Genomic DNA, 456538 nt, shown 5'->3' with positions numbered 1-456538 from the left:
TTTCGAGCAGTTCGTCGACCGCATCGTCGAGTTCGTCGTCGGGGACAGCCCTGTTGATCAGGTCGTACTCTACCGCCTCTTCGGCCGAGAAGAACTCGGCGGTAAACGCCAACTGCTTCGCAGTGCGCAGTCCGACCAACTTCGGCAGCAGGAACGTCCCGCCCGTGTCTGGGACCAGTCCGACCCGAACGAACGCGCAACTGAACGACGCCGACTCCGCCGCGTATGCGAGGTCACTGACAGCAGTCACCGCAAGCCCCGCACCGACGGCGTCGCCATTGACCTTGGCGACGATGGGTACCCGCGCCGTGAGCGCCTCTTCGACGACCCGGCCGAGCGTCTCCTGCACCCGGTCGAACGCTTCTTCCGCCGTCTCGTCGCGCTCGGCCATCGCCTGGAGATCACCGCCCGCGCTGAACGCGTCGCCTTCACCGGTAAGCACGACAGCGTCGTACTCTTCGGGCGATACCTCTGCTAGAGCGTCGGCGAGGGCAACCGCGGCATCGGGAGTAAACGCGTTTAGTGCATCCGGCCGGTCGAACGTGATGGTTCGAATCCCGTCCTCGTCATCGATTTGCATATGTTTTCTATCGCGCGGACGCTGTTAGTTCTTTCCAGATTGTAAGTATCGTTCTTTCTGTTTTGCACAGCTTTACTATAATATCTCTGTTCTGAACGTATATCTATACTCTTACAATAATGTATATATAATTTACTAATATTTGACTATATACTTTGAGAGACCTTCCACTCTCCGGGCTGTTAATCGTATGTGAGAACTTATGAGACTGCAGTAGCTCTTTAAACTGGAGAGAACTTCGGCGGACTTTCGTCCGTCGTAGAGTATCGTATCTGTCGCCTCTGTCTGGCATTTTGCTTGACCGATCTCTTTGATTGCCACCGCACAGAAATATTACTATAAATTAATATTATGGTCTTCTACCGGATAAATATACTGCAATATAAGTTGACATTTATCGCACGAGATTACCCTGCCTGCTGTCGTATCCGATCCATCACGTCTCCGGAACCGCCGGCATTGGAGCGACAACGATTAGTAGCAATACCGATAAATATGCGATCATGTATCACATACTGGTAGCGCTAGACGATACTCTCGAACACGCTATTGCCCAGGCTAACGCCATTGTGGAGATGCCCCACCAGCCGGGTGATATCGAGGTGACGCTCCTGCACGTCTTTACCGATAACGTCACTGGTGCATCGATACAGCAACTCGAAACGGCGCTCAAGAGCGAAGAGCTACTCGAGGATGCGGGAATCGACGTTCAGTTGGACGAAACCAGCGGTGATCCCGCGACACAGATCATCGAGTACGCGGACGAGACGGACGCCAATCTCATCTCTGTCGGCGGGCGGAAGCGCTCGCCGACGGGGAAAGCCCTCTTCGGAAGCGTGACACAGGATGTCGTCCTGACCGCTGATCTACCGGTCCTCGTCTGTGGCGAGACGAACGAGTGACGGCGTGGTCGCCGACATCTATAACAATTTTAATGGGGGTACTGGACGATTGGCACACACGATGCGAGTAACAGTACTAGGCGCAGGTACGATGGGGCATGGGATCGCACAGATCTCCGCGATGGCCGGAAACGAGGTCACGATACGCGACCTCGAAGCGGAGTTCCTCGAGGACGGGGTCGATGCGATCACAGCGAACCTGCAGGGCGGCGTCGACAGGGGGAAAGTGACCACGGAACAAAAAGCGGCGACGCTCGATCGGATCGAGACGACGACGTCGTTGCCGGACGCCGTCGCGAACGCTGATCTGGTCGTCGAGGCCGTCCCCGAAGATATAGAGATCAAACAGGGGACGTTCTCGGACGTCGAAGAACACGCGCCGGGTGACGCAGTGATCGCCTCGAACACGTCGTCTCTCTCCGTCACCGAGATAGCCAGCGTGCTCGACCGACCCGGCCGGGCGATCGGTCTCCACTTTTTCAATCCGGTTCACATCATGGATCTCGTCGAAATCGTCGTCGCCGAGCAGACCGACGAGAAGACGGTCGAGACTGCGACCGCGTTCGTCGAGAATATCGACAGGGAACCGATCACCGTCCGGGACTCCGCCGGCTTCGCATCGTCCCGCCTCGGGGTCGCACTCGGCGTCGAGGCTGTCAGGATGTTAGAGACCGGGGTGGCGGGGCCCGAAGATATCGACCGTGCGATGGAACTCGGATACAATCACCCGATGGGCCCCATCGAGCTAACCGACGTCGTCGGACTCGACGTTCGACTGGATATTCTCGAATATCTACACGAGGAACTGGGCGAACGGTTCCGCCCGCCACAGCTACTCAGACAGAAAGTCCGAGCCGGGAAGCTCGGTAAGAAGAGCGGCGAAGGGTTCTACGTCTGGGAGGACGGCGAAGTCATCGGGGTCAGCGGCGATCCGGAGGACGGCCGATGACCGGTCCCGAAGCACTCACCGAGGAGTTCGATACCGTCTCCGCATCCGTCGGCGACGAGGTCGACGGCGTCGTCACGGTGACGTTATCCCGGCCGGACGCGCGGAACGCGCTCGACGCACAGGTCCGGTCGGAGCTAACCGACGTTCTCGCGGCCATCGAGGCGGACGACGAGTCCCGAGTCGTCGTTCTCACCGGCGACAGCGAGGGGAAAGCGTTCGTCGCCGGCGCGGACATCACCGAGTTCCAGGACCGCGGTCCGATCGAACAGCGCGAGGCGAGCGAGCGCCCGCGCATCTACGAACTGGTCGCTGATCTCTCGGTACCGGTCATCGCCCGGATCAACGGTCACGCGCTCGGTGGGGGCTGTGAACTCGCGCAGGCCTGTGACGTCCGGATCGCCGCCGACGTGGCAAAGCTCGGGCAGCCGGAGATCAATCTCGGTATCATCCCTGGTGGCGGCGGCACGCAGCGTCTGCCCCGCCTCGTCGGCGAGGGACAGGCGATGCGGTTGATCCTTTCGGGCGATCTGATCGACGCCGAAGAGGCGGCTGACATCGGACTCGTCGACGTCGTCTGTCCGCTCGACGAACTCGACGAGGAGGTGTACGGACTGGCCGAGTCGATGGCTCAAAAGAGTCCGGTCGCTCTGGAGTTCGCGAAGACGGCCGTGCAGGCGAGTTCGCAGATGGATCTCGACGACGGGATCGAGTACGAGGCGGAACTGTTCTCCCAGCTATTCGCGACCGAGGACAAAGACGAGGGTATCGACGCGTTCTTCGAGGATCGAGAACCAGAGTGGAAAGGAAAGTAATCCGATCCGCCATTGCTTCGGTTCGTGTGGTCTTTAGCTCCCCAACCGGCACTACTGATACTCTTCGCCCTTTCGACCGGTCATCTCGTCGACATCGAGTTCGACCCGCTTGATCTCGGCTATCGGCGCGGTCGGCGGGAAGATGTTGGGGAACCACGCGTTTTCCTCCATCACTTCTTCCATATACTCGGTTTCGTCTTCGTTGACGTCCTCGAGTTCTCCTGTGACCACGACGCTCTTCCAGGCGAACCGTGAATCCACCCGGTAGGCCGTCATCGACGCCTGTGTCGTCGATTCGCTGAACTCCAATTTCTTGCTGTCGTCGCCGAACCGGATCAGATGCATGAACATCCGGCCGTCCTCGTACCCGAACGAGATCGGGATCCCGTACGCGTCGCCGCCCCGTGACAGCGACAACACGCCGTGTCCTAGCTCCTGGAGAGTCCGTTCGATCTCGCTTTCGTTCATCTCGATACCGCGCACTTTGACAGACTCGTCGGATGCCATACTGTAAATAGGTGATACAGTCTAACGGTTAATAAATTGTGCCTGTGATTCTCATACATCCAAAACGCCTACCGCCGAACTCCAAGAGCGATCGGAGCCGCGAGTCTTTGCGTCAAGGGGTCTCGCCCTACTGATCCGTGTCGGATCGGCCTACTTCCAGTCCGGCGAGCGCTTCTCGATAAACGCCGATAACCCCTCGTCGAAAACGTCCGAATCGCCCATCAGCTTCATCGTGGCTCGTTCTTCCTCTAAATGCTGGCCGAGCCGTCCCTCGAAGACGGTGTCGATGAGTTCTTTCGTCCGCGCGTAGGCCTCAGTCGGACCGTCGGCGTACACTATGGCCTGCTCGGTGACGGCCCCGATAAACTCCGACTTGGGTACCTCGTACAGGTCGTTTGCGAGATGGAGATCGACCGCCTCCGCTGCGGTGATCGGCTCCGGGTCGAAAAAGAGCTCTCTGGCCTTGTACGGCCCGACGGTCTTCACGAGGAAGAACGGTGTCGCGTTGTCCGGGGTGAGGCCGATACGAGCGTACGCAGTGTTTAGCTGGGCGTTCTCGTGCATTATGATCAGATCCGAGGCGAGCATGAAGCCCAGACCGCCACCCGCAGCGACCCCCTTGACGGCCGCGATGACGGGGGCTGGAAAGTCTCGGACCGCGCGGATAAATCGGTTCGACGCGGCAGCGATCGTATCCAGTTTCGCCGAACGTAGCTCCTGTGGAGTTTCCTCGATCACGTTCAGGTCCGCACCCGCGGAGAACTCCGGCTCTCCGTACAGGACCAGACAGCCAATATCCTCTTCGAGTGCCTCTATGGCCGTCGCCATCGCCTCGATTTTTGACGGCTGAAACATGTTCAACGGCCGGTCTCCTCGTTCCATGGCGAGCCTTGCGACGAGTTCGTCTTCGACGTGCTCGACTCGCACTTCGTCGTGTACTCGGTCAGTTCGTATATTCATCAGTCTCCCCTCCGTTGGGCATCTCTGGTGACCGGTCGCGACGGTATCGGTCCGCCAGTTCGAGATACTCCTCGGCGTACCACCGGATCAGTTCGGAATTCCCGTCGTCCAGGGGCCGGGTTTCGGCTGGTGTCCCGTACGCCATGTGGCCGTCCGGTATCTCCTGGCCCTCACGAACCAGCGATCCGGCAGCGATGATGCAGTCGTCACCGATGGACGCCTCCGGTAGGATCGTGCTGGAAATGCCGACCAGGACGTCGTCGCCAACCGTCGCGCGGTCGAGGACGGCGTTGTGTCCGATCGTCACGCCAGAGCCGACCGTCGCTTCGTGGAGCATCGTGAAGTCCTGGACGTTCGTCTCGGCTCCGACAGTGATCGGGCCGTAGTCGCCGCGCATACAGACGAACGGCCAGACGCTGGCGCGGTCCTCGATGGTGACGTCGCCGACGAGATACGCCATCTCGGAGACGAACGCCGAGTCCGCAACGGTCGGCGCCGTCCGCTCGAACGTCCGTTGCATCACTCTCACCGCCTCCCCAGTGGGGACTGGTCGGGTTCTCCGATGTCTTTGATGATGCTGGTCGTCGCGTTCACGGCTTATCTCACTCCGAGATACTGTTCCATGGCCCTCCGGTCATCGAGTAGTTTCGTCGCGGTCGACTGATGAACGACGTTCCCCGTCTCGAGCACGTAGGCTCGATCTGCGAGGCCAAGCGCCATTTCGGCGTTCTGCTCGACCAACAGGATCGTCACACCGTCGTCGTTGAGGTCGCGGATGATCTCTTTCACGTCTTCGACGATCTGTGGTGCGAGTCCCTCGCTCGGTTCGTCAAGCAACAGCAGATCGGTCTCCGGGCCGAGCATCGCTCTCGCGATCGCGAGCATCTGCTGTTCGCCCCCGCTCATGGTACCTGACTTCTGGTTTCGCCGCTCGTCTAACCGGGGGAACCGATCGTAGATCTCGTCGAACTGGTCGGTCTGATCGGTTTCTGCGCTGTGTGCGGCTAGCCGCAGGTTCTCCTGGACTGTCAAGCCGCCGAAAACTCGCCGCTCTTCGGGTACCCACGAGATGCCTTTCTTTCGCACCTGGTGTGGGTCCAGACCCTGGATCGGCTCTCCATCCTTCGTAATTACCCCGGATCGGGCCGGCGTCAGTCCCATGATACTGCGGAGTGTCGTCGTCTTCCCGGCACCGTTCCGTCCGACGAGTGCGACGACCTCCCCCACCTCGACATCGAGGCTGACGTCGAATAGCACGTGGCTGTCCCCGTAGTAGGTGTTGATCTCATCGATGGCCAGTCGCTCGTCTCCGCCAGTGTTCGTGTCGCTCTCGGACCCCTCGATCAAGTTCGGATCGTCGCTCATACTATCCACCACCTCCGAGGTAGGCCTCCTGCACACGTGAGTCGTTGCGTATTTCGTCGGGAGTACCACGTGCAAGCAGTTCGCCGCTGTTCATCACGGCGATATGACTGGAGATGCCCATAACGATCTCCATGTCGTGTTCGATGAGGATGAGACTAATGTCCGATGCGATCTCCTCGATCAGTTCGACCGTCTCCTGTGTCTCCTCGGGACTCATCCCTGCTGTGGGTTCGTCCATCAATAGGAGTTCGGGATCCGCGGCCAGCGAGATGCCGATCTCCAGGTGACGACGCTGTCCGTACGACAGGTTTGCGGCTTTCCTGTCTGCCACGTCGGAGAGGTTGATGCGCTCCAACACAGCCTCCGCATCGGTGATCGCGTCGGTAAGCTGATTATGATGTGTGAGGAAATCGCGTGGCTGAAAGCCCGTATGTGGCCCCTGCGTCGCGAGGCGGACGTTTTCGAGGGCAGTGAGGTCGTTGAAAAAGTTCGTGATCTGGAACGAACGGACGATCCCGTGGTCGACCAGTTCGTGTGGTTCCATACCGCCGATCTGATCGCCGCGGAACTCGATCTTCCCTCGCGTTGGGGCATGCTTCCCGGTAAACAGATTAAACAGCGTGGTCTTCCCGGCCCCGTTCGGGCCGATGATCGACGAGATCTGGTCGCCCGGGATCTCGAGTGATACATCGTTGACGGCCGTTAGCGTCCCGAACTTCTTGGTGAGACCGTCGGTCGACAGTATCGGCGTGTCCTCCCGAGAAGCGGTCGTCGCCGTCGTTTCGTCAGTTGCTTGACTCATTCTTATCCTCGGATACTCTCAAAGTAGTTTTTCAGCGCTTTCTTTGCGTTCTGGGCTGCGTTTTTCGGATCGTTCTTGACGGAGATAATCGTTCCGGCAAGTCCCCGCGGTGCGAAGATAACTACGACGACGAACACGCTGCCGAGTATAATCTCCCACGTCGCGAATCCCGCGAGGCGCTCCTCCAGGAAAATCACGACGCCGGCGCCGAGCATCGGCCCCCAGAGGGTGCCCATGCCGCCGAGCAACAGCATCACAATGAGTTCCCCGCTGGTCGTCCAGTGAAGCAGTCCCGGCGACGCGACGCTCTGGAACGGGACGTACAATCCCCCAGCGAGACCGGCGAACCCGCCGCTAATTGAGAACGCGATGAGTTTGTACCGTTGGATATCGTACCCGATAAACTCCATTCGTTCTTCGTTTTCTCGGATCCCCTGGAGCACTCGGCCGAACGGTGAGTTCGCCATGCGAACGAGCAGCGCGAGCGAGGCCATCACGAGCCCCAACGTCAGGTAGAAGTACGCCACTCGCGAACTGAAGTCGATCCCGAACATCTCGTACAGTTGGATCCCGAACAGACCGCCGTCTCCGCCGGTGACCGTCTCCATCCCGAGAACCATCGCCGGGAGATCAGTAAACGCGATCACGTAGAACAGCTGGGCGAACGCCAGCGTCAACATCGCGAAATAGATCCCCCGAGCACGGACGCTGAACCATCCGATGACTGCTGCCACGAGGACTCCGACAAGCACAGAGATCGGAAGCACGACTATGGCGTTCGTCGTTATCCCCCGAACGGAGAGTGCGGCCGCGTATCCTCCGGCACCGAACATCGCTGCGTGGCCGAACGACAACAGGCCGGCGTAGCCGAAGATGAAGTCCAGGCTCACCGCGAGGAGTGCGAACACCAGTATCCGAGTGAGAATGTTCAACCAGAACGGCTCGAACACGTTGACCAGGGGTGCGAACGCGACGAGGAGTGCCGTCACTGCCACCAGTGCCAGACGGCCCTGCAACGAGATGATCTGTCCACCGGCGGGAGTCGTTGTTCGACTCATGCCGGCCGCCGCCTTGAGTTTGTCCAGTAGTTCCGATTCTGAGCTCATATTATGCTGCCTCCGTTGCTCCGAACAGGCCGCTCGGTTTTACGATCAACACAATGGCCATCAGCACGAACAGGAACAACTCCGTCAGTGTCGGTGCGATAACTGCACCGTAGGCGGTAACGAGGCCGATTGCTAGTGCCGCGTAGACCGCCCCTTTGAAGCTTCCTAACCCACCGATAACGACGATCACGAACGCCTCGATGATGATTCCGAACCCCATATCGGGGTTGACAGATCGTGAGGCTCCCAGGAGGACCCCCGCGACGCCCGCCAGCGCTGCACCGAAGATGAACACCCCGGTAAACACCTTCGAGACGTCGACGCCGAGGGCGTTGACCATCTCGGTATCGTGAGCACTGGCCCGCATCATGATCCCGAGATCACTGTTCTCGATTCCGATCCAGATCACGGCGATCAGAATCGTGCTGAACACGAGAACGAACAGCCAGTAGATGGGGTAGCTGACAGGACCAATAGCGATGGTTCCCGAGAGGAGTTCAGGTGTCGGGATCCGACGCGATCGAGCGCCCCAGACCTGGACTACCGCACCCTGTACCATGATGGCTATCCCGAAGGTGAGAAGGATGTGGTAGAGCGGATTCCGACCGTACAGCGGTCGGAGCGATAGAGTCTCGATGAGACCGCCGATGAGGCCGACGATCAACGGTGCGATCAATAGGGCGGCCCAGAAACTCCCGAGTTCTACTGCGATGGTGGCACCGAAATACGCACCCAGCATGTACAGCGAACCGTGAGCGAAGTTGATCACGTCCATCATCCCGAAGATGAGCGTGAGGCCGGCGGCGACGAGAGCCAGGGTAACACCTAGTTGAAGCCCAAGCAGGGTTGCTCGTAATACTGGTTCGATCATCGGTTCTGTGTCTGCTGGTCGGTGCCCATCATATTAGTAGATATTACAGCCCCAAGTCGGTGATTCGACCTCTTCGATCGTCTCGACGACCTCGTTCTCAGGCCCGTCATCACCCTCGACGACCTCCCGGATGTGTATGTCCTGAATCGGGTCGTTCGTCTGCTCGCTGAACCGGAAACTGCCGCGCGGGCTGTCGATCTCCATGCCGCGCATCGCTTCGATCATGTCGTCGACGTCGGAGCTGCCACCCTCCTCGATAGCGCTGGCGAACGCTTGGCCGGAGTCGTATCCCTGTGCGGCGTACACGTTCGCACTGTTGTCGAACATTTCCCCGTACGATTGGACGAACGACTGTGTCTGCTCGGCATTGCCAGCGTAATGGAGCGACGAGAACATACCGAGCGCCGAGGAGCCCTGTGCCGGCAGCGTATCCTCGGAAAGCAAGAACCCACTTCCCGTCTGGGTTATGTCGTCGAAGAGACCGAAGTCGTCTCCCTGGGTAATGTAGTTCACCGCGTCACTGCCAGCGAAGAAGGAGTAGATGGCGTCGGCGCCACTCCCCTCGATATCACCGAAAAACGGCGAGAAGTCGTCGGTGCCGAGCGGAATGCCGACTTCGTCGACGACCGTTCCGCCCGCTTCCTCGAACGCTTCCGAGAAGAAATCCCGCGAATTCTGGCCGAACGCGTAGTCCGCATACGCGATCACGACGTTGTCCGCAACGTTATCGTACACCCACGGCGCCAGCGGTGCGCTGGTCTGCCAGTCGTTGAACGACGTTCGGAAGTGATACCGCATACAGCCGTCCTGCGTGATTCGATAGTCACCTGCGTTCGCGTTCAGCCACACGGCACTTCCTTCGTTTTCGATCGTCTGCATCATCGAGATTGCGACCGCACTCGACACCGGCCCCACGATCGCATCTGCGCCTTCTTCTACCAGTAACTCTCGTGTGACTGACACACCGGTGTCCGTATCGCCTCCAGTGTCACGGCCGATGGTTTCGACCTCCTGGCCATTGATCTCGCCACCCTGCTCCTCGAGATACATCTCGAACCCGTTCGTGATGCTCTGTCCCAGCAGGGAGTAGACTCCAGTGGTCGGAAGAGCGTATCCGACAGTGAGCGTTTCGTCGCCGCCGAGACATCCACCGAGAGATGCTGCTGCGCCGACCGTCGCGCTACTGAGAAGGTACTGCCGTCTCGACACTGTCGAGGTTGTATCCGTATTAACGTCTGGCCTATCCACAGCTTCCTGAGGCATAGTAAGTTGATGGTATACTCATACATATATAATTTTCGTCCATGTTCGACTGGTTGTCCATTACAGTCAGTTTAACAACAGGTGGTTTTATATACAAAGATCTGGATTCGTCAGTGTATGCCAACAGACGCAGAGAGTCTGGAGAGTGCCGTATCTCGAATCGAGTCCGGAAGTTCGGTCGCGGCAGGGTTGGCACTGGAACACGCGATTCCGTTCGCCGCCGGTCACGAGCTGCTCCGACAGGAGACCGATGATCTCACGATGATCGGACCGATCAGTGATCTGCTGTTCGATCAGCTGATCGGTGGCGGGGCCGTCTCAGCGGTGCGGGCGGCGTGGGTCGGCAACGTCAGCGCCGGTACCGGGTACCAGTTCCGCCAAGCGGTCGAAAACAGTCTGATCGACGTCGAGAACCACTCGAACTTCAGTATCGCCCTCGCGCTCAAGGCCGCCGCACTGGGAGTGCCGTATCTTCCGACACAGACGCTTCTCGGGAGCGATATCTTCGAGGAGAGCGACCTGTTCCTCGAAGAGACCGATCCGTTCAGTGGGGAACAGGTCGCACTCGTCCCCGCTATCTCTCCCGACTGGACGATCGTACACGCCCAGCGGGCGAGTCCCGAAGGGGATGTCCATCTCTGGGGCAACACCGGAATCGTCGATCCGGCCGTGGGTGCCGCCGATAACGTTCTGGTCACTGCCGAGCAGATCGTCGACCCCGAAGTGATCAAGAGTGATCCGAGTCGGGTGGCGATCACCCGCGAACAGGTCACGTCCGTCGTCGAATGTCCCTTCGGCGCCCACCCGTCCCCGGTCGCCGGACACTACAACCGAGACAACGAGTACTATCTGGAGTACAGCCGACGGACGGAGACTGACGAGGCGTTCGACGCGTGGGCCGAGGAGTGGGTCTACAGCGTCGAGAATCGTGAGGCCTACGCCGACCTCGTCGAAACGGATCTCGCTATCACTGACCGAACCGTCGCCGCGGAGGTGGAGTATGGCCAGTGAGGAGTACACCGAACGCGAACTGATGGTCAGCGCTGCCGCAAAGGAGATCGAAGACGGTGACACCGCCTTCGTAGGGATGCGACTGCCACTCATCGCGTTCCAGGTCGCGGTCAGCACGCACGCCCCCGACTCGATGGCCGTGTACGAGAGCGGCGTCGTCAGGGATTCCCCTGCCGACGGGTTCATTCATACGATGTGTGATCTGCCGAACCTGAACAACGCCGTCTCGACGACGGGGATGATCGATATTATGTCGCGACTCCAGCGCGGCGATATCGACGTCGGATTCCTCGGCGGGGCCGAGGTCGACCGCTACGGCAATCTGAACACGACGCGGGTCGAGGCAGGTGACCGAGAGATTCGGCTCCCCGGCAGTGGGGGCGCGTGCGATATCGCCTGTATGGCCCAGCGGACGGTCCTCCTCATGCCCCACGAACCCCGGCGATTTTCGGAGGAAGTCACGTACACTACCAGCCCAGGCTACGCGAACGACGGAAGCGCGCGTGAGAACCATCCAGCACCGGGAGGCGGACCGAGCGCTCTGGTCACCTCGAAAGCGACGTTCGGCTTCGACGATAGAGGCGAACTGTTCCTCCGAACTGTTCACCCCGATGCCGAGGCAGCGAGCGTGCTCGCCGATTTCCCGTGGGACGTGAACACCGCCGAGGACATCGGTGCTGGAACGGTCACGACGACGTCCGAACCGACTGCGGAGGAACTCGAACTGATCCGGACCTTCGACCCCGACGGATTCTGGACGTAATCGTTCACGACCTCACTGTGAGATGTGTGTCGCCCTCGACTGGCCGATGAGAGACCGGACGACCCGTCGGATCTGTTTTTGCGAGACAGTCGCACCGACCCCAGTAGTACCCGCAGGTAACTGCATTCGGTCGCTTTCTCACGTTCTGCGCGGTCTCTAGGAGGTGCTTTCTGCCTCGATATGGGCTTCGGAACCGTTAGCTATTTCTTTTATAACTTTCATGATGTACTCGTACATGCAGCAAACAGTGCCACTCGATTATCTACCGGATGAACAGAACGCACCGGAGTACGTTCATGCGCTTCCGGAGGCGCACTATCCACGAGAAATCAACGCGGCCGAAGAGTTGGTTGACCGGCACGTTCGCGAGGGCCGGGGTGACAACGTCGCGATCTACTTCGAGGACCAGGAGATCACGTACAGCGAGCTACAAAACCGCATAAATCGGATGGGGAACGCGCTTCGGGATCTCGGTGTGGAGTCGGGCGACCGCGTCGTCGTCCGGTTCCCGAACAGACCCGAATCGATCGTCTCCTGTCTCGCGATTCAGAAGATCGGGGCCGTCGCATTGCCCTCGATGAAACTCCTTCGCGCGAAGGAGTTGAACTACATCATCAACAACGCGGAAGCGACGAAAATCGTGGTGTACGACGACCTGCTCGAAGAGATCGAGAACGCCTTGCCGGAACTGGACACCGTCGAGGACGTCATCGTGGCTCAGCGCAACGGTCGCGATCACGACCACCTCAGCTACGACGACCTCCTCGCAGACGCCAGTCCCGACCTCGATGCGTACCCGACCGAGCGAAGCGACCTCGCGTTGATGCTGTACACCAGTGGGACGACGGGCCAGCCCAAAGGAGCGGTCCACACCCATCGAAACGTGCTTTCGAGCGCGGATTCCTACGCGAAATACTGCCTCGAACCCACAGAAGACGACGTTTTCGGCGGGAACCCGCCGCTCCCGTTCGCGTACGGCTACGGTGACCTTCTCACCTTCCCGTTCCGGTTCGGCGCGAGTACGAGTCTGGTCGAGGACGCAAGCCCCGGTGACCTGTTGGAAGCGGTCGAGGACCACGGTATCTCGATCCTCTGCTCGATCCCGACGGGCTACAATCAGATCATGTCCAAGCATCCGGAGGGTCCCGAGGAGTACGACACCTCGTCGCTGCGACTCGGACTCAGTGCGGGAGAGCCTTTGACGCCGACGACGTTCGAGAAGTTTGAATCCGAATACGGCGTCGAACTTCTCGACGGGATCGGGACGACCGAGATGCTCCACATCTTCGTCAGCCACCGGCACGACGACGAGATCGATCCGAGCGCGACCGGGTATCCGGTACCAGGCTACGAATGCAAGATCATCGACCCGGATACCGGCGAGGAACTCGACCGAGGCGAGGCCGGACTGCTGGCTGTCCGTGGGCCAACCGGGATCGCGTACTGGAACCGCCCGAGAAAGCAAGAGCAGGTCAACGAGGACGGTTGGTCGATCCCCGGAGACATCTTCGTCCAGCGGGAGGACGGACGGTTCGAGTACAAGTCCCGCCGCGACGACCTGATCATCTCCAGTGGATACAACATCCCCGGGCCGGAGGTCGAAGCCGTCGTTCAGGAACAGGAATCGGTCGCGGAGGTAGCGGTTATTGGAAGCCCGGATCAGGAACGTGGTGAGATCGTCAAGGCGTTCGTCGTCCTCAAGGAGGACGTATCGCCCAGTGAGGACCTCAAAGAAGAGATTCAGAACCACGTGAAGAATACGCTTGCACCGTACAAATACCCCAGAGCGGTCGAGTTCGTGGATTCGCTCCCTCGAACTGAGACAGGGAAGATCCGCAGAACGGAACTCCGAGAGAAAGAGCAGTAACGCCTCCTCCATTGCCGGTTCTTTTCGCATTCGTGAGCAACGGCTCTTCTGGATCTCTGGCCCTGTGTTTTCCAGATTGTATACGATATACGTATACGGCGCTTCAGGTCGTCTCCCCTGCTATATATCACGGTCTTTTATATTGAATCCTCCTTCTGCCAGGCTCGATCCGAGAGTTCTCGCGTGGGACTGCGTTCTTTCTCGTTTCTTGGCAACAACCAGCAGTGTACTGGCTGTAATTTTTACAGAGGTACAGTAGTAATCCCTACCGGACGGCTGGCGTCTCGTTTCGTATACAGTATACGTATACACTATTCGTCTCGGAACACATCCGTCTATTCTTTCGTCGAAATATTATGTATCGTGTAGCAGTACGCTCGATTACGGTCCTTCGCCAGTCTTGAGCCGTAGATCGGATCTCGGTTTGGCTATGCACGTCAGAATGTAGCCTTCCTCCTTTTCGCTATCGGAAAGAAACATTCCTTCCATCTGTTCGACTTCGGCTTCGTCGTTGAGACATATTGCCGAACAAACGCCACAGACGCCCATCCGGCACTGGTAGGGCATGTCAATCCCCGCTTCCTCTGCGGCTTCGAGGATCGGCTTGTTTGCGGGAACCTCGATGCTGCGCCCTTCGTCGACGAACTCGACAGTGTAGCTTTCCACCATGGATCACTGATCTGTCGACCGTTCGTAGACATGCTCGACCGGTTCGAAGCCCTCGCTCTGGTAGAATGCCTCACTGTCCTCGTCACCGTGTATCACGTCGACGCGATAGAAATCAACGTCTTTCGACGAGTTGGTGAACCAGGTGTGGGCCGTTTCGAGCATCGCCTTGCCCACTCCTTCTCCGCGGTGTTCCTCGGAGACGAAGTGCCCGTTGATGTAGCCGTGGTTCTGGAGACGGAAGATCGGATGATTCCCCATGACGCGTGCTTCGAGGACTCCAACTAGCGCGTCCGACTCCTCGTGTTCGGCGACGACGACCGTTCCGTACTCCGAGTCGAGAAGTTGATTCTCGAAGTACTGTAGCCAGCGCTCGTCGGCGCTCTCGTTGTGCTGGTACCGATCGTCGTACTCCGAGAGATGTTCGGTGAACCCGTGCCAGAGATCAAGCAGTTCCTCACCGTCAGCGGTCGTTGCATGTCGTATACTATACGTCATGTACTATCCTGGGGGGTGGATTACCAAAAAAGGTCGTGTTGCAGACACCGGGGACCCAGCGAACGTGGTGAGGCCCTCCACGAGTGGCCCAGTGTGCGGACCAGTCGATTACAGATCGAACAGTTCGATAGCGTTTTTCGAGAGAATCCGGTCGACCGTCGCGTCCGGGATCGGGAGTTCTCTGACGGCCGCTATGTTCTGCTCGATATCCGGGATCATCGGGCCTGGCCAGTCGCTGCCGAACAACACCTGGTCATCGATGCGTTCGACCTCCGGAAAGTACTCTAACAGGTTCGATGGGGGAAACGACGAGATATCCAGGCAGACGTTCTCGTGGCGCCGCAGGAGGAACCACGCTTCGTCGGTGTACATCGGCCGTCCGCCGTGAGCCATGATGATCTTCAGTTCGGGGAAATCGACCGCCACGTCGTCGATCGGCATCGGATCCGCGTACCGGGACCGGGCACCCGAGAAGATGCTCGTTCCGGTATGGACCATGACCGGGATGTCGTGCTCGACACAGCGCTCGTACAGATACTCCAGTGCTTCGAGTCCGCGCGTGTCCGGATCGGTTCGGTAATCGTTGACGTTGATACCCTGGTGGGGTGGATGAAGTTTGATGCCATCGAGTGCCAACTCGTCGAGCGCTCGGTCGACCTCCTCGTGAGGGTGGTCGGCCACCCGCGGATCGAACCCCCCGAATGCGAGTACCCGCTCCGGCGCTTCCGCGCGGAACTCGGCCGCCCACTCGTTCGTGTCGTGCGTGTATCCAAGGATCGGACTCACGTAGTTGATTATCGCTGCGGTGGCGACGCCCTGACTGTCGAGGTATTCGACGAAGGCTTCGGGCCGTCTCGCCAGATTCATCTTCCGGTCGAACTGTTTCGAGTGCTCTTTTAGCGTCGCCAGCGCGTCGGCGTTCATCCGCCAGAATGGATTCATATGAACGTGGACGTCGACAACCTCATCCGGAGCGTCGGTCTCGGCCATACAGATTATCTATTCCCTGATATAATAAATTCGGCGCAGATCACCCCCTAGATACGCCAAACGTATACAGAAAACAATTATAATGCTTCGACCATTAGAGTATATTGGACGATCAAAGCTATGCCTACCGAGAAACAGCTGAAAGAACAAGTGCAGAACGGGAAGATGATAGAGTCGACCGACGAGATGACAGAGGGTTACAAGAAGGCCCTCAAACAGATCCTGACGGTTTCGGCCGATACGGAACTGATGAGCGCGCCTGCCTACTACGAGCAGACGCTCAACGCCCCGTCCGCGGACGCCCGCGCATCGTGTATCAGCGTGATCCAGGATGAACTCGGTCACGGCCACATCGCCTACCGAATGCTAGAGGACCTCGGCGAGGACCGCGAAGAGCTCATCTACGACCGCGAACCCCACGAGTTCCGAAACACCTACGGGTTCGACCAGCACATCGACAACTTCGCGGAGCTCGTTAGCGCTCACGGGATGTTCGACCGCGCCGGCATCGTTCTGCTCAGCGATATCCACGAGAACACTTCCTACGCGCCGTGGAAGCGCGCGCTGACGAAAGTCAACAAGGAAGAACAGTTCCACCTGCGCCACGGCGAGACGTGGATGCGCCGCCTGGCCAACAAAGACGACAACACCAAGCAGAAACTGCAGGAGGCCATCGACTGGATGTTCCCGATGGCTGTCGAGTGGTTCGGCCTTCCGGACGACAAGAAGCAACACGACGACCAGCTAGAGTATCGGATCAAGGGCAAAACCAACGACGAACTGCGACAGGACTGGATCGACCGGGCAATGCCCCTTATGGAGGAACTCGACCTCGACGTGCCAGCCCACTACGACGATGACGCCGAGGAGTACGTCCTCGATTACGATCTTCCGGTCGCGTTCGACGAGGAGAACAAAGAGTGGCTGTTCGACGAGCCGATCTCGTGGTCGGACGTCATGGACCGCTGGCGCTCCCGTGGCCCGGCCAACGAAAAGTACGTCAACCTGATCCAGTCCGAGAATATCGACGTCGGAGTGTGACGATGGGAAGCGTAACAACGAACTCGAACGGTTCGACTGGCCCGGGATCTAACAGCGAGTACATCGAGCGACAACGGGCCGATGCGACCCCCTTCGAGGAGAAACTGTGGGAGACGATCGACGAGATCCCTGATCCACATATTCCGGTGAGTCTCGTCGAGATGGCGATGATCTACGACGTCGAAGCCGACGATGGGGACGTCACCGTAGAGATGACGTATCCGTGTATGGGTTGTCCGGCCTACGACATGATCCAGAACGATATCCGTAGCTGTCTGACGGTGATGGACGGCGTCGATACCGTCGAGGTCGAGGTCGTCTGGGACCCGGTCTGGTCGAAAGACATGCTTACGACCGAGGTCAGACAGAAAATGCACGAAGCGGGGATCAGCCTGTAATCAGAGATGAGAGTATCATGAAATTCGAAGTATTCGCACGGATCAACCAAGGTGACGATACCAAACATATCGGTAACGTGACTGCACAGAACGAGCGATTAGCCAAAATGTACGCACACAACACGTTCAACGAGGAAGACTGGGACTATCTGGCGGTGGTCCGCAGGGACAACCTGATCGAAGTCACGGGAGAAAAGCCGATACCTGGGGTGGGCTCCCATGAGTGATTGGCCCGAACCGGCAGTCGACTACGTCCAGGCGGCCTCGGATACGAAGCTAATCCTGGGGCACCGATACGCACAGTGGAGCCTCGCGGGCCCCTCGCTCGAAGACGATATCGGCGGTGCCAGCGCGTCACAGGAAGAGATCGGCCACGTTCGCCAGTTAGCTCGTAAACTGCAGGAGCAGGGCCGGGATCTGGACTGGATCCGCGGCGACCGAGAGCCAGAGGAGTTCAACAACGCGGCGTGTATCGACGAGATCGATGGCGACTGGGCCGAGTACATCGCGTCGGTCGCGCCGGCGGATCGAGCAGCGTGGTACATGATCGACGCGATAGACCGCGACGATCTGCAGGGGATGTTCCGCAAGATGGGCGAAGACGAGTACTTCCATCTCGAATATCACGATGCGCGCCTCGAAACGCTCGCTGAAGAGCAATCGGACGTGATCCAGACTACGCTGGAGGAGACGCTTCCACAGGCACTAGCATTGATCGGTCCGGCAACTCACGACGAGGAGAACGATCCGGTGTGCAGCTCCGGATTTACCGACCGACCCGTCTCCGAGATCCGCCAGGCGTTCGCCGATCACTATCGCGAACTCTTCGCCGATACCGAGGTCTCGCTCGAAGGAGTCGACTGGGAAGCCCCCGACCCGGAGGACTGGAACGAGACGCGGCGGCGCGTCGACGGCGGATCGATTAGCGATTCGGACGTCCGAGAGCTACGCGGTGTCGAGAACGCGGAGTTTGCGATCAACTGACCACCATGAGTAACCAAGAAACAGAACTGGAGGTCGTCTGCCCGTTCTGCGAGTCGATGGATACGGAACAGGAATCCGCTTTCGGCAGCGAGATTTCCAAAACCCAGTACTACTGTAACGGCTGTAACACAGTGTTCGAGCGGATCAAGTTCGACGGCGAAAATCCGGATACGGGACGGTAGCAACGCACCGGCCGGGAAACGCTTCGCGACCAGCGTAGCTACAGCAGTGTGATTCGCTCTGTGTCGGGCGATTTCGGTCGATCAGGAAAGTTACTTATAGTTGGGTGTCAATGGATGGTTTGTATGCCACTCAAACCCTTCGACGAGCTAGACCTAGAGTATTTCACCACCAATACGGAGGACCACGTCGGTGTTCTCCGTCTCGACCGTCCGCCAGCAAACGCACACAACATCGACGTCCTCCTCGAACTGCAGCGCGCTGTCGAGGCGGTCCGCTTCGACGACGAAGTACGATGTGCAGTGTTCGGGAGCGAGAACGAGCGGTTCTTCTCTACGGGGTTCGACATTCAGGAACTTCAGGACGAACCAGCCCATCAGATCGGCTACGCGAGCCAGACGAGCAAAGAGATCATCATGAAAATGCGGACAACAGATACCATTTTCATCGCGATGATAAACGGTCACTGTATGGGTGGCGGCCTGGAACTCGCACTCGCGTGTGACTTCCGCTTCGTCGGTGACGATGACGACTACAACCTCGGGATGCCGGAGATCAATCTCGGCCTCATTGCGGGCGAGGCAGGGACACAGCTCCTCCCGCGGTACATTAACCGATCCGATGCACTCAAGATGCTGATAACCGGCGAGACGATCACACCTGCAGAGGCGCTGGAACGAGACGTCGTCGACGAACTTCACCCACCGGACGAGGTCGAGGACAAGGCCTTCGAGTTCGCAGAGATGATCGTTCAAAAGCCAAACCTCGCGGTCGGAAACAACAAACTGGCGGTCAACGAGGGCCTCGAGATGCCCCTCAGCGATGCGCTCGCTCACGAGCGCGAACTCCAGAACAACCTCCTCGGCTCCGACGTCGCAAAGGAGGGAACCGACGCCTTCCTCAACGACCGTGACCCCGACTTCATCGGTGTCGAACTCGGAGACGAGGAGCCAGCAGACGAGTAATTCCTGATCGTCGAGACGTTCGATTAGAGTCCGAGCGCCTCACCGGCGACGGTCGTTTTCTGTATCTCGTTCGTGCCGCCGATGATACTCAGTATTTTTGCGTCCCGATAGTACCGCTCCAGCGGAAGGTCCGTACGGTATCCCTTTCCGCCGTGGACCTGCATCGCGTTTCGGGTGACGAACTCGGCGGCCTCGCTCGCGACGTACTTCGCCTTGCTCGACTGTCGCGTCTGCGGGTTCCCGTCCGCAATCGACGCCGCGGAGCCATAGACGAGATGACGTGCGCTATCGAGTTCTGCGTCCATGTCCGCGATCAGAACCTGCACTGCCTGATACTCTCCGACGGGGTTTCCGCCCTGTTCGCGGTCGCCCGCGTACTCGATGGCGTCCTCGAACGCGGCGGTAGCGATGCCCGTTCCGATCGCTCCGAGTCCGGTCCGGGCCATGTCGATGGTCCCCATCGCGATCCGGAACCCCTGTCCGATCTCTCCGAGGAGCGCCGACGCCGGGACGCTGACACCGTCGAACGCCGAATCGCCCGTCACATGCCCTCGCATCCCCATAAACTCCTTGCGGTCGAAGGAGAACCCGTCCGCGTCGTCGACGCCCGGAACGAGAAACACGCTCACTCCGTGGCTGTCCTCCGGTGCGGGGCGCTTTCGCGCGACCACCAGATGGACATCGGCCACCCCGGCGTTCGTTCCGAACGACTTCTCCCCGGAGATGTGGAACTCGTCGTCCGCTTCTTCGGCGACAGTAGCCAGTTCTGTCGGGGAACTCCCCGCTCCCGGTTCGGTCAGCAACATTGCCCCGACTGTCTCGCCGCGAGCCATCGGTTCGAGATACTGTTTACACTGGCGTTCGGTCCCGAAGTTCGCAATCGGTAGTGCCGCGAAGGTGTGCCCCTGGATGCTCTCGGCGACGGCACCGCTCACCTGCGCGATCCGCTCGACTGCGACGCAGTACGAAAGGAAGTCCGATCCCTGCCCACCGTACTCCTCCGGAAGCAAGATTCCCAGGAGTCCGCGCTCGCCCGCCGCTTCCATGACGTCGCGGGGGAACTCGTCGTCGTCTTCGATCTCCTGTGCCCGTGGCTCGACGACTTCGGTCGCGAACTGATCGGCTCGATCCCGGAACTCGCGGTGCTCCTCGGTGAGCACACTCTCTATCAGGCTCATATACTGCAATACGCACAGTACGGTCACATAAGTGTCCCGGCAACACCTCGGACGACCGAAAAAGAACCATCGGACCGACGCGACCTCAGCCCAGGTTTATGTTGACGTTTTTCGTCTGCGTGTACTCGTGGAGTGCCTCGGTCCCCTGCTCGCGTCCGCTGCCGCTCTCTTTGAACCCTCCAAAGGGTGTCTGGGGCTGTGTGACCGGGAACTCGTTGATGGTGACCATCCCGTAGTCGAGATACTCCGCGGTCGTGTGTGCGGTCTCGAGATCGTTCGTCCAGATCCCCGCCATGAGACCGTAGGGCGAGTCGTTCGCGATTTCGATCGCCTCCTCGCGGTCGGAGAACTTGATAACGGAGAGCACCGGCCCGAATATCTCCTCGCGGGCGATGGCCATGTCGTTCTCGACGTCGGTGAAGACGGTCGGTTCGACGAAGTACCCCTCCTGCTTGTCCTCGGGAACCTTGCCGCCCGTCGCGACGGTCGCGCCGTCCGCCTTCCCGCTCTCGATGTATTCCAGGACCTCGGACTGCTGGGATTCGTCGACCACCGGACCCATCCGTCCGTCGTCGTCGATGCCGCTCCCGAGCGGCGTCGATTCCGCCCCTTCGACGACCCTCTCGACGACCTCGTCGTGGACGTCCTCGTGGACTAACAGTCGCGATCCGGCCCAGCACATCTGGCCGGCATTCATGAAGATACCGTAGTGAACGCCGCTGGCGGCGGCATCGAGATCCGCGTCCGGGAAGACGATGTTCGGTCCCTTTCCGCCGAGTTCGAGGGTGACACCCGTGACGTTCTGGGCTGCGTTCTCCATGACGCCCTTGCCGACGCCGGTCGATCCGGTGAAGGCGATGTGTTCCACGTCGGAATGTTCGACGAGCGCGTTACCGGCAGTGCTGCCCCGACCGGGAACGACGTTCATTACACCGTCGGGAAGCCCGGCTTCTTCGGCGGCGACCGCGTAGTAGAGAGCCGACAGCGGGGTCACGCTCGACGGTTTGAGTACCGCTGTGTTACCGCAGGCCAGCGCCGGAGCGAGGCTGCGTCCGGCCAGCTGGAAGGGATAGTTCCACGGGATGACGTGCCCGGTGACGCCGAGGGGTTCGCGTACGGTGTAGTTGAACCGATTGCCGGGGACCGGGACCTCGTCGCCCTGGATCTTATCGGCCCAGCCTGCGTAGTATCGGAACGTATCGATCACCATATCGACGTCGAGGGTCGCCTCGAACGGCGTCTTGCCGTTGTCGTGGGACTCGACGAGGACGATCTCGTCTTTCCGGTCTTCGATGGCGTCGGCCATCGCGTTCAGATGCTGTCCCCGCTCGCGCGGATCCATCGATCGCCACTCCGAATCCCGATCAGCCGCTCTATTGGCAGCTACGACAGCACTATCGACGTCCTCGGGGGACGCCTGTGCAAGCGTCGCGTAGACATCTTCGGTCGCTGGATCGACGGTTTCGATCGTCTCTCCGCTTTCGGAATCGGTCCACTCGCCGTCTATATACAGCTCTGTCGGCCCTGAATAGCTCATGCTTATTGATGTTGATTGTGTGCCCAAAAAAGACTTCGGACCCTGGCAACCGGGCAGCGGCCGGAAAGCCCACTGCAGACTGGGCGTAAGATCACGTCACGCTGACCCACACCTGTGGGTTTTTTAGGTATCCACGGCAATCTGGGGTGTATGAGAGATGCCTACGTGGTCGGTGCCGGACAGTCGTCGTTCGGCTCGTTTCCAGAGGAGACGTACCAGTCGCTGTTCGACTCCGCCTACGAGCGGGCCCGCGCGAGCGTCGACGGAACGATCTCTCCAGACGATATCGATGAAGCGTTTCTCGGAACGCTCGGTGTCGGCGGGCGACAGATCGGTCTGAGCGGCCCCGCGGCCACGGAGTACGTCGGCCTGCACGGGATTCCGACGACTCGGGTCGAAAACGCCTGCGCGGCGAGTAGTTTCGCGTTTCGACAGGCCGTCGCCGCGGTCCGATCGGGGATGGTCGACGTGGCGCTCGCTGGCGGCTTCGAGGTGATGACCGACACGAGTTCCGACAACACTCGCTGGTGGCTGGGCGTCAGCGGTGAGATGGAGTGGGAGCGCATGAGCGGGACGACGTTTGCGGGCGTGTACGCCCAGATGGCCAGCGCCTACCTGCAGAAGTACGACGCGGAGGTGGAGGACCTCGGCCGCGTCGCGGTCAAGAACCACTCCAACGGGGCGAAAAACCCGAAGGCGCATCTCGGATTCGAGTGTTCGCTCGAAGATGCCGTCAACGCGCCGATGGTGGCGGATCCGCTCAACCTCTATCACTGCTGTCCGACCACCGACGGCGCGAGTGCCGTTCTCGTCGCCAGCGAGGAAGTCGCTCGCGAGACGAGCGATCCGATGGTTCGGGTGGCCGGTGCAGGTGCGTCGAGCGGTCGGGTCGGACTGTTCCAGCGCGACACACTGACGAGCATTCCGGCGTCGGTCCGGGCCGGGGAATCGGCCTACGACGAAGCCGGGATCGGCCCGGAGGATCTGGACTTCGCGGAGGTGCACGACTGTTTCGCAATCGCCGAACTAGTCGCCTACGAGGATCTCGGTTTCTGTGAGCGTGGAGAGGCCAAACGGCTCCTGCGCGACGGCGTCGTGGATCCGGACGGCGACCTCCCGACGAACACGAGCGGCGGTCTCAAATCGAAGGGCCATCCCATCGGGGCTACCGGAACGGGTCAGATCGCCGAAGCATTCGATCAACTCCGCGGCGACGCACACGTCCAGGTCGACGAGCCGAACTACGGACTCACCCACAACGTCGGCGGCAGCGGCGGTGGCGTCGCGGTTCACGTCTTCGAGCGTGAGGAGGTGGATAGATGAGGGGACTCACCGCGGCGGGACTCTACCTCCCGCGATACCGTCTCTCGGCCGAGGAACTCGAAGACGCGTGGGGAACCACACACGCGACCGGCATCGATCAAAAGGCTGTCCCGAACGCCGACGAGGATGCGCTGACGATGGCAACGGCGGCGAGCGAGCGCGCGCTCGGTGCCGCGGAGGTCGGTCGCGACTCGATCTCGCTTCTCGCTGTGGCGACGACGACGCCGCCGCTGGAGGAGAGTGACGTCACCGGCCGACTCGTCCGGACGCTGGGGCTGTCGACCGACGTCCGGACCGTCGCGAGCACCCAGCACACTGCAGCGGGGGCGGATGTGCTCGCCAGTGCGCTCGACGCCGACGGCCCCGCGCTGGTCGCCGTCGCCGACTGCCCCGAGGGGGAACCGGCTGACGAGGATCACTCGCTCGGCGCGGGTGCCGCCGCGTTCGTCGTGGACGAGGACCCGGCCGTCGAGATTCGTGAGATCGGCTGGCACGCCGACGAAGCACCCGGGGTTCGGTTCCGGCGGCGCGGCGAGGGGGCCGTCGAATCGCTGGGGATCACGACGTTCGAGCGAGACGTCGTCAGAGACGCGATTACCGGTGCGGCCGCGGATCTCGACGGCGTCGACTCCGTCGACCGCGCGGCAGTCCACCAGCCCAACGGAAAACTGCCGTACCGTATCGTCGGTGATCTACCGGTCGACAACGAGGCGGTCCACGCCGGCATGGTCGTCGATCGGATCGGCGACGCCGGCGCGGCCACCGTGCCGATCGGCCTTCTCTCTGCGCTCGCGGCGGCCGACGGCGAACGGTCCCTCGCCGCGTTCTTCGGCGGCGGCACCGCCGCGGCGTTCGTCTGCGAGGGCGGACTCCCAGTGGCCGGCATCGACGACCTGGAAGACGGGACCGAACTCTCCTACGCCGACTACCTCCGCGAACGCGGCTACGTCGTCTCCGGCGAGGTCGCCGGCGGTGGAGCCAACGTCAGTCTCCCGAACTGGCGGCGCTCGCTCGACCAGCGCTACCGTCTCGTTGCCGGGCGGTGTCCCGAGTGTGGGGCCGTCTCGTTCCCGCCGGACGGCGCCTGCCAGTCCTGTCACGCTCGCGTCGATTTCGAGCGGTTCGAGGCGTCTCAGCGCGGGACGATTCTGGCACTGACGACGATCGGTCAGGGCGGCGCACCGCCGGAGTTCGCAGAACAGCAACAGCGCGACGGAGCCTACGGCGTCGCAATCGTCGAACTGGGCGACGGGCGAGACGCGATCCAGCTCCCCGGCCAACTCACGGATGCCGACCTCGACGACGCATCCGTCGGTGACGAGGTCCGGGCGACGATACGGCGGATCTACGTGCAGGAAGGGATCCCACGCTACGGCGTCAAGTTCACGCTGGATGGGTAGTCGGCGACCGCTGTCCTGTACCGGACCGGATCCGCTTCGATCCGTTCGACGACCCCGAGGGCGGCAAGCCGGTCCAGATGCGCCGCCGCTTCGCCCGCTCCGAACTTCGCGTGGATGCCGTTCATCTCTCCGAAGAGTTCGCGAGCGACGGTCCAGGCCGTCGGTTCGTTGGTCGTAGCGACTACGTCGTACGCGTCTTTCGCTCGCTGGTGGTGGTGTTCTCGCACTGCTTTGATGGCCGCGTCCACGTCCATCGTCGTCCCGTGACCTGGCTCGCCGGTTCGGCCCGCTGCGATGGTCTCGACCCGCTCCAGCGACGAGAGGTACGTCGCCAGCGGATCGTCGAGGCGCGTGTCGCTTCCCCCGACGTTCGGCGTGTACGTCGGAAGGAGCACATCGCCCAGAAAGAGGGTCTCTGCCGTCGCAAACGACACGTGGCCCTTCGTGTGACCGGGTGTGTGGACGACTTCGATTCCGGCGATCCGGTCACCCTCCTCGTGTGCCTGTACCGGGTACGTATCGGGTAACGGTGACGGGGCGTCGCGGTCGAGCAAGGCCTCGCGGATCCGCTCGGGAACGCCCCAGCGGCCGAGGATGCTGGCATCGCGCCGTAATCGGCGCTGTCGTGCTTCAGTATAATCACCGACCAGGTGCGCGTCGCCCTCGTGGAGGTGTATCGACGCGTTCGCCCGGTCGGCCAATCGGCAGGCGAGTCCAGCGTGATCGGCGTGCCAGTGAGTCACCAGCACGTGATCGATCCCCTGCACAGATATCTCCGTACGCTCTATTCCGTCACGGAGCGCACTCCACGAGCTATCGGTCGGCGGTCCGGGATCGATGACGACGCCGCTGTCCGGCACGACGTACGCGCTGTTGACTCCCTCCGGAGTCCCCCGGCCAACTGGGATCCTGACGAAGTCACTCATCATTTCCTCCAGCATGGGTTAGCTGGTTCCAGCGTTCTCTGGCCGCCTCTCGGATGTTCTCCGGATACGAGGACTCGAAGGTGACACGCGGTGCGATATACTCTTCGTCCCACCGCGGATCCCACGTTGCGTTGATGTACAGGCGAGTTCCGGTCTCCCCGTCACGTCGATAGCGGGGTGCAGACGCGCTCGGGGCGTTCGGTTCGCTGAACGTCCAGTCGTTCGCCGGATGTGCTTTTACCCACATATCGTCGAGTGCGCGCGCCAGATTCGTCGGGTCCGCCTGTTCGTCTAACACCAGTACCTTGTCGAACAGCCGGGAGAACGAAAACAGGGTATTCGCCAGTTGCCACTCGAAACCGGCGTACAGGATCTCGCTCGAAACGATGCAGAGCCCAAGACGTGCCTCGAACGGCAGCCGTATCCAGTTGACCGGCGAGACGCCCCAATAGCTGTTCACTCTGCGATAGAGCTCCGCCGATTCGACGAGACTCGTCAGTAGTACGTCGTCGGTCAACGGGCTGCCGAGCGGAGTAAACGGTACGATCGGGTCCTCTCGGAGTGCGCTCCGCTCGATATCGATTTCGATGGTGGTCACGTCGCAGGTTCGTTCCCACGCGGCCTCGGGTCCGCCCACGTCGCCCTCCACATCTCGAACCTCGCCCGTGAACCGAGCCTCGACGGCTGCTGGGACGACAACTGAATCCGCTTCCGCCAGCGAGATGTCCGAGAGGCCTGCCGCCAGTTCGGGGACCTCCGGCGTCGCTCGCTCGCCAGTCCAGCCCTCTGCGGCAGCTATCAGTGCACTACCCGAGACCCCCAGCAGAATCATCGCTTCGGTACCGTTAGCGTACCAATCGGCGAACGCTTCCGGAACAGATAGCCGCATTCCTGTGGTGTGTTGTACTCGTCCCCGTACCGGGGCCCACGTGGACGTCCCGTCACGTTCGGCGGCGATCAGTCCGAGCGTGACCAGGGGGCGCTCTCCCCGTGTGATCGACGGCAGACCGAGCGAGTACAGATCCGTTTCGGTTCTGTGCCCCGCTGGCTCTCCGAGGTCGCTTCCATCTATCGGCTCCGGCTCGGACTCGGCGAGATGATCGAGCAGTTCGATATACTGACAGTCCGGCCCGAGTCCAAGTGCAGTACTGACCCGTCTCCAGGACGACTGGTCGTGTTCGACGAGCTGGTCCGGTCCGGCATAGGCACCGCTCGCGAACCGGACCTTCCCGGGCGTCTCCTCGAACAGGACCGCTGGACAACTGTTTTTGACCGCCTCGCTGGCGACCGACGCGGCGGCTCCGTCCCAGTGTGTTGGGTCCGTGACACGTACGAGGTCTTCCTGGGACTCCAGTTCGTCGAGGAGGGTTCTGAACGTCATCATTGGTCGTCACCTCCGGGATACACGAACGGGAGTTGCTCCGGATCGACCCCCGCCTGTTCGAGGGTTTCTTGAGCAGCGTGTCGGCGTTCGACCTTATCCGTGACCCCGTCTGCTGGTTCCTCTCCGCCGCGCGTCGCGTCGATATACGCCTTTGCGGTCTTTGCTTTGGAGGTCCCCGTCTGTATATCGCCCTTCTCGCTTGGTGTCTGGTATATGTTGAGCGGGACTTTCGGCATCATCTCTCGTCCGAACTGATGAAAATCTTCGTCCGGGTCGGCATGCAAGGAGAGCGCCTCTAACACGTCCCGCTGATTCAGCGGATTGACGTCGGCGTCGACGAACACGAAAAAGTCGACGTGGAGCATCCCCCACGTAGTAAAGATGAAGTTCGCGAGTTCGTGTAGGCGCCCGGGATCGGCCGTCTCCATCGACACCACGTACACGGTTCGTGGGGAAGACGTCCAGGGTGCACAGCATTTCACGTCGAACCCCGCCATACGGAGACCGAGCGTTGCGTCGGGACCCACACAACCCACCTCCATCGAACTGGTCGAGTTCTCGGTGTAGCCGACGCCGCTCCCCTCCACGCAGAACGGAATGATCGGGTTTCGCTGGTGCGTAACGGCATCGACGCGCAGCGCCGGCATCGATCTGCGCGGCCCATGCATGTAGCCGAAGTAATCCCCGAACGGCCCCTCGTCTCGGCGTGCGTTCGGGAGGATCTCACCTTCGATGACGAGTTCGGCCGATGCGGGCACCATGAGATCGTTCGTCTCACAGGGAACCAACTCGATTGGCTCACCCTTCAGACCACCGGCGTACTCGACTTCACTCCGCCCGGTCGGGATCCACATAACCGACGTATACTGTACCGCGGGTTCCGCTCCGACGGCGATTGCAACGGGCATCGGTTCTTCGCGCCGTTCGTACTTGTAGTAGTACAGGTTCGGGGTTTGTTCGCCAGCGAGCAAGAGGACGCTTGCGGTCTTGCTATCGTGGATCATCGAACGATGGTAGGACCAGTCTACCCATTCCGAGTCGGGATCCGACGTTATCAGCGTGTGCAAGTTGGAATATCGTCCCCCGTCGCCCGCATGGATATAGGGCCAGGGAAAGTCCAGTAAGTCCGCGTCCTCCGTCCGGACTACTTCTTTACACAGTGCGTCGTCGGACTTGACGGTCTCCGGTTCGTACGGGTTCTTGAGTCGTCCGATAATCTCTCCGTAGAACTCGTCACAGGACAAGTTCGGCGGTAGTCCAAGGCCGGTCGCAATTCGGTCCCACGGCCGCCGCTGAGAGCCACGATACGGGTCGCCGACCAACTGCGCCCCCTCGACGTTCTCGAACAGTGGAACCGCACTGTCATGCTGGTTCGATAGCATCGTGAGGGCGCTTGCTTCCAGGTTCCAGGTGATCTCCTCCGAGATCCGATCGAGATCATCCCTTGCTTCGAGGCTCTGCAGGTATTGGCGCAGTGTCTCGACCGTCATTCTTCGTCTCGTAGTTCCATAATCAATCCGTCACGCTCTGCCTGTACTTTGAGATCGGCGTATTCCTCGACCAGATCGGGGTAGTTCTCCGCAATATATTCGAGCATGATCGATCGGCTTGCCTCCGATACCGAGTCGTACCTGCCGGCTCTCGTTAGATACTCCAGAAGAGTTTTCAGATCTTCCGACCGCGTGTTGATTATATTCGAATCCTCTTCGAGATCTCCGATTACTGATTCCAGTACCGCTGTGTCGACTCCTCCAGGTTCGGTATCCGTTTCGAGGATCTCGATGTACCACTGTTCTTCTATGTTTTCGTGGGGGCCACGAACTACCGTGAGAGGCTCCGAATCGTCTAAATCCTCTGGATCTCTACTTACTTTGGCTTGAGTACTGAAGATCTCTTTCGTGTTTTTGTCACTTATCTGCAGTTGTATCTCCCCGTCCTCGTAGTTCTCAGGCAGGTTGGTCTCGGAGGTGACGTATTCGCTGGACATACCCTCTACTCTATGTTGTCATCTTTCGCAAATAAAGACTTCCCGTATCCGGAGGACCGGTCGAACCCCTCAGAGAGTCAATCACGGCGGCGCACGAGCTCGAAATTCTCGTACGAGAGCACCGACTCACCTGCCTGGTTCGTCACCACTATCTCTTCGTGGACAACTCCCGTTTCCGAATTGCTATCTGACGGTCGGGTATCGACAACCTCGTTCGTGACAGTCAGTGTGTCTCCGGGTTCGACCGGATTGTTCCACGAAACGCTGTCTAACCCCAATCCACCGACGACCGCTCGGTCGCGACGAACCGCCTCTACGAGCAGACGAACGGAGAGACAGAGCGTGTGATAGCCGCTTGCGATGAGACCGCCGAACGGGCTTTCCCCCGTCACTTCGGTCTCCGTATGTATCTCGAGTGGGTCGTACCGCTCGGCGAACTCGACAATCTCCGATTCCGTGATGGTGGTCGAACCGCACTCCGTCGTCGTACCGGGGTCGACATCCTCGAAATAGACCGTAGTATCGCTACTGTCGTCCATGTGGGCGTAACTCGACCACAGGTAGATGTCAATTCCGTTTTACTGGCGCCGCCCGACGATATTGATTGCAACCCATCTGATCACCTCGTTCCCGTTCTGGTCGTATCCTCGGGTTTCGTTGCGTACGTAGCCCCTGTCTGCATGACTTTCCGATCGATTCGTCTCGAGAATCTCGTTTTCGACGGCTATCCTATCACCCGCCCGTACGGGGGTCGACCAATCGAGTGTCTCTAGACCAAGGGCACCCATACTCGCCGCATCGTCAAAAACTTGTCAGTGAGTAATCACATACAGATACTCGCCGTATACCACCCACTCGCGATGAGTCCGCCGAATATCGAATCTTCCGCGGCTTTTTGATCCGTATGGATCGGCTGAGGATCGTATCGCCGAGCAAACCGAATCATTTCATCTCTCGGAATCGTATATCCGCCGAGTTCCCTGATCTCTCCTTCCTGCAGGTCCTCGAAGTAGTACTGCGTTGCCATCGGTACGCGTAATTACTGGCTGGGTATAAAATTACAGACGCATCTCTACGGAGTACTTAAAAAACCGTCATGTTCAGGGTCGCACTTACGAGGTTTCGGCACGACTTTCTATGCATGAGCGGTGACTCAGAGGATCTCAAATGTAACATCTGGGATAATTCTGACTGTGTGGGAACACCGTACTGTCCCCCTCGTTGCCCTCGGTTTACTGATAAAGAGGAGGAAGCGTTGATCGCTCGCCCGTATCGTTCCGAGGATCTGGAACCGCTCGTCGATATGTACGAGGATCTTGACTCGTACAGTCGGACGATGGGGCTTCCACCGGCCGGTCGACCGCAGATCGAAAACTGGTTAGTGAATTTGATGGACCGAGGGTGGGGGCTGATAGCACTCCGTGGAGACCGTATTGTCGGCCACGTCGCCGCTACCCCGGAACAATCAGCCACCCCAGAAATAGTGATCTTCGTTCACCAGGACGTTCGGGACCGTGGCATCGGGACGGAACTGATGAAACAACTCCTCGCTTACGCCGCCGATAAAGATCACGCCGGGCTCTCACTGGAGGTCTCGAGTGGCAAAGAACGCGCTATCTCGGTCTACGAAAATATTGGCTTTGACGTCGTCGAGAGTACGTTACGTGAACTCCAGATGGAGATTTCGTTACAGAAATCTATCGCAGAGCGTGTCCAACGTCCTCCAAGCGAACGTAGCTGACACATCCGGTGATTATCTTTGTTAGAGCGTCGTGCAGCGCCGCGAATACGAAATCATCACCTCGAAAAGAGACAGACAAAAGACGTATATCGAATTGGCGTATCGACTCAGTGTCCAACTTTCACAGGGATTAGTGATTGGATCAAAGTTGGGCTCATCTATTGATGGGCGATACACAAACTCGACAATTAGCTTGTCAATTTTGGCTAATTATAATCTGAATATATAGTACTGAAAATTGATGGTAATGGTTCAGTCTTGACCATTCGATTCGTGACAGGCGAGTTCAAAAACTGATATACAACCAACTATTGCGAGACTGTGGATCACGCTGTAATCGACGAACCCGCTTTCCATGTCGGCATAATTGATTCTTACCGTCCGTTGCCGTCGATCCTCGAACTATTTTATATTTGCTCAAACCATTTTGAAATAGATTTGGTCGTTATACTGTATTTCTTTACGAGACTCGGAGAGACCGGTCGGTTGCCAATGTCATGTCTCTCTTTGTACGTTCGATCTGAAAAGTTTCGAATAAAGTTATATCCCGCTTGACCGTAGGCCCTGTCTCATATCAGATGCCCCCCTGTAATATTTATAATATATTCGAAACTACTACTAATCTATACTTTTGCTATTCTATCTTTGTAAATAAAATATCAGGAAACTTTTATATGCCTACTCTTCTCACGTCCGATCGGGTTTCGGTGACTCTTTGACCTGTCGTCGAAAATCTTCTGACGATGGGTTCTCAGGACTCAGTTACTGCCCTCGATTTCTTCGGCTCTGTCAAGCCGTGGGGACGGCTGGTGTACGATCAGATCATTATCGTCTCTATCGTCAGCATTCTGGGCGTGCTGTTCGTCTTTCCCGTTCTGACAATTGGTCCCGTCTGTCTCGCCGCTGTTGCGACTATCTCGCATTCCGTCCAGCAACGCAAAGAGATGGATTCGGTTTCGGACGAAAAACTCACGCGGATTTTTCTGGGTTCGATTCGTGATAACTTCCGTCAAGGATTACTGTTCTCGGCGCTCATTTTCGGCAGTCTCACCGTTACTATCGTCTATGTTACGCTCGCGCTTGCCAGTAATTCGTTCGTCTTCTGGATCGGGGCGGCGTTCGGGTTTTATACCCTTCTGGCCGTCATTCTGCTGACGTTCCGCACTGGACACGTTCTGGTTCGGGCGGAAGACGACCTCGGCGTCATTGACGCGACGCTGGAAGGAATTGCCGTCGCAAAGCGGGCACCCGGATACAGCGCTATCCAGTATCTCTTCAGCGCGCTACTGATCGTCGTACTGGTAGCAGTGCCCGTGTTCGGCATGGTGCTCCTGCTAGGTGCGCTTGCGTTGCTCGAACTCGTGGTGTACGAAACGATCGAAAGCGGCGGTGTAAGCGAACTATTCTCCGAGAGCGAGGACGAAGAGGAGAGCAAATAGTATATTCATTCATACATAAGTTCCCCGACATACGGCCGCGGCATTTATCACCCATTACCGCCATACATCTATCGTGCACGAATATCGGACGTACCCCTAAATATAATTGATTATGCCCGACCAACCAGTTGACATCCTCGTCGTAGACGACGAATCACGACTTGCAGATCTGTTTGCGGCCTGGCTCAAGACCGACTGGACCGTCGATACCGCGTATGACGGTGAGAGCGCTCTGGAGAAGATGGAAGACTCCGTCCAGATCGTTCTGCTTGACCGTCGGATGCCGGGGCTGTCTGGCGACGAGGTTCTCTCCGAGATCCGGGATCGCGGATACGACTGCCGCATTGTGATGGTCACGGCAGTTGACCCAGACTTCGACATCATCGAGATGGGGTTCGACGACTACCTGGTCAAGCCGGTCTCCAAAGACGAACTGATGGAGGTCGTCGACCGAATCCAGACTCGCTCGATGTACGAGGCCGATATCCAGCAGTACTACTCGCTCGTCTCCAAGAAATCGCTTCTGGAAACCGAAAAATCGGACCGGGAACTAGAAGCAAGCAACGAGTACACCGAACTCTGTAATGAAGTCGACGAACTCCGTGGAAACGTCGACGAGACAGTTTCTGACCTATCGGACCACGACGATTTCGTCGGCGCGTTTCAGGATCTCCCCGGCGAGAACTGACGGCCCCCGCCGCTCGTCCGCTTATTTATCCTTTTTCTTGGTGCCTGTTCTTAGTGCTTTCACCCGATAGCGCGTTCCACAGGTTTATATTGCATCCGCAATTTATATCCTGTAACTATCAATGGAATATTATCGGTTGCTACTGCTGTCGGTGCTGCTAACTGGCGTCGCGTTCGGCGCTGTTGGTCACGTGAATGCCACGCAGAACGGCGGCAACGCTGACCCGTTCGCGGAGGCCGGGCTAGATCAGGAGGCACAGGTGGGTGATATCGTCCTCTTGGACGGCGGCGGTTCTCGCTCGCCTGCAGGCGGTCTCGCCACCTATGAATGGCGTATCGAAACGCCCGAGGGGAATTCGCAGGTACCTTCTTGCGACGACTGCGTCCAGACGGAGTTCGTGCCCGACCGAGAAGGCGTTTACACGGTCCGGCTTACGGTCACGGACGAACATGGTCGAACTGATACCGATGCGATGTACGTCTCCGTTGGCCAGTCACCTGCACCGGCGGTGACGGTCTCTGGCAGTTCGAATCCGCTCGTCGACGACCAGATATCCTACACCGCTACTGTCGAATCTGGAACGACGCCAATAAACGGCATCGAGTGGCGCATCGATGGGGCCGTCATCGAGAGAGACCCGGAATTCGACGGAGGAACACACACGCTCGTCCGTGAGTTCTCGTCCTCCGGCGAACGCACCGTCGAGGCTACGGTATCGGACGAGGCCAACCGCTCCGCCAGTGACGACCTGACCGTCTCCGTCCGTGAGGACTCGGCCCGCCCTTCGCCGTCCGCGCCGACAGCTACTGTCGAGGGTGATCAACTGGTCACGGGCCAGCAACCCCTCGAAGGAGAGTATCGGATCGCTGGCAGCGATTCCGACGAATTCGGCTCGATCCGATGGTACGATGAGAACAATCAACTGGGTATCGGCGAGCAGATGACTGTCGATTGGGAGCCCGGTACGCATCAACTGTACGCGCTGGCGGACCACGATGGCTCGACGCGCCGTATCACGTTCTCGGACGGCGACGAGGTGGTCGCGGATCCGGTGCCCGACGTCGAGTTAGATCTGGACCGAGACGGAACCGACGTGATGGGGCAAGTTGTCGCAACCGACAAGTTCGGTTCTCTGGAGAATGTCTCCGTCTACGTCGGTGATGACCCGGTTGTGACGACGACTCTAGATCCCGCAGATAACCGATCCACCTACGAACACGAATTCTCGGCTGCTCTTCCCCGAGACGACTCCCGCACCGAGATACGTGCTGTGGCAACCGACGCGCGAGGACAGGCTACTACAGACTCAACGGACCAGGGACAGCCAGAACTGATCGACTCCGGCTTCGTTAATACGCCAGTCGATTCGTACCACGAACGACTCGACGAAGAGCGGTATACTGCCGTCCACGAGATCGAGATTGCGTTGAACGGGGAGGATCCGAGTGAAGTCCCTTCTATAGAATACCTCAAAGACAGTGGTCTAATAGAGATCAAAGAGGTACCTAACGAATATGATTCTACGACTGATACTCTTACAATCAGAACCGAATGGGCTGGGAAATATCCGAAAGATTATATTTTAGGGTTTCAAATGGGAAACAAAGCTGCTGGTTCTTCAAAATTTGAAGTGACTCCAAGCCCGCCGGAAGTCCATATCGACTTTGTCGATTCTGGCGCTGATTCGCATGACCGTGGCTACCTTGTTCAGATCGATGTAAGTGATTCATTCGATCCAGATGGTATGGGATTCAAATTCAACGTTGCAGATCGTGATCGAACTTATTCGGAGGATGATCTTATCGGCATCGAGTTCAGTGATACACCCAAACTTGTAGCATCTGACCCGATGGGAAGGTCGACGACTTATGAGCTTGATCTCTACGATTTTTATGTACCTCAAATCGACGAGATGACAGAAGTCTCAGAAGATCCATACGAATCGGGTGACGTAGTTCTAATTGATGTGCGAACCGAAGACTATCAAATTGCCTCCCCGGAGTACGATCTGAATGTCGATCTTGAAATCAAAAACGGTGAAGGAGTTATCGAGTCTTGGCGTATGGTTGATCCGGAACCGTCTGCCAAAGATACTAGCAACGTGGCACGACAGAATGCTGTCAAATACTACACCGGGCGAGTAGCTATTGATGCCGAATCCTTTACACATGGTGCTGATCCTGTAATTGTCGTTTCCAATCCGGAACGATCGGATGAAGCCTACCATTCGCGACAGATTTCGGGTATCGACGGGATCATGCCGAAACCCCGAAACGTCGAAGTCAAAAATATTGAATACACCGTCGATACGGTCATCCGTGAAGTTACAGCTACATCTCGGAACGAACGTATGAGCTTGGAGGGGGCGGGTTACAAGCTTGACTCGACTTCAACTGTTACTGAATCTGTCGAACTAGAGAAACGAGAGACAGAGACCACTTATTCTACAGAAACGCGTGAGTTCGATTCTGAATACGAACGTGATCGATTCACCACGATGCGTAGTGACTGGTCCACTGCTGGTGACGACACAAGAACAGTCATCGACAGAGTATCCGCTTGGGAAAATTCTCATTACGGTGCTGATGGTCGGTTCACTGGCCATACACGGACTATAACTAAATATCCTCACCGGTCCTCCGTCCCACGACCAAAGACAGTAACTCAATATAAATATACAAGAACAGTATCTGAGAGCAAACAGACATACGTAGCGCAATCGACAACGTCTGAAACGAACGTAAGTTGGGTAACCCAAGGAGAAACGACGGCTGTTGGTGGTGCCTATCGACGGGCCTCTCAGAGTGGTAATCTTCGTATCGGCAAAACCACAAAATCCACTACCTGGGAATTGTCAAAAGAGGTACGACACAGAACAACTGTAGCCTTATACGACGATCCGTCGTATGTCCAGGAGACTTCTGGGACAGTTCACGGTGAGCTCCTAGAATACCCGTACACTCAGCGTAGACATGGCAATACCGATTTAAAATTCGATGAATTTAGCGTAGATGCGACGGCGTCTGGATTACGCTCAGAAAATGAGCTAATAACTGCAGTTGTTGGTGAGAATGATGGATTGAACGCGGATTGCCAATCAGTCTACGAGGGGGTGTGCTAAAATGAGTCGGATTGCAAACTATGTTACAATTGCTTTGCTGATCGTATTGATTATTGTCTCGGGCAGCCCTGTCGCTGCGGTTGCTACAGACTGTAACAATTTGAATTCAAATAGTACCGACGCCGAATCTACAATTGGTAGTGAGTTCGATGTGAGGTTTAATCTAGTGATCGACAAGGATACAGAATGTGCTTCAGTCAAAGCCTCTAATGAGGCTTCGAGACCACGTCCTGTCAGTGTGAATTATTATGTAGACGATCTAATAATATCACACGAGTCCCCTGAACTCGATCCTGGGGAAACCTGGAACAAAACTTGGGACTTCAGCGAGCAGTATGATGTTACCCGAGACAACCACTCCGTATCTATCGGAACGACGGGACCGGATCTTGAAACGACCGTCCAGAAAGACTTCGACCTCTCCGACCCGGACATACCCGCACAGCGAATCGCCGACGTAGACCTCGTCGAAACAACTAACGAGGACGGTGATCCGATCGCTCAGGCAGCGATTACGTTCGAGAACCCATCGACGCATGCGAATCTTGGCGAGGTTTTCGTCCACACCAAGGAGACACACGGCTCCGGAGAACTGGCTCTCGTTCCGATAGGCGAGGAAGAGGCAACGGCCTACGTCGACCTGAACGACGACCCTGACAGCACTATCGAGGGGGAGATCCGTTATAATGCCCAGGGGATCAATCAGGACCACGGTGTCCGGGATCAGATGTGGTTCCGTGGCGAGGTGGATGGTGATGTGACGTTCCAGCGTCAGGAGTTCGAGGCTGTCGGGTACGCGGGCGACGACGATGCCTACCGATACGACGACCCACCGCTGATCGTCCAGTATATTCCGCCGTATAGATACATCGCTGCTGGTGTCATGATTGCGGGCATCGTACTGATCGCTGGTGCTCGGCGGTACTGGTCACGATAGAGTGCTGTAGGCTCTCCGTTCCCGCAGAGCGGAAGTTGTAATACCCCACACTTCTGACTCTCAAATATGAAGCGACGGACACTACTACAGGCAGGCCTCGCTGTCGGCAGTGCCAGCGTCGCCGGCTGTCTGGGTGTCCTCGAAACCGAATCCGTCTGGCAGAGTATCCCGGTCGTCGAAGACCGGCCCGATGCTGTTTACCTCCCTGCTGGTGCCGAGGAAATGGCGACCTATGGCGTGAGCCATAGCGGCGACTACGGGTTCGCGCTTCAGTACACGTTTCCACATCGGTTTTACAACATTACTGAAGCGGGGACGAAACGGGTGGACGTTCAGGAGTCCGACGCCATGCATCTGATGGTCACCATCTGGGACCGTGAGACGGGGACGGTGTTGCCCGCCGAACCACAGGTCGACATCTACTCGGCCGGTTCACTGGTAACCTCGCTTCGCCCGTGGGCGATGATCTCCCAGCGGATGGGATTCCACTACGGTGACAACGTGCAACTCGCCGGTAAAGGAACCTACACAGCCGAGGTTCGGACGGCGCCAATAAACGAACGTCTGGTTGGTGATCTAGAAGACCGGCTCCGCGAGACTGCAACTACGGAAATCGAGTTCGAGTACGACGTTGACGACATCTACGACCTCTCCTTCGAGGAGTACGACGAGTCAGAACGCGGTCGGCGTGACGCCGCGCCGCTGATGAACGGTAGAGAGGGTGGCGAGGACGGTGGGCACGACGAACACGATATGCACGCCCCCGTATCGGTTGTCCCTGCTCCCGATACACTCCCGGGAAGGTCTCTGGGGACCGCCAGCAGTAGTGATGCCGTCTTTGCGGCAAGCCTCGTCGATGGAGGCTCGCGCTTCGACGTGAGGCCGTATCTCCTGATATCCCTTCGGACACCGTACAACCGCGTCCCACTGCCGGAAATGTCGCTGACTGCGACGGGATTCCGGGACGGCGAGGCGGTCTTTTCCGACGAGCAGCTCTCGGCCGCTCTCGACCCCCAAGTCGACTTTCATTACGGGCTGGCTGCAGAGTCACTCGAAACGGTGGATACTGTTCGGATTGACGTCACTGCCCCGCCGGGAGTGTTACGACACGACGGCTACGAGACTGCGTTCCTCGATATCGATCCGGTCGAGTTTTCGCTCGAAGACTGAGAGCCGTATCGCCGCTCTGACGGGTCGTACCGTTCGAGCGAGTTGCAAAGCGTTTTACACGCTCGTTGCCATTTTTTCGATAATGATGACTGACGACGAGACAACCAGCACGGGTGATGCGGATCAGTCACCCGTCGTCTACGATCTCGACCCGGAGTGTACGCTCGACGACGTGGAGGAGGACGGTCTGTATCTCGGGACGGTCAACGGCGTCGTCGAGTACGGCGTCTTCGTCGACATCTCGGAGTTCGTCTCCGGGCTCGTTCACGAATCGAAACTCGACGGCGACTACGAAGTCGGCGACGAACTGGTCGTCGACCTCGACCAAGTGCGAGAGAACGGCGACGTCTCCTTCCGTTCGGTTGATATCGACGAGTACGACCTGCAGACCATCTCTCACGATTACGATATCACGACCGTCGACGAGCTAGAGGACAAGGTCGGTAACACCGTGTATCTGGCTGGGCAGGTCGTGCAGATCAAACAGACCGGCGGGCCGACACTCTTTCACGTGCGCGATGAAAGCGGTATCGTCCCCTGTGCGATCTTCGAGTCGGCTGGGGTCCGCGCGTATCCGGACGTCTCAGTCGACGATTACGTCCGTATCAGCGGGACACCCGAACACCGTGAAGGTGCGATCCAGATCGAAGCAGACTCGCTGACGGTCCTCGACGAGGAGGCCGACGAGGTCGAAGCGCGGCTAGAGGCCGCCGTTGAGGAGCGTGCGGCCCCGGCGGACGTGGATCCACTCATCGATTGGCCCGCGTTCGACAAGCTACGACCGGATCTCGAATCGGTTGCGCGGCTACTCCGGCGGACCGTGCTCGAAGGGCGGCCGATCAGGATCCGGCACCACGCAGACGGTGACGGCATGTGTGCCAGCGTCCCGGTCGAACTGGCGCTCGAACGATTTATCGAGGAAGTTCACGAGGATCCGGAGGCCAAACGACACCTGTTCAAACGGCTCCCGAGCAAAGCACCGTTCTACGAGATGGAAGACGCGACACGGGATCTGAACTTCGCGCTCGAAGACCGCGAGCGTCACGGCCAGAAGCTCCCCCTGTTGCTCATGCTGGACAACGGCAGCACCGAAGAGGACACACCGGCCTACGAGACGCTTCGACACTACGACATCCCAATCGTCGTGCTGGACCACCACCATCCGGATCCCGAGGCGGTCGAGCCACTCCTGACCGAGCACGTCAATCCGTATCTCTACGACGAGGACTACCGGATCACGACCGGCATGATGTGTGTCGAACTCGCTCGGATGATCGACCCGGACCTGACCGACGAGCTTCGGCACGTCCCCGCAGTCGCCGGGATCTCAGACCGCTCGGCCGCCGATGCGATGGACGACTACCTCGAACTGGCTGGAGAAGTCGGCTACGATTCTGACGACCTGAAAGACGTCGGGGAGGCGCTGGACTATGCCGCACACTGGCTCCGCTACGACTCCGGTCGCCATCTCGTCAACGACGCCCTCAACGTCGGCTGTGAGGACGAGGAGAAACACCACGAACTGGTCGATTTCCTCGCGGAGAAATCCCGTGGCGAGATCGACGAGCAGCTAGAGGCAGCGTTGCCACACGTCGAGCACGAGCGTCTCGATAACGGTGCACATCTCTATCGGATCGACGTCGAGAACGACACGCACCGGTTTACGTACCCCGCTCCGGGGAACACGACCGGTGCGATCCACGACCACAAGGTCGAGGAAACCGGCGATCCGGTGATCACCATCGGCTACGGCCCCGACTTCTCGGTACTCCGCAGCGACGGGGTCCGACTGGACATCCCGCGGATGGTCACGGAACTCGACGAAGAGATCGTCGGCGGCGGTGTCAGCGGCGGCGGCCACCTCGTCGTCGGTTCGATCAAGTTCGTCAAAGGGCGGCGTGAGGAGGTTCTGGACTCACTCGTCGAGAAGATGTCCGAGGCGGAGATCGACGAAGCACTCAGCAGCACGAAGTCTTCGGTCTGAATCCGGGCTACTCGAAGGCGAGGCGTCGCCGCGCTGTCTCCGCCGTTCCGACCCCGGTAACTACCAGAACGACTCCCAATCCGATGGGGAACCGCCAGACGAGGCCGGCCCAATCCGCATCGAACACGTCGGCGTAATATGAGCCGACCTCCTCCCCGTCGAGTACCAGTGCCAGTTCCCTGTTTTCTCGTAATGAGTGGGTGTTCCAGTTGATGCTGCCCAGGATGACCGTTTCCGAGTCCACGACGACGCCTTTGGTGTGTAGCTTCTCGTAGCGCCCGCCGGGGTCCGCCAGTCGGACCTCGATATCGAGGTTTTCGTCGGCAGCGAGGTCGTCGAGCCATGCCCGGAGTGCGGCGTTTTCCTCTTCGGCGTACCACGCACTGGAGAGGAGGATCCGGAGTTCGACGCCCCGGCGTGCTGCGTCGAGCGCTTCCCGGAGCAGCGGGTCGTCCCGACCACCGATCGACATCTGCGTGAGGCGGATCGATTCCTCAGCGTCCTGGATCTCCCGGCGGATCTCGGTCTCGGCGTTGTCGGGTGCCGTCAGGACGGTGGTCTCCTGGAGAGGGACGCGTTCGGGGTTGAACTCGGCCGGGTACGTCCCTGCTGTGGCTGGCTCTTCGACGGGGGCGACGGAATCACGATACGTGGCCCAGGGGATCGAATCGCTGGCCCCCAGGTCGGCCACGAACACGTCCGCTATCGCGTCCGCAGTCGGCCCGTCGTGTGTGACGACGCCCCAGCCCCGATTCGACTGGCCGCCGGTGCCCGAGGGCTTCCAGTTTTCGGTCATAACGAGTGCCTCGTCGTCAACGACGGCGAACTTCGCATGATGAAACCGATAGCGTGCTGTATCGCCGCCGAATGCCACCACATCGATGCCGGCGGCGGTTAACTCGTCCAGTTGCGCCGCCGAGCGTTCGGTCGTGCCGCCGACCGGAGACGCCTCGACAGCGACCTGTACGTCGACGCCGCGCTCGTGGGCATCTAGCAGTGCATCGGTGATGCGCGCGTCGGAGTAGGTGTATGCGGCGAGCATGATCCGCTCGTCGGCGTCCTCGATCAATCCGACGGGACGGTCGGACGCGTCCGGCAGGACGAACACGGTCGCTTCACCGCCCCCGACTCTTGCCGGGTCGAGATCGGTTGCTTCGACCGGCCTCCAGGACCCCTTGGTGTCGCCGTCTCGTTCCCATAGCTCCGTTTCCGCCGCACGGTCGTACTGAACGCTATCGACGACGGTGCCGTTCCGGCGAAGCGTCACCGTCTCGCCGTTCTCGGCGAACTGGATGTGGCCGTCGAGCGGGTACACCTCGTGGTCTGTGTGTGTTCGCGTTTCCGCAGGGTCGTGGCTGAACACGACCGTTCCGTCGAGCGTCGTTTCGGGAAGCCGTGCTTCCTGCCGGCCGTCGTCGTGAAGCGCTAACCCCTGTGGGTCCGTCTCGCTGGGGAACTCGATCGCGACGAACTCGCCGACGTTGCCGTCTGCGACCGGATTGGGGTACAGTTCCACGATCCGTGGCTGTTCTGTGGTGGCGGTTTCCCACTCCGGTGCTGTGGAGTTCTCCGCCTCCATTGCCGCCGACGCGGATACTATCCCAGCAGACGCTGTCGCGGCGCTCAACAGTACGGCTATGAGTATGATTGCGAGTGTGCTATGCCGTCGATCCTTCCGAGCCACGCGGTACCGTCGCCGCGGCTCCGTACAAAAACGTGTGGAGAGTGGTACGACGCCTCTGCGCGGCGGCGTCTTACTGGAGTGCTTCCGGCGGTTCGCCTGGGAGTTCGTCGCGGTCGTGTGGTGACTCGAAGTCCGGGGCAGGGCCGACGGGGACGAGACCCGTCGGGTTCACATCGTCGTGGGTGCGGTAGTAGTGGTGTTTGATGTGGTCCATGTTCACCGTCTCGGCGACGCCCGGTAGCTGATAGAGGTCGCGGAGGTAGCCCCAGAGATGCTCGTAGTCGGTGATCCGGGCGACGTTACACTTGAAGTGGGTGTTGTACACCTCGTCGAACCGGACGAGCGTCGTGAACATGGCGATATCGGCCTCGGTCAGCACGTCGCCCGCGAGGTAGCGCTGGTCGGACAGCACGTCGTCCCAGTGATCGAGCGCGTTGAATAGCTCCTCGATAGCTTGCTCGTGGGCCTCCTGTGATTTGGCGAAGCCAGCACGGTAGACGCCGTTGTTGATCGGCTCGTAGATGGCGTCGATGATGCGGTCGACCTCGTCGTGGTAGCCTTCGGGGTACAGGTCGACGTCTTTCTCGCCGAGGTCGTGAAACGCGGTGTCGAGCATCCGCATAATCTCTGCGGACTCGTTGTTGACGATGGTTTCGCGCTCCTTGTCCCAGAGGACGGGGACTGTCACGCGCCCGGTAAAGTCCTCGTCGGCCGCCGTGTAGACGTCCCGGAGATAGTCTGCTCCGTTCACTGTATCCGGCGTACAGTCGTCTTTGTCCGGCGAGAACCGCCACCCGTCGGCGATTCGGATCGGATCAACGACGTCGATGGAGATGACGTCTCCGAGTCCCTTGAGCGCTCTCGTGAGCAGTGTCCGGTGTGCCCAGGGACAGGCCTTGCTGACGTACAGGTGATAGCGCCCTGCCTCAGCGGGGAATTTGGCGTCCGGCGAATTCGATACCCGGTCGCGAAACGATGTCTCCTGGCGCTGGAACGCGCCTGAATCGTCGTTCGATTCGAACGCTGTTCGCGTCCACTCGCCGTCGAGAAGCATGTGCATACACGATAAGAGGTATCGTGGACGGTAGTATCCATCGTCATCACCCGTCCATTACCGGCATCGATGTCTTGCCATCTATCCACGGCAGTTAGCCGTTCAAAAACTCCCTTCTCTTGTATAATATTTACTTTCAATCTATAAATTGCTCTATATAGAAACAAATAAAAAGAAGGAACAGAACGTGTAATTATGGGCGCGTTCAGTGCATCAATAAAGGTGGCGCAGCTGGTCGGGATCAAAATGCTACTCGGGGTCGTGCTGATGCTTACCCCGATGTTGCTCCTGCTGTACTTCGGGGCTCTCTAACCGGGAACGAGTTACTCGCCGTCCGACCAATCCCCTTGAAACATCGTTCGCAGTCCCGACTCGTCGGCGAGCGCTTCGATGGCAGCGCGCGCTGTCGGCACCGAACACGACGCGTCCAGTTGCCATCCGTTCTCCATCGTGATCGATGACCCGCTGTCGCCGTGCCGAACCATCGGCTCCTCCGACTCCGGTCCCCATGGAAGCGAGATGCTCCCCTCCAACTGCCGGTGTTCTAGCAGGTACTCCACCGCCAGTCGGGTCGCGGTCGCCGCGTTCCGATGACCGACTGCGCCGACGGAAGTGCGTCCGTCGAAAAATCGGACGACAAACTCCTCTTCGCGCTCGACATCGAGTGCGAGTTCACGATTGCCCTCGCTGTCTATCCCTATGTTTCTCTCGCTGTCCCTCTCTGGGGGGCTCTCGCTCCCTATCTCCGGGGTTTCTAGCTCGTCGATGTCGGCGACGCTCTGGGCGCTCGCCGATTGTTCGTCGTGCTCGCGCTTCTCGTCTTCACTCACTTCCTGAGCGTTCTGTTCCGTACCTGCGGTATCAGGCCGGACAGCGGCGATGCTCGGTGAATCAGTAACCGAGTCGATCTCTGTTCCGTTCCTCTGATGCTCTGTGGTGTTGCCCTGGCGTTCGCGAAACGCATCCAGTAGGTCGTCGAGGAAGCGTTCGGTTGCCTCCTCGACCATCGGAGCGACGTCGTCGCCGGTCGTTGCGACGAGGCGCTCGGTGAGAGCGTTTTGGATCGCCTGCCGGTCGCCTTCAAGCCGTTCTACTGCGGTACTGTATCGCTCTTTGCGCCGCTCGACTCGTCTCGATGCCACCTGCTCCGTGTATCGCGACACCACGTCCATCCGGTCGGGGAGTCCGTCTAGTTCTACGGGTCGTCGTTCGAGCGTTCCTGTCTCGTCGACCCCAGCAAACACGAACTGTCGGCCGTTCGTGAGAATCCCCCAGTCGACGTCGGTGCCGAGCAGGACCGATCCCAATGCCTCGACGTCTGCTTCGCGCAGGTCCTCGCTACACGCTCGCGTCTCTACGACGATTTCGGGCACCTTCTCGACGAGGAGTGCGAAATTGACCGATTCCCCCCTGGCGTCGGCGAACTCGTACTCGGCGACGATCCGATCCAGTGACCAGCCAAGCGTCTCGAGAAACGGCTGGACCAGTCGGAGCTGGGTGTTCCGTTCCGAGAGCGAGGTAGTCGTGGCCACTCGCTCTCTCGTCTGCTCGGCATACTTTCGAAGCTCCTGAGCGTCCATCGACAGGTCCTTTCTCCCCCACGGTACTAATTGCTCGGGCGTCTGGTCCGTGGTCCCGATGACTGGCGGGAACTCATCGCTCGGCCGTCGCCGATTATCGTTCCCACGATTCGACACTGGAACGGTAGTTCTTTTAGGTGCCGAGACTACCCGGAGCATATGGTAACGCTCGGCCTGGTGGTCGCGACGTTCAACGCTCCGGTCACCGAGGAGATGGCTGCGTCGGCACGGTCGGCCGCCGAGGAAGCGGGGGTCGATATCGCTACGGAGATCGAAGTCCCCGGCGCGTACGACACGCCGCTGGCGGCGGACAAACTGGCTCGCCGAGAGGAGATCGACGCCGTCGCGGTCCTCGGTGCGATTATCACCGGCGACACCGATCACGACGACGTGATCGGGGCCGCGGCGGCCCAGAAACTCACCGACGTCAGTCTTGACCGGGATACGCCGGTCACGATGGGTATTACTGGCCCCGGCCAGAGCGCCGACGAGGCCCGAGCGCGTACCGACTACGGTGCACGAGCAATCGAAAGTGCGATCGATCTCGCAACCGAACTGGAGGACCTATAAATGGATTTCGCAGACAGAGTCGAACGTGTCGAACCGAGCGCGACGCTCGCGATCAGCGACCTCGCAACCGAACTCGAGGCCGAGGGCGCGGATGTCGTCGATCTGAGCGTCGGTGAACCGGACTTCCCGACCCCCGAGAACATCGTCGAGGCGGGCAAAGCCGCGATGGACGCCGGTCACACCGGCTATGCGCCCTCGAACGGCGTTCCCGCACTCAAAGAGGCAATCGCCGACAAACTCCACGACGACGGCCTCGATCAGTACGGCACCGAGAACGTCATCGTAACGCCCGGCGCGAAGATGGCGCTGTACGAGACTGTACAGGCCCTGATCGAAGACGGCGAGGAAGTCGTCCTGCTGGACCCCGCGTGGGTCTCCTACGAGGCGATGGTGAAGATGGCTGGCGGGTCGCTCAACCGCGTCGATACCTCGGAGCACGATTTCGCGCTCGAACCGGCGCTCGACGACCTCGGCGACGCCGTCTCGGACGAGACCGAACTGCTGGTCGTCAACACGCCCGGCAACCCGACCGGTGCGGTCTACTCGGACGCGGCGCTGGAGGGTGTCCGTGACCTCGCTGTCGAACACGACATCACTGTCATCGCCGACGAGATCTACAAGGAGATCACCTACGGCGTCGAGCAGACCAGCCTCGGAACCCTGGATGGGATGGAAGGCCGCACGGTCACGATCAACGGCTTCTCGAAGGCCTACTCGATGACTGGCTGGCGCCTCGGCTACGTCGCCGGCCCGGAGGAACTGATCGGCCAGGCGGGCAAGCTTCACTCGCACTCCGTCTCCTCCGCCGTCAACTTCGTCCAGCGCGCCGGAATCGAAGCGCTCGAAAACACTGACGAGGCGGTCGAGGAGATGGTCGATGCGTTCGCGGAGCGTCGGACCTTCCTGATCGACCTGCTCGCCGAACGCGGCGTCGACGTCGCAGAACCCGACGGCGCGTTCTACATGATGGTCCCTGTCGACGACGATGATCAAGCGTGGTGTGAGGGCGCAATCGAGGACGCCCACGTCGCGACGGTGCCCGGAAGCGCGTTCGGGACGCCCGGCTATGCGCGTATCTCTTACGCAAACAGCAAAGAGCGGATCGAGGAGGCTGTCGAGCGCCTCGACGCGGAAGGCTACCTGTAGTCGTCGCGGTCGATATTTTCCGAAAACTAGTCCGTCTCCGTCACCCGCGCCGTTCGAGGATGCGGTCGATGATCAGACCGGTCGAGAGCAACTCTTCCGCAGAGTCGGGTTCGCGCGCCGACGCGCGTTCCACCGTACAGTCGATCCCACGACGTTCCAGTTCGGCCTGAATCGCGTCGTCGTCGTGGTGCTGGTCGTGACCAAGCGTGATGACGTCCGGGTCGATCCGTTCGATCGGTGCAAAGATGTCCTCGGGGTGGCCGATGATCGCCCGGTCGACTGGCTTCAGAGCGTCGACCATCGTCACACGCTGGGAGTTCGGGAGGATCGGTGGGTCCTTGTGGGTGACGTTCTCGCCGCGGGCCACGATGACGACCAGCTCGTCGCCCATCGCTGCGGCGTCCCGCAGGTAGTGGACGTGGCCGGGGTGGAGAATGTCGAAGGTCCCCTGTGCGACGACTGTTCTCACCATCGTCGCCCCCGATCTAGCTCGTCGTCGCGTAGTTCCTCGTCGATGTCGTGCTGATCGAAGTGGAAGAAATCCTCGGAGTCGGGGAGCGAGACGTCGATGACGTTCAGTTCCGTCGGCTCCCCGTCGGAGTCGAACGCCTTCCAGTCGTCGCGCCCGTACGGCGCGCCGATGATGATGTGTCTCTCGCCGCGGGTGAACGTCCCCAGGTCGGCCTGGCTCGGTCGGAGCGCGCCGTTCGGGTGCGAGTGGACCGAGCCGAGCGATTTGTTGTCGTTCGGGATCATGTTCGTCTTGACCGTCGCGCTGACACTGTTCGATTCGGTGCCAGGGATGACCAGCACGTCCGTGATGACTAACCCCTCCCGGTCGAGTCCGAGTGTCTCGGCTTCGGTGCCCCGCAGCATCCCCATGTACTCGTTGGGATGTGCGTCTTCGGACGCCTGCAGGGCGAACTCCATGGTCTCCCGGGCGATCCCGAGAACTTCGCTCGACCGGAACAGGGAATCGAACAGGCCCATGGTGGGTACTCACCGTCTGCGGATGCTAAACGTTCCGGAACGACTGCCGGTTGCGACCACCACCGCCCGCGACTCCCTGCACTGTCGATAGCCAAAGCGTTTTGCGTATTCCACTACTTGCCTGACAGTAGTGTTGCCGAGCGTCGAGTTGTCGTTGTTGGCCGCCGTAGCCCTTACGAGCGGCGTCGCCACCCTGCCGCTCGTCGGTGCGGTCTGGCAACGGCGCGGGCAGGTCGGCGGCAGGTGGTTCGTCGGTATCGCGTCGCTCATGAGCGCAATCTGTTTCGGCTACGGCGTCGCGCTGTTGGTGTTCGAACCGCTATGGCTGCGAGCGTTTCTGGAGATGCTTGTCATGCTCTTTACGCTCTGGCTCGGCGTCGTCTGGCTCGCGTTCGCGCTGGTGTACACCGGGCGACAGTACGTCCTCCGGACGATGCCCGCCGCGCTCGTTCTGGGGCTGTTCGGACTGATTACCCTCGTGGCGGTAACGAACGAGTACCACGAACTGATCTGGAGTAACTTCCGACTCGACCCGGTCGCCAGCGCTGCGACCGTTTCCTACGAACTCACCGCAATATTCTTTTTCGTGTTCGCCATCGGCGTTACGCTACTCAGCGTCGCCCAGTTGCTCTTGCTCGATACGCTCGTCAGTTACGGCCGACTGTTCCGATCACAGACCGTCGCCTTGCTTCTCACGCCCGTTTTTCCGGTCGTCGGCATCATCGGCTACTTCTTTTCGCTGGGACCGGTCCCGCAGTACAGTTTCCTCCCGGTCCTGCTAGTTCCGCACATGCTGCTCGATATCTACGCGCTGTTCAGCGCGGGGATGTTCGAGTTCGACCCGGCGACCCGCCGCATCGGGGAGCGAACCGCGATTGACGACCTCGACACGCCGGTCGTGACAGTCGACACCGACCGTCGGGTCATCAACTTCAATACGGCCGCGGCATCGCTGTTCGGCGAGCACACCGACCGCTTCGTCGGAACCGATCTCTCGGAACTGGTCTCGGCCGACATCGACCTCCAGTGCCGGGAACAGGACATCGAACTACTCGCCGGCGGGGAACGGCGACAGTACCGGGTTACGACCTCACCGTTCGAGGACGTGACGGGTACCCGGCTAGGCTACACCACCGTCCTGCAGGACATCACTGACCTCCGCCAGCGCGAACAGCGCTTTGCCGTCGTCAATCGCGTGCTCCGACACAACCTCCGTAATGACCTGACCGTCATCGCGGGCCACGCTGAACTGATCGCTGACTCCGCGAGCGATCCGGCTCTCACCGATTCCGCCGAGACCATCGTCGACGAGAGTTCGGGGCTCCTCACGCTCTCGGAGCGCGCCCGCGAACTGAACCGGACGATCGATCGCTCCGTCGAGACCCGGAAGCCGATTGAGTTCCACGAGTTCGTCGACGACCTGATTTCTGAGTGGGACGACGGATCTGCCGAGGTGAGCGTGGCTGTCTCCCCGGGCCTCACTGTCCGAACCGATCCGGACGTCCTGGGCCTCGTGATCGGAAACCTCCTCGACAACGCGCTCGATCACTCGACTGACCCATCGCCAACCATCGAACTCAGAGCGCGATGCCGAGCAGCGGACGGTTCTTCGCTCTCTATCGAGATCGAAGACGATGGACCGGGGATTCCCGAAGAGGAGATCGCCGTCCTGCACGACGGAACCGAGGACGCCCTCCAACATGGGAGCGGTATCGGTCTGCGGGTCGTCCAGTCGGGGATCACCGCGCTAGGTGGCGACCTCTCGTTTTCGACTTCGGATAGCGGGACGACTGTCACCCTCCGGGTTCCCGGACTCCTGCGCGAGGATTCGACGGCCTCGTGAGAACGGCTGTTCGCGAGGAACCCACAACTATGTCGGGCAAACGGCATTTAATACACAGTAGTTCGAAGTGTCCGTATGGTAGTAACGTCACTCGTAACGTTCGGCGTGAGTCTGCTCATCGGCGCTATCGGCATCTACGTCGGCGCGAACCTCGTGGCCGATGTCCAGAGCTACTCGTATGCGCTGGTGACGGCGCTGATCGGCGGGATACTGTGGGGAATCGTCGAGTTCTTCGTCCCACTGATCGGCGGACTGGTCGCCTTTATTGCGTATCTCTGGGTGGTCAACAATCGCTATCCAGGGGGTTGGATCGACGCCATCCTCATCACGCTGGTCGCGTGGGTCGCGGTGGTCGTCACGCTGATCATCCTGTCAACGATCGGATTGGGTGGTCTCGAAGCGTACGGCGTCCCGGGCTAGCGCTACCTGTCGGGGTCGATACCTAACTCGCTGTCGACCAGGTCGACGGCGTTTCGCACCTTCCCGATTGTCGTTAGATACGACGCGCCGACCGTGGCTTTCGCTGCGGCCGCCGCCCGGCCGGTGACGACTGCGGGTCCGAGTTCCGCGACGGCGTCGTCACCGATGCTGACGACCCACCCCGGCGTATCGAAGTTGAACCGCTCGTATCGCGGGGAGAACAGCGCATCCCCGTCGCGCTCGTGTTCGACGGCGCGTGCAATCGAGTTGGCGACCGGCGTCGCCTCGCGGACGGCCGCCTGCGCGCTTGCCGGCACCGGTTCGCCGTCACCGTCGATCACCCGTGCGGTATCGCCCAGTACGAAGGTCCCGTCAGCGAGTTCCAGCGTACTCTTCACCTGTGGCCGCTCTCCGTCGAGTGCTCCCGGACCCCGAAGTCCGCCGGTCCAGACGAGCAGGTCGTGTTCGAGTTCCCCGCCGTTGGCCAGGTCGACCCGGTCCGCCGTCGCACCGGCGACAGTCGTATTCGTTCGTATCCGGATGTCGTTTGTTTCGAGGGTGTCCGCAACAGCCGCCGAAAACGGTTCGCTGAAGCCCGGTGCGACCCTGTCGAGGGCTTCGAGCAATACAATCTCCAGGTCCTCCCCAACCTGTTCCTTCCGACTCATAGCGGCGAGTTCGCCGGCGACCTGTATCCCCGATAGCCCGGCACCACCGATGACGACTCGGCCCGAGTTCTCGTCGAGCAGTTCGCGGAATCGCTCCCTGATGCGGTCTGCGTGCTCAAGTCGTTTGACCGGATGGCTGTTCGCTTCGAGACCCGGAATGTCGTAGTAGGCAGTCTCTGCACCGAGGGCGATGCCGGCGAAATCGTACTCGATCGTCCGCTCGCCGTCGAGTTCGACGGTTTTCGCGTCGACGTCGACGCCGGTTACCGTCGCCGTTTCGACCTGGGCGCGGCCGACGAGTTCTTCCAGGGGAATCGATATTTCCTCAGTCAGTTCGGGCCGCCTGATCACGCGGTGTAGTTCCTGCTGGACGAGATGTTCGCCAGTGTCGTCTACGAGGAGGATATCGACGTCGTGCGGCAGTCGGTCTTCGAGGCGTTGCGCGAGCGCAATGCCCGCGTAGCCGCCGCCGAGAACGAGAACGTTCATGGATGTAGTAGCGACCGCGGTAAGTAAAGGCTGTCTCCACCGGATCCTACTCTCCGGTGGCGACTTAGGCCTCAACGCGCCGTTTGAGCGCGCTGTTCATCTCCTCGAAGCCGCGCTGGACGGCCCCCTCGTTGAGCAACACGGGGACGAGGACGCCGCCGAACGACTCCTGCTGTCTGAACGTGACGCTGCCGTCATCGTTCGTATCGATACGGAACTCGTGGCGGCCATCGAACAGGTGTGGGAGGCCGAAGCGGCCAAGCCACGCCAGTCGCCGTGGCTCGTCGACGACGGTCACTTTCGGGCTGAACGTCGCACCCCTCCCGCCGGGTGGATCGACCCGGATGCTAAGTCGCCTGCCGACGGCTGCTTCGCCCTCGGCGTGGCGAATGAACGGGTTCCACTCGTCGTACGACTCGAAGTCGGTTAGCTCGGCCCAGACTGCCTCGGGATTGGCGTCTATCTCGATGGCCGATTCGATCGTTCGCATACCTCTGGTGTCGACCAGCGAGAAAAAGTACGCAGGGGGTCGCCCGTCTCAGAACAGCGCTTCCGACTCGTCGAGAAGCCGTGCCGGGCCGCCGACCTCCCAGATAGCGGATTTGACGCCGCAGTCTTCGAGCGTTTCTTTGACCAGTTCGGCGTGCTCGTCAGTCGTGTTGACGTAGACGCTCGCGCCGGTATCAGTCGAGAAGTACGCCGGAATCCCCTCTTCGTTGCGAAGCTTTCGCACGGCATTGAAGACGCGCAGGGTCGCTGGCTGCCAGTAGACCCACCCAGCGGGACCAGTCATGGTCGTTGCCGCCAGCGAGAGCGAGTCGTGCTCGGCTAGCTCGAAGGTGCGCTCGAAGTCGGCCTCGCGCAGCGAATCGCGCATCTCGGCGATCTGTTCGTGCATGTGTGCAAGCCGCGCCTGGAACATGTGGCTGTCGGCGGCCTCCTCGTGGGCCTGCTCGGTCTCCTTGTAGGAGGGGACCAGTCCGATGACGACTTTGAGGTCGTCTTCGAGGCCCGTTTCGATCCGTTCCGACCGGCAGTCCTCGTCGTTGAGACCCGCGTAGAGGTGTGAGAACGCGCCCGTGACCGACCGCGCGGCCGAGGAGGAGCCCCGGCGTGCGATGGTCGAAATCTCCGGACGGGACCACTCTAGCTCAGCGGCCTCGGCAAGCGCCATCGCGGCCGCCGCAAAGCCGGACGAGGAGGAACCGAGCCCCACGTTGGTCGGGAAGGAGTTCTCGCTCTCCAGTCGGACCCCGTAGACCGCGTGCGGGGCCTCGGAGGTCTTGCGGACGTAGTCGACGACGTCGTCGACCCGCTCTTTCGCGCGGCCGTCCAGTTCCTCGCCGTCGACGATGTAGCGGTCTTCCTCGCGCTCGAAGTCGAACTCGACGGTCGTCTTCGTATGGCTCGGGGCGGTACAGACGCTAATGCTGTCGTGATACGGAAGCCGCAACTGCTCGTCTCGCATTCCGTGGTACTTCACCAGTCCCTGAATCGGGTGCGCCTTTGCGGTGGCTTTCATACCTTCATGGCGTCGGGATATGCGCATAAAGGTTCGGCTTGGACATCGGTCCGTGATAGGCCTACCTACTACCGGTGCTACTCACCCGACTTGCTCGTTGTACGATTCCAGTACGTTCCGGATTGCCACTGTTAGCTCCTCGAACCGGTCGATGGACATGTCGTCGGTCGTCACCCAGACGCCGTGTGGCTCGTGGACGACGCGGGAGAGATAGCCGTTCTCGAACATCCGGATCGTCGCCTCGTACTGCCCGAGTTCGGAGTCCTTGTACGCTTCCTGGGATCGAAACCCGCGTCGTTCGTGTTCTGCAAAGCTTTCCAGATCAGCCGTGCGGTCCAGATCCGATCGGAGATACAGTTGTTCGATATCGTCGTGGGTGTAGTAGGTGATGCTTCTGAGTTCGTCACCCACGACAGTTCGGCAGACCCCGAGCAGTTCGTCCCGTATCTCGAAACCGTTGTGATTGCTCACATAGCGGATTGGACGAGCGAGGATAATACTGTAGTTTCCCGGTACTTGCGCGAAGACTCGGCCGACGGACCGTGGATGCCGGACCGAACCGAACCGCTGAAACCCCTCCGCTCAAACTCGAAGCCATGGGAACGCCGCTCGAACCGCGCGAAGCGCAGGCCGAGGAAGTCGTCGACCGACTGCTCGAAGAGTACCCCGACAGCGCGATATCGCTTCGGTACTCGAACCGCCTCGAACTGCTGATCGCCGTCATTCTCTCGGCGCAGTGTACCGATGAGCGGGTCAACACGGAGACTGAACATCTCTTCGAGAAGTACGACGGGCCCGAGGAGTACGCGACCGTCGACGAGGAGGAACTCGCAGAAGACCTGAACTCGATCACCTACTACAACAGCAAGGCGGGCTACATCAAGAGCACCTGTCAGACCATCCTCGAAGAACACGACGGCGAGGTCCCCGACACGATGGACGAACTCACCGAACTGTCGGGGGTTGGACGCAAGACGGCCAATGTCGTCCTCCAGCACGCTCACGACGTCGTCGAGGGAATCGTCGTCGACACGCACGTCCAGCGGATCTCCCGACGGCTTGGACTGACCGAGCAAGAGCGACCCGAAGCGATCGAGTCGGATCTGATGGAGATCGTCCCGGAAGACGTCTGGCAACAGTACACCCACCTCCTGATCGATCACGGTCGTGCAGTCTGCACTGCGCGGAACCCCGACTGTGGGGATTGCGTGCTCGCCGACATCTGTCCTTCGGAAAAAGGCGACAACGACGTGGATCTCGCCAGCGGCGAGGCGTGGTGAGCGCCCGCCCTAGAACAGATAAATAAATCGCAGCAGGAACCGGAAGACGCCGATCAGGTAGGCGATGATCCAGCAACCGACGTAGCCGAAGACGCCGATCCGGAGCCGCCAGCGCCACGCGCTCATGTTCTCGTGGAGTTCGCTGATGTCGATGTCGCCGCTCGATTCGTGATAGAGATTGTGCTGGCGCTTGACCTGAAAGATCCGAACGATTCCGGTCAGTCCGACGAGCAACAGCGCGTACGCCTGCAGGCCGAAGAACATATGTACCGCCAGCAGCGGCGAGAACTGGTCGAACGCGTTCGGAATCATCCACGTGACCATCGGCACGGTCGTCAGCACCAGCCCTGCGGTGACGTACTTGAGGTGGTGGATCAGGACGTCCCACGTGACGACCTCTTCCTGAAGAATGATCCACGCCCCATAGAGATACAGCGGAAAACTGAGCGTCACCAGCAATGTGGCGACCGTCGCATAGACGTACTCCGACATCGGCTGATCTTAGGAAGAGTGACGTTTAAAACACGCGATAGCTCCCACGACGATGGCGGAAAACGTATGTCCCGGGCACCCGAATTTCAGGTAATGGCTGACTCATCGACGTCGCCCGAGGCCGACGACGAATCCGAGCGGTCCGATACCGGAGCGTCGGCGGACGCCGAGGAGGGTGTCGAGGAGACAGACGAGTCACGTGATGCCGACCGCCCGACTGACGGGGAGCAGGTCGGTGGCAACCCTCTGTCCGACGAGCGCTCCGACGACGAGGTATCCGACGAGGAACTACTCGAAGAGATCGAAGCCCAGTACGACTTCGACGACTTCGGCCCCTCCGACATGGAAGACATGTCGATCGACGAGTGGGAAGCGGCGTTCGATCCACAGTCATGGATCACCGGCGGCGAACTGATCGACCGGGTCGAACAGGAGTTGCTCACGCGGATCGCACAGCGCGAGGTGTTCGCCGTACTCGAACGCGTCGACGCCGGCGACGACGGGGAACTGCTGATCGCGTACTCCGACCAGGACTACGCGCTGATCTTCCCCGATGGAACGGTAGAAGGAACGGGGACAGTGCTGCGTGACGTCAAGCCGACGGTTGCGCTATGCTCGATGGAGGAGTACGACCCGCAGGAGCCCCCGGAGGGAGACTTTCTCCTCCCACGGCCCGACGAAGTACCGGAACGGAGCAGCGAGGTGGGGAACCTGATGATACAGGTGATCGCGGGCGCACAGATGCTCGCCGGGCTTGGATTGCTTGGGGTCTCGCTGTATCTCGCCATCTCGGGTGGTGGAGCGACCGGAACACCACTGATTACCGGCGTTGCGGGACTCGCGTTCATCGTCATCGCTGTGTTCCTATTTATCACCGTGGCCAACGCTCGCCTCTCCGATCGGTTCCGTTCTGAGGAGTACAAAGAACGACTGCGAAAGGTGGGACTCGAAGACGGCGAGCGACCGGACTTCCTGCCGATAGAGGAGCCAGAGAATCGACTGCACCCCGTTCGGAACCGGAATCGAAAGGAAGATTAAAGCCCGCTCTTTGGCGGATTCATCGGTGGGTTTAAGCGAACACAATCCTGACCTTATTCTGTATGAACAGGCGGGACTTTCTGAAGACGGCCAGCGGCGTTTCGGCCGGCGCGGCCGCTGTTAGCGCGGCGGGAACGCCTGCCGCCGCGGAGGGCCAGAGTGCGTACTCCGCCGTGTCTTCGCTCCAGGAGGACGGGGAGACCGAGAACGGCGACGAGGAGAACGGGACCGAAGAGAACGGCGGAGAAGCTAACGGTACCGCCGAGAACGGTGGTGAAGACGGGGCGACCGAGACACTGACGGTCGGGCCGGACGGCGAAACCGTCTTCGATCCGGACAGTCTAACGATCGAGCCGGGAACGACGGTCGAGTTCGTCTGGGACTCCGACACACACAACATGGTCGTCCAGAGTGGCCCAGACGAGTGGGAAGGCCACGAGCCGATCGAGGACGCCGGCTTCTCGTACGAGCATACTTTCGAAGAGGAAGGCACCTACGAGTACATCTGCGAACCCCACGTTGCCGCCGGTATGGAGGGCACCATCACCGTCACGTCAGATGGTGAGGCCGGTGGCGGCGGCACGGCGCAGACGGAACTCGATATCCACGATATCGGCGTGCCGGTCCAGAAGCACTTCCTCGGCGCGGCGACGTTCGCCGCGATGTTCGTGACCTTCGCGTTCACGTTCTACATGCTCAAGTACGGCGAATCGGCAAACACAAGCTACCCCAACAAGAAGAACTGATCAATGTCATCAACAGGAAGTTCGTACGGCGACATTCATCGATACGAGCAGCCGCGAGAGAGTACAGCGGCCGCAATCGCGATCATCCTCTTGACGCTCATCGAAATCGTCTTCGTCGGGATCTTCACCTACGGTCTCGTCGAGGGCTGGGCGCGCGGAGCGGTTCCCGACCCCGGTAACATGTTTCTTGGCACGATCCTGGCGCTGATCTTTATCGATCTTGCGTTCATTCTGGCGCTCTACCGCAAGGAGTTCCTGCCGGACGTCATGATCGTCAAGAAGCGACGGCGCAAGTGGGAGGATCTATACATTAGCGAAGAGGACGCCGACGGAGACGAACTGGGAGACGACGCTGTCGAACAGTTCAAGCGAGCAGTCTACCCATACTACAAGAAATAAATTATGCCAGATAGTGACAAATATCCGGTCGAATCGGATCGTCGCCGCTTTGTCAAGGGTGTTGTGGGGAGCGCCGCGCTCTCAGGAATCGGTGTCACCACCGCGGTGAGCCTCGATTCCATGACCTCCCAGACCGGTGAAGGCGGTGGAACGGTGTTATACAGAGGAAACGAACGAATCGGCGGTCCCGCGCCACGGGGCATGCCACAGATCCCGCTCGAAGTCGACGACGAGGGATACGTTCGCGGTATCTGGCCCGAGATCGAGGAGGGTGGCCCCAACGAGGCACCCGTCGCCGAACAGGAGATCGGTGGCGTCACCTACTCGACAGAGTGGTTCCAGTACTGTGGCTCGCAGACGAGTCCAGCCGTCGACCCTCGAGAAGACCGAGACAACTACTTCCGATACGTCGGGGCGAGCCAGTACGATTGGCAGAACGAGCAGGTCGAGGGCGGCGACCGGGTCCATATCGACGACTTCGAGGATTACGAGGATTTCAACACGCCTGTCGGAGAGGCGGGAATCGGGAAGGGTGCCCTGGTCAGTTGGCGCTCGCAAGGGCTTTCGCCGGGCGACCGACTGACGGTGTTGCTCATCCGCAGTACGCAGGTAGAGGAGGCAGCCCAAGACGACGACTGGGTCGAGGGCTCGACGGATCAGGGCTTCATTGCTAACCTCAATCAGTGTACCCACTACTGCTGTGTGCCCGGATTCCGGGTGCTCGGCGAGGCCCGCCAGTTCGGCGCGGAGAACAACATTTACTGCAACTGCCACCAGTCGGTGTACGACCCGTTCAGCATCACCGAACAGCAGTACACCGCACTGCCAAGAGAGGGTACATCGGTCATCCCGAGTGAATACAGAGAATGAGCTTACAGAAAAAAGACGACTTCGATCACGGCGAATGGCTCGACCAGAAAGAGCTCTCCCTGATCGAGAAGACGTACCTGTTCACCTTGATGTGGCTCGACAAGCGGCTCCGGATCGTCGATTACCTGGAACTGCTTGAGGACCAGTACTACAAGATGAACATGCAGATGCCGAAGAGCCACACGGAACAGTACAATCTGGACAACAAGTTCTGGTACTGGTATCCGTTATACTCGTTAGGATCACTGTCGATCATTGCCTACGTCGTACTGGCAATAACGGGTGCGCTCCTCGGCTTCTACTACGCGCCTGCAACCGCGGGCGAGGAAGCATCAGTCGCATTCAACCAGATGCTGTTCATCCTCGGTGAACTGAACTTCGGCTACATGCTGCGAAGCATTCACCGCTGGGCAGCACAGTTCATGGTTGCGGCCGTCTTCCTGCACATGCTGCGGGTCTACTTCACGGGCGCGTACAAGGAACCCCGCGAGGTCAACTGGATCATCGGCGTCGTGTTGATCCTGCTGCTGTTGCTCTTCGGCTTCAGCGGCTACCTCCTGCCGTGGAACCAGCTATCGCTGTGGGCCGGGCAGATTGGGGTCGAGATGGCGCAGTCAGTGCCGCTCGTCGGAGAGTGGGCCGCGTTGCTTGTCTTCGGCGGGTTCCAGATGGGCCAACCGACACTGATGCGGATGTACATCATGCACGTGTTCCTCTTGCCGTTCGTCGTGACGGCACTGATCGCACTGCACGTCGGCATCGTCTGGATGCAGGGAATCGCAGAACCACACTAAATCATGCCAGAAGACGAACAAGAAACACGAGCGGACGGAAGCGGAACAGGCATAGTTCCGCCGGACGACGAGACGCCTACGTGGCGCGACCGGAAGGAGCGCACGCAGGGACTCTCCCGGCTGACTTACGAGTACTTCGAGCGCGCACGGCGCGAGGACCAAGACCTTCGGCAGGAGTCTGACTACGTCGAGCGGGACGTGCTGGGCTTCCCGGCCTGGCCCCACGAGACGATCCGAAACCTCGCTATCACCAGTTTCTTCATCGGGATCATCATCTTCCTGGCGGCGACGATGCCGCCACACCTCGGTGATCCGGCTGATCCGAGTAGTACGCCTGCGGTCATCCTTCCCGACTGGTATCTATACTGGTCGTTCGGACTGCTCCAGACCGACTCGCTCAACCCCGAACTGGCAATCCTCGGTGGCCAGAGTTTGATGGAGGGCCCCACGTTCGGCGTCCTCGTTCACGCGCCAGTTATCGGACTGATCTTCCTCGTCCCGTTCCTGAACAAGGGGAGTGCCCGACGACCCGTCGAGGAGCCGTTCTGGGCCGCGCTCGGCGTGACCGGCGTTATGTACTCGTTCACGTGGAGTATGCTCGCTATTGACAACATCATCTCGGCGCGCCTGCCGATCCTCACAGCCCAGTTGCTGTTCGATCTGGTGTTCATCGTCCCGGTAGTTGCAGGGGTGATCACGTACTCCGTGTTGAAGGCGATGCAAGAGGGGTACATGTACAATCTCAACCGCCGGTACTACCGGCTCCGACCGCCAAGATAACCCTTTTCTCGCTTCGGCCATCCCTTTAGGTATGGCCGACTCGAACGCGCCCGACGAGCGAACGTCCGTCCAGCGTGACGTCACCGTACCGATGGAGATCTACAAGATAGTGACGGTGTTCTCGATGCTGCTCGCTATCGGGCTCGTCGTCGGTGGCTTTCTCGTTCTCGACAGTGCGACCGATCAGGCAACCGCGGATGTCGAAGATGTCGACGCCATCACAGCCCTGCTCGGCGTCGGATTAATCGCCTTCGGTGGTGTCGTCTACGTATTCTCGACCCGATTCAGCCCCGAAGAGATGGGAAACGCTAAAGACGACGCCAGCCAAGATTCAGGTAATGGCTGACGAGTTCATGAAAGGACTGGCGGCGTTCGGGGGGGCGTCCCTACTGTGGCTGGTCCTCGCTGGCTGGTATCGGACTTCGAGCTTCGAGGGACCGCAGTTCACCGAGGCTGCGCCCTCCGATCCGGGGACGTTCGACGCGATAGCTATCATGGTCATGGACGGGATGTTCTGGTTCATGATCCTCGCTCCGATCACGTTCTGGGTCCTCATCCCGGCGTACAAAGAGCTAACCGCCGCGTACCGAGAGCGGAACTCGAACTGATCTCGCGGCCCGTCTTTCTCTCCGAGTGTTCTTTCTGATTGCAAGCGTTAGCGACCGGTCTCGACGCCGAGCGGGGGTACAGCGTCGACCGGAACGCTCGTCGAGGCTGAACTCGCGGTCCTGATCGACGTTAGCAACGCAGTCTTCACAGCGCGAACAGGGTCGGTGCGCTGTAATAGGGGACGCGCTGCTCGGTAGGGTTGTCTAAAAACGGATCCGACAGGGCGCTATACGATGCTGTTCCAGATCGGCTCGACGATGAAAAAGATGCTCTGATACGCGGCGTAGAGCAAGACGAGTCCCCAGGCGGCGACTGCGCCTTTCGGGAGGTTCAGCGAAGTCTCGCGTCGGGCCTCGGCGATTCGGGCCTCGAACTCGAAGAAGTCGGTGAAGAACATTCCGAGCACCAACACTGTAAAGACGACGCCCGCGTGAAGGCTTACAGTCATGTAGTAGAACGCTCCGAGCAGCACGAGCACGTTCGTGGCCGTATGTGCCGTATGCCGGGTAATCGACTCCACGTCGCCCTCCTCGTACTGCGATCTGTACTGGCGCTGTGCGACGAGCCGCGTCAGCCCGTTGATCAGCACCAGTACGAGGAGTATCTCCTCTATGTACGGTAACAGCAGATCAACCGGGCCGAGCATCGAATTCGGGTCCATATCTCACACACAGTGGTTAACCCATTAGAGTTTTTCCAATCTTCTCCCCCTGATCGACCCGTCATGATGGGTGATACCCGTCATTCCGTCCAGCAAGGGTCGCTTTCGGGAACGACTACGAGCCGTAGCGGTGCAACAGGTGTGAGTGTGATGTCGCTCGCCGGTTCGACGACGCTGTGTCGTTCGTCGTCGACGAGCAGTTCGACCGGGCCTTCGTCACGCTCGACGCGCAACTGAACTGTTTCGTGCGCCCCGAGCACCCAGCTATCACGATCAGTTGCGAACTGCGCGACCGGAACTGCGACGACGCCGGTACCGGGCGCGAGCATCGGTCCCCCAGCAGCGGCGGCGTAGCCGTGAGAGCCAAGCGGCGTCGCGACGACGAGTCCGTCGGCGCGGAACCGTGCCACGTCGCAGCCAGCGCTCCGGATGCTGTACTCGGATATGCGGGCCGGATCCTCCGTCACGAGCATGGTGTCCGAGATGGCGAGACCGACGCTTTCCTCGCCAACTGATACCGCGTATCGACAGCGCTCGACCCGGTCGAACCGACCCGAAACGAGCCGACCGAGCGCTTCGTCGAACGCGTCTTCGGGAACCGAGCGCGTGCCCGCCCCCGACACGACCGGCATGATCGGGACAGTGGTACCGGTGTGGCCTGCCGAAAGCAACGCGGCTTCACCCCGTGCGACGATTGCGTCCGGTTCGGTGTCGAGGACTGCAGTAGCGGTGCCGACCACCGGTGAGCCTCCCGACTCCTCGACGCTCTCGACGAGGTGCTCGACAGTCTGCTCGCTCTCTCCGGAGTCGATTATCCCGATCACAGTCTCTTCGGTTCCCTGACCGCACTCCATAGCGGAACTTCGGGACGTGACACAAAAGGCTACGCGATTCTCGCTCGACGCCGTAACTGAAGCTTTTTACATCGGGGTTGCAACCGGTGGTGTATGCGGGAGACGCTCGCCGAGTGGCAGCCGGTGGTAGACGAAGCGATCGAGGAGGTGATACCGCGGGAGTTAGATGACGCCTACCTGACGGAGTTCTTCGGTCCGGCGACGTATGAGTACGACGCGGAAACGCTCCAGCGTGCGCTGTCGGATCCCGTCTGGGAACTGCTCGATCGTGGGGGAAAACGCTGGCGAGCGGTCGTCTTTCTGTTGCTCGTCAGAGGCTTCGGTGAGGATCACGAACCCTATCTGCCCTACGCGACGATCCCCGAAATCCTCCACACCGGGACGATCATCGTCGACGACGTCGAGGACGGGGCAGCGATGCGCCGCGGCGACCCGGCCCTCCATCACATCTACGGCGAGGACGTGGCGATCAACGCCGGAAACGCGCTGTACTTCCTGCCACTGAAGATCATCACGCAGAACCCGGCCGATCTCGACGATGGGACGCGCCTCGCGCTCTACGAGATGCTGACGGACGAACTCAGCAGGACGCATCTGGGCCAGGGTACGGACATCTGCTGGCACAACGACGGGAGCGTCCAGGTGGACCGCGAGCAGTATCTCGAGATGTGTGCGTGCAAGACTGGCTGTCTGGGACGGATCGTCGCGAGACTGGCCGCAATCGTCACTGGTCAGTCGGAGGAACGCGAAGGGGCCGTCGCGGGGTACGCCGAGTTGATGTCCGTGGCCTTCCAGATCGGTGACGACATTCTGGATATCGAGAACTCGCTGGGCGAAGCGGGTGCCTTTGGCAAGGAGTTCGGCAACGACATCCGGGAAGGAAAGAAGACCTTACTCGTGATCCACGCCATGGAGACGGCCTCCGACGGCCGTGCTCGCCGCCTCCGGACGATCCTGCAGGACGACGAAAACACCGACGAGGAGATACTCGAAGCGATCGATATCTTGCAAGAGACCGAAAGTATCGAGTTCGCACGCGAGCGAGCGCTGTCGCTCGCCGCCGAAGCGCGGAGCCATCTCGACGACGCCGACCTGGCGGAACCGGAAGCGTCGATGCTGAAGGAGTTTACCAGGTTTGTCGTCGAGCGCGAGGAGTGATCGACAGTCGCGAACCAAAGTATTCAGTACGCCCCAATCCTAAGTGGTGGGTATGACAGAGACGGACGGACGTAGCGACCTGTCCCGGCGCTCGTTTATCTGGGCAACTTCCGGGTCGGCTGCTGCCGCTGCTGGCGGAGCAAGCACCGTCAGTGCACAAGAAGAGAACGGCACCGAGAACGGCGGCGAAGACGGGTCAACGGAGACGCTGACGGTCGGGCCGGGCGGGGAAAACGTCTTCGAGCCGGCCAGTCTGGCGATCGAGCCGGGAACCACGGTCGAGTTCGTCTGGGACTCCGACACACACAACATGGTCGTCGAGAACGGTCCCAGCGAGTGGGGGGGCCACGAGTCGATCGAGAGCGCCGGCTTCTCGTACGAGCATACTTTCGAAGAGGAAGGCACCTACGAGTACATCTGCGAACCCCACGTCGCCGCCGGTATGGAGGGGACTCTCTCCGTCGAGGAAGGTGCTAGTTCGGGTGGCGGTGGCGGGGCGTCCGCAACGCCGACGATTCCGGATAGCGCGATGAGTCTTGCGGTGGGAACGATGGGTGCGATGGTCTCGACCATCGCGCTGGCGTACTTCTTCATCAAGTACGGCGGCTACGACGAAGAGTTAGAGTAAGTAGAGGCTCCGTCGGCAACGGGTCGGCGTTTCTGCGCGCTCAGACTGATGTCGGCCGCTCGTGGACGGTCAACTCGACCGCTCGGGATTCACCCTCCAGATCCTCCACGATCCGTCCGACGATGCGTTCGGCCTCCTTGACGATAAGCGGCTTTACTTTGTCCATCACCCACCCGAACGAGACGAATCGCGGGAGATCGAGCGCGCCCGATCTGGCAGTGTCCGTATCGAACTGGACGACGAAGTGAACTCGGCAGGCGTGCTCTTGCCCGTCCCGTTCTGATTCGTCGAGCGGGTCGACCCGCCAGAACCCGTGTGCGTCGATATCTTTGATGACTTCCCAGTCGATTCGGTCGGGTGGATCCGTATCCGTCACTTCGGAGTGGGCGGTGTACGTGAGTTTCCACCAGGCGAACTGGAGCGCGTATCTCGTTCCTTCCTTTCCTTCGCCTCGCGTTTGAACCTCCTCGAGATACTCGGAGTAGTTCGCGTACCGGGGGAAATCTTCGAGAAACTCGTAGATCTCTTCGGCCGGCAGATAGACGACGGTGCTTACCTCTACTGTATCCACGTTCGTTTCTACGGTGGATATGACGTAAGTGTTGCGCGCGCTGGTAGCCGCCCGTTGTCTCCGCCCTGTCAGTGGGATTCTATCAGCATAGATCGTTGCCGAAACTATTACGCACCTGGGAAACGCAGTACCAGCGTGATGGCTGAACCCCATGGCTGTGTGCTCGTCGTGGACGACGACCCGAGAGTGGCGCGCGTCTACGCCGAGCAACTGCGCAATGCACACACTGTCAGGGTAGCGTATAGCGGCACCGAGGCGCTCGATAGCCTCGACGAGGACGTCGACGTCGTCCTGCTGGACAGGCGGATGCCGGGATTGACGGGCGATCAGGTGCTCGAACGGATCCGTGACCAGGGGCTGAACTGTCAGGTCGCGATGGTCACCGCGGTCGAACCGGACTTCGAGATTATCGATATGGAGTTCGACGAGTACCTGTTCAAGCCAGTGACCGGCGAGGAGTTGCTCGAAACTGTCGAGCATCTGTTCTACCGCTCCGACGTCGACAGTTCGCTTCAGGAGTTTTTCAGCATCGCGTCGAAACGCGCGGCGCTCGAGGCCGAAAAATCCGCGACGGAACTGGAACACAGCGAGGAGTTCGCCACACTGACGACGCGGTTCGAGGCGCTCAAAGAGGAGATGAGCGACTCGCTCGCAGAACTCGACGACGTGGAGGCGTTCGATCTGGCCCTCTCGGAGTGGGACTGACCCGCTTGTCCCGTGGTCGGCCCGTACTTCCCTCTTCCTGCGACAGAACTTAGAGCGACTAGCGTGAACTCCGGAACGAATGCTGGAAGACGTCAACGTCGCGCTAGGGGTGACGGGAAGCATCGCCGCAGTCAAAACTGTCGAACTGGCCCACGAGCTACGCCGACAGGGTGCCTCTGTGCGAGGCGTAATGTCCTCCAGCGCACAGGGGATTCTCCATCCATGGGCTGTCGAGTTCGCCACGGATAGACCGGTCGTTACGGAGATCACCGGCGATGTCGAGCACGTGGAACTCTGCGGCCGTGAGGGCTGGGCAGACGTGTTCCTGATCGCGCCAGCGACGGCCAACACCGTCGGCAAGATCGCTGGTGCCATCGACGACACCCCGGTGACGACGTGTGCAACGACGGCGCTCGGAGCCGGTGTCCCGGTCGTCATCGCCCCAGCAATGCACGAGCCGATGTACGATCATCCCGGCGTTTTAGACGCTATCGAGCGCGTCGAGCAATGGGGCGTCGAGTTCGTCGACCCGCGCGTCGAAGAGAGGAAAGCGAAAATCGCCAGCGAGGAGGCTATCGTTCTCGATGTCGCCCGAAGCGTCGACGACCAACCGCTGGCGGGCGACCACGTCGTGGTCACCAGCGGTGCCACGGCCGAGCCGATCGATCCAGTTCGAGTGTTGACGAACCGATCGTCCGGCCGGACCGGCCGCAGTGTTGCCCGGGCGTGCTACGTCCTCGGAGCCGAGGTCACGCTCGTTCACGGTGTGGTTGGCCCGCATCCACCCTCCAGCACGCCGGACGATCCGACGTTCGGCGCTGGCTCTCCGGTCCCTTACGCGGAGTACGTCCCCGTCGAGACTGCACAGGAGATGCTCGACGCGACTGAAGCGGCTGTCGAGGACGCCGACGCCCTCGTCGCGGCGGCGGCGGTCGGCGACTACACGCCGGAGCCACAGGACCGGAAACTCCGCTCTGGGCAGGAACTCGCGCTAGATCTCGATCCGACGCCGAAGCTGATCGATGCGGTCAGGGACCGTCGACCGGAGCTACCGATTGTCGGGTTCAAAGCCGAAACGAGCGACTCCGACGAGGCGATGATCGAGGCGGCCCGCGACATCTTGGAGCGTGTCGACCTCTCGTTCGTCGTGGCGAACGACGCCGATGTGATGGGGGCTGATCGAACCCGCGTCCTGCTCGTCGACGCGGACCGCGAAGACCCGATAGAGGGGACAAAGTCGGCAGTCGCCGCGGTGGTCGCGGATGAACTCGCGGAACTACTGGTCCAGTGAGCGCGTGGTACCTGGTCGGGACTCTCGTTCCCGGGCAGACAGAACTGATCTTCGTCGTTTCTATCGGTCGCTAGCCCACTCGTTTCGGGAGTTGCAGAACGGCAGGTTCGAATAGCGTAATCGTTTTGAGTGGCTCTTTGCTGTATTCGAGTAAGTACAATGAGTGCTCATGCAGGATCCGACTGGATGGGGTGGTTCGATGGCGGATAGCCGCGTCCTGGTCCCCCTATCGGACTCGTCGACGGTCCGGGCGACTGTCGCCCACGCCGTCGAGCGCGTTCTCGCCGAGTCGACGGTGGCTGATCCGGGAACCGTTCGATTCGTCTACGTGCATCCCGAGGAAGCGGCTGTTTCCGCTTACGACGGGGATGTGGGCGACGAGGAGGGTGTGAGCCGGGCCGAGGCGCTGTTGAACCGTGCGGAAGTCTGGGTGGAGGAGGATGCGGGCGAGGAAATCGACGCTGTCAGCGTCGAGACGGCGCAGGTGGGCGACGACGAGTACCTGTTTAGCCCGGGAGACGTCGCGCAGGTGATCGCCAGGGACGCGGTCAGTACCGACATCGATCGGGTTATCCTCGACCCCGAATACACACCGGGAGTCGGTGGACCGTTCCTCCGGCCGTTCACCTCGGAACTCGAGACGATGCTGGCGATTCCGGTCGAAGAAGCGCCGGTCACGCGGTCGACCATCCGCGGACCGCTGATCGATCGGTTTACGCCTACCCGTGCGGGCGTCTTGTTCGGACTGTCTTTTCTGTTCTATCAGGTACTGGGGGGGAGCATCTACTGGTTCGATATCGTCACTGGTGCGATGAGCGCGACCGTCGTCACGGTTGCGCTGTCACGCGTGTCGCTGACACGAACCCCCGATCTGCAGTCGCCGGTCCGCCTGCTTCGTGCGGTTATCTTCGTGCCCTATCTGCTGGCCGAAATCGTCAAGTCGAATCTCCTCGTCGCAGCCGTGATTCTTCACCCACGGCTACCGATCGATCCGCGATTGACGCGCATTAGACCGGCCGTCCACGGCTCGATGCCGGTCACCACGCTCGCGAACAGTATCACACTGACCCCCGGAACGCTGACGGTTCGTGTCCACGGTCGGACCATGATCGTCCATACCCTCGTCGAGGACGCCCGCGAAGGACTGTTCGACGGCGGCCTCGAACGAGCGGTCCGGTTCCTGTTCTACGGGCGACGGGCGATGCGGATCGAGAGCCTCCGGGACCGCGGGGAGACGGAGATACTGCAGTCACCCGAATCTGAACCGGAGACGGCGATGACGGACGGCGGAGAACCGGACGACCCTGACTCCCCTGACGAACCGGCCGCTGATGCGGCCGACGAGGGTGGTGATTCTTCATGAGTACCATCACTGGTGTCTCGATTCCCGACATTGCTCTGGCGGCCGCGGCCCTGTTTCTCGTACTCGCGGTGGCGATGTTCTACCGGGCCGTCCGTGGCCCGACGACGCAGGACCGCGTGCTCGCAGTTAACGTCCTGGGAACGAACACGGTTGTCGTCCTCGCGTTGCTCTCCGTCGGACTGGACGAACCGTCGCTGCTCGACGTCGCACTGATCTATGCGCTGTTGAACTTCCTGATGGCGCTTGCCATCTCGAAGTTCACCGTCGAACGAGGTGGTGTGCTGTGATCGGAACCGCCCACACGGCGGGCGTTGTCGTGTTCTTCGCGCTGGGGCTGTTCTTTACGTTCGTCTCCACGCTGGGCGTGCTCCGGCTTCCAGACGTGTTTTCGCGAGCACATACTGCCTCACAGGCGGATACGCTCGGCGCTGGCTTCGCGCTTGCTGGCGTTGCACTGGCACTTGGCTGGGAGCCAACGGGGGTAAAGACCGTCCTCCTGCTCGTGTTCATTTTCATCACGAACCCGACCGCGGCACACGCCATCACGCGCGCCGCCGACGAGAAGGGAATCGAACCCTGGACCGTCGACGACGAGCAGACCGACGTGGACCTCTATCAGGCATCGAAGGCGTCCGTCGTCGCCGACGGCGGTTCGTCGGCCGACGATGACGACGCTTCCGAGGGGGGTGAGGAGAAATGATCTCCGCCGTCGAAGCCGTCCTGATCGCGTTCATACTCACCACTGCTGTCGCAACGGCGCTGCTGCGTGACGTCGTCGCGGTCATCGTCGTGTTCGCCGCCTACAGTCTGGGCATGGCGATATTCTACGCGCTCTTGCTCGCTCCGGATGTCGCGATGACCGAGGCGGCCATCGGCGCGGGCGTGACGACGCTCCTCCTGTTGTTGACGGTCGCGCGGACAGTGCGAACGGGACAGGGAGAACTGTTCGAGCGGGTCAACGTCCCCGCACTGCTGATCGTCGGTGGCTTCGTCGCCGTCGTCGGTTCTACCGTCGTCTCGTTGCCCGCAGTCGGCGATCCGGAGGCAATCGTCTGGTCGAACCCCGAGATCACCCAGTACTATCTGGAACAGGCCTACGCCGACACTGGCGTCGAAAACGCCGTGACGGCCGTCCTTGCAGGCTATCGTGGGTTCGACACGTTCGGCGAGGCGGTCGTCGTCTTCGCGGCAGGCGTCGCCGTTCTCGTCGTCTTCGGTACGGAGGTGTTCACCGGTGAGTAATTCACAGTCGCCGGACGACGGCGTCGATCAGCCACGACAGTCGGTGTACGTCGAGAGCGAAATCATCATGACGACGGTCCGTGTCGTCGCGCCCTTTGCGTTCACGTACGGACTGTTCCTGACCTTCCACGGTGGGGGGTCGCCGGGCGGCGGCTTCCAGGGGGGTGCGATCATCGGGTCGACCATCCTGATGATCGCCTTCGGGTTCGGTATCGAACCGACCCGTGACTGGATCGAGAACCGCTCGGTCACGCTGTTGGCCAGCGGCGGCGTCCTCGCATTCGCCACTCTCGGGCTTCTCCCGATAGTGCTGGGTGGCCGATTCCTCCAGCACGACCTGTTCAAGACGGAACTCGGGATCCCACACGGGACGAAGTACGCCCTCGAAGCGGTCGAGATAGTCGGCGTCGCACCGATCGTTGCTGGCGTCGTGGTCGGCCTCTTCTTCGCCATCGCGGCGGGGATGCTCGGCGACACGGCCCCGGTCTCTCAGGGAGGTGAAGCCGAATGAACGTCATCGTCGACCTGCTGACGACCCAGTACACCTATGCGCTGTTCGCGCTGCTCATGGGGATCGGCCTCTATATGATGGTCGCCAGCGATAACCTCGTGAAGAAAGTGATTGGTCTGAACGTCTTCCAGACCGCGCTGTTCCTGTTTTTCGTGAGCAGCGCCTACGTCGTCGGCGGCAGTGCGCCGATCGTTCCGTCCGGCGCGAGCGGGCGCTTCGTCAGTCCGCTCCCGCAGGTGATCGTCCTGACCGCTATCGTCGTCGGCATCGCGTTGACCGCGGTTGCGCTCTCGCTGATCGTTCGGATCTACGGGGAGTACGGGACGCTCCGCGAGGATGCGCTCCGCGAGGTGCGTGCCGATGAGTGACGCGACGCTGGCCCCTATCGGGCTGATCGTCGTGCCGATCATCGCCGCTGCCCTCTCGCTGGCCGCTGGGCTCGTCCGGGCCCGCTCCGGCTGGATGGTTGCTCTAGCCGCACTGCTGGTCGAGGCGGTGCTGATGATCTGGCTGGTCGATTCGGTCTATCGGGGCTCCGGTCGACTCGTTCACGAGTTGGGCGCGTACGGCCGACCCGGACCGGACGGGTTCGCCGTGGGCATCGAACTGGTCGCGGACGAACTCTCGGTGCTGGTAGTCGTGCTGATCTCGGTCGTCTCGCTGGGCGTGCTCGCAATCTCGCGGCGGGGCGGTCCGCGCGGGAACGCGTTTTACTCGGCCTATCTCCTGCTGGCGGGCGGCCTCATGGGCGTCTCGCTGACGGGAGACCTGTTCAACATGTTCGTGTTCCTCGAAATCGTCGGGCTGGCGACGTACACGCTCGTCGCCGCCGACCGTAGTGCCGAGTCCGCGGTTGCCGCGCTGAAGTACCTGCTCATCGGGACGACCGGTGCCTCGCTGTTCCTGGTTGGCGTGGGCTACCTGTTCCTGGCGACCGGGACGCTGAACATGGCCGACCTCGCCGCGATGCTGGCGGGCGAGCCATCGTTCGTCGAGGGGGCGCTGTACGGCGACACGCTGGTCATTGCCGGTTTCGGCTTCATCACCGCCGGTCTGCTGGTCAAGTCGGCAATCTTCCCGCTCCACACCTGGCAGCCGGATGCCTACTCCGCGGCGGCAGACAGCGTCACCGTCTACATCTCCGCGCTTGCATCGACCGTCGCCGCGTACGCGTTCGCGCGGGTCATGTTAACCGTGTTCACTCCGGCCTTCTTCGAGGTCAACACGATTGCGGCGACGGCCATCGTCACGCTGGCGTCGATCAGCATCGTCGCAGGGAGCGCCCTCGCGGTGATGCAACGGCGCGTCAAACGGATGCTCGCGTACTCGTCGGTCTCGCAGTTCGGTCTCATTATCGCGGCAATCGGCATCGCCGTCCATCCGGCCGCCGTCGATGCCGGGATTCCCTTTGCCGGTATCGAGCGGACGGCGGCCGAGTTCGCGGTCATCGGAACGGCCATCCATCTCGTCGGTCATGGCCTGATCAAGGGCGGCCTGTTCGCGGCAGTCGGGACGATCGCCCGAACCGAGGGGGCACGCACTGTCGCCGAATACGCCGAACTGGGTCGCCGAGCGCCGGTGCGGTCGGGCGCGATGGCCGTCCTCGCGCTCGCGCTGGTCGGCGTCCCGCCGACGGTCGGCTTCCTCGGGAAGTGGTACATTGCACTCGGGGCGGTCGGGGCGGGCCTCTGGCCGCTGGCTGTAGTCATCTTCGCCAGCACCGTGCTCACGCTGGCCTACGTCGCCCGACTGCTGGAACGGCTTTACTTCACTCCGCGGTCGGTGGCAGTTCCCGAGCGCGTTGCTGCCGACGGTGGTACGGCCGCCACCGTCGAACCGATCAGTCCGACGGCCGGTGCAGTCGTCGTACTCGTACTCGCCGCCATCGGTGCCGTTGCACTCGGTTTCGTCGGTGCGGAAGTGACAGAGGCTCTCGATCCGTTCATCGCTGAGGTGTTCAACTCGTGACAGAAGCTATCTACTCGCTCCGGCCGTTACTTGCCGTACTCGTCTCGGCCATCGCGATTCCGTTGATCGTTGCGTCGTATCGTCGGCCGAACGTCCGCGAGGGCTGGTCCGTCGCCGCGGCCCTCGCCAAATTCGGCATAATCGCGAGTATGCTGCCTGCCGTCCTCGCCGGCGAGGAGTTCCGCTGGTCGTTCGGGGCCTACGTCCCCGGTATCGAGTTCGCACTCCGGGCCGATGCGCTGGGCATGCTGTTTGCGCTCCTGGCGAGTTTCCTCTGGGTGTTCACGGCCTTCTACGCCGCGGGCTACATGCGTGGGCTGGACGAACACTCCCAGACGCGCTTTTTCGCGGCGTTCGCCGGGAGCCTCTCGGCCGCGGTCGGAATCGCCTTCGCCGAGAACCTGCTGACCATCTTCGTCTTCTACGAACTGCTGTCGGTCGCGACCTACCCGCTGGTCGCGCACAACGAGGACGAGGAGGCGCGCATCGCCGGTCGGAAGTATCTCGCATACACCTTCTTCGGCGGCGGCGTCCTCGTGCTCGGCGGGACGGTGCTCGTCTTCGCGCTTGTGGGGACGACTACCTTCGGCGATACCGCGGCAGGGCTGGCGACGGCCGATCCGACGCTTGCCCGTGCAGCGTTCGCAATGCTGGCGGCCGGGTTCGGCGTCAAGGCCGCGCTGATGCCGGCGCACTCGTGGCTACCGGACGCGATGGTCGCTCCGACGCCCGTCTCCGGACTCCTCCACGCCGTCGCAGTCGTCAAAAGCGGCGTCTTCGGTATCGCCCGCGTCGTGCTGGACGTGTTCGGGCCGGAACTGGTCACGGACCTCGGCGTCGGCGTCCTGCTGGCGGCGCTGGCCGCGTTCACGCTCACTGTTGCGAGCATCATCGCACTCCGCCAGGACCGACTCAAGGCCAGACTGGCGTACTCGACGATCAGCCAGTTGTCCTACATCATTCTGGGGCTGGGCGTGCTCGGACCGACGGCGATCAAGGGGGCCCTCTTGCATATCCCCGCGCACGCGTTCATGAAACTCACCCTGTTTTTCTGTGCGGGGATCATCCACGTCGAGACCCATACCGACTACATCAGCGAGATGGACGGCATCGGTAAACGGATGCCGCTGACGATGACTGCCTTCGCCGTCGCCGCCGCGGGGATGGCAGGGATCCCGCTGATCGCTGGCTTCGTCAGCAAGTGGTTCCTCCTGATCGGCTCTGTCCAGACCGGACAGGCCGTCTTCGCCGTCGTTCTGCTGGTGTCGGGGGTTCTCAATATCGCGTACTTCTGGCCCATCGTCTACGGCGCCTTTTTCGAGTCCGCGGATACGGCCGACGAGAAACCGCTCGTTGGGGGGCCATTCGGGGGACGTACTCCCGTCCCTGACGGTGGTACCCAGTCCGGAGAATCACCCGTTGACCACTCCGCGGAGACGAACTACGCGGTCGACCGCAACCCGAGCGATCACCACTCTGAAGACCCTCACGAGGAGCACGACGCTCACCACGGCGGTCCCGGACCGGACGGCTGGCAGAGGGCTGGCTGGACCGGTGCCGAGGGCTCCTGGCTGATGCTCGGGCCGATCCTGGCGATTGCTGCGGGCTCGGTTGTCCTCGGCATCGTTCCCTACGAGGCGGTGTTCCTCGAACTGATCGAGCTGATCGTTGCGGGGGTGAGCGCCTGATGGTGCTCGACCTGCTCCACCCGGCGGCGATCGTCCTGTTCGCGGCCGCGCTTGCGGCGGTCCTGCCGCGGCGACCCGCCCACGCGATTGGTGTTGTGGCGACTGCCACCGCGGCCGTGCTCGCCTGGGTCGCTCCCGCCGGGATGCACTGGCAGGTGACGCTGTTCGGGACGTTCGACGCCATCCTGTACAACGTCGACGTGTTCTCGCGGCTGATGGGGCTGATCTTCGGCTTCATCGGTGCGATAGGCGTCACGTACTCCTACGCGAGCGATGCGGACAGCAGACAGACGGCTTTCGCGCTCTTCTACGTCGGGACGAGCATCGGAACCGTCTTCGCGGGCGACTGGCTCACGCTGATCCTGTTCTGGGAGCTGATGGCCGTCGCCAGCACGCTGCTCGTGTGGTACTACGGCGGCGCTGCGGTCCGGGCTGGCTTCCGGTACGCGCTCCTTCACGGGATCGGTGGAAGTCTACTGCTGGCTGCCGTGGTCTGGCACTACGCGGAAGTCGGTGCCGTGGCCTTCGGGGCCAGTTCGGGCATGACCGCCGGGATTCCGTCCGTCCTCGCGGCAGTCGGGATCGGCGTCAACGTCGGCTTCGTCGGGCTTCACGCCTGGCTACCGGATACGTATCCGCGCCCGCACATCGCCGCGAGCGTCTTCCTCTGTGTCTACACGACCAAGACCGGCGTCTACGGGATGTTCCGGGCGTTCCCGGAGGGCCACCTCTGGATCGCGTATATGGGTGGCGCGATGGCCGTCTTTGGTGCGTTTACGGCTTTGCTCCAGTCGGACATGCGACGGCTTCTCTCCTATCACATCCAGTCGCAGGTCGGTTACATGATCGCTGGCGTCGGCCTCGGCGGTGCGGCGATCGGTTACGGCGGCGCGGACGCGTACTACGCCGAGCTCGCGACGGCCGGCGCGTTCGGCCACGTGTTCAACCACATCCTCTACAAGGGGCTCCTGTTCATGACGGTCGGCGTCGTCATCTACCGGACCGGCGAGGAAAGCCTCAAGAAGATCGGCGGACTCGGTACCCGGATGCCGATTACCGCGATTGCCTTCGGGATCGCGGCCCTTTCGATTGCCGGATTCCCGGGGTTCAACGGGTTCGTCTCGAAGGGGATGATCATCGCCGCAGCCGACAAAAAGCACCTCGAAGCGCTCTGGTACCTGCTCCTTCTCGGGGGCGTTGGGACCTTCCTCTCGTTCATCAAACTCGGGTACCACGCCTTCCTGCACGGCGACTATGCCGGCGAAGTGCGTGACGCCAACCGCGGCCAGAGCGTCGCGATGCTCTCCGTGGCCGGCCTCTGTGTGCTCTTTGGCCTTCAGCCGGAACTCCTCTTCCAGATCCTGCCGTTCCAGGGCCAATACGAGTACACCACGTTCACCATCCCCCACGTCGCGGAGGGGGTGGGGCTGGCGGCGGCCGGTCTGGTCGGCTTTGCGATCCTGAAAGGGCCGCTCCACCGCGTGGGTCGCGTGCCGGATATCGACGCCGTCTACAACCGCGGCTTCTTCTACGTCGGTCGCCTGCTGGTCGTTACCGTCACCGAACTCTACGCCGCCGTCGACCGGGTCGCGGTTCGACTCGTGCGTGCCTGTTACTGGATCGGTGCGAACCCGACGCTCGTCGTGCTCCGTGCAAGTAAGCGCCTTCCCGAGTCGCTACGACCGACGTTCGACCAGGACTATCGGTCGGCCGACGGGGGCGCACCGTCGCGGCTGTATCTCCGCGCGGGCATTGGCACCTCTGTCCTGATACTGGTCGCAGTACTGACGCTCCTCATGCTCCTCGTACTGTAAGCTCCCGACCGTAGCCGTTAACGTTCTCCCGTCCGTTTTCTCGGTAGATGTCACGCGCCGACCCGCCGCCGGTCGAGGAGACGTGGGAACCGCCGAGGAGAGCGACGTTACTACTCGTCATCGGTATCATTGTCGTCGGTTCACTGCTCGGCTTCGCGGCGTTTTATCTCGTCGGGAACGCCGAGCAGGCTCCCGATACGACCTTCGAAATCGAGCAGTACGGCGAGGACGGCCAGTACGTCCGGATCGGGAACCTCTCCGGCGAACCGATAGAGGATCCCGGAACTATCGTGGTCTTCGTCGACGGCGAGCGAGTGGAGAACAACACCGGTCACGACTGGGCCAATAGCGAGGACGGCCTCGACGAGGATAGCGCCCTGTACGTCGCGCGCAACGCTGACGGAGATACCGTTATCGCCGATCAGCCGGATCACGAGTCCTTCGACCGCGGTGTCGTCGCCGGGGACGGAATCGAGGTGCTCTGGGCGAGTACCTCCTCGGACAGTACGGCCGCGCTTGCCACGCACGAGGTCGAGTTCGTCGACGAATGACGACTCGGTAACGCCGTGTCGAACGCTACCACGTGTATCAAACGATTTAAACGGCGTTCGACCATAGTCAAAGTGTGAGTGAAGAATCTGGGCGTCGAGACCTTCGAATGCCCGACGATACCGAGGTATTTGCAGTCGTCACCGAGCATCTCGGTGGCAACCACGTACGCCTCCGCTGCGCGGATGGCGAAGAGCGACTGGGTCGGATCCCAGGACGCATGAAATACCGAACGTGGATCAACGAGGACGATGTCGTACTGGCCGAGCCGTGGGACTGGCAGGACGAGAAAGCCAACATCGAGTGGCGTTACGACGACCAGGCCGCGGACCAGCTCCGCGCCGAAGGCCACATTTAGTGACGCCGGTCGCGTCTAACTGACACCTTTCTGATATTCTCCGCAGATAGCGTCTGCTACGGCTCTCGTCTCTATTTCCGAACGTACTGAGTTTTAGCTCAGAACGTATTTCAACAGTTTCGCGAGCGGCGCGAACGAGATTCGGAATAAGCCGAAAAAAGCGTTCAGCAACCGGGCGAGGGCTGTTGCTCGGGGCTGCTTGAGCGGTCGAACGACGGGCGTCGTTCGACGACGGCGCCACAGTCCGGGCAGGTGCGAATTTCAGCATCGTTGTTCCGGTAGCTCTCCCAGTCGCCGTCGACGGAACTGGTATGGCTACAGATCGGACAGATCAGACTGCTCTTCGATCGGTCATCGGGCGGTTCACGTAGTTTTTCCTTGGAGGGAGTCATCAACGGAACACAGGGGCTCAACGGGTGTAAACCCCGCGACAGCGTCGAAACGACCGTGAAAGACCTCCGAGTCAGTTCCGTCATCTTTACCTATCGGCTGCAGTAGACCCAACATGGACCAGTTGAAGCGGTCACTTCTCGAAGCGCCGATTATCGAAAAGAACGGCTACCATTACTTCGTCCATCCGATCAGCGACGGCGTCCCGATGCTGGAGCCCGAGCTGCTTCGCGAAATCGTCATCCGGATCATCCGGAAAGCGGATCTCGAAGACGTCGACAAGATCGTCACGCCCGCCGCGATGGGGATCCACATCTCGACGGCAGTCTCGCTGATGACCGACATCCCGCTGGTCGTCATCCGGAAACGCCAGTACGGCCTCGACGGCGAGGTCGCGCTCTTTCAGGAGACCGGCTACTCCGAATCGGAGATGTACATCAACGACGTCTACGAGGGCGACCGCGTGCTCGTGCTCGACGACGTCCTCTCGACCGGCGGAACCCTCAAAGCGATCCTCGGATCGCTCGAAGACATCGGCGCGGATGTCGTCGATCTGGTTGCCGTAATCAAGAAAGTCGGCGGCGAGAACGCGCTTGAAGACACCGATTACGCCGCAAAGACGCTGATCAACGTCGATGTCGTCGATCGAGAGGTCGTCGTGGTCGACGAGAACGGCGACGACTAAGATCGGTTTACAGACTCAATAATCCTACTACATCGGGGTCGTTCGGACACCGAATCGCCCCGTGATGCTCAGACGTGTGCTGTCCCGATTCATCTGTAGCGAGGTGATTCGTACTGTAATATAACTGCCACTCAGTTAGCCACACGTGATAACTGCCAGTTTTTTCTTCATGACACGTAATTCATAATAAAATAAGGATGGCGTGATTATCCCCGTTATTCGTCGGTAACTTTTTAGTTCCGTCTGATGAATGTCGAGGTATGCCTGACAACTCTGAACGGCAAAAGGTTGACAGTTCGCGGCGACGGATGCTTGGTCTCCTTGGTGGGACCGCTTCAGTCGGACTTGCCGGCTGTTCAGCCATTCTTGGTGGCGACGATGAGAACGGCGGCGAGAACGGCGACGAGAACGGCAGCGAGAACGGCAGCGAGAACGGCGACGAGAACGGAGATGAGTCCGGGACCAACGCCGACAAAGCGCAGGCCGCGTGGGAACGCATCCAGAGCAACCCTGGACCGGATCAGCAGGACCTGCGTAACGAGGCTTACGTAGAGATCGAGGAAGCGGTCAGGGACTCCATGATCATGCTGAACTTCATGCATGACTTCTCCGAGCGGTTCTGGTACGACAACGTCACTGTACCAAAGATCGGTGCGCTCGGCCAGGCCCACCAGCAACTCCACACGGTCGAACTGGAGGGCGACGATACGCTGAACCGTTTGAACAGCACCCACAGCCATATCGACCCGGTCGAATCCGACGACGAGGCGTCGTCGACCATCATCACTCAGATCTACGAGCGCCTGGTGGAGTACCCCAACGGTGTCCCCGAGATGGAGAACCAGTTGCTCGACAGTTTCGAGCTGTCCGACGACGGCCTGACGTATACCTTCAATATCAAAGAGGGTGTCACGTATCACAACGGCGGCGAGGTGACGGCGGCCGACTTCAAATACTCCTGGCGCCGCGTCATCGAATCGCAGAACAGCGTCCGTGCGAACTTCATGCTCGACAGTCCGGACGGCGTCGGAATCGTCCACGAGACGGACGACGAGGGCAACGTTGTCCCCGACTCGGCCGCGCTGGAAGTGGTCGACGACTACACCCTCGAGATGGAAGTCGAGACACCGAACCCTGCGGTGATGGACGTGCTGACTTACACCGCATTCTCGGTCATCCCGCAAAACACCGTCGGCGACATCGAAGGGTACGACGGCGAATTCGAACATCAGAACTTCCGGACGTCGGTATCGGCTGGAACCGGGCCTTTCCAGCTCGAACAGTTCACCCTCGATGAAGAACTGATCCTGACGCGGTTTGATGACTACCACCGCGACACGGCGAACGTGGGAACGGTTAACTTCGTAATCTCCGAGGACACCGATGCGAACTACACTCTCGCGATGGAACAGAACCTCGACATCTTCCCCATCCCGACGCAGGAATACGACCCGGCCAAAATCGAGTCCGAGACAGACGACCGCGGTCGCGAGGTAGGTACCTACGGTCCCCTCGAGAACGATGAGACGGCGAACTACCTGGGCCTTCCCGAACTGGTCACCCGATACTTCGGATTCAACGCAGGGAACGTTCCGCAGCCTGTCCGAGAGGCGCTCGCGTACGTGACCGATCAGAACGAACTGGTCGAGCAGGTCTTCGCGGGCCGCGGTGTCCCGGCATACAGCTTCACGCCGCCGGGAATCTGGCCCACAGGCCAGGACGGCTACGAGGACTTTGTCGAAGAGTACCCGTACAGCGCCAACGAGACGGATCTCGAGGGCGCCCGACAGGTACTCGAGGAGGCGGGCTACACCGAGGACGAGCCGTTCAACCTGACCTGTACGACCTACCAGAGCCCGGTTTACCAGCAGGCCGCTGGCCTGCTGCGCGACAAGCTCTCCGGTAACGGCGTCGAGATAGAACTCGAAGAGGCACAGTTCTCGACACTTATCCAGCGCGGCTACGACGGCGACCTCCAGATGTACTCCCTCGGATGGGGCTGGAGCTGGGAGAGCGTCGCCTACGGTCACTTCGGCTTCGAGCCGAAGAACACGGATACATCCGGTATGCCCGAGGAGAACAACGGGTACTACCTCGACTGGCAGACCGAACTGTCGGAGAACAGCGAATAGCCCGCCCGGATCGCTCCGAACTATTAACTTTATACTCCCGATTCAAAAAGCTAATATGCACACGACGAGGGAATCTGACGTATGTATGGAAACCGCGCCTGAAAGGTCCGTTCGCGGCGTGTCACGAGAGAGCCGATATCCAGGTGCTAGATCATGAGCCGATGGGGTTACTTCATGCGTCGGGCCCTGCTGTCGGTCCCGGTCCTGTTTTCCGTGATGACGTTCCTCTTTCTGATGCTCCGCCTGGGGCCGCTCAGCCCAGTCGCCGCTCGCCTCGGGGAACAGGCCAGCGGCGCCGACGTCACTCGGTTACGGGAGCAACTCGGGCTTAACGACCCGCTCTGGCAGCAGTATCTGGACTTCATAACTGACCTTCTCACGTTCTCAGGCGAGTCCTGGGTCGTTCAGGCGAACCGACCAATCACGGAGATCATCGCCCAACTCGCGCCAACAACGATCTGGCTCGGCTTCTGGGCCATCATGCTCCCGTTGTTCATTGGTATCCCGCTAGGGTTCTACGCCGGACTGCACCCGAACTCGAAGAGCGACTACGTCGCCTCCGTGAGCGGCATCCTCTGGCTGTCGATGCCGAACTTCTGGCTGGCGGTCATGGCACTCGCCTTCCTCAGACAGACCCAGGGCGGCGGACTGCTGGGTTTCGACTGGTACACGATCGGTCCGGATATTCGGAGCATCACTGGGACGCCTGATCTCGACTTCCTGGCATACGGTGACGTATTCGGAGTCACCGTCCCGACTGCTATCGACTGGATGGCGTTTCTGACTGATTTCAAGTTGATATTACCGGCATCGATCATCCTCGGATCCGCGTCGATGGCGACCGAGATGCGTATCGGCCGGACAGCGGTGCTCGAGACGGTCAACTCGAACTACGTCGAGATGGCCAAGGCCAAAGGGCTGAAAAGCCGTTCGATTGTCTGGAAGCACATCTTCCGGAACGCGCTCATCCCACTGGTTCCCGTCATCACGAACGAGGCGTTCATCCTGATCGGTGGGTCGGTCATTATCGAGTTCATCTTCAATATTAACGGCCTCGGCAATATCTACTTCCGAGCGCTCACGCAGGGTGACCTGCCGCTTGCGGGCGCGCTCGTGTTCATGTTCACACTAATAATTATCTTCCTGAACATCCTGCAGGACTTCCTGTACACGATCATCGATCCACGGGTGGGACACGACAGATGAGCGAAATTATATCCAACGAAATGACGTCTGAATCGACGAGTACTGATCTGGAGGCATATTCGTTGCGAGAGCGCATCAAGCGGAACCCGCGTCCGGCAGTTCTCTGGACGGCCGGCGCCCTCGTTCTGATCGCACTGGAGTTCGGCCGCATACTCGACGGCGTGCTCGCGTTGGGCGGGGCCGTCCGACTCGTGCTTGGAGGCATAGGCGCCGCCCCTGGTTGGGTCGGAGACAACGTGGCTAACTCGCTTGGGACAATCGCTGGCGCGGTCTTCGCAGACTTCGTATCCGTCGTCATCCTGTTTGGCGTGGCAGTCATCCTCCAGAGTTTCTTACCGTGGGGCGTTGACGACTTCGTGGACCTCGATAGAGGGCCCAAGTTCAAGATATGGACCGAACGGTTTGCATTGACCGCTATTCTGGTCGTTGGGGCGTTCCTGATGGCGTTCACGCCGATCGGGGCCATCGCCAGGGAGGAGGTCAGCCTCTGGGCCAGCATTATCGATTCGGTGTCGTCGATCCCGACGCTGACAAGCCGCGAGGTAATTCCCAACCTTGGCCACAGGACGCCTAGCGGCGGCTGGGAAGGGACGTTCCTCGGACTCTCCCCCAAGTGGGCGTGGACGATCCGGTTCATGCTCGTGTGGGCCTACGTGCTCGCGTGTCTCGTCTGGTTCTGGAAAGGATTCAACGTCTACCGCGATCACTATCGAGAGGCCGACTGGACGCCCCGGGACGACACGATCCGCAGGTTCCGAAACCACACCTGGGGCATCTTCGGACTGATCATTGTCCTCGGATTCGTGACGCTCGCGCTGTTCGCACCCGCTATCAGTGCAGTCCCCGTCGAACACAACGTTTACGAACCGTACAATCACGAGTTCTCGCATCTCAATGACGGGGGTGAAGTCGAAGAAGTCCTCCACGGAACTGCCAACCTCAACAGTCGCTCTAACGGTCAGAACACCGTTGGAATCTGGGAATACGACGATTACGATCGGTTCGCGCCACTGGGAACGACACCGACTGGGCAAGATATGATAACACATCTAGCCTTCGGTGCCAGAACCTCGCTGGTAATCGCGCTCTCAGCGGTGGGTCTTGGCGCGCTCATCGCAGTCGGTCTGTCGCTGATGACAGCCTACTACAAAGGGTTACTCGACATCGTGGTCGTGGTCACGAGTGATACAATCATCTCGATACCGGTGCTTATCCTCGTGATGATGATACTCGTGGTCTTCCAGAACCATCCGTTATCAGAACCGATGGATGGGGGACTGTTACTGTCGCTTATCCTCGCTCTGGCGTACTGGCCGGGTATGTGGCGGTCTATACGAGGACCGTCATTACAGGTCGCGGAGGAAGAATGGGTCGACGCGGCCAAGAGCTATGGCCAGACACCGAACAACATCATGCGAAAACACATGGCACCATACATCGCTAGCTACATCATCATCTACTCGTCCCTGTTGATCGGCGGTATCATCATCACAGTGTCCGCGCTGTCGTTCCTCGGCCTGGGCATCCAGTCCCCCACGCCCGAATGGGGCAGACTCATCAACGATGGGAAGGCGTACATTCCGACGTCGTCGTGGCACATCTCGACGGTCGCCGGGATCATGATCGCCATGGTCGTGCTGTCGTTCAACGCGCTGGGCGACGCGCTCAGAGATGCCATCGATCCGGAAGCAGACGTCGGTGATGGCCCAGGCGCCGGAGGTGGCGGATAATGGCGGTCGAATCGACCGTCGAATCCACGGCCGAACGAGGAGAGCCGATCGTCGAGGTGCGGAACCTCCAGACCGCCTTCTTCACCGAGCGGGAGACGATTCGGGCGGTCGATGGCGTCTCGTTCGACATCGTCCCCGGCGAAACGGTCGGTATAGTCGGCGAGAGCGGTTCCGGGAAGAGCGTCACTGCCCGGTCGCTGATGGGACTTATCGACTCGCCCGGCCGGGTGCTCGACGGAAGCAGCATTCGCTTCCATCACCTCGAGACGGTCCGTGACTTCGCCGAGCAGTTCCCAGGCCGTACCGTCGATGTGGGTCCAATCAGAGAGGACCACGACCCGATAGAGTTGTTCGACGCTGTCGATGCGACGCCCGGCACGTTCGGCTACGACAGCAAGGAAGCAGCAACCATCGCCGACTTCCTCGCGGCGGGCTACGGCGATGAAATCGGCCTCGTCGACGAGAAGGACTGCGTGTTCGTCACTGAGGGCAGTTCCGACACCCCCGAGAATATCGCCGATGGGTTCGTCGAGATTGCACGACTCAGCGGCGAACCACAGCGACTCATGCGGGGCGGGCGGATCGCGATGGTGTTCCAGGACCCGATGACGAGCCTCAACCCCGTCTACACCGTCGGTAACCAGATCAAAGAGGCGCTCAGGCTCCACCAGGGGTTAAGAGGCGAGGCAGCGACCCGGGAGGCAGCCGACCTGCTCGAATCAGTTGGCATTCCGGACGCTCGTCGACGCGTAACTGAGTACCCCCACCAGTTCTCCGGTGGGATGCGCCAGCGGGCAGTCATCGCACTGGCGTTAGCCTGCGACCCCGAGGTGCTGATCTGTGACGAACCGACGACGGCGCTGGACGTAACTATTCAGGCGCAGATCCTGGACCTGCTGGCGGATCTGGAGCGGGAGCGCGACCTCGCAATAATGTTTATTACACACGATATGGGCGTCATAGCGGATGTCTCAGACCAAGTAAACGTCATGTACGCGGGCGAAGTCGTCGAAACGGCTGGCGTAGAGGAACTGTTCGGATCCCCCCGGCATCCGTATACGCGCGGCTTGCTTCGCTCGATCCCCGGACGCCAGTCCGGCGAGCGCCTCGAAACGATGGAAGGCAACGTCCCGACACCGAACGAACCCGCGACCTACTGTCGGTTCGCCCCGCGGTGTCCGAAGGCTTTCGACGAATGCGAGGCGGTCCATCCAGTCTCGGTACCGGTCGACGAGAACGCCGAGGATCATACCGCTGCATGCCTTCTCTATCCCGAAGACGAGTCAAAAGCGCAGGCAGTCGAGCGCCACAAAAAGAGCGCAATCGATCGAACCGGAGGTGACGACTAATGAGTCAGGACGTGATCTCGACGGACACCGAAACGGAGTACGGTGCAAGGGGAGACCCGATGGTCGAAGTCCGGAACCTGAAGACCTACTACGACGACGGAGGACTGTTCGGCGGAACGCCAGTAAAGGCGGTCGACGGCGTCTCGTTCGATATCCACCAGGGAGAGACGCTCGGACTGGTCGGCGAATCCGGCTGCGGAAAGACGACGCTTGGTCGAACGCTCATCCAGTTGGAAGATGCAACTGACGGCGAGGTCAAGTTCGACGGCGTCGATATCACGGATCTCTCTGGAGACGACCTCTACGAGTGGCGACGAAACGCACAGATCGTCTTCCAGGATCCCGACTCGAGTCTCAACGACCGGATGACTGTCGGTGAGATCGTTCGCGAACCGCTAGACGCACAGGACTGGAAAACCCCCCGTGAACGCCGCCAGCGGGTCCGCGAACTGCTCGACACTGTCGGATTACAGCGCGAGCACTACTACCGCTATCCGCACCAGTTTTCCGGCGGCCAGCGCCAGCGGGTCGGTATCGCCCGCACGCTCGCGCTCGAACCGGACTTCATCGTCCTCGACGAGCCGGTGTCGGCGCTCGACGTCTCCGTGCAGGCCGAAATTATCAACCTTCTGGAAGAGCTCCAGGAGGAGTTCGGGCTGACGTATCTCTTCATCGCCCACGACCTCTCGGTCGTCCGCCACATCTGCGACCGGGTCGCGGTGATGTATCTCGGCAACGTCATGGAGATCGGGCCGACAGAGGAGCTGTTCACCGATCCGTCGAACCCCTACACACACGCGCTGCTATCGGCGATCCCGGAACCCGACCCGACGAGCGACCGGGAACGGATCCTCCTGCATGGAACGCCACCGAACCCTCGTTATCCACCGTCGGGCTGTCCGTTCAGCACGCGCTGTCCGGCCCGGATCCGTCCCGAGGAGTACCGCCATCTCGATGACGAAATCTGGGTGGCGCTGAACACTCTCCGGGAGGTCCTCCGGGAGCGTGAGCGGGCCGACCGGTCGATCCGGGAACGGATCCGCGAGCGCTTCGGCGGGGATACCCGGTTTGCGACCATCGAGAGTACCTACGAGGAACTGTTCGGTGATCTGGAACTACCGGCGGACGTGCAGTCGATTCTCGACCGCATTGCAGACCACGCCATGAACAACGAGGAGTCCGAAGCAATCGCCGTGTTCTCCGATGAATTTGGCAGCATCTGCGAGGGCGAATCACCGGAGTATCACTCGACGTCCCCCAACGGCCACGAGAGCTACTGTCACCGTCACGGCGAAGACTACCGTTCTCCGAAGGACGTGCTTGGGACTCGTTTCGACTGATGATGGAGGAGAGCGAACCGCTTCGGAGCCGTATAGACTGTACAGTTCGGATCTGGGTGGATACGCTCACCTACGCTGTGGTAGTTGCGGCGCTTATCGTTCTCGGTGCAGTCGTTCTCTCGGTCGTGACCGGTGGGAGCCTCGCCCGGGCTAACATACTGGTGTTCATCGCGGGATGGATCCAACTCTCGTACGCGACGGTCGTGTTGTGGCCCACCTCACCTGATGATCTGGAGAGTACGACGGACCAACCTACCGTCCAGGCGAACGATACGTCGACGAAGGTGCAATCGATCGCCCGTTCGTTGCCACCGCTTCGATGGCTGCGTCTTCCACGCCCGGAGGATAGAATATCCTCACAGACACAACTGTTCGTCGCTGCCGTCTTTGTGCTCGCAATCTCTTTCCTCGCAGAGGCGGTCCTGGGCGTTGGTTGACCGAGCAAGTCGGAAAAGAGTTAACAGGCTCCTTGATTCAATGTACTGTATGTCCGAAGATATCGATATACCTGACCCCCGTAGTGCCCGACGAAAAGACCCGGAGGGGGTACAACTGGAGGCGTGGAAAGGGACGTTGGACGACATGGAAGCGATCGCTGAAGAGCGACGCGAGGACGGATGGGACGTTCTCACACTCACTGCGGCGCATACTGATACTGTGAGTAAGGACATGGGCGACCACGACGAATTCGGATTGTTTCACGTCGTGCCGGATAACCATGCGGAGGAGTTCGAGGAGTGGTTCGACCCCGACGAGTTCACCGAGTATCTGGCTTACGGGACCGATGTCGAGGGGTTCATGTACGCCGTTACCGAGTTCATCGATCCGGCCACCGAACGATCGATCCTGCTCGCTAGCAGGTACGACATGGTTCGGGCAGACGGGCTTGTAGAGTCTGCTATGGAGGAAGGCGTACTGTACTCACACATCAAAACTATCGATGGCACGACCCTGGGGAAGTTCCCCCACGAGGAGTACGCACCGCTCCTCAAGCGCCCCAGCTAAGCACTACTTTTGTTCGATTGTTACGGCAACAGATCGCTAACGTAGGCCTGATATGCGGCTCCAAACACCAGGGCAACCGAAACCAGCCCCAGCGCAAGGACCAGTGCAATATTGGCCACGGGCTGGAGATCGATCAGTGCGGAGCCAAGGCCGATAGCTGTGAGTACAACCGCAGTGACGCCCATGTAGATGCCCAACTGTCCGAGAGCGTCTAGAAGCCACGGCGGGTCGGGTTCGTCGACGGAGACCGTTCCGAGCGGCCCCTCGTCGGAGTCGGGCGGTCGCTCCTCGGTCCAGCCCGGTGGCCGTCCGGGTCTCGGATCGTCGACCTCCGGGTCCTCCGTGCCGCCTCGGTTCTCGCGCTGTTCGTCGATCGAATCAGTGTTCTGAGGATCTCCGTCGTGGTCCATATAAAAAATGTTGATGATGGCCGGGGCGCTACTGCCCGTCGTTCAGTAGTGGTTCTTCGTTGGCTGATCGGTTCGAGTCGTTGAGATGGCACGCTGCCGTCTGTCCGTTCCCACAGCTTTTCAGCTCCGGCTGATCGGTCTCACAGACGGTTGTGAACGTCGCCGCGAGCAACTCGATGGCCTCGCCGTAGTCGTCGGCGATTACGGCGTCGATAGCCTTTCTGAGCGTCGATTCGGCACCGGGATCGCCCAGCTGATCCGGCAGGTCGTACTCCGAGCGGAGCCACCGTTTGAGGTCGGCATCGTCGACGTCCTCGGGGGTCGGTTCCTCGACAGTATCGTAGCTATGATCGGATTCCAGTACGCCGACCTCCACGATGCTCTCCAGATCTATGGCGTGGGCCTCCACCTGCTTTCGGAACTGGAGCAGGTTCCGCCAGACGTCCTGTTCCAGATCGATGCCGTCCGGGAGAATGACCTCCGGGCAGCGGGTGTGGAACCGACAACCGCTCGGCGGAGCGGACGGGTCCGGGACGTCGCCTTTGAGTTCGACGCCGAAGCCGCGATCCGTCGGATCCGGTCGCGGGATTGCGGACAGCAATGCTCGCGTGTAGGGATGTTTCGGGTTCTCGAACAGCTCTTCGGTCGGCCCCACCTCGACGAACTCGCCGAGATACATTACGGCGACGCGGTCACACACCTGTCGAACGACGCCCAGGTCGTGGCTGATGATCAGCACCGACAGCCCCAGATCCTCCTGGAACTCATCGATCAGCCGCAGTATCTCCGACTGGACGGAGACGTCGAGCGCCGACACTGGCTCGTCGGCCACGAGCAGTTTCGGGTTGACCGACAGTGCACGCGCCAGGCCGATCCGCTGTTTTTGTCCGCCGGAGAACTCGTGGGGATACCGCTTCATGTCGTCGGCCGACAGTCCGACCCGCTCCAGGAGGTCGCCAACGATCGCTCGTCGACGTTTCTTGTCCGTCATGCCCTGGACGATCAGCGGTTCGGCGACGGCATCCCCGATGTTCATTCGTGGATCGAAACTGGAGTCGGGGTCCTGGAAGATCAGTTGGACGTCCCTCCGGAACTCTCGAAGTTGATCGGCGTCGTACTCTACGATGTCTTCGCCATCGAACAGCACCTGTCCGTCGGTCGGATCCTCCAGTCGGGTCATCGACGTCGCCGCGGTGGACTTCCCACAACCGGATTCACCCACGATGCCGAACGTTTCGCCGCGTTCGAGTTCGAAGCTGATCCCGTCGACGGCCTTCGCACGCCCGACCTCGGTGTTCAACAGCCCCTTCGTGATCGGATAGTGTTTCTTCAGTCCGTCCACTTGCAGGAGGGGTTGAGAGCGCTCGCTCATCGGCTATCGGCACCTCCATCGGTCGTCAGATCGGTATCGCCGACCTCCGAATTCAGGACCGTGCCTGGATCCATTCTCGGACCGAAATGGACACACGATGTCGTGTGCTGTGGATCGTCTCCGACCTGATACATCGGCGGCTGGTCGCCGGTCCGACATCCCTCTACGGCGTGCTGACATCGGTCGGCGAACCGACAGCCTTCGGGTGGCGCTTTGGGATCCGGCAGATTGCCGGGAATGCCGCCGATCGTGCCCCTCCCCGGGAGACAGTCGAGCAAGGCGCGGGTGTACGGGTGGGCCGGTTCCTCGAAGATCGTCTCGACGGGTCCCTGCTCCATGATCTTGCCCGAGTACATCACTGCCACCCGGTCGGCTATCTGGGCGACGACGCCCAGGTCGTGCGTGATGAACAGCATCCCCATGTTCCGTTCGGACTGGAGTCGATTCAGCAGTTGCAGTATCTGGGCCTGAATCGTCACGTCCAGGGCCGTCGTCGGTTCGTCAGCGATCAACAGATCGGGTTCACAGGCCAGCGCGATTGCGATGAGGACTCGCTGTTTCATCCCACCGGAGAACTCGTGTGGGTAATCGTCGAGCCGGGAACTCGCTTCGGGAATGCCGACCTGTGTGAGAAGCTTGACTGCCCGCTCTCGTGCTTCCTCCTTTGTGAGGTCCGAGTGGAGATTGATCGCCTCTTTGATCTGCCAGCCGACCGTGTACACCGGGTTGAGCGCGCCCTGTGGGTTCTGGAAGATATGACTCACCTCGCCGCCCCGAACCTGGCGGAGTTCGGCGTCGGACATGTCGGTCACTTCCCGACCGTTGATCCGTACCGATCCGTCCGGAACGAACGCCGGGGGTGATTTGTAGAGCTGTGTGATTGCCTCGCTGGTAACCGTCTTGCCGGAGCCGCTCTCGCCGACGATTGCGACAGTCTCGCCGGCTTCGACCGTCAACGAGATGCCGTCGACTGCTTTGACTGTTCCGCTGTCCGTCCTGAAGTAGGTATGCAGGTCCGATAGTTCCAACAGCGGCTGGCTCCCGCTCGATACAGCGTCGACGTCAGTCTCGTTATCCGTAATAGAACTCATTCTCCGCTCCCTCCGTGTCGTGGATCGAGGGCGTCTCGCAATGCATCGCCGAGGAAGTTGAATGCCAGGATGGTGAAAAACAGGAACACCCCGGGGATGGTTGCGATCCACCACGCGGTTCGAAGCTGGTCGCGGCCGCCGGAAATAATCCGGCCCCACGACGCGACCGTGAGGTCTCCAAGTCCCAGGAAGGCGATGGCCGCCTCGGCGAGAATGATCGACGGTATCGTGAGCGATGCTGCGGTGATAAGGCTGTTCGAGATGTTCGGCAGGAGATGTCGCCTGACCGTCCAGAACGACGATGCCCCTGCGTTCTTCGCTGCCTGTATGTAGGGCTCTTCCCGGCGTTGTAACGCCTCCGCCCGCATGATGCGGGCCGACGATCCCCAGCCGAACAGGCCGAAGATGAGGATGAGAACGAACAGGCTCCCACCGACCGTGTACGCCAGCAACAGGAACAGGAAGAAGGTCGGGAAGGTGATCTGGATGTCGACGTAGCGCATCAGCACTTCGTCGACGAGACCGCCGTAATAGGCGGCTGTCAGCCCGACCGCCGCGGCCAGCGTGATGCTCAGGAGCGTCGCGATAAGCCCCACCTGCATGCTCACCTCCATGCCGTAGATGCTGGCTCGCAGGATGTCTTCGCCGGACGACGTCGTGCCGAGCGGATGCGTCCAGCTACCCTGACACATCGTCACCCCGTCGACGACGGTGGTGCCGCCCGGACACTCGTTGCCGGTGACGTAATCCTCGACGGAGGTCCAGACTGGTGGCTGGTTCTCTAGTCCGGGCGTCCGTTCGGGTGCCGGTAGCACCCGAGAGCCGATCACGCCGACGGCAAAGATCACCGTAAGGAACAGTCCACTGATGACCGCGGCCTTGTTCTTCCGGAACTCTTTCCAGTAGTACCGGGTCATCCGTCTGTTCTCGGCCAGCGGGACGAGTCCGTAGTATACGAACACGAGTAGCGTGATCGACCAGAGCCAGTCCACTGGCGAGATGACGCCGATTACCGGGAACTCGGCGGCGCCCGTCTCGGCGATGTGCTGGGAGTAGACGTCGTAGACGGCGCCGATCAGCCAGGCGCTGACGATGCCGAACCAGACGTACTCCTTCTTTCGACGTGGCGTCTCGCCGCTATCGATGCTCGCCCAGTCGACCTGCTCGAAAGTGGGGTCCTCCTGTGGAGTCCCACCGTCCGTCTCGGGTTGGTCTGTTTTCTCGCCCATTATCGATCACCGTAATCGATCCGTGGGTCCAGAATCGCGTACATGATGTCCTCGATGAGGTTCCCCATGATCGCGATGAACGTCGGTATCAGGATCGTAATCGCCACCAGGTCGGTGTCCTGGCGGATGATCGCCTGTAGCGAGGCGAGACCGATGCCGGGAATACCGAAGACGATTTCGACCAGATACGAACCAAAGAGGATCAGTCCCAGGATCCGTCCGACCATGATCGTCATCAGCGGGATCGAGGCGGGACGGAGGATGTGTTTCGCGACGATGGTTCGGTTGCTCACTCCCTTCGACTTCGCCGTCTTGACGAACTCGGCATCGACGTATTCGAGCGCCTCAGCGCGGGCGTACCGCATCACTGACGCGATTGCGCCAGTCATCACGACGAAGGTGGGCAGGATGAGTTGCTTGATGTTCTGGGGACTGAAGACGCCGATGTAGCGTTCGCCCTGGAAGTCTTCGCGGAGGAACGCGGGATGATCGCTGCCCGCCGTATCGAGCAGGACCCAGGCACCGTCGGCCGATTTCACGATAGCAGCGTTCCAGCCGATGTCGACCCAGCCAAGGAAGGTTCCGAAGATCACCAGCAGGACGATTCCGAACCAGAAGTTCGGGATGCTGATGCCGAAGAACGCCATGAACGTTGCCACGTAATCCTTGGTCGTGTACTGGTTGACAGCCGAGTACAGGCCGATGATCGTCCCAATCACTGTCGAGAGGACGATTGCGGGGAAGCCGTACATGAGGGAGTATGGCACCGTCTGAACGATGACCTCCCTAACAGGCTGGCTGTACTCGTAGGACCAGCCCCATTTTCCCTGGAAAATGTTCAGCATGAACTCGATGTACCGTTCGTGGAAGGGCTTCGCGAGTCCAAGTCGTTCCTTCTCGGCCTGGACGGCTGTTTCGACGTCAACGCCGTCGACTGCTGCCTGAAACTGCGCCTGCATGATCTGTTGGCTCGGGATCTGATCCATCAGCAGGAACGTGATCGAGAGGATAATCACGGTCGCGAATCCTGCCCACAGAGTTCGGCGAATGATATACCATTTCATAGGAGTCTTATGTCATAAAATATCAATGAAAGCGACGATTCGGGCGCTTTAGACCTCTTCGACGGTGAAGTTCTCGTTGTCTCTGAGAAGGTCGCGGGCCGTGACGATGTCGTCTTCGGTGATACCTGTACCGTAGGCGTCGACGGCGGATTCATCGTACCACTGCGACCAGGTCGGCTGGTGGGTGACGGCTGGCTCCGTACGGCCACGCTGGATATCCTGCGTGATCGTATCCTTGTCGATTACCCGAGCGATGGCCTCACGTCCGTCGCGTTCGCGACAGAGTATGCTGCCGTTCGCCCGCTGATTGAAGAACTGGAAGCTGATGTACGGATCCTGCTGGTCCTCCACGCGGACCTGGTCGACGGCCTCCTCGAACTCCTGGATGACATCCGTTGGGAGCGCCATCCGGTCGGCCTCGCCGGCACGGAACCGCTCGACGCGGGTCGATTGCTCCGATTCGACGTCGAACTGGTAGTTCTCGAAGTACGGCGCGTCCCCCCAGGCGTCGTCCATCACTTGCACGTTGCTGTCCTGCGTGTGCTCGCGCATGTAGTACTCGTCGTTGCGGGTGACGGTGAAGTCTCCCGTCTGGCCGCCAGTACGGCTTTCGAAGGTGTAGGGGCCGAGGTTGCCGGTCCAGGTGAAGTTCTGCACCTCGTCAGACTGACGAAGCGCCTGTGCGTCGGGTGCGTACTGCTCTATCAGGGCCTTCGGGAGCACTGTTTCCGCCCAGATGACGGGGCGAAGCGGGAACAGGCCGTCTGCCTCGGCGAGTTCTAGCTGGAACTCCAGTTCGCCGGTCTGTTCGACGTTCTCGACCGCTGCATAGGAGCCGAGCGCCTCGCTCGGCGGCGTCTCCTCGTTCCAGAAGTCCGCTGCGTCGTCTGCGACACCGTGGACGGTCTCGGTCTGGAACACCCAGTCCTCCGCGGTCATCTGACCGTAGGAGTTGCCGTCGGCATCCGTTCCGAACTGGAGGTTGTCACGAAGCGAACAGATCCACACCTGATCGTCGCCGCTGTTCTCGATGTTCATAAACAGCGGGACGATGTTGTCCTCGGTGTCGATCACGTATGAGCTGTCGGTCAACAGGCCGGTTCGAAGCGCCGAGTTGTTGTCGTCCTGTTCGGGCAGGAAGGCTGACGAGAACTGGGTGCCGTCGAGCCAGACGAAGTCTCCGCCCACCGATTGCTCGTCCCGGTACCGGTTGATCGTCCCGAGCGAGTTTCCATAGAGGTTGAATTCGTCGGAGGTGTTGATCGCCTGATCGAAGCCCCAGAAATCGAGCCCCTGCGAGAGGAAGTTGGCTGGGAGCTCGTCAGTAAGCGTGCCCATGATCTCGTTGAGCTGTTCCTGCCGGGCTTCCTGGGACTCGGCGTTTCGGAACTCTTCGTAGAGTCCGGCCATGTCGACCTCTGGCTCGTAGCCATACGCGTTGACGGCGCTGTCCTTCGTCCAGAACGTTTCAGTGTTTCCGGGGGTGCGCGGGTAGGAGTTTGCAGCGATCCCGATGAGGATGTCCCAGTCATTGACGGTTCGCGTTCGTTCCGGCGGCCCTGCGTTCCGACCGACCGGACCGTACTCGAAGTCGTCGGGGTTCTCGTCAGGCAGGGGCTCCGAGAAGAAGTCCGTGCCGAGTAGCTCGGCCCGTCCGTCGAGCTGGAGATCCGCGCCGACCAGTGCGAGATTCCGCTGCATCTCACTGCCGATGTCCAGTGCCGTGTCGTCCCCCTCGTCGTAGAAGAGCGTCGGTGAGACACGGTCTCCCTCCGGGCCATACAGTTCGACATCCGGGAGTCCTTCCGAAGGATCACCGTTCCCGTTGCCGTTCTCGTTGCCGTTTTCGTTGCCGTTCTCGTTGCCGTTTTCGTCGCCGCCGAAACAGCCTGCGAGGCCGGCTGCGATGCCCGCTCCACTAATCTGCATCAGTTTCCGTCTGCCAAGTCGTCCTCTGTTACCTTGTGGCATATAATGATAATGCTAACCGATACACATATATTTATTCCTATTGAATTTGACACTAATTGTTAGTTTATAAGATATAATAGCCAGAAAACAATGTGTTTGATCACCTATTTTGGTAAATGGCCTAAAATATTCCAATTATACATTTAAGAGTGTCTTATCGTTCATTATGAATAATTTTTGTCGTTATCAGCCGCACTGCTATACGACCGTCCTTCACACGGCCCGGAAGTCAGGCCCCATTGCGACCACCGGTCGGTTTCAGACCTGGTTTGTTGCTCGACGCCGACGGCTGGTCCGAACCACGTCCTCACTCGCCGACCCGCCTGGCGTCCCGCAAGGCCAGCGGCACCGCTCCGATGCCGACGAGCGTTACCAGCCCCGCGAGTACACTCCCGACGTACGGTACTCGTGCGACGAGCGCGACCAGGGGAAGCCCGAGCAATAGCCCAAGCCACCGATTGCTGACGTTTATTACCGACAGCAGCCACATTCCCACGGCGAACCGGCCGTAGACGGTCGCGATCCAGAGATAGACGGCGAACAGCAAACTACCAACTAGCGAGAGCGGGAGTCCCAGGATGCTCAACGCGAGCAGACCGAGGAGGATCGGTATAGTGATGACCACAGCGAGGCCGACGCCCGCGCTCGTTAGTGACGACCCCCTGAACCGGTCGCTCACCGACTGGGCGAACCGAGGGCCAGCGGCGAGCAAGATCGCCCCCAAGAGCAAATTCATGACGAGCACGTACGCTGCGATGATCCAGTCCAGCCCCGTTGGATACTCCGCGGGACCGATCACCGTGGCGGGGTCGCGGACGGTGTCGCCTTCGACCTCCGCACCGGGCTGAACGTCGAGGGTCCCAGCGTAGGATACATCACCACCGATTACCGCCGTCGGTCCGAGCGTGACCGTTCCCGGCCCTGCTTGGACATCGCCCGTCACCGTCCCGTGGATCGTCGTCGATCCCGAGGCGATCGACACCGACCCGTCGACAGTCGTATCCTCGCCAAGCCAGACGTTCCCTCCGACTACCTCTACATTGCCGCTCACGTTCCCTGTAATCCGGACGTCTCCACCGAGTACCGAGATATCCTCGGCGTCGCCGTCGATCGTAACCGTCCCCCCGACGACACGTAACTCCCCCTCGGTACTGCCGTCCACGATCACAGTGCCACCGAAGACTGATAGATCTTCGACTGTTTCGTCCTCCTCGACGATGACCGTCCCGCCAGTCCGGGTTTCGTCTGCCGCTGCGACGGTCGGTCCGACGGCGAGCGCTCCGATAAGAGCGATCACGACGGCGATTGCGAGGTGGCGTCTCATCTCGGGGTACATTTCGTTTGTCCGAGATAAGTAGTTAGTTTAGAATCACTTTCGAGGTAGCTCCAATTACACACGTCTCCCCGAGCATCCGCCGGTCGAAGCGTAGCCTTTTGCGTCGCGAGCGCCTTCTTCCGCTGATGGAAGTCGCCATACTCACCGTCGGTGACGAAGTGCTGGCCGGCGACACGCCGAACACGAACGCGACCTGGCTTGCCGAGCAGATCACCGCGCATGGGTCGACCGTCGTCCGCATTCTCACGGTTCCGGACGACCGCAAACTGATCGCCGACACTCTCGAGGAGTGGCGCGAGTCGTTCGACGCCGTCGTCGTGACCGGCGGACTCGGCGGCACCCACGACGACGTTACTGCCGACGCCATTGCCGACACTTTCGGCCGCCAACTGGTCGTCGAGGACGCAGTTCGGGAGGACGTCCTCGAAACGGCTGCTGCATACCGGGACGCCAACCCCGAACTCGTCGCCGAACACGACCTCGATCTCGACATCGACGCCTGGGCATCGCTCCCCGAGGGCAGTCGTGCCATCATCAACTCCGAAGGGCTCTGCCCGGGATGCGTACTGGAGAACGTCTACGCCTTTCCCGGCGTCCCGGCGGAAATGCGGGCCCTCTTCGAGGACGTCGCCCACGAGTTCGACGGTGACATCGTCTCGACGACACTTTTCACCCCCCAGCCAGAGGGTTCGATGGTCGAGGCACTCGCGGGCGTGCGCGAACAGTTCGCCGTCCGGATCGGTAGCTACCCGGACACTGGCGGCAAGAACCGTCTGAAAGTAAGTGGTGCAGAAGCAGATGCCGTCAAAGGGGCTGTAGAATGGCTACAAAAGCGAGTTACAGTCGACAGAGTGGTGTGATGGGGTGGGTATGGGTATCGCCATCCTGGCGTGGCTTTCGGGAGGTATCGTGCAGGTATGCGTCCCTTCTGCAGAACTAGGAGCAGGCCAGTAGTCGAATCAAAAACGTCGCCGTGCGATAGGGGGCGGTAGTTGAACTACGTCGACGTCGCTCCCGTTGGTCGCTCGTCGTCTACTTCAAATCTACCCGCCGTACTTTCGACGCTCACGACACTCGTCGCTTCGCTTCTCGTTATTGTTCGCGTCGAAAAATAGCGGGAGGTAGATTTGAACTACGCAAAACACTCGCTGTGCTCGCGTTTTTCTGGTTCAAATCGATTCATTACACTTTTGAGAACTCAGTGATCGCTCGTCGATGAAACGACTCGCTGGGTAGTTGAGTTCTCAAAAAGTAGCGGGAGGTAGATTTGAACTACCGATCTGCGGGTTATGAGCCCGCCGGAATCTCCTGGCTATCCCATCCCGCTACATTCTCGTACCGCCGTCCGCTAGTTAAGGGTTGTGTTTCGGTCGCCCTGTGTGGGTTCTACTCACTGGCCGATGCTCCAGGTGAAGTAGCTCTCGGCGAGGAAATTAACACTGAACCCGCAGGCGATGCCAACGGCGTTCGCGAGCAAGTATGGGATTGCTGACAGCCGTACTATCAGTGAGAGGACGACAATGGCGACAGCGATTCCGCCAAGCCGGACGACGTTGGAGGTGCCCAGCCGTCGAAGGACGGATCGGTAGCCGGACTCGCCCCATTCCGAGAACGTCCAGGACTCGTTCAGGGCGAACATGACGAGGATTGCGGTCTCTGCGCTGATGATTTTGCTGAGTTCGAGCCACAGCCCCCAAAATTCGACCAGAGAGACGAGGATGGCGAAATCGATGGCCGTACCGAGCAGGCCGACCGAGGCGAAACGAACGAGCCGACCGCTTGAGACCAGCGACCGGCATCTCGCCTGTATCGGCTCTACAGCCGTATGGCCGTCTGCCATTGATGAATATCTCCGCTCGGGAGTAAAAAATCATGGGGCTACCGAGCCGTCGTTCAAAACGACTAACTGCCTTCCCCGATAGACACGAGTATGACACGCGTCGCGCTAATTGCTCACGACGACAAGAAACCGGACATGATCGATCTGGCGCAGAAACACCAGGCGCTGCTGGAACAGTACGATCTCATCGCGACGGGGACAACTGGCAAGCGACTGATGGAGGAAACGAATCTGGATATCGAGCGCAAGGAGTCCGGACCACTGGGCGGTGACATGATGATCGGTGCAGAGGTCGCAGAGGGGATCCTCGACGGCATCGTCTTCCTGCGGGATCCGCTCCGGGCACAGGCCCACGAGCCCGACATTTCGGCGCTACTGCGGATCTGCGACGTTCACGACACGCCGCTGGCGACGAACCTCGCTTCGGCGGAGTATCTGCTCAAAGGGCTTGCGGATCGGCCGGTCCACCAGGACGACTAGAAGAGGGGTCGGCTATCCTGCGCGCTCGATAACGGTGACTTCGCCGGCGTCGAGTCGCTCGACGTCGAGAAAGTGCGGAATATACTCGCGTTTATCGTAGGTCTCGCGCTCGTCCTCGGTGCCGCTGATACACCACAGCTGTACCTCCTCTGGGCCGTGCCAGTCGCCGTTGCGGTTGATCTGGAACAGGGTCAGTTCCTCGCCATCGTGCTCGATGACGCCGTTGCGGCGAACCCCGGGATCCCCGCGGATAATGAGGCGCTTCATATGGAACCGTTCGTACGACCCTCAATTAAGCGCTTCGAGACCGAGCCGTGAATCGGCTCCGAACCAAACGGGTTTTAAGGACCGGAGGCCAACCACAGTCCAAGAGGCCGATATCTATGGAAATGCCACGCCGATTTAACACGTATTGCCCGCATTGCAACGAGCACTACGAACACGAGGTCGAGAAAGTTCGGACCGGTCGACAGACCGGCATGAAGTGGATCGATCGACAGGAAAAACGAAACAAGGGAATCGGGAACGACGGTAAGTTCTCGAAGGTACCGGGTGGCGACAAGCCAACCAAGAAGACCGACCTCAAATACCGCTGTGGCGAGTGTGGCAAAGCTCACCTCCGCCAGGGATGGCGAGCAGGTCGGCTTACGTTCCAGGAGTGATTACGATGGCAGGAAATTTCTACAACGTCGAGTGTCCGGATTGCGAGAACGAACAGGTCGTCTTCGGAAAAGCCTCCACTGAGGTCGCGTGTGCGGTCTGTGGCGTCACGCTCGCCACGCCCACCGGCGGGAAAGCGGTGTTCGAGGGCGAAGTCCTCGATATCGTCGAGAACCGCTCGGGCGAGACCGTCGAGGCACAGTGAGCGCCGAGGTGATCGACGATGAAATTTAGCGGTTGGCCCGAGTCCGGCGAACTCGTCGTCGGCGAGGTCGACGAGATCGAGGACTTCGGCGTCTTCGTCGATCTCAAAGAGTACGAGGACAAGCGCGGTTTGACCCACGTCAGCGAGGTCGCCTCCGGCTGGATCAAAAACGTCCGCGATCACGTCCGCGAAGGGCAGACCGTCGTCTGTAAAGTGCTGGACGTCGACGAGGACGCCCAGCAGATCGATCTCTCGATCAAGGACGTCAACGATCACCAGCGCTCCGAGAAGATTCAGGAGTGGAAGAACGAACAGAAAGCGGACAACTGGATGCTCCTCGCCTTTGGCGAGGATGTCGACGACGAGACGTACACGCGAGTCGCAAACGAGATCCTCGCCGAGTTCGGGAGTCTCTACGACGGCTTCGAGCAGGCGGCGATCCACGGCCACGAGGCCCTGGAAGCCACCGACCTCGACGACGACGAGATCGACGCGCTCGTCGAGACGGCCCGAGAGAACGTCTCGGTGCCCTACGTCAACGTCACCGGCTACGTTGATCTGGAGTGTCCGGCCCCGACCGGCGTCGACTCGATCAAGGAGGCACTCAAGGCCGCAGAGGGCAACGGCGAAGTGCCTGACGAAGTCGATCTTGAAGTCTCCTACGTCGGTTCGCCGGAGTACCGGATCAAAGTTCGAGCGCCGAACTACAAGACCGCCGAAACCCAACTCGAAACGAGCGCGGATCGGGCGATCAACGCGATCGAAGCGGTCGATGGCACCGGCCATTTCCACCGCGAGCGCCGTACTGACGACGAGTAATGAAGTCGGATATCCGGGTCTGTTCCACGTGGGAAACGGAACACGATCGCCCGGTGTACACCCTTTCTGATAGCTGTCCGGAGTGTGGGAGCGATGCCGTCAACAGCGCGCCTTCACCGTTCAACCCCGAAGATCCCTACGGGGAGTACCGACGCGCACTTAAGCGACGCGCCCGGGAGTAAGCCGTATGGACGAAGTCGATATCGAGAGCGTCGAGACTGTCGAGCTACAGGATCCGGTGCTCGTCGAAGGCCTGCCGGGTGTCGGCCACGTCGGGAAACTCGCCGCCGAACACCTGCTGGACGAGCTAGACGGAACGCTCGTACGACGCGTGTACTCCGACCAGTTCCCGCCGCAGGTCGAAGTCGGCGAGGAGGGCGTTGCAGAGCTCACCTGTGCGGAGTTTCACGCCGTCGAGACAGAGGGTCGTGATCTGCTCGTCCTCTCGGGAGATCATCAGGCCCAGAGCAACGAGGGCCATTACGAACTGACGAACGCCTTCCTCGACATCGCCGAGGAGTTCGGCGTGAGCGAGGTATACGCGCTCGGGGGCGTCCCGACGGGCGAGCTAATCGAGGAGTACGACGTGCTGGGCGCTGCCTCTCACGAGCACGTCGTCGAGCGACTGACCGATGCTGGCGTCGAGTTCCGTGAGTCCGAACCTGCGGGGGGGATCGTCGGCGTGAGCGGCCTGCTGCTCGGCCTGGGTGGCCGCCGTGGCCACGACGCCGCCTGTCTCATGGGAGAGACTAGCGGCTATCTCGTCGACCCGAAGAGCGCGCAGGCAGTGCTGGAGATTCTCCAGTCCGAACTCGGTTTCGAGGTCGACTTCGAGAGTCTCGAAGAGCGCGCCGACGAGATGGAAGAAGTCATCGGCAAGATTCAGGAGATGGAACAACAACAGAACGTTCCGAGCGACGACGACCTGCGCTACATCGGCTGATTCTCTGCTGGCCGTTTCAGGACCGGTACTCGACCCAATCCTCACTTAGCCAGCGGCGTATCACAACATCCATACTTGCGCGCGTGGCAGACCCATACAGATAGGTGATATACGTGACAGAGAAACAGGAGTACACCGACGATTATCCCGAGAAAACGCTGTATCTCCCCGGTCCGACCGAAGTCCGAGAGGACGTCATCGACGCCATGGCTCAGCCGATGTTCGGCCATCGGATGGACCGGATGACCGACCTCTATACGACTATCGTCGAGGACACGAAGGAGTTCCTCGAGACTGACAACGACGTCATCATCCTCACTGCCTCGGGGACGGAGTTCTGGGAGGCCACGACGCTCAACCTCGTCGAGGACAACATGCTCGTGCCGACCCAGGGCGCGTTCAGCGAGCGACAGGCAAACGTCGCCGAGCGACTGGGGAAAGACGTCGACCGCATCGAGTACGAGTGGGGCGAGGCGGTCAAGCCCGACGACCTCCGCGACGCGCTCGAAGCGAACGACTACGATGCGGTCGGTGCCGTCATGAACGAAACTTCGACCGGCGTCCGCAATCCCATCGAAGAGATGGGCGACATCGTCGACGAGTATCCGGATACCTACTTCGTCGTCGACGCCATCTCCTGTCTGGGCGGCGACTTCATCGACATCGAGAAACACGGCATCGACGCCATCTTCACGTCGGTCCAGAAGGCCTTCGCGATGCCGCCGGGCCTGGCGGTCTGTGTCGTCAACGACGATGCCTACGACCGCGAGGAAGAGAAAAGCGACTCTTCGTGGTACGGCGGTTTCCGCCGGACGCTCGATTACTACGACCGGAAGGGTCAGACGCACTCGACGCCCGCGATTCCGATCATGCTGGCCTACCGCAAACAGATGAAGCACATGCTCGACGAGGGGCATCACGAACGGGACCAGCGCCATCAGGAGATGGCCGAGTACACCCGTGACTGGGCCCGCGAGCATTTCGGTCTCTTCCCCGAGGAAGGCTACGAGTCCCAGACGGTCACCTGCATCGAGAACACGCAGGGTATCGACGTCGCCGAGACTGTCGAGCAGGTCAGCGAGCAGTACGACATGGCCTTCTCCAGTGGCTACGGCGACCTCAGCGAGGAGTCGTTCCGGATCGGCCACATGGGCGAACACGACGTCGAGAGCATCAAGGAACTCACCGACGCCATCGAAGACGTCGCGGACCTCTAGAGCGGCGCTGAGAGGTATTTTTTCGGCACTGCGTTCCGGACGGTGACGAGCGGATCGACGACCTGGCTTATTTCGAGGCCACCGACGAGACTGGAGAGCATGTACGCCTCCGTCGCAGACAGATCGTTGTCGGCGGCGAGCAGTCGGATCGCGTCCTCGTTGGCCAGTTCACAGGCCGTCTCTATCGTCTCCGCACTCGCAATCGTCTTCCACGCGTCAGCCGTTTCGACGAGCGGGCGCGCTAGTTCTACGTCGGTCTCGACGAGGTCGACGGTCAGATCGATTTCGGTGGCGACCTCCGCGCCAGTTCCGCACATCTCGCCGTCGGCCATCGCGGCCTTGCAGTCGCCCATCGAAAAGAGCGCGCCGTCCTGAAACACCGGGAAGTACGCCGTGTTTCCGGCGCTCATGTCGGTCGTGTCGAGGTTCCCGCCGTGGTCGTGTGGGACGAGCGTGGTGAAGGACTCTTCGGCGGGCGCGACGCCGATGGTTCCGATCACCGGTTCGATTGGGACGTCGATGCCCTCGAACGATAGCTGACCGTCCTCGACCGGTGTCATTCTGGTCTCCGGTGCCTCGATCTGCGGGTAGCCATCGAGAAGGCCAAAGCCGTCGATCGTGATGACTCGCCCTTCGGGTTCGGCGATGCGTATCTCCTCGATTTCGATCCGGAGTACGTCGCCCGGCATCGCCCCCTCTACTGCAATCGGTCCGGTTGCCGCGTTTACCTCCCCGGGTACCTGATCGATCAGGTCGGATTCGGACTGGACCGCGCCGTCGAGGCTGTCTCTCGTTTCGATAGTCACTGCCGTTCCTGGGGGGACGGTCTCGACGGGATCCATCTCCGGAGCGAACTCGTAGATCGCACCCTGCTCGTGTGAGACTGTCTCGCGTGACATGTTCGCTACTCCATCGTCCGATCACGTAAAATGTAGTCCCGACGAGTGGTGTATCGACCGAGGAAGGTTACCGCCCGAGTTCCAGTACGTCGGCCGCGCGGGCGTCCCGCTGGGCGCGTGCCTCGAGGTCGTCCGGTTCGAGTCGCAGGATCTTGTCGAGTGAGCCGTGAGTCTCCGCTTGCTCCGGGGCAAACCGGTTACAGCCAGCCGAGATGGTCGACGTATCGAAGGTGTCGAGCGTCCTGGCGCGTTCGACGATCTCCTCTTTGTCGACGGTCAGGAGCGGCCGGTGGACCGGCAGGTCGACCGCCTGACTCGTCACGCCCAGATTTGCCGTCGTCTGGCTCGACTTCTGTCCGATCGCTTCGCCGGTAACGATTCCGACTGCTTCGTTGTCCCTGGCGACGGTCTCGGCGACCTGATACATGTACCGTCGGAACGCGAGCATCCGCCCTTCGTCGATGGTTCGGGCGAGGAGGTCGACGGTCTCGCCGGCGTCGACGATCCGCAAGTCAAACGACTGGCCGGGCGCGTACTCCGCGAGTTTCCGGACGGCTTCGATCGCTCGCTGGCGGTGGTCGACACCGCCGTAGTCACCGAGGTCGAGATAGACGGGGAGGATCGGACTCCCGCGCCGCATGGCCTCGTGGGCGGCGACGGGCGAGTCGATACCGCCGCTGATCAACACGACGAGCGGTTCCTGGGTTCCGATCGGTAGGCCGCCCGGGCCCTGTCGTTTCTCGACGAACACGAACGCTTCCTCGTCCCGGCATTCGACGTAGAACGTCAGGTCCGGGTCGTCGAGGTCGACCTCTGGCTCGAAGCCTGACTCGACGGCCTCCCAGACAGCCTTGCCGCCGAACTCGCCGATATCCTCGCTATCGAACGGGGTCGTGTCGCCGGCGCGACGCGCCTCGACGGCGAAGCTACCGCCGGTGTAACACGCTTTTGCGGTCCGAGTGAGCGCGGCTTCGATCGATTCCCGGTCGGCATCGACGACGACTGCCGAGCTGGCAGAGACGACGCCGAAGACGTCGCTGGCGGCCGCCGTCGCCGCCTCTACGTCGGACTCGTCGACGTGGATCAGCGGGCGGGTCCATCGACGCTCGACATCGCCGTCGATTCCGCGGTCGGCCAGCATGGTCCGGACGCTCTCGGCAAGCCGGCGCTCCATCGACAACTGGACCTGCCGGCTCTTGGTGTTCACCTCGCCGTGTCGGAGCAGTACCGTGTCAGCGCCCGGTGGATGCATATCCTCGCGTAGACCGTAGCGGGATATACACCCTTTGGAAGGCGGATCCGTGGAGAGGACATGGCGGTTCCCGGACTCTTAGGCCGACCAAAACCTTTTTAGAATTAGGCGGACCTAACTTCACCTGATGAGCACCACGGCCGACGCGGACGAACGCGAAGCCCCGTCCGAGGACTCGCCAATGGTCGAAGCATGTGAGACCAGTCCCGGACGCGTAGTCTTTACTGAGAGCGGAAACACCGACGGTTGGATTGCGACTGATCTTACGGTCACCCTTTCTCGATAACCCGCTTTGCGACAGTTATCGTGCGCCGACAGCCGCCAGTATAGTCGTCTCCCCGACCGACTCCGTTACGTCTTAACTCAAATAAAAGATTACTTTTTGATTTCTAAAAACTCTTTTGGCAGGTATGAACCTTTAAGTGCATCGCCGCCCAAGTAATAGATGTCATGAGCTCCCAGAAACACGCCCGTCAGCGCTTCGACAATGTCGAAGAAAGCGAAGCCCTGCGGATTCCCGAAGACAAGGCCGAACAGCTAATCGAAGCACTGAACACCGACCTTGCCGCGACGTACGTCCTGTACCATCAGATCAAAAAGCACCACTGGCTCGTCGAGGGCGCGGAGTTCCTCGGTATCCACGAGTACCTCGGCGAAGTCTCGGCCGACCTCGAAGAAGGTGCCGACATGCTCGCGGAACGAGCGCAGGCGCTCGGCGGTGTCCCGCTCTCTGGCGGCGCGAACTACGAGGACCGCGCACCCGTGACCCCCGAAGACAAGGACGCCTACGACATCCGGACGTCCCTCGAGAACGACCTCGAGATATTCGGCGACATCACCGAACAGCTCCGCGAGCACGAACAGCTAGCGCGGAACCTCGGTGACCCGGCTACCGCGGAACTCCTTCGTGACGTCCTCATCGACGTTGAGGAGCACGGTCACCACCTCGAACACTACCTCGAGGACGACACGCTCGTCACCGAGGGTACGATGGAATAACAGGACGTCACCGCCTGCTGATCGGCCGACCGCAGCTCTCTCGTTTTTTTCGACTCGCCAGTCGGATCTGTGAACAATAAAGATTAATAAGTGGCACTCCGACTCGGACGGTATACCGGCGTACTGCGGGTGAGTCTGTGGGCCGTGCCCTGACCGGTTATCAGAGATTATGAACTCCCAGAACGCTGTTCTGTGTCTGTCCACTGACGCCGATGTCGTCGAACGGCTTGCCAGTCCCCTTCGCTGGTCGTATCCGCGCATCTCAGTCGTTGCGACGACGGAACCGGACGACGCCGTATCTCGTATCGAAGCCGGTGACGTCGACTGTGTTCTCGCCGACGCGGAAACTGTCGAGTCGACCCCGGCCGTGCTCGCCGCGGTCCGAGAACAGTACCCCGCAGTCCCCCTGCTGTTGTTGTCTACCTCCGACATCGACGGCGATAGCGTCATCGCCGAAATCGTCGATTTCGTCCAACTCGACGGGGAGGACGCCGACGCCGCGCTCGGTGGCTGGGTCGCGAACGCTGTCGTCCACGGCTCCGGCCCCGCTACCCACCCGGTCGGCTCTCCGCCCGAGGACACGGTCCACGATATCAAGCGCCTGCTCGTCGACGCCAGTTCGCCGATGGATATCGAACACGCAGTCTGCAATCAGCTAACCGACGCTGGCCGGTACACCTTTGCGTGGGTCGGCGAGTACGATCCGGGCGAACGCCAGGTCGTTCCCTGGGTGACGAGCACTGCTCCCGAGGAGTGGCCCACCTCCCGGACCTTCGGCGTCGGGGCGAGAGCGCCGGATACCGTCCTTGACGACCTGCTTCGGACGCGCGAGACCCAGATCGTCGACGATATCGAGGCGCATCCGGCGGCCGTCCCCTGGCGGTCGGCCGCGCTCCAGCAGGGCTGTGTCGCTGCTGCGTTCCTCCCGCTGGCCGAGAACGGCGACCTCCACGGCGTGCTCGGCGTCTACACCGATTCGGAGAACGGGTTCAGCGACGTGGAGCGAAGCGTCCTCGAAGAGGTAGCAGAGACGACCGCTCACGTGCTCGATTCGATAGCTGTCCGGGGAGAGATCGACCAGCAAGAGCGAGTGCTGGAGCGCTACGAACGGCTCGTCGAGACCGTCGGCGACGGGATGTACGCGCTCGACTCGGAGGGGCACTTCATGACGGTCAACAACGGTCTGCTGGAGATGACCGGCTACGCTCGTGAGGGGCTGCTGGGCGAACACGTCTCGATACTACTGGACGACGACGACAGCGCCCGCCGTCGAGAGACCGTCGAGCGGTTAGAAAACGACCCCGACCGTCAAAAAGAGGCCGTCGAAATAACGATCAACTGCAAGGATGGAACGCGGGTCCCCTGTGAGAACCAGATCGCGCTGCTTCCCCAGGATGACTCGCTGCGTGGGACCGTCGGGGTCCTCCGGGACATCACCGAGCGCAAGAAACGCGAGCGCGAGCTAGAGCGCCAGAACGAACGACTCGAAGCGTTCGCCAGGATCGTTAGCCATGACCTCCGAAACCCGCTTTCGGTGGCACAGGGCTACGTCGACCTCCTTGCCGAACAGGTTGGTGATCTGGACGCCCTCGACAACGTCCGTGACGGTCTCAATCGGATGGAAGACATCATCGGCGACGTGCTGGCACTCGCCCGCCACGGCCAGACCGTCACCGAGACCCAACAGCTCACTCTCGATGAGGTCGTTACCGACGCGTGGTCCAACGTCATGACTCAGAAAGCCCGGATCGAGATTGAGAGCTCCGGGGCTATCGCGGCCGACCGCTCTCGTCTCCTGCGGTCGTTCGAGAACCTGTTTCGGAACGCTGTCGAGCACGGCTCGACAAGCCCTGACTCGCAACCTCGTCAGGATAGTGTGGAGCATGGCTCCACGAACAGTCGGTCGCAGACCGACGACTCTGTCGAGCATGGCTCGACGAGCCCTGACTCGCAAACGCAGCAGGACACCAAAGCGCAAAGCGCTTCGAGCCCTGACTCGCAACCTCGTCAGGACGCCGTGAAAGTGACGGTTCGCGTCGGCTTGCTCCCTGCCGTCGACGGCGTCCCCACCGCTGATTCCTCGCGCTCGACCGGCTTCTACGTCGAGGACGACGGGCCAGGGATGCCCGAGGAGGTCCGCAAGAACGCCTTCGACTCCTCGTTTACCACCTCCGACGAGGGTCTCGGGATCGGCCTGTGGGTCGTCAGGGAGGTCGCCTCCGCACACGGCTGGACCGTCGACGTTACCGAGAGCGAGAGCGGTGGCGCACGGTTCGAGTTCCGCGACGTGCGCGCCCATCCGGAGTAAGTGCCGGCCACCAGTGGTTGGGCCCCACCCGGTTGCGTTCCGATAGCTGGTTCGTCACAGAACCTATATGGGGCCGTCGCGTACGAATCTCGTATGGCAACAGGTGCACCTCAGGACGAGAAACATCACGGCGAGGACGTCTGCTCGGTCGTCGATTCGCTCGAACAGATCGGCTCCCAGTGGCGACTGATCGTCCTCAACGATCTACAGGACGGCGAGAAACGGTTCAACGAACTCAAACGGTCGACTGACGCCAGTTCGCGGACCCTTTCGCGGGTGCTCGACGACCTCCAGGAGATGGGCTTTGTGACACGTCGAATGGAGGAGGACGCCCCCGTCGCGACCTACTACGATCTAACCGAAAAGGGTGCATCGCTCTGTCCGGTGTTCGACGAGATAGAGGCCTGGGCCGACGAGTGGCTGTAGACGCTCTGCGGACTGCTCCAGCGACAGTACAACATCTCCGGCGTTTGGCAGGCCCACCGACATGAGTGATCCAGTCTCCCTCTCGACGAGCAGGTTCGAGTACGACCCCGGCGTGATCCGCTTGGGTCGGGGCTGTGTATCCGCGCTTGCGGACGAACTCGACCGGCAGGGGTGCACCAACGCCCTCGTCGTCTGTGGACGGACAGTCGGTTCGACGCCTGCAGTTCTCGACCCGGTAACCGAGGGACTCGATGACCGTCTCGCTGGCATCTTCGCCGAGACGACACCGGAGAAACTGCTTGGCACCGCCGTCGACGGCGTCGAACGCTTGCGCGAAGTCGAGGCCGACACCGTGGTGAGCCTCGGCGGCGGCAGTAGCCTCGACACAGCCAAAGTCCTCAGCGTCCTCGCGGCGACGGATCGCTCCCCCGCCGAAGTCGGCGACGAGCTAGCAACATCGGGAACTATCCCCGTCCCGGAGGACGGTCTCCCGGCTATCGTCGCGGTGCCGACGACCTTCGCCGGCGCGGATCTCTCACAGGGCGCGGGCGTGAACGCCGACCCCGAAAACGGCCTCGTCGACGAACCGGTCAGCGGCGGCGTCTCCGACCCGCAACTCATGCCTACGGCGGTGTTTGCCGATCCCGCCCTGTTCACAACGACGCCGTACGACGTGCTCGCTGGCTCGGCGATGAACGGCTTCGACAAGGGCGTCGAGACGCTCTACGCTCGCAACGGGACACCCGTCTCCGACGCCACTGCGATGCGCGGCCTGCGTCTGCTCGCCGATGCACTGCCCGCGCTCGATGCCGATTCGTCGAGTCCGGAGACGATGGATCGCGCCGTCGAAGGCTCCCTGCTCGTACAGTACGGCGTCTCCCGGCCGGACGGGAGCACCCTTTCCATCATTCATGCGTTCGGCCACGCGCTCCGACACCACGCCGGACTGCAACAGGGCACCGCCCACGCCATCGTTGCCCCGCACGCGCTCGACTATCTGTTCGAGCAGGTTGACGGCCGCCGGACCCTCCTCGCGCGGGCACTCGATGTCCAGACTGCAGAGCGGTCTTCGGACGCAGTATCCGATGGTATCGTCGACGCCGTCACCGAGGTTCGGGATTCGCTGGGAGTGACGACACGACTCCGATCGGTCGACGGCATCGAGCGGTCGGATCTCGGGGCAGTCGCTGAGACGACGCTGGCGGACCGCTTCATGGCTCAGGTGCCGGAAGGGCTGGATCCGACCGTCGAGGACCTGCGAGCGGTGCTCGAAGCGGCGTGGTGATCCGGAGCCTGCAGGTTCCGGGTGATTGTTGCAGAGGTAGCCATCCTCGAAACCTACTCAGTGGTTCGACCGCGCTGGAGATGGGCCCTCCCAGGCGCGAGCGTCTCGCGGTCATATGCCACCAGCAGGAACGCCAGGACGACGAGTACCATCGCGACTCGTGTCGCCGTCGGTGCAACCGACCCAGCGGCGGCGCTTCCGCCCCCATCGCCCGGTAGCGGCGCGGGCAAGAGCGCCTCCGTAGAGTTCCACCCGGCGTGAAACAGCATCGTGCTTATCTGCGGAGTCGTTCGACTGTGAGCTATGCCGGTCGGAACAGAGGGGTGATCCAGGCGTTGGAGCACCGACCAACGATACCGAGGCGAACTCCCGCGTGCCGTGGTTTCAATACTGGAGCGGTAGTTCACCCTGTATGGGAGCGGATCGGTCTGCGGACGACGTGTTCGGGCTTTTGTCCGACGAGATCCGACTCGACATCCTCCGGACAGTCGCGCTCGCACAGCACGAGGAAAAGAAGAAAACGGGAGTCGCTTCCCTGTCGTTTTCGACCATCTACGACCGTGTCGACGTCGACAACACCGCGAAACTATCGTACCACCTCGGTGAACTCACCGGGACGTTTCTCAGAAAACACGACGGAGGCTACGCGTTCACCCATGCTGGCGAGCAGTTAGTTCGCTTCATTCTCGCCGAGAACTACTGCTCACCGTCGGATTTCGGGACTATCGAGACGGAGGGAGCCTGTCTGTTCTGTGGCGAACGCGCTCTCGAAGCGATGGTCGAGGACCAGTTTTTCATGATTCGGTGTTCCGACTGCGAGCGTCCCGCGTTCTCGTACAAGATCAGGCCAGCGCAGGTGCGGTCTCACTCGGTGGATGCCCTGATCGACACAGTCATCTGGGAACTGGCCGGCGACTTTCTCAAGATGCGCCAGGGCGTCTGCCCGGACTGTGCTGGGCGCATCGAGACGTCGGTGGTGGATGCGGACGATGTCCCGACCCCCGAAATCGTGCCTGCGTCCTTCGCCACGCTTAGCGATTGTCAGGAGTGCCTGCGCTTCTTGAGCGTCCCACTCACCCACGCCCCTGCCTACCATCCGGAGTCAATCTCGTTTCACTGGGAACACGGTATCGACATCATGAGTACGGGACCCTGGGAGTTCCATCACTTTCTCCACGAGGGGCAGTGGAGCACGGAACGCGTCGAGAGCGACCCCGGTAAGTACCGAGTCGAGTTCCAACAGGAGACGAACTCGCTTCGACTGTATCTCGACGAGAACGCCGTGGTCAGACGAACCGAGCGCGTGCGAGATCGGAGCCGGAGCGATCGACGTTCGTAACAGAAACCTTTCAAAATACTCGTTTGGCGAATCGAGAGGGTTTACGATCACTCTGCTGAATACGTGCAGTATGCGCCAATTCCTCCCTGTAGCACTCAAACCAGATTTTGAATCGGTTCCGATAATATATCAAAAACTCTATAATATTTATGTGGGAGACGCTCGGAAGTGAGCATGTGGTGTTCGACCGATGAATCCGAACGAAACGATCGATTCGACAGACTCTGACGCACAGCATCGAACTGACGCTGCCGCTTCAGCGAAGCCTCTGGGACGGTGGCTCCTGCTGATGGGAACGCCGGTTCTGCTCGGAGCCCTGTTCCTGATCCATCCCGACGGTAGCGGTGGACTCGAGGGTCTTCTCGCGGTGAGTGAAACGTGGCTCGACCTTCACGTCGCGATGTTGAGCATGCTCGGACTGCTCGGCGCATGCTTTTACGTGTTGTTGCAGGGATACACCGGTCCCGTCGCCACAGTCGGACGGGTTGGGGTTGGCATCTACATGACGTTCTACATCGCCTTCGAGGCGATCCGCGGGATCGCAACGGGGCTGTTGGTCCACGATGCCCACACCCTGCCGGCCGAACAGCAGGAGGGAGTCGCAGCGGCGGTGGACGTACTTGCCACGCCGTCGACAGTGCTCGGCGCTCTTGGGAGCCTCGGAGCGCTCGTCGCCGTCGTCGCGATCAGCGTGCTCCTGCGTCGGTCCGGAGCACCGCTGGTCCCCGCCGTCCTGCTCGGTGGGGCACCGTTCGCAACCGTGTTCCACGCCGGGACTCCGCTAGACGCAGTCGGAATGGGTATGTTCCTCGCCGGCGTGATCTGGCTCGAACTGGGCTGGCGGCGTAGCGATGACCACCAGGCCACGCAAGCGACCTGAGAGGCCGTCACAAAACCGTCATTCGATATGTCTCAGCAAGAGACCACACCAACGACTTCGACCGAAGAAACGGAGCGACATCGGACCGATCGCTCGGTATCAGGACCGGCGTGCCGACGCCCACTACGAGAAGATGGGCTGTCGCTGGAACCAGGAACCGCACGACGTCGTCGAACGAGCGGATCTGTCGGTCCAGGACGCGACATCCGGGCTGTTTGGCGTGATCACAACGTTCGAGATCTGGCCGGAATGAGCCCGCGCATCGAACCGACTCCACCCGCGAGGCTCTCACGTCTCCCGATCCGCAGTGAGCCACTCGAATACGTCTCTTTGATGATCGAGTAGCGTCCCGAGATGATCGGTTTCGGACGTTACCAGCGTCCCGTCGGTAGCCTCCACCAGTTCGCGGACGGGCGTGAGCGGCGTGTTCTCGTCCTCTGAGCCGTGCCAGGCATGCATGGGGACGGACGACCCTGTCGATTCGAACGAATCCGTCGTGAACGACCGATTCTCCCGTGCGACTGCCTTCGACCCCTGCTGGAGGGCTTCCTGAAAGTCGTCGGCGACCGCCCGAGAAACCGGGTCGGAGACCGACCGATCGGTGTACTGCCCGACGACCGCCTCTGGCCCCCGGACTGATGCCAGTACGCCGGACAGCCCAAACAGTATGCGCAGTGCAAAGGGGATCTTCGAGAGTTTCGCCAGTCCGTTCTCGGCCGGCGGAACGACGGTGCTAACCAGACCGAGTCGGTTCGCCCACTCGCTGGTCGCCGCCGCGAGCGCGAACGGGCCACCGCCGGAAAAGCCCACCACTGCGGCCCGTTCGATCGACTCTGCATCGAGGAGTTCGGTCAGGTCCTCCTGCCAATCGTCCCAGGTCCAGTCACTGGGTGGCGACGACGACTGCCCATAACCGGGTCGGTCCGGAACGATGAGTCTGACTCCTTCCTCGCTCGCGGCCTCCGACAGGACCGCGGCGAACAATCGTGAGCCGGGAGTTCCGTGATGGGCAACGACTGGGTAGCCATCCGGATCACCACCGCTGATGTACGCGAGCGTTCGTCCGTCCGATAGCGTGTGCGTGTTCGTCGAGAGGGGGGTATTCTGATCTGTCATAGGGGGAACCATTCGTTGGGTTTCATCGATATACTGCTGAATCTGATTACGATACCACTCGTTCCTCGTGATTGACTTGTCTACTCAATGGTAACAGTTCCATTGATATTGATCCGGTCGTCAGTGGTGCGGAGTGAATCGCCTTCGGATCCGGAAGTCGGACTCCCAGTCGCTCCATCCTGGGGCCAAGAACGACGTTTCGAGTGTCCTGTGGCATATGTCGTCTTTCAGACGGCTACTCCTCAGCCAACGCGGCGACGTACCCGCTGTCCGTCCCGACGACTGCGCGCGTTCCCTCCACGGCAGGCTGGGTCAAACGACCACCATGCGAGAACGACCACCGTTCGGTACCGTCAGGCGCGTACGCACGGAGCTGCTGACTCTCCTCCTCTTTACCGCCACGGACGACGAGCGTCTGGGGGTTCCCAGCAACAATCGATGGCTGTTGGGGTACCGATTGCTTCCATCGTCGGTCCCCAGTTGCCGCATCGACGGCATGGACGCTCCCGGTAATGGTGGAGATACAGACTGTACTGCCCACGACCACTGGCGCATCGCGCGTGTCTCCGTCGGTGGAGTACCGCCAGTGCTCTGTGCCGTCCGAGGAATCGACGCCGAACAGCCAGCCACCGTACTCGGTGATGAATACCATGTCGCCCGACTGGACTGCGCCCGTCGCGACGAACGGCTCGTCGACGGGTGCCGAAAACCGCCAGCGTTCGCTCCCGTCGGCCGCGTTTACTGCGACGACGGGATAGTTCCCAGCCTCGTTTTTCTGTTCGGATTCGAGATACATCGTATCGCCGAGCAGGCGGGGTTCGTGCGTGGCCGGTCGCATATCCCGATGCCAGCGCTCACTCCCGTCGCTAACTGCCAGGGCTGTCGTCCGGCGAGTACCCTCTACGGCGTAGAGAGTGTCGTCGTAGACAGTAGCATCTGTCGTGTCGCCGGCTTCGATGGACCAGCGCTGGTCCCCGTCGCTCGCCCGGATGGCGAACAGTTTCTCACCCGTTAGGCCGAACTCGTCGTCGGAGGTGCCGAGGTATGCAGCGTCCCCGGTACTGTCCAGCAGATGAAGGAATCGGTCGCGTGACTCCGTCGTCCACGTTTCCGACCCGTCGTCGATGCGAACGAGACGCTGCTCGATACCGTGTGTGCCGGCGCCCCATCCGACTATCACGTAGACGCCGTCTCCGACGACCGGAAATGACGCGACACCTGCGGGAGCTTCGTACCGCCACTGTTGGCTCCCATCGTCCGCTGCGAGGGCGTAGATGTTCTCGCTTCTCTCCGGGCGGACGTGATCACGGTCACTGGTCGCGTTGTCGTTAGTCCCGGCACCGACGTAGACGATATTGCCCTCGACAGTCGGTTGGTTCCGAACGGAGCCACCGGTCTGGCGCGTCCAGCGGACAGCATCGCCGGTCGGTCGCTCGTCGCCCTCGCCAGGCGAATCGGCGTCCTGTCTGTCTATGCAACCGGCGAGCCCGAGCGTGGCGAGAAGCCCACCGCGGAGGACCGCACGTCGCGCGCTCGACGGATCGTCGCTGACCATACTACATGTCTCTGTCCAACAGGGAATAAGTCCGCTGGAGGCACAAAGAGCGACTATCGTTACTGTCTCGCTCGCGATGTCGTGAGACCTCCTCAAGCGGTATCACAATCCGGAGGTCGAATGGAACCTGATGTGTTCTCTGTGGAATCAGTTCGTACAGCTGATTTCAGGCGTATATGGGTATATTCTTATAAAATTCCATCTCGTTTGGAGTTACGCAATGACCGTTGAGTTTACAGAGACCTTCGTCCGACTCGCCGGGAATTCTCCAGTGATGCAGGCGCTTGCTGGAGGGATCATCATTGCCCTACTGAACCTTGTTGGGGCCTCGCTCGTTCTCGTCTGGCGAAATCCGTCCGAGCGGGCTCTAGATAGTATGCTTGGCTTCGCCGCCGGTGTAATGCTCGCAGCGGCCTTTACCAGTCTTATAATTCCTGGCATCGAAGAGTACTCCGGAGGAAACCCGCTCCCGACACTGATCGGCGTCGGGATCGGCGCGTTATTCCTTGACCGCGCGGACGCTCTAGTTCCCCACGCACACTATCTTCTGACGGGCGAACGACGAAGGGACGCAGCGGAACCGGACGAGACGCTTCCGGTCACTGACGAGCGACTGGCTGGCGTAGTACTGTTCATTTTAGCCATCACGTTGCACAATATGCCCGAAGGTCTGGCCGTTGGGGTCGGGTTCGGTGCCGCAGCAGGAGATCCGGCACAACTCGGGAGTGCGTTGTCTTTGATGCTCGCTATCGGTCTTCAAAACATCCCCGAAGGATTGGCTGTGTCTGTGGCAGCGATAAACGCTGGCCTCGACAGGCGGCTCTATGCTGCAATCGCTGGGGTCCGAGCAGGGGTCGTCGAAATCCCACTCGCGGTGCTGGGAGCCGTTGCCGTGGCGACAGTCGAGCCGCTATTGCCATATGCGATGGGGTTTGCTGCAGGCGCAATGTTGTTCGTGATTTCCGACGAAATCATCCCCGAGACACACAGGAGTGGTCATGAACGCGTGGCGACGCTCGGACTCATGGCTGGGGTCATCATTATGCTGTACCTCGATATTGCATTAGCTGGTTGATATTTCTCTGCGCCTGAAGAGGCAGGAATCCCGAGCGGTGGGAGTTTCAGGTTTGTAACCACGACTCCGCCACTTCACGGGAATTTGCGTCTAACCCAGTCCTCGTAGTCGGTGGCTGTCTGGCCATTCCAGGTGGTCGTTACTCCTATCCTCGGCGTGAACACCGTGGTATTGCGCCTGCTCCGCGTATCAATCCGAGCACTGTGCACAGCGTCTACCGAGCACAGTTCACGACGCCCCATATTTTTGTATAGGTGATAGTGAGGTTACATATGGTTCAAGACCCGTTTCACCTCGCAATCGTAACGGGGAGGTTCGCACCACAACTGAGTGACGGTGGTCAACAGGTCGCGACAGCGCTTGCCGAGCGCGGCATCGATAGCGACCCCGTTATGTGGAACGACCCGACGGTTGACTGGCGTCGCTTCGATGGGGTGCTCGTTCGATCCTGCTGGGAGTATCCGGAGGACAGAGGTCGGTTTCAGACGATGTTGGACGAGATCGAGGACGCAGGCGTCCCCATCTGTAACCCCCTGTCTGTCCTTCGATGGAACCTGCACAAGAGCTACCTCCCCGCTCTTGATCGGGAGGGAGTCCAGATTCCGGCGACGACAGTGATCAAACAGGGCACAGATACGTCACTCGAAGAGGTCATTCGAACCAGCGGGTGGGACGATGTCGTCGTCAAACCTGCAATCGGCGCGATGTCGTCCGACGTGTGGCGAACATCGGCAACTGAGGTGGCTGAGTCGGAACAGCGATTTACTGACCACGTCACCGACCACGACGTTCTGGTCCAGGAGTTCGTCCCGGAGATCAGCGCTGGCGAACGGTCTATCGTGTTCTTCGGCGGCGAGTATAGCCACGCATGGAACAGCCTGCCCGCGGAGGACGACGTCACGGAGTTCGATGGAATCGATGCCGAGTACGACCCCCCATCCGAGATCCGGCGGCAGGCTGGGGCAGTATTACAGTCGGCATGTGAGATCATCGGTCTCGAAAAGGACCGCCTTCCGTACGCCAGAATCGATTACGTACACCGTGATGATGACCTTCTACTCATGGAACTAGAACTGATCGAGCCGTATCTCGGTTTCGAACGCGGTGACGACACTATCGAGCGCTTCTGTGAGGAGGTGGTATCGTACTTCGAGGAGCGAACGTCGAGAGAGAGTTCTGGCGGGTAACCAGATCCGGCGTTCGTCCCAGTCTTTCGACGGACGCCATCGTTCTGTCGGCACACTAGTCGCCGCCTGGATCGTCGCCGCAGACATCGTGACTGGCGTCACCTATCCTGCCCGCGCCGATCTGTTTAAAATCGTTCCGAAAGGTCACGGACGCTGCAGGATTTGAACCCGGTGCAAACACTCGCTGTCGCTCGTGTATGCGTGATTCAAATCCTTCGCGGTATACTTTTCACTACTCACATTCGTTCGCAGGAAAAGTGGGCGCTGCAGGATTTGAACCCGCGGCATCTTGGTCCGAAGCCAAGTGCTCTGTCCAAGCTGAGCTAAGCGCCCGCACCCACAAATCCGAGGAGGGTAAAGTTAAACCCACTGATTTCGGGACCCGCACTACCCGTGCGAACACGGGTCATTCGTGGATGCGTTATTTCGCGTCTTTTATTTCGTGTGGCTGGGAGAGTAGTGAGTATGGACGTCCAGGCGCGGGTGCGAGGCTACGTCGAGTTGACGCGACCGATGAACGCGGTCGCTGCCGGAGTGTTGACGTTCATCGGTGCGTTCGTCGCCGGGGCTTCGACCGAAAACGTCTGGATGGTGGCTGCAGCGATGGCCGCGACAGCGATGGCGACCGGCGCAGGGAACGCGATCAACGACTACTTTGACCGGGAGATCGACCGGATCAATCAGCCACAGCGGCCGATCCCCCGTGGCGCGGTGAGCGAACGGGGGGCGCTCTGGTTCAGTCTGGTCCTGTTTGCCGTCGCGACGGCGTTCGCGGTGACGCTACCGCCACTGGCTATCGGGATCGCGGCGTTCAATCTCCTTGCGCTTATCGCGTACACGGAGTTGTTTAAGGGGCTACCGGGCCTCGGCAACGCGCTGGTGGCGTATCTCGGAGGAAGCGCGTTCCTGTTCGGCGGTGCGGCGGTCGGTGACGTGGGCGCGTCGGCAGTGCTGTTCGTCCTCGCTGCCCTCTCGACGCTGACACGTGAGATCATCAAGGACGTCGAGGACATCGATGGCGACCGGGAGGAGGGACTGAATACGCTACCCATCGCAATCGGCGAGCGACCTGCCCTGCACGTCGCAACAGTGCTGTTACTCGTCGCCGTCGCCGCGAGTCCCATCCCGTATCTTCGGGGAACGTTCGGGGTTCTCTACCTGCTTGTCGTCGGTCCTGCGGTGCTCGTCATGCTGTTCGCGGTAGTCCGGAGTTATCGCCGGCCGAGAATCGGCCAGCAGTATCTCAAGTACGGTATGTTTCTGGCTGCGGTCGCGTTTATAATCGGTCGGATAGGTGTCGTATTACCGAGCGTATTGTAGTCGGCTATGGTGATTGGTTATTTCTCGTCCGTCACACTGACGATCAAAAGTACTATATGTGGGTATCGGTATACTTACACTAACACTCTCGACCAACACAGCAATCGGCTGTGCAGTATATGAGGGCACATCATGTATGATCTGGCAGACGTCCTTCCGGACGCTAAACTCGAGTCTGGCACGAACCTCCTGATCACGGGGCCACCGCTCTCGGGTAAGCGCCGCCTTGCACTCGACATCCTCGCGAACGGCACCCGTCAGGAAGAGGGTGCCATCGTAGTCACGACCAAGGACAGCGGTGACAAGATTCTCAGCGAGTACAAAAAGCGAATCGACAACGTCGAAGACGAACCGCTCGGAATTGTCGACTGCGTGACCAAACAGCGCGGTGTCGGCAGTGCCGAGGATGGGCCCCAACTGAAGTATGCATCCTCGCCGGTTGATATGACCGGAATCGGGATCAAACTCTCGGAGTTTCTACAGGACTTCTACGAACGCCGCGGTCTCAAACAAAACCGCGTGTTAATGCACTCCGTTTCGACGCTGCTGATGTACTCTGACCTGCAGACTGTTTTCAGGTTCCTCCACGTTTTCACTGGCCGCGTCCAGAGCGCCAACGGACTGGGGCTCTACGTCATCGACTCGACGGCACACGACGATCAAACCATGAACACGCTCACACAGTTGTTCGACGGCCTGATCGAACTCTCGGAAGACAGTGCCGAACCCCCGCGTCTCCGGACTGCAGAGTAGGGCTCCCGCGTCACTTTTCCCGATACGTCGTCTACATTCGTGTATGACAACTGAGGACGAACTCGTGAGAACCGCGCTCGATAGCGAACGGATCGCCGTCGTTGGCTGCTCGTCGACGCCCGGCAAGGACGCCCACGAGATACCGAAGTATCTCGACGCACACGGCTACGACATCGTACCGGTCAATCCCTTCGCCAAGGAAATCTTCGGTCACAGAGCCTACGATTCGCTCGACGACGTCCCGGACGGGATCGACCTCGTCGACGTCTTTCGTCCGTCGGAGGAAGTCTCGGGAATCGTCGACAGTGTGCTCGAACGGGACGATGTCGACGCGCTCTGGTTACAACTTGGTATTCGGGACGACGACGCGGCGGCCCGTGCCCGCGACGAGGGCGTCGCTGTCGTACAGGATCGCTGTCTCAAAGTAGCGCACGCACGACACCGCTGAGAAACACGCGCGGTTCGTCGTGGTTCCTCAGCCTTCGATGGCGTCGTCGGCCTGCTCGGCGCTGTCGCTCTCGCTCGCAGACGCCTCACCGTCCGGAGACTCGGCCGCATCCTCCGCTCCGTCGTCGGATTCAGCCTCCTCGATCGCCGCCTGAGCGAGCACTTCGTCGGCGTCGATCCCCTGCTCACGGGCGAGCTCTTTCAGCAACACCAGTTGCTTTTCCGAATCCTTTTCGAGTCGGCTGACCCGGTGGTTTGTCTCTTCGGTGGCCTCTTCCAGGTTGATGACTCGCTCCCGAACGTCTTTGAGTTGTGCGATTAGCTGTTCGGCCCGGTCTGCGAGTGTCTGGATCCTCTTGGCGGTGTCTCCGAATCCCATGTCAACCGTTTCGCACCAATGGCTTGTGGGTTTTCCGATACGCTGGTCCCGTGGAACGCCGTGTTTATACTGGCGGATGCAAGAGTTCAGTCTGTGATAGATAACCGGACGCCGCCAACGCTCGGAATCGTCGCCTGTCTGCTCGTCATCGCGATCGTGGCGCTCCCATATCTACTACTGTCGGATGTTGGAGCGGGTGGAATCAGCGCCTACTACGATCACGGCGTGGTCGGACCGTGGGTCGTTACCCTGCTCACGATCATCGCCCTCGTCGCGTTCGCCGCGGGCCGGCAGGAGCGCTCGGATCCAGTGACCATCGCTGGAGCCACGCTCGTACTGGGACTGTTTATCGCCGGGAGTGCGGCGGCCTGGGCGCTGTCGGTACCGTCGGCGTTCGTCCAGCAACTCGGGACCGATACTTGGCTCGAGTACCATCGATGGTCGCTGGTCGTGGCGTCGGCCCTCCTGCCGGTTGCAAGTGCATGGTACGCAAAGGCTCTGAGAGTGATTTGAGCCCGACTCGACGCTCGTAACGAGTCGTTTCTGAGACATCTAATCGCGCTCCTGACGAGTCGTCAGTTTGTCACACTGTCGCATGATCGCCAGACGGAACGCGGTTAGTTCTCGAAAGTCGAAAGGCCCTTAAGAGGTCGAGGGGTAGTGTAAGATGGACTAGGTCGGGCAGTTAGGCCCTGCTCACTACCCGCACTATGGTCTTTAGCGGGGACCGAACCCCGGACGCGTCCGGACAGACCCGTTCGGGCCCTGGAAGCCGACGTGGAAACCTCGTCCCTCGGGGGCCACGGTTCGCGGCGTCCGCCCGCAGGGGCGTCACGTCGCGATTTGCCGGCGGCAGTTCGTCAGGCGCGGAAGCGAGCAGCGAACCGCTGGACGATGGTCGCTCGAGGGGTCGCGGGGCGGAGGAGGCAACCGGGATTCCCCGGACGGGAACGTCGGGCAACCCCGGGCGTCCGTCCATTCATACCGTATTTTACTTCGCCAGCGACGGCCATTGCTCACCAGAGCCTCGTTCAGGCAATAGCGACGCTACTCGTCGAACATCAAGTATTCGAAAACGGTGTGGACGATCCGTCGGAGCGCGGTTACTCTTCGGCTTCGACGGGGGTGGAGTTGCTAAGTTCGAACTCGCCTGCCAGTTCCCGCTGCGGGTAGGGGATGTCGATCCCGACCTCGTCGAAGCGGGCTTTCACGTTGGTGATGAACTCGCCACGGGTCTTGACGTAGTCGGCGCGGCTAGGTTCGGAGATCCAGATCCGCGACTGCAGGCCGACGTCCGAGTCGTTTAGCTCGGTCAATCGGACCGAGGGTGCGGGGTCATCCATGATTCCCGGGTGCTTCTCGGCCTCTTCGACGATGATGTCGGTGGCCTGCTGGATGTCGTCGCCGTAGCCGATTCCGAAGACGAATTTCAGTCGAAGCTTCTCGTTTGCTACGGGGTTTTTGATGACGCCCCCGGTTAGTTCGGAGTTGGGGACAGTCAGCATCTCGTTGTCGAACGTCCGGACGCGCGTGACGCGGAGGCTAATGTCCTCGACGACGCCGGAGTTGCCGTCCCACTCGATCCAGTCGCCGATACGGAACGGCTTGTCGGCGTAGATGAAGACGCCGGAGACGAAGTTACTGATCGTGTCCTGTGTCGCCAGACCGACTGCCAGTGCAAGGGCTGCGGCGATAGTCGCGAGCGACGAGAGGAAACTCCCGAAGCCGGCGAAGCCGAACGCGACGGCCACGGCGACGAACACGATACCGAACGAGACGAGTTTTAACAGCGGTCCCCGTGCGTGAGCATCCAGATCACGTTGCTCCAACGTCCGATCCGCAATCGGAATCACCGTCCGCTGTCCGATCACGTAGATGACGACGAACGCGATTGCGAACAGAACGAGCGACTCGATGCTACCGGCGGTACCAGCTCCCAGTCCAGCATCGACCAGGAGTTGCTGGATCGCTCCCATCAGTGCATCACCGCCGTGTGGCCACGGCTCTGGACCACCTCAGCGTTGACTTGCTCGGCCAGGTCATCGGCCAACTCCTCGGCGGTGGCGTTGCCACGCGCTGCTCGGAGGAACTTCACTTTCACAAGGTTCCGATCGTCTAGTTGGTCTGCCAGTTCGTCGACCACCGGTTCGAGACCGCTCTTGCCTACCCACACAGTCACATCAAGTTCGTGAATCTCTCGCTGTAACGCATCACTAGTCATACAGTATTGTACCGAGCGCCGAGGGTTTTACTCTTTTGGCCTCTCTCCGGTGCTTAGCCGTCCGATCCAACGTGTGTCGAATGGTTGCCTGTCCGGCAGTGTCACGCCGTCAGTAGGGATACCGCGACTGGTGCCCACAGTCGCAGGTGAGGACGACGTGGCCGTCCTGTAACCGAACACGGGCGTTGTTTCCGGGCTGGAGATACGCGTCGCACTCGTCACAGGTGAAGCGTTTGAAGCTTTCCGGCAGTGATCGTCGCTCTCGCTCGGCGATGCGACGGGCAAGCCGGACGTACCGTCGTGCTCTGTCGGGATGGTTGGTCGCGACGGCTTCGGCTGCCAGCTCCTGCAGACGCTCGATACGCTCGTCGGCGATAGTCATTGGAAAGTGGGGGGAGTGGGGGATTCCGGGGCAGTACGGACAAGGAGAGAGGACGTCCAGTATTGCCCCATTGAGTGATGGGAAAGTAGAGGACAAGTATTTTTTGTTTTATCGAGCAGCTATCGGTCGTCCGACGCGCCCGCTTTCGATCAATCGTGATGCTGACGCAGACAGCAAATCACAATACGTATCCCTGAGAACTCGAAAGAAACGGCCAATGACAGAGGACAGCTCACGAACGGGCTCCGAAGCCGCGTCCGACGAATCCGGCTCGGAGCTACCCCAGGACCGCACGTTCGGGCTGCTCTCCACGTCGCGTCGTCGGGAGGCGATCGACCTGCTCCGCGAGCACGACCACGTCGGACTGCCGGACATCGCGGAAGCGGTGACGGTACGCCAACTCGGCAAGGAAATCACCGAGATCTCGCCCGAACAGGTCAAAGACACCTACATGATGCTGTACCACTCCGACATCCCAAAGCTCGTCGACGAGAACGTCATCGTCTACGATCAGGAGCAGGACGTCGTCGCGACGGGCGAGAACTTCTCTGCAGTCGAGGAACTCCTCTCGCGTAGTACTGATAAATAAGAACTATCGCAGCGGCGGTCGAAGCGGTACCGTCGTCAGTCGTCTTCGAGCGCGTCGGCGATCCGCTGAAGTTGTCGCGTCACGTCACGAACTTCGTCACGGAGTTGTCGAACTTCCCGAGTGAGTTCTTCGTTGCCCGCTTCGGACTGGCCACCAGGGCCGCCGGGGCCTGCACCGCCGGGACCCGCGCCGCCGGGGCCGCCGCCCATCATGCCGCCCATCATCTGTGCGAAGGGGTTGCCGCCGCCACCCATCCCGCCGGGGCCACCGCCCATCATCTCTTCCATGCCACCTTCCGGTGGGCCTTCTCCTTCCTCACCCTCGCCTTTCTCGGCGCGTTTTTCGCGGATCTCTTCGACGCGTTCGCGGAACGATTTCTCCTCGTCACCCTCGTCTTGTTGGTCGTCGTCTGCCATGCACGTCAGTTCAGTCGCTGACTGGAAAAGGGTTTTCGTCCACTACCTCCGGCAATCACTCGAAGGCACCGAAACTGGACTGCAGCGTCCGCTCAGTCTCTCCCTGTCGTAGCTCGTATCCCACCAGGTCGCGGAGGTCGACGGCGTAGGTGCTCCCGCCGTTCTCGACGACGAGAAGCCGACCCTTGACGCCGCGCACTTCGCCCGATGCGACCGTCTCCTGGACCGGTCGAGTCCCCGTCTGCACGCCGTGATCGAGGGTCTTCGTCTCGATGGGGTCGTGTCGGTCGAGCACTGCTTGCCAGGCCTCCCCGTCGACCTCTTGGTGGAGGCTGTCGACCTTCGTCGGGATCCGTACCCGGTCGGTGAGCGTCTCGGCGATTTCGGCCTCCAACTCGCGGGCGATCCGCCCGTTCGAGACCGTATGGAGGTGCGCCGCGCGGTCCGCTCCTTGCTCGTAGAGTCGCGTTTCGAGTCGCCACAAGCGCGTCACGCCGACTTTGAACGTTGCTGGGGCGAACGCGGCGAGATAGACGGCGTGCTCCTCGTAGCAGTCCATCTCGTCTTTCAGGCAGGTGCCGGTACAGCGGGCACAGACCCACGTCCGATTGTGGGCCTCACAGTAGGGTCCCGCGGGAGTATCACACTGGACGTGCTCGTCGCCGTCCAGCGTCCCGGCACAGCGCCTGTTTCCGAGGCGGAAATCGAGTTCGACGCTCGGTGCTAGCTCATGACGCTCGACCTGGCCGTCGGTCACGACGAGGAGCGCGCCGCTTTCCTCTGGGCCCGACGCCGTCTCGTACCCTACGACCTGCATCGGCATCGGATACGTGAGCGGTGGATAAATGTGCACTGCTCCGGACAGCCTGCGCGGCCTGGACGCGAGGATAGCCCCGCCCGAAACCGGATACAATAATTGCTCACAGCAACTCCCCGACGTCCGCCAGTGATTCGAGCACGTGATCCGGCGGACTGCTCGCGGCGTCGACGTCGGCCCGATCGGTGATCCCCGAGAGGACGACCGCAGTCGTCATTCCGGCCCGTTCGCCGAGTGCGATATCGGTATCGAGACGGTCACCAACCACCAGTACGTCGTCTGCCGGGACGCCGAGCCTTTCGAGCGCCGCCTCGGCTGCAGTATGCGAGGGCTTGCCAAGGATTCGCTCTGGCTCCCGGTCGGTCACGCCTCCGATCGCGTTCAGGATCGCTCCCGTCCCGGGTTCGGCGCGCGCCGCGGTCGGGATCGTCATATCCGGATCGGTCCCCAGAAACGTCGTCCCCTCGTCTTCCAGCGCCCACATCGCCTCCGTCATCGTCTCGTAATCGAACGACCGATCCATCGACCCGACGACGACGTCCGCCTCGGGCGGCGTCGCGTCGACGTTCAGCCCGCGGTCGCGCAACCCAGCGAGTAGCCCCGGGGACCCGATGACGAACAGGTCGTCGTCGGCGTGTTCGGCGGCGAGATACTCGCCCGTAACCGAGGCCGCCGTGAGCGTTCGCTCCGGATCGACATCGATCCCGTGTGGCGTGAGTCTGTCGACGTACTGCTCGCGTCGCTTCGTCGGGTTGTTCGAGAGAAAGAGGAGGTCGAGTCCGGCGTCCCGAAGTCGTTCGACTCCACCCGCTGCTCCAGGAATCGGTTCGTCACCCAGCACGACTGTTCCGTCGACATCGACGATTGCGGCCCGAAAATCGCTCATAGCCTCGGTTAGGGTGCGTCGATGTTAACTTCCTCGCTCGGCGTGTGAGCGCCGGAGCCGAACGACTTCGAGCACCGCGGCTCTCTCCTGCAGAGACGGAAGCCGTGCTGCATTTCTGACACTGCTTGGAGATAGCAAGGTTTATTCTTCGGTTGGGATTGGTCGTTGACAATGAGTCTCGATATCGATCGATTCGACCTCGAGGGCACGGGGTCGATATCGTCCCTCCTGCAGCGCTGGTATCACGTCCCCGCGCTGGCACTGACGATGCTGTTCATGCTACTGGTCCGCCTGCAACCGTACGGCAAGTTCGTCCAGTCGGATCGGGTGTACTTCAGCGGCAACGACGCGTACTACCACTTCCGCGAGACGATGTACACGGTCTCGAACTACCCTACGACGATGCCGTTCGACCCGTGGACGCAGTTCCCCTTCGGGACGAGTGCGGATCAGTTCGGTAACCTGTTCGACCAACTGATAGCCACCGTCATCCTGGTTGTCGGTCTCGGAAGTCCGACCGAGCGACAGGCCGCTATCGTGCTGGTTCTCGCACCCGCAATCGTCGGCGTGCTCTGTGCAATCCCGACCTACTTCATCGCAAAGCGTCTCTCCGGGCGTCGCGGCGGACTGTTCGCCGCCCTGATCCTCGCGCTCCTCCCCGGTATGTTTCTCTCCCGGAGCGTCGTCGGCTTCACCGACCATCACGTCGCAGAGGTGCTGTTTCAGGCGACGACGATCCTGTTACTCATGGTTGCGCTGACGGTCGCCGAGCGCCAGAAGCCGGTCTACGAACAGTTCCTCGAGCGTGACTGGGCGGGACTTCGCGAGACCCTCACCTGGAGCGGTCTTGCTGGATTCGGACTGGCGCTGTACTTCTGGACCTGGCCGCCGGCGGTCGTCCTCGTCGGGATCCTCGGGGCTTTCTTCGGGATCGCGCTCTGTGTCGAGTATCTGCAGGGGCGTAGCCCGGAACACGTCGCAATCGTCGGCGCGGTGAGTATGAGCGTCGCCGGCGTCCTCGCGCTCGTCGCTATCGACGAGGTCGGCATCACCAGTCCATCGACGCTGTCCTTGCTTCAGCCACTGGCGGCGTTCGCCGTCGCCGCTGGCTGTGTCTTTATGGCGTGGCTCGCACGACAGTGGGACGCTCGCGATATCGACTCGCGTGGCTATCCCATCGCTATCGGTGGACTGGGTCTCGTTGCGATTGTGCTCGTCGCCCTCGCGCTCCCCAGCCTCTTCAATACCATCTGGAGCCAGGTACAGAACCAACTCCTGCTCGGCCAGTCAGATACCGCGCTGACGATTGCCGAGGCCCAACCGACTGCCGAACAGAGCGGGGGTCTCAGTGGGTATCTGGTCGACAACTACGCCTTCACCTACGTCTTTGCGCTGGTCGCGGTCGTCTGGATGGTCTGGCGGCTACGCGACGCGGACCAGTTCCGGTCCGAGCAGCTACTGATCGTCGTCTGGACGGTCTTTCTCACCCTGCTGGCGCTGACCCAGGTCCGGTATCACTACTACCTTGCTGTTGCAGTCGCCGTGCTGAACGGTTGGCTACTGAGTCAGGCGTTCGACATCCTCCAGATCCCGTCGATAGACCGGCTTGAGGAGGTCGAAACGTACCAGGTGATCGCCGTGGCCACCATCTTACTGGTCGTCGTCTTCCCGCTCGCGTCGGGCGTGTTCGGGTTCTCTGCGGTGGCACAGGCGGATGCACAGCAGCCTGGCGCGGTCGAGTACTGGGACGATAGCTTCGACTGGATGGAGGAGTCGACTCCCGAACCGGGCACCTTCGGCGATGCTGACGACGAGATGGCGTACTACGGAGCGTACGACCGAACGGACGACCACGAGTACACCGAGGGAGCCTACGGCGTCATGTCCTGGTGGGACTACGGCCACTGGATAACGGTCGAGGGCGAGCGAATCCCGACGGCGAACCCGTTCCAGCAGGGCACTGGCACCGCCAGCGGCTTCTTCCAGGCCCAGTCCGAGGAACGGGCTGACCTGCTGCTCGACGCACTGCCCGCGTCCGGGCGCCACGACGGCTCCCTCGCCGAGATGGAAAACGACGAACTCCGATCGATCCGCGACGACCGGACCGAGCAGGAAGCCGGTGAGTCGGTGCGGTACGTCACCATCGACGATCAGATGGCTGGTAGCAAGTTCGGAGCGATCACTCAGTGGGCGTCGGCCCCCGACGTAAGCGGCGGGAGCGTTCAGGTCGCGAGCGAGGAGTACTACGACTCGATGCTCGGGTCGCTGTACTACGACGACGCCCAGGGGATGGAAGGCTATCGCCTCGTTCACGAGAGCGAGTCGTTCTCGGTCGTTGGCGTCTTCGAGAGCCCACGGACCGGCCAGTCGATCTGGGCGGAGAACTCCGCTCGGCTAGAGGGCTGGCAACAGGCGTCGCAGTACACCGAGCAGTTAGAAACGCAGGAGAACCGAGCCCTCGTCTCCTCGGTTAAGACCTACGAACGGGTCGATGGAGCGACGATCACCGGCGATGCTGCGGCGGGTGAGGACGTCGTCGTTGCCCTCCCGCTGGAGAGCGATACCGGCCGACCGTTTACCTACGTCCAGTCCGCGGAAGCCGGTGAGAACGGTACCTTCGAGATCACCGTTCCGTACGCGACCGACGACCAGCTCGGGCCCGAGGACGGCTACACTGACAGCGCCGTGACGGCGACCGACGACTACACCGTCCTCGTCGGCGACGAACTCGATGCGGCGGCCGTCTCGTCAGCACCGATCGAAAACGGCGAGATCGATCTGTCGGAACTCGACGCCGATGTCCGTACCACCGGCACGACCGACGTGCCCGAACCCGCTATCTACGACGGCGACGAGCGGACTGTCGACCTCGACGAGAACTGATCGGTCGGCCGTGAGAAACACTGGCTGTCCGATACATTAACCGTTTTAATCTCCTCCCCTGTTGGTACGTGTAGATGAACGACTGGCTCTCGATCTATCTCAAAGGCTTCTGTATGGGTATCGCGGACATGGTTCCCGGCGTCTCTGGCGGAACGATCGCCCTGATTACGGGAATCTACGAACGCCTCGTCACGGCGATCACGACGCTCGATCCACGGTTGATCGGCTACGCGCTCCGTCCCCACGACCCCGAAGCACGGACCGCCTTCTCGGAAGGCGTCGGACGGATGGATATCGGCTTCCTGTTAGCGCTCGGGGCGGGTGTGGGAACGGCTATCCTTGCGGTCTCGCGCATCGTCGGCACTCTCGCGGAGTCCTATCCCGGGACGACTGCGGCGTTTTTCTTCGGGCTGATCGGCGCGTCGGCGGTCGTTCTCGCGGATCAGATTCGGCTTCCTCCCCGACGGCTCGTCCCGATCATGACGGTCGGCATTGCGATTGCGGGAGGCGTCACACTCGTCACTGCGGGCTCTATCTCGCACGCGCTTCCTGTCGTCTTCGTTGCCGGAGTGATCGCTGTCAGCGCGATGGTGCTCCCCGGCGTCTCGGGTGCCTTCTTCCTGCTCGTCCTCGGTCAGTACTACTTCATGTTGGATACACTGAACGGCTTCATCGATGGCCTGCTCTCTCTCTTTTCTAGCGGTACTACGCCCGAACTACTCTCGACTGGACTCGTCGTCGTCACCTTCCTGACCGGCGCAGCCGTCGGCCTCCTCTCTGTCGCACATCTCGTCAAACGTGCGCTCGAACGCCACCGGGCCGAGACACTCGCGTTTCTCGTTGCGCTCATGATCGGCGGGCTACTGCTCCCGGCGCAGCAGGTCGTGGCAAACGTCTCTGTCGTACCGGCAACCCGCTCGCCGACGGTGTTCCTGACCAGCATCCTCGAACCGCTGGGGCCGATCCTGATCGCGGCCGTCCTCGGTGCGGCGGCGGTGTTCGCGCTCGACCGGTACACTGACGACTTGGAGTACGTCGACAGCGCCTGAGCCTCGCTGACGGACTCCTCGAAGAAAGCATCGGATACGTGTTCGGCCAAGCGTTCGGCGTGAGTCAGTGCTACTTCTCCGCTTCGAGGCGCTGGAAAACGAGCGTCGGGAAGCAGGGGATGACCGTCGTGGGCCGCCGGCCGTCCGATCCGCTTCGGTTGACGACGGTTCGTTTGAGGATCCCTTCCTCGGCCAGTTCGTAGAGGAACCGCTGGACGGTGTTCGGCGAGAGATCGGTTCGACGGCCGACGGCCTCCGCGACCTCGCTGATCGTAACGGCTTCAGGACCGACTGAAAGCAGTTCGACGAGCACCTCACGCCGGTTTTCGGGGAGCGCAAGTACGCGCCCGGTCTGTACGCTCTCCTCGGGCACGGCATCGATCCCCGCCGTGATATCCGCCGTAGTGATTCGATCGTTGGCGTTCTTCTGGGCGTGGATCGCGGCACCGAACAGTGCGGCGAGAGCATCGTGTGCGTCGCCGTCAGCCCAGTTCGCCACCTGTCGCGCCAGGCCATGAGAGATAGAACCGCTGGCTAGCCCGTAGGAGGCGCGCTCAGTCAACAGATCGACGAGCGAGTGTGGCCGATATCCCGGGACCTCGACGTGCTGTCCCGTCCAGTCGTCTATCTCCTCATTGGCGATGACGAGCAACCCCACCGAGGACTCGATGGGTTCGACGAGTTCGATCGCTTCGTCGACGGAGAACGCTCCGTCCTCGATGTGGTCGACCGCGATACATACCGGCCTACTCCCACTGATTGCCGACTCCAGTCGGTCTTTGAGTTCGTCCGTTCCGATACCACGGCGGGGGACGGGGTCCGGCGAGACCGTATCCAGGATGGCGTGATAGAACTGGAACGTGCTATCGATCTGGCGGGTGTTGACGTAGGCGAACTGTGCCATCGGAGCGGCCGAACCGGATCGGGTGGTCGTTCCGATCGATCCGTCCGTCTCGGTGAAGCTATCGTTTAGATGCGTAAACATGGCAGTAACGATAGCGGATTTCCCCGCCCCGCTTGGCCCACAGACCGCGATGTCCTCGGGGATCTCCCCCTCGAATACCGGTCCTATTGCGTCCAATAGCTGCTCAAGTATTGCCCCCCGTCCGATCGGTTCCGGGAGGTGGGCGGCCGGATTCAGGGCGTTCTCGTGCGTGATGAGGGACTGGCTCGCAGTCGTCTGCTGACGACGAGCGATCCGTTCGCTCAGATCCATCGGGCGGATCGTATGTGTCTGCTCGTCATTATTCTTCCGAGACGAGCGCGGCTTCGAGTACTTCCAGGGGGTGTTTGATCTCGTAGCCAGTGCCGTGTTCCATCTGCATCGCGCAGGTCGGGCACTCCGTCATGCCGACGTCGCCCTCGGCGTGTTCCATGTGCTCGAACATCTCCTCGCCGATCTCCATCGACGTCTCGTAGTGCTCGGTCTTCCAGCCGTAGGTGCCGGAGATGCCCGAACAGGAGTCGCCGACGTCCTCCGCAGTGACGCCGTCGACGTTCTCGATGAGTTCCAGGGCCTGTCCGTCAAGCCCCTGATTCCGCGAGTGACATGGCGCGTGGTAGGCCAGATCCGGGAAATCGACCTCCGAACCCTGGAGCTCTCCCTCGAGATCCTCGTAGATCCGAAGATACTCCAGTGCGTCGTAGGTGTGGTTCGAGACGTCCTCGATGCCGTCGATGTCGAACAGTTCCGGGTACTCCTGGCGCAGTGCCAGGGAGCAGGACGTACAGGAGGCGATGATGTCCGCGCCGTCCTCGATGGCCGCAGCCAGATTCTCGACGTTGGTTTCGGCGTGTCGTCGCGCGTCGGAGAGCATCCCGTTGGCGAACATGGGCGTCCCGGAGCATCCCTGGTCGGGGATCATGATCTCGTAGCCCAGTTCCTCGTAGACGTGCACGAGCGCCTTCCCGACTTCCGGGGTGTTGTAGTTCGAGTAACAGCCGTGGAAGTACGCGACCCGCTTGTCCGGGTTCTGTACCTGTGCGCCGCCGCGGTCGTTCCACCACTCCCGGAACGTCGTCGTCGCGAACTCGGGGAACTCCCGCTCGCTGGGGATACCCATCACCTTCTCCATCCCCCAGCGGACGGGGCCGAAGTTCATGACGAACGACGCCGTTCTGGGGAAGAGGCTCGCCAAATAGGCCGAGGTCCGGTAGTTCGCCAGAACCCGGTTTCGGATGTACTCTACCGAAAGCTTCTCCATCTGGTTGTCCACGTACTCGCCTCGTGCCGTGTTGTGCATCTGACTCAGCGGCACTTCGGACGGACAGGCGTTGTCACACCGGAGACAGTTCGAACACTCCATGATGGAGTCGTCGATGTCGGCGTCCTCCTTGCGTTTGAGACGCCACTGCTCCGGACCCTGGAACTTCGGGCCGGGGAAGTCATCGTCGACCTCTGCGACCGGGCAGTTCGTATCGCAGATCGAGCACTTGTAACAGTCGTCGGAGCCCGGTCGGAGATCCATTCCGTCCGTTTCCGCAAACACGTTTACCGGTTCGAAATCGTCTGGTTGCTGGGAATCACTCATGGGAACTCACCTCGTCGCCGCATTCGTACGTCTCGTTCATACTCGTTCACCTGCCGTTTCGCCGGCGGCATAGCCGGTCGCCAGCGAGACGCCGGAGCCGGATTTTTCCGAGGGGAAGTCGTAGCCGCCGAGAATACTGCCCGCCGCCCGCAGGTTCTCGAACTCGGGTTCGTCGTTCGCGTCCAGCGGTCGTAGTTCCGTATCGACGGGAACGCCGAAGCGAGCGAACTCGTGGTCGTCGAACGCGCCGTCCTCGAACCAGTCGTACCGGTCCGCTGGGTGTGGAACGTGACAGTCGAACACCGGTTCGTAGACGCCTTCCCGGTCAGAATCGATACCTTTGCCGACCAGTCCGCCTGTCGCCAGGATGTACTCATCGGCTTTGTAGGGGACTTTGCGGCCCGAGTGATCGCTGACGACGCGGTCGACGTGGCCGCCGTCCGGTTCGACGTCGACGATCGGATTGCCAGTCGATACACGGACGCCGACCTCGTGAAGATACTCATACAACCGATCCTCCAGTCGGAGGCCGGGCAGACTCGGCGGGCCCATCGGTACCTCGAAGACGGCCGCGCCCAGTCGGTTCGCCAACTCCTCGCGGATATCGGCGGGGTGGTCGTCCCCCAGCACTGCGGGGAACCCGACGCGTTCGTGATCCCCGATATGATCTTTCACTCGCTCGGCGAGTGCCGTTCGGGCCGGTACGTCCGTTCCGTCGACCGTGAGGTCGTCGTTCCGGTCCAGCAGATGGGCAAAGCGTGTAACTTTGGCGTCGTCGCGCAGTCCGCCAGGGAACTCGATCGTTACGCCCTCTGTCTCGTAGGGGACGCCGGTCGCGGCCAGATGCTCGGCGGCGACCGGGGCGTCGAACTCGATCATGGAGTCGAACCCGACGAAAAGCGTGTCTCCGCCGGCGCTCGCCACCCCAGACGCCGCGCTCTCGGGGTAGCGTGCGGTCGGCTTGATCGCCCCGCCGTGGGTCGGGACGAGCGCGTTCTTGTCGGTGTGGCCGCCCGTGTACGCGTCGCCCGCGGCGTCGTCGAACATGTCCAGTCCGGCGCGGACGGCATCGACGCCGACCCGCTCGTAGGGGTGGCCCTCCGGGAGTTCCTCGATTGCGTCGAACGGATCGACGACCGGCCCATCGCCGTCGGGCGTATAGCCGAGGATGTCGATGAGGCCGCTGGCCTGTCGCATCGTGCTCTGTTTGTGTGAGACGAGTCGGACTCGTGCGCCCTGTTCGTGTGCGCCGACTGCGGCCGCAATGCCGGCGAGACCGCCGCCGACTACCAGCACGTCGTCTTCAATCGCCATCGTGGCCTCCATCGGTCGCGACGGCGCTATCGCCACCTTCGGCTCCCTCGACTGCGTCGGTCGGACGTCCGGCGTCGAACGCGCCGAAGTCGACCTCCTGATCGAGTCGTGCGGGATCCGAGTCGGCGTTGAGCGTCGTCGCGTGGAGCGCGTAGTTCAACATGGCCTGTGAGAGCTGTTCGCCCCACAGGGCGTGTACTTCGCCTTTCCAGCGCTCCTGGAACAGTTCGTCGTACGCCTCTCTGGCGATCTCCTCCTCGTACTCGGGGTGGAGAACGTCCGCCATCGCACGGGAGCAAAAGCCACCCTGGCAGTTACCCATCGACGCACGCGTGCGGATGCGAACCGCGTTGAGGTCGGTGCCGGCCTGACTGACTGCGTCTTTGATTTCGGCGCGGGTGACGCCCTCACACTGGCAGATAACCGGATTCGCTTCGTCCACATCGAGAACCTCGTCGGCGCGGTTGCCGAGACGTTGTTTACTTCGTCGGGCGATTGGCGAGCGTAGCCCGAAGCGATCCATCGCGTCGTTGAGGACGGTTTCGTCCTTGCTACCGGGGAGCGGGACGTCGGCGGTCCGGCACTCGGCGTCGATGCCGAGACGCTCGGAGACGTGATCGGAAATCGTCTCGGCCATCATCCGGTAGGTCGTGAACTTGCCGCCGACGATCGAGGTCATTCCCGGCAGATCGTCGCGGTCGTCGTGGTCCAGCAGGAAGAACTGGCGCGTGATGTCGGTCGGGTCGGAGGTTCCAGTATCCGGTGGCTCGTACAGCGGACGGACGCCCCAGAACGAGCGTATCGTCCGCGCCTCGTCGAGGATCGGTACCAGTTGTTTGAGTTCGTCGATCATCCGGTCGACCTCCCACTGCTCCTCGGGATAGTCCTCGGGGTCGTCGACCTCCTCGTCGGTCGTGCCGAGGATAGCGGTCGTCTCGTGGGGGACGACGATGTCGGCGTCGCCTTTGGGCTGACACCGATTGACAACGGTGTCGACCTGCCGACAGTTCATCACGACCATCACGCCTTTCGAGGGTCGTACTTCGACCTCGACGCCCGCCATCTCGCCGATCCGTCCGGCCCACGCACCGGTGGCGTTGACCACGTGGTCGGCGTAGATTTTCTCCGTTTGCCCGGCCTTCCCGTGCTCGCGCTTGCCCTGGCCGGTCTCGTGCTCGACCTCGACGCCGACGACCTCACCATCCTCGATGAGGACGTCGGTGACGGGGGCGTGCGTTTCGACGCGTCCACCGTGGTTTTCCGTGCTGACAGCGTTCGCAACACAGAGGCGGAACGGGTCGATGGCTCCGTCAGGCACCTTGATCGCGCGCTTGATGTCTTTGGCCAGATACGGTTCGATCTCTCTGGCCTCCTCGGGCGAGAGCACTTCCGCGGGGATGTCACACTCGCGACACCCCTCTAGCTTCTTCTGGAAGTATTCGTCCGTGTCCTCGGGTCGCTGAACGAACAACCCACCAGTCATCTCCACGCAGTGGCTTGCGATGTCTCGAAGGACCCTGTTCTCCTGAATGCACTCTTTGGCGCTCTCCTGATCGGAGACGGCGTATCGCCCGCCGCTATGGAGCAGACCGTGCATCCGTCCTGTCGTCCCGTGGGTGAGGTTCCCCTGCTCGACGAGGGTGACGTCGGCACCCCGCATCGCGAGGTCACGCGCGATGCCGGTGCCGGTCGACCCGCCGCCGATGACGAGGACCCCGGTACTGGATTCCATCTGTCTTCTGAATGCTCGTACTGTGCTTACTTTACTTTACCGCTGTTTACGAGAAGATGATAAAGAACCTCCGAACGACCGGGGATTTCCAATTTCATGTAACTTAATATATATAATTGCCCCGCTTTAGGGGGTGTTTGTGCCGTTGAGTGGAAACATTTATAATGAATGTACTTGTTGTTTACCGATATCACGGCGCTACGAGTAAACAGCCGTGTAAGGACATCGTATACGACCAACTCTGGACGCAAACCAACCAAACGAAATCATGACAGACAACACCTACGTCGGCGCAGTCGACCAGGGAACGACAGGAACACGGTTCATGGTGTTCGACCACAGCGGGCAGGTCGTGGCGAACGCTTACGAAACACACGAACAGATCTACCCGGAACCCGGTTGGGTCGAGCACGACCCCCGCGAAATCTGGGAGAACACGAAAGAGGTCATGCAGGACGCGCTCAACGACGCTGGCCTGACGCCCGACCAGCTCGAAGCCATCGGCGTCACCAACCAGCGCGAGACGACACTGCTGTGGGACGCAGACACCGGCCGACCGCTCCACAACGCGCTCGTCTGGCAGGACCGCCGAACGACCGACCGCATCGAGACGCTGCAGGACGAAGGCAAGGCCGACGAGGTGCAGGCAAAGACGGGTCTCGAACCCGACGCGTACTTCTCGGCGACGAAAGCCGAGTGGCTCCTCGACAACGCCGACCCGATCAAGACCCAGCGCGCACGGCCCGCCGACGTCCGGGAGCGCGCCGCTGAGGGCGACGTGCTCTTTGGCACTATCGACACCTGGGTTATCTACAACCTGACTGGCAATCACATCACGGACGTGAGCAACGCCTCACGGACGATGCTGTTCGACATCAACGAGATGGAGTGGGACGACGAACTCTGTGAGGAGTTCAACGTGCCCCGCGAGATGCTGCCGGAGGTCCGCCCCTCCAGCGACGAGGAGACCTACGGTAGCACTGACCCCGACGGCTTCCTGAACGCGGAAGTACCGGTCGCCGGCGCGCTCGGTGACCAGCAGGCTGCACTGTTCGGCCAGACCTGTTTCGATGCTGGCGACGCCAAGAACACGTACGGCACCGGGAGCTTCTTCCTGATGAACACGGGCAACGAAGCCGTTACCAGTGAAAACGGTCTCCTCACGACGGTCGGGTTCCAGCGCTCGGGCGAACCCGTCCAGTACGCACTGGAAGGGTCGATCTTCATCACCGGTGCAGCGATCGAGTGGCTCGAAGACCTGACGTTGATCGAGGACGCCGCCGAGACCGAAGAGCTCGCGCGCAGTGTCGATTCGACGGATGGCGTCTACTTTGTCCCCGCATTCACTGGCCTCGGTGCTCCCCACTGGGACCAGCGTGCACGCGGGACAATCGTCGGCATGACGCGCGGAACGCGACGCGAACACATCGTTCGCGCGACCCTGGAGGCAATCGCCTACCAGACCCGCGACGTCGCCGAAGCGATGGAAGCCGACAGCGGCATCGACATGCAGAGCCTGCGCGTCGACGGTGGCGCGGTCAAGAACAACTACCTCTGTCAGCTCCAGTCCGACATTATCGACACGGACATCGCGCGTCCGGAAGTCGACGAGACGACGGCGCTGGGTTCGGCCTACGCGGCTGGCCTGGCCGTCGGCTACTGGTCCGACCTCGACGAACTCACCGCCAACTGGCAGATCGACCGCGAGTTCGAACCGGAGATGGAGAACGACGAAGCGGACAAGATGTACAACCGCTGGTCGGACGCCGTTGATCGCTCCCGCGACTGGGCTCGCGATGGTGGTGACTAAACGTGGTAGTCGAGATTGCACCTGACCTCGCACTTTCGGCACTCGACGTCTCGGACCTCATTCTGGAGGTCTCGGCACCGGAGTACAGTCCGGGCGGAATCGAAGATGTTGTGGACTCGCTGACACAACCGGAACTCTGGCTCGGTGCACTGGCAGGCGGCGCGTTTGGTGCCGCACTCGGTGCGCTTCCAGCTTTCGTCTTCACCGGCTTCCTCGTCATCGCGGGGTCGCTGGGTGGTGGCGGCTTCGGCGTCGGCGTCGGGTTCGGCCCCGTCTTCGGCCCCCACATCAGTTTCGCTGGCGGTGCCGCAGCAGCGGCGTACGCGGCCAGTCGCGGAAAGATGGAATCCGGCTTCGACTACCATAACGGGAAAGACATTACGTTTGCGTTAGGTAGTAGACCGGATATACTGGCCGTCGGGGCCGCATTCGGTGCGTTCGGACTGCTTCTGGAACAACTCTCACGCCAACTCGCGCTACCGCTCGATCCGATCCCGCTCAGTATCGTGATCAGCGCGCTCGTCCACCGACTCGTCTTCGGCTACAGCGTCATCGGTATCGTCAGCGACAAAGCCGACGGTATCCTCGATATGTCGCCGTTCGAGCGCGAAGAGACGCGTGACGCCGGCGAAGTCGTCGGTGACGGTGAGAAAGACGGAGCCGACCGTCTCGCAGTCGAGCCGTGGCTGCCGGAGATGTACAAGTGGTCCCATGTGGCGACGATCGGCGTGGTCGCCGGTCTCGCAGCCGCGGTCATCACGCACAGAATGATCGTCGGCGCTGGCCACGGTGGCGTGGCAGTGTTCGCCGGCTTCGGTATCAGCGCAGCATCACTGCTGTTCCTGAACCTCGGAATCGGCCGGATCCCGGTCACCCACCACATGACTCTGCCCGCCGCGACGGCGTACGCGGCGACGAACGAGTCGACGATGACTGCCCTCGGTGTGGATCCGTCGGCAGGGATCGCGTTCGGTGCGGCAGGAGCGATCATCGTCGGTGCAATCTTCGGACTCTACGGTGCGCTGGCAGGCGAGTTCCTCCAGCGTATCTTCTACGCTCACTCCGACACCCACTTCGACCCGCCGGCGGCATCCATCGTCGTGACGACCGCGACGATCGGTATCCTGTTCCTCGCAGGCATCTTCGCCTGGGGAGTCTGGGTCCCCGGTACGGTCTAAGTCGGTAACTCAGCCGTCTTTTTTATTGTGTCTCGCTGATCGATAGCGATAGCCACGGAAAATATCGAATCTCGGTTACGTGCCGTCAGGCGATGGCACTGTCGTTTCTACTGGATCGGCCACTACTCTTCGGCCTCGGCCCGCACCGTTACAACGGGGATATCCGACGTCCGGACGACCTTCTCGGTGATACTCCCGAGCAGATATCGGTCAGCACCCGTCCGTCCATGCGTCCCCATCACGACGAGATCGATCCCTTCCTCGGCCGCGTGATCGAGGATTACCTGATAGGGATCCCCCGAGTCGACGACCGTCCGGGTATCGATCCCCTCAAGCTGTTCGGCGGTGTGTTCGACCACCGCTTCCCCCTGTTCTTCGAGCGCTTCACGGGTCTCCTCCGGCATCGGCTGTTGGCCGACCATCCCCGGACCGTTATCCCGACCGTGGCCGCCGACCATGCCGGGCTCGCTCTCGGTGTCCTGGTGGCCAACCATCCCGATGCCGACCTCTGTCGTGTCGATGGCGTAGAGTATGTCGACCGTTGCATCGTACGTCGAAGCGAGATCGCGCACGTGTGGGAGTGCCGCTTCGGCGCCATGGCTACCGTCCGTCGGATAGAGTATCTTGTCGTACATGATCCCATTCGAATTTTCGGGAGACTATCACAAAAACATATCAGCTAGTGCCGGTGAACTATCGCGGTAGAAGCTGTGATAGCACGGAGAAAGCAACAACCGAAACGAGCGTGCCGACACCGATGGCCGTCAGGAATACGGGGTGCAGATACATGACAGCAATCGTAACCGGCGCACCGAGCAGTAGCGCCGCGCCGACGGCCCCGTGATGGAAGTTCCCGGTCGCCGGATGCTCTTCGAGCGGAACCCTGTCCTCGGCCGGGACCGACATACTGACCTGGTACGGAATGAGAAACCGGGCACCGATTCCCGCTGCGGCCGCGGTGATCGAACTGAACTGGATCCCTCCCGTGAGCTGTAAACTGCCGAAAAACGCGATGACCGCAACGCCGACTGCGGCGGCCCTGCTCCACTGGTCCGCTTTCAGCACGCGATCCGAGAACTGTTCTTCTTGCACAATTCAATCGGCACATTCAGTATATATAAATCTTGTTAGTTCTGACGAAAAGACGTGTGACGAACATAAAGAAATTTATGGGTTCCGGGGGTTCGGAAACCTATGCTTGATCGACTCGGCCTTGAACGCCGCGATGTTCGGAAACTGCTCGTGGTCGTCGGCATCGTCGCCATCGTGGTTGCGCTCACCCTGACTGGCGAAACGGTGTTCGTCCGTGCCGTTACCGGTCTCTTTGCAGGTATTATTAGTGCATTTTCATTTCTAGTCGTGACAGTCGTTCTCAACGTATACAAGCCCGATTACTGGTGATGGCCCGAGCGGGGGTGGTCTCTCCCAGTCACGCTCCGAGACGCGACACGGCATTCGAGACCAACCGATCGGCTGTCACGGAACGGCACTGATCCGGTCTGGTGATCGCCGGGGGAAACTTTATATCATATATTGTCAACTTCATTATCAAGGACCTACTGGAACTCCCCACCGGGCTACCGACACTCGACTAGGGGAGAACTCGGACCACAAACCATGACAGATAACACCTACGTCGGCGCAGTCGATCAGGGGACGACAGGAACGCGATTCATGGTGTTCGACCACAGCGGGCAAGTCGTGGCGAACGCTTACGAAACGCACGAACAGATCTACCCGGAACCCGGTTGGGTCGAGCACGACCCCCGCGAAATCTGGGAGAACACGAAAGACGTCACGGTGCTGGCGCTCGCGGATGCGGGCATCAGTGCGGACCAGCTCGAAGCAATCGGTGTGACCAACCAGCGCGAGACGACACTGCTGTGGGACGCAGACACCGGCCGACCGCTCCACAACGCGCTCGTCTGGCAGGACCGCCGAACGACCGACCGCATCGAGACGCTGCAGGACGAGGGTAAAGCCGACGATGTAAAGGAAAAGACCGGTCTCGAACCTGACGCGTACTTCTCGGCAACGAAGGCCGAGTGGCTCCTCGACAACGCCGACCCGATCAAGACCCAGCGCGCACGCCCAGCCGACGTCCGCGACCGGGCAACGGACGGGGAGATACTGTTCGGAACGATCGATGCGTGGCTCATCTACAACCTCACGGGCAACCACATTACGGACGTGACAAACGCGTCCCGGACGATGCTGTTCGACATCAACGAGATGGAGTGGGACGACGAACTCTGTGAGGAGTTCAACGTGCCCCGTGAGATGCTGCCGGAGGTCCGCCCCTCCAGCGACGACGAGCACTACGGTCATACCGATCCCGACGGCTTTCTTGCGGCTGAAATCCCGGTCGCAGGAGCACTCGGTGATCAGCAGGCTGCACTGTTCGGCCAGACCTGTTTCGATGCCGGCGACGCCAAGAACACCTATGGGACTGGGAGCTTCTTCCTGATGAACACGGGTAACGAGGCCGTTACCAGTGAAAACGGTCTCCTCACGACGGTCGGGTTCCAGCGCTCGGGCGAACCCGTCCAGTACGCACTGGAAGGGTCGATCTTCATCACCGGTGCAGCGATCGAGTGGCTCGAAGACCTCACACTTATCGATAGCGCTGCTGAGACCGAAAAGCTCGCGCGCAGCGTCGATTCGAGCGATGGCGTCTATTTCGTTCCCGCATTCACTGGCCTCGGTGCGCCACACTGGGATCAGCGGGCACGCGGGACGATCGTCGGCATGACGCGTGGAACGGGACGTGAACATATCGCTCGAGCGACCCTGGAGGCAATCGCCTACCGCACTCGCGATGTCGCCGAAGCGATGGAAGCGGACAGCGGCATCGACATGCAGAGCCTGCGCGTCGACGGCGGCGCGGTAAAAAACAACTTCCTCTGTCAGCTCCAGTCCGACATCATCGACACCGGTATCGTTCGGCCTCAGGTCGACGAGACGACGGCGCTGGGTTCGGCCTACGCGGCCGGTCTGGCCGTCGGCTACTGGTCCGACCTCGACGAACTCACCGCCAACTGGCAGATCGATCGGAAGTTCGAACCGGAGATGGAGTCCGAGCGGGCCGACAGACTGTACAGTCAGTGGTCGGAAGCGGTCGAGCGGTCCCTGGACTGGGCTGGAATCTCGGATAGTTAGCCTGTCGGGTAAGCGTCGTATCGACGTGTCCAGGGCCTGACTCTGCACGTCCGGTCCGGCGAGTACCGCCCCGATAGTGTTTGCCGGCGTCAAGCACAGCGTCACGGCGAGTCCTGACGTCTCTGTTGCGGTTGCCGTCGTCCTCTGGGGCGTCTTCGAGACCGGTGGCTGGGTCCTGCTCCCGTTCTGATCAGCCAGCGGTCTTCACCGGGGCGATGCGGCGGCGGCACCCCACCGACAGCGCCTTTTTGTTCGTTTGTGACGAAGGACGGCCATGAGCGCCGATTTCCTCGTCTATGGCTCGTACGGCTTCACCGGGTCCCTCGCCGTCGAGCAGGCCCTCTCTCGGGGACTCTCACCGATGCTCGCGGGGCGTCGCGCCGAACCGGTGGAACGCCAGGCCACCGAGTTCGACTGCCCACACCGTGTGTTCAGTCTCGAACATCCGACCGTTATCGCGGATCAGCTAGACGACGTCGATGTCCTATTGAACTGTGCGGGCCCGTTTTCGTCAACGGCTGAACCCCTCGTGTCGGCGTGTCTGGCGACCGGGACAGATTACATCGACGTCACCGGCGAGTACGAAGTCATCGACCGGATCGCCGACCTGGATCGGGACGCCGAACAGGCCGGAGTGACGCTCCTGCCTGGGGTCGGCTTCGACGTCGTCCCGAGCGACTGTCTGGCAGCGAGTATTGCTGGAGAACTGCCCGAGGCGACGACCCTCGAACTCGCCATCGACGGCGGCACGACGATTTCCCAGGGAACCGCCAAAGCACTCGTCGAGGGGCTGGGATCGCCGGGCGCAATCCGTCAGGACGGACGAATCGAACACGTCCCCGTCGCGAGCAAGCGCCGGCAGATAGACTTCGGTGATGGCCCGAAGCCGACGATGACGATTCCCTGGGGGGACCTCGTGACTGCGTATCACTCGACGGGGATCGGCGATATCGAGGTGTACACCGCCGTCCCGGGGCCAGCAATCACCGTTATGCGCCGTACGCGACCGCTCGGGCCCGTACTGCGGGCGCAACCGGTTCAGCGACTGCTCAAGCGACTGGTCGAGGCGACAGTTACGGGGCCGTCGGCCGAACAGCGGGCGGAGAACGTATGTCACGTCTGGGGGCGGGTCTCGAACGAGGACGGCGACTCCGTCACTGGACGGCTTCGGACGCCCGATCCGTACGAAACGACGAGACTGACCACCGTAGAGGCGGTGAGTCGACTGCTCGACGATTCCGTATCGAGCGGGTTTCAGACGCCAGCGACGGCGTTCGGTGCCGGCTTTGCGACCGAGTTCGACGAAATCGAACGGATCGACCGAGACTGAATCCGTCGTTACTCCTCGTCTGCGTCCGGCGGCGTCTTTACTATTGAAACCGGCCTGCTGGCCCGTCGGGCGACGCGCTCGGTCACGCTACCCAGTAATCGTCGATACTCGCCCGGACGTTCCTCCGTCCCCAGTACGATCACGTCGGCGTCGACTTCGCTCCCCGTGTCGAGGATCTGTTCGTGTGGGACGCCACGCTCCAGCAGCGTAACGACCTCGATACCCTCCCCGGTGGCTTGCGTTTCGACCTCCGAGAGCACGTCCGTCCCACGCTGTTCGAGCGCGGACTCCAGTCCCTCCCTGTCGTGGACGTACTCGTCGCCGCCGTATGCCTGATAGACGTCCTGATCGATCACGTACAGTGCGTACAGCGTCGCATCGTGCGCCGCCGCGAGTCCGATCGCGTGGCGGGTCGCTCTGTCGGACCCGCGAGTTCCGTCCGTCGGCAGGAGTATGCGGTCGTACATGATCCGTTTGAACTTGTACCGAGCGCTACAAAATACCCCGCGACGGTTCCGACGGCCCGAGAGCGACCCCGACAGCACATATCGGGCGCACGACGGCTCAGAGCTCTCCGCGTCGTGCGCGCTCCCTGAGCGTTTCCGCGCGCTCGCGGATGGCGTTCAACTCGGAGTCGTCTTTGTTGTCCAGATGGCTGTAGACCAGCCCCATCCGGTGGTTGTCCCGTAGTTCGTCCCCGTTCCGGTCGAGGAAGTCCCAGTAGAGCGCATTGAACGGGCAGGCACCCTCGCCGGTGGTCTTGGTGTGGTAGTACTCACACCCGCTACAGTAGTCGCTCATCTTGTTGATGTAGTTCGCCGAGGCGGCGTACGGCTTCGTCGCGAAGATGCCGCTACCGAACAGCCCCATCTCGACGACGTTCGGCGTCGTCACCCAGTGGTAGGCGTCGACGAAGCCAGCGTGGAACCACCGGTTCAGCTGTGCGGGTTCGACGCCGTAGAGCAGTCCGAAGTTCGACAGCACCATCAGCCGCTGGATGTGGTGGGCGTATCCGCGCTCGCGGACGCCCTCGACGCTCTCATGCAGGCAGTTCATCCGGGTGTCGCCGGTCCAGTAGGCGGGCGGCAGGTCCTGCTCGGCATCCAACTGGTTCGCCTCGCCGAGGTCGGGCATCTCCCGTCGGTAGACGTGGCGGACGAACTCGCGCCAGCCGATCACCTGCCGGACGAACCCTTCGACGCTGTTGAGCGGCACTGCGTCGTCCTCGCCCGCTTCGATCACGCGTTCGACGACTTCGGTGGGATGGAGCAAGCCGATGTTCAGCGCCGGGGAGAGCAGGGCGTGATACATGCCCCACTCGTCTTCGACCATCGCGTCCTGATACGGGCCGAAGGCCGGGAGTCGGTCGGTGCAGAACGCCTCCAGGGCGTCGAGCGCCGCCGCTCTGGTCACCGGCCAGCGGAACGGCTCAGGGTCGGCCCAGTCGCCGCCGCACGGTGGGTCGTCGTAGCCGCCGTCAAAGGACTTCTCGACCCACTCGGCGACGGCCTCGGTCGTCTCGTCCGGGGGGAACGCGGGTGGCTCCGGCGCACTGAACTCCGCGTCGGGCGTCTCGCGGTTCTCCTCGTCGTAGTTCCACTCGCCGCCGACCGGTTCGTCCCCGTCCATCAGGTAGCCGGTCTTCGTGCGCATGAACCGGTAGAACTCTTCGTGGCGGTAGCCCTCCCGGTCACCTGCCCACTCGTCGAACTCTTCGGGCGAGCAGAGGAACAGTTCGTTCTCGACGAACTCGATCGTCCCGCCGTGGTCGGTGACCAGGTCGTCGAACCGCTCTGCGCCGTTCGCACTCGCCGGTCGCATCGCTACCAGTTCGTCGCGAGGGTGATCGGCGAAGTACCGTCGTAGCCCTTCGTCGAAGCTCTCGGCCTGGTAGTACCGAACCGTCCGCCCGCGCTCCCTGAGTTCGTCCCGGAAATGCCGCATCGCGCTGAAGACGACCGTGAGTTTGTGCGGATGGTACGGTAGTCGGCGGGCAAACGACTCCGCTTCAATCAGCAGGATCGGTTCGTCCGGACGCCGGGCGACCGGCCCACGCTTTCGTAACAGCCCATCGCCGAGCACGAGTACGGTCATCGCCGCCGGTCCCTCCTGAGGATGCGCTCTGCTATCATTCGATATTCGTTACGGCGGAATCGACAAAACCGTTCCCCCGGATACTTACTCCCAGGGCGTCCAGTCGCCGTCGACCACCCGGTGCTCCCGGTCGATACCGTCGATCTTCCGGACGTCTTCCTCGTCGAGTTCGAGATCGACCGCGCCGTAGTTCTCCCGGATGTGTGCCGGTGTCGCCGCTTTCGGGATCACCGCAACGTTCTCCTTTGCCAGTAGCCACGCGAGGCTGACCTGTGCGGGCGTCGCGTCGTGCTTCTCGGCGACATCCTGTATCTCGGGCACGTCGAACACTTCGCCGCGAGCGATGGGCGAGTACGCGACGAGCCAGTGATCGTCCTCGCGGGCGTACGAGCGCAGTTCCTCCTGCTGGAGCAGTGGATGACACTCGACCTGATGGGCGAACAGCGACACGCCCCGATCGTTCAGGCCGTCGATGGCCTCCTCTAGCAACTCGGGGGTGAAATTGGAAAGGCCGACGTGATCGACGACTCCCTCTTCGGCGATGGCGGCGAGTCCGGACAGCGTCTCTTCGGGATCGTACGTGTTGAGCGGCCAGTGGACGTACATCAGGTCGATAGTGTCGACGCCCAGCCGTTCTGCGCTCTTCCGGGTCGTCGCGACCACGTCGTCGTATCCAAGATTGGCTGTGGCGAGTTTCGACGCGACGAACACGTCCTCGCGGTCGACGGCCGAGTCGGCCAGTGCCTCGCCCACGTAGGCTTCGTTGTCGTAGCCCTGTGCGGTGTCGATGTGGCGGTAGCCGATGTCGAGCGCCGTCTCGACAGCGGTGATGCACTCGTCACGGTCCGTCATCTGATAGGTGCCGAAGCCGAATCGGTCGAAATCCATACTGTACAGTTGGCTGTTCGGCGGGCTTAGTTCCCCCGGAGGCGGCGGAATATGGGCGATTTTACGTCGACGTCCCGGGCGAGAAAGCGGCGGCGCAGGTGGAGGTTTATCTATCCGTAGCCGTAACTATAATACACAACGATGAAGATTCATCGGTTGAAGTGTCGGCTGGGGCTACACGACTGGGAATCTACGTCCCACCGATACGACGACGTCGTTCTGGTCGAAAAGGAGTGTCTGTGGTGTACAGCCGAGACTGCCACTGTGCATTATCCGTTCGAGAGCGGCGACCGGACCGGTGGTTCCGCTCGGACCGAGCACTGACTGATCGATCACTCCTCGCCCGCTCGCGCTGCGAGGACTGCGTGGATCAGTTCCTCCTCGTGGTTCGCGGCGACTCGGAGGACAGCATCGTAAAACTCGCTTCCCGTCAGGTTCCGGACGTCGTGATCAGCTCTGAGCCGTGCGTCCACGAGCGCCTCCACGTCCTCGATGGCCTGCCAGCTCGACGGGCGGACGTACATCGTTTGCTGGGTGGTGGCGTCGAACTCGAACGCTGGCTGTGTGTGGAGTTCGGCGGGCGCTCGCGTGTCCTCGTCGATGACGTCGTCGACGATATCCGCGAGCGATTCGATGCTGATCACTTCGGGCGGTCCCACCGTCTCGTCTGCCCCCGTATCGGCGGCTGACCCTTCTGGCCGATCCGTCACGGTGTCCCTTTCCGACGGAGTGTCCCTGCCGTTCGTCCTACCATCGGAGTCCTTCTCGGTCATCGGCCATCCCTCCGGAGCGACCATTGGTCACTGATCCCGCCCCGGAGCGAGTCAGGGCGACGATCCGGTCGCTGGTCCCGCTCATCCAGTTCGTCGCCCCATACGCCACCGACTGCATTGCGACAATACATCGTGCACATTGTGCAATCCCCCGTCAGTAGACTGGTACTGGTCTAGTAACTACTGCACAGAAGAAGGACATATATCTACCGCCTACCAGACCGATACTGGAACGGACATAGGCCGGGGGCCTCACCTGAGTAGTTCGCTATGTCAGACATTTCACAATGTGTACAATGTGTACTTACGATGCTGCTCATCCGGCGGGAACGACGCTTGCACAGTAGGAACGTCTAATCCTGGCATAGTAGTGTTATAACTGGCCGAAGCGGCCCCAACCGCCCGGCGAGTCACGATTATTGGTATTATTTAGCACAAAGGTGAGAGTACTCGCGCCCGAGCATCGTAAGTAGAGGTATTGTAGGTAACCGCTACGCTGGCGGTGATTATGCACCGAATTATAACGTCGCTAGACACTTTATAACTAAGTCCGTTACACCCAGTTTGTGAGACGAACGATGGTGAGGGTTAAGTACCAGATGCCGGCCTCATCCGACTTAAACCTAACAGTCGGCACCCCCAAAGAGAACCATGACTAACATGAACACATACAGCAGCACGAAGCGCCAGTCAGAGGAGAACATCGAAGACTCCCACGAGGGCTCTACGTGTACGGAGTGTGAGAGCGGGACGCTGGTTCACAACTCCGACCGTCACGAACTCGTCTGTAACGAGTGTGGGCTGGTCGTCGAAGACGAGTCGATCGACTACGGGCCAGAGTGGCGGGCGTTCAACCATTCCGAGCGACAGGAGCGATCCCGCGTTGGTGCACCGACGACCGAGCTGATGCACGACCGGGGGCTGACCACGAAGATCGACTGGCGCGACAAGGACGCGAACGGCCGGACGATTCAGCCCGAACAGCGAAGTCGGATGCAACGCCTTCGAAAGTGGCAACAGCGGATCCGCACCGGCGACGCCGGCGAGCGGAACCTCAAGCAGGCACTCTCGGAGATCTCCCGTATGTCGAGCGCGCTCGGCGTTCCCCACTCGGTCCGGGAGGTTGCGAGCGTCATCTACCAGAAGGCGCTCGACGAAGACCTGATCCGGGGCCGATCGATCGAGGGCGTGTCGACGGCGTCTCTGTATGCCGCCTGTCGGCAGGAAAACATCCCCAGAAGCCTCGACGAGGTGGCTGAGGTCTCCCGCGTCGACCGAAAGGAGATCGGTCGCACGTACCGACACATCTCCCAGGAACTCGAACTGATAATGGAGCCGGTCGATCCCACCCAGTATCTGCCGCGCTTCTGCTCACAGCTAGATGTCGACGGCGAGATCAGACAGCTTGCGAAGGAGATTCTCGAAACGACCGTCGAGAGCGGCGTCCATTCGGGCAAATCGCCGACAGGCTGTGCGGCGGCCGCCATCTATCTGGCGGCCCAGCGGTGTGATCGGGAGATCACCCAGCGTGACGTCGCCGACGTCGCGCAGGTCACGGTGGTCACGATCAGGAACCGATATCAGGAACAGGTCGAGGCGATTGAAGGCGAGCTATAGGGCGCACAGGTCTCCTTTTGCTGCTGCCGATCGCGTATTGTTGGTGATACCGAGACGGTTCCCTGCATGACCCTCGTACTCCGCTTCGCCGGGTCGTGAATCGAGTGCGTGGAGCTGGCGCGTGGCTCGGGCTGGGAGCGTTGGGAACACTTCGCCGAGCGACCGGGATCAGTATATAAGATCGTATTTCTCCCTAGATAATATAATCAGCTGGGTGAAATCACACGATCTTTCAATATTAGAGGATCTGTATCGATCTGTTATGTACGGGAGATATTCGCATATGTACGGCCAGTTCAGTCCACGGGTTTCCCCGAGGACTAGCCGATCAATACCGAACTCGTCCACCACGAACGCCAGTTTCCTGTCAGGAGAAACTGCATGGCAGGCTCCGATAAGACACTTGCGAAAACAACATATATTGTGTTTTAGGGCGTTAAACGCCATTTTTCAGGGGGTGGACAGTTCTCTACATCGAGTTTCGTTCCGATCGCCTCAGGCCCGGCCGTCGTTACAAAACCCGTCGATAATTCGTGACTTACTGTTCGTTGCGAACTAGCAACCCCAGTATAAGAAAAGGTAAGATGTGATGTGCCGACAGAAGTGAAACCATCACTTTGGTTTGATTAAGTTTACAAAGCATGACGTTGACTACTCAGATAGACAGAACGAATCGATACGCGAAGACAACCCGTACCGCGTAGTAGAACAAAGCAAGTCCGCAACAGACAATGGGGGAAATCATGAACGAGCATAAATGGGAATACGGAGAGCTAACGACTGGGGGGAAAGAGTATGACCAGCACTAATGTCGGTCAAACGGCGTCCGAGAAGGCGACACAGTCGCCTGACGAGGCGGAAGAAGAGTCGGCTGAGGTGGAGCAGAGCGAACCAGAGACATCGCAGTTGCCGCTGGACATCATCTTCGAGATACTGAAAAATCGACGGCGTAGACGCGTTCTACACCATCTGAAAGAACAAGAAGATGGATCGATCGATCTCGGGAGCCTCGCGGAGCACGTCGCCGCGCTGGAAAACGACAAATCAGTTGCGGCGCTCACGTCGGGCGAGCGAAAGCGCGTGTACGTCGGACTGTATCAGTGCCACCTGCCGAAGATGAACGACGCAGGGGTAGTGGACTTCGATCGTAATCGTGGCACGATCGAACTCGGGGAGAACGCCGACCAACTCGACGAGTATCTCGACGTGGACGGCGAAGACGAGACGCCATGGCCCCGCTACTATCTGGGAATCACCCTCGTCGGGGCTGGTCTCTTTCTAATCGGACAGGCGGGATTCTACCCGGTCGACTGGCTCGGTACTGCAGTCGTCCTGCTGATGATCGGCGCGCTCGCCGCCTGTGCGGCAGTTCACACGCGTGCTCGTCAGGAGTGAGGACGCTATGCGGGCAGTTTTTCAATCAGAACCATCGGTCGGTTACCGGCGCGTATACGGTTCCTATCCGCTCTAGGCATTTACTGTCGAAACTGCATCTGATCTATAACAAAGAGTAGGGACAGTTACGATTCAGTAACCGTCTCCCGGACTCGCCGGGGCGTACCGAGGACATCCATGATCGTGCTACGAACCGTTACAGACCCGTCGTATCGCCATGCCAATCACTCTCAGGTCCGTACAGGGCCTGGGTCAGCGTCGAGGGATTCCCCGCTCACGGGAAGAGGGCGGTGATAGCATGTGCGGAATCACTGCACGCGTCGGACAGGGCGACGCTCTCGACGAACTACTAACCGGACTCTCGAACCTCGAGTACCGCGGCTACGACTCGGCAGGGATCGCACTGAAAAACGGCGACGGTCTCTGCGTTCACAAACGAGAGGGAAAGATCGACCAGCTCGAATCCCGCGCTCGCGAGGTTAGCCCGGCCGGAGAGATCGGCATCGGTCATACGCGATGGAGCACACATGGGCCGCCGACTGACACGAACGCCCATCCCCACACGGACTGTACCGATTCCATTGCGGTTGTCCACAATGGGATCATCGAGAACTACGACGAACTCAAATCGGGGCTCGAAGACCGGGGGCACCACTTCGAAAGCGAAACCGATACCGAAGTGATCCCGCATCTGCTCGAAGAACACCTCGACGAGGGGCATTCGATAGAAGCAGCCTTCCGTCGTGTCGCAACGCAACTCGATGGTAGCTATGCAATCGCCGCGATGGCGGCCGACTCCGACGCCGTCTACGCGACCCGTCGCGGGTCGCCGCTCGTGCTCGGTCTCGACGACGGCTGTCACTATCTCGCCAGCGACGTCCCTGCGTTTCTGGAGTTCACCGATCAGGTGGTCTACCTCGAGGACGGTGATATCGTGACGCTCACCCAGGACGGCTACGAGATCACCGACACCGAGAACCATCCCATCTCCCGCGACGTGCGGACGATCGACTGGACGCCAGAGGACGCCGAAAAGGGGCGGTACGACCACTTCATGCGCAAGGAGATCAGTGAACAACCCACCTCGCTCGCTCAGACGATCGAAGGGCGGATCAACCTGTCGGACTCCGAGAATAACGAGTCGTCGACGCCGGCTATCAAGTTAGAGGAGTTCCCACCGGGAGCGTTCGCCGACATCTCTTCTATACAGTTCGTCGCTTGTGGCACAAGTTACCATGCAGCACTGTACGGGCAGGCGATGCTGGCCCGCCGCGGCATTAGCTCACAGACGTTCCGGGCTGGTGAGTACGCGATGCTCCCGGCACCGGTCGACGAGGATACGCTCGTCATCGGCGTCACACAGAGCGGCGAGACTGCCGATACGCTCGAATCGCTCCGCCGGGCGATGGAGGGGGGTGCTCGCACCCTCGCGCTGACGAACGTCGTCGGTTCGACGGCGGCCCGCGAGTGCGACGAAGCACTGTTCATCCGTGCGGGCCCCGAAATCGGCGTCGCGGCAACCAAGACGTTCTCCTCGCAGGTCGTCTCGCTGGGTCTCCTAGCTGAGCGGATCTGCGATGACGTTACCGGCCAGCGGTCGGACCAGGCCGATAGTCTGTTGACTGCACTGGCCGACCTGCCGGAGATGGTCAACCGTGTCCTCGACGAGACGAACGCGAAAGACGTTATCAACGCGTACCGGGGGATGGACTCGTACTTTTTCATCGGCCGCGGCATCGCTCATCCCGTCGCGATGGAGGGCGCACTCAAGTTCAAAGAGATCACCTACGAACACGCCGAGGGCTTTGCCGCCGGACAGCTCAAACACGGCCCCCTGGCACTCGTGACGCCGCAAACGCCGGTCTTTGCCGTCTTCACGGGGCGCTACACCGACAAGATGCTCAGCAACGTCGAAGAGGTGCAGGCACGCGGCGCACCGGTAATCGGTATCGTTAGCGAGGAGCACCAGCGGGTGATCAACACCGTCGACGAGGCCATCACCATTCCGGAGAACCATCCGGATATCGCCGGACTGCTCGCGAACGTTCAGTTGCAACTCGTTGCCTACCACGTCGCGAACTCCCTGGATAGAGCGATTGATAAACCCCGCAACCTCGCCAAAAGCGTCACGGTGGAGTAGCCATGTCGAGCATCGATCCCGACGGCGTTCATGTCAGTTGGCACCGCAACGGCGAGGACGATCAGGTACTGATCGGTCTCGATGGGGACGACGTCAGGCTTGCGGTCGCGTTCCCCCCGGACGTCTCACAGCGCGAACTTCGTGAAGTGATCGACGCCCGTGATCGGGAGCTGAAACACTACTTCGAGGCGCTGGCCAGGTGTCGCTCACCGGCCAAGTCATAAACGACTCCCCTCGAAGAGTCGGGTGAGGCGACGTATATCGGTCCATAACAGACACTTACCGTTTTCGACAGCGGGCATAGGCGAGTCGTTACTATACTCGGGTAGGGTGACGTTCCATCCACGTTATGGCCAGCGATTTCACCTTCGAGATCTACGCCGACCTCATTGATGCGGGTCTGGAGGCGGGCTATGAGTTTCTCACTGTCAGGGAGTATCTCGCGAGCGAGACGCTCCCAGAGCGGTTCGTGATCCTTCGTCATGACGTCGACCGCAAGCCAGAGAACGCACTGGCGATGGCTCGACTAGAGGACGAACACGGCGTCGCGAGCACCTACTACTTCAGAACGATCGAGAAGACGTTCAGACCTGAGATCATCCGGACGATAGAGCGGCTTGGTCACGAGGTCGGCTACCGCTACGAGGACATGGATCGGACCGAGGGCGCTGTCGAGGCGGCACACGACCCGTTTGTTACGGAACTGGCGCGCCTTCGCAAGCACGCCACGGTCGACACCGTCTGTATGCACGGGAATCCGCTGACAGATACCGATAATCGGGACATGTGGGAGGATTGGTCCATGGACAACAAGTTCGCCACGGACGACCTGCTCGGAGAGGCATACCGCTCGATAGACTCCGAGGCCGTCACTTACTTTTGGGATACCGGACGCACCTGGCGAGACGGCGCATTGAAGATCAAAGACCACACGATGGATGGGAGAGACAAACAGATACAGGTCGACGCGACCGAGGAACTGATCGCTCGCTTGCGCTCCCGCCGCCTCCCACGGCTCTACCTGCTCTCGCATCCGAACCGGTGGGCGAGAAGCCGACGGGAACTCGTCGTCGAATCGGCAAAAGACTACGCGGCCAACGTCGCCAAACGGGGGCTCGATGCGGTCGCATGACGATGTTCGGACAATCTTCCGACGACCAACTTTCCGATCTGGAGACGCTCGATAGCGACGCTCTGAAGACGCAGTCGGACGGCGGGACGCTCGATGTCGTCGTGACCATCCAGCATCCCGCTCACGTCCATTTCTTCCGGAACGCCATCAGGGAACTGGAAGCCCGCGGCCACGACGTGCACGTCTTCGCCCGCGAGAAAGACGTCGCGCTCGAACTGCTCGACGCGTACGGAATCGAGCACGAAGTGCTCGCTGGCGCGGCCGGTGGACTGGTCGGGAAGGCGATGGTTCAACTGACCTACGAGTGGCGTCTATTCAGGCGCTCCCGCAGGATCGATCCGGACGTCATGGTCGCAATCGGCGAACCGGGAGTCGTCCACGTCGCCGCGATGCTGGGTAGTCGAAGCGTCGTGTTCACCGATACGGAGCACGTGACCTATCAAAAGCGATTCGTCTATCCGATGGCTGATCAGGTCTGTAGCCCGGAGTATTACCGGGATCACGTCGGTGACAACCATATCAAGTATCCCGGCTATCACGAACTGGCGTATCTGCATCCGGACCGCTTCACTCCTGATCCCGGTGTCCTCGACGGTATGGGACTCTCCCCTGACGACCAAATCGTCCTGTTACGGCTGGTTTCCTGGGAAGCCACCCACGACATCGGCAACTCCGGTCTCGATGACGCCACCGACGTGGTCGACCGTCTAGAAGCCACGGGTGCGACTGTCGTTATCAGCGCCGAAGGGGAGTTGCCGCCCGAGTTACGCTCCCACGAGTTCGCCGCACCGCCCGAACGGATCCATGACTTGATCTACCATGCCGACCTCTTCGTCGGCGAGAGCGCGACGATGGCGACCGAAAGCGCCGTTCTCGGCACCCCGGCGATACTCGTCACGACGATCAGCGGGATGGGTAACATCCGCGAACTTCAGGAGGAGTACGAACTCGTCTTCAGTTACTCGGATGATGACCGACACGCCGCGGCTATAGAGCGCGCGGTCGAGATTCTGGAGGACGACGACGCCGACTGGGAGGAACGCCGCCAGCAGTTGCTCTCCGACAAAATCGACACGACGACGTTTCTGACGACACTCATTGAGGACGGTCAGGTGGGCCAGGCCGTTTTCCAGGATCCTCCGCCAATCGACATGTAGGCGGCCCCGTCGTCGCTATTCGATATATCCCAGCCCGCGTAGTCTGTCTTCGACCTCCCCGAAATCGTCATCTTCGCTGGTCGCCCTTTCGCCCTGTCGGTGTTGGATATTCTGGCGTCGAGGAGCAGTGTCGAGCGTCAGTGCAGTTTCTAGCACTTCCCCATCCATCTGCTTCGGTATCGTCTCACCCATGCTGTGCAGTACCGTCGGGGCGACATCGTACACCGTCGCATCGGTTACCTCCGTGGCTTCGACGGATGGTCCAAGCGCGAAGAATATTCCCTCGGGGTCGTGCGTCGCTTCCATCGACCCAGTATCGGTAACGACGTCCTCGCTCAGCGCAGACCGCACCAGGTACCCCTCGCGCCCCTCGACGACGAAATCGGGAGAGTGGTCGTCGTTCGGGAACAGTTCGTCGCCGTCGATGAGTTCGAAGATCCGGTCTCCGGTTTCCGGGTCGGTCGTGTCTTCGAAAATGCCCTGCAGAGTGCGCTTGACGTCGTCGACGTCCTCGGGTGGGACTGTCCCACAGTCGAACTGATCCGTCCTGTTCACATACAGATTGCTGGTCCCGTGGAAAAAGGCCGTCGTGTTGTCGAAATCGACGTCGTAGAGCGGATGATCACCCGGAATCTGTCTGGCAACCGTATCCGTAAGTTGCTGGGGAAGGATGTCGACTAGCTGCGACTCGCTGACTGGCAGTCTAGTGAGCAGGGACTCGACGGCATCTTTCGTGATCCCGAGTCGTTCCAGCACGCCCCGCTTGCTGTTCCCTTGCTCACGGACAAGCAATCCGTTCTGCTCCAGAACATGGTTCGGGTACCCGGCTTTCGATATCGGGCCGAACCCGTGATCCGAGACGACGAAGAGGTTCGCTCCGCGCTCTTCGGTGTAGTCGATCACCTCGCCGAGGATATCGTCCAGATATCGGTAGTGCTCGAGCAATACCGTCTCGTCCCAGTTGAGATGTTGCAGGCGATCCGGTGCCGTAAACACAAAAAAGAACAACCGCCAGTCGTCGGTATCCATCAGCATCCGCAATAACGCGCGTCGGTTCTCGACGCTCGCCTGGAGATCCGCACCCAGTTGGTCGGGGGCATCGGCGTACTCGACCCACCGGAGACCGATCTCGTAGTCCGGAATCGAGCGTTCGATCTCGGCTTTCAATTCGGGGGGATGGGTGAAATCCTCGTTCAGTGACGGCGTCATCATCCCGGTCACCATCTTCCCATCTATCTCGCTGGCAGGGTACGTCATCGGGACGTTGCCGACGACGGCCGGTGAGAGGTGCTCCCAGAGCGCCGTGCCCTCCCGGTCGCTGCTCGTGTTCATCCGGTGTGTGTAGTTGCTATACAGTTTCTGGAAATCGTAGATCCCGTGTGTATCCGCTCGGACACCGGTCGAAATCGAGGGCCAGGCCAGGGCCGTCTCTGCCGGGGTGGTGCTCCTGAGTGGCCCCGAAGCCCCCTCCTCGAACAGTCTCGCGAAGTTCTCCAGTTTCCCCTCGCCAGCCCACCGTTCGACGAGATTCCAGGGTAGTCCGTCGAACCCGAGGATAAACGCTCTGTCAGGATGCATGATTCGGATATATGCAACTGCCGCTTTTCGAGGCTTTGTTATAGCTATCTTACGGGATTTCAAAGGCGGTATCGAACGTCCGGCAGGGAGAGTGAGTTCTCATGTGCTTACTCTGCACGACCGGTAACGCCACTGGTCGAGTACTGCTGTGGGAGGAGTTCGTCGACCCTACCGCCGTCGACGGTCCTGCTCTGACCTGGTCCCAAGGATCTCTCTTCCGGGTCTCACCTCGGAGTAAGACGGTGCTACTCCGAACAGTCTCATCGTTCCGCACGGACATCCGGGGGTTGCGCTGTATGGGCCTTGAGGCTGTTACCGGATCTGTTTGTACAGGCCCGAGAGCAACCCCATCCCCGGCAAACTGTGCTGGATACTGTAGTAGAGTTTCAGTTCGGGAGCGAACTTCGCCTTGTAGCCACAGAGGCGCTGATTGTTCGCTCCCACGAGGTCGTACTGCCCGGTCCCGCGGTCCATCGCGTCGGTCATGATGTGCCAGTCCAGCAGGTCGTTGATCGGAACGTCGGTTTCCGGTTTCGCGCCGCCCTGCCACCGGTATATCGTGCCGCTGTCCTCGAGCGTCACGACGCCGCCGCCGAACGCCCCGTCGACCGTACAGACGTACGGGCGAACGGTCTCTTCGCCGAGGCGCCCGTAGAGTGCAGTAACCGTCTCCGGCGTCAGATTGTAGCTTTCGCCCTGTCTCTCGTGTCGCTCCGTCACCTGCGTAATGATCCGCTTGATCGACCGCCGGCCACCCACCTTGATCTCGACGTCAGCGTCGGTACTGCCCCTCACGTTCCGTCGGGCATCACTACTAAACGACTGTATGAGTTCGTCCCGATCACTATCGAGGTCGACGACGTAGGTGTAGGCCGGAGTCACCTTGAACTCGTTCCAGCCAAACGGGCGGGGGTCGTCGTACCACGGGCCGGAGCGTACCTGTACGAATCGCGGGTTACACTCCGCTTCGAGGCGGTCGATACACCCTTCCACGAACCTGTCGTGCCGCCGCTCGGCCTTGCGTTGCTTGAGTTTCTCGAAGTTGAGGAGCGCCGGCCCGAGATAGCTGATCTTCAGGTCGGGGGGTGGGGAGAACGCCGCAGCGACTGGCCCTTTGGACAGAACGAAAACGGGCAACAGTCCGACTGGTTCCTGACCCTTGTAACCGACCATCGGGTACAGTTCCGTTCCCGAGGCGTCGGCGAGCACTTCGAGCGCCTCGTAGCGGTGAAACGGCGTGGACTGTGGTGACTGATCGACGTGTCTGTTCCAGCGCTCCCGGTCGTCCCCGTCGTACAGTTCGATTTCGACACTCATTCGAGGTACCCCAGGTCAGCGAGTTGCTGTTCGACCTGTGCGTCGTCGGTACGGGTCGTCTCGTCGCGTTCGTACTCCGGATACGATTCGCGCCCTGCTGGCTCGATACAGGGCATCGTGGTGCCGTCCATGCGCTCGCTCGCCGCCACACCCATCGTCGCCAGCACCGTCGGCGCGACGTCGAACAGATGCGCTGTCGCCGTCCCGGGCGTTTCTATCGCCGCCCCGGATACCGCGAAGGTCCCGTCTATCTTGTGGTTCCAGGGTTCCTGTGGCGATCCGAACCGCTCGCCGCGGAGCGAGGCCGTCAGGAAATGATCGAACGACGACGGAATGGTGATGACGTCCGGAGCGTTCTCGACGTGGTCGCCGTGAAACAACTCTTCGCGCGGCGCGACGGTTTCGAACACCGGTTCCCCGTCCGGCGTCTCGACGCCTCGGAGCGACTCGATGAGCCGCGTCCGGACGGTATCGTACTCGCTGGGGTCCACGACGCCCGACGGTTCGCGCCCCTGTAGATTGATCCGGACGCCGAGTTCGATCCGGGCACGCATATACGCCGTCGAGGCCTCGAAATCGACACTCTCGGAGGCGGCCCTGGCGACGTCCCCGGGAACGCGCGCTGCGACGGCCTCTTTCAGGCCGATCCGGTCGAGCGCGGTGGCCATCCGCTGGCTGGTGATGCCGACTTTGGCCGCCGCCGACAGCAGTCGCTCGACGGCTGTTTGCTCCTCGCTCGCCCCCGGATTGCCCTCTCGGAGTTCGTTCTGCGCGATTGAAGACCACGAGGGCATCCCGCTCTCACCGGCGATACGTTCGACGAACCCCTCGTCGTTCAGGAACTCGTTGACCCGGAACTCGTAGCCCTCGTACTCGCCGATGCCGTGGTCGCTGACTACGACGACGGTGTCCGGATCGTACTCTTCGAGTATCGCGGCGACTTGCTCGTCGACGGTCTCGTAGATCCGCTCGATCACGTCCCAGCGATCCGGATACTCGTGGAACACGGTGTCCGTCTGCTGGAACTGCAGGAAGCCGAAATCCGGCTCGAACCGGTCCGCGAGGTACCGAAACGCCTCGCCGCGGCTTCGCGTTAGCGCACAGTACTCCTCGATCTTCTCCTCGTCAGGGGTATCACCGGCAGGATGGCTTCCGTAGATCCGGTACTCACCGAGTTCGTCCCGAATGTCGTCAAGCACTCCCTCCGGCTGGCAGGGTGGCCCCTCCGGCGCGGTGTAGCCCGGAACAATCGCCCCGTCGATATCGTCCGGCGGAGATGTCACGGGGACGTTGACGACGACGCTCGAAAACTCGTTGCGGTCGAGGAGTTCCCAGATTGCGAACTCGTCTACGTCGGTCCGGTTGATGACGTCCCAGTCGTAGCCGTCGAACGTCAGGAAGCTAAAGACGCCGTGCTTCCCGGGGTTGACGCCGGTGTAGACTGAGGGCCATGCGCTCGGCGTCCACGGGGGGATCTGCGATTCGAGCTCGCCCGAGACACCGTCCTCGAAGAGAGCCTCGAGCGTGGGAGTCGCTCCTGCCTCGAACAGCGGGTCGAGTACCCGCGCACAGGCTGCATCGATACCAACAAGCAGTGTCTGCATGTACCTCAATGAGTAGATAGTGCAACTCTTTGTTATGGATCTCTTTCCCGAAACGATACGGATATGCGACTATTGTTCTGCAGAGGCTACGAATGGACCGCTCTGCCGATCGGTTCGGCCGTCGACGAACCGGTTCCTGTCGGCACCCTGTTTGGTTTGGTGATCCATGCCCAGCGCGACAGGGTATCGGCTCGGTAGGTCGATCTTTCCCGCCACTCTGTGGGCCCCACTGTCCCCTGATTCCTGCGACTGCGCCGGATCCGGGTGCCGTGCGGATCCGCCGCAGTTCTGTTCTACACACGATAGTAGGAGCGTATTACCAGGTGAAGCGGTCCCGCTACACGCCAGTTGAGAGACCCCTCGTTCAGGAGTTATCAGCAAACTGTTTTGGCCTCTCCGTGATCATTCTACCTGGGAGAGTACAACCCTGACCGGCATACCTGTGTATCGGGACCCGACTCGACGCGCGGGCGAAACTGCAGTTCCACATCCGTTCGATCAACTGTGGTAACGGAGGTATAACAAAGCCGCTATGCCGCACCCGTTTGATAGAGTGCAATCACGAGACAGCCTGTTGCTCCCGGTTCGGTCCGACAGTAGCCTTCCATCCTCCTTATGTCACTATCACAACGTATTTCCCGCGGACTGAAAGCTACGCTGCTCTCGCGCATTATCAAGGCGGGTGCCAACGCGGCGATGATCATCGTGCTCGCCCGGTACCTGCTCGGTCGAGACGAGTATGGCCTCCTGTACTTCGCCCTCTCGGTCATCGGCGTCATTACGATATTCGCTACGCTCGGACTCCCAAAATCGACGGCCCGGTACGTTAACGAGTATCTCGAGGAGGACCCCTCGCAAATCCCGCTGATACTCCGCCGCTCGCTCGTGTATATCGTCACGCTCGCGGTTCTGGTCGGGATCGGACTGATCGTTTCGAGAGAGTGGCTCGCGAACTTCCTGGACGAACCGAGATTGGCACCGTTCCTGCTCGTCGGCGTCGCATACCTCTTCTTTCGAGCGATCTACCAGTACTGTATACTCGTTTTTCAGGGGTTCAACCGCGTCGACTGGAGTGCTATGATGGGGATCATCGAGAACGTCACTCGCCTCGTGTTCGCCGTCGGGCTAGTCCTGCTCGGGTACGAGGCACTGGGCGCGTTCGGCGGTTACGTTCTGGGATACATTGCCGCGGTGACGGTCGGACTCGTCGGGCTCTACGTCTACTTCTACCGCAGTTTCGATCCGGCAGTGGAGTTCGAAGACGGGCTTTCACGTCGGATTCTGGAATACAGCGTTCCGCTGACGGCGACCCGCGGAGCGAACGTTCTCGACAAGCGCGTCGACACTGTTCTCGTCGGCGTAATCCTGGGCTCTACGGCAGTGAGTTTCTATACGATAGCGAGGCAGGTCGCCAATTTCGCCTCCGTACCGGTACGCTCGCTGGGCTTTACCATCTCTCCCGCACTGGGCGAGCAAAAGTCCGCCAACGAAACGGAGAGAGCGGCACGGCTCTACGAGGAATCGTTCAAACACGTCTCACTCCTGTATATTCCCGGGGCGGTCGGGCTTGTACTGGTCGCCGAACCGCTGATTCGTCACGTCCTCGGGACGGAGTATCTCGGGGCTGTCCCCGTCTTACAGATACTCAGTATATTCATCCTCGTCAACGCGGTCAACCTGATCACGACCGATAGCCTCGATTATCTCGGCCGGGCGAGAATTCGTGCGATCGCGAAGGGCCTCACAGCTATCGCGAACTTCTTTTTGAATCTCCTGTTGCTCCCGTTGCTGGGCGTCGCCGGGGCAGCGGCCGCGACGGTTATTACGTTTACTGCGTACACTGCCACGAACGTACTGGTGATCCACCGGGAACTCGATCTCCAACTCGTAAAAATGGTGCGCGACGCTGTCATCGTCTCCGGTATCTCCCTCGCCATGGGTCTTGTCGTGTTTCTCACGCTTCCTCACGTCTCGGGACTGCTCACCCTCGCCGGTGTCATCGCTGCTGGGGTCCTGATCTGGGCAGTGCTCTCGGTCGCCATCGGACTGATCGACGTTCACGAAGCGATAGCGTTCCTCGCCGAACGGAACTGATGGGAGTAGCCGTATGATTGCGTTCGTTCACTACGAGACCGATCACAACCCGCTTACTCCGCTATTTCCCCTCTTAATGTAGTCTTTACAGCCCTACGAGGCCAGTTCTTTGCGAGTGAATCCACTCCGACGGCAGTACGAATCTTCGGGACGTTCTGACTCCCGCGCTAGAGGCCCTTCACCGGCAGTAAGAACATCATATCACGAGTAAGCTGTATCACACAGACAGTAATCCGCTTCATTTGCGGGTCGGATGGAGGCGGGCGTGAGTAAGTCCTTATTACCCAGTTACGATTGTAACCTGCAAGTATATATTAGTAAGTAATATGTTTATATATGTATTTTTTCTCAACCGTAGAGTATTGTACTCAAATCCGTCAAAAGGGTTATTAAAGTAGGATGTTCCTACGGGAGTATGGGAGATTATAACCGAGGTGCGGACGACGGTAGAAGCGGATCATCGCTACCGAGACGGTCGTATCTGAAAACTATTGGCGGCGCAACTGCGGCGGTGGGGGTTGGGAGTCTATTTAGTGGCTCTGCCGCTGCGAGCACTGTCCACCTCGGTGAAGAGGGAATGGAAGAGGGCGACGACGCGGGCGAATGGCTGTCAGACTACATCGACGACGGGATGGAGATAATCATCCCTGCGGGGACATACGACTACTCGACGAGAGCTTTCAGCCGTGGGCACGGTTCGGGCTACGCCGACCTCGTGGTTCGTGGCGAAGGGGACTTTGGCGACGTGGTGTTCGACCACGGCGACGATTACACGTTCTCGGAAGTAATCGCCGCTAACGGCGGCGATGTGCTGGTCGACAACATCATGTGGCGAGGCGTCGCTGGAGGTAACGGCAACATCACCGCGCGGGCCCACAGCGGTGACGAGGTGACGATCAGACGCGTTGCTCGGCCCGACGGTAGCAACGAGGAGGGCGAAGGAGTGTTCGTACGCCCCGAACACGCGGGCGTTGCGAACTTCGAACACTGCTGGCTGGAAGGGTTCACCGATAACGGCCTCTATGGGAGCGCGCCCGGTGGCTCCTTCGGGAACGACGGCGAGGTCAACGTGTTCGGCGGCCTCTACAAGAACAACAACATCGCGAACGTCCGGGTCGGGGGCACGAACTCGACGGTCGAGGGCGCCACCGTCGTTCTGGACGATCAGCGAAACGATCTCTGGGACTCAAGCGGTATCAATATGCGTGGCATCTGGGTCCGCGAGGGGACGTCAGGAAACGGTCAGAACATCACGATCCGAGATTGTGACGTCTACAACGAACTGTCGTATGCACCGATCGAAATCCACCCCCGGGATAACGGCGGAAGCGGCGTGGTCGAGAACACTCGCATCTACAACGAAGGCGGTAGCCCCGCAATCGGATATCGTGGCGGCTCCTGGTCGGGCAGCGACAACCACGCGACCGGACCCGGGAACCAGCGCATCGAGCCCGGCTCGAACAACTGCGAGGGATCGAGTTGTGACATGGCCTCGAAGACCCCCCGAGCACCGGTCGGCGACCGTGACGCGGCCGAATCCGGGGACGAGCAGACGGAGGAAACCCCGGATACAGATCCGCATCTAGTAACGTTCATCACGACCGAGGACGCGCCCTCCTCGGCGTATCGGATAGTCGCTGATGGCCCGATCGAACCGCTGGGCGAATCGCCCTATCAGAGTCCGAGCGGCAATGGCGTCCGGGCGACGAGTAACTTCGAGATCAATCGCGATGGAGAGCAGTACGTCGCAGAGGGCAGCTCCGGTAACGGCTACGGTGACGCCTTCGAGGTGTTCGGGCAGGTAACCGAAGCCGAGGTCTTCTCGGAAGACATGGTAATCGAACTGGACGGGGACCGGGTCGACGCCAACGAACTCGTCGAGCGGACGCAGGCCGAGGAAGAGGACGATAGCACCTCTGACGAGGATACGACCGATAATGACACGGACAACGATCAGTACACCTCGGACGGGGACGACCCTGACACCGACGACGAGGAGATATCGAACGTCATCGTCATCGATGGCTCCGAAAACGACACCGTGAGCCAGTACGTGCTCACCGTCTCGGGCGAACTCGAACGGAGCGAGGATTACACCTCCATCGCTAACAAGGGGATGGCGTGGGATGCGCTTCCATCGAACGTCTCGGAGGACAAAGCTATCGGCGTCATCGGGCAAGGTGTAGATGGGTATCGCTACTCTGGCAACGTTGTCAGTGTCGAGGTCCGGGGCGACGCAACGCTTCATATCGATCGGCGGTAAGATTCATGCGCTATAGAACCACTCCGTGTCGGACAATGCCGATACAGTTTCCGAAAGAGCGTCGATCAGGCCCTCCGGGGGCGAGTTAGCAATGGTATCGAACGAGTGGGAGACCGTCCCGATGGATCCGGACCCGGAGGCCGACCTGGGCTACGATCCGCTGGAATGGGACGTCGTATCCACCGACACCGCAGGTCGCGAGCAACTCCTGTTCCTCCCCGCTGACGAGGACGCCCTCCGGTCGGACGCGTTCATCGTCGCCGACGAGTCGGACGTCGTCGACGTCATCCAGAACCGCTAACGGTTCCGTGTCCCGGCCCGCAGTCAGGTATAACTGTCCTACTTCTCGAAATACGAGTATAACAAAGAGAATCACACGTTACCTACCGATAACGCCTCGGCGGGCGTGTGACCGCGAATGGATTCACTCAGTACTCTAATGACGAGCACCGATCGGCAATGTACAGTGCAGCACCCGAAGACAGGACACGGCGGAGGGTCTCGATGACTGGGGCCCAGTACGGCCCCGACGTCAACGTCCAGCCGAACGTCACTATCGGCACACCGGGCGAAGACGGCGACCCTCCATCGATCGGGTCCGACGCGACCATCCGGTCGGGGACGATCATCTACTCCGACGTGGAAATCGGAGACCGGTTCCAGACCGGTCATAACGCCGTCGTCAGGGAACAGACGGCTATCGGCGACGACGTCGTCGTGGGGACGAACACCGTCATCGACGGGACGACGACCATCGGATCCTCGGTTAGCCTCCAGACGGGGGTCTACGTCCCGCCGTACACCGATATCGGCGACCAGGTGTTTCTCGGCCCGCACGCGGTCTGTACGAACGATCCGTATCCTGTCCGACGCGACGAGGGCCTGGTCGGCCCGACGCTGTCGGATCACGTCTCCGTCGGCGCGAACGCGGTCATCCTTCCCGGCGTCACGGTCGGTGAGGGCTCGTTCGTCGCCGCTGGTGCTGTCGTCACCGAAGACGTTCCGCCGGAGACGCTCGCGGTGGGCGCGCCGGCCACACATGAACCGCTTCCCGAACCGCTCGACGGGAGGAACCTCATTGGATGAGCCGAACGACGACTCCAACCCTGTACGATCCCGCCGTTGGCGACAGTGCCACCGAGGAACAGCGCCGGGCGTTTCGCGCCGGCGAGATTCCGGTCGCCGTCTACGGTCTCGGAAAGATGGGTCTCCCGCTCGCGGGCGTGTACGGAGAAACCTGCAGCAACGTTATCGGGGCGGACATCGACGAGGACGTCGTCGAGAGTATCAACCGCGGCGAGAGTCATATCAAACGCGAACCCGGTCTCGCCGAACTCGTGTCCGAACTCGTCGCGGAAGATGCCCTCCGTGCAGTCGACGACCCGGCCGAAGCGGCCCGAGCGGCGACCGTCCACGTCATTATCGTCCCGACGCTGTTGACCGACGAGCACGTCCCCGACCTGTCGATCCTACAGAGTGTGGTCGACGACGTGGCGAGCGGCCTCTCGGCCGGCGACCTCGTTATCGTCGAATCGACTGTCCCGCCACGGACCTGCTCCGAGGTCGTTCACCCGCGTCTCACGCGAGAAAGCGGGGTAGACGTCGGCGAGTTCGGTCTCGCCTTTTGCCCGGAACGCACCGCAAGCGGGCGGGCGCTCGAAGATATCCAGGGAGCGTACCCCAAGGTCGTCGGCGGTATCGACGCCGAGAGCACCCGCGTTGCCCAACTCATCTACGAGGAGATCAACGCGAAGGGGACGATTCCCGTCTCGGATACGACGACGGCGGAGGCGGTCAAAGTGTTCGAGGGCGTCTACCGGGACGTCAACATCGCGCTGGCGAACGAACTCGCCCAGATGACTGACGAACTGGGGATCGACGTCCGCGAGGCGATCAGCGTCGCCAACACCCAGCCCTATTGTGACATCCACGATCCGAGCCCCGGCGTCGGCGGTCACTGCATACCGTACTACCCGTACTTCCTCATCGAGGGGCTGGAGACCGACAATCGCCTGCTGAAGACGGCACGAGAGATCAACGACGAGATGCCCGCTTTTACCATCAGAAAGCTTGCCGAGGAGCTGGCGAGCGTCGGGAAGAACGTCGCGGACGCCCGCGTCGCAGTCCTCGGATTGACCTACCGACCTGGCGTCGAGGAGATCCGTGCGAGTCCGGCGATTCCGATCACCCACAGACTCGACGACCTCGGTGCGGACGTCCTGACCATCGATCCGATGCTCGACGACACGAGCGAGTTCGGCGGCGGGCAGATCCCGCTGGAGACACTGTACGACCACGACCTCGACGCGGTCGTCCTCGCGACTCCCCACGAGGAGTTCGACGCAGTCGACTGGACTGACTTCGACCGCCCGCTGGTCGTCATTGACGGCCATGCATCGCTGGACCTCGCAGAGACTGAGCATCGGCGGTACGCCATCGGTACGGGTCGGCCACAATGATCGATGACCACCCCTTCGCACTCTGTCTGACTCACGACGTCGACCGGCCGTACAAGACCTATCAGTCGGCGTACTACGCTATTACCGAGCGAGATATCAGCCACCTGAAAAGCGCGCTCCCGGGGAAGAACCCTTACTGGCAGTTCAAGCGTATCATGGCTATCGAGGACTCACTGGGCGTCCGGTCGGCCTTTTATTTCCTCGACGAGCAGCACCTGCTACGTGATCGCCCTATCCGTGACTGGTTCGATCCCGAAAACTGGAATCGGTATATGGGTCGGTACTCGCTCGACGACCCCGAAATCGCAGACGTGATACACGACCTCGACGCAGGGGGGTGGGAGGTCGGCCTTCACGGCTCCTACAAGTCCTACGACGACCGGGAACGACTCCGAGAGGAGAAAGCCCACATCGAATCAGTGCTCGGACAGGAGATAGTCGGCGGGCGACAGCATTACCTGAACCTCGAACTTCCTGAAACCTGGCGACATCACCGAGCGATCGGCCTCCAGTACGACACCAGCCTCGGTTCCAGCAGCACCTACGGGTTCCAGTACGGCGATTCGGTACAGCGCCCGTTCGATGACGAGTTCGTCGTCTTCCCGCTGACGATTATGGAGGTCGCGCTTCCGGATCCGGCAGAGCAGTTCGAGTACGCCTGGGAGGAGTGCAAGGCAGTGCTCGCGGAGGCGGAAGAACGCGGTGCTGTGATGACGATACTCTGGCATCCGCGCTACTTCAGTCGATGCGATTTCCCCGGGTTCGCAGCGCTCTACCGACGGATCATCGAGGAGGCTCTCGAACGAGGGGCCTGGGTCGGCGCGCCTGGCGACCTGTACGAACGGCTGGAACATCCGGACGCGAACGGATCAGGGACTCGGTCGGAGCAAGGGATCAACGCCGTCGGTCACAGCTACGAGTCGACGTAGGCGGTGCGTACCGACCAGCATGCAAGCGGCCGCATGGCCCGGTAGGAACGCGATAACAAAGGGCGGTAGAAGACCATCATACACAGAACGACCAGCATGAGAATCGAGGATATTGCTCTCGACGACTGGAGTCGTGCCCTGCCTGATCGAGGGATCGAAGTATTTCACACGCCGAGTGCGCTGTCCGTGCTCGACGATCACGCCCCCGGCGAACTACGACTCTACGCCGGGTTCAAGGGCGAACAGCCGGTCGGACTGTTTCCAGTTATCGTCCAGAACCGGTCGGTCGGCACCGCCGTCTTCTCGCCACCGCCAGGGATGGGGATCCCCCGTCTCGGACCGATCGTCATGCCGACAAGCCCGAAACAGCGCAAGCGCGAGCGCGTCAACCGGAAGTTCACCGAAGCCGTGCTCGACGAAATCGGAGTCGACGACTCCCTGACGCTGTTCCGATCCATCTGTACCGCCGCCTACACCGACCCGCGCCCCTACCGGTGGGCCGACATGGACGTCGAGACGAAGTTCACCTACCTGCTCGACCTCGACGACCGGTCGCCCGACGACGTACTGAAGTCGTTCAGCAAGAGTCTCCGCCGGGAGATCGGCGATGGTGAAGAGCTAGATATCCGGATCGAACGCGAGGGCGTCCAGGGAGCACGTACCGTGTACGACGCGACGAAACGCCGGTACGAGGAGCAGGATCGGACGTTTCCGCTTACCTGGCCGTACGTCCGTGACCTCGTAACGAGGCTCGACGATCGCTCGCGCGTGTACGTCGCCCGAACGCCCGAGGGGCGGTTTCTCAGCGGGATCACCGTACTCTACTCGAACGACGCGGGCTACTTCTGGCAGGGCGGGACTCGTGCGACCCACGAGAACGTCAGCATCAATAGCCTCCTCCACTGGCACGTGATCCGGGACATTATCGAGGATCCACCGATAGAGTCGGTGACGGGCTACGACCTGATGGGGGCGAACACCGAGCGACTCTGTCAGTACAAAAGCAAGTTTGCCGCGGAGTTGGTACCGTACTACGTCACCGAGTCCTCGGGTCCGGGGATGGAAGTCGCGAAACGGGCCTATCAGATGGTGGCACGATGAGTCGGCAGGCAGTCGATGAGGGAGGTACGGTCACTGCTCCTGAGACGGGACCGGACGCCAGTCCGCAGACCGACGTCGACATATCGGTTTTAAATCTAGTGACGAACGACGAAGCGCGGTTTTTCAAACAGCAGGTTTCGATACTCGAGGAGTTCGGCATCTCCTGTACTACAGTCTCGGTGCCCGAAGACCGGGTCGTCGACGGCGACATCCGCGGTCGGTCGATCGTGCAGTATCTGGAGTTCCTGCCCCGGGCCATCGGAGCGTCGTTCGGCGACTACGATCTGGTCCACGCCAACTACGGACTCACTGCGCCGGCGGCAGTCCTGCAACCGAACCTTCCTGTCGTCGTCTCGCTCTGGGGGTCGGATCTGTTCGGCAGGTACGGCCCGGTGAGCAAACTCTGTGCCCGGCTTGCCGACGATGTCGTCGTCATGTCCGACGGGATGGCCGCGGAACTGGGAACCGAGGCCCACGTGATCCCGCATGGGATCGATCTCGATCGGTTCCAGCCGACTGATCAGCGCGAGGCCCAGGCGGACCTTGGCTGGGACAACGGTCGCAACCACGTCCTCTTCCCGTACGCGAGAGGGAAGTCAGTCAAGAACGCTCCGCTGGCCGAGCGCGTCGTCGAGGCGGCCCGGGACCGACTCGACGGGCCGGTCGAACTCCACTTCGTGACCGGTGTCCCTCACAGGCGGATGTCGGTGTACATGAACGCCGCCGACGCGCTTTTGTTGACCTCGGATCGCGAGGGGTCGCCCAACTCGGTCAAGGAGGCGATGGCCTGCAATCTGCCGGTGGTCTCGACGGACGTCGGTGACGTTCGCGAGCGCCTGCGCGGAGTCCACCACTCCTTCGTCGCGCAGGACGACGCCGAACTCGTCGACTGTCTGGTCTCCGTCCTCGACGCCGACCGCGAATCCAACGGCAGAGCGGTCGTCGCCGAGATACGTATCGAGCGAATGGCCGAACGACTGCTACGCGTGTATCGAGAGGTCCTCGACGAGTAAGCACCAATGTCTACCACATCGACACAGACTGACCAGGCGGGAAGACGCGCTCGAAAGCTACTGCTATTGGTCGGTTTTCTCGCCCTGACAGCGGGCGTGCTGGTGGCGCGGACCAACCCTGCCAACGGCTACGAGGTTTCCTTCTATCAGGGGACACCGCTACTGACCTGGGTGGGCCTCGGTCTCGCAGGCGTGCTCGGAATCGGGGTCGGCTTCAATTCGGCGGGGGAGCGACGGATCCGCCAGGGCTCGATGCTGCTGACCGCATCGGCGGTGCTCTCGGTGATCGGACTTCCCATACTCCGGAGCTTTCACTTCTACGGACCGGGCGACTCGTTGAGTCATCTGGGCTGGGTCCGGATGTTCGAGGCCGGCAATCTGCATCCTGCGAGTATGCGGTATCCCGGGGTCCACTCAGTCGCGACGATACTCGCCGAAGGCGGTGCGCTTGCGGATACCCACGCGGTGATGCTGACAGTCGTCGTGTTCTTCGGCCTGTTCTTGCTGTTCGTCCCCCTCTGTGTGGGTTCTATCACCAACTCCGGGCCAGCCATGCTCGTCGGTCTGCTTTCGGGACTGCTGTTGTTGCCGATCAACAACCTCGGAACGCACACCACTGCGCACCCGACTACGCAGACGATCTTGTTCCTCCCGGTCGTCCTCTACTTGCTGTTTGGATATCTCCGTGATAGCGGTGACCGATATCCGATCGGCTCGGTATCCGCGGTTGGACTCCTGCTTGGCATGTCGACAATAGCGACCATACTGTTGCACCCACAACAGGCACTGGTTTTGCTCGGGGCGTTCCTGCTCATTACGCTACTTCAGTACGGCTACATGACGTTTCGCGACACGGACCACCCGATCAACGGGCATCGTAGACTGTACGACCAGACGGCACTTTTCACGCTGGTGTACCTGTTGTGGGTCCCACGACTCGAACGGATCCGCATCGCAATCGTCGACATCGTGACCAGCCTGCTCTCTGGCGGGTCAGTGGGATCGGGAGTCGCTGGCCGGAGCGTCTCGCTGGCCGTCCTCGGCGGCACTCTCCAGGAAGTGTTCGTGAAACTGTTCGGCATCAGTCTCGTCTACCTGATCTTCGCGGGCATCCTCGTCCTCGCTCTGCTTCTCGGGGCCACAGACCGGATCGGCCCGGACGGTCGGGGATTCGTTCAGTACATGATCGCTACGTTGATCGTTGCAGGATTCTTTTTCGCCGTATTTTTCGTCGCTGCGGCCTCCGATCAGTACTTCCGGTACTTCGGATTTGCGATGGTGATCGTCACGATCCTGGGGGCTGCCGCGGTCACAGTCGGAATCGACCGCATCGACGATCTCGGCGCGAAACCGGTGGTATCGTCAGCTATCGGGTTGTTGTTCGTGATCTTCCTCGTCATGCAGTTGCTCGCCTTTCACCCGTCTCCGTATATGTATCAGCCGAGCAATCAGATCACCGAACAACAGATGAGCGGATACGAGACGGCGTTCGAGGACCGCGACGAGGAGATCGTGTTTGCCGGGATCCGCTCCGGCCCGCGGCGGTACGTCAATGCCTACTACGGCACCGGATCGGAAGCTTCCAACGAGTTCCCCGGCAGTCGTGCGGAGATCAGCGAAGAGGACTTTAATGGCGATCTGGCTGCGGCTTACGACAGACGCATCTACGTGCCTGCTACGACTGCGGACTACGACCGAGAGGTCAGACTCTTCGACGAACTACGGTACACGGAGCAGGGGTTCCAGCAGCTAGAACAGAGCACCGAGATCGATCGTGTCCAGTCCAATGGTGAGTTCCGGTTGTACCTGATCGATCCCGACGAGTGAGGATCGAGCGTCGCCGAGCGCCATCGATTCTGCCGTTTTTCCTGTAGATGATAGCGCCGTCAGCGGCGCGTCGACCCATCGCTCGTATCCGGCAGGGCGCGTAGCGGCACCATAACAAACCGCAACTACTGTGTGCTGTGTCGTATGAATAGTGCGACGACACCGGGAGGGGTGCCCGCCTGATGACAGGGAGCAACACCGATAGTCCACCGATCACCGACAAAACGGTCCTCGTTACCGGCGGGGCGGGGTTCATCGGCAGCCACATCGCAGAGGCGCTGGTGGCGGACAACGACCTTCGCGTGCTAGATGATCTCTCGTCGGGACGACGCGAACAGGTCCCGGAGGATGCCGAACTCGTCCAGGGCGACCTGCGCGACGAGTCGGCACTGGATTGGGCGACCGCGGACGTCGACGTGATCTTCCATCAGGCAGGGCTCGTGAGCGTCGATCGTTCGGTCGACGATCCGGTACGAAGCCACCGAACGAACGCGACCGCGACGGTCGAGTTGCTCGAACGGGCACGCAGGGAGGACGCTAGAATCGTCGTCGCCTCTAGCTGTGCGATCTACGGCGACCCGGAGCGGACCCCGGTACCGGAAGACGCGGCGAAGAGGCCGAAATCACCGTACGCCATCGACAAACTAGCACTCGACCAGTACACCCGAGCGTTCGCGGATCTGTACGACCTCGATGCCGTCCCGCTCCGATACTTCAACGTCTACGGACCGGGCCAGACTGCCGGCGAGTACAGCGGGGTCATCAGCGCCTTCATCGAACAGGCCGGGGCCGGCGAACCGATCACGGTCCATGGCGACGGCGAACAGACCCGAGATTTCGTTCACGTCTCGGACGTCGTCGACGCCAACCTCGCGGCGGCGACGACCGATCACACCGGCCGTGCGTACAACATCGGTACGGGGACGAGCACGTCGATCCGTGAACTCGCCGAACTGATCCGTCGCACTGTCGGATCGGAGTCGGAGGTCGTCCACACGGACGCCCGACCCGGGGACGTCCGGCGTAGCGAGGCGGCGCTCGCACGTGCTCGTGAGGACCTCGACTACGAACCGACGGTTCCGCTCGACGAGGGGATTGCTGCCCTCATCGCGGAATCACGTACCTGATCTGGGCTCTCCATCGGACGTTTTACCCGGAGACCGTTCAAAAAATAATGCCGGATCGGAGGGGACCAACCAACCCCCGCCCGAATGAACGGCGTAGGTAGCTATTGTTATTCCCATTTTACCGTAGGTAAGGTTACTCTACTGGCCGAGACGGATCAGTCGAACTCGCGAACTTCGAGCTCTTCGTTTTCCTCCATATCGAAGATCATCGCCAGGATCAGCATCAGCGTGCCAATGAGGAGGACCGAAAGCGAACTCTTGTGGTCGTCGCTCTTTCCCACTACTGCGCTGACCCTGTTCCGGACGGCTCTGAGAACCCCGACGAAAGACGCCACTGCGCCGATGCCGTAGAGAAACACCAGCGGGTGAAAGTCACGAACCAGATACTTCACGCGGAGTCGCCACAGGAAATTCGAGAGCAACATGAGGGAGACTCTCGGGATGTACTGCGGGTACGAGATGTGGCTTTCCTCGTCGGCGTACCGGCTAGGAATCGCGACCTCCGCCACCCGTAGCTCGGCGGCGTTTAGCTTGACGAGCAGGTCATTGCAGTAGCCGTAGTATTCGTACATGTCATCGATATCGACGGTCTCCAGGGTGTGCAGGGAGATCGCAGTGTAGCCGTTCTGCGGGTCGCCGAGTTTCCAGTAGCCGCTTGCGATCTTCGTCAGAAGCGAGAGGATCGAATTACCGAATAGTCGGAACGTCGGCATCTCTTCGTGGTGCTTGGCCTTGATCAATCGATTCCCTTTGGCGTACTCCGCTCGCCCCTCGACGATCGGGTCGAGTAGCCGGTCGAGGACGGTGGGATCCATCTGGCCATCGCCGCCGACGACTGTCGTAATCTCGATCCCATCCGACAGGGCGTGCTGATAGCCCGTCTTGATCGCACCGCCGACGCCGCGGTTCCGGTCGTGACGGATCGGGACGATACGCCTATCGAACTGGGCCCCGCCGTCTGCGATCTGCTCCGAGCCGACTTTTTGCTTGTTCGCATGGGCCTGTATCTCCTGCCAGGTCCCGTCCGTCGAGCAATCATCGACGGCGTACACGCGGTCTACGTACTCCGGTAGCGTGTCGAGAACCTCGCCGACGAAGCCCTCCTCGTTGTAGGCAGGGACGACGACGCCGATGCTATGATTGCGGTACATAGTAGGAACCAGAAGTTCGTACGCGAGCGATTCGTTGCACTGTATAATCGTTGACACGGCACCGATTCATTGTTATAAAGAGCTTGTTTTGCCCGCTGTCAGTCGACTCATGGCGGAGATTGTTCACCTCTCAGTTCCCGTGTGATCACCGGTAGAAGCGGTGCTATCGACCGGTTCGACCACTCACACTGCAAAGAAGCACGATCTTACGAAACACAAGCAGTGGTATAACAAAGTCGGCAAACGGGGAACAGGTCGTAACGCCCGACAAATGGACGACTCTACGTCAGACATTTCGAGAACCGCTCTGGTCCTGCTCGTCTGCATCGCCTGTGTCACCGCACTCGCGCCTCCGTCGACAGTGGGGGCGCCAAACGACGGTGAGCAGACCTACGTCATCACACAGGGAGACCAGGAGATAGAAATCGTTCCGGTCGGCAACGGGACCCAGACGGTCGAAGAGTTCTACGACTACCGAACACCCGAGACACACGACCCTCCGGACTACCTCTACAGTTCGTACGGAACGACCGAGTATCAGGAGGACGACACCAGTGTCCTCATGCTCTACGAGGGGAGCGACGGACTAAGCCTCATACTCCTTCACGACAAGCTAGAGGGCGACACGCGCGGTGGATCGATTACCATGCAGATCGATGGCCTGCCGGAAGAGGGCGAGTGGGTCATCGAGGATGACACCTACACCGACTACGGCGGCCCGCTCGACAGCTTCGATCACGATGGAACGTCAAGTCGGATTACCTGGATCTGGTCGGAGGGCAGAAGCGATGGCGGCGCGTTCAACGGCGGTCTCGACGGCGAGGACTGGGAGATAACGATCGAGCCATACTTTAACGAGAATGCGGACTACCGGTACGAGGATCCAGTGGGCTACGACGGACAGGTGGACGACTGGAAAGTGATTTCGGGAGACGGTGAGTCCTTCACGAGCACGTCGCTACAGAGTATAGACGAGCCGATAACGATCACGTCGGGGGGGACCCCTGAGATGTCGATATCGGGCCTCTCTACGACTCCATCCTCGGCTGGACCCGGGGAAACGGTCGAGCTGAGGGCCGATGTCGCAAACGCCGGAGATGCGTCAGGGACGTTCGATATCGAGTTCACATCGGCGGGTGAGGTGATCGATACGCAGTCGGTCACATTGGACGGCGGAGAGAGCGAACATCTGGCCACGGAACTGACGTTCGACGAACCGGGAAGGTACGACGTCGGCGTCAACGGATCGACCACATCAGTTGTGGTGATCGAGGAGCCATCGGAGGTGAGCGGTGAAAACGGGACCAGTGGAAACGAAACCGGTGAAAACGGCGGCGAAACGGACACGCAGGGGCCACCTAGCGACGATGGTCTCTCCGGGTTCGGCGTCCTCGCTGCGCTCCTTGCTCTCGTGGCGACGCTAGCCATCGGGTGGGCGCGGCGAACCGAGTGATCCTCAGCGCGACGACGGCGTACCCTCCTTTCTACGATCCGATCCCCGGCACCAGCCGAAACTAATCCGAGAGACGGGGGCCCGACTCTCGCCGGCCGGAAGCACTCCGAGAGGCAGTCAATCCGACGAAGACCTGCCCAGCGTCGCGACGTGATGTGTCCCGACGGCAGGGTCGGTCGACGGATCCAGCGAATCCCTGCTGTCGAGGACGACCAGCGGTGACTCGAACGCCGCCCAGTCGAACTCGTCGAACGCGTCGTGGTCGGTCACCAGGACGACGCCGTCCAGATCCATCTCCTGGACGTGATCCAGCCCCGCAAGGTAAATATCGTCGAACTCCGGAGCCTCATCGACATGCGGGTCGACGCCGACCACAGTTGCGCCGAAGCCAGAGAGCGTCTTTGCCAGTTCGATCGCGGGCGATTTGCGGGTTTCGGCCACGTTCGGGTGATGGGTGAGTCCGAGCAGTAACACTACTGCATCCTCGATGTGGGTATTCGCCGACGCGAACTCCCGGACCAGCGTTCCTGCGAGATGTTCCGGCATCGACTCGTTGACACTCCGTGCGGATTCGAGCAGCGGCGTCGGTGACGCGTATTCGTTGATGAGGTAGTAGGGGTAGTCCGGTAGTACGTGTCCGCCGGTACCGGGCCTCGGTTCGGGGACGTGACAGTCCGACCGCGTATTCGCCGCCTCGATGGCCTGCCTGACGTCCGTCCCGAGTTCGTCGGCGAGGCGTGCGAGTTCGTTCGCCAGACTGACCGTGACGTCCCGATAGACGCTCCCGACGATCCGGGCACACTCGGCGACAGTGCTGGTCTCGACCGTCTCCACGCCGGAGATACGGAGTTCGTCGTACACCAGTTCGGCCGCGCGGGTGCTTTCCGGGTCGACCCCGCCGACGATTTTTGGGTAGCCCCCGCGCATGTCCCGGAGCGATCGGCCTGGACTTGCACGAGTCGGACAGGCCGCGACGCCGAATTCGCCGGCATCGAGGCCGCTCCCCGCCATCAGTATCGGCTTGACGACGTCTTTGCAGGTACCCGGCGGAACCACCGATTCGACGAGTACCAGATCGTTGCGATCCAACCCGCGTGCGATATCCCGGAGTAGCGTTCTGAGTACGGAAAAGTCCGGTGCGCCGTCGGTACGAACGCCGGTCTCCGTCGCGACGACGTGGACAGTCGCTTCGTTCCCGGCCGCAGTCGTCTCGGTCGTCGCGGAAAGCGCCCCCGCCTGAGTCGCCGTCCGTACGAGCGACGGGAGTCTGGGTTCGTCCTCGATTGGACAGTCGCCGTCCTCGATCCGCGCGACGCGCTCTGCGTCCTCGCCGACGCCGAGGACGCTGCCGGTCGTGCCCGCGTAGACCAGCGAGAGCGGGAGGCCAAGCCGCCCCAGGCCGTACACAGCCACTGGAACGTCGCCGCTTTGCAGTGCGGCGCGTTGCTCCTGCGGCGTCGCCTCACTGCGATACAACCGAGACCGCTGTGCCTCTCGAAGCGTTTTGGACATTGCTACTGAACGACCCGTGTTTTTTCCAGCGCAGCGTTTTCTATCTCCCTGGCCACAGCGAGCGCTTCGAGTCCCTCCTCGCCGCTGACGACGGGCCTGGTTCCCTCGCGAATGCTCTCGGCAAACGCAGCGAGTTCCTTTTTCAGCGGTTCACCGTTTTCGATGGTCGGGTGTTCGACGATGTTCTCGTGTCGGTACCGGAGGTCGCCGTTCTCCTCGATATACTCCGGAACCGAATGGCGGTGAATCTGAACCGATCGGGAGATGTAATCGATGTGGACCTGACACTCCCGGGCCGTGATAGTCAGTTCGCGCACCTTCCGCTGGGTGATCCGACTGGCCGTAAGCGTCCCCAGAACGTCGCCGAACTCGACCGTCGCGGTGACGTACTGGTCGTCGGCAGTGGCGTTCGCATCGAGCACTGTTGCCTCACTTCCCAGCAAAGAGAGGAGAATGTCGATGTCGTGGATCATCAGATCGAGCACTGGACTGGTCCCTATCTCCCGGTCGAGCGGCGGACCGAGACGTTTGGCGTCGACCGAGAGCACCTCCAGTTCAGGGACGATATCGGTGAGGGCTCTGATCGCCGGATTGAACCGCTCGACGTGACCCACCTGTAAGACGAGGTTGCGCTCGTCGGCGAAGTCGATCAGCGCCTCACCCTCGCTTGCTGAGTCTACCAGCGGCTTCTCGATGAGAACGTGGACGTCCTTTCGGAGCGCCTCGAGCGCAATCTGGTAGTGATACTCGGTCGGAACGGCAATGGAGACGGCATCGACGCGGTCGAGTAGCTTCTCCATCGAGAGTGCCGTCGTTTCGTAGTCCGATGCGACTGTCGTCGCGGCGTCCATGTCGGCGTCCGCGACGCCTGCCAGTGTCGTGGCCTGAAGTTCTTGATAGACGCGAACATGATGGCGTCCCATGTTGCCGACACCGATCACGCCGACGTCGATAGTGTTCCCGTTCATAGCTGTGTGGTAGTTGTTGTGAAGTTCGTTAGTCGTAGTACGATTGGACGACGGTGGTGATCGATCGCACGTCGTCGGTCGAGAGTTCGGGGTGAACCGGCAGAGAGAGCACCTCCTCTGCCGCCCGTTCCGCTACCGGCGCGTCGACGCTGACGTGGTCGTACGCCGGTTGCCTGTGGATCGGCGTCGGGTAATAGACGCCAGCACCGATCCCGGCGTCGTCGAGATAGGCTTTCAGCCCGTCCCGATCTCTGCAGCGGATCGTGTACTGGTGATACGCATGCCGAGAGTAGGTCGGCTCGCTCGGAGTCGTAACGGCAGGCTGGCTACGGAGCCGTTCCGTCAACATCTGGGCGTTCTGCCGCCGGGTGGCGACATACTCCGGAAGCTTTTCGAGTTGGACCAGCCCAATTGCGGCCCCGATGCTCGTCATTCGGAAGTTGTGGCCGAGTTCCACGTGTTCGTAGGTGCCGCTTCGCCCGTGATTGACGAACTGTTCGGCCCGATTGGCCACTTCCGGTCGGTCCGTCGTAATCATCCCTCCCTCGCCCGTCGTCATGTTCTTGGTCGGGTAAAACGAGAAGCAGGCCGCGTCGCCGAACGCGCCGACACGCTCTCCTTCGTAGGTGGCTCCGTGTGCCTGTGCGGCGTCCTCGACTAGCTGAAGGTCGTACGTATCAGCAAGTTTGGCGAGGGGTCCGACGTTCGCGGGCAGGCCGTACAGGTGGACAGCGAGGATTGCGTCGATGGTGTCGCCTTCCTCCGCGAGCAGTCTTGCGACCGCGTGTGGATCGAGGTTGTACGTCTCGGGATCGATGTCCGCAAACACCGGCTCGGCCCCGGCCAGGCGGATCGCGTTCGCGCTCGCGACGAACGAAAACGGCGTTGTGACGACCCGGTCGCCCGGTCCGATCCCCAGCGCCTCGAACGCCGCATGCAACGCCGTCGTGCCGTTTGAGGTTGCGACGGCATGGCCGGCGTCGCAGTAGTCGGCGAACTCCGACTCGAACTGCCGGACGGTCGGTCCGTCGGCAATCATTCCGCTGTCGATGATCTCGGCGACCCGTCTGATCTCCTCGTCGCCGAGGTCCGGGTTCGCTATCGGAATCGACGACATTACGCTACCTCGTCGGCTTCGGTCGGTTGGAGGGCTCTGATCGGCGGTTTTCTGCCCGCCGTATCCGTATTGGGACGACTGGGCGGATTCGATACAGACCGTCCGGAGAATTGTATGGTGCTCTGCAACATGATTAGTCCGATGTCGGGAACTACAACCTCCTTGCTGATCTGCTATCTTTGTTATAGACGGGTTGTACGCCGAGTAGTACCCGTATTCTCTGATGCTTGTCGCCAGAGGGGTATCGGAGGCGGCACCCGTCAGCACGGCATCGGTCAGAATCTGACGCCAGACGGATCAAAGAGTCCATATTCTCGCTCTCTTCATTTAGTCAGTCTGTAACAAAGTAACGATTAGGTGACCTGCTATTGTAGAGGGGCAAAAGCGCATGCGGGGGAAGTGACCAGTATGAGACGAAACTAATGTCCACATCCGACCAAGATCAACTATCACAAGACGTAGTGTTTGATCTGCTGAGCAGTCCACGACGTCGGTTCGTGCTGTACTATCTCAACCAGATCGACGAAGAGGTAACGATCGGGGAGCTCGCCGACGAGGTCGCCGCCTGGGAGAACGAAGTCGATGTCGAGGATCTGTCGAGCCAGCAGCGAAAACGTGTCTACGTGTCGTTGTACCAGACCCACGTCCCGAAGATGGACGACGCGGGGATCGTCGAATACGACTCCGATTCCGGTGTCGTTTCGCTATCAGATCAGGCAGTCGATATCAGTGCCTATCTGTCACGGGAGGAGGAGCGACGGCCGTGGCAACAGTACTATCTTGCTATCGCGATCGTCGGCGGTCTTTTTTACGGTGCTGTTGCGCTCGGACTTATTGGGGTGGTCTCGCAGTTCGTCGCCGGTCTCCTTATTATCGTCGCGTTTGCTGTCACCGCCATCGGTCATCTGATCACGACACAGCGGCGTAGCGACGAATTCTCCTCCGAACTGATCGACAAACGAGAACCCTGATCAGACTGATCGACGGTCTGGCCCCGCTCGTCTCTCCCCGACACACTGCAACTGTTTTCATGTCCCACCCTTCTACGAGAGGGTCCTGCACACTGGACACGCTAGCCGTATCTTCTGATGGACGAAGAAAACGGAACGCAGGAAGTTAGACGCTTTCGACAGTGATCCAGAGGTGGTCATCGGCCGTCTCAGGGCCAGGGTCTTCGGGTGGATCACCCTCGTAGAGGTAGTAGTTCAGGCGGATATTCTCGCCAGTCATCGGCGGAGAGATCGAATGTTCCTGCGTGGCCCGTTCTCCGGGATCGGCGGACAACTGTAGTTGTGCGATCTCTGCCTCGTCGATGACCCCGAGTCCGTCACCGGTTTCTTCGACTTGCTGGGCCTCGATGACCACCGTGTAGGTCGACGGTTCGGCATCGTCGTTAGTGATGGCCACTGTCATTTCGACGCTGTCATCGGCTGGAATCGTCTCCGGGTAGCCTGCCTGGACCAGCTCTCCGTCGTCGGTTTGGGTGAGCAACTGGACCTCGGTCGTCGATTGATCGGGCTGTGGTGCGGCGAGTCCGTACGCAACCGTCCCCAGTGCGAGTACGATGGTTACCAGGAGTACGACGTTGAGAACGCCGTCGATCGGGCTGTCTTCAGGAATCAGCTCCGAAAGGCTCTCTGCACCTGCAATGCCGGGGTATCGGAACCGGTCGTCAGCCGGGATGGTGGCTCGTCTCGCAAGCGCTCCGAGCATCATGATGATTGTGAACCCCCCGACCGAGACGAGCACTGCGGGGGTTGAAAAGTCCCACCGAGTCGTAGCAAGCACCAGTGCAAACAGCGGGAGGAGCACGATACTCATCGCTACAGACAGTGCGAGGCGCTCGTACCATCCCGGCGAACCGGTATCCAGCAATCCGATTCCTGATCTTTCGTCGGGTGTGGGTGTCTCCGACCGGTCGGGCCGCGCTGGAAACACGACCGAGACGAGAGCGTACCCTGGCAACAGGAGTAGAACCGGCAGTGCGAGCAGCGTCCGAAGGAAGCCGGATAGTCCGACGAAGTAGAACAGCGCTCCGACGATTGCCACGTAACCGATCGCTGCCGCCGCGTCCACAGCTCCTGGTCCGATTAGCCGCTGGAACTGTTGGAGGGACTCCCCCTCGAAATCCTCGCTCATCGCTGATCAGAAGGTCGACGGCTGTGTTGGTTTGCACTCCGATATCGCCACTCTGCCGAACCGGACTGTGCTAGCCACATTCTTCGTTCGTCTACGGTGGTAGCGACGCCGGTGTTTTGTTATACTGCTCCTATGAGGCTCTGAATCGTCCTTCTGGCTCCATCGTCCGTACCTCTATTGTTACGAACTTTTCTGATTTCAGAGATCCGGTGTGGATCACGATACGAGTACACGTGTGTCGATATACAGTTTCGACCTCCCCAAATCGGACTGCACTCGGAGATGTTTCATCTCGACGAGTTACCGTCCTCGCTCGAGAGTCAGTCTAATCACTGTGTTTGCATACGATCCCACCGTCTGTAGCCCCATCGTTCGATCCGTTCGGCCGGATAGTATACAATGGCAAACGTCGAAACGAATTGAAATCACCAAATAGATGCTGATGGTAATCGTCTAATACCGTTGAGTGAACATCAACTAGGAATTATAATATCTGTATAAAGATAGCTAAAGTTGAGTATTATTAGCATACTACTACGATACAGATAGTCGGTGTAGTTTTACGTAGCTTAAAGTATGATATATTGGGGAATTCAGTTTTGACGATGGACATGTATTAAGCCGCTTGCCGCATAGCAAGAGATAGCTAGATAGATTCAATTATGAACGACGAATGGGACGAGATCGGATTCGTTATCAGTTCGCGGTATCGTGTCGAAGTACTCCGGAGACTGTCAGAAGGCCCAGCGACGCCGACACAGATAGCTAGCGATTCTGGGGCCGGGATCGCACACATTTCACGAGCATTAAGCAGTCTGCGCGAGCGGGAACTCGTGGACCTACTCGTGTCGGAGGACCGAAAAAAGGGGCGCGTCTACGGCATCACGGATGCGGGCGAGGAAATCTGGGAACAGATCCAGGCGGAAAACATGGTCGAGTAACTGACCGGCTCTGGAACGTGTCCGCGACTGTCTTAGCAGCGGCGACCTCCAGCGCCACGTCGTCCATCGGTCGCCACTCCAGCAAACACTCCGTGTGAGCGCCATCACGGTCCCCGGGACAGTCAGCAGTGATTTTCCGTCTACTCTCGTCCCGTTCGTCCTCTGCGCTCTGTCATTGGCCAGCGACCCAGGGCAGAGGGCCGTACCTGCTTGGGAAGGAACACATCGAATATACAGACCGATCGGCGACGAACGGCGAGAGGAGTCCGTCGAGACGTTCACCGCCGGCGACTGACAGTATAGTCTCGTCCTCTTGGTGGAGGTCATCGGCAATCCTGCTCACGACAGCCGTCGTCTCGCTTTCCGGCGCGGTCGGAGTAGATATCGATTCAATCGGCTGAGACCGCTGATGATGGTCTGCTGTGGCGCTTCAATGAGGATTAGTTCCACAAGCACGGCACTCCGGGCACGTCGGTGACACTTGCGCGACGTCGAACCGCTGTTCTACACCTGCGGCTCGACGATTTTCGGGCCTGCTGTAGCGGATCGGTGCCGGTATGTGCTACGCTGTAGAGCCATGGCAGCTACTGGTGGGCAGCGAGCACACACTCGGAGGGCGTCTAATCGTCGTCCTTGTCGTCGTCGTCCGGAGCCAGCATCTCGGGGTCCCGTTCGTATTTCGGCGTTTCCGCGAACTCTGCAATACGCTTTCGTTCACTGTCGGATAGCCACTTCGGCATGAGAAATAAGTTCAGGTTAGGCGTATATACATCTGACGGCAAATGTAATATACACTATATTTCTGGCCGACATAGTACGGTGTCAGTGGTGTCGTGACAGTGACACTGTCTGTCGGTTTTCCGACTTTGACGGATATTATAGTGGTTCGATTTGGGTGCAATTCGCGGCGAAACTGGTCAAATCTCTCCTCGTCCAGCTCTGACAGGATGAGACATCATAGTACTCGGGTCCTACCGGTTTTATGGGGTTGTTCAACCCGCTGGCCGGTTTGATGATCCTGAAGTAAGCAGAATCTTCTAGTAGGTAACAGTTATCTACTACACAGAGAAACCGCCGCAGACCGCTGAGAAGAAAGTATTTACATTGCCGCTGACCTATACAAAATATCGTGACAACATCCGACGAGCGACTCCACGACATCGACTGCGGCTGCAAAGTCGGTCGCGTGCTGGAGGAGTACGACCTCACAGCGCTGAACGACGAACTGGTAGCGTACTGGACGGGGCGCGGTGAGGAGCGGTATAGTTTGCGAGAGCTTGCACAGTACGTCAACCGATCGATCCTCCGCGCGGCGATGGACGAGGCCGGTGTCGCGTACAAGGACGGCGAGATCGAGAACACCTATCGGCTCCTGACTGATGACGACGTGAGCAGCGGGATGCGTACGGAAACGCGGCGAGAACTCGAACACGGCTCCGTCCCAATCGAGCAGGTCGAACAGGATTTCGTGTCCCACCAGACCGTTCACAACCATCTGACCGACTGTCTCGATACGTCGATGGTCACGCCGGACGACGAAGAACGAATCGAGAACGCTCGCGACAAGATCCGCGCGTTACAGAACCGGACCGTAGCGGTGACCGACGACACTATCGAGCGCCTCGATCGGTCAGACGCGATCAATCTCGGCGAGTACGACGTGCTTGTCGACGTCTCCATCATCTGCAGTGACTGTGGCAACCAGTATACGGCCGGTGACCTGCTCGAGCGCGGGGGCTGTGAGTGTGAGAACGACTCCGAGTCAGGCGCAGAGAGTTAAACTGCGAGAGACCGGCTCCGGTCCGGACGACTGTTCAGCCCGACCGTTTACATCTGTACATGTGTAATCAGTACCGCCGTTCCGCGATCCGGACCGTAGAATAACGAACAAATAAATATGGAGAGCTACAAACGCTCTGACAATGGACTCAGGTACTAGTATGAACACCGAGGCCCTCCCCGATCAGGTTACCGTCCGAGCCGAGAATATCGGCGGTATCGACGAGACCTCTGTGACGCTTTACCGGGGAGTAACGGCACTCACCGGCCGGAATGCTACGAACCGAACCTCGCTCTTGCAGGCCATCATGGCGGCACTGGGAAGCGACGACATCTCGCTGAAGGCCGACGCCGACGCCGGGCGGGCCAGCCTGGAGTTCGATGATGAGGTCTACGAGCGGTCGCTCGAACGGAGCGGAGGCACCATCGTCACAGATGGCAATCCGTATCTGGAGGACAGCGAGATTGCCGATCTGTTCGCTTTCCTGCTGGAGTCGAACGAGGCGCGCCGCGCTGTGGCGCGCGGCGACGACCTGCGCGAACTCATCATGCGACCCGTCGACACGACGGCGATCCGCTCGGAGATAGAAGATCGGACGGCTGAGAAACGCAGACTCGACGAGCAGTTGGACGAACTCGACGACCTTGCGGTGAAGCTCCCGGGCCTCGAAGAGCAACGCACGCGACTGTCCAGCGAGATCGAGGAGCTAGAGACGGAACTCACCGACATCGAGGCGAAGATCGACGAGGTCGACGCGGATGTCGAAACCTCGCGCACGGAGAAAGAGGAGCTCGAAACGAAACTCGACGAGCTTCAGTCGGTCCGGTCGGAGCTCGAACGGACGCGACGCCGGATCGATACCGAGCGAGAAAGTATCGAGGCGCTGAAATCGGAGCGCGAGGAACTCGAAGCGGAGCTCGAATCGCTTCCGGCCGACCGCGCTGCCGAGGTAGAGCGGCTACGCGCCGAGATCGAGACACTGGAGGGCCAAAAGGAGTCGTTAACGGCCGAGATCAGCCAGCTGCAGAGCACGATCCAGTTCAACGAGGAACGGCTGGAAGAGGCCACCGAACTGGGTGTTGGGGACGCTTCCGGCGGCGACGTGACCGATCAGCTACTTTCGGACTCGGATTCGGTCGTCTGCTGGACCTGCGGCTCGGAGGTCGAGCGCAAGGAGATCGAACGAACTATCGAGCAGTTGCAGTCGAGCCGTCAGGAGAAGCTTCAGAAACGGTCTGAGCTGTCGAATCAGCTCAGAGAACGACGGAAAGAGGTCGACGAACTGGAATCGACGCGCTCGGAATCCGCCAACCTGGAACGTCGTATCGAGGAGGTCGGCGACGAGATAGCTGATCGGTCCGAGCGACTGGAGGATTACGAGGTCCAGCGTGAGGAACTGACCGACGCCGTCGAACAGCTCGAATCCGAGGTCGAAGAGCTGGAGTCCGAAACCTACGAGGAGGTGCTCGACTACCACAAAGAAGCCAACTCTATCGAGTTCCAGATCGAGCAAAAGGAGCGCGAACGCCGGGAGATCGAAGAGGAGATCGAGTCGATCGAATCCCGTCTCGACGAGCGTGAGCGCCTGGAAACGAGACGTGACGAAATCGCCGAGGAACTCACCGAACTCCGAACCCGCATCGACCGGATCGAAGAGGAAGCCGTCGAGGCGTTCAACGGCCACATGGAGAGCCTCCTCGACGTCCTGGAGTACGATAACCTCGATCGGATCTGGATCCAGCGTAGTGAGCGTGAGGTCCGCGAGGGCCGTCGGAAGGTCTCGAAGAGCACGTTCGATCTCAAGATCGTCAGAACGACGGACAGTGGGACTGCCTACGAGGACGACATCGATCACCTCAGCGAGAGCGAGCGGGAGGTGACCGGGCTCGTATTCGCACTGGCGGGCTATCTCGTCCACGAGGTGTACGAGACGGTCCCGTTCATGCTACTGGACTCACTAGAGGCTATCGACTCCGACCGCATCGCCGATCTGGTCGCGTACTTCCGGGAGTACGCCCCGTATCTCGTCGTTGCGCTGCTGTACGAGGACGCCGCCGCGCTCGACGTCGAACACGAGCGCGTCACCGAGATCTAGGAACGCCCCTCGCAGCGTTCGCTCGAACCGCGCAATGTCGCAGTCGGATAGTGATTCATTTCCGTTTCCCGCCACTGGTGTAGATGATGACAAGACGTCAACCGAGGATGAGCCCGCAACTGGAGATCTGGACGCTCCACGTGGAGCGCTGAGCCGATGCGCTGGTCGTATCGCCACACCCTACTGGCGCTGTGTACGCTGGCCTTCTTTGTCACAATGACCGCTCGCCTCGCTATCAGCCCAGTCGTCCTGAACATCGTCGAGGCGTTCGACACGTCGAACGCGACGGTCGGCCTCGCCCTCTCGGGGATGTGGCTGGCGTACGCGCTCTCCCAGTTCCCGAGCGGCGTTCTCGGTGACCGCTTCGGGGAGCGCCGGATCATTCTCGCGGCGATCGGACTGACAGGTCTCGGGAGCGCATCGCTCGCGCTCTCGCCGTCGCTGCCCGCGTTCGTCCTGTTCGCGGTCTTTCTGGGTGCCGGGGCCGGACTACACTTTAGCGTTGCCGCGACCCTGTTGACAAAGAACTTCGAGAACACCGGTACTGCGCTGGGCCTGCACAACGTCGGCGCGCCGTTAGCTGGGTTGCTCGCTCCGATCGGTGCAGCGTCCGTCGGCGTCCGTCTGGGCTGGCGCTACGCGATTGCGCTCGGCGTTGTGGTTGCTCTCCCCGTCTTCGTGACGTTCGCCTGGCGCGTCCGGCCGACCGAACCGGAACGACCGGACCAGCCGATGGCCGAGCGGTTCGAACTGGGTCCACTCGTCGAGTTGCTGAGCCGCCGACCAATCGCGTTCACCGTTGGCGTTTCCGTGCTCTGTGCGTTCGTCTGGCAGGGGACGGCCTCGTTTCTCCCCTCGTTTCTCGTGGCCCACCACGGCGTCTCGCAGACTACGGCCGGTGGCCTGTTCTCGGCGTTTTTCGTCGTCAACGGCGTTACACAGCCGGTTGTCGGGCGGCTGGCCGACCGACTCAGCCGGGACCGAGTTCTCGTGTTCTGCGTGCTCGTCGGCGTGGTCGGCTATGGCGCATAGTCCCCTAGCAGCTCTGCTCACACGCCATCCCGCAAGCTATCCAGGCAGTCACACCCGCCGGTCAGGGTAGATTGGGACGCCGCTCCTGGTCCCGACAACACCAGTTGTCCGGAAGTAAACAGGTCCTACTAAAGTAGTAACAACCGGTCGCGAGACGATCCGACTGCCGGCCGAGAAGCGCCCGTCCGTGATACCGTTCTGGTGGGCTGGTGGGGCTGGAACGCAGAGAGCGTGGTGAGCGTACCACGGCTCCGAGAACTCACTAGCCGTGACAGAGCAAACGGAAGCGGCGCTCAGGTCGACGGATTCGCCACAACGCCGCCCTCTCTGACTGCCGTGCGGTCACAGCACTCCATACAGCCCTGGACGTTATCCTGGTTGTCTCCGAAGACTCGAGCGAAATTACGCGTTACGAAGCCTCCACAGTTGTCACATCGTGGCATGGGTCGTCTGTTGTATTTCACCAATGTGGTATAGTTACTCGGCGTATACCGGGCTGTTACGTGGTTTATACTGTCGACTGAGAGTTCGGCCCCGTTCGATCTGAGGAAAAGAAAGCCCGTCTGCTCAGGACGGATTCCACCTATTTGACGGGTCTAGAAGCCGACGCTGTGCCCACTTGCCCAGTTCCGGGATATCCCCGAGATGTAGTAGCTTCATGATCGCTCCCTTGTCTCCGTCGTTCGCTTTGGCCAGTGTCTCGTCGTCGAGACGGTTCAGATCACGCATCAACGTGTCGTATCTGTCGTTCGCTGCGAGATACAGGACTTCGGTCATCAGCAGCCGCGACTTCATTTTCGGTGCAACTTTTTCGTGCCATAGTTTGTCGTACACTGAGAGTTGCTTCGCGGAGGTGTCTGGATCTTTAGGCGTGAGACAGTGATCGGCGGCGATTGCCGCCTTCCGCCCCGACTGCATACACTTGTTGATCCCTTCGCCCCACAGGGGATCGATGGTGGGCATGGTATCGCCGATTGCCATGAAACTGTCCGTACTCATCTCGCCCGGCATCTGGATATGTGCCGAACCGCGGAGGATGTCGCCGCCCTCGATCATGCTCGCGTTCTCGAACCGCGGATCGGTATCGAACCAGTGCTGCATATAGTCGTCGATCGTCATCCCGCTTTTCGACTTCTCGCGGTGGCGCTCGTTCTGGAGGTAGCAGACGCCGACCTTTGCGGTGTCCTCGCCGGTGTGGAATATCCACGAGTAGCCACCAGGTGCGATGTCGTGATCCAAACGGAGCATCATGGAGTCGTGTAGGTCGGCGTATCCGTCCTGTTCGAAGTCGATACCCTCCATGTGGTAGTCGATCCCGATCGCCTGGTTTTCGCGTTCCAGATTGCTCACGCCGAGTTCTGAGGCCAGCGGCGCGCTCGGACCCGTGGCGTCGACGATGATCTTCCCGTATACCTCTTCGCCACCATCGTACTTGACGCCGGCAATCTCCCCGTCCTGCATGATCGGTCCGGCGACGCGAGAGTCGAAACGGAACTCCGCCCCGTTCTCGCGTGCCTTCTCGACCAGCCAGCGCTTGAACGCGGCAAAGTCCATCACCGCACCGGAGATATTCCGCGTGAAGTGTTCGTTGGGGGACTCCAGCACGACAGTGTCGGTGTACTGTTGGACCACATCGTCGGGGACGCCGAACGCTGACATCATCGACGGGAACGTCCCGGCGGTTGACTTGTTACTCTGGCGGGGGAACTCCGCTTCTGGTTCCGTCTCAAGCACGAGAACGTCGTAGCCCCGTGCGGCGAGGTCCCGGGCACATTGCCCACCTGCTGGACCTGCACCAGCGACCACAACGTCGTACTCTGCTTCCATATTTTGACATCGGGTGTCCCGGTTATAAATACTTCGAGGTGACGACACCCGGCTTTAGTCGGGTGATACTGCCGTTATGTAGTGAAATGATCTCAGGCTCAGTTTCACGGTTGGAATATCTACACTTTCAAATATTTTAATGTTTTTTATTTTATAGATAGTTGTCGATATAGTACGATACTGTAAGTATATAGCCTGTACTATGCAAAAATCAGAACCAATTATAATTGCGGACGGGGTGGCGAGTGTCCGAAGAAAGACAACTCAGTCTTCCCGTTCGACCGGGAGTGCGCGCGCCGTCACCTCGGGAGGACTGCACCCCAGCATGTTCTACGACTCGGACTCACGGCTGTCAGATGGGCTCGGTACCAGCGGTGTGACCTCCCGGGCCGACCGCCGTCGACGGTACGCGGGAGTCCGGTGTACTGCTGTTCCGGGCGGGAATGGCGTGTTCACGCGATACCCAGCCCACCCAGAATCAATCGGACACCGATCACGGTCAGGAGGGAGAGAACCAGTGTCCGCCGAAGTCGCTGGCTGATCCGGTCACGGAGGCGCTTTCCGATTCCGACGCCGGCTACAGCCGGCACGGTCGCACCGATCGAGGCGATGAAGACGATACTATCGGGGTAGAGGCCGAGCGCTCCGGCCGCGATGACTCTGACGCCGTTGAGGCCCAGAAACACCATCGCCGTGACGCCGATAAACAGTCCGTGTGAGAGGTTACAGCTCTTGAGATAGGCGACGAGTTGGACGCCGACGTTCGTCGCGCCGAAGACGACGCCTGAAACGGCACCGACCGCAACCATTCCCGCCGAAGACTCGACGAAACACGCTTCCTTGGCGCGTTCGAGCGTCGGAAGCCGGACCGTTTCCTGTACGCTGGCGACGAACGCCAGGGAAATGAGGCCGAGGCCGACCCGCAACGGCGCATCGGGAATCACGTCGAGAACGACTAACCCGGCCAGCATCCCGACCAGTGCGGCGATCAACAACGGTGCGAACCGACGCCCACAGGTCCGGAGCTGATCGCCGGATAGCTCGCCGATCAGCGAGAGGTTCACCCCCAGTATCGGAACGATCATGAACACGACTGCGGTGGCCGGATCGACCACCGTCGCGAGCGCCATCGTCGCCACCACCGCGAAGCCAAAGCCCGCGACGCCGTTTACCGCCCCGGCAACCGTCATCACAACGACCAGTAGTCCTGCGAACGCCAGCGAATCTATCATTGCTTGAATATCTCACCCTGAGGGTTTATTCCTGCTCCGGCTGTGCGCGTCGGTTGCTCATCAGTCGATGCATTGTGTGTTGGGTGGGATCGGCTCTACCACAGCATCGGTGTGGGATCGGTACAACTATACAGGAACTGAAATCATTATATTTATCCATCTTATTTGTTATTTCTTCTGTCGCAGAATTCAGTCGACTTCTGAAAAACAAATCCATTAAAATCGGCATGGAAATCCAGAAGTTGGAGCTAGATTTCTAATTACTGGAGTATACTGTCTTCTATATCTCTATTTACAATAACTACCTAAAATGACTCCCCACAGAGAGATCTCAATGTCTTAGATCAAAAATCTGGGATCAACAGGCCTATTGCGTCTATATATTGATTGTATTTCGGCACTCATATCTTTTTATCCGATTACTCATTGACGTGTCCTATCGTGTTCACATATAATATATAAAAATTATATTTTTCGGGAGATCGGACGCTCACAACTGCGTCGGCCAACACTGACGTGGTTCGTCGAGGAAAGGGGGAATCGGTGAGCACTGCGGTCGGGCGTGTGGCGCCCCAGTAGCCCCATCTCGTCGGTCACAGAACCCATATGTCCGTGGCCCCCGTCCTCTCCTGCATGGGCACCGAGGACGTACTGCCGGACCTCGATCATCGACTCGCGAGAACTGTAGAGCGAGTCCTCGATGATGCTGTCGACTGGACACTCGACGACGTGGACGACGGCTACCGACTCGTCGCCCCGGACAGGACACTGCTGATCACCCGTCGTGCCGGTCCAAAAGAGTCCGTCAGGTGGGTAATATCGTTGCGAGCGGACGGCGCAACGGTGAGCAAATTCGGCCCGTTCGCTTCGGTCGACGACGTCGCCGACCAAGTCAAGACCGTACTCGATGCAGACGTGCAGTACACCGTCTGTTGCGACGGATAGGGGACTCGGACTGCTCGGCCTCCCGCGCGAGACGAACTCATACGATCCCTCTTGTTGAAGCATTGTCGACGCCGACCGTCTGTGGATATGCTCTGTGTATTATCGAAGCACTCTTTCGATAGCACCGGCTTACCAGTTGCTATGGTAGTACTCGCAATCCGAACTGGTTCCAGACTGCTCGCATCGGACGAGTTACCGTCCGACTGCGGCAGGACAGCACCACCTCAGAGCAGCACCACCCACCTCGCCCGAGGTGGTGACCGGTGAACGTCGACGATACGAAAGCGATTTTCACTGCGGTCTTTGCAGGCTCAGTCGTACTCGCAAACGTGCTCGCGGCGAAGTTGACGTGGCTCGAACTCCCCATTATCGGCGGTGTCGCCATTCCGGCAGGGTTCGTCGCGTTCGGCCTCGCCTATCTGGCCTCCGACCTGCTTGTCGAGTATCACGGGCGAAAGTACGCCGCAACGGTAATCAACGGCACCGTGCTGACGCTGGTGCTCTCGTACGCGCTGGTGTTCATGGCTATCTGGATGCCGACGGCTCCCTTCTTCGAGGGACAGGAGGCGTTCGCACAGACCCTCGGCGGTTCGGCGTCGATTATCCTCGCATCGGTAGTCGCCCTCGCTATCGCCCAGCATCTCGACGTCCGACTGTTCTCGGACCTCAAAGCGCGGACCGGCGGTCGCTACCGGTGGGTCCGCAACTGCGGTTCGACTGCGATCAGTCAGGGCGTCGATACGGTCGTGTTCATCACGCTCGGCTTCGCCGTCTTCCCCGCCCTCGGCCTCGGCGGCACCCCGACCTGGGGCTGGGCGCTGGCCTCCATCGTGATCGGACAGTACGCCGTCAAACTGATCGTCGCGCTCCTCGATACCGTCCCCTTCTACGCCGTGACGGAAGCCGTAGACCGAACTGCCTCGTGAAGTACCTCGGGGGCAAGGCCCGAGGCTTCACCGTTTTGGGTCTGCACCACGCCCGCAGGCGAATTTAATTCCCCTCGACCTCCCCTGCTGTTTCAGGATCGGCTGGAATTAACACCCGAACGCACCACAGCGTCCGTGAAGGTCGGGGCCTCCACCAGCCCCCGTTGAAACCCCCGTCGCACCACCAGTGGTGGATTTTGAGAGGGGCCACGTTTCCAAACCGTTTGCTCAGTCAGCATTAGATTAAGGTCGTTAATCCGTCTTTCTGGGTTCTCTGACTGTCCTTCTACGACGAAACGTGGTCTGTTAAAAGTTCGTGTCGGCTTCACCCTCGGGGTCAAGTGGTTCGAGACGCGGAGCGTCTCCTCATCACGGAAATCGTAGATTTCCGTACGACCCCGAGGCACTCGCCTCGAACTGCCTGTAGACTCTCGGATCGGTCCGCGACCGCGCCGCCGACACGGACGACGATTGGTCGGTTGAAATCGAATGGGTTCGGTTGCTCAGTGACCGCAAACATATGTAGCTCTCTGCCCGAGTAGTGGTAGATGAACTCCGAACCGACGGCCAACCTCCACAAGGCTCCCCGAACGGATATCTCTCAGAACCAGGGACAGTTCCGTATCCATTTCAATTTCCCCGGACAGAACCTCCCCGACCACGGCGACCACGGCTACGGCCCCCTGGCGACCGTCGTCGAGTCGTTCATGGATCCGGACACATTCATCCCGATGCACCAACATCACAACGAGGAGATCATCTCCTGGGTACCTGACGGCGTGATGCGTCACGACGACCGCGAGGGGAACGAACTGATCACCGATCCCGAACACCTGCTGGTGATGAACGCTGGAAGCGGCTTCTGGCACGAGGAACGCACGCTTGCAGAGGATCCCCCGCTCAGAATGCTACAGATCTTCGTTCGGCCGCACAGTCTCGACCTCGCGCCGACGATTCAGCACGAACCTGTTCCGGACCCAACCCTCGACGAATGGCGACATCTCTTCGGTCCGGAGGGCTCTGTCGCGCCTCTTTCTGTTCGGAACGAGGTCCACTTCTACGACGCGCATCTCAGCAACAACGCCACGGTGGACCTCCCCTCCAAGACGGGATGGGATACGTACTTCTACGTGTTCGAGGGGGCAGTCATGGCTGGCGATACCCATTTCGGCGAGACTGAGAGCGGACTGCTCGTCGATGGCGACGAACTGGGGGTTACCGCCACGACCGAGACGGTGCTGGTCGCGTTCCTGATCGATCCGGATGCACCGGTTACGACCGCAGGAACGATCGGACGCTGAGACGGTCCGCGAACCGGTTCCGTTACGCCGCGGTTGCCACCCCTGCCACTGGGACCAGTCATTAAGTGGGCGACCCGCCATTGAAGACTATGACTGAGACAGTCGTCGTCACCGGGGCGCTCGGCAAATCCGGCAGTTGGATCGTCGAATCGCTTCGCGAGGAGTACGAGATCGTCGCACTCGATCAGACGCTCCCCGAGTCGACAGCCGTGGAGGGGGTCAACTTCCAGAACGTCGACCTCACCGATCAGGGAGCGGTCTGGGAGACGATACTGGATGCGGATCCCACTGCTGTCGTCCACTTCGGTAACATCCCTCACGAGGAAGACCACGCGGGTGGAAACGTCTTCGAGAACAACATCGTCAGTACCTTCCACGTGCTGGAAGCGGCCGGCCGTGCTGGCGCGGACGTCGTCTGGGCGTCCAGCGAAACGGTCTACGGCACACACTGGCCCGACCCGGAGTTACCGGAGTACTTCCCCATCGACGAGGCCCATCCCGTCGCGCCGTGGAACGGCTACGAAACGTCGAAGATAGCCGGAGAGGCCGCGGCCGAGCGGGTCACGAACGCGTTCGACGTCTCCGTCGTCTCGATCCGTCCGACCTGGATCCAGTATCCCGGCCGCTATCAGATCACCGAGATCCGGGAGGCGTTCGACGTCGACGACGCGGATCGGAACGGGAACTTCTGGTCGTACATCGACGTTCGGGACGTCGTCTCCATGGTCGAGGCGGCGCTGGCGGCTGATATCGAGGGACACGAAATTCTCAACGCGTTCGGTCCGGACAACTTCCTCGGCATCGACACAGAGGATGCTATCGAGGCCGGGTACGGTGAACTCCCGGAGCAGTGCGAACTCACCGGCGAGGAGTCGGCGTTTTCGACGGCGAAAGCCGAGTCGATGCTAGACTGGGAGCCACAGCATTCCTGGAAAAGAGCAGAGGACGAAGAGATTCCGGACCCCGAGTTCGTCTGAGTACTGTCCGACGTCGTGATTAGAGGTCGGTGCCACAGGACGGGCACTCGGGGCCGGACTCGCTCGTCGACGGCACGACGTTGAGTCGACAGTTCTCACACCACCGGAGTTGCTCGCTGGTGTCGTGGGGGGTATCGTGTGTCATATCCAGTACTACGCGTCCAAACCGCAGAAAACCTTCGCCACGTCCGGGCTATGAGCGCTGCGACATCGAATTCCGACCGCAAACGTTGCGACTACGGGTTGATACTCGAACGTGAGATACTTTGTTCGTAGTAGACGTTTCTAGAGGTATGCCAACAACGACCAACGATGGAATATCGCTCTATTACGAGGATAGCGGACCATCGGACGCTGAGCCTGTCGTCCTCGTCGAGGGGCTCGCTACTGGCCGCTGGATGTGGCGGCGACAGCGCGATGCCCTCGAAGACGAGTATCGCGTTATCGTCCCGGATAACCGCGGAACGGGCCGCTCCGATGCCCCCGAGGGACCGTACACGATTCAGGAGATGACCGCGGATCTCGAGGCGATTCTCGCCGATGCCGACGTCGACCACGCTCACGTCGTCGGCGCGAGTATGGGCGGAATGATCGCCCAGCGCTACGCCCTCGACTACGACCGCACGGCCACGCTCGGCCTGTTGTGTACGACCCACGGCGGGCCAGACGCGCTTCCGATACCGGAGGAGACGCAGGCTCAAATGTTCGCCGCCCCGGAGGGTGCGGACGAGCGAGAGCGTATCAAACACCGCATGCGACCGGCCGTATCGGATTCGTTGTACGAGGAGAAGCCGGAACTCGTCGAGCAGATCGTCGACTGGCGTCTGGAACAGAACGCGGACGAGGCCGCACGCGAGGCCCAGGCCGCAGGCGTGCTGAACTTCGATACGAGCGACGAACTCGACGAGCTAACCGTTCCGACGTTGATCTGTCACGGTCAAAAAGACCGCGTCGTCCCCGTAGAGAACGCACACTTGCTGCACGAGAAACTGCCCGAGAGCCGACTCGAAATCCTCGACGACGGCCACCATCTCTTCTTTTTCGAGGATGCCGAGTGGGTCACCGAGCGACTGCACGAGTTTCTCCGTTCGAACCCCATAGCGACCCCGGCAGAGGAATCATGAACTGGGGGCAGGATCCGTACGAGTGGACCGGTGACTGGAGCGGCCGTCGGGCGTCACTCTCTCCGGATCGGACGGCGATCATCGACGAGACGGACGACACCGCCTACACGTACGGCGACCTCGACGAGCGAGCGAACCGCACCGCCCGGTTCCTGTTGGATCTCGGGGTCGACGTCGACGACCGAGTCGCTCTCGTTTCGCGAAACCGTGTCGAGGCGTTCGACCTCTTCTTCGCGACGGGCAAGATCGGGGCCCTGCTCGCTCCGATGTCGTACCGCCTGGCACCGCCGGAACTCGCGGAACTGTTCGACCTCGTCCAACCGGAACTACTCATCATCGAGTCGCCGTTCGTTGAGCGCGTCGAGCACGCACTTGCTCGGTCGGATGCCGAGCCCGAAGTACGGGAGATCGAAACCGACGATCCTGCCGGCGGCTGGGAGGTCTACAGCGAGGGGCTACCGGCCGACGCTTCGCCGGTTCCGATCGCCGAGCGAGCGCTCGACGACCCGCACCTGTTGTTGCACACTGGCGGTTCGACAGGGGTCCCGAAAGAGACCACGATCACGCACGGATCGCTCTACTGGAACTCGTTTAACACGATCACTGCCTGGGGGTTACGTCCCGACGACGTCGCCCCAATGGTGTTCCCCATCTTCCACACCGGGGGCTGGAACGTCCTTTCGCTACCCTTCTTCAATATCGGGGCGACGATCACTATCGACCGCGAGGTCGAACCCGGGCGCGTTCTCCGACAGGTCGATCGGCGCGATGCGACGGTTCTCGTCGCGGTTCCCGCCGTACTCCGGGCGATGGCCCGTCACGACGAATGGGAAGAGACCGATCTCTCTTCGCTTCGCTTCGTCAAGAGCGGTGGCGGCCCCTGTCGTGACGCCATCGTCCAGATGTGGCGCAACCGTAACGTGGATATCTCACAGGGCTACGGACTCACCGAGTGCGGTCCGAACAACTTCGCGATGCCCGACGATCCGGCGCCAGAGAAAGTAGAGACCGTGGGCAAGCCAGTCATGCATACGGACGTCCGGGTCGTCGACGAGGAGGGAACGGCGCTCCCAAGTGGCGATATCGGTGAACTGGAACTGTCGGGGCCTCACGCCGCGGCGGGATACTGGCGGAACCCGGAAGCGACCGCAGAGACGTTCGGCGAGAACCAGATCCCCGTGGCCGATGATCCGGAAGCGGACGGTCGGCGCGCTGGCCGGTGGGTATCGACCGGCGACCTCGCCCGCCGTGACGAAGACGGCTACTATCATATCGAAGGTCGGAAAAAGAATATGTTCGTCAGCGGTGGCGAGAACGTCTACCCGCCCGAAGTCGAGGACGTAATCGCAGACCATCCCGCAGTCGCAGAGGTAGTCGTCATCGGCGTGCCGGACGAGCAGTGGGGGACGGTCGGAAAGGCGGTCGTCGAACCTGCGGAGAATGCGCTCGAATCGGCGGACGAAGAGGAGTCTCCGCTCACACTCGGAGAACTCACAGCGTTCCTGAACGAACGGATGGCCAGATTCAAGATTCCGAAACATCTCGCGTTCGTCGACGAGATGCCGATGAGTGGGCCGTCCAAGTTGGACCGCGCCGCAATCAAGGAGGAGTACGGGAACTCTCCAGACGAAAGTTAGTTTTCACCCCGAACCGTTATCCGTCCGCATGAAAATGATGAACAATAATGATCGACTACACGCTGGACATGGAGCAGTACGATTGTCCGTTCATCGACACCACGGACGATCACGATGTCACGTTTAGAGCGGTCCAGTGGCAGTTCAACTCCGCTACCCGGAGTTTCGAGACGCGGATGGGCGTGAGTGCGAAAAATCGGGACGTACTGGAGTCCGGACTCTCGGCGGTCAGATCACATCCGAATATGCAGGAGTACGATCTGTTCAAGAAACACAGCGGGACGGCGATGATCCGGACAGTGATCGACGAGACGGACGCGATGCGGGTCATTACCGACAACGACGGCTACATCACCGGCCCGTTCCATATCGAGTCCGGTAGCGAGGAGTGGGAGATCGGGTTCGACGAGGCCGCCGTCGCCGACGATGCGCTGGCCGAACTCGAGCGCAACAACGAGTTTACGGTGGAGTCCAAATCGAAGTTCGACATCGACGACCTGTTCGACCTGCTCGAAAACGCCGACGCGGCGGGCGAGTTGCTCGAGGGCTGTCGCGTTCTCTCCGAGACCGAACGGGAGACCCTGACCGTTGCGGACGAGAAGGGCTATTTCGACCAGCCACGGGGCGCGACGCTCCAGATGCTCGCAAACGAGTTCGACATCTCGGACACCGCCGTCTCCAAGAACGTCCGCCGAGCAGAGCGGAAAGTGCTTCGTCGGGTCGTCAACGCGATGGACGAGTTGGATGTGTAGCGGGCGAGGAATCGATCTGTAGTCGTCTCGCAGATGTCGTCTCTAGCTACTCGTCGTCAATACGCCACCGATTTCGGAAGCTACTCTCGTCGGGGAACTGAGTCACGGGTTTGCATATCAACCATCCATCTTTAACAGATACCCATTGTTTATAATTATATGTCACAGCGTACCACGCGACGTGACGTACTACGACGAACCGGAACCGCGAGTGGGATCGGCGCATTTGCCCTCGCAGGCTGTTTGGGCAATGAGGAAAACGGCGGTGAAAACGGCGGCGAGAACGGGGACGAAAACGGAGCCGAAAACGGCGACGAGAACGGCGGCGAGAACGGCGGTCAAGCCGAGGGAACCGTCGATATCGGAGTCCTACAGCCGCTGACAGGTGACCTCGAATACTACGGACAGCAGAGCCTCTGGGGCTTCCTGTCGGGACTCGGTTATAAACTGGACGAGGATCCACTAGATGTTGACACGGCCGGTCAACAGACTATCGAAGCGGGCGACGTGACCTACGAACTGTATATCGAGAACACGGTCTTCGATCCGGGAGAGGCTCAGTCGCTGGCAGAAGACCTGGTGCTCGATCAGGAGGTCGACCTCCTCTTCGGGACCGCCAACTCGGGTTCGGCGCGCCGCGTAATCAGTTCGGTCGTCGAACAGACCGATACCCCGTTCATCGCGGGGCCTGCCGCCGCGGCCGACGTCACGTCCGATGGCGAACTCTGTAGCGACCTCGTGTTTCGGGCGAGCGAGAACACGGCGATGGATGCCCGGAGCGGTGGCCGATACGTCGCTACCGAGACCGACACCGAAAAAGTGTACATCATCGCTGCGGACTACAGCTTCGGGCGCGCCGTTGCGAGCAACTACCGCAGTGTACTCGAAGCGGAAGGCGTCGAAGTCGTCGGCGAAGATTTCGTCCCGCGGGGAACCACCGAGTTCGAGGACTTCTACCTCAACGCCGTCGAGGCGGACGCCGACGCCATCATCGGCGGGTTCACGGTCGTGACGCTCCCGGCGTTCCTCACCGAAGGTCTGTCCGGCGACTACGGCCTGCGCATGTTCGGTGGGTTCGCGACACTGATCACCAACCAGGCTATCGGATCAGTGGTCGAGAGCACCATCGGCGAGGACTTCACCGAACAGGACCTCCGCGATGCACAACTGGGGCCGTTCACGACCCGCTATCACTGGAACCAGTACGATAACGAGATCAACGACTGGTTCGTCGAAAACTACTCTAACACCTACGGCACCGTCCCGGACCTGTTCACCTCTGGGACGTTCACAGCGGCCTCCTCTATCGTGCAGGCAGTCGAGGAGAGCGGCTCTACCGACGGCGCAGACATCGCCGACGCGATGACTGGTATGACCGTCCAGGATACGCCGAAGGGTGAGGGCGGGTACACCTACCAGGAGTACAACAATCAGGCGCGCTCGGACATGACTATTGCGTACCCCTCGCCGACGCAGGACGAGTGGGCCGACTTCTGGCCGTCGTCGGTGCAGCCATCCGAGCCGATCGACACCGTGTCGATGGACGAAACCACGATCCCGGTAGACGCCGACGAGATGGAGTGTGACTTCCGATAGGTATGTCGGGACTGCTCCGAACGAACGCGTTGACCAAGCAGTTTGGCGGACTGACCGCCGTCGATAACGTCGACTTCGAGATAGCCAAGGGTGAACTCTGCTCGCTGATCGGTCCCAACGGAGCCGGAAAGACGACCTTTTTCAACCTGCTGACGGGCGTGCTACAGTCGACGACCGGATCAGTCGAGTATAACGACGACGGATGGCAAGACATCACTGAGGACGAACCTCACGAAACCGCGCGTCGAGGGATTCACCGCTCGTACCAGATAACAAATATTTTCCCGACGTCGACGGTGCTCGAGAACGTCCGGGTGGCCGCTCAGGCCCACGGCGGATCGGATTCCTGGAGACTGTGGCGGAACGTCGGCTCCCTCTCGAACTACGAACGGGAGGCCCAGCGGATTCTCGACCGCGTCGGTCTTGCTGAAGAGTCCAACACTGTCGCCGCGAACCTCAGCCACGGGCAAAAACGCAATCTCGAGGTGGGGATCGCGCTGGCAGGCGATCCAGATCTGTTGCTGTTGGACGAACCGACCGCTGGCGTGTCGAGCGATGGTATCGACGACATCATCGAGTTGATCCGAAACGTGGCCGACGACCACGCCATCCTGCTCGTCGAACACAACATGGATGTCGTGATGGAGGTGAGCGATCGGATCCTCGTTCTCAATCAGGGCGAACTCATCGCGAACGACGAACCCGCGGCAGTTCGCGAGGATCCTGCGGTGCAGGAGGCCTATCTCGGTGGCTACGACCCCGAAACGACGGCTGGTGCTCCAGTAGACGGCGACGAGGAGCCACACGGGTCGGAGGACAGCAGCGGAGGTGGCCTGGCGTGACTAACGTCGGACTGGCGACTCGTCGCCGAAATCGGATCGGCGACCAGAACTCGGAATATCAGTGTTCGCGCGAACGTCCCCCAGACAGTATCTACGGAGGAGAGCGACTATGACCATGCTTTCCGTCGAAGACGTCCACACGTACTACGGAGAGAGCCATATCCTGGAGGGACTGAACATCGAGGTCGAGGAGGGCGAAAACGTCGCCATCATCGGCAGAAACGGCGTCGGCAAAACGACGACGTTGCGGACGATTTTGCAGTTGACCCCGCCTCAACAGGGAACGGTTCGGTTTCAGGGAGAAGACGTCACCGGATTAACGACCCACGAGGTAGCCCAGCGGGGGATCGGCTGGGTTCCCGAGGACCGCCGGATCTTCTCGCACCTGACCGTCGAGGAGAACATCAAGATCGCGACGCCCGATCCGGAGAACGTGCCCGACGCGTTAGAACTCGCCTACAGTACGTTCCCCGACCTCGAACGCTTCCACGAGAAAGAGGCGGGAGACCTGAGCGGCGGCCAACAACAGATGGTCGCCATTGCGCGAGGACTCGTCGGCGACAACGACCTGTTGCTCGTCGACGAACCGAGCGAAGGACTCGCCCCCCAGATCGTTCAAAAGGTCGTCGACGCGCTGGAGAACATCGCCGCCGACACGACGCTGGTCCTCGTCGAACAGAACTTCCCGATGGCGATGGATCTGACCGACCGGTTCTATCTGGTCGATCACGGCCAGGTCGTCGGGTCAGGTAACTCCGACGAGGTCTCGGCGGACGACGAACTCATCCGGAGGTATCTTTCCGCATGAGTGGGATCGCTATCGATCCGATACTCGCGAACCTGCTGCTCGATATCGTGCGGGACCTGTTTCAGGTCTCGGAGCTGACACGGGTGCTCTCTCGGGGGTTCTCGTTCGCAGCACTGTTCGTCATGATCGGTGTCGGGTTGTCGATGATTTTCGGCCTGATGGGGGTTTTGAACTTCGCTCACGGAACGTTCGTGATGCTCGGGGCCTACATTGGGGGAGCGTTCATGCTCGCTTCACTGACGCTCGTTTCCGGCGAACTGGTCTCGCTCATACTGTTTTTCCTCGCGATGGCGTTCGTCTTCGCCCTCCTGACCGCACTGGGAAGTGCTGTCGAGATCAGTATGATACGTCCGATATACGATCGGCAACCACTGTTCCAGATTCTGTTGACGTTCGGTATCGTGCTGGTACTCGACGAACTCGCACGGATCGTCGTCGGACTGTACGGTCGATCACCGGGCGCGGACTGGCGCGAGCCACGGGGTACGATGCCCGACCTGCTGTCGGGGTCGCTCATCCCCTACGTCGACCGACTGCAAGTGTTCGAGGTCCTGGTCGGTGCCGCAGTCGTTATCGGGACGTGGTGGTTCCTGAACGAGACCAGATACGGCCTGTACATTCGCGCCGGTAGCGAGGAAAGCGAGATGGTCGAGGCCCTCGGCATCAACATCCGCCAGGCGTTTACTGTCGTCTTCGGCGTCGGTTCGGGACTGGCAGGCGTCGCCGGCGTGATGCTGATGTGGGACCCGCGATTCGCCATCCAGGTGCCGCTCTCCACAGAGACGCTGTTGATCGCCTTCGTCGTCGTCATCATCGGCGGTCTCGGGACGTTCCGTGGCACCGTTGTCGCCTCGGTACTCACCGGCGTTCTGTTCGCTCTCATGCAGTGGGTGTTCGCAAATCACGTCGCCTACCCTGGGCTTCCCGAGATGTCGCTGTTCCTGGTGATGGTGCTCGTCCTGATCGTCAGGCCGCAAGGGTTGCTCGGCGTCGAGGAGGTGGGCGGCCATTAGCGATCCGACTGACACCCCCGACCGCAAGGCGGACGGGGGCGAGACGTCACGTACCGAGGACGTGACTGACGTGGAATCGACCGTCGAGACGGATCCCGGCGAGAGCGAGGTTCGAATGGGCGAACGGTTCAGTTCGGATCTCCGCACATACCTCTCCGATCACGTCGTTCACATCGTCGTGATCGCTCTGCTTGCCGCCTACCCGGTGCTCTATAGCGCGTTACTCTCGACGCCCCTGGGAACGGAGTTCGATATCATCCTTCCCCGCGTCCGGACGATGGCCGTCGTCCTCTATATCGGCCTGTTCGCGATGAGTTTCGACTTCATGAGCGGGTACACGGGCTATCTCTCCTTTGGACACGCGTTGTTCTACGGAACGGGCGCATACTTCGTCATCATGACTGCAACTGGGCGGATTCCGTTCTTGCCCAACGACACGCCGCTCATGGTGTTGCTCATAGTCGCGGGCTTGCTTTCCGTCGTGATCGCGCTCATCATCGGCACCGTCTCCTTCCGGCTTACCGGAGTCTACTTCGCGATGATTACGCTCGGGTTTGCCGAGGTCGCACACGTCTTCATCCAGAACTGGGGGTACGTGAGCTCTAACCCCCGTGATGGGGCGGCTATCGGCGGTGCTCTGGAAGGTGGCTACTCGATCGGCCTCCCGTTCGTCGACTCCTTGCAGTGGCAGATCGGCCGACTCCAGGGCTCCACCGTCGAGAACCTGTTCGGACTCGGTATCGATCTATCGGCAACCGACGTCTCGTACTACATGATCGGGCTGATCGTCATCATCTCGTACTTCGCGATGCAGCGGATCATCCACTCACCGTTCGGACGAGTGATGATCGCCATCCGGGAGAACGAGGAACGTGCCCGTGCAATCGGCTACAACACGTTCTGGTACAAGATGGGAGCCTTCGCGATCAGCGGTTTCTTCGCCGGCGTCGCCGGTGCGCTCTTCGCCGGCTACCGACGGGCCGTCTCCCCGGAGACGACCTATGACCTGTTCGTCACCGCAGACGCCCTGCTGGCTGCGATCATCGGCGGTCTTGGAACTCTCGCCGGGCCGCTGTACGGCTATCTCTTCCAGGAGTTGCTCGGCGGCATCCTCTCGACGGAGGACCACGGTCTCGCACGATATCTCCGCAGTACGCTTTCGGATGGCGTCCTGGAGCTCGGCGTCGGTGACTTCACCATCGTCCGGGGCATCAACGTGCTCCTCGACGGGCGCGCCGAACTCTATCTCGGAATCGTGTTCATCCTGTTCGTCCTCTACGTGCCGCGAGGTATCCTGGGGACGATACGAGATCGTCTCGGCGGGACCGTCGCCGACCAACTCCCCGATAGGATGCAGCGCTACGTCCGATCGCTACGGGACTGAACCAGCGTCACCATCTTTCATGACCTACACAATGACAGTATTAATGACACGAGGAGCGGATCGTTTTCCGGATCGTATCGACATCGTCGAACGTGCGGCCGACGGACCAGGAGGTGAGGCCGAGTGAATACAGTCGGGTTGACAGGTTTCGGCCGCTACGTCCCCGACGAGGTGCTCACTGGAGCGGAGATTGCCGAGATCAGCGGGATCCCGGAGGAAGTCGTCGTCGAGAAGATGGGTCTCGAAGAGAAACGCGTCTGTCCGCCCGACGATGATCACGTCACGGATATGTGTGTCGCGGCGGGCGAGGAGGCGCTGGCAGACGCCGGCGTCGACCCCGACGACCTCGATCTGGTACTCTACCACGGCAGCGAGTACAAAGACTACATCGTCTGGTCGGCGGCCGCCGACGTTTGCGAGCGGATGGGTGCGGACAACGCGTACGCGACCGAGAGTTACACACTCTGTGCCGGCGCGCCGGTGGCGATCCGACAGACAGCCTCGCAACTGCGAGTGGGCGATATCGACAGGGCACTGCTGGTCACCGCGAGTCGCGAGGAGGATCTGGTCGACTACGAGAACGAACGATCGTCGTTCATGTTCAATTTCGGTAGCGGTGCGAGCGCGATGGTGCTCGAAGCGGAGCCTGAGGACCGGACACGGGCGACCGTCCACGAGAGCGCGACTCTCACTGACGGCTCCTTCTCGCGGGACGTGATCATGCATGCCGGTGGATCGGTCGAACCGCCGAGCGTCGAGAGCGTCGAGGAGGGACGCCATACGCTCGACGTCCCGCACAAGGAAGAGATGAAAGAGCGCATCGGCGGCGTCTCGCTCCCGAACTACCTCGACGTAGCTGACACGGCCCTGGAAGACTCGGGCTTCGACAGATCGGACGTCGATTTCGTCGCGATCACCCACATGAAACGGTCGTTCCACGATCTGGTCTTCGAGGAACTCGGTGTAGACCCGGAGACTGGCGGCTACTACCTCTCCGAGTACGGTCATATCCAGAGCGCCGACCAGATACTCGCCCTCGACGAAGGCTTTCAGGCGGGCTTGCTCGATCCGGGAGATCTGGTCCTCTTTCTCGCAGCGGGAACCGGCTACACCTGGTCCGCAAGCGTTCTGACCTGGCGGGGCTAACCAGGATTCACGGTAGCCGTAGACGTGGACTGACTCGTTCTCTCGACTGATGCCGATAGAGTCTACTGAAGGGCTACTTTGCCACTCTGACCGGTTCGAGGCGGGGTTGGTGAACGCTAGCGTACTGAAAAATGACCGGAACAAATGTCGCAGTTTCCGTGCCGGTCGAACCGAACACAGTCGCTTACGACACTACATCTCTTAGTCCATCATCGAGATGTTCTGACGGAGGTCGTCCTCGATAGCCTCCAGCGTCCGCCCTTTCGTCTCGGGGACGAACCGATAGACGAACACGAGTCCGACGAGGCTACAGAGACCGAACAGCCAGAACGTCGAGGGGGTCCCGATCCCGGCAGTCAACACTGGGAACAGCAACGACACCAGGAGGTTCGCCCCCCAGTTGGCAACGGTCACGACGCCCATCGCGGAGCCCCGAACCGATAGCGGGTAGATCTCCGAGATGAGCAGCCAGAAGACCGGCCCGAGACCGATCGCGAAAAACGAGACGAACAGCATCAGGCTGGCCGTCGCGATGATCCCGAGGAAACCGCCGAATCCAGGGAGGTAAAAGACGGTCCCCAGCACCGCGAGCGTCGCGACCATCCCGCCGACGCCGACGAGGAGCAGTTTCCGGCGACCCACGCGGTCGACCAGGGCGATGGCAACGACCGTCATTATTACGTTGATCGCTCCGATCCCGACCGTCGCGAGGATCGAGGTCACACCGCCGAAGCCGGTCGATTCGAGGATCGTCGGGGCGTAGTAGATCACCGCGTTGATTCCGGTGATCTGCTGGAAGACGGCCAGTCCCAGTCCAACGACTAGCGCCGGGCGGAGCCACGGCTGAAGCAGGTCTCGGAGGCCGCTGTCGGACTGCTTGTCGACCGTCTCCTCGATCTCGGCGATCTCTTCTTCGACACCTTCGCTACGCGTCCGATTGAGAACGGCTCGCGCCTCCTCCGTTCGACCCTTTTCCAGAAGCCAGCGCGGGCTCTCGGGCATCTTGAGAATACCGACAGCGAGAATCACCGCCGGAACCATCCCAGCGCCGAGCATCCAGCGCCAGGCGCCTGCGTCGGCGAACGCGAAGTTTACGAAATACGAGATCAGGATACCGAGCGTCACCATCAACTGGTTCAGCGAGGTGAGTCCCCCGCGGATCTCTGGGGGTGCGATCTCGGAGATGTACAGCGGACCGACGATCGACGCGAAGCCGATCGCAACACCATCTATTAGCCGGCCAGCCACGAGGATGGGGACGTTCGGTGCGACTGCCATCGTAAACGAACCGACGAAGAAGACGATGGCAGCGAGGAAAATGAGCCGCCGCCGCCCAAGCCGATCAGCGAGTTGCCCACCGATGGCTGCGCCAGCCGCGGCACCTGCCATCGCACCGCTCACAATAACGCCCTCGACGAAGGGCGACATGACAAACGAGTCCTGTATGAACAGGAACGCGCCGGAGATGATCCCAGTATCGAACCCGAACAGGAGTCCGTTCAGTGCGGCCATTGCGGAGACGACGTAGATGAACCGATCGCCGCCCCCACGCATCACGTCACGTATGTTTTCCGTTGACATTGATTTGAGTAGTGTGTGAAATGATGTCTGACTAATCAGACCTCGAAGAACTGTCCGCCCTGTTCCACAGTCCACCAAAGCGATAACATAGTAGTATTATTGGGAGTTGTCCGATCAGTTACGAACGAACGTCACCGGACAGGGTGCGTTGAGCATTACTTCTTGAGCTGTGCTGCCGAAAATTGCTTTTCTGGTCGGCGAACGGCGACGGCCACCGATAATGACGCGGTCGGCGTCGACTTCGTTTGCGATTTCGACGACGCCCTCCCCGCTGGTATCGGTCGTTGCCCGAGTCTCGTACTCGATTCCGTCCGCATCGAGTCTGTCAGCTATCTCCGCAGTGATAGCCATTCGCGCGGCCAGTTGGTCCGACTCGATGTCGTCAGCCGAGGCATCGAGCATCTCCTCGACTGCCTCTCGGTACGAGTCCGAATCGAATACGTGAGCAACGACGACCCTGGCATCGCTCGGGATTGCAACCTCCTTGATGTGTTCTGCGAGCACATCCACACGGGTCTCATCACGGTTACCGACGCCGAGTACAATGGTCTCGAGCTCTGGACGCTCGCTCACCGTCAGCTCTTTTCTCATCGCAGTTGCGTATTTCACCTGAAGAATAAAAATTTGTCCAATTTTTACTACTAACATAGTAATTTCTTACGTACTCTGGTGCGAGAGTCATGGTTATTCAATCAAAGTTGGCCAATACCAGCAATTAAAAAATATGCCGTACTTAACGTCAATACCACACTATAATAGAGTCGTATTGGCGGTGTACCAAGTCCTCAATTAGTGCTGTAATCGCCTGTATAGCACAGATACCACTATCAGTAGAATCATTAGCAGCTAGCTATTCTAATCAAATATATGCTATTTCTGTCTGTGTTTTTCGACTCCGGTCTCAGAATCCGCTCGTCGTTCACGAGCGAGCTGCAGTAGCATACTCCGAACGGGATTCGACCTACGGGAAACGCTCGCTCCGCTCGCGGTTCTCTACTTCGATCACAGAAACCCGCCGCTGCTCGCGAATTGTTCGCAGCAGAATGCTCCGATTGGGATTCGAACCCAAGTCATTGCCGTGAGAGGGCAATATGATTGGCCGGACTACACCATCGGAGCGTGTACTATCCGGTAGTGGGGAGATGTGTTTAATAGTTCCGTTTTCACCGCGCCGTGTGGGTGTCTGCCGCGACTCGTGGTGCGGTTTGACGGGATCTCATCTCCCTCCTAGACCGGGTCGAACCGGAACCCGTCCCAGTCCTGACTCTCCGGTTCGCGGATCCCCGCACCGGGTTCGCGGAGTTCGTCGGCGTAGACTGGTTCGACGGTATCACCGATCTCGACGTCGGCGTCCGCTGCGATCTGTCCGAGCATCCGTACCGACTCCCCGTCGACATCGAACTCGACGATAGCGAGCGTGTTCGGTTCGCGGACGCCGGGCGGCGTCGCCGTGCTGGTCGTCCACGTGATGACTTCGGCGGTGCGATCGGTGAGATCGACCGTCCCCGTCGACTCGGCCCCACTCAGTCCTCGCGGATGCGGGGGACAGGAGACAGTGCCATCCGCGTAGCGCTGTGCTTCGAGTCGTGGCTCGTCGCTCATTGTGCTTCCTCCATGATCGTGGTGATGACGCAGTTGCCGAAGCCACCGACGTTACAGGCGAGGGCAACATCCGCGTCGACCTGCCGTGCTCCCGCATCGCCGATGACCTGTTTGTAGATTTCGTAGCCCTGTGCGACGCCGCTCGCGCCGAGGGGGTGGCCTTTCGACTTGAGACCGCCCGAGGTGTTGACGGGCAGGTCGCCGTCCTTTTTGGTCCGTCCCTCTTCGATCGCTTTCCAGGCGTCACCCTGGTCGGCGATGCCCAGTCCCTCCATCTGGAGGAACTCGAGGATGGTGAACATGTCGTGAAGTTCGGCGACGTCTAAATCGTCCGGCCCGATCCCGGCCATCTCGTAGGCTTCCTCACCGCTCTCGACGACGCCCCCCATCACCGTTGGGTCCTCGCGCTCGTGGACGACGTGCGTGTCGGTCGCACCGCCGATGCCAGTGATGACTGCGTAGTCGTCCGCGTACTCTTCGGCGACGGACTCGGGACAGAGCATCAGCGCGGCGCTGCCGTCGGTGATCGGACAGAAGTCGTAGAGTCGCAGCGGATCGGCGATGATCGGCGACTCCATGACAGTCTCCAGATCGACCTCTTTCTGGAACTGGGCGTGGGGGTTATCAACGCCGTTCTTGTGATTTTTCACTGCCACCTTGGCCAGGCTCTCTCGCGGGGCGTCGTACTCGTGGAGATAGCGCCGGGCGGTCAGACCGGCGAAACTCGGCAGCGTGACGCCGTGTTTGTACTCCGCGGGATGGGTTAGCGAGGCGATGACGTCGGTCGCCTCTGCGGTCGTCCGATGGGTCATCTTCTCGCCACCCACGAGCAGTGTCATGTCGCTTGCACCGCTCGCAACCGATTGCCAGGCGGCGTAGATTCCGGCTCCGCCGCTTGAGCTGGTCTGGTCGATCCGCTGGGTGTAGGCCGGGACAGCACCGAGGTCGTGAGCGAGGGCGTTCGGCACGCCCGTCTGGCCCTCGAACTCGCCACTTGCCATGTTCGATACGTACAGATGCTCGACGTCGTCGGGCGCGACACCGGCGTCCGCGAGACAGTCCTCCCCGGCCTCGGAGAGCAGTTCGCGGATCCAGGCGTCGCGTTGCCCGAACTGTGTCATCGACGCGCCAATGACTGCAACGCGATCCATGTATGGCTTCTCACAGGTGAGGATAATATAATCCGCGGGTTTCATCCGTCCCGTCCCCCATCGAGCACCGATCCGACGGTGCGTGGTAGAGCCCTCACACCAGACCGGTGGTCTTTTGCTCGCCGCGAGCGGGTTCACTCGTATGACTGACGAGGAGCGACTCACCTATTCGGACGCGGGGGTAGACATCGAGGAGAGCGAGGCGGCGACAGCGGCACTACTCGACGCTGTCGGCAACGTCGTCGACAGCGAGTACGCCGGCCTGCTCGATATCGGCGATCAGTATCTCGGCCTCGCCACCGACGGTGTCGGGACGAAGCTACTGGTTGCCGAGGCGCTCGAAGACTACTCCACGGTCGGTATCGACTGCATCGCGATGAACGCCAACGACCTGGTCGCGGCGGGCGTCGATCCGGTCGCGTTCGTCGACTACCTCGCCGTCGAGGAGCCGAGCGAGAAGTTCTCCGAGCAGGTCGGCGATGGATTAGCCGCCGGTGCCGAAGCGGCCGGCCTCTCCCTGCTCGGCGGTGAGACTGCCGTGATGCCCGACGTGATCCGAGGGCTGGATCTCGCGGGCACCTGTGCCGGACTCGTCGACAAGGAGAAAACGTTCGACGGCGAAGCCAGTCCGGGCGACGCGGTCGTCGGCTTCCCCTCCAGCGGCATTCACTCGAACGGGCTGACGCTCGCCCGCACAGCGGTCACGCGGGAGTACGAGTACACGGACCCGTTCCCGCCGAACCCGGACCGCTCGGTCGGCGAGGAACTGCTCGAACCGACCCGGCTCTACACCTACCTGCTCGAACCCCTTCGCGAGCACGACGCCCGCGCGGCCGCCCACGTCACCGGCGGCGGATGGACGAACCTGAGCCGGATGGGCGAGCACCGCTACGAAATCACCGATCCGTGTCAGGCCCACGACGTCTTCGAGTTCGTGCAGGATCTGGGCAACGTCTCCGACGAGGAGATGCACCGGACGTTCAACATGGGAACCGGCTTCGTCGCCGCCGTCCCCGAGGAGCAGGCCGGGGCGCTGGCCGATGCCACGGACGGACAGGTCATCGGTACAGTCGAAGACGGTGATCGCGTCGAGATCCGCGGACTGTCGCTCTGATCGGACGCCACAGGTCTTCTCCACGTCACACAACGCCTGTCCCGCCGAGGAGCGCTACGATCAGATTTCGATCGTCCGCCGGTGCCAGCCCGTCGAGCCGTTCGGGCGGGGACTGCTCTTTTCTTCGGTCTGGACGGTTCCGTCCTGATGGATCGCCCGCACGACGACGTCCAGTTCAACGCGGTCCGGTGCCTCGAACTCGTGGCGCCAGCGCCGCCAGGCGTGTGGCGCTATCTGGGGTTCCAGTTCCGCATCGGTCCAGGTCTCCCCGCCGTCGATGCTCACTTCGACGCCAGCAACCTCCTCGACGCCGGTTTCGAGGCCGGCAAAGGCTACGCCACCGATCTGTACCGTCTCGCCGTCCCGCGTCGCACCGCGAATGTACGACATCGTGTTAACCACGGCCTCTTCGGTCCAGTTCCGGGCTTCCCAGTAGGCCTCGTGGTCCTCCGCGACGACTTCGATCCGGTTGATCCACTTCGTCATCTTCATTCCGTACCGGCCAGGGATGAGCAGGCGCGCCGGAAAGCCGTGTTCGCTGGCAAGGGTCTGCCCGTTCATCCCGAAAGCGATCATGATGTCCTCTCGCTCGATCAGGTCGATCGGAATTGCCTCGTTGTAGCCGTCTTCGGCATAGGTGACGACGTCGACGGCACCCTCGTTCGGGACGGCATCACCGACGAGATCCGATAGCTGGACGCCCGTCCAGTGGCCGGTGCCGATCAGATCCCCGCCCACCTGATTCGAGATACAGAGCATCGTCGTGGTCTGGTCGACGGCCGCATCGTGTTCGAGTAACTCGTCGTAGCCCAGTTCGTAGGGCTGCTCCACCTCGCCATCGATGGTGAGAGTCCACGACTCCGGATCGATCCGGGGTGCAGTGACGTTGATGTCGATGACGTAGTGATCGCTCGTGCTCGTGACAGCCGAGGGCATGCCCTCGAAGTCGAAGGCTGGGTCGCCCTCCGGCGGTGATGTCGAGCGTTCCAGTGGCTCCTCCACGCGCTCGCTTTCCGCTCCGGTCCCGAACCGGGCGAACAGTAGCCGGAGAACGGCCAGTGAGGCAACCGCGCCGACTGCCGCACTGCCGGTCTGGCGGAGGAACTTCCGCCGGTCAGTCACCGGTCGCAGTTGGTCGATGCCCCGGGCAACGAGATACGGCGGGGCGACCGCGACCACTGTTCCGACGAGGAAGCCGAACGAGACCCCCGTTCCGGAGGCAACAAACACGGCCACCGTTGCGAGGATACCGATGCCGACTCCGACTGGCCGACCGTACTCGAACCCTGTGGGCCAGACGAGCGCCGCTCCGCTGGTCGCACAGATGATCCCGAGGATGACCCCCCCGACGAGCACCGGTTTGGCGGAGAAACCCAGCGTGCTGATCGCGAGTGTCGATAGCCAGCCGGGTGATCTGACGATGACCGCCTCGGCAAGCGCGTTGACTCCGAACCCACCCACCAGCGGCGCGGCGACGAACAGGCCTGTGATCCACGCCGCACCGGCGGTTGCGCCCACTACCAGACGTTGTCTGGGGGTCGATTCAGCGCTCATTTCCTCGACCGCCGACCGCAGTAGTTTCCAGCACGGATCTGGCAGACATTCTCTTGCGAACGCTAGGGAACATACTTACTTAAATGCCCGACCGGCCGGGGTCGCTCGGTTCCGACCGCTCAGATGCCGAACTTGCCACAGCGATCCGAAAAACCGATACGTTGATTCTCGTCGCGTCCCTACCTGCGACCAATCATGCGCGTACGCGACTGGCAGGACATCGTCGAAGACGTCGTCGACGAGGACGTCGATCCGGAGGGATGGCGCGCCGTCGCGGGCGACCGCAGCGGCGGCGTCGGCGAGGACATGTACATCGGTCACCCGACTGGTGGTGTCTACCAGCTCAAAACGTTCGCGAAGAACCCCTTCGAGGTCCGGGGCGTCGGCACCCGGATCGCCCGGAAGATCGACGACGAGATCGGATCATACCTCCCCACACAGAACGAGGCCGGTCGGTTCGCCGTCCAGCGACCGCCCGAGGACGAGAGCGACGCCGAAGAGAAAGCGAAGAACCTCGGAGCGGTCCTGAGAGCCCACTCCGACGCACCAACCACGCCGGGCGACCTGTTCGACGACGTGATGGAGGTGCTGGAGAGTCCCGCGTTCGGCCCGATGGAGTACGACCAGTACGACCGTCCTGACGAACTGGACGAACTCGCGACGACGTTCGAGGAAGCCGAGGAGATACTCGACGCCGAACTTGACGAACTCGTCGACGAGGGCGACGTTGATCGCGGCTTCTACTGACTCCGTCTCTCTCCGGCGGGTTCAAGTCGACAGCGACCGTTCGGTGTGACATGACTGCTGAGACGACAGTGCGCGAGTATTACGAGGCGCTACGGCGTGGCGATCCCCTTGCCCCGTTCTTCGCCAGGGAGGCGTCTACCGTCAAGTTCGGTATCGAGGAACGGCTTCGGGGCTACGACGACATCGCCGCCGCGCTCGAACGCCAGACAGAGACGACCGACGAGTGGCGCGTCGACTCGACCGACCTCTCGGTGACCGAGCGAGAGGGCTACGCCTGGTTCGCCGACGTCGTCGGAATGGCGTGGACTGACACCGGAACTGGTGAGCGGTTCACATTCGACTCCCGATGGTCGGGAACGCTCGAGGAACGCGGTGAGGACTGGCAGTTCGTGAGCATGCACGTCAGCGCGCCACGGGAGCTATAATGGTCGGGCCGACGCGCCAGGAGATCGACGAGCCCACGGACTACACCCGTCTCAAACTGGGCTTTATCGCCCTGATCGCCTTTTCGGGGGGTCTGACCGCGATCTACGGGGGCGGATCCCTCGGCGCAATCGCGATGGCGCTCGTCGCCGCTGCGGTCCTCGGGGCCGTCCTGATACAGTACGTCTTCTGGATGCTCACTTGACTCGCTGGAGCCACGCATCGGGGTCGTCGATTTCGTCGCTGCTCGGCAGGTTCTCGGGACGCTCCCAGACGGCACTCGCGGCGTCGACGCTCCGGCGCTCGGCCACATGCTCGAAGAATGCCTTTCCGCGCTCGTACTGGCGCCGTTTCATGCCGAGTCCGAGCGCCCGCCGAACGAATCCGGCGAGCGGACCGCGACCCTGTCGTCGGGCGTCGAGTTTCTCGCGCAAGTCCTCGTACTCCCCGTCGAAAGCGTGATCCATCAGTAGCTCTGCATACCCCTCGACGACGGTCATCGTGGCGTCTAGCTCCTCGAACGCCTCGCGGTCGAGACTGCCCTGCGAGAGCGCTTCGATCCCTTCGTCCATGTTCGCTTCGAGGTGGTCGGAGAGCCACGGCGCGGCACCGAACTCCGCGGCGTGTGTCACTTCGTGGAAGGCGATCCAGCGCCGGAACCGGTCGTACTCGACGTCGAGTGTGTCGGCCACGTCGATGATGTTCGGGCGGACGAAATAGAGCGCGTGATCGTTCGAGTCCGCCAACAGGAGGGGATCGTACTGGCCGAGAACGTTACGACCCAGGAAGGCAAGCATGAAACTCATGGTCCCGGTGTTGACGACACGCGAGACGCCGGGAATGGCGACGTTCGTGTGCTCCTCGACGGGTTGCATGACGCGACTGAACGTGTCGACGTTCGCGTCGATCCAGTGGTGTCGGTTCTGCACCTCGATCCGGTTTGGCACGTCGAACGCCAGATCACCGACCGAGCGGATTCTGGTGCGGGCGTCGCGGACGTCGCTGGCGTAGGCCTCTCGCTCGGCGTCTGAGACGTCGAGCGAACCGGGATCGGTACTGGCACGGGCCGCCTCCGCGACGGCGTCCCAGTCGATGGCACCGTTGCCGGACGCACCGGTTACCGCACGAACACTACGATACAGATTCACACGAGCAGTTACTGGCTACGCAAGCAAAACAGTTCGCCCGACTTCGGGCCGCACGCCAAACCTGTTTTACTCTCCGGGCGCTACCATCTCATATGCGAGAACTCGTCTTCACCCTCGACTATCGGCCTGGCTGTAACGAGGTGGCCGATACCCTCGCCAACTATCCCGACGCCGAAATCCGCTCGCTCTCCCTGCACGTCACCGAGTCAAGTCTCTGGCGGGTCGATCATGCGACGGGGTCGCCCGAGGCGCTCGCGGCTATCGAGGACGCGTTCCTCACGTCGGATTACTACGCCGACTGTCTCGCGACTGACCACTGTGGCGCGACTCAGACGACGCACGTGCTTGAACACACCGACGACACGCTCGTGCTCTACTCCTACTGGGAGCGCACGCCGGCCTGTGCCTCCGTGCCACACACTGCACTGGATAATCTGGGCGAGGGCGCACTGTTCGAGACGCGACACAGCGAGCGCCAGTACACCTGGCGGATCATCCACTCGGGGCCGGCCGACGTGCATTCCTTCGTCGACGAACTCGAACGCATCGTCGGTGACTGTGCGACGCTCGACGTCCGACGGCTTACTGACGCCCCCTCGCCGACGGATTCGGAAGACGACGGGCTCTCGCCCGAACAGGAGGCCGCACTACAGGCCGCCGTCGAGCACGGCTACTACGAGACGCCGCGTGAGGTCGACGTCGGAGAACTCGCGGAACGTCTGGATGTCCCGCGGTCGACCCTGACCTATCGGCTTCGGAGAGCGGAGACGTATCTGGCCAAACAGCACGTCTCCCAGCGCTGGTCGCCCGACAGCGGCTCCCCGCGGATCTGACGCCTGACCAGCACCTCTGTTTTGGAATATTCCAAGAAACTCCTATCCCGCTCTACTCCGTACGGAGAAGTAATGACAGAGAGTCGTATCGACGACGAGGAATTCGAGGACGGAGAGTCGTCGGTTCAGCTTTCGGTCCCCGAGATGGACTGTCCCTCCTGTGCGGGCAAAGTAGAGAACGCGCTCGGCCGGGTCGACGGCGTCGAATCTCTCGACCTGCGGCCGACCGCCGGAACGGCGACCGTGGCCTACGACGGGGAACGCGCGAGCGACGACGATATCGTCACGGCGGTCGAGGGTGCTGGCTACGAAGTCGCCTCCCGGTCGTCGAGCGACGATCAGGTTGGCGAGGAGACGACGGTCTCCGAGTCCTCGGCTATCTGGACGAGTCCTCGCGCTATCAAGACCTGGATCGGTGGGGCGTTTCTGCTGGTCGGTCTGGTACTTACCTTCGTCGTGACGGGCCCGAATGTCAGCCTCGTCTCGACCCCACTCGGTCCGCTCACAATCGCAGACGCCGCCCTGCTCGTCGCGACGGCCGTCAGCGGGCTTCCGGTCGTCCGCTCGGGCTACTACTCGGCCCGGAACGTGAGTCTCGATATCGACCTGCTGATGGGTACTGCCATCATCGCCGCGACGGGGATCGGACTCTACATCGAGGCGGCGACGCTTGCGGTCCTGTTCAGCGTCGCCGAACTGCTCGAACGGTACGCGATGGACCAGACGCGCGATTCCCTGCGCGAACTGATGGAGTTATCGCCAGAGGAGGCGACGGTCCTCAGAGATCCCGACGGGAGCGGCGAGACGCGCGAAGTCGTCGTGCCTGCGGATGACGTCCGGATCGGCGAGCGGGTCGTGGTCCGGCCCGGCGAGAAGATTCCGGTGGATGGCACCGTCCTGGAGGGGAGCAGTTCGGTCGACCAGTCGCCGATCACCGGCGAGAGCGTCCCGGTCGACAAAACGGACGGCGACGAAGTCTTCGCGGGCTCCCTCAACGAGGAGGGCTACCTCGAACTCGAAACGGAACAGGAGGCCGGCGAGACGACGCTCGCGCGGATCATCGACCTCGTTGGCGACGCACAGGCAAAACAGACCGAGAGAGAGCAGTTCGTCGACCGCTTTGCAAGCTACTACACGCCCGCAGTCGTCGTGCTGGCGCTACTCACTGCGTTTCTCCCGCCACTGCTGATCGACGGCACTGCGACGGTCGGGGTCGCCGGTATCAGCCACACGTTCACCGGCGCCTCGATGACCTGGTTCGTTCGCGGGCTAACGCTGCTGGTGATCGCCTGTCCCTGCGCGTTCGTCATCTCGACGCCGGTCAGCGTCGCCTCCGGCGTGACCAGCGCCGCCCGGAACGGCGTCCTGATCAAGGGCGGCAACCACCTCGAAACGATGGGCGACGCCGATGCCATCGCCTTTGACAAGACGGGGACGCTGACGGCTGGCGAACTCGCAGTGACTGACGTGATTCCGCTCGATGGCTCCGACGAGCGAGACGTCCTGGCCCGGGCCGGCGCGCTCGAAGGGCGGAGCGAGCACCCGATTGCCGACGCCGTGCTCGACCGTGCAGAGTCCGAAGGGATCGATCCCGACGACGTCGCTGGCTTCGAGAGCCTCACCGGCCGAGGTGTCCGCGGGGACATCGACGGGACGGCCTACTACGCCGGGAAGCCCGGCCTGTTCGAGGAACTGGGCTTCGACCTCACGTCTCCCACCCCTGGCTCCGGTCGAACTGATGGCGGCGTCGCGGCCATCGAGACGGACGTCGCGCCGCTCGCCGACCGGATCGCCGACCTGCAGGCCGACGGCAAGACCGTGATCCTCGTAGGTACCGCGGACCGACTGCTCGGGGGTATCGGTATCGCAGACGAGATTCGTCCAGAAGCGAAAACGGCGATTCAGAACCTGCAACGCCTCGGTGTCGCCCCGCTGGTGATGCTTACAGGCGACAACGAAGGCACCGCTCGGGCGGTCGCCGCGGAGCTAGGCATCGACGAGTACCGGGCCGAACTCCTGCCCGAGCAGAAAGTCGATGCCGTCGAGTCACTGCAGGCCGAGCACGGCACGGTCGCGATGGTCGGCGACGGTATCAACGATGCGCCGGCGCTGGCCACCGCCGACGTCGGCATCGCGATGGGGGCCGCGGGCACCGACACCGCTATCGAGACGGCAGACATTGCGCTGATGGGCGATAACGTCGAGAAACTCCCCTACCTGTACGCGCTCTCGCACAAGGGTAACGCCGTGATCCGCCAGAACATCTGGGCCAGCCTCGGCGTCAAGGCCCTGCTCGCCCTCGGCGTCCCCTTCGGCTACGTCAGCGTCGCCGTCGCCGTCGTAGTTGGCGATATGGGAATGAGCCTCGGGGTCACCGGCAACGCGATGCGGCTTTCGCGGATGACGCCCGAGCGCTTTTTGAAGGAGTAGTTATTCTGTCGTCGAGGTGAACCGATCGATCGGGCCGCTTTCCTCCGCTTCGATCTCGGCTTCTTCCTCTTCTTCCTCGTCTTCCCCGGTGAGCATCCGCACCGCGACGCCGATGGCTGCGAGGATGACCAGCGGGAGCAGGACGGTTGTGATGCTGAGTCCGCTGTCTTCGGCTTCTTCGACCGCCTCCTCTTCGCCCGTCTCATCGATCTCCGCCGAAAACAGTCCCTCGCCGTCAGGGCCACTCGGGCCGACCTGGATCCGTCCACGCGGGTTGAACTCGAACAATGTGATCTTTGCCATACGTATCTGTTCGACCAGCGGTAACTTATGAATGTGGGTGAGTACCCGTAGCATCCCTGCCTACCGACGACTTTGCCGTGACGCCAGCCTTGAAACACCGGCGCTCTAATTGCCTGTATGGACGAGACTCAGCGGAGTTTTCTCGACGAACTGCTGACGACACCGAGTCCGACCGGCTACGAGACGGCGGGCCAGCGCGTCTGGATCGACCACGTCGCCGAGTTCGCCGACGAGGTCCGAACCGACGAGTATGGTAACGCCGTGGCCGTGCTGGACGGCGGTGATCCCGAAATCGCCATCACGGGCCACGCCGACGAGATCGGCTTCATCGTCCGCCGGATCGACGAGGACGGTTTTATCCACATGGGCCGACTCGGTGGCTCGGACCGAACGGTCACGCGCGGCCAGCACGTCACTATCCACGGCGAGGAACCGGTTAGCGGGGTCGTCGGACAGAACGCGATCCACCTGCGAGATGCGGGCGACGACGAGTACGACGAGATCCGCGAACAGCGCATCGACATCGGTGCCGAAGACGACGAATCGGCCCAGGAACTCGTCGAAGTCGGCGACCCGATCACGTTCTCTTCGACAGTCGAGGACCTGCAGGGTACCCTGGTTTCGGCCCGTGGGATGGACAACCGCGTCGGGACGTGGGTTGCCGCGGAGACGCTCCGTGCGGCCGCCGAGGCGGACGTCGACGCCACCGTCTACGCCGTGAGCACGGTCCAGGAAGAGGTCGGCCTCAAAGGCGCACAGATGGTCGGCTTCGACCTCGACCCCGACGCGGCGGTCGCGGTCGACGTCACCCACGCCACGGACTACCCCGGCGCACCGTCGGACCGAACCGCGGACATCGAACTCGGCGACGGGCCGGTCATCTCTCGGGGAACTACGAACCACCCGGTTGTCGTCGACGCCGTGCGTCAGGCAGCCGACGAGTCGGAGGTCGACGTCCAACTGGACGCTGCCGGGATCCGGACCGGAACCGACGCCGACGCCTTTTACGTCCAGCAGGGCGGTATTCCCTCGCTGAACCTCGGCCTGCCGAACCGGTACATGCACACGCCCGTCGAGGTCATCGATACCGACGATCTGACCGCGAGCGTCGAACTGCTCGCCGCCTTTGCCGACCGCGCGAGCGAGTACGAGGAGTTCTCGGTCGACGTCTAATTCGGCGGTTTCGTCGACAGTAACTCCTGTTTGATCGACATCGTTCAGTAAACTCCGAGTGGAACCCGGTACGTTTATGCCTGTAACGCGAGCGAATGAGCGTATGAGTGGACGACCCCTCGACGTGCTCGAAGCGTCACTCGGCGAAGACGTGGAGGTCCAGCTAAAAGGCGGCGAGATCTACGAAGGAACCCTGACAGGCTACGATCAGCATATGAACCTCGTGCTCGAAGACGCTATGAGAGTGCCCGCGGCCGAAGAGCCTGCCGGCGATACGGAGCCGCCAGTCGAAGACACAACCATTATACGCGGCGATAACGTCGTTTCGATCATCCCATGACTGGTGCAGGAACCCCAAGCCAGGGCAAAAAGAACAAGACCACACACGTCAAATGTCGGCGCTGTGGTGAGAAGTCCTATCACATCAGAAAAAAGAAGTGCTCGTCGTGCGGCTTCGGTAAATCCAAGAGCAAGCGTAGCTACGCCTGGCAGTCGAAGACTGGCGACAACTGAGGCTCACGACAGTTCTTTCTCTCCTTTCCTGACGAGCGACTGCTGTGTCTATCTATCACACGATGATGTGCATAATCGTGCATAGATAAGTTCTTGAACACGCCAAGTAGAACACGATTGGGAGGATTTATCCCCGATGACTCGTTAGATACGTCCATGTCAGACGGGCGGGTCGAAAGGCGTTCCCGGAACGGGATGACCGAAAAGTGCGGCGTGGTCGGCGTGTCTCTTGAGGACCGCGCCGCCGCGCGTCCACTCTACTACTCCCTGTACGCGCTCCAGCACCGCGGCCAGGAGTCTGCCGGAATCGTCACCCACGACGGCTTCCAGCAGTACAGCCACGTCGAGATGGGACTGGTTGGCGACGCGTTCAGTCAGGGCGACGTCGAGAGTCTGAACGGGCCCGTCGGAATCGGTCACGTCCGATATCCGACGGCAGGAAGCGTCAACTCCTGTTGTGCTCAGCCGTTTTCCGTCTCGTTCAAGAGCGGTTCGCTGGGCCTCTCGCACAACGGCAACCTCGTCAACGCCGACGAGATTCGCGGCGAACTGGCCGGCCTCGGCCACGCCTTCACCTCCGACGGAGACACCGAAGTCATCGCCCACGACCTCGCACGAAACCTGCTCGAAGAGGATCTCGTTCGCGCGGTCAAGACCACCATGGAGCGGATCCATGGCTCCTACTCGCTGACGATCATGCACGACGACACCGTGCTCGGGGTCCGGGATCCGGAGGGGAACCGGCCGCTCTGTATCGGCGAACTCGACGATGGCTACATTCTCGCCAGCGAGAGTGCGGCCATAGACACGCTCGACGGCGAACTCGTCCGGGACGTCAAACCCGGCGAACTCGTCGTCCTCCAGGACGACGGGAAAGGCTATGACTCGTACCAACTGTTCGATCGGGAAAATTCGGCCCACTGTTTCTTCGAGCACGTCTACTTCGCCCGGCCCGACAGCGTCATCGACGAGAAACTCGTCTACGAGGTGCGCCGTGAACTCGGCCGACAGCTATGGGAGGAAAACGGCGTCGACAGTGACGTCGTGATGCCGGTGCCCGACTCGGGACGCTCCTTTGCAAGCGGCTACGCCGAAGCGGCCAACGACGACGGCGCGGACGTCGAGTTCGCCGAGGGGCTGATGAAGAACCGGTACGTCGGCCGGACGTTCATCATGCCGACACAGGACGAGCGCGAGCGCGCGGTCCGCCTGAAACTCAATCCGATCAAGAGCACGGTCGAGGGCAAGTCCGTGACGATCATCGACGACAGCATCGTCCGCGGGACGACCTCGAACCAGCTGGTCCAGTTGCTCAAGGACGTCGGTGCGGAGGAAGTCCACGTCCGGATCGGCGCGCCGCCGATCCTCGCCCCCTGTTACATGGGCATCGACATGGCCTCACGCGACGAACTGATCGCCGCCGGCAAGTCGACCGACGAGATCCGAGAGGAGATCGACGCCGACAGTCTCTCCTATCTCTCTATCGACGCCGTCGCGAGCGCGCTGGAGTCCTCCCGTGCCGATCTCTGTCTCGGCTGTGTCACCGGCGAGTATCCCTACGATATCGAGGGCGAGGCGACTGATCGGGACGTCACCCGTCCCGAGATTTCGACGGAATCGACAGTCGCGGACGATTAATCGGACAGTTCGTCGATCCGATCTTTAGCCTCTTTTTGCCGCCGCTCCGTCTCTTCCCTGTCGTAGTGGATTCGCTCGACGCCATCGCCGTCCATCACCAGATCCAGTACCGCGCCCTCCTCGCTGGCTGGCGCTGGTAGTTCCTCGACCGGAATCGTCGTCTGATCGACGAGGTCGCCGTGGTCTTCGAGCAGGACGACTGCGAGGCCGTCGACGACCCGGTCGACGACGCCGGTCAGGGTTTCCGTATCTTCGCCGAACGGGATGCCGGCGAAGGGCGTCGCTCCGAACAGTGCAGCCAGGGTCTCCAGGACGTCGCGTCGTGGGTACAACGACATACCCCGCTCTGGCCGCGGATTCGTATATGAACCTGTGGAGGCTCAGAACAGAACGTAGAGCATGAGGTAGATGATGATCCCGCCGGCGAAGGAAATCGTCCAGAGACTCGCGGCGATCCGGCCGACGCGTGCGTGGTTCGTCTGGGGAAGTTCGTGGATCGGTCTCGTCAGCGCGAGCAAGAGCGCGTAGTAGACGAACGGCAGTGAACTGATCGCGAGCAGGATGTGGATAGCGAGGATCGGCAGGTAGACGTAGAGTTCGATGGTCTCCGGACCGGGGAACGACGACGGGCCGAGCAGCGAGACGCGGTAGAGATACATCACGAGAAAGCCGGCAAAGAGGACGAACGACGTGACCATCAGGCGTCGATGGCGCGTAATCTCGCCGCGGCGGATCGCTCGGACACCGGAGAGGATGGTGACGATAGCGAGCGCACTCAGGGCAGCGTTCAGGTGCGGAATAGCGTCGAGTATCCACTCGGGAGCAGTCGGGATCGCGTCCTGTGGGATGGCCTGCAGTGCCGCGCTGAACACGAGTATCAGCGATACGACAGTCAACACGGCCGTGACCGCGGGGACGTGCTCTCTGACCTGCGCTTGCATACTCTGCGGTTAGAACAGCGCCGTCTTATATTCGTCTTTCGCGATGGCTCTACATCACAGGTACGCGGCGTCCCAGCGGGTCGGCTTGCGCGTGTTGCCACAGGTCGAACACTCGATGCGGGCCATCGCGTCCATCGCCGCGGCCACGCTGTCGCAGTTCGTACAGTAGTAGGCCCACCGCTCGTCGCGGTTCGGATCGGCGTAGACCGTGTTGAACGGTGCGATCGTTCCCCGCTCGGTGTCGTCGTCGGCGACGTACACGATCTCGTCGTTGACGGTGAGCGTGGTCAGTCCGGCCGGTTCGACGTCCTGATAGACGTTCTCGACGTGTCTCTTACCGTCGATATCGATGTGACGTTCGCCGATCTTCCTGAACCCGAAATGTTTGTAAAAGGAGTTGCCCTCGCTGTTGTCCGCGAGCACGAGGCCCCGGAGATGCGACGCTCCAGCCTCTATAAGTCGCGTTCTGGTCTCTTCGAGGAGTTCCCGCGAGATACCCTGTCCGCGGTGGTCGGGGTGAACGTGTAACCAGAGCAGATCGGCTGGCTGGTCCTGCCCGTGGAGGACGGCGTCGGTAAATCCAGTAAGTATGTCGTCTTCCTCGGCGACCAGGAGGTATCGACTGTCGTCCGCGAAAGCGTCTTCGAGGGTTTCGTCGCCGTACCACTCCTCGATGGCCCGGTCGATCGTATCTGGACTCATCGTGTATGAACAGTGCATCGACCGCCGGGCTATCTTCCTGATCCCTCCTCGATCTTCGAGCGTAGCATGACGAACTGCCATGATCCTTGGTAGCAATTCACAATACTTAAATCATACTGGCGACGTTCTGGAACTTCGGTATCTCTCTGAGGCGTCCCTTGGGTGTTTGTCGAAAAGTAAGGACTCAGTCGCCAAGACGTGTCGTCCACCGGGCTACTGCGTATCGGTAGCAGAGTTCGCCGAGAACGAGCAGTCCGAGGCCAACGCCGCCAAGGAGCGCGAGCGTCGTCCCTCCGAGCGGTGCGAGCGCGAGGCCGACGACCAGTACCGGAACGAGGACGGCGGCGACAGCCGCGGTAAAGAGCAGAAATTTGAGCGAGTCGAAGAGGAACTCGTTCGGCTCGAAACCTGCGAGGGCGGCCGTGAGGCCGAACAGGTACTGATGGTAGCCGACGAGCAAGAGGAGTCCCGCGACGGCGTCGACGGCACTCGCACCGAACAGGAGTGCCGCGAGGGCAAAGTAGCCGACTGCAGTGGGGAGCCCGACCAACACCATGGCCCGCCGCTTGGCGGCGAATAGGTCCGGGACGCCGAGCGGATAGCGCAGGTACGAGGTCGGGTCGTCGTACTGAGTGATCCAGTTGTACGACGTGAACGCCGAGAGTCCCAGCAACGCGCCGAACGTGATTCCCACGGACGGCGCAACACCGGTAATCCGCTCTGCGAGTTCGACCAGTCCGACGCAGACGGCAAAGAGGATTCCTCCGGAGAAAAGGAGTTTCCAGAGGCCACCGTTGCTTCTGGCGACGTCGAGGAGCGTCTTTGTCGTCAGACCGGTGTCGTCGCCGAGGCGTCGCCGCCATTTCGTGAACACCGGAACCCGGGTACGGGTCGGGGCGGCGTCGACCGGTTCGTAGGCATAGATGCCGAGCACGGCCGTCCCGACGAGCAGGGCGAGCGTTCCGGAGAACGCCAGCACTGACGGCTCGGCGTACAGCGCGTACGGCGTCGCGGCGAGGACGTCTACGTTCGCGTACCACAGGCCGCCGCCGACGAGCGAGAGTCCACCGATCGAAAACCAGCCAGAGACGCCCCGAGTGGCGATGCCGACGAGCGCAAGCGTCACCACGAGACCGAGCAGGAACGTCGCAGTCGTCGAGAGCCAGAGTCGACCAAGGTCGAGGAAGCCGAACCCGCCCTGTCCGACGGCCACGACGAACGCCGCCGTGATCGGCACCAGAAAGAGCCCGGAGTAGTAGAGGGCGTCTTTCACGAGGAAGTGACCGAGCAGTCGCCGGCGAGAGATCGGCAACGTGTGTGCAGAAAACACCAGCAGCGTTACGTCGCCAAGCAGGTCCTCGATGGCGTCCCGGCCGACCAGACCGATCGAGCCAGTGTGAAGTCCAAAGGCGAACACGAGTGCGTGCAGTCCGGCGATCACGGACGAGAGGCTGGTCCCGGTCTCGACGAGTGCGACAACGCCAGCGGCGGTCAACGCCGCAACGAGTAGCGGGAACAGTGCGAACCGCCGGCCGCCGAACAGGGAGGCGTGGAGTCGCCACTCCTCTCCCAGCATCCGAGTGAAGACGACGCGGTCGATGCGGTCGATACCTAGCATCGTTACCTCGGTGCCGCTGCCGGGCGTTCGGCTGTTGCGCCCTGCTTGAAGGCGTCTAGTAGCGATTCCTCCTCGCTCATCTCTGCGGGCCGCTGCTCGGCGACGAGTCGGCCGTCACCGACGACGCCGACGCGGCTACAGATCTCCTCGGCGACCTCGATCTGATGTGTCGAGAGGAACAGCGCGTTGTCCTCGCTCCGGTACTGCTCGAAGTACTCTTTGACCCGCTCTTGCATGATCGGATCGAGGTTCGCGAGCGGTTCGTCGATGAAGACCACGTCGGGGTCGTGGAGAAACGCCTGCGTGATCATCACCTTCTGTTGTTGGCCCCGCGAGAGGTCGGTCGATATCGCGTCGAGTTTTTCGGTGAAAGAGAGCCGATCTGCCCACTCCTCTATCCGGTCATCGAGTAGATCTGCCGGCATCTCGCGTACCTGCCCGACGAACTCGAAGTACTCTCGGGGCGTGAGAAAGCTAGGCGGGGACTCCTTTTCGGGCACGATACCGACGAGACGGCGAGTTTCTATCGGCTCCGTCGCCGGATCTGTGTCCAGGACGGAGAGCGTCCCATCGTCGGGTGCTAACTGCCCGGTCAGTAGCTGAATCGCCGTCGTCTTCCCCGCGCCGTTGGGGCCGAGTAATCCGAACAGTTCGCCGCGGTCGACGGACAGAGAGAGGCCGTCCAGCGCCTGAAAATCGCCGTATCGCTTGCCCACGTCTGTTAGTTCGATTGCACTCATAGTCAACTACTGGTAGGTTCCGGCGAACCGACAATAAACTCCCGGACGCGGCAGAGCGTTCCCTCCACGGGCGCAGTGTTAGGTATCTCCTCGTTCCTCGTCGGACTTATCCTGAGCGCGAACCGATTCGCCCGCCTGATCGCGAACGCGCCCGCCGGCGCGCCCGCCGGCGCGCTCGTCGACCGCATTGGCACCCGGAGGCCCTTCGTCGTCGGACTGTTCGTCGAGGGCATCGCGACGCTGGGCTACGTCGTCGCCGTCGTCGCCCCCGCACCAGAGGTGTGGTCTCTGCTCGCCCGGATCCTCTGGGGCGTCGGGAGCGCCCTCGTGTTTGCCACGGCCTATACGATTACAGCAGACGTCAGCGAATCCAGTTCGCGGGGGACGAGCATGGGCATCGTCCGTGCGGGGATCACCTTTGGCTTCCCCGCCGGTCTGGTGCTCGGTGGCCTGGTCAGTGATCTCTACGGCGTTGAGGCCGCGTTCGTCCTCGCGGCGTCGTTCGCGCTCTTTGCTGGCGTGCTCGCGTACTTCATCATCCCCGAGACCCACACCGGCGCGATAGAGCGCCGAAAAGGCGGCGTCAAGCCCTGGGAGATAGACACCTCGCTGCCCGCATTGACCGTCGGCCTCGTCAACTTCGGCGTCTTCTTCGCGTATATCGGCGCGCTCTTTGCGACGCTCGTCGTCTTCCTCGTCGAGCTAGAGATCGGTGTCCTCGGCTTCGATGCACAGGGGACCTCCGGCCTCCTCATGGCTGTCACCGTACTCGCTGGGTCGGCGTGCATGCTCGGCGGCGGGAAACTGAGCGACCTGTACGGCTATCGCGTTCCCATCGTCCTCGTCTCACTGGTCGTCTCGGGGGCTGGGTTCCTGTTGCTCGCGACTGCCAGTTCGATCGGCCGGTTAATCGTCGCCTGTCTGTTGATCGGCGGCGGACAGGGCGGCACCGGCGGTCCGATGATGGCGCTGTTGGCCGACCTCACTCCCGACGAACGGATGGGACGCGCAATGGGGACCAACAACGTCCTCGGGGACATCGGCGGCGGTCTCGGACCACTCGTCACGCTCCCGCTCGTCGAACGAGTCGGGTTTGCACCCATCTACATCGCCTGCGCGGTGATCCCCCTGGTCGCGGGCGTCGTCTTGCTGGTCGGAATCCGTGCGGAGACTGGCAGCCTGAATCCGTCACTGGCACTGCAGGTCGGAGACTGATCGGATCCGGTTCAGGGCCAGAGTCCACGCGCGTCATGGGCTTCAGCGATCCGGGAGAGGGCTACCGCGTAGGCCGCATCGCGCCACGTCGACGCGCCGTTTTCCTTCTCGGCACGGACCGCATCCCACGCCGAGAGCATCTCGGTTTCTAGCTCCTCGTGGACGCGCTCTAGCGACCACGACTGTCTGTTGATGTCCTGCAACCACTCGAAGTAACTGACCGTGACACCGCCGGCGTTCGCGAGGATATCGGGGATTACGGTTACGCCACGCTCCGCGAGAAGCTCCTGTGCCGTGCTCGTCGTCGGGCCGTTCGCTCCCTCGACGATCAGGTCGGCCTGGACATCGCCCGCGTTCACCTCCGTCAGGACGTTCCCGATAGCTGCGGGAATCAGGACGTCGACATCGAGTTCGAGCAGTTCATCGTTCGTGACGGCCAGCGGGGCGTCCTGTTCGAGTACCGCTTCCGGCTCCTCGTCGTGAGATGGAACCGAGCCTGTGTCGATCCCGTCGGGATCGTAGATCCCACCCGTGACATCGCTGACCGCGACGATGTTTGCGCCCCACCGATCGAGGAGGCGGGCCGCGTTCGCACCCACGCTACCGTAGCCCTGTACGGCGACATCCGTCTCTTCGATGTCGCGCCCGTAGTACTCGATCGCTTCGCGCGTGACGATGGCGACGCTTCGTCCGGGCGCTTGTTCGCGCCCCTCGCTGCCGCCGACGACCGGCGGCTTTCCGGTCACGACGCCAGGAATCGTCTCGTCTTCCTGCATCGAGTAGGCATCCATCACCCACGCCATTGTCTGGGGATCGGTCCCCATGTCGGGGGCCGGAATGTCCTTCGTTGGTCCGATCACGGAGCGGATCTCCTGGGTGAACCGACGCGTCAGCCGTTCCTTCTCAGCCCTGCTCAACGATTTCGGGTCGACTGCGACACCGCCTTTCGCGCCGCCGAAGGGGAGATCCATGACTGCACACTTCCAGGTCATCCACATGCTGAGGCCGACGCACTCGTCCCGCGTCACCTCGGGATGATACCGGAGCCCACCTTTAAACGGCCCTTTGACGCTGTCGTGGTGGGCCCGATACCCGGTGTACACCTCGACGGTGCCATCGTCACGTTCTATCGGCACCGTGACCTCGTGGACAGATGCCGGATGGTTCAGTTGTTCGACGATTGCAGGATCGATATCCAGCCGCTCGGCCGCGTGGTGTAGTTCCCGTCGCGCCGTCTGGAGGGCGGACTCCTCGTCCGACGGCTCGATGGTCGCACTCTCCTCACCGTCGCTGTGCGTCGGCTCGGATGCCATCGTTACTCGATTGGTGTTCCCCTGTTTCGTAACTCGCCGCCACACTCCGGACAGAGACCCGGGCTATCCGGATCGACGACGATAGTTCCACACTCGAAGCACTCGTAGGTCACGTCTTCTGACGAATCCTGGATTACGTCTTTCATGAGCATTTTGGCCACATCGATCGCTTGAGTGGCGTATAGAGAGCTATCGGATGTATAGAAGAAAGGCTGGTTGTTAACTGATGAACCTAACTATCGATTACTTGGTTCATATGTTAACCACGCCTCCCGGCAAGCGTTTCAGAGCCCAGGCAGTTGAGGACGGGGACTCCGCGCTACCGCACAGTTGAACAGCGCAAACACTTCGTGTCTGCTGGCTCGACGAGTCCTATGCCCCGTCGAATATCGGAAATCTTCGATTTCCGGGACCAATGAGGCTCACGCTTCATCGAACACCGAATCGAACAACTTCCGCTCGGCCGCCCGGATGTGGTTCGAGAACGCGGGCGGTGAGATGTCGAGCATCTCCGCTACCTCCGTACCGGTGTGATCCCGCGGCGACTCGAAGAAGCCACTGTAGTACGCAGTCTGACTCACCTCCAGTTGCCTGTCGGTGAGCCGATCCAGCGCCTGCGACTGGACCGTCTCCGCGACGGAGCGATCTAGCTGCTGTTTCGACCGCAGTTCGACCCCAGTAAACAGTTCGCGGACGAGTTGGCTGATGTGGCGGGACGCGACGCTTTCGGGCACCTCGACGACGAGCGTCGTCGATTCGGGATCGGCCGACGCGCTCCGGAAGACGGCCCCGTGATCGGCGAGTTCGTTCGCGAGGAACGACTGTCCAAGCCGGATGCCCAGCACGCCACCGTCCTCGTCACCACTGATCTGTCGAACCTCCTCGACTGCGACGAGGTCGGCGGTGATCTGTTCGACGCGCTCGATTGGGGCTCCGTCGACGGTGACGAACACGTAGCTTCCCTCTGCTGTCTGCTGGACGCCGCCCTGATACGACAGCTCACAGTCGGCCTCTCGTGCGACTTTGGAGAGAACGAAGCTCGGATCGTCGATGTCGAACTCGATGCGAGTTACCGATCGCGTCAACAACGCGTTCTTCCGTTCGATGGCGCTCGTCGCCGAGGCGATAGTCTCCCCGAGTTCGCATAACACCGCCTGCACCGTCTCGTCGAACGCGTCCTGGGTTTCGGCATAGACGTTCAACACGCCGTACGAGAGGTCGTTGTACTCCAGCGGAATGCTGATGACTGACAGGAAATCCCGCGAGAGCGCGTTCGTTCGCCACTCCTCTTCGCGCAGGCGACCCGCTACGTTCGAGATCTTCGTCACCTCTCGCGTCGCGGCCGTTCGCCCTGCTGGCTCGACTTCAGCCTCCCCCACGGAAAACTCGATGCTATCCAGATATCCGCCTTCCGCGCCGGCCCAGGCCCGCGGCACGACTGTTTCGGTCGCCGGATCGGCGTCACCGATCCACGCGAACGTGAATCTGTCGTCGGCTGTCAGTAGTTCACAGACCGTGTGGTCTATCTCCTCGCGAGTTTCGGCCTGGACGACGGCCTGATCGATCTCCCGGATCGTCTCGTTGATGCGGTTCAATCGCGTGAGTTGTTCGTTCTGCTGCTGTAGCTCCCTGTCCTGTCTGCGAAGTTGTGTCTCTCTTGTCACCCGGTCCAGCGCCGCTTCTGCAGTCGCTGCCAGCAGATCGGCTAGCTCTCTGGTCACCTCGTCGAACTCCCCGATAGCCGACGAGCCAGCCACGAACACCCCGTGGTTGCCAAGCGGAATGTACGCCGTACTTCGAAGTTCCGTCGCCTGATCGTCGAGTCGCGGCGAGTCGTGGATGTCGTCGACGAACAGTGCCTCGTTGTCGACGAAACTGTGACTGGGCAGGCTCTCGGCATTGGCAGGGACGTCCGGAAGCGGCCCGTGTAGCCGATCCATCGCTGGAGAACTCGCAGTCGGTCGAAGTTCGTTGTTCTCCGCGTCGAACAGGTAGACAGCGCTCGCGTCGAGGTCGAGGACGCCCGCCGTATCGTCGACGACCTGCGCACCGATCTCCTGGCGAGTCTCGGCGTAGAGAAACTCCCGGGCGGTCTCCTGCAGTGTCGCAAGCGCCTCTTCACGCTGTTTCCGTTTTGTCACGTCCCGACAGCTGTACAGCAGTGTGCCGTCCTGTATCGACACCTCGCGGACGTTGACCAGGAGGGTGTGTTTACGACCCGCCTTGTCGGTCGCGCTGACCTCGATGTTTTTCAACACGCCTTTTTCTGCCAGTTCCTCGCGGTCGAACAGATCCTCGCCGAGCAGGTCTTCGATGGTCCCAAGTTCCTGGATCTCGTCGGCCGTGTAGCCGAAGATGAAGTTGACGTTCGGACAGACGTAGGTGTACTCGCCGTCCTCGTCGGTCATCAGGACCGTGTCCGTCATGTTGTTCAGCGTCACGCGATGCAGTTCCTCCGAGCGGCGGAGATCACGTTCGAGCGCCACCCGATCGGAGATGTCGACCGCCTCGACGACGATGGATCGAAGCCGACCGCGCTCGTCCTGAACCGGCCGGGCGGAGAGATCGACGACCTGTGCGTCCGGCGCGACGGATCGCGTCACGACCGCATTACCGAACTCCCCGTCGATTGCCGTCTCGACGATCCGGCGAACATCCGACTGGACGCCGCTCTCGCCTGACCACGACGGGAGCGCCCAGAACCGCTCGCCAAGCACGCTCCCCACATCGCCCTCGATCAGTTCGCGGCCGGTTTCGTTCGCCCGCCGGAGCGCGCCTTCCGGGTCCAGTACCCACGTCGCAGTTCGCGGGTCCTGAAAGATCGCGTCGAACTGTCTCGCGCGGTCGCGCTGTGTCGCCGTCCGTCGGGCCGTCCGGACGCTCTCGTCGATCCGGTCGAGTAGGGTGTCGAACCCCCCATGGGATTCGTCGAGCGGTACGTACTCGGAGACGTCGGCCGAGACCGCTTTACTCGCGACCGACTCGTCGCCGATCGTCGTACAGAGCACGGTCGGGAGCGTTCCCGACTCCTGCCGAACCGCCCGCAGTAGCTCCGTGCCCGTCGAGTCCTCGAGCGCGTACGCCGTCACGAGGCACTCTACCGACCCGTCACGGACGGCTTCGAGCGCCGCTCCAGCCGTCGAGACCCTGTGAACGTCGCCGGCCCGCGCCTTCAGTACCGCCTCGAACTCGTCGACCCACGCCGCCGTCCCGGCGAGGAGTACGCGAGTCGAATCCAGTGTCTTCGATTTGGGCGCCATTTCCTCATCGTAGCCCACACGGCCTGTTCAAGATATCGACGTGATCGATGCTCCTGTGAACGGTTGTCACACCTGCGATGCCGACCCAGTACCGGATCGGGAGGGATATGGGGCACGGGCCGAGAGGAGTAGGTATGAACGACGAAGACGCTCATGCGGGCTGGTTTGCCGGGGTCGATCCGGCGGATCCGGACGCCGCCGCGATGCAGATCCGTGAGGGACGGGCGGAGACACCGGAGGCATGGCCGACTCTCGCAGTCGACGAGGGTGTCGTCCCGGACGAGGACGCCTACTACGACGCGCTCAGGGAAGCAACACTGACCGCCGCTCGAGACGTCGTCAACGAGAGAGAGCGCGCCGACGACCGACAGTTGATCCACGCCGTCCGCTCGATGGACGACTGCGAGCGGGTCGCCAACGAACTCGCCGAACGACTTACCGAGTGGGCCGGCAGTCTGGACGACGAGGCTGGCTCCGGCGTCGAGTACGCGCGGAGCATCGTCGGATCGGACGACGTGGCGGAGCCGCGCCTGCTCTCGCTCGCCGAGCGGATCGTCGATCTGGACGACGAGGCCGACCAGCTACGAGCCTTCATCGAGCAACGCGCGCCGGACGTGGCACCCAATCTGGCGGCGCTCGCGGGGCCGGTACTCGCCGCGCGACTGATCTCGCTGGCCGGCGATCTGGAGTCGCTCGCCAAAAAACCCAGCGGCACCGTGCAGGTGCTCGGCGCGGAAGACGCCCTGTTTGCCCACCTCCGCGGGCACGGCACGTCGCCGAAACACGGCGTCATCTTCACCCACGAGTACGTGCGGGGAACCACCCCTGACGAGCGTGGCTCCGCGGCACGGGCGCTCGCCGGAAAGCTCTCTATCGCCGCCCGGATCGACCATTACTCCGGCGAGTACAACCCCGAACTGGAGGCCGAACTCGACAGACGGATCGAGCGGATCCGCACCCGAGGTGACGACGAATGAGTCTGCCCGAGAGCGTCACCCGGCGGGAGTTCGACGGCGAGGAGCGACTCGCTACCCGCGGCCAGCCAGTGTACGGCGAACCGACCGACGGCGACTGGCGGCTCTGGGACGCCCGGCGCTCGAAACTCGGCGCGATGTTCGAGTTAGGGATGGAGACTGGTCTCGCCGACGGCGACCGCGTCCTCTATCTCGGTGCCGCGAGCGGGACGACGGTGAGCCACGTCGCGGACTTCGCCGGGCCGACCTATGCAGTGGAGTTCGCCACGCGCCCCGCGAGAGACCTGCTCGACGTCGCCGAGGACCGCGACCGCCTGTTTCCGCTGGTGAAAGACGCCAGAAAGCCAGACGGGTACGCACACGTCGTCGAAAGCGGTCTCGACGCTATCGTACAGGACGTCGCGACGAGCGGCCAGGCCCGCGTCGCCGTCGAGAACAGGCGATTCCTCGCCGAGGACGGTCGCCTCGTTGCCGCGTTCAAAGCCAGAAGCGAGGACGTCACGGCCGATCCGGCGGACGTCTTCGAGCGCGTCCGATCGACGCTCGAAAACGGCTACGAGATTCTCGATACCGAACGGATGGAGCCGTTCCACGACGACCATCTGGCAGTCGTGGCGACGCCCCGCTGAGCGGGGTGAACCGCTCCAAGATGTCTGTTTCTATCATATATGAGTAATTTTATTATGTTTGTCTAAAACGTATCAGATGGATGCGAAAGCCCTCCAGGCGACGCTTCCTACTAGGGAGTGCCGTCACGATCACTGCCGTGAGCGGTTGCGTTAGTACAGACGATTCTGAGCCCCAGCCAAGCGACGATAGCCCTGCGGACGACGAGCCAGAATCCACAGATGCCGACCCCGAGGAGCCCGAAGTCCCCGACGATATCGCGGCGATGTACGAGCACCTCCCCGCGGAGTCGGCCGTCGAGATGGAGTATCAGCTGTTCATGTTCGCCGACCTCGACGAGTTCGAGAGTCGCAAGGAACTCGGCGTAGAGGGCGACATCATCGACGCTTTCGACGACATCGAATTCGAGGACGCTAACTATCTGACGCTGATCCGCTCGAACGGGTACGGGAGCGTTATTGGTGCTCTTAGCGGCGACTTCGACCGCCCGGAGCCCGGAACCGAAGTCGGCTCCGAGGGCGACTGGCGGCTGGCCGAAGACGACCAGTACGCGTTCGCAAGCGACGACGGGATCGCCGTGTTCGCTGCGGATCAGTCCGGCCCCCAGAGCGATAGTGCCGAGGCGGCCGTCGACGCCGACGTCGAGAGCCTCGGAGCCTCGGCCGACGGCGTCCCCGAAGCGTTTGGACGCCTCGAAGACAGCGGCTTTGTGGTGTTTATCCCAGATGTCGACGGAACGATTTTCTCCGGCATCGGCCACGAGAAACTCCGGGCCATGGCCGCCGGATTCGAGACGTATCCGGGACAGCAGGACGGGACGGTCGAAAACGAGTATCTGCTGTATCCCGCTGACGGCGCTACCATCGATGACGACGACGTTTCGGACCTGCTCCCCGTGATCGAGCAAGGGGAGGTCCTCGAGACCGAGATCGAACGTGACGACGCCGTCTACGTCGAGGCTGTCGTCGAACAGCCGCTCAGGCGGGATCCGGATGCTGCACCGGACGCAGAGATCCGCTCCTCGTTCGACCCCGACGAGGGCACCGTCGAGATCAAACATCGGGCCGGCGATACGATCGACGCCGACGAACTGGAGCTATGGATCGACGGCGAGCGCGCCGCGCGCCAGCCAGCCGACCGCCACGACGAGTTCGCGGCGGGCAACACCATCGAGACCGAGGCCGAGCCCCTGACTGCCATCGCGTTACGCTGGGTCGACGAGGAAGAGACTGTTCAGTACGTCTACGTACAGTTGATCGTCGGCGAGGACGATTTCACAGCAAGCTACGACTACGACGCTACCGCGGTCGAGGTTACCTACCGTGGCGACCGCGAGGCAGACCCCACAAAGCTCGCGGTGAGGCGCGAGCGAAGCGACGGGACGAGACCGACAGAGCAGGTCGATACGTCCCAGGAGACGCTCACTGCCGGCGATACAATCACTATCGGAGACGTCGAACTCGAGGAGTCAATCGCGTTGAGACCCGACATCCCCAACGAGCCTCGCGGTGCCTACTGGACGGTGCTGCACTTCCGCGCATCGCCGCCGCGGGTTCATTTCCGCCAGCGCGAGGAAGGGGTGACCGTGACCTACCACGGGGACCAGGAGCTTCAGGCGTCGGAAATCCGAGTGCTCGTCGACGACGAGCCTGCGGCGACGCAGTTCGAGGACGATCACGAGACCCTCGGGGGCCGGGACAGTGTGACGCTGGAAGGCGTTCAGACCGGCAGCGAGGTCGTCGCCGAGTGGGTCGAACCGGACGAGCCGATGGAGGTCGGGAGCCTGTTGGTGACGCCTCAGTCCCACCTCGAATCGAGCTACGCCGCTGACGGCACGGTCAGTATCAAACACGCGCAGGGTGAACCGATCGACGCAGCCAACCTGGAGCTACGCGTCGAGGGAGAGGTCGCCGACGAGCAGTTCGTCGACGACCACGACACCTTCGCGGAGGGCGATACCTTCTCGACGGTGGTCGAGCCGTTCGTCGTCGTCAGCGTCGAATGGGTCGGAGCCGAGGAATCGACGGATAGTACCGAAGACGACACCGGAGAAGACTCCGCAAGCGGCGGCGTCGAACGGAGCATCAGGGCTGGTAGCCAGACCCAACTGGTCCAGTTCGTTACCGGCCAGGAGTTCATAGACGTAGGCTACGACCCCGATGCCGGCGAGGTCGAACTCGTATACGTCGGCGAACCGCAGGCCGATCCGGATCGACTTGTGGTCCAGCGTCGCGGTGATGCCGCCCCCGGTGGCGAGACGGCAATCTTCAGCGAGGAGTACGACACCCTGACGCAGGGTGACAGCGTCGTGCTCGACGACGTCGCGACGGACGAGCGAATGCAGGTGGTGCTCTCGGACGACGCGGCCGCCCATAGGGCGATAGTTCACTTCACGCCGGAGCCGCGCTACTCGTTCCGGTTCGACGAGCGTGACGGTGAAGTCATCATGACCTATTACGGAGAGATCGACCGCGACGCCGAACAGTTCCGCGTTCTGGTGGACGGCGAGCAAACTGAGATCCAGCCTGCTGACGAGTACGATACAGTCTCCATGGAGGACGAACTCGAACTCGGCGAGTTTGCCAGCGGGGTAACACTCGTCGTCGAGTGGACCGTTCCGGACGAACCGGTCGAGGTCGACAACCATGTCGTCCTTCCCGACGCGGCCTTCGCGGCCGACTACGATCCGGAGGCGGGCACGGTCGCTGTCACTCACGCAGGTGGAGACGCGCTAGACGCCACCCACCTCGGCATCGCCGTCCAGCCAGTCACCGATGGTCTGGTCGACTGGGAGGGTGCTGACACCGTTACCGAGGGCGACGCAACGACGATTGCTGCGCCTGAACAGCCACGCGCGGTCTACGTCGTCTATCGGGAGGGTGGCGTTCTCGAAGAAATCGAGTTCGGCGACGAACCGTAAGCAGTCTCTCTACCGCGGCGTCTCCGTTCCCCATTCTTCCAGCGCCGTATCGAGGGCTGGCACCGATTCGGCACGGCGTTCGAGCGACTCACCGTCTACGTAGGCCTCGACGGCCTGCCTGAGCGCCCGCGCACCCGCCTCGGTGCCGTCCGGGTGGCCGTGAATTCCGCCACCCGCTTGCACGCAGACGTTCGTCCCGACGGCATCGAGTAGCTGATCGACGATGCCGGGGTGCAGTCCGCCCGAGGCGACCGGCAGGACGTCGGTCGTGCCGTAGAGGTCGCTCCGGAGCCATTCGTTGATGCCGACCGTATCCTCGTTGGCGAGTTTGCCGAGTCCGGCCGTACCCGTGTGGATGTGGTCGACACCGGCGAGTCGTGCGAACTGAGCGAGACAGCGCATCGAGACGCCGTGATGATCGAGTCGGTCGAAGGCGGCGTGCATCGCCCGGTGGGCGTGTATCGCCAGCCCGAGGTCCTCGCAGGTCTCGCGGACAGTCTGGAGCCCCGACCACCCGGCGGTGATGATGTCGACCATCACGAACCGGCCGCCGTGGTCGGCGACGAACTCGGCACGACGGACCATCTCGTCGGTCTCGGCGGTGATGTTGATCAGGTAGCCTTTCCGCTCGCCGGTCTCCGCTTCGAGTTCGTCTCTGGCGGCCAGACTCCGCCGAACGCGCTCCTCGAAGGGGTTGAACGACTGATCGGTCAGGTTCTCGTCGTCTTTCAGCAGGTCGACGCCGCCGCGCCACGCGTCTCGGCCGATTTCGACGTGACGATCGGTCGAGAGTCCGACCTTTGGCTTCGGAACGGTCGCGGTGATCGGTCGGTCCTCGGCGTCGAGTAGTGCTGTTCGGACGGCCGAACCGAACTGCGGGCCCCGAAAGCTCTCGACGAGGGATTCCGGCCACTCGCAGTCCAGCAAGCGGATCGAGTCGACGGCCTTCATCCCCATGATGTTCCCGGCGATACACGAGAGGATCTGCGGGAGGCTACCGGCCTCGAACAGCGCCGTCGGGTAGGCGACCAGCGCCCGGTCGTCGCCGATATCGAACGCGACGGCACTGAGGTCGGTGACGTCCTCGCCGGCCTGCAGTGGTGCCCAGGTTCCGTTCGAACTCTCGGAGGCGACACGACTCGCCGCGTCTTCCATGCTCATTCCCTCTGCCGGGTCGAGTCGGAACTCGCAGACGAGATCCGTTGCGACCGGTTCGTAGGTCGGATCGAGGAAGTCGTCGTATTGGATACCAGTCATGTTGGATGTTACCGTTCGACAGCTACCCGTATAGCCTTTTGGCCGGAAAAGCACAGGTACAGTCCGCTCGGAATCGGCGTATACTCACTCAGACTCGAAGTTCGTAACCGTGATCCGCTCCGCTTCGACGTCTTCGAGGGTAGCGCCCCAGCCACCGATCGTTACGACATCGTCGCCGGTGTCGACGCTGATGGCCGCGACGCCCGCGTACTCGGCCACCGAGGGGTTCGCATCGGCTTCCCGCATGCCGTCGTCGAACTGGTTCGTCGTTCTGATGTCGACGAGACGACCCTGGATCGTTCGCGTATGGGACGTTGTCGTATCCACGCCGACGACGTCGACTTCGATTTCGGCTTCATCGTCGTACAGCGGCTTGACGTCGCGGACGAAATATCGCAGATTGACGTAGTTACGTAGCTCTCCTTGCGCCGGATCCACGTACAGCGTCTCCCAGACGTCCCACATCGACGTGAGGAAGAACCAGTGGAACACGTAGGTGTGGGTTCGGTCGTCGACCAGGACGCCGTACTGATTGATCGAGTCGCTGTGCGGGGCGAAACAGGTCTTTTCTCTGTCGACGATTACGACGAACGGCGAGGGGAGCGGGCGATGGCGGGCTTCTGTACACGCACCGGGCAGGGCTTCGTCGTCGATGGTGTCCCGCTCCCGGGAATGGAGCGATAGCTTGACGAGGACGTCGTTCTCGATGGCCTCGACGAGCGACGGTCGAAGCTTTTCGAACTGGTCCGGCGTCACTGCCAACTGGACCTGATTATCGGCTTCGCGGATGTACCGCTTCGCGCTGTCAAGGACTGTCTCGAACCGCGAAACGATGCTCACCTTGCTCTGGCCCATCTCTGGCTGGTTCCACCGCTCTTCGATTTCCGAGGCGGCGCTCTCGAACTGGGATGCACGGGAGCGGAGATCATCGAGCACCTCGTCGGGGTCGTGTGCTCTGGCGTGGAGGCTATCCTGCTCGTACGTTTCGATGAATCCCTTCGACTCCAGATCACGAAGGACGTCGTAAATCCGCGGATCGGGAACCTGACTGAGGTCCGCGAGATCAGTCGCAGAGGCCGAACCGAGCTCGAGAAGCGTCACGTACGCTTCCGACTGGTACGGAGAGAGTCCTGCGTCCTCGAGAACGGTCGTCAACTCGTCTTGTTCCATGGTTGTGTACCGTTTGAGTCTCTTTGTCCACTGCCTTTCGGTTCTTCCGCCCACGGGCCGTGGGTGCGCACTCCACTGAACTCTCTCCGGTTTCGAGTTCGGAGGCGAGCCCTGTCCCCGGATGGCTCTCTCCTGTCCAGACCCATGGGTTCCGGTCTGCTAGCCGTTACGCTCATGCCACTAATAGGTACAACACCAGTAATAAAATAGTGGTGACTGCGGCAGTTGCCTCCGCTCTCCTGCTGGATTACCGCGTAGTCACCGGGGGTTCGTCGCGACCGACGTGGATCTCGTGGGCTTCGATATCCTCGAAGGCGGCAACCAGCCCTCCGATTTCGAGTCGCTCAGACCCCGTATCGACCGTTAGCGACGCGACCTGTTCGCTCTGGTCGAAATCTACGTTGGCGACCCGCCCGCTCACGCTTCGTTTGCGCCCCGTCTCGACGTCCCGTCCATCGATAGTCGCGTAGAACTCTCCGCCACCCCGATTGATATCTTTGACACACCGACGGATCGAGGCGTAGCGCCGCGGGAACGATCTGCCCGAACCGTTCTCGGCGAGCGTCTCGGCCGCTGTCGTCCAGAGCACCGTGCCAAAGAAGCCAGAGACCAGAAAGCCAAGCGCCGACCGATTGAAGATGACGCCGTATCGGTCACGGTCGTTGTTCCGGATGGCGTCCTGCGTGGCGTAGACCGAGTACTCCCAGTCGGCAACGGCGATGATTGGCGTCGTGATGCCCTCGCGGGCCCGCGCGGTGGTCGCAACGTCGAGATAGTCGTACTCGTCGGGATCCGGCGCTTCGGCCGCAGGCGTCACCAGCAGGTCGATACTGATACCGTTCGCGCGCTGTGTGATCAGTTCCGTCTCGAACCGCTCCAGTAACTCCGGCGTCAACGAGAGCGCCAGTTCGTACTCCGCGGACTCGATCGCATCCTCGACGTACCGGAGGATCGTCGACCGGGACTTCACGAGCGAGACGGCCTCGGTGTCACGCGCCGGTGCGGTGTACCGTGCATCGAGTTCGGCGATCATGTCCTCCAGCGAATCGGTCACGTCCGCGAAGGCCATCGACGGATCGACCGCGGTGATCTTCATGGGCCGCGATTCGCGGAGTTCGACCAGTCCCCGATCGCTGAGGCTCCGGACAGTGTCGTAGACCCGTGGCTGCGGAATCTCCGTGTTCTCCGCAATCTCGCTCGCGGTGAGCGTTCCCTGTTCTAGAACGGCCAGATAGGCGTCGATCTCGTACTCCCCGAGATCGAATCGGTCGCCGACACGTTCCATCTGTCCTCGCAAGTCATCGGAGCTCATACACTATCCACCGTCCTCTAACGATAAATTATTTATTATATTCCGAGTAGCACACTATTACTCAATCGAGTATCTATGTCGAGCCTTGGCCCTGCTCGACCGCGGGGAGCCGTATCACGACCGTCGTCCCCGAGTCGGACCTGATCTCGACGGTTCCGCCCGACTGCGAAACGATCCAGTCGACGAGCCAGAGTCCCAGACCGCCGCTGTGGTGCAGATGCGAGATCTGTTTCTCGCCAGTGAAGACGGACCGCTCCTCCGCGGGAATCCCCGCACCGTCGTCGCTGATTCTCAGTTCGACCTGATCGTCTATTCGTCGGATCTCTATCTCGACGGTCGGGTCCGCTCCGGCATGTTGTCCGACGTTCGTAAGCAGTTCGTCGATTGCAGTCGCGACTGCGGGATCAGCCGAGACATGTGCCGCTTTCGGCGCCTCGACGGCGGTGGTTACGTTCGGATATCTGTCCTCGAACGATTCGATCTGGTGCTCGAGGACCTCCACGAGATCAACGACGCTGTCGTGGCGGTCCGCGTCCCTCGTGACGAGTCTCTCGGTCATCCGCGCGCGATCACTCATCGTCAGCAGTTGCTTGCAGGTCTCGACTATCTCGCGGACCGTTTTGTCGTCGGCGGTATCGAGTCGACCGATGCGTCCGATCACGACGTTCAGCGTGTTCCGGAGGTTGTGGCGCAACAACCGGTTCAGTACGAGCAACATCTGCTCCCGTCGGGCGAGTGCTGACGCAAGCCGGTCAACTGCCTCGTTGATCTCCGTCCATTCGTTGCTCCCCGTGAGTGAGATCCGCTGATCGTACCGCCGCTGTTCGAGTTGCTCCAGCCTGGTCTGTAGCCGCTCCGTCTGCCGAATGTGGTTGCGATAGATCCAGAGTCCGAACCCGCCGACTGCGGCGAGCAATACGAGACTCGACCCGATCTGCACGAGCGCTAGCCGCTGGATCTCCTCGGTTACCGCGCCTTCCCGGTGATCGACGGTGACGGTCCATCCCGTCGACTGGACGGTTGCAGTTCCGCTGATCGTCGTATCGAACTGCTCCTCGCTCTGAAACAGTGCCTCCGTCCCCGACATCACCGAGACGCTCGTATCGGAGATGTTCCGGAGGCCGACTGCCGACTGAAAAAACGACCCGTCCAGATACAGCGCCGCGTTCAGGGTCCCCACGATGTCGTTGCCCTCGTAGATCGGCATGCTCAGTACGACGATCCGGTTTCCGGTCGCTGCCCGAAGCGGTTCGCTAATGTACTCCTCTCCGGCGAGCGCGCTGGTTACGTACTCCCGGTCGCTGTAGTCCTGCCCGATTACGGTGTCCGGCGAACCGCCCGTCACCGTCACGAGATTGACCATCTCCCCGTCCCTGTCGACGACTGATACGCCGCCGACGCCGTCGAGGGACTGGACGGTCTCAAGTGCGGTCCGCTGGGCGTCGGTGCCGTGGTCGGAGAGTCGTGGATCGTCGGCGACAACCTGAAGTGTCTGCTGGTTCGACCGCAGTCGCTGGTCGAGTGTCGATGCAGTCTGGCCCGCCCGGTCGTCGATGTCCGTCTGTGCCTCGTCGATCGCGGCCGACCGCTGCGAGTTGAACGTCACGAACATCACCCCGCTGATAACTACCGCAACGAGAACCAGACTCAACAGGAATTTTCGGCGGAGTTGCATCGGTTTCTACTACTCGTCTCCGGGTGCTCCTGGAGCGTTTCCAGGCATGCGACGCCTCACGTGGGAGACGCTACGTTCCGACGCACTCGTGCAGGCGATGGGGCTCACGACACTCACCGTAGATCCGACAGGATCTCGCCTGCGTGTCCCTCCGGATCGACGCCCTCGTAGGTGGCGACGATCTTGCCGTCCTCGACGACGTAGGTGTTTCTGAACACGCCGTCGAAGGTGTTCCCGAACATTGACTTCTCACCGTAGGAGTCGTACGCGCTCGCGACCGCGCCGTCCTCGTCGGACAGCAGCGTAATCGGCAGGTCGTACTCCTCGGCGAACTCCTCCAGATCGGTGACCGGGTCGTCGCTGATCCCGATCACGTCGACGCCAGCCTCGTCGAACTCGTCCCAGCGATCCCGGAAGCTACACGCCTCGGTGGTGCAGCCAGGCGTATCGGCGCGGGGGTAAAAGTAGACGACGACGCGGCCGTCGAACGACGAGAGCGCGACCGACTCTCCGTGCTGGTTCTGCAGTTCGAAGTCGGGCGCGTCTGCGCCTGTGTTGAGCATATCGAACCCTGACGGGTAAGTGTAAAACGAGTTTCGGTTCGGGGGTCAGTCGATCCGCTGTGCGGCGTCCTGCTCGACCAGTGGCTCCGCGTTGGCCGTCGGTAGCGTCACGACGTCCTCCGCGCTCAGTTCATACTCCCGGTCGTCGACGCCGAAGATGTCGCCGATCTCCTCTGTGATGCGGACGGTCGTCCGCTCAGTACCGTCAGAGTCCGGGGGGCTTGCCCCTTCCTCCGGCGGCATCTCGGGCGTCGCCCCGGCGTCGTCTCCCGGCGGATCCGCCCTCGGTGTCGGGGCTTTGGAGGCATCCACTGTCGACTCGGTCGGATCGTCAGTCTCCTCGTTTCGGGGGGCGGCCTCCGCTCCGTCGCCGGTCATGAGGTCCGCGGCGTCGACGCTCGGGTTGCTCGCCGACTCCGCGTCTGCTTCGGCCGCCTCATGTGGGGCCGGTGGCGTTGTCGGGTCGGCGTCGGGACTCCCCGTCTCAGTGGTGTCGGACACGGGGGTCGCAGTACCGGTCTCGGCGGGCGTCGATACCGGACTCGCTTCGCCCGAAAGGATATCGAGGACGTGCCCTTTGTTCTGTTCGATGCGGTCGACGAGGTCGGTGAACAGTTCCGACTCCTCGGCGGTTAGCCCTTCCTCGTCGGAGGGCATTCCCGCGGCCGCGAGGCTTGCTCGCTTGACGATTTTGCCCATTCGGCGCTCGTAGACGGCTTCCACGACCTCCTCGGCAGTCTCGATCTCATCAGAGAGTTGACTCACCTCCGAGGATGCGAACGGATCCTCCGCACGCTCGGCCGCACGGTCACGTTCGTTTTTGAGGTTCGCGATGTAGTCACCGACGTCCTCGTAGAACGAGTCGCGCAGATGCTGTAGGCTGTCTTTCTGGCGCTCCTTGCTCTGTACGGAACGCAGGTCGTCGAGATTCATTCTTTTTCCTTTTCGGCGTGACCGCGGGCCATCAGGTAGACGCCCACGTATTCAGGTACGATTTGTGCACCCTCTGTGATTGTAAAGCTATCGCCGCCCAGTTCGATCTCTCCGCGCTCCGCCCCAGTTCCCGGGAGGCCGTCGAGGTCCGGGACGTCGATCCTGATCTCCTGTCCGACGAACTGCTCGGGCACGGCGTCGGCGAGCGGTCTGAACGAATCGAGCGCGTCGCGACTGACCCGTGTCACGGCCAGGCCGGTCCCGCCATGGAGGCTTCCGGGTAGACGGATGAGTCGGTTCGTGTCGGTCGTGACCGGTTCGTCGATCGGCGCGCTCTCAGTTTCGAGGACGTCCTCGGTGAGCAGGCGTGCGACCTGGTAAAAAGCGGGGTGGACATCGATGTTGCCCGCCGCGATCTCGTCGTAGTTGTTCCGTGCGGCGGTCAGCGCGGCAGTCGATTTCCCCTCGCCGATCCGGTCGAACTCCTGTAACCGTTCGAGCGCATCCTCCTCGGGGAGGTCGAGCAGGTCGTCGACGAACGAGACGAGTCGCGAGTGAACGCGGCCGCTCCAGCCACCGTCCGTGACGAGCGAGCGTTTGTGTGCCGGGCTAGAGCGGCCGGCGGTCCCGCCGACAGCCTCGTGCTCGATGAGGTTGTCGAATTCGACATCGATGCCGCGGACGTAATCGACGATCTCACGCCGGTCGTCCCGGTCGAGTTCGAGGATCCCCTCGTCCCGAACGTGGACGTGATAGCCTCGGCCGCCCGAAAAAACGATCGTAGTGTCCTCGAAGCCGAAATCGGACTCCAGGAAATCGAGCAGTTTGATCAATGCGTCCTTGCAGGTCGCGAGCATCTCCTCGTAGCTGTCTTCCTCCGGCGAGACTCCGGGAAGGTGGTCGGCGTCGAGGTCGAACACGAGGTCGGAACTCCGCCAGCCTTTCTGTTGCATCGTCCCGGCACCCGGGTCGTCGTACCGCCCGGCCGAGAAGTAGACGTGGCGCGGGCGCTTTCGGGCGAGGAAGTCGTCGAGCGACCCGATATCGAGCAGCGAGCGATGGCGTACCATGGTGGTTCCGGAGCCAGCAGTCCACGGAATGAAGCCCCACTCCCGCAGATTTGCGTCCGGGGGCGGCGACAGCGCTGTCCGGCGATAGTAATCTCGGAACCGGCCGCGGAGGTACGCACGGGTACGCTCTTCCATCGGTTACTGTCGTATGAGAGCGAGCATAGTTAAGGTACCGTTACAGTCGCGTCGGTGAGACAGGGTATCAAGGGTGTCCCTCGTCGGATCGCCAGCAGGCAGCCGAAGTAAGACAATATTACGTCGCTTCGGGCAAACCCTGCGTTCTATACGATAGTCCTACCGGTATTTGCCCCAGTATAACTAACCGGTAAAGGGCCTTGTAACACTCCGATGTCAGAACGAGGATCTGCTGGGTCCGAGTCAGACCCCAACCGACGCCAACTGCTCGGTTTGCTCGGAGTAACCGGTCTTACTGCATTGTCGGCGACGCTGGTGGCAACGGGCACCTCAATAGAACCAGACGATAATCCGGACGACGAGTCCGAGACTGCAGACGATGACGATGGAGAGGGCACCGGGGAGACGGAAGAGCCCGCACCCTCCCTATCAGTCGAGTGGAACTCGATCTACAGGGACGAGCAACCTAGCTCGTTTGCCAGCGCACAGCGCGCCGAGAAGGGGTTCGCGCTGGCGGGCGTCCAGCTAGACGAGGACGACGCCGGCGTAGGATGGCTCGTCCAGAGCGGCGGTCCGGACACCGAAACGACCGATCTGCGACACACCTCTGCGTTGAACCGATCGAGACGGCAGATAGACGAGGGGTATGCGATCCACGACGCCGTCGAAACCATTCTCCGGGTCGACGATGGCTGGCTGCTGGTCGGGTGGACTCACGACCTCTCTCCCGACAGCAAGTCGGCGTGGCTCCGACGGATCAACGAAAACGGCGGACTACAGTGGGAGAAACAGTACGGCCGCCCGGGCGTCAACTCGTTTCGAGACGTCTTCTTCGACGGTGTCGCGACCGACGACGGTGGGGCCGTGCTCGCTGGCGTCACGCTCGGGTCCGAGTTCATCGATACGCGGCGAGGCGACGGCTGGCTAGCGAAGGTCGCTCCCGACGGCGAACTGGTGTGGGATCGAACCTACAACACTGCCGACACTACCATCACGGATTGGACCAAAGACGAGCGTCACGACCGCTTCACCACCATCGAGTCCACGGAGAACGGCTATCTGCTGGCCGGGACTACGACGCCCAGAGAGGCGTCCGACACCGTCCCCTCGGAACCGTGGATCGTCGGCGTGGATGCCGATGGACAGAAACTGTGGGATACGTTAGAGGAGCGTGACCCGGCCGAGAGCGGAGAGCGCCAGGATCGCGTGATAGCGGATATCGCGCCGGCAGACAGTGGCTATCTCGCGGTCGGCACCGTCGGCAACTACGAGTACACCCGCTCGTTCCGGTCCAACGTGTTCACCGGGGAGGGTTGGATCGCAAGCGTCGAGGGGGAATCGTTCGGCTGGCAGCGACGACTGGAATCAACCTCGATCAGGACGGTCGAGCGATTGGACGAGGAGCACTACCTCCTCGGTGGCGAACAAGAGGGCGTCGCGTGGGTAGGTATCATCGAATCCGACGGCGAACTGATCGACGAGCGGCGGCTTCACGACGTCGAGGGCGACGTCCGAGCCACTACCGGCGTCGAAGGGGGGCGCATCATCGTCGCCGGGAGACGGACTCAGGACGATATCCCGGTCGGATTCGCGGCAGGTATCTCTGGGACTGCTCGGGATTCCTGAACGCGAACTCGGCCCGAGGAAACTTTATCATAGTTGACTATGTACAATGCCGTGAGGATGTTTCACAGTAGCCGAACCGTCCGGAGGGTAGTATGACTGGCGGGCAGTTCAGCATCGACGGCTCGACGGCCATCGTCACGGGCGCGTCTAGCGGGATCGGGAAAGCGATCGCCGAACAGTTCGCGGCGGACGGACTCGATGTCGTGATCTGCTCGCGCGAACAGGAAAACGTCGACCCGGTCGCCGAGGCGATCAACGAGAGCGAGCGAGCGGGACGGGCACTGGGGGTCGAATGCGACGTCACCGACCGGGACGCGGTCGACGCGCTAGTAGAGACGACCGTCGAGGAGTTCGGCGGGCTGGACGTGCTCGTCAACAACGCCGGCGCGTCGTTCATGGCGAACTTCGACGGGATCAGCCCGAACGGCTGGAACAAGATCGTCGACATCAATCTCACGGGCACCTACCACTGCACGCAGGCCGCCGGCGAGTATCTGAAAGACGGCGGCGGAAGCGTCATCAACCTATCCAGCGAAGCGGGCCAGGACGGTGCACCGTACATGAGCCACTACGCCGCTGCGAAGGCGGGCGTAATCACCCTGACGACGACGCTTGCTAACGAGTGGGCGGCCGACGGTGTCCGCGTCAACTGCATCGCACCTGGCTACGTGGCGACGCCGGGCGTCGAGTCACAGATGGGCGTCACCGCTGACGACATCGACCGCGACGATGTGGACCGGACGATCGGCCGGAGCGACGAGATAGCCGACATCGCACAGTTCCTTGCCAGTCCAGCAGCATCCTACGTCGTCGGCGAGACGATCCGCGCCGCTGGCGTCCCGGACCTCATGAAGACACCAGACCAATGACAGACAGAGAGATCCACCTCCCCGTGGCCGCACAGCCCAGTATCGACGACATCGTCGCGATTACCCAGCGCGCAGAGGAGAACGACTACGTCCGCGCGTGGATGCCCGAAACGTGGGGGCGTGACGCCGTGACGACGCTCACGATGCTCGCCGAGCGAACCGACGAGATCGAACTCGGCACTAGCATCGCGAACGTCTTCTCGCGGTCGCCAGCACTGCTCGGCCAGACCGCCGCGACCCTCCAGGAGGCGTCGGACGGGCGCTTCCGCCTGGGGATGGGCCCGAGCGGCCCCGCCGTGATCGAAGGCTGGCATGGCGAATCGTTCGAACGGCCGCTTCGACGGACCCGGGAGTATATCGATATCGTCCGGCGCGTCGTCGAGGGAGACGGTCTTGAGTACGACGGCGACATCTACACGCTGTCGGGCTTTCGGCTTCGGTTCGACCCGCCCGAGACGCCGCCACCGATAGATGTCGCCGGAATGGGACCGAAATCTGTCGAACTCGCCGGACGGTTTGCTGACGGCTGGCACGCGACCACGTTCACACCTGATGGACTACGCGAGCGACTGGAGGATCTTCACCGCGGGGCCGAACTGGGCGACCGCTCGCCCGACGATATCCGTGTCACGCTGTCGTTGCCCTGCTGTGTGCTAGAGAACGGCGAGCGCGCTCGCGAACTGGCGGCCCAGCATCTCGCCTTCTACGTCGGCGGGATGGGCACCTACTACCGAGAATCGCTGTCCAGACAGGGGTACGAAGACGAAGCGAACGAGATAGCGGCGTCGTGGGCAAGCGGTGATCGGGAGGCCGCAGTGAACGTCCTCGACGATGGCCTGCTCGACGAACTTGCCATTGCCGGGGACCCAGCGCATGCACGCGAACAGCTGGCCGAGTTCGCCGATATCGATGGCCTCGACGCCATCGCGATGGCGCCGCCGCGGGGTGCTTCTGGGGACGATATCGCTGCGACGGTAGACGCAATGGCTCCCGATAACTGACCGAACGGCTGGCCGTATGGCCGGTTTTCCAGACACGTCAGCAAATTCTGAACGACGCCAAATCATGGGCAACTTTAAATATCGAAGCCGACTAGCGTCGTGATGAACGATTTCCGCCAAGATCCAGGCGGGGGCTCTGATCTTCGATAATATGACGATGCGCATTGCAATAGACGAGTACAAGCGAGACCATCACGCGGAAGACTCTCATCCGGGAGAGCGACCGTCCGTCGATGGATTGTTCAGTGGTGACGAGGGTCGACTCGTCTACGTCGACCGGAGCGGATCCATCCGGGATTACTCCGGCGCGACACTGAACAAGCACGGTATCGAACGCTCACGTCTGGGAATCGGCTCGGACGAGGGAGTGCACTGGTTCGACGAGATGGAGACGACCCGTCAGTCCTACGAGGGCGAGACGACGATGATCGTCACCGAGCACGACGCCGGCGAGTTCTCGGTCCACCAGTACGACTACACGCTCGAGGGGGCGCATCTGACTCACGTCGAAGTCCGTGGAGACATGCCGGACCGACCACGACTGTTCGCCGCAATGGCCTTTGCGCCCGACGGGCAGTCCAGTAGCGTCGGTCACCTCAACCATCAGGACGTCGTCGAGGTCTTCCACGACGCCGAGCACGACTACATCACTGCCTCGACGGGGTTTTCGTCCGTCAACAGTCAGCGCCGAGAGGGACTCGATGCGTTACTGACGGACGATCCCTCAGGGCTCGGCACCAACGAACGCACTGAGGACGACCTCTCGGATACGATGGTGATCGAGACCCATCTCGACGACGAAGGTGGGCACGCACAGGCAACGCTCGTCACGCTGGTCGCCGACCACGAGGAGACGACCCGCGAGGACGCGCTCGCACACGTGCGTGCGTTCGCGGATCACTACCAGACAGACCGCGCGATCCGGAACCGGGCGAACCTGCAAACCGGGTTCAACGTTCCCGACATTCCGTCCCGCGAGTCGGTCGTCGACGACCTGCGCGCCCTATCCCTGCTCACCGCACCGACCGGTGCGCGGATCAAAGGGCCGGAGTTCGATCCGTATCACGTCTACTCCGGCGGCTACGGCTACACGTGGTTCCGCGACGACGCAGAGATCGCTCGTGAGCTGCTCGACGTCGACGAACAGTTCGGCGTCGACCTCGCGACACAGCACGCGGAGAGTGCGCGATTCTACGCCGATACACAACTTCCCGACGGGACCTGGCCACAGCGAGTCTGGGCGCACAACGGTGCGCTGGCTCCTGGTTGGGGCAACTCCCGTGTCGGTCTCGGCGGTTCTGACTACGCCGCCGACGGCACCGCAAGCGTGCTCACGTTCCTCGCGACCTATCTGCGACAGGGATCGCCCGACACCGATCTGTTCGCCCGGATCGAAGGGACGATCCGCGACGGCTTCGAGGGACTTGTCGCTCTGCTCGAAAAAGACGGACTGCCCGAACCGTGTCTCGACATCTGGGAGAGCGATATCGGACGGTTCACGCACACGGCCGCGATGGAACTGCTGGCCTTCTCGGCCATCGCGCGCGCTCCCATCGAGCAGGAACTGACCGAGGCGGCCAGAGCCCGTGCCGATGCCGTCTACGATGGGCTCGCCGGTCGGTTCAGCGACGAGGGTGTCTTCGAGCGAAAGCCCGGCGACACGACGGCCGACGCGAGCACACTCGCGCTCGTCGAAGCCCATCACGAGTACGCGAAACTGACCGGTGACGTCGATAAGCACCGAATCGAACAACTGGTCGAACACGTCGATACGACGATAGACCGACTCTCGCGGAGGAACGACGCAGGCGAACTTCTCGGCCTCTGTCGAGTCGAGGACGACACCTTCCGCGAGCGCGGACAGGACGAACCGAAGGTCTGGGCGCTTGCGACAGGCTGGGCGGCCGAGGCCACGGCAGCACTCGGCGCGCTACTCGAAGAGGATAGCGACCGACAGGAAGAGACGTTCGAGCAGGCCCGGGAGCTTCTGGCACTCATCGAACAGGATGGCTTCCTCGCTAACTCGACCGGGTTCCTCTCCGAGCAGGTGTTCGACGATGGCTCGCCCGACAGCGCGACGCCGTCGGCGTGGTCGCACGGTAAACGCTCGGGAGCAATCGCTGCGCTACAGGACGCGGGCGGTCTCTCGACGTCTTCGGAGACGACACAGCCGGTCGGTCCCGCGGTCGCTTCGACCTGGACGACTGGCGAGAAGTACGGTATCGGAACGGCGGCGGATCACGGAAGCGACTCGCCGTCCCGGGTCTGGTTCACGCTCACCGAAGGCGCGCTCACCGAACCGCGGTTCCCGCGTGCCGACCTGATGAACTTCCGGACCGTCGACTTCCTCGTTGTCGACGCCAACGACGAGTCGACGTATACGGCACGGACACACAACGAGGACCGGACCGACGATACGCTGGAGACGATCGAACGCGAGACCGAGATGGTCGGCTCCGACTCCCTGGTCTACAAGCAGACGGTCACCGAAACCGGCTCGAACGGCCACAACTGGGAGATCGAGGTCGAGTATATCACCGATCCGCAGACCGAAACCGTGCTGATGGACGTCGGCTTCACCGCGAACGACAGCAATCAGTACGACATCTACATCATCGGTGACGCCGCGCTGTCCGGCTATATGCAGGGCACAGCGAGCGAACTCGTCGAGGATGCCGACGGCTACGCACTGACGGCGTGGGACACGGAAGTCGCGGAGGATCCGGCTTTCGTCGACCCGAACGGGGAACCGTATCAGGTCGCCACTGCCATCGCCTCGCACCGCTCGTTCGACTGGGCGACAGTCGGTAGAGCGGGCGAAAAACATCTGGCGAAACTGTTCGCCGACGGAGATCCGACGGACGAACAGCGGTATGCGGCGCCCGGCCACGGCGTGCTCGTCGGTCGAATCGGCGAGCAAACTGGCTCGATCGCCGACACGATCGCGCTCTCTTTCGCCGAGGACGCCGATACCGACCGGGCGCTGACGGATGCACAGCGAGCGCTCTCGCGGGGCTACGTCGGCGTCCGAAGCGAGTACGTCGAGGGCTGGCAGGAGTATACGGAAGCGATCGAACTACCGGAGTCGGTCCAGTCGAACCCGGCGCTTGCGAACCAGTATCGGGCCGCGTCGATGGTGCTCAAGGCCGTCGAGGACAAGACGTTCGTCGGAGCAGGTATCGCCAGTCCCTCCGTCCCGTGGGGCGACAACGTCGATGCCGAGAACCCCATGGACTTCGGCTACAACTTCACCTGGGCACGGGACCTCTATCAGGTGTTCACGGCGCTGGAAGCCATCGGCGACCTCGACAGCGCAATCGAGGCCACGGAGTACATCTACGGCTACCAGCAACGTCCGAACGGGTTCATCTCGCAGAACACGTATCTGGACGGGCGGATCCGTTGGGGCGGCGAACAGCTAGACAACGTCGCCTTCCCGTCGGTGATGGCCTACCAGCTCTACGAGAAGTACGACATCGACTTCGAGGAGGTCGTCTACGAGTACGATCACGTCCGACGCTCCGTCGAGTATCTCCTCCGGTCCGGTCCACGAAGCGGCCAGGAGCGCTGGGAGGAAGAGGCCGGCTACTCGCCGTCGACGATCGCCGCCGAGATCGCCGGGATCGCCTGTGCCGCGCCGCTGGCGGAGGGCGAAGGCGAGCGGGCAGACGCGCTTGCTTACCTCGGCTTTGCTGACTACTGGCGGACAGGAGTCGACCGCTGGTGTGCGACCTACGACGGCACGGAGCGACACGAGGAAGTGCCGTACTACATCCGCGTCTCGCGAAACGGGGACCCTGATAGTGCCGTCAAGCGCGAACTCGCAAACAACGGCCCAACGCTCGACGAGCGAGACATCATCGACGGCGGCTTCCTCGAACTGGTCCGTCTGGGCATCCGCGCGCCGGACTACGACCTGATCGAGAACTCTATCGAAGTCGCCGACGATACGATCCGCGTCGAGACACCGCACGGCCCCGGCTGGTACCGGTACAACGACGACTGCTACGGCGAGATGAGCGAAGTAGAGCCCGACGAGGGCGCGCCGTGGGCGCTGGATCGGCAGGGCGCAGGTCGTCTCTGGCCAATCTTCACTGGCGAGCGAGCGGAGTACGAACTGCTCGCGGGCACGGAAAGCGGCGAGGAGGACCCCCAGCGACTGCTCGAAACTATGCAGCGGTTCGCAAACTCCGGGCGGATGATCCCCGAACAGGTCTGGGACCGCGAGTATCCGACGGAGTACGGCTGGGAGTTCGGCGAGGGAACCGGTGCCGCCACGCCGTTGGCGTGGAGTATGGCTCAGTTCATTCGTCTCGCTGACGGCATCGACGCCGGCACGCCAGTCGAGACGCCGGCGTTCGTCCAGGAACGCTACACCGTCCACGATCCGGACGGCCCGCCGCTCGCCGTCGACGAAGTGACCGTCGAGGGAGATACCGCAAGCGTCACCGGGACGACCCGCGGCGCCACCGTCGTGCTCTGGACACACGACGGCACCGAACGGTATCCGGTCACTGACGGCGACTTCGAGGGAACTGTCGATATCGGCCCCGGTGCCGAATCCGTAACCGTCATCGCCGCAACGGATGGCGATGATCTCGCTCAGATCGGAACGACGCTCACGACCGTCGAACTGTGACGCGTATGTGAGTGCGCCTCACCGAGAGGTCGTTGCACCACGTTTACTACACTTGCCTCTGAAACTACCTCTATGAGTCGATTTTCCCGGCAGAGCGGGGTATTCGCACATCCCACCTCGCTACCGAGTCCGCATGGAATCGGATCGATTGGACAGCCGTCCCGCGAGTTCGTCGACACGCTTGCCGACGCCGAACAGTCGCTCTGGCAACTATGCCCGCTCGGACCGTTGTCCAGCATTCACGGCAACTCGCCGTATCAGGCCTACTCGGCGTTCGCCATCGAACCGCTACTGATCGATCTCGACCCGCTCGTCGAGGAAGAACTGCTGATGGCGGAGGAGACGACGCCGGCGGAACCGTTCTCGGACGAGCGCGTCGACTACGAGGCCGTGCGGGAGTTCAAGTATCCGCTCCTCCGAACCGCGTTTGAGCGCTTTGACGAGGAGCGCCCGGCGGCACTGTGGTCCGATTTCGAGAATTTTCAGGAGGAGACGGACTGGCTGGAGAACTACGCGCTGTTCCGCGCGCTGAAACGAGAGTTCGATGGACAGGCATGGACCGACTGGCCGGAGCCAGTCGCACTGCGCGAGTCGGCTGCGCTCGACGAGTACCGAGAGAAACTCGCCGACGAAATCCGGTACCGCGAGTTCCTCCAGTTCGTCGCGGCTCGGCAGTGGGATCAGCTCAGAACCCGCGCCACTCAGGTGGGTGTGAAAGTCGTCGGCGACATGCCGATCTACGTCGCCCAGGATAGCGCCGACGTCTGGGCCCACCCCGAACTGTTCGAGCTCAAGGACGACGGTACCCCGAAAGACGTCTCCGGTGTGCCGTCAGACGATAACAACCCGGCACAGAAGTGGGGCCCGCCAGTCTACGACTGGGCCGAGCACGAAGCCACGGGCTATCAGTGGTGGATCGACCGGATGGACCGGCAACTCGAACTCGCAGATATCGTCCGGCTTGATCACTTCCGCGGCTTCGAGGAGTACTACGCCATCCCCGCCGAGGGCGACGGGAGCGACGGCGAGTGGCGGTCCGGTCCCGGCCTCGAGTTCTTCCGCACCATCGAGGACGAACTCGGGGAACTGCCGATCATCGCCGAGGATATCGGATTCGTCACGGAGGAGATCGAACAACTTCGGCGGGACATCGACGCGCCGGGCATGAAAGTGATGCAGTACGCCGACTGGTGCAGCGAGGAACACATCTACCTCCCTCATACCTACGAAAGAGATACTGTCGCCTATCCGGGAACCCATGACACGAACACCGTCCGAGGCTGGTACGAGTCGCTCGACGACCGGCAGGTCGAGTGTCTCCACTACTATCTCGGGACCGACGGGAGCGAGATCCACTGGGATCTGATCGAACGCGCCTGGCACACGGCATCCGTGATGGCGATTACACCCCTACAGGACCTGTACGGCCTCGGTGCTGAAGCGCGGTTCAACACTCCCGGCACCGAGACCGGCAACTGGGACTGGCGCTGTACGCCGGAGCGACTCGACCAGTTCCCGACCGAGCGACTGCGAACGGTCACGGACGAAGCGGGTCGGTGAGTCCGGCACACCGCTACAGTAGCTTTTGAGGCGCGTTCTCAGGTCGATATGGTCGTCGTCACCGGACGCCGATATATCGCATCCCAGCACTGAGCGCGAAGTAATCTATCGTTTATGAATACGCATGATATGTGGGGTATACCAATGCCCCGGACACCTACTGGCGTGTCGCTGTGCTGTTTATTTTTACTATATTTTACTGTATTATTTATATAGAGGGAGTATAATCCACAGTTAGTCTTATTTACTCAGTATAATATACTTCCAGAGCGTCAGACTTAACACTTCACGGGAACTATAATACAGCAGTCACATGTACGATCTCACTGGCTTCCAGCGCGACCTGCTGTACGTCATCGCCGGCCTCGACGACCCGCACGGCCTCGCCATCAAGGACGAACTCGAAAAGTACTACGAAAAAGAGATTCACCACGGTCGGCTGTATCCCAACCTCGACACGCTGGTGGAAAAAGGCCTCGCCGAAAAAGGACAACTGGACCGGCGGACCAACTATTACTCGCTCACCTCGCGCGGGCGCCGAGAGATCGAGGCCCGCAGGGAGTGGGAGTCCGAGTACGTCGACGACTCGGCCCAGTCCGTCGAGGCTAACTGATCACTGGGTTGCCGACTCCGTCGCACCACCGGACTTCAGATCTCTGCCAGTCGTACACTCTACACAGCCGCTGACGTTCTCTTGATTGTCTCCGAACACTCGGGTGAAGTCTCGGGTAACGAACGCCCCACAGTTGTTGCACGTTGGCATACTCAGAAGATAACGGTGTATCCCGCTTAGTTACTAACTGAGTACGAATGAACAATCGTGAACAGTTCGATACGGGAAACTCCTTAGAACGGTTACGTCTGCGTTTCTCTGCGGTATTTTCGAGTTGTTGGATCCTCAAATCGGGTCGTTTAAACGCGGAGAACTGCTCGGTAGAGGGATTTACTGCGATTTTCAGCGTCAGTCGTGTGGAGTAATCCGAACTTATCAGGGACTGCGTGGGGACGATGTACGATCACAGAGAGTTTGTGGATCGTAGCGAAGCAAATGCTTGCTACACCTGCGTCTGGTGATTCAATTGGTTGACGGTTCTGCTCCTCAATTTCGTTCATCGAAGTAGCAAGCTACGCCGAGTCGTCCCTCACCCAGTCCGCATCTACCCCAAAAAAGCGTCGGCCGGGACCGAACGATCACGCAGTGATCGCGAGGGTCGGCCGGGAGTGAGCAAACGCGTAGCGTTTGCGAGCATCGGGCGACGCATTCGAGCGACGAGCGCAGCGAGAAGCGAGAATGCGTCGGCCGGGATTTGAACCCGGGCCATGAGCTTGGAAGGCTCAGGTCCTACCACTAGACCACCGACGCGTACACGGTGAAACGCATCGGTGCGGTCGAGACGACCGCTCGATGCGAAGTACCGGTGGGCCGTAGGCCCACACCAGCGTGCACTCCGTCGTAGTCCGTCGGACGTTAAGGGCGTTTCCCTTTCGTCGTAACCACAGCATAGCAGTTGCCACTGGAGACGAAGACGTCGTCGGGGTCGAGGGCGCTTCGGTCGAGGTCAGCGCGGAACTCGTCGGGGTCGTAGATATGATAAAAACGCGAAACCGACTCGCCACCGGGAAGGGTCCAGTCGACAGTCGTGTCGAACCCTTCATCGGCGTCGAACCGGTCGTGTGCCGTGCTCCACGCCGAGACGAGCGCCGATCCGTCGGCTGCGAGAACCCGGGCGAGTTCGTCGAGGCTGGCGACGCGGGTCGCCCGGTCAGGGAGGTGATGGAGCGTCGCGACGTAGACGGCAAGGTCGACCGAGCCAGTCGAAAGCGGAAGCCTCGACGCGTCGCCCTGGATCAGATCCACGTTAAAGGAGCGCTCAGTGCGGCGCTTGCGGGCGGTTTCTAGCAGGCCACGGCTCACGTCGAGGCCGAGGACGCGCTCTGTATGATCTGTGAGGGCTTCGGCGTGACGGCCGTTACCACAGCCGAGATCGAGGCCGATGCCGCCCTGCCGTTCGGCGAGGAACTCCTCGACCTCGGGCCAGGGATACTCGCGGGTCTTCGCGAAGTGGTCCGCAATCTCGTCGTAGGTGTCCCGAACGTCGGCCGTCGATCGGTCCATACTCGCCAATCGCGGCGTGTCGACAAAACGGCGACGTTTTAGAGGAACAGGAAGACGAGGTAGGCAATGGAGAGCAGGATGGCGGCGTGTTTCGCGCCGTCTTTGATGCTCCCGCCGCTCATCTGCCCGGCGATCAACCCGGAAAAGACCGCCTGCATGGCGGTCGTGTGGAAGAAGACGAGAGTGTAGGCAGTCTCGTTGACCGAGCCGAGTTCGCCGAGGACGCCGCCGAGGCCGACCTGCCCGGCGGATCCGGTCGATTCCGGGAGCACGGCGCTGTCCGGGAGGCTCGGGAGGAGCACCAGGTCGAGCGCCGCGATGATGACGAGGAAGACGCCGAAGGCGACGTAGACGACGACGACGTAGGTCAGCATCTCCTGGGCCCGGGCGCGTTTGAGTCGTCGGTCGGCCTTGGCTTGCCCGGCGGCGATCCGGAGCACGCGTGCGAGGTCGCCGCTTGCGTTCATCGCGTGCGTGATCAGGGTCACGGTCCGCGAGATGGTCTTCGTCCGGACGCGGCTCTCGAACCGCCGGAGGGCGGTCGTCACGTTCGCGCCCCACTGGATGTCCGCCCAGACGCGGTCGAGTTCGTCGTCCAGCGCGCCGAGTTCGCTCCCTCGGACCCGCCCGATGCTCTCGATGACGGTCATTCCGGCTTCGTTGACGCTGGCGAGGCGGTCCATGAGGTCGGGGACGACCGCCTCTATTGCCTCGATCCGCCGGCGATGGACCTCGTAGACGAGGGCGAAGGTGCCGACGACGAACAGGGTCGACTGGATGAGGATGTCGTCGAGGACGACCTGTATCGGGACGCCAAGCGATACCGTCCAGTAGAGGCGAAGTATCGTGAGGACGACGACGAGCGGAACAGTCACCCAGAGCACGGTCTCCGGGCGGTCGATTGCCGTCCGGACGGGTTGGCTGAGTCGGTCACGGAACCACTGGAGCCGTTTGTACAGTGCCAGATTCGTGAGGTTTTCGTCTCGCTGTCCGGCCCGTGACGCTGCTCGGCCGCCGTCCGAGCGGACGGTATCGTCGCCGCTCCGTCGCACGCCGGAGAGGCGGTCGAACGACTCGACCAGCCCCTCGACCGGGTCCTGCTGCGAGCGCTCGCTCATGACTGTCGAGAGATACAGCATGAACCCGAGATTCGCCGCCGGCAACAGCAGGTAGACGAACAGGCGAAGGAAGCCGAGCGTGTCAGTGACGGCGATGCCGATGACGACGAGAATCGTGATCAGAAACAGTGGACCGGCGACCAGCACCGTCACGTACACTTCGGCGAGTGTGGCGAGTTCGTTGAGCAATCGTTCCTGCTGGGCCTCGGCTTCTTCTTTGAACGACTCGTGTTCCGTTTCGAGATACTCCGAGAGGCTCTGGCCGCTCTGGAGAACGCTTGCAAGGTTCCCACAGAACTCCTTGAACTGCGGGCTCGGCGTCTGCTTGCCCATCGTCTGGATGGCGGTGACGACGTCTTTCCCGAATAGATCCATGTGACGAACGCCGACGGAAAACTCCTCGGCGGCAGCCCCGTAGACGTGTTCGGTCTCGGAGAGGATCCGCATGACCTCCGGTAGCTCCATCCCGCTTCGCGAGAGCGCGTACATGAACGCAACGGCCTGCGGAAGGTTCGCCTCGATCCGTCCACGCCGGGTCGTCGCAACGCTGGCCGGATACCACCAGCGGAGCCAGTAGACGAGTCCTGCGGCCGTGGCTCCCCCGACCAGACAGCTACCGACCAACAGCGCGAACCACTGGACGGTGGTCAGCGGCGGAAGGCCCGCAAACGCATCAAGAAACTGGAGCGCGGCTGGAACGGCGCTTTCGACGGCTGCCGGCGACATCGTGAGGAAGCCACCGATGGCGACGCCAGCGTAGAGGCCGAGGGCGACTCCGGCAACCCCGCCAAGGACGGCGTACAGCGCTGTCTTGACCGCGTAGATCCGATACGTCGTGGGGAACTGCGCCTGTCGAAGCCGTCGCTCGTGGCGAAGTCGTTTGGCACCGTCGAGTTCTAGCCGGTCGGCGAACAGGACGACCGAGAGCCGCGTGACGATCCGGTTCCCCTGATCGGTGATGCCGGCGAGCATGGCAGGGACTGTTAGCACCGCAAGCAGAACGAGCAGGGGATACACCTCCATAGTCAGTCAGCGGTAGCCGCGGGTGAGTCTAGCTCGTCGCGTTCCATCCTCTCGATCACCGCTTCGGGGTCGGCGTAGTAGTCGTTGACCAGCGCGGTGAACCGTCGGTAGCTGGATATCTCGTTGTCCCAGAGGTACTGCAGAAACGTGCGTCGGTTCCGGAGCTCTGAGAGCAACTCGGCCTGGGACCACGCCCGGTCGTCCCTGATCTCGTTCAGGACGATACTGCTCCCGCTGTCGGTGAAACTGTCGTCGTTCCCGTTCCAGGTGTAGCTCGTCGAATAATCCAGTTCGCCGGTCCGCTGGTCGACGCCCTCTATCTCCGCGATGGTCTTGTTTCGGCGCACGCGTTCGTCGTCGAACCGGGTCAGCGTCTGCACGCAGAGAACGTCCAGAGACTGGACCATCGAGCGAGGGACGTTGATCGGATCGTTCTCGAGTCGGTTGATCACCGTCTGCACCGAGTCGGCGTGCATCGTCGAGTAGGTCGTGTGCCCGGTGTTCATCGCCTGGAAGAGCGTGATCGCCTCGTCGCCACGGACTTCGCCGACGATGATGTACTCGGGTCGGTGGCGCAGCGCGGATCGCAGCAGGTCGTACATCGTGATGTCGTTGCCCTCGTGGATCCGCTCTCTGGTGACGCTGGAAAGCCAGTTGTCGTGATACAGCGTCAACTCTCGGGTATCCTCGATGGAGAGCACCTTCGAGCGCGGCGGGATGAACATCGAGATGGCGTTCATCGAGGTTGTCTTCCCGGAGGCGGTTCCACCGGCGAAGATCAGTGACTTGTTGTGCTCGATTGCCAGCCAGAGAAACGCCATCTGGTCGACGTTGAACGTGCCGTACTCCAGCAGATCGATCGGCGTGAACGGCTCCTCGGAGTACTTTCGGATCGTGAACGCGGAGCCGCGTGGCGTCACCTCCTCGCCGAGCGCCAGTTCCGCACGGCTCCCGTCGGGAAGCGTGCTCTCGACCATCGGCTCGCCGACGCTGATGTGCCGGCCTGACTGCTGTGCCAGGCGGATGACGAAGTTGTCCAGCGCCCCTTTCTTGAAGGAGACGTTCGTCTCGACGTCGGTGTACTGGTCGTGGTAGACGAAGATCGGTAGCTCGTAGCCGTCACAGGAGATGTCCTCGATATGCGGGTCGTTGATGATCGGATCGATCTTCCCGTAGCCACGAAACGACCGGTAGAGGTAGTAAAACAGCTTGTAGAAGCCGACGGTGTCTATCTCGACGCCGTACCGCTCCAGATGTTCGTGAAGCTCTTCGACGAGTACCGCTTCGACGTTCTCGGTGTCTATGTCGCGGCGGTACACTAACGGATCGCGGATATCGTCGAACAGCGTTTCGAGCAGTTCGTACTCGTCGGCGTCGAGTTCTGGCTCGACGGCGTGATACAGCCGCTGGTTACCCTCGCGGTCGTGGTTGATCGAGACGAACGAAAACGGTGCGTTCACCCAGTACCGGTCGATCTCTTCGTACCCGTCGAGCCCATCGAACGAGACCAGTGGACCGTGGTCCTTGGGGCGGTACCGGTCGACATCGATGGTCGACCCCTTGAGGAGGTCGATAACACGCCGGAGCCGTTGCCCGAGGCTGTCCTGCGACTCGGTATCGCGCTCGGTTGACTCCTCTGTCGGTACGTCTTCCATTCCGAGCGGGATCTCGCCGGGTTCGTTGTCCTCAGTCATGTATCAGCCTCTCTGTTATCGTACCGGACTATCGTCCGCAACGGTCACCGGCGGTGCATCGACGCTCCGAATCCGGCGTGGCGGAGCTGTTCTCTCTGTCGAGGTACATGTAGTCGACTGACTTAAATCGGGCGGGCGACCTCAGGTGAGATCGACGGTCAACAGCACCCAGGAGAGCACGCCAAGGACGAGCAGTCCGATGGGAACCGGGATGCCACCGCCGAACTCGCCGCGAGTCACGATGGCGAGCGTCGACGCGGATAGCAGCAGCGTCGCAGCCCCGAGTAGTCCGCCCATCACCCGGACAGGGCTTGTCGGAAGGGCGTCTTCGATCCGCGCCTCGTCGAGATACATAGCGATGCTGAGGGCGACGGCGACGAGGACGAAAGCGGCCCCGGCGATCCAGAGATCGTAGACAAGAAGCGGCATCCCCTCGACTGCGCCGCGCGCCGCGAACGGGTGGTCGATCGCAGGATTCTCCTGACCAGGAAGCTCGATCCCCAGCAGATATCGCAACTGGACGAACGGGAACCGGGCGGAGAGTATCGTGACTTCGCCTTCGGCTATCGTCGAGTACGTGAGGTTCCACGGCAGTAGAGCCGCGAGCCACGCAGAAACGACCGACAGTTCACCGGCATATTCGGAACGAACCCAGGCCATGCAGGAGGACGACCCGGCACCAATATAAAAGCAACCGTCATAGTGCCGTCCGAACTCGCGGTCGCAATCCACAGGGCCGACAAATGTGGTATTACCTGCAGGCGTTACGTTCATTGCCCGTGAGGTCGTATCGGGTTATAGGGAATGAGGCGCGACTACTTTACACTGGAGGCCGAGAACGTTGACTGGATCGACGAGGAAAGCGAGCCCGCGCAACCACAGGTAACGATCGAATTCGACGGGCCCGCGACAACACTTCGAGAGCGCCTCACAGACATGGAGGGGGAATTGCTGACGGCGGAAGACACCGACGTGGCGTTTCGGCTTCAATCGCCGCCCGACGCCGACGACGCAACGGGCGTCATCAGCGTGACGAACCGGACGACGGGCGACTTCGTCCTCGAACTCAACGAGGACGCCGACAGCGTGCTGAAGTTCATCCGTGCCGCACGGCGCTACGGCGAGCACGACCCGGACACTGAGGGCCGCTACAGCGTCCGGATCCGGATCGATGGAGACGAGTTACTTACCTACGACAAGCAGACGTTCCTCGTCTACGACGACGAAGGGAACCTCCTGCGAAAACACAGTCTCATTCCGAGCGGCGTCGAGTTATAATCACGCCGAAGTCACCGTCCGCGTCGTCCTTTTGTCTGCCGATAATCGCTTGCCATTAGCGCCGAGAACGCCTCGACGAACGTCTGGGTCTGCTCGTCGGTCTGCTCGTCCGGCACGATCATGGGCATCAACTCGAACCCGCGGCCACGGATCCGCGTCGCGTGATCATCGACGATATCGAGTTCCTCGACCGGGGTCGTCGTGTACTCAGTACCGATCTCTTCGAGCGCGCGTTCGCCGACCGGGACGAGGATTTCGGGGTTGATCATCCGGATCTCGGCGTTGAGATACGGTTCGCAGTTTCCGAGTTCCTCGTCGGTCGGGGGGCGCTCGGGATGGCGACAGCGCGCCGTGTAGGTCAGAAAGGCGTTCGCGAGTTCCGGTTCTTCGCTGTTGACTGCCGAGCCACAGAGGCCAAGCCGTCGCAGAATCGAGAGCAAGGCCCGCCCTGTTTCATCGCCGGTGAACGGAACGCCGGTCCCGTCCGCGCCGGCCCCTGGCGTCTCGCCGATAAACATGAAGTCCGCACCGACGTCCCCGTAGCCATGGACGACCTGCTCGCGGGTCTCACAGAGCGCCGGGCAGTTCGTGCAGTCCTCGTCCATTCCGAACGGGTTCGACAGTTCGTCCTGATTTGCGTCCACGCATCGGAGAAAGGGAGGGGTCGACAAAAACGTCTCGCTGACCAGTCACTCGCCCTGCCACTCTAGCCCTGTGGGATCGGTCGGGGGCGCAAGCGGACTCTCCGGGTGGCCCGCCGACGGTTCGGGATCGTTGTACGCCCGCGGCGCGACGTCGTTCGGTGCGTCGGGATAGAACAGCGACGCCAGCGCGTGGAGATGCTGGCGACCGACGCCCAGTTCGAACTGGCCGCCGCCGTACAGCGTGATCTCCCGATCCAGACAGTACTCGATGCTCGACAGAAGCGACTCGACGGTACCAAACCGGGAGGGCTTGACGTTCAGCCACTCCGGGTCCCGGTCGAGCGATCGGATGCTCTCGACGCCGGTGATCGGGTAATCCCAGCTAACCCGGTCCCACGCCTCGCTGAGGATGGGCCGCGTCTCGTCGGTCTGTGCGGGGTCCTCGATCACCGCGTCGGGGAACGCACTCGTCACCAACTCGTAGAGTTCGGGGTCGGCCGGCTGATCGACCTCGGTCCCCTCGTACTGGCCCTTGAGATCGAGGATCCTGACGACATCTCGCTCGGCCAGCGCGTCGACGAGTTCGGGCGTCCAGTCGCTGGTCGGATCGAGTTTGAACTGAATGTCCGGACACAGTTCCAGCCAGCGCTCTACTCGGTCGAGCGACGGCGGGTCGCCCAGTCGCGTACTGACGACGAACCGAACGGGGTCGTACGCCCGGCCGAGCACGTCGCCGAGTGACTCGTCGCGCTGTTTCAGCGCGAGGTCGAGCGCAGCGCTCTCGTAGGCCCATCGACGATACTGCCGTGAGGCCTCTCGCTCGGGTGGTTCGGGAAACAGTTCCCGCTCGTCGAGCAGGGCGGAGAACTCGGCGTAAGTGTACTCGCCCGCCAGGTCCGGCGGTCCGGCGTCGAGCAGCACGTCGTGATCCGGCGTGTCGTAGGTCACGTCCTCGCCGCGCCCCTTGACGCCGTTCCCTTGCAGTTCGACGGTCGTGCTTACCCGAGTGAAGTCGCTCGACGTCTCGCGCTCGCGTCGCTGGAGCGTACAGTCTTCGATCGTGACGGAAAGATCTTCGAGCGGATCGTACAGGTCCATACTGACTTTTGGCACCGGCGAAGCAATAGAGTGGGTGGCTGTGGGATCGGCCGGACGGCCTTACGACTCCCGGCCGCCCTGTGCCTTGATCTGCATGATCGCTTCGACGTTCTTGTAGATCTCGACCGGATCCGTCTGCTCGCTCTCGTCGTAGAGGTCGCTCACACGGTAGAGAATCGCCGCGAGTTGGCGGCTCTCCGAGGACTCCCCGCGGACGTCGTCGGCGATTTCCCGGAGTGCGTCGACACGCTCGGGGTCGGCCTCGAACCGATTGGCTGGTATCTCAGACATGGGTCGCTACGACTGGCGACGACGGCGGACGATGCCTGCGTTGTTCGCCGCCTCACGAGCGATGTGTCTGAACGCCGCTCCGGTTTCGTTGTCCTCTTCGAGAACGATGGGTTCGCCCGAGTCGCCACCGGTCCGAACCGCGGGATCGATGGGGATCGAGCCCAGCAGTGGCATGTCGTGTACGTCGGCAAAGCGCTCGCCGCCGCCGGAGCCGAAGATGTCGTGTGTACCGCCGCAGTCCGGGCATTTGAACCCGGCCATGTTTTCGGCGATTCCCAGGACGGGCGTGTCGTGCTTGCCGAACATCTCTAGGCCCTTGCGTGCGTCGTCGAGAGCGACGTCCTGTGGCGTCGTGACTATCACCGCGCCGGTGACGGGGACGGTCTGGAGCAGGGTCAGCTGGGTGTCGCCGGTGCCCGGCGGGAGATCGATCACCATGTAATCGAGGTGGCCCCACTCGACGTCCTCCCAGAGCTGTGTGAGAACTTTGTGGACCATCGGGCCGCGCCAGATGACGGGGTCGTCCTCGCCGACGAGGAAGGCCATACTCATCAGTTTCATCCCGTACTGCTCGGGCGGGACGAGCGTCTCGTCTTCGGTCGCCTGCGGTGGCTCGTCGGCGTCGACCATCCGCGGGACGTTCGGCCCGTAGATATCTGCGTCGAACAGGCCGACGCTTGCGCCCATGTCCGCTAGCCCGGCCGCCAGATTCACTGCGACGGTGCTCTTCCCGACGCCACCCTTGCCGCTCGCGACGGCAATCACGTTCTCGACGTTGGGAAACACCTGTTCTTCGGCCTCGATATCGTCGTCGATCCGCGCGGAGAGTTCCACATCCAGTCCCGCCTCGCCGAGCACCTGCCGCACCTTGTCGGCGATTGCCGTCTCCGTCGGTGAGTAGGGTGCGCCCAGTGCAAGCGAGACGTGGACGGTGTCGTCGTCGTCGAACTCGATCCCGTTGACGAGATTCAGGGTGACGATGTCGTCGTCCAGATCCGGGTCGTGGACCTCGCGAAGGAGGTCACGTACTGCATCCTGGTCCATACCCGTATCTAGGCCGGTGTCGAGCGAAAAGCATTGTGAACCGAGTGCGAGCCGTTATCACGCGCGCTCGCGGGACGGGAACGCACCATTTATTACGCCAAGCGGACAATGGCGGGATACGACTATGCCAAACTCCAATGGACCCCGTTCCGGAACTCGGAACAAGATGTCGAACGATCCGCGTGATAGCGGCACATCGCCGCCACAGCGCTCGATTCAGGACTACGATGAGGACCAGAAAGTCCACCTCAATATCGACCCCAGCGTTCCCGACGGCCAGTTCCACCCGCGATTCAACGGCCACACCGGGACCGTTCTCGGTAAACAGGGTCGCTCGTTCCAGGTCGAGATCAGCGACAAGGGCAAATCGAAGACCCTCATCGTGGACCCAGCCCACCTGTCGGCTCAGGAGTAAGCGATGACGATCTTCAAAGAGAAGATCAGCGAGGAGTACCTCACCGTCTCCGAGACGAAGGAACTGCTCGCCGATGTCGAGGAGGACAGAGCCGAGGACCCGGAACGGGAGATGCGCTACGAGCTAGCGCGTGCCATCGAGCACGTCAACCGCTTTAGCGTACTGGAGCCCGAGGAGTCACGCGAACTCGTCGAAGAGCTTCAGGAGCTCGACAAGGTCGACGAGTCGACAGCCTACAAGATCACGAATCTACTGCCTCAGGACCGCGACGAACTTCGTACCGTCTACGCGCAGGAGCGGTACACCCTATCGGGCGACGAACTCGATGCCATTCTCGATGTCGTCGCAAAATACGCCTGAGGGGCCGACTCTTTAAGTAACAGGTCGACTTACACGTATGTACGATGAGCGACGCCACAGGCGAAGAGTCGACGCTGCGTCACGCGGTCGTACTCGATCACCTGCCTCACGGCCTACCGGGAGACGAGAGACCCCAGTACGATACGCCGTCGGCAGCGTACGCTGTCGGCGAGAAGGATTTCTACCTCTACGAACTCCTCTTCGATGACGACTCGGACGTGAGCATCGGTGATCGGATCGTCGTCTCGCCAGCCGAAGAACGGGAATCGATCGACCAACTACGCACCGTCGAGTACGACGACCTCTCTAGCGGTGCGCAGTCCGAACTCGACTACGTCGTCGAGGACATCGTCGACGAGAACGAACAGCGGTTCGTCGACTTCTACAACGAGGCACAGCCGATTACGCTCCGCCTCCATCAGCTAAACCTGCTACCGGGTATCGGGAAGAAACTGCGCAACACCCTTCTCGACGAGCGAAAGCGCAAGCCCTTCGAGAGCTTCGAGGAAGTCGAAGACCGCGTGAGCGGGCTACACGATCCGGAAGGCGTCATCGTCGATCGGATCCTCGAAGAGTTGCGCGAGGACGAGCTAAAATACCGGACGTTCGTCGGCGACGAATAACGCTGGACGCCGGTTTGGAGGGCGGAAGCGACTGATTGGCTCCTGGGGATCCCGGATCTTCTTTTGTCAGGAGCAGATACAACCCTGCCATGCCCTCCCATTCGCGCCGTCAACTGCTAACGCTGCTCGGAGCCGCCACCGTCGGTCTTGCTGGCTGTCAGTCCTCGGGCCGCCCGTCTGGCGAGTTCGATGCCGTCGACGGAGACTGGCCGACAGAGGGTGCCAATCCACGGCGGACGCGCAGGGTCGCGTCCGGTCCGACCGAACCGGAGACCGTCTGGACGACCCAACTCGATGACGCCCGTGGCGCAGGATCACCGTCGATAGCCGACAGTCGAGTGTACGCGCTGGCCGATGCGGTCTCCGACCGAGCGCGCCATCGGTACCGATTGCACGCACTGGACGCGAGAACCGGCGAAGAGCGCTGGCGGGTCCCCCTTCGGTCCGATCCGAACGGATCCCCGGCCGTCGGAGCGAACCGCATCGTCGTCAGCGCACAGCGTGGGATCGAACAGGGACGCCTCGTCGCCGTCGAGGCGGAGTACGGCGACGAACAGTGGCTGTTCGATGTCGACGCGCGGGTTACCGCGTCGCCGACGGTCGACGGCCGATGGGTCTACCTCCCCGACTGGGACGGGACCGTCCACGCGCTTTCGGTTACCGACGGGGCAGTCCGCTGGTCCCGACAGATCGGGGCTGACGACACGAATCACACCTTCGCCATACCCGCCGCAGTCGACGGCGATACCGTGTTTCTCGGCTCTCTGTCCGGGTGGACGGGGCTTGTGGCAGTAGATGCGGCGACGGGAGCGATGCGCTGGTCCCGGTCGACACCCCGTGTTGTTTCGGGCCCGGCCGTCGACGACGGTCTGGTCGTCGTTCAGGCAGGCGACCTCCTCGTCGGGTTCGATACCGATGGTACAGAACGCTGGACGTTCGCCGTTCCCGGTGGCGACAGGGCGTCAAAACTCGCGCTTGACGAGCAACACGTCTACGTCGCGACTCAAGACGCGCTCGTCGCGGTCGGTCGTGACGGCGGACACTCGTGGACGTACGAGTTCACCAGCGAGCGAGGCGGCCCGCCGACAGTCGTAGACGGCGAAGTCCTCGTCTACGATGACGGACTCACTGCGGTCGGACGGGACGACGGGCAGAGACGGTGGACCGTCGATTCGGAGGGCGGCGGAGATGTCGTCGCCACGCCGGCGGCCGTCTTCACGACCGGATCGGGCGGGCAAATATTCGCAATGGGGGCAGACTGAGACGGCACGTCGTCGCCCGGCAGCCCGAGCCAATGCGTTTACACGCACGGGCGGCCTATCGGTCGAACCAATGAGAGATCCTGATGGGTTGCTCGCACGGGCCGGCGTCCGGGGCAACCCCGACCGTGATCAGCACTTCCTGATCGACGATCGCGTGCTCGACCGACTCCCCGAACATCTGTCCGCAGAGACCGATCGCAGTCATCTCCTGGAGATCGGTGCCGGGACGGGCGCGCTGACCGACCGACTGCTAGAGGCGGGCGATCACGTGACAGCGATCGAACGCGACCGCAATCTCGCCGACTTCCTCCGCCGCGAGTTCGCTCAGGAGATCGAGGCAGGTCGACTGACCGTGATCGAAGGGGACGCACTGGAGGTCGACCTGCCCGAGTACACGGCGTCGGTCTCGAACCTCCCCTACGGCGCATCTAGCGAACTCGCCTTCCGCCTGCTGCCCGAGGGCAAGCCGACCGTATTAATGTTTCAAAAGGAGTTCGCCGAACGGATGGCGGCCTCTGCGGGTACCGACGAGTACGGCCGCCTTTCGGTGAGCGCGCAGCACTACGCCGATGTCGAAGTCGTCGAGCCGGTGCCCAGTCAGGCGTTCTCGCCGCCGCCGGACGTGCAGAGCGCAATCGTCCGGACGACGCCCCGGGCCCCCGATTACGAGGTCGAGGACGAGGACTTCTTCCTCGGGTTCGTGAAAGCGGTGTTCACCCAGCGTCGCAAGACGCTTCGGAACGCGATCCGCAACACCGTCCACATCTCCGGTATCGACGACGCGGCGGCGGTGATCGACCGAGTCGACGACGACCTGCTCCGGCGCAGACCGGGAAAGCTCCCGCCGAGTACGTTTGCAGAACTGGCGACGGTAGCTCTCGATCACGGCGTCGACACACCGACGGGTGAGTGACCGTGCTCGGTGAGGCTGTCGACATCTCGTCGCCGACGCTGGTGATGGGGGTGACGGGGCTCGCCGAGCAGGTCGGGTCGACTGGAGGGAAGGTCGCCGTCACCGTGTTGGCAATCCTCGGTGCCGTCCTGGCGACCTGGTTCGCCCGGCAGGCGCAGACGCGCCTGAAAGGGTTCGGTTCGCCACCCCTGGCCGACGTGGTCGCCTCGATGGTCGTTATCGGCGTGTTCGCGAGCGCCATCGCGGTAATTGTCGAACTGTGGGGGCTGAGCAATGAGGTCCTCACCGAGGTACAATCGTTCAGTCTGGGATCGCTGATCCCACAGCTAATCGTCACCACGCTCATCGTCGTCGGCGCGCAGGTGTTCATCGGCATCATCCGACGGCTCCTAGACGACTTGATGGGGTCGAGCAACGCGGTAACGCGTCACCAGCGACAGGTGACGTATCGCCTGTCACAGCTGTTAGTCTGGACGTTCGCGCTGTTTATCGTCCTTGGAATCTGGCGGGTCAATCTCGGTGGGCTGCTCGTCGGTGCGGGGTTCCTCGGCATCGTCGTCGGTATGGCCGCACGCCAGACACTCGGCTCTCTGCTCGCGGGCTTCGTCCTGATGTTCTCGCGACCGTTCGAGATCGGTGACTGGGTAGAGGTCGGACAGGACGAGCAGGAGGGCATCGTGACCGACATCACGATGATGAACACGCGTATCGAGACGGTCGACGGCGAGTACGTGATGGTCCCCAACGACGTCATCTCGAGTCAGTCGATCGTTAATCGGAGCCGAAAGGGACGCCTCCGCATCGAAATCGACGTGGGCGTCGACTACGAGACCGACCTCGAACGGGCCGAGGAGCTAGTGCTGGAGGCTGTCGACGACGTATCTGTCATTCTGGACGCCCCGACGCCACAGGTCGTCTACAAGGGCTTTGGGGACTCGGCCATCCTGTTCGGCGTCCGGTTCTGGATCGAGAGGCCGAGCGCACGGCGGTACCACCGGGCCCGGACGGACGTGATCGGCGCGATCAAGCGGACCTTCGAGACGGAAGGGATCTCTATCCCGTTCCCACAGCGTGCCGTGAGTCGGCGTGAAGCAATGAGCGACGACGACGCGGATCTGCGCCCGGAACCGTCGGCGGGTGGTGACGAGTGACCGACCTCGCCGAGCAGCGCGGCATGGAAACCGAAATCTACCAGCCTGCAGAGGACTCCCACCTGCTAGCGACCGTCGCCGCAGAGGAGATCAGCACCGACGAGCGCGTCCTCGAAGTCGGCACGGGATCGGGCTACGTCGCCGAGCATATCGCGGAGGAGACGGGTGCGTCCGTCGTCGCGACGGATCTGAATCCACACGCCTGTCGCGCGGCCCGCGACCGCGGCGTCGAGGCGCTTCGCGCGGATCTCGTCTCGCCAATCTCTGACGATGCCGTTGACGTCGTGCTGTTCAACCCCCCATACCTGCCGACCGAGGAGGCCAAGGAGTGGAACGACTGGATGGAGGTCGCGCTCTCCGGCGGCGAGACCGGACGCGAAGTGATCGATCCGTTTCTGGATGTCGTTGGGCGCGTACTGGCCCCCGGTGGCTACGTTCTCCTGCTGGTTAGTAGCCTCACCGGCGTCGAAGAAGTCGTCGAGACGGCCGCCGAATCGGGGTTCAGTGCGGTCGCACTGCACGACGAGTCCTATCCGTTCGAGTCGCTGACGGTGTTGAAGTTGGTCCAGTAGCCCGCCTGGCCGCCAGTAGACTTTTCTACCGAAATTTCCTCAGTGATTCCCGGCAGGAGCGCTCCGAAATCCCGCCGCCGTCCCGGATCACGTCCCTTATTACCACCTGGTGAAAACACCAGGTAATGAAGCGACGAACGTACCTCGCAGCGATGGGCGGTACTGTCGGCACAGGGCTTGCAGGCTGTCTCTCACGCAACGACAGCACCGACGCCCCTGAGGATACGGACGACGAGACGACACTCACTGTTGCGACCTACGAGAGCTTTCTCGACGGCCCGAGCACGTCGCCCGGAGAGTGGGTAAAAACCGAGTTCGAGGCCGAACATCCCAACGTGACCATCGACTGGAAAACTCCGGAGAACGGCCTGAATCACTACATCCAGCGGTTCGAGGAAGGAATCGAGTTCGACGCCGACATCTATCTCGGCGTCAACGTGGACGACCTGATCCGGGCGGACGACCGACTGGACGACTCGCTCTTTCAGGACCTCGACCGGGACGCCGTCGGGAACGCCGAGCGGCTACGATCCGACCTCGATTTCGACCCGCAGGGACGGGTGCTCCCGTACGACACCGGATATATCAGCCTCGTCTACGACGAAAACGAGGTTTCGGGCCCGGAAACGTTCGATCAGCTCACTCAGGACGAGTTCTCGGGGACGCTTCTCGCCCAGAACGCACAGCAGAGCGACCCCGGTCAGGCGTTCTTGCTCTGGACTATCGCCGAGTTCGGCGAGGAGGGCTATCTCGATTACTGGCAGAAGCTCCAGGACAACGACGTCCGGATCCTCGGTTCCTGGTGGGACACGTACAGCGCCTATCTGGAAGCGGAGCGCCCGATGGTCGTCTCGTACTCGACCGATCAGGTGTTCGCGAACCGGGATGGCTACGACATGTCCCGTCATCAGATCGGTTTCCTCGAAGACCAGGGCTACGCTAACCCCGAAGCGATGGGCGTCTTCCGCGGGTCGGACGACCAGCATACGGACGTGGCCCACGAGTTCTTCGACTTCCTGCTGACGCCGGAGGCACAGGGCCAGATCGCCACGCTGAACGTCCAGTTCCCGGCAATAGAGGAGGCCGAACTCGACGACGAATACGACCAGTTCGCGGTCGAACCGCCGGAAACGGTCTTCTTCGATTACGAGGAGCTACAGGGTAATCTGGGCGGCTGGGTCGAGGACTGGGCCCGACAGATCGCCGGCTAAGATGGCCTCGGAGGGTGCGTCTCGGCGGGCAACCGGTCTGACACGGCGCGGCTACCAGTGGGTCCGCGAACGCTCGCTCCCCATCGCGGCTCTGGTTGCCGGTATGGTCCTGCTCGTGGTGTTTTACTTCCCGGTCGCAGTCGTCTTCCTCGAAGGGGTCGTCGTCGACGGGCTACCGTCGCTCGCGCCGCTCCGGGAGGTGCTAACGGATCCGTTCTACGTCGGCGTCCTCGCCGACGTGTTCGCGCGACCGACCGCGACCGGCGAGCATCTCGACTCGCTGCTCCGGTGGGCGGCTACTGGCTTCGCTCGCCCCTCGCTCGGACTGATCGGGTTTACTGCGTATCAGGCGGTGCTGTCGACGGTCGCGAGCGTCGCCATCGGTCTCCCCGGCGCGTACATCCTGGCCCGGTACGAGTTTCGGGGCCGCCGCCTGCTACGATCACTGACGATCCTTCCGTTCGTCCTTCCGGGGATCATGGTCGCAATCGGCTTTTTCGCCATGTTCAGTACGAACGGCCCGCTCAACGCCCTGCTCGGCGTCTTCGGTGTCGCCCCAGTGGAGATGCTGTTCACGCTGGAGATCATCGTACTCGCTCACGCGTTTTACAATGCGCCGCTGGTTGCCCGTCTCGCGACTGCCGCCTGGGAGGGTGTCGACGCACGAACGGTAGAGACCGCCAGGAGTCTGGGTGCCAGTCGACGACGCGCGTTTTTCGACGTACTCGCGCCCCAGTTAGCGCCCGCCGTTCTCGCCGGGACGGTGTTGACGTTCGTCTTCACTTTTCGGACCTTTCCGATCGTGCTGGCACTGGGGGGACTCGAAATGGCGACCATCGAGGTGTGGATTTTCAGTCGGATCCAGCAACTGGACCTGACGACGGCAGCGGCGCTCGCAATCGTCGAAACCGTGATTTCGATCGGCGTGCTGGCGCTGTATCTCCGATTCGAGTCTCGCCAGTACGGCGCGGGACAGGCACCGACGCAGATCGACCGGGAACCTCTCTTGCCCTCCTTTCGGGCACTCTTTCGCCCAAGCAGAGTGGCGATCAGCGTCTACGGCGTCTTCGTCGCGGTGCTGTTCATCGGCCCGATGGTCAGCATGATCGCCGAGAGCCTCACAGGGCCGAACGGGCTAACGCTCTCTCACTACGCGTTCCTGTTCGACCGCCAGTCCGGCGGGACCGCGTTCCAGATCAAACCCTGGCCGGCCGTTCGAAACTCGTTGCTGTTCGCGGGGGCGACGCTGGCAATCGCCCTGCCGACCGGCATCGTCGTGGCGGTGCGCCGGGTCCGGGGGGACCGTGGCGGCGTCCTGCTCGACGTGCTGGCGACGGCGCCGCTGGCGGTCAGCGGCATCGTGCTCGGGATCGGACTGCTCCGTGGACTCGTGTTTGGGCTTCCGCTCCCCGGTGGCTGGCGACTGCAGGTCACTGGTGGCGTCGCTATCGTCGCCGCTCACGCCGCCGCCACCTATCCGTTCGTGGTGCGCAACGTCGCGCCGGCTATCGGTCGGGTCGACCTGTCGCTGGTCGAGTCTGCACGGGCGCTGGGCGCGTCACGAGTCCGGGCGATGGTCGACGTCGAACTCCCGCTTGCTGTCGCCGGTATCGTCGCCGGCGCGGCGTTTGCGGTTGCGATCAGTATCGGAGAGTTCAACTCGACCGTGATCCTCGCCGAAGGTGGGGACTACTACACGATGCCCGTCGCAGTCGAACGGTATCTCGGCGACCGGACGCTCGGCCCCGCGACCGCAATGGGGACGGTACTCCTGGCCGTGACGAGCGCCAGTTTCGTTGTGATCGACCGCGTCGGCGGCGGGCGAGGTGACCGCCTGTGAGCGAACTCGAACTGGTAGATATCACCAGGAGCTACGGCGACACGACCGCGCTCGACGATGTCTCGTTCAGGGTCGAGGACGGCGAGTTCTTCACGCTCGTCGGCCCATCCGGTTGTGGCAAGACGACCACCCTGCGGACGGTTGCTGGCTTCGAGTCACCTGACGCTGGCACGGTTCGGATCGACGGGGAGTCCGTCACTGGAGCGCCACCCGAAGAGCGAGATATCGGCGTCGTCTTCCAGAACTACGCGCTCTTCCCGCACATGACCGTCGCGGAGAACGTCGCCTACGGCCTGCGGTTTCGTGACCCGCCGGGCGACGTCTCGCGCGAGGAGCGCGTCACCGAACTGCTCTCGCTGGTCGACCTCGACGGGTTCGAGGAACGGGATCCGGACGAACTCTCGGGCGGTCAGCAACAACGGATCGCCCTGGCCCGCGCGCTGGCACCAGGGCCCGAACTCCTGTTGCTCGACGAACCGATGAGCGCACTCGATGCTCGCCTTCGCAAGACTCTCCGCCGACAGCTACAGACGATCCAGTCCGAACTCGGCGTGACGACGCTGTACGTCACCCACGATCAGGACGAGGCCCTGGCGATCAGCGATCGGCTGGCAGTGATCAACGGCGGCCGGATCGAACAGATCGGGTCGCCACGGGACGTCTACCGCCGGCCGGATACCCGGTTCGTCGCGACGTTTCTCGGCGAGAACAACGTCTTCGAGGGGCCGGTCACCGATGCGCGGGCTTCCGATGGCGAGTACTCCCTGCTGTCGGTATCGGACACGACGCTCCGGATTCCACGCGTCGACGCCGACCGGGCACTGGTGTGTGTCCGGCCGGAGGCGCTCACTGTGGGCGGTGGGGTGAACGAACTTCGCGCGGATGTCGGCGAAAGCGAGTTCCTCGGTGGTGCGGTGCGGATCCACCTGCGGTGGAACGGCCGGGATCTGGTTGCGCTCGACGACCGGACGCCGGAGCATGGATCGGCCGTCGTTAGCTTCGACCCGAGCGATGTCCAGGTCATCTCGACGGATGCTGGCAGGCTAGCGGAGGATCCACCGTCTCGATAGATCCCTACTTGATCCGGCGTCGACGGAGAGCGACGACTGCCAGCTTCGGTTGTTATCAGTTATCAGGCACCACGCCGGTAAATTACTACAAGGCATTAATCGAAAGAGGAAATATTAAAGCCCGTCATTACGTTCTATCGAACGATGACAGAACTCGTAGCCACGTCCCCCGGTCTGTATCCGCTTCCAGACTGGGCAAAGGACGAGCTCGGAGACCTGAAAGGCCACCAGAAACACGACCTCATCAGCGGTGACGAGGGCGAAGAGATCGTCGACGTGTACGAACGCGCACGCGAAGAAGTCGTCGACGTACAGGAGTCGGCCGGTCTCGACCGCGTCGTCGAGGGGCAACTCCGCTGGGACGACATGCTCGCGCACCCGCTTGCGGTTCACGACAACGTCGACACGCAGGGAATCGTCCGATACTACGACAATAACAACTTCTATCGCGACCCGGTCGTCCAGGGCGACCTCGACTTCGACGGCGACATCGCCGCCGAACTAGACACGACCGCAGAGCTAACCGACGCGCCACTGCAGGCTGTCCTGCCGGGTCCGTACTCGCTTGCCGACCTCGCTACTGACGAGCACTACGGCGACGACGCCGCCTTCCTCGACGCAATCGCCGAGTTCCTCGCCGACGAGGCCGACGCCTTCCCGGACGTCGAGACGCTGTTCCTGCTCGAACCGTCGCTGACCGAGAACGCGCCCGACGAGGGCGAAGACGAGCGAGCCAGCGAGGCTATCGACACTGTCGCGAGCGCTCTCGACGCCGAGGTCGTCGTCAACACCTACTGGGACGCACTCGACGAGAAGGTGCACGCACACCTGCTCGACGCCGACATCGACGCCGTCGGCTACGACTTCGTCTCCAACACCGAGGACAACCTCTACAATATCAACGAGTACGGCACGAAAGACGACATCGCGCTCGGCCTCGTCGACGGGCAGAACACGCTCGTCGAGGACCCCGAGACGATCCGCGAACGCGTAGAGTGGGTCGAGAACCAGACGCCCAGTGCCGATTTCGACCGGGCGTATCTGACGACCAACACCGAGCTGTTCTATCTACCAGTCAACAAGTTCGAGGCGAAACTCGAAGCGCTTGCGGCCGCCGCGGCCACGGAGGTGGAAGCATGACTAACGAGAACAAAGATCAGTTCAAACCCGAGAACCATCCGAACGACCACTTCATCATGACGACCGTCGTCGGTAGCTACCCGAAGCCCAAGTGGCTCAACCGGATGAGCGACCTCTACGAGGAGGGCGAAGTCGACGAGGAAGACCTGCAGGAGGCCGAGGACGACGCCGCCCGCCTGATTACGGACGAGCACGAACGCGCCGGCCTCGACGTCGTCGTCGACGGCGAGATGCGCCGCAACGAGATGGTAGAGTTCTTCGCCGACCGGATCGAGGGCTACGAGTTCAACGGTCCCGTCAAGGTCTGGGGGCACAACACCTTCGACAAGCCAAGCGTCGCCAGCGAAGTCGAGTACGACGAGTCCTGGCTGGTCGACGAGTACGAGTTCACCGCGAGCGTCACCGACAAGCCGGTGAAGGTGCCGATCACCGGTCCCTACACCCTCGCCTCGTGGTCGTTCAACGAGGCCTACGAGGACGAGGAGGCCCTCGCCTTCGATCTGGCCGAACTCGTCAACGAGGAGATCGAAAAGCTCGTCGACGCCGGTGCGCGCTACATCCAGATCGACGAGCCAGCGCTCGCAACGACGCCCGACGACCACCAGATCGTCGGCGAGTGTCTCGAACGCATCGTCGAGGACATCCCCCAGGACGTCCGGATCGGCCTACACGTCTGTTACGGCGACTACTTCCGGATCTACCCCGACATCCTCGAGTTCCCCGTCGACGAGTTCGACCTCGAACTCGCGAACGGCGACTACGAGCAACTCGATGTGTTCAAAGACCCCGGATTCACGAAGGATCTCGCGCTCGGCGTCTCCGACGTTCACGTCGCGGAAGTCGAGTCCGTCGAGGAGATCAAAGAGAACATCAAAAAGGGTCTGGAGGTCGTCCCGCCGGAGCGACTCGTCGTCAGCCCCGACTGCGGCGTCAAACTCCTCCCGCGAGACGTCGCCTACGGCAAAATGGAGAATATGGTGAAAGCGGCCCGCGAAGTCGAGGAAGAACTCGACGCAGGCGAAATCGAGGTCGACGCGCCGGCGGCCAGCGCCGACGACTGATCGGTCTCGCTCCTTTTAACTCCCGTTGCTGTCGCCGCTTTCGACGCCCATCGCATCGAACAGTTTGCTCTTCACCGCCTCTTCGGTCAACTGCAGGAGTGTATCGCGGTTGTCATCGTTGGTCTCGATACCCGTGAAGATCCCCAGCGGAATCTCCGCGCTGGCCTGTGTCGAGTGGCCCGCGGCCTCGCCGATTTCGCCGTAGGCGTCCTGCAGAACCTTCCCGATGTTCATCCGGATATCCTTCGAGCGGGCCGCCAGGTAGATCTTGTCGTCGGCCAGTCCGAACACGCCCGTCGTCGTGATCCCTTCCAGATTCAGGAGATGCTGGGCCGCCTGTGCGAGCGCTTCGCGGTCGCGGATGAAGCCGGCGTTCGAGACCAGATGGCTCCCCTGCACTTCGCGGTTCGTGATCGCTTCGGCGAGTACGTCCAGCGTTTCGGGCGACATCGACGGCGACTCGACCTGTTCGAGCGTCTCGTGGTTGGCGAAGGGGTAGAGATACGCCGCCGCGGTGAGATCGGCCGGGTTCGTATCGCGTTTGAAGTCCAGGGTTTCGGCACGGATGCCGTACAGCAGTGCCGTTGCGACTTCCTCGCCGACGTTCATGTCGAACTCCTGGATGTACTTCGTCAGGATCGTTGACGTCGAGGACATGTTCGGCCGGATGTCCGCGAAACCGGGGTTGTACTCTGCGTCCGACTCGTAGTGGTCGATGACGACGTCCGGGTTCCACTCGGCCTCGGACTCGGCGGCCTTGGCGTGATCGACCAGCGCGATGGTGTCGTAGTCGATTTCGGGATCGGCCTCGTGCCAGTCGTTGAGTTCGATACCGAGCAGATTGACGAACGCGCGGTTCTCCTGATGGCCGATATCGCCGAGATAGAAGATATCCGCGTCGACGCCGAGATGCTCCGCAATCGCCTGCAGCGCCGTTGCACTGGCGATCGAATCGGGGTCTGGGTTGTCGTGCGTGATCACGGCCATGTGATCTTTCGTGTTCGAGATCACGTCGCCGAGCTGGCGGGCCTTGTACTCCAGTTCACCGGATTCCAGGGACCGCAGGGCGAAGTCGGCGATGACGGACGAGGGGTTGATCACCACGTCGGCACCCATCTCGTCCAGTTCGTCGGCGGAGACCGGATCGCTCGCCCGGGCAACTGTGAACTGGTCGCCGTTCTGTGCCCGGATATGCTCGACTGCGGCCTTGTTCGCCTCGACGTCCGAGGAGAGGATCAGCACAACCTCGCGATCCGCGATAGTGTCTGCCACCTCCTCGTCCCTGATGTCGGCGGTCTGTGCGTTCAGATCCTGATCTCGCAGCGCCTCGACACGTCCCTCGTCCTTGTCGATGATCAGGACGTCTTTGTCCTGTTCGACCAACTCCTCTGCTACCACGTGCCCGACGCTCCCACACCCGAGAATTGCGTAGTTCGCCATCGAAGATATCGTGACCCCAGCGCTCATGTGAGCAAAGCGTTGCGGGGGGCGATACTTAACTATCCCGAAGACTGGAACAGCAGTATTTACCGCCCATTCACGGTCTGAGAGGTCAGATTCCGGTCACACCGTGAACAGGTGTCCGTCCGTTGGGACGTCGAACAGCCCTACTCGCGCACCGGCGTCAAGCCAGGCATGGCCGTACGAAAAGGCCGCAAGCGCGTTCACCCGGTCGTCGTCGTCGCGGAAATGGCGACCGTCCTCCAGATACGATTCGGCCATCTCCAGACACTCCGCGGCAGCCTCACCCATCGGCGTGTCCGCTGGCGGTGCGACCTCGGCGGCGTCTAGCGCCTCCGTGAGCAGTCTCTCGTACCGGTCGGTCTTCTCGTCGAGATCGGCAGGCATACTCGCCTGATCGGCCGAGTCGGGTGTAACTCTGTCGGAGGAAGTTCCTTCGACGCGACGTTTTCGTCACCCGTAGCCTGACGCTTTCGTCACCCGTAGCGTGACGCCTTTCCGCCCGCAGTTACGTACTGCTCGGGAGGTCTAACGAGCCGTCTATGCACGGTGACGACCAGACAGCGCAAGCTAAATACCGATTCAGACACCTAATAGAGTATATGAGTGACCAGTCGAGTTCGGACGACGAGATAGTCGAGCACAGGAAATTGATCATCGCTGGCACGGGAATCGCGGGCCTGACCGCGGCCATCTATGCCGGCCGGTCGAACAACGAACCGCTGGTGATCGAGGGCGACGAACCGGGGGGTCAGCTAACCCTGACGACCGACGTCGCGAACTATCCTGGCTTCCCCGACGGCATCGGCGGGCCGGACCTGATCAACCGGATGAAAGAGCAGGCCACGCAGTTCGGGGCGGAGACGGAACACGGCATCGTCGAGAACGTGGACGACTCGGAGCGCCCCTTCCGCGTCGAGTTGCGCAACGGCGACGTCTACACGGCCGACGCCGTCATCGCCGCCAGTGGTGCGAGCGCCCGGACGCTCGGTATCCCCGGCGAGGACGAGTTGATGGGCTACGGTCTCTCTACCTGTGCGACCTGCGATGGCGCATTCTTCCGCGACGAGGACATGATCGTCGTCGGCGGTGGCGACGCCGCGATGGAGGAGGCAACGTTTCTAACGAAGTTTGCCGATACGGTCTTCATCGTCCACCGCCGCGAGGAGTTCCGCGCGGAGGATTACTGGATCGACCGCGTCGAGGAGAAAGTCGAGGCGGGCGAGATAGAGATCATCCGCAACACCGAGGTGACCGAACTCCACGGCACGCCGGAGGACGGCGTCGAATCGGTGACGATGGTTACGAACCCCGAGGGCCACCCGACCGACAAACTTGACGACCCCGAGACCGAGGAGTACGAGACGGAAATCGGCGCCGTGTTCTACGCTATCGGTCACACGCCGAACACCGAGTATCTCGAAGGCACCGACGCCGTGATGGACGAAGCAGGCTATCTCCAGACCAAGGGCGGCTTCGACGGCGGCCAGACGGCGACGGACGTTCCCGGCATCTTCGGGGCGGGCGACGTCGTTGACTACCACTACCAGCAGGCGATCACCGCCGGCGGGATGGGCTGTAAGGCGGCTATCGACGCCGACGAATATCTCGAAGCACACGAGACCGAGAGCGCGAAAGAGCAGGCCGTCGCGGACGACTGACGCTGCGACCGGACTGGTAGCTTTCGCGGGACTGCATCGTGTTCTGTCGGCCGACTTCCGAGGAGGGCGTTCGATTTTGCCCGGCACACTGTCACGAATCAACAAAGCCGCTCTTTTACGTTTACGAGACCAAGCGGGGGTATGGCAAGCGAAACTGTTTCGATCACGGTCGAAGCCGACGACGAATCCGCTGACGAGTTCGAGGTCCCCCCCGCACTGCTGGAACTGCTTTCCGAGGGCGAAGAGCCGGCAGCGACGGTCGTCTCCGACATGGCGATGATCAGCCTCGCACAGCGTATCCACGGCGCCGTCCACCACGCAGAGGCCGAACCGAGCGAGGAGGTTCAGGCAATCGAAGAACAGACGATGGACCTCTTCGAGGATCGCTTCGGCGCGACGTTCGGCGAACTGACCGGTCACGACCACTAATCGCCGGAGACGCGTTCGGACCCCTTTTTTGCGACGCTCGTCCGTAGTCGCTACTGTCCGCCGCCCGACGAGCCACTGGAACCGTCCGAATGCTCCGTATCCTCGTAGACGACCGTCACGTTCAGTCGCTCGCCGGTCTCCGCTTCGATAGCCGTCTGGAGGTCGTCGGCTAGCCCGCGCTGTTGGCTGTTTACGTGCACGACGACGCCACTCTGGCTCTGTGAGAGCAGTCGCGGCTGGTAATCGAACTCGACGGCAAGCACGTTACCATCGACCGAGGATTCGATCTCTGTCTGGACGGTCGTCTCGAAGACGGCGTTGTCTCGCGCGTCGAGCGAGCTAACCGCCAGAAAGGACGTGAGAATCAGAATGACCAGGACGAATGCGGCGAACCGCCGGATCGTGTCGCGTCTGGCCTGGCGCTCCTCGAACCAGTGGGTCGGCCGGTAGCGTTTGCTCCAGATCGTCACGATTCCCGCGGCGTTGATCGAGAGCACGTTGACAAGCACGAGAACGCCGGCCCCGCCAGCGACGACCGGATCAGCGTACGCGATACCGAGACCGACGCTCGCGGCAGGCGGCATCAACGCGACGGCGATCATGACGCCCACGAGCGCCTCGTCCGCGCCCGAGGTCAGCGAGAGCGCACCCGCGACCCCGGCACCGAGTGCGACCGCAAGTGCGAGCAAGCCCGGATGGACCCGCTCTGCCACCTGCTGGATCAACAGCAGATCGAGTTCCGACACGAGCAGGAGGCGGTACGAGAACGCAAACAGCGTCGCACTGAGCACGGCGACGAAGATGCCGAGCGTCTGTGAGCGGATCCCCTCCCAGAACAGTTCGTCGTCGTTGATCACCGTCCCGACGCAAGAGGCCATCGCGGGCCCGATCAGGGGTGCGATCACCATCGACCCGACGACAATCGCCGCACTGTCTTCGAGCAACCCTGCTGTGGCGACGACTGCGCTTACCACGGTGAAGATAATGTAGTTGGTGGTGGAGCGAGAGAGATTGTGTGCCTTCGTCGAGAGTTCCTCCCGTGAGATCCGCTCGTCGTCCGATTCGTCGTCCTCGTTCTGTTCCTCGAACTGCTCGGAGACGATGGTCTCGACGTCGGTAACGAGCATATACCCCTCCCGCTCGACGCCGATATCGCGTAGTTCGTCGAGGATCCCTTCGACGTCGTCCGCTTCCGTCGGGATGTAGAGGATATCGCTGTACCCCTGCTCCGACGTCTCGCTGGTCATCGCGTAATCGACTTCGGCCTCCTCGATGACCTCGATGACGACCTCGCGCTTGCCCTCCGGGACGAGCGTCTGGATCAGTCGCATTGAAGGCACTCTCTGTTTGGTATCACGTGGTAGACCCCGTTTCCGAGAACGGTTCGGGCGGATCCCGAATAACTGTTCGGTTCACTGTTTGCCGGTCGCATCCCATCGGAGCAACACGCCGCCGTCGAGTCGTTCGACGTCAGCGAGTCGGAGCGAGGGGAACTGCTCGACGAATCCCTCACCGTCGGCGAGCGTCGGCGCATCGCGGCCGCCGATAACTGTCGGACCGACGAATACGGACAGTTCGTCGACGAGGTCGGCGGCAAACAGCGAGTAGATTAGTTCCCCGCCTCCCTCGATCATCAGGCGCTCTATCTCGGCCGCTTCGAGTGCGTCGAGGGCCGCAGTCAGGTCGGTCTGTGTTTCGCCCGCAGTGACGACCTTCGCCCCTCGATCCGCCAGCGTCTCGATCCTATCCGCCGGTGCGGCCTCGCTCACGAGGAGGTAGGTCGTCGCAGTGTCGTCGAGGATCCGTGCGTCCGCTGGCGTGCGAGCGCGCGAATCAGCGACGACCCGTACGGGCCCGTTCGCCGCGTCGTCGCCTAGCAGATCCGTCTCGTCGACGGTGAGGCTCGGATCGTCCGCGAGTACCGTTCCGACGCCCACCATGACGGCGTCGCTCTCCGCGCGCAGTCGGTCGACACGGTCGAAGTCGTCCGCGCCGCTGATACGGATCTGCTCGCGTCGTCGCGAGGAGAGTTTCCCGTCCGCGCTCATTGCGGCGTTGACGACGACGTGCATGGGTATTGATTACGTACGCCGGAGAAAACGCTTTTCGGTCGTGTCGTCTCGCTCTGGAAATACGGAGCGACTGGACGCCACAGGGCTATCGAGGGCCGATACGGCCGATCCGGGGGGAGGTGTGACTGCGGTAAGTTCGTCCTACCGCGCGTACAGCGAATACGCGATAATTACGAAGCCGACTAACACGAGGAGGCTCTCGATGAGGACGCCGAGAGCCAGCGGGACGTTCAGCACGTCTGTGGCGACGCCCGCGAGGAAAGATCCTAATGTAATCGTCCCAAACCCGAGGGCGAGCGCTCCTAATGCCGTGTTCTGGGTCCGTCGGTACGCCTTGAATGCGTAGTAGGTGATGACGGTCCCGAGGATCAGTATCAGTGTCTTTACGATCGCGAGTGCTGTCGTAACTTCCGCTGCAGTTTCGGCGTGTGGGCTCATAGTTCCTTACTGACCTCCGACCACATGTCCGCAAGTCGTTCGTCCGGCGTCCGTGCAGGGCGGGAGACCTCGTACTCGAACTCTCGGTCCTCGTTCAGTGCGAGCGTAACCTCCTCGAACGCGACATCATATCGCGTCGTGTGATGTCCGTCGCTCCGAACCTCGGTCAGTTCTTCGAGCAACGTCGCGTTGGAGAGGGTATCGAGCTTTCGGTAGATCGTCGACTGTGGAATGTCACAGTGATCCGATAGCTCTCCGGCCGTCATAGGCTCGTCGAGTTTTCGGATGATCGTCCGACAGTCGGGATCCTCCAGGGCTCCGAGTAGATCCTGCACGTCGGGTCGCTCTTCCTCCGCGAACGGATCCCGTACCATTCTACCGTAGATGGAGGATACATTCATATAAATCGACTGTTGTCGATTTCTGTTTCAGTGGAGTTTGCCTCGCGTTCTCAGTTGTGTGTAGCCGTGTAGTCTCACCACACAAGTGATTCTCAGATCCTGAAAATCACTCACCCGGTATATGACGGCTGGCTTCTAACACCCAGTATATGACCGGAGGTGTGCGCGCCCAAGTCGAAGTATCGTCGCCGGAGGACTGTCCCGTTGCAGGCGCCTCGTCGGAAACGAACACGCGTATCGACCGTGTTGATCGTGCGAGCGCGGATGTGGATGGGACTGTCGGCGAAGAGTTCGTCGTCTCTGCGACCGCCGAAGGGGAGATAGACGCCTCGGAGATCACGTCCGACGGTACCCGATCCGTCTACCGCTTCGACCGTGATCGGGCCGATCCGTGTGCTTGCGACCTTGTCGAAATGTCTGGGCCACCGGTTGCGGACGTCCGGGCTCAGGACGGGTCGCTGTTTATCACATTCCGCGCACAGGATGTCAGTAACGTCCGATCGGTGATCGAACAACTCAGGGAAAGCTACGACGGCGTCCGACTCCAGACCCTCTCGAAGTTCGATCCGGCCGAAGGCGAGGATATCGTCCCGGTCGATCGGAGTCGGCTCACGGACAAACAGCGGGACGTGCTCGAACGCGCGCACGAACTCGGCTACTTCGAGTATCCCAAGGGTGCGAACGCCGGCGAAGTCGCAGATGATCTGGATATCGCCCGTTCGACGTTCTCGGAGCATCTCTCGGCCGCACAGACGAAACTGCTCGAAGCCGTCCTCGATTCGCCGACGCGGTAAGTCACGCCTCGATTCGGTACTTTTTGTGAGAGTCGTTCAGTCTCGAACAGCCTGGTCTCCCTCTCAGCGCTGGGCCCCGAGCGAGAAACCCACCTCGTGCGCCGCCGGCGGCCTGCACCATTCCGTGGGCGAAGGCGGTTTCCGCGCTTCCGCTTTCGTGGTTGTACCACTCGTTGGACCCTCCCAGATTATATATGGGAGTGATACTTATCACCGGGAATGAGTTCTCAGTTCCGAGGATGGGGGCGAGACAACCGCATATATGGGTAGTGATGACCAGCCCCCTGCCTCGGGGAATCCATCCTCGAAGGTTGAACAAGAAACCAAGACGGAAGGTCCGTCTACGAAGGTGGAACAAACAGCCAAGAGTCTGTTATCCGAACGATATTCGACCCTCGTCAGCCGGTTTGTCGAGTTCGTTGAGCTAGCCGCCGCAACGGTGTTCGCGATACTCTTCGCAATCGGCGTCATCGACCTGACGCTCCAGATCATCACGGCAATACGGAACGGGAGCATCACCGATCCACTGATCGTTATTGGCTTCATCGACACTGGACTGCTGTTGCTGATTATCGTCGAGGTGTATCAGACGGTCCTCGCGTACGTCGAAGAAACCAACACCCGGCTGATCGTGCGCCTCGTAATCTACACTGGCGTTATCGCGATGGTGCGAAAGGTGATCATTTTCCGGACTGGCGAGTACCCAAGCGTCCAGGATGCGCTCTACGCCGCCGGTGCGTACGCGATCATTATCTTCGCGCTGGTAGCGCTGCTGTTTGCCGAGCGCGTCTACGGCGGCGACGGTACTGCCATTGGCGAGTGATACTGGTGGCTACACGAACGAAACCCCACGTCGAGAACCGTTAGAGATGACGGGAACGGTCGCGGATAGCGATCCTCGCGTGGTCACGAACCCAAACAGCGACCGCTCCTGTTGGCTGGTCGTACTCTACTCGGATCCTCACACGTTCTCATTCGAGGCGCTCGGTGTATTCGTAATCCTCCGGTCCCGCTCCCGGTCGCTCCCCGTCTAGTTCGATTTGCCACCCGTCTAACACGGTCGGATCGTCAAGCGCGTTCGTGAGTTTGGTTCTCACGTCGAGAAGGTAGACCCCGTAGTAGTCGTTCGGGACGCCCTGGAGATACTGTAAAGCCGTCTCGAAGAGACTCCGCATTCCGTCGTCGTTCTCGAAGTCGAAGTGCTTGTACGCGCCTGCCGCGACTTGTACCATCCCATGAGCGAAGGCGCTTTCGGTGGTTCCGCTCCCGTAGTTGTACCACTCCGATTCAAAACAATCATGCGATTCGTGGAAGGCGTCGCCGTTGTATAGACGGACACCGTGAATCACCGCCCGGCGAAGGGTTGCGTGTTCCCATTCCCCGGTTTCGGGATTCCACCCGGTCGGGTTCCCTGCAACCGGTGGGCCTACCGTGGGGTCCCGCGTGTGATCGTTCATATACCTACATCTGCGGTCCAGTCACGTGGGTCTGTCGCCCGGGACAAAAACGCTTATCGCGCGTGCCAGAATGCATACAGTATGCCTCTCTCTCACCGCCTTTTCCTCCCTCTGGCTTCGGATCTCGCGCTTTCAGTCATCTCACAGGCCAGGGAGTTGGCTATCGAGAACGTCCCGATCCGTGTCTGGGAAGTACTGGGTGCCCTCTTCACCCTGGTGCTCGGTTGGTACGTATCGAAGTTCGTCGTCCGATCGGTCGGCCGGGCGATTGCCCGTCAGTTCCAGCGACCCAGCATCACGCAGACGGTACTGGGCGGGATCCGTGCCACCGTCCTCCTGATTTTTGTGTTTATCGCGGCGCGGATCCTCCGTCTGGATACCGGTGACGTCCTGGTGTCCGGCGCGGTGTTCGGCGCAGTGCTCGGTGTGATCCTCGCCCCCATCGTCGCCTCGGTCATCAGCGGCCTGTTCGTGCTGGCCGATCGACCGTTCGAGATCGGCGACATGATCGAACTCGTCGACGAGGGGCAGAAGGGTTTTGTCGACGACATCACGCTCCGGTACACAAAGCTGTTCACCTTCAACAACACCTTCATCGTCATCCCTAATTCGACGATTCGCGACCGGGACGTGATCAACTACTCCGCGGAAGACGAGCGGACGCGTCGGTCCCTGGAGCTACAGGTAACCTACGAGAGCGACATCGAAGAGGCTCGCAGGGTCACGGAACGTGCCGCTCGTCGCGTCGACGAGGTGATCAGTGGAGGGCCGGATATCCGGATCGGGAGCACTCGGTTCGCGGCGGCGCCGACCTGCTTTTTCGAGGAGTACGGGGATAACGGAATCGTGCTGTTGCTCAGATACTGGGTGGAAGAGCCGTACAAGCTGCAGGTCGTCGAATCCGAAGTGAAATCGAACGTCTGGAACGCACTCACCGAGGCCGACGTCGAGATAGCCTACCCGCACACACATCTCGTCTTCGACGAGACGAGCGGGCAGGCACAGGTGTCGTACTCGCAGCGGTCAGGACAGTCTCCAGCCGAGGGTTCCACAAGCCCGGACGGCGGACCGGACATGGAGTCCGCAGACCGGGCAACCGACCGCGACGCTGGTGCCGATCGGTCGGGGAAGTGAGCGATAGGGACCGGGCATCCGAAAGGGAACTACTGGGTCGGTGCCCCGACGGTGACGAGTTCACAGTCCAGCCGTTCGCGCAGATAGCTCTCGATGTCCGGATCCGAAACGAGCTTTCGGATCATCTGTCGCCATCGCCCTTCCTGTTTGTGGCCGATCACGACGACGTCCGCGTCCTCGTTCGCGATCTCTTCCAGGATCGTCTCCTCCACGAGAAATCCCTTCCGGACGATGTATCGCGCGTTCGGGAGTTTGCCGAACTCGTCCTCGACGGAGCGTTTCAACTCCGCTCGCGTGACGTCGTGGCTGCTCTGGTAGAGATCGACGTGGAGGATCGACAGGTCGGCATCCCGCTCGTCGGCCAGTTCGATCGCCTGTCCGAGCGTCTGTCTGGAGTGTTTGCTGAGTGGGTACCGGACTGGGACGACCACATTACTCATCGTATAGGTCAAGTACAGCAACGGGCCTAAACCTTCTCACTCTTCGCCACCTGCCATGTTCGGAGGTGCCGCTTGTCCCGTGTCGGCGCGGTCGTGCCACCGGATTCGCCCTTCCATCGAGGGCTGGATGCCGACCTCGCCGGCGTACTCTACGAGCACGTCGTACTGGACCGGCCCCTCGCTGACGACGTGGGCCTCGGTGAGCGTCGGGAACTCCTCGTCGGTCACCGCAAGGTACGACGATGTCGCCAGGGTGTACGTCCCCTCCGGGTCGACCGGATTTCCGTTTACCGAGGCCTCGACGAGTCTATCATCAGCGCGGTGCCAGACGATCTCGGCGCCGCTGACGTGTGCGTGCCACCAGTCCGGATCACCGATATCGAGCCGTTGGCCACTGGCTTCGCGGCAGATGTCGAGCAGTTCCGCGCCGTTCAGTTCCGCCACGACGGTCGCCTCCTCGAAGGGAACGATACCGATCAGGTCGGCGACAGTTACGTTTCCTGATAACGGTTCGCCGTCCCGGATGCCGCCGCCGTTCTGGAGTCCGATATCCGCCCCAGTCGACCAGCGATAGGCGTCGGCGACGAAGTTCCCGATTCGGCTCTCACCGCGGAGTGTCGTCGCCTCCGTGCGTTCTATCGGGCGGTCGACGGTCGCAACGGTCGATTCGAGTCCAGCACGCTGTTTTCGCTCGCGGAGCGCCGCTGCTACCCCCTCGTCGACGGGAGCGTCCTCGACCGTGTGTCGGTTCACCGACGCCGTGCCGTCGTCGTCGAGCACGACCTCGTACAGCGCGCCGCCACCCGCTGGTGGCCGGGTTAGCACCGTCCCGTCGATTCGTTCGATCCGCTCGCTGTGTACGTGGCCGCCGAGGATCACGTCGACGTCACACTGGCGAGCGATCTGTTCGTCGTCGGCGAGGTGGGCGAGCACGACGGTTACGTCCACGCCACGGTCGTCCATTACCTCTATGGCGTCCTCGACAGCGGCGACCGGATCAGTGACTGTGAGAGTCGATGCTGGCGGTGTGATCGATGGCGTTGTGGGGGTTGTGACGCCGATGATCCCGACGTGGTAGTCGCCGCGCTTGACGACGGTCCAGGGCTCGACACCGACCTCTTCGCCGAAGCAGTGACCGTCGAGTTCGACGTTAGCGCTCACCCAGGTCTGCGGGGATTCCGCGATGATCTCCCGGAGCGCATCGTAGCCGTGGTCGAAGTCGTGGTTGCCGGGCGTATCGACGATGGGCGTGACCGCTTCGAAGAAATCGAGCGATTGCTTGCCGTCCTCGCTCAGTGCGAGGACGCCGGGTGCGGTGTTATCCCCGGTTCCGGCGACGAGCGTCGCGCCGTCACGGAGCGATTCGATTCGCCCCGCCAGCCGAGCGATACGGCCGGGATCATCGAAGGCGTTTTCCAGATCAGAGTAGTGGAGGAGCCGCAACGACATACCGAAAAAAGAGTCGGCGAGCCCGTATATACTGCTCGGCTGACAGGCGACTGTCGCGGGGCGTGTCGAATCACCTTTGACCCTCTCTCCCCAGTACTGTCGTATGAGAACGCATACGACGGACGATGGGGTGACGGTGTTCGTCGCCGAAGACGAGGGCGACCGCGGTTCGAAGGCACCGTTCTATGTCGCCTACGGCACATCAGGTCGTGAAGAGAAGTACGGCTGGTTCTGCGCCCACTGTGAGACGGTCGACAACGCCATGGACGCGATGGGACGCATACAATGTAACCAGTGTGGCAACTTCCGGAAGCCGACGGAGTGGGACGCCGCCCACGAGTAGCCCGAGATCCCCCCTTGCCAGTAGGTTTATGATGATTGGCGTGCTAGCTAAACTCGAATGGGAACCGTTAACAACCCACTCGCCAGTGAAGCGAGGTCAATCTTCGCAGAGCTCGGGTACACAGTCTCGGAAAGTGGCAGCGAGTTCACGGCCGAACGAGGGTGGAAAGCCGTGGAGGTCACACCGATGCCCGAACCGACGTCGCCGCCGACGTCCGGATCTCTACGCTGCTTCGTAACATATCAACACAGCGTCAGAGACGTTCGTCGCCGGATCCGGCGTGCGAATCCCGAGTACGACTGGGCCATCATCACCGTCGAGGACGACGACTACGAGGTCGTCCGCGCACCACCGGCCGCAGAAGCGGCCTGAACCGCACTACGCTCTTTTTCAGCCCCCAAGCCCCGGTTATTCGAGCGCCAAGCTTCGCGGCCCATAGTCAGACTGATGAGAAAACTGTAAGTCGGGGACCACTCTACCTTCATTAGATGGGTCCCCCCTCCACCACCTATCGTCGAGAGCTGCTGGCCGCAACGGGAGCGGCTACACTGGCTTCGACAGCCGGTTGTATGGGTATGCTCGACGTGTTTGACGGTTCTGACCCCAACCAGTTGTCGCTCGACGTTATGACCCTCCCTGCCGATGACGACGCTGTCGGCGTCCAGATTGCCCGCCAACTCGCTGATAATCTAAATTATGCGGGTATCGACGCGACGCTCGACCCTCAGGACGACGAACAAGCCCTCCGTACGCTGTTGATCGACCACGATTTCGACATCTTCGTGGGCCGACATCCATTGATCGACGACCCGGACGAACTTCGGGCCCTGTTGCATACGCGATTCACCGAAGAACCCGGCTGGCAGAACCCATACGGCATCACGAGTCCGATTATCGACGACCTGCTCGAACGGCAACGCCGGAGTCTGGGAGCCGAGCGAGCCGATACGGTCGAGGACCTGCAGCGCCGGTTGATCGAACTACAGCCGTTTTCCACCATCGGATTTCCGTCCCGACTGACGGCCACGCGACGGGACCTCTCGACCGAGTCGATACCGAACGGACTGGCGACGAGACACGCGTATCTCAACCTCGAACGGGCAAACCCTGACCGCGACAGCCTCCGTGTGAGCCTGCTCCGATCGAACGCCACGACGAACTGGAACCCACTCGTTCCGGAAAACGAGACCGGCAACGCGATCCTCGACCTGATCTACGAACCGCTCTTCGAGCGGATCGACGGCGACTTGACGCCATGGCTGGCCGAGGACGTTACGTGGGCCGACTCCGGCACCAGTGTCACCGCTACCATCCAGTTACGTCCGACCCTCCAGTGGCACGACGACACGCCGTTGACGACCGCGGATATCTCGTTCACGTACGAGTTCCTGCAGGATACGACTCTCAGCGATTCCGAAGATCCAGTGCCCGCTATGCGCTTTCGCGGTCGTAGCTCGCTCGTCGACGACGTCGACACGCACTCGAACACCGAAGTCGTTCTGGAGTTCCAGGATACGAGTGTCGAAGTCGCACGCCGTGCGTTGACGGTGCCGATTCTCCCGATGCACAGGTGGGAAGATCGCACGGAACGGATACGAACGTATCAGTCTGAAGCTCTTGAGATCGACAACGAAGAGCCGATCGGGAGCGGTCCGTTCGTCTTCGAGGAGGCAACGGACGAACAGGGATTAACGCTGACGCGCAACGCCGATCACTTCCTGTTCGATATCGAGGATCCGGACGAGACGCTGGAGCCACTGATCGCCGAATCGACGTTCGAGGAAGTCGATTTCGAGGTGGCTGCGAACGCGGGCGTCGCGTTCGACGCCATCGACAGCGGCGAACGAGATATTACCGCGGCCTCGATACCGGTACTGGACACGGATGCTCTCGAAGAGGAGTTCGAGGAACTCGAGGTGCTCCTCGGTGAAGGGACCGAGTTCTTCCTGATCGGGTTCAACACTCGTCGACATCCGCTTGGAAACCACCGCTTCAGACGGGTCGTCAGCCGTCTCGTCGACCGGGAATATATCGCCGAGGAAGTTGCAAACGGATACGCGATACCGTCGAACACGCCGCTTCAGCGGACCAAATATCTCACCGAGGAGTTCGAGTGGACGGGCGAGAGCATGCTCGGCCCGTTCCCGGGCGAGGATGGACAGGCTGACCCACAACTGGCCAGATCGCTGTTTCGCGACGCGGGGTTCCGGTACGACGGGGAAGGAGACCTGCTAACCCAGCAGTAACCGGCCATTCTCCTGCCCGCCGCACCTGGCCGCTCGACTGACTCACACGTTCTACCGAGCGTGGTCCGCGACGATCCGCGGGCGCATTTTAAGTGACCTCGGCAAAAATACACGTACGAGGTACGTTATCATGGTATTCAAAAAGATCACGATGATCGGCACGAGTCAGGACAGTTTCGAGGATGCGGCTGACAACGCAGTCGACCGGGCCGAACAGACGCTAGAAAACATTCACTGGGTGGAAGTCGACAATCTCGGCGTCGAGGTCGCGTCCGTGGAGGGCCGCGAGTATCAGGCAGAGGTCGACATCGCGTTCGAACTCGAAGACTGATCAGGTTCGGAACGACTCACCACAGCCACACTCGCTGACCACGTTGGGGTTCTCGACGTGGAACCCTTCCGCCTGCAACCCGCTCTCGTAGTCGACGACGCTGCCTTCGATGTAGTTCTGACTAGCCGGATCCACGAATACGCGCAAGCCGTTGTGCTCGGTGATCGTGTCGTCGTCGTCCGGTTCGTCGTCGAAGCGCATCCCGTACGAAAGGCCAGCGCACCCGCCCTGCTGGACGAACAGTCGAAGTCCCGCCACCCCGTTGTCAAGCCCCTCCGATTCGAGGAGCGACAGAGCCTCTTCCGCGGCGGCCTCTGTCACCCTGACGGTTCCCGAACCGTCGTCGTTCGATGCCGTTTCAGTACTCATAGGGGTTCATAACACGGGTACGCAGATAATACTGACGCTGTACACTGGAGTTCACAGGATGGATCATCCATCGACGCTCGTTCTCTGGCGTTTTTTTGTCGACCGTCTCAGTACGTTTGAAAGAGCGTGAGATGTTACGGACGCGACGCTGAGAAGCGGCACGCTCACCGATGTCGACGCCAGAATACCATCGCTATGGCGAGTGCAGCGATCGCAGCAGCATACGTAAATCCGCCTGATTGCCCGCTGTCTCCGGGTCCTTCCCCACCGTTTTCAGACGGGGGTTTCGGGTCGATAATCGTCACTTCGGCCGTCCTATCACCGGCCTCGATCGTGTGCGTACCGTCCCCTGCCCACCGCATCGTCGCTGCCACATCGGCTTCTTCGCCCGGTTCGAGCGTGGTCGTTGCTTCCTCAACGACCTCGCCGTCAACCCTGAATGGAACGGTGAACGTGCTCTCGGCGTTACCATCGTTCAGGACGGTTGCACTGGCCTCGAACTCCTCGTTACTGTCTACCTCGTTCGGTGCGCTCAGTTCGGACACCGCAAACGAAGAACACGTCCCGGGGAGAATCGTTATCTGCTGGAAGTCGAGAGCGGTCCGTTCGATGTTGTCTCCGGTATCCGAGAGGGCCTGCCACTCGGTAATATCGCCCTGATACACCCGAAAGTCAGCGTCGTCGTTGAACGCTGGATCGACCGTTATCTCGAAATCGTCTTCGAGTCCCCCCTGGAACACCCCGCCGTCGGTCCGGTTCTCAGTCCATGCCCACGTGATTCGACTCGACGTCGCAGCGTGGTCGAACTCGTCGAACTGTCCCTCGTAGTTATCGTCCTCGATGACCCACGCTCCCTCCTCGGGAAGACCGTCTATCTCCATCGTGAGAGCGCCGCCCGCAGAATCACCGTTGAGATGACCGTTGACGAGGACGAGGCTGGTCCCTTCTGCCCCCTCGTAGAGAAAGAGGATGCTGGTGTTGTCCTGTTGAAACTGGGTCGTTCCGAAGGAACTGTAGGTGTAACTGCTCTGTTGGGTGTACGGCGTTCGATAGTCGTAGAACTCCTCGACCGATTCGGATCCGTCTCCGAACGACGTAATCGTCGTACACTCGCCGCCCTGGATGACGGAGTAGTTCTGCGGGGTATCGTCGTCCTGTTGCTGTAGACTGATCCCCCCCGCGACGGGAGCGACTGTGAGAGACAGTATTGCGGCCAGTGCGATGCATATCCCAAGATATGTGGATAGTCCAGTTTTATCTATAATCATTATTCCTTTTAGGTCCGATTAGCGAACTTTCGTATAAAAGGAACTCATAGATCCGTTTTGTAATGGATCTCATACTGTTACGCAACCTTCGATAGGAATGTAGATACACTATGCCAATTTTGGGCATCTGATTACATCTAATAGAACGAAGACGGTCTGAGGATCCGGCTTCAATCTCGGTTCGGATTGAGGAGGACCTAGACGGCTATACCGTCTGTCGATATCTAAGATTTCCACCGATATTACGTGCTACGCGGGATCACCACAGCATTGCGATGGTCGCATCCTATTCAGTGTGGCGTTGCTCGAGAGTTCCAACGACGAAACAAGCTACTTGCATATAGAAACTACTTTTTAATAATCAACATGCGATATCGACACTTGTAGACCGTAATTCAACAGTAAAGAAGGCTCTCTCGTAACGCCGATCCCAAGGTGATCGCTTACAAGTTACTAAACCGGAACTGGGCGCAAACGCTGGACGGTATAACGGTCGTCGGTGCCACTCAAAATTCAAAACCACGTCGCTAGTCTGTCGTTGGCAAGGACGCCAAATATTACAACCTACATCTCCTGGGACTACTTATTTTACAAACCGAATATTCCTCTGAAAGAGTGGTTCTGAGTCGGATATGCCCGATTTGGGCCCTCTATACGGAATACTATGTGAGCAACAGTAATCGAATAAGATGTATAACAAAGTTAGGCATGGAGCTATTTCAATTTGAATGACGAGCACCAGTCTGCTTCGAGTTTCTACTTGCAAATTTTACAAAGTGTATGAATATCCTGTGCCCCGGACACCATCTCTATAATACAGAATGGCTCTCTCATCCAAGCTATTACGGGGAATGAAGGCATCACTCATTGCGCGAGTAATCCACATTGTAGCCAACGGGATATTGATTATTCTCCTCGCGAACTACCTGTTGGAGCCGGGCGGGTACGGAAGGCTATTTCTCGCTATCGCAATCATCAATCTTGCCCAACTATTCGCGGATTTAGGGATAGCCCGATCGGCAGCACGGTACGTTACCGAATATAAAGAATCGGATCCATCTCAGATAACGAATATTTTAAAAATGTCGCTAAAATATCGTCTGGTTTTAATTGGAATTGTTTGTATTGCAATAATTGCAGGTCGAGGCATGATCGCAGAACTGCTAAATGACCAGAAACTAGAATTACTGCTCTTGATCGGCACTGGATTTATTACATTTAAATCTCTCCAACAGTTCAGTTCTGCTATTTTTCAGGGCTTCAATGCGGTTGAGTACAGCGCTATAATAAAGACTATTAGCAGTGTGAGCAAGGTGCTCTTTGTTGTCGTTTTTGTGACTTTCGGTTGGAAAGTAGTTGGAGCATTGCTCGGATATGTCCTAAGTGCAGGTGTCACTGCAGCAGTTGGGCTGACCATTCTTTACGTCCGGTTCTATCGGAATTTCGACATGGATGCTGCTTGTGAGAACGGACTTGGGAAACGAATCGTCGAGTATAGCATTCCACTGACAGCGACTCGCAGTGCGAATGTCATTGATGGACGAGTAGATATTATTTTGGTTGGCTACTTCTTGAACCCTGTCGCAGTAGGATTCTATACTCTGGGGAAACAGATTACCGAATTTATCCGTGCCCCCGCAGGATCCATTGGTTTTGCTGTCTCACCGACGTACGGCGAACAGAAAGCCAACAACAGTCTCGATCAGGCTGCGAGGGTCTACGAGTTAACGCTTCAGTACGTACTGCTACTGTACATTCCTGCTTCAGTTGGGTTGATGGCAGTTGCGAAACCGATGATCCTCCTTATTTTTGGCAGGGCGTATCTTGGCGCAGTTCCAGTTATACAAATACTCAGCGTTTTCCTCTTGTTCCAAGCAGTGACTGGCGTAACCACACAGGGCATTGATTATCTTGGGCGCGCACGATACCGTGCTGTTGCGAAAGGAACTACTTCTATCGCAAATTTCGGACTGAACATCATACTTATACCGACCATAGGTGTCGTCGGAGCAGCAGGTGCAACCGTTATTACATACGGCATCTACACTATCTTGAACGTATATATAATGTACATCGAATTGCCACTTAGAATTGGGTATTTGACGAAAATGGTCGGCGGAACTACAATTATTTCAGCAATAATGGGTGGCGCTGTTGTCCTCCTCCTTCCATACGTCTCTGGCTATCTATCATTAGGAGCAATCATTTTATTTGGCGTCCTGATATGGGCGGGGTTGGCCTCTGTCAGTGGTTTACTTGACATACAAGAAGCTATTACATATCTGAGCCGCTCTTCATAATCATTATAATTATTTATGAATGATACTATCCTTTCTTTACTCACATATAAGAAATGTTATAATATGGTGTATTTATGAGTCTATGATATCACAAAAACATTGGCGTTGTTATTCAAAAAAATCTATTCTGTATCTCATGATCCGAAACTATATTTCACATTCCAATATGGCTAAAAACACGGATTCAAAAGCTGTTCATATTACCTATGAATATCTATATAAACGAGGCGTAATCAAACCCGTTGCCCTCATATAGAGCGTTATCCGTACCGGTCCGTCGACGTCACCGGATCATCGACTTGCAGCCAAGTTCGACTGTCAACTCATAATTACTTTGTTCGCTATTTTCAAGTCGACGTAGGACGCAAATATAGGAGTAGTAACTTGAGTCACCAATCCCATTGAGTTTTTGAACTACCTCAAGCGAGGAGGTAGAAACTTAGGGGCGTGACCAAGAACTGTCTCCAAATAGTTTTGTAGTATATCTATTTGATATTATATTTATTTAAATAGAAAAAGTTGTAGCCCATACGAAGGAAGTCTATACTTATGATTAACTAATAGTGACTCATAAATAGGTGATTCAATATGGGTGTAATTGAAGAATTTAGATCAGTACACCGCGACGAAGGCGTACTCAAGGCTGGAAAGTGGGCCGGAAGAAACGTTCTTCTTTCCTTTTATCACCCAGCAGCATACAGGTTTGTAGACGCGATATCGCCGCTTGTACTCGATCGAAAAGAGATGGAACAGCGGTTTCAAACTAATCGGTCTATCGAATACTATGATCGTAAGCGAAAGATAGAGATCGATCTTCCAGCCGGGGAAGATCACGTAGAAACGATCGGCAAACGTGTCGGCACATATACGATTAGTCAACCGTTCGTAGGGGTGCTCCAAGATGCCAACCTTTTTGGCGCATATCCGATCCCGGTAGACGACAATAACAATATCGTTATGGAGGCAATTGTTAGTCCGGAGGTACTAACGCTAAATATTATGAGTTCTGCACGGGAATTTGTTTCCAATCCTCTGGAGGGCCGCACCGAGGGGGACTCCGGGTCCATCGGGAGTGCAGTATTGCTTTATAATCGATGGAACGACGGATATTATCATTGGACGGTTGAGACCCTGAACAGACTCGAGGGTGTCGAAAAATACACCGATAGAACTGGTCACCAACCGAAACTCATTGTCGGTCCTGACCCGAACCGTTTTCAACTAGAAACATTAGAACTTCTTGGGTATGAAGAAGACGATCTTATCAAGTGGGATCAACGGACGAAGTCAGTCGACCGGTTGGTTGTACCCTCGATGCGACGCGAGTACAATTTGGGAACAGTATCACCGGTTGCAGTCCAGTGGCTCCGCGACCGTATGCGAACAGCAGTCGCAGATAGAGAACTTGACATAACGGAGAACTTATCAAAGCGTATATATATTTCTCGTGAAGATGCTCCCCGCCGCCAGGTTGTTAATGAAGACGAGATAACTGATATCCTCGAAAATCGGGGATTTGAAAAGTATGTACTCTCAGAGAACAGCGTTGCCGAGAACATTCAGTTATTCGCGCAGGCAGACTTGATTGTGGCTCCCCACGGGGCAGGACTTACGGACCTTATCTATGCTACAGATACCACCGTCATCGAACTCTTCCGGTCGAACGACGTACGTCCAACGTACTACGTTCTCTCAGAACATCTCAATCACCGCTATCGCTGCTTACTATGTGAGTATGAAGGTCCAGATTTAGTAGTCGATCCCGACGAACTCAAGTCGATAGTTGATATGGAACTGTCAATGAAAGGTTCGCCGGTATCATAGGAAATCATATAAGAAAGGATCTTTATTTTGCTAAGTGCGGCTGTTCTGTATTAGTTACTCAGAAAATATACCATTGATATTATCACTTGTTCTCCGAGATCCTTCTGGTTACATTATATATAACCTGAAGAACTTCACTTGCTGGTGAACTGTGCTCTTTGGCCTTTGGTTCTTTTAATAATCGATTATTACCTATCTCATCTAGTCACATAATCATTATTCTCCCAATCTCACAGTTGCATTGCCTGAAATCCGAAGCACCGTGACATTTCCAGAGTATCGATACATGTTCTTACCGTTTCCGACAATCCCGATAACACGCTGGTCAGAGATATCCGATGGAAGCTCATCCCAGGCAGTACTATTCTCAACTTGGGTTAACGTGTCATTTTTTTCGACCTCACCAGTGACCTTGAATGTATAATTGCTAACATCATCATTGTTACTCCCATCGACAACTATCTTCTTTGCCAAGATATCATCTCCATCACGGTCTTCCGTTTCTTTGTTTGGAACTTCTGTGATCGAGTCGAAAGTATCCAAATCTAAACGCTGACCGGCAACAGTAACTATCGAAGACTCCTCAAAGTCGCCTATTCTAAGTATCTGTCCATCCTTGATCTGGTAACTTTCCACACCGCCCGCCGTGTACCCATGGATATACCAGCGACCGTTTCTTTCGAATGCACGATCTTGATACTCGTCTTCGTCTTTATTCGTATCCGAACCGGGGATGACTTCGTCGGCATCAACTTCAATCAGGTATTCCGCGAGACTACTATTCGTCGTGATTTCTACCTCGAAGTCGCCTTCGGGAAGGTAAGAATCAGATTCCGTGATGCTCTCGCCGGAGGCGGCCTCTTCAGGACTACTAGGGCAGTTCTCGGGAAGCCGATCTTGCGGTGTGTCAACCGATGTTGCGTGTATGTTGTCGGTCGTTGCCCCCCCGTGTGCGACCTCAGTACCCCATCGGCTATTGTTTAGAGCTACCTCGGCAGTGTCACTCTCGACGTAATTTCCATCGCCCAACGCTATATCACCGGATTCGGAGTTGAGGATATCTGAGTCGTAAATATCAGTCTCCTCTATGAACGCCCAGATGCCGCGCCACCCTCCAACGGAGACGCTGTTGTGGATGCTTGATCCGTCCGTCCCCAGACGGAAGTTTGAGGTGCCACATTCGTGAGCATAACAGTCTTCGATCCGAACAGTCCCACCTGATCCGGGAAATGGATGGCTATTCGGGTTTCCTGGCGCGCTTGCATAGATGCCGTTATCCTGATAATCGTTAAGGTAACAGCCACGGATATCGATATGGCCAGCATGATCTCGCCAAACAAACATTCCTGATGGGCCACCGCCGTATGATCTATCGGACTCAGTGGTGATCCCGAGATGTACGTTCTCGACGACACCTGTCTTGTCGTCATCAGGAACACGGAGACGAAACGGATCAGTGTTCGTCGTCCTATCCCAGTGACCACGAATGCCGACATTGCGGATCGACCAATCGTTACCTGATGCAGAAATGTCGTATTCCGCACCTTGAGCCGAAATGTCGATCAGAACGTTTTCCAAGGATTCTTCGTCGCCTAAATGCTTGCGGTAGGTTTCTCCTGACGATACGTTAATTATATCATACTGAGTTTCAGCCGAGACCATACTACCTGTAGCAATCAACGCAGCTCCCCCGGCAGTTGCCTTGAGATACGAACGCCGGCAGAGTGAGATGTTATCCTTCGCATTCGCTTGCTTACCAGATGAGTCAGTTTGTTCTTCGCTCATACGATTTAGTTAGAGCTAACCTTATCTATATAAGCTTTCTTTTTATTAAACTATAAATATTAAAAAAGCACTTAAATCTAACTTAATATATTTAATAATAGGCATACTATAGTAATATACTATAAAATTAAGTATAGTACATGTACCCGGCAATAAGTCATTACTGACGGCTATCTCCTGACGGGTCGACGCACAATATGCGGTGTTTTGTTATTTTCTTCAGAACTGTCGATTGACATTCTACGTATTAACATAGAAAGCAGCTACCGGCCTTATTTAATCGATACATCATAATCGGTAGCAGGGCTGTAATGTCCCCTCTCAGTAAAATACTGCATCAACTTTGGATCAATAGACATATAACAATATCCGTCTCTACCGATCATATTTATGAACGATTTGAATCTATGACTGGAACAACATCAGAGAAGGCATTTATTCTGGGTATCGACGGCGTTCCCTGGAACCTGTTGCGAGAGTGGAGTGAAGCAGGAGAACTACCAAACTTCCAGCGACTCTTTGAAGAGGGCGCTGCCGGAGCGCTAGAAAGCACCGTCCCGCCGACAACACCTCTGGCCTGGCCGTCTATCGCCACCGGCAAATGGGCAGATAAGCACGGCATCTACGGTTTTCACGCGCTTGAATCCAACTATACCCACAGCATGTACACGGGAGACGACCGAAAACAGCCCGCGCTGTGGGATATCCTCTCGCCGGCGGTTGTAGGCAACGTTCCGATGACGTACCCGACCGACGAGATCGACGGGACGATGATCAGTGGTATGATGTCACCGGATATCGACGAAGGGTTTACTCATCCGCCAGAGCTACGGTCAACAATACAGAAAAAAATCCCGGAGTACCGGATCGGACTCGACTGGTATGAGTACGCCGACGACCACGATGATTTTATCTCCGATATTGACGGGCTGCTTGCGGCCAGGCGGGAGTTGATGAATCTGCTCGCCAGTGAACGTGACTGGCGATTGTTCTTTTTCGTGTACACTGCCCCGGACCGACTCCAGCATCTTATCTGGGACAGGACGGTGATACTCGATCACTACCGAAAACTCGACGACGTGGTCGGAGAAGCTATGAGTTATGCTGAAGACGAAGACGCAACATTATACGTCGTGTCGGACCACGGTTTTGGCCCTATCTCGAAATTCGTCCACCTCAATACTTTGCTCGCGGAGCAAGGATTCCTCACGCGCAAAAACAACGACGGTGCGCGAGGGCCATTGGCGAAGGCGGGCGTGACGAAGACGACAGTACTCGACGCGCTTGATCGACTCGGAATAACACCAGATACGCTTGTACGACACCTCCCGAAATCAGTTATTGACGGCGTTGCAGAGCAGATTCCTGGAGAACACGGACTTTACGACGTCGACTTCGAGGAAACTGTTGCATTTGCACACGATCCGAGTCAGATATTCGTTAACGACGTAGAGCGGTTCGAAGACGGAACTGTTCCGCAGGCCGAGGTAGAAACGGTCAAGCAAGACGTTATGTCGGCTCTCTCGCAGGTCACTGATCCCGAAACCGGAAAACGGGTGCTAGACCTTCACGACGGCAGTGAGCTGTTCCCGAACGATCCCAGCGCCCCGGATCTTGTCGCAGTCGGCCGCGGTGAGTACGAGGAAAAGACCAAAATCTCTGATGAGGCGTTCGCACCCGCCGGAACCAAGGCTGCCAGTCACCGCTCTGAGGGTGTATTCCTCGCATGGGGACAGGATGTGACGCCAGGGTCGTCGCCGAGGGACGCGTCCGTCGTCGACGTCGTACCGACCGTACTTTACGATGTCGGCGAACCGATTCCCAAGGCCGCCGACGGACGAATTCTAGAAGAAATATTTGCAGGGGAAACCTCTGATACCACCGAACCCGTCGGGAAAAAATCGTATGAGATAGCAGCTACGGACTCGGCCAGTGAAACGAGCGATGAAGAGTTCGACGAAGTCGAGGACCGACTGCGAGGGTTGGGATACTTGGAATAATTTATCGATATCCGAGCTGTTCCAACTGTTTTTTCGTCTCTACGTCGAGTGACCTCTGCTCCACCTCTACTGATCGGTTCGAAATCCGATTTACCATCTCTCTGGCTTCCGTCTTCGGTAAAGAGGGATCACCGTACGACTGGCTCGAGGCAAGGTACTGTCTGAAGGTGTGTAACAGTTTGACCGAACGATGGCGATCTCCGTCGAACGAACCGGTGTATCCCGATACGAATGCATCGTAAGTGGCTGTCATCGGTCTAACGTACTTTCTCGTGTCATTGAACACGTACCCCCCATCTCTCGTCCAGATACTAGGAGCATTGTAGCACGGATCGACGGCTGTATCGCGATACTTGAACGGCGCTCTCATGAGGCCGTTTGTATAGGCCGGTGCATCTTCGTTTATGTTGCCGAGAAGCGATCGTCCGTCGACATCGATCGCAGTATTTCCACCGTCGACGATTTCTTTGATTGTCGGAAAGAGATCCACGTGCTGTATCAAAGTATCTGCGCGGTCTGAAGAGAGAGAATCGTGTATAAATACGGTCGGAACGTACGCGACTTCCGGGGTGGACGGTAATCCATGGCCGAGAAACCCGCCGTGTTCTCCCAGTAACTCACCGTGATCTGAGAGATATATCACAAGTGTATTTTCGAGTAATCCCTGAGATTCGAGGAGCGCAAGCCGTTCCTCGAACCGATCGGTGCTTCCTTTGACAGTGTCGCGATATAACTCTCTGAGAGAATCAGTATCAGGGATCTCTGAGAACATTTGTGAGGGAGATTGATCACGGAAGCCAACGTACGGTGCATGGCCGCCGTTATCATGTTCTAGTGCGATAAACGGCTCATTCACTCCATCAAGCTCTATCTCACCGGGGGTGTTGAGTATCTCCTGAACTGCCGCCCTGGTCCAGAAAACTTCGTTGTACCCCGAATTCGGCGTAAGATCGAACAGTTGGCTAATCGAGCGATCGAGTGAGTCGTTAAACCAAGTAACACCGTGGCGTGGTACATGGCGTCCAGTAACGATACTGGATACCGATTGCGGTGTACAAAGGCCAGCTGCAGCTGTTTTAAACAACACACCTTTCTCTGTGACTCTATCGGGAACAAAGTCGTAGCGAACCGAATCTGCAATGAAGATATATATGTTGTCAATGACGTCAGTATTCAGCCGATTGAGGGGAGAATTACGCGCCACTGGTATAACGCCTCCACGAGTCAGCAGTAAACCCTTGAGAAGATGCTCCGACAGCCGTCCGTATCTGACGAGCGATTCTACGATTCGCAAGTGACTTTCTGAACCCTCTACTGGCTGTTACTGAAGCGATCAACAGGCAGTTCATCATTGGCCAGCAACCGTCCCTGTTGCTAGAATTGTGTGTTGACATACAGTATTGATTTTAGATTACCAGTAATAGTTACTATTGTACTACTATTTATTGCTTACTACAGTAAAATAAAAAAACTTGTTTACTAATCAGGTATGTTACTTTCATATTACTACTAGTTGGAAATATCGGAGCACTCGAATGAGCTACGTTGGTAGCGAACGGACTGCAACGACGGAACCACAGCTGGGCCGATGTGGGAGATCGGTGGAAACCAAATACACACCGAGGAAATAGTGTGAAGATCCGGTGGCAAACCGATTGTATTTCTAATGACCGATAGCCGTCACCGATTGTAACAGGCACGTCGACGGATCCTATACTCCGGAATGTAGAATCGAGCAATGTAGCGATAGTTGGTGATCAACAGGAGAAAGTCCACCAAACGCGCCAGTAAACCCCCCAAGATCTATGCGACTTCGTGAACTCGACGAACCTATATCAAGAATATAAGTCGTTTACCGATCGTAACTTCGTATCCTATCCGCTTACTCTGCCGCACCTCTTATATAAAACAACTCGAAAGCACCGTTCGACTGAACTCGGTTCACACCTGGTTGGGCCGAGATAGAGTTCAGTTGTGACCGTGAGTAGCGCAATTCTTTGAATGCGATTGCCTCTCGTTCTCTGTCGACTCTAGTGACTGTCAAATAACGAGGTGCAGAGTATTGCTCAGCTACCCCTGCTTCGATTTCCTCGCCCGAGACTGAACCGAACCCACGTGCTCGGCCCGGTTCGGCGCGTTCTACATCTGCGTACCGATCAGGGCCGGATCGAATCCCGTCGAACCCGACGCCATCCTGTTGATGTCCGAACGCCGATTGGTGACCGGACATCGACATGTCTGTAATATGTGGTGAGGGTAGAAAGATGAACGTCGATGGAAATATAGTGAACAACGACAGCACGAGGAGGATTGCAAATCCGATGACAGTAACGCTGTGAAGCGTCCCGTTTGATCGTTCACTTGAGAGTGTGTTCAACACGTAAGAGATGGCAGCAGCACCCACTATTGTCACGAGTACCATCATTAGACCGAAGACACGAAAGTACATCTCTGATACAGATCCGAAAAAATACAGTGCAAATATCACCGCCAGTCCAGACAGACCCCCTACGAAGTAGGTGAGGACCCCATCAGTGTTGTGGGTCAATTTTTCGTCTTTCTCCCAGAAGGAGTATAGGAACAGTAGACCGGCTATCCCGGTGAAAAGTAGGCTCACTCCGAACAGTTTCAAGAAAATCTCGATAATGCTTCCACCGATCTCTACCAACGATGCACCCTGGCTGGCGGCGGACGCAGCTGCGGATCCATTACCGCGGAAGAACTCGACAGCTCTTATAACAGACCTCTCGATCACACTGGTGAAAAATCCGTGATTGGAGGTCCAAAGAAGAAACGCGACTATCATGAATGCAGACTGCGCGTAGACCGTGCGATGAGACGCGATAGGATGTTCTGTGCGGTACCGTCGGAACAGGAATTGAAGCCCTGATACAGCGATAAACATTGCCAGCAGATGTGCGACGAGTTGTGGGTGATATATTACGAGAGCAATCGACGTGGTCGCGAGTGCCGCCCCCACAGAGGACAGCGATCTCGCATCGTCTCCCATCCGAACGTATTTCAACAACAGATACAGAGCGATCGAACTCATCATGATCGCTTGAGACATCGTGTGTGGAAACACGAACGTGCTAAGTGAGGTTATCGGGAGGAAGAGAAACGCCGAGAAAGCGGCGACGGTGGTCGTGTACCTACTCTCGAACACGAGCGACGTCGACAACGTAACGAAGACGCAGAATACACCAGACAGGACCACAGTCACCAGCAACAGTGCATGGGACGGGTCGAGTCCAAACGTATTGCTAAACAACGTCGCAGAGGTATGAAGGCCAGGATAAATCAGTTCGGTGGGCTGGAACGATCCCGATCCGATACCGCGCATCCAGCCCAGGTGGGTGAGTGAATCGCCGCCACCGTAGAATCGGTAGCCCCGCAAAATCGGCAGACCGATGAACACCACCGTAGCTGTGCCACCGAGTCCTAACGCACCTCGCCGAAGCCAGTCGCCAGAGGTTCGTAAAGCGACCACCAGTGCGATGAACATCGCAAAACCGTACGTTAGCCAGAACAGCAGCGGAGTCGCGGTGTACAGGGAGAGTTCGTACCCAGTCGCCGGATTCGAGTGTGCTGCGACGACGGCACCGATGAGAGAGACGTACCCCAGTAGGAGTAATGCTCTCTCAGTCAGCGATCCTGGGGGTGAGTGTTGCATTTGTTGTCGAATCGTTCGGTACAGTACACGTTGTTATACTTGCTATTCTTTTGGTAACCGCTAGCTACGTCGCAACCTTTCTGCGGTCTCCGAGGAATCATCCGTCACGTCGACCCATATGAACGTGTGCCTGTAGGCGGTTTCCTCGTTGACCGTCTCCGGAACACCGTCCCTGTAAAGGTAGTAGCTGAGTCTGAGATCCTCTCCAGTAGTGTCGAGCGTAACTGCGTGGTTGTCGTACCGTTGTTCTCCAGAATCGAGAGTCACCACCCTACGGCGGACTTCGTTGGCCTCGAGAACGGCCACCGACCCGTTGCTTGTGCTGACGCGCTCCACTCGGGTCACGACCGTATACTCCGTCCGGACCTGTTCGTTATTCTCGATACCGACGACAAGCTCACGTTGCTCACCCGTAGCAAACACCTCGGGATACTCTCCGGCAACGTACTCTCCGTCTTCTGTCTCGGTCAGCAAAGTCATCTCTGAATAGCGCTCACCGTCCTGGGGTGCCGCGAACGCAAACCCAACGACTGCGACCGAGAGAACGATACTCAAGACGAGTGCAACGTTCACTACCGAGTTTCGGAGGTTGCCTGCAACCATGAATTTCCAAATCCGGCCGCTCCACGCTAGTATCGACACCTCGAATCGTGCTTCGGGACTGACAGCACTTCTGGTGAGGGCACTCGTCACAGCACCCAAGAAGACGAACAGTGAGAGTCCAAGTACGACTGCGTCGACGGTGAACGACCACCTCGAAAAGGCGACTACAAGCGCGAAGAGAGGGAGAATCGCCAGGCTCAGTCCGAACGAAAGGGCCGCACGCTCCGGGCCGTTGAGCGCACAGAACTGTTTGGGGAAGAAACTGACACCGCTGGATCTCTGCCTGGTTTCTGGCACGGTTGATCGGGGAAACAGGGTGGCGACCAGTACGTAACCCGGTAGAAGTAACAACAACGGAGCGCCCAGGGCGACTCGAAGTGGCGGTGACTCCAGCCCGACTACTACAATCGAAAGATCGACGACTGCCAGGAACGACAGTAGTACGATGACGTCCGATGGAACCCTCGCCAGTAGCCGCGAAACGATTGCGGCCGTAGAATCCGGGACGTTCGGATTGCTCATCGTGCCCCTTGTATTGCACTAACAAACCGAATGTAGGCCCACCACGCTCTACTCAACCAAGCAAAGTCAGTATTCATCTGTTTGCCAAGAGACTCAGTAGAGTGTGGCTTTGTTATGACCTGTATATTCCCCTGAGAGGTCCAGTAAATGGTACTTAGAGACCTCCAGAGGGACATCGTTTCCCTATACGTTGACAATGGTGTCTACCGCAGCAACCCACGAGCCGTCCTGACAAGGTACGTTATCACAGGTTTTCCCTTCGGTATCGTGTGGAGTTCGCCCAGATGGCCAGGAGTCGTCGGCTCGAACGATTCGCTGCGTAGATTACGAACCCCATCTGCAAGCATTGATTCGGACGCCTCGAAGAGACGTGATTTAATATCTCCCCATCTGTTCGCGTCACTGATGTCCACATCTTTGAGCACGATGATCTCTCCCCCGTCGAGCGTTTCGTTCAATCGTTGCAACGTCACTCCCGCTGTCTCTCGCCCGTGAACGTACTCCCAGAATCCCATCGGCATCCCCCGATACTCACGGAGATCACCGTGGTGATAGCTCAGAACCCCGTACTCTGTCGCTGTCAGAACACGACCGACCAACACACCGAACCCAAATCTGATCACTACATCGGCTGACGCCGCTATCTCGTCAACGATATCCTCCGGTAGCTTCTGTTTCCACCCGTCGACGGAAATCGACTCACAGGTACGTCGAGGGGCAGACCGTATCGCGTCGATATCGTCGATCGGAATCTGTTGTTCATGTCGTATGGGGCCTCTGAGGTGACGTGAAGCGGTGAGTAGCCCTCCGACGATTGCCCATTCCCGGAGTTCGAGCGCGCGGCGAACCATCTCCGAGAACGACTGCTGTGGCGAATCGGCGTTAACGACTGATAACGATAGTTCTAGAGAGTCGTCGTCAAGCAGTCGACGTAACGCGTTCGCCTGCCAGACACGCATCTTATCGCTCTCAAAAAGTACACAGATGCGAAGCGTATCAGACATACGATCCCCACTTTTGTATCAGGGAAGAACGATCTCCTATCCCTATGTTTGCTATCATAGTGTCTGGCGCTTTGCTGTCCGTTCGTCAGTCGGAGTATAACCGTCCGCAACGGTCCGATATACCTCGTGAATTTGCTTCGCCATCCGTTCGCTACTGAGTTCCATCGCATACTCTCGACCGTTCGAAAGTTCGTCTTTTCGTAGTATCTCGACGAGGCCGTCGATCAACTCCTGATCGCTCCGGCAGACTGCAGAGGGATCTACATTTTCAAGCCGCTCGCTGACGTCGCCGACATCCGTCGAGACCACCGGAAGGTTACACGCCATCGCCTCCTTGACGACGTTGGGTGATCCCTCACGCCGGGAGGTTAGCAGGAGACAGTCAGCGGCGTTCATGTACTCGAACATCTCCGCGTGCGCGACGCCGCTGACTGTTTGCAGTTCGACGGGATCCGGCAACCGATCGGCGACCGCCGAGACGACGCGATCCGCCCGTGGATAGTTTTTCACCGCTCGATCCGGGCCGTACGGGAAGAGTACGTGTTTTACGTCGGGATCCCAGCCGACTCGATCGATCGCCGTCGACCGGCCGATCGGTTCGAACTTGTCGAGTTCCACACCGTGTGGAATGACGTGTGCATCACAGTCCAGTCGTTCATTCATCGCGTGAGACATGACGATCGTCGCGTCACAGTATGGGGCTAACCGCTCGCTCAACCAGCCGAACCGTCCGGTAAGGTCCGATCCCCAGAGGGAGAGCACTACCGGCAACTGCGGTTGTGCGAGCGCAATTGGCGCCGTCAGGCCGTAGTTTACGTGGATGAGGTCGTACTCACCGAACGAGTGTTTCAGAACCTCCGGATAGAGCCGAATGTAGTCGAAAACCGATCGAGAGGACTCCCGGTCGTACTCCCCGGGGACCGACAAGTTCGTACAGGTGATTCCTCGGTTTTCCAATGCACGCACCTGCAACTGGAAACACGGAGACTTCACTTTCGTCGTCAGATTTAGCACGTGCATCTGCGGGTTCGAATCTACACACCGGCCATCGTCTCTTTGTTATGAGAGTTATACCGTCGTAACTCGACGAGGCGTGTCGGTCTCTAGCTCTACGCAAACTACCGATGAAGCCCGGGACGTGCCATGTAAGACGTATCCCGAAACAATCTTGCATATTTTCGTGTTTTCGAAACTCTAAGCGGTTTGTGTCCGGTTCAAAATCTATTCTCGAACTACTGTTTTGATATACGTCTTCTAGGTAAGTTGAGCGTGTGTGTAGATTTTATGAATAAATATAATATCCGATTAACAAATAGAGTTGATCCGTAGTCTCAATTGAAATGAGGTATCTGATTTTTACAAACACGCCCGCACACGTTCATCTGTACAAACACGTCGTCGACAAACTACTCGCACGAGGGCACGAGGTACTCGTCCTCGCACGGGATTACGGGTGCACTGTCGAACTACTCGAGTGGTATGATCTGCCGTACGAGGTGTACGGCTACTGTGCCACTGCGAAGGGGTCGCTATTCGCTCGTCTGCCCGCCCACTACGCGCGAGCGGTCCGTGCCGTCTATCGGTTCGATCCAGACCTGATCTTCGGGATGGGCGGATACGCCGCTCACACTGCGGCACTCACCCGAACTCCGTCCGTGCTGGTACTCGACTCCGAGTCCACCTCACTCGATCATTCGATGTCGATCCCATTCGCTCGCGCAGTGCTCACACCGGATACGTTCCGGAAATCTCTGGGCGACGAACATTACGTATTCCCCGGATTCAAGGAGTGTGCGTATCTTCATCCCGATATCTACGAGCACGACCAGTCGATCCGTGAGTCTCTGAGTGTGGGGCCTGACGAACCGTACGTAATCGTCCGGTTGAACGCGTTCGGGTCACATCACGATGTTGGCGAGGGCGGTATCAGTCAGTCCGAGTGCCGGGATCTGATCGAGCGCCTCGCGGACCGTGCAACCGTATTCGTATCTGATGAAGGACGCAACGTTAGCCTCGAATCGGTTCCAGCAGAGCCGTTTTCTTTGCATCCAGCGCTACTCCACGACGCCCTCGCGGAAGCAGAACTGCTCATTGCCGACACGCAAACGATGGTAACCGAAGCAGCGTTGCTGGGAACTCCAGCGATCCGTTCGAACTCCTTCGTCGGGGACTCCGATATGGGCAATTTCCTCGAACTCGAAGACGAGGGCCTTATTTTCAACATCGCTTCGTTCGACGGCGTCATCGAGCAGGCCCAGTTGCTGCTCGATGCAGAGAAGACGGCCTCTATGTGGAACAGACGTCGAAACGAGTATCTCGATGAGAAATGCAACCTCACCGACCTGCTCGTGGAGGTGGCCGAAAATGGTGGGGCCGTCGACGGTATCGAGTCACTCCGGCCGTTCGGCGAACCGGAAAGAATCAAACCGCCGCAACCGGCAGAGAGAATCTGATCGAAAATCCGACCTATTCCCTGGTATCCGCTCCGGGTTTTTTGATATCTCTACAAAAATATTGGAATAATTGTCTTATAGAAGGACCGCAACGAGCGGTGGCCACAGTCGAATCCGATCATCAGGAGAGCGGTATAAATCGTGGAGACCGACCTCCAACCCACCCGTATCGTAGCAGCCCAGATGCTCTATCCAGTGCAACCGCGCCCGTTTATCGTTCAATCTCTCGTTCGAGCGTTTCGACGATGCTACTGGCGGCGGTGCCATTACCGTACAGATCCGGCTTCGACGGAAGGTTACCAGCGGAACGGATCGCGGCGCTGATCCGCTCAGCGCTGGCACCGACAAGCACGTTCCAGCCAGCGTCGATTGTCTCCGTCCACTCCGTCGTGTCTCGCAGTGTTACGCAGGGTGTGTTCAGGTAGAACGCTTCTTTCTGAACGCCGCCGGAGTCCGTCGCGACACACCGGGCCTTTTCGATGAGCTTGATAAAGGAGAGGTATCCGATAGGATCGACAATATCGAGGGTTTCTGTCGCGCGGTCCCACAGGCCGAAGTCCTTGAGTGCCCTGACGGTACGTGGATGTGCCGGAAGGACGACTGGATACGGACAGTTCGTTAGCCCCTCGACGATCCCTGCGAGACGATCCGGATCGTTGGTGTTTCCGGCGCGGTGGACGGTCGCGAGCACGAACTCGCCAGGGATATCGATCACGTCGACCGTATCTAGACGGTCACGGACCTGCAGCAGGGTGTCGTACATGACGTCTCCCGGAGTGTACACACCTTCGGTGATTCCCTCGGCTTGCAGGTTTTTCTTAGCTGCTTCTGTCGGGGCGAACAGTTGATCCGAGCAATGATCCGTCAGAATCCGGTTTACTTCTTCCGGCATCGAAAAGTCTCCGGAGCGTAGCCCCGCCTCGATATGTGCGAGCTGTGTTTGCTCTTTTGCTGCGACCAGTGCACCGGCTAGCGTCGAGTTGGTGTCGCCGTACACGAGCACGACGTCCGGGCAGGTGTCACCGATCACTGATTCCAATCGAACCATCATTTCGGCGGTCTGAGTCGCGTGAGAGCCAGAACCGACGCCGAGATTGTGATCCGGTTGGGGAATCGCCAACTCCTCGAAGAACACGTCCGAGAGTTCTTCGTCGTAGTGCTGACCAGTATGGATTAGCGTCTCGGTGTGGCTCTCCCGGAGGGCCCGGGAAACCGCGGCTGCCTTGACGAACTGCGGTCGTGCTCCGACGATTGATAGGACATTCATCGTTCGATATCGGGAAGCCGTTCGTTGACGTTCCTTTCGAGTGGCTTGCTGTTGCTCCTGTCAAAGATCATCGCAAGCGTGATACAGAGACCACTGATCAGGAGCGTCAGTAGCGACAGTATTCCGTCGAGTGGCGTGGGCGTGGAGGCGAGTGCTACCCAGCCAGCGTACGTCAGTCCGCTACAGATTCCGATCGATCCGAGTGCATACAACAGGATGAGGGGGTGGAACTCCATAACGACGTATTTCGTCTTGAACCGCCACAACATGCGGTGAACGAGCAGTCCAGAGAGCATCGGAATGAACCGGGAATACCGGATATGGCTTTCTTCGTCTCCGTATTTCGACTCCATCCAGACGTCTGTAACCCGCATTCTGTGCACGTTGAGGGCGACCAGTAGGTCATTGAGGAAGCCGTAGTCGTCGTGGAGGCTATCGATGTCGACTACTGCCAGCGCATGCGAGGAAATTGCTGTATATCCGTTCTGCGGATCCGATATCTGCCAGTACCCACTGCTGACTTTTGTCAGGAAAGACAGTATCGAGTTGCCGAACAGCCGCCAGGCCGACATCTGCTTCCGGTGGTCGCTCCGAGACAGTCGGTTGCCTTTCGCGTAGTCAACGTTCCCCTCGACTACCGGGTCGATAATCCGGTGCAGAATAGTCGGATCCATCTGGCCATCGCCGTTCACCACAGCGGTAACGTCGATTCCGTCCTCACGAGCGCGCCTGTAACCGGTTTTGATCGCCGCCCCAACGCCGCGGTTCTGGTCGTGTCGGATACTTATAGCCCGGTCCGCGAGCAACTGCCCGCCATCACCGTGGATCTTTTTCTTTTTGCCCCCCGGATCTTCAGGATTCTCCTCCTGAATGGTCTCTCTGATCTCCTGCCACGTTCCGTCGGTCGAACAATCGTCTACCACGTAGATTCTGTCGACGAATCCGGGCAGCGTCTCGATGACATCGCTTACGAGACCCTTTTCGTTGTACGCGGGAACGACGACCCCAATCGTCTTATTCTTATACATGACGTCCACCGGCCGATGGGCCGAGAGGTGCCCACTGATTTCGGGCAAAATCAATGACCCCACTATCGACTGCGCGCGCCAACTGATCAGGAGGAGATAGTGTTACGGCAAGTCGTCTATTTCCGGACATTGTTGTTGATACGGTATATTATCGCTGAGAAAGGATTCAATTAGTTATAAACAGTATTCTACAATAGCCACCCCCATATACGGCCTCTAGTCCAGTTCCCGGCCGATTGCTGGTCCTTTTGTAGATGGTGAATACTGCGCCAACCAACCAGCAGTCTCGCGTTTAGCCCGACCGGATTCCCAGCTACCTCCTACGACGTAGGTTCCGGGAGATGGGTTCAACAAACTCGGCGGTATCGAACTCCTACCGGCTACTTTCTTCGCCCACTCGCGGTTACCCTCAGAATCAGTTTTCACTAATAGTATATTTTTCTGCTTCGACGACCGTACAGTACCCGCCGATAGGAGTCCATCGTCACTCGTTTGGATAATATCGACAGCCAGCATATCGTTCGGATCGTCGTACGTTCGTTGCCACTCCATGCCTCCCTCCGCGTCGAGACTTGCGAGCCATCCCTCTTTTTGTTGTCCACCGGTGTTATTACTCACTCCGGCGATGACGATTCCACCGTCGTCTTTCTGTATAACCGATCTACCGACGACACCCCCGTTCCGTGACATACTTTCTTCCCAGTCTACGGTACCGTCACTGTCGGTCATTACAATCCAGCAATCCGTATCTTCGTCTAACGTCGTTCCAACGAGCGCGTAGCCATCGTCTCTTGTTCTGACAATGTCTTCGAGCATATCCGTGTAGCTCCGGTCGTAGGTGCGTTCCCATTCGACTCGGCCATCCCCAGTCGTCTTGAGCAACCACATATCCTGCCCGGCGGTCGCGTAGGACTGGGTACTGCCTCCAATCACGTATCCGCCATCGTTGCTCTGGACGACTTTTTGGCAACAGTCGAACGCGTCGCCGCCGAACGTCCGTTCCCACTGAACGGTTCCACGCTGACCAGTGCGAGTGAGGACGATATCGTCGCCATCGGTAGTAGACGATGTACCGGCGAAGACGTGTCCATCCTCGACTGGCTGTATCGACCTGACGACACAGACACCCTCGTGGTGCATTCGTGAGGACCATTCGAGGGATCCGTTCTGATCCGTCTTTGCGATCCAGAAGTCCGGACTGTCACCGATTCCGCCGGCGAGAATATACCCCCCTTCGGTATCCGCGGCGATATCACAGATTGCAATGTTGTCGTCGTCAAAAGACCGTTCCCAGTCGCGTACTGGCCCGGAGTCACCGTCCCTGTGAGGGTCGACGGTTGGTGCAAGTCTAGAAAATGCAACCAGTGAGCCAACGGTCTTAATGACACTATCCTGGAACCGTGTTGCTATCCACCGTCCGATCGAACTCCGACCCGATTCAACGAATCGGTTCTGTCGCTTCCTGTCGACGGGGGACTGATGATCCCTTCCAATTCCCCGGGCCCCCGAACCCTCTCTGTCCGATCCAGCATTACTGTCCGCGGAATCGGTCCTGCCAGATGCCATATCGACGTGTATTCTATATCTGTATAAAGTAAGTCAGTGTATACAGATCTGGTAAACAAAATACCAAAACTACCAATCAATCCATAAATAGCATATTCGCCGGAAATTATAATTAATGTGCTATCTGTGGATCGTTTGCTATCTTTCTACGAGGAGAAAATCCAACCTGCCTCCGGGGAGACGTTACTCCTCGAAACGCGTCCGAACGCTTTCGGCGTGAGCGTCGAGGCCTTCTGCCTCCGCGAGCGTCGTAATCGTCTCGCTCAGCTCGCTCAGGGAATCACGGTCGAGTCGTTGTACTGTCGTCGAGCGCACGAAGGTGTCGATAGAAAGCCCGCCCGTCAACTTCGCGCCACCGCTCGTCGGGAGGACGTGGTTCGTCCCACTCGCATAGTCGCCCGCCGCAACCGGCGTGTACGGACCAAGAAAGACGCTCCCGGCGCTGTCGATCCGGTCGAGTACTTCATTGTCGTTCTCGGCGAGAATCGAGAGGTGCTCGGCGGCGTACTCCTCGGCGAAGAGGATCGCCTCGCTCATCGACCGGGCGTGAAGAACTGCGCTCGCCTCGCCCTCGAGCGCTTCGCGAATCACGTCGGAGCGCTCGCGCTCGTCGATTTTTGCCTCGACCGCCTCGCCGATTGCTTCGGCAAGGGCCTCGTCGTCGGTGACCGCAACGACGGACGCGTTCGGGTCGTGCTCGGCCTGTGCGACCAGATCCGCCGCGACGTACTCCGGATCGGCGGTCTCGTCCGCGACGACGAGTAGTTCGCTCGGTCCGGCGAGGAAGTCGATTTCGACGTCGCCGCGAACCTCGGCCTTCGCGGCCGTCACCCATCGGTTCCCCGGCCCGACCACCTTCTGAACGCGCTCCATCGACTCGGTGCCGTAGGCCAGCGCGGCGATGGCCTGTGCGCCGCCGACGCTGTAGACTCGATCCGCGCCAGCGGCGTGGATCGCCGCCAGCGTCGCCGGATTGATCTCGTCGGCCGGCGGCGTCGCCACGGCGACATCCTCGACGCCTGCGACTTTTGCCGGGACGACGCCCATGATCGCGCTGGAGGGGTACGCGGCCGTCCCGCCAGGAGCGTAGACGCCGACGCTGTCGAGGGGTCGGAACCGCCGACCGAGTTCCCGTCCGTCGAAGTCGTCGGTCCAGTCCTCGGGTATCTGTGCCTCGTGGAACTCGCGAACGTTCGCTACGGCGTCATCGATAGCCGCGCGCAGGTCGTCGTCGATCTCCTCGTAGGCGCGCTCGATCTGATCCGTGATCTCCAGGCTCCCGACCTGTACGTCGTCGAACTCCCGGCAGAACTCCCGGACTGCGACGTCTCCTTCCTCACCGACGCGGCCGACGATCTCCGCGGCATCGGCCCGGATCTCGTCGACGCCCGCGTCGCGGTCGAACAGGCTCGACCGCTCGTCCGGCGAGAGGTCGGCGACTGTTTTGTAGTTCATACGGTCCGTTACGCCGGGAGGGCAAAACCGCTTTCCGTCTGTGTCTGTCTGCGGACAGAACCCTCGCCAAACGAGTCGCGGGACGCGTTCGACTGACCAGTGTTCGGTCGACAGATCCCGTTTATTGTTCGCGTCGACGTATGTATACGTATGAGCGAGTCGAGATTTGGCTACCTCATGGCGGAGAACCTACCGTTGTTCACCGATCTTTACGAGTTGCGGATGATGCAGGCGTACTACAATCAGGATCACAATCCACGGGCGACGTTTAGCCTGTTCTTCCGTGATCTCCCGCCCGAACGTGGGTACACGATTGCGGCCGGACTCGAACAGGCCATCCAGTACATTCAGAACATTTCCTTTGACGACCGGGCGATCGAGTTTCTGCAGGAACAGGGGTTCGACGACGACTTTCTCGCGTCCCTGGACTCTCTGGAGTTCACCGGCGAGGTTCGCGCCCTGCCTGAAGGGACGCCGGTCTTCGCGAACGAACCGATGCTCGAAGTCACCGCACCGATACTGCAGGGACAGTTGTTCGAGACGGCCGTCATCAACCAGATCGGCTTTCAGACGCTCATTGCGACGAAAGCGAGCCGAATGCAGGACGTCATCGACCGATACGGCGACGATCAGCGACTGGTAGATTTCGGCTCTCGGCGCTCGCACGGGACGGATGCTGGGATCAAGGCCGCCCGGGCCGCATACATCGCTGGCTTCGATGGGACGTCGAACGTCGCGGCGGGCGAGCTGTTCGACATCCCGGTGTTCGGGACCATGGCCCACTCGTGGGTCCAGAGCTTCGAGTCGGAACGGGACGCCTTCGAGACGTTCGTCGACGAGTACGGCGACCAGAGCGTCCTGTTGATCGATACCTACGACACGGTCGAGGGCGCGAAACTCGCACGCGACGTCGCGGACGCGGCCGACGTAGACCTGCGGGGCGTCCGTCTCGATTCCGGCGATCTGCCAGCCCTCTCGAAAGCGGTCGACGAGGTCGCTCCGGAACTCGACCAGTTCATCTCCTCCGGCATCGACGAGTACGCCCTCCGAGAGTTTTTCGAGCGCGACGGCATCGGCGTCGGGTTCGGGCCCGGGACGGCGCTGGTGACGAGCACGGACGCACCAAAGATCGAAGGCGTCTACAAACTCGTCGCGGTCGAACGCGACGGCGAGATGCACCCCTCGATGAAACTCTCGAAGGGGAAACTGACCTATCCCGGCGCGAAAAGCGTCCACCGGATCGAAGAAGACGGCAAGTACATCGGAGACGCGGTCGGACTCAGGGAGGAGTCGCTTCCCGGAACCGAGCAACTCGTCACCGTCGTCGAGGACGGCGAGCAGGTGATCGATCTCCCCGATATCGACACGATCCGAGAGAGAGCGCGAGAACGCAGACGGAAACTCCCGGAGCAGTCTCGTCGTATCGAGGACCCGGCCTCCTACGAGGTTCGGATCAGCGATGGCCTGCAGGCGGAGACCGAACAGTTACAGCAGTCGCTCGAACGCAGCGTCGGCGGGTAGTCTTCCGTCTCGGGAGTCGACCCTGTCGCTACTACTGCGCGTTCAGTCCGGTTTCCTGGCTGTGATGACCGGCACTGGTGCAGAGCGGACCGTTTTCTCCGTGACGCCACCGAGCGATATCCGATCGGTCTCTCGCCTGCCTGTCGTTCCCATCACGACGGCGTCGATGCCCTGTGCCTCGATACAGTCCAGAATCTCCGAGAGGGGCGTTCCGTGTTCGATGTACCGTTCGGTGTTCGTCACCCCCTGTGCCTCGGCCTCCTCGACGATGTCGTCCACGGCATCGGTCGCCGCCTCCTCGCTATCCTGCCCCGATAGCGTGGACAGCACGTCGATACCCAGTAGGGAATCGTCCACGACGGAGAGGGCATGCACGGTTGCATCGAGCGATGCTGCGAGCGAAATGCCGTGCTGAGCAGCGTATGCTGCGCCGGCGCTCCCGTCCGTCGGCACGAGGATGTCCTCGTAGGGAAACTCCAGTTGCTCGTCGGGTTGCATCCGTGCCGTGAGAACCGGAGCGGAGGACAGACGGAGGACCTTCTCGGTGACGCTCCCGATGAGGTATTGTGAGACCCCTTCCCGGCCGTGAGTCGATATCACGATCATGTCCTGATCGTATCGCTCGGCGTACTCGACGATGGTCGGCGCAGGGTTCCCCTGGACTACGTCGGACCGGTAGTCGACACCGAGCGTACTCAGGGCCTCCTCTGCCTCCTCGAGGACCACCTCTCCTTTTTGTTCGAGTGCGTCGACGACTTCCGTTTCGACGACGGTGACGCTCTCCCGGGTCGTATCCGCGACATACAGGAGTTGGATGGTTGCATCGGCCCAGTGTGCAATCTCGGCGACGTGATACAGCACCGTCATCGCACCATCGCTCCCGTCGAACGGGAGCAGAATATCGTCGTACATTGCTACTAGATAGCACTACGAGGCAGAGATGCTAAAAGTTGGTCTCACATGGTGGCCGACTGAGGCCAACCGATGTCGTCGACGGATGGTCTGTTCGGCTACGGAGACATCGGTTCGAGATCCGCTAGCGGCCTCGCTACGGGGACATCGTCTCTCGCATACGGAAATGTGGCCCGGAACACTACCGGACGAGGAACTACTAGTACCTTCCCAACCGTCGAGTTGGTAGTTCTCGACCTCCTCGATTGACGGATACAGCCGGTGAAGTTGTGTCTGCGCATCCTCGCTTGTGAACTGCCAGTTAACAGTAACATTCTGCTCGTTGCGTCCTTGTTCCCACGCAGCGACCTCCGCATGGATGGTCGCTGCATCCGGAATCCGTCGGTTGAGACACTGCGTCTGGAACGTTCTCCAGACGAGTTCGGCCATGTTCAGCCAACTCCCGTGCGTGGGCGTTTAGTATCTCCGCACACTGTTCAGCTTTCGTTCAGTATACGAGCTTCGATGACCATTTCTATTTCCCTACGGACGGCATCGACGTCGACGCCATCGGCGGTTGCCCGGCGGAACAGTCCACCTAGTAGAACCGTCAACAGGAACTCAGCAGTCCGCTCAGGGTCAACGTCGCGGAACGTTCCTTCTTGGATACCCCGTTCGAGGACGCTCGTTAGCCGGTCACGCATTGAGCCGTCCATCTCGGTGAAACGATCACGGTAGTCCTCGCTGTACGTTCCCTGCGAGCGCAGTTCGACAAGCGGTCGTCCAGGCTGAATTTCCATTCCCTCTACGGGGGGCACTGATTCGTCAGTCACTCCGTAGAGTCCGAAGTCGATGTACGCCCACAATACGTCGATCGGGGCGGCATCGGCTTCAAGCCCTTTTAGAGGCCCCCCGAACTGGCCAAGCATCTCGTCCAAGAACGCGAGCAACAGATCGTCCTTGTCCTCGAAGAAATGATAAACCGAGGACTTACTCAGATTGGCCTTCGAAGCGATCCGCTGGATCGACAGCCCAGCGAACCCGTTTTCCTGAACCGTCTCGAACGTCGCTTGCATGATCCGTCCGCGCGTATCTGTTGGCTCGCCTCCGAACGGAAACGCTTCCTGCGAATCTTCGCCCATACCGAACGAATGTTCGGCAAGCATGAAATAACTCCGGGTCGCGCTGTCGCCCTGTCAGTGCGTAGCTAGCCCATTCTAGAGGCCAAGTATCTATATACCGAACGTTCGTTCAACACATGGTAGGAAAATGTGAGCGACTCGGCGACGAGTAATCCCTCGACAGCCGATCATTTCGTCGAAAGTTTTACTACGGTTGCCGAACGAACGTTCGGTACACAATGGTCGAACGAACGTTCGGTGACGAGCCAGGACGGATCGGGGGCGGGATCCGATGACGAGAGATATTGCCGCAGCGATCGCAGACAACGCACGGATCGTTATCGCAGTTATGCTCGTAGCATCGGTCGTCGTCGGCAGTGGGGTTACGATGCTCGACCGTTCGACGTCGCTCGATCAGTTCCAGACCGACGCCGACGAGGCTGACGCACTCGATTACGTCGAGACCAATTTCTCGTCAGGGGCTGAAAACGCGACCCGTGCACAGGTCATTATCCAAGATGAGGACGTCCTCGACCGGGAGACGCTCGTGGCGATGGTCGAATACGAGCAGTCCATACGCAACAACGAGACAATCAACGAAACGCTCGCGGACGAGAACCCTACCGCGAGCGTCGCGCAAACACTTGCAACCACGTCAATTCGTGAGAACCGCATCGAAGACCTACGAGACCGGCAGCACGAACTCAACGAGACGTCAACGGCCCTCGATAACACGCTCGAATCGCTCGTCTCGAATCCGAACCGGAGAGTGCGCCCGGCGTTCGAGAGCGTTGATGCCAACAGCTCGGTGAATCTCACTGAAGAGGACTACCATCTCTTCAATAGCACCGTTGCGGAGCGTCGCGCTGCTCCCACGAACGAAACAGCACCTGCTGGCCAGAGCGGGGCCGATGGGGTGGAAAATCGAAACCAGAGCAAGAACATTCTCGCCGACGAATACGCGAATGTGTCGAACGAGCAGGCGGAGATCGCGGATCTGGACCCGACCCTCGACGAACAGATCGAAGAGTTACAGTCGCTGAGTGACTCACAGATCGACGACCTCTCTGCGGACGTACTCGCCGGGAACGCGAGCCAGTCCTCCCGGGCGCTGGCGTTCATACCAGAGTACTACGAGCCAGGATCGTCCGACGTGAACGCCACGTTGCTGGTCGTCACACAGGAGAGTTCTGGCGGATCGTTCGCCCCGGGCGACGCCCCTGAGGCGATCGAAGAGGCACAGACTGCGATCGCTGATCTTACCCCCGAGGGCGAGTCGATGTCGGCGCTCGTCTACGGTGATGGGATCGTCTCGACAGAGATTCTCGACTCCATGATCGACAGCGTTCTGCTGGTTGGTCCGCTTGCCGCGGCGTTCGTCCTGTTCGTCCTCGTCGTCGTCTACCGGGACCCCTTGGACATCCTGCTGGGCTTGGGCGGAATCGGACTAGTCCTCGTCTGGACGTTCGGCACGATGGGGTGGTTCGACATCGCGTTCAGTCAACCGTTCATTGTCGTCCTCGTTTTGCTGATCGGGCTCTCGATCGACTATGGCCTCCACGTCGTGATGCGCTACCGCGAGGAACGCGAGGACGAAGACACGCCCCCCTCGAAAGCGATGGCTGTCGGCCTCGGGAGCGTCGGCGTCGCGCTCGTCTACGTCACCACAACGACAGCTATCGGCTTTCTCTCGAATCTTACGAGTCCCCTGTCGATCTTCCGAGAGATCGGCCTCGTCAGCGCGATCGGGATCGTCGCCGCGCTGCTCGTTTTCGGCGTCCTCGTCCCGGCACTGAAGGTCGAATTCGACGACGTACTGGAATCCCACGGGTTTGATCGAGTGAAACCGGCGGTCGGCACCGGACGCGGGCCGATCAACAGGATCCTGGACACTGGCTCGACGCTGGCAACGACTGTACCCTACGTCGTCATCGTCGTCGCCGTGTTGATCAGTGGCGTCGGTGCGTACGGTGCGACCGATATCGACGCGAGTTTCGAACAGTCGGACTTCCTCGCGGAAGATCCGGCCGACTGGCTGAAAGACCTTCCTGATCCCATCGCACCAGGCACGTACACGTCTGAAACGGCGATCGAAACGCTCGACGCAGATTTCGTCAGGCGAGATACGACGGCGACGATCCTCGTCCGTGGCAATGTGACTGATCCCGGAACAGTAGATCGGATGGAAGAAGCGCGAGGAAACGCCAGTGACCTGTCTGTCACCGAAACCTACGCCGACGGTTCGGCCGCGATCTCCGACCCGATCACCTTGATGGAAGACGTTGCAGCGCGAAACGAATCGTTCAACGCCACGCTCGCGGCGTCAGATAGCGATGACGATGGCGTCCCCGACAGGAACGTAACTGCTGTCTTCGACGACCTCTACCGGATCGCCCCCGACGAGGCGAGCAACGTCATTCATCGTGAAGACGGCGAGTACCAAGCACTTCGGATGGTCGTGACGGTCGATGGAGTTGCAGAGGGCGAGACGGTGACCGACCAGATGGACTGGATCGCCGAGGATATCGGGGGCGATTACGTCGCCGCGATCGCAACGGGAGACGTAATCATCAACCAGATCACCGCCGATCAACTCGCCGAGACAGCTATCCTGAGTCTCGTCGTCGCGCTTCTGTCAGTGGCGGTGTTCCTCTCGATTGCCTACCGGGTAACTGAAGGGAGCGCCTCGCTCGGCTTTGTCACGATCATACCGGTCGCTATGACGCTTACGTGGGTCCTCGGGACGATGGCACTCCTCGAGATCCCGTTCAACATAGTCACGGGAATGATTACTGGGCTGACGATCGGGCTGGGCGTTGACTACAGTCTGCATATCAGCGAGCGGTTCAATCAGGAACTCGCTGACGCGGAGACCGCCGCAGCAGCCCTCCACGAAACAGTGATCGGTACTGGCGGGGCCTTGCTATCGAGTGCGGCAACGACTGCCGCGGGCTTTGCCGTCTTGCTCGTCGCAATTTTGCCGTTCCTCCAGTCGTTCGGTCTCATCACCGCACTCACCATTGTCTACGCGTTCCTGGCGGCCGTCTTCGTCCTCCCGAGTATCCTGATCGTCTGGGCCCGATTCACGGGACACGAGGACTAAACAGCCACGAGAGCGAGTGTGACATCCACTCCGACAGATCATGTCGTAACACGAACATCCGAAGAGCAACCAACTATGGAAGCAACTCACCGTCCCAGACAGACCGTTTCGTAACGCGAACGATCGGGCGACCATATCCCCTTCCCGGGCGGTCGATCCCAGTTACTGTCTCGATCCGCGGTATCGAAGGTCATACGTCGGTCCGCGAACCTATTCCAGAGGCGATCACAGCTGTTGACATCGACCCCAAACCAGTTGCCGTGAATCGCAATGGCGAAGAGATACCAGTTCTCTGGGAGCTCGACATCGGAGACTGAGGCCTACCCTCTCCTATTCGGTCGAACTTCCTGAAGGGGCCAACGACGGTGACGAGCTGGCGTTCGATGGGACGATACGGACTGGGTCCGATCACTACCCGGTCGAGGGCGATGACACTGCGACAGTCGTCAGTGATGTCTTTTGATTTACAAAACTCATCAAGTGCGTCTCTCCTCGTTATTTTGGCTTTCTCTCCCAGATCGTCCCTCCTGACATAGGCACCGGGATCAGAGTGTTCGAGTAACTTTGCGTGATGCGAGACGACACTATAATCCGGATCAGCCTCCTCAGCCACTTCGTACAAATCTACGAAGGGAATGAAACTCTCATCTACGGATACCGCCTCGGACAGGACCTTGAGAATCCGTGCCTGTGACTGGTGGGCTAATTTGGACGCCTGAATACGAGTGTCAACGGGTTCTTGCTGTGTAGCGGCTATTTCCCTGACCTCGCTCCGGTACTCATCGAGCTTCCGGTTCAGCTTTACAATCTCCTCCGCAAACTCCGGCCCATCTTGGTATCGCTCTTGGAACGCTTCCATCCCGAGCTCAACGACATCGGTAACGCCATCAGTTCACTTCGGCCTACCGTCAGACTGTTCGAGAGCCATCTCCTCAATGATGAACTCCGCCAGTTACTCTTTCGTCACGTCAACCTTGTGTGACGGGCCAAAGTAGACTTCTCCCCGGCGATCATCGTAATTATGCGGAGGCATCGAAAGCGCACCTCCTGAGGTAATATATAATGTCGTTAGTGTTCAACTCGATATAGGGCTCCTCCGAGTTGTAATCGAATTGTGCCGAATACAGCAAATAGGAGCCGTTATACGTCGATTTATACCGGTAAATGAATGTGTGGCCCGGAACACTAACGACCGGCATCATTGCTGGCGGCATGCCGTCTCAGCCGGGAAACCCTCGTGCCGGGCTGGCAGTGCGGCAGGTGCCTGTGTTTTATGCCGCGTGTTGCATGCCTGGGTTCGCCGCGCGTCATTGCGTCCGTGTGGACATACTCGGGCGGGGACAAAGGCACGCAGTCGACCCTATGAGGGGAAGTCGCAAAAGGGTGTCGTCAGGGCGGGCACACTCATCCCTCGTCGACACTGATCACGCCGAGTTTTACCAGGACGGAGAGGACGGAGACGACGACTGCGAGCACGAACCCACCGGCGAAAAACGGCGCTGCGACGGTCTGGGCCGTGTCGAAGCCGACGACCAGTCGCGTCGTTCCTAGTAGCAGAAAGCTCCCCACCGCGAGCGCGCCGGCGAGCAGTCCGAGTTTGACAATCGTGTGCTCGTTCACTAGCAGGGTCGACGGTGTCGCGGCTCTTAGTGATTTGCCTCGACAGAAACCGGTCATCGGAGCGGGAGTATGGCCGGTTCAGGACCCATTCGACCCCTCGGTGACACCGTGGTCCGGGCTACTGGACCGGGTCGGAGGCGTTCGGTACAAGTATCGTCGCTGCCTAGTTCGGCCAACGAATGTCCCTTCCTGACCGAGACGGTCTCTCGCGCCGCGAGTACGTGAAATCTCTCGTCGCGGTCGGCGGTGCCGGTGCGCTGGCCGCCTGCCTCGGCGAGGACGAAAGGGTCGAGATTCCGTCGGGAACGGAGACGCCGGGCGACCTCCCGACCCGACAGCACGAATGGGACCCGTTCCTCTCACGGGACGACGACGGCAACGTCGAACTGCCGCGCCACCACGTGCTGGCGTATCTCGACGTCGATGGCGCGCCAACGGCCGAGGATAGAGAGACGGTTGAAGCCGCGCTACGCACGCTCGAACGCGCTTACGAGTGGAGCAACGAGGGACTTCTGTTCACGGTTGGCTACTCGCCAGCCTATTTCGAGCGATACGACGAACCCCTCTCCGAGTCGGTCGATCTGCCCGCGCCGAGGGCGCTGAACTCGCTGGAGAGTCTCGACGAATCTGATCTGGATGACAACGACGCGCTCGTCCACTTCGCAAGCGACCAGCCAGTAGCCCTCCTGGAGGCCGAACTCGCGATGTTCGGAGACACCGCCCAACTTAGCGGGTCGGACGCGAGCCCACGGGATACCGGCCCCGATACCGTCAACGGCGTCGACGTCGAGGAGCGACTCTCGGACGTCTTCGAGCGCGCCGACCGGCGGACCGGCTTTTTCGGCGCGGGACTCCCCGCCGAGAACACGGGCGCGATCGGGGTGCCGGAGGACGCGCCGATCCCGGAGGGCGCGCCGATGTTTATGGGCTTTCGCGGCCGGTTCGCGGGCACGCAACCGAGCGAGGACCGCGTCACGATCCAGGAGGGCCCGTTCGCCGGGGGAACGACCCAGCAGGTCTCGAAGATCCGCGAACAGCTATCCCAGTGGTGGAACCAGGACAGCCAGTCGATCCGCGTCGCGAAGATGTTCAGTCCGACCCACGAACGCGAGGGCCGGGTCGGCGAGCACGGCGAGAAACTCACGGACTCCTCGCAGGTAGCGGACGTCGTGGACGACACCGAGTCGGACGCCGCCTCGGGGCTGGTCGGCCATGCTCAGAAGGCCGCGCGGGCCCGCGAGGACGGATCCCCGATTATTCTCCGTCGCGACTTCGAGACGACCGACGACGACATCGCTGGCCTCCACTTCCTCTCGTTACAGCGTCGGATCGAGGACTTCGTAAAGACTCGCGAGGCGATGACCGGGGCGGACCTGCCCATCGGATCGGTGCAGAACAACGGCATTCTGCAATACATCTCCGTTCGACGCCGTGGTAACTTCCTCGTTCCGCCTCGTGAGCACCGCTCGCTCCCGTCGCCGCGACCGGAGTGAGACTTGCAGACCCGGTGCATCGCCCCGCCTGTCCCGGGGTATAAATATTTCCCAACCCGAGATAACGTACGATGAACCGACGTCGATTTCTGTCTGCCGGAGCCACGGCCGCGGCGGTGGCCGGACTCGCTGGCTGTACAAGCGACGACAGCGAGGACGACCCGACAACGTCGGACGACATGCCCCGCGTCCAGAACCCGCCGGACGGGGTCTACCTGCCCTCACACACTGACGGGATGGCGATGCTGGACACGGAAATCGTAGGCGAGGTGGCCGTCTCGCCGATGCTCTCGATCCCACATTTCTTCTGGATCGTCGAGACCGGCATCGGCGACGGCGTCGAGCGCGTCGATCCCCCAGAGAGTGATTCAGTTCATTTCATGGCGAGCGTCTGGGATCCCGAGACGGACGTGGTCCTCCCGGTCGATGCAGGCCTCTCGATTGATATCGAGCAGGACGGTCGACTCGTCGACTCGCGAGCGCCCTGGGCCATGCTCTCGCAGGGAATGGGTTTTCATTTCGGCGACAACTACGACCTCGACGGCAACGGCCAGTACACGGCGACTATCACCACCGGGTCGATGGAGAACGTACGGTTAACAGGCGAGATGGAGGGCCGGTTCCAGCGCTCCGAGACGGTGACAGTCGAGTTCGAGATGACCAACGAGCGCAGACAGCGTCTCGTCGAATCAGTACAGCGGTTCGAGGAGGAGCGCTGGGGAAGCCGAGCAGCCGTCCCTCCGATGAACCGCGGCCAGGGCGGGATGGGCGAGGGGGAAATGCAGGACGGGGACGAGCGCGGGATGCAGGACGGGGACGAGCGCGGGATGCAGGACGGGGACGAGCGCGGGATGCAGGACGGGGACGAGCGCGGGATGCAGGACGGAGACGAGCGTGGGATGCAGGACGGGGACGAGCGCGGGATGCAGGACGGGGACGAGCGCGGGATGCAGGACGGAGACAGCGGCGAGAACGGCGAGCACCTTGACGGCGGTCACCAGATGCCGTACTCCTCGCTGCCTGACCCCGAGACCTTACCCGGTACCCTTCTCGGGACGCCGACGTTCGATGACGCTGTCTACGCGACGACGCTATTAGAGCCCGGATCACGCTTCGTGGAGGGTGAGGAACAGTATCTCGCCGTCTCGCCCAGAACGCCGTACAACCGGTGTGTACTCCCGCAGATGTCCCTGTCCGCGACGCTCGAACGGGACGGTGAGGTACTCGACATCAGTGGACTTCAGCCAACGCTCGACCACGAACTGGAGTTCCACTACGGAGCAACGGTCGATGACATCCAAGTCGGCGACGAACTGGTCCTTGCGATAGATTCCGTCTCGCAGGCGGCGCGCCATCAGGGCTACGAGACGGCTTTCACCGAAACTGGCGAACGACAACTCGCTATCGATACGCTGTGAGCATGTCCCAAAAACACGCCGCCATCCTCGTTGCGTTCCTCCTGCTCGCGGGCGCAGGCACTGCAGGAATAATCGGACTGAGTGCCGGCAGTGACAACGCGACCGTTCTGGATGTGGATCCGGAGACGAACGAAGCACCGCCCGGCGAGACGGTGCATATCGGTGTCACGATGACCAGCGATGGCGGCTACGGCGACGTGGGCGTGGCCAACGCGTCCGTCGCGATGGAGTACGACAGCGACGTCCTGACGCTCGAATCCGTCGATCGGGGGGCGTGGATGGAGCAGGGCAACGAGACCCAGATCCGGACCGAGACGGAAACCGACGAGGAAGCGGGCTACGCACGGATCACACAGATCCGTAACCCACACGCAGGCGGTGCGACCGGCCAGGAGCGATTCGTCACCTTCACCTTCACCGTCGACGAGGACGCCCCGGAGGGCGAGTACGCCCTCGAACTCACCGGGGGCCAGGCGTCGCTGACGAACGGGTGGCCACAGGACGTCTTCCTCAACGGCGGGACGCTCGTCGTCGACGAGGACGCTTCGGTTGTCGACGCCGGAGCGTCGGACGGAGACGAGGCAAACACTCCCGACGAGTCCCTCCCCGGGTTCGGTCTGGGTGTCGCGGCGGTCGCCCTGGTGGTGCTCGTGACAGCGCGTGTACTGCAGAGACGGAACTAGAGCGTCCTAGATGACGTACTTCGATTCAGCGAACTGGACGTAGCCGCCGTTCCGATAGCTGAACTTCTTGCGCTTGTACGTGCCGACTAGCTTCATCCCCGTAAAGCCGGAGCTAAGCTCCCAGTCGATCAGTTTGTCGTTGTCAGTGGCGGTCAGATCTTCCGCAACGGAGAACGTCCGATCCCAGTCTGCAGGGGTGTAATCGGAGACGATATCCGCGAACGCGACGTTGCGGGTTATCTCGCTACCGATCGCGTCTTTCCAGGCCTCGTTGTATCGCTCTACCTCGGCGTTGGCCGCCAGTTCGCCAGCGATGCGCCCAGTCCGGATCGCGACGTGATCGCCCCCTTCGTGGAACGCCGAGGTCGTGCCCATGGCACCGCCTGCGACGAGAATGCCAGCGTCAGTCGGCGAGTCGATCGGCCGGGTCGAGGAGATCGGATAGGTCTCGGTCCCCTTCCGTTTCCCTCTGTCCTTGACGAGCGGAAAGTCGGTCTCGATGTCGTACTCGTCGCCGTACTCGTGTTCGAGTAGCCGGCGGAGATACTCGCTCCCCGACGGGAGGCTTTCGTCGTCCTCATCGATGAGTACGTAGTCGGTCGGGTTCTCGATCTCGTCGATGTTCAGTCCGATCGGCATCGTCAGCCCGACGCGGGCGACGTTGCCGTCGTTCGGAAAGACCCACGGATAGGCTGTCTCGCCCGGCATATACCCCCACCAGAACTTGAGTCTCGATTTCTCGAACAACTCGTCCGGGATCTCCCGGTACTCCTGATAGGCGATATGGTTAGCATGCGTCGTCCCCAGATAGTCCGTGATAGACTCGTCAGCGGGCATATACCGGTCGAGCACCCGATTGGTCACCTGGCGCTGGGGGCCGTCCGCCAGCACCAGTACGTCGGCAGCGATATCCTCGCCGTCGCGCAGTTCGAGCAGGTGTCGTGGGCCCTCACTGCGGTTCGTTTCGACGTCGAGGACGCTGACGCCGGTTCGATACTCCCCGCCAGCGTCCTCGGCCTCCCCGCGCAGCCAGTCGTCCAGTCGGGCGCGCTGGAAGGTGAACCCAAAGTTCGGATACGAGGAGTCGATTCCGGTCGTGTTCATCTCGAACTCCTCGGACGGACCGATGAAGTCCGTGCCGTCGAGTTCGCGCAAGATCACGCCGTCAGGGAGCTGTTCGTGATCGATGTCCATGATATCGACCCAGTAGTTGAGCATCCCGGCTGCGTCCGTCGAGTCGGGGCCGAGCCGGTCGCGGTCCTCGCGGGGAACGCCCTTCTCTAGAGCCACTGCGTCAGCACCCTGCTTAGCAGCCTCCCAGACAGCACTCGTCCCAGCGGGACCGCCACCGACGACGGCTACGTCGTACCGATCCATACACCGAAAGGTCAAGCCCAGAGATATTAAACTCCCGGAACACCTCGTCCGGACGAACCGCAGAGGATCTGTTCAGTCTGCCCGAAGACGGCGTGCAAGATTTTTCCCCTCGGGGGGCGCAGGTAATAGTATGGCAACCGACGAGTTCACCGCGGAGTACGAACACGTGAGCGTGGAACGGGACGGAGCGGTTGGCTATCTGCGGATGGATCGAGCCGACGCGTACAACGCGATGAACGAGATGATGGCAGGAGAGATCCGTGACGCCTCCATCGAGTTGATGGAGACCGACGATGACGTTCGCTGTACCGTCCTCACCGGGGCCGACGAGTGGTTCAACACCGGCGCGGACCTCGCGAACCTGGAGGGCGACGAGTCCGACGGTCGCCGGCTTCGCGACCTCGCCTCCCGACTCCACACTGCCGTCCAGCACATCGCCACAGCGCCCAAGCCCGCTATCGCGGGCGTCAACGGCGTCGCGGCGGGTGCCGGCTTCGGCCTCGCGATGGCCGCGGATCTGGTCGTCGTGAGCGAGGAGGCCCGTTTCGAGTTCGCCTACCCGCGACTCGGGCTTTCCGGGGACGGCGGCATCACCCACTTCCTGCCGGACCTCGTCGGCCACCGGCGTGCCCGCGAGATAGCCCTGCTCGACGAACCCATCGACGCCGAGGTGGCCGTCGAGATGGGGCTGGCGACCGAAGTCGTTCCGGCTAGCTCGTTCGACGAGCGCGTCGCCGAACTCGCCGAGGAACTCGCCTCCGGACCGACCCGAGCCTTCGGCGCGTCCAAGCGCCTGATGACGAACAGCCACACCCGCTCGCTCGACGATCACCTCGAAGCGGAGGCGAACACCATTGCCCGCCTCGCCGGTACCGACGACTACGCGAGCGGACACGAGGCCTTCTTCAAAGAGGAAGATCCCGAGTTCGAGGGGCATTGACCGGCGGATGCAACGGGGGCGCTCTCCGGACGCAGGTTAGCCAAAAATAAACCCCTGTATCCCATCAGCCAGGGTATGTCCGATTCATCGACTGACGTGCTCGTCCTGCGAAAGGACACGCACGGTGTCCCGACCGAAGAGTACGCAAACGCGCTCCGTGACCGACTCCCGGACCACGAGATCACGCTTGCCCGGACGCCGGGCGGGGAACGCGAACTGATCGAGGACGCCGAGTTCGTCGCGGGAATGGTCCTCGACGAGGAACTAGTCGACATCGCCTCCGAAATGAAGGTGTTCGCCTGCGCGTACGCCGGCGTCGGCCACCTCCCCCTCGAAAAACTCCGCGAGAAGGGCGTCACCGTAACCAACGCCTCCGGCGTCCACGGGCCGAACATGGGCGAACATATCCTCGGCAACGTGCTGACGTTCACGCGGCGGTTCCACAAGGGGTTCCAGCAACAACAGCGCAGCGAGTGGCGTCACTACCAGACACGCGAACTACAGGGCAGTACGGTAACGGTCGTCGGTCTCGGCCCCATCGGCCAGGCCGCGGCCGAACGCCTCGACGCGTTCGGCGTCGAAACCATCGGCGTCCGGTACACGCCCGAGAAGGGCGGCCCGACCGACGAGGTAGTCGGCTTCGGCGGCGCGGCGTTCGACGACGCGCTCGCCCGCTCGGAGTACGTCGTGCTTGCCTGCCCGCTCACGGACGAGACCGAGGGGCTGATCGGCCGCGAGGAACTGATGACGCTGCCGCCGCACGCCGTCGTTGTCAACGTCGCCCGCGGCAAAGTCGTCGACACCGACGCGCTGGTCGCGGCGCTCCGGAGCAACACCATCCGCGGCGCGGCCCTCGACGTCACGGATCCCGAGCCATTGCCCGAAGAACACCCGCTCTGGAACCTCGGTAACGTCCAGATCACGCCGCACAACGCCGGTCACACGCCCGAGTACTACGAACGCCTCGCCGACATCGTCGCCGAGAACGTCGGCCGGATCGACGAGACCGGCGAGTACGAGGGACTTCGCAATCAGGTCGAACCCTGAATCGAACTATCAGTGCGAGTGGATCGATTCGCCCTTCGCGGCTTCCGCGGCCTCGGCGACTGCCTCGGGGAACGTCGGATGGGCGTGAATCGTAGTCGCGATATCGTCCAGATGCGCATCCATCTCTAGCGCGAGCGTTGCCTCGGCGATAGAGTCCGATGCTCGTGCTCCGACTATCCGCACACCCAGTAGCTTCTCGTTGGCGTCTGCGATCACTTTCACGTACCCCGAACTCTTGTTTGTCGTGAGCGCCCGTCCCGAAGCGCTAAACGGGACTCTCCCCACCTTGATCCCGTCGTACTGTTCGGCGGCGTCCGTTTCACTGAGGCCGACGATAGCGACTTCCGGGTCGGTGTACATCACAGCAGGGATATACCTGCCATCGAACGAGTCGTCACCGCCCGCCGCGACTTCTGCGGCCACTTTCCCCTGTCTGTATGCGACGTGCGCCAGGTGCGGGTTTCCAGCGGCGTCCCCGACACAGAAGACGTTCTCATCCGTCGTTTGCATCCGGCGATCGGTCTTGATGTAGCCGCGGTCGTCCCGCTCTATCGCCGTGTTCCCCAGATTCAGTGCACGGTACGCGGTTTTTGCCTCTCGCCCTGCCGCGACGATTATGTAGTCACCGCCCAGCCTGAGTTCCTCTCCCTCCCGCTCGGCGACCAGAACGGGTCTCCCGTTCTCGTACTCGACGCCTTTCGCCATCGTCGACGTGTAGATATGATCGCGGTACATCTCGCTGGTCTCCTGGATGGAGTTCACGATTTCCTCCTCGAACATCGTGAGGACGCGGTCACGTGCCTCGACGACTTTGATCAGCGATCCGAACTTGGAGAACTTCGTTACTGCCTCCATCCCGATATACCCGCCACCGACGACGACGAGTTCGTCCGGTACTTCGTCGACCTGTAACACTTCCCTAGAGGAGATCACGCCATCCTGATCGAACTCCAGACCCGGGATCTCGATCGGTTGGGATCCGGTCGCGAGTACCGCCGTGTCGAACGCGATGTCTCTCGCATCGTCCCCGTGCTCGACTCTCATCGTACTCGAATCGAGAAAACTCGCCGTCCCGTTTACGTACTCCACGTCGTGATAGTCTAACTGCTGTAAAATCCCGTCGTCGAGTTGTTCGATGACGTCGTTTTTCCACTCCTGTATCGCCTGAAAGTCGACGTCCACAACGCCCGTATTGATCCCGATATCGTTCCAGTGGGCGATATCCCGCTGGAAACCGGCCGCGTGGATCAGGGCCTTCGCGGGAATACAGCCGTGATTCAGACAGACACCGCCGACCCGCTCTTTTTCGACCAGCACCACGTCGAGCCCCTTCTGTGCGCCGCGTATTGCTGCGGTATAGCCGCCCGGACCCGCTCCGACGACGACGAGGTCCGCTTCCGTGTTGGTCACTCCCATAGACGAGTGAACGTTCGCCCTCTTTCGTCTTGGTCTTCACTGTTCTGGATCGGATACGTCAGCTACAACTGGCTGTTGGGGGCTATTCGCAACTCGATCCGCAGTAACAGTCGCCGTAACAGAACGTCGTATCGTCGTCGTCGAAGCCAAAGCCCAGTTGTGAGAGCGAGGCGCGGAGCCGTGCACCGGTATCCACTTCCGGCCGGACCCGTCTGGCCGTCGCGCCGACTGGTGCTGCACCGACGTCGATTCGGGCCGTAATCTCGCCCGTAGCGTGATCGAGCACGGCAACCTCGTCGCTATCCTGCACCGGGATATACAGTTTTTCACGGTCCGGATCCCAGGAGCCAACGAGCGCACTCCCGCCGAGGTCGATCCGGTCGATAACCGTCAGTTCGGGGACGTCGATCACGGTCACGTCGTTCGAGTTCCGGGTGAACACGTACAGCGTCTCCGAGTCGGGACCGATCTCACTCGTCAGCGCGCCCGCACCGAGGTCGTCCGCCTCGGTGAACCGATACCGTTCTTCCGGTGCCGTCGGATAGCTGATGTCCCAGATGCTCTCGGTGCCGTGATCGCCTTCCGCGTTCTCGACTGCGAGCCACTCGCCCGACCAGGCGGCGGTCCCCATGTAGGAGTTGACGTCGTCGACGCCATCGAGCACCGGATCGACCGGCACCTGGGCCGCGATTTCGAAGCCGTCGAGATCCAGCACCGTGAGCGTGTCCGCCCGGAGATCAGGCACGTACGCGTATGCCCCGTCGGGTCCCATCGTCACGTCACAGGGGCCGGCGTCGCCACGGTCTATCTCGCCGGTCACCTCGCCGAACGTCTCCGAATTGGAGTCCGCGTCGATCCGGTACTGCGCGTGCGTCGGTTCGCGTGCACTGACGATCAGCGAGGATCCGTCCGGCGTGAGTTCCTGCCAGTTGGCCTCCGCGCCGGTGTCTACCCGGGTGACGCTGTCGAGCGAGTCCGGCCTGAACGCTCTCACTCCCCCTTCGACGTTGATCCAGAGCGTCTCGTCGTCGCGCTCGACCGTCGCGTACTGGTTGGCGGGATAGGACGACGTCGCGCCGATGTGTACCGTATCGAACACCTGATCGGTCGAGACGTCGATCAGGCTGACCGTCGAATCGCCGGTGTTGAACACGAACACAGTGCGTGGGTCCTCGTCTACTGGGTCGTCGGTATCGTCGGTTAGCCCCGCACAGCCAGCGCTGGCTACGGTCGCGGCAGCAGCACCCGTCGCCGTCGAGCGCCGAAGAAAGCTACGCCGATCCACGTCCGAGTCGTACCGTTTTCGCGTTCGCGAGAGCCGTTCCGGCACCGGTGAATCATCGTCCATCGATACGGACAGTATGGCCGGAAATGGCTTCAGTGTGTGCCTCTCCTGTCACTCGTCACGAGTGCCGCCCTCCAGATAATGCTGCGTGCGATCCCGCGTGGATTCCGCCACCTTGACGAACTCGACGACCCGGTCGCCGTCTTCGCGCCGATCCGCTTCGATTTCGAGGGTGAGCGAGTGGTCGCGGAGATGCTCGAGCAGGGCCGCGACGTGCTCTGGCGCGCCCCGCACCGTGTGGCGTTCACCGACGGTCTTTCCGGCCTCGATCTCTCGGATCGTCTCGACCATCGGCAACAGGATCGACTCGCCGAGGTCGTGTGCCCGCTCTCGCAGGCGCTCGTCGGTCTCGTCGAACTCGGCGGCCTGAAACGCGTCGCGAATGACCCGGGAGAAGACGAAATCCCGTCCATACTCGAAGGGGAGTGAAAACGCGTGAGCGAGTTCGTGATGATGCTGGAACTCGGTCGTGTACTTGACCATCGATTCGCCATCTGCGGACTTCATCAGTACTCCCTCTCGTCCCGCCGCATCGAGTTCCGCGACCGCATCGCGGATCGGGCCGACCAGTTCGGATGGCTCGCCGCGGGCAAAGAGACGCGGCTGGTCGAAGCCGTACGAGTCACAGAGTGCTCGCCGTTCGGCCACGGGCAACGGCGTCCCTGACTCGCGATCACGGATGCCGAACACGCGTACCGCGTGTGACTCGATCGCATCGTAGTCGTGGGGTGTGTACGGTGACTCCGGGCCGATCAGTTCGGCACAGAGCATCTTCTCGGGGTGGTCGGCGAAGAACGCCTCGGTATCGAGGAGTGTTCGCACCCGTGGCGTGGTGTACGGGCAGACGTATCCCCCCCGGGTGAACGCGACGACCTCACCGACGTCGGCGATTCGGACGTTGAAGCCGTTGAGTTTCTCCTCGACGGCGATGGTTGGTTCGTCGTCGAAAAAGTCGGTGACGCCGGGGTCCAGGACGAGGATGCGGGGGATACTCGGATAGCCACGGACGATGGCGTCGGCCGCGGGGACGAGGACTGTCCCGCGCTCGAGGCCGTGGCGCGCATCGGGAAGCGCATGGTAGGTCCTATCGGCAGTAGAGTACTGTTCGAAGTGTTCGAACAGCTCAGCGGGCTCCTCCGCGGCGGTATCCAGCCGGTCGAAGTACTCCCGTCGGTCCATAGTTCGATTGAGTCGATAGCCGAGCAAAAACACCGGGGGGTGATCTCTGGGGGCTACGATTTGGCCCCAGCGGGGAGGACCATTTTGTTGCTCGCCCGAGAAATAGGGCATATGCCGGGAGAAATCCCACGCCAGCGGTTCGTGCTCGACACCTCGCTGTTCATCACCGAAGAGATCCGGGCGGACGACGAGTCCCTCGAGGAAGCCGTCCTGCGCTTACTCGAGTACGTCGCGACGGCCCGCCTCGAACTCAATATCTCCTGTTACATGCCACCCTCAGTGCACGACGAACTCGCGACAATGCTGCACGAACGCGACGTCAGCGACGAAGTGTTCTCGCGACTCGATACCTGGGTCGTTCGGAAGAGCCCGGACCGCTACGGCGTCTCTATCCCAGCGGACATCGTGTACAACTTCATCGACGAGATGAGCGACCGGGTCAACCGTGGCCTTCGCGTTTCCGAGAAAGCGTTCCGGGAGGTAGAACAACTCGATCCGGAGGAACTCGCGACCGACACGAGCGACGGCCGGAACGAGTACATGACCGAGGCCGACCGCATCCTCTCGAACATGCGCGACAGATACCGCCGCGCGCTCAGAAAGGGGGTCCTCGACTCGCGGGAGGACTTCGACCTGCTGATCCTGGCGAGAGAGCTAGAGGCGGGCGTCGTCACCGAGGACCGAGGAATCATCTCCTGGGCGGACGAGTTCGGTCTCCGGTACGTCCGCGGCGGGCAGTTCCCGACGTTGCTGGAGGAGTATCTGCGTGCGACCGGCATCGATGAGACCGATACATGAGCGTCTCGGCTTCGGCTATCTCCTGTTCGTCGGTCTGGATGCCCGCATCGCCGCGTTTCAGGGCGAGTTGATCCTCGGCTACTTCCTCCGCATCTGGGAGAACATGACGGTGTACGAGCGGATCCTGCAAGACGACGAGGAGGCGGTCGCCGACGAACTGGAAGAGCAGGTCCCCACGAAGGCCGACGAGCGGCTTGCACAGCAGTTGCGGGATCAACTGGAAGACAATATAGAGACCTGACCGGCCAGACGGATAGCTGGCTCCGCACGAGCGGTTCAGTATCGGCTCTGCAACGCCGCGAAGACGCTCCCGAGGACCGCACCGTACAGGATGTGTCCCAGCCCGCTAATCGGGTTGACTGCCGGTATCGGTGGCGATGCGGGGCCGACGGCACCGAGCCATGCCGGCATCACGATTCCCGCTGCGAACAGCCACAGCACGACTCCCCAGATGATCCCTAGCGACATACTGGAGAGCACCTCGGTGCGGTACTGATCGAGCGGTGGCCAGGCGAACGCGACGCCGAACGTCAGCGCGAAAATCACCGAATGGGCCATATGTGCGGCCCAGCCCGCGACTGTGGATTCCAGCGTGTACAGCCCTGCGACGGACTGCATGATCCCCATGACGAGATACATTACGATGCCCATCAGTACGCCGGCGATGAGTCCACTCAGAACGAGTATGACCCAGAAGTCGGCGGTGAAAGTGAACTGCTCGTTTTCGTAGGATCGGACTCCCATTATGTCAGCAGAATCGGTTGGACAGGGTATAGTATCTCTCCTGAAATGTATTCGGGATACACAGCCGACTGGGAGACGGAATCGAGTTCTAGAGGTAGCCTTTCTCCAGCAGTAGTTCGCCGTTCAGCACGCTCGCGCCGGCGGCCCCACGGATGGTGTTGTGTGCGAGGCAGTCGTACTGGATGCCGTCGCTGGTCTCTTTGACCGGGCCGGTTGCGAGCGCCTGCCCGTCCGCGAGGTTCCGATCCAGACGTGGCTGGGGCCGGTTCGGATCCTCGAAGACCTTGATGAGTTCGTCCGGTGCGCTGGGGAGGTCGATGGTCTCGGCCGCGCGGAACGCCGACTCGACCGTTGCGCTGTCGACGTCATCGTCGAGTCGGGCGAAGACGTTCTCGAGATGACCGTCGAGCGTCGCGACGCGGTTACACGATGCCGAGACGTCGACGTCGTGCCAGGTCAGTTCCGCGCCGTCGAACTCGCCGAGCAGTTTGCGGGACTCCGTCTCCATCTTGTTCTCCTCGCCGCCGATGTGCGGGAGGACGTTGTCGATAATCTCCATCGAGGTGACGCCCGAGTAGCCCGCGCCCGAGACGGCCTGGAGCGTCGCGACGTGGACGCGGTCGAGGCCGAACTGGTCGAGGACGTTGAGCGACGGCACCATCGTGATGGTGGAGCAGTTGGGGTTCTTGATGAGTGCGCCGTCCCACCCACGCTCGTCTCGCTGGACTTCGAGCAGGTCGATGTGGTCCTGATTGACCTCCGGAATCACGAGCGGAACGTCCTCGGCCAGCCGTGAGTTCGAGGAGTTCGAGGAGACGATGTAGCCGGCCTCAGCGAAGTCCGGTTCGACTGTCTCGCCGACGCTCGAGGGGAGCGAGGAAAAGATCAGGTCGACGTCGTCCGGAACGGCGTCCGGCGTCGTCGCGCCGACGGTGATGTCGGCGACGTCCTCCGGAATCGGCGAATTGACGCGCCACTTCGCCGCGTCACTGTAGGCCGATCCCTCGCTCGATTCGCTGGCGGTCAACGCCGCTATCTCGAACTCCGGGTGGGGGTCGAGTAGTTGGATCAGTCGCTGGCCAACGGCACCGGTCGCTCCAAGAATTCCAACGCGTACAGACATTTGGTATAGGTGAGATTCCACGAGTCAAAACGGTTTGGATACGGTCTCGGTAGCGGGACGACTCGGATCGGCCGAACATATTCGTCCCCCCTACCGGTGGCTGAGAATCGGTAAACGGTTGATAGGTGGTCCGGCAAGAGGGCCGGGTATGAAGCTACAACGCTCGACTATCGCGACCATCCTCGCGGGAGTGTTCATCGTGAACCTCATCGTGATGGGTGGTGGCGCATGGCTCACCTACGAGAACGAACCGGAGATACCGGGCACTATCGTCGGCCCGGACGGCGAGACGGTTACGACCGATGCGGATGTCCAGGCCGGAAAGACCGTCTTTCAGGAGAACGGCCTGATGAACCAGGGCTCCATCCTCGGACACGGTAGCTACTACGATACGGATTACACGGCGGAGACGCTGGAGTTGAAAGCCGAACACATGCGGTCGTACTACGCCGACGAACGGTACGGCACGGAGTATTCGGCCCTCGATCCCAGTGATCAGGCCGGAGTCGACCAGCAGGTTCGCCAGGAACTGGACAACAGCGAGTACGAGTCCAGAATCGAGTACTCCGCGGCCGAACTGTACGCACACGAGCAGGTCCGTGAGGAGTACGTGGAGCGCTACTACGGTGGCGACCGCGAACGCGGCATCCCCAGCGAGCAGATTTCGACGGCTGAAGAGGCCGAGCAGTTCGCTGACTTCGCGCTGTGGACCGCGTGGATCTCCCACACTGATCGACCGGGTTCGGACGTCTCGTTCACCAACGAGTGGCCGTACTCGCCCGCAGCGGGGAACGACGCCAGCGCGTCGGTGATGACCTGGAGCGTTGTCGCGATTGTGTTGCTCGTTACCGGTGCCGGGGCCGGAATCTGGCTCTACCAGGCGGTCGAAATCCCCGAACCTAACGCCGCAGGGATGTCGATCCCGCATCCCAGAGATATCGATCTCACGCCGAGTCAACTGCTCAGTTCGTGGTTCATACTCGTCGGCGCGCTCTTATTTCTCGCACAGACGTTGTTAGGTGGCTTACTTGCCCACTACTACATCGAGCGCGACGGCTTTTTCGCGCTCCGAGAACTGGTCGGGATCGACATTCTGGAGTGGCTACCGTGGTCTATCGTCCGGGCCTGGCACATCGATATGGGGATCCTCTGGATCGCGACGATGTGGATCGGGGCCGGCCTGTTCCTCGCACCGCTGATGACCGGCCGTGATCCGCCGCGGCAGGCGCTGTACGTGAAAGGCTTGCTTGCCGCCCTGCTCGTCGTTGTCGTCGGTGGACTCGCCGGAATCTGGCTCGGCGTCCACAACTTCTTCGACGGGCAGTTGTGGTGGCTCCTCGGTACCGAGGGCCTCGAGTACCTGGAGGTCGGGAAAGTCTGGCAGGCGGGCCTCCTCGTCGGCTTCCTGGGATGGACTGCACTGGTCGCACGTGCGTTCAAGCCCTTACTCGATAGAGAACCTCGCTACGGGCTTGCACACATGATCGTCTACGCGGGCGGATCGATCGGACTCCTGTTCGTCGCGGGGTTCATGTACACGCCGAAGACGAACATCGTGACCACCGAGTTCTGGCGCTGGTGGGTCGTCCACATGTGGGTCGAAGGTGTCTTCGAGTTCTTCATCCTCGTAGTCATCTCGCTGACGCTCGTCTCGATGAACCTCCTCAGGAAGCGCTCGGCCGAGAAGGCGGTCATCTTCCAGGCGATATTCGTGATGGGCAGTGGGATCATCGGCGTCTCGCACCACTACTGGTGGATCGGTCTGCCGGAGGTGTGGCTCCCACTCGGGACTATCTTCTCCACGCTGGAGTTCGTCCCGCTGCTGTTCATCCTCTACGAGGCCATCGGCCAGTACCGGGCAATGGGCAGTACGAAGCGTGACTTCCCCTACAGGATGACGTTTTACTTCATTATCGCATCGAGCGTCTGGAACTTCTTCGGGGGCGGGGTGATGGGCTTTTTCATCAACCTCCCAATCATTAGCTACTTCCAGAGCGGAACCTATCTCACCGTCGCGCACGCCCACGGTGCGATGTTCGGCGCGTTCGGCTTCCTCGCGATGGGGATGGCCGTCTACATCCTGCGGGTGACGACTCGCGTCGAGCGCTGGTCCGAGCGACGCCTGCGCTGGTCGTTCTGGCTGTGCAACATCGGTCTCGCGCTGATGTTGTTCCTCTCGTTGCTCCCGATCGGCTTCCTGCAGCTAGAAGTCGCCTTCGCCGACGGCTACGCGGCGGCGCGGAGCCTGGAGTTCTACAACGGTGAACTGATCCAGACGCTGTTCTGGCTCCGTATGCCCGGCGACACGCTCGTGATCCTCGGATCGCTCGTCTTCGCCTGGGACGTCGCCGAGAAGGTGTTGTTCCACCGCAAACCCGCTCAGGAGAGCGCCCGGAACGTCATCTCTGATCGCGTCTTCGACCGTCAGAGCGGCGAACTCCCCGCTGACGACGACTGAGCGGGGTCGGCCGTACTCACGGTTCGAGGACGGACCTGTCGGTGCCGAACTCGATTCACGAGGAACGCAGAAAACGAGTTACGCTACCTGACCGGCTTTCTTCCGCGAGATGAATCCCGCGACGCGGTTACGAACGTCCTTGGACTCGATGTTGGTGAGCGTGTCGACGCCTTTCTTGTTGTGCTCGAAGTCGTCCGAGAACGCGTCGGGGTACCGCTCCAGTAGTATGTGGCCTGTCTTCTTGACGTATCCTGGTTTGATCGGCATGATAGGAGAGTTGTCCGCTCGGTGCCTAAAAGGGTTCGATTCCGCATCCTTAGCGGACGTTCTCACTGGGCGTCTCGCCAGTCGACCAGTTCCGAGAGCCGTTCGAAAGCGGCCTGCTCCCCCGGTCCGCCGCAGGCATCGACGACGCTCTCGAAGTAGGTTAGCCGGTCGACCAGCGTCGCGGTGTCGTAGGCGTCGACGTCGAGGCGTGACGCCGCAACGGTGGCCTCGATGACGGCGTAGTAGCCACGGTTCGTGGTTCTGGGGTGGCGCTCGGCGACCGCGCTATCGACGGGTCTGAGTGCCCATTGTTCCGTTTTCGTCCCCTCGTCGTTCTCGACGCCAATCGATTCGGCGGAAACTTCGACCCACGCGTCGGCCTCGTCGAGCACGGGTTCCTGACGTTCGCGGATCGATAGCGCGGCGTCGACGAACAGTTCGGGATCGTAGGCGAACTGCACGTGGCCCCGACCGTTCCGGCGGAAGTTGCGCCGCGTCCGGGTGTTCCCCCACGTCGTCGCGGTGACCGGATCGCCCGCGTGGACGCCGAGGGCGGCGACGTTCCACAGATCGTTCGGCCCGAGCGTCGTGACGAGGGATTCTGTCACGCCGACGAGGTCGACGGGCCACTCCGCGGTGTCGGTCTCGCTCACGTGAACACACCTCCCGGTCGCCGCCCGGACGCGTCCCGACTCACGGTTCGATCCTGTCCCGTTCCAGCGCGACGTAGAGTCCGCCAGCCGTCAGATCCGCCGTCGTTCCGGGATTGATCCCGGCCCGTAGCAGCGACTCGGCGAAGGCCTCGACCAGTTCCGGGCCTCCCTCGCGCGCCTCCTGTGCCCGCACCATCACGCTCCGGGCGGTCCCATTCCCGTGTTTCTTGGCGATGTGTTGATCCGGTTCCCGCGAGAGCAAGTAGAGAAACGTCGCTGCGGCGCGGTCCGGAAGCGGGCCGTCCCCATCGGCGATCAGATCCGCGGCCTGAAACGTCCGCTCGAAGCCGTTGGTCCACTCCTGTGCGATGCCGTCCCGATCCGCGCTCTTTTCCATTAGTTCGGCCAGGGTCAGTCCGCGCTCCCGGACTGCGGGCACCGCCTCGCTTCCACGCCGGACGTCGAGGTCGTCCATCTCCTCCGGTGGATCGCCCGCTCTGACCTCGACATGGTCGAACGCGCGGTAGAACTCGGCGGCGTCATCGACGGTCGTTCCCCCGACCACTGTCCGCGCACCGTCCCGGGTCAACTCCTCCGTGGCAGTCGCTCTGACGAGTGGTACGAGAGTCAGAAGGGCGCCGAACTGCGTGTTACCGCCGGACTGGTCGGCCATCCCCTCGATCGATCGCTCGAACGCGGTACCGACCCCCCGTTCGGGATCCAGCGCCATGCGGAGTCCGTTCTGTGCACCGACTGCACCGGCGAGAAAGTGCTCGAACCGCAGTCCCGGAAGATCGTGTTTCCGATCGACGTTGCCCGGTTTCGGGGTACCAGTGACCTCCACCAGGAGCGCGAGTTCGGCGTTCTGTGCGGGCGTTCGCATACGTGTCTACGTGGTCGCTTTGGCTACTTATAACGTGGCGAGACAGCCGATGATCCGGTCACCGTTCGCGTTCCCTCGCGGCCGCGTCGGTATCGGACTGACGCGTGTCGCCATCGAAGTCCAGTTCGGCGTCGTCGTCGAGAAAGCCTTCGATCCGACGCTCGAAGGTCTCTTCGTCGATTTCGCCGGCTACGTACTGCTCTCTGAGTTCGTCGACGATATCTGTCTCCTCCCCCTCCGCCACCTCATCCGACTCGGATCTCGTGAGCATCCAGGCGAACGCGATCAGCGGGCCGACGATCACTGCGATCCCGAGGGTTCCTGCGAGCAGGCCGAAAAGTGCGTTGCCAGTCTCCGCGCCGACAGCTATCGCTGCGAAGACGACGCCGAGCGCCATCGACGCGACCGTCATGACGACGACTAGTCCGATCAGGATGGCTACGACCGTCGCCCGGGGAGGGAGGTCGTCGAACCAACCGGCCAGGGCCATGTGCTATAGTAGCCGTACCGGCGCTTGAAAGTTGGGCTGAGGGGGTCGCCTACGATCACAATTAGACGGAGTATTGCCCGAACCACTCGTCGGCCGCCTCGCGGACGCGGCGGAGGACGGCCGGTTCGTTGCTCGGTCGACCGACGCTGACCGCATCCGCTCCGTAGGAGAGGTACTCCTGTACTGACGCCCGATCACGGACCTCGTTGTTGGCGATTACGAACAGTTCGGTCGCGTCCGTTATCTCGTCGACCATCGGTTCGGAGTCCATCGCGTCGACGTGGACGAACGATGCCCCGGCATCCTCGATGACTTCGGCCGTACCCACCAGATTGACACCCTCTACCTCGGTTCGCATCTTCACGCCGACGGTCGCCCCCGTCGCCGCCGCGCAACCGACGTACTCGGCGAGGCGGTCGGTATCGGCGAGCAGGGACTCCCCACAGCCCACCGCACAGAGTTCGTCCTGTCGGCAGTGCGCGTTGATCTCCAGGAGCGCGTCGTGACGCGCACAGACCTGTGCGGCAGACTGGAGCGGGTCGAGGGTGGTTGTCCGGACGTTCCACCCCGGCCGGATCGGCACGTCCTCGAGCGCCTGTAGTTCCCGTTCCACGAACGCGAGCGGATCGTCCGGTAGGAACTCCTCGCGGTCGCGGTTGACGAGCGAGCGCGCGGCCTCCCTGCTGTTCTCGTCGAGGGCGATTCCGCCCAGAAACGCCGCACCGGCGTACTCGGCGCCGTACTCGGCCCACTCGGCATCCGCCCGGCCGCTCAGACTGGCCAGCGCGACGCGCGGTGCGAACACGTCGCTATCTGACCTCCTCCAGCGCGCGCTCGACCGCCGTCGTCACCCGTGCGGCGTCGGAGCGGTCGTCCATCGTAATGTCCGTCTCGACGGTCGGCTGTTCGAACTCGGTGTCGTCGCTCTCGTCGACGACGAACGCGTCGGCGAACGGGAACGCGGTTTCGAGTCCCGCGCTGCCCGGCTCCGCGCCGACCGCCTGCATGAGCTTTGCGGCTGGCCCGGAGAACGCCTCCCCCTCGATGAACGGCGAGACCACGACGACGTTCGTCGACCCGAGCGCGTCACCGATGCCCGGCACCGAGAGCATCGGCCCAATGCTCGTCACGGGGTTCGAGGGGCCGACGACCACGTCGTCTTCGAGCGCCTCCAGCACGCCCGGTGCTGGCTCGGCATCGGCGGAGCCACGGAACTCCACGCTGTCGACCGCGGGGTCGGCCTCCTCGGCGACCCAGAACTCCTGGAAATGCATCGTCCTGTCGGGTGTATGTATCATGCTCGCGACCGGATCGTCGCTCATCGGGAGGACGTCCACCTTGATGTCGAAGCCCGATGCTAGCGCCGTCGTGACCTCCGACAGCGTCTTGCCCTGATCGAGCAGACTCGTCCGGGTGAGATGGACCGCCCGGTCCCGGTCACCGATCTCCATGAACTCCGCGGCTCCGGAGAACCGACGCCAGTTCGCCAGCGGCCGACCTGCCGTCTGTTTCTCGTCGGGTAGGTATGCCGGTTCGTCGTCGATTCCCATCGCCTCGCCGAGTTCCTGAAGCGCGGTGTGGCTGCGCGTCGTATCCCCCTTGATCCCCCACCAGCGCTCGCGGTCGAGGACGCCACCGCCCTGAAACAGTAGCGTGTCGACGTCCGGACAGACGAGGAGTCCGCCGAGTTCTACGTCATCGCCCGTGTTCGCGATGACCGTCGTCTCGTCGGGAGAAAACGAGGCTGCGGCACCGTCCAGTAGCTTCGGCGTGCCGGTACCGCCCGAGAGAAACGTAACCATACGAGTCGTAGGGGAGTGCGGGAATATAGTAGTGACGAGTGTCTCCGCTTTCACCCAGAGAAAGATCCGACCAGGCCAGTCACACGGCTATCGGTACAGATCGAGCTTCTGGAACACCGTCCCCAGCAGGACGGCGACGGGGATGATCTCCAGTCGGCCGACCCACATGTTGAAGATCAGGGTCACCTTTGCGATGTCGGGGAGCGTCGGCCCGGTGATCCCGCTATCGAGTCCGACCGTACTCTGTGCACTCATCACGTCGAAGATCACGTATTCGGCCGGATAGTCCGGTGTGAGAACGAACAGCATCAGGGCAACACCGACCATAAGACAGAGGATCCAGAGGACGAGCACGACGGCTGCCTCCGTGTACTCTCGCTCGACCTGCTCCTGGTCGAGTTTCCGATTTCCTAGCTGCAGGTATCGTACTGCGCTGTCGGCGGTGAAGACGCCCCGAATCTGCCAGACAGTGCCTTTGAGCAGGACGAGGACCCGGATGAGTTTGAGACCGCCGACAGTCGACCCCGCCGCGGCCCCGGTGAGCATCCCGAGACAGAGCAGAAACGTCGCTCCCGCAGTCCAGACCTGTTCGGTCCCGTTACCGATGGTCGTCGTTCCGAACCCGGCGTTCGACGTCGCAGAGACGAACTGGAACAGTCCGATCCGGAACGTCTCCTCGAACGTTTCGTACTGTCCGTTTGCCCAGAGCAGGGCGGTCAGAACGACCGTTCCGACGGTGAACCAGATGAACACCCAGCGGGTCTGAATGTCCCTGTAGACGTTACGCAGGTCGCCTTTGAGGATCATGTAGTGGGCCGGGAACGCGATGCTCCCCGCGATCATCACGGGGACGACTGCGTACTCGATCAACGGCTCGCCGTAATGGCCGATTGAGTTCGCGTGAATCGAGAACCCGCCGGTGGCAATCGCGGTCATCGCGTGGTTGATCGCGCCCCAGAGCGGCATCCCCGCCGCGAGAAAGAGCACGATTGCTGCGAGCGTGATGCCGACGTAGATCTTCCAGATCTCCGTTACTGTCGAGACGATGCTGGGGTGGATCTTCTCCGACCGTGCTTCGCTCTCGTACAGCGTCAGCGACCCACTGCCGGGACGAGCGAGAATGGCGACCGTCAGGACGATGACGCCGACACCGCCGATCCACTCGGTGAACGAGCGCCACCACTGCAGTGATCGTGGTAACTGCTCTTCGATTGCGGCCATCGTCAGCCCAGTGCTAGTAAAGCCGCTGATGCTCTCGAAGATACCGTTGACCGGCCGTCGAAAGACGGCGACAGTCTCGTTCGTCGGCGGCGTGTTCGCCCAGGCCGGATAGGGATCTACTGCGATGGTCCACGCGATGAACAGGAACGGAAGGGCACCCAGTATCCCGACGGCCCCCCATGCGGAGGCGGCCGTAATCATCGCTTCGAGTTTCCCGGCGTCCGGAGCCGTCTCCCACTGACGAACGAGGGCGGTCCCCAGGCCACCGACGATGGCTGCGGAGGCCGCGAACGCAGGAATCGCGTAGAACTCCCGATAGATGCTGGCAACGAGTATCGAGATTAGCATCATTAACGAGACGACCTGCAGTATGCGACCGAGGTCACGTCCAATCGTCCGATACCGTTGCTTCATGACGGACTGCCGGTAAACGCCGAAACCGCATCGTCCAGCGAGGCATCATCGGTAAAGACGGTCACCATATCACCCGCCTCTATCTTCGTGCTCCCTTTCGGTGCGCGAATCTTCCCCTCCCGCTCGAGTGCAACGATGAGTGCCCCCTCGGGCAGTCCGCCGGATTCCAGTGCAGTGTTGAGACGCACCCCGGCCATGGGTGCATCTTCGCTGACAGTTAGCTCCACGAGTTCGGTCGTCGAGTCCAGTTCGATGAAGTCGCTGACCTTCGGATATCGGACCGAGTGATACAGTGTATCGGCGATCAGCCGCTGTGGGTTCTCGATCAGCGTCGCGCCGACCTTCTCGAAGACGGGGAGGTTATCGGGGTCGTGAACCACGCTCACGAGGTTCGGAACGTCGTGTTCCTGGGCGAGCAACATCACCATGATGTTTGTCGCGTCGATATCGGTCGTCGAGATAACTGCGTCCGCCTGATCGACTTTCGCCTCCACGAGCGTCTCGTGGTCTCTCGCGTCGTCGTTCAGTACGAGACAGTCGTATGTCGCTGCGGCCTCGTTCGCCCGTTCTTCGTCCTGCTCGATGACGACGATATCGTTGCCGTCCTCTACCGCTCGTTCGACCAGATACGAACCGATATCGCCCGCGCCGACGATGATCATATACATCAACGATCACTGAATCCTGGGGCAACGACGAACTCGAACGATCCGTTCGAAAGGTCGTACGGGAATAGACGGAACAGACGTTTCGTCATCGATAGCATGGAACTGGGTTGATTTCGAGTGGTCTTGTATTTTGTGTGATCAACACGGAGCTACGACGGTAGAGGCCTCCTAATGCCCGAAATGTGGATCTTGGACGCCTCTATGTAGTTTTAAGCGTTCGTCCCGTCAAATAGTACGTATGAGAGACCTTCGTATCGGGAAACACGGAGTGGCGGTCCTTGTCGCCATCTTTCTGATCCTGACTATCGAAGATATCTTCATCTGGATCAATAGCGGAATCGTTCCCGGTATCGAGTTCTTCATCGCGTCGCTGGCCGTCGTCGTCGTGTTTGCGCTCGCTATTCGCCAATCCCAGAAGTACGATCCACCGGACAGTTAATTAGACACCGATCGTCGACCCAATGTCCGGTCGACTACCGATCGTCGACCCAATGTCCGGTCGACTACCGATCGTCGACCCAATGTCCGGTCGACTACCGATCGTCGACCCAATGTCCGGTCGACTACCGATCGTCGACCCAGTCGGTGAAACTACCATCTAGCAACGACTCGCGCTGGCGTTCTACGTACCGGCGCTGCATCCCGTACACCGCACTCTCGAAGTCGTCGCCGTCCTCCAGTCGGTTCTGCACCTCGCGGCGCTTCCATTCGGCAGGCGTGATCCCGTGACGGACGCGCTGTCTGAGCGGCCAGAGGTAGGTCTCGATATCTTCGTCGGTGAGGCCTCGGCCGCGAAGCCCCTCCGCGGCGTGTGCGAGGAGGTCGCCGTACAGCGCCGACGTGTCGGTTGTGTGCTCGCCGCTGTTGGTGATCCACTGCAACTCGGCGTCGAGGCCGTTCCGCATCGCCGCGTAGAAGTTGTCCCGGGCGGCCTCCCACTCCAGATCGGCGACGGGGTGTTCGACCTGTGGGAGGCTCTCCAACAGCCCCGCGAAGACGGCGAGAAACGCGACGGAGTCCCTGACCGTCGGCTGTGCGGCGATGGGGCGAAATTCGATTCGGGCGTTCGCTTCCGAGCGCGTCGGGCCGCCGAGGACCGGGCGGACCCAGCGCCAGTAGGTGCCGTGTTTGCGCCGGAAGTGAGCGAACTCGTCGTCGAAGCGGTTGCCCGTCTCGACTGGCATCGGGACGATGGTCTCGTCCGTAGCGATCCGTTCGACGGCCTGCGAGACGGAGTCGACATCGCGTGGGAAGCTGACTTTCCCCTCACTCCGCTCCGATCCGGGCGGATTGAGCGCGGACTCGAAGATAGCGATCCGGTGTTCCATCCAGCCGTCGTCGAGGATGTCCGCCGCGGTAGCGTCCTCGTCGTAGAGGTCCGGGGGGAAAAACGGGGAGTTGACCCCCAGCGCGAGGAGCGGCCCGGCGATCCGGATCGCATAGCGGAAGTACTCGGGGAGGTCGATGGCCTGTGGCACCTGGTAGTGTGGCTGGATCGACGTGATGAGGCTTTCGGGCATCACCGTGTCCGCCGATAGGGAGACGTGGGGTGCCTCGATACACATTCCGGCCTCGGTGGTGCCGTCCGCGTTGGCCATCGCGTGATACCGGGCGGTGTTGCTCATGTTCGTTGCGATCCGAATCTCGCTGTCCTCGACGCTGTCGGTGAGATAGTTCTGGGCCGTCTCGCCCTCCGGCGGTATCGTCCAGATGCCGTCGCTGACGAGTTCGATCCCCTCGGGTCGGGTGCAGTCGAGCGCGGCGGAGAGTCGCGCACAGATTTCTGCCTCCTCGGCGGCGAGGCCGTGGGCGTTGAGTGGCTGTGGGCTCGTCGTCATCTCGGCGTTATGGAGGCCCAGTTCCTTCTCGAAGCCGACCAGCGAGAGCAGTCGTCGTGGGACCCGTCGAAGGGTTCCGACGGCATCGTCGACACCTGCCCACGGGTCGCTGTCCGGGCGGGCAACAGCGTAGAACTCGTACTCGAAGCCGACGATGGCCTGTGAGTTGTCGAACGTTCCTGCTCTAAGCTCTTCCTTGATGACCTCCGTGTCTGTCTCGACAGCCGCCTGGAACTCCTCGGCGTCGACCGACAGCAGGTCTGCCACCTGCGCCGCGAGTTGGGCCTCCGGCATACCCCTCTCTGTGACGCCGACGGTATTGAAACCCGCGGCTGCGTCACCTTCGGATCGTTTTTAACACCGACGGGCGTACCGGCTGGCGATGGAGTTCAGGGAGTTCGCCGACCACGCCGAACGGATCGAGGAGGAGCCAGCGGATCTCGAAATCGTCTCGCTGGTGACCGACCTGCTCGCGGCCGGCAACGACGACCTCCCGCTGATCGCCCGGTTCGTGCAGGGTCGCGTCTTCCCGGCGTGGGACTCGACGACGCTCGACATCGGTCCGAACTACCTCTACGAGGCAATCGCCAGAGCCGCCGGACGAAACGTCGGCGCGGACGACGTCGAGTCGACGCTAGCCGATGTCGGTGAGATCGGTGCCGTCGCGACAAGCTACGAGTTCGGCGGCCAGCGCGGCCTCGCGTCGTTCGGTGCGGGCGGCGACGAGGATGCCCTGACGGTCGGCGAGGTAGCCGACGAACTGGAGACGCTCGCAGCAGTCTCCGGCGACGGGAGTCAGGACACGAAGATAGATCTCCTCTTTGGCCTCCTGAACCGCTGTGAGCCGATCGAGGCGCGCTATCTCGCCCGGATCGTCCTCTCGGAGATGCGGATCGGCGTCGGCGAAGGGGCTGTCAGGGACGCCATCGCGTCGACGTTCGACGTGCCCGTCGAGGACGTCCAGCGCGCCCTGCAGGTCTCGAACGATTACGGTCTGGTCGCAGAGGTCGCTTGCGACGAGGGGGGCGAGGGACTCGAAGAGATCACGCTGGAACTGGGCCGCCCCGTACAGGCGATGCTCGCACAGGCCGGGTCAGTCACCGACGCGCTGGAGGAGTGGGAGGAAGCCGCCGTGGAGTGGAAGTACGATGGCGCGCGCGTCCAGTTGCATTACGACCCCAACGGAATCGAGGGCAAGCGTGATACGACGACCCGCGTCTTCTCGCGGAACATGGAGGACGTCACCGCCGCGCTTCCGGAGGTCGTCGAGTTCGCGGAGGACCGTCTCGCCGAACCGGTCATCCTCGACGGGGAGGTGGTTGCCATCGACGCGGACGGCGACCCGCTCCCGTTCCAGCAGGTGCTCCGGCGGTTCCGGCGCAAGCACGATATCGAGGCCGCACGCGAGGACGTGACGGTCCGGCCGTCCTTCTTCGACTGTCTGCACGCGGGCGGGGAGGACCTGCTCGAAGAACCGCTCTCCCGGCGTCACGACCGGGTTGCCGACCTGCTCGGCGACGGCCCGGAGCGCTCCACGCTCGAAATTACCGACGATCCCGACGAGATCGAATCAATCGATAGCGAGGCGCTGGCGGCCGGTCACGAGGGGATCATGCTCAAAGATCCGGACTCGACGTACTCGCCGGGCCGTCGCGGCAAGCACTGGCTCAAACGCAAACCGGACGTCGAGACGCTCGACCTCGTCGTTACCGGCGCGGAGTGGGGCGAGGGGCGACGGGCCACCTTCCTCGGCACGTTCCTGCTATCGGCCCGGACCGCAGGCGGCTACGAGACGCTGGGAAAAGTCGCCACGGGTATCACCGACGAGGAACTCGCGGAACTGACGGACCTGCTCGAACCGCACATGCGCGGCGAGGACGGCCAGAGCGTCGATATCGACCCCGAAGTGGTCTTCGAGGTCGGCTACGAGGAGATCCAGTCCTCGCCGACGTACTCCTCGGGCTACGCGCTCCGTTTCCCCCGGTTCGTCGGCGTCAGAGACGATATCGACGTCCACGACGCGGATAGTCTAGAACGGGTCGAACGGCTTGCAGACTGAGCCCTGACCGAACGCCGGAAGCCGAACGCTTAACGATCCAGTCGACTAGCGTCCAACTATGACTGTTACCTACGGCGACCTCACTATCGACTGGCTCGGCTACGCGACCGTTCGGATCGAACACGACGATACGGTCGTCTACCTCGATCCCGGCCGCTACGGCGTCCTGACCGGCGAATGGACGCCCGAGGGGCGGGACGTCGGCCACCCGCCGGCCCGAGAGTACGATGCGCAGGACGGCGACCTCGTCTGTATCACCCACGACCACCACTACAACTCCGACGGGATTCGCCGCGTGGCGGACGAAGACGCGACGGTCGTCGCCTACGATGCAGTGTACGCACCGGGAATCGGCCGCGACGTCGAGCGCTTGCAGGATCTGCCCTACGACGTCTTGCGCGTCGACGAACACACGGACGAGTTACTCGGCGACGTGATCGTCAGGACAGTACCGGCGTACAACAGGCCGGACGGCCCGAACGTCGACGCGAGCGGCGAGCCGATCCATCCCGAGGGGTTCGGCGTGGGCTATCACCTCACGTTCGGCGATACGACCGTCTTCTGGCCGGGGGACTCGGACGTGCTGGAGGGCCACGAGCAGCTAGATGTCGACGTCTTCTTGCCCTCTATCAGCCAGAGTTTCACGATGGACCGCCACAGCGCGGCTGATCTCGCCGAGGAACTCGACCCGGACCTCACGCTACCGATCCACTACAACACCTTCGGGGCGCTGGAGGCGGACTCGGACGCGTTTGTGGTCGATCTGGCAAAGCGGGGCCTGCCCGTCGCGCTGGACGAATCGTAAAAAGTCTATAGCATCCCCATCTCTTCCAGACGGTCCGGGAGATAGGTGTCCGTCACGAAGTCAAGACCGCGCGAGGCAAGCGCCTGCTGTTCGGACTTCTTGCCGATATCGAGCTGGATCTCGATCTGTTCTTTCCAGTACTCCGTCTGGAAGCGCGGGTCCTCCAGTTCGCTCTCCAGGGCGTTGATATCGGAGTCCGAAAGTGGGTCGGTCGGCAGGTCGTACTCGACGATGTCCTCGGGGCGGACGCCGATGAACTGCGCTTCCGGCGTCGCCAGATACTTCGAGAGGTGGGCGGACTTGATCGAGCCATACGCGACGGAGCCGTAGATCCGGTAGGACCACGGGTCGGCGTCAGTAAAGACCGTCACCGGAAGGCCGAGTTCGTCTTGCAGTCGCTTGATCAGCCGGCGGGTCGCCCGCGCTGGCTGGCCTTTGAGGTGGACGATCAGAGCGTTGTACTCCTCGTCGAAGCCGTTCTCGACGAGGCGGTCGCGCATACCACCGGTCTCGACGGCGAGGACGAAGTCGGCGTCGCAGTCGAGGAACTCGATCGTGTCGGGGTTGTTCGGGATCTGGTAGCCCCCCTCGCCGACGTCTTTCTGGCAGTGGATCTTGCGCTCGCCGCGGCGGGTCTGCTCGCGGATGTGGAGCGGCCCCATGACCGTCGCGCCGGACTCCTCGGGACGCATGTGGAAGTCCTCGCGAGTGACCTCCGAGACGATCTCCAGGTCCTCGATCATCTGGTTGGACTCGTCCTGACTGGAGAACTGGGCCTCGTCGCTGTCCCAGGACTCCGAGAGGTAGTAGAGTTCACGCAGGGTCGAAGAGCGATCCTCTTCGAGTTGGTTGTTGAGGAACTCGATGGTGTAGACCGCCTTCAGCAGTTTTCTCGCACCGCGGATGCTGTTGGCAGAGCGGGTGCTCTCGCGGTCGCCGTACACCCAGACGTTAGAGTCCTCGTCGTACTCGATGTTGGTCTTGGTCCGGGTCGGCAGACTCATCGTCGGGATCTCTCCGCGGTCGAACTGGTCGTAAAACTCCGCGGCGAGGTCGATCAGTTTCTTCTGGGCTTCCGTGTTGCTGTCAGTACTCATTGGTCATTCACCGTCAGTTTCGCGTCTTCGACGCCCTCTACCGTCACGTCGAACGTGGCATCGGGATCCGTGGCATACGATAGCGTGGCTTCGTCGCCGCTTTTGATCGTCGGCGACCACTTGACGAACCACTCGCCGTCCATCTCGACGACGGTCGCGTCGTCGGGGAGGTTGCTGGGCTCGGCCGTCACGATGTCTGTCAGTTCGATCGATTCGTTCGTGTTCGAGTTGTTTTCTATTGTCAGGTTCACCGTGCTGGCGTTGCCGTTGCCCTCGACCGCTCGGTCGACGAGGACGTTGTTCATAATCCGGGCCAGCGCGTCGTCGAAGTTCGGCGCCGACTGGTCGGTGACTTCGGAGACTTTCTCGGCCATCTCGGGCAGGATATCCGCCAGGACGTCCTGTTTCTTCTTCCGTTTCTCCATCGAGCGGCGCTTGTTGAGGTAGCTCTTGAGTTCGCGGGCCGCCTCGCGGATGGCGAGTTCGATCTCGTCTTCGATCTCCGGGACGTTGGCGATGGCGTCCTTGGACTCGCTCGTGAACGGAACGTTCGTCGAGGCGACGTGGATCATGATCACGACGGGGCCGTTCGGAACGCCGTTGCCGCCCGGCTGATCGAGGTTGTAGTTCCGCCAGCCGATATTCTTGATGACGTCGGTCGTCGCACACGCGCCACGCTGATAGACCAGTGGGACGCGGTTGGCAAACCGAAGCACCTCCGCTTTCCCCTCGGCGGTCAGGTCGCCGCCGTAGGCGATGCCGGCCTCGACGATGAACGGGTCGCCACCATGGACGTCGGCGTCCCGCGTCGCCGCCGCGTAGAAGTCGGCGTTGTACTCCTTGCGGAGTCCGGCCTCGACCAGCGTATCGGTGATCGGCGAGAGGCAGTTCGTCGGCGGCGACATGATGTTCGCCGCGCGCATCGCCTCTAGTAGCTCGCTTGCCGTGTCACGGCTGTCCGCGATAGCCGAGACCTTCGGCGGGTCGTCAGGCACGGTCTGCATGCGATCCCAGACCGCCTCGACGACGTTCTCGCGCGCTGTCCCGCCGAACGTCGCCTCGCTGTGCTCTTCGAGCATGTCCGCTGAGCGGTCCATGTACCGGTTCAGTTCGTCGTAGGTCGTCCGGTCGCGGAAATCGTCGCTGTCGGCGAACTTCGAGGCCAGGCGGTCGGCGATTCCCTTGATCGTCGCGTCGTCCTTGCGCGTACTCGTCGCGTCGTCGACGATAGTGTAGAGGTCGGCTGCGCGCCGTCCAGTTCCCTCGCTTTCGTCGTCTTCGGCTCTCTCGTCCGGTAGCCGTCCGTCAGTGACGACGGTCCAGACTGCCTCGACGACGTTCTCGCGAACCGTCTCGCCGAGGGTCGTATCGTGGCCGTTGCCGACCTCGGTCGCGGCCTCGCGGACTGCGGCGACCACCGTGTGGTGGGCGATCCGCTCTTCGTCGTCGAGTTCCGCTTCGACCGCCTCTCCGAACGCCTCCGTCGCGGCCGGGCTTTTGCCGTTGGTCGCGTCCACGACTGCGTCGGCGATGCCAGCCTCGTGGGTCTGGGGTGGTGTCCACGACATCTCGCGACCGTAGTGTCGGTCGCGGAAGCCGTCGATAACGCTGTCGGCCGTCTTCTTGCCGACGCGGGTGAACTCGCTCTGGAGGAATCCGGATATGGAGTGTGAGTCCGTCGCTTGAAGCATCTTCAGCACCGTCCCGAGTTCGACGCCGTGGGGGTGGGGGCGGATCTCCTCGGTCTCGGCGGGCAGTTCGGCCTCCTCGGCGCGCTCGAACTTGAAGTGTTCTTGCGGTTCTTTTAGCTCCACGCGTGCGTGCGGGTTGACGACTGCAGTGTGCTTGATGTAGTCGTGAAGCTGTGAGCGCGCTCGCATGTTCGCCTCCATCTCGATTTCGATCCGCGTGCCGTGTGGCCGATCCCACGAGGTCGTGTCCTCGGCCCGGATCTCCGGCTCGTTGGTGTCAGTGTCGATGACGAGTTCGAAGTACTCGGCTTCCTCCGAACCCTGCGTTCGGCTGGTGATCTTCGCCGGCTTGCCGCTGGTGAGCTGGGAGTAAAGTACTGCCGCGGAGATTCCAATCCCCTGCTGACCGCGGCTCTGTTCTCGCTTGTGGAACCGGGAGCCGTACAGCAGTTTTCCGAAGACTTTCGGAAGCTGTTCTTTGGTAATACCGGGACCGTTGTCCTCGATGATGAGCGTGTAGTAGTCGCCCGATTCCTGAATCTCGACGTAGATGTCCGGGAGAATGCCGGCCTCCTCGGCGGCGTCGAGCGAGTTGTCGACCGCCTCTTTGACGGCGGTGACGAGCCCGCGGGCACCGCTGTCGAAGCCGAGCATATGCTTGTTCTTCTCGAAGAACTCGGCGATAGAGATCGCTCGCTGGCTCTCGGCCAGTTCTTCGGCGATCCCTTCGTCCTCGCCGAGCGTCGATTGAAACGAGGTCATTACGGAACGGTTAGCGGTGGGGGAAATAAAACCCATTCGTTAGCGGAGTGAAAGTGGAATCGGGTGGGATTCGTTCGAAAGATCCGATTACACGCCAAACACCGGGCGGTAAGCAGAGCATACGCCTCCTGTTTAAACCTGCTGGCCGAGCGCGCTCGCGCGCGTACGTGAACTTTATCACCCCCGAAAGACTAGAGGAAAGTAGATTTTAATGTCCAATGAAACGGAGTACGGCGCTGGACAGATACAGGTCCTCGAAGGACTCCAGGCTGTCCAAAAGCGCCCTGCGATGTATATCGGTTCTACAGATTCTCGGGGGTTGCATCATCTCGTCTATGAGGTGGTCGACAACTCCATCGACGAGGCACTTGCGGGCCACTGTGACTCGATTACGGTGACGATCCACGACGACGAGTCGGTCTCTATCCGCGACGACGGTCGTGGGATCCCGGTCGATACTCACGAGAAGCACGACCGGCCAGCGCTGGAGGTCATCATGACCGTCCTCCACGCCGGCGGGAAGTTCGACAACAAGTCCTACCAGGTCTCCGGTGGGCTTCACGGCGTCGGCGTAAGCGTCGTGAACGCCCTCTCGAAGTGGCTCGAAGTCGAGGTACGCCGTGACGGTGCCGTCTGGAAACAGCGGTTCGACCACGGCGAACCCGAGTACGATATCAAGCGCGTACGCGATCTGGAACCCTCGGAGGAGACCGGAACGGAGATCCGTTTCTGGCCCGACGACGAGATATTCGAGACCGGGGATTTCGAGTTCTCGACCCTCGCAAATCGGCTCCGGGAACTCGCCTTCCTCAACTCCGGCGTCGAAATCTCACTGCAGGACGACCGCGACGGGGGCGAGGAATCGTTCTGTTACGAAGGCGGCATCCGCGAGTTCGTCGAGTATCTCAACGAGACGAAGACGAACCTCCACGAGGACATCATCTACTTCGAGGCCGAAGAGGACGATATCCAGGTGGAGGTCGCGATGCAGGCGACCGACGAACTACAGGGATCGATCCACGCCTTCGCGAACAACATCAACACGCGAGAGGGTGGAACCCATCTGACCGGGTTCAAGACGGCGCTGACGCGGATCGTCAACGACTACGCGAAAGAGAACAACCTGCTCAAAGACCTCGACGAGAACCTCAAAGGCGACGACATTCGCGAAGGTCTGACCGCAGTCGTCTCGATCAAACATCCCGACCCGCAGTTCGAGGGGCAGACGAAGACGAAACTCGGTAACAGCGAGGTCCGTGGGATCGTGGAGGGAACGGTGCACGACGGTCTCGGCACGTATTTCGAGGAGAACCCGGACACCGCAGAAGCCGTCGTCTCGAAGGCCGTCGAAGCGGCCAAAGCGCGGAAAGCCGCCAAGAAGGCCGAAGAGCTGACACGCCGCAAGAGCGCGCTCGAATCGACCGCGCTGCCGGGCAAACTGGCCGACTGCCAGAGCCGCGACCCCGAGGACTCCGAACTGTTCATCGTGGAGGGCGACAGCGCCGGCGGTTGCTTTACCGGTGATACTGAAGTTGCACTGGCCTCAGGACGTTCAGTCTCATTCGAGCAACTCGTCGAGGAGTACGAGAACGGCCGACGCCACTACTGCTACACAGTCGAGGACGACGGGAAAATCGGCATCGGTCGGGTCGAACACCCCCGCGTCACGAAAGAAGATGCTGAGCTTGTCGAAGTCACGCTGGACAATGGCGAGTCAATTCGATGTACCCCGGACCACGAGTTCATGCTCAGAGACGGCAGCTACTGTGAGGCTGCTGACCTCGATGCGGGTCAGTCTCTGATGCCTCTGTACCGGAAGGCGTCCGATACGGATAAAGAGAACATCACCATTGACGGCTACGAGATGGTAAAACAGCCAGTCATGCGTGACTTCTGGGAGTTCACCCACTTGCTCGCTGATCGGTTCAATCTTGAAAACGGAACCTACAGCCCGGATGAAGGAGATCATAAACATCACGTCGACTTCGATAAGCGAAACAACCGCCCTGACAACATAGAACGGCTCTCGCATGACGAACACATGGAGCTTCACCGAGAACACGCGGCGGAGACGCTTCACACGGAGGAAGTGTGGGAGAAGCTCCGAGAATTACGACAATCCGAGGAGTTCCGGGCGATGATGAGCGAGCGGATGCAACGAGATGAAACGGTTGAGATCCTACGCGAACAGGCCAAAAAACAGTGGGAAGACGACGAGTACAAGGCCTATATGATGGACGCGTGGCAAGAGTACTACGATAATAACCCTGACTATAGAGAGCGGGTCCACCAACGTCTCACAGAGGAAGCACGAGAGTACTGGTCGGACGAGCAAAACCGAAAGGAACAGTCCGACCGTGTGAAAGAGTACTTCCAGAACAACCCAGAGGCAGTAAAAAAGCGACGAAAAGAAGCACTTGAGCAGTGGGACGACGAAGAACTTCTGGAGTGGCGAAGTCAGAAGACTGAGGAGCAGTGGACCGAGGAGTTCCGAGAACAACGGATGGAAGCGTACAACGAAACCTACTACGAGAACACCATCCCGTTCATGCAGGAGATTCTCGAATCAAAAGGATCTCTCGAAAACTATGACAAGTTACGACGAGAGGAGGACGATCCGAATGTCCTGACCAAAGCGACGACTATCGAGAAGTTCTTCGAGGACGAGTCGGCGATGATAGAGGCTGTCGAATCCCATAATCACACTGTCCAATCCGTCGAACAACTTGATGTGACCGAGGATGTCTACGATATTGAAGTACCCGGAACCCATAACTTCGCTCTCGAATCGGGGGTGTTCGTGCACAACAGTGCCAAACAGGGCCGTAATCCCGAGTTTCAGGCGATCCTTCCCCTCGGTGGGAAGATTCTGAACGTCGAGAAGCACCGCCTCGACCGGATCCTCGAAAACGACGAGATCCGGAACATGATCACCGCTATCGGTGCGGGGATCGGTGACGAGTTCGACATCGAGGACGTGCGCTACGAGAAGATCATCCTCATGGTCGACGCCGACGTGGACGGCGCGCACATCCGGACGCTACTGCTAACGCTGTTCTACCGGCATCTGAAGCCGCTGCTCGAAGCCGGCTACGTCTATGCCGCACAGCCACCCCTGTACCGCATCCGGTACAACGGCAACACCTACGACGCGATGACCGAGGCCGAACGCGAGGAGATCGTCGAGGAGAAGTGTAACGGCAACCCCACGCAGGTCCAGCGGTTCAAAGGACTGGGCGAGATGAACCCGAAACAGCTCTGGCAGACGACGATGAATCCCGAAAACCGCGTCCTCAAGCAGATCAATATCGAGGACGCTGCGGCCGCGGACAAGATGTTCTCGGTCCTGATGGGCGACGCCGTCGAGCCACGCAAGGAGTTCATCAAGGAACACGCGCCGGAGGCAGAGTGGGTAGACATCTAATGGAGGTTCTAGTATGAGTTCAGACGTTCCCGATCCAGCAGACGCAGACGCCGACGCCGCTCGCGTAGAGCGCGTTCGCGTCGAAGACGAAATGGAGCAGAGCTACATCGACTACGCGATGAGCGTCATCGCGGGCCGCGCGCTGCCGGACGTCCGAGACGGGCTTAAACCCGTCCACCGGCGGATCCTCTACGCCATGAACGAGATGGGAGTCAGCAGCGGCTCCTCGCACCGCAAGTCCTCCTCAGTTATCGGAGAGACGATGGGTGATTACCACCCCCACGGTGATCAGGCGATCTACGACACGCTGGTCCGGATGGCACAGGACTTCTCGATGCGACATCCGCTTATCGACGGTCAGGGTAACTTCGGCTCGATGGACGGTGACCCGGCCGCAGCCATGCGGTATACAGAGGCGCGGATGGACTCGCTTGCCGAGGAGTTACTCGAAGACATCGACAAAGACACTGTCGACTTCAAGCCCAACTACGACGACCGGCTAACCGAACCGGAGGTTCTGCCCTCCGCGTTCCCGAACCTGCTCGTCAACGGCTCTTCGGGGATCGCAGTCGGGATGAGTACGAACATCCCGCCGCACAACCTCGGGGAGGTCATCGACGCGACGGTCGAACTGATCGACAATCCCGACGTCGGAGTCGACGGGCTAATGGAACACATCAAGGCCCCGGACTTCCCGACCGGCGCGAACATCGTCGGCCGCGACGCGATCTATTCGGCGTACTCTACCGGCCGCGGGCGACTTCGCGTGCGTGCCGAGATGGAAGTCGAGGAGACCGACACGGGCCGCGACCGGATCGTTGTCACCGAGATCCCGTTCCAGGAGAACAAGGCGCGAATGGTCGAGCGGATCGCCGAGGACATCAACGAAGGAAAGATCGAGGGTGTCAGCGACCTGCGTGACGAGTCCGATCGGAACGGCGTCCGCGTCGTCATCGAGTGCAAGCGCGGCGCGAACGTCGACCTCGTCAAGAATCAGCTACTCGAAAGCCACCTCGAACGGACCTTCGGCGTTATCAACCTCGCGCTGGTCGACGGCCAGCCACGAGTCCTGACGCTCAAGGAAACGCTCGAACACTACGTCGACCACCGCAAGGAGGTCGTCAGACGCCGTAGCGAGTACGACCTGGCCGAGGCGGAGGACCGTGCACACATCCTCGAAGGCCGACTCCACGCGCTCGAACACGTCGAGGACGTCGTCGAAACGATCCAGAACTCCGAGGACCGCGACACGGCGAAAGCCCAACTACGCGAACAGTACGAGTTCTCCGAGGAGCAGGCAAACCACGTCGTCCGGATGCAACTCGGTAGCCTGACCTCGCTCGAAGCCGAGGAGATCAAGCGGGAACACGAGTCCGTCCAGGAGACCATCGAGCGACTGGAGACGATCCTCGAGGACGAAAGCGAACTGCTGGAGGTTATCAAGACCGAACTGCGAGAGATCAAAGACGAGTATGCGAACGACCGGCGGACGAGCATCGTCGAGGACGTCGGGACGGTCACCCACGAGGACCTCATCGCCGAGGAGGACGTCTTCGTCGTTATCACCGAAGACGACTACGTCAAGCGGATGCCCGCCGCCAACTTCGATCCCCAGGGTCGCGGCGGCAAGGGGATCATCGGCGCGGACGTCAAAGACGAGGACCGGGTGTCGAAGGTGTTCCGCGCGAGCACCCACGACTACCTACTCTGTTTCACCAACCACGGACAGGTCTATCAGCTAAAGGCCTACGAGATCCCCGAGATGGGCCGGACTGCCCGCGGGAAGTCCGCGATCAACCTCATCGACCTCGACGACGAGGAGGAGATCACCGCCGTCGTGGCGACGGACGACTTCGAGTCCGACGAGTGCGTGACACTCTGTACTCGGGACGGCTACGTGAAACGGACCGCGGCCACGGAGTTCGAGAACGTCCTCTCGACGGGGATCATCGCGGCGAACCTGGAAGACGGCGACGAACTCGTCGACGTCGCAGTGACGGATGGCTCCAAGGATATCGTCCTGGCGACCGAGGGCGGGATGACCATCCGCTTCGACGTCAACGACGTCCGGAAGATGGGTCGGAACACCCGCGGTGTCGGCGGTATCAAGCTACAGGAGGACGACGCCGTTGCCGGCCTCGTCGCCACCGACGAGGACGACGAGAACGCGCTGTTGACCGTCACCCGAAACGGCTACGGGAAGCGGACCCAGCTATCGGAGTATCGTACCCAGTCACGGTACGGCAAGGGGCTTATCGACATCAAGACCGGCGAGCGTAACGGGCCGGTGACGACTGTCAAGTCCGTCAGTCCGGACGACCATCTCGTCCTGATGAGCGAACGCGGCCAGATCATGCGGATCCCTGCCGCGGACATCTCCGAAGTCGGCCGGAACACGATGGGCGTGACGGTGATGGAAGTCGATGATGACGACGCCGTCGCGAGCGTGGACGTGCTCCCATCCAGCGACGGCGAGTAAACTAGTAGATCCGTTTGCCGAGCGCACTCGTCGCCAACTCGGTGGCGAGGTCTGCGGTCTCGTTCTGTTCGTCCAGTATCGGATTGACCTCGACTACTTCGATAGAGCGAAGCGTGGACCCGTCATCGTCCCGCGCCGCGACCTGCTCCATGGCGGCGTGTGCTTCCCGATACGTGACGCCCCCGCGGACTGGCGTTCCGACGCCCGGTGCAATCTGGGGATCTAGCCAGTCCATATCGAGGCTGACGTGGAACCCATCGACCCCGTCTGTCGCGATATCCAGCGCTTCCTGCACGACGTCCGTGAGTCCGCGGGTGTCGATATCGGACATGGTGAACACGGTGATATCGCTCTCACGGAGGTGCTCGCGTTCGTTCTCGTCGAGGGTTCTGACGCCGACGAGTGCGACGTTTTCCTCGCTGAGTCCCTCCGTTCTGGCCCACTCCATCGATTCGAACTCGCCGTGGCCCAGCAATGCGGCGAGGGGCATACCGTGAACGTTCCCTGATGGTGTGGTGCTGGGCGTGTTGAAATCGCCGTGTGCGTCGAACCAGACTGCGCCAAGCGCCGAGTCACGCGCGGCACCGTTGACCGTGCCGATTGCGACGGAGTGATCGCCGCCCAGAAGAAGCGGTATCTCGCCGTCGTCGACAGCGTCGCCTACTTCGGCGCTGACGCGCTCACAGACCTCCCGCGTCTCGTCGAGATGGCGCGCGTTCGGGTCGGTGGTTCGCTCGTCCTCGGCGGCCGTTCGGGCCACGAAGAGGTCGCCAACGTCGGTCGTCTGTCGATTGGAGGCGTCGAGTTGGTCAACTAGCCCGGCGTATCTGATCGCCGACGGCCCCATGTCGACACCACGCCTGTTGGTTCCGTAGTCCGTCGGTGCGCCGATAATCCGAACGGTGCGTTTCATACACGGTTTTACACAAACCGGCGATTTAGTAGTACTGTCGTGAAAAGACCCGTCTAGCGATGGTTGCCCTGACGGTAGATATACAAGTTAGCCACGTCTAATTACTGCAACGATGATGCTCAGCGACGTCATGGAGGATTATCTGAAGGTGATCTACCACCTCCAGCAAGAGCGAGACGGCCGGATCAAGACCTCGGAGATTGCTGAGTATCTCGACGTTACGTCCCCGACTGTCACCAGTATGATCGACAAACTGAGCGAACGGGGTCTCGTCGAGCGCGAGAAGTACAAGGGTGTCGAACTGAGCGAGGAGGGCGAGCGGGTGGCACTGGAAGTCGTCCGCCACCACCGCTTGCTCGAAGCGTATCTGACCGACGAACTGGATTACGACTGGAGCGAGGTCCACGAGGAAGCCGACCGCCTCGAACACCACATCAGCGAGAAGTTCGAAGAGCGCGTCGTCGAGGCACTCGGGGACCCGGAGGTCGACCCACACGGCGACCCGATTCCCAACGCCGAACTCGAACCCCCCGTCGAGCGCGACGGGCGTGGGCTAATCGAGTTCGAGGAGGGTGACAGCGTGGTCGTCGACCGGATCAGCGACCGTGACCCCTCGGTTCTGCAGTATCTGTCGGAACACGACATCGATCCCGGCGTGGAACTAACGATCGATGAGATCGCACCGTTCGGAATGGTGACCGTACAGGTGGGCGGAGGGACAGTCTCGCTCCCCGAACGGATCGCGGCGAACGTCGAAGTCGACCGGACATCGACTGCACGATTGACGAACTAGCCGCAACCGGGACGCTATTCGGAAAGTACAACGTCTGTTTGACGTGCATCCTAGATGGATTATTTTTTTGAATTGACGCTACTATATTCGAAATGATAACGGTGCTATTCGCCGCATTTAAGAGGATCTGTTCCGAATAATTGGCTATGTCATCGATTGAACTGACTCCCAGCCAGAAGACCATCCTTACTGCCCTGGTCAACCTTCACGGGGAGACCGAAGACGCAGTCAAAGGAGAAGATATCGCGGACGAGGTCGACCGCAACCCGGGGACGATCCGTAACCAGATGCAGAGTCTGAAAGCACTCCAACTCGTCGAGGGTGTACCCGGACCGAAAGGCGGCTACAAGCCGACGGCTACCGCGTTCGAGGCGCTCGACATCCAGCGAATGGACGAACCGGCCTCCGTACCCCTCGCACACGAGGGCGAACCGGTCGAAGAAGCAAACATTAGCGAGATCAACCTCAGCAGCGTCCATCACCCCGAACTCTGTCGCGCCGAGATCCACCTCCAGGGCTCGTCGCGGGACATCCACGAGGGTGACGACGTCACCGTCGGTCCGACGCCGCTCTCGAAACTGCTCATCGAAGGAACAGTTGACGGGAAAGACGACACCAACAATATCCTCATCCTCCAGCTGAACGAGATGGTCGCTCCGGCCGAAGAGCCCGAGCACTAGCGCTTTCTTCTCTCTTTGCGTTTCGAGTTTCCGGACAGCCTATGGTACATTGTCACTACCCAAACTGTGATGCAAAGGGTTTGTATCCAAGGGTTGCTGAGTAGCATCCATGACGGACACGGTCGTTGTACTCGGTGCCGGCTATGCGGGCGCTGGCGCAGTACAACAACTCGAAAAAGAGCTGAGTGGCACTGCCGATATTGTCTGGATCTCGGACACCGATTATCATCTCGTTCTACACGAATCCCATCGCTGTATCCGCAACCCAGCAGTTCAGGAGAGCATCAAGATCCCTGTCGACGAGATCAAATCTCCAGGAACGGAGTTTATTCAGGAAGAAGTCACGGGCCTCGACGTCGACGACCGAGAGATCGAACTCTCCGACGGGGAGACGGTCGATTACGACTACGCGCTCGTTGCACTGGGAAGCCAGACTGCGTACTACGGCATTCCCGGCCTCGAAGAGCACTCCCTGACGCTCAAGAGTCTCGACGACGCGCTGGAGATCCACGAGCAGGTTACGGCCGCCGCCAAGGATGCGACCCGAAACGATCCCGCCCACGTCGTCGTCGGCGGTGCCGGACTCTCGGGCATCCAGATCGCCGGTGAGGTCGCGGAGTTCCGCGACATCCACAACGCGCCGATCGAGATCACGCTCGTCGAAGCCCTCGAAGATATCTTCCCGTCGGGATCGGACGCCATCCAGCAGGCACTCCGGGAGGAACTCGAAGAGGCCGGAGTCGAAATTATGACGGACGACCCGATCACGGAAGCCAACGAGGCGACGATCCATTTCGACGAGGGCGAACCGATCGACTACGATGTCTTCGTCTGGACCGGCGGTATCACCGGGCGCGACGCACTCGACAATGCGGAGGTCGAGAAAGAGCACAATCGTGTCAACGCCGAGTCGACGTTCGAGACGAGCGACGACCGCGTCTTTGCGATCGGTGACAGCGCGATCATCGAACAGGGCAACCAGCCCGCGCCGCCGACGGCTCAGGCGGCCTGGCAGGCAGCGGAAGTCGCCGGTGAGAACCTCGCCCGAGCGGTCAATAATCGGCCTCTAAAGACCTGGACACACCACGACAAAGGAACGGTCATCTCGGTCGGCGAGGACGCCGTTGCAAGCGACGTCATGTACATGCCCATCGAGACATTTGGCTCGGTGCCCGCACAGACGCTCAAGAAGTTCATCGCCGCCCGCTGGATCGCGGATCTGACCTCCTGGTCCCGCGCCAGAGAGGCCTGGAGCGACCTATAGCGACAGTCCGGCGTGCCAGCGGTCGACATCCTGCTCAGCCTTGATCCGGTCCATCCTCGCCAGCAGTTTAACCGCCAGCGACGCCGTTTCCGCGGCTCTAGCCTCCCCCTCAGTCCTGAACTCACCGGTCTCCCGGTTGGCGTAGACGGTACAGACCGCACCTGCTCTCAGCCCGTAGACGTTCGCCAGCGTCAGGATCGCACTGGCCTCCATCTCGATGTTGGCGACGTTGGCCTCGCGTAGATCGTCGATCAGTTGAGTGCTTCCGGCGGCCTCGAAGCCGTCGAAGCCGGGTCGTCCCTGCCCGGCGTAGAAACTGTCGGCGCTCATCGTCACGCCGGTATGATACGTGTGTCCGAGCCGTTCAGCGGCGGCGATCAGCGCAGAAACGACCTCGTGGTCCGCGGCCGCGGGGTAGTCCTCCCGGACGTACTCGTCGCTGGTCCCTTCCTGTCTGACTGCGCCCGTCGTGATGATCAGGTCGCCGACCGACATCTCCGGCTGGAGCGCGCCACAGGAGCCGACCCGGATGAACGTCTCGACGCCGGTCCTGGCCAGTTCCTCGACCGCGATGGCCGTCGATGGGGAGCCGATTCCCGTCGAGGTGACGCTGATCGACGCTCCCTCGTACTGTCCCGTCGAGGTGACGTACTCGCGGTGGCGGCCGACCTCCTCGCTGTCGTCCCAGAAGCCGGTGATCGTCGGGACGCGCTCGGGGTTGCCCGGCAGCAAGACCGCGTCGGCGACGTCGTCCGGCCCGACTTCGAGGTGGTACTGCTGTTCGTCGTTCGGATCCTCGCTGTCGCCGGGGACGCCGACATCCCCGGTCGCGCTGTCGTCTGTCTCGTCGCTCATAAACCGACGTTTCTTGCCAGCCAGTAAATAGCCCGGTGTCGAACGCTACTCCAGCATTCCGCGGTGGATCGTGTTCGGGATCAGTTCCCCGAGGGTATACTCCGAGACGGTATCGCCCTCGTCGCACAGGATTTCGAGGTCCTCCGGGCAGAACTCGGCGAGGCTTTGCCGGCACATCCCACACGGAGTCACGCCGTCTTCCTCGCTCGAACTGACGGCTATCCGGTCGAACTCCCGGTAGCCCTCCCGGACCGCTTCGGACAGCGCGAGTTCCTCGGCGTGAACGCTGTTCGAGTAGTTCGCGTTCTCGATGTTACAGCCAGTAAAGAGCGTGCCGTCGCTCGTTTCGAGCGCTGCGCCAACCGCATACTCGGAGTAGGGTGCGTACGACGCCTCACGCGCTTCGCGGGCGAGTTCGATCAGGTCGTCCATGGCGCGGAGTAGACGGAGTAGTCACAAGTAGCCTGCGGCAGAGAGTAAGGGACGTCCAGTTCGGCGGTCTACTCGCTCGCTGCGATGCACTCCTCGACGACGCCCCGCGTCGTCTCGACCAGAGCATCGATATCGTCGCTCTCGGCATAAAACCGGATGTACTCCTCCGTGCCGCTGGGACGGACGAGCACCCACGACGCGTCCGGCAACTCTATGCGGACACCGTACTCGGTCGAGACGTCGCCCTCGGGGAACTGTTCGGGGAGTTCCCGTTCGATTCGCTCCATCGCCTGTGATTTGACCCCGTCGGGACAGGGAACGCTGACCTTCCGGTAGGGACGTTCGGTGATCGGTTCGATAAGCGTCGCCACGTCGCCGGCCTCCGCGACGAGGCCGGAGAGCACGGCGGCACTGGCGACGCCGTCGATCCAGCCGCCAAGTGCCGTGTGGACGTGTTTCCAGGGCTCTGCAGCAAAGACGACCTCGGTCTCGTCGGTTCCGGCGTCGCGCTCGCGGGCGATGCCCTCGTGCAGTGCACCGAGTCGAACCCGTTCGGTCCGACCGCCCTGATCGCGGGCCGCCTCGTCGATTCGGGCGGAGGCGTTCGGCGTCGTGACGACGACAGGATCCTCGTTCATGCTCGCTTTGACGTAGTGACGCGCCAGGACGGCGAGTATAGTATCCTCGTGGACGACATCACCGTCCGGCCCGACGATCACGATTCGGTCGCCGTCGCCGTCGTGGCCGATACCGAGGTCGAAGTCGCCGTCGCGGACGAATCTACGCAGATCGCCGAGCGTCTCGGGGGTCGGCTTGCTCTCGCGGCCGGGGAAGGTCCCGTCTACGTTCGCGTTCAGGGTGACGACGTGGGCACCGAGCGCGCGGAGCACTTGCGGCGTCGCGACGCTCGCCACGCCGTTCCCACAATCGACGACGACTGAGACGCCAGAGAGCGGTTCCTCGGCCCCTCCCAGCGTCTCGGCGGCGTACTCGGTGATCCGGTCGCGGTAGGTCGCCAGTTCGTCGGCGGTTCGCGTCGTCCCGAACTCGGTCCACTCGGTCGGTTCACTGGTGTCGGTGACGAGTCGCTCGATCCGTCCCTCCGCGGCGCTGTCGAACTCCTCGCCGTCGGTAAAGAGTTTGATACCGTTGTCTGTCGGCGGGTTGTGGCTTGCGGTGATCATGACGCCGTAGCGCCCCTGCGAACAGTAGGCAAGTCCCGGCGTCGGCAGTTCGCCCACCCGGAGCACATCGACGCCACCGCTGGTCAGGCCAGCCTCGACGGCGGCAGCGAGGGATTGGCTGGTCTCGCGGCCGTCCCAACCGAGGGTCACTACCGGCGGTGTTCCGGTCTCGCTCTCTCGAATATACCTGCCGACCGCCTGCCCGACCGAAAGTGCGAGTTTCGGCGTGACCCGGTCGCGAGCTGGTCCTCGTATCCCTGCCGTCCCGAACAGATCCATGTGTACACGTCCGGACCGGGTCTACCTAAACACCGGCGGAACGACACGAGGACGGATCGAACGGCGAGGTTTAAAACCGACTGGCCGGTATGGCGTAGTATGACCGTGGTTGCCGTTCCCGCGACGCTGCCTCGCCCTGAACTCGTGCTGAAAGATCTCCCCGATACGTCGCCGTTGTCGGCCGACGAGGCCGCCGACCTCTACGCGGCGATGTTCAAAGACGTCGTGCGCGCTATCGACGCGAGTGGGGGCGAAGCACTCGTCAACTACCGCGCGGCGGCGGACCTGCCGGATCGGTACGACGCCGGCCCCGAGGCCGAACTTCGCGCGCTCGCCGCCGAGGCAGTCGAGGATATCGGCGAGATCCGCTTCGAGGTGCAGGTCGGGTCGAACCGGGCCGCACGCGTCGGGAACACCATCACTCACCTCCTCGACGAGGAGGGCGTCCGCTCCGCGGCGATCGCCGATCCGGCCGCGCCGCTGCTCGGTCGGGCACATATCGACAGCGCGGCGATGAAACTCCGAACCAACGAACTCGTGCTCGGTCCGGCGTCGAGCGGTCGAGTCTACTTCGCCGGCTTCACCGAACCGGTCGATTTCGAGGACGTCTACCGCACGCCAGCCCTCGAAACGTTCTCGACGCGCGGTAGCGATGCCGGTCACGATATCGAGTTCATCGAGTCGCTCCCGCTGCTCGAAGACGGCGACGACCTCCTGACGCTCTGGTCGCGGATCCGTTCGCGCGTCACGGCCCAGCGCGTCGTCCCGAAGTACACGACGGAACATCTCGACGAACTTGGACTCTACGTCACTGAGAAGGATGGAGACGCAGTACTGACTCGCGAGTGAGTATCGGTGGAATCCGTTAGGTCTTAACCGCCCGCCCGTATACTGGTAGTTGTGGTGGGGTGGCAGAGCGGCCTATTGCGCCTGCCTTGAGAGCAGGTATCCTCACGGATTCCTGGGTTCAAATCCCAGCCCCACCGCTTCTGCGAGGAACAGTGGTGACGAGCGAAGCATCCGTGCTGGGATTTGAACTACGCAAACGCTCGCTGACGCTCACGTTTGCCATCGAGTTCAAATCCCGAAATAACGTCGTCGTTCGACGTCCGGTCTTAACAGCCTTCTCCCCCTCTGTGAGGTCGTCACCGAGTAGTGTCGTAGGCCCCTTGCTCGGTGACCGGCGTTGCTCGTTCGCGGACCTGCTCGTACTGCTCGGTCGCCCACTCGACGGCGGCGTCGGACTCGTTGATAATCAGGCCATTGATACCCTGGTCGGTGTAGACGACGAGGCCCGCGTGAGAGTCGTCGCCGATCCAGAGGCCGTATTCGTACGGAATCGGTCCGTGGAAGACCCGTAGCGACTCCCGCTGGGCAGCCGGCCGGTTGTCGGGCGGGTACAGCGTCGTGAGTTGCTCGTAGATATCCTCGGTCATCACCAGTTCGACGGTCGTGTCGGTCTCCGCCGCCTGCTCGGGGACCGTATCGGCGTAGCCTGACACTGCCCGGGGGGCAAAGCCCCTGATCCGATCGGCGTCGCCGATGCGCGTGATGAACTGCTGGACGACCGCATCCGGCACCGGGTCCGTTGCCTCGTGTGCGACGGCACCGTTCAGCATGGCTGGCGCGATGCTCTCGGCGTCCGAGAGCGGAGCGAGGATGTCTCCGACCGCCTGCACACCGTCCAGTGACCCGAGAAATCGGCCATAGCTATCGTGGGCATAGTGACCGACGGTGGTGGCACGCCATTTACCCTCCTCGTAGGCGACGAGGCCTGCCCCCTCGAGTTCGCGGACGATGTCGTCGAGCGTGGATCGTGGGGTATCGAGACGGTCGACTAGTTCTCCTTTCGGTCCCGGTGCTTCGACGATGGCATCTAGACAGTCCCAGCGTCGGTGGATGATCCCGGCGATTTCGTGTATCCCTAACATGTTTTTCAGTACTGCACCCTGTGTGCTACCGAGAGTTTCGCACCCCTGGTCGTCGTTGGTAGCCCTGTGACGGGTTCGGTAGCTACCGACTAAGTGGGCTATTACGTATGGTGCCTAATATAAGATTGGTCCCCGACAAACGCTCGGCCCTCTGAATGAAGCAGGTCCGTAGTGCCCATGGTTACTTGTCATATCAGGCCAAACTCTCCGATGATGGAGACGACGGCAGATCCGGGAGCGTCCGTCCTGGTCGTCGACGACGAGCAACGGTTGGCTGACCTCTACGCGTCCCATCTTCAGACGACGTACCGAGTAGAGACAGCCTACAGCGGTGCCGAAGCGCTCGAACTGATCGACGACGAGTTCGACGTCGTACTTCTCGACCGACGGATGCCGGAACTACCGGGCGATCAACTCCTCGACCGGATCAGAGCCGAGGGGTACAGCGGGAGAGTCGTGATGGTTACCGCCGCCGACCCCGATTTCGACATCGTCGACATGCCCTTCGACGAGTACGTCATCAAGCCCGTAACTGGGGAGGAGATCCGTGACGTGGTCGAGGCCCAACTGTTGTTGGACTCCTACGAGATGCGTCTCAACGAGTACTTCCGACTCAAATCGAAGCTACGAACGCTCGAAGGCTCGAAGCCCCGATTCGAGCTAGAAGACGACGACCGCTACGAGGAACTGACCGTGCTCGCAACGTCGATCAAGGAGGATCTCGAAGATATGCTGGCCGAACACGACGAACTCGGGTTCGCGGATGGCGAGTTCCTCGACGGCTGAGACCGCCGTTCTACCGGATCACAGATGCGGGAGTATCGTTCGAGAGCCAGCTACAGCATCTGCAGTTGCGAATCCACCCGTCAGAGTTCACCAGTCCGTATCCAGATCAAGCGCCCGCGACAGAAGCCGGTCGTCGTATCTGGCGGCCGTCTGCTCGGGACGCGTCTCATCGATGCGGCGGACCGTCTCGACGGTGTTTGCGAAGTTCTTGAACGTCGCCTCGTCGACCATCTGCCCGTCCACGGAGACCGCGCCGGTGCCGGTCGATTTGGCCTCCTCGAACGCCTCGATGCGCCCGACGTCGCGCCGTAGTTCCGACTCCCGCGGCATGTGAATCCGGTTCGCCTGTGCGGTCTGATTGGGATGCAACGACCAGCTCCCGTCGAGCCCGACCGTCGCCTCGCGCTCGACCTGCTCGGCGTAGGCGTCGCCGTTATAAAACTGGACGCCGGCGCGCTCGCGGTACAGTTGGTCGAAGGGGCCGCCGATCGCCAGCAGGCCGCCCGCGCTGGCCTCGTTCGAGAGCCGTTCGAGCAGGCCGGGCCAGGCCGGCCGTCCCTCGTCCAGTTCGCGCCCGCCGAGTTCAGCCGTGTAATCGACGGGCCCGAAGACGAGCGCGGCGAGGCGGCCCTCGCCCAGCCGTGCGATGCGGTTGAGATCCGACACTGCTCGCGCCGTCTCGACGATGATGGCGAGTTCGATCGATCCGGCCTCGTAGCCGTACGACGTTTCGTACTCCTCGATCGCCGACGCCGCAGCGCGGACGTCCTCGACGCGGCCCACCTTCGGGACGACGACGCCGTCCATCCGGTCGCCGACCGAGCGGACGAGTGTCTCGATCTCCTGGCGACCCCGCTCGCGGGCCGTCTCGCTGTCGTAGCCCCACTGCACGCGGGGCCAGAGTTCGCCGGGGAAGGCGTCGCCGTGCTCTCCGAGTAGCTCGATAGTGTTTTCCAGTGCGGCGTCTTTCATCTCCGGTGCCGTGCCGTCCTCGATGTCCGGAACGAGCCAGTCGGGTAGCTGGAACCCCTCGGCGGTGAGTCCCGAGCGGAGGTACTTCGCCGAGTCCTCGCGGGGGACGGCGGCCGGTGCGGTCTGGAACGTGCGACAGAGTCGTGTCATCGGTGGGTTCTGGTTTCGATTAGTGCGGTTCGACGGCCGGAGTAGACCGGCTCGTCGTGCTGATTGAACGCGAGATGCTCGAAGGTGACCTGTCCGGCGCGGCCGGGATCGGTGTTCTCTGGAATCGCTACGGTCGGCGTCGCCGCCGTGTCGAGGACGCGAGTGAAGCCGTAGATGGTGTCCCCTGCGGTGACGAAGTCGTGGAACCGCTCGTCCTCGCACCGGAGCTCGCGGTAGGTCCGCTCGTCCGAGCGGGCGTGCCCGAGCGCTATCGAGCGTGTCACGTCGCCGTAGGTAACCGGCTCGCCGGAGGGAGAATCGGCCATCGCCGAAGCGTCGTGGTGCTGTTTTGCGGTGTTGAGCGTCGCAAGCGGGAGACCAGCGACGAGCAGGTCGTCCTGGGTTCGGCCGCGCTCGTGGCGATAGGCCACCGTAGCGTCGCGGCCGGCGACCTCGCCCAGCGCCGCGCGGAAGTCCTCGAAGTACGGCCCGTCGGGCGCGATCAGTTCCTCTGGTAGGTCCGGCGTATTGCGCTCGGTCTCTCCCTGCGAGTCGGCCTCCTCGCCGTCGGTCTCGACCGGCTCACGGCGGGGCACCATGTTCGTCCGGCGGTACGACAGCAGGGGCTCCTCGGTCGTCGCGTCGTAGCCGTGAGTCTCCCAGGTCACGATGCCGTAGGCGGGTCGGGAGCTAGAGGCCGTCGTTTCGAGCACCTCTGACTCCACGCGGAGTTCGGTGCCCGGGTAGACGGCGTCGGTGTGATACTGTACGTCGGTTCGGCCCAGGAAGTAGCCCCCCTCCTCGCTGAGGTCTTCGACGGTCGGGCCCATCACGGCCGCAAGCAGGTAGTCGGGGTGGATCGGCGGCTCCTCGTAGCCCAGTGCGGCAGCGGCGTCCGAGCGCCAGTAGGCTGGATCGTGGTTCAGCGTCTGGCTCATCCAGCGGTCGTTACCGGCACGCGTGAGCCTGAGTCCGGGCGCGTGAGCGATCGAGTCGCCCTCCGCGAACCCCTCGAAGTACGTGCCTTTCTCGAGCGTCTCGGCGCGCTCCAGGGCGCTCTGAAACGTCTCGGTGTCGGTCCAGTCGGTCGGTTCTGTGGTATCCGTCATCGTCTGTGGTTGAGTGTCGGTCGCATCAGTCGGTCGTCGGTGCCCCGACGGGGTCCTCCCGCCGTCGCCGCGCCAGTGTCCGCCGCATCTCGTTGGTCACGATCATGTACCCCTCGTCGAACCCCATGCCGGGCTTTGCTAGCACCTGCGCGGCGTCGGTAGCGAGCGCGACGTGTGCGCACGCTCTGGCGGATATCTCCGTCTCGTTGCAGCTCCCACCGAGGTACGCACGGGTGTCGGTGTCGCGGCAGTACTCCACTGCTCTGGCGCTGTGCTGGATCCCGCCGAGATCCGGCGTCTTGATCTGAACGACGTCCGCCGCGCCAGCGTCGACGAACGCGCGGACGTCCCCGGCGGTGTTACACCACTCGTCGGCGACGATGTCGACGTCGACGCCAGCCTCGGCCAGCCCGTCGCGAAGCGTCGCCATCGCCCGGATCTGTTCGGCACGGCTGCCGGCGTCCATCGGTCCCTCGATCTGGAGCGGGTACGGGTCAGCAGCGGCCTGTAACTCGCTGAAGTACTCGGCGAGTTCGGCCCGGTCGTACGGGGGGCCGAAGACCTCGCCGATGATGCCGTAGACGTCGACGTGGAAGCGCGGATCGTACCCCGCCGGGCCGAGGTCGTCGACGCGGTCGGCGAGCCACGCGAGGTACTCCCGGAGCCGTTTGCCGTCCGGGCCGAGCTTTTCGACGCTGTTGAACAGTCCGTGCGGGAGCACCGGAACGCCCTTGAGCAGCATCTTCTCGGCGTTGGCTCGCCGGTCGTCGCCGGACTGCCCGAACACGGGCACAGGCTCGGTCGCCGGCGTGGTCCCGAGCGCCTCCGCGAGGACGTCCGTCGGGGTGGTTCGCCGGGCGGTCGCGGCGGCATCGAGCAGCGCCTGCGAGACGCCGTACCTGACCGCGGTGTGGAGCGCGCCGCCGTCGCCATGGACCGCCGGCAGTGCCTCGATCACTGCGACGTTGTCCGCGAACGCGTCCGGATCCCGGCGGACGAGTTCGTCCGCGACAGACCCCCTAACGACATCACGGTACGTCTCCGCCCGGAAGAGTGGATCGCGCCCCCCGGCACCGGAGTACTGGACCGCGGCGCAGTCCCCGACGGCGACCGAGCCGTCGCTTAGCTCCAGTTCGACCGTCAGCGCCTCGCCGGCCTGCCGGATGCTGTCGAACCCCGGCGTAACAGGTTCGCCGCGGTAGCCGAAACCGTCCTGCTCCGCGCCGCGTTTGATCGCCCGCTGGTCGTCGAAAAAGAACCCCGACACGGTGGGGACGGCGCGAACGCGTTCGATCCGCATCTCAGTCACCCCCCGTGGGACGGCCGATCAGCCGACCGTCGCTGATCGCATCGACGTCGTCGGCGACCATCCGGAACGACTGGTCGCGCCCTTCCGTTTCCGCCCGGGCGTCGAGCCGGTTGTGATGGATCTCCCTGATCTCCTCGCCGACCGCCAGTTCGCCGAACTCGAAGATCCGGACGCGGCCGTCGTCGTCTCGCGCCGGCAGAACCGCCCCCTGCGCGCTGTCGCTCGGCGCGAACGGGACGTCGAGTTCGCCGGAGTCGAAGGCATTGATCGTCCCCTGGGCAACATCGCCGTCGCCCGCGGCCTCAACGGCGTCGATCAGTTCGCGGGTCGCACGCTCGATCAACTCGCGCTCGCGCTCGACGCCGTCGAGCCGGACGTCCTGCTCGATCATCATGTCGATCAGCTGTCGCGTGGTGCGGAGTCCGGCGGCATTCGCCTCCTTTGTCGGGACGCCCTGGAACTCCTGTGGTGACTTGGTGATGACCTTGTCGGGCTGTGCAACGGCGGCCGTTGCGCCGCCGAGCCCGATGACGCCGTTCGCCCGGGCCTCGTCCGGCGGGAACCCGCCCATCCATTCGTGGAACACCGTCGTCACCGTCACCTCGTCGGGCAGGTACTCCTCGCCGAGCGAGCGGAGCGACCGGAGCGCCGCGACGTCTTGAACGAGGTTGCCGACCTGTCCGTAGCCGAGCGTGAGCGAGCGGACGCCCTGCGTCGCAGCGAGTTTGCCCTCCAGCAGCATCACCGCGATGGCGATAGAGGGCGGAACGAGCGTCCCGGTCAGCGGACCGAACGGCTCGCGATTGATGCGGACGCCGCGCTCGGTGTACGCCCCGGCCAGCCGATCGACGAACTGCCAGTGCTCGATCGTCTCGGCGAGATCGTGTTCTTTGGTGTAGGGGATATTGTAGGAGATCGGACCGCCCTCGAAGCTCTGGAAGCCGCCCGCGAACGTGATGGCGGCGAGCAGTCGGGCGTCCGGCGTCCCGTGGCGCACCTCGACCGGCGCGTCGGTCGCGAGGATCAGTTCTCGACAGCCCTCGACGCCGTGGTTTACCGCGGGGAAGCCGTTGAGCGTGGCCTCGCCTGTCTCCCGTGCGTCGCTGAGACCGTCTTCGGCCTTCCCGTACTCGTTGTCGCGGGTGTACGAATCGATCGTCGTCGGCAGCAGGTCCGCGCTCCCGGCCGATCGGAGATGCTCCAGGAGGTCGATCTGGTCGTCCAGCAACGGCACGCCGGCACGGGGCTGTAACAGCGGCCTGTCGGCCGACTCGAGTACCGTCGCGAACTGCTTCTCTCGCGGGAGCGACTCGTGGAACTCGATGGCTTCCTCGAACGCCGCGGCAGCGCCGGTCGGCCAGTTCTCCCGGACGCGCTCGTCGATGCGTTGCAACTCGTCGGATGGCATGCATTCGTCCCGTAGCATCCGTATTAGCCTCTGATCGGGGGGTTCTCCGGCTCTGTGGCTGCGATCTGGAGATCGCGCCGGAGCGCGGCGATAGCCTCCTCCGGATCCGTCTCCGAATCGAAGACCCGGTTGAACCCGAGCTCCCGGAACTCCCGTCGGGTCTGCTCGAAGTCGTCCTGCCCGACGGCGAGATTGCCGCCGATGTAGGTGACGACGTCGAGGTCAGCCGCGGCGATCCGTTCGTGGAAGCCCTGACAGTCCTGACTGGCGTGACCGTACATCGACGAGACCAGTACCGCGCTGGCGTCCTCGCGGCTCGCTGCTTCAACGAACTCAGCCTGAGAGGTCTGGACGCCGAGGTTGACGACGTCGAACCCTGCCGCTTGCAAAGCCTGCTCGAGGATCGTGATGCCGACGACGTGTGCGTCGGACCCGATCACGCCGAGGATGACTGTCTTTTGCATGTCGGTATCGAAGTCGTTGACCGAGGCGGACTTAAACTTAATGATTTTTCATGATGTTACTCTCGAAGGATCCTTATACACACCCAATGTGAACCAGTACATACCCACAGAAATCCGAACGTTCGACGTATTCTTAATGATTAATCCATAAGGTTTTTTGACCACCTCCCCGAGCGCCGAACCATGGGTGCGCTAGACGATCTGTACGTTCTCGACCTGACACAGGTGCTCGCCGGCCCGTACTGCACGATGTTGCTCGCGGACATGGGCGCGGAGGTCGTAAAGATAGAGCGACCGGGCGGGGACCTGATCAGGTCGAACCCGCCGTTCTACGACGACCCCGACGCGGAGGCCTACGGCGGCTACTTCCAGAGCGTTAACCGGGGGAAGGAGAGCCTCGAACTCGACCTCGGCGAGGACGAGGACCGCGAGGCGTTCCTCTCGCTCGTCGAAAAAGCCGACGTCGTAGTCGAGAACTATCGGGCGGGGACGATGGAGAAGTTCGACCTCGGCTACGAACGACTCCGCGAGCACAACCCCGGCCTCGTCTACAGCGCCATCCGTGGCTTCGGCGACCCCCGCACCGGCGAGACCGACCGACAGGGCCAGCCCTCCTTCGACCTGATCGCGCAGGCGCTCGGCGGCGTGATGGAGATCACCGGCGAGGAGGACGGGCCTCCGACGAAGGTCGGGCCGGGCGTCGGCGACCTCTTTACAGCCGCACTCAACGCCGTCGGGATCCTCGCGGCGCTCCACCACCGCGAGCGAACCGGCGAGGGACAGTTCGTCGACACCGCGATGTACGACAGCATGATCAGCCTCTGTGAGCGCACCGTCTACCAGTACTCCTACGGGGACGAAGCGCCGACTCGTCAGGGCAACTCCCATCCGACGCTGTTCCCGTACGACGCCTTCGAAACGACTGACGGCTACGTCGTCATCGCGGCGTTCGGGACGAACCACTGGCAACAGCTCTGTACGGCGATGGACCGCCCAGCGCTCGCCGAGGAGTACCCCAACCGCGCCAGTCGGCTTGCACACCGGGAGACGCTTCGGGAGGCAATCGCGTCGTGGACCCGCGAGCACGACACCGAGACGGTTCTCTCGGCGCTATCCGGGATCCCTGTCGCGCCGGTGCAGGACGTCGCGGACGTCTTTGCGGACGACCACGTCCACGACCGTGACATGCTCGTCGACGTCGCCCAGCCAGGCACCGAGTCGTCGGTCACCGTCGCCGGCAACCCGATCAAGATGACGCGAACCCCGCCGGACCCGGGTTACCGTGCCCCACTGCTCGACGAGAATCGAGCGGAACTACTCGACGAGCAAGTGCGGGCGTCGACCCGCCGACCGACGCCGAGCGACGAGTAGGGATCCCTACCCGGCAAAGGGTTCAAGTGGTCGTCACGTGAGATACGGAGTAATGCAACACGCAGGGAATCGGGGAGGGGGTCGTAGGTGAGCGAACGCGAGCGGATCACTATCGGCGAACTGAGTACCGACGCGGGGGATGCCGTCGCTGGAACCCCGGTCCGACTTCCTGTCGTCGACGTTCTGACCGGCCGTGGCTTCGTCACCGGCAAGAGCGGTTCCGGGAAGTCGAACACTGCGAGCGTCGTCATCGAGGAGCTACTCGATTCCGGCTATCCGGTTCTGATCGTCGATACCGACGGCGAGTACTACGGCCTGAAAGAGGAGTACGAACTGCTTCACGCGGGTGCTGACGAGGAATGTGACATCCAGATCGGTCCCGCACACGCCGAGCGGATCGCCACGCTCGCGCTGGAAGAGAACGTACCGATCATCCTCGACGTCTCCGGCTATCTCGACGAGGACGTCGCCGACGAACTCCTCCGAGAGACGGCACGACACCTGTTTACCAAAGAGAAGAAGCTCAAGAAGCCGTTCTTGCTCGTCGTCGAGGAGGTCCACGAGTATCTCCCACAGAAAGGTGGTGGCGGCGAGACCGGCAAGATGCTCATCAAGATCGGTAAGCGCGGCCGGAAACACGGCCTCGGGATCATGGGGATCAGCCAGCGGCCCGCGGACGTCAAGAAGGACTTCATCACGCAGGCGAACTGGCTCGTCTGGCACCGACTGACTTGGGACAACGACACGAAAGTCGTCGGGCGGGTCGTCGAGAGCGAGTACCAGGAGTTGGTCGCCGACCTGGGCGATGGCGAGGCGTTCGTCCAGACCGACTGGACGGAAGTCGACGTTCGCCGGATCCAGTTCCGACGCAAGCGGACCTTCGACGCGGGCGCGACGCCCGGCCTCGACGACTTCGAGCGCCCGGAGTTAAAATCGGTCAGTGACTCGCTGATGGACGACCTGGCGGAGCTATCGGAGGAAGAAGAGGAACGGTCGAGTGAACTGGCTGACATGCAACAGGAACTCGACAAGAAACGGTCCCAGATCGACCAGCTCGAATCGGAACTCGATCAGGCTCGTGACGTCTCGAACGCGGCGAGACAGCTCGCTAACGCCTTTTCTCGTGGCGACGTAGCCATGACCCCCGAGGACGTCGAAGCGCGCCTCGCGGCCAAAGACGACCGGATCGAAGAACTCGAAGCACAGATCGAGGACCTGCAGACCGAACTGGGGGACGCTCATCAGCACATCGCGGAGCTAGAGACGGAGAACCAGCGGCTTCGGGACGCCACAGCGACCATTGATTTCGACGACGGGGAGGAGTCCGTCGTCCAGACCGCGTTTGCCGACTCCGAGCCAGCGGACAGCGACGACTCACCGATCGATCTACCGGATTCTCCTGAGGAGAAGACATCGTCGCTCTCGGAGAGCGAAGCGGGATCGACGGCGACGGACGTACCGAAGGGGCAGGAACAGGCTTCCCCTGACGAGAGCGACGTCGACTCCGACGTGTCCGTGTCCGAAACGATCGATCGCCTCCACTGCGAGCCGATCGTCTCCGAAATCGAGGCGGCCGCGACGCAAGTCCCGGTCGGGAACGACGAGTGTTGGCAGATCGTCGAGACGATTGCCGCGGACGGCCCGGTAGCCGTAGCTCAGATCGAATCTGCGACTGAGGTGCCCGTACAGTACGTCTGGACGTTCCTCTCGGAACTCCGGGAGCGACCGTTCATTACACGTGATCGAACGGGCCTGTACCGACTAGAGCAGGACGTACTCGAACGCGAGATAGAGTCGGTCGCCGAGCAGGAGACGCTCGAAGAACTACTGCATCGGTTCGAGGATTAGGTCAGGATCGACTGGGCGGCCGATGCGATCTGGTCGCTGTCGGCGGACTGGAGCCGTCTGTCTGCGAGTGTGAGCCGAAGTCGCGGGCGTCCGACCTCGATCGGCACTTTCTCCGTCTCGATCAGGCCCTTCTCTTCGAGCTGGGTCTTCGTCCGCGAGAACGTCGCCTTGCTGGCGACGCCCGTATCTTCGCCCCACTTGCTGATGTCGTACAGGAGCGCCTCGTTCTTGGCGGCGACGAGCAGACTGACGGTCACCTCGTCCAGTCCGTCGTCACCCCGCGCGGTTTCGAGCGAATCGAGCATCGCGCGGAAATCGCCTTCGGCGTCCTCGCCGAGGCTCTCTGCGAGGCCGTCGTTGACCTCCGAAATCGGCGGCGTCCGCAGGGAGTACTCCTCTGCATCGTCCCACTGATCGCGGTACTCCGTCCGGACATCCTCGACGAACGCGCCGTCCTCGGAGGTGAGTCCGCTCACCGACGAGTCGGTCGTGACGAGGGTCATGACGCCAGTGGCGGTGATCACTAGCGGGTTGGTCGCCAGCGAGTCACTCGCTCGGAGCGAGAGCACCCCGGCCGAGAGCAGATCCGCGGCCCTGCTGGCCACGATGAAGTCCTCCATGACGTTCTTGATCGTCGCAGCGTCGGCAAGCACGTCTACACGCGGTCCGTCTTCGTGGTCCGACAGCACGTCGATCAGATCGACGAGCGTCGCTTCGGACGGACTTACCAGTAGTAGATCGTCCGTCGTCCCCGAGAGGACGTCAGATAGTAGATCTTCGCGCGCTCGATCGAGTAAATTATTACTCATCACGGCTAATCTGTTACCCCGATACGTATTTAATTTTATCGTCTAATATCGACGCCGCGTCCTGATTAGCCACTACCCGGCAATGCACGTCCCTTTCGACAGACGGGCCGATTCCGAACATCTCCGTGCAACTGCCGGCCAGCAATTAAACATATGTACTTGGGAAGTGTACCTATCCATAATGAATGAAGATCGCGGCGTCGCCCACGTTCTCGGCGTGATACTGATGGCCGGGTTTGCGATAACGGTCGCGGCCACAGTTGCGGTCGCCGGTGCGGCGATGTTCACAGAGAGCCAGAGCGGTATCGAGACGGCGCAGGTCGAGTCGTCGTTCTCGAGTCTTGCCGCCGACGCCAGCGACCTGGAGGACGGTGACTCGGTCGAGTTCGACCTCGGGACGGCGGACGGCAACCTGGAAGTAAAGGAAGGAACTGGAAAGCTAAAGATCTACCACGTCGGGACCGACGGGACAAAAAACGTTTACAGCGACGGTGACGATCCGATTCCGATCAATTCTCTGGTCTACACGAACGAGAACGGCGACACGGTTGCGTATCAGGGCGGTGGCGTCTTCCGACAGCGTGGCTCTGGTAGTTCGCTCGTCTCAGCGCCGGACTTCTACTACCGGGACAACGCGCTCTCGTTCCCAATCCAGAAAGTCGACGGCGATATCAGCAGTAGCGGCACCCTCAGCGGTGAACTGGAACTCGAACGCGAGGACCGACACTACCCGACGGACGATGTCAACAAGAACAATCCGCTAAGCGGTGGTACTGTTTACGTCGAACTGGAAAGTGAGTACTGTCAGGGCTGGGAGGAGTATTTCAGCCAGCAGACTCGGGGTTCTATTTCTGAGGGCTGTGGAGACGGTACCGAAGGCATGGTGAAAGTCGAACTGAGTGTTCCATTCGAGCTCGGTCCGGAAGCCTTCGATCATGAAACCGCTATCGGTGCGACCGAGTACATTGATGCATCAGCCGATGATGACGATGAGTTGGCGGAAACCGAGGGTGACCACGTTTCGGCCAATACTCTCATCAAGAACAAGGCGAGCGACCGGGACGACGCTGACTACAACGAACTGCCGGATACCGTCGACGATCCAGGGTTCTACTACATCGATGACGATCTGGACAGCGCACACCACTTTGATACCAGCGACTTTGAGGACGACGAGGAAATCGAGGTGTACGTTGACGGCAACGTCATCGCCGACGGCGACGGGCTCACTGTCGAAGGAGCGGACAATCGAGTGATCTTCTATGTCGGTGGGAATTTCGATACCACCGAAGACAACAACGCAGTCGTCGGAAACGACGCCGAACCTAAGCAAACGGTGATATTTGTCTCTTCTGATGGATACGTCTTCAGCGATGGGGAAGGGAGTAAAAATCCGAAAACGGATGTGTACGCAATCGTTTACGCCCCCGATTCTGACGGATACATGCAGGCAGGCAACGAGGAATTCAAGGGGGCAGTTATCGCCGACGAGATGGAGTTCGGGAGCAGCGTCAACTCCAACAATTTCGATTACCACGAATCGATCACGGCAGGCGAGGGATTCTCCTTCGTCGACGAAGGCAGCGGCCCCGAGTTCTACTACCTCCACGTCACCGAACGGACTGTCACGGTGTCGAGCTAACTGATCCGATAGGAACGTTTTTGCCGACCCCGTCCACACGTTCGGTATGGACTGGCCCCACGACCCCGACGGAGACGAGGGCAGCGAAGGGATGCGCAAGTACGGTATCGCGATCATCGCCAAGAAGGTCGACGAAGAGGAGGACTTCCCGCTCTCCGTCGACGAGTTCGTCGAGGAACACGGCGACGAACCGATCCGGATCAACTACCAGCGAGTGGTCAGTGTGGCCGACATCTTCGAGTACGTCGAGGCCGACGAGTTCGAGTCGTTCGTCGACATGCACGGCGAACTCGGCGACGCGATGCGACGCGGTGACTTCTGGGACTACCACCCGGTCGGTGCGGACCCGGAGACCAAGCACGCATAGGGACCGACTGCACTGCGATTCAGGATACTTATGGGGTAGTCACGCCAATCACGGAATACTGTGACGAATACGCAGGTTACGCTCGTTCAGATCGACAACTACGGCCCGTGGACTGTGACGCCCGAACCGAGACGAGAGGTCGACCTCCAGACGCTCCAGTCCCAACTTTACGCCGACCTCTCACAGAAGGTCGGGGAGCGTGGGGGCTACGTCTTCTTCACCCGATTCGACAACATGATCGCCGTGACGAACGGCCTCGATGTCGAGGACCACGAACTGATCCAGGAGTCCATCGGGAACCGCTATCCGGTAAGTATCAGCCTCTCCGTCGCGACGGGTGTCTCACCCGCGGCCGCGCTGTCGGACGCCACCGAGCGGCTGCAGGATGCCGGTAGCGCACAGGACAAGGGACGCCGAGAGATCCTCGCCGGCCGGACGATCGACCTCGAGTACCGGACCGACGACGACGTCCAGATCGCTCATTTCGACGTCATCGACGCCACCGGCGAGTACACCGATCAGCTCAACGCGTTCGATAGCTTCATCGAGATCGAGCAGGGCTACGCGGCACTGATGAAGTACATGCGTCGGGAGAACGACGCGCTCTCGTTTTTCGTCGGCGGAGACAACATCATCGCCACCTGTCCGGAGTTGAGCGCCGAGCAGTACGATGCTGCGGTCGATCACGTCACCGATACCGCTGCGGTAGACCTGCGAGTTGGGGTCGGTGTCGGTCGGAACGCCCACAATGCGGGGATGGACGCCAAACACGCGCTGGAGCACGCCCGTGCGGAGGAGACGACGGTCGAATTCCGTCGGTGAGGTTTCGGGACTTAGTAACTACCGCTGCTACAAATATAAAATTGATGGGGGTAGCTTTTAGACGATAGGTGTGGTACATTCTCACATGCAGAGCGATCTGACAGTACGCGAAATCATGTCTCGTGACTTTGTCGGCGTAAGCGAGGCAGATGAGATCTCCGACGTCGCGCATGTGCTGCGCGAAGAGGAGGCATCCACGGCGGCAGTCGTCCGGGGAAGCGAACCAGTCGGGATTATCAGCGCCTTGGATCTGTTACCACTCATTCCAGACTCCAAGTCGGGGTCTACGGCGAGCGAGTATATGCGAGAGCCAGAAGCCGTACTATCGCCAAACGCCCCACTGGTGGAGGCAATCGACTGGATGTCGACGCAGGGCACCGGCCGGTTGCTCGTCACCGAGGGCGAGGAACTGGTCGGCGTGGTGACCGCTGACGACTTGTTGACCGCTACAGCATCACTGCTCGAAAACGGCTCGGAACCCCGTGAGGACACCGAGGCCGTCGCCTCGACGAGCGCCGGGGCGGTCGCCGACCGAACGGTCTCGCCAAGTCCCGGATCGGAGTACTCCAGTCAGAGCGTCTGTGAGAGTTGTGGCAGCCTGACCCAGCAACTGCAGAACTTCAACGGGCAGATGCTCTGTGCGGACTGCCGTGACGTCTGATCGCCGTCGCTCTTTCTCGTGACTCCAAGACGAAAACCACTCAAAGGGGTACCTCCTATCACAGATTGCGCCAGGGGAGCTTGGGCGGTTCAAGCACTCGACTTGTAATCGAGACTCCCGGGGTTCAAATCCCTGCCCTGGCTTGGTGTCCCGAACAATCCGTGAGGGACACCCACGTCGACAAAGTGATTTGAACGAGAGAAGTTGCAGCCTGTGGACGGAGTGAACAGGACCGTCTTCACGTAGTTCAAATCCCTGCCCTGGCTTGGTGTCCCGAACAATCCGTGAGGGACACCCACGTCGACAAAGTGATTTGAACGAGAGAAGTTGCAGCCTGTGGACGGAGTGAACAGGACCGTCTTCACGTAGTTCAAATCCCTGCCCTGGCTTGGTGCCCCGAACAATCCGTGAGGGACACCCACGGAGACGGGGTGGTCGGAGTGACCGACCCAACGATTTCTTTGGCCGACTCGACGAGGCTGAACCGGTCACTGATGACCAGACCAACTCGATATAGTCGTCGATTGAGCAGACGGAGGCTGTCGAACTCCAAAACAGTGCGCGAACGACTAAAATATAAGATAAAAGTCAGGATTAGTAACCGTGCCAGAAATGGATCTATTAAAGTATAATACGGAATCAGTGACATTAATTATTTAAATCTAATACGCCGGTATCAACGAGTAAAAACTATATACTGTACAATAGGACTATTTACTATGTTACTTATGATTGGATTACAAAGGTACCATAATGCCAAGCGCCGTTCTCTCAGAGTGTCCTACTTGTGACTCTATTCAAGTACTTGAAAGAAAGAGGAACGATCATTCGAAGGATGATTTCTTTCCAATCGTTAAGAATCACCTCCGTAATCACCCTCTAGATGAGAGCAAGGCCGCCATTCGAAAGCACCAGATAACTGATAGAACGCTTGAGCTTATTGTCACACCAGACGAGTTCGAATACCTGCCGATAGGAGAGTGGCGGAAACGGACTACCACATGGCTACCTGAGGGCGTATCATCGGGTGTCACAACGTCCGACAAACCACCTGAGTCGCCGAGTGAGAGTCCACCCCTCCAGTCCCCTACCGAGAACTGAGTGGTCGCTGTCAACCCAGGCAAACGAAATTACTAGCAATCATAGAATGACCAAAAGAAATCATATACTGCTTCCATGATTAGGTATATTCAGGCCCACGAAACCGGATATCGTTCCGTCACGTCAACTTCCCCCGGTGGGGTGATCCGGTGAGCGACAGAGACCTCAAAGACCCCGACTACTATCTCAATCGAGAACTCTCAGAACTCCTGTTTCAAAAGCGCGTTCTCCGTGAGGGAATGGACGAGCGTAATCCGCCGCTCGAGCGACTTCGGTTTCTCGCGTTCTTTACGAAGAACACTGATGAGTTCTTTATGAAACGCATCGGCGGCCTCAAACAACAGATCGATGCGGGTGTGATGGAGACGACGCCGGACGGCCGAACGCCGAAACAACAGTGGCACGAGGTGCTCGACATGGCACATCCGCTCTTTCAACAGCAGTCTGACTATTGGCAGACGACACTGAAGCCAACGCTTGCTGAAGAGGGAGTCGAGATCCGTGTCCCCGACGAACTACCGGTGGATAAGCAAAGAGAACTACGGACCGACTTCGAGAAGTCAATTCTCCCTACCCTGACACCACTCGCGTTCGACCCGGCTCACCCGTTCCCATTCATTTCGAACCTTTCGCTTTCTCTTGCTGTACTCTCGTCGGACGAGACCAGCGAATCCACGTTCACTCGAATCAAAATCCCGTCGAACCAGCCTCGATTGATAACGGTCCCTGGTGAGGCTAACCGCTATATTCTCATCGAGGATCTCATCGAAGCCAATCTCGACCTGCTACTTCCCGACCTCGATATCCAGGACGTATCGAAGTTCAAAGTGACCCGAAACGCCGAGGTACGGCGCAACGAAGAAGTTGCTGAAGATCTTATAGATAGGGTTGAGGAAGTCCTCGAACAGCGTCGCTTTGCGACAGTTGTCCGACTTGAAGTTGACGCCGATATGCCCGACAAATCGGTTTCGATCCTCAAGGAGCAACTCGATATGGATGACAAAGAGGTGTTTTATCGCGATGGACCGATCGATTTTGAGGATTTCTTCGAACTGAGTGAGCTCGACCGTCCCGACCTCAAACCGTCATCCTGGACTCCCCAACCCCACCCGAGAATTGGACCGATTACGAGTGACACTCAAGCCGGATCGATAGATATCTTCAGTGAGATTCGGAAAGAAGACATTCTTGCGCAACACCCGTATCATTCGTTTGAGGGGACTGTCCAGCGGTTTCTCGACGCAGCGGCGAACGATCCTGACGTGCTCGCAGTAAAAGCGGCTATCTATCGGACGGCAAGCGACTCGAAGGTTATTCAGAGCCTCATCGACGCCGCCGAAAACGGCAAACAGGTAGCGGTGATGGTCGAACTCAAAGCTCGGTTCGACGAAAAAAACAACCTCGAGTGGGTTCGACAACTCGAAGAGGAAGGTATCCACGTCGCCTATGGTACCGTCGGATTTAAAACCCACACCAAGACGGCGCTCGTCGTTCGTCAGGAGGACGACGGCGTCCAACTCTACTCACACGTCGGTACCGGAAACTATCACTCAGGAACAGCAAAAGGATACTCTGATGCAGGATTGTTGACTGCTGACCGCGATATCGGTCTTGATCTCACGAAGGTATTTAATTTCTTTACCGGACCCACGCTCGACGACCGTTTTCGGAAGCTATTGATCGCACCTGTGACGATGCGAGAGCGATTCACGCAGATGGTCAGAAAGGAGGCTGAAAACGCTCATGCCGGCCGTCACGCACGAATCGTGGTCAAAGTAAACGGACTCGAGGACCCCTCGATGGTCGAGGAACTCTATCGTGCCTCGATGGCTGGTGTCGAGATTGACCTGATCGTCAGGGACATCTGCCGACTCCGCCCCGGTATCGAGGGGCTGAGTGAGAACATAACCGTTCATTCTATCGTCGGCCGATTCCTCGAACACGCCCGGATATTCTACTTCGAGAACGGAGGCCAGCCTGAGTGGTACATCGGATCGGCCGATTGGATGACTCGCAACCTCGATTATCGAGTAGAGGCTATTACACCTGTGGAGGCCACACAACTGCGTAGACAACTCCGTTTCATTTTGGAAGTCTCGCTGAGGGATAATCGCCGCCGATGGGTGATGCAAAGCGACGGAAGCTATGAACAAGCGTCCCCCGATGACGGGCCGGTACGAGATATCCAAGAGACACTAATAACAGCCACAGAAGCAGCCCTCGACCGCGGCTACGGACCGGGAATAGTGGTCGATGCGGATCTAATCGAGGGGAATCTCCTCGTTGAGGATGCTACGGAGGACGAGACGACCGCTGAATCCGAGGAGTCGGACGAAGCTACTGGCGCTGATGCTGAAAACGCTCAATCGGACGGTGGACACGTGTCCGTGTTCAACGCGTATTCAGAGCAGTGGTATCGTCCTGACAGCGAGATGTACGGCTGGGCGATTCGAACGACCGATGGTGACCGTCGATATTTCAAAACGCGTGACGGCGCACGCAACCGCCTTCGTTCCGAGTATCAATAGCACCCGGGTGGGGTTACCGAGTCAGGCCGGGTCAACGACCTTTGAACTGGCCCGGTCTTGATGAGTCGTCGTCGGATTTACCGTGACGAACTCGTCGTTCCGGTAGTCGTACGCAGTGAGCGTTCCTCCATAGACACAGCCGGTATCGAGGCCGACAGCGTAGTTTCTTTCCACCGGGTGGTCATGAACAGTGTGACCGAAAAACACACGGTAGGGACCATCGTATTCGTCGTACCAGAACGGTCCGGCGTACCCATCGCCGTGTGGTGCACGCATCGTCAACAGCTCTTCCACAGTGTGGTCGTCAAGTGCTCGTTCCGGGTCAATGCCGCCATGGATAACGAGAGTATCGTCAAAAGAGATCGCGACTGGAAGCGATTCGAAGTACTCTTGATCACCATTACGGAGCCACTCAGGGTTCTTGTCTCCCCGCACGATTTTTTGCTCGTTGTTTCCGCGGATACTGACAAGACGCGGATCGTCGCGAACCAGATCGATGACTCCGGGGCTGTTCGGTCCCTTTCTGACCAAATCGCCGACAAAGACGACGAGGTCGTCGGCGGTTAACTCGAGTTCGATAAGCAGATCCTCAAGCGCTGACTGGCTTCCATGGACGTCTCCGACGATGTAGACCTGATCGTATCCATCGATGTCAAACCGCTGGTGGTGTGCTTCGACATCATGATTGAATTGGGGCGGTATAGTCATTGAATTGAAATTTAAAGCGGCTTCTCGAAGGACTTCGGCTTCGTAATGAAAACTGTCCGCGTTCGGATTAATAAGTTTCTAATAGATGGCAATACTCCTATATATCTCTCGGTAATTTTCAAGAGTATCGGGACTATCGCGTGGCATTGGTGAATACCCGTCATTGGGGTATCGTTCGTCGCGATTATACGGACTATCTACTTTCGATTGGTAAACGGCGAGGAGATGGACCCGAGAAATCTCCTCGGATCGTACACATCCAGATACTGGAAGCAGTTACCCCCGGATAGTCCCCGGAGGGATTGCGGACAATCTGTCCGACCTATGGAGAGACTATCGAGCGATAACGCACTATCAGGGCGGGCCCGCCGTGGGGAGTTGTTTGGTAGTCGCTGTCAGTATTCTCGTTGCCGCAGGTGTCAATATTTCGGCCAATTAGCAAGTGGTAACTACGCCGACAACCCCTTGCTTTGCGCGAACCGGTCCGGTTTTATTGTCCTGAGACGTAGCCGCTTCGCGTGGAAAACGTAACAGATCGGACGAGTAATCCGTTCGGGATGCAGCCTCCGTGTGAGGTTCCCTGTGAGGGTGATGGATCGGACGCAGTGTACGGATACGGCGATGCGAATGCCGACTTCCACCTGATCGGCGACTGCCCGGCCGTCCACGGCGGCGAAGGGAGTGGTATTCCGTTCACCGGCAGCGAGGCGGGCGAACAACTACTGTCAGTGTTCGCTGACGTCGACCTGGTCGATCCGGACGCGGAGTCGGACCCACGAGTTTCGGACCTGTTCTGTAGCTATCTCCACATGTGCTGTCTGCCGGAGGGTGATCGCCATTCTGAGCGCCAGTACGCCCGACTCGAACCGTTCTTCGACGCCGAACTTCGCGCAATCTCGGCCCACGTCCTCCTGCCAGTGGGCGAGAGAGCGACGCGCCGCGTCTTCGAGTCATACACCGCACGACCGGTGGGCGAAGCGCTTGATATGGAGGAGTTACACGCCTCTGAACTCCGTGGAAGCGGGTTTCTCGTGGTGCCGATTGCCGACCCGACCGACTGGGGCGGGAACGAGCGAGAACAGTTGCTTTCTCGGATGCGATCGATCCTCGCGTCTGACTATCGCCAGGCGTCGGAACTCGGTCGATTCGTCGCGACGCAGGATCAGTACATCGTTCGTTGACCTCCTCCCACGGTTGAACCCGTGGGATTCCCCGATGGGGATATTAAGGTTGCGCGTTTCCTTGGCGGCTCAAAAACGCTTTCGCGTGGCCAGCGTCACAGGTCGCCGCTCGATTATTACCACGAGCGTGCTTTACAGCGCGTGTAGCTCGGTCAAACGAGCCTTCCCACCTGCACATGGTAGGCGTCTGCGAAGCAGACGGCACGGTTTTCAGCGTGCTGGGCCGCACGGTTCGCGTCACCGTTAGTGCTACGCCGTGCATGGATCACCCTCTCTTTGACTGATGTTCTCAGCCGCGTTCAAATCCGCGTGTCTCACGTACCCACAGTGCGGGCACTTGAACTGGCTCCCGTCACGGCCCACAAGTTCATCACACTGACTGCACTCCTGACTCGTGTTCCTATTTGAGCAGGTCGTCGACGGCCCTGTATGCGATGTCGGCCCGGTCCGCTGTCGTCGCGTCACGTGGGGAATCGCCGACGAACACCGGGCGCTCGACCGTCGCTGGCAGTCCATCGATCGTAGCCAGTAGCGGTTCTGGATCGGGTTTCTGCCCCGGGACGGAGTCGCGCCCGATGACCGCCGCGACGTCTGCGTCGAGACCGTGCGTCTCCAGGGCCATGCGCACGGCTGATTCGGAGTTGAGCGAGCAGACGCCAACGGGAACAGAGTGGTCGCTCACGCGATCAGCAAGCGGTAGCCGTCGAGAAGATGTCGCCCCCGCTCGTTCGTGCCGACTGATCGTCCGTTCGACTTCCGCTGCGATATCGTGTGAGTCGGCGGCGAGAAAGAGACTCCAGAGACCGCCGTCGCCGTCGACGTCGTCTACGTCATGCTCGTCGTAGACGGCTTGTACGTCCCGTGTTACCGCTCCCCAGTCGACGTCGAGTCGGACGAGGGTCCCGTCGAGATCGTATACGACTGCGTCGTACTGGTCGTCGAGCATACACTACACTTGGCGAGACGCATTCAAAGACACTTCGGCATCGAGGCTGATACTGTCGTCAGGACCGGCCGGGCCGCTTCGCTACTGGGGCTCTACGGCCTGCGGAGTGAGGTGGACCCGCCCAGTGCTCGTCACCTCGACTTTGTAGCCGTTCGTAGTGAACTGGACTTTCCCGTGGCGCTCCGATTCGGATCCCTCGACGGGTGCAAAGAGAGCGTCGAGCGCGTCCGGATCGAGCGCCTCGTACAGAGGGTCCAGTTCCAGAGGATCGACCTCTTTCGCATCCGCGAGCGCATGGACAACCGTCGTACTGACCGACTCCTGCCCTTGCGGATCGATTGTAGTCATCGTATCCCACCTATACCTTTGGAGATAAAAAACTGACGTGGGATCTCGTAACAGTTTTAGATCTCAGCTCTTTCGGTTTTGGGATGCCATATCTCTCGGGCGTTAGATAATGTACCAGCGGGCGAGCAGGGTCGTGAGAGCGTCGAAGGTCCGGAAGCCGTATCCGAACGCGAGCGACGCGGGAACGATGCCGACGAGCAGACTTCGCTCGAAGCTAATCCCGTGGACTTCCGAGAGCCCGATGAGTAACAGGACGAACGAGTATCCGCCTGCGAGGACGCGTACCTCGGGCACCGGAACCCCAGCGAGGACACACGGAGCGGCCGAATAGCCGAGTAGCTGTACAGTCTCGCTGACTCCGGCACGGTCGGCCGCGACCGGGATCAGAAACACCGTCTGTAAGGCGGCGATCAGGTGGAGAGCCGCCGGTGTCAGAAACAGCACTGCGGCCGAGATCCAGAGTATCGCGGACAGTACCGGATAGCCACCCAGCGCCGGTAGCGGGTTCCCGCTGAGCAGGAGGCGCAGAGTTTCAGAGACCAGAACGACGCCCATCGCGAACAGGAGCCCCGGAGCCTGTTCGCCGGGGACGATGCTGGTGCGGAAGAACTCTCTCGGGGACAGAACTACCGACGGCCAGGCGCTGAGGAGCGCCGAGAAGAGCCCACCACGCTTTCCTGGCTGTACTGTCTCGCTCATCGGGCACCGACGTTCTCCTCGCTCTCGAAGGAAGCGGGATCGGGCCGAATATCGGCGTACTGTACGAGGCGTCGACCGAGCGTCGAGACGCGGTTCGCGAGTTCCTCGTCGACGAACTCGCCGCCCTCGAACGCCTGGGAGGCCTGTGGGACGACCGCCTGGTACGGGAGTACCCAGGCGTCGAGCGCGCGACACACCGAGCGTAGATGGTCGAGCGCCGTGACCGGAAACCGCCCGCCTGCAACCGCCAGTAGCCCGACGGATCTGTCTTCGAACTCGTCGAACCCGCAGTAATCGAGCGCGTTCTTCAGCGGCGCGGAGTACGACCCGTGATACATTGGCGTTCCAAGCAAGATTGCGTCCGCCTGCCGAACCCGATCAGTTAGTGCTTCGGCGTCCCCGGCGCTTGGTTCGTCGGCGTCGAACACCGGCAGATCGAGTTCTCGGAGATCGATCAGATCGATCGTCGCACCGGTGGCCTCCGCGCCGGCGAGGGCGACCAGCAACGCGTTCCTGGTGTGGCTCTCCTCCCGAAGGCTCCCGCAGATCGCGACGACGTGTGGCAACTCGTCCATAGCGTGGAGTCGTCCTCGGCAGTCAAAAACCGTGTGGTACCTGTCGTTTCCAGGGCGTTGCCGTGGAACTGTAGACATCCCGTTCGGTGGTGCGCCGGAGGCTTTCGCGGCCCATATATTTCACATCAAGACTGAAGCGTTGCGACTGTCTCCTCGCCCCCGTCCTCTATCTCGACGAGTTCGTCGTCCGAGAGGTCCTCGAGGAGTCCGCGAAGCCACTCACGGCCGTACTCCCCGTCGGGGGCGTAGTCGACGCGGATCCGGTGGCCGAGCGTATCAAGATCCATCTCCTCGTGTTCGCCGAGCAGTCGAACGATCCGGCCGCGGAACTGCCGACGACTGCCCTCGAAACTCGGCTGTGTCGGAACGTCCGGCGCGGTGAAATCGCCCGTCGCGTAAGCGTGACAGCGGTCGCGCCACGGACAGCCAGCGGCGTCACAGGAGGGCGTCTTCTCGCAGGCAACTCCACCCAGTTCCATGATCGCGTTGTTCCAGACCTGCGATTCGCCGTCGGGCATGAGCGCCTGCGCTGCGGCCTCGAACGCTCCGTCGTCGTCCTCGACGTCGAACGCCCGATAGAGCACACGCTTGACGTTTGTGTCGACGACCGCATCGCCGTTGTTGAAGGCGAAACTGGCGACGGCGTTGCCAGTGTATGGGCCGACACCCTGTAGCTCCTGTAGCGCCTCGGGATCGGTGGGGAACTCGCCGTCGTACGCCGATTCGATCTGATTGGCAGCCTCGTGGAGGTAGCGGGCGCGGTTGTTGTAGCCGAGGCTGTGATCGCTCCAGAAGCCGACGACATCGGAGCGGTCGGCCGCCGCGAGCGCCGCCGTCGTCGGCCATCGGTCTACGAACTCCTCCCACGCGCTCTCGACCCGGGACAGTTGGGTCTGCTGGCTCATGATCTCGGAGACGAGAATCTCGTACGGATCGGTCGTCTCCCGCCACGGGAACGAACGGTGGTCGGACTCGTACCACCCGATCAGGGCCGAACGAACCGCCTCGGGGTCGTCCGGGAGCGACTGCCCGCCGGGGAACGGGCCATCGTCGGTCGACGCCGCGTCGTCTGTCATTGGCAGCCATTGGGACGGCATCGGTTTATCGCCTCTGATCACCGCTGTTGAGCGGCGAACGCCACCCGCTGTGACCGGACAGCGAAAGGGGTATCCGCGACTCGGCGCAAATGCTGGATATGAGTCTCGACAACCTGACTGAAGACGTCGAGGAGACCTACGAGTCGCTGGACGAGGAACTCGCACTCGACCTCGACGACGACACACGCCGGGAGTTAACGATGCTGATGGCCGCGATGGACAAAGAGGACCCGCAGGATCTGATCGAGGAGGCGGTTCGGCTGCTGTTCCAGAGCACCGTCGAGACTGGAAAGCTCGATTTCCATCTCCGAAGCGCGTACGACGTCACCTACGACGAGTATCTATCGGGGATGACCTACGACGAAATGGGCGGCGGCATCGAGTACCCACAGCAACAACAGAAGGACGAGCGCCGCTACCAGTTCTGAGGGATGGCGTTCGAACTCCTCGGCTGGCCCGAGGACGGCCCGACGCTCCGACTCGATTGGGAGGTGTTCAGCTACGCGGGGAAGTTCGTGATGTCGACAACCGGGAAGGCCGTTCTCCGTCGCGATGGGACCGCGAACGGTGATTCCATCGACCCCGAGGACGTGCTCGCCGCCGTGGCGTTCAACGAGGACAGAACCGACGAGACGACGCTCTGGCTTCGCTACGTCACCGTGCGGGCCGACCTGCGTGGCGAGGGACTCGGTCCCGAACTCGTCTCCGAGACCGTCGACAGGGCGATGGCCCGCGGTTACGAGCGGATCCGAATCGCCGTCAACAACCCGTTCGCCTACGAGGCGCTCTGGAAAGCGGGCTTCGGTTTTACCGGGGAGGAGACGGGCATCGCGGAACTGGTGCTCGTGTACCCCCGCGAGCAGGCACTCGTCGCGCATGGAGACGCCGATTCGATGGGGGAACTGTATCGGAGCGGCATCGAGCGGTTCCGGGGCCGGGAGACGCTCTCCGAGAAGGAGAGGGAGTTCCTCTCGGTGCGACGTGACGCCGAACCGCCGGGGAGTGATTCGTAGCGGGCCACGAGCCGATTTTTGTGACTCGGTCGAATTCGCCACGGTGAGCGGTGCGGAGTGGTCGATACAGGGACGAACCAGAAAGCTTTCATGCAGATCCCCTGTCACTTCCTCCATGCGACGTCGCCAGTTCCTCGCGAGCGGAACAGCCCTCCTCTCCGTTGCTCTCGCCGGGTGCGCTCATCCATCCGTCGTCCTCGATATGGACGAAGCAACGCCAGACGATATCGCCTCCGAGGTTTCGATGACGGCCGAACCCGGTTCCGAGGAGTATACGGTGGTCTCGTCCGCCCTCGAAAACGGATCGGCCACCCGGAGCGGGCGATACGAACTGTTCGACCGAGAGGACACAGTCCGGTACGAGGACACGTTCTACGAGGTCTCGGAGAGTCCGATCGACAGTGGCGAGGTAACCGTCTACGAGGTCCAGATCGATTTCGATCCGGCGGATTCGACGCCCGAACGCGGTGAGATCGAGTACGACGACCTCCCAGAAGCCGATCGACAGCGTCTGGACCCGATCGTATCGAGGGAATCAGCCCCCAACACTGATGGCTACGACCTCGGCGTCGGCTACGGAACCGCCGAGGAAGTCGAGGGCGAGTCGGTGTTCGTCCCGGAGCAACAGTACGATATCCTCGTCTACGACGAGAACCGGTATCGGGTCGCTGTCGATTCGCGAACCGCCACCCAGGACGAGTATCGGTACGAGGTAAACGAAGTCGCGTCCGGCGTCGAACCGTTCGCCGATCAGGTTCGCGAGCAGTATCTGTTCACGCTATCGGGCCTCTCCGAGGACGAACGCGCGGTCGTCGAGGAGGCGATAGATGAGGGATATTTCTCGGACGACGAGGACTTCCAGTCTGTGAGCGAACGGATTCGGGAGCACGAGGGGATCCGTGAAGACGGTTTCTACGGAACGTGGCTCCTGGAGTACGAGGGCACCGAGTATCTCACGTATATGGAGTGGTAACAATCGACATGATATAGTGGCCGATCCGCTCCGATTCGTCGCCGCGAACCGAGAGTATTCAAAACGTCGTACACTACGAAACCGTAATGGGAAACGCAGCACTCCGCCAACTGGCCGCACTCGAAACAGTGTCCTTCGATGACCTCGACGGGAGGGTCGTTGGCGTCGACGCACACAACTGGCTCTATCGGTATCTAACGACGACGGTGAAGTTCACTAACGACGCGGTGTACACGACGGCCGATGGCACCGAAGTGGCCAATCTCGTCGGCATCGTGCAGGGGTTGCCCAAGTTCTTCGAGAACGACCTCTCGCCGGTGTTCGTCTTCGACGGCGGGCCGTCCGAACTCAAAGACGACGAGATAGCATCCCGACGCGAGGCCCGGGAGGACGCCGAAGAGCAACTCGCAGACGCCCGCGAGCGGGGCGATAGCGTCGCCGTAGCACGGCTGGAATCTCGCACCCAGCGACTCACGCCGACGATCCAGGAGACGTCGCGGGAACTACTCGACCTGCTCGACATCCCGTACGTCGAAGCGCCGGCGGAGGGCGAGTCACAGGCCGCATACATGGCCCGGAAAGGCGACGTCGACTACGTCGGAACCGAGGATTACGACGCCCTGCTCTGTGGCGCGCCGAAGACGCTCCGCCAACTGACGAGCAAGGGCGACCCCGAACTCATGACGCTACAGGAGACGCTCGACCGGCACGACCTGACCTGGGAACAGCTAGTCGACGTGGCGATTCTCTGTGGCACGGATTTCAACCCCGGCGTGAACGGTATCGGGCCGAAGACGGCGGTGAAACTGATCCACGAGCACGGCGACCTGTGGGCCGTCCTCGACGAGCGCGACGAGCACATCGAACATGCCGACCGGATCCGCTCGCTCTTTCTCGATCCGGCGGTGACCGACGAGTACGACTTCTCGACGGATCCCTCGCCTGACGTCGAGGCCGCCCGGGAGTACGTCGTCGAGGAGTGGGAAGTCGATGCGGCGGAGGTCGAACGCGGCTTCGAGCGTATCGAGGAAGCGCTCACCCAGACCGGTCTCGACCGGTGGACCTGACCCCTCTCGCCGCCGACGTTTCGGTGGTTTTACTCTCCGGTCGAGAGTACGGTATCATATGTCGGACGACTACCGTACGGAGGAAGACAGTCTCGGAGAGATGCAGGTGCCGACTGACGCGTACTGGGGCGCACAGACCCAGCGCGCCGTCGAGAACTTCCCGATCAGCGGGCTGACCTTCGGCCGTCGGTTCGTCCGCGCGCTCGGCATCGTCAAGAAGTCCGCCGCCCGGGCGAATCTCGACCTCGGCCTGCTATCCGAGGAGACCGCCGAAGCCATCGTCCAGGCCGCCGACGAAGTGATCGCCGGCGAGCACGACGATCAGTTCCCGGTCGACGTGTTCCAGACGGGGAGTGGGACCTCCTCGAACATGAACGCGAACGAGGTGATCTCCAATCGGGCGACCGAAATCGTGGGCGGCGAGATCGGATCCCGCGAGATCCATCCGAACGATCACGTCAACTACGGCCAGTCGAGCAACGACGTGATTCCCACGGCGATGCACGTCGCCGCGCTCGAAGCCGTCGAGAAGGATCTCCTGCCGGCGCTGTCGACGCTTGAGACCGCGCTGGGCGCGAAAGAAGAGGCGTTCGACGGGATCGTCAAAACCGGTCGAACACACCTGCAGGACGCGACGCCGATCCGCCTCGGTCAGGAGTTCGGCGGCTACCGCAGCCAGGTCGAGAAAGGGATCGCACGCGTCGAGTCGACCCGGGAGCATCTCGGCGAACTCGCACTGGGCGGGACAGCGGTCGGCACCGGCCTCAACACCCATGAGGAGTTCGCCGAGCGCGCCGCCGAGTACATCAGCGAGGAGACCGGACTGGAGTTCCGCGAAGCGGACAACCACTTCGAGGCGCAGGCCGCACACGATGCGATGAGCGAGGCCCACGGCGCGCTTCGGGTCGTCGCCGGGTCGCTGAACAAGATCGCGAACGATCTCCGACTGCTCGCCTCCGGCCCACGGAACGGCCTCGGCGAGATCGAACAGCCGGAGAACCAGCCCGGATCGTCGATCATGCCCGGCAAGATCAACCCCGTCGTCGCCGAGTCGGTCAATCAGGTCCACAAGCAGGTCGTCGGCAACGACGCCGCCGTCTCCGCCGGTGCCGCGGAAGGTCAGATCGACCTGAACCTCTACAAACCCGTACTCGCGTACAACTTCCTCCAGTCGGCGGACCTGTTGTCGAACGCCAGCGAGGTGTTCGCCGACCGGTTCGTCGACCGCCTCGAAGCCAACGAGGAACACTGTGAGACGCAGGTCAAACAGTCGATGGCGCTGGCGACAGCACTCAACCCCCACATCGGCTACGACAAAGCCTCGACGGCCGCCAAAACGGCGCTCAAGGAGGGCAAGACGGTCCGTGAAGTCGTCGTCGAGAAGGGCTACCTCTCCGAGGCGGAGGCCGACGAGGTGCTCGACCCCGCGAAGATGACCTCGCCCGGCATCCTCGGCGGGGACTGACCTCGGGCGCGCAAGCACCGACCCGATTCTATCGGATATCTAAGCGTTTCGCCCCTCGATACCGACTGCTCGAACATACTACGTCGATTCTTTCGTAATTCTTACACTGTCAGCGGATCGTAGCGCTGTCTGGCAGTTAGTTCTGGCGAAAACGGAGTTTTCAGCACCTAATACCCGCGCGAACGATCCCATGCAGTTTTTAACCCTGAATCCGAAGTAGCAGTATGCACACCTGTCGTATCTGTAATCAGACGTTTTCGACGAAGCTAAAGCTAGAACTCCACCGCGACACCTGCAAACAGGACACACTCCTCTGTGAACAGTGCGGAGATAAGTTCAGTGAGGCGGCGGCGACACGGGACGGTTGGCATTATCGATGTCCGAACGACGATTGCGACGGCGAAGGACTGACAGAGGACCTCTATCGACTGAATACCGCAAGCGTAGAACGCCGAAGCTAGCCCACCCACGCCGTTCGGAGACGGAAGCGACCGGCGCACAGACAGCGACCGCTCTCGTGCCAGTCGTCGCTCAGGGGTCGGTCAGTCCGGCCGGAACCTACCCCACCAAACCGGTGTGTCGGTAGACCGCTGGCCGAGCAGAACTGAACGGTTTTTTACCCCTCGCGGTCCGACTGTCAGTCAATGACCGAGTACGACTACGAGGAACTGGGCCTCGTCGCCGGGTTGGAGATCCACCAGCAACTGGATACGGCGACGAAGCTTTTCTGTGACTGTCCGACGGAGCTACGCGACCCTGAGGAGTCGGTGCGCCGGTTCACGCGGTATCTCCACCCGACGAAATCCGAACTCGGCGAGATCGACGATGCCGCGCTCGAAGAGAGCCAGGTCGAACGCGAGTTCGAGTATCTCGGCTACGATACGACCTGTCTGGTCGAGGAGGACGACGAACCGCCGCGACGGCTGGACGACGAGGCGCTGGAAGTCGCGCTGGAAATCGCCCAACTACTGGACATGACGCCAGTCGATCAGGCACACGTCATGCGGAAAATCGTCGTCGATGGCTCGAACACGACGGGGTTCCAGCGGACCACGAAGATGGCCGACGACGGCGAAATATCGACCGACGAAGGACCGGTCGGCATCGAGGACCTGATGCTCGAAGAGGAAAGCGCCCAGCGCGTCGCCGCGACCGAGGAGGGCGTCCGATTCAGCCTCGACCGACTTGGCATCCCGCTCGTCGAAATCGGGACGAAACCGGACATCTCCTCCCCCGAGCAGGCCCGCGACGCCGCCGAGCGCATCGGCATGTTGCTCCGCTCGACGGGAGCAGTCAAGCGCGGCCTCGGGACGATCCGCCAGGACGTCAACATCTCGATTGCTGACGGCGCACGCGTCGAACTCAAAGGCGTCCAGAGCCTCGACGACATCGACGAGTTCGTCCGCAACGAGGTCCGCCGCCAGGCACGCCTGCTGGAGATTCGCGACGAACTCCGCGAGCGCGACGCCGCAGTCGGGGACGTACAGGACGTCTCGGACGTGTTTGCAGACACCGACAGCGGTGTCATCCGCGGCGCACTGGACGAGGGGGGTGCCGTCACTGCCGTCCCGCTTTACGGCTTCGATGGGCTGGTCGGGAGGGAGATCCAGCCCGACCGCCGACTCGGAACCGAACTCTCCGATCATGCCAAACGACACGGCGCTGGCGGTATCTTCCACACCGACGAACTGCCGGCCTACGGCGTCACCGAGGAAGAGGTCGCGGCGCTCCGCGACGCGGTCGGCGCAGGCGAAGAGGACGCAGTTGCCATCGTCGCCGCGGCGGCGGACGTCGCTGACGGCGCAATCGAGGCCGCCGCAGAGCGAGCGGAGACGGCCATGGAGGGCGTTCCCGAGGAGACCCGCGGCGCGAACCAGGACACCACATCCAAGTATCTCCGGCCCCTGCCAGGTGCGGCGCGAATGTATCCCGAGACGGACGTTCCGCCGGTCGAACCCGACCTCTCGGCGGTCGAAGAGCCCGAACTCCTCACGGAGAAGGTCGAGCGCTACCAGTCCGAGTTCGGCCTCGGCGAGGGGCTAGCCGAGCAGGTCGCCTACGGCCGCCGAATGCCGCTGTTCGAGCACGCCGTCGAGAACGGGACCGATCCGACGCTCGTGGCGGGCACGCTCGAAAGCACGGTCACAGAACTCCGCCGTGACGACGTGCCGGTCGAAGCGCTCGAGGACGAGCAGTTCCTCGCCGTCTTCGAACTGGTCGACGACGGTGACCTCGCCAAAGAGGGCGTCCCCAAACTCCTGACCGCGCTCGCGGAGAATCCCGATTCGGACGCCGCAGAACTCGCCGAGCAAAAAGGGCTCGGCAGTGCGGCCGAAGACGACGTCCGCGAGGCAGTCGTCGAAGTGGTCGAGCGCAACGAAGAGCAGGTCGCCGAGGAAGGGATGGGCGCGTTCTCCGGCCTGATGGGCGAGTGCATGGGCGCGCTTCGCGGGAAAGCCGACGGTGACCTCGTGAGCGAACTACTGCGCGAGGAGATCCAGAAGCGAGCCTGAACTACTCGACCAGTTCGTCGAGTAACGTGTTGAGACTGTAACTCTGCAGGGCGTCTCTCTCTTCGATGGCCGAGATGACGAACGTCGAGTCCGTCCGGTCGACGCCATCGAGTTGCTCGAAATCCGCGATCAGTCGTTCGACCGTTTCGCTGCTGCTCAGCCGTGCAACGACGATGAAGTCCGTCTCGCCCATCGTGAAGTAGACGTTCGTGACGCCTTCGACGGAGAGCAACTGCTCCGAGAACTCCTCGTAGGACCCCTCGTAATCGGCGTGAACCTCGATCAGCACCGTGACGCCGAGGCCGAGTTCGTCGAGGTCGATCTCGTAACGGTCGTTCTCGATGACACCCTCCTCCCGGAGGTTCGAGAGCCGGTAGTGGATCGTCGAGACCGGGATCCCGGTTTCCTCGTGGAGTTGTTCGGGGCTTCCCGTCCCGAGTTCGGCGATGGATTTCAGGAGGCGCACGTCGCGTTCGTCCATGATCCGCCCTTTGCGATACCGTCACTAATGTTCTTCGGCGTATATGATTGAAGAAAGCTACAACTGATGGGCCTGCTATGGGTATAGACTCGGATATTATCCATATGTGGGAATCATCATCAACGATATCACGGTGTGTTGTAGAAGACTATAAGTTTAGTCAACAATTTCGAACCCAGTATGAGAACGTTCGGATCTATGCCGTCTGGATTTCGGAATACAGTGTTGTTTTCGTTGCTCGCCCTCTCCTGGGGTGGCTCGTTCGTGGCGATAGAGATCGGACTGGAACACGTCCCCCCGCTGCTCTTTGCGGGTCTTCGCTATGCGCTGGCGGGTGTGATCGTGCTCGGCTACGCCGGCGTCGTCACTGATCGGCTCAGACCGACGGGTTGGGCCGAGTGGCTCGCAGTGATCGTCGCAGGCGTGTTCGTCATTGCGCTGTATCACGGCCTGCTGTACATCGGCGAGCAGTACGTCTCGGGGGCTGTAGCGGCGACTATCGTCAGCACGTCACCGATCCTGACCGTCGCCTTCGCGGGAACGATCCTCCCGAACGAGCGACTGAGCGCCATCAGCGTCGTCGGATTCGTCCTCGGTCTGATCGGCGTTGGCCTCGTCGTCCAGCCCTCACGAGCGGCCCTGACCTCCGACGTCACCGTCGGCGTCGCACTCGTGTTTGGGGCCGCGGCCGCGTTCGCGCTGGGGAGCGTGCTCGTCCGACCGATCGACGCCGGTCTACCGATCGAAACCCTGCAGGCGTGGGCGATGTTGATCGGTGCTGCCGTCCTGCTCGTCTGGGCGTTCGCCAGCGGTGAGTCCCTCGCAGCGGTCGAGATGACGGCGACCGCAGTGCTCTCGTACAGCTATCTGACGCTCGTCTCGGGCGTCCTCGCGTTCCTGCTGTACTTCGAGTTGCTCGAGCGGAGCGGGGCGATTCAGGTCAACCTGGTCGGCTACGCCGAACCCGTCGTCGCCATCGGCATTAGCTGGCTCCTGCTCGGATCCGTCGTCGATGCATTGACCGTGGTTGGCCTCGTGACCATCGCGACCGGCTTTGCACTCATCAAGCGGAAGTCCATCCGCGCCCTGCTCCGGTCGACGCTTGCTACTGGCAGGGCGGCAACTACCGGAGACGCCCACGGGGGCCCAACACGAACTGACGGCGGTCGGCCGACTGAACAGGATGCCGACTAATCGTATCGATGTTATAATTTTCCTATATTGCTGATAGGTCATCGTTATGTCTGGTAGATTGCCGATAGAATACAGTCGTTAAACGAAGGTAAACACAGCTTACTGTAGCCGTATGGAGTTCATACTAACGAGTGATAGCGTCCTATCCTGGAGCATGGGCAACTCTCCGGAACTGACACCTGCACAGATTATCAAAGACAAGCGAGAGGAATCCGTACTGACTGCCAGAGAGATCATCGGCGAGGCCATCGACGATGAGGGAGTCCGGTCGGATGAATCGGAGGATGAGACCCATCCACGCGCGGACTGGATGTGGCTCGACAAGGAGAAACTCCGCCGCAAGGAACTGATCGCGGATCGGGACGCCGCTCAGTCGACGTCCTGAGTCAGTTCCTCGGCCGCCCGGCGGAAGATCCCGAGCAACGTTACCGTTTCTCTATCTGTCGGATGTGCGCGACCGATTAGCCGACGAAACATCCGTCCCGACTTCGCGCGTTTCTCGTCGGGATGACCGATCCCCGCGAGTAGTTCGTCGAACTGGCTGTAAAGCCGCTCTATCTCGGCTTCGCTGGCCCGATCCCGCTCGACATCGGGAAGTTGCGTACTCGATAGCGCCAACTCGCGGAACTCGTAGAGCGTGATTGTCGCCGCCTGTCCGAGGTTGAGAACAGGGTAGTCCTCGCTGGCCGGAATCGCACAGACCTCGTCGAGGCGAGCCAGCTCCTCGTTTTTTAGCCCGTTGTCCTCCCGGCCGAAGACGAGACAGGTGGGGGCGTCGACGACCTGTAACTCCTCGGCCAGTTCGTCGGGCGTCGAGAACGGATAGCGGACGTGTTTGGTCGCGTTCTTGTTGGTCGTCGCCGTCAGTCCGACGGTATGGTACTCGCTCACGAGGTCGTCGAACTCGATCTCGGTAGCGTTCGGCAGGATGTCCTCGCGGGCCTGTCCTGCGTAGCCGTAGGCTTCCCCCTCCCGGTCGAGTTCGGGCGGGTCGACAAGCAACAGTTCGGAGAACCCGAAGTTCTTCATCGCGCGGGCGATGGTCCCCACGTTGCCGGGCGTCTGGGCGTCGACGACTGCGACCGCTGGGGCACTACTCATCCGCGCCCGGGTACTCCTGATCGAGGTCCTGCAGATCGACCTTTTCGGTCACTTCCCACTCTCCGTCCTGTTCCTGTTCGTCGACGGCCGGCGGATCCGGAAGTTCGTCGGGATCCGTCGCAACGTGTTCGACGCCGTCGTACCCCTCTGGGGCGCGGCCGCCGTCAAGGAACCACTCGTGGAAGGCGTCGTCGAACTCGTCGGTCTCGGCGTACTCGCTCCCGCCAGCCTCGCGGAACCAGTAGACCAGATCGTTCTCGTGTTCGCCACAGAGCAACACCTCCGAGAGCGGTTCGCCGTAGACGACTTCGCTCGGATTGTACTCGTCGGGGTTCTCGTCGCCGTGTTCGAGCCAGCAGGCGTCACACGGTGCGCTGACGATGTCTTGCAACCGTACCAGCCGCTTTTTCGTTTCCAGTGGCATCTCTTCGAGCGGTCTGAACTCGCCGTCGTCGGTGAAGACCTTCTCCTCGTCGAACCGCCAGCCACGCAGACCGATACTGACCTTGCTCATGGATCCGGATAGCCACCGCGGGAGTAAAAAGAGCGCGTCTGCAGGTCGATCGCAACGGCCAGGTTCGACACCAATCCCGCCGAGGAGGCGATCGAATACCGGTCCGTGGTCGGGTGTACCGGTCCCCATATGTTGCTTCGATCCTACTACCCGCACATGCAAACCGTCGACGCGGCCGGTCTCGGTATTGGCGACGATCATCCCCCGCGGATCATGGGCGTTCTGAACGTCAGCGAGGACTCCCCCTACGACCCCAGCGTCTACGACGATCCGGGCGAGGCGGCGGCCTACGTCGACGACGAACTGATCGGCGAGGGAGCCGACATCGTCGACGTCGGCCTCGAATCGGCCAACAAACGCTTCGAGGTGCTCTCGGCCGAGGGAGAACTCGAACGGCTGGATACGGCCATCGAGACGATCGAGAGCGTCAGCGGTGATGCCGTCTTCTCGATCGAGACGCGCTACGCTAGCGTCGCAGAGGCCGCACTCGACCGCGGCTTCGACATGGTCAACGACATCTGTGGCTTCGCCGATCCCAGAATGCCCGATGTCTGCCGGGAGTACGACGTCGCCGTCGCGAAGATGGCTAGCCCGGCCGATCTGGAGCGTCCGGGAGCGATCGAAGCTATCGACTGGGAACAGCGCCGCTCGGCGGAGTGGGCGGCAAGCGCCGATTACGTCGATCGATTGTACGAGGCGCTCAAGCAGAACGGGATGACGGACAAGACCATCGTCGACCCCGCGTTCGGCGGCTGGAGCGAGGCGAAGACCATCGAGGACGACCAGCAGACGTTCCACCGACTACGGGAGTTCCGCGGCTTCGGCCAGCCAATGCTGGTCTCGATCAACCGGAAGAACTTCCTCGGTGACGTCGCTGGCCGCGGGACCGACGAGCGGCTTCCGGTGAGCCTCGCCGCGACGTCGATGGCGGTCGAACGAGGCGCACACGTCATCCGAACGCACGACGTGCAGGAGACGGTCGACGCCGCCGCGATCGGTCACGAGTTCGGCCGCTCCTCGTCGCGACAGTGGGGCAGTGACGTGAGCGCAGAACAGCTAGATGTCAGGACGGCGGGCGACGTGGCGCGTCATCTTGACCGGATCGGTGCGCCGGAACCGGATCCCGACGCGCTCGTCACTCGCACGATAGAACTGAGCGGAGTCAGTGCGGCGACGGCGGAACTCGTTGCAGACGTGGCGGAGTCCGCCGGCGTGTCGTTCGTCGCGGGGACCGAATCCAGCCTTCTGGTCGGGTCGGATCGAGCGCTCCGATCGGTCGTCGAACGGCTCTCGGAAACAACGGATTCAGCTACGGCAAACGAACCTGAGACGGGTCGAGAGTCCGTTACGAGCGCTCTCCGGACGGTGCTTGAGTAAGAGAAAGCTTATGCCAAAGGACCAGAAAAGAAAGCTTGGAAGCCGGAAGGGCCCTCGGGTAGGGGTACTTGGAGGTGCCGTTCCGGCCCACATCAGCGGTTTGCTGTGGACCTACATATCCGAGCGACAGCGCCGTGTGCGCGGTTCTACTGCCGATGGGACTCCGAACAGCCTCGGCAGTCCAGTTCGGCACCGTGGGGGACCGGCATGGAACTAGCCGAGTGGGAGCCAGTGTACGAAGCGATTCTTCGGGATTTCGGCTTCGACCGGACGGCCGACGAGCACGCGCGTGACGTCCTTGCGGAGATTGCGACGCCGTTCGAGTTCGATCGGCTGGTCGACGTAGGGGATGGGACGGTCGCCATCGCTGGCGGAGGGCCGTCTATCGAGGCAGAGACCGACCGCGCGGCCGAGGCCGGTTTCGTCGTCGCCGCCTCCGTCGCGGCGGATCACCTCAGAGACGCAGGGGTCGACATCGATCTGATGGTGACGGACCTCGACAAGAACGTCGACACGGCCATCGAACTCTCCCACGCGGGTGTTCCGGTCGCCGTCCACGCACACGGCGACAACGTCCCTGCGGTGCGCGAGCACGTCCCGGAGTTCGACCAGGAGCAGGTGCTTGCGACGACGCAGGCCGCTCCAGTCGGGCCGGTCTACAATTTCGGCGGCTTTACTGATGGCGACCGGGCGGCGTTTCTCGCCGACGAATTCGGTGTGCGGGAGCTACGCTTTCCCGGGTGGGATCTGGACGACCACTCGGTCGAACCGATGAAACGACAGAAACTCGACTGGGCCGAACGCCTGTTGTACTGGCTAGAGCGTCGGCGAGGCGACGAGTTCGAGGTTCTCGATGGTCGGCGGGACGAAATCGATACGTCCGACCTGCCGATCTAGTTCGGATGGAGTACGACTTTGCCGGAGGACTGTCGGTCCTCGATGTAGTCGTGAGCCTCCGCGGCGTCTTCGAGGGGGAACGACTCGCCGACGACGACTTCCATATCGCCGCTCGTCAGACTACCCGTTAGCTCCGGGACGGCTTCGAGGACACGGCCCGGATCCTCCGCCCGTGCGCGGCCCAGGTGATAGCCGATCACGCTCTTGTTCTCGAACAGGAGCCGCCCGGTGTCGACGGATGCGGTTTCGCCGCTGGCCGCACCGTACGTGACGATCCGACCGAACGGGGTGAGCGCATCGAGGCTCTCGTGGAACACGTCGCCGCCGACACCGTCGAGCACCAGATCGACCCCCTCGCCGTCGGTGATCTCGTCGATCTCTTCGACGAAGTCGGTCTCGGTGTAGTTGATCGGATGATCACAGCCGAGATCACTGGCGAGGTCGAGTTTTTCGGCCGTGCTCGCCGTTCCGAACACTTCCGCACCCGCCTGCGAGGCCAACTGCACCGCCGCAGTTCCGACGCCGCCCGCGGCGGCCTGGATCAGTACTCGCTCGCCTTCTTCGAGGTCACCCCAGCCGAACAGACAGCCGTGAGCGGTCAGGAACTGCACCGGAAAGCCCGCAGCTTCGTCGAAACTCATTCCGTCGGGAATCGGAAACAGCGCCTGTGGGTCGGCGAGAGCGTACTCCGCGTAGCCGCCACCGGGTAGCGTTGCGACGACACGGTCGCCCTCGTCCAGATTCACGCGCTCGCCGGTCGCGTCGATACGTCCGGCCGCCTCCATCCCAGGAACGTACGGTGGCTCTGGACCCCCGGGATACTTGCCGCGGCGCTGCATGATGTCTGCGAAGTTGATCCCGGCCGCTTCGACCTCGACGCGGACCTGCTCGGGACCCGGCTCTGGACGTTCCTGTTCCTGGACTGTCATCGTCTCCGACCCGCCGAACGCCTCGACCAGCACTGATTGCATCGTGCGCTCGTAGGGCAGCCGCATGTATAAATCGTGTACAACTTGTGAGAACTTTACAGGTGTTTTCTGTTTCGGGGTTTCTCTGTGGAAGGGCGGGTTCGATGAGCAAAATCACCCGGCTGCGTCGTGATCCGATGCCTACGAGGACGATTCTTAGGTAGCATATAACCGGAATCAACATGTTTAATTGCGGTAGTACATACGAAAACGGGAACCGGGAAATAAAAGGTGGGGTAGGATGAACTTCGAAGTGATTATGCATCACCCTGGCCCGCCTCGTTTCGAGGCAGTCGGTTCGGAGATCGATCTCGCGCCGAGGGATCCAGATCCCTCCGGCACCTACAGTTGGAACGTCGTCGACGCACCTGACGAGAGTAACGCGGCAGTCGGTTCGGATCCTGTGGAAACGTTCGTCCCCGACGGAGTCGGGACGTATACGATCGGACTAGAGGCCCCGGACGGATACCACGAGCTAACGATCCGGGCATTCCCGTCGAACTACAGCCCACCAGTGCTCGATCCGGCAGGCTCCGGTCCACGATCCGGTTCCGGTCTGCGCTCCGGATCGGGCCTTCGCTCTGGCTCCGGTCTGCGCTCGGGATCCGGCATGGAAAGCGGTAGCGGGAGCGGCGCAGGAACGGGCGTCCACGGCTCCGGCGACCGACCTCGCCTCCGACTCGACGCACACGTCGACGGCGACTACCTCGTGCTTACTGGCGACGCGACGCCGCCGGTCGGAAGCGATCTCTCCGTCGATGATCTCGACGTCGAGTTCGTCGCCGACGACCGCGATGCTGCATCGACCGAGGACATCGAAGTCGATGATCACACCGCCCGAGTCCCGATCGAGTCGCTCGGCGAGTACAGCCGGTTCCACGCGGTCGCCGTCGCTCCCGGCGCGTACAGCGTCGCCGACGCGGTCGCAGTCGACACCACCGGGGAGACGGTCACGGTCGACCGTCTCAACGAACCGCCGGCCTGGGGCAAAGAAGTCACACTCTACGAGATCTACGTGCGAACCTTCTCCGACGGCGAGGAGGCGACGTTCGAGGCGATCTCCGAGAGACTGGAGGACCTCTCTGATTTCGGTATCGACTGTATCTGGCTGACGCCGGTACTCCAGAACGACGACTTCGATCACGGCTACAACATCGTCGACTTCTTCTCGATTGCCGACGACCTCGGCACCCGCGAGGAGTTCGAGGCGTTCGTCGACGACTGTCACGACAACGGTATCAAGGTACTGTTCGACCTCGTGATGAACCACTCCGCCCGGGAACACGAGTATTTCAAACGCGCCGAGATCGGTGACTCCGAGTACCGCGACTGGTACGAGTGGGAGGATCCGGAGAACGACAAGCCTGGCACCTACTTCGACTGGCCCTACATCGCGAACTTCAACTTCGACAACCTGGAGGTTCGTCGTCACCTGCTGGACGCGGTCGACGAGTGGGCACCGCTGGTCGACGGGTTCCGGTGTGACATGGCCTGGGCCGTCCCGACGAGTTTCTGGCAGGAACTTCGCGACCGCGTGAAAGCCGAGGATTCCGAGTTCCTCCTGCTCGACGAGACGATTCCCTACATTGCCGACTTCCACGAACTCTGTTTCGACGTCCACTTCGACACGACGCTGTATCACAACCTCCGGCAGGTCGGTAACGCGGCGATGGACGCCTCCGCGATCACCGACGCCATCGAGAACCGCGCGCGAACCGGCTTCCCGGATCACGCCGCGTTCCTCCTGTACATGGAGAACCACGACGAGAGCCGCTACGCCGAGGACTGCGGGAAGACCCAGGCCAAGGCCGCCGCTGGTGCGCTGTTTACTCTGCCCGGTATCCCGCTCCTGTACGCGGGTCAGGAGATCGGTGAGGAGACCCGCCGCGAGAAAGTCGACTGGCACGACCCCGACGAGGACCTGCGGAACCACTACCGGGGACTGGTGAACGTTCGCGACGAACTCGATGCACTCAGCTACGATGCCGACTACGAGGAAGTCGAGAGCGAGGCGTCTCACCAGGGCGTCGTCGCCTATGCCCGCGAAAACGAGGGCGAACGCGTCGTCGTCGTCCTGAACTTCGGCCCCGACGCCGAGTCCGTCTCGCTCGGCGAGGCCGTCGGGTCGGAAGACCTCATCTCCGGGGAAGACATCGACGCCGATGACGCCGACGTGCTCGTCGAGGACGTCGTCGTCGTTCCCGCCGAGTAGTCGCCGGAACGAATAGATTTATTACTCCTTCTATCACCTATCTTTCTGTACTGGGCGATGGAGTCCGCCTGACTCAACCGCCAGCAGCATTGCTGGCTGATGACTCCTACCCCGAACCCGCCGCTACAGGTGGGACTCTACAATGTCAGGCCCTCATCCACTCGTGCGTCTGGAAACGGTACTGTTGATCGCCGTCGGCGGCTTCGCTGGCTCGAACCTGCGCTACTTCGTCGAACTGACCATCCCATCGACGCTCGGGGCGACGTTCGCCGTCAACGTTCTCGGTAGTTTCGCGCTCGCGCTGATCCTCTACGAGGCGTCGATGATCGGCGCGCTCTCGGACAAGTCCCAGTTCGTCTTCGGCACGGGCTTTCTCTCCTCGTTTACGACGTTCAGCACCTTCGTGCTGGACGTGGTCACCGCCGACCCGCTGATCGGACTCGGCTACATCTTCGCCAGTTACGTCACCGGCTTTGCGGCCGTGTTTCTGGGGCGCGTAGTCGTACACCGGGTCGTCGCGCCGAGGGTCGAGGAGGTGGCGTAGATGGAGCCAGCATATCTCCTCGGGGCGGGCGGTGCGATCGGTGCGGTCCTCCGCTACGCCGTCGGTGAGTCGCTTCCGGCCGCCCAGTTCCCATGGGCCACGCTGGTCGTGAACGTGATCGGAAGCTTCGTGCTCGGACTGGTCGCGTTCGGCGGCGTCGGCGAAGGCGCGATGCTGTTCGTCGGCGTCGGCGCGTGTGGTTCCTTCACCACTTTCTCCTCGTTTTCGTTTGTCGCGGTCGACCTCTGGGACCGCGGGCAACAGTGGATGTCGGCGCTCCACGTCGTCGGGAACCTCGTCGGCGGGCTCATCGCAATGGGAATCGCGCTACTGCTCGTTCAGGCGTAGCCCCAGACGAGTCCACACCTCCAGAGCTGATCGACTAACTACCCGGTCATCCGGCGTATCGAAAAGTATTATCAACACCTGTTACGACAAACCTAGGCAGCAGGCCATCGGTGGACCGGAGATACGGCGGCGCGCCCCGTCGACTCCCGGCCACGGACTGAGGAGATAGCATGAGTGAGCACACATCGGACCCCTGTACGTTGCACGAACGTCGGACTGAACGACTCTGTGAATGGACGGTGGACCGACTGAAGCGCCACGACGAGTCCTTCGAAGGCGCTCAGGTCGTCGTCGAGCGACTCGGCGCGCACGTTGACGGCGACGTCGCGGAGTTCGGCTTCTGGACGCCGGAGCTGGTCGACGAAGGCGTTGGCCCCGACGATGTCTCTCTGGAACTGTTCACGCCGGTCGAAGACGTCGATCCAGGTGCGGACAAGGCCACGACAACGTTCCGCCACGAGCGCGTGCCGACTCGACGTCAGGGCGAGTACACCTGGGCCGCCGTCGAGGGAGCACAGCCAGGAACCCGGGAGACGCTCGGAACACTCTACCGTCTCACCTACGAGACCGACGAGGGCTGGGAGACGATTCAGGACCCGCTCGCGTACTCGCTCCCGTTCGGCGCGTACGCCCCCGCGGAGCTATACGACGTCGACGCGCTGAACGCGAGTCGTCCGGATCGGGGGTACTTCGAGTCGCTGGGCGCCGACGAGGAACCGGTCGGGACGAGCGAGCACGACGGGCTTCCGCGGGTCGACCCGGCGACGAATCTGCTCGAACTGCACCCCGGCACCACCTCGGAAGCGGGGTCGCTCGGGGGACTTGCGCGTCGCTACGAGGAGATCGCCCGCAAACAGCGCGAGGGCGAGGCACTGACTCCGATGGAGCGGAACTTCGCGGGCTACGACGGCGTGCAGGTGATGCCGATCGCGCCGATCGTCGAGAGCGACCACCAGCCGAATCACTTCGAGATCGACGGCCCGATTACGGACCCGGAGCCGACCGATGTCGAGATCACGACTCGCTCCCCCGACATGGTCAACTGGGGCTACGACATCGTTGTCTCGGGCTTCTCGGCGATCAACCCCGCGGTGCTCGAAACCGGCCGTCCGGACGAACTGGTCGACTTCATCGCAACCCTCCACGAGATGCCGACGCCGATGCGGGTCGTCTTCGACATCGCGCTCGGCCACGCCGATAACGGTGCGCTCCCGCTACTCAACGACTACTACTTCGAGGGGCCGGGAATGTACGGGCAGGAACTGGACTACCGCCAACCGACCGTTCGGGCGATCCTGCTCGAACTCCAGCGGCGAAAGATGAACTGGGGGGCCGACGGTATTCGCGTCGACGGTGCACAGGACTTCACCTACTGGGACTCCGAGACGGAACAGGAGTACCACGACGACGCGTATCTCACCGAGATGGACGAGGTCACCCAGGAGATAGCCGGTACCGAGTACCGGCCGTGGATGATCTTCGAGGACGGCCGGCCGTGGCCCGAGGAGGACTGGGAACTCGCCTCTACCTACCGCGAACTGATCGAGGACCACCCCCACTCGTTCCAGTGGGGACCGGTTACGTTCGCCCACAACACGCCTGCGATCCTCACCTTCTGGGCGAGCAAATGGTGGCGTGTCGAAGAGCTAGCTGATCTGGGCGACCACTGGATCTCCGGCGTCGCCAACCACGATACGATGCGCCGCGGCGCGCAGGTCGAGGTCGGCAAGGAGTGGGACGCCACCCAGGAGAACCCGTATCTCGCCGAGACGCTCCGTGGAACGATCGAACGCGCCTACGACAACCCGGCCTCGAACGCGCTGATGTACTGTTTCCTCCCGGGCGTCCCGATGGACTTCGCTCACGGCAACGCCCGCGCACCGTGGTACTTCACCCGCGATACCGACGATAGCTGGAACGTCAAAGTCGTCGCCAACGGCGCGTACTTCGTCGACTGGTACGTCACCGACGAGGCGTTCGCAGATCCCGAACAGTTCACCCGACTCGGAGAACTCGGCTTCGAGAGCGCAGACGCCCTGTGTGCGTTCGGCCACACCCTCGCCGCGATCGGGGAGGCCGTCGACTTCGATCTGGAGGAGATGGCACCACTGCTCGACGCGACCAATCCGCCCCTCGGCGACGGACCGCTGACGCCCGACGACCTCGAAGCCTACGCGCTCGCCTGGATGCGCGACGTCGCCGAGTTTGCCAATCTCGTTCATTACGAGGACGAACAGGACGCCGACCGGACGGCCTTCGACCTGCGCATCCGCGAGTTCCGCCACGACCGGCCGTGGCTCCGCGAGACGCTCGACGAGGGCGAGCTCTTCGACTACCGTCACCCGACGGACGGATCTGTACTCTACTACGGTCGGCGGAGTGCGCCCGACGACAGTGAAGAGCTCCTGTTCGTGGCAAATATGGAGGGACGGGCGGCGACAGTCACGCCGACCGACCTCGTCGACGAGGCGGGCGACGGCTGGGAAGTCGCGCTGGCAACTCCAGCCCTCGACGAGGTCGCTGCCGATGAACCGTTGACGCTGAACGACAGCGAGGCGGTCGTGTTCTCCCGGACTCGCTGAAACGGCCATACACTCTGTCACGGAGAGGGCCGAGACTCGCAAACGTTATCCCTGTGAGAAGAGGGAGTCCCGATGGATTCTCTGTGTCTAGCGTTGTCAAGATAATACTTTATGCGATGTCCACATTCGTTGACAGTATGACCGGTACCCAATTTAAAAACGGAAAACATAATATCGAGAAATGGAATGACGTATTTGAGGTCCTCACAGCTGAACCCCGTCGGCAACTGATCGTCTCGTTGCTGGACACCGAGGGAGCAGTTCCCCTGCCCGAGAGTGCCGTCAATCCGAACGCTCCCGCCGACTCGGAGGCACTGAAAGTAGAGCTGTATCACCGCCACCTGCCATTGCTGGCGGACCGAGAGTTCGTCGAGTGGAAAACTGATCCCCTCGTCGTGGAACGTGGTCCGCGGTTCGAGGAAGTCGCGGCCGTCTTTGAGGCACTTCACACCTCCACGGGCCGGATCCCCGATTCGCTGGTCGTTGGTTGCCAGCGCCTCGAACAGGAGCGACACCTGTCTACTGGCGATTAATACGTCTCCCGGATACGCACGCAGCGGTAGCAGGGATCGAAAGCCAGCGATGACGCGACGCGATTTGCAGTCCTCAGGTACGGCGTCTTCAGAGCAACAGCGGGATGCCGAACGCGACTACGAGACCGACCGCGGTGATCAGGCCGCCGATCAGTGCCTGACGGTTGCTGTACGCGCTCTGCGGGGCAGTCGTCCGCCCCTCGACGGTCGCTGGGCTGTCGGCGTCCTCATCCGATTCCGTGGGTTCTGACGTCGACTCGGGCTCTTCGAACTCCTCGTCGTCCTCGCTACCCTCACCGAACGGGACGTCCGTCTTGCTGGGGTTCTGGTCGACTGCGAGTTCGTCGTCGGCCTCGTCGTCAGCATCGGTCATAGGCGGATGTTTACGACGGGTGAACTTAAGCAGTTCTGTCCGCCGATGAGGGCTCCAGACTGTCCAGTCGAGATTCGCGGGGTGACGGCCCGCCCTTCCGACGTTGAACCGCTGGGGGACCGTGCTCAGCGGTCCGAGCCAATAGATACACCGGTAGAGGCCGTAAAGAAACGGATCACTGTCTTTTTGACTGTCCATTGCTGACAATCTGGCAATGACGAGAACCGACGAGCAGTCTCCTGACCGTGACTGGTGGAAGGAGGCAGTAGTCTATCAGATATACCCGCGAAGCTTCAACGACTCGGACGGCGACGGGATCGGTGACATCCCGGGCATCGTCGAAAAAGTCGACTATCTCGACGCGCTCGGCGTCGACGTCGTCTGGCTCAACCCCGTCTACGAGTCCCCGATGGCCGACAACGGCTACGACATCGCAGACTACCAGTCGATCCACCCCGAGTTCGGGACGATGGACGACTGGCAGACGCTACTCGACGAACTCCACGACCGCGACATGCGGCTCATCATGGACCTCGTCGTTAACCACACCTCCGACGAGCACGAGTGGTTCCAGCAGTCCCGGCAGGGTAACCCCGAGTACGAGGACTACTACTACTGGCGTGAGGGAGACCCGGAGGAACCGCCGAACAACTGGGAGTCCTTCTTCGGTGGCCCGGCCTGGAGCTGGGACGACGAACGCGAGGCGTGGTATCTCCACCTCTTCGACGAGAAACAGCCCGATCTCAACTGGCGCAACGAGGCCGTCCGCGAGGAGATCCACGACATGATGAACTGGTGGCTCGACCACGGTATCGACGGCTTCCGCATGGACGTTATCAACCTCGTCTCCAAGACGGAGGGCCTACCGGATGGCGAACACGGCGGTGCTTCACACTTCGTCGGCGGCCCACGCATCCTCGAGTACATCGGCGAGATGGTCGATGAAACCGTCGCCGGCCGTGACGTCATGACCGTCGGCGAGATGGTCGGCGTCGATGCCGACCGCGCCCGCGAGTACGTCGCCGAGGAGGGGACCGGCCTCTCGATGCTGATCCACTTCGAGCATATGGGCGTCGACACCGGCCACGACAAGTGGGACCTGCAGGAACTCGATCTGCGCGAACTCAAGCGCATCATCGGCTCCTGGCAGAACACCCTCGCCGAGGACGGCTGGAACTGTAACTATCTCACTAACCACGACCAGCCCCGCGCAGTATCGCGCTTCGGCGACGACGGAGAGTATCGCGAGGAGTCCGCGAAGATGCTCGCCACCTTCCAGTTCACCCTGCAGGGGACGCCGTTCGTGTTCCAGGGCGAGGAGATAGGCATGACCAACACGAGTTTCGAGGATCCCGACCGGATCCGGGACGTCGAAGCGAAGAACTTCACTGAGATGTCACTCGGCGACTGGGCCGACGACTACGAGGAGGACGTCCGGCCGATTCTCGAAAACATGAGCCGTGACAACGCCCGGACGCCGATGCAGTGGGACGGCTCCGAGCACGCGGGCTTCACCGACGGCGAGCCCTGGATCCACGTCACCGACAACTACGACGAAGTAAACGTCGCGGCTGCTCGTGCCGACGAAGAGTCCATCTGGCACTACTACCGCGAACTGATGGATCTCCGCGAGGAGCGGGACGTCTTCGTCTACGGCGACTACGAACTGATCGATCCCCAACACGGCGAGGTGTTCGCCTACCGGCGCCGACTCGACGACGACGAACTGATCGTCGTCTGTAACTTCTTTAACGGTCATCCCCACATCCACATCGGCGATCTCGCAGACGACGCCGAACTCGTCGTCAGCAACTACGACGTCGACGAGACTCCGGAGGATCGAGTGCTGGAGCTACGACCCTACGAAGCACGCGTCTACCAGCAGTAGTTCTGAATCGCAGACCAGGCAAATCGTTTCGATCACTGTTCGTAGCGAATGACCCGCGCCATACCGGTCTCCAGGTGATAGAGATGGTGGCAGTGGAAGAACCAGCCGCCGGGGTTCGATGCGACGAAGTCGAACGTCACCTGGCCCATGCGACCGGGCACGACGACGGTGTCTTTGAGTACGTCGCCGACTCTGAACTGATGTCCGTGAAGATGCATCGGATGGCGTATCGGACTTCGGTTGACCATCCGGAACCGAACGTGCTCCCCTGGGGCGATATAGATCGGATCGGCATCAGGGTAGGTCTGTCCGTTGATAGTCCACGCGTCGCCACTCATCATCGTCCCTGATAGGGTTAGATCGACCGTCCGGTCAGGAGTCCCCTCGGACGCGGCCTGTGAGTCGGTCGATCGGAGGTCCGTTAGCTGGAGCATCCGACGGCCGATCCCTCCCTCGGTGATCCGCCCGTCACTCCCCTCGTAATCGAGTATCGCTCGGCCGGGAGGCGTCGACGAGCGGACCGGCCTGATCCGGATCGGCCATCGTCCCGGCGACTGCGCCTCGACCACGACGTCGTATCGTTCCTCCATGCCGATCTCCAGCGTATCGACGGAGACAGGCTCGACAGCAGGGCCGTCAGTGTGCGTGACGAGTAGCTCGTGTCCCTCGATCCCGAATCGGTAGGTCGCTGCTGCTGCCGCGTTGATCAGTCGGAGTCTGATGCGCTCGCCTTCCTCGACGTCGACGTGTGTTGGTTCGCGAGGGAGCTGTCCGTTCACGAGCGTGCCGACTGCAGGTGGCGCATCGGGGAATCCGCCGCCCATGCCCCGGCCGTTCCTCGACGAGGTCTCTACCCGCGGCTCACCGGGGAGGTGCTCGTCGAGAATGAGTGTTTCCTCCGTATCGTACTCGACGTGGTGATCGCTCTCTTCGATAATGAGTGGGCCCAGAAGTTCCCGATCCAGTTGCAGGCCGACATGGCTGTGATACCAGTGTGTGCCGGCCGGTTCAGTGTCGAACTCGTAGGTGAACTCCTCGCCCGGCTGGATCGCTTCCTGGGTGACGCCGGGTACGCCGTCCATCGCGTTGTCCCCGTCGAGGACCATCCCGTGCCAGTGGATCGTCGTCTCCTCCGGGAGGTCGTTTTCGATGACGACGCGAACGCGTTCGCCCTCGCGGGCCCGGATTTCCGGACCGGGGTACTCCTCGTCGTACGTCCAGCCGTCGTGGCGTTCGTCGGACGCCACCGAGACGTCGCTCTCGGTTGCTGTCAGGCGATACGTTCGGTCCGGATCACCGTACTCCGGTTCCGGCAACGGACCTGTTTCGGGCGAGCTATCACCGCCCGGAAAGTTGTCCAGACAGCCAGCGAGTCCGGCCGAGACTGTACCACCGGTAACTGCGAGCGCCTGTCGTCGAGTGAGTTTCTTTTCAGTCATGGGGAATCATCGCTCCTCGCGTAGCCGCCGGCATCGTGTTTCGAATTCTTCGTCGTCGAGTTCGCCGCGCGCGTACGGTTCGCGCAGTTCGGCGAGGGCTCGATCCGGCTCATCGCTGGACTGAAACTGGGAGCCCCGGCCGAGTACGACAAGGACGAGAACGATCAGTCCGACGAGCAACAACAGCCAGAGTATCCACCAGACACCGAACAGGCCCCAGCTCTCGTTCATCATCTCGCCAGTTCGCTGCTGCGGGGCGGCGATAGCAGTTGGGACTGCACCGAGCACGAGTCCTGCTAGAAGGACCCTATGCGCGATGCGGCCGAGACGGTGTAATGATGGCCTCATATGCCGGTCACAGTAGTAGATACGTCATTGTATGATATAGTGTGTATTGCAAAACATGTGACAGGCCAACTGACTACGACTCGGACGGCATCAACTGCCCCTGCAGGGGGCGCAGTTCTGTCCGTAGGCTGTTGCCCTCATCGTCCGGACGGTGCAGAATCCGAACCGGTGCTCCATCTGCAGGTGTGCGAGTCCGTTCCTGCGGTCTCAACTACTCCGAGCGACCGCCTAGCCTTGCCCGAAGAAATCCGTCAGAACTGGAGGAGAGTGCCCGCGGTTATCCGCCGTCAGGCCGCGGCGCGTTCTCGTACTTTTCCATCTTCTCGGGTCTGTCCGATATGGACTCGTAGATCCGCTGGAGCGTCTCCTCGGCGGCCAGTAGGTTGTGCTCCTCGAGGAACGCCCGTCCCTCCTCGGTCAGGCCGTAGAACTTCCACGGGTAGCCCTGCCGGTGCTCGCCGTCCGGCAGCGCGACCTCTTCGAGGACGCCCGCGTCGATGAGCTTCTGGACGTGCTTGTAGACGGTCGCCTCGCTGACGCTCGGGTTTAGCTGTTCGAGTTCGTACATCGACGGCAGTCCCTCGGGATGTTGCAGGACGTTGCTGAGGATGGCAAACCGCGTCTCCTGCGTGACGAAGTGCAGCAGTTCGCGGTTGTCCGCGCCCTCGTCCTCGCTCAGGTCGGTGCTCATACTGTGATCTACGCGAAGTGTCCATAAGTAGTTTACTCTGGAGTAAATCACTTTCGGGTAGATTACTTCGAGAGAAAGTACTCTAGAGGATCTGCTGGAGCAGTCGGACACAACGCCTATGCAACCCCGGTGAGACGACACCGATATGTCTAACGAGGAGTCGTCGTCCCCGAACGAGGGGCCCTCCCACGAAGCGCCGTCCACCTCCAGCGAACAGTCCGCGGACGAGGAGGATCCCTCCGTGCCCGGGGACGTCCTGACGAGTGCGACAGAGCGTCTCGACGCCGACGAGATCACGCTGGCCGACAACGAAGAGATCCTCCACGCGATGGCCGAACTCGGTCCGGTCTACGAGACGGATCGGTCGTACTTCGTGCTGGGGAACTACGACCGTGAGCCGATACGTCGGCTGAATCTCGTCGTCGACCGTCTCAATCGCCGCGGGGACGCCTACGCCTTCCGCATGGTCGACGTCCGCGGCGAGTGGGACAACAGTATCCAGAAGTTCTGCCTGATCGCCGACCTTGTCACCTATCTCGTCGGCGTCGCCGAGAAAGAGCAGAGCGGCTTCCTGGTCGAGCAGGGACTGCTCGTCGGCACTGAGGAGTACTTCGAGAGGAGCCACGTGCTGAAACGCGAGTACGAGGAGGACCACCCGTTCGGCTGGATGCAGGACGGCGTTTTCGAGCTATTCGAAGGGGAAGGGCGACTGTACCGCTGGCGGACGGTGTCTGATCTCGTAGAAGCGACTGAAGAACTGCCGTAAGGGGGCCGTGTGAGTTCACTGACGCTCGCGCCACTCGTCTTCCAGCAGGCCGTACCAGTAGACGTCCTGGAACTGGCCGTCGACGAACTCCGCGTCCCGGTGGACGCCTTCCTCTCGGAAGCCGACCGATTCGAGCAGCGCACTCGAGGCATCGTTGAACTCGAAAACGCGGGCCTCGATCCGATGGAGGCCGAGTTGCTGGAAGCCGTACTCGACAATCCGGGCGGCGGCGTCGCCGCCGTAGCCCATCCGGTGGTGGTCGGGTGCGACCCAGTAACCGAGTTCCGCAGTGTGGTTACCCGTATCCAGTTTGTCGAGGCCGATGGTCCCGACGGCGGTCCCTTCGTCCGTAATCAGGAGGTTCACGTTGTCTTCGGCACAGACGACGTCGTCGTAGAACTCCTCTTCCTGCTCGGCGTTGATCGGTCGGTCGCTCCCGATTGCCCGCCAGACCTGCGGATCGTTGACCTGCTGTTGCATGAACTGCAGGTCGGCCTTCTCGATGGTGCGTAACTCGACCTGCTCGCCCTGGAGAAACACGGGTCCGGGCATAGACTCTCGTACAGAAGCTACGGAGAAAAAACTGACTCTCTCCAGGCAGTCTCGATGGCCGGAGCCGAAACGCGGAAAGCCCTACTGACGCTACATATTGACGACAGGTCGCATGGAAGAGGCTCATCGGGTGTTCGGCTACAGGCGCCGGAGCGTCGCGCTCGACGTGCTCGTAGTGGCCACTGCGATCCCGGCGCTGCTGATCGGAGTTCATCTCCTGGCACCGGAGAGCCTGCGAACAACGCTCATCCTCCAGCACGGCGATCCGGAGCCACTGGAGTTTCTCACCGCCGCCTACGTCCACTCGAACGTCCCACATCTACGGAACAACGTCACTGGCTACGTCGCTGCAATCGTGATGGCCTACCTGCTCTGTCTCGAAGCAGGACGCCGTCGGTGGTTTTTCGCCACGCTCGGTGCGATACTGGTAGTCGTTCCGATAACGGTCAACGTCGTCAGCTACACGACCTTCGCGACGATGTTTCCCGGAGCACCGACGACGCGTGGCTTCTCGGCAGTCGTCGCCGCCGCCGGGGGGTTCGTCTACGTCGCCCTGCTCGTCCTGTTGCGAACCGCCTACTCGAAAAGCACCGCGACGTTTGCCGGCGCATTGATCTTCCTGATACTACTGGTGACGTTCTATCTCTCGCACGCCAGCGTCGTCGACCCGCTGGTGCTCGCCGGCGCGGCCGGGAGTTCAGTGTTGTGTCTCGGAGCGCTGGCCGTCAGCGTCCGCGGTCGACTCCCCAACGACCGGGCCAGTTGGATTCAACTCGGTGCCGAAGCGATTCCCGTTGGCCTTGTCACTGCCCTCCTCGTCGCCTTCGTCGTGGGACTGTTCCCCGAACGGGTCGTCGTCGACGGTATGATCATCAACGTCTACGCGCACTGGCTCGGTCTGGTCGGCGGCGTCGTCGTCAGTGCCGGACTGGAACGGATCGTCGCCGACTGACGCGCTTGCGTGGAGCGGTCCCTTTGTATACCCTCCCACACTACGGTCGGGCATATGGGCCTCACAAAGCGGATCATCCCCTGTATCGACGTGGATCTGGACGAAGAGGGCAACCCCGCGGTCTACACCGGCGTTCACTTCGAGGATCTCAAGTACACCGGCGACCCGGTCGAGATGGCAAAGCGGTACAACGAGGCCGGTGCCGACGAGTTCGTCTTCCTCGATATCACCGCCTCCGCGGAGGGGCGCGAGACGATGCTCGGCGTCGTCGAGGACGTCGCCGACGAGGTGTTCATTCCCCTCACTGTGGGCGGCGGCATCCGGACCCGTGCGGACATCAAGGAGACGCTCCGCGCCGGCGCGGACAAAGTCTCGATCACTACTGGCGCGCTCGAACGCCCCGACCTCATCAACGAGGGGGCGGCGGCCTTCGGCAGCCAGTGTATCGTTATCAGCGTCGATGCCCAGCGCCGCTACGACGAGGGGGGCGAACACTACGTCGAGGTCGACGGCGAGTCCTGCTGGTTCGAGTGCACGAAGAAGGGTGGCCGCGAGGGAACCGGCATCGACGTCGTCGAGTGGGCCACGGAGGCCGAACGCCGCGGCGCGGGCGAACTGTTCGTCAACTCCATCGACGCCGACGGGACCAAAGACGGCTACGACATCCCGCTGACGAAGGCAGTCTGTGATACCGTCGATACGCCCGTAATCGCGTCCTCTGGCTGTGGGGGACCCGAAGACGCCTACGATATATTCACTGAGGCGAACGCCGACGCCGCGCTTGCGGCATCGATATTCCACTTCGACGAGTATTCGATTCAGGAAGTGAAACAGTATCTGGACGAGCGGGACGTGCCTGTTCGGCTGTAGACCGTTCGTCTGTCGCTGCGAAGTTCGATTCTACACTTCTCGAAGTATACCGCTACAGTTCTCGAAGTGGTCTGTCACGATACTCGAACCACGTCGAAAACAAGCCACGACCTCACCCGCTCGATATCGGCGACACCGTCACCGCCCAGAGACTCAACAGCACGGCAGCGACGACCATCGTCCCGACCCAGCTATCGTCCGGCGCGGACTCGGCCGGGTCGTCGAGGAGAAGCCTGTACGCCGCAAACACCACCAGCGCGAGGCCGCCAAGCGCCATCAGCATGGACCCCGGCCCGATGATCTCGCCGGTGAGATTCACCGCGCCGACAGCCGCGAAAATGGCCCGGACTACCGCCGTCGACACGTAGAAGACGAGCGCTCTGATCATAGTCGAATGTAGCCGAGTTCGTGACTAAAACCTTCCTTCTCCGGCGCCGGGGAGGGGGGTTTCACGGGTCTTATATGTACCATCTCCCTAGGTTCAATGAATGGTCTACCGGTGCGAGCGCTGTGGAAAACCTCACGCACGCGACGACCCGCCCTGTACCGACTGTGGGTACGACTCGTTCAAGCAGTACGACGAGGAGACGTCGGCAACGGTCGAGACGGGCCCGAACTTCGTCTGGGCGTGTAGCGACTGCGGTCGCCAGCACGTCAAGCACACGCCCCCCTGCAGTCGCTGTGGCAGTCAGGAACTGGAGAAGATCGAACCTTCCTACGAACAACTCGATCGCGACCTCGAACGCCGGACCGGGTGGAAATCGATTGCGAGGCCGTACCTGCCGCTGATGGTGCTGATCGCGATTGCGGGACTCGGACTGATCGCGCTCATCGCGCTGTAATCGGTGCCGTGGAAGACGTTGGAGGGTCCAAACCGACCGATCAGTGACCCACCCGGACTGAACGGTGGGGGGGCGCGGACGGCCCGGTGATGACTGGATCCTAATTACTTATTACCCCAGTAGTCTTCGAACGACGAGTACGACGGCAATTCCGGCGACAGCGACGCCGATAATCGTTGGCACTAGCTGTTCGGATCCCCACTCCCAGCCAAGCATCTGCGTACCGACGATTGCGACGACAGCAACGAGCAATCCGATCACGGCACCCCAGGACGACTCGATCTGGTACATGTTCTCAACTATGTTCTCCGAGAACTCAAAAAGGGGGTGATCGACCGGCGACGCGTAGCTATGCCGTTTCAGACCGGGCAGGGTTCCTAGCCTTGAACTGCCTGTGGTGGCACGGCAGAGGCGAAACCGAAGCAGATGCTTTGCTGTGAGACATCTAAACAGGCCGAGTGTTTCGGAGCTTGACCCCGAGGCGGTTCACTGAACGGCATGGACGACCAGTGTCCGATCCGACACCACAACAGAAAAGCTAGTTCCGATCAGGCCGCCGTCTCGAAGGCATCGCGAAAGGCGTTCGTCTTGTCCCGAACTCGTCCCGCGCCGTCTTCAAGCGCGTCGAGCGGGTCCGTCGACTCGTCCGTCTTGATACCGAGGATCGGTTCGGTCTGTCCACCGGACTGCTCCGGGTTCATGTCGTAGGTCGCCGCAGTGACGCCTTCTGTCTCCAGTAGCGCGCCTTTGAGTACGTTCATGAAGGTGTGATCCTCTTCGCCGATTTCGATAGAGAGTTCGTCCTCAGTGTTTTCGATGACCCGTAGTTCCATGTCGACAAATTTGCTTGTGGCGGGTTTGTAGCTTTCGATAGCGAGCGTTCCGACCGGTCAGGAGGAGGATTTATTCCCTTCGGGTCGTCAAGAAGGGTATGAAGATCCATTGGCACCGACGGGATCTCAGACCGACGGACAACTGCGGCCTCACCGAGGCTGCCGGTTCCGGATCGGTTCTGCCCGTCTTCGTATTTGACAAAGCCGTCCTCCAGCACGGATCACCACCACGGGTCGCGTATATGCTTGATGCGCTGGATTCGCTAAGAGAATCCTATCGTGACAAGGGCAGTGACCTCCTCCTCGCGCGCGGTGATCCTCGAACCGTGTTGTCGCGTCTCGCCGAAACGACCGACGCCGAGGCCGTCGTCTGGAACAAGGACTACTCGGGACTGGCGCGGGAACGCGATACCGAGGTTCGACAGGCGCTCGACGAGGTTGACGTCGCCCGCGAGAGCTACCACGACGCGATCTGTCACGAACCAGGCTCGATCACGACGAACGACGGTGACCCGTATTCGGTCTTTACCTACTTCGGCCGGAAGTGGTTGGATCGGGAGAAGGAGACCCCCTACGAGACACCGGATGCGGACGACCTCGCCGATCCGGCGTCGCACTCGGTCCCGGATCGGTGGTCGACGTCGCTACCCACCGTCGGCGACCTCGGCTTCGACGAACCTGATGCCGACCTGCAGTCGGCCAGCACCGACGCCGCCCGCGACCGTCTCGACGAGTTCTGTGCCGGGGATATCTACCGCTACGACGAGCGGCGGGACTACCCGGCAGACGACGCTACCTCGCGGCTCTCGGCGGATCTGAAGTGGGGAACCATCGGGATTCGCACGGTGTACGCGGCGACTGCCGACGCGATGGAGCGTGCCGACAGCGACGCCGAAGCAGAGTCCGTCGAGGAGTTCCAATCCCAACTCGCGTGGCGGGAGTTCTACAGCCACGTTCTCTTCTTCAATCCGGAAGTCGTCTCGGAGAACTACAAGGAGTACGAGAACGGAATCGAGTGGCGCGACGACCCGGAGCATCTGGCGGCGTGGAAAGCCGGTGAGACGGGCTATCCCATCGTCGACGCCGGGATGCGCCAGTTGCTAGACGAAGGCTATATGCACAACCGCGTGCGGATGATCGTCGCTTCGTTTCTTACCAAGGATCTGCTGATCGACTGGCGCGAGGGCTACGACTGGTTCCGCGAGAGGCTTGTGGACCACGAGACGGCAAACGACAACGGTGGCTGGCAGTGGGCCGCCTCGACCGGCACCGACTCCCAGCCGTACTTCCGGATCTTCAATCCGATGACGCAGGGTGAGCGCTACGACCCCGACGCGACGTATATCAAGCGGTATATACCAGAACTCGAAGCGGTCGAGGCCGAGCAGATCCACACCTGGCACGAACTCTCCGCGACACAACGGCGTCGACTCGCACCGGAGTATCCCGACCCAATCGTCGAGCATAGCCAGCGCCGAGAAGCGGCAATCGAGATGTTCGAGACGGCACGGGGCGAGTGACCAGGGCGACTGTGAAAGCCGGGGACAACTCTCTGGTATGTGGTATGTCAACTACCCTCTTCTAAACGTTTAACAGTCATCGAACCGATACTGGAACTGGAGGCAATAGCTATGCCAGAACATTCCCAACCCGAACTGCCGCCGCTGCCGTATGACTACGATGCGCTCGAACCGCACATCTCCGAGCAGGTGCTGACGTGGCATCACGACACCCATCATCAGGGCTACGTGAACGGCCTTGCCAGCGCCGAGGAGACCCTCGCCGAGAACCGTGAGAACGGGGACTTCGGTACCTCCGCGGGCGCTATCGGCAACGTCACCCACAACGGCTGTGGACACTATCTCCACACCCTGTTCTGGGAGAACATGGATCCCAACGGGGGCGGCAAACCCGACGGCGAACTACTCGAACGCATCGAAGAGGACTTCGGTTCCTACGAAGGCTGGAAAGGCGAGTTCGAGGCCGCCGCCAGCGCTGCTGGTGGCTGGGCCCTGCTAGTCTACGACCCGGTCGCCAAACAACTGCGTAACGTCGCAGTCGACAAGCACGACCAGGGCGCGCTCTGGGGCGCACATCCCGTTCTCGCCATCGACGTCTGGGAGCACTCCTACTACTACGACTACGGCCCCGCCCGTGGCGACTTCATCAGCGCGTTCTTCGAGGTCGTCGATTGGGACAAGGCAACTGAAGAGTACGATAAGTGCCTCGACCACTTCGAGTAGTGTAGCCGCCAAGACCTCACGATTCTTTCTGCAGTACGCTACGGTTAGCTGAAAGTATTAACGCCCCCAAGAACCGTATGTAACTGACACGTATTCCTGAGCACTATCAATATATGACATGAATTCTCAGCAGTAGTTTAGCATGCTCGAATATGTCGGTGAAAGACGACCAATAACCGATGTCTCGGAGGTAACACGGTTACCTGATCTTCACCGGGATCCGACAGATACCCCTCTCAGTATCTCCTAACTCCCTGTACATTTATCAGTTTGATAGTTGGATAACTATATGGGGGAGAACATGCATGACCTAACCGGATTCCAGCGGGACCTACTGTACGTCATCGCCGGCCGTGACGACCCACACGGTCTCGCGATCAAAGAAGAACTCGAAGAGTACTACGAGAGCGAGATCCATCACGGACGGCTCTACCCGAATCTCGATGCTCTCGTCGATAAGGGGCTAGTGGAAAAAGGCGAACTCGACCGCCGAACCAACTACTACGCACTCACCCAGCGGGGCGACCGGGAACTCGAAGCGCGGCGGGAGTGGGAGCGACGGTACCTCGAAAACGACGAAACCGAGGTTTCGCTATAATCGTGACTTCAGGAGTGTTTTCGGGCGTCTACAGCGGTTCGACCAGATCCTCGAGCGCCGCCTGCGGGTCGTCGGCCTTCGCGACGCCGCTGGCGAGCAGTACGCCGTCAGCACCGAGTTCCTCGGCTGCGACGACGTCCTCTCCGGTGCTGATCCCTGCACCGCAGTAGACGTCGACGGACTCGTCAACCGCGGCGGCGGCGTCGACGGCGTCACGGACGATGTCGGGATCGGCCTGGCTGACCGGCGTGCCGGTCCCGATTAGCTCCGGCGGCTCCACAGCGACGGCGTCGGGACCGAGCGCGGCCGCGGCGGCGATCTGATCAGGGTTGTTCGCACAGACGACCGTATCGAAGCCGACGCGGTCGGCCGCGTCGAGCGAGCCATCGATGTCGGCGAGTTTGAGACGGTTCTCCGAGTGGTTGAGCAGGGTCCCAGTCGCACCCGCGTCGTCGGCCGCCTCGGCGAGGGTGCTACCGGTGTGGCTCCCGTGCTCGACGGGGCTAACGTGCTGGGCCCAGGTCTCGACGCCCGTCTCGGCGACGGCCTCGATCGCTGCGGCCTGGGGCGCGATACCGACGTCGATGCCGGAAGACTCGCTTGCCTCGCGCGCTGCGGTGGCTACTTCGACTGGATCACACGGATACGCCTTGAGGTTTACAAGGACGAACATACGTTCACCAGCGGTCGCTGGCGACAAATAGGTTGCGAGAACTCCCGGCCGCTGAGAAGACGATTCCCCAGTTCGAGGCCGGATTCAGTCTTTTCGTTTGACGACGTCGCCGAGCGTGTACTCGCCGTCAGCCGAACCGCCGCTCCACTCCTCGTCGTCCGACGCCACGCCGCCGGTCAGCGAGAGTCCCAGGAAGCTCTCGAGCTTCGACTTGATGTCGTCGCTCGGTAGCGTGTCACCGCGTTCGAGCTTTCGAATGAGGCTCGCCTTCTCGTTGAGTTCGTTCGCGAGGTCGGACTGGCTGAGATCCTTCTCTTCGCGTGCAGAGCGGATCCGCTCGTCGTAATCGGTGACGATCTCGTCCATGTCGTCGAACATGTCCGAGCGGGATCGCGATCGGCTGGAACCGCCGGAGCCGCTGGTTCCGGACGATCCGCTCGAACCATCCGAGCCGCTCGAACTCGACCCCGTCGAATACTTCGTGGACGAACTTGAGGACTGCTGGGTCTTTATTTCGGTCCCGAAGTCAGCACAGTCACTGCAGACGTCGAGTTCGGCTCCCTCGATCTTGACGGTCTTAGGCGACGACACCGAGGCGCCGCACATTTCACACTGCACCATATGTCTCCCCTTTCGCTGCCAGCGTTGATAAAAGGTACGCCGTGGCGACGCCGTCGGTCAATCGAGTGCGCCCCATGCGCCCCAGAACCGCTGGAGCGCCGTGACGTGGCCGACGACGGCAAAGAGTACGAGCAGCCAGCCGATCGGGCCGAATCCGGCCACTGACGGCTGAACGAACGCGGCGACGCCGGTGACGACGCCGATGAGTGCGAGCCGATCGGCACGCCCGAGCACGCCGGCGTAGACCCGGTCCAGCCCGACCGCCTGGGCCTGCGTTCCGAGATAGGAGGTCATCAGGACGCCTGTGACGGCCGCGAACCCGAGCGGGTAGTGGCCGATTCCCGCGGCGAGTCCCGCAATGACGACGATATCGGCGTACCGATCGAGCACGTGATCGAGCAGGTCCCCGGCCTTCGAGTCGACTTCTTGCTCGCGAGCGACCGCGCCGTCGAGCAGGTCGAGTGCCCCGTTGAGTCCGACGAGAACGGCCCCCGCGAGATACAGGATCGCCGTCTCGCTCGCGAGGTAGTAGGCACCGCCTGCGACGGCCGCGGCGACGAAGGCGAGCACGCTGATCGCGTCGGGCGACAGTCCGAGTCGGGTCGATAGCGCGACGAACGGTTCGAGTGCTCGGTCGGCGACCGAACGGAACTGATCCAGTGTCATAGATACTCGATGTACGAAACTTCGCCGGCACTCGGATCGCGCTCTCCCTCGATGACCGCTTCGATCTCCGTGGCAACCGCCTCGGGCGTGCGCTCGGTCGCTTCGATCTCGTAGACGGAATCGAAGCCGTGCGTGTCGACCGCCTCCGAGAGGATCACGTCGAGCGCCTCGCTCTCGGCGTTCTCCGCGGCCGACGCTTCGCCCTCGCCACGCTCGACGAGGCGCTCCTCAAGCACGTCGGGGCGACAGCGGAGGACGACGACGCGATCAATGTCCAGGTGATGGGCCAGATGCGAGTCGATGACGACGTCGTCCCGACCGCCGAGCCACTCCGCGACGGCATCCATATCGGCCACGACGCTGTCGCGCTCCTCGTCGACCCGCTCGTAGAGAGCCTCCTCGCGGATGGCCTCGTTGAGGTGGACGACGTCGAGGTCGGTCTCCAGCAGTTCCGTCGCGGTGGTCTTGCCCGTCCCGGGCGTCCCAGTCACTGCGACTCTCACTCCGCTAACACCTCGTTTATCGCGTCCACGGCGCGTTTCGTCTCGGCTTCCGTACCGCAGGTCACCCGGATGCAGTCGTCCAGCCCGAAGCTAGTGCAGTCGCGGATGATGACGCCGCGCTCCTGCAGTCGGTCGGCGACTGCAGTGGCCTCTCCGACCCTGAGCAACACGAAGTTCCCCTGGCTATCCCAGGTAGGTGCGTCGACGTGCTCGTAGATATACTCGCGCGCCCACTCGGCCGTCGAAACGGTTCGCTCGACGTGTTCCTCGTCGTCGAGCGCCGCCAGGCCGGCGTGACAGGAGAGCTCTCCCGCCGCAAAGGGCGTGTTGACGCGGGCGTACGCATCCGCCCACTCGCTCGGCGTGATGGCGTAGCCCAGCCGAAGCCCTGCTAGCCCGTACACTTTCGAGAACGTCCGGATGATCGCGATGTCCTCTCGCTCGCGGACGAGGCCGACCGCCGAATCGATATCGGCGAACTCGCCGTAGGCCTCGTCGACGACGACGAGCGTCTCCTCGGCAGTCTCCTCGGCGATCCGTTCGACGTCGGGGAGCGGACAGACCGTCCCGGTCGGGTTGTGTGGACTCGTGAGATAGACGATCCGTTCGCCGTCGTACGCCGAGAGTACCCGCTCTGCGGTCTGTGCGAAGCCGTCCGCCTGTGAGATGGTGTACTCGTTCACTTCGCCGTGGTGATAGCGAGCGCTCATCGCGTAGTAGGCAAAGCCCGGTTGCGGCACGAGCACCTCGTCGTCGGGGGCGAGCATGGCCCGCGAGAGGTAATCGAGTGAGCCGTCACCGCCGGCGGAGAGCCAGATCTGTTTCGGCTCGACATCCCAGCGGTGGGCGAGTTCCTCGGACAGATCCGCGTGTGAGGTCTTCGGATAGCTGTTCACCGACGAGGCGTGGGCCTCGATAGCCTCGACGGCGGCCGGACTCGGGCCGAACGCGTTCTCGTTCGACGCGAGTTTGATCAGGTCCGACGGATCCATGCCGAGGTCGCGGGCGACCTCCTCGATACCTCGGCCCGCCACGTACTCGGTGTGGGCCGACAGGTCGCGTGGGTTCATACTCCCTACCAGTTTCCGGCGGTTCTTAAGCGTGCTCAAGGAGGATGGATTGTAGCCACCTGAGAACGCCGGACGCCGCAATGTTTAATAGACCTTGTTTTCAAACGAAAAAGTGATGGAATTCGGACGCGGCGACGGCGTTCCGGACAGCACGACGTTCTCCCAGGAACTGGCCGAACTCAAACAGAACGGCTGTAACCTCCTGCTCGTCGGTAACGGGAACGTCCACAGCAACGCATGTCGCCATCTGGTCGGTGACGATGACCGTCGCCGACTGTTCGTGTTCTCCGGACGCGGGCCGGTCTGTGCCTGTGCTCCCGACACCCTCGACGGCATCGACCGGGAAATCGTGCGCTTTGGCGAGGAGTCTGCGACGGGCGAGAGCTCACTGAGCGGGCTCGGGAGCGAGGTCGTCTCCCGGATAGAGGAGTTCCAGACGCGTGCCGGAGCGCTTTCGCCAGCCGAACTGCGACTCTGTTTCGATTCGCTTGGCCCCCTGTTCGTCGACCACGACCCCGAAGAGCTGTTTCGGCTCTTGCACGTCCTTACGGCCTCGGTCAGACGCGTCTACGGGATCGGCCACTACCACCTTCGCGTCGAACGGGGGAGCGATCATGTCAACCTGATCGAACCGCTGTTCGACGCACTGGTCGAGGTTCGTGAGAAGGACGGAATCGCCGAGCAGCGCTGGCATCTGCTCGGCAAAGACGTCTCCAGCGACTGGCTTCGCCTCTAACGACTGCTGAGTTCGTCGTCGCTCACCCACTCGAACTCGGGAGACGACTCGGTGCTGTCGGCGTCCTCGACGGGGTCGGTGTCCTCCGTTCTCTCCTTCGTTTCCGTAGCGTCGGCATCCTCCTCGGCGGATAGCCCTGCCACCAGCGAGGCGATGTCGAACGCGTCTTCGTCCGCCGAATCCGCGTCTGAAGCTATCTCTGTCCCGTCGGTCGTCTCTCTGTCCTCGGCCAACTGGCCCTTGCTGGACGCCGTCAGTAACGCTCCGCCTCCCCCTGCCGTGGCAGCAACGGCAGTCGAGTCGCCGGGTCCGGCCGGAGAGGCGCTATCCTCGTCGGTGAGCGCTTCGCGCTCGATCTGTTCGAACAGGTCGTCGAGGCCATCCGGTTCGGCCTCGGCCTCGGATTCGGTTCGCTCGCCGATATCGACCGACTCCTCGACCGGGCCGTCGTTGTCGGTCTCCTGCTCGATGGGTTCGAGCGAGACGCCCGAGAGGTCGCCGAACACCTGATTGAGTTCGCCATCCGTGGCCTGCATACCGTCGCGCTTGGACTGGCCGGCGTCTTCCCCTGCTTGGGCGGCGAGGTCGTCCGGAGAGCCCGCGAACACCGCCCCAGGATCGCCCTCGCTGTCCGGATCGGGCGTCGGTCCGTCATCGACACTCGTGATACGTGCAAGCGAACCGTCGGCCGCGTCCGGGTGTGTTCGCCGATGGGCGGTGCTGGGGTCGCGATCCGTCCCCGCCATCGTTTCGCCAGACTGTGGCTTCACTGTGGTCGCCTCGCCACGCTCGAAGGCCTCGAGTTGGTCCTCGCGCAGGAGCGGGAGTCCGGCGAACTTGATTCGCTCGCCGTACTCGCTTCGGAGATGGTCGAGCCGTGCGTGCTCGATCATGAGGACTCGCCAGCGCCGGTCGATTGGGGTCAGCAGGACGAACGTCAGGTCGGTGTTCGAGAGCAGGCGTCGTTCGATGGCTGCGAGCAGCGCCGGGAAGTTATCGTCTCCGAGCGGCGTTTCGGGGTACTCGAAGGTGGTCCGGTGGCCAGTTCCGGAGGCGTCTTCGAGGATCACCTCGAAACTCGACTGGCCATCGCCGTGTGAGGCGTCCTGGAACGTCACAGAGCAGCCGTAGGGCTCGAACACTTCGTTCAGGTGCACCTCCGGCGCGTAGTTCCAGTAGCTCCCGGTCGCGCTCATCCCGCGCCGCGACTGAGTCAGGACGTCGACGAGTTTGCGGGCGAGGTCTGTCGCGGCCGACGATTCAACTCTGTCTTCCAGGAAGGGCAAGAGCGGCTGGTCGGCGACGTCGTGGCCGTCGCCAACGTGGAGTGATCGGGTCTCCTCGTCTGGAATACCGATCTCACGGAGTAACTCGGCATAATCGCCGTAGGGATCCGGTGTGTCGTCGGGACTCATTTGCGGGGTACTGTCTCGTTATATACTACTTATCGAGGGCATTTCTACCTTTCCATGCCATGTCAAATGGTACCGTTACTACCCATTACAGTGAGGGGGTCGGAGGTGGTAGCTCCGATCATGGAGTTCCAGACCATTCAGGGTGATATCGCTGCACAGTCCGCTGACGCACTGGTCAACGCGGCCGGAACGAGTCTCAAAATGGGAAGCGGTGTCGCCGGGGCACTCAGACGTCGTGCAGGCCAGGAACTCGACGATGAAGCGACGTCGAAAGGGCCCATCGACCTCGGCGAGGTGGCGGTGACCGACGCCTACGACCTCGACGCGGAGTACGTCATCCACGCCGCCGCGATGCCCCATTACGGCGACGGCCAGGCGACGGCCGAAAGCATCCGCGAGGCCACACAAAATGCGCTGGAAGCCGCGGACGAGCGAGGCTGTGAGTCGCTCGTGATCCCCGCACTCGGCTGTGGCGTCGCTGGCTTCGACCTCGACCGAGGGGCTGAAATCATCGCGGAAACGATCGCCGAGTACGACCCCGATTCGCTATCGGACGTTCGGTTTATCGCCTATAGCGACGACGAATACGCGACCGTCGAGTCGGCTACCGCGCCGTTCACCGATAGTTAAGCGACCTTAACCGGGGCTACCGGTCCGCTCGACGTCGATCCGGGAGACCACCGTTGAAAGCAACGCTCAGTCTCGGAGCGGGAATGCCTTTCATCGCGGCGTAACCGCTGATTCCGTCGAGGTGCACGAACTGGTTGAGATCCTACGCTGATTGTAGAGACTGCTGGACGAACGTGCGCGTCGGGATTCGACGCTGCCGAATCCTCACACTGGCGGGTTCCAGAACACGCCGTCGACGACTGCGACAGCACCGACCAGCGCCGCACCGAACAGCGAGAGGTTTAGCGGCACCGAGAGCAAAGCGCCGAACACTGCTGCGATCAGAAACACCAGCGGTATGACCGCGAGGAGGAGGTCGTATCTCGATATTGATCCCTGCCGGGTCGGTCGCTCGTTCTGAAACAACTCGCCTCTAGTGGGATCTGACGTGCTCTGGGACATTTGATCACCGGTACAGGAAGATATACTATGTAATCCCACTAAAACACTTCTTCAGATTCTTTACAAATTTCCTGATGAACCACGCAATATGTGCTAAATTATATCTCTATAACTTATGCGTGACTATAGCACCGAGTGACTGATCTCATGGAAGAGCAGTGAACGCTGTCTCTCCTCTCTACTCGCTCCCCTCGGTCGCCCGTTGAGGAAGGGGTCGTAGCGCCTCAATTCAAAAACGATCAGAAGAACTGCTTACGCACGGAGTTCGTCGAGACGCTCTCGGCCGGGCGAGATCAGTTCGTCGAGGTAGGCGGTGAGAGTACCCTTTGCGTCGGCCGGATGGAGTTCGCCGCTTTCCAGGTCCTCGGCGAGTATCTCGTACTCCTCGTAGGTGACGTCGCCGCCGTACTCGTCGGGGCGTTCGACAGTCACGGACTCGAACCGTGGGAAGACGTGGTACTGGAACAGTTCGAGGACGGGGTTTTCGCGCTCGTTACCGTCGTCGTCCGGTTCGGGGTCCCGCGTGGGCGGACAGAACGCCGCGTTGATCTTCTCTTCGAGGTCGTCTCGCGTGTCCTCCATCGAAATCGTCGTCCCGCTGCTGGAGGACATCTTCCCCTCGCCGCTCGTCAGGTCGGCGATGATCGGCGTGTGCAGACACGGCCGGACCTCGTAATCCAGACTCGGGAGTTCCTCACGCGCGAGCATGTGGACTTTGCGCTGGTCGAGACCGCCGACAGCGAGGTCGACGTCCAGATACTCGATGTCGAGCGCCTGCATCAGCGGGTAGACGACGTGAGAGACCTTCGCCGTCTCGTCGCCCTGAATCTCGGCCATCGCGCGCTGGGCACGGTTCAGCGAGGTCTCCAGTTCGATGGCGTGGAGGTCGAGAACGTACTCCTCGTCCATCTGGTAGGAGGAACCGTAGACGAATTCGGTCTGGGACTCGTCGAGTCCGTACGCGAGAAACTGCTCGCGCATCTGCTCGGCCGTCTCACGAATCTCCTCGAACGTCCCCTTCCCGTTGAGGTAGGCGTGGACGTCGGCGAGCAGGACGACGATTTCGAAGCCCGCGTCCTGCAGGTCGATCAGTTTGTTCGCTGTCAGCAGGTGCCCAAGATGCAGGACGCCGGATGGCTCGTAGCCGACGTATGCCCGTTTCTCGTCGGGGTCGGCCGCGAGCGCTTCGACTTCCTCGTCGGTGACGACCTCCTCGGCGTTGCGAGTGATCAGGTCGTAAGTATCCATACGAGCACTCTATCGGGGAGGGAATTTAGGGCTTCCCAAGTCGGGCAGGTCTCGACGGCGTGACAGAACCGACAATACCCCCCGCTTCGAACACCCACGCATGAACGAGACCCGACGCGCCGTTCTCGAAGCAATCGCCGACTACGACGTCTCCGGGGCAGAGATCGCGGAGCGCCTCGACGTCACCCGTGCCGCAGTCTGGAAACACGTCGAGGCGCTCCGGGAGGAGGGCTTCGTCATCGAGAGCGAGGGCGACGGCTACGTCCTCGAATCGGTCCCCGAGTTCGGGGAAAGCGCCGTCGAGTACGGCCTCGAAGCCCCCTTCGAGATCGAATATCACGACTCGATCGGGAGTACTAACGACCGCGCACGCGAGGCGGCAGGCGAGGGGGCAGAGAACCGTGTCGTGCTCGCCGACGAGCAGACGGGTGGGCGCGGACGACTCGACCGTGAATGGGCCGCGCCGAGTGGCGGCGTCTGGCTGAGTGCCGTCCTCCGACCATCCATGCCGCCGGCGCATGCCCCCCTGGTGACGCTGGCTGCTGCGGTCGCCACCGCCACGGCGGCCCGCGAGACGGGCGTCGACGCCGGGATCAAGTGGCCAAACGACGTGTTAGTGCCGACCGACGACGGTGAGAAAAAACTGGCTGGCATCCTCACGGAGATGGAGGGCGAAGCCGACCGCGTCTCCTGGGTCGTCGTCGGGATCGGTGTCAACGCGAACATCGACGCGGAGGAACTCCCGGATACGGCGACGAGCATCCGCGAGCAGGTCGGCGACGTCGACCGGCGAACCTTCACTCAGCGAGTGCTCGAACGACTCGACGACCTGCTCGCTGACGAGGAAGCGATTCTCGACCGCTGGCGCGACCTCGCGCTGACGCTCGGCCGGCGCGTCCGCGTCGAGACGCCGGACGGTGTCGTAGAGGGAGAAGCAATCGACGTCGAACGGCCGGGGACATTGCTCGTCGATACAGGAACGGAAACGGTGCGGGTCCACGCGGGGGACTGCGAACATCTCCGGGCGACCTGATCGTCGGACTCAGGCTTGGGTTGGTGTGTCGTCTCGCTGGTCGTCATTGTCGGATTTGTCCCCCAGTTGCACCGTCAGCACCGGTCGGTCGGAGGTCCGGATCACGCCTTCCGTGACACTGCCCATCAGGAGGCGGTTGATCCCGCCGCGGCCGTGGGTGCCCATGACGATCAGATCGCAGTCGTGGCCGTCCGCGTACTCGACGATTGCACGGCGTGGGGAGCCATCGATCAGGCGTGTCTTCAGGGGCACATCCGCTTTATCAGCGGTTCGTTCGACTAGCTTCAGCGCTTCCTGACCCTCTTCGCGGAGGACGTCGCTGATCCCGTTCCACGACGCCTCCATGGGGAGTCCTGCGAACGTCGCCGAGTTTACGACGTAGATGGCGTGGACTGTCGCATCGTGGGTTGCGGCGAGGTCGACCGCGTGATCGACCGCGCGTCCGACGCCAGGGGAGCCATCGGTCGGAACCAGTATCCGATCGTACATCTTGTTACATGGTACCTTACCATCAGGGAGTATAACGTTTCGGTGCGTGCTCGCGCCGCTCCCGGAAAGCGGAAACGGGGTGAAAAGCAGGGCCGAACCACCAGCGTGAGCCGAATGGGACCGTTCGGGCCTACTCGCGCCGTCGGGCGATACCGACCGCGGCGAGTAGCGCAGCGACTGCAGCGACGAAGCCAAAGCCGGGCGATCCGTCGTCGCCATCGTCGGTTTCGGCGGTCATTTCCTCGTCGTCCATCTCCTCGTTACCGTCCATTTCTTCGTCACCGTTCATCTCTTCGTCACCGTTCATCTCCTCGTCGTCCATGCCATCGACGCTGATCGTTGCCGGAGTCAGCACTGGTTCGCCGCCAGCAGTGTAGGGTGCGTCCTCGCTACCCTCGGTGTCGAGGAAGTCGTACGTCTCGTCGGTGTCAGTATCCAGATGCGGCATGGCGAACACCGTCTCGTCGGCGGTCAGTTCGCTGTCGAGCATGATCTCGACGTTCTCGTGGGTTCCCGGTCCGAGATACTCGCTCGTCCCAGCGACGCTGTCGAACACCGCGCCGTCTTCGAGCGTGCTGTCGTGAACCGTCACGAAGCCGCCGTCGTGAAGCGTGACCTCGTCGACGACGACCGACTTGCCGTCGGAGTCCTGATTGCTCACGTCGATACTCGCGGGGACCGTCACTTTCGCCGTGTCGACGACTGCCCCGCCATCAGCGACGTACGGGCCGTCCTCCTCGCCCTCCGTCTCGGGGAAGTCGTAGGCCTCGTTCCCGTTGCTGTCCGTGTGGGCCATCGGCACGATCACCTGGCTCGCTGTCAGTCGCTCGTCGACCTGAACCTCGACATCCTCGTGGACGCCGGGGGCGAGGTACTCGCTCGTCCCGACGACGCTGCCGAAGACGTCGCCACCGAACAGGCTGGCGTCGTGAACTGTCACGAAGCCGCCCTCGGCGGTGTCGACGCGGTCGACGACCAGGTTGGTACCGTCGGAGTCCTGGTCGCTCACCGAGACCGCGGCCGAAATTTCGACTTCGCCGCCGTCCATCACGATCTCACCGTCGACCGTGTACGGGCCGTCCTCCGCCCCCTCCGTCTCTGGGAAGTCGTACGCCTCGTTGTCGTTGGTGTCGGTGTGCGGCATCGCCATCAGGGTGTCGTCAGCCTCCACCGTGTCGTCCAGGTGGACGACGACGTTCTGGTGAAGTCCGGCGTCGAGGTACTCGCTCGTGCCGCGGATGCTCTCGAACACCGCGCCGTCTTCGAGCGTGCTGTCGTGCATCGTGACGAAGCCACCGTCGGGCAGGTAGACCTCCTCGACGACGACCGCATTGCCGCCCGAGGACTGTGCCTCGAAGGAGACCGTGGCGTCCTCGCTAACTGTCACGTCCGCGGAGACCGTAACTGGAGCACCATGCGCATCGGCGAACGGCCCGTCCTCGGCACCCTCAGTCTCGGGGAAGTCGTAGGACTGGTTATCGTTCGTGTCCATGTGCGCCATCGGGAACACCGTCTCGTGGCCGTGGAGCGACTCGTCGAGCGTCACGCGAACGTTCTCGTGGACGCCGGGGGCGAGGTATTCGCTCGTGCCGCGGATGCTCTCGAACACCGCGCCGTCTTCGAGCGTGCTGTCGTGAATCGTCACGAAACCGCCCTCGGACAGTTCGACGCGGTCGACGACGACGGACTCGCCGTCGCTTGGCTGTGCCGTCGCCTCCAGAGACGCCGACACCGTCACGTCCGCGTCGTCAAGGACTATCTCCCCGTCGACGGTGTAGGGGCCATCGGCGTCGCCGTTACTCGACACGAACGAGTAGATCCGGTCGTCGTCCGTGTCCGTGTGGGGCATCGCGAACAGGGTGTCGTCCTCGGTCACCGGTTTTTCGAGGGCGACCTCGATATCCTCGTGCGTGCCCGCTTCGAGATACGCGCTCGTTCCGACGACGCTGCCGAACACCTCGTCGTCGGCCAGCGAGCTATCGTGAATCGTCACAAAGCCGCCGTTTGGGAGTGTCGCCTCGTCGACGGTGACGGTCGATCCGCCAGAAGTCTGTGTCTCGAAGGTCACTGCTGCCTCGTTTTCTGTTGCTGGTCCGATACTGCTCGATTCGGTCGCACTCGCACCGACGACCCCCGCCATCCCGACCACGCTGGTCGCAACGACGAGTGCCATCAGCGCTGCGCTGATTCGACGCATATCATACTTCCCCGGGACTACTTAAAAGAAGATTTCCCGGACTACGGCCGTACTCGTGCAGTATTCCGGCCTGATTGTCACCCAAATTCCGCCACATCGGACGGGACGGCGGGGGGGTCGAGAGGCCCGGAGAGTCCGCGACGCGCGGGCCGTTGCGTCGCTGGCGGTCAGGGAGCGCAGGAAGGGAGTGGTGCCCGCAGGAGCGTTAGTCGAGGGTGATCCAGAGCAGCACCGAGAGACCGACCGTCTGCATGACGTTGATCGCCATCTGTGTCTGCCAGACGATTATCGGCACTAACGACTCGTTGTGCCACCACGCTGAAAGCATCGGATCGATCAGGTAGTAGTACAGCATGAGACCGTTTTCCAGCAGCAGGAAGACAGCAAACAGCAGTAGTCCGAAAGCGTGCTTCGACCGGAACTTGAGGAAATTGCTACCCCAGATGTAACTCAACCCGAGCAGCAACAGGACATTGATGGCAGTGGCGCCTTGAGCCACTGATACCCAGATACTCATCTGTCCCCTCCTTTACAGTCAGCTCTGATACGTCCTTTCCCAATTTCGTACATAGTTACTCCACCTGTGTGATGATCTCTTCGACCGTCTCCCAGTGGTGGCGGGTCCGGTCAGCGGGTAGATAGATCGCTCCGTAGTCGTCACCGCTCTTGCTGACGATGTCGTTTTCCATCAGCACGTCGAGGTGGTGACGAACCGTCTTGTAGTCGAGGTCGAGCGCTTCAGCGAGCTGGTTGGCGTTTCGCGGTTTCTCGTCGAGCGCGTTGAGGATCCGAACACGGTTCTCACCACCGCGGGTTCCGGTTAGCACGTACCACAGAACCGCCTCCATTAATCCGATGGAATCAGCGGATTGTATTAAACGCCCGGGAAACGGTCGACGAGGACCGCTACCGAAACATGCTCGACGGCCCGATAGCTACAGAACGAGTCGCTTCACGTCGGCCGGTCCCGCGCGGCGGACGACCGCCCGGACGATGTCTTGTGCACCGGTGAGATTGTCGGAGTTGCCGTCGAGAACGAGGAGTTTCGCGGGCCGGCCCTCCTCGACGAGGCCACGGTCGAGGTCCGCGATCCGTGCACCGTTTACCGTCGCCATCCGGAGTACGTCCCGGGCGGAAAGATCGAACAGTTTCGCAGTAAAGGCCATCTCCCGGAACATCGAGGGGCTGTTGGTCATCACGTTGTCCGTGCCGAGCGCGAGCGTCGTGCGCTCGGCCAACTCCGCGATCGGCGGGCGGCCGACGCCGGTGACGATGTTCGATCGCGGGCAGACGACGATCGGAACTTCGCTGTCGTCGATGCGTTGGAGATGGACTGGATCGGGATGAACCATGTGGACGACGAACTCCGGGTCGAGGTCCAGTGCGGCGTTGATGTCGCTGGAGTCCACCTCGCCGGCGTGGATGCCGAACAGTTTGCCAGCCTCCCCAGTCGCCGTCCGTTCGGTCTCGAAATCGGCGTCGTTCGCGCCGCTGGCACCGAAGCCGTCCGCGATCTGCATCGCATCGATGGTCTCCCGCCCCAGGATTAGCGATTGCAGGTCGCTGTACTCGGCCGCCTCTCGGAACATTCGGACTCCCTCGACGCCGCCCTCCCTGAATTCGAGACAGGTGCCCGTCCCGGTCGACTCCATGAACTGGAGCGAGCGCCGGATCCCTTCGATGAGTTCGTCCCGTGATGCCTCCCTGAGCAGTCGGTGTTTTAGCCCGTCCGGCGGCGCGACTAGCTCTTCGAGCGAAAGGTCCCCGCCCGCTTCCTTTGCGATCGAGTCGCCGAGGTGGGTGTGGGCGTTGACGAACGCCGGGAGAATGATGTCATCGCTCGTCGTCTCCATCTCCTCGATAGAGACGATTTCCCCGCCATCGATCACCACGCGCCCCTCGACCGGCTCGAAGGAGGGACCGCGCAGCACTGTCCCGTCCAGATGCATACGCGGGTGTACACGCGTATCACCCATTTGCCTGTCGTTCCGGATCGAGACCGTCCCAGCGGGTCTATCGCCGTTAGTTCGAGGCGTGATCGAACTCGTCGAGTGTGGCGTAGTGCCCCTCGCGAACGTCGGAGACGAGGCCACCATCGGTATCGAGACCGAGGACGGACGCGGCCGCCCGCCCGACGCGTTCGCTTACTTCCTCGGGGGCGTATACGCCAAGCCGCCACTGTGACTGCTGTGCGGCACGGAGCGCCTCGACGAGCGGCGATTGCTGATCGAGCCGTCTGATCTCGTTGCTGACGACGACCCGTGTCGTCGACTCGGTCATCGTCGGTCGGTCCGGGACGTCCAGGATGACCTGTGCGGATCGGACGTTCGCCTGATCCGCGATATCCGCCTCCAGATCGCGGATGCGGTCGTGTCCGGCCTCGATAATCTCGTCCGGGACGTCCATGAGTTCGGCCCAGACGGCTCGTTTGAACAGGTCCCGTTCGTCCAGGGCCTCCGCGTATGATTCGGTCGCGTCGTGACGCCGGAGCGCAACGAGTAGGTCACTGTCGTCCATCCGGCGAAGGTCCGACCCGGAGACGGATTCTTCGTCGATCAGCCGCTCGGTGCCGCGTCTGAGCAGCGACTTGCTGATCCGGGCGACGTGGTGGTTGTAGACGGTCGGGTTCATCAGCGCACGCGCGACCAGCAGGCTCTCGGCGCTCTGGACGTTCCCCTCCTGCAGGACGAGTTGGTCGTTCTTGAACGTCAGTTCCCGAACGAGCCGCCCGTGATCGATCGTGCCGTACGGGACGCCGGTGTGGTGAGCATCACGGACCAGATAGTCCATCCGATCGACATCCAGTTCTCCGGAGACGAGTTGTCCGTACTGTCCGTTTCCGGCGATCAGATCCGCGATCCTGGCCGGTTCGAGATCGTGTGCCCGTAGCACGTCACCGACGGGGTTCGTTGCGAGGAGCTCTGCGACGTCGTCGTGATACCGGCCGGTGTGTCGGTGGATCACCGTCTCGACGTTGTGACTGAACGGGCTGTGACCCACGTCGTGGAGGAGCGCGGCAGCGCGGACCCGTTCGGCCTGCTGGCCGTGGACGCCGAGTCCATCGAGTGCCTGGCAGGCGAGATGGTAGACGCCGAGGCTGTGCTCGAATCGGGTATGGTTCGCGGACGGGTAGACGTAGGAAACAGTTCCAAGTTGTCTGATCCGTCGGAGCCGCTGAACAGCGGGGGTGTCCAGCAACGCCGCTGCAACGCCCTCGACCTCGATATGGTCGTGGACGCTGTCTTTGATCGTCGCCATGGACGCGCGTTCGGCGTGTTGCTATAAAAAGGATGGCACGTGGCCTACAGCAGTTCGTCGTAGTCCTTGTGACCGTGGATATCGACGTCCTCCTCGGTCACTTCGGCGATGAAGATACCGTTACCGCTCCCGGTGTCGCGTTCGGTGGCGCTCTGGATCGCACGTGCGGCGACCTCTATTGCTTCCTCGTTCGACATTCCTTCCTCGTAATACTGTTCGAGGGTACCGTAGGCAACCTGCATGCCGCTTCCGGTGACGGTGTAGTCGTCGCGGACGACGCCGCCCGCGGGGTCGAGGCTGTAGACGTGGGAGCCTTCCTCGTCGACGCCGGCGAGGATGGGTCGGATGGCGAAGAACGGTCCGCCTCGGGCGAAGTTCCCGGCGAGCGTCGACAGCGCCTGCATAGACATCGTCTCGCCGCGGCGGGTCTCGTAGAGGTTCGCTTCGACGCGGAGGTATTTGATGAAGGACTGCGCGCCGCCGACAGAGCCGACGAGCGTGAGAACGGCGTTGGGGTGGATCTGCTCGACCTTCTGGACGTCCTTGCTGGAGACGAAGCGGCCGCCGAGGCTGGCACGCATGTCCGTCGCAACGACGACGCCGTCGTCGGTCGTCAGACCGATGGTGGTCGTCCCGGTCTTGTTGACGTTTTCGAGTTCGGATTCGGAGACCTGCGGGTCCGGCAGAGAGCCGAGCGAGGGCTCTAGCGGGTCCGTACCGGTATTATCGAGACGGTCCTGATTGCGTGAGAACTGGGAGTTATCCATGGGGGTACGCATTGGGCGTTACTACAAGCCGGCCACATATAAATGGCCGAGTTTGCGGTATTCGAGGGCAGCTATCGGAACCCTACTGTTGCTGGCCAAATACTGCGTTTCAGCGAGAGTACTGCCATCAGACCGCCGTTTCGTACGTTCGATCGACGCGCTCGATAAACCGGTGAAGCGGGGGGGCGCGCCCGAGGGTGCGCTGGAGTGCTACCGCGACTGGCATCAGGACGATCCCGATCACGATGGTAAGCTGGTACAGGGCAAGCAGTGTGGCTTTGGCAACGCGTTCGATCATCTGTCTTCGCTCGTGGCTCTGCGAGGGTCGTATAAAAGCATAACTAATGAAATCATATAGAATGACAGATCATAGCTGGATCACACCGACTACGTCGTGCGATTCAACTCCGCTTTTCCCGGGAGAAATTACAGTAGGATAGCCGACAGACGTGCGGTAGGAATCGGAGCGCACATCCGGTGGCACTGTATAAGTTATAAGTATTATCCCGTTCTCGTGCGCGCCCGGCAGTGACGGTTTTCCGCTCGTCGAGCACAGGGACGAACCGCAAAGAACGATAACCTCCAGCGGGAAGGTACAGCTATGAGCAACTATCTCGTTGTGATGGAAGCCGCGTGGTTGGTTCGTGACGTTAATTCGATCGACGACGCAATCGGCGTCGCGGTCAGCGAAGCCGGGAAGCGACTGAATCAGCAGGACATGGACTACGTCGAGGTCGATGTCGGGGCGACGGGCTGTCCCGCCTGCGGTGAGCCGTTCGACTCGGCATTCATCGCCGCTGACACCGCGCTCGTCGGCCTCGTGCTGGAGATGAAGGTGTTCAACGCCGATAGCGAGGAGCACGCCCAGCGCATCGGCAAAAGCGAAGTCGGTGGCACCCTTCGAGACGTCCCGCTCTCGGTCGTCGAAACGATCGAGTACGAGGACGAGGCCGAACTCGAAGAAGAATCGGAACCCTGACCCAAACATTATTCTATAACCCCGGGTAATTACCGGTATGGACCTCCCGACGCCAGCCGATCTTCGAGAACGACGGAACGAACTGGAGCTAACCCAGAGCGAACTCGCGGATCGTGCGGACGTCTCACAGCCGTTGATCGCGCGAATCGAGGGAGGCGATGTCGATCCGCGACTGTCGACGCTTCGGCGGATCGTTAGCGCGCTCGCCGAGGCCGAAACCGGAATCGTGCGAGCCGAGGATCTGATGCACAGCGACGTGATCAGCGTCTCGCCCGACGACGAACTGAGCGATGCGGTCAGGAAGATGGAAGAGGAGGCGTACTCCCAGCTACCGGTCCTGCAGGACGGTATCCCCGTCGGCAGTATAAGCCAGGGCGACCTGGTTCATGCCGACGAAGACGACAGGAACGAACCGGTTCGGGAGTTCATGAGCGAGAGCTTTCCGACGGTGTCCCAAGATACTACGCTCGACGAAGTTACGAGCCTACTCGAACACTACAAGGCCGTGATGGTGACCGATAGCGGCGAGACCGTCGGCATCCTCACCGAGGCCGACATCGCCGGCCGCCTCTCGTAGCATCGACAGGAACGCATATGAGGCTGTGTAGCCAGGGTAGGATATGGACTGGGTGAAACGGGACCTCGGAAGCGGCTTCGTCGTTCTGGTCCCGATTCTCGTTTCATTGTACGCACTCCGATGGCTCTACGGGTTTATTGCAGGGCTACCGCTGTTCAACGACATCAACCCCTCCCCGGTCGGCGTCGTCCTCAGCATTCTACTGGTTGCGACCGTCGTTCTTAGCGTCGGATACTTAATGCGCACGGCGATTGGCTCCATCTTCGCGGGCTGGATGGATTCCCTGATGAATCGCGTTCCCGGCCTTCGGATCGTCTACAACGCCTCCCAGATGGCTGTCGAAACCGCCGTCACGGAATCGTCCGAGCTCAATCAGCCTGTCAAAGTGAACCTCTGGGGGGACCTGCGGATGACCGCGTTCAAAACTGGAAAGCGGTCCAAATCGGGTGATCACGTCATCTTTGTTCCGACCTCCCCGAACGTCACCAGCGGCCTCGTCATCGAACTCGACGATGACGAGTTCGAAGAGATCGACGAGTCGATCGAGGATGCGTTGACCCGCGTCCTCAGCGCCGGCTTCGGGGAGCAAAACGGCATGTCGTCGGAGCAGGTGCCGTCCGACGATTGACGGAGTCCGCTAACTGCGGGAGTTGACACAGCTATCGTGTGCATATAAAACAAGACGGGTTCGCCCAGAACCGCGGCGGCGTCGTTCCCATTGGATCGTGCTATTCCTATGACTGTCGGACTGACCGACATCGAGACATTAGCCTCGTCAAGAAAATGCGTTTTATAGCGTTATAGCCCCTATTTCGGGTTTTAGTGTATTCATTGAGGCGTCGTTGGAGGCGGATCCTACCCCCAGAACGTCTACACGCATATATACGTATCGCCGAATCTCCCAGTCTGGAATTTGTAGAAATGGGTTTATTTAACAATACTGTAGATCCATTGTGATCACGGAGGTTGAGCACTCGTGACCACCCGCGACCGCAACGCGTACGGTGAACTCGGCGCGGACGAGTTCCATCGACGACGCGGCGGTGCTCGACTACGAAACCGAAAACAATGACAGAAAATATCACTGCGGACGTTACGATCGATTCGCGCGAAGCAACGTGTCCCGGCCCGCTAATGGACCTCATCGGGAAGGTGAAGACACTCGACCCCGGCACGGTCGTCAAGCTACAGACGACGGAGCGTAATTCCACTACTGACGTTCCGGAGTGGCTCGACGAGGCCGGCCACGAGCTACTCGAGATCGAAGAGCTCGACGACCACTGGAACATCTACATCGAGGTTACCTGAGATGGAGCGAATCGCTATCGTCGGCGGCGGGACGGGCGGGACCGTGCTCGCGAACCGACTCGCGGACGAACTCCAGACCGAAATCGAGAACGGCGACGTCGAGGTACGGCTGATAACGGCCGACGAGAACCACGTCTACAAGCCCACGTTCCTCTACATCCCGTTCGGGAAGAAGACGGTCGAGGACGCCAAGCGACCGATCAAGGAACTCGTGGACAGACGCGTCTCCCTTACCATCGACGAGGTCGTCGACATCGATACTGACGGGAAGCGCCTGTCACTCGCGGACGGGCCCGCGCTCGCGTACGATCAACTCACAGTGGCGACCGGTGCAAACCTCGAACCCGAGACCGTCCCGGGGCTCGTAGAGGGTGGACACCACTTCTACGGCCCTGACGGGGCCGAGCAACTGCGCGACGAGCTAGCGCAGTTCACCGACGGACACCTGGTGTTGAGCGTCATCGGCGTTCCCCATATGTGTCCGGCCGCACCCGTCGAGTTCGTGTTGATGGTCGACGACTGGCTCCGCGAGCGCGGCCTGCGCGATGACGTCGAAATCACGTACACATATCCCATCAACCGCACTCACGGGATCCAATCGATCGCCGACTGGGCGACGGATCTCTTCGACGAACGCGACATCGGCTACGAGACGTTCTTCAACGTCGACGAGGTCGACCCCGAGGCGGAGGTCATCGAGACGCTGGAAGGCTCCGAACTGTCGTACGACCTGCTGGTCGCGATTCCGCCCCACGGCGGCACCGACCTCGTCACTGACGCCGGTCTCGGCGACGATGGCTGGGTCGACGTGGACCGGAACACGCTTGAAGCAACGGCGGCCGAAGACGTCTATGCCATCGGTGACGCGGCGGACGTCCCGACGAGCAAGGCCGGCAGCGTCGCCCACTATGAGGCAGACGTGGTCGCCGACCGGATCGCTAGCCAGGCCCGGGGAGCGGTTCCTACCGCCACCTACAGCGGCAAGACAGTCTGCTTCCTCGAGGCTGGGATGGACGAGGCCACGTTCATCGAGTTCGAGTACGGTGATGAACCGTTCGTCCGTGAGCCGTCGAAACATCTCCACTGGGCGAAACTGGGCTACAACGAGTCCTACTGGCTGACAGCACGGGGTCTACTGTAATGTCGGACACTGCACACCCTCCCGACGCTGAGGAGGTCGACCTGGAAAGCCTCGTCGCCGAGAACCCCGAGGAGGTCGCCCGTTTTCTCGATCGGCTTGGGGTCGCTAACGACCTGCTCGACACTGCCGAACTCGCGACGTCCGCGATGGACGACCGGATGGTCCAGGAACTGTCTGGCACTGCGACGAATCTCGGTGCGGCGGCCGATAGGCTGGCGACGCCCGAGGCCGCACAACTCGGCGAGGCCGCAGGCGAGAACGCTGAGGACATGGCCGACGCCATCGAGGGAGTGGCCGAACTGCAGCGGTCGGGGACGCTCGAGGACCTCATGGCGATGGCTGACCTCATCGCACTCGCCTCGAACGCGATGGACGACGAGATGGTGACCGAACTCGCGGCGACGGGAACGACGCTCGGCGAGGTCGCGGACACTGCCTCGGACGACGACGTCGCCCGAACTGTCGAGTCGCTACTCGAAGCGGTGGGTGAAGCGGGTGCCGAACCGACGGAGCCAGTCGGTGCAGTCGGCGTCGTCAAAGCCTTGCGAGACCCCGAAGTCAAAGAAGGCCTTGGCTTTTTCCTCTCGCTCGCGAAGGCAGTCGGGCAGACGACCGAGAGCGGGTAGGCCGTAGCGAGGGGTGGACGAGAGTCCACTTCCCGTTGCAACCCGTACGAGCCCATCCAGCGAGCGCAATTCCCGCTGAATTGATTAAGTATCTTTCACTCGATTATCTACAAACACATCCCCAGTTTCGATATAGCTATATGTAGTTTATGCGTACACACTCGGACAGTATCTGTACTCTACTGAGAACGGATTCGGTAGTCTGGTCGATGCCGGAATCCGTCGTCGAGAGGTATGAAGCAGGATTTTATTGATCTAGGACTGCGAACAGATCCAAGAACCAGCGGCGGTTGTACCTGCCCGCTACCGATATCGTCGGAGTCGTTATCACTGCTCCCGGCTGGCTGATGATTGAGTACAGAGCCCTCCCGGACGACCCCGGGAAATGTCGTTGATTGTCCATCGTGAATCCTACACCCCATACTCGACGGCTCGTTCACCGCTCTGGATCGACCCAACTGTACCCCGGCCGGAAGCCTGGATCCGGCACCGTCAATTCCATTATACCCGTGGCTTGATGCCATCATCTACACCGGAACCCCTGGTGTGCACAGGCGCGAGGGGTGTATCCTGCAAGTGGTAGCGGGTACTCCCACCCCAATCAGCCAGGGGAACCGTCACCCGGGGAGACCGAATACTGGAGCGCGGCTATCGGACTCTGTATCAGCGTCCCACACTCTCACAGACAAACTATCCTACATCTACCTTGGGGCGTGCTTTTATGTGTCCCCCCCGGAGATGACACCCGTCGGCGGACACAGCCACCCCACTCCCGGGACATAGACGCCCCACTGGAACTGTGGTCTCGTATCGGAGTTCACGCTGCTCACCTGGCAAGCGATTCGTTTCGAGGCGGGTCGCTAGCTACCACCGCAGTCATGGTGACACTCTCGATCCGACATAGCTTTCTGGCAAGGAGCATCCGATTGCAGTCGTAGCTGTAACCGTACTTCCTGCGGCAGGGTGGTCAAACGACTCTGAAACTGCGGGATGCCCGGTCGGTTGTTACTCGGACTGACCCATGAAACGGCTTCGCACATACTTCTCGACGACTGCCCGATAGGGGACTACCCCGCCCGACAGGTCGGTCGATCGGACGAGACGATGTTCTCGATATACCACCTCTTCCGGGTTCAACGACGGTCCGGATGCTTGATCTGCCTGGAGCAGGCGCGGGCCTCCCGCGTGATTCGCCGACACGCCGCCACCCGGCCGACGCACTCATTGGGTGCAACCGTCGATCATCATCCCACTGATATGAGCATCTCGACCGAGTAAATCAACAACTGCACTGCGGAATCTTCGCATCGCAGTAGCGAATCTGAAGCAAGAGCCATACCAGATTCGGCGTCTGGAACCCGCTTCAGGAAGACGACTGTCGGGCTCTATTCCCAAGGGTGAATGAGGAGATCACTCTATAACCGTACTCCGCAAATCTGGAGATTCTTCTCAAACCAGCGATCAATATATGGTCCTAAAATATAATATAAAAATCTAAACGAAGGGTATCAGGCTCTTAGAAAGAAAATATACAGTGTCAGAATTAGGGATAAGTATGTTTATCTGGAGTTATGGTAACATTAATGCAGGCGGGAGTCGTTCACCCGTTCATGGCTACCGACGACGACGTCGATACCTCGCGAACCTCCGTGAAGACCTACGTCCCGGCGTATCAAAAAGCACAATGGAAATCTCACGCCGACGAACTCGGTATGAGTCAGAGCGAGTTCGTCCGGTCGATGGTGCAGGCCGGTCGGCGTGGATTCGGCGGGTCGGACGGCGACGCCGATGACTCCTCCCCAGCAGGTGCATCGGCCCAGGAGAGAGAGAACGAGAACATGGTCCGACAGGCCGGCAGCAGTGGTGAACTCTCCGAAAGGGTCGTTGCCCTGCTCGAACGCGAGGGGACGCTCTCGTGGGAAGCACTGGTCGAGGCGCTGACCGACGACATCGAGGAACGGCTTGACGATACGATGGCCGAACTGCAGGACGAAAGCAAGGTCCGCTACAGCGGCCGGCATGGCGGCTACACGCTCTCGGGGGACAGATGAGCCGTACCGAAACGCCCGACGAGAGCGTCGAGGATCCGATCGAATACTTCGTCCGCGACGTCGGCTATCACGGCAAGACAGAGCGGACACAGGCGGCCTACGAACGCGTTTTGCGGCAGTTCGAGGTATTCCTCGGCGAGGGGACAGAACGTTCTCAGGGTGGCCTCAGTATCGACGGGGCAACCCATCGGGACTGCATGGAGTGGGTCGATTCGCTACGGGGAGGGCATGCGGGAAGCACCGTTGCGACCTACGCCTCGTATCTCCACCGGTTTTACGGCTACATGATGGAGGTCGGCGTACTCGAATCGAACCCGATGACGCTGGTCGTCGAACAGATCGAGGAATCGATCGACACTGACCCCGCCCGGCGAGAGATCTCCATCCCGGAGATACGGGAGTTCGTACAGGGTATCTGTCACCCGCTGGATAAAGCAGTCGTCGTGACGTTGCTGAAGACCGGACTGCGGGTCGGCGAACTCTGCAATCTCGACATCCAGGACGTGAATTTACAGCCCCTGGATCTGGACACGGAGAGTGAGGTCCGACCGCAGCTCTCCGGACAGACGAACACACTGTACGTTTCGCCGGAGCCCTCCCGTGGGGAACTGACGAACGGCGAGCAACGGACGGCCTCGAACAAGCGGAAACGCCAGACGGTCGTTCCGATAGACGACGAGCTCCGATCCGTGCTCGTCGAGTGGCTGGCCGTCCGCCCGGATCCGATCTCCGAGGCCGATCCACTGTTCGTAAGCACCGGTGACTCGTGGGGCCACCGCCTGACGACGGACATGGCTCATACGCTCGTCACGGACCACGCCAGTGAGCGGGGCTGGTACCGGACCGGCGGCGGGGCCGCAGAGAACGTCACGCCGCACTACTTTCGGCACTTCTTCACAACGCACCTTCGGAGTGAGACGGGTGACCGTGGGATTGTGAAGTATCTGCGTGGGGACGTCGCCGACGACGTCATCGATACGTACACCCACAACTGGGGGGATCGGGTAAGGGAGACGTACGAGGAGAGTATTTACTCGTTGTTGTAGTTCGACACCGATACGACTGATTTCGTGTGTAGTGGAGCGACTTTCTGGTTTGCTGAACGGTAAAAGCTGTCCGACTGCCACCTAATAAATCAAATAATGCTATATCAATCGGTAGGGGACTACCGGGCATCGATCCGATGTACGACACACACGAAAACTGTCCGGTATACACGTCTTTGTGTTTGAGCACGGTGGCCATAGTTCGGATCCATCGTCGACCGCTCTAACCGTCTCGTTCGGCCGTCCATGCGGGGTAGCCTACTCTGACATGGAATTTCATCACAGTGTTTGACGGGTGGCACGTTTTTGTATCCGTTTGTGGCGTATTCTTCTATGGAGGACGATCGCGTATTGATAACCGGCGGTGCCGGGTTCATAGGATCGAATCTCGCAAACTACCTCGCAAAAGATAACGACGTCGTCGTAGTCGATAACGGGTATCTGGGAACGCCGGACAATCTCGACCGAGCGGTCACGTTCCACGAGCGAAGCGTGCTCGAAGACGATCTCCCGACCGATGTCGATGTCGTATACCACCTCGCTGCACTCTCTTCGTACGCGATGCACGAGGAGGATCCCCAGCTCGGTGCGCGTGTAAACGTCGAAGGATTCACAAATGTCGTCGAACACGCCCGCCAAAGCGGCTGTGAGACGATCGTCTATGCGTCCACCTCTTCGATTTACGGAAACCGGACTGAACCGTCGCCGGAGGACCTTTCCGTCTCAGTGAATACGGGATACGAGGCCTCGAAACTCGCTCGCGAGCGGTACGGCGAGTACTTCTCGAATCACTACGATATGAACGTTGCCGGAATGAGGTTCTTTTCGGTCTACCAGGGGTACGGTGGCGCCGAGGAACACAAAGGGGAGTACGCGAACGTGATCGCTCAGTTCGCCGACGATATCGCGAACGGACAGTCGCCGAAACTATACGGGGACGGTACCCAGACGCGGGATTTCACCCATGTCAACGACGTAGTGCGCGGGCTCGAACTCACAGCTGATCACGAACTCGATGGCACCTACAATCTCGGTACCGAGACAAGTTACGACTTCAACACCGTCGTCAAGTTGCTGAACGAGGAACTAGGACGAAATATCGATCCAGAATACGTGGAGAATCCGATTCCACAGGATGTCTATGTCTCTGACACGTGTGCCGATATAGAGAAAATAAAGGAAGAAACGGGATGGGTGCCCCAAGTATCATTCGAAGAAGGTATCAAACGAGTGTGTCGCCAGTACACGAACAAGCCACCGAATGGCTGACAAACGCCTGTTTTTGGCACTGTCTAGTTCAGAACCACCTCGGCAGGAATCGCTCCATCTAACGCTTGGTTCGGTCGGTGTCGATTGTAGTAGTGTCTGAATCGTCGCAGCCAGCGTTTCGCACTGGATGGATTGCCCCGCCAAAACGGGTGAAAGCAGTTGATTCGCATCGTCACGGTCTGGAACCACTTTTCGATGTGGTTCCGCCTTATGTAGTTGAGCTGACCGCTCAATTCTCGGCGAGCAGGGGCAGTCAAGTAGCCTCCAGCATCGACGAGAAACTCTGTATTGGCGATCCCATTTTTCTCGGTAAGGCGATACAGGAACGCCGCTGCGAGGTCTGTCCTGCGGCAGCTGTAGACATCGACTTCAAGCAGCAATTTTGACCCTGTGTCGATCGCGGCGTAGAACAACTTTTCTCCCCGTCAACTTTGATTTGCTTCTCGTCAACCGCAACCCGCGATGGCTCCACCGTCCTCAGAACTCAAGCGTTCTGATGGGTCGCACGAGAACTTTGTTCTCGTGGACATCGGCGGTTCGGGCTCTGTCTCGGTTAGTTTCTCTTTCCAGTTCCAGACTGCCTGATAGCAGCGATCGACACCCAACTAGTCCAAGACGACCTCGACTTTACGCACTGACAACCCCCTCGAGTGAAGTCGAATCGCGAAACAGCGCACGGGTGTCGGCGTGCGCTCGTTCTCCCAAGTATCTTTATTCTCCACATCTAAGCGTTCTTTGAGGAGGTCTACGAGTTTCATGGACAGAACTCACTACGACCTCCTCGTTCCTCAATCCCTCAACTAGACAGTTCCCTATAGGGAATTTATACTATGATTTATAATATTAGACGTTCGTTGAATTCTGGACGGGTATGATAGTGGCAACCTCCCCTTCGTTCATTCTCAAGAGGATTTGGTGGAGTGGGTTTCCTTCACTCTCCACCCGTCTTCCGTTCTCTTGAGGGCGCCATTTTCGATCTGCTCTGCAAACCCACCCAACGTCATAAATTTACTATTGTCCTCCAAGGCGTGCTGTATCATTCCCTCCAAGACTTGTTTATCCGCCTCTTCAGAATAACGATTATAGTGCAACATTATAACATTTAGACTATATTCCTCGCTGTTTTTGTCATATTCCTGTTCTAAACTGTCTATTTTCTTGACTTCTTGTGTCTCTGAGTCCTCCATAGCCAGGTTAGCTGGTAGGTGTATGATTCCGTTATCTTCCCAAACCATTTCTTTTCCAAAATAGTCTCTCTGAAAATAAAATCCACCGGATACCAGCCGGAATCCTTTCTCGGCTAACACCTGTACTGTTGCTTCATCATATGTATTGAAGGGTGGTATGAATGTCGTTGGGGTCTGGTCAAAACATTCGTCGAACTGTTGTAGTGAATTTGTTATTTTTTGGTTCTGTTGATCGTATGTTAGGCCACCAAACTCACTACCCCAGAAGAAATCCGTTTCTCGGACATGAGTGTAACCGTGCAGGGCATTTTCAACCAACTCTGGGTTGTCTTCGGCGACAGAATTTAAGTACTCGCAGACTTCATGTTCTAAATTAATACCTTCGTCTTCATTTTTATCATATGGAACTATCCCCTGTGTGAAGGGTATCTCATTATTTATGAAGACTTCATTGACACCAGAAAGAACCTCAATATCTGTCCAGGGCGCTGGATCGTCGTTTCTGAATATTACAACCGTGTTATATTCTGTCTCGTCACTATCTGTAGTATCAGATTGGTTCGAATCTGGCGATGCTTGTGTCCCTTCTCTAATCCGGCGGCAGCCGGCTAGAGAAACGGTAACGCTCCCGCCGAGCGCACCTAATAGTTGTCGCCGATTGATTGGCTTGTGTCCCATTGTTCACCGATAATAACGTTATCCAGCCACAAAACTATACTCGCAAATTGTGTTGTTCGCGTCCCAAGTCTGTCTGGGTCGGCTCGAATTCTCCGCGGAGTTCTAGATTTCGAGGAGTCGTGCTGCAGTGTTACTTGGGGCAGGTCAGTCGGTCTGTGCGTTCCGTCTAGTGCAGTCCCGACGACTGACAGTAGCATTGGCGTACCCAGAGCGCCTCGCCAACGGTCAGTGGATTCGTCCGTCGGACGGCGACCGTCAGGTCGTTTCGGGCCGCATTACTTTACTACCGTATGATAACGTGGACCATAAATGGGTATTTTCCGTTCGACAGCTCGCCCCGTACCGGTCGACCTCCTAGGGGTGATTGGACTGACGTTCGCGTTGAACACTGCCGTTTTCTTCCCAATCCTCCGCAGCACGCCGCTTCGAGTACCCCTCGGGTTCGTCTTCGTCTGTCTCGTGCCCGGGTACGTCGTTGTCGCAGCCCTATTCCCAGAGCGGTTCCGTGCTGAGAGCGGCGAACGTGTTGGAGGACAGCTATCGTCAGCGCCCGGGACGGAGGGAGCTAACGGCGTCACCGTCACCGAGCGGTTCCTGCTCTCCGTCGGGCTAAGCATCATCATAGTACCGGCCATCGGATACGCGTGGAACTTCACGCCTTGGGGCATCCAGTTGGTCCCTGTATTGCTCTCAGTGAGCGGATTCACAATCGTGGTTGCCGTCCTCGCCGCACTGCGCCGGTGGCAGCTTCCCGGCAATGCACAGTTCCGGCCAGGTCTGCCAGACGGTCTCGACGAGGTGTGGCCGGTTGGCACTGGCGGTGGATCAGTGAGGGTGGTGAACGCAGTTCTCGTCGTGTCGGTCCTCTTCTTCGCGATGAGCGCCGGGTACGCAGCCGTGGAGCTGTCCTACGACGAGCAGTACTCGGAGTTTTACCTGCTGTCGGGAGATGGGGAGACGTTCGCTGGTGTCGACCAGTCCTCGGTGGTTGTCGGGGGCGACCAGCAAACCATCGGCGTGGCCATCAGCAACCACGAAGGACAGCCTAAGAACTACACGGTCGTCGTCATCCAGCAGACTGTCGACGAGGCCGGGAACGCAACAGAGGTCCGCGACCAGACGCCGCTCGACAGCTTCACCGTCGCCGTCGACGCCGACGAGACCGTGGTCCGGAACTATACGTTCACGCCAGCCGCCCGCGACGACCGATCCCGGGTCGTCTGGCTCCTCTATCCTAACGACGTCCCGGACACCGCGTCGACGGCGTCCGCGGCGAACCATGTATACCTCTGGGTTGTATCGAACGCGAGCAAGTCCGACTATCGGACGGCGCAGTGACCGCCGTCAGTGCCCGCGCGGCACAGGCTCCTCAGAAACAGTCACGTTCTCGTCGAGCAGGTCTTCGTACAGCCGCAGGTGGCGTTCGATCGCGTCCTCAGAGTCCGCTGACTTGGACAAATTGCTGTCCATACCGTCGCAAAGCGCCTGCTTGAACTCGGCGCGGTCGTCAGCAACGACGTCCACTTGGTCGGCAAGTCCCCCGACATCGTATCCTACGGTCGGCGTCTCGAAGTGGTCCGCGAGCTCCGCGACGCCGCTCTGGGCGTCGAAGTAATCGTAGGGAAGCGCGACGACATCGGCGGCCGTGAAGAAGTACTCAAGATCGGCCTCGGGGATGTAGCCGGGGAACCGGTGGACGTGTTCTGTAAGGTCTTGTTCGGCGATGAGCGCCTCGTAGTTACTCCAGTTGACCCAGGACTTGCCTGCGACGACCAGTTCGATGTCCCGATTTTCCTGGAGCGCCGCGACCATCTCGACGAGCGAGTCTAGGCCCTTGTACTCTCGGACGTTCCCGAAGAACAGGACTACATCAGCGTCCTCGTCAAGGTTGAGCCAGGACAGGGCTTCTGTCGCGGTGACGCCGCGGCGGTCCGGGCCGATGGTCGGGTGGGGAATGACGTGGACATCTTCGGGCGAGATGGGGCGCCCGTCGGTAAGCTGTTTACGGTTGCGGTCGCTGTGCACGACGTGCTCGTCGGCGAACCGGTAGACGGCAGCGTTCAGGAACATCTTGAGCCGCGTCTGTTCGTGCGGCTCGACGTTGTGAACGGTCAGAAGGATAGTCTTGCCGCGGGCCTTGCCGACGGCGAAGACGACCACGTACGGGACCGCCAACGGGTATGACCACCACTGGGCGTGAATCAGGTCGATATCCGGGTCGAGGCCCAAGCGTAGCCAGCTCACCGGGTCGTACCAGGCGAGCCGACGCTGGACGTTCTCGGCCTTGACAGGCTCCTCGCCAGTCCGGGGGTCGCCGCCCGGGTAGAGCGACGCCGGGTAGAGGCTCCGCCAGCCGGCGAACGTGAAGTTACGGAGCGACCGGTTGAGTCCGTCGTACAGCGCCTTGCAGTACGACGAGATGCCCTTCCAGGGCGGGAGTGTTCCGATCATCTGGACCCCGGGTCCTGGGTCGTCGCAGTCCGTGTCGTCGCTGGTCATTGTCTGACATTCTCAAGAGGGCCTAAGGTATTGTTCTAAACAGCCTACCCGGCCAACCCCGCGATGGTTGCGTGATCACTCGGCAACCGGGTCGGTTGCGGTGGGTTGTGCCGGTTATGGCATCCCACCGCGGACGATGCCGAGATCGTCGAACTGGACGGTGATGTTGCCGCTCGGCGTGTTGCCGCCACCGTGATATAAATCCCACCAAGACCATTGGACATCGTTTCCGCCGCTGTCCCGAAAGCGGAGGTCCGTCCGCTCGTACTCGAGCTTCCCGTCGATCCAGCCCCGGAGCACGCCATCGTTCTCGCCGGGCGTGCCGAGGTCGATGTACTGCTCGAAGTCGTGCCACACGTCCTCCTCAAGGAGCCGGCCCCAATAATCGTGTTCGCCGTACGAGCCCGATACGTCCATGTGGTAGATGTACCAGTCGACTGCGATGCCGGGGCCGTGGTCGCTGGGGTCGTCCCACCCCATGCGCGCCGACCAGCCCGTGCCGTTGGCGGGACTGCCGCCAGCGCCCTCGTCAGTGCCGTCGCGGCCGGCAAACCCGGGGAGCTTCCCGTCGTCGGTGATGTTGTCCGTAAACCCGGGCTCGAACCGGAGTGCGAAGCTGTGGTAGCACGACGTCGGCGCTTGGCCGGTTCGAGCCGCATGGTTGTGGATCGTGTAGATGCCACGGTTCTCGCCGCCGGGGACGGTTGCCTGGAGCTGGTTCCCGTCGCGTCCCGCGACATCGCGGATATCGGCGTTTGCGGCGAGCCCGTAGTCCCAGCCGTCGCCGAAGGTGGCGGTCCAGTTGTCGTCTTCGAACGGTTCGGTAACGTCGAAGGACACCTGGGTGCTGTCGGCTGTGCTGGTCGAGGACCCGCCGAGCGTCTGAGTGCCATCGGTAGTGTGGACGCGGACCTCACCGGCGTCGCCGCGGAACCACACGTCGCCGGGAGCTGGCGAATCGGGGTCGCTGTCCTTCACCGGGAGTCGGAGGGAGTCCCCGACGGCGAGTTGCTGGTGGTTATGGGTCGCGACTGGCACCTGGGACCACTCGCTTCCGTCACCGACGTACGCGTTCCCAGTATCGACGGCGTAGAACTTGGCACCAGATTTCGGGTCGTAGGTGTCGAGTTCGGACTCCTGGTCGCGCACCTCGACGGCAATGTCGAGTCGTTCGAAATTCCGGTTCAGTGGCACCCCCCAGTCGCTTGTGCCCTGCTCGGGTGTGTCGAAGCCGTGGTTCTCTGTCATAGGTACCCATATAGCAAAACGGTTTATACTCTTTTTGGTTAATTTTATATGTATATATATAACTAATATAAAAATATATCGAAACCGTATGAGTACGGTAGTTGGAATGTAATAAATTGTTCCTGGGAAGATAATGTCGCTATCCGGAAAGCGGCCACCCCTGGCTGAGCGTACTGTTAGTCCGCTGTATAGGCCGTCACGGACCCCGAGTCGTAGACGCGGTGACGGTCGTCGAGGTCGTTCCAGACTGGCGAGGATGCCGGAAGGGACTGGCGGAAGTTCGAGTACGGCGGGTCCTCCACTCTCTCGTTGGTCGGGAACACGCTCAGCGGCCGTTGTGCTAGTTCGGCGCCCCGGAGAACGAACACTGAGCCGTCCGCGGTGTGCAACTCCCTGTTCATCGGGTCTGCTTGGATAATGTGACAATCCCCGTTCCCGGGGTTCTCAACGTACCTGCAGGTCACGTAGTCACTGGTCACCGACCGGTCGGCTGTCTCGGTGATCGTCCCGACGCTCGTCACCTCGGACTCGGAGAGGTAGAAAGTGTAGAAATCGTCGCGCTCAACCACCGGGTTGTCCGAGGCGACGAAGTCGTTCGAGACGGCAAAGAAGACGGTGGTGAACGCCAGCACGACGACAACCGCCAGCGCGATGCGACGGCCGCCGACGGCCGCCCCGGCCCGCGCCGCAGACACGACTCCGACGCCGAACGTGAGCGCGACGAAGGGGTATGTGTACTGGCCGAACCGGAGGACCATGTCAGCCGTAACGTTCGACACTACGCTAAATAGCATCGCCGGCCCTGGGAACGAGAGTGGGACCAGCAGCAGCGTCGCCAATAGGACGCACTCGCCGCGCCGCGAGAGCCTGCTTGCGGCCGCCGAGCCGACAACGGCGAACATTATGAACAGCAACAGGAACCCGAACGGAGTGTAGTTTGCGAGTTCGTGCAGTGGCGACTCAATGAACTGTGTCGTGATACCTCCGGTCTCATTGGACAGGCCGTATGTCGCGTTCTCGGTGGCGAGGGAGATGAGCCGTTCTATCAAAGCAGGATCCATGAGTCCCCAGTAGACCACCTGCACAACCGGTATCGTGAGCAGGGCTCCTGTGGAGACCACATACGAAGACGCTCCGTTCCCGTGAGAGCGCGTGTTGAGAAGTCGTTCCGCGGCGTAGTACGCGCCAAGGGTGACGAAAATAAACGGGAGGCTGACAGTGTGGTAGGCTGCGATTCCGACGACGAACGCGAGGAATATGAAGGTCCCTCGACGGTCCTCAAGCAGCAGGGCTAGTAGGGAGAACAGGAACAGGACAGCTGTGACGCTCCGCGGGATGGAATACATCCCGTATAAAACCACGAACGGTATCGCACACATCCCGAGAGCCGCCACGACGGCGATGACTCTTGAAAATCCGAACCGTCTCGCCATCGCGTAGATGGCGACTGTCGCCACAGCATAGACGACGCCCGTTGTCACAAAGAACACTACGAGCGTGTCCACGACGCCGCCATAGAGCTGCTGCTGGAACGCCATTAGGACGTGCCATAGCGGGAACCCCTGGTACGAACCGAAGGCATCAGTAATGTGTCCGGTGGTCAGCAGGCTGTCGACAAAACGGTGGTGGGGAAATACATCTGTGCGTCCAAAAAAATACCGGTACTTTAGAGTTACTGACCAGACAAGAGTCGCAAGTAGGGCTGCAATCTCCGTCAGGAAGAGAACGACTCGTGCTCGGCTCGGTTCAGTGTGGAGCAGCTGGAACAGTATGATGGCGGCCGCCAGCGCAACAAGACCGTAGTAGGCATACGGTCGGATGGCCCCGGCCGACGCAGTCAGCAGGGAGAGTCCGTGAATTGTCAAGTAGCCGGCAACAGAGAGCCGCAATCTGGCCGGGGTGAGTGATCTCGCAAACACCACCTCGCGCGCGATCGAAACGCGGTTGACAAGGAGTGCCGTCGTCGACGCGACCACGATCGGCACGGTCGCGTACAGAGAGACGACAGCGAATGTCGTCAGTCCCGCAACGTAAACACCGGTTGTCGCGGAAATGGCCGCCGCCGGCGCGAGGTATGCAACGGTACCTGCGATGTTGTCGTAATCCCTTCCGATCGCCCACACGTCCATCGGCAACGTCATAGTTGGTCAGTGTCGAGCAGCGGCACCCATGCTCGGGGGGCAGGGCGTCGGTGGTGAGACTGTTCCAATCGCGAATACCGGGTCATCGTTTACCTCCCCAGCCGTCGTGGTTCTCGGCTAGCACCACTTCGACGAGGTCGGCTGATGCCGTGCGCTCGACGACCATGGCGACTGTCAACGAAAGCGCGCCCGCACCCAAGGTTTCCGCCGCACCTCGGTAGGACCGCCGGCCGGTTACCAGCCGGCAAAGCGGTGTCAGGAGCACTGAACCGATGAGGAGACAGACCACTCCGACGAGGTACAGCAGCGCCACGAGCGACGACTTGTCGGCGACAAGCTCAGTGCGGAGCCGCCAGAGGAATCGCTCCGCGAGCATTGGCGTTACCTTGGTCAGGAACGTTGAAATTTCGATGTTGCTTGTCTCTTCGCCGTATGTGGTCGGGACCTCGACATCCGCGATGGGCGCATTCTGGGTGTTCAAGCGAACGAGGACTGCGTTGCAGTACGCATAGTACTCGAAGAGGTTCTCCACCCCAATGCGCTGCAGGGCGTCTAGAGAGATTGCCGTGTACCCGTTCTGGGAGTCTGTCATCGGCCAGTAACCGCTTGCTACCTTCGTCATGCATGTCAGGACGGTGTTACCGAACGCGCGTACTGGCGGCATTTCACGCCAGTGCCGGCCGTCTACGAGCCGGGTCCCCTTCGTGTACTCGACGCGGCCGTCGACGACGGGCTTGACGAGTCGATTCATGATTCGTGGGTCCATCTGTCCATCTGCGTCGATGGTCACGGTGATGTCAATGCCGTCAACGAGCGCGGCGAGGTAGCCCGTCTTGATGGCGCCGCCCGCGCCGAAGTTCTCCGTGTGTGCAATTGCTACCAGATCGTTACGGGACTCGATGGTGTCTATGCGATCTTCGAACGTCTGTACGACTGACCGCGATGCTTCGGGCTCGCGAAGGAATGACCCGTGGGCGTCCGGCCGCTCGTCGCGGTACTGGAGTTTGCCGGCGCCGTTGCCGCACACCGCTACCGAGGCAGCGTCAAGGATCTCTGACCACGTGCCGTCCGTGGAGCAGTCGTCAATGGCGTATACCCGGTCGACGAAGTCTGGTATGTCCCGCAGCACGTCACCGACGAACCCTTCCTCGTTGTAGGCGGGGACGACCACGCCGACGGTGGCATCACGATACATTATTCTCTGTCGACAGCGTGTCCGCGGACTGCCTGAAGTGGCCGGTCAGATCGACGATATACGGCGACTCGTCCGCGGTGTTGTGGTCGTTGAGGCTGTAATCCCGGAACTCGTCGTGAAGCGTCGTGACAATGACAGCGTCATACGCCGCGAAGTCGGGATCATCGACGGGATGGACGCCGAACTCGGCCGCCAAATGGTTGTCGTCGACCAGCGGATCGTAACCATCGACGGACGCGCCGTAGGAGTTCAGTTCGTCGATGAGCGTGCCGAGGGCGTCGTTACGTGGGTCACTTATGTTCGCCTTGTAAGCGAATCCGAGGACCAGCGTACGGAACCCCTCGGACTCCCTGTCAGCCATCGTTCCGTCCGATAGTCTTTCCACTCCGCCCCCGTCCGCCTGCAGGACGGTCTCGGTTTGAGGGACGTTCTTGGCGACCTGCTCGGCGATATGCCGCGGAAAGGAATCGTTCGTCCGGCGGGCGCTCTCTATTAGTGCCGAGTAGAAGCCGTCCCGATTGAACCGTTTCGCCAGCAGATGGGGGTCGATCGGGATGCAGTGGCCGCCGACGATACCCGGTTGGTAGTCGTGGAACGCTGGTTTCGTGCCTGCCGCGTCAAGGACTGCCCTGGGGTCAAGGTCGATGTCGAGTTTCCGGGATCCGATGGTGAACTCGTTGATGAGTGCGATGTTGACGTCTCGCTGGACGTTCTCCAAACACTTTGCCGCCTCTGCCGTTTCGATGGTGGGCACCGGGTGGACGCTGGCCTCGATGATGGACTCGTAGAGCGAGACGGTCTCCGAAAGCGTCTGTTCGTCACCCGCGCTAACGAGCTTGCTCGTTTGTCGCAAACTGTAGTCGTCAGCGGGGCCGGGGGCGATGCGTTCGGGAGAGTAGCCGACTCCGAAGTCATGCCCGGCCTCCAGCCCCGAGGCGGCTTCAAGCGCCGGGACGAGGATCTCCCTTGTACCCCCGGGGTAGACGGTCGATTCAAGAACGACCGTGCCCCCCGGCTGAAGCTGGTCGCCGACAATGCGTCCAGCGGCTTTTATCATGTCGAGTTCCGGTCGGTGCCAGTCGTCGATGGGCGTGGGAACCGTAATGATGGCGTAGTCTAACCCCTCGACGGCTGTCGGGTCGGTCGTGAACTCGACGTCACTCTCCCTGATCACCGCGTCCTCTAGTTCGTTAGTCGGGTCGTTCCCTAGTCTGAGTTCTCGAATCCGTTCTTCTTTGATGTCGAGTCCAACGACTTCGTGGCCGGCGTCGTCGAACGCGACTGCGAGTGGAATCCCAACGAACCCCATCCCAATGACGCGTATCTCCGTCATGCTATCCCCCTTTTGTGGAGGGCCCTTTTGGTTATGAGCAACGAATTATATATAACTGAAACTTACCAGCCAAAGTACTGTGGCGCCGGATCGACCCCCCACTGCAAGCGCAGAAAAGCTCCCAGATATCCGCGAACACTCTCCCTGTCTGTCCGTAGCGTGAGCTAGTAATGTGATCGAATACCCGTTTGGAAGAGAATGCGTGCGGGGCGGCGGGTCGATGAGACCGTCGGCCATCGGGGGACGCTACTCCTTTCCGGGCGCTAGGTTGTACAGCGAGTCCAAAGAAAAGAACCCCCCGAACACGGCGAGCACGGTCCAGACCATCGTCCCTGTGACGATGACGCCCGCGATTGCCACTGGGCTGCTCGCATATCCGCGGATCACCAGCACCACCATAGCCAACATCGTGCTGATTCCGACGACCTGTACGGACTGCCGAAGGAGGAACCCCGCCCGCAGTCCGAGCTCGGTGTTCACAACTCCGAGACAGAGCGCCGCGTACACCGCCTGCATGAGGACCGTCGCTACGGCGGCCCCGATCGCGCCTAGCGACTGGATGAACACTACAGTAAGCGCAACGTTGCCGGCGGAAGTCAGTATCTTGAAGACGGCACGGGAGTCAGCTCGCCCGAGGTAGTCAAGGATATCTTCTGTCGACTTCGTCACTGCAACTAGCACGATGGCGGCGCAGAACGTCTGGAGGATTGGCACGACATCCCGGTACTGCTCGCCAAACACCGTCGTTACCACCGGCGCCGCCAGCAGGAACAGCCCGACGACGGCGGGGAGGTAGAACAACAGGAGGTAGACGAGGACGCGCTCGTAGGTCTTTCTGGCATACGCCTCGTTCTCGGCGACCGCAGCCTCGTTGAACTGCGGTCCGATAGAGAACCCGATGGACTGGGCAGGCCCCGTCGCGAACGTCATGATCTGCTTGCTGACGACGTAGTATCCCACGACCGCGGGGTTCAAAAATAATCCCACGAGGATGATGTCCACTTCCCGGTCGAGCACCCACGCACCCCGCGTCACCGTCAACGGTAGGCTGTACCGGAGCATACGCCTGACCAGTCCGTTCTCAATGGGGTCGGTCTCGTTGCGGGAGGGGATTCGCTGGGCGAGCAGCCAGACACCGATGACAGCCGCGAGCACGAAACCGACGATGTAGCCGACGAGCGCTCCCAGTAGTTCGTAGCCTAACGTGACGAGTATGAACACGCCAGCGATGCGCCCGACGCCCTCGCTCGCATAGACGGTCGCGCTGGCGGTGATGTCCTGGAACCCTTGGAGCACCACGCGAGTGTAGTTGTACAATGTTGCGAACACCACGTAGAGGCTCCCGACGGCGAGCAGCGGAGCGATGGTCGGTTCGCCGAGAGCGGACGCAATGGTGCCTGCGCCGAACAGGACCGTGCCAGCAACCACGGAGATGGAGACGGCATTGTACCGTACGGATTGTGTGAGGACGTGGCGGACCTGCTGGCCGTCGGCATCGAGGTAATACGAGACGTGTTTCGCCGCGGACTTCGCGATCCCGAGACTGCTGAACAGTCGGCAGACGGTCAGTACAGAGATGGCGAAAAACAACTTGCCATAGTCCGACGGCATCAGCTCTCGGGAGAGGAAGACGATGACTAAGCCCGAGGTCACGTAGTACACCAGTCTCGCCATAGTCTCAGTCGCGAAGTCCCGTGAGAGGCTCGAAGCGTCGACCATCGTATCCAGTGACAACCGCCACGACGAAGCACGGCCCCGTCAATCATAGGAGTGGCGCGAACGCTACCCTGGACCCACCCGGTTGCGACGCACAGATACGGGTCGACCGGCTTTCGTGACGACTGCTGTGGCACAAAGAACATCAGGCCCGGCAATAGTATTTGCAGCTTTCATGGCGTCCGAGCACCCCTGCGACCGGCTCCGCACATGGGAATCGCGACTCCACGAGCGTAGCGACGATTGCACAGCGCGAACACTCAGAGTCGCCTGATCGGTGGAGGTAATAGTACCTTACTTTAGGTTTGGAGATTCCTATCTAGTTAGTATAAATATCCTATATTATATTAGTAAGTATATAAATTTGTATAGTAGGTAAGCAGTTAGCAAAAAGTATTAATTACCCGTAGTAGCTTGTACCTACGCATATGGTAGAAGATCCTAAACACGAGTATGACGATATTACCAGTCCCGATTCCGAATTTTCCGTGGATCGACGAGGCTTCGTGCATATGACTGGGGCGGTCGCCATTGGTCTCGGAGCGGTGGCGAGCCAGAAAGGTAGCACACGCGCCGGGAATAGTGGCTACGGCGAGGGGGGCTTCGGCAGGGGTGCCTATGGTGGTGAATAGCGCAATTATAGAGATATGGTTCTAAGGGGTGGGGGGCGTGACCGAACACGATAGCCATGGACTTTTGGGCGTTCAGTGGCTTCGATGGCGCGCAGTTTGCCAACTGTCACTTCAAATGACTTGAGGTTGACGACAAGAATAGACCGTAGCATCGGCGAGACGCGGGTAGAGACCGGGTTCTTTGTAACAAGCCTCACTGGGCTCTCCCCGGAGATCGACTACGAGTTTCGCACAGTTTCGATGACGAGTGAAAAAGCCAAGTGGACCGGCAGCATCAACATTTTTACACCTGACTGTTTCGTAACAGCCGACCGGTCCGGACCCGAACTCATCGCTAGTGGTATTTGGAAAATAACATTATGCCTATGAAATCATCTTACTGTTATGAACATTGTCGCCATCGGAGCTCACCCTGATGACATCGAGATCGGGGCTGGCGGGTCGGTTGCACTCCACCGAGCCGAGGGACACACTATAGACTTCATCGTGGTGACCAGCGGCGGCGAACTCTCGAACACGGCCAAACGGGAGCGCGAGTGCGAGCGGGCAGCAGAGATTCTTGATGTCGACAACCTCCACTTTCTCGGCTATACGGACACCGAAGTCGCTTACGGGGGTGAACTCGTCAAGCAGATCGATGACATCCTCGAGTCGGTCGGCGCCGACCGTGTCTACATCCACTCGGAAAAAGACACCCACCAAGACCACCGAAACACCGCGCTGGCATCTATCGCGGCGGCCCGGAACGTCGACGAGGTGCTGTCCTTCGAGTCGCCGTCAACGCGGTCTTCGTTCGCGCCGGAATACTACAGCCCCATGCCTGAATCTGTGCTCAAAAAGAAGATCGAGGCAATTCGCACTCACGAGAGCCAGTCCGAAAAGAAGTATCTCGAAGCAGAGGCGATGGAAGGGCTGGCACGGTTCCGCGGGCGACAAGCAAATACCCGATATGCCGAGGCGTTCCAAGTCATACGCATCAAGCAGGATCCGAGGAACTAGCGGACGAGTCCCTGAGTGGTGTTTTCTGCCGGCCTACCTCACTCGGTTTAGTCGTCCGGCAGGGACGCCAGCAAGTCTGGGAGCTCGGCAAGGCTATCGATGGTGACATCCGGGACGGCATCCCCGGTCGGGACGCGCTCCGCGTACTGGCCCCGCCGTACTCGCACGGTCCGCATGCCAAGGGCTCGGGGCTGTAAGACATCCAGGCTGGGGCGGTCACCGACGTACACCGCCGCCTCTGCCGGCACGTCGAGTTCCCGTAGTGCAGTCTTGTATGGTTTGGGCTCCCGCTTGGATGTGTCGAGTTCCGATGTGACGATCACGATATCGAAGTAGTCCGCCAGCCCGAGCCGATGAAGTTTTGCGCGACCGTTTCGCCCGCCGGTGACCAAGCCGAGCGCGTACTCGTTTTTGAGGACCGACAGCGTCGGTTCAACATCCGAGAACGGTACCAGCGCGGCGTCGTTGGCGTGGTACGCATCGACCAACTCCGGGACTGCATCAAGGGAGTATCCACGCTCTGCGAGCACCGCATCGAACGTTGCGTCGGTCGCATTGGCTTGGAAGTACGCCCGAAGAAAAGCATCGGTCAAGTCAACGCCAGTTCGCTCAGCGTAGACTTCGCCGGCACGTTCGAGGCCCGCGCGCACGTACTGACGGTCGTCGAACAGTGTCCCATCAAGGTCGAAACACACTGCGGCAGGCATTGCAAGTGGTTATATTTAGGGACAATAGCATTTCAATAGTTAGGTCCTACTGTAGTCGTCCCGTCGTAAGCAGTTATTAGATAAGTGTCACAACTGGCAAACGAACTACATGGCGACAGTACTCGTGACCGGCGTCGGCGGCGCAAGCGGCGTTGGGGCGGTGAAATCGCTGCTGGCCAGGACGGATCACAAGGTGATCGGTATCGACGCGAACCCCGCAGCTGCGGGAATTCGCCTGGCAGACGCGGGGGCACCCGTCCCGCTGGCGACCGACGACGACTGGCCAGCTGCGGTGGCCGCGGTCGTCGATCGGTTCGGTGTAGACGTGTTGGTCCCAACCGTCGACGAGGAGTTAGCCGAACTCACACGCCTCCGGGCGGCGCTGCCATCCGAGACACCAATAGTCGCCCCCCGGCAGCCCGTTATCGACGCCGCCCTAGACAAATACGAGATGCACCAGTGGCTGGCCGACGCGGGCGATGACCTGCCCGCGACTTGGCTCGCCTCCGAGGCGGAGCGTATCGACGAAGAAGTGTACCCGCTCATCGTGAAGCCTCGACGCGGGCGCGGAAGCCGGGGTGTCCAGCGTGTCGACGACAAGTCTAGCCTCCACGACCACCTGGCGCGGACCGAGAGGAACCCAGAGGACCTCTTGGTGCAAGCATACCTTGACGGCCCCGAGTTCACGACTAGCGTGGTCGGAACGAGAGACGGCCGCCTGCTCGGCGTCGTCCCCAAGGAAGCAATCGAGAAGGACGGCTCGACGGTGCTCGGCGTGACGCGTCGCGCGCCCGCTGTTGCGGACTCGTGTCGCAGCATCTTCGATACGCTAGACCCGAAGGGGCCGGTGAACGTCCAGCAGGTGCTGGACGCCGAGGGAATCCCCAAAACTATCGAGGTTAATCCCCGGTTCTCGTCGACCTCGTGTCTGACTGTCGCGGCTGACGTCAATGAGTTTGACCTCCTCGTTAGGGACGCGCTCCACGAGACGGTAGCGCCTGTCGACAGGTACGTCGCCGACCGTTATATGATCCGGTACGACGACCATATCTTCGCAGACGACCTCAACCTCGGAAAGTAACTCGTGACGGGTGAGGGTGTTCGCGACGCCCGTCATGTCGGCTTGTCAAGTGACGAGGACTCCGGCGGCCCGGTCCTGATCTCGAGATCCCCGAAGTACATCGCGTTGTCCACTGGGGATGGCCACTGGCCACCAAAGTAGACCGTGTTCACGAACTCCTCGATACGGATGTCCTCGGCCTCGGCCCCACGGAAGAGCAACCCGTCTCGGTCGAGCGCCAGCTTACCGTTAACCCAGCCGCGGAGTATACCGTCGTGGTTACCGAGAGTGTTCATCTGGACGAATTGGTCAATGCGGTGCCACTCACCGAGCGTGAGACCGCGATTCCATCGTAGGTAGGTGCCGTACGGGTAGGTTGGGCTGTAGTTCATTTCGCCGTGATAGACGTAGTGTGCGAGCCCAATATCTGTATCAAGGTACGCCGCCTTCGGACGGATAAAGCTCATCCGCGCCGACCAGCCGTCCGAGCCGTCACAGGGGCCGAGGTCACCAGCGCCACAGTTCCCATACGTTCCCTGGAACCCAGGTAGCTTCCCACCACCGGAGTGCGACGCGGCGAACTCGAAGTCCTTCGGGACGTACAGCCAGTAAGTGGCGGACGCGGCTTCGGGTTCCTCGCTGAAGTGGTCCGCAAACCAGAAGCGCATCCGCATCCCACGGTGCTGCCCCTCCGGAATAGGAACTTCGAGCGCCGAGCCGTTGTGCGAGGGGGAGTTCGTGAGGAGGTCCCTACTTCGTTCCTCCTCATAGTCAAAGACCTCGCGGTACGCCAGGGAATCGTAAGAGATATATGCCTGATTGTCACCGACGGTAGTCTCCTTGGGCTGGTCAGTGGTTGCCGGCGCGTCCTCGCTACTGTTGTTCGTACAGCCCGTGAGTGCCACGGCTCCGGTCAAGATCAGTCCTAGATATTGCCGCCGGTGCATCCACGTGTACTACCGTCGCAGATAATATTAGTATAAATATCTTATGCACGGTAGCGGGCGAAAGGGGTTGGCTTACTGGCTGCAGACGTGCATTAAGCTGTTCTGCGATCAACAGGAGTCGGCCCTAACCGGTCTTTCCGTCGACACTCTTCCAATGGCTATTGTTGAAACAATTCGCCACAATAGAATTGAACCGAAGCAGCCTGTCGGGTGCCCAACCAGAGGATTCTATTCTCGCTTGATTCATAACAATAACAAGCCTGCTTAACCTCAAAAATATGTTATATAAATACGTTCTTATCTATATCCACTTCCAAGCCCAGGGCTAATTGCAGGTTCACTCTACCTCAGATCGCTCG

The 456538-nt window shown here is 60.9% G+C and carries 434 protein-coding genes, 6 tRNA genes, 1 other RNA gene, 4 pseudogenes and 1 riboswitch (1 of these 446 only partly in view); of the genes and pseudogenes, 236 read left to right on the top strand and 209 right to left on the bottom strand.

What is annotated here, in order from left to right; translation table 11 throughout:
* Positions 1–580, bottom strand: the 5' portion of a protein-coding gene (locus tag ACFQL3_RS10185; RefSeq protein ID WP_377053890.1) for an enoyl-CoA hydratase/isomerase family protein. The gene continues 182 nt to the left of window position 1, outside the view; the window shows 580 of its 762 coding nt (coding positions 1–580); it begins with the start codon at positions 578–580; the stop codon falls past the left edge of the window.
* A 503-nt stretch (positions 581–1083) separates the two neighbouring features.
* Between ACFQL3_RS10185 and ACFQL3_RS10180 the strand changes: the two genes are divergently transcribed.
* The 3 genes from ACFQL3_RS10180 to ACFQL3_RS10170 all read left to right on the top strand — a co-directional run bounded on the left by ACFQL3_RS10180 (position 1084) and on the right by ACFQL3_RS10170 (position 3243).
* Positions 1084–1482, top strand: coding sequence for a universal stress protein (locus ACFQL3_RS10180; RefSeq protein ID WP_377053888.1), 399 nt, complete (start codon positions 1084–1086; stop codon positions 1480–1482).
* A gap of 61 nt (positions 1483–1543) precedes the next feature.
* Positions 1544–2431 (top strand): 3-hydroxyacyl-CoA dehydrogenase family protein, encoded by an 888-nt coding sequence (locus ACFQL3_RS10175; protein WP_377053886.1) that lies wholly within the window; start codon positions 1544–1546, stop codon positions 2429–2431.
* Positions 2428–3243 carry an enoyl-CoA hydratase/isomerase family protein gene (locus ACFQL3_RS10170; RefSeq protein WP_377053884.1) on the top strand — a complete coding sequence of 272 codons (816 nt, stop codon included), beginning with the start codon at positions 2428–2430 and terminating at the stop codon, positions 3241–3243. Before ACFQL3_RS10175 ends, ACFQL3_RS10170 begins: the two co-directional genes overlap by 4 nt.
* Before the next feature lie 51 nt (positions 3244–3294).
* On the opposite strand, the gene ACFQL3_RS10165 is transcribed toward ACFQL3_RS10170, so the two are convergent.
* From ACFQL3_RS10165 to ACFQL3_RS10130, 8 genes are all read right to left on the bottom strand, one after another.
* Positions 3295–3750 carry a pyridoxamine 5'-phosphate oxidase family protein gene (locus ACFQL3_RS10165; protein ID WP_377053882.1) on the bottom strand — a complete coding sequence of 152 codons (456 nt, stop codon included), beginning with the start codon at positions 3748–3750 and terminating at the stop codon, positions 3295–3297.
* Between the two features lie 150 nt (positions 3751–3900).
* Positions 3901–4710 carry an enoyl-CoA hydratase/isomerase family protein gene (locus ACFQL3_RS10160; protein WP_377053880.1) on the bottom strand — a complete coding sequence of 270 codons (810 nt, stop codon included), beginning with the start codon at positions 4708–4710 and terminating at the stop codon, positions 3901–3903.
* Entirely contained in the window at positions 4694–5230 is a 537-nt protein-coding gene (locus ACFQL3_RS10155) for a gamma carbonic anhydrase family protein (RefSeq protein WP_377053878.1), read from the bottom strand. Before ACFQL3_RS10155 ends, ACFQL3_RS10160 begins: the two co-directional genes overlap by 17 nt.
* Before the next feature lie 77 nt (positions 5231–5307).
* Positions 5308–6075 (bottom strand): ABC transporter ATP-binding protein, encoded by a 768-nt coding sequence (locus tag ACFQL3_RS10150; protein ID WP_377053876.1) that lies wholly within the window; start codon positions 6073–6075, stop codon positions 5308–5310.
* A gap of 1 nt (position 6076) precedes the next feature.
* Entirely contained in the window at positions 6077–6877 is an 801-nt protein-coding gene (locus tag ACFQL3_RS10145) for an ABC transporter ATP-binding protein (RefSeq protein ID WP_377053874.1), read from the bottom strand.
* A 2-nt stretch (positions 6878–6879) separates the two neighbouring features.
* On the bottom strand, positions 6880–7983 hold the full coding sequence (locus ACFQL3_RS10140; protein WP_377053872.1) for a branched-chain amino acid ABC transporter permease: 1104 nt from the start codon (positions 7981–7983) through the stop codon (positions 6880–6882).
* Between the two features lies 1 nt (position 7984).
* Positions 7985–8854: a branched-chain amino acid ABC transporter permease gene (locus tag ACFQL3_RS10135; protein ID WP_377053870.1), complete on the bottom strand. Its 870-nt coding sequence runs from the start codon at positions 8852–8854 to the stop codon at positions 7985–7987.
* Between the two features lie 33 nt (positions 8855–8887).
* On the bottom strand, positions 8888–10063 hold the full coding sequence (locus ACFQL3_RS10130; protein ID WP_377053868.1) for an ABC transporter substrate-binding protein: 1176 nt from the start codon (positions 10061–10063) through the stop codon (positions 8888–8890).
* A gap of 171 nt (positions 10064–10234) precedes the next feature.
* Here ACFQL3_RS10130 and ACFQL3_RS10125 point away from each other — a divergent pair, with 171 nt between their 5' ends.
* The 3 genes from ACFQL3_RS10125 to ACFQL3_RS10115 all read left to right on the top strand — a co-directional run bounded on the left by ACFQL3_RS10125 (position 10235) and on the right by ACFQL3_RS10115 (position 13758).
* Positions 10235–11128 carry a CoA transferase gene (locus ACFQL3_RS10125; protein ID WP_377053866.1) on the top strand — a complete coding sequence of 298 codons (894 nt, stop codon included), beginning with the start codon at positions 10235–10237 and terminating at the stop codon, positions 11126–11128.
* The gene (locus tag ACFQL3_RS10120) at positions 11118–11891 is read left to right on the top strand and encodes a CoA-transferase subunit beta (protein WP_377053864.1); all 774 of its coding nucleotides are present in this window, start codon (positions 11118–11120) and stop codon (positions 11889–11891) included. The genes ACFQL3_RS10125 and ACFQL3_RS10120 overlap by 11 nt, the downstream gene beginning before the upstream one ends.
* A gap of 235 nt (positions 11892–12126) precedes the next feature.
* Complete coding sequence (locus tag ACFQL3_RS10115; RefSeq protein WP_377053862.1) at positions 12127–13758, top strand: acyl-CoA synthetase; 1632 nt, start codon at positions 12127–12129, stop codon at positions 13756–13758.
* A 381-nt stretch (positions 13759–14139) separates the two neighbouring features.
* Here ACFQL3_RS10115 and ACFQL3_RS10110 read toward each other — a convergent pair whose 3' ends face one another.
* The 3 genes from ACFQL3_RS10110 to ACFQL3_RS10100 all read right to left on the bottom strand — a co-directional run bounded on the left by ACFQL3_RS10110 (position 14140) and on the right by ACFQL3_RS10100 (position 15912).
* Positions 14140–14427: a 2Fe-2S iron-sulfur cluster-binding protein gene (locus ACFQL3_RS10110; protein ID WP_377053860.1), complete on the bottom strand. Its 288-nt coding sequence runs from the start codon at positions 14425–14427 to the stop codon at positions 14140–14142.
* Positions 14428–14430: 3 nt separating this feature from the next.
* Positions 14431–14922 (bottom strand): GNAT family N-acetyltransferase, encoded by a 492-nt coding sequence (locus tag ACFQL3_RS10105; protein ID WP_377053858.1) that lies wholly within the window; start codon positions 14920–14922, stop codon positions 14431–14433.
* A gap of 108 nt (positions 14923–15030) precedes the next feature.
* A complete protein-coding gene (locus ACFQL3_RS10100; protein WP_377053856.1) occupies positions 15031–15912 on the bottom strand; it encodes an amidohydrolase family protein in 882 nt (293 codons plus the stop codon).
* 120 nt (positions 15913–16032) lie between these two features.
* On the opposite strand from ACFQL3_RS10100, the gene ACFQL3_RS10095 reads away from it, so the two are divergent.
* The 6 genes from ACFQL3_RS10095 (at position 16033) to ACFQL3_RS10070 (ending at position 19480) form a co-directional block, all read left to right on the top strand.
* On the top strand, positions 16033–16953 hold the full coding sequence (locus ACFQL3_RS10095; RefSeq protein ID WP_377053854.1) for a Phenylacetic acid catabolic protein: 921 nt from the start codon (positions 16033–16035) through the stop codon (positions 16951–16953).
* A gap of 2 nt (positions 16954–16955) precedes the next feature.
* Entirely contained in the window at positions 16956–17351 is a 396-nt protein-coding gene (locus ACFQL3_RS10090) for a metal-sulfur cluster assembly factor (protein WP_377053852.1), read from the top strand.
* A 17-nt stretch (positions 17352–17368) separates the two neighbouring features.
* Positions 17369–17578, top strand: a complete 210-nt coding sequence (locus ACFQL3_RS10085) for a phenylacetic acid degradation PaaB family protein (protein WP_377053851.1) — start codon at positions 17369–17371, stop codon at positions 17576–17578.
* Entirely contained in the window at positions 17571–18335 is a 765-nt protein-coding gene (locus ACFQL3_RS10080; RefSeq protein WP_377053849.1) for a Phenylacetic acid catabolic protein, read from the top strand. Before ACFQL3_RS10085 ends, ACFQL3_RS10080 begins: the two co-directional genes overlap by 8 nt.
* A gap of 5 nt (positions 18336–18340) precedes the next feature.
* Positions 18341–18517, top strand: coding sequence for a hypothetical protein (locus tag ACFQL3_RS10075; RefSeq protein WP_377053847.1), 177 nt, complete (start codon positions 18341–18343; stop codon positions 18515–18517).
* 123 nt (positions 18518–18640) lie between these two features.
* A complete protein-coding gene (locus ACFQL3_RS10070) occupies positions 18641–19480 on the top strand; it encodes an enoyl-CoA hydratase/isomerase family protein (RefSeq protein WP_377053845.1) in 840 nt (279 codons plus the stop codon).
* A gap of 23 nt (positions 19481–19503) precedes the next feature.
* Here ACFQL3_RS10070 and ACFQL3_RS10065 read toward each other — a convergent pair whose 3' ends face one another.
* Together ACFQL3_RS10065 and ACFQL3_RS10060 are read right to left on the bottom strand one after the other, a co-directional pair.
* On the bottom strand, positions 19504–20658 hold the full coding sequence (locus ACFQL3_RS10065) for an acyl-CoA dehydrogenase family protein (RefSeq protein WP_377053843.1): 1155 nt from the start codon (positions 20656–20658) through the stop codon (positions 19504–19506).
* Positions 20659–20743: 85 nt separating this feature from the next.
* Positions 20744–22195: an aldehyde dehydrogenase family protein gene (locus ACFQL3_RS10060; protein WP_377053841.1), complete on the bottom strand. Its 1452-nt coding sequence runs from the start codon at positions 22193–22195 to the stop codon at positions 20744–20746.
* Between the two features lie 150 nt (positions 22196–22345).
* Here ACFQL3_RS10060 and ACFQL3_RS10055 point away from each other — a divergent pair, with 150 nt between their 5' ends.
* A complete protein-coding gene (locus ACFQL3_RS10055) occupies positions 22346–23518 on the top strand; it encodes a thiolase domain-containing protein (protein ID WP_377053839.1) in 1173 nt (390 codons plus the stop codon).
* Complete coding sequence (locus tag ACFQL3_RS10050; RefSeq protein WP_377053837.1) at positions 23515–24918, top strand: zinc ribbon domain-containing protein; 1404 nt, start codon at positions 23515–23517, stop codon at positions 24916–24918. Before ACFQL3_RS10055 ends, ACFQL3_RS10050 begins: the two co-directional genes overlap by 4 nt.
* On the opposite strand, the gene ACFQL3_RS10045 is transcribed toward ACFQL3_RS10050, so the two are convergent.
* The 7 genes from ACFQL3_RS10045 to ACFQL3_RS10015 form a co-directional block, all read right to left on the bottom strand.
* Positions 24888–25844 carry an MBL fold metallo-hydrolase gene (locus tag ACFQL3_RS10045; RefSeq protein WP_377053835.1) on the bottom strand — a complete coding sequence of 319 codons (957 nt, stop codon included), beginning with the start codon at positions 25842–25844 and terminating at the stop codon, positions 24888–24890. The genes ACFQL3_RS10050 and ACFQL3_RS10045 overlap by 31 nt on opposite strands.
* Positions 25837–27228, bottom strand: a complete 1392-nt coding sequence (locus ACFQL3_RS10040; protein WP_377053833.1) for a UbiD family decarboxylase — start codon at positions 27226–27228, stop codon at positions 25837–25839. The genes ACFQL3_RS10045 and ACFQL3_RS10040 overlap by 8 nt, the downstream gene beginning before the upstream one ends.
* On the bottom strand, positions 27225–28718 hold the full coding sequence (locus tag ACFQL3_RS10035; protein ID WP_377053831.1) for a UbiD family decarboxylase: 1494 nt from the start codon (positions 28716–28718) through the stop codon (positions 27225–27227). Before ACFQL3_RS10035 ends, ACFQL3_RS10040 begins: the two co-directional genes overlap by 4 nt.
* Positions 28715–29215 carry a hypothetical protein gene (locus ACFQL3_RS10030; protein WP_377053829.1) on the bottom strand — a complete coding sequence of 167 codons (501 nt, stop codon included), beginning with the start codon at positions 29213–29215 and terminating at the stop codon, positions 28715–28717. The genes ACFQL3_RS10035 and ACFQL3_RS10030 overlap by 4 nt, the downstream gene beginning before the upstream one ends.
* A 77-nt stretch (positions 29216–29292) precedes the next feature.
* On the bottom strand, positions 29293–29754 hold the full coding sequence (locus ACFQL3_RS10025) for a MaoC/PaaZ C-terminal domain-containing protein (protein WP_377053827.1): 462 nt from the start codon (positions 29752–29754) through the stop codon (positions 29293–29295).
* Between the two features lie 39 nt (positions 29755–29793).
* Positions 29794–30003, bottom strand: coding sequence for a hypothetical protein (locus ACFQL3_RS10020; RefSeq protein WP_377053825.1), 210 nt, complete (start codon positions 30001–30003; stop codon positions 29794–29796).
* 35 nt (positions 30004–30038) lie between these two features.
* Positions 30039–30242, bottom strand: a complete 204-nt coding sequence (locus ACFQL3_RS10015; protein WP_377053823.1) for a MaoC/PaaZ C-terminal domain-containing protein — start codon at positions 30240–30242, stop codon at positions 30039–30041.
* Positions 30243–30356: 114 nt separating this feature from the next.
* On the opposite strand from ACFQL3_RS10015, the gene ACFQL3_RS10010 reads away from it, so the two are divergent.
* From ACFQL3_RS10010 to ACFQL3_RS09980, 7 genes are all read left to right on the top strand, one after another.
* Positions 30357–30956 (top strand): GNAT family N-acetyltransferase, encoded by a 600-nt coding sequence (locus ACFQL3_RS10010; RefSeq protein WP_377053821.1) that lies wholly within the window; start codon positions 30357–30359, stop codon positions 30954–30956.
* 743 nt (positions 30957–31699) lie between these two features.
* Entirely contained in the window at positions 31700–32395 is a 696-nt protein-coding gene (locus tag ACFQL3_RS10005) for a hypothetical protein (RefSeq protein WP_377053819.1), read from the top strand.
* A gap of 112 nt (positions 32396–32507) precedes the next feature.
* Positions 32508–33083, top strand: a complete 576-nt coding sequence (locus tag ACFQL3_RS10000; protein ID WP_377053817.1) for a HalX domain-containing protein — start codon at positions 32508–32510, stop codon at positions 33081–33083.
* 121 nt (positions 33084–33204) lie between these two features.
* Positions 33205–36204, top strand: a complete 3000-nt coding sequence (locus ACFQL3_RS09995; RefSeq protein WP_377053815.1) for a PKD domain-containing protein — start codon at positions 33205–33207, stop codon at positions 36202–36204.
* 238 nt (positions 36205–36442) lie between these two features.
* Positions 36443–37141: a hypothetical protein gene (locus ACFQL3_RS09990; protein WP_377053813.1), complete on the top strand. Its 699-nt coding sequence runs from the start codon at positions 36443–36445 to the stop codon at positions 37139–37141.
* 66 nt (positions 37142–37207) lie between these two features.
* Complete coding sequence (locus tag ACFQL3_RS09985; protein WP_377053811.1) at positions 37208–38311, top strand: DUF7350 domain-containing protein; 1104 nt, start codon at positions 37208–37210, stop codon at positions 38309–38311.
* 85 nt (positions 38312–38396) lie between these two features.
* Positions 38397–40295, top strand: coding sequence for a DHH family phosphoesterase (locus tag ACFQL3_RS09980; RefSeq protein WP_377057074.1), 1899 nt, complete (start codon positions 38397–38399; stop codon positions 40293–40295).
* A gap of 7 nt (positions 40296–40302) precedes the next feature.
* Here ACFQL3_RS09980 and ACFQL3_RS09975 read toward each other — a convergent pair whose 3' ends face one another.
* From ACFQL3_RS09975 to ACFQL3_RS09965, 3 genes are all read right to left on the bottom strand, one after another.
* Positions 40303–41874: a phospholipase D-like domain-containing protein gene (locus ACFQL3_RS09975; RefSeq protein WP_377053809.1), complete on the bottom strand. Its 1572-nt coding sequence runs from the start codon at positions 41872–41874 to the stop codon at positions 40303–40305.
* A 175-nt stretch (positions 41875–42049) separates the two neighbouring features.
* Positions 42050–43039 (bottom strand): glutathione S-transferase family protein, encoded by a 990-nt coding sequence (locus tag ACFQL3_RS09970; protein ID WP_377053807.1) that lies wholly within the window; start codon positions 43037–43039, stop codon positions 42050–42052.
* Between the two features lie 317 nt (positions 43040–43356).
* Positions 43357–44613: a hypothetical protein gene (locus tag ACFQL3_RS09965; RefSeq protein ID WP_377053805.1), complete on the bottom strand. Its 1257-nt coding sequence runs from the start codon at positions 44611–44613 to the stop codon at positions 43357–43359.
* A gap of 159 nt (positions 44614–44772) precedes the next feature.
* On the opposite strand from ACFQL3_RS09965, the gene ribH reads away from it, so the two are divergent.
* Complete coding sequence (gene ribH, locus ACFQL3_RS09960) at positions 44773–45183, top strand: 6,7-dimethyl-8-ribityllumazine synthase (protein WP_377053803.1); 411 nt, start codon at positions 44773–44775, stop codon at positions 45181–45183.
* The gene (locus ACFQL3_RS09955) at positions 45184–46329 is read left to right on the top strand and encodes a pyridoxal phosphate-dependent aminotransferase (RefSeq protein ID WP_377053801.1); all 1146 of its coding nucleotides are present in this window, start codon (positions 45184–45186) and stop codon (positions 46327–46329) included. It abuts the gene before it with no gap.
* A gap of 40 nt (positions 46330–46369) precedes the next feature.
* Here ACFQL3_RS09955 and ACFQL3_RS09950 read toward each other — a convergent pair whose 3' ends face one another.
* Positions 46370–46801, bottom strand: coding sequence for an adenylyltransferase/cytidyltransferase family protein (locus tag ACFQL3_RS09950; protein ID WP_377053799.1), 432 nt, complete (start codon positions 46799–46801; stop codon positions 46370–46372).
* Complete coding sequence (locus ACFQL3_RS09945) at positions 46795–47319, bottom strand: Mov34/MPN/PAD-1 family protein (protein ID WP_377053797.1); 525 nt, start codon at positions 47317–47319, stop codon at positions 46795–46797. The genes ACFQL3_RS09950 and ACFQL3_RS09945 overlap by 7 nt, the downstream gene beginning before the upstream one ends.
* A gap of 130 nt (positions 47320–47449) precedes the next feature.
* Between ACFQL3_RS09945 and ACFQL3_RS09940 the strand changes: the two genes are divergently transcribed.
* On the top strand, positions 47450–49162 hold the full coding sequence (locus ACFQL3_RS09940) for a histidine kinase N-terminal 7TM domain-containing protein (protein WP_377053795.1): 1713 nt from the start codon (positions 47450–47452) through the stop codon (positions 49160–49162).
* Between the two features lie 75 nt (positions 49163–49237).
* Positions 49238–49582, top strand: coding sequence for a hypothetical protein (locus ACFQL3_RS09935; RefSeq protein WP_377053793.1), 345 nt, complete (start codon positions 49238–49240; stop codon positions 49580–49582).
* Positions 49583–49584: 2 nt separating this feature from the next.
* On the opposite strand, the gene ACFQL3_RS09930 is transcribed toward ACFQL3_RS09935, so the two are convergent.
* The 4 genes from ACFQL3_RS09930 to ACFQL3_RS09915 form a co-directional block, all read right to left on the bottom strand.
* Entirely contained in the window at positions 49585–50739 is a 1155-nt protein-coding gene (locus ACFQL3_RS09930; protein WP_377053791.1) for an NAD(P)/FAD-dependent oxidoreductase, read from the bottom strand.
* 64 nt (positions 50740–50803) lie between these two features.
* On the bottom strand, positions 50804–51229 hold the full coding sequence (locus ACFQL3_RS09925; RefSeq protein WP_377053789.1) for an SRPBCC family protein: 426 nt from the start codon (positions 51227–51229) through the stop codon (positions 50804–50806).
* A gap of 48 nt (positions 51230–51277) precedes the next feature.
* Positions 51278–52261, bottom strand: a complete 984-nt coding sequence (gene mvaD / locus ACFQL3_RS09920; RefSeq protein WP_377053787.1) for a phosphomevalonate decarboxylase MvaD — start codon at positions 52259–52261, stop codon at positions 51278–51280.
* 81 nt (positions 52262–52342) lie between these two features.
* Positions 52343–52732: a DUF7522 family protein gene (locus ACFQL3_RS09915; RefSeq protein ID WP_377053785.1), complete on the bottom strand. Its 390-nt coding sequence runs from the start codon at positions 52730–52732 to the stop codon at positions 52343–52345.
* 125 nt (positions 52733–52857) lie between these two features.
* Between ACFQL3_RS09915 and nth the strand changes: the two genes are divergently transcribed.
* Positions 52858–53541: an endonuclease III gene (gene nth, locus ACFQL3_RS09910; RefSeq protein WP_377053783.1), complete on the top strand. Its 684-nt coding sequence runs from the start codon at positions 52858–52860 to the stop codon at positions 53539–53541.
* A 9-nt stretch (positions 53542–53550) separates the two neighbouring features.
* On the opposite strand, the gene ACFQL3_RS09905 is transcribed toward nth, so the two are convergent.
* Positions 53551–54033 (bottom strand): DUF7321 family protein, encoded by a 483-nt coding sequence (locus tag ACFQL3_RS09905; RefSeq protein WP_377053781.1) that lies wholly within the window; start codon positions 54031–54033, stop codon positions 53551–53553.
* Positions 54034–54126: 93 nt separating this feature from the next.
* On the opposite strand from ACFQL3_RS09905, the gene ACFQL3_RS09900 reads away from it, so the two are divergent.
* The 8 genes from ACFQL3_RS09900 to ACFQL3_RS09865 all read left to right on the top strand — a co-directional run bounded on the left by ACFQL3_RS09900 (position 54127) and on the right by ACFQL3_RS09865 (position 59268).
* Positions 54127–55071: a DUF7319 domain-containing protein gene (locus ACFQL3_RS09900; RefSeq protein WP_377053779.1), complete on the top strand. Its 945-nt coding sequence runs from the start codon at positions 54127–54129 to the stop codon at positions 55069–55071.
* 62 nt (positions 55072–55133) lie between these two features.
* Positions 55134–55817, top strand: a complete 684-nt coding sequence (locus ACFQL3_RS09895) for a plastocyanin/azurin family copper-binding protein (RefSeq protein ID WP_377053777.1) — start codon at positions 55134–55136, stop codon at positions 55815–55817.
* Positions 55818–55820: 3 nt separating this feature from the next.
* A complete protein-coding gene (locus ACFQL3_RS09890; protein WP_377053775.1) occupies positions 55821–56216 on the top strand; it encodes a DUF7318 family protein in 396 nt (131 codons plus the stop codon).
* Positions 56217–56219: 3 nt separating this feature from the next.
* Positions 56220–57086 carry a ubiquinol-cytochrome c reductase iron-sulfur subunit gene (locus ACFQL3_RS09885; RefSeq protein WP_377053773.1) on the top strand — a complete coding sequence of 289 codons (867 nt, stop codon included), beginning with the start codon at positions 56220–56222 and terminating at the stop codon, positions 57084–57086.
* Positions 57083–57880: a cytochrome b gene (locus ACFQL3_RS09880; protein WP_377053771.1), complete on the top strand. Its 798-nt coding sequence runs from the start codon at positions 57083–57085 to the stop codon at positions 57878–57880. Before ACFQL3_RS09885 ends, ACFQL3_RS09880 begins: the two co-directional genes overlap by 4 nt.
* Positions 57881–57883: 3 nt before the next feature.
* Entirely contained in the window at positions 57884–58660 is a 777-nt protein-coding gene (locus tag ACFQL3_RS09875) for a cytochrome bc complex cytochrome b subunit (RefSeq protein WP_377053769.1), read from the top strand.
* Between the two features lie 31 nt (positions 58661–58691).
* Positions 58692–59006 carry a DUF7315 family membrane protein gene (locus tag ACFQL3_RS09870; protein WP_377053767.1) on the top strand — a complete coding sequence of 105 codons (315 nt, stop codon included), beginning with the start codon at positions 58692–58694 and terminating at the stop codon, positions 59004–59006.
* A complete protein-coding gene (locus tag ACFQL3_RS09865) occupies positions 58999–59268 on the top strand; it encodes a DUF7314 family protein (RefSeq protein WP_377053765.1) in 270 nt (89 codons plus the stop codon). The genes ACFQL3_RS09870 and ACFQL3_RS09865 overlap by 8 nt, the downstream gene beginning before the upstream one ends.
* Positions 59269–59495: 227 nt before the next feature.
* Here the strand turns inward: ACFQL3_RS09865 and ACFQL3_RS09860 are convergent, their stop codons facing one another.
* A complete protein-coding gene (locus tag ACFQL3_RS09860) occupies positions 59496–59930 on the bottom strand; it encodes a DUF7313 family protein (protein ID WP_377053763.1) in 435 nt (144 codons plus the stop codon).
* A gap of 80 nt (positions 59931–60010) precedes the next feature.
* The gene (locus ACFQL3_RS09855) at positions 60011–60784 is read right to left on the bottom strand and encodes a hypothetical protein (protein ID WP_377053761.1); all 774 of its coding nucleotides are present in this window, start codon (positions 60782–60784) and stop codon (positions 60011–60013) included.
* A 93-nt stretch (positions 60785–60877) separates the two neighbouring features.
* Between ACFQL3_RS09855 and ACFQL3_RS09850 the strand changes: the two genes are divergently transcribed.
* Both ACFQL3_RS09850 and ACFQL3_RS09845 read left to right on the top strand, forming a co-directional pair.
* Positions 60878–61942, top strand: coding sequence for a polyprenyl synthetase family protein (locus tag ACFQL3_RS09850; protein WP_377053759.1), 1065 nt, complete (start codon positions 60878–60880; stop codon positions 61940–61942).
* 52 nt (positions 61943–61994) lie between these two features.
* On the top strand, positions 61995–62570 hold the full coding sequence (locus ACFQL3_RS09845) for a plastocyanin/azurin family copper-binding protein (RefSeq protein ID WP_377053757.1): 576 nt from the start codon (positions 61995–61997) through the stop codon (positions 62568–62570).
* A 40-nt stretch (positions 62571–62610) separates the two neighbouring features.
* On the opposite strand, the gene ACFQL3_RS09840 is transcribed toward ACFQL3_RS09845, so the two are convergent.
* Positions 62611–63141, bottom strand: a complete 531-nt coding sequence (locus tag ACFQL3_RS09840; protein WP_377053755.1) for a type II toxin-antitoxin system RatA family toxin — start codon at positions 63139–63141, stop codon at positions 62611–62613.
* A 138-nt stretch (positions 63142–63279) separates the two neighbouring features.
* Here ACFQL3_RS09840 and ACFQL3_RS09835 point away from each other — a divergent pair, with 138 nt between their 5' ends.
* The 13 genes and pseudogenes from ACFQL3_RS09835 to ACFQL3_RS09775 all read left to right on the top strand — a co-directional run bounded on the left by ACFQL3_RS09835 (position 63280) and on the right by ACFQL3_RS09775 (position 74630).
* Positions 63280–63846, top strand: a complete 567-nt coding sequence (locus ACFQL3_RS09835) for a response regulator (protein ID WP_377053753.1) — start codon at positions 63280–63282, stop codon at positions 63844–63846.
* A 79-nt stretch (positions 63847–63925) separates the two neighbouring features.
* On the top strand, positions 63926–65137 hold the full coding sequence (coaBC, locus tag ACFQL3_RS09830) for a bifunctional phosphopantothenoylcysteine decarboxylase/phosphopantothenate--cysteine ligase CoaBC (protein ID WP_377053751.1): 1212 nt from the start codon (positions 63926–63928) through the stop codon (positions 65135–65137).
* A 199-nt stretch (positions 65138–65336) separates the two neighbouring features.
* Positions 65337–66500 (top strand): monovalent cation/H+ antiporter subunit E, encoded by a 1164-nt coding sequence (locus ACFQL3_RS09825; RefSeq protein ID WP_377053749.1) that lies wholly within the window; start codon positions 65337–65339, stop codon positions 66498–66500.
* A complete protein-coding gene (locus ACFQL3_RS09820) occupies positions 66497–66787 on the top strand; it encodes a cation:proton antiporter (RefSeq protein ID WP_377053747.1) in 291 nt (96 codons plus the stop codon). Before ACFQL3_RS09825 ends, ACFQL3_RS09820 begins: the two co-directional genes overlap by 4 nt.
* Positions 66787–67098 (top strand): annotated as a pseudogene (gene mnhG, locus ACFQL3_RS09815) (monovalent cation/H(+) antiporter subunit G); the annotation flags it as partial. The gene ACFQL3_RS09820 and the pseudogene mnhG, both read left to right, overlap by 1 nt.
* A 101-nt stretch (positions 67099–67199) precedes the next feature.
* Positions 67200–67742, top strand: a complete 543-nt coding sequence (locus ACFQL3_RS09810) for a DUF4040 domain-containing protein (RefSeq protein WP_377057072.1) — start codon at positions 67200–67202, stop codon at positions 67740–67742.
* On the top strand, positions 67735–68253 hold the full coding sequence (locus ACFQL3_RS09805; protein ID WP_377053745.1) for an MnhB domain-containing protein: 519 nt from the start codon (positions 67735–67737) through the stop codon (positions 68251–68253). Before ACFQL3_RS09810 ends, ACFQL3_RS09805 begins: the two co-directional genes overlap by 8 nt.
* The gene (locus ACFQL3_RS09800; protein ID WP_377053743.1) at positions 68250–68621 is read left to right on the top strand and encodes a cation:proton antiporter subunit C; all 372 of its coding nucleotides are present in this window, start codon (positions 68250–68252) and stop codon (positions 68619–68621) included. The genes ACFQL3_RS09805 and ACFQL3_RS09800 overlap by 4 nt, the downstream gene beginning before the upstream one ends.
* Positions 68614–70221, top strand: coding sequence for a proton-conducting transporter membrane subunit (locus ACFQL3_RS09795; protein WP_377053741.1), 1608 nt, complete (start codon positions 68614–68616; stop codon positions 70219–70221). The genes ACFQL3_RS09800 and ACFQL3_RS09795 overlap by 8 nt, the downstream gene beginning before the upstream one ends.
* The gene (locus ACFQL3_RS09790) at positions 70218–71909 is read left to right on the top strand and encodes a proton-conducting transporter membrane subunit (RefSeq protein ID WP_377053739.1); all 1692 of its coding nucleotides are present in this window, start codon (positions 70218–70220) and stop codon (positions 71907–71909) included. The genes ACFQL3_RS09795 and ACFQL3_RS09790 overlap by 4 nt, the downstream gene beginning before the upstream one ends.
* The gene (locus ACFQL3_RS09785) at positions 71906–73723 is read left to right on the top strand and encodes a Na(+)/H(+) antiporter subunit D (RefSeq protein WP_377057070.1); all 1818 of its coding nucleotides are present in this window, start codon (positions 71906–71908) and stop codon (positions 73721–73723) included. Before ACFQL3_RS09790 ends, ACFQL3_RS09785 begins: the two co-directional genes overlap by 4 nt.
* A gap of 47 nt (positions 73724–73770) precedes the next feature.
* Entirely contained in the window at positions 73771–74274 is a 504-nt protein-coding gene (locus ACFQL3_RS09780; RefSeq protein WP_377053737.1) for a hypothetical protein, read from the top strand.
* A gap of 74 nt (positions 74275–74348) precedes the next feature.
* Positions 74349–74630 carry a translation initiation factor eIF-1A gene (locus ACFQL3_RS09775; protein WP_377053735.1) on the top strand — a complete coding sequence of 94 codons (282 nt, stop codon included), beginning with the start codon at positions 74349–74351 and terminating at the stop codon, positions 74628–74630.
* A gap of 164 nt (positions 74631–74794) precedes the next feature.
* Here ACFQL3_RS09775 and ACFQL3_RS09770 read toward each other — a convergent pair whose 3' ends face one another.
* Entirely contained in the window at positions 74795–75022 is a 228-nt protein-coding gene (locus tag ACFQL3_RS09770; protein WP_377053733.1) for a hypothetical protein, read from the bottom strand.
* A gap of 113 nt (positions 75023–75135) precedes the next feature.
* On the opposite strand from ACFQL3_RS09770, the gene hpt reads away from it, so the two are divergent.
* The 8 genes from hpt to ACFQL3_RS09730 all read left to right on the top strand — a co-directional run bounded on the left by hpt (position 75136) and on the right by ACFQL3_RS09730 (position 84467).
* A complete protein-coding gene (gene hpt / locus ACFQL3_RS09765; protein WP_377053731.1) occupies positions 75136–75705 on the top strand; it encodes a hypoxanthine/guanine phosphoribosyltransferase in 570 nt (189 codons plus the stop codon).
* A gap of 260 nt (positions 75706–75965) precedes the next feature.
* Positions 75966–77837 (top strand): ABC transporter substrate-binding protein, encoded by a 1872-nt coding sequence (locus tag ACFQL3_RS09760; RefSeq protein ID WP_377053729.1) that lies wholly within the window; start codon positions 75966–75968, stop codon positions 77835–77837.
* Between the two features lie 153 nt (positions 77838–77990).
* Complete coding sequence (locus tag ACFQL3_RS09755) at positions 77991–79043, top strand: ABC transporter permease (protein ID WP_377053727.1); 1053 nt, start codon at positions 77991–77993, stop codon at positions 79041–79043.
* Positions 79040–80773, top strand: a complete 1734-nt coding sequence (locus ACFQL3_RS09750; protein WP_377053725.1) for an ABC transporter permease — start codon at positions 79040–79042, stop codon at positions 80771–80773. The genes ACFQL3_RS09755 and ACFQL3_RS09750 overlap by 4 nt, the downstream gene beginning before the upstream one ends.
* Positions 80773–82122 carry an oligopeptide/dipeptide ABC transporter ATP-binding protein gene (locus ACFQL3_RS09745; protein WP_377053723.1) on the top strand — a complete coding sequence of 450 codons (1350 nt, stop codon included), beginning with the start codon at positions 80773–80775 and terminating at the stop codon, positions 82120–82122. Before ACFQL3_RS09750 ends, ACFQL3_RS09745 begins: the two co-directional genes overlap by 1 nt.
* On the top strand, positions 82122–83462 hold the full coding sequence (locus ACFQL3_RS09740; protein WP_377053721.1) for an ABC transporter ATP-binding protein: 1341 nt from the start codon (positions 82122–82124) through the stop codon (positions 83460–83462). The genes ACFQL3_RS09745 and ACFQL3_RS09740 overlap by 1 nt, the downstream gene beginning before the upstream one ends.
* Entirely contained in the window at positions 83462–83899 is a 438-nt protein-coding gene (locus tag ACFQL3_RS09735; RefSeq protein WP_377053719.1) for a DUF7555 family protein, read from the top strand. The genes ACFQL3_RS09740 and ACFQL3_RS09735 overlap by 1 nt, the downstream gene beginning before the upstream one ends.
* Positions 83900–83948: 49 nt before the next feature.
* Positions 83949–84467 carry a DUF7529 family protein gene (locus tag ACFQL3_RS09730; protein ID WP_377053717.1) on the top strand — a complete coding sequence of 173 codons (519 nt, stop codon included), beginning with the start codon at positions 83949–83951 and terminating at the stop codon, positions 84465–84467.
* Positions 84468–84487: 20 nt separating this feature from the next.
* On the opposite strand, the gene ACFQL3_RS09725 is transcribed toward ACFQL3_RS09730, so the two are convergent.
* From ACFQL3_RS09725 to ACFQL3_RS09695, 7 genes are all read right to left on the bottom strand, one after another.
* Positions 84488–84877: a hypothetical protein gene (locus ACFQL3_RS09725; protein WP_377053715.1), complete on the bottom strand. Its 390-nt coding sequence runs from the start codon at positions 84875–84877 to the stop codon at positions 84488–84490.
* Between the two features lie 28 nt (positions 84878–84905).
* Entirely contained in the window at positions 84906–86249 is a 1344-nt protein-coding gene (locus tag ACFQL3_RS09720) for an ABC transporter ATP-binding protein (RefSeq protein ID WP_377053713.1), read from the bottom strand.
* Positions 86246–87340, bottom strand: a complete 1095-nt coding sequence (locus ACFQL3_RS09715; RefSeq protein ID WP_377053711.1) for an ABC transporter ATP-binding protein — start codon at positions 87338–87340, stop codon at positions 86246–86248. The genes ACFQL3_RS09720 and ACFQL3_RS09715 overlap by 4 nt, the downstream gene beginning before the upstream one ends.
* On the bottom strand, positions 87337–88569 hold the full coding sequence (locus ACFQL3_RS09710; protein WP_377053709.1) for an ABC transporter permease: 1233 nt from the start codon (positions 88567–88569) through the stop codon (positions 87337–87339). Before ACFQL3_RS09710 ends, ACFQL3_RS09715 begins: the two co-directional genes overlap by 4 nt.
* A complete protein-coding gene (locus ACFQL3_RS09705) occupies positions 88569–89633 on the bottom strand; it encodes an ABC transporter permease (RefSeq protein ID WP_377053707.1) in 1065 nt (354 codons plus the stop codon). The genes ACFQL3_RS09710 and ACFQL3_RS09705 overlap by 1 nt, the downstream gene beginning before the upstream one ends.
* Positions 89634–89681: 48 nt before the next feature.
* The gene (locus ACFQL3_RS09700) at positions 89682–91562 is read right to left on the bottom strand and encodes an ABC transporter substrate-binding protein (RefSeq protein ID WP_377053705.1); all 1881 of its coding nucleotides are present in this window, start codon (positions 91560–91562) and stop codon (positions 89682–89684) included.
* A 349-nt stretch (positions 91563–91911) separates the two neighbouring features.
* On the bottom strand, positions 91912–92928 hold the full coding sequence (locus tag ACFQL3_RS09695; RefSeq protein WP_377053703.1) for a bactofilin family protein: 1017 nt from the start codon (positions 92926–92928) through the stop codon (positions 91912–91914).
* Positions 92929–93065: 137 nt separating this feature from the next.
* On the opposite strand from ACFQL3_RS09695, the gene ACFQL3_RS09690 reads away from it, so the two are divergent.
* On the top strand, positions 93066–93800 hold the full coding sequence (locus ACFQL3_RS09690) for a competence/damage-inducible protein A (protein ID WP_377053701.1): 735 nt from the start codon (positions 93066–93068) through the stop codon (positions 93798–93800).
* A gap of 392 nt (positions 93801–94192) precedes the next feature.
* Here the strand turns inward: ACFQL3_RS09690 and ACFQL3_RS09685 are convergent.
* A tRNA-Met gene (locus ACFQL3_RS09685) sits at positions 94193–94267 on the bottom strand.
* Positions 94268–94330: 63 nt separating this feature from the next.
* A complete protein-coding gene (locus tag ACFQL3_RS09680; RefSeq protein WP_377053699.1) occupies positions 94331–94780 on the bottom strand; it encodes a GtrA family protein in 450 nt (149 codons plus the stop codon).
* Between the two features lie 90 nt (positions 94781–94870).
* Here ACFQL3_RS09680 and ACFQL3_RS09675 point away from each other — a divergent pair, with 90 nt between their 5' ends.
* Positions 94871–95260, top strand: coding sequence for a methylglyoxal synthase (locus tag ACFQL3_RS09675; RefSeq protein ID WP_377053697.1), 390 nt, complete (start codon positions 94871–94873; stop codon positions 95258–95260).
* Between the two features lie 12 nt (positions 95261–95272).
* Here ACFQL3_RS09675 and ACFQL3_RS09670 read toward each other — a convergent pair whose 3' ends face one another.
* Positions 95273–95527 (bottom strand): HAH_0734 family protein, encoded by a 255-nt coding sequence (locus tag ACFQL3_RS09670; RefSeq protein ID WP_377053695.1) that lies wholly within the window; start codon positions 95525–95527, stop codon positions 95273–95275.
* A gap of 116 nt (positions 95528–95643) precedes the next feature.
* On the opposite strand from ACFQL3_RS09670, the gene ACFQL3_RS09665 reads away from it, so the two are divergent.
* The 6 genes from ACFQL3_RS09665 (at position 95644) to ACFQL3_RS09640 (ending at position 99104) form a co-directional block, all read left to right on the top strand.
* The gene (locus tag ACFQL3_RS09665) at positions 95644–95922 is read left to right on the top strand and encodes a 50S ribosomal protein L44e (protein WP_377053693.1); all 279 of its coding nucleotides are present in this window, start codon (positions 95644–95646) and stop codon (positions 95920–95922) included.
* A 5-nt stretch (positions 95923–95927) separates the two neighbouring features.
* Positions 95928–96125 (top strand): 30S ribosomal protein S27e, encoded by a 198-nt coding sequence (locus tag ACFQL3_RS09660; RefSeq protein WP_377053691.1) that lies wholly within the window; start codon positions 95928–95930, stop codon positions 96123–96125.
* An 18-nt stretch (positions 96126–96143) separates the two neighbouring features.
* A complete protein-coding gene (locus ACFQL3_RS09655) occupies positions 96144–96944 on the top strand; it encodes a translation initiation factor IF-2 subunit alpha (protein ID WP_377053689.1) in 801 nt (266 codons plus the stop codon).
* On the top strand, positions 96944–97126 hold the full coding sequence (locus tag ACFQL3_RS09650; protein ID WP_377053687.1) for an RNA-protein complex protein Nop10: 183 nt from the start codon (positions 96944–96946) through the stop codon (positions 97124–97126). Before ACFQL3_RS09655 ends, ACFQL3_RS09650 begins: the two co-directional genes overlap by 1 nt.
* 5 nt (positions 97127–97131) lie before the next feature.
* Positions 97132–97887, top strand: a complete 756-nt coding sequence (locus ACFQL3_RS09645; RefSeq protein WP_377053685.1) for a proteasome assembly chaperone family protein — start codon at positions 97132–97134, stop codon at positions 97885–97887.
* 113 nt (positions 97888–98000) lie between these two features.
* Positions 98001–99104: a pyridoxal-phosphate-dependent aminotransferase family protein gene (locus ACFQL3_RS09640; protein WP_377053683.1), complete on the top strand. Its 1104-nt coding sequence runs from the start codon at positions 98001–98003 to the stop codon at positions 99102–99104.
* Here ACFQL3_RS09640 and ACFQL3_RS09635 read toward each other — a convergent pair.
* Both ACFQL3_RS09635 and ACFQL3_RS09630 read right to left on the bottom strand, forming a co-directional pair.
* Positions 99101–100003 (bottom strand): acetamidase/formamidase family protein, encoded by a 903-nt coding sequence (locus tag ACFQL3_RS09635; RefSeq protein ID WP_377053681.1) that lies wholly within the window; start codon positions 100001–100003, stop codon positions 99101–99103. The two genes, ACFQL3_RS09640 and ACFQL3_RS09635, sit on opposite strands and share 4 nt — an antisense overlap.
* A 67-nt stretch (positions 100004–100070) precedes the next feature.
* Positions 100071–101255: a tRNA sulfurtransferase gene (locus ACFQL3_RS09630; RefSeq protein ID WP_377053679.1), complete on the bottom strand. Its 1185-nt coding sequence runs from the start codon at positions 101253–101255 to the stop codon at positions 100071–100073.
* Positions 101256–101705: 450 nt separating this feature from the next.
* Here ACFQL3_RS09630 and dpsA point away from each other — a divergent pair, with 450 nt between their 5' ends.
* From dpsA to ACFQL3_RS09610, 4 genes are all read left to right on the top strand, one after another.
* On the top strand, positions 101706–102254 hold the full coding sequence (dpsA, locus tag ACFQL3_RS09625) for a DNA starvation/stationary phase protection protein DpsA (protein ID WP_377053677.1): 549 nt from the start codon (positions 101706–101708) through the stop codon (positions 102252–102254).
* A 169-nt stretch (positions 102255–102423) separates the two neighbouring features.
* Positions 102424–104562, top strand: coding sequence for a PAS domain S-box protein (locus tag ACFQL3_RS09620; RefSeq protein WP_377053676.1), 2139 nt, complete (start codon positions 102424–102426; stop codon positions 104560–104562).
* A gap of 93 nt (positions 104563–104655) precedes the next feature.
* A complete protein-coding gene (locus ACFQL3_RS09615) occupies positions 104656–104988 on the top strand; it encodes a winged helix-turn-helix transcriptional regulator (protein WP_377053674.1) in 333 nt (110 codons plus the stop codon).
* A gap of 61 nt (positions 104989–105049) precedes the next feature.
* Complete coding sequence (locus tag ACFQL3_RS09610; RefSeq protein WP_377053672.1) at positions 105050–106273, top strand: iron-containing alcohol dehydrogenase family protein; 1224 nt, start codon at positions 105050–105052, stop codon at positions 106271–106273.
* Positions 106274–106326: 53 nt separating this feature from the next.
* Here the strand turns inward: ACFQL3_RS09610 and ACFQL3_RS09605 are convergent, their stop codons facing one another.
* A complete protein-coding gene (locus tag ACFQL3_RS09605) occupies positions 106327–106542 on the bottom strand; it encodes a hypothetical protein (RefSeq protein ID WP_377053670.1) in 216 nt (71 codons plus the stop codon).
* A 143-nt stretch (positions 106543–106685) separates the two neighbouring features.
* Between ACFQL3_RS09605 and ACFQL3_RS09600 the strand changes: the two genes are divergently transcribed.
* Entirely contained in the window at positions 106686–107612 is a 927-nt protein-coding gene (locus ACFQL3_RS09600; RefSeq protein WP_377053668.1) for a winged helix-turn-helix domain-containing protein, read from the top strand.
* Positions 107613–107901: 289 nt separating this feature from the next.
* Positions 107902–108492: a hypothetical protein gene (locus ACFQL3_RS09595; protein ID WP_377053666.1), complete on the top strand. Its 591-nt coding sequence runs from the start codon at positions 107902–107904 to the stop codon at positions 108490–108492.
* 288 nt (positions 108493–108780) lie between these two features.
* Here the strand turns inward: ACFQL3_RS09595 and ACFQL3_RS09590 are convergent, their stop codons facing one another.
* Positions 108781–109608, bottom strand: a complete 828-nt coding sequence (locus tag ACFQL3_RS09590; RefSeq protein WP_377053664.1) for an alpha/beta fold hydrolase — start codon at positions 109606–109608, stop codon at positions 108781–108783.
* Between the two features lie 235 nt (positions 109609–109843).
* Complete coding sequence (locus ACFQL3_RS09585; RefSeq protein ID WP_377053662.1) at positions 109844–111163, bottom strand: PQQ-binding-like beta-propeller repeat protein; 1320 nt, start codon at positions 111161–111163, stop codon at positions 109844–109846.
* 220 nt (positions 111164–111383) lie between these two features.
* Between ACFQL3_RS09585 and ACFQL3_RS09580 the strand changes: the two genes are divergently transcribed.
* Positions 111384–112238 carry a ZIP family metal transporter gene (locus ACFQL3_RS09580; protein ID WP_377053660.1) on the top strand — a complete coding sequence of 285 codons (855 nt, stop codon included), beginning with the start codon at positions 111384–111386 and terminating at the stop codon, positions 112236–112238.
* Between the two features lie 272 nt (positions 112239–112510).
* A complete protein-coding gene (locus tag ACFQL3_RS09575) occupies positions 112511–113425 on the top strand; it encodes an ATP-grasp domain-containing protein (RefSeq protein WP_377053658.1) in 915 nt (304 codons plus the stop codon).
* A gap of 258 nt (positions 113426–113683) precedes the next feature.
* Here the strand turns inward: ACFQL3_RS09575 and ACFQL3_RS09570 are convergent.
* A tRNA-Arg gene (locus tag ACFQL3_RS09570) sits at positions 113684–113758 on the bottom strand.
* A gap of 132 nt (positions 113759–113890) precedes the next feature.
* On the opposite strand from ACFQL3_RS09570, the gene ACFQL3_RS09565 reads away from it, so the two are divergent.
* The 3 genes from ACFQL3_RS09565 (at position 113891) to ACFQL3_RS09555 (ending at position 115946) form a co-directional block, all read left to right on the top strand.
* The gene (locus tag ACFQL3_RS09565; protein WP_377053656.1) at positions 113891–114745 is read left to right on the top strand and encodes a geranylgeranylglycerol-phosphate geranylgeranyltransferase; all 855 of its coding nucleotides are present in this window, start codon (positions 113891–113893) and stop codon (positions 114743–114745) included.
* Between the two features lie 132 nt (positions 114746–114877).
* Complete coding sequence (locus tag ACFQL3_RS09560) at positions 114878–115498, top strand: RAD55 family ATPase (protein WP_377053654.1); 621 nt, start codon at positions 114878–114880, stop codon at positions 115496–115498.
* Between the two features lie 43 nt (positions 115499–115541).
* On the top strand, positions 115542–115946 hold the full coding sequence (locus ACFQL3_RS09555) for a CoA-binding protein (RefSeq protein ID WP_377053652.1): 405 nt from the start codon (positions 115542–115544) through the stop codon (positions 115944–115946).
* Between the two features lie 27 nt (positions 115947–115973).
* Here ACFQL3_RS09555 and ACFQL3_RS09550 read toward each other — a convergent pair whose 3' ends face one another.
* Positions 115974–116324: a DUF5798 family protein gene (locus ACFQL3_RS09550; protein WP_377053650.1), complete on the bottom strand. Its 351-nt coding sequence runs from the start codon at positions 116322–116324 to the stop codon at positions 115974–115976.
* A gap of 93 nt (positions 116325–116417) precedes the next feature.
* On the opposite strand from ACFQL3_RS09550, the gene ACFQL3_RS09545 reads away from it, so the two are divergent.
* Positions 116418–116837 carry a DUF7548 family protein gene (locus tag ACFQL3_RS09545; RefSeq protein WP_377053649.1) on the top strand — a complete coding sequence of 140 codons (420 nt, stop codon included), beginning with the start codon at positions 116418–116420 and terminating at the stop codon, positions 116835–116837.
* Between the two features lie 152 nt (positions 116838–116989).
* An RNA gene (ffs, locus tag ACFQL3_RS09540) (signal recognition particle sRNA) lies at positions 116990–117301 on the top strand.
* A gap of 126 nt (positions 117302–117427) precedes the next feature.
* Here ffs and ACFQL3_RS09535 read toward each other — a convergent pair.
* The 3 genes from ACFQL3_RS09535 to ACFQL3_RS09525 form a co-directional block, all read right to left on the bottom strand.
* Entirely contained in the window at positions 117428–118300 is an 873-nt protein-coding gene (locus ACFQL3_RS09535; protein ID WP_377053647.1) for a mechanosensitive ion channel family protein, read from the bottom strand.
* Positions 118300–118545: a YhbY family RNA-binding protein gene (locus ACFQL3_RS09530; RefSeq protein ID WP_377053645.1), complete on the bottom strand. Its 246-nt coding sequence runs from the start codon at positions 118543–118545 to the stop codon at positions 118300–118302. The genes ACFQL3_RS09535 and ACFQL3_RS09530 overlap by 1 nt, the downstream gene beginning before the upstream one ends.
* Before the next feature lie 109 nt (positions 118546–118654).
* Positions 118655–118927 (bottom strand): ribonuclease P protein component 4, encoded by a 273-nt coding sequence (locus ACFQL3_RS09525; RefSeq protein WP_377053643.1) that lies wholly within the window; start codon positions 118925–118927, stop codon positions 118655–118657.
* A 217-nt stretch (positions 118928–119144) separates the two neighbouring features.
* On the opposite strand from ACFQL3_RS09525, the gene ACFQL3_RS09520 reads away from it, so the two are divergent.
* Positions 119145–119516 (top strand): DUF7344 domain-containing protein, encoded by a 372-nt coding sequence (locus tag ACFQL3_RS09520; protein ID WP_377053641.1) that lies wholly within the window; start codon positions 119145–119147, stop codon positions 119514–119516.
* A gap of 35 nt (positions 119517–119551) precedes the next feature.
* Here the strand turns inward: ACFQL3_RS09520 and ACFQL3_RS09515 are convergent, their stop codons facing one another.
* From ACFQL3_RS09515 to ACFQL3_RS09505, 3 genes are all read right to left on the bottom strand, one after another.
* Positions 119552–119932 carry a hypothetical protein gene (locus tag ACFQL3_RS09515; RefSeq protein ID WP_377053639.1) on the bottom strand — a complete coding sequence of 127 codons (381 nt, stop codon included), beginning with the start codon at positions 119930–119932 and terminating at the stop codon, positions 119552–119554.
* Between the two features lie 55 nt (positions 119933–119987).
* Positions 119988–120749, bottom strand: a complete 762-nt coding sequence (locus tag ACFQL3_RS09510; RefSeq protein WP_377053637.1) for a DUF2797 domain-containing protein — start codon at positions 120747–120749, stop codon at positions 119988–119990.
* Between the two features lie 103 nt (positions 120750–120852).
* A complete protein-coding gene (locus ACFQL3_RS09505; RefSeq protein WP_377053635.1) occupies positions 120853–121635 on the bottom strand; it encodes an HAD-IIA family hydrolase in 783 nt (260 codons plus the stop codon).
* A 171-nt stretch (positions 121636–121806) separates the two neighbouring features.
* Here ACFQL3_RS09505 and ACFQL3_RS09500 point away from each other — a divergent pair, with 171 nt between their 5' ends.
* Together ACFQL3_RS09500 and ACFQL3_RS09495 are read left to right on the top strand one after the other, a co-directional pair.
* Positions 121807–124518 carry an oligosaccharyl transferase, archaeosortase A system-associated gene (locus ACFQL3_RS09500; protein WP_377053633.1) on the top strand — a complete coding sequence of 904 codons (2712 nt, stop codon included), beginning with the start codon at positions 121807–121809 and terminating at the stop codon, positions 124516–124518.
* A gap of 74 nt (positions 124519–124592) precedes the next feature.
* Positions 124593–125567: a DUF368 domain-containing protein gene (locus ACFQL3_RS09495; RefSeq protein ID WP_377053631.1), complete on the top strand. Its 975-nt coding sequence runs from the start codon at positions 124593–124595 to the stop codon at positions 125565–125567.
* Between the two features lie 70 nt (positions 125568–125637).
* On the opposite strand, the gene ACFQL3_RS09490 is transcribed toward ACFQL3_RS09495, so the two are convergent.
* The 4 genes from ACFQL3_RS09490 to glpA are packed head-to-tail and all read right to left on the bottom strand — an operon-like array spanning position 125638 to position 131144.
* A complete protein-coding gene (locus ACFQL3_RS09490) occupies positions 125638–126783 on the bottom strand; it encodes a Cdc6/Cdc18 family protein (protein WP_377053629.1) in 1146 nt (381 codons plus the stop codon).
* 28 nt (positions 126784–126811) lie between these two features.
* Positions 126812–128098, bottom strand: coding sequence for an anaerobic glycerol-3-phosphate dehydrogenase subunit C (locus tag ACFQL3_RS09485; protein ID WP_377053627.1), 1287 nt, complete (start codon positions 128096–128098; stop codon positions 126812–126814).
* Positions 128099–128134: 36 nt separating this feature from the next.
* On the bottom strand, positions 128135–129412 hold the full coding sequence (gene glpB / locus ACFQL3_RS09480) for a glycerol-3-phosphate dehydrogenase subunit GlpB (RefSeq protein WP_377053625.1): 1278 nt from the start codon (positions 129410–129412) through the stop codon (positions 128135–128137).
* On the bottom strand, positions 129402–131144 hold the full coding sequence (glpA, locus tag ACFQL3_RS09475; RefSeq protein ID WP_377053623.1) for an anaerobic glycerol-3-phosphate dehydrogenase subunit GlpA: 1743 nt from the start codon (positions 131142–131144) through the stop codon (positions 129402–129404). Before glpA ends, glpB begins: the two co-directional genes overlap by 11 nt.
* Before the next feature lie 268 nt (positions 131145–131412).
* Between glpA and glpK (ACFQL3_RS09470) the strand changes: the two genes are divergently transcribed.
* Together glpK (ACFQL3_RS09470) and ACFQL3_RS09465 are read left to right on the top strand one after the other, a co-directional pair.
* On the top strand, positions 131413–132954 hold the full coding sequence (glpK, locus tag ACFQL3_RS09470) for a glycerol kinase GlpK (protein ID WP_377053621.1): 1542 nt from the start codon (positions 131413–131415) through the stop codon (positions 132952–132954).
* 2 nt (positions 132955–132956) lie between these two features.
* Positions 132957–134132, top strand: coding sequence for a hypothetical protein (locus ACFQL3_RS09465; RefSeq protein ID WP_377053619.1), 1176 nt, complete (start codon positions 132957–132959; stop codon positions 134130–134132).
* Between the two features lie 122 nt (positions 134133–134254).
* Here ACFQL3_RS09465 and ACFQL3_RS09460 read toward each other — a convergent pair whose 3' ends face one another.
* Together ACFQL3_RS09460 and ACFQL3_RS09455 are read right to left on the bottom strand one after the other, a co-directional pair.
* The gene (locus ACFQL3_RS09460; protein ID WP_377053618.1) at positions 134255–134767 is read right to left on the bottom strand and encodes a universal stress protein; all 513 of its coding nucleotides are present in this window, start codon (positions 134765–134767) and stop codon (positions 134255–134257) included.
* A 58-nt stretch (positions 134768–134825) separates the two neighbouring features.
* The gene (locus ACFQL3_RS09455) at positions 134826–135224 is read right to left on the bottom strand and encodes a hypothetical protein (protein ID WP_377053616.1); all 399 of its coding nucleotides are present in this window, start codon (positions 135222–135224) and stop codon (positions 134826–134828) included.
* A gap of 102 nt (positions 135225–135326) precedes the next feature.
* Between ACFQL3_RS09455 and ACFQL3_RS09450 the strand changes: the two genes are divergently transcribed.
* The 3 genes from ACFQL3_RS09450 (at position 135327) to ACFQL3_RS09440 (ending at position 138621) form a co-directional block, all read left to right on the top strand.
* Complete coding sequence (locus ACFQL3_RS09450; RefSeq protein ID WP_377053614.1) at positions 135327–135533, top strand: hypothetical protein; 207 nt, start codon at positions 135327–135329, stop codon at positions 135531–135533.
* A gap of 216 nt (positions 135534–135749) precedes the next feature.
* Positions 135750–137291 (top strand): glycerol kinase GlpK, encoded by a 1542-nt coding sequence (glpK, locus tag ACFQL3_RS09445; protein WP_377053612.1) that lies wholly within the window; start codon positions 135750–135752, stop codon positions 137289–137291.
* A gap of 274 nt (positions 137292–137565) precedes the next feature.
* The gene (locus tag ACFQL3_RS09440) at positions 137566–138621 is read left to right on the top strand and encodes a saccharopine dehydrogenase family protein (protein ID WP_377053610.1); all 1056 of its coding nucleotides are present in this window, start codon (positions 137566–137568) and stop codon (positions 138619–138621) included.
* Positions 138622–138629: 8 nt separating this feature from the next.
* Here the strand turns inward: ACFQL3_RS09440 and ACFQL3_RS09435 are convergent, their stop codons facing one another.
* The 4 genes from ACFQL3_RS09435 to ACFQL3_RS09420 all read right to left on the bottom strand — a co-directional run bounded on the left by ACFQL3_RS09435 (position 138630) and on the right by ACFQL3_RS09420 (position 142376).
* Positions 138630–139088 (bottom strand): universal stress protein, encoded by a 459-nt coding sequence (locus ACFQL3_RS09435; protein ID WP_377053608.1) that lies wholly within the window; start codon positions 139086–139088, stop codon positions 138630–138632.
* Between the two features lie 97 nt (positions 139089–139185).
* A complete protein-coding gene (locus ACFQL3_RS09430; RefSeq protein WP_377053606.1) occupies positions 139186–140715 on the bottom strand; it encodes a cryptochrome/photolyase family protein in 1530 nt (509 codons plus the stop codon).
* 84 nt (positions 140716–140799) lie between these two features.
* Positions 140800–141603, bottom strand: a complete 804-nt coding sequence (locus ACFQL3_RS09425; RefSeq protein WP_377053604.1) for an aldo/keto reductase — start codon at positions 141601–141603, stop codon at positions 140800–140802.
* Positions 141604–141935: 332 nt separating this feature from the next.
* Positions 141936–142376 carry a hypothetical protein gene (locus ACFQL3_RS09420; protein ID WP_377053602.1) on the bottom strand — a complete coding sequence of 147 codons (441 nt, stop codon included), beginning with the start codon at positions 142374–142376 and terminating at the stop codon, positions 141936–141938.
* A 660-nt stretch (positions 142377–143036) separates the two neighbouring features.
* On the opposite strand from ACFQL3_RS09420, the gene ACFQL3_RS09415 reads away from it, so the two are divergent.
* From ACFQL3_RS09415 to ACFQL3_RS09390, 6 genes are all read left to right on the top strand, one after another.
* Entirely contained in the window at positions 143037–143993 is a 957-nt protein-coding gene (locus tag ACFQL3_RS09415) for a transcription initiation factor IIB (RefSeq protein ID WP_377053600.1), read from the top strand.
* Between the two features lie 795 nt (positions 143994–144788).
* On the top strand, positions 144789–145388 hold the full coding sequence (locus ACFQL3_RS09410; RefSeq protein WP_377053598.1) for a DUF7344 domain-containing protein: 600 nt from the start codon (positions 144789–144791) through the stop codon (positions 145386–145388).
* A gap of 298 nt (positions 145389–145686) precedes the next feature.
* On the top strand, positions 145687–147528 hold the full coding sequence (gene glmS, locus ACFQL3_RS09405) for a glutamine--fructose-6-phosphate transaminase (isomerizing) (protein WP_377053596.1): 1842 nt from the start codon (positions 145687–145689) through the stop codon (positions 147526–147528).
* 2 nt (positions 147529–147530) lie between these two features.
* Positions 147531–147752, top strand: a complete 222-nt coding sequence (locus tag ACFQL3_RS09400) for a hypothetical protein (protein WP_377053594.1) — start codon at positions 147531–147533, stop codon at positions 147750–147752.
* Positions 147753–147877: 125 nt separating this feature from the next.
* Positions 147878–148660, top strand: a complete 783-nt coding sequence (locus ACFQL3_RS09395; protein WP_377053592.1) for a hypothetical protein — start codon at positions 147878–147880, stop codon at positions 148658–148660.
* Positions 148661–148662: 2 nt separating this feature from the next.
* Positions 148663–149817, top strand: coding sequence for a DUF354 domain-containing protein (locus ACFQL3_RS09390; RefSeq protein WP_377053590.1), 1155 nt, complete (start codon positions 148663–148665; stop codon positions 149815–149817).
* Positions 149818–149832: 15 nt separating this feature from the next.
* Here the strand turns inward: ACFQL3_RS09390 and ACFQL3_RS09385 are convergent, their stop codons facing one another.
* From ACFQL3_RS09385 to ACFQL3_RS09375, 3 genes are all read right to left on the bottom strand, one after another.
* Positions 149833–151395 carry an alkaline phosphatase family protein gene (locus tag ACFQL3_RS09385; protein WP_377053588.1) on the bottom strand — a complete coding sequence of 521 codons (1563 nt, stop codon included), beginning with the start codon at positions 151393–151395 and terminating at the stop codon, positions 149833–149835.
* Positions 151396–151707: 312 nt separating this feature from the next.
* On the bottom strand, positions 151708–152712 hold the full coding sequence (locus ACFQL3_RS09380; protein WP_377053586.1) for a GNAT family N-acetyltransferase: 1005 nt from the start codon (positions 152710–152712) through the stop codon (positions 151708–151710).
* Positions 152709–154316, bottom strand: a complete 1608-nt coding sequence (locus tag ACFQL3_RS09375) for an alkaline phosphatase family protein (protein WP_377053584.1) — start codon at positions 154314–154316, stop codon at positions 152709–152711. The genes ACFQL3_RS09380 and ACFQL3_RS09375 overlap by 4 nt, the downstream gene beginning before the upstream one ends.
* A 615-nt stretch (positions 154317–154931) precedes the next feature.
* Between ACFQL3_RS09375 and ACFQL3_RS09370 the strand changes: the two genes are divergently transcribed.
* The 10 genes from ACFQL3_RS09370 (at position 154932) to ACFQL3_RS09325 (ending at position 167129) form a co-directional block, all read left to right on the top strand.
* Entirely contained in the window at positions 154932–156410 is a 1479-nt protein-coding gene (locus ACFQL3_RS09370; protein WP_377053582.1) for a flippase, read from the top strand.
* A 415-nt stretch (positions 156411–156825) separates the two neighbouring features.
* Complete coding sequence (locus ACFQL3_RS09365; protein WP_377053580.1) at positions 156826–158673, top strand: hypothetical protein; 1848 nt, start codon at positions 156826–156828, stop codon at positions 158671–158673.
* 91 nt (positions 158674–158764) lie between these two features.
* Positions 158765–158974, top strand: coding sequence for a hypothetical protein (locus ACFQL3_RS09360; RefSeq protein WP_377053578.1), 210 nt, complete (start codon positions 158765–158767; stop codon positions 158972–158974).
* A 203-nt stretch (positions 158975–159177) separates the two neighbouring features.
* Positions 159178–159759, top strand: coding sequence for an acyltransferase (locus ACFQL3_RS09355; protein WP_377053576.1), 582 nt, complete (start codon positions 159178–159180; stop codon positions 159757–159759).
* Positions 159756–161132 (top strand): nucleotide sugar dehydrogenase, encoded by a 1377-nt coding sequence (locus tag ACFQL3_RS09350; protein ID WP_377053574.1) that lies wholly within the window; start codon positions 159756–159758, stop codon positions 161130–161132. Before ACFQL3_RS09355 ends, ACFQL3_RS09350 begins: the two co-directional genes overlap by 4 nt.
* On the top strand, positions 161129–162061 hold the full coding sequence (locus ACFQL3_RS09345) for a polysaccharide deacetylase family protein (protein ID WP_377053572.1): 933 nt from the start codon (positions 161129–161131) through the stop codon (positions 162059–162061). The genes ACFQL3_RS09350 and ACFQL3_RS09345 overlap by 4 nt, the downstream gene beginning before the upstream one ends.
* Before the next feature lie 96 nt (positions 162062–162157).
* Positions 162158–163162: a GNAT family N-acetyltransferase gene (locus tag ACFQL3_RS09340; RefSeq protein ID WP_377053570.1), complete on the top strand. Its 1005-nt coding sequence runs from the start codon at positions 162158–162160 to the stop codon at positions 163160–163162.
* On the top strand, positions 163159–164175 hold the full coding sequence (locus ACFQL3_RS09335; RefSeq protein WP_377053568.1) for a glycosyltransferase family 4 protein: 1017 nt from the start codon (positions 163159–163161) through the stop codon (positions 164173–164175). Before ACFQL3_RS09340 ends, ACFQL3_RS09335 begins: the two co-directional genes overlap by 4 nt.
* 6 nt (positions 164176–164181) lie before the next feature.
* Positions 164182–166002 (top strand): hypothetical protein, encoded by a 1821-nt coding sequence (locus ACFQL3_RS09330; RefSeq protein WP_377053566.1) that lies wholly within the window; start codon positions 164182–164184, stop codon positions 166000–166002.
* A 182-nt stretch (positions 166003–166184) separates the two neighbouring features.
* Positions 166185–167129 (top strand): NAD-dependent epimerase/dehydratase family protein, encoded by a 945-nt coding sequence (locus ACFQL3_RS09325; RefSeq protein WP_377053564.1) that lies wholly within the window; start codon positions 166185–166187, stop codon positions 167127–167129.
* Positions 167130–167284: 155 nt separating this feature from the next.
* Here ACFQL3_RS09325 and ACFQL3_RS09320 read toward each other — a convergent pair whose 3' ends face one another.
* A complete protein-coding gene (locus tag ACFQL3_RS09320; protein WP_377053562.1) occupies positions 167285–168280 on the bottom strand; it encodes a glycosyltransferase family 2 protein in 996 nt (331 codons plus the stop codon).
* Between the two features lie 271 nt (positions 168281–168551).
* Between ACFQL3_RS09320 and ACFQL3_RS09315 the strand changes: the two genes are divergently transcribed.
* Entirely contained in the window at positions 168552–169733 is a 1182-nt protein-coding gene (locus ACFQL3_RS09315; protein WP_377053560.1) for a CARDB domain-containing protein, read from the top strand.
* A 117-nt stretch (positions 169734–169850) separates the two neighbouring features.
* Here the strand turns inward: ACFQL3_RS09315 and ACFQL3_RS09310 are convergent, their stop codons facing one another.
* The 3 genes from ACFQL3_RS09310 to ACFQL3_RS09300 are packed head-to-tail and all read right to left on the bottom strand — an operon-like array spanning position 169851 to position 173330.
* Positions 169851–171245 (bottom strand): nucleotide sugar dehydrogenase, encoded by a 1395-nt coding sequence (locus tag ACFQL3_RS09310; RefSeq protein WP_377053558.1) that lies wholly within the window; start codon positions 171243–171245, stop codon positions 169851–169853.
* A 2-nt stretch (positions 171246–171247) separates the two neighbouring features.
* Positions 171248–172213 carry a Gfo/Idh/MocA family oxidoreductase gene (locus ACFQL3_RS09305; RefSeq protein WP_377053556.1) on the bottom strand — a complete coding sequence of 322 codons (966 nt, stop codon included), beginning with the start codon at positions 172211–172213 and terminating at the stop codon, positions 171248–171250.
* A gap of 28 nt (positions 172214–172241) precedes the next feature.
* Entirely contained in the window at positions 172242–173330 is a 1089-nt protein-coding gene (locus ACFQL3_RS09300; protein ID WP_377053554.1) for a DegT/DnrJ/EryC1/StrS family aminotransferase, read from the bottom strand.
* Positions 173331–173752: 422 nt separating this feature from the next.
* Between ACFQL3_RS09300 and ACFQL3_RS09295 the strand changes: the two genes are divergently transcribed.
* The gene (locus ACFQL3_RS09295; RefSeq protein ID WP_377053552.1) at positions 173753–174301 is read left to right on the top strand and encodes a DUF7344 domain-containing protein; all 549 of its coding nucleotides are present in this window, start codon (positions 173753–173755) and stop codon (positions 174299–174301) included.
* Positions 174302–174446: 145 nt separating this feature from the next.
* On the opposite strand, the gene ACFQL3_RS09290 is transcribed toward ACFQL3_RS09295, so the two are convergent.
* On the bottom strand, positions 174447–175469 hold the full coding sequence (locus ACFQL3_RS09290) for a DUF1616 domain-containing protein (RefSeq protein WP_377053550.1): 1023 nt from the start codon (positions 175467–175469) through the stop codon (positions 174447–174449).
* A gap of 662 nt (positions 175470–176131) precedes the next feature.
* On the opposite strand from ACFQL3_RS09290, the gene ACFQL3_RS09285 reads away from it, so the two are divergent.
* The 4 genes and pseudogenes from ACFQL3_RS09285 to ACFQL3_RS09270 all read left to right on the top strand — a co-directional run.
* Positions 176132–176410, top strand: a complete 279-nt coding sequence (locus ACFQL3_RS09285) for an ArsR family transcriptional regulator (protein ID WP_377053548.1) — start codon at positions 176132–176134, stop codon at positions 176408–176410.
* 1129 nt (positions 176411–177539) lie between these two features.
* Entirely contained in the window at positions 177540–178190 is a 651-nt protein-coding gene (rdfA, locus tag ACFQL3_RS09280) for a rod-determining factor RdfA (protein ID WP_377053546.1), read from the top strand.
* Positions 178191–178332: 142 nt separating this feature from the next.
* Entirely contained in the window at positions 178333–180285 is a 1953-nt protein-coding gene (locus tag ACFQL3_RS09275) for an archaea-specific SMC-related protein (RefSeq protein WP_377053543.1), read from the top strand.
* A gap of 156 nt (positions 180286–180441) precedes the next feature.
* Positions 180442–181311 (top strand): annotated as a pseudogene (locus ACFQL3_RS09270) (MFS transporter); the annotation flags it as partial.
* Between the two features lie 573 nt (positions 181312–181884).
* Here ACFQL3_RS09270 and ACFQL3_RS09265 read toward each other — a convergent pair.
* Positions 181885–183144, bottom strand: a complete 1260-nt coding sequence (locus tag ACFQL3_RS09265; RefSeq protein WP_377053541.1) for a digeranylgeranylglycerophospholipid reductase — start codon at positions 183142–183144, stop codon at positions 181885–181887.
* Positions 183145–183596: 452 nt separating this feature from the next.
* Entirely contained in the window at positions 183597–184376 is a 780-nt protein-coding gene (locus ACFQL3_RS09260; RefSeq protein WP_377053539.1) for a sulfite exporter TauE/SafE family protein, read from the bottom strand.
* A gap of 633 nt (positions 184377–185009) precedes the next feature.
* Between ACFQL3_RS09260 and ACFQL3_RS09255 the strand changes: the two genes are divergently transcribed.
* From ACFQL3_RS09255 to ACFQL3_RS09240, 4 genes are all read left to right on the top strand, one after another.
* Positions 185010–185321 (top strand): hypothetical protein, encoded by a 312-nt coding sequence (locus ACFQL3_RS09255; RefSeq protein ID WP_377053537.1) that lies wholly within the window; start codon positions 185010–185012, stop codon positions 185319–185321.
* 263 nt (positions 185322–185584) lie between these two features.
* Positions 185585–186247: a queuosine precursor transporter gene (locus ACFQL3_RS09250; protein ID WP_377053535.1), complete on the top strand. Its 663-nt coding sequence runs from the start codon at positions 185585–185587 to the stop codon at positions 186245–186247.
* A 548-nt stretch (positions 186248–186795) separates the two neighbouring features.
* A complete protein-coding gene (locus ACFQL3_RS09245; protein WP_377053533.1) occupies positions 186796–187548 on the top strand; it encodes a pirin family protein in 753 nt (250 codons plus the stop codon).
* 89 nt (positions 187549–187637) lie between these two features.
* Positions 187638–188525, top strand: coding sequence for an NAD-dependent epimerase/dehydratase family protein (locus ACFQL3_RS09240; protein ID WP_377053531.1), 888 nt, complete (start codon positions 187638–187640; stop codon positions 188523–188525).
* 19 nt (positions 188526–188544) lie between these two features.
* Here ACFQL3_RS09240 and ACFQL3_RS09235 read toward each other — a convergent pair whose 3' ends face one another.
* Entirely contained in the window at positions 188545–188670 is a 126-nt protein-coding gene (locus tag ACFQL3_RS09235; RefSeq protein ID WP_377053529.1) for a hypothetical protein, read from the bottom strand.
* Positions 188671–188818: 148 nt separating this feature from the next.
* On the opposite strand from ACFQL3_RS09235, the gene ACFQL3_RS09230 reads away from it, so the two are divergent.
* The 9 genes from ACFQL3_RS09230 (at position 188819) to ACFQL3_RS09190 (ending at position 198827) form a co-directional block, all read left to right on the top strand.
* A complete protein-coding gene (locus ACFQL3_RS09230; protein ID WP_377053527.1) occupies positions 188819–189649 on the top strand; it encodes an alpha/beta fold hydrolase in 831 nt (276 codons plus the stop codon).
* On the top strand, positions 189646–191286 hold the full coding sequence (locus tag ACFQL3_RS09225) for an AMP-binding protein (RefSeq protein ID WP_377053525.1): 1641 nt from the start codon (positions 189646–189648) through the stop codon (positions 191284–191286). The genes ACFQL3_RS09230 and ACFQL3_RS09225 overlap by 4 nt, the downstream gene beginning before the upstream one ends.
* 47 nt (positions 191287–191333) lie before the next feature.
* Complete coding sequence (locus ACFQL3_RS09220; RefSeq protein WP_377053523.1) at positions 191334–192038, top strand: helix-turn-helix domain-containing protein; 705 nt, start codon at positions 191334–191336, stop codon at positions 192036–192038.
* Positions 192039–192197: 159 nt separating this feature from the next.
* Positions 192198–193634 carry an ABC transporter substrate-binding protein gene (locus ACFQL3_RS09215; protein WP_377053521.1) on the top strand — a complete coding sequence of 479 codons (1437 nt, stop codon included), beginning with the start codon at positions 192198–192200 and terminating at the stop codon, positions 193632–193634.
* A 2-nt stretch (positions 193635–193636) separates the two neighbouring features.
* Positions 193637–194476, top strand: a complete 840-nt coding sequence (locus tag ACFQL3_RS09210) for an ABC transporter ATP-binding protein (RefSeq protein ID WP_377053519.1) — start codon at positions 193637–193639, stop codon at positions 194474–194476.
* A gap of 109 nt (positions 194477–194585) precedes the next feature.
* On the top strand, positions 194586–195284 hold the full coding sequence (locus ACFQL3_RS09205) for an ABC transporter ATP-binding protein (protein WP_377053517.1): 699 nt from the start codon (positions 194586–194588) through the stop codon (positions 195282–195284).
* A complete protein-coding gene (locus tag ACFQL3_RS09200) occupies positions 195281–196297 on the top strand; it encodes a branched-chain amino acid ABC transporter permease (RefSeq protein WP_377053515.1) in 1017 nt (338 codons plus the stop codon). Before ACFQL3_RS09205 ends, ACFQL3_RS09200 begins: the two co-directional genes overlap by 4 nt.
* 115 nt (positions 196298–196412) lie before the next feature.
* A complete protein-coding gene (locus ACFQL3_RS09195) occupies positions 196413–197681 on the top strand; it encodes a branched-chain amino acid ABC transporter permease (protein ID WP_377057068.1) in 1269 nt (422 codons plus the stop codon).
* A 123-nt stretch (positions 197682–197804) separates the two neighbouring features.
* Positions 197805–198827, top strand: a complete 1023-nt coding sequence (locus tag ACFQL3_RS09190) for a 3-oxoacyl-ACP synthase (protein ID WP_377053513.1) — start codon at positions 197805–197807, stop codon at positions 198825–198827.
* A 201-nt stretch (positions 198828–199028) separates the two neighbouring features.
* Here the strand turns inward: ACFQL3_RS09190 and ACFQL3_RS09185 are convergent, their stop codons facing one another.
* The 5 genes from ACFQL3_RS09185 to ACFQL3_RS09165 all read right to left on the bottom strand — a co-directional run bounded on the left by ACFQL3_RS09185 (position 199029) and on the right by ACFQL3_RS09165 (position 203161).
* On the bottom strand, positions 199029–200408 hold the full coding sequence (locus ACFQL3_RS09185) for a sugar porter family MFS transporter (protein WP_377053511.1): 1380 nt from the start codon (positions 200406–200408) through the stop codon (positions 199029–199031).
* Positions 200409–200522: 114 nt separating this feature from the next.
* Entirely contained in the window at positions 200523–200999 is a 477-nt protein-coding gene (locus ACFQL3_RS09180) for a universal stress protein (protein WP_377053509.1), read from the bottom strand.
* 453 nt (positions 201000–201452) lie between these two features.
* Positions 201453–201527: transfer RNA gene (locus ACFQL3_RS09175), tRNA-Glu, on the bottom strand.
* A 108-nt stretch (positions 201528–201635) separates the two neighbouring features.
* A complete protein-coding gene (locus ACFQL3_RS09170) occupies positions 201636–202010 on the bottom strand; it encodes a Zn-ribbon domain-containing OB-fold protein (RefSeq protein WP_377053507.1) in 375 nt (124 codons plus the stop codon).
* On the bottom strand, positions 202007–203161 hold the full coding sequence (locus ACFQL3_RS09165; protein WP_377053505.1) for a thiolase C-terminal domain-containing protein: 1155 nt from the start codon (positions 203159–203161) through the stop codon (positions 202007–202009). The genes ACFQL3_RS09170 and ACFQL3_RS09165 overlap by 4 nt, the downstream gene beginning before the upstream one ends.
* A 142-nt stretch (positions 203162–203303) precedes the next feature.
* On the opposite strand from ACFQL3_RS09165, the gene purM reads away from it, so the two are divergent.
* A complete protein-coding gene (purM, locus tag ACFQL3_RS09160; RefSeq protein ID WP_377053503.1) occupies positions 203304–204275 on the top strand; it encodes a phosphoribosylformylglycinamidine cyclo-ligase in 972 nt (323 codons plus the stop codon).
* Between the two features lie 60 nt (positions 204276–204335).
* Here the strand turns inward: purM and ACFQL3_RS09155 are convergent, their stop codons facing one another.
* Positions 204336–205829 carry a molybdopterin-dependent oxidoreductase gene (locus ACFQL3_RS09155; RefSeq protein ID WP_377053501.1) on the bottom strand — a complete coding sequence of 498 codons (1494 nt, stop codon included), beginning with the start codon at positions 205827–205829 and terminating at the stop codon, positions 204336–204338.
* Between the two features lie 195 nt (positions 205830–206024).
* Here ACFQL3_RS09155 and ACFQL3_RS09150 point away from each other — a divergent pair, with 195 nt between their 5' ends.
* The 3 genes from ACFQL3_RS09150 to ACFQL3_RS09140 are packed head-to-tail and all read left to right on the top strand — an operon-like array spanning position 206025 to position 207204.
* Positions 206025–206576: a hypothetical protein gene (locus tag ACFQL3_RS09150; RefSeq protein ID WP_377053499.1), complete on the top strand. Its 552-nt coding sequence runs from the start codon at positions 206025–206027 to the stop codon at positions 206574–206576.
* Positions 206577–206626: 50 nt separating this feature from the next.
* Positions 206627–207001 (top strand): nuclear transport factor 2 family protein, encoded by a 375-nt coding sequence (locus ACFQL3_RS09145; protein WP_377053497.1) that lies wholly within the window; start codon positions 206627–206629, stop codon positions 206999–207001.
* On the top strand, positions 207001–207204 hold the full coding sequence (locus ACFQL3_RS09140; protein WP_377053495.1) for a hypothetical protein: 204 nt from the start codon (positions 207001–207003) through the stop codon (positions 207202–207204). Before ACFQL3_RS09145 ends, ACFQL3_RS09140 begins: the two co-directional genes overlap by 1 nt.
* On the opposite strand, the gene ACFQL3_RS09135 is transcribed toward ACFQL3_RS09140, so the two are convergent.
* Positions 207197–208147, bottom strand: a complete 951-nt coding sequence (locus ACFQL3_RS09135) for a zinc-dependent metalloprotease (protein ID WP_377053493.1) — start codon at positions 208145–208147, stop codon at positions 207197–207199. The genes ACFQL3_RS09140 and ACFQL3_RS09135 overlap by 8 nt on opposite strands.
* Before the next feature lie 92 nt (positions 208148–208239).
* Here ACFQL3_RS09135 and ACFQL3_RS09130 point away from each other — a divergent pair, with 92 nt between their 5' ends.
* Positions 208240–208980: a helix-turn-helix domain-containing protein gene (locus tag ACFQL3_RS09130; protein ID WP_377053491.1), complete on the top strand. Its 741-nt coding sequence runs from the start codon at positions 208240–208242 to the stop codon at positions 208978–208980.
* Between the two features lie 72 nt (positions 208981–209052).
* Complete coding sequence (locus ACFQL3_RS09125) at positions 209053–211410, top strand: heavy metal translocating P-type ATPase (RefSeq protein ID WP_377053489.1); 2358 nt, start codon at positions 209053–209055, stop codon at positions 211408–211410.
* Here the strand turns inward: ACFQL3_RS09125 and ACFQL3_RS09120 are convergent, their stop codons facing one another.
* The gene (locus ACFQL3_RS09120; protein ID WP_377053487.1) at positions 211411–211713 is read right to left on the bottom strand and encodes a hypothetical protein; all 303 of its coding nucleotides are present in this window, start codon (positions 211711–211713) and stop codon (positions 211411–211413) included.
* A gap of 117 nt (positions 211714–211830) precedes the next feature.
* Here ACFQL3_RS09120 and ACFQL3_RS09115 point away from each other — a divergent pair, with 117 nt between their 5' ends.
* The 4 genes from ACFQL3_RS09115 to purF all read left to right on the top strand — a co-directional run bounded on the left by ACFQL3_RS09115 (position 211831) and on the right by purF (position 215037).
* The gene (locus tag ACFQL3_RS09115) at positions 211831–212886 is read left to right on the top strand and encodes a M20/M25/M40 family metallo-hydrolase (RefSeq protein WP_377053485.1); all 1056 of its coding nucleotides are present in this window, start codon (positions 211831–211833) and stop codon (positions 212884–212886) included.
* Positions 212887–212989: 103 nt separating this feature from the next.
* Complete coding sequence (locus tag ACFQL3_RS09110; RefSeq protein WP_377053483.1) at positions 212990–213226, top strand: LSM domain-containing protein; 237 nt, start codon at positions 212990–212992, stop codon at positions 213224–213226.
* Positions 213223–213399, top strand: a complete 177-nt coding sequence (locus tag ACFQL3_RS09105; protein WP_377053481.1) for a 50S ribosomal protein L37e — start codon at positions 213223–213225, stop codon at positions 213397–213399. Before ACFQL3_RS09110 ends, ACFQL3_RS09105 begins: the two co-directional genes overlap by 4 nt.
* 195 nt (positions 213400–213594) lie before the next feature.
* Complete coding sequence (purF, locus tag ACFQL3_RS09100) at positions 213595–215037, top strand: amidophosphoribosyltransferase (protein WP_377057066.1); 1443 nt, start codon at positions 213595–213597, stop codon at positions 215035–215037.
* Here purF and ACFQL3_RS09095 read toward each other — a convergent pair.
* From ACFQL3_RS09095 to ACFQL3_RS09075, 5 genes are all read right to left on the bottom strand, one after another.
* Positions 215034–215375 carry a DUF3006 domain-containing protein gene (locus ACFQL3_RS09095; protein WP_377053479.1) on the bottom strand — a complete coding sequence of 114 codons (342 nt, stop codon included), beginning with the start codon at positions 215373–215375 and terminating at the stop codon, positions 215034–215036. The two genes, purF and ACFQL3_RS09095, sit on opposite strands and share 4 nt — an antisense overlap.
* Before the next feature lie 42 nt (positions 215376–215417).
* Positions 215418–215978 (bottom strand): DUF420 domain-containing protein, encoded by a 561-nt coding sequence (locus ACFQL3_RS09090; protein WP_377053477.1) that lies wholly within the window; start codon positions 215976–215978, stop codon positions 215418–215420.
* A gap of 54 nt (positions 215979–216032) precedes the next feature.
* Complete coding sequence (locus ACFQL3_RS09085; RefSeq protein ID WP_377053475.1) at positions 216033–216680, bottom strand: GNAT family N-acetyltransferase; 648 nt, start codon at positions 216678–216680, stop codon at positions 216033–216035.
* Positions 216681–216864: 184 nt separating this feature from the next.
* Positions 216865–218298, bottom strand: a complete 1434-nt coding sequence (locus ACFQL3_RS09080; protein ID WP_377053473.1) for a hypothetical protein — start codon at positions 218296–218298, stop codon at positions 216865–216867.
* A gap of 2 nt (positions 218299–218300) precedes the next feature.
* Complete coding sequence (locus ACFQL3_RS09075; protein WP_377053471.1) at positions 218301–219038, bottom strand: ABC transporter ATP-binding protein; 738 nt, start codon at positions 219036–219038, stop codon at positions 218301–218303.
* A 57-nt stretch (positions 219039–219095) separates the two neighbouring features.
* Here ACFQL3_RS09075 and ACFQL3_RS09070 point away from each other — a divergent pair.
* Positions 219096–220253: pseudogene (locus ACFQL3_RS09070) on the top strand (MFS transporter); the annotation flags it as partial.
* Positions 220254–220264: 11 nt separating this feature from the next.
* On the opposite strand, the gene gdhB reads toward ACFQL3_RS09070, so the two are convergent.
* The 3 genes from gdhB to ACFQL3_RS09055 form a co-directional block, all read right to left on the bottom strand.
* Entirely contained in the window at positions 220265–221566 is a 1302-nt protein-coding gene (gdhB, locus tag ACFQL3_RS09065) for a glutamate dehydrogenase GdhB (RefSeq protein ID WP_377053469.1), read from the bottom strand.
* A gap of 2 nt (positions 221567–221568) precedes the next feature.
* Entirely contained in the window at positions 221569–221712 is a 144-nt protein-coding gene (locus ACFQL3_RS09060) for a rubrerythrin-like domain-containing protein (protein WP_377053467.1), read from the bottom strand.
* A gap of 276 nt (positions 221713–221988) precedes the next feature.
* Positions 221989–224826 carry a bacterio-opsin activator domain-containing protein gene (locus ACFQL3_RS09055; RefSeq protein ID WP_377053465.1) on the bottom strand — a complete coding sequence of 946 codons (2838 nt, stop codon included), beginning with the start codon at positions 224824–224826 and terminating at the stop codon, positions 221989–221991.
* Positions 224827–224960: 134 nt separating this feature from the next.
* Between ACFQL3_RS09055 and ACFQL3_RS09050 the strand changes: the two genes are divergently transcribed.
* The 3 genes from ACFQL3_RS09050 to ACFQL3_RS09040 all read left to right on the top strand — a co-directional run bounded on the left by ACFQL3_RS09050 (position 224961) and on the right by ACFQL3_RS09040 (position 229347).
* On the top strand, positions 224961–225803 hold the full coding sequence (locus ACFQL3_RS09050) for an NOP5/NOP56 family protein (RefSeq protein WP_377053463.1): 843 nt from the start codon (positions 224961–224963) through the stop codon (positions 225801–225803).
* Positions 225800–226429, top strand: a complete 630-nt coding sequence (locus ACFQL3_RS09045) for a fibrillarin-like rRNA/tRNA 2'-O-methyltransferase (protein WP_377053461.1) — start codon at positions 225800–225802, stop codon at positions 226427–226429. The genes ACFQL3_RS09050 and ACFQL3_RS09045 overlap by 4 nt, the downstream gene beginning before the upstream one ends.
* A 137-nt stretch (positions 226430–226566) precedes the next feature.
* Entirely contained in the window at positions 226567–229347 is a 2781-nt protein-coding gene (locus tag ACFQL3_RS09040; RefSeq protein ID WP_377053459.1) for a hypothetical protein, read from the top strand.
* A gap of 9 nt (positions 229348–229356) precedes the next feature.
* On the opposite strand, the gene rbcL is transcribed toward ACFQL3_RS09040, so the two are convergent.
* The 7 genes from rbcL to priS all read right to left on the bottom strand — a co-directional run bounded on the left by rbcL (position 229357) and on the right by priS (position 237462).
* On the bottom strand, positions 229357–230604 hold the full coding sequence (gene rbcL / locus ACFQL3_RS09035; RefSeq protein WP_377053457.1) for a type III ribulose-bisphosphate carboxylase: 1248 nt from the start codon (positions 230602–230604) through the stop codon (positions 229357–229359).
* An 84-nt stretch (positions 230605–230688) separates the two neighbouring features.
* Entirely contained in the window at positions 230689–231774 is a 1086-nt protein-coding gene (locus ACFQL3_RS09030; RefSeq protein WP_377053455.1) for a TrmB family transcriptional regulator, read from the bottom strand.
* Between the two features lie 247 nt (positions 231775–232021).
* Entirely contained in the window at positions 232022–233086 is a 1065-nt protein-coding gene (gene trmB / locus ACFQL3_RS09025) for an HTH-type sugar sensing transcriptional regulator TrmB (protein WP_377053453.1), read from the bottom strand.
* A 73-nt stretch (positions 233087–233159) separates the two neighbouring features.
* Entirely contained in the window at positions 233160–234761 is a 1602-nt protein-coding gene (locus ACFQL3_RS09020; RefSeq protein WP_377053451.1) for a sensor histidine kinase, read from the bottom strand.
* A 113-nt stretch (positions 234762–234874) separates the two neighbouring features.
* Positions 234875–235324: a thioredoxin-dependent thiol peroxidase gene (bcp, locus tag ACFQL3_RS09015; RefSeq protein WP_377053449.1), complete on the bottom strand. Its 450-nt coding sequence runs from the start codon at positions 235322–235324 to the stop codon at positions 234875–234877.
* Between the two features lie 45 nt (positions 235325–235369).
* Entirely contained in the window at positions 235370–236257 is an 888-nt protein-coding gene (locus tag ACFQL3_RS09010; protein ID WP_377053447.1) for a hypothetical protein, read from the bottom strand.
* Positions 236254–237462 carry a DNA primase small subunit PriS gene (gene priS / locus ACFQL3_RS09005; protein WP_377053445.1) on the bottom strand — a complete coding sequence of 403 codons (1209 nt, stop codon included), beginning with the start codon at positions 237460–237462 and terminating at the stop codon, positions 236254–236256. The genes ACFQL3_RS09010 and priS overlap by 4 nt, the downstream gene beginning before the upstream one ends.
* A gap of 213 nt (positions 237463–237675) precedes the next feature.
* On the opposite strand from priS, the gene ACFQL3_RS09000 reads away from it, so the two are divergent.
* From ACFQL3_RS09000 to ACFQL3_RS08975, 6 genes are all read left to right on the top strand, one after another.
* On the top strand, positions 237676–239088 hold the full coding sequence (locus ACFQL3_RS09000) for a hypothetical protein (RefSeq protein WP_377053443.1): 1413 nt from the start codon (positions 237676–237678) through the stop codon (positions 239086–239088).
* 92 nt (positions 239089–239180) lie between these two features.
* Positions 239181–239957 (top strand): SDR family NAD(P)-dependent oxidoreductase, encoded by a 777-nt coding sequence (locus ACFQL3_RS08995; protein WP_377053441.1) that lies wholly within the window; start codon positions 239181–239183, stop codon positions 239955–239957.
* The gene (locus ACFQL3_RS08990) at positions 239954–240958 is read left to right on the top strand and encodes a TIGR04024 family LLM class F420-dependent oxidoreductase (RefSeq protein ID WP_377053439.1); all 1005 of its coding nucleotides are present in this window, start codon (positions 239954–239956) and stop codon (positions 240956–240958) included. Before ACFQL3_RS08995 ends, ACFQL3_RS08990 begins: the two co-directional genes overlap by 4 nt.
* Positions 240959–241109: 151 nt before the next feature.
* On the top strand, positions 241110–245597 hold the full coding sequence (locus ACFQL3_RS08985; protein WP_377053437.1) for a glycoside hydrolase family 15 protein: 4488 nt from the start codon (positions 241110–241112) through the stop codon (positions 245595–245597).
* Between the two features lie 72 nt (positions 245598–245669).
* Positions 245670–247157, top strand: a complete 1488-nt coding sequence (malQ, locus tag ACFQL3_RS08980; RefSeq protein ID WP_377053435.1) for a 4-alpha-glucanotransferase — start codon at positions 245670–245672, stop codon at positions 247155–247157.
* Between the two features lie 313 nt (positions 247158–247470).
* A complete protein-coding gene (locus ACFQL3_RS08975) occupies positions 247471–247770 on the top strand; it encodes a PadR family transcriptional regulator (RefSeq protein ID WP_377053433.1) in 300 nt (99 codons plus the stop codon).
* A gap of 679 nt (positions 247771–248449) precedes the next feature.
* Here ACFQL3_RS08975 and ACFQL3_RS08970 read toward each other — a convergent pair.
* The 5 genes from ACFQL3_RS08970 to ACFQL3_RS08950 form a co-directional block, all read right to left on the bottom strand.
* Positions 248450–248520: transfer RNA gene (locus ACFQL3_RS08970), tRNA-Gly, on the bottom strand.
* A 105-nt stretch (positions 248521–248625) separates the two neighbouring features.
* Positions 248626–249273, bottom strand: coding sequence for a class I SAM-dependent methyltransferase (locus tag ACFQL3_RS08965; RefSeq protein WP_377053431.1), 648 nt, complete (start codon positions 249271–249273; stop codon positions 248626–248628).
* A gap of 38 nt (positions 249274–249311) precedes the next feature.
* Positions 249312–251414: a type II secretion system F family protein gene (locus ACFQL3_RS08960; RefSeq protein ID WP_377053429.1), complete on the bottom strand. Its 2103-nt coding sequence runs from the start codon at positions 251412–251414 to the stop codon at positions 249312–249314.
* Positions 251415–251416: 2 nt separating this feature from the next.
* Entirely contained in the window at positions 251417–253069 is a 1653-nt protein-coding gene (locus tag ACFQL3_RS08955; RefSeq protein ID WP_377057064.1) for a type II/IV secretion system ATPase subunit, read from the bottom strand.
* A 180-nt stretch (positions 253070–253249) separates the two neighbouring features.
* A complete protein-coding gene (locus tag ACFQL3_RS08950; RefSeq protein ID WP_377053427.1) occupies positions 253250–253768 on the bottom strand; it encodes a DUF7549 family protein in 519 nt (172 codons plus the stop codon).
* Positions 253769–253912: 144 nt separating this feature from the next.
* Between ACFQL3_RS08950 and ACFQL3_RS08945 the strand changes: the two genes are divergently transcribed.
* The gene (locus tag ACFQL3_RS08945; protein ID WP_377053425.1) at positions 253913–254386 is read left to right on the top strand and encodes a DUF5793 family protein; all 474 of its coding nucleotides are present in this window, start codon (positions 253913–253915) and stop codon (positions 254384–254386) included.
* Between the two features lie 11 nt (positions 254387–254397).
* Here ACFQL3_RS08945 and ACFQL3_RS08940 read toward each other — a convergent pair whose 3' ends face one another.
* From ACFQL3_RS08940 to ACFQL3_RS08925, 4 genes are read right to left on the bottom strand one after another with little or no spacing between them, the layout of a single operon-like run.
* Positions 254398–255030: a uracil-DNA glycosylase gene (locus ACFQL3_RS08940; protein ID WP_377053423.1), complete on the bottom strand. Its 633-nt coding sequence runs from the start codon at positions 255028–255030 to the stop codon at positions 254398–254400.
* Between the two features lie 45 nt (positions 255031–255075).
* Positions 255076–256128 carry a hypothetical protein gene (locus ACFQL3_RS08935; RefSeq protein WP_377053421.1) on the bottom strand — a complete coding sequence of 351 codons (1053 nt, stop codon included), beginning with the start codon at positions 256126–256128 and terminating at the stop codon, positions 255076–255078.
* A gap of 60 nt (positions 256129–256188) precedes the next feature.
* On the bottom strand, positions 256189–256419 hold the full coding sequence (locus ACFQL3_RS08930) for a hypothetical protein (protein WP_377053419.1): 231 nt from the start codon (positions 256417–256419) through the stop codon (positions 256189–256191).
* 6 nt (positions 256420–256425) lie between these two features.
* A complete protein-coding gene (locus ACFQL3_RS08925; protein WP_377053417.1) occupies positions 256426–257463 on the bottom strand; it encodes a P-loop NTPase in 1038 nt (345 codons plus the stop codon).
* Between the two features lie 124 nt (positions 257464–257587).
* On the opposite strand from ACFQL3_RS08925, the gene ACFQL3_RS08920 reads away from it, so the two are divergent.
* The 12 genes from ACFQL3_RS08920 (at position 257588) to ACFQL3_RS08865 (ending at position 269081) form a co-directional block, all read left to right on the top strand.
* Positions 257588–257878, top strand: a complete 291-nt coding sequence (locus ACFQL3_RS08920) for a 50S ribosomal protein L21e (RefSeq protein ID WP_377053415.1) — start codon at positions 257588–257590, stop codon at positions 257876–257878.
* Positions 257879–257881: 3 nt separating this feature from the next.
* Entirely contained in the window at positions 257882–258238 is a 357-nt protein-coding gene (locus ACFQL3_RS08915; protein WP_377053413.1) for an RNA polymerase Rpb4 family protein, read from the top strand.
* A 44-nt stretch (positions 258239–258282) separates the two neighbouring features.
* Positions 258283–258861 (top strand): DUF655 domain-containing protein, encoded by a 579-nt coding sequence (locus ACFQL3_RS08910; RefSeq protein ID WP_377053411.1) that lies wholly within the window; start codon positions 258283–258285, stop codon positions 258859–258861.
* A gap of 89 nt (positions 258862–258950) precedes the next feature.
* Complete coding sequence (locus tag ACFQL3_RS08905) at positions 258951–260123, top strand: PQQ-binding-like beta-propeller repeat protein (protein ID WP_377053409.1); 1173 nt, start codon at positions 258951–258953, stop codon at positions 260121–260123.
* Between the two features lie 70 nt (positions 260124–260193).
* Entirely contained in the window at positions 260194–261036 is an 843-nt protein-coding gene (locus ACFQL3_RS08900; RefSeq protein WP_377053407.1) for a 16S ribosomal RNA methyltransferase A, read from the top strand.
* Positions 261033–262187, top strand: a complete 1155-nt coding sequence (locus ACFQL3_RS08895) for a mechanosensitive ion channel family protein (protein ID WP_377053405.1) — start codon at positions 261033–261035, stop codon at positions 262185–262187. The genes ACFQL3_RS08900 and ACFQL3_RS08895 overlap by 4 nt, the downstream gene beginning before the upstream one ends.
* Entirely contained in the window at positions 262184–262759 is a 576-nt protein-coding gene (locus tag ACFQL3_RS08890) for a HemK2/MTQ2 family protein methyltransferase (protein WP_377053403.1), read from the top strand. The genes ACFQL3_RS08895 and ACFQL3_RS08890 overlap by 4 nt, the downstream gene beginning before the upstream one ends.
* A 125-nt stretch (positions 262760–262884) precedes the next feature.
* Positions 262885–263970 (top strand): thiamine ABC transporter substrate-binding protein, encoded by a 1086-nt coding sequence (locus tag ACFQL3_RS08885; protein WP_377053401.1) that lies wholly within the window; start codon positions 262885–262887, stop codon positions 263968–263970.
* A 1-nt stretch (position 263971) separates the two neighbouring features.
* Positions 263972–265810 carry an ABC transporter permease gene (locus ACFQL3_RS08880; protein ID WP_377053399.1) on the top strand — a complete coding sequence of 613 codons (1839 nt, stop codon included), beginning with the start codon at positions 263972–263974 and terminating at the stop codon, positions 265808–265810.
* Positions 265807–266880, top strand: coding sequence for an ABC transporter ATP-binding protein (locus ACFQL3_RS08875; RefSeq protein WP_377053397.1), 1074 nt, complete (start codon positions 265807–265809; stop codon positions 266878–266880). Before ACFQL3_RS08880 ends, ACFQL3_RS08875 begins: the two co-directional genes overlap by 4 nt.
* Positions 266881–267024: 144 nt before the next feature.
* Positions 267025–268020, top strand: a complete 996-nt coding sequence (locus ACFQL3_RS08870; RefSeq protein WP_377053395.1) for a 5-methyltetrahydropteroyltriglutamate--homocysteine methyltransferase — start codon at positions 267025–267027, stop codon at positions 268018–268020.
* Positions 268017–269081 carry a methionine synthase gene (locus ACFQL3_RS08865; RefSeq protein ID WP_377053393.1) on the top strand — a complete coding sequence of 355 codons (1065 nt, stop codon included), beginning with the start codon at positions 268017–268019 and terminating at the stop codon, positions 269079–269081. The genes ACFQL3_RS08870 and ACFQL3_RS08865 overlap by 4 nt, the downstream gene beginning before the upstream one ends.
* A gap of 15 nt (positions 269082–269096) precedes the next feature.
* Here the strand turns inward: ACFQL3_RS08865 and ACFQL3_RS08860 are convergent, their stop codons facing one another.
* Both ACFQL3_RS08860 and ACFQL3_RS08855 read right to left on the bottom strand, forming a co-directional pair.
* Positions 269097–270548, bottom strand: coding sequence for a DHH family phosphoesterase (locus tag ACFQL3_RS08860; protein ID WP_377053391.1), 1452 nt, complete (start codon positions 270546–270548; stop codon positions 269097–269099).
* Positions 270549–270644: 96 nt separating this feature from the next.
* Positions 270645–270929, bottom strand: coding sequence for a DUF357 domain-containing protein (locus ACFQL3_RS08855; RefSeq protein ID WP_377053389.1), 285 nt, complete (start codon positions 270927–270929; stop codon positions 270645–270647).
* A gap of 215 nt (positions 270930–271144) precedes the next feature.
* On the opposite strand from ACFQL3_RS08855, the gene ACFQL3_RS08850 reads away from it, so the two are divergent.
* Positions 271145–272203, top strand: coding sequence for an NAD(P)/FAD-dependent oxidoreductase (locus tag ACFQL3_RS08850; protein ID WP_377053387.1), 1059 nt, complete (start codon positions 271145–271147; stop codon positions 272201–272203).
* A 141-nt stretch (positions 272204–272344) separates the two neighbouring features.
* Positions 272345–272632, top strand: coding sequence for a DUF7545 family protein (locus ACFQL3_RS08845; RefSeq protein ID WP_377053385.1), 288 nt, complete (start codon positions 272345–272347; stop codon positions 272630–272632).
* A gap of 50 nt (positions 272633–272682) precedes the next feature.
* Here ACFQL3_RS08845 and ACFQL3_RS08840 read toward each other — a convergent pair whose 3' ends face one another.
* From ACFQL3_RS08840 to ACFQL3_RS08825, 4 genes are all read right to left on the bottom strand, one after another.
* Positions 272683–273963: a TIGR00341 family protein gene (locus tag ACFQL3_RS08840; RefSeq protein ID WP_377053383.1), complete on the bottom strand. Its 1281-nt coding sequence runs from the start codon at positions 273961–273963 to the stop codon at positions 272683–272685.
* An 81-nt stretch (positions 273964–274044) separates the two neighbouring features.
* Positions 274045–274704, bottom strand: coding sequence for a 2,5-diamino-6-(ribosylamino)-4(3H)-pyrimidinone 5'-phosphate reductase (locus tag ACFQL3_RS08835; protein WP_377053381.1), 660 nt, complete (start codon positions 274702–274704; stop codon positions 274045–274047).
* A gap of 141 nt (positions 274705–274845) precedes the next feature.
* A complete protein-coding gene (locus tag ACFQL3_RS08830; RefSeq protein WP_377053379.1) occupies positions 274846–275142 on the bottom strand; it encodes a DUF7521 family protein in 297 nt (98 codons plus the stop codon).
* Entirely contained in the window at positions 275139–275516 is a 378-nt protein-coding gene (locus ACFQL3_RS08825; RefSeq protein ID WP_377053377.1) for a helix-turn-helix domain-containing protein, read from the bottom strand. Before ACFQL3_RS08825 ends, ACFQL3_RS08830 begins: the two co-directional genes overlap by 4 nt.
* Before the next feature lie 188 nt (positions 275517–275704).
* Here ACFQL3_RS08825 and ACFQL3_RS08820 point away from each other — a divergent pair, with 188 nt between their 5' ends.
* Both ACFQL3_RS08820 and ACFQL3_RS08815 read left to right on the top strand, forming a co-directional pair.
* The gene (locus ACFQL3_RS08820; protein WP_377053375.1) at positions 275705–276337 is read left to right on the top strand and encodes a helix-turn-helix domain-containing protein; all 633 of its coding nucleotides are present in this window, start codon (positions 275705–275707) and stop codon (positions 276335–276337) included.
* A 262-nt stretch (positions 276338–276599) separates the two neighbouring features.
* On the top strand, positions 276600–277160 hold the full coding sequence (locus ACFQL3_RS08815) for a phosphate-starvation-inducible PsiE family protein (protein ID WP_377053373.1): 561 nt from the start codon (positions 276600–276602) through the stop codon (positions 277158–277160).
* A 148-nt stretch (positions 277161–277308) separates the two neighbouring features.
* On the opposite strand, the gene ACFQL3_RS08810 is transcribed toward ACFQL3_RS08815, so the two are convergent.
* Positions 277309–277794 (bottom strand): DUF309 domain-containing protein, encoded by a 486-nt coding sequence (locus ACFQL3_RS08810; RefSeq protein ID WP_377053371.1) that lies wholly within the window; start codon positions 277792–277794, stop codon positions 277309–277311.
* 81 nt (positions 277795–277875) lie between these two features.
* On the opposite strand from ACFQL3_RS08810, the gene ACFQL3_RS08805 reads away from it, so the two are divergent.
* Positions 277876–278928, top strand: coding sequence for a mechanosensitive ion channel family protein (locus ACFQL3_RS08805; RefSeq protein WP_377053369.1), 1053 nt, complete (start codon positions 277876–277878; stop codon positions 278926–278928).
* 29 nt (positions 278929–278957) lie between these two features.
* Here ACFQL3_RS08805 and ACFQL3_RS08800 read toward each other — a convergent pair whose 3' ends face one another.
* Both ACFQL3_RS08800 and ACFQL3_RS08795 read right to left on the bottom strand, forming a co-directional pair.
* On the bottom strand, positions 278958–279368 hold the full coding sequence (locus ACFQL3_RS08800) for a universal stress protein (RefSeq protein ID WP_377053367.1): 411 nt from the start codon (positions 279366–279368) through the stop codon (positions 278958–278960).
* Between the two features lie 36 nt (positions 279369–279404).
* Positions 279405–280817 (bottom strand): bifunctional metallophosphatase/5'-nucleotidase, encoded by a 1413-nt coding sequence (locus tag ACFQL3_RS08795; protein ID WP_377053365.1) that lies wholly within the window; start codon positions 280815–280817, stop codon positions 279405–279407.
* A 103-nt stretch (positions 280818–280920) separates the two neighbouring features.
* Between ACFQL3_RS08795 and ACFQL3_RS08790 the strand changes: the two genes are divergently transcribed.
* The 4 genes from ACFQL3_RS08790 (at position 280921) to ACFQL3_RS08775 (ending at position 283737) form a co-directional block, all read left to right on the top strand.
* Complete coding sequence (locus tag ACFQL3_RS08790) at positions 280921–281160, top strand: DUF5816 domain-containing protein (protein WP_377053363.1); 240 nt, start codon at positions 280921–280923, stop codon at positions 281158–281160.
* Positions 281161–281217: 57 nt separating this feature from the next.
* Complete coding sequence (locus ACFQL3_RS08785; RefSeq protein ID WP_377053361.1) at positions 281218–281532, top strand: DUF7116 family protein; 315 nt, start codon at positions 281218–281220, stop codon at positions 281530–281532.
* A 197-nt stretch (positions 281533–281729) separates the two neighbouring features.
* Positions 281730–283406: an ABC transporter substrate-binding protein gene (locus ACFQL3_RS08780; RefSeq protein ID WP_377053359.1), complete on the top strand. Its 1677-nt coding sequence runs from the start codon at positions 281730–281732 to the stop codon at positions 283404–283406.
* 130 nt (positions 283407–283536) lie between these two features.
* Positions 283537–283737 (top strand): dodecin, encoded by a 201-nt coding sequence (locus tag ACFQL3_RS08775; RefSeq protein ID WP_377053357.1) that lies wholly within the window; start codon positions 283537–283539, stop codon positions 283735–283737.
* Here the strand turns inward: ACFQL3_RS08775 and ACFQL3_RS08770 are convergent, their stop codons facing one another.
* Positions 283738–284106: a HesB/IscA family protein gene (locus tag ACFQL3_RS08770; RefSeq protein ID WP_377053355.1), complete on the bottom strand. Its 369-nt coding sequence runs from the start codon at positions 284104–284106 to the stop codon at positions 283738–283740. It abuts the gene before it with no gap.
* Between the two features lie 164 nt (positions 284107–284270).
* Entirely contained in the window at positions 284271–285374 is a 1104-nt protein-coding gene (locus tag ACFQL3_RS08765; protein WP_377053353.1) for a CARDB domain-containing protein, read from the bottom strand.
* A gap of 851 nt (positions 285375–286225) precedes the next feature.
* On the opposite strand from ACFQL3_RS08765, the gene ACFQL3_RS08760 reads away from it, so the two are divergent.
* Positions 286226–287674: a flippase gene (locus tag ACFQL3_RS08760; protein ID WP_377053351.1), complete on the top strand. Its 1449-nt coding sequence runs from the start codon at positions 286226–286228 to the stop codon at positions 287672–287674.
* Between the two features lie 588 nt (positions 287675–288262).
* Positions 288263–289498: a glycosyltransferase family 61 protein gene (locus ACFQL3_RS08755; RefSeq protein WP_377053349.1), complete on the top strand. Its 1236-nt coding sequence runs from the start codon at positions 288263–288265 to the stop codon at positions 289496–289498.
* 216 nt (positions 289499–289714) lie between these two features.
* On the opposite strand, the gene ACFQL3_RS08750 is transcribed toward ACFQL3_RS08755, so the two are convergent.
* On the bottom strand, positions 289715–291283 hold the full coding sequence (locus ACFQL3_RS08750; RefSeq protein ID WP_377053347.1) for a hypothetical protein: 1569 nt from the start codon (positions 291281–291283) through the stop codon (positions 289715–289717).
* 407 nt (positions 291284–291690) lie between these two features.
* Between ACFQL3_RS08750 and ACFQL3_RS08745 the strand changes: the two genes are divergently transcribed.
* A complete protein-coding gene (locus ACFQL3_RS08745; protein ID WP_377053345.1) occupies positions 291691–293283 on the top strand; it encodes an alkaline phosphatase family protein in 1593 nt (530 codons plus the stop codon).
* Between the two features lies 1 nt (position 293284).
* Here the strand turns inward: ACFQL3_RS08745 and ACFQL3_RS08740 are convergent, their stop codons facing one another.
* From ACFQL3_RS08740 to ACFQL3_RS08720, 5 genes are all read right to left on the bottom strand, one after another.
* On the bottom strand, positions 293285–294487 hold the full coding sequence (locus ACFQL3_RS08740; RefSeq protein ID WP_377053343.1) for a sulfatase-like hydrolase/transferase: 1203 nt from the start codon (positions 294485–294487) through the stop codon (positions 293285–293287).
* Between the two features lie 678 nt (positions 294488–295165).
* On the bottom strand, positions 295166–296956 hold the full coding sequence (locus ACFQL3_RS08735) for a hypothetical protein (RefSeq protein WP_377053341.1): 1791 nt from the start codon (positions 296954–296956) through the stop codon (positions 295166–295168).
* A gap of 60 nt (positions 296957–297016) precedes the next feature.
* Positions 297017–298081: a DUF1616 domain-containing protein gene (locus tag ACFQL3_RS08730; protein WP_377053339.1), complete on the bottom strand. Its 1065-nt coding sequence runs from the start codon at positions 298079–298081 to the stop codon at positions 297017–297019.
* 203 nt (positions 298082–298284) lie between these two features.
* A complete protein-coding gene (locus ACFQL3_RS08725) occupies positions 298285–299085 on the bottom strand; it encodes a formyltransferase family protein (RefSeq protein WP_377053337.1) in 801 nt (266 codons plus the stop codon).
* A gap of 54 nt (positions 299086–299139) precedes the next feature.
* Positions 299140–300105 carry a glycosyltransferase family 4 protein gene (locus tag ACFQL3_RS08720; RefSeq protein WP_377053335.1) on the bottom strand — a complete coding sequence of 322 codons (966 nt, stop codon included), beginning with the start codon at positions 300103–300105 and terminating at the stop codon, positions 299140–299142.
* A 320-nt stretch (positions 300106–300425) separates the two neighbouring features.
* Between ACFQL3_RS08720 and ACFQL3_RS08715 the strand changes: the two genes are divergently transcribed.
* Positions 300426–301538 (top strand): DUF354 domain-containing protein, encoded by a 1113-nt coding sequence (locus tag ACFQL3_RS08715; RefSeq protein ID WP_377053333.1) that lies wholly within the window; start codon positions 300426–300428, stop codon positions 301536–301538.
* A 211-nt stretch (positions 301539–301749) separates the two neighbouring features.
* Here the strand turns inward: ACFQL3_RS08715 and wecB are convergent, their stop codons facing one another.
* The 4 genes from wecB to hisD all read right to left on the bottom strand — a co-directional run bounded on the left by wecB (position 301750) and on the right by hisD (position 306854).
* Positions 301750–302805, bottom strand: coding sequence for a non-hydrolyzing UDP-N-acetylglucosamine 2-epimerase (wecB, locus tag ACFQL3_RS08710; protein WP_377053331.1), 1056 nt, complete (start codon positions 302803–302805; stop codon positions 301750–301752).
* The gene (locus ACFQL3_RS08705; RefSeq protein ID WP_377053329.1) at positions 302802–303833 is read right to left on the bottom strand and encodes a glycosyltransferase family 2 protein; all 1032 of its coding nucleotides are present in this window, start codon (positions 303831–303833) and stop codon (positions 302802–302804) included. Before ACFQL3_RS08705 ends, wecB begins: the two co-directional genes overlap by 4 nt.
* A gap of 216 nt (positions 303834–304049) precedes the next feature.
* Complete coding sequence (locus ACFQL3_RS08700; RefSeq protein WP_377053327.1) at positions 304050–305399, bottom strand: hypothetical protein; 1350 nt, start codon at positions 305397–305399, stop codon at positions 304050–304052.
* 183 nt (positions 305400–305582) lie between these two features.
* Positions 305583–306854 (bottom strand): histidinol dehydrogenase, encoded by a 1272-nt coding sequence (gene hisD, locus ACFQL3_RS08695; RefSeq protein ID WP_377053325.1) that lies wholly within the window; start codon positions 306852–306854, stop codon positions 305583–305585.
* A 150-nt stretch (positions 306855–307004) separates the two neighbouring features.
* Here hisD and ACFQL3_RS08690 point away from each other — a divergent pair, with 150 nt between their 5' ends.
* Positions 307005–308375 carry a nicotinate phosphoribosyltransferase gene (locus tag ACFQL3_RS08690; RefSeq protein WP_377053323.1) on the top strand — a complete coding sequence of 457 codons (1371 nt, stop codon included), beginning with the start codon at positions 307005–307007 and terminating at the stop codon, positions 308373–308375.
* Between the two features lie 42 nt (positions 308376–308417).
* Here the strand turns inward: ACFQL3_RS08690 and ACFQL3_RS08685 are convergent, their stop codons facing one another.
* Entirely contained in the window at positions 308418–309287 is an 870-nt protein-coding gene (locus ACFQL3_RS08685; protein ID WP_377053321.1) for a universal stress protein, read from the bottom strand.
* A 476-nt stretch (positions 309288–309763) separates the two neighbouring features.
* The gene (locus tag ACFQL3_RS08680) at positions 309764–310408 is read right to left on the bottom strand and encodes a TetR/AcrR family transcriptional regulator (RefSeq protein WP_377053319.1); all 645 of its coding nucleotides are present in this window, start codon (positions 310406–310408) and stop codon (positions 309764–309766) included.
* Positions 310409–310679: 271 nt separating this feature from the next.
* Between ACFQL3_RS08680 and ACFQL3_RS08675 the strand changes: the two genes are divergently transcribed.
* Positions 310680–313490 carry an efflux RND transporter permease subunit gene (locus ACFQL3_RS08675; RefSeq protein WP_377053317.1) on the top strand — a complete coding sequence of 937 codons (2811 nt, stop codon included), beginning with the start codon at positions 310680–310682 and terminating at the stop codon, positions 313488–313490.
* Positions 313491–313680: 190 nt separating this feature from the next.
* Here the strand turns inward: ACFQL3_RS08675 and ACFQL3_RS08670 are convergent, their stop codons facing one another.
* Positions 313681–314349, bottom strand: a complete 669-nt coding sequence (locus ACFQL3_RS08670; RefSeq protein ID WP_377053315.1) for a hypothetical protein — start codon at positions 314347–314349, stop codon at positions 313681–313683.
* A 545-nt stretch (positions 314350–314894) separates the two neighbouring features.
* Positions 314895–315110 carry a hypothetical protein gene (locus ACFQL3_RS08665; RefSeq protein WP_377053313.1) on the bottom strand — a complete coding sequence of 72 codons (216 nt, stop codon included), beginning with the start codon at positions 315108–315110 and terminating at the stop codon, positions 314895–314897.
* A 179-nt stretch (positions 315111–315289) separates the two neighbouring features.
* Here ACFQL3_RS08665 and ACFQL3_RS08660 point away from each other — a divergent pair, with 179 nt between their 5' ends.
* From ACFQL3_RS08660 to ACFQL3_RS08650, 3 genes are all read left to right on the top strand, one after another.
* Positions 315290–316603, top strand: coding sequence for a DUF7405 family protein (locus tag ACFQL3_RS08660; RefSeq protein ID WP_377053311.1), 1314 nt, complete (start codon positions 315290–315292; stop codon positions 316601–316603).
* 71 nt (positions 316604–316674) lie between these two features.
* Positions 316675–318021: a DUF7350 domain-containing protein gene (locus ACFQL3_RS08655; RefSeq protein ID WP_377053309.1), complete on the top strand. Its 1347-nt coding sequence runs from the start codon at positions 316675–316677 to the stop codon at positions 318019–318021.
* A gap of 2 nt (positions 318022–318023) precedes the next feature.
* Positions 318024–318704: a cohesin domain-containing protein gene (locus ACFQL3_RS08650; RefSeq protein ID WP_377053307.1), complete on the top strand. Its 681-nt coding sequence runs from the start codon at positions 318024–318026 to the stop codon at positions 318702–318704.
* A gap of 6 nt (positions 318705–318710) precedes the next feature.
* Here the strand turns inward: ACFQL3_RS08650 and ACFQL3_RS08645 are convergent, their stop codons facing one another.
* The gene (locus ACFQL3_RS08645; protein ID WP_377053305.1) at positions 318711–320081 is read right to left on the bottom strand and encodes an NAD(P)/FAD-dependent oxidoreductase; all 1371 of its coding nucleotides are present in this window, start codon (positions 320079–320081) and stop codon (positions 318711–318713) included.
* A 130-nt stretch (positions 320082–320211) separates the two neighbouring features.
* Between ACFQL3_RS08645 and ACFQL3_RS08640 the strand changes: the two genes are divergently transcribed.
* Both ACFQL3_RS08640 and ACFQL3_RS08635 read left to right on the top strand, forming a co-directional pair.
* Positions 320212–321021, top strand: coding sequence for an enoyl-CoA hydratase/isomerase family protein (locus ACFQL3_RS08640; protein WP_377053303.1), 810 nt, complete (start codon positions 320212–320214; stop codon positions 321019–321021).
* A gap of 75 nt (positions 321022–321096) precedes the next feature.
* Positions 321097–322068 carry a D-2-hydroxyacid dehydrogenase gene (locus ACFQL3_RS08635; RefSeq protein WP_377053301.1) on the top strand — a complete coding sequence of 324 codons (972 nt, stop codon included), beginning with the start codon at positions 321097–321099 and terminating at the stop codon, positions 322066–322068.
* Between the two features lie 9 nt (positions 322069–322077).
* Here ACFQL3_RS08635 and lpdA read toward each other — a convergent pair whose 3' ends face one another.
* The 3 genes from lpdA to ACFQL3_RS08620 form a co-directional block, all read right to left on the bottom strand.
* Positions 322078–323484 carry a dihydrolipoyl dehydrogenase gene (gene lpdA, locus ACFQL3_RS08630; protein ID WP_377053299.1) on the bottom strand — a complete coding sequence of 469 codons (1407 nt, stop codon included), beginning with the start codon at positions 323482–323484 and terminating at the stop codon, positions 322078–322080.
* An 82-nt stretch (positions 323485–323566) separates the two neighbouring features.
* Positions 323567–324832 carry a YncE family protein gene (locus tag ACFQL3_RS08625; RefSeq protein WP_377053297.1) on the bottom strand — a complete coding sequence of 422 codons (1266 nt, stop codon included), beginning with the start codon at positions 324830–324832 and terminating at the stop codon, positions 323567–323569.
* Between the two features lie 48 nt (positions 324833–324880).
* The gene (locus ACFQL3_RS08620) at positions 324881–326008 is read right to left on the bottom strand and encodes an RNA ligase (RefSeq protein WP_377053295.1); all 1128 of its coding nucleotides are present in this window, start codon (positions 326006–326008) and stop codon (positions 324881–324883) included.
* 111 nt (positions 326009–326119) lie between these two features.
* Between ACFQL3_RS08620 and ACFQL3_RS08615 the strand changes: the two genes are divergently transcribed.
* The gene (locus ACFQL3_RS08615; RefSeq protein WP_377053293.1) at positions 326120–326806 is read left to right on the top strand and encodes an RNA ligase partner protein; all 687 of its coding nucleotides are present in this window, start codon (positions 326120–326122) and stop codon (positions 326804–326806) included.
* Positions 326790–327047 carry a hypothetical protein gene (locus tag ACFQL3_RS08610; protein ID WP_377053291.1) on the top strand — a complete coding sequence of 86 codons (258 nt, stop codon included), beginning with the start codon at positions 326790–326792 and terminating at the stop codon, positions 327045–327047. The genes ACFQL3_RS08615 and ACFQL3_RS08610 overlap by 17 nt, the downstream gene beginning before the upstream one ends.
* 35 nt (positions 327048–327082) lie before the next feature.
* On the opposite strand, the gene ACFQL3_RS08605 is transcribed toward ACFQL3_RS08610, so the two are convergent.
* Both ACFQL3_RS08605 and asd read right to left on the bottom strand, forming a co-directional pair.
* Positions 327083–327550, bottom strand: a complete 468-nt coding sequence (locus ACFQL3_RS08605; protein WP_377053289.1) for a histidine kinase — start codon at positions 327548–327550, stop codon at positions 327083–327085.
* Between the two features lie 88 nt (positions 327551–327638).
* Positions 327639–328673 carry an aspartate-semialdehyde dehydrogenase gene (gene asd, locus ACFQL3_RS08600; RefSeq protein ID WP_377053287.1) on the bottom strand — a complete coding sequence of 345 codons (1035 nt, stop codon included), beginning with the start codon at positions 328671–328673 and terminating at the stop codon, positions 327639–327641.
* 148 nt (positions 328674–328821) lie between these two features.
* Here asd and ACFQL3_RS08595 point away from each other — a divergent pair, with 148 nt between their 5' ends.
* On the top strand, positions 328822–331131 hold the full coding sequence (locus ACFQL3_RS08595; protein ID WP_377053285.1) for a nitric-oxide reductase large subunit: 2310 nt from the start codon (positions 328822–328824) through the stop codon (positions 331129–331131).
* Between the two features lie 78 nt (positions 331132–331209).
* On the opposite strand, the gene ACFQL3_RS08590 is transcribed toward ACFQL3_RS08595, so the two are convergent.
* The 8 genes from ACFQL3_RS08590 to ACFQL3_RS08555 all read right to left on the bottom strand — a co-directional run bounded on the left by ACFQL3_RS08590 (position 331210) and on the right by ACFQL3_RS08555 (position 337529).
* Entirely contained in the window at positions 331210–331398 is a 189-nt protein-coding gene (locus ACFQL3_RS08590) for a 30S ribosomal protein S17e (RefSeq protein WP_377053283.1), read from the bottom strand.
* A 62-nt stretch (positions 331399–331460) separates the two neighbouring features.
* Positions 331461–332051, bottom strand: a complete 591-nt coding sequence (locus tag ACFQL3_RS08585; RefSeq protein WP_377053281.1) for a DUF447 domain-containing protein — start codon at positions 332049–332051, stop codon at positions 331461–331463.
* Between the two features lie 40 nt (positions 332052–332091).
* Positions 332092–332934: a triphosphoribosyl-dephospho-CoA synthase gene (locus ACFQL3_RS08580; protein ID WP_377053279.1), complete on the bottom strand. Its 843-nt coding sequence runs from the start codon at positions 332932–332934 to the stop codon at positions 332092–332094.
* 58 nt (positions 332935–332992) lie between these two features.
* Complete coding sequence (locus ACFQL3_RS08575) at positions 332993–333424, bottom strand: hypothetical protein (RefSeq protein ID WP_377053277.1); 432 nt, start codon at positions 333422–333424, stop codon at positions 332993–332995.
* Between the two features lie 61 nt (positions 333425–333485).
* On the bottom strand, positions 333486–334229 hold the full coding sequence (locus ACFQL3_RS08570) for a tRNA-dihydrouridine synthase (protein WP_377053275.1): 744 nt from the start codon (positions 334227–334229) through the stop codon (positions 333486–333488).
* A gap of 4 nt (positions 334230–334233) precedes the next feature.
* The gene (cofD, locus tag ACFQL3_RS08565) at positions 334234–335226 is read right to left on the bottom strand and encodes a 2-phospho-L-lactate transferase (protein ID WP_377053273.1); all 993 of its coding nucleotides are present in this window, start codon (positions 335224–335226) and stop codon (positions 334234–334236) included.
* A gap of 87 nt (positions 335227–335313) precedes the next feature.
* On the bottom strand, positions 335314–336861 hold the full coding sequence (locus tag ACFQL3_RS08560) for a TrkH family potassium uptake protein (RefSeq protein ID WP_377053271.1): 1548 nt from the start codon (positions 336859–336861) through the stop codon (positions 335314–335316).
* On the bottom strand, positions 336858–337529 hold the full coding sequence (locus ACFQL3_RS08555; RefSeq protein ID WP_377053269.1) for a potassium channel family protein: 672 nt from the start codon (positions 337527–337529) through the stop codon (positions 336858–336860). Before ACFQL3_RS08555 ends, ACFQL3_RS08560 begins: the two co-directional genes overlap by 4 nt.
* Positions 337530–337767: 238 nt before the next feature.
* On the opposite strand from ACFQL3_RS08555, the gene ACFQL3_RS08550 reads away from it, so the two are divergent.
* Complete coding sequence (locus ACFQL3_RS08550) at positions 337768–337968, top strand: hypothetical protein (RefSeq protein ID WP_377053267.1); 201 nt, start codon at positions 337768–337770, stop codon at positions 337966–337968.
* 124 nt (positions 337969–338092) lie between these two features.
* On the opposite strand, the gene ACFQL3_RS08545 is transcribed toward ACFQL3_RS08550, so the two are convergent.
* The gene (locus ACFQL3_RS08545) at positions 338093–339661 is read right to left on the bottom strand and encodes a hypothetical protein (protein WP_377053265.1); all 1569 of its coding nucleotides are present in this window, start codon (positions 339659–339661) and stop codon (positions 338093–338095) included.
* Between the two features lie 88 nt (positions 339662–339749).
* Between ACFQL3_RS08545 and ligA the strand changes: the two genes are divergently transcribed.
* Together ligA and ACFQL3_RS08535 are read left to right on the top strand one after the other, a co-directional pair.
* Positions 339750–341426, top strand: coding sequence for an ATP-dependent DNA ligase LigA (gene ligA, locus ACFQL3_RS08540; RefSeq protein ID WP_377053263.1), 1677 nt, complete (start codon positions 339750–339752; stop codon positions 341424–341426).
* A gap of 58 nt (positions 341427–341484) precedes the next feature.
* Positions 341485–342231 carry an MBL fold metallo-hydrolase gene (locus ACFQL3_RS08535; protein ID WP_377053261.1) on the top strand — a complete coding sequence of 249 codons (747 nt, stop codon included), beginning with the start codon at positions 341485–341487 and terminating at the stop codon, positions 342229–342231.
* 5 nt (positions 342232–342236) lie between these two features.
* On the opposite strand, the gene ACFQL3_RS08530 is transcribed toward ACFQL3_RS08535, so the two are convergent.
* The gene (locus ACFQL3_RS08530) at positions 342237–343328 is read right to left on the bottom strand and encodes a DNA topoisomerase IV subunit A (RefSeq protein ID WP_377053259.1); all 1092 of its coding nucleotides are present in this window, start codon (positions 343326–343328) and stop codon (positions 342237–342239) included.
* Positions 343325–345781, bottom strand: coding sequence for a DNA topoisomerase VI subunit B (locus ACFQL3_RS08525; protein WP_377053257.1), 2457 nt, complete (start codon positions 345779–345781; stop codon positions 343325–343327). Before ACFQL3_RS08525 ends, ACFQL3_RS08530 begins: the two co-directional genes overlap by 4 nt.
* A 211-nt stretch (positions 345782–345992) precedes the next feature.
* Here ACFQL3_RS08525 and gyrB point away from each other — a divergent pair, with 211 nt between their 5' ends.
* Both gyrB and gyrA read left to right on the top strand, forming a co-directional pair.
* Positions 345993–349205 carry a DNA topoisomerase (ATP-hydrolyzing) subunit B gene (gene gyrB, locus ACFQL3_RS08520; RefSeq protein WP_377053255.1) on the top strand — a complete coding sequence of 1071 codons (3213 nt, stop codon included), beginning with the start codon at positions 345993–345995 and terminating at the stop codon, positions 349203–349205.
* Positions 349206–349218: 13 nt separating this feature from the next.
* Positions 349219–351684, top strand: coding sequence for a DNA gyrase subunit A (gene gyrA, locus ACFQL3_RS08515; protein WP_377053253.1), 2466 nt, complete (start codon positions 349219–349221; stop codon positions 351682–351684).
* Position 351685: 1 nt separating this feature from the next.
* Here gyrA and rocF read toward each other — a convergent pair whose 3' ends face one another.
* Positions 351686–352597: an arginase gene (rocF, locus tag ACFQL3_RS08510; protein WP_377053251.1), complete on the bottom strand. Its 912-nt coding sequence runs from the start codon at positions 352595–352597 to the stop codon at positions 351686–351688.
* Positions 352598–352709: 112 nt separating this feature from the next.
* Here rocF and ACFQL3_RS08505 point away from each other — a divergent pair, with 112 nt between their 5' ends.
* The 3 genes from ACFQL3_RS08505 to ACFQL3_RS08495 all read left to right on the top strand — a co-directional run bounded on the left by ACFQL3_RS08505 (position 352710) and on the right by ACFQL3_RS08495 (position 355334).
* A complete protein-coding gene (locus ACFQL3_RS08505) occupies positions 352710–353390 on the top strand; it encodes a metal-dependent transcriptional regulator (RefSeq protein ID WP_377053249.1) in 681 nt (226 codons plus the stop codon).
* Between the two features lie 146 nt (positions 353391–353536).
* Positions 353537–354070, top strand: coding sequence for a TrmB family transcriptional regulator (locus tag ACFQL3_RS08500; protein WP_377053247.1), 534 nt, complete (start codon positions 353537–353539; stop codon positions 354068–354070).
* Between the two features lie 109 nt (positions 354071–354179).
* Positions 354180–355334 (top strand): NAD(P)/FAD-dependent oxidoreductase, encoded by a 1155-nt coding sequence (locus tag ACFQL3_RS08495; RefSeq protein ID WP_377053245.1) that lies wholly within the window; start codon positions 354180–354182, stop codon positions 355332–355334.
* Here the strand turns inward: ACFQL3_RS08495 and ACFQL3_RS08490 are convergent.
* From ACFQL3_RS08490 to ACFQL3_RS08480, 3 genes are all read right to left on the bottom strand, one after another.
* Positions 355329–356189 (bottom strand): nucleoside phosphorylase, encoded by an 861-nt coding sequence (locus ACFQL3_RS08490; protein WP_377053243.1) that lies wholly within the window; start codon positions 356187–356189, stop codon positions 355329–355331. The two genes, ACFQL3_RS08495 and ACFQL3_RS08490, sit on opposite strands and share 6 nt — an antisense overlap.
* Positions 356190–356234: 45 nt before the next feature.
* Positions 356235–356621, bottom strand: a complete 387-nt coding sequence (gene cdd, locus ACFQL3_RS08485) for a cytidine deaminase (RefSeq protein ID WP_377053241.1) — start codon at positions 356619–356621, stop codon at positions 356235–356237.
* Positions 356622–356689: 68 nt separating this feature from the next.
* On the bottom strand, positions 356690–358084 hold the full coding sequence (locus ACFQL3_RS08480) for a phosphomannomutase (protein WP_377053239.1): 1395 nt from the start codon (positions 358082–358084) through the stop codon (positions 356690–356692).
* A gap of 99 nt (positions 358085–358183) precedes the next feature.
* Between ACFQL3_RS08480 and ACFQL3_RS08475 the strand changes: the two genes are divergently transcribed.
* Both ACFQL3_RS08475 and ACFQL3_RS08470 read left to right on the top strand, forming a co-directional pair.
* Entirely contained in the window at positions 358184–358933 is a 750-nt protein-coding gene (locus tag ACFQL3_RS08475) for a hypothetical protein (RefSeq protein ID WP_377053237.1), read from the top strand.
* A 53-nt stretch (positions 358934–358986) separates the two neighbouring features.
* Positions 358987–359070: transfer RNA gene (locus ACFQL3_RS08470), tRNA-Ser, on the top strand.
* A 159-nt stretch (positions 359071–359229) separates the two neighbouring features.
* Here ACFQL3_RS08470 and ACFQL3_RS08465 read toward each other — a convergent pair.
* Positions 359230–360015 carry a helix-turn-helix transcriptional regulator gene (locus tag ACFQL3_RS08465; RefSeq protein ID WP_377053235.1) on the bottom strand — a complete coding sequence of 262 codons (786 nt, stop codon included), beginning with the start codon at positions 360013–360015 and terminating at the stop codon, positions 359230–359232.
* Between the two features lie 210 nt (positions 360016–360225).
* Between ACFQL3_RS08465 and ACFQL3_RS08460 the strand changes: the two genes are divergently transcribed.
* Entirely contained in the window at positions 360226–360801 is a 576-nt protein-coding gene (locus ACFQL3_RS08460; RefSeq protein WP_377053233.1) for a response regulator, read from the top strand.
* Between the two features lie 87 nt (positions 360802–360888).
* On the opposite strand, the gene citE is transcribed toward ACFQL3_RS08460, so the two are convergent.
* Genes citE through glmS (ACFQL3_RS08435) form a run of 5 tightly spaced genes read right to left on the bottom strand, consistent with a single transcriptional unit; the run spans position 360889 to position 366213 of the window.
* Complete coding sequence (gene citE, locus ACFQL3_RS08455) at positions 360889–361923, bottom strand: L-malyl-CoA/beta-methylmalyl-CoA lyase (protein ID WP_377053231.1); 1035 nt, start codon at positions 361921–361923, stop codon at positions 360889–360891.
* Positions 361920–363032, bottom strand: coding sequence for a 2-methylfumaryl-CoA hydratase (gene mch, locus ACFQL3_RS08450; protein ID WP_377053229.1), 1113 nt, complete (start codon positions 363030–363032; stop codon positions 361920–361922). The genes citE and mch overlap by 4 nt, the downstream gene beginning before the upstream one ends.
* Before the next feature lie 25 nt (positions 363033–363057).
* Positions 363058–364332, bottom strand: a complete 1275-nt coding sequence (locus tag ACFQL3_RS08445) for a methylaspartate ammonia-lyase (RefSeq protein WP_377053227.1) — start codon at positions 364330–364332, stop codon at positions 363058–363060.
* Position 364333: 1 nt separating this feature from the next.
* A complete protein-coding gene (locus tag ACFQL3_RS08440) occupies positions 364334–365767 on the bottom strand; it encodes a methylaspartate mutase subunit E (RefSeq protein ID WP_377053225.1) in 1434 nt (477 codons plus the stop codon).
* 5 nt (positions 365768–365772) lie between these two features.
* Positions 365773–366213: a methylaspartate mutase subunit S gene (gene glmS, locus ACFQL3_RS08435; protein WP_377053223.1), complete on the bottom strand. Its 441-nt coding sequence runs from the start codon at positions 366211–366213 to the stop codon at positions 365773–365775.
* Between the two features lie 183 nt (positions 366214–366396).
* Between glmS (ACFQL3_RS08435) and mct the strand changes: the two genes are divergently transcribed.
* Both mct and ACFQL3_RS08425 read left to right on the top strand, forming a co-directional pair.
* A complete protein-coding gene (mct, locus tag ACFQL3_RS08430; protein ID WP_377053221.1) occupies positions 366397–367584 on the top strand; it encodes a succinyl-CoA:mesaconate CoA-transferase in 1188 nt (395 codons plus the stop codon).
* Positions 367585–367671: 87 nt separating this feature from the next.
* Complete coding sequence (locus ACFQL3_RS08425; RefSeq protein WP_377053219.1) at positions 367672–369432, top strand: ATP-binding protein; 1761 nt, start codon at positions 367672–367674, stop codon at positions 369430–369432.
* Here ACFQL3_RS08425 and tbsP read toward each other — a convergent pair.
* Positions 369429–370241 carry a transcriptional regulator TbsP gene (gene tbsP / locus ACFQL3_RS08420; RefSeq protein WP_377053217.1) on the bottom strand — a complete coding sequence of 271 codons (813 nt, stop codon included), beginning with the start codon at positions 370239–370241 and terminating at the stop codon, positions 369429–369431. The genes ACFQL3_RS08425 and tbsP overlap by 4 nt on opposite strands.
* A 181-nt stretch (positions 370242–370422) precedes the next feature.
* On the opposite strand from tbsP, the gene ACFQL3_RS08415 reads away from it, so the two are divergent.
* The 6 genes from ACFQL3_RS08415 to ppk1 all read left to right on the top strand — a co-directional run bounded on the left by ACFQL3_RS08415 (position 370423) and on the right by ppk1 (position 377362).
* A complete protein-coding gene (locus ACFQL3_RS08415; RefSeq protein ID WP_377053215.1) occupies positions 370423–371883 on the top strand; it encodes a DUF7289 family protein in 1461 nt (486 codons plus the stop codon).
* A gap of 46 nt (positions 371884–371929) precedes the next feature.
* A complete protein-coding gene (locus tag ACFQL3_RS08410; protein WP_377053213.1) occupies positions 371930–372250 on the top strand; it encodes a DUF5785 family protein in 321 nt (106 codons plus the stop codon).
* Positions 372251–372310: 60 nt separating this feature from the next.
* Positions 372311–373072: a GTP cyclohydrolase III gene (locus ACFQL3_RS08405; protein WP_377053211.1), complete on the top strand. Its 762-nt coding sequence runs from the start codon at positions 372311–372313 to the stop codon at positions 373070–373072.
* Between the two features lie 85 nt (positions 373073–373157).
* Positions 373158–373733 (top strand): CBS domain-containing protein, encoded by a 576-nt coding sequence (locus ACFQL3_RS08400; RefSeq protein WP_377053209.1) that lies wholly within the window; start codon positions 373158–373160, stop codon positions 373731–373733.
* Between the two features lie 69 nt (positions 373734–373802).
* Positions 373803–373876 (top strand) — tRNA-Thr (locus tag ACFQL3_RS08395).
* Positions 373877–374983: 1107 nt separating this feature from the next.
* Positions 374984–377362: a polyphosphate kinase 1 gene (ppk1, locus tag ACFQL3_RS08390; RefSeq protein WP_377053207.1), complete on the top strand. Its 2379-nt coding sequence runs from the start codon at positions 374984–374986 to the stop codon at positions 377360–377362.
* 21 nt (positions 377363–377383) lie between these two features.
* On the opposite strand, the gene ACFQL3_RS08385 is transcribed toward ppk1, so the two are convergent.
* A complete protein-coding gene (locus ACFQL3_RS08385) occupies positions 377384–378070 on the bottom strand; it encodes a metallophosphoesterase family protein (RefSeq protein WP_377053205.1) in 687 nt (228 codons plus the stop codon).
* A 518-nt stretch (positions 378071–378588) separates the two neighbouring features.
* Here ACFQL3_RS08385 and ACFQL3_RS08380 point away from each other — a divergent pair.
* On the top strand, positions 378589–379251 hold the full coding sequence (locus tag ACFQL3_RS08380) for a uracil-DNA glycosylase family protein (protein ID WP_377053203.1): 663 nt from the start codon (positions 378589–378591) through the stop codon (positions 379249–379251).
* A 249-nt stretch (positions 379252–379500) separates the two neighbouring features.
* Here the strand turns inward: ACFQL3_RS08380 and ACFQL3_RS08375 are convergent, their stop codons facing one another.
* The 6 genes from ACFQL3_RS08375 to ACFQL3_RS08350 all read right to left on the bottom strand — a co-directional run bounded on the left by ACFQL3_RS08375 (position 379501) and on the right by ACFQL3_RS08350 (position 382895).
* Positions 379501–379767, bottom strand: coding sequence for a zinc ribbon domain-containing protein (locus ACFQL3_RS08375; RefSeq protein ID WP_377053201.1), 267 nt, complete (start codon positions 379765–379767; stop codon positions 379501–379503).
* A complete protein-coding gene (locus ACFQL3_RS08370; RefSeq protein ID WP_377053199.1) occupies positions 379652–380197 on the bottom strand; it encodes an HAD family hydrolase in 546 nt (181 codons plus the stop codon). Before ACFQL3_RS08370 ends, ACFQL3_RS08375 begins: the two co-directional genes overlap by 116 nt.
* An 81-nt stretch (positions 380198–380278) precedes the next feature.
* Positions 380279–380545, bottom strand: coding sequence for a HalOD1 output domain-containing protein (locus ACFQL3_RS08365; protein ID WP_377053197.1), 267 nt, complete (start codon positions 380543–380545; stop codon positions 380279–380281).
* Positions 380546–380647: 102 nt separating this feature from the next.
* Positions 380648–381244, bottom strand: a complete 597-nt coding sequence (locus tag ACFQL3_RS08360) for a YIP1 family protein (RefSeq protein WP_377053195.1) — start codon at positions 381242–381244, stop codon at positions 380648–380650.
* On the bottom strand, positions 381241–381819 hold the full coding sequence (locus ACFQL3_RS08355; RefSeq protein WP_377053193.1) for an NADPH-dependent FMN reductase: 579 nt from the start codon (positions 381817–381819) through the stop codon (positions 381241–381243). Before ACFQL3_RS08355 ends, ACFQL3_RS08360 begins: the two co-directional genes overlap by 4 nt.
* Positions 381820–381944: 125 nt before the next feature.
* Positions 381945–382895 carry an A/G-specific adenine glycosylase gene (locus ACFQL3_RS08350; RefSeq protein WP_377053191.1) on the bottom strand — a complete coding sequence of 317 codons (951 nt, stop codon included), beginning with the start codon at positions 382893–382895 and terminating at the stop codon, positions 381945–381947.
* A 119-nt stretch (positions 382896–383014) separates the two neighbouring features.
* Here ACFQL3_RS08350 and ACFQL3_RS08345 point away from each other — a divergent pair, with 119 nt between their 5' ends.
* From ACFQL3_RS08345 to gatE, 7 genes are all read left to right on the top strand, one after another.
* The gene (locus ACFQL3_RS08345) at positions 383015–383344 is read left to right on the top strand and encodes a hypothetical protein (RefSeq protein WP_377053189.1); all 330 of its coding nucleotides are present in this window, start codon (positions 383015–383017) and stop codon (positions 383342–383344) included.
* A gap of 3 nt (positions 383345–383347) precedes the next feature.
* Positions 383348–383929 carry a GNAT family N-acetyltransferase gene (locus ACFQL3_RS08340; RefSeq protein WP_377053187.1) on the top strand — a complete coding sequence of 194 codons (582 nt, stop codon included), beginning with the start codon at positions 383348–383350 and terminating at the stop codon, positions 383927–383929.
* Positions 383930–384044: 115 nt separating this feature from the next.
* On the top strand, positions 384045–384902 hold the full coding sequence (locus ACFQL3_RS08335; RefSeq protein WP_377053185.1) for a hypothetical protein: 858 nt from the start codon (positions 384045–384047) through the stop codon (positions 384900–384902).
* 86 nt (positions 384903–384988) lie between these two features.
* Positions 384989–385969 (top strand): flap endonuclease-1, encoded by a 981-nt coding sequence (gene fen / locus ACFQL3_RS08330; protein WP_377053183.1) that lies wholly within the window; start codon positions 384989–384991, stop codon positions 385967–385969.
* Between the two features lie 58 nt (positions 385970–386027).
* Positions 386028–387434 carry a class II fumarate hydratase gene (locus ACFQL3_RS08325; RefSeq protein ID WP_377053181.1) on the top strand — a complete coding sequence of 469 codons (1407 nt, stop codon included), beginning with the start codon at positions 386028–386030 and terminating at the stop codon, positions 387432–387434.
* 224 nt (positions 387435–387658) lie between these two features.
* On the top strand, positions 387659–387895 hold the full coding sequence (locus ACFQL3_RS08320) for a transcriptional regulator (protein WP_377053179.1): 237 nt from the start codon (positions 387659–387661) through the stop codon (positions 387893–387895).
* Between the two features lie 183 nt (positions 387896–388078).
* Positions 388079–389947: a Glu-tRNA(Gln) amidotransferase subunit GatE gene (gene gatE / locus ACFQL3_RS08315; RefSeq protein WP_377053177.1), complete on the top strand. Its 1869-nt coding sequence runs from the start codon at positions 388079–388081 to the stop codon at positions 389945–389947.
* A 1-nt stretch (position 389948) separates the two neighbouring features.
* Here gatE and ACFQL3_RS08310 read toward each other — a convergent pair whose 3' ends face one another.
* Positions 389949–390428, bottom strand: a complete 480-nt coding sequence (locus tag ACFQL3_RS08310) for an Lrp/AsnC family transcriptional regulator (RefSeq protein WP_377053175.1) — start codon at positions 390426–390428, stop codon at positions 389949–389951.
* 180 nt (positions 390429–390608) lie between these two features.
* Between ACFQL3_RS08310 and ACFQL3_RS08305 the strand changes: the two genes are divergently transcribed.
* Together ACFQL3_RS08305 and ACFQL3_RS08300 are read left to right on the top strand one after the other, a co-directional pair.
* The gene (locus tag ACFQL3_RS08305; RefSeq protein WP_377053173.1) at positions 390609–391622 is read left to right on the top strand and encodes a DMT family transporter; all 1014 of its coding nucleotides are present in this window, start codon (positions 390609–390611) and stop codon (positions 391620–391622) included.
* Between the two features lie 112 nt (positions 391623–391734).
* On the top strand, positions 391735–392007 hold the full coding sequence (locus tag ACFQL3_RS08300; protein WP_377053171.1) for a hypothetical protein: 273 nt from the start codon (positions 391735–391737) through the stop codon (positions 392005–392007).
* On the opposite strand, the gene ACFQL3_RS08295 is transcribed toward ACFQL3_RS08300, so the two are convergent.
* Positions 391992–392723 carry an RNA methyltransferase gene (locus ACFQL3_RS08295; protein ID WP_377053169.1) on the bottom strand — a complete coding sequence of 244 codons (732 nt, stop codon included), beginning with the start codon at positions 392721–392723 and terminating at the stop codon, positions 391992–391994. The genes ACFQL3_RS08300 and ACFQL3_RS08295 overlap by 16 nt on opposite strands.
* On the bottom strand, positions 392716–393237 hold the full coding sequence (locus ACFQL3_RS08290) for a hypothetical protein (protein WP_377053167.1): 522 nt from the start codon (positions 393235–393237) through the stop codon (positions 392716–392718). The genes ACFQL3_RS08295 and ACFQL3_RS08290 overlap by 8 nt, the downstream gene beginning before the upstream one ends.
* A 156-nt stretch (positions 393238–393393) precedes the next feature.
* Between ACFQL3_RS08290 and folP the strand changes: the two genes are divergently transcribed.
* Together folP and ACFQL3_RS08280 are read left to right on the top strand one after the other, a co-directional pair.
* The gene (gene folP / locus ACFQL3_RS08285) at positions 393394–394614 is read left to right on the top strand and encodes a dihydropteroate synthase (protein ID WP_377053165.1); all 1221 of its coding nucleotides are present in this window, start codon (positions 393394–393396) and stop codon (positions 394612–394614) included.
* Between the two features lie 207 nt (positions 394615–394821).
* Positions 394822–395511 (top strand): 6-hydroxymethylpterin diphosphokinase MptE-like protein, encoded by a 690-nt coding sequence (locus ACFQL3_RS08280; protein WP_377053163.1) that lies wholly within the window; start codon positions 394822–394824, stop codon positions 395509–395511.
* On the opposite strand, the gene ACFQL3_RS08275 is transcribed toward ACFQL3_RS08280, so the two are convergent.
* The gene (locus ACFQL3_RS08275) at positions 395508–396482 is read right to left on the bottom strand and encodes a quinone oxidoreductase family protein (RefSeq protein WP_377053161.1); all 975 of its coding nucleotides are present in this window, start codon (positions 396480–396482) and stop codon (positions 395508–395510) included. The genes ACFQL3_RS08280 and ACFQL3_RS08275 overlap by 4 nt on opposite strands.
* Positions 396483–396720: 238 nt before the next feature.
* Here ACFQL3_RS08275 and malA point away from each other — a divergent pair, with 238 nt between their 5' ends.
* The 5 genes from malA to ACFQL3_RS08250 all read left to right on the top strand — a co-directional run bounded on the left by malA (position 396721) and on the right by ACFQL3_RS08250 (position 402698).
* Entirely contained in the window at positions 396721–398691 is a 1971-nt protein-coding gene (gene malA, locus ACFQL3_RS08270) for an alpha-amylase MalA (RefSeq protein ID WP_377053159.1), read from the top strand.
* A gap of 44 nt (positions 398692–398735) precedes the next feature.
* Positions 398736–398807: riboswitch (Fluoride riboswitch) on the top strand.
* 26 nt (positions 398808–398833) lie between these two features.
* A complete protein-coding gene (locus tag ACFQL3_RS08265) occupies positions 398834–399235 on the top strand; it encodes a fluoride efflux transporter FluC (protein ID WP_377053157.1) in 402 nt (133 codons plus the stop codon).
* A complete protein-coding gene (locus ACFQL3_RS08260) occupies positions 399236–399583 on the top strand; it encodes a fluoride efflux transporter FluC (protein WP_377053155.1) in 348 nt (115 codons plus the stop codon). It begins immediately after the preceding gene.
* A gap of 170 nt (positions 399584–399753) precedes the next feature.
* Positions 399754–402165 carry a glucosylglycerol hydrolase gene (gghA, locus tag ACFQL3_RS08255; RefSeq protein ID WP_377053153.1) on the top strand — a complete coding sequence of 804 codons (2412 nt, stop codon included), beginning with the start codon at positions 399754–399756 and terminating at the stop codon, positions 402163–402165.
* A gap of 137 nt (positions 402166–402302) precedes the next feature.
* Positions 402303–402698, top strand: coding sequence for a hypothetical protein (locus ACFQL3_RS08250; RefSeq protein ID WP_377053151.1), 396 nt, complete (start codon positions 402303–402305; stop codon positions 402696–402698).
* Positions 402699–402786: 88 nt separating this feature from the next.
* Here ACFQL3_RS08250 and ACFQL3_RS08245 read toward each other — a convergent pair whose 3' ends face one another.
* Positions 402787–403071 carry a DUF7550 family protein gene (locus ACFQL3_RS08245; RefSeq protein WP_377053149.1) on the bottom strand — a complete coding sequence of 95 codons (285 nt, stop codon included), beginning with the start codon at positions 403069–403071 and terminating at the stop codon, positions 402787–402789.
* A 214-nt stretch (positions 403072–403285) separates the two neighbouring features.
* Between ACFQL3_RS08245 and ACFQL3_RS08240 the strand changes: the two genes are divergently transcribed.
* Positions 403286–404959 (top strand): glycoside hydrolase family 13 protein, encoded by a 1674-nt coding sequence (locus tag ACFQL3_RS08240; protein ID WP_377053147.1) that lies wholly within the window; start codon positions 403286–403288, stop codon positions 404957–404959.
* 32 nt (positions 404960–404991) lie between these two features.
* Here the strand turns inward: ACFQL3_RS08240 and ACFQL3_RS08235 are convergent, their stop codons facing one another.
* The 3 genes from ACFQL3_RS08235 to ACFQL3_RS08225 all read right to left on the bottom strand — a co-directional run bounded on the left by ACFQL3_RS08235 (position 404992) and on the right by ACFQL3_RS08225 (position 407437).
* Positions 404992–406398 (bottom strand): multicopper oxidase family protein, encoded by a 1407-nt coding sequence (locus tag ACFQL3_RS08235; protein WP_377053145.1) that lies wholly within the window; start codon positions 406396–406398, stop codon positions 404992–404994.
* Positions 406399–406404: 6 nt separating this feature from the next.
* A complete protein-coding gene (locus ACFQL3_RS08230; RefSeq protein ID WP_377053143.1) occupies positions 406405–406632 on the bottom strand; it encodes a hypothetical protein in 228 nt (75 codons plus the stop codon).
* Between the two features lie 391 nt (positions 406633–407023).
* Complete coding sequence (locus ACFQL3_RS08225; protein WP_377053141.1) at positions 407024–407437, bottom strand: PadR family transcriptional regulator; 414 nt, start codon at positions 407435–407437, stop codon at positions 407024–407026.
* Between the two features lie 145 nt (positions 407438–407582).
* Between ACFQL3_RS08225 and ACFQL3_RS08220 the strand changes: the two genes are divergently transcribed.
* Entirely contained in the window at positions 407583–408203 is a 621-nt protein-coding gene (locus tag ACFQL3_RS08220; protein WP_377053139.1) for a hypothetical protein, read from the top strand.
* 15 nt (positions 408204–408218) lie between these two features.
* On the opposite strand, the gene ACFQL3_RS08215 is transcribed toward ACFQL3_RS08220, so the two are convergent.
* A complete protein-coding gene (locus ACFQL3_RS08215) occupies positions 408219–408755 on the bottom strand; it encodes a GNAT family N-acetyltransferase (protein ID WP_377053137.1) in 537 nt (178 codons plus the stop codon).
* 112 nt (positions 408756–408867) lie between these two features.
* On the opposite strand from ACFQL3_RS08215, the gene ACFQL3_RS08210 reads away from it, so the two are divergent.
* Complete coding sequence (locus ACFQL3_RS08210; RefSeq protein ID WP_377053135.1) at positions 408868–409707, top strand: hypothetical protein; 840 nt, start codon at positions 408868–408870, stop codon at positions 409705–409707.
* Between the two features lie 54 nt (positions 409708–409761).
* Positions 409762–410577 (top strand): imidazole glycerol phosphate synthase subunit HisF, encoded by an 816-nt coding sequence (hisF, locus tag ACFQL3_RS08205; protein WP_377053133.1) that lies wholly within the window; start codon positions 409762–409764, stop codon positions 410575–410577.
* A gap of 112 nt (positions 410578–410689) precedes the next feature.
* Here the strand turns inward: hisF and ACFQL3_RS08200 are convergent, their stop codons facing one another.
* Positions 410690–410965 (bottom strand): hypothetical protein, encoded by a 276-nt coding sequence (locus ACFQL3_RS08200; protein ID WP_377053131.1) that lies wholly within the window; start codon positions 410963–410965, stop codon positions 410690–410692.
* A 100-nt stretch (positions 410966–411065) separates the two neighbouring features.
* Between ACFQL3_RS08200 and ACFQL3_RS08195 the strand changes: the two genes are divergently transcribed.
* The gene (locus tag ACFQL3_RS08195) at positions 411066–411419 is read left to right on the top strand and encodes a hypothetical protein (protein WP_377053129.1); all 354 of its coding nucleotides are present in this window, start codon (positions 411066–411068) and stop codon (positions 411417–411419) included.
* A 111-nt stretch (positions 411420–411530) separates the two neighbouring features.
* On the opposite strand, the gene ACFQL3_RS08190 is transcribed toward ACFQL3_RS08195, so the two are convergent.
* Together ACFQL3_RS08190 and ACFQL3_RS08185 are read right to left on the bottom strand one after the other, a co-directional pair.
* Entirely contained in the window at positions 411531–411710 is a 180-nt protein-coding gene (locus ACFQL3_RS08190; RefSeq protein WP_377053127.1) for a multidrug transporter, read from the bottom strand.
* A gap of 257 nt (positions 411711–411967) precedes the next feature.
* On the bottom strand, positions 411968–412252 hold the full coding sequence (locus ACFQL3_RS08185) for a DNA-directed RNA polymerase subunit L (RefSeq protein ID WP_377053125.1): 285 nt from the start codon (positions 412250–412252) through the stop codon (positions 411968–411970).
* Between the two features lie 98 nt (positions 412253–412350).
* On the opposite strand from ACFQL3_RS08185, the gene ACFQL3_RS08180 reads away from it, so the two are divergent.
* The 3 genes from ACFQL3_RS08180 (at position 412351) to ACFQL3_RS08170 (ending at position 415093) form a co-directional block, all read left to right on the top strand.
* Positions 412351–413772 carry a cryptochrome/photolyase family protein gene (locus tag ACFQL3_RS08180; protein WP_377053123.1) on the top strand — a complete coding sequence of 474 codons (1422 nt, stop codon included), beginning with the start codon at positions 412351–412353 and terminating at the stop codon, positions 413770–413772.
* A 111-nt stretch (positions 413773–413883) separates the two neighbouring features.
* Positions 413884–414495, top strand: coding sequence for a superoxide dismutase (sod, locus tag ACFQL3_RS08175; RefSeq protein ID WP_377053121.1), 612 nt, complete (start codon positions 413884–413886; stop codon positions 414493–414495).
* 301 nt (positions 414496–414796) lie between these two features.
* Complete coding sequence (locus ACFQL3_RS08170) at positions 414797–415093, top strand: PadR family transcriptional regulator (protein WP_377053119.1); 297 nt, start codon at positions 414797–414799, stop codon at positions 415091–415093.
* 28 nt (positions 415094–415121) lie between these two features.
* Here ACFQL3_RS08170 and tpiA read toward each other — a convergent pair whose 3' ends face one another.
* From tpiA to hisC, 5 genes are all read right to left on the bottom strand, one after another.
* Positions 415122–415766 (bottom strand): triose-phosphate isomerase, encoded by a 645-nt coding sequence (tpiA, locus tag ACFQL3_RS08165; protein WP_377053117.1) that lies wholly within the window; start codon positions 415764–415766, stop codon positions 415122–415124.
* An 84-nt stretch (positions 415767–415850) separates the two neighbouring features.
* Positions 415851–416387: a multiprotein bridging factor aMBF1 gene (locus ACFQL3_RS08160; protein ID WP_377053115.1), complete on the bottom strand. Its 537-nt coding sequence runs from the start codon at positions 416385–416387 to the stop codon at positions 415851–415853.
* Positions 416388–416444: 57 nt separating this feature from the next.
* Positions 416445–417053 carry a CDP-alcohol phosphatidyltransferase family protein gene (locus tag ACFQL3_RS08155; RefSeq protein ID WP_377053113.1) on the bottom strand — a complete coding sequence of 203 codons (609 nt, stop codon included), beginning with the start codon at positions 417051–417053 and terminating at the stop codon, positions 416445–416447.
* Positions 417050–417556 (bottom strand): adenylate kinase family protein, encoded by a 507-nt coding sequence (locus ACFQL3_RS08150; RefSeq protein WP_377053111.1) that lies wholly within the window; start codon positions 417554–417556, stop codon positions 417050–417052. Before ACFQL3_RS08150 ends, ACFQL3_RS08155 begins: the two co-directional genes overlap by 4 nt.
* Positions 417553–418626 (bottom strand): histidinol-phosphate transaminase, encoded by a 1074-nt coding sequence (gene hisC / locus ACFQL3_RS08145; protein ID WP_377053109.1) that lies wholly within the window; start codon positions 418624–418626, stop codon positions 417553–417555. The genes ACFQL3_RS08150 and hisC overlap by 4 nt, the downstream gene beginning before the upstream one ends.
* Positions 418627–418741: 115 nt before the next feature.
* Between hisC and ACFQL3_RS08140 the strand changes: the two genes are divergently transcribed.
* Positions 418742–419362 carry a DUF7504 family protein gene (locus ACFQL3_RS08140; RefSeq protein ID WP_377053107.1) on the top strand — a complete coding sequence of 207 codons (621 nt, stop codon included), beginning with the start codon at positions 418742–418744 and terminating at the stop codon, positions 419360–419362.
* Here ACFQL3_RS08140 and ACFQL3_RS08135 read toward each other — a convergent pair.
* On the bottom strand, positions 419359–420777 hold the full coding sequence (locus tag ACFQL3_RS08135; RefSeq protein ID WP_377053105.1) for a hypothetical protein: 1419 nt from the start codon (positions 420775–420777) through the stop codon (positions 419359–419361). The two genes, ACFQL3_RS08140 and ACFQL3_RS08135, sit on opposite strands and share 4 nt — an antisense overlap.
* 120 nt (positions 420778–420897) lie before the next feature.
* On the opposite strand from ACFQL3_RS08135, the gene ACFQL3_RS08130 reads away from it, so the two are divergent.
* Positions 420898–421407, top strand: a complete 510-nt coding sequence (locus ACFQL3_RS08130; protein ID WP_377053103.1) for a macro domain-containing protein — start codon at positions 420898–420900, stop codon at positions 421405–421407.
* A gap of 204 nt (positions 421408–421611) precedes the next feature.
* Here ACFQL3_RS08130 and ACFQL3_RS08125 read toward each other — a convergent pair whose 3' ends face one another.
* Together ACFQL3_RS08125 and ACFQL3_RS08120 are read right to left on the bottom strand one after the other, a co-directional pair.
* On the bottom strand, positions 421612–421848 hold the full coding sequence (locus ACFQL3_RS08125; RefSeq protein WP_377053101.1) for a hypothetical protein: 237 nt from the start codon (positions 421846–421848) through the stop codon (positions 421612–421614).
* A 252-nt stretch (positions 421849–422100) separates the two neighbouring features.
* On the bottom strand, positions 422101–423096 hold the full coding sequence (locus ACFQL3_RS08120; protein ID WP_377053099.1) for a tyrosine--tRNA ligase: 996 nt from the start codon (positions 423094–423096) through the stop codon (positions 422101–422103).
* Between the two features lie 100 nt (positions 423097–423196).
* Here ACFQL3_RS08120 and ACFQL3_RS08115 point away from each other — a divergent pair, with 100 nt between their 5' ends.
* On the top strand, positions 423197–424129 hold the full coding sequence (locus tag ACFQL3_RS08115; protein WP_377053097.1) for a biotin--[acetyl-CoA-carboxylase] ligase: 933 nt from the start codon (positions 423197–423199) through the stop codon (positions 424127–424129).
* Between the two features lie 9 nt (positions 424130–424138).
* On the opposite strand, the gene ACFQL3_RS08110 is transcribed toward ACFQL3_RS08115, so the two are convergent.
* The 8 genes from ACFQL3_RS08110 to ACFQL3_RS08075 all read right to left on the bottom strand — a co-directional run bounded on the left by ACFQL3_RS08110 (position 424139) and on the right by ACFQL3_RS08075 (position 431138).
* Positions 424139–424618 carry a universal stress protein gene (locus ACFQL3_RS08110; protein WP_377053095.1) on the bottom strand — a complete coding sequence of 160 codons (480 nt, stop codon included), beginning with the start codon at positions 424616–424618 and terminating at the stop codon, positions 424139–424141.
* Positions 424619–424748: 130 nt separating this feature from the next.
* Positions 424749–426815: a DUF7282 domain-containing protein gene (locus ACFQL3_RS08105; RefSeq protein ID WP_377053093.1), complete on the bottom strand. Its 2067-nt coding sequence runs from the start codon at positions 426813–426815 to the stop codon at positions 424749–424751.
* A 205-nt stretch (positions 426816–427020) separates the two neighbouring features.
* Entirely contained in the window at positions 427021–427332 is a 312-nt protein-coding gene (locus ACFQL3_RS08100) for a hypothetical protein (RefSeq protein WP_377053091.1), read from the bottom strand.
* A 55-nt stretch (positions 427333–427387) separates the two neighbouring features.
* Positions 427388–427663, bottom strand: a complete 276-nt coding sequence (locus ACFQL3_RS08095; protein ID WP_377053089.1) for an ArsR/SmtB family transcription factor — start codon at positions 427661–427663, stop codon at positions 427388–427390.
* A gap of 87 nt (positions 427664–427750) precedes the next feature.
* On the bottom strand, positions 427751–428764 hold the full coding sequence (locus ACFQL3_RS08090) for an amidohydrolase family protein (RefSeq protein ID WP_377053087.1): 1014 nt from the start codon (positions 428762–428764) through the stop codon (positions 427751–427753).
* A 73-nt stretch (positions 428765–428837) separates the two neighbouring features.
* Complete coding sequence (locus ACFQL3_RS08085) at positions 428838–430073, bottom strand: HD domain-containing protein (protein ID WP_377053085.1); 1236 nt, start codon at positions 430071–430073, stop codon at positions 428838–428840.
* A 44-nt stretch (positions 430074–430117) separates the two neighbouring features.
* Positions 430118–430852: an archaeal proteasome endopeptidase complex subunit beta gene (gene psmB / locus ACFQL3_RS08080; protein WP_377053083.1), complete on the bottom strand. Its 735-nt coding sequence runs from the start codon at positions 430850–430852 to the stop codon at positions 430118–430120.
* 115 nt (positions 430853–430967) lie between these two features.
* Positions 430968–431138, bottom strand: a complete 171-nt coding sequence (locus tag ACFQL3_RS08075) for a hypothetical protein (RefSeq protein WP_377053081.1) — start codon at positions 431136–431138, stop codon at positions 430968–430970.
* Positions 431139–431441: 303 nt separating this feature from the next.
* Here ACFQL3_RS08075 and ACFQL3_RS08070 point away from each other — a divergent pair, with 303 nt between their 5' ends.
* The 9 genes from ACFQL3_RS08070 (at position 431442) to ACFQL3_RS08030 (ending at position 439837) form a co-directional block, all read left to right on the top strand.
* Positions 431442–431819 (top strand): DUF555 domain-containing protein, encoded by a 378-nt coding sequence (locus ACFQL3_RS08070; RefSeq protein WP_377053079.1) that lies wholly within the window; start codon positions 431442–431444, stop codon positions 431817–431819.
* A gap of 37 nt (positions 431820–431856) precedes the next feature.
* Positions 431857–432396, top strand: a complete 540-nt coding sequence (locus tag ACFQL3_RS08065) for a CBS domain-containing protein (protein WP_377053077.1) — start codon at positions 431857–431859, stop codon at positions 432394–432396.
* A gap of 43 nt (positions 432397–432439) precedes the next feature.
* On the top strand, positions 432440–433024 hold the full coding sequence (locus tag ACFQL3_RS08060; protein ID WP_377053075.1) for a DUF502 domain-containing protein: 585 nt from the start codon (positions 432440–432442) through the stop codon (positions 433022–433024).
* A gap of 440 nt (positions 433025–433464) precedes the next feature.
* On the top strand, positions 433465–433704 hold the full coding sequence (locus tag ACFQL3_RS08055) for a sulfurtransferase TusA family protein (RefSeq protein ID WP_377053073.1): 240 nt from the start codon (positions 433465–433467) through the stop codon (positions 433702–433704).
* A 1-nt stretch (position 433705) separates the two neighbouring features.
* Positions 433706–434845 (top strand): NAD(P)/FAD-dependent oxidoreductase, encoded by a 1140-nt coding sequence (locus ACFQL3_RS08050; RefSeq protein ID WP_377053071.1) that lies wholly within the window; start codon positions 433706–433708, stop codon positions 434843–434845.
* Complete coding sequence (locus ACFQL3_RS08045) at positions 434845–435471, top strand: DUF1641 domain-containing protein (RefSeq protein ID WP_377053069.1); 627 nt, start codon at positions 434845–434847, stop codon at positions 435469–435471. The genes ACFQL3_RS08050 and ACFQL3_RS08045 overlap by 1 nt, the downstream gene beginning before the upstream one ends.
* Before the next feature lie 1610 nt (positions 435472–437081).
* Positions 437082–437522 (top strand): DUF5805 domain-containing protein, encoded by a 441-nt coding sequence (locus tag ACFQL3_RS08040; protein WP_377053067.1) that lies wholly within the window; start codon positions 437082–437084, stop codon positions 437520–437522.
* Positions 437519–438568 (top strand): tyrosine-type recombinase/integrase, encoded by a 1050-nt coding sequence (locus tag ACFQL3_RS08035; RefSeq protein ID WP_377053065.1) that lies wholly within the window; start codon positions 437519–437521, stop codon positions 438566–438568. Before ACFQL3_RS08040 ends, ACFQL3_RS08035 begins: the two co-directional genes overlap by 4 nt.
* 333 nt (positions 438569–438901) lie before the next feature.
* Positions 438902–439837, top strand: a complete 936-nt coding sequence (locus tag ACFQL3_RS08030; RefSeq protein ID WP_377053063.1) for an NAD-dependent epimerase/dehydratase family protein — start codon at positions 438902–438904, stop codon at positions 439835–439837.
* A 23-nt stretch (positions 439838–439860) separates the two neighbouring features.
* On the opposite strand, the pseudogene ACFQL3_RS08025 reads toward ACFQL3_RS08030, so the two are convergent.
* Together ACFQL3_RS08025 and ACFQL3_RS08020 are read right to left on the bottom strand one after the other, a co-directional pair.
* Positions 439861–440595, bottom strand: a pseudogene (locus ACFQL3_RS08025) (IS6 family transposase).
* A 144-nt stretch (positions 440596–440739) separates the two neighbouring features.
* A complete protein-coding gene (locus ACFQL3_RS08020; protein ID WP_377053061.1) occupies positions 440740–441702 on the bottom strand; it encodes a DUF2334 domain-containing protein in 963 nt (320 codons plus the stop codon).
* 309 nt (positions 441703–442011) lie between these two features.
* On the opposite strand from ACFQL3_RS08020, the gene ACFQL3_RS08015 reads away from it, so the two are divergent.
* On the top strand, positions 442012–443040 hold the full coding sequence (locus ACFQL3_RS08015; RefSeq protein ID WP_377053059.1) for a DUF1616 domain-containing protein: 1029 nt from the start codon (positions 442012–442014) through the stop codon (positions 443038–443040).
* 6 nt (positions 443041–443046) lie between these two features.
* Here ACFQL3_RS08015 and ACFQL3_RS08010 read toward each other — a convergent pair whose 3' ends face one another.
* The 6 genes from ACFQL3_RS08010 to ACFQL3_RS07985 all read right to left on the bottom strand — a co-directional run bounded on the left by ACFQL3_RS08010 (position 443047) and on the right by ACFQL3_RS07985 (position 451837).
* A complete protein-coding gene (locus ACFQL3_RS08010) occupies positions 443047–444201 on the bottom strand; it encodes a glycosyltransferase (protein ID WP_377053057.1) in 1155 nt (384 codons plus the stop codon).
* Positions 444202–444315: 114 nt separating this feature from the next.
* Positions 444316–445449: a polysaccharide lyase gene (locus ACFQL3_RS08005; RefSeq protein ID WP_377053055.1), complete on the bottom strand. Its 1134-nt coding sequence runs from the start codon at positions 445447–445449 to the stop codon at positions 444316–444318.
* A 176-nt stretch (positions 445450–445625) separates the two neighbouring features.
* Positions 445626–447578 (bottom strand): hypothetical protein, encoded by a 1953-nt coding sequence (locus tag ACFQL3_RS08000; protein WP_377053053.1) that lies wholly within the window; start codon positions 447576–447578, stop codon positions 445626–445628.
* A 94-nt stretch (positions 447579–447672) separates the two neighbouring features.
* On the bottom strand, positions 447673–448785 hold the full coding sequence (locus tag ACFQL3_RS07995; RefSeq protein WP_377053051.1) for a glycosyltransferase family 2 protein: 1113 nt from the start codon (positions 448783–448785) through the stop codon (positions 447673–447675).
* Positions 448775–450118 carry a nucleotide sugar dehydrogenase gene (locus ACFQL3_RS07990; protein ID WP_377053049.1) on the bottom strand — a complete coding sequence of 448 codons (1344 nt, stop codon included), beginning with the start codon at positions 450116–450118 and terminating at the stop codon, positions 448775–448777. Before ACFQL3_RS07990 ends, ACFQL3_RS07995 begins: the two co-directional genes overlap by 11 nt.
* A 246-nt stretch (positions 450119–450364) precedes the next feature.
* On the bottom strand, positions 450365–451837 hold the full coding sequence (locus tag ACFQL3_RS07985; protein WP_377053047.1) for a flippase: 1473 nt from the start codon (positions 451835–451837) through the stop codon (positions 450365–450367).
* Between the two features lie 1013 nt (positions 451838–452850).
* On the opposite strand from ACFQL3_RS07985, the gene ACFQL3_RS07980 reads away from it, so the two are divergent.
* Positions 452851–453465 (top strand): PIG-L deacetylase family protein, encoded by a 615-nt coding sequence (locus ACFQL3_RS07980; RefSeq protein ID WP_377053045.1) that lies wholly within the window; start codon positions 452851–452853, stop codon positions 453463–453465.
* A 47-nt stretch (positions 453466–453512) separates the two neighbouring features.
* On the opposite strand, the gene ACFQL3_RS07975 is transcribed toward ACFQL3_RS07980, so the two are convergent.
* Entirely contained in the window at positions 453513–454172 is a 660-nt protein-coding gene (locus tag ACFQL3_RS07975) for an HAD family hydrolase (RefSeq protein ID WP_377053043.1), read from the bottom strand.
* 109 nt (positions 454173–454281) lie between these two features.
* Between ACFQL3_RS07975 and ACFQL3_RS07970 the strand changes: the two genes are divergently transcribed.
* Positions 454282–455253, top strand: a complete 972-nt coding sequence (locus tag ACFQL3_RS07970; protein WP_377053041.1) for an ATP-grasp domain-containing protein — start codon at positions 454282–454284, stop codon at positions 455251–455253.
* A 32-nt stretch (positions 455254–455285) separates the two neighbouring features.
* Here the strand turns inward: ACFQL3_RS07970 and ACFQL3_RS07965 are convergent, their stop codons facing one another.
* Positions 455286–456137: a polysaccharide lyase gene (locus ACFQL3_RS07965; RefSeq protein WP_377053039.1), complete on the bottom strand. Its 852-nt coding sequence runs from the start codon at positions 456135–456137 to the stop codon at positions 455286–455288.
* Positions 456138–456538: the final 401 nt, after the last annotated feature.

This window comes from Natronoarchaeum sp. GCM10025321 (genome assembly GCF_042663585.1).
Classification (GTDB): Archaea; Halobacteriota; Halobacteria; order Halobacteriales; family Natronoarchaeaceae; genus Natranaeroarchaeum.
The sequence above is the reverse complement of the archived record's forward strand: the minus strand, read 5'-3'. Positions and strand labels throughout refer to the sequence as shown.

Coding starts and splice junctions, on each gene's coding strand:
- ACFQL3_RS10180 (WP_377053888.1), top strand. CDS start 1,084: ATGTATCACATACTGGTAGCGCTAGACGATACTCTCGAACACGCTATT.
- ACFQL3_RS10175 (WP_377053886.1), top strand. CDS start 1,544: ATGCGAGTAACAGTACTAGGCGCAGGTACGATGGGGCATGGGATCGCA.
- ACFQL3_RS10170 (WP_377053884.1), top strand. CDS start 2,428: ATGACCGGTCCCGAAGCACTCACCGAGGAGTTCGATACCGTCTCCGCA.
- ACFQL3_RS10165 (WP_377053882.1), bottom strand. CDS start 3,750: ATGGCATCCGACGAGTCTGTCAAAGTGCGCGGTATCGAGATGAACGAA.
- ACFQL3_RS10160 (WP_377053880.1), bottom strand. CDS start 4,710: ATGAATATACGAACTGACCGAGTACACGACGAAGTGCGAGTCGAGCAC.
- ACFQL3_RS10155 (WP_377053878.1), bottom strand. CDS start 5,230: ATGCAACGGACGTTCGAGCGGACGGCGCCGACCGTTGCGGACTCGGCG.
- ACFQL3_RS10150 (WP_377053876.1), bottom strand. CDS start 6,075: ATGAGCGACGATCCGAACTTGATCGAGGGGTCCGAGAGCGACACGAAC.
- ACFQL3_RS10145 (WP_377053874.1), bottom strand. CDS start 6,877: ATGAGTCAAGCAACTGACGAAACGACGGCGACGACCGCTTCTCGGGAG.
- ACFQL3_RS10140 (WP_377053872.1), bottom strand. CDS start 7,983: ATGAGCTCAGAATCGGAACTACTGGACAAACTCAAGGCGGCGGCCGGC.
- ACFQL3_RS10135 (WP_377053870.1), bottom strand. CDS start 8,854: ATGATCGAACCAGTATTACGAGCAACCCTGCTTGGGCTTCAACTAGGT.
- ACFQL3_RS10125 (WP_377053866.1), top strand. CDS start 10,235: ATGCCAACAGACGCAGAGAGTCTGGAGAGTGCCGTATCTCGAATCGAG.
- ACFQL3_RS10120 (WP_377053864.1), top strand. CDS start 11,118: ATGGCCAGTGAGGAGTACACCGAACGCGAACTGATGGTCAGCGCTGCC.
- ACFQL3_RS10115 (WP_377053862.1), top strand. CDS start 12,127: ATGCAGCAAACAGTGCCACTCGATTATCTACCGGATGAACAGAACGCA.
- ACFQL3_RS10110 (WP_377053860.1), bottom strand. CDS start 14,427: ATGGTGGAAAGCTACACTGTCGAGTTCGTCGACGAAGGGCGCAGCATC.
- ACFQL3_RS10105 (WP_377053858.1), bottom strand. CDS start 14,922: ATGACGTATAGTATACGACATGCAACGACCGCTGACGGTGAGGAACTG.
- ACFQL3_RS10100 (WP_377053856.1), bottom strand. CDS start 15,912: ATGGCCGAGACCGACGCTCCGGATGAGGTTGTCGACGTCCACGTTCAT.
- ACFQL3_RS10095 (WP_377053854.1), top strand. CDS start 16,033: ATGCCTACCGAGAAACAGCTGAAAGAACAAGTGCAGAACGGGAAGATG.
- ACFQL3_RS10090 (WP_377053852.1), top strand. CDS start 16,956: ATGGGAAGCGTAACAACGAACTCGAACGGTTCGACTGGCCCGGGATCT.
- ACFQL3_RS10085 (WP_377053851.1), top strand. CDS start 17,369: ATGAAATTCGAAGTATTCGCACGGATCAACCAAGGTGACGATACCAAA.
- ACFQL3_RS10080 (WP_377053849.1), top strand. CDS start 17,571: ATGAGTGATTGGCCCGAACCGGCAGTCGACTACGTCCAGGCGGCCTCG.
- ACFQL3_RS10075 (WP_377053847.1), top strand. CDS start 18,341: ATGAGTAACCAAGAAACAGAACTGGAGGTCGTCTGCCCGTTCTGCGAG.
- ACFQL3_RS10070 (WP_377053845.1), top strand. CDS start 18,641: ATGCCACTCAAACCCTTCGACGAGCTAGACCTAGAGTATTTCACCACC.
- ACFQL3_RS10065 (WP_377053843.1), bottom strand. CDS start 20,658: ATGAGCCTGATAGAGAGTGTGCTCACCGAGGAGCACCGCGAGTTCCGG.
- ACFQL3_RS10060 (WP_377053841.1), bottom strand. CDS start 22,195: ATGAGCTATTCAGGGCCGACAGAGCTGTATATAGACGGCGAGTGGACC.
- ACFQL3_RS10055 (WP_377053839.1), top strand. CDS start 22,346: ATGAGAGATGCCTACGTGGTCGGTGCCGGACAGTCGTCGTTCGGCTCG.
- ACFQL3_RS10050 (WP_377053837.1), top strand. CDS start 23,515: ATGAGGGGACTCACCGCGGCGGGACTCTACCTCCCGCGATACCGTCTC.
- ACFQL3_RS10045 (WP_377053835.1), bottom strand. CDS start 25,844: ATGAGTGACTTCGTCAGGATCCCAGTTGGCCGGGGGACTCCGGAGGGA.
- ACFQL3_RS10040 (WP_377053833.1), bottom strand. CDS start 27,228: ATGATGACGTTCAGAACCCTCCTCGACGAACTGGAGTCCCAGGAAGAC.
- ACFQL3_RS10035 (WP_377053831.1), bottom strand. CDS start 28,718: ATGACGGTCGAGACACTGCGCCAATACCTGCAGAGCCTCGAAGCAAGG.
- ACFQL3_RS10030 (WP_377053829.1), bottom strand. CDS start 29,215: ATGTCCAGCGAATACGTCACCTCCGAGACCAACCTGCCTGAGAACTAC.
- ACFQL3_RS10025 (WP_377053827.1), bottom strand. CDS start 29,754: ATGGACGACAGTAGCGATACTACGGTCTATTTCGAGGATGTCGACCCC.
- ACFQL3_RS10020 (WP_377053825.1), bottom strand. CDS start 30,003: ATGGGTGCCCTTGGTCTAGAGACACTCGATTGGTCGACCCCCGTACGG.
- ACFQL3_RS10015 (WP_377053823.1), bottom strand. CDS start 30,242: ATGGCAACGCAGTACTACTTCGAGGACCTGCAGGAAGGAGAGATCAGG.
- ACFQL3_RS10010 (WP_377053821.1), top strand. CDS start 30,357: ATGAGCGGTGACTCAGAGGATCTCAAATGTAACATCTGGGATAATTCT.
- ACFQL3_RS10005 (WP_377053819.1), top strand. CDS start 31,700: ATGGGTTCTCAGGACTCAGTTACTGCCCTCGATTTCTTCGGCTCTGTC.
- ACFQL3_RS10000 (WP_377053817.1), top strand. CDS start 32,508: ATGCCCGACCAACCAGTTGACATCCTCGTCGTAGACGACGAATCACGA.
- ACFQL3_RS09995 (WP_377053815.1), top strand. CDS start 33,205: ATGGAATATTATCGGTTGCTACTGCTGTCGGTGCTGCTAACTGGCGTC.
- ACFQL3_RS09985 (WP_377053811.1), top strand. CDS start 37,208: ATGAAGCGACGGACACTACTACAGGCAGGCCTCGCTGTCGGCAGTGCC.
- ACFQL3_RS09980 (WP_377057074.1), top strand. CDS start 38,397: ATGACTGACGACGAGACAACCAGCACGGGTGATGCGGATCAGTCACCC.
- ACFQL3_RS09975 (WP_377053809.1), bottom strand. CDS start 41,874: ATGGAGGCGGAGAACTCCACAGCACCGGAGTGGGAAACCGCCACCACA.
- ACFQL3_RS09970 (WP_377053807.1), bottom strand. CDS start 43,039: ATGCACATGCTTCTCGACGGCGAGTGGACGCGAACAGCGTTCGAATCG.
- ACFQL3_RS09965 (WP_377053805.1), bottom strand. CDS start 44,613: ATGGACGCTCAGGAGCTTCGAAAGTATGCCGAGCAGACGAGAGAGCGA.
- ribH (WP_377053803.1), top strand. CDS start 44,773: ATGGTAACGCTCGGCCTGGTGGTCGCGACGTTCAACGCTCCGGTCACC.
- ACFQL3_RS09955 (WP_377053801.1), top strand. CDS start 45,184: ATGGATTTCGCAGACAGAGTCGAACGTGTCGAACCGAGCGCGACGCTC.
- ACFQL3_RS09950 (WP_377053799.1), bottom strand. CDS start 46,801: ATGGTGAGAACAGTCGTCGCACAGGGGACCTTCGACATTCTCCACCCC.
- ACFQL3_RS09945 (WP_377053797.1), bottom strand. CDS start 47,319: ATGGGCCTGTTCGATTCCCTGTTCCGGTCGAGCGAAGTTCTCGGGATC.
- ACFQL3_RS09935 (WP_377053793.1), top strand. CDS start 49,238: ATGGTAGTAACGTCACTCGTAACGTTCGGCGTGAGTCTGCTCATCGGC.
- ACFQL3_RS09930 (WP_377053791.1), bottom strand. CDS start 50,739: ATGAACGTTCTCGTTCTCGGCGGCGGCTACGCGGGCATTGCGCTCGCG.
- ACFQL3_RS09925 (WP_377053789.1), bottom strand. CDS start 51,229: ATGCGAACGATCGAATCGGCCATCGAGATAGACGCCAATCCCGAGGCA.
- mvaD (WP_377053787.1), bottom strand. CDS start 52,261: ATGAAAGCCACCGCAAAGGCGCACCCGATTCAGGGACTGGTGAAGTAC.
- nth (WP_377053783.1), top strand. CDS start 52,858: ATGGGAACGCCGCTCGAACCGCGCGAAGCGCAGGCCGAGGAAGTCGTC.
- ACFQL3_RS09905 (WP_377053781.1), bottom strand. CDS start 54,033: ATGTCGGAGTACGTCTATGCGACGGTCGCCACATTGCTGGTGACGCTC.
- ACFQL3_RS09900 (WP_377053779.1), top strand. CDS start 54,127: ATGGCTGACTCATCGACGTCGCCCGAGGCCGACGACGAATCCGAGCGG.
- ACFQL3_RS09895 (WP_377053777.1), top strand. CDS start 55,134: ATGAACAGGCGGGACTTTCTGAAGACGGCCAGCGGCGTTTCGGCCGGC.
- ACFQL3_RS09890 (WP_377053775.1), top strand. CDS start 55,821: ATGTCATCAACAGGAAGTTCGTACGGCGACATTCATCGATACGAGCAG.
- ACFQL3_RS09885 (WP_377053773.1), top strand. CDS start 56,220: ATGCCAGATAGTGACAAATATCCGGTCGAATCGGATCGTCGCCGCTTT.
- ACFQL3_RS09880 (WP_377053771.1), top strand. CDS start 57,083: ATGAGCTTACAGAAAAAAGACGACTTCGATCACGGCGAATGGCTCGAC.
- ACFQL3_RS09875 (WP_377053769.1), top strand. CDS start 57,884: ATGCCAGAAGACGAACAAGAAACACGAGCGGACGGAAGCGGAACAGGC.
- ACFQL3_RS09870 (WP_377053767.1), top strand. CDS start 58,692: ATGGCCGACTCGAACGCGCCCGACGAGCGAACGTCCGTCCAGCGTGAC.
- ACFQL3_RS09865 (WP_377053765.1), top strand. CDS start 58,999: ATGGCTGACGAGTTCATGAAAGGACTGGCGGCGTTCGGGGGGGCGTCC.
- ACFQL3_RS09860 (WP_377053763.1), bottom strand. CDS start 59,930: ATGGACCCGAATTCGATGCTCGGCCCGGTTGATCTGCTGTTACCGTAC.
- ACFQL3_RS09855 (WP_377053761.1), bottom strand. CDS start 60,784: ATGGAGTGCGGTCAGGGAACCGAAGAGACTGTGATCGGGATAATCGAC.
- ACFQL3_RS09850 (WP_377053759.1), top strand. CDS start 60,878: ATGCGGGAGACGCTCGCCGAGTGGCAGCCGGTGGTAGACGAAGCGATC.
- ACFQL3_RS09845 (WP_377053757.1), top strand. CDS start 61,995: ATGACAGAGACGGACGGACGTAGCGACCTGTCCCGGCGCTCGTTTATC.
- ACFQL3_RS09835 (WP_377053753.1), top strand. CDS start 63,280: ATGGCTGAACCCCATGGCTGTGTGCTCGTCGTGGACGACGACCCGAGA.
- coaBC (WP_377053751.1), top strand. CDS start 63,926: ATGCTGGAAGACGTCAACGTCGCGCTAGGGGTGACGGGAAGCATCGCC.
- ACFQL3_RS09825 (WP_377053749.1), top strand. CDS start 65,337: ATGGCGGATAGCCGCGTCCTGGTCCCCCTATCGGACTCGTCGACGGTC.
- ACFQL3_RS09820 (WP_377053747.1), top strand. CDS start 66,497: ATGAGTACCATCACTGGTGTCTCGATTCCCGACATTGCTCTGGCGGCC.
- ACFQL3_RS09800 (WP_377053743.1), top strand. CDS start 68,250: ATGAACGTCATCGTCGACCTGCTGACGACCCAGTACACCTATGCGCTG.
- ACFQL3_RS09795 (WP_377053741.1), top strand. CDS start 68,614: ATGAGTGACGCGACGCTGGCCCCTATCGGGCTGATCGTCGTGCCGATC.
- ACFQL3_RS09780 (WP_377053737.1), top strand. CDS start 73,771: ATGTCACGCGCCGACCCGCCGCCGGTCGAGGAGACGTGGGAACCGCCG.
- ACFQL3_RS09770 (WP_377053733.1), bottom strand. CDS start 75,022: ATGACTCCCTCCAAGGAAAAACTACGTGAACCGCCCGATGACCGATCG.
- hpt (WP_377053731.1), top strand. CDS start 75,136: ATGGACCAGTTGAAGCGGTCACTTCTCGAAGCGCCGATTATCGAAAAG.
- ACFQL3_RS09760 (WP_377053729.1), top strand. CDS start 75,966: ATGCCTGACAACTCTGAACGGCAAAAGGTTGACAGTTCGCGGCGACGG.
- ACFQL3_RS09755 (WP_377053727.1), top strand. CDS start 77,991: ATGAGCCGATGGGGTTACTTCATGCGTCGGGCCCTGCTGTCGGTCCCG.
- ACFQL3_RS09750 (WP_377053725.1), top strand. CDS start 79,040: ATGAGCGAAATTATATCCAACGAAATGACGTCTGAATCGACGAGTACT.
- ACFQL3_RS09745 (WP_377053723.1), top strand. CDS start 80,773: ATGGCGGTCGAATCGACCGTCGAATCCACGGCCGAACGAGGAGAGCCG.
- ACFQL3_RS09740 (WP_377053721.1), top strand. CDS start 82,122: ATGAGTCAGGACGTGATCTCGACGGACACCGAAACGGAGTACGGTGCA.
- ACFQL3_RS09735 (WP_377053719.1), top strand. CDS start 83,462: ATGATGGAGGAGAGCGAACCGCTTCGGAGCCGTATAGACTGTACAGTT.
- ACFQL3_RS09730 (WP_377053717.1), top strand. CDS start 83,949: ATGTCCGAAGATATCGATATACCTGACCCCCGTAGTGCCCGACGAAAA.
- ACFQL3_RS09725 (WP_377053715.1), bottom strand. CDS start 84,877: ATGGACCACGACGGAGATCCTCAGAACACTGATTCGATCGACGAACAG.
- ACFQL3_RS09720 (WP_377053713.1), bottom strand. CDS start 86,249: ATGAGCGAGCGCTCTCAACCCCTCCTGCAAGTGGACGGACTGAAGAAA.
- ACFQL3_RS09715 (WP_377053711.1), bottom strand. CDS start 87,340: ATGAGTTCTATTACGGATAACGAGACTGACGTCGACGCTGTATCGAGC.
- ACFQL3_RS09710 (WP_377053709.1), bottom strand. CDS start 88,569: ATGGGCGAGAAAACAGACCAACCCGAGACGGACGGTGGGACTCCACAG.
- ACFQL3_RS09705 (WP_377053707.1), bottom strand. CDS start 89,633: ATGAAATGGTATATCATTCGCCGAACTCTGTGGGCAGGATTCGCGACC.
- ACFQL3_RS09700 (WP_377053705.1), bottom strand. CDS start 91,562: ATGCAGATTAGTGGAGCGGGCATCGCAGCCGGCCTCGCAGGCTGTTTC.
- ACFQL3_RS09695 (WP_377053703.1), bottom strand. CDS start 92,928: ATGAGACGCCACCTCGCAATCGCCGTCGTGATCGCTCTTATCGGAGCG.
- ACFQL3_RS09690 (WP_377053701.1), top strand. CDS start 93,066: ATGGAAGTCGCCATACTCACCGTCGGTGACGAAGTGCTGGCCGGCGAC.
- ACFQL3_RS09680 (WP_377053699.1), bottom strand. CDS start 94,780: ATGGCAGACGGCCATACGGCTGTAGAGCCGATACAGGCGAGATGCCGG.
- ACFQL3_RS09675 (WP_377053697.1), top strand. CDS start 94,871: ATGACACGCGTCGCGCTAATTGCTCACGACGACAAGAAACCGGACATG.
- ACFQL3_RS09670 (WP_377053695.1), bottom strand. CDS start 95,527: ATGAAGCGCCTCATTATCCGCGGGGATCCCGGGGTTCGCCGCAACGGC.
- ACFQL3_RS09665 (WP_377053693.1), top strand. CDS start 95,644: ATGGAAATGCCACGCCGATTTAACACGTATTGCCCGCATTGCAACGAG.
- ACFQL3_RS09660 (WP_377053691.1), top strand. CDS start 95,928: ATGGCAGGAAATTTCTACAACGTCGAGTGTCCGGATTGCGAGAACGAA.
- ACFQL3_RS09655 (WP_377053689.1), top strand. CDS start 96,144: ATGAAATTTAGCGGTTGGCCCGAGTCCGGCGAACTCGTCGTCGGCGAG.
- ACFQL3_RS09650 (WP_377053687.1), top strand. CDS start 96,944: ATGAAGTCGGATATCCGGGTCTGTTCCACGTGGGAAACGGAACACGAT.
- ACFQL3_RS09645 (WP_377053685.1), top strand. CDS start 97,132: ATGGACGAAGTCGATATCGAGAGCGTCGAGACTGTCGAGCTACAGGAT.
- ACFQL3_RS09635 (WP_377053681.1), bottom strand. CDS start 100,003: ATGTCACGCGAGACAGTCTCACACGAGCAGGGTGCGATCTACGAGTTC.
- ACFQL3_RS09630 (WP_377053679.1), bottom strand. CDS start 101,255: ATGCATCCACCGGGCGCTGACACGGTACTGCTCCGACACGGCGAGGTG.
- dpsA (WP_377053677.1), top strand. CDS start 101,706: ATGAGCTCCCAGAAACACGCCCGTCAGCGCTTCGACAATGTCGAAGAA.
- ACFQL3_RS09620 (WP_377053676.1), top strand. CDS start 102,424: ATGAACTCCCAGAACGCTGTTCTGTGTCTGTCCACTGACGCCGATGTC.
- ACFQL3_RS09615 (WP_377053674.1), top strand. CDS start 104,656: ATGGCAACAGGTGCACCTCAGGACGAGAAACATCACGGCGAGGACGTC.
- ACFQL3_RS09610 (WP_377053672.1), top strand. CDS start 105,050: ATGAGTGATCCAGTCTCCCTCTCGACGAGCAGGTTCGAGTACGACCCC.
- ACFQL3_RS09605 (WP_377053670.1), bottom strand. CDS start 106,542: ATGCTGTTTCACGCCGGGTGGAACTCTACGGAGGCGCTCTTGCCCGCG.
- ACFQL3_RS09600 (WP_377053668.1), top strand. CDS start 106,686: ATGGGAGCGGATCGGTCTGCGGACGACGTGTTCGGGCTTTTGTCCGAC.
- ACFQL3_RS09595 (WP_377053666.1), top strand. CDS start 107,902: ATGGGAACGCCGGTTCTGCTCGGAGCCCTGTTCCTGATCCATCCCGAC.
- ACFQL3_RS09590 (WP_377053664.1), bottom strand. CDS start 109,608: ATGACAGATCAGAATACCCCCCTCTCGACGAACACGCACACGCTATCG.
- ACFQL3_RS09585 (WP_377053662.1), bottom strand. CDS start 111,163: ATGGTCAGCGACGATCCGTCGAGCGCGCGACGTGCGGTCCTCCGCGGT.
- ACFQL3_RS09580 (WP_377053660.1), top strand. CDS start 111,384: ATGACCGTTGAGTTTACAGAGACCTTCGTCCGACTCGCCGGGAATTCT.
- ACFQL3_RS09575 (WP_377053658.1), top strand. CDS start 112,511: ATGGTTCAAGACCCGTTTCACCTCGCAATCGTAACGGGGAGGTTCGCA.
- ACFQL3_RS09565 (WP_377053656.1), top strand. CDS start 113,891: ATGGACGTCCAGGCGCGGGTGCGAGGCTACGTCGAGTTGACGCGACCG.
- ACFQL3_RS09560 (WP_377053654.1), top strand. CDS start 114,878: ATGTATGATCTGGCAGACGTCCTTCCGGACGCTAAACTCGAGTCTGGC.
- ACFQL3_RS09555 (WP_377053652.1), top strand. CDS start 115,542: ATGACAACTGAGGACGAACTCGTGAGAACCGCGCTCGATAGCGAACGG.
- ACFQL3_RS09550 (WP_377053650.1), bottom strand. CDS start 116,324: ATGGGATTCGGAGACACCGCCAAGAGGATCCAGACACTCGCAGACCGG.
- ACFQL3_RS09535 (WP_377053647.1), bottom strand. CDS start 118,300: ATGGGAGCGATCCAGCAACTCCTGGTCGATGCTGGACTGGGAGCTGGT.
- ACFQL3_RS09530 (WP_377053645.1), bottom strand. CDS start 118,545: ATGACTAGTGATGCGTTACAGCGAGAGATTCACGAACTTGATGTGACT.
- ACFQL3_RS09525 (WP_377053643.1), bottom strand. CDS start 118,927: ATGACTATCGCCGACGAGCGTATCGAGCGTCTGCAGGAGCTGGCAGCC.
- ACFQL3_RS09520 (WP_377053641.1), top strand. CDS start 119,145: ATGACAGAGGACAGCTCACGAACGGGCTCCGAAGCCGCGTCCGACGAA.
- ACFQL3_RS09515 (WP_377053639.1), bottom strand. CDS start 119,932: ATGGCAGACGACGACCAACAAGACGAGGGTGACGAGGAGAAATCGTTC.
- ACFQL3_RS09510 (WP_377053637.1), bottom strand. CDS start 120,749: ATGCAGGTCGTAGGGTACGAGACGGCGTCGGGCCCAGAGGAAAGCGGC.
- ACFQL3_RS09505 (WP_377053635.1), bottom strand. CDS start 121,635: ATGAGCGATTTTCGGGCCGCAATCGTCGATGTCGACGGAACAGTCGTG.
- ACFQL3_RS09500 (WP_377053633.1), top strand. CDS start 121,807: ATGAGTCTCGATATCGATCGATTCGACCTCGAGGGCACGGGGTCGATA.
- ACFQL3_RS09495 (WP_377053631.1), top strand. CDS start 124,593: ATGAACGACTGGCTCTCGATCTATCTCAAAGGCTTCTGTATGGGTATC.
- ACFQL3_RS09490 (WP_377053629.1), bottom strand. CDS start 126,783: ATGGATCTGAGCGAACGGATCGCTCGTCGTCAGCAGACGACTGCGAGC.
- ACFQL3_RS09485 (WP_377053627.1), bottom strand. CDS start 128,098: ATGAGTGATTCCCAGCAACCAGACGATTTCGAACCGGTAAACGTGTTT.
- glpB (WP_377053625.1), bottom strand. CDS start 129,412: ATGGCGATTGAAGACGACGTGCTGGTAGTCGGCGGCGGTCTCGCCGGC.
- glpA (WP_377053623.1), bottom strand. CDS start 131,144: ATGGAATCCAGTACCGGGGTCCTCGTCATCGGCGGCGGGTCGACCGGC.
- glpK (WP_377053621.1), top strand. CDS start 131,413: ATGACAGACAACACCTACGTCGGCGCAGTCGACCAGGGAACGACAGGA.
- ACFQL3_RS09460 (WP_377053618.1), bottom strand. CDS start 134,767: ATGTACGACAAGATACTCTATCCGACGGACGGTAGCCATGGCGCCGAA.
- ACFQL3_RS09450 (WP_377053614.1), top strand. CDS start 135,327: ATGCTTGATCGACTCGGCCTTGAACGCCGCGATGTTCGGAAACTGCTC.
- glpK (WP_377053612.1), top strand. CDS start 135,750: ATGACAGATAACACCTACGTCGGCGCAGTCGATCAGGGGACGACAGGA.
- ACFQL3_RS09440 (WP_377053610.1), top strand. CDS start 137,566: ATGAGCGCCGATTTCCTCGTCTATGGCTCGTACGGCTTCACCGGGTCC.
- ACFQL3_RS09435 (WP_377053608.1), bottom strand. CDS start 139,088: ATGTACGACCGCATACTCCTGCCGACGGACGGAACTCGCGGGTCCGAC.
- ACFQL3_RS09430 (WP_377053606.1), bottom strand. CDS start 140,715: ATGACCGTACTCGTGCTCGGCGATGGGCTGTTACGAAAGCGTGGGCCG.
- ACFQL3_RS09425 (WP_377053604.1), bottom strand. CDS start 141,603: ATGGATTTCGACCGATTCGGCTTCGGCACCTATCAGATGACGGACCGT.
- ACFQL3_RS09420 (WP_377053602.1), bottom strand. CDS start 142,376: ATGACCGAGAAGGACTCCGATGGTAGGACGAACGGCAGGGACACTCCG.
- ACFQL3_RS09415 (WP_377053600.1), top strand. CDS start 143,037: ATGAACACATACAGCAGCACGAAGCGCCAGTCAGAGGAGAACATCGAA.
- ACFQL3_RS09410 (WP_377053598.1), top strand. CDS start 144,789: ATGACCAGCACTAATGTCGGTCAAACGGCGTCCGAGAAGGCGACACAG.
- glmS (WP_377053596.1), top strand. CDS start 145,687: ATGTGCGGAATCACTGCACGCGTCGGACAGGGCGACGCTCTCGACGAA.
- ACFQL3_RS09400 (WP_377053594.1), top strand. CDS start 147,531: ATGTCGAGCATCGATCCCGACGGCGTTCATGTCAGTTGGCACCGCAAC.
- ACFQL3_RS09395 (WP_377053592.1), top strand. CDS start 147,878: ATGGCCAGCGATTTCACCTTCGAGATCTACGCCGACCTCATTGATGCG.
- ACFQL3_RS09390 (WP_377053590.1), top strand. CDS start 148,663: ATGTTCGGACAATCTTCCGACGACCAACTTTCCGATCTGGAGACGCTC.
- ACFQL3_RS09385 (WP_377053588.1), bottom strand. CDS start 151,395: ATGCATCCTGACAGAGCGTTTATCCTCGGGTTCGACGGACTACCCTGG.
- ACFQL3_RS09380 (WP_377053586.1), bottom strand. CDS start 152,712: ATGAGTGTCGAAATCGAACTGTACGACGGGGACGACCGGGAGCGCTGG.
- ACFQL3_RS09375 (WP_377053584.1), bottom strand. CDS start 154,316: ATGCAGACACTGCTTGTTGGTATCGATGCAGCCTGTGCGCGGGTACTC.
- ACFQL3_RS09370 (WP_377053582.1), top strand. CDS start 154,932: ATGTCACTATCACAACGTATTTCCCGCGGACTGAAAGCTACGCTGCTC.
- ACFQL3_RS09365 (WP_377053580.1), top strand. CDS start 156,826: ATGGGAGATTATAACCGAGGTGCGGACGACGGTAGAAGCGGATCATCG.
- ACFQL3_RS09360 (WP_377053578.1), top strand. CDS start 158,765: ATGGTATCGAACGAGTGGGAGACCGTCCCGATGGATCCGGACCCGGAG.
- ACFQL3_RS09355 (WP_377053576.1), top strand. CDS start 159,178: ATGACTGGGGCCCAGTACGGCCCCGACGTCAACGTCCAGCCGAACGTC.
- ACFQL3_RS09350 (WP_377053574.1), top strand. CDS start 159,756: ATGAGCCGAACGACGACTCCAACCCTGTACGATCCCGCCGTTGGCGAC.
- ACFQL3_RS09345 (WP_377053572.1), top strand. CDS start 161,129: ATGATCGATGACCACCCCTTCGCACTCTGTCTGACTCACGACGTCGAC.
- ACFQL3_RS09340 (WP_377053570.1), top strand. CDS start 162,158: ATGAGAATCGAGGATATTGCTCTCGACGACTGGAGTCGTGCCCTGCCT.
- ACFQL3_RS09335 (WP_377053568.1), top strand. CDS start 163,159: ATGAGTCGGCAGGCAGTCGATGAGGGAGGTACGGTCACTGCTCCTGAG.
- ACFQL3_RS09330 (WP_377053566.1), top strand. CDS start 164,182: ATGTCTACCACATCGACACAGACTGACCAGGCGGGAAGACGCGCTCGA.
- ACFQL3_RS09325 (WP_377053564.1), top strand. CDS start 166,185: ATGACAGGGAGCAACACCGATAGTCCACCGATCACCGACAAAACGGTC.
- ACFQL3_RS09320 (WP_377053562.1), bottom strand. CDS start 168,280: ATGTACCGCAATCATAGCATCGGCGTCGTCGTCCCTGCCTACAACGAG.
- ACFQL3_RS09315 (WP_377053560.1), top strand. CDS start 168,552: ATGGACGACTCTACGTCAGACATTTCGAGAACCGCTCTGGTCCTGCTC.
- ACFQL3_RS09310 (WP_377053558.1), bottom strand. CDS start 171,245: ATGTCCAAAACGCTTCGAGAGGCACAGCGGTCTCGGTTGTATCGCAGT.
- ACFQL3_RS09305 (WP_377053556.1), bottom strand. CDS start 172,213: ATGAACGGGAACACTATCGACGTCGGCGTGATCGGTGTCGGCAACATG.
- ACFQL3_RS09300 (WP_377053554.1), bottom strand. CDS start 173,330: ATGTCGTCGATTCCGATAGCGAACCCGGACCTCGGCGACGAGGAGATC.
- ACFQL3_RS09295 (WP_377053552.1), top strand. CDS start 173,753: ATGTCCACATCCGACCAAGATCAACTATCACAAGACGTAGTGTTTGAT.
- ACFQL3_RS09290 (WP_377053550.1), bottom strand. CDS start 175,469: ATGAGCGAGGATTTCGAGGGGGAGTCCCTCCAACAGTTCCAGCGGCTA.
- ACFQL3_RS09285 (WP_377053548.1), top strand. CDS start 176,132: ATGAACGACGAATGGGACGAGATCGGATTCGTTATCAGTTCGCGGTAT.
- ACFQL3_RS09275 (WP_377053543.1), top strand. CDS start 178,333: ATGGACTCAGGTACTAGTATGAACACCGAGGCCCTCCCCGATCAGGTT.
- ACFQL3_RS09265 (WP_377053541.1), bottom strand. CDS start 183,144: ATGGAAGCAGAGTACGACGTTGTGGTCGCTGGTGCAGGTCCAGCAGGT.
- ACFQL3_RS09260 (WP_377053539.1), bottom strand. CDS start 184,376: ATGATAGATTCGCTGGCGTTCGCAGGACTACTGGTCGTTGTGATGACG.
- ACFQL3_RS09255 (WP_377053537.1), top strand. CDS start 185,010: ATGGGCACCGAGGACGTACTGCCGGACCTCGATCATCGACTCGCGAGA.
- ACFQL3_RS09245 (WP_377053533.1), top strand. CDS start 186,796: ATGAACTCCGAACCGACGGCCAACCTCCACAAGGCTCCCCGAACGGAT.
- ACFQL3_RS09240 (WP_377053531.1), top strand. CDS start 187,638: ATGACTGAGACAGTCGTCGTCACCGGGGCGCTCGGCAAATCCGGCAGT.
- ACFQL3_RS09235 (WP_377053529.1), bottom strand. CDS start 188,670: ATGACACACGATACCCCCCACGACACCAGCGAGCAACTCCGGTGGTGT.
- ACFQL3_RS09230 (WP_377053527.1), top strand. CDS start 188,819: ATGCCAACAACGACCAACGATGGAATATCGCTCTATTACGAGGATAGC.
- ACFQL3_RS09225 (WP_377053525.1), top strand. CDS start 189,646: ATGAACTGGGGGCAGGATCCGTACGAGTGGACCGGTGACTGGAGCGGC.
- ACFQL3_RS09220 (WP_377053523.1), top strand. CDS start 191,334: ATGATCGACTACACGCTGGACATGGAGCAGTACGATTGTCCGTTCATC.
- ACFQL3_RS09215 (WP_377053521.1), top strand. CDS start 192,198: ATGTCACAGCGTACCACGCGACGTGACGTACTACGACGAACCGGAACC.
- ACFQL3_RS09210 (WP_377053519.1), top strand. CDS start 193,637: ATGTCGGGACTGCTCCGAACGAACGCGTTGACCAAGCAGTTTGGCGGA.
- ACFQL3_RS09205 (WP_377053517.1), top strand. CDS start 194,586: ATGACCATGCTTTCCGTCGAAGACGTCCACACGTACTACGGAGAGAGC.
- ACFQL3_RS09200 (WP_377053515.1), top strand. CDS start 195,281: ATGAGTGGGATCGCTATCGATCCGATACTCGCGAACCTGCTGCTCGAT.
- ACFQL3_RS09195 (WP_377057068.1), top strand. CDS start 196,413: ATGGGCGAACGGTTCAGTTCGGATCTCCGCACATACCTCTCCGATCAC.
- ACFQL3_RS09185 (WP_377053511.1), bottom strand. CDS start 200,408: ATGTCAACGGAAAACATACGTGACGTGATGCGTGGGGGCGGCGATCGG.
- ACFQL3_RS09180 (WP_377053509.1), bottom strand. CDS start 200,999: ATGAGAAAAGAGCTGACGGTGAGCGAGCGTCCAGAGCTCGAGACCATT.
- ACFQL3_RS09170 (WP_377053507.1), bottom strand. CDS start 202,010: ATGAGCGACGAGCCACGACTCGAAGCACAGCGCTACGCGGATGGCACT.
- ACFQL3_RS09165 (WP_377053505.1), bottom strand. CDS start 203,161: ATGGATCGCGTTGCAGTCATTGGCGCGTCGATGACACAGTTCGGGCAA.
- purM (WP_377053503.1), top strand. CDS start 203,304: ATGACTGACGAGGAGCGACTCACCTATTCGGACGCGGGGGTAGACATC.
- ACFQL3_RS09155 (WP_377053501.1), bottom strand. CDS start 205,829: ATGAGCGCTGAATCGACCCCCAGACAACGTCTGGTAGTGGGCGCAACC.
- ACFQL3_RS09150 (WP_377053499.1), top strand. CDS start 206,025: ATGCGCGTACGCGACTGGCAGGACATCGTCGAAGACGTCGTCGACGAG.
- ACFQL3_RS09145 (WP_377053497.1), top strand. CDS start 206,627: ATGACTGCTGAGACGACAGTGCGCGAGTATTACGAGGCGCTACGGCGT.
- ACFQL3_RS09140 (WP_377053495.1), top strand. CDS start 207,001: ATGGTCGGGCCGACGCGCCAGGAGATCGACGAGCCCACGGACTACACC.
- ACFQL3_RS09130 (WP_377053491.1), top strand. CDS start 208,240: ATGCGAGAACTCGTCTTCACCCTCGACTATCGGCCTGGCTGTAACGAG.
- ACFQL3_RS09125 (WP_377053489.1), top strand. CDS start 209,053: ATGACAGAGAGTCGTATCGACGACGAGGAATTCGAGGACGGAGAGTCG.
- ACFQL3_RS09120 (WP_377053487.1), bottom strand. CDS start 211,713: ATGGCAAAGATCACATTGTTCGAGTTCAACCCGCGTGGACGGATCCAG.
- ACFQL3_RS09115 (WP_377053485.1), top strand. CDS start 211,831: ATGGACGAGACTCAGCGGAGTTTTCTCGACGAACTGCTGACGACACCG.
- ACFQL3_RS09110 (WP_377053483.1), top strand. CDS start 212,990: ATGAGTGGACGACCCCTCGACGTGCTCGAAGCGTCACTCGGCGAAGAC.
- ACFQL3_RS09105 (WP_377053481.1), top strand. CDS start 213,223: ATGACTGGTGCAGGAACCCCAAGCCAGGGCAAAAAGAACAAGACCACA.
- purF (WP_377057066.1), top strand. CDS start 213,595: ATGACCGAAAAGTGCGGCGTGGTCGGCGTGTCTCTTGAGGACCGCGCC.
- ACFQL3_RS09095 (WP_377053479.1), bottom strand. CDS start 215,375: ATGTCGTTGTACCCACGACGCGACGTCCTGGAGACCCTGGCTGCACTG.
- ACFQL3_RS09090 (WP_377053477.1), bottom strand. CDS start 215,978: ATGCAAGCGCAGGTCAGAGAGCACGTCCCCGCGGTCACGGCCGTGTTG.
- ACFQL3_RS09085 (WP_377053475.1), bottom strand. CDS start 216,680: ATGAGTCCAGATACGATCGACCGGGCCATCGAGGAGTGGTACGGCGAC.
- ACFQL3_RS09080 (WP_377053473.1), bottom strand. CDS start 218,298: ATGCTAGGTATCGACCGCATCGACCGCGTCGTCTTCACTCGGATGCTG.
- ACFQL3_RS09075 (WP_377053471.1), bottom strand. CDS start 219,038: ATGAGTGCAATCGAACTAACAGACGTGGGCAAGCGATACGGCGATTTT.
- gdhB (WP_377053469.1), bottom strand. CDS start 221,566: ATGGCATCCGAGCCGACGCACAGCGACGGTGAGGAGAGTGCGACCATC.
- ACFQL3_RS09060 (WP_377053467.1), bottom strand. CDS start 221,712: ATGAAAGACGTAATCCAGGATTCGTCAGAAGACGTGACCTACGAGTGC.
- ACFQL3_RS09055 (WP_377053465.1), bottom strand. CDS start 224,826: ATGGCGCCCAAATCGAAGACACTGGATTCGACTCGCGTACTCCTCGCC.
- ACFQL3_RS09050 (WP_377053463.1), top strand. CDS start 224,961: ATGAACGACGAAGACGCTCATGCGGGCTGGTTTGCCGGGGTCGATCCG.
- ACFQL3_RS09045 (WP_377053461.1), top strand. CDS start 225,800: ATGAGTCTGCCCGAGAGCGTCACCCGGCGGGAGTTCGACGGCGAGGAG.
- rbcL (WP_377053457.1), bottom strand. CDS start 230,604: ATGACTGGTATCCAATACGACGACTTCCTCGATCCGACCTACGAACCG.
- ACFQL3_RS09030 (WP_377053455.1), bottom strand. CDS start 231,774: ATGGAACAAGACGAGTTGACGACCGTTCTCGAGGACGCAGGACTCTCT.
- trmB (WP_377053453.1), bottom strand. CDS start 233,086: ATGAGCTCCGATGACTTGCGAGGACAGATGGAACGTGTCGGCGACCGA.
- ACFQL3_RS09020 (WP_377053451.1), bottom strand. CDS start 234,761: ATGCAACTCCGCCGAAAATTCCTGTTGAGTCTGGTTCTCGTTGCGGTA.
- bcp (WP_377053449.1), bottom strand. CDS start 235,324: ATGCTCAACACAGGCGCAGACGCGCCCGACTTCGAACTGCAGAACCAG.
- ACFQL3_RS09010 (WP_377053447.1), bottom strand. CDS start 236,257: ATGAATCTCGACGACCTGCGTTCCGTACAGAGCAAGGAGCGCCAGAAA.
- priS (WP_377053445.1), bottom strand. CDS start 237,462: ATGGAAGAGCGTACCCGTGCGTACCTCCGCGGCCGGTTCCGAGATTAC.
- ACFQL3_RS09000 (WP_377053443.1), top strand. CDS start 237,676: ATGTCAGAACGAGGATCTGCTGGGTCCGAGTCAGACCCCAACCGACGC.
- ACFQL3_RS08995 (WP_377053441.1), top strand. CDS start 239,181: ATGACTGGCGGGCAGTTCAGCATCGACGGCTCGACGGCCATCGTCACG.
- ACFQL3_RS08990 (WP_377053439.1), top strand. CDS start 239,954: ATGACAGACAGAGAGATCCACCTCCCCGTGGCCGCACAGCCCAGTATC.
- ACFQL3_RS08985 (WP_377053437.1), top strand. CDS start 241,110: ATGACGATGCGCATTGCAATAGACGAGTACAAGCGAGACCATCACGCG.
- malQ (WP_377053435.1), top strand. CDS start 245,670: ATGAGTCGATTTTCCCGGCAGAGCGGGGTATTCGCACATCCCACCTCG.
- ACFQL3_RS08975 (WP_377053433.1), top strand. CDS start 247,471: ATGTACGATCTCACTGGCTTCCAGCGCGACCTGCTGTACGTCATCGCC.
- ACFQL3_RS08965 (WP_377053431.1), bottom strand. CDS start 249,273: ATGGACCGATCGACGGCCGACGTTCGGGACACCTACGACGAGATTGCG.
- ACFQL3_RS08960 (WP_377053429.1), bottom strand. CDS start 251,414: ATGGAGGTGTATCCCCTGCTCGTTCTGCTTGCGGTGCTAACAGTCCCT.
- ACFQL3_RS08955 (WP_377057064.1), bottom strand. CDS start 253,069: ATGGAAGACGTACCGACAGAGGAGTCAACCGAGCGCGATACCGAGTCG.
- ACFQL3_RS08950 (WP_377053427.1), bottom strand. CDS start 253,768: ATGGCCTGGGTTCGTTCCGAATATGCCGGTGAACTGTCGGTCGTTTCT.
- ACFQL3_RS08945 (WP_377053425.1), top strand. CDS start 253,913: ATGAGGCGCGACTACTTTACACTGGAGGCCGAGAACGTTGACTGGATC.
- ACFQL3_RS08935 (WP_377053421.1), bottom strand. CDS start 256,128: ATGGACCTGTACGATCCGCTCGAAGATCTTTCCGTCACGATCGAAGAC.
- ACFQL3_RS08930 (WP_377053419.1), bottom strand. CDS start 256,419: ATGTCTGAGATACCAGCCAATCGGTTCGAGGCCGACCCCGAGCGTGTC.
- ACFQL3_RS08925 (WP_377053417.1), bottom strand. CDS start 257,463: ATGGACCAGGATGCAGTACGTGACCTCCTTCGCGAGGTCCACGACCCG.
- ACFQL3_RS08920 (WP_377053415.1), top strand. CDS start 257,588: ATGCCAAACTCCAATGGACCCCGTTCCGGAACTCGGAACAAGATGTCG.
- ACFQL3_RS08915 (WP_377053413.1), top strand. CDS start 257,882: ATGACGATCTTCAAAGAGAAGATCAGCGAGGAGTACCTCACCGTCTCC.
- ACFQL3_RS08910 (WP_377053411.1), top strand. CDS start 258,283: ATGAGCGACGCCACAGGCGAAGAGTCGACGCTGCGTCACGCGGTCGTA.
- ACFQL3_RS08905 (WP_377053409.1), top strand. CDS start 258,951: ATGCCCTCCCATTCGCGCCGTCAACTGCTAACGCTGCTCGGAGCCGCC.
- ACFQL3_RS08900 (WP_377053407.1), top strand. CDS start 260,194: ATGAGAGATCCTGATGGGTTGCTCGCACGGGCCGGCGTCCGGGGCAAC.
- ACFQL3_RS08885 (WP_377053401.1), top strand. CDS start 262,885: ATGAAGCGACGAACGTACCTCGCAGCGATGGGCGGTACTGTCGGCACA.
- ACFQL3_RS08880 (WP_377053399.1), top strand. CDS start 263,972: ATGGCCTCGGAGGGTGCGTCTCGGCGGGCAACCGGTCTGACACGGCGC.
- ACFQL3_RS08870 (WP_377053395.1), top strand. CDS start 267,025: ATGACAGAACTCGTAGCCACGTCCCCCGGTCTGTATCCGCTTCCAGAC.
- ACFQL3_RS08865 (WP_377053393.1), top strand. CDS start 268,017: ATGACTAACGAGAACAAAGATCAGTTCAAACCCGAGAACCATCCGAAC.
- ACFQL3_RS08860 (WP_377053391.1), bottom strand. CDS start 270,548: ATGAGCGCTGGGGTCACGATATCTTCGATGGCGAACTACGCAATTCTC.
- ACFQL3_RS08855 (WP_377053389.1), bottom strand. CDS start 270,929: ATGCCTGCCGATCTCGACGAGAAGACCGACCGGTACGAGAGACTGCTC.
- ACFQL3_RS08850 (WP_377053387.1), top strand. CDS start 271,145: ATGAGTGACCAGTCGAGTTCGGACGACGAGATAGTCGAGCACAGGAAA.
- ACFQL3_RS08845 (WP_377053385.1), top strand. CDS start 272,345: ATGGCAAGCGAAACTGTTTCGATCACGGTCGAAGCCGACGACGAATCC.
- ACFQL3_RS08840 (WP_377053383.1), bottom strand. CDS start 273,963: ATGCGACTGATCCAGACGCTCGTCCCGGAGGGCAAGCGCGAGGTCGTC.
- ACFQL3_RS08835 (WP_377053381.1), bottom strand. CDS start 274,704: ATGCACGTCGTCGTCAACGCCGCAATGAGCGCGGACGGGAAACTCTCC.
- ACFQL3_RS08830 (WP_377053379.1), bottom strand. CDS start 275,142: ATGAGCCCACACGCCGAAACTGCAGCGGAAGTTACGACAGCACTCGCG.
- ACFQL3_RS08825 (WP_377053377.1), bottom strand. CDS start 275,516: ATGGTACGGGATCCGTTCGCGGAGGAAGAGCGACCCGACGTGCAGGAT.
- ACFQL3_RS08815 (WP_377053373.1), top strand. CDS start 276,600: ATGGGTAGTGATGACCAGCCCCCTGCCTCGGGGAATCCATCCTCGAAG.
- ACFQL3_RS08810 (WP_377053371.1), bottom strand. CDS start 277,794: ATGAACGATCACACGCGGGACCCCACGGTAGGCCCACCGGTTGCAGGG.
- ACFQL3_RS08805 (WP_377053369.1), top strand. CDS start 277,876: ATGCCTCTCTCTCACCGCCTTTTCCTCCCTCTGGCTTCGGATCTCGCG.
- ACFQL3_RS08800 (WP_377053367.1), bottom strand. CDS start 279,368: ATGAGTAATGTGGTCGTCCCAGTCCGGTACCCACTCAGCAAACACTCC.
- ACFQL3_RS08795 (WP_377053365.1), bottom strand. CDS start 280,817: ATGTCGTTGCGGCTCCTCCACTACTCTGATCTGGAAAACGCCTTCGAT.
- ACFQL3_RS08790 (WP_377053363.1), top strand. CDS start 280,921: ATGAGAACGCATACGACGGACGATGGGGTGACGGTGTTCGTCGCCGAA.
- ACFQL3_RS08785 (WP_377053361.1), top strand. CDS start 281,218: ATGGGAACCGTTAACAACCCACTCGCCAGTGAAGCGAGGTCAATCTTC.
- ACFQL3_RS08780 (WP_377053359.1), top strand. CDS start 281,730: ATGGGTATGCTCGACGTGTTTGACGGTTCTGACCCCAACCAGTTGTCG.
- ACFQL3_RS08775 (WP_377053357.1), top strand. CDS start 283,537: ATGGTATTCAAAAAGATCACGATGATCGGCACGAGTCAGGACAGTTTC.
- ACFQL3_RS08770 (WP_377053355.1), bottom strand. CDS start 284,106: ATGAGTACTGAAACGGCATCGAACGACGACGGTTCGGGAACCGTCAGG.
- ACFQL3_RS08765 (WP_377053353.1), bottom strand. CDS start 285,374: ATGATTATAGATAAAACTGGACTATCCACATATCTTGGGATATGCATC.
- ACFQL3_RS08760 (WP_377053351.1), top strand. CDS start 286,226: ATGAAGGCATCACTCATTGCGCGAGTAATCCACATTGTAGCCAACGGG.
- ACFQL3_RS08755 (WP_377053349.1), top strand. CDS start 288,263: ATGGGTGTAATTGAAGAATTTAGATCAGTACACCGCGACGAAGGCGTA.
- ACFQL3_RS08750 (WP_377053347.1), bottom strand. CDS start 291,283: ATGAGCGAAGAACAAACTGACTCATCTGGTAAGCAAGCGAATGCGAAG.
- ACFQL3_RS08745 (WP_377053345.1), top strand. CDS start 291,691: ATGACTGGAACAACATCAGAGAAGGCATTTATTCTGGGTATCGACGGC.
- ACFQL3_RS08735 (WP_377053341.1), bottom strand. CDS start 296,956: ATGCAACACTCACCCCCAGGATCGCTGACTGAGAGAGCATTACTCCTA.
- ACFQL3_RS08730 (WP_377053339.1), bottom strand. CDS start 298,081: ATGAGCAATCCGAACGTCCCGGATTCTACGGCCGCAATCGTTTCGCGG.
- ACFQL3_RS08725 (WP_377053337.1), bottom strand. CDS start 299,085: ATGTCTGATACGCTTCGCATCTGTGTACTTTTTGAGAGCGATAAGATG.
- ACFQL3_RS08720 (WP_377053335.1), bottom strand. CDS start 300,105: ATGCACGTGCTAAATCTGACGACGAAAGTGAAGTCTCCGTGTTTCCAG.
- ACFQL3_RS08715 (WP_377053333.1), top strand. CDS start 300,426: ATGAGGTATCTGATTTTTACAAACACGCCCGCACACGTTCATCTGTAC.
- wecB (WP_377053331.1), bottom strand. CDS start 302,805: ATGAATGTCCTATCAATCGTCGGAGCACGACCGCAGTTCGTCAAGGCA.
- ACFQL3_RS08705 (WP_377053329.1), bottom strand. CDS start 303,833: ATGTATAAGAATAAGACGATTGGGGTCGTCGTTCCCGCGTACAACGAA.
- ACFQL3_RS08700 (WP_377053327.1), bottom strand. CDS start 305,399: ATGGCATCTGGCAGGACCGATTCCGCGGACAGTAATGCTGGATCGGAC.
- hisD (WP_377053325.1), bottom strand. CDS start 306,854: ATGAACTACAAAACAGTCGCCGACCTCTCGCCGGACGAGCGGTCGAGC.
- ACFQL3_RS08690 (WP_377053323.1), top strand. CDS start 307,005: ATGAGCGAGTCGAGATTTGGCTACCTCATGGCGGAGAACCTACCGTTG.
- ACFQL3_RS08685 (WP_377053321.1), bottom strand. CDS start 309,287: ATGTACGACGATATTCTGCTCCCGTTCGACGGGAGCGATGGTGCGATG.
- ACFQL3_RS08680 (WP_377053319.1), bottom strand. CDS start 310,408: ATGGGCGAAGATTCGCAGGAAGCGTTTCCGTTCGGAGGCGAGCCAACA.
- ACFQL3_RS08675 (WP_377053317.1), top strand. CDS start 310,680: ATGACGAGAGATATTGCCGCAGCGATCGCAGACAACGCACGGATCGTT.
- ACFQL3_RS08670 (WP_377053315.1), bottom strand. CDS start 314,349: ATGGAAGCGTTCCAAGAGCGATACCAAGATGGGCCGGAGTTTGCGGAG.
- ACFQL3_RS08660 (WP_377053311.1), top strand. CDS start 315,290: ATGTCCCTTCCTGACCGAGACGGTCTCTCGCGCCGCGAGTACGTGAAA.
- ACFQL3_RS08655 (WP_377053309.1), top strand. CDS start 316,675: ATGAACCGACGTCGATTTCTGTCTGCCGGAGCCACGGCCGCGGCGGTG.
- ACFQL3_RS08650 (WP_377053307.1), top strand. CDS start 318,024: ATGTCCCAAAAACACGCCGCCATCCTCGTTGCGTTCCTCCTGCTCGCG.
- ACFQL3_RS08645 (WP_377053305.1), bottom strand. CDS start 320,081: ATGGATCGGTACGACGTAGCCGTCGTCGGTGGCGGTCCCGCTGGGACG.
- ACFQL3_RS08640 (WP_377053303.1), top strand. CDS start 320,212: ATGGCAACCGACGAGTTCACCGCGGAGTACGAACACGTGAGCGTGGAA.
- ACFQL3_RS08635 (WP_377053301.1), top strand. CDS start 321,097: ATGTCCGATTCATCGACTGACGTGCTCGTCCTGCGAAAGGACACGCAC.
- lpdA (WP_377053299.1), bottom strand. CDS start 323,484: ATGGGAGTGACCAACACGGAAGCGGACCTCGTCGTCGTCGGAGCGGGT.
- ACFQL3_RS08625 (WP_377053297.1), bottom strand. CDS start 324,832: ATGGACGATGATTCACCGGTGCCGGAACGGCTCTCGCGAACGCGAAAA.
- ACFQL3_RS08620 (WP_377053295.1), bottom strand. CDS start 326,008: ATGGACCGACGGGAGTACTTCGACCGGCTGGATACCGCCGCGGAGGAG.
- ACFQL3_RS08615 (WP_377053293.1), top strand. CDS start 326,120: ATGCCGGGAGAAATCCCACGCCAGCGGTTCGTGCTCGACACCTCGCTG.
- ACFQL3_RS08610 (WP_377053291.1), top strand. CDS start 326,790: ATGAGACCGATACATGAGCGTCTCGGCTTCGGCTATCTCCTGTTCGTC.
- ACFQL3_RS08605 (WP_377053289.1), bottom strand. CDS start 327,550: ATGGGAGTCCGATCCTACGAAAACGAGCAGTTCACTTTCACCGCCGAC.
- asd (WP_377053287.1), bottom strand. CDS start 328,673: ATGTCTGTACGCGTTGGAATTCTTGGAGCGACCGGTGCCGTTGGCCAG.
- ACFQL3_RS08595 (WP_377053285.1), top strand. CDS start 328,822: ATGAAGCTACAACGCTCGACTATCGCGACCATCCTCGCGGGAGTGTTC.
- ACFQL3_RS08590 (WP_377053283.1), bottom strand. CDS start 331,398: ATGCCGATCAAACCAGGATACGTCAAGAAGACAGGCCACATACTACTG.
- ACFQL3_RS08580 (WP_377053279.1), bottom strand. CDS start 332,934: ATGCGAACGCCCGCACAGAACGCCGAACTCGCGCTCCTGGTGGAGGTC.
- ACFQL3_RS08575 (WP_377053277.1), bottom strand. CDS start 333,424: ATGGCCCTGGCCGGTTGGTTCGACGACCTCCCTCCCCGGGCGACGGTC.
- cofD (WP_377053273.1), bottom strand. CDS start 335,226: ATGGTTACGTTTCTCTCGGGCGGTACCGGCACGCCGAAGCTACTGGAC.
- ACFQL3_RS08560 (WP_377053271.1), bottom strand. CDS start 336,861: ATGAAGCAACGGTATCGGACGATTGGACGTGACCTCGGTCGCATACTG.
- ACFQL3_RS08555 (WP_377053269.1), bottom strand. CDS start 337,529: ATGTATATGATCATCGTCGGCGCGGGCGATATCGGTTCGTATCTGGTC.
- ACFQL3_RS08550 (WP_377053267.1), top strand. CDS start 337,768: ATGAGAGACCTTCGTATCGGGAAACACGGAGTGGCGGTCCTTGTCGCC.
- ACFQL3_RS08545 (WP_377053265.1), bottom strand. CDS start 339,661: ATGCCGGAGGCCCAACTCGCGGCGCAGGTGGCAGACCTGCTGTCGGTC.
- ligA (WP_377053263.1), top strand. CDS start 339,750: ATGGAGTTCAGGGAGTTCGCCGACCACGCCGAACGGATCGAGGAGGAG.
- ACFQL3_RS08535 (WP_377053261.1), top strand. CDS start 341,485: ATGACTGTTACCTACGGCGACCTCACTATCGACTGGCTCGGCTACGCG.
- ACFQL3_RS08530 (WP_377053259.1), bottom strand. CDS start 343,328: ATGAGTACTGACAGCAACACGGAAGCCCAGAAGAAACTGATCGACCTC.
- ACFQL3_RS08525 (WP_377053257.1), bottom strand. CDS start 345,781: ATGACCTCGTTTCAATCGACGCTCGGCGAGGACGAAGGGATCGCCGAA.
- gyrB (WP_377053255.1), top strand. CDS start 345,993: ATGTCCAATGAAACGGAGTACGGCGCTGGACAGATACAGGTCCTCGAA.
- gyrA (WP_377053253.1), top strand. CDS start 349,219: ATGAGTTCAGACGTTCCCGATCCAGCAGACGCAGACGCCGACGCCGCT.
- rocF (WP_377053251.1), bottom strand. CDS start 352,597: ATGAAACGCACCGTTCGGATTATCGGCGCACCGACGGACTACGGAACC.
- ACFQL3_RS08505 (WP_377053249.1), top strand. CDS start 352,710: ATGATGCTCAGCGACGTCATGGAGGATTATCTGAAGGTGATCTACCAC.
- ACFQL3_RS08500 (WP_377053247.1), top strand. CDS start 353,537: ATGTCATCGATTGAACTGACTCCCAGCCAGAAGACCATCCTTACTGCC.
- ACFQL3_RS08495 (WP_377053245.1), top strand. CDS start 354,180: ATGACGGACACGGTCGTTGTACTCGGTGCCGGCTATGCGGGCGCTGGC.
- ACFQL3_RS08490 (WP_377053243.1), bottom strand. CDS start 356,189: ATGAGCGACGAGACAGACGACAGCGCGACCGGGGATGTCGGCGTCCCC.
- cdd (WP_377053241.1), bottom strand. CDS start 356,621: ATGGACGACCTGATCGAACTCGCCCGCGAAGCGCGTGAGGCGTCGTAC.
- ACFQL3_RS08480 (WP_377053239.1), bottom strand. CDS start 358,084: ATGGATCTGTTCGGGACGGCAGGGATACGAGGACCAGCTCGCGACCGG.
- ACFQL3_RS08475 (WP_377053237.1), top strand. CDS start 358,184: ATGACCGTGGTTGCCGTTCCCGCGACGCTGCCTCGCCCTGAACTCGTG.
- ACFQL3_RS08465 (WP_377053235.1), bottom strand. CDS start 360,015: ATGTTAGGGATACACGAAATCGCCGGGATCATCCACCGACGCTGGGAC.
- ACFQL3_RS08460 (WP_377053233.1), top strand. CDS start 360,226: ATGATGGAGACGACGGCAGATCCGGGAGCGTCCGTCCTGGTCGTCGAC.
- citE (WP_377053231.1), bottom strand. CDS start 361,923: ATGACACGACTCTGTCGCACGTTCCAGACCGCACCGGCCGCCGTCCCC.
- mch (WP_377053229.1), bottom strand. CDS start 363,032: ATGACGGATACCACAGAACCGACCGACTGGACCGACACCGAGACGTTT.
- ACFQL3_RS08445 (WP_377053227.1), bottom strand. CDS start 364,332: ATGCGGATCGAACGCGTTCGCGCCGTCCCCACCGTGTCGGGGTTCTTT.
- ACFQL3_RS08440 (WP_377053225.1), bottom strand. CDS start 365,767: ATGCTACGGGACGAATGCATGCCATCCGACGAGTTGCAACGCATCGAC.
- glmS (WP_377053223.1), bottom strand. CDS start 366,213: ATGCAAAAGACAGTCATCCTCGGCGTGATCGGGTCCGACGCACACGTC.
- mct (WP_377053221.1), top strand. CDS start 366,397: ATGGGTGCGCTAGACGATCTGTACGTTCTCGACCTGACACAGGTGCTC.
- tbsP (WP_377053217.1), bottom strand. CDS start 370,241: ATGAGTAATAATTTACTCGATCGAGCGCGCGAAGATCTACTATCTGAC.
- ACFQL3_RS08415 (WP_377053215.1), top strand. CDS start 370,423: ATGAATGAAGATCGCGGCGTCGCCCACGTTCTCGGCGTGATACTGATG.
- ACFQL3_RS08410 (WP_377053213.1), top strand. CDS start 371,930: ATGGACTGGCCCCACGACCCCGACGGAGACGAGGGCAGCGAAGGGATG.
- ACFQL3_RS08400 (WP_377053209.1), top strand. CDS start 373,158: ATGCAGAGCGATCTGACAGTACGCGAAATCATGTCTCGTGACTTTGTC.
- ACFQL3_RS08385 (WP_377053205.1), bottom strand. CDS start 378,070: ATGACTATACCGCCCCAATTCAATCATGATGTCGAAGCACACCACCAG.
- ACFQL3_RS08375 (WP_377053201.1), bottom strand. CDS start 379,767: ATGGACTGCCAGCGACGGTCGAGCGCCCGGTGTTCGTCGGCGATTCCC.
- ACFQL3_RS08370 (WP_377053199.1), bottom strand. CDS start 380,197: ATGCTCGACGACCAGTACGACGCAGTCGTATACGATCTCGACGGGACC.
- ACFQL3_RS08365 (WP_377053197.1), bottom strand. CDS start 380,545: ATGACTACAATCGATCCGCAAGGGCAGGAGTCGGTCAGTACGACGGTT.
- ACFQL3_RS08360 (WP_377053195.1), bottom strand. CDS start 381,244: ATGAGCGAGACAGTACAGCCAGGAAAGCGTGGTGGGCTCTTCTCGGCG.
- ACFQL3_RS08355 (WP_377053193.1), bottom strand. CDS start 381,819: ATGGACGAGTTGCCACACGTCGTCGCGATCTGCGGGAGCCTTCGGGAG.
- ACFQL3_RS08350 (WP_377053191.1), bottom strand. CDS start 382,895: ATGACAGACGACGCGGCGTCGACCGACGATGGCCCGTTCCCCGGCGGG.
- ACFQL3_RS08345 (WP_377053189.1), top strand. CDS start 383,015: ATGAGTCTCGACAACCTGACTGAAGACGTCGAGGAGACCTACGAGTCG.
- ACFQL3_RS08340 (WP_377053187.1), top strand. CDS start 383,348: ATGGCGTTCGAACTCCTCGGCTGGCCCGAGGACGGCCCGACGCTCCGA.
- ACFQL3_RS08335 (WP_377053185.1), top strand. CDS start 384,045: ATGCGACGTCGCCAGTTCCTCGCGAGCGGAACAGCCCTCCTCTCCGTT.
- fen (WP_377053183.1), top strand. CDS start 384,989: ATGGGAAACGCAGCACTCCGCCAACTGGCCGCACTCGAAACAGTGTCC.
- ACFQL3_RS08325 (WP_377053181.1), top strand. CDS start 386,028: ATGTCGGACGACTACCGTACGGAGGAAGACAGTCTCGGAGAGATGCAG.
- ACFQL3_RS08320 (WP_377053179.1), top strand. CDS start 387,659: ATGCACACCTGTCGTATCTGTAATCAGACGTTTTCGACGAAGCTAAAG.
- gatE (WP_377053177.1), top strand. CDS start 388,079: ATGACCGAGTACGACTACGAGGAACTGGGCCTCGTCGCCGGGTTGGAG.
- ACFQL3_RS08310 (WP_377053175.1), bottom strand. CDS start 390,428: ATGGACGAACGCGACGTGCGCCTCCTGAAATCCATCGCCGAACTCGGG.
- ACFQL3_RS08305 (WP_377053173.1), top strand. CDS start 390,609: ATGAGAACGTTCGGATCTATGCCGTCTGGATTTCGGAATACAGTGTTG.
- ACFQL3_RS08300 (WP_377053171.1), top strand. CDS start 391,735: ATGGAGTTCATACTAACGAGTGATAGCGTCCTATCCTGGAGCATGGGC.
- ACFQL3_RS08295 (WP_377053169.1), bottom strand. CDS start 392,723: ATGAGTAGTGCCCCAGCGGTCGCAGTCGTCGACGCCCAGACGCCCGGC.
- ACFQL3_RS08290 (WP_377053167.1), bottom strand. CDS start 393,237: ATGAGCAAGGTCAGTATCGGTCTGCGTGGCTGGCGGTTCGACGAGGAG.
- folP (WP_377053165.1), top strand. CDS start 393,394: ATGCAAACCGTCGACGCGGCCGGTCTCGGTATTGGCGACGATCATCCC.
- ACFQL3_RS08280 (WP_377053163.1), top strand. CDS start 394,822: ATGGAACTAGCCGAGTGGGAGCCAGTGTACGAAGCGATTCTTCGGGAT.
- ACFQL3_RS08275 (WP_377053161.1), bottom strand. CDS start 396,482: ATGCAATCAGTGCTGGTCGAGGCGTTCGGCGGGTCGGAGACGATGACA.
- malA (WP_377053159.1), top strand. CDS start 396,721: ATGAACTTCGAAGTGATTATGCATCACCCTGGCCCGCCTCGTTTCGAG.
- ACFQL3_RS08265 (WP_377053157.1), top strand. CDS start 398,834: ATGTCAGGCCCTCATCCACTCGTGCGTCTGGAAACGGTACTGTTGATC.
- ACFQL3_RS08260 (WP_377053155.1), top strand. CDS start 399,236: ATGGAGCCAGCATATCTCCTCGGGGCGGGCGGTGCGATCGGTGCGGTC.
- gghA (WP_377053153.1), top strand. CDS start 399,754: ATGAGTGAGCACACATCGGACCCCTGTACGTTGCACGAACGTCGGACT.
- ACFQL3_RS08250 (WP_377053151.1), top strand. CDS start 402,303: ATGACCGGTACCCAATTTAAAAACGGAAAACATAATATCGAGAAATGG.
- ACFQL3_RS08245 (WP_377053149.1), bottom strand. CDS start 403,071: ATGACCGATGCTGACGACGAGGCCGACGACGAACTCGCAGTCGACCAG.
- ACFQL3_RS08240 (WP_377053147.1), top strand. CDS start 403,286: ATGACGAGAACCGACGAGCAGTCTCCTGACCGTGACTGGTGGAAGGAG.
- ACFQL3_RS08235 (WP_377053145.1), bottom strand. CDS start 406,398: ATGACTGAAAAGAAACTCACTCGACGACAGGCGCTCGCAGTTACCGGT.
- ACFQL3_RS08230 (WP_377053143.1), bottom strand. CDS start 406,632: ATGATGAACGAGAGCTGGGGCCTGTTCGGTGTCTGGTGGATACTCTGG.
- ACFQL3_RS08225 (WP_377053141.1), bottom strand. CDS start 407,437: ATGAGCACCGACCTGAGCGAGGACGAGGGCGCGGACAACCGCGAACTG.
- ACFQL3_RS08220 (WP_377053139.1), top strand. CDS start 407,583: ATGTCTAACGAGGAGTCGTCGTCCCCGAACGAGGGGCCCTCCCACGAA.
- ACFQL3_RS08215 (WP_377053137.1), bottom strand. CDS start 408,755: ATGCCCGGACCCGTGTTTCTCCAGGGCGAGCAGGTCGAGTTACGCACC.
- ACFQL3_RS08210 (WP_377053135.1), top strand. CDS start 408,868: ATGGAAGAGGCTCATCGGGTGTTCGGCTACAGGCGCCGGAGCGTCGCG.
- hisF (WP_377053133.1), top strand. CDS start 409,762: ATGGGCCTCACAAAGCGGATCATCCCCTGTATCGACGTGGATCTGGAC.
- ACFQL3_RS08200 (WP_377053131.1), bottom strand. CDS start 410,965: ATGATCAGAGCGCTCGTCTTCTACGTGTCGACGGCGGTAGTCCGGGCC.
- ACFQL3_RS08195 (WP_377053129.1), top strand. CDS start 411,066: ATGGTCTACCGGTGCGAGCGCTGTGGAAAACCTCACGCACGCGACGAC.
- ACFQL3_RS08190 (WP_377053127.1), bottom strand. CDS start 411,710: ATGTACCAGATCGAGTCGTCCTGGGGTGCCGTGATCGGATTGCTCGTT.
- ACFQL3_RS08185 (WP_377053125.1), bottom strand. CDS start 412,252: ATGGAACTACGGGTCATCGAAAACACTGAGGACGAACTCTCTATCGAA.
- ACFQL3_RS08180 (WP_377053123.1), top strand. CDS start 412,351: ATGAAGATCCATTGGCACCGACGGGATCTCAGACCGACGGACAACTGC.
- sod (WP_377053121.1), top strand. CDS start 413,884: ATGCCAGAACATTCCCAACCCGAACTGCCGCCGCTGCCGTATGACTAC.
- ACFQL3_RS08170 (WP_377053119.1), top strand. CDS start 414,797: ATGCATGACCTAACCGGATTCCAGCGGGACCTACTGTACGTCATCGCC.
- tpiA (WP_377053117.1), bottom strand. CDS start 415,766: ATGTTCGTCCTTGTAAACCTCAAGGCGTATCCGTGTGATCCAGTCGAA.
- ACFQL3_RS08160 (WP_377053115.1), bottom strand. CDS start 416,387: ATGGTGCAGTGTGAAATGTGCGGCGCCTCGGTGTCGTCGCCTAAGACC.
- ACFQL3_RS08155 (WP_377053113.1), bottom strand. CDS start 417,053: ATGACACTGGATCAGTTCCGTTCGGTCGCCGACCGAGCACTCGAACCG.
- hisC (WP_377053109.1), bottom strand. CDS start 418,626: ATGAACCCACGCGACCTGTCGGCCCACACCGAGTACGTGGCGGGCCGA.
- ACFQL3_RS08140 (WP_377053107.1), top strand. CDS start 418,742: ATGGAATTCGGACGCGGCGACGGCGTTCCGGACAGCACGACGTTCTCC.
- ACFQL3_RS08135 (WP_377053105.1), bottom strand. CDS start 420,777: ATGAGTCCCGACGACACACCGGATCCCTACGGCGATTATGCCGAGTTA.
- ACFQL3_RS08130 (WP_377053103.1), top strand. CDS start 420,898: ATGGAGTTCCAGACCATTCAGGGTGATATCGCTGCACAGTCCGCTGAC.
- ACFQL3_RS08125 (WP_377053101.1), bottom strand. CDS start 421,848: ATGTCCCAGAGCACGTCAGATCCCACTAGAGGCGAGTTGTTTCAGAAC.
- ACFQL3_RS08120 (WP_377053099.1), bottom strand. CDS start 423,096: ATGGATACTTACGACCTGATCACTCGCAACGCCGAGGAGGTCGTCACC.
- ACFQL3_RS08115 (WP_377053097.1), top strand. CDS start 423,197: ATGAACGAGACCCGACGCGCCGTTCTCGAAGCAATCGCCGACTACGAC.
- ACFQL3_RS08110 (WP_377053095.1), bottom strand. CDS start 424,618: ATGTACGATCGGATACTGGTTCCGACCGATGGCTCCCCTGGCGTCGGA.
- ACFQL3_RS08105 (WP_377053093.1), bottom strand. CDS start 426,815: ATGCGTCGAATCAGCGCAGCGCTGATGGCACTCGTCGTTGCGACCAGC.
- ACFQL3_RS08100 (WP_377053091.1), bottom strand. CDS start 427,332: ATGAGTATCTGGGTATCAGTGGCTCAAGGCGCCACTGCCATCAATGTC.
- ACFQL3_RS08095 (WP_377053089.1), bottom strand. CDS start 427,663: ATGGAGGCGGTTCTGTGGTACGTGCTAACCGGAACCCGCGGTGGTGAG.
- ACFQL3_RS08090 (WP_377053087.1), bottom strand. CDS start 428,764: ATGCATCTGGACGGGACAGTGCTGCGCGGTCCCTCCTTCGAGCCGGTC.
- ACFQL3_RS08085 (WP_377053085.1), bottom strand. CDS start 430,073: ATGGCGACGATCAAAGACAGCGTCCACGACCATATCGAGGTCGAGGGC.
- psmB (WP_377053083.1), bottom strand. CDS start 430,852: ATGCGTACCCCCATGGATAACTCCCAGTTCTCACGCAATCAGGACCGT.
- ACFQL3_RS08075 (WP_377053081.1), bottom strand. CDS start 431,138: ATGATCGAACGCGTTGCCAAAGCCACACTGCTTGCCCTGTACCAGCTT.
- ACFQL3_RS08070 (WP_377053079.1), top strand. CDS start 431,442: ATGAGCAACTATCTCGTTGTGATGGAAGCCGCGTGGTTGGTTCGTGAC.
- ACFQL3_RS08065 (WP_377053077.1), top strand. CDS start 431,857: ATGGACCTCCCGACGCCAGCCGATCTTCGAGAACGACGGAACGAACTG.
- ACFQL3_RS08060 (WP_377053075.1), top strand. CDS start 432,440: ATGGACTGGGTGAAACGGGACCTCGGAAGCGGCTTCGTCGTTCTGGTC.
- ACFQL3_RS08055 (WP_377053073.1), top strand. CDS start 433,465: ATGACAGAAAATATCACTGCGGACGTTACGATCGATTCGCGCGAAGCA.
- ACFQL3_RS08050 (WP_377053071.1), top strand. CDS start 433,706: ATGGAGCGAATCGCTATCGTCGGCGGCGGGACGGGCGGGACCGTGCTC.
- ACFQL3_RS08045 (WP_377053069.1), top strand. CDS start 434,845: ATGTCGGACACTGCACACCCTCCCGACGCTGAGGAGGTCGACCTGGAA.
- ACFQL3_RS08040 (WP_377053067.1), top strand. CDS start 437,082: ATGGCTACCGACGACGACGTCGATACCTCGCGAACCTCCGTGAAGACC.
- ACFQL3_RS08035 (WP_377053065.1), top strand. CDS start 437,519: ATGAGCCGTACCGAAACGCCCGACGAGAGCGTCGAGGATCCGATCGAA.
- ACFQL3_RS08030 (WP_377053063.1), top strand. CDS start 438,902: ATGGAGGACGATCGCGTATTGATAACCGGCGGTGCCGGGTTCATAGGA.
- ACFQL3_RS08020 (WP_377053061.1), bottom strand. CDS start 441,702: ATGGGACACAAGCCAATCAATCGGCGACAACTATTAGGTGCGCTCGGC.
- ACFQL3_RS08015 (WP_377053059.1), top strand. CDS start 442,012: ATGGGTATTTTCCGTTCGACAGCTCGCCCCGTACCGGTCGACCTCCTA.
- ACFQL3_RS08010 (WP_377053057.1), bottom strand. CDS start 444,201: ATGACCAGCGACGACACGGACTGCGACGACCCAGGACCCGGGGTCCAG.
- ACFQL3_RS08005 (WP_377053055.1), bottom strand. CDS start 445,449: ATGACAGAGAACCACGGCTTCGACACACCCGAGCAGGGCACAAGCGAC.
- ACFQL3_RS08000 (WP_377053053.1), bottom strand. CDS start 447,578: ATGGACGTGTGGGCGATCGGAAGGGATTACGACAACATCGCAGGTACC.
- ACFQL3_RS07995 (WP_377053051.1), bottom strand. CDS start 448,785: ATGTATCGTGATGCCACCGTCGGCGTGGTCGTCCCCGCCTACAACGAG.
- ACFQL3_RS07990 (WP_377053049.1), bottom strand. CDS start 450,118: ATGACGGAGATACGCGTCATTGGGATGGGGTTCGTTGGGATTCCACTC.
- ACFQL3_RS07985 (WP_377053047.1), bottom strand. CDS start 451,837: ATGGTCGACGCTTCGAGCCTCTCACGGGACTTCGCGACTGAGACTATG.
- ACFQL3_RS07980 (WP_377053045.1), top strand. CDS start 452,851: ATGAACATTGTCGCCATCGGAGCTCACCCTGATGACATCGAGATCGGG.
- ACFQL3_RS07975 (WP_377053043.1), bottom strand. CDS start 454,172: ATGCCTGCCGCAGTGTGTTTCGACCTTGATGGGACACTGTTCGACGAC.
- ACFQL3_RS07970 (WP_377053041.1), top strand. CDS start 454,282: ATGGCGACAGTACTCGTGACCGGCGTCGGCGGCGCAAGCGGCGTTGGG.